261 protein-coding genes and 3 tRNA genes (2 of these 264 running past the window's edge) are annotated in these 376,151 nt (G+C 49.7%); 129 read left to right on the top strand and 135 right to left on the bottom strand.

Annotated features, from left to right (window positions below):
- Positions 1-38, bottom strand: partial view of a redoxin domain-containing protein gene (locus Pan241w_RS22450; RefSeq protein ID WP_145220158.1) — the 5' portion only. It extends 1,753 nt beyond the left edge of the window; the window shows 38 of its 1,791 coding nt (coding positions 1-38); its start codon is at positions 36-38; its stop codon lies off the left edge, out of view.
- 210 nt (positions 39-248) lie between these two features.
- Between Pan241w_RS22450 and Pan241w_RS22445 the strand changes: the two genes are divergently transcribed.
- The gene (locus tag Pan241w_RS22445; protein ID WP_145220156.1) at positions 249-1,175 is read left to right on the top strand and encodes a sugar phosphate isomerase/epimerase family protein; all 927 of its coding nucleotides are present in this window, start codon (positions 249-251) and stop codon (positions 1,173-1,175) included.
- Positions 1,176-1,237: 62 nt separating this feature from the next.
- Here the strand turns inward: Pan241w_RS22445 and Pan241w_RS22440 are convergent, their stop codons facing one another.
- From Pan241w_RS22440 to Pan241w_RS22430, 3 genes are all read right to left on the bottom strand, one after another.
- Entirely contained in the window at positions 1,238-1,681 is a 444-nt protein-coding gene (locus Pan241w_RS22440; RefSeq protein ID WP_145220154.1) for a nuclear transport factor 2 family protein, read from the bottom strand.
- 127 nt (positions 1,682-1,808) lie between these two features.
- On the bottom strand, positions 1,809-2,387 hold the full coding sequence (locus tag Pan241w_RS22435; protein ID WP_145220152.1) for a dihydrofolate reductase family protein: 579 nt from the start codon (positions 2,385-2,387) through the stop codon (positions 1,809-1,811).
- Between the two features lie 17 nt (positions 2,388-2,404).
- Positions 2,405-3,394, bottom strand: a complete 990-nt coding sequence (locus tag Pan241w_RS22430) for a metallophosphoesterase family protein (protein WP_145220150.1) — start codon at positions 3,392-3,394, stop codon at positions 2,405-2,407.
- A gap of 364 nt (positions 3,395-3,758) precedes the next feature.
- Between Pan241w_RS22430 and Pan241w_RS22425 the strand changes: the two genes are divergently transcribed.
- Positions 3,759-3,965: a hypothetical protein gene (locus Pan241w_RS22425; RefSeq protein ID WP_145220148.1), complete on the top strand. Its 207-nt coding sequence runs from the start codon at positions 3,759-3,761 to the stop codon at positions 3,963-3,965.
- A gap of 41 nt (positions 3,966-4,006) precedes the next feature.
- On the opposite strand, the gene Pan241w_RS22420 is transcribed toward Pan241w_RS22425, so the two are convergent.
- The 3 genes from Pan241w_RS22420 to Pan241w_RS22410 form a co-directional block, all read right to left on the bottom strand.
- Positions 4,007-5,152, bottom strand: coding sequence for a lactonase family protein (locus tag Pan241w_RS22420; protein WP_145220146.1), 1,146 nt, complete (start codon positions 5,150-5,152; stop codon positions 4,007-4,009).
- An 81-nt stretch (positions 5,153-5,233) separates the two neighbouring features.
- Positions 5,234-5,563 (bottom strand): rhodanese-like domain-containing protein, encoded by a 330-nt coding sequence (locus Pan241w_RS22415; protein WP_145220145.1) that lies wholly within the window; start codon positions 5,561-5,563, stop codon positions 5,234-5,236.
- Between the two features lie 56 nt (positions 5,564-5,619).
- Positions 5,620-7,071, bottom strand: coding sequence for a sulfatase family protein (locus Pan241w_RS22410; RefSeq protein ID WP_145223475.1), 1,452 nt, complete (start codon positions 7,069-7,071; stop codon positions 5,620-5,622).
- Between the two features lie 268 nt (positions 7,072-7,339).
- On the opposite strand from Pan241w_RS22410, the gene Pan241w_RS22405 reads away from it, so the two are divergent.
- The 3 genes from Pan241w_RS22405 to Pan241w_RS22395 all read left to right on the top strand — a co-directional run bounded on the left by Pan241w_RS22405 (position 7,340) and on the right by Pan241w_RS22395 (position 11,189).
- Positions 7,340-8,659: an Nramp family divalent metal transporter gene (locus tag Pan241w_RS22405; RefSeq protein ID WP_145220143.1), complete on the top strand. Its 1,320-nt coding sequence runs from the start codon at positions 7,340-7,342 to the stop codon at positions 8,657-8,659.
- Between the two features lie 7 nt (positions 8,660-8,666).
- Positions 8,667-10,103 (top strand): sulfatase-like hydrolase/transferase, encoded by a 1,437-nt coding sequence (locus Pan241w_RS22400; RefSeq protein WP_198000084.1) that lies wholly within the window; start codon positions 8,667-8,669, stop codon positions 10,101-10,103.
- A 525-nt stretch (positions 10,104-10,628) separates the two neighbouring features.
- On the top strand, positions 10,629-11,189 hold the full coding sequence (locus Pan241w_RS22395; protein WP_145220138.1) for a DUF309 domain-containing protein: 561 nt from the start codon (positions 10,629-10,631) through the stop codon (positions 11,187-11,189).
- A gap of 110 nt (positions 11,190-11,299) precedes the next feature.
- Here the strand turns inward: Pan241w_RS22395 and Pan241w_RS22390 are convergent, their stop codons facing one another.
- Positions 11,300-12,577, bottom strand: coding sequence for an alpha/beta hydrolase (locus Pan241w_RS22390; protein ID WP_145220137.1), 1,278 nt, complete (start codon positions 12,575-12,577; stop codon positions 11,300-11,302).
- Positions 12,578-12,847: 270 nt separating this feature from the next.
- Between Pan241w_RS22390 and Pan241w_RS22385 the strand changes: the two genes are divergently transcribed.
- Positions 12,848-14,296 carry a sulfatase-like hydrolase/transferase gene (locus Pan241w_RS22385; protein WP_145220135.1) on the top strand — a complete coding sequence of 483 codons (1,449 nt, stop codon included), beginning with the start codon at positions 12,848-12,850 and terminating at the stop codon, positions 14,294-14,296.
- 482 nt (positions 14,297-14,778) lie between these two features.
- Positions 14,779-15,219 (top strand): hypothetical protein, encoded by a 441-nt coding sequence (locus tag Pan241w_RS22380; protein ID WP_145220133.1) that lies wholly within the window; start codon positions 14,779-14,781, stop codon positions 15,217-15,219.
- 61 nt (positions 15,220-15,280) lie between these two features.
- Here the strand turns inward: Pan241w_RS22380 and Pan241w_RS22375 are convergent, their stop codons facing one another.
- A complete protein-coding gene (locus Pan241w_RS22375) occupies positions 15,281-16,201 on the bottom strand; it encodes an HDOD domain-containing protein (RefSeq protein WP_145220131.1) in 921 nt (306 codons plus the stop codon).
- Positions 16,202-16,607: 406 nt separating this feature from the next.
- On the opposite strand from Pan241w_RS22375, the gene Pan241w_RS22370 reads away from it, so the two are divergent.
- Positions 16,608-17,666, top strand: a complete 1,059-nt coding sequence (locus Pan241w_RS22370) for a M42 family metallopeptidase (RefSeq protein ID WP_145220130.1) — start codon at positions 16,608-16,610, stop codon at positions 17,664-17,666.
- 37 nt (positions 17,667-17,703) lie between these two features.
- On the opposite strand, the gene hemL is transcribed toward Pan241w_RS22370, so the two are convergent.
- Together hemL and Pan241w_RS22360 are read right to left on the bottom strand one after the other, a co-directional pair.
- Positions 17,704-18,999, bottom strand: a complete 1,296-nt coding sequence (hemL, locus tag Pan241w_RS22365) for a glutamate-1-semialdehyde 2,1-aminomutase (RefSeq protein WP_145220128.1) — start codon at positions 18,997-18,999, stop codon at positions 17,704-17,706.
- Between the two features lie 15 nt (positions 19,000-19,014).
- Entirely contained in the window at positions 19,015-20,286 is a 1,272-nt protein-coding gene (locus Pan241w_RS22360) for a PQQ-binding-like beta-propeller repeat protein (RefSeq protein ID WP_145220126.1), read from the bottom strand.
- Positions 20,287-20,477: 191 nt separating this feature from the next.
- Between Pan241w_RS22360 and Pan241w_RS22355 the strand changes: the two genes are divergently transcribed.
- Complete coding sequence (locus tag Pan241w_RS22355) at positions 20,478-22,145, top strand: ABC1 kinase family protein (protein WP_232107237.1); 1,668 nt, start codon at positions 20,478-20,480, stop codon at positions 22,143-22,145.
- A 49-nt stretch (positions 22,146-22,194) separates the two neighbouring features.
- Here Pan241w_RS22355 and Pan241w_RS22350 read toward each other — a convergent pair whose 3' ends face one another.
- Both Pan241w_RS22350 and Pan241w_RS22345 read right to left on the bottom strand, forming a co-directional pair.
- Positions 22,195-25,950: a family 16 glycoside hydrolase gene (locus Pan241w_RS22350; RefSeq protein ID WP_145220125.1), complete on the bottom strand. Its 3,756-nt coding sequence runs from the start codon at positions 25,948-25,950 to the stop codon at positions 22,195-22,197.
- Positions 25,951-26,155: 205 nt separating this feature from the next.
- Positions 26,156-27,220 carry a protein arginine kinase gene (locus tag Pan241w_RS22345; protein WP_145220123.1) on the bottom strand — a complete coding sequence of 355 codons (1,065 nt, stop codon included), beginning with the start codon at positions 27,218-27,220 and terminating at the stop codon, positions 26,156-26,158.
- A gap of 449 nt (positions 27,221-27,669) precedes the next feature.
- Between Pan241w_RS22345 and trpE the strand changes: the two genes are divergently transcribed.
- The 4 genes from trpE (at position 27,670) to Pan241w_RS22325 (ending at position 32,333) form a co-directional block, all read left to right on the top strand.
- A complete protein-coding gene (trpE, locus tag Pan241w_RS22340; protein ID WP_145220121.1) occupies positions 27,670-29,178 on the top strand; it encodes an anthranilate synthase component I in 1,509 nt (502 codons plus the stop codon).
- A 96-nt stretch (positions 29,179-29,274) separates the two neighbouring features.
- Positions 29,275-30,957 (top strand): Nramp family divalent metal transporter, encoded by a 1,683-nt coding sequence (locus Pan241w_RS22335; protein ID WP_145220119.1) that lies wholly within the window; start codon positions 29,275-29,277, stop codon positions 30,955-30,957.
- A gap of 218 nt (positions 30,958-31,175) precedes the next feature.
- Complete coding sequence (locus Pan241w_RS22330; RefSeq protein ID WP_145220117.1) at positions 31,176-31,523, top strand: histidine triad nucleotide-binding protein; 348 nt, start codon at positions 31,176-31,178, stop codon at positions 31,521-31,523.
- A 117-nt stretch (positions 31,524-31,640) separates the two neighbouring features.
- Positions 31,641-32,333 carry a hypothetical protein gene (locus tag Pan241w_RS22325; protein ID WP_145220115.1) on the top strand — a complete coding sequence of 231 codons (693 nt, stop codon included), beginning with the start codon at positions 31,641-31,643 and terminating at the stop codon, positions 32,331-32,333.
- Positions 32,334-32,371: 38 nt separating this feature from the next.
- Here the strand turns inward: Pan241w_RS22325 and Pan241w_RS22320 are convergent, their stop codons facing one another.
- Positions 32,372-32,659 carry a hypothetical protein gene (locus Pan241w_RS22320; RefSeq protein ID WP_145220113.1) on the bottom strand — a complete coding sequence of 96 codons (288 nt, stop codon included), beginning with the start codon at positions 32,657-32,659 and terminating at the stop codon, positions 32,372-32,374.
- Positions 32,660-33,070: 411 nt separating this feature from the next.
- Positions 33,071-36,523, bottom strand: a complete 3,453-nt coding sequence (locus Pan241w_RS22315; RefSeq protein WP_145220111.1) for a pyruvate carboxylase — start codon at positions 36,521-36,523, stop codon at positions 33,071-33,073.
- 354 nt (positions 36,524-36,877) lie between these two features.
- Here Pan241w_RS22315 and Pan241w_RS22310 point away from each other — a divergent pair, with 354 nt between their 5' ends.
- From Pan241w_RS22310 to Pan241w_RS22295, 4 genes are all read left to right on the top strand, one after another.
- Positions 36,878-37,858: a class I SAM-dependent methyltransferase gene (locus Pan241w_RS22310; protein ID WP_145220109.1), complete on the top strand. Its 981-nt coding sequence runs from the start codon at positions 36,878-36,880 to the stop codon at positions 37,856-37,858.
- Between the two features lie 451 nt (positions 37,859-38,309).
- Positions 38,310-38,573: a hypothetical protein gene (locus Pan241w_RS22305; RefSeq protein WP_145220107.1), complete on the top strand. Its 264-nt coding sequence runs from the start codon at positions 38,310-38,312 to the stop codon at positions 38,571-38,573.
- A gap of 190 nt (positions 38,574-38,763) precedes the next feature.
- On the top strand, positions 38,764-40,098 hold the full coding sequence (locus Pan241w_RS22300; protein ID WP_145220106.1) for an HNH endonuclease: 1,335 nt from the start codon (positions 38,764-38,766) through the stop codon (positions 40,096-40,098).
- A gap of 11 nt (positions 40,099-40,109) precedes the next feature.
- Positions 40,110-41,615: a TerB family tellurite resistance protein gene (locus Pan241w_RS22295; protein ID WP_145220104.1), complete on the top strand. Its 1,506-nt coding sequence runs from the start codon at positions 40,110-40,112 to the stop codon at positions 41,613-41,615.
- A gap of 795 nt (positions 41,616-42,410) precedes the next feature.
- Here the strand turns inward: Pan241w_RS22295 and cysC are convergent.
- Entirely contained in the window at positions 42,411-43,025 is a 615-nt protein-coding gene (cysC, locus tag Pan241w_RS22290; protein ID WP_145220102.1) for an adenylyl-sulfate kinase, read from the bottom strand.
- A gap of 367 nt (positions 43,026-43,392) precedes the next feature.
- On the opposite strand from cysC, the gene hisG reads away from it, so the two are divergent.
- Both hisG and Pan241w_RS22280 read left to right on the top strand, forming a co-directional pair.
- Positions 43,393-44,271 (top strand): ATP phosphoribosyltransferase, encoded by an 879-nt coding sequence (gene hisG, locus Pan241w_RS22285; protein ID WP_145220100.1) that lies wholly within the window; start codon positions 43,393-43,395, stop codon positions 44,269-44,271.
- 41 nt (positions 44,272-44,312) lie between these two features.
- Positions 44,313-44,957: an amino acid kinase family protein gene (locus tag Pan241w_RS22280; protein WP_145220098.1), complete on the top strand. Its 645-nt coding sequence runs from the start codon at positions 44,313-44,315 to the stop codon at positions 44,955-44,957.
- Here the strand turns inward: Pan241w_RS22280 and Pan241w_RS22275 are convergent.
- The 4 genes from Pan241w_RS22275 to tadA all read right to left on the bottom strand — a co-directional run bounded on the left by Pan241w_RS22275 (position 44,894) and on the right by tadA (position 47,765).
- A complete protein-coding gene (locus tag Pan241w_RS22275) occupies positions 44,894-45,787 on the bottom strand; it encodes a phosphatidate cytidylyltransferase (RefSeq protein WP_145220096.1) in 894 nt (297 codons plus the stop codon). The genes Pan241w_RS22280 and Pan241w_RS22275 overlap by 64 nt on opposite strands.
- Positions 45,788-45,793: 6 nt before the next feature.
- A complete protein-coding gene (locus Pan241w_RS22270; protein WP_145220094.1) occupies positions 45,794-46,546 on the bottom strand; it encodes an isoprenyl transferase in 753 nt (250 codons plus the stop codon).
- Positions 46,547-46,771: 225 nt separating this feature from the next.
- Entirely contained in the window at positions 46,772-46,972 is a 201-nt protein-coding gene (locus Pan241w_RS22265) for a carbon storage regulator (RefSeq protein ID WP_145220092.1), read from the bottom strand.
- 277 nt (positions 46,973-47,249) lie between these two features.
- The gene (tadA, locus tag Pan241w_RS22260; protein ID WP_145220090.1) at positions 47,250-47,765 is read right to left on the bottom strand and encodes a tRNA adenosine(34) deaminase TadA; all 516 of its coding nucleotides are present in this window, start codon (positions 47,763-47,765) and stop codon (positions 47,250-47,252) included.
- Positions 47,766-48,025: 260 nt separating this feature from the next.
- Between tadA and Pan241w_RS22255 the strand changes: the two genes are divergently transcribed.
- Together Pan241w_RS22255 and Pan241w_RS22250 are read left to right on the top strand one after the other, a co-directional pair.
- A complete protein-coding gene (locus tag Pan241w_RS22255; RefSeq protein ID WP_145220088.1) occupies positions 48,026-49,456 on the top strand; it encodes a right-handed parallel beta-helix repeat-containing protein in 1,431 nt (476 codons plus the stop codon).
- Between the two features lie 166 nt (positions 49,457-49,622).
- Positions 49,623-51,149 (top strand): hypothetical protein, encoded by a 1,527-nt coding sequence (locus tag Pan241w_RS22250; RefSeq protein ID WP_198000083.1) that lies wholly within the window; start codon positions 49,623-49,625, stop codon positions 51,147-51,149.
- A 70-nt stretch (positions 51,150-51,219) separates the two neighbouring features.
- Here Pan241w_RS22250 and Pan241w_RS22245 read toward each other — a convergent pair whose 3' ends face one another.
- The 10 genes from Pan241w_RS22245 to Pan241w_RS22200 all read right to left on the bottom strand — a co-directional run bounded on the left by Pan241w_RS22245 (position 51,220) and on the right by Pan241w_RS22200 (position 65,387).
- Positions 51,220-52,275 carry a DUF6268 family outer membrane beta-barrel protein gene (locus Pan241w_RS22245; protein WP_145220086.1) on the bottom strand — a complete coding sequence of 352 codons (1,056 nt, stop codon included), beginning with the start codon at positions 52,273-52,275 and terminating at the stop codon, positions 51,220-51,222.
- A 264-nt stretch (positions 52,276-52,539) separates the two neighbouring features.
- Positions 52,540-53,358 (bottom strand): hypothetical protein, encoded by an 819-nt coding sequence (locus Pan241w_RS22240; protein ID WP_145220083.1) that lies wholly within the window; start codon positions 53,356-53,358, stop codon positions 52,540-52,542.
- A 478-nt stretch (positions 53,359-53,836) separates the two neighbouring features.
- Positions 53,837-54,439, bottom strand: coding sequence for a golvesin C-terminal-like domain-containing protein (locus Pan241w_RS22235; protein ID WP_145220081.1), 603 nt, complete (start codon positions 54,437-54,439; stop codon positions 53,837-53,839).
- A 415-nt stretch (positions 54,440-54,854) separates the two neighbouring features.
- Positions 54,855-56,705, bottom strand: a complete 1,851-nt coding sequence (locus Pan241w_RS22230; RefSeq protein ID WP_145220079.1) for a polyprenyl synthetase family protein — start codon at positions 56,703-56,705, stop codon at positions 54,855-54,857.
- Positions 56,706-56,789: 84 nt separating this feature from the next.
- Entirely contained in the window at positions 56,790-58,652 is a 1,863-nt protein-coding gene (locus Pan241w_RS22225; RefSeq protein WP_145220077.1) for a prenyltransferase/squalene oxidase repeat-containing protein, read from the bottom strand.
- A gap of 45 nt (positions 58,653-58,697) precedes the next feature.
- Entirely contained in the window at positions 58,698-59,735 is a 1,038-nt protein-coding gene (locus Pan241w_RS22220; RefSeq protein WP_145220075.1) for an ATP-binding protein, read from the bottom strand.
- A 52-nt stretch (positions 59,736-59,787) separates the two neighbouring features.
- Positions 59,788-60,240 carry a glycine cleavage system protein H gene (locus Pan241w_RS22215; RefSeq protein WP_145220073.1) on the bottom strand — a complete coding sequence of 151 codons (453 nt, stop codon included), beginning with the start codon at positions 60,238-60,240 and terminating at the stop codon, positions 59,788-59,790.
- Positions 60,241-60,567: 327 nt separating this feature from the next.
- Complete coding sequence (locus Pan241w_RS22210; protein WP_232107236.1) at positions 60,568-61,338, bottom strand: DUF817 domain-containing protein; 771 nt, start codon at positions 61,336-61,338, stop codon at positions 60,568-60,570.
- 187 nt (positions 61,339-61,525) lie between these two features.
- Positions 61,526-63,691: a hypothetical protein gene (locus Pan241w_RS22205; RefSeq protein ID WP_145220070.1), complete on the bottom strand. Its 2,166-nt coding sequence runs from the start codon at positions 63,689-63,691 to the stop codon at positions 61,526-61,528.
- A 262-nt stretch (positions 63,692-63,953) separates the two neighbouring features.
- Positions 63,954-65,387, bottom strand: a complete 1,434-nt coding sequence (locus Pan241w_RS22200) for a sulfatase-like hydrolase/transferase (RefSeq protein ID WP_145220068.1) — start codon at positions 65,385-65,387, stop codon at positions 63,954-63,956.
- 146 nt (positions 65,388-65,533) lie between these two features.
- On the opposite strand from Pan241w_RS22200, the gene Pan241w_RS22195 reads away from it, so the two are divergent.
- The 3 genes from Pan241w_RS22195 to Pan241w_RS22185 all read left to right on the top strand — a co-directional run bounded on the left by Pan241w_RS22195 (position 65,534) and on the right by Pan241w_RS22185 (position 67,651).
- Complete coding sequence (locus Pan241w_RS22195; RefSeq protein WP_145220066.1) at positions 65,534-66,670, top strand: DUF6263 family protein; 1,137 nt, start codon at positions 65,534-65,536, stop codon at positions 66,668-66,670.
- Positions 66,671-67,106: 436 nt separating this feature from the next.
- A complete protein-coding gene (locus Pan241w_RS22190; protein ID WP_145220064.1) occupies positions 67,107-67,364 on the top strand; it encodes a hypothetical protein in 258 nt (85 codons plus the stop codon).
- A complete protein-coding gene (locus tag Pan241w_RS22185) occupies positions 67,364-67,651 on the top strand; it encodes a type II toxin-antitoxin system RelE/ParE family toxin (RefSeq protein WP_145220062.1) in 288 nt (95 codons plus the stop codon). Before Pan241w_RS22190 ends, Pan241w_RS22185 begins: the two co-directional genes overlap by 1 nt.
- Positions 67,652-67,712: 61 nt before the next feature.
- Here the strand turns inward: Pan241w_RS22185 and Pan241w_RS22180 are convergent, their stop codons facing one another.
- Entirely contained in the window at positions 67,713-69,248 is a 1,536-nt protein-coding gene (locus Pan241w_RS22180) for a sulfatase family protein (RefSeq protein ID WP_145220060.1), read from the bottom strand.
- A gap of 416 nt (positions 69,249-69,664) precedes the next feature.
- Here Pan241w_RS22180 and Pan241w_RS22175 point away from each other — a divergent pair, with 416 nt between their 5' ends.
- Positions 69,665-69,898, top strand: coding sequence for a hypothetical protein (locus Pan241w_RS22175; RefSeq protein WP_145220058.1), 234 nt, complete (start codon positions 69,665-69,667; stop codon positions 69,896-69,898).
- A 31-nt stretch (positions 69,899-69,929) separates the two neighbouring features.
- Here Pan241w_RS22175 and Pan241w_RS22170 read toward each other — a convergent pair whose 3' ends face one another.
- Positions 69,930-70,604 carry a hypothetical protein gene (locus tag Pan241w_RS22170; RefSeq protein ID WP_145220056.1) on the bottom strand — a complete coding sequence of 225 codons (675 nt, stop codon included), beginning with the start codon at positions 70,602-70,604 and terminating at the stop codon, positions 69,930-69,932.
- Between the two features lie 145 nt (positions 70,605-70,749).
- Positions 70,750-70,820, bottom strand: a tRNA-Gln gene (locus tag Pan241w_RS22165).
- Positions 70,821-71,056: 236 nt separating this feature from the next.
- On the opposite strand from Pan241w_RS22165, the gene Pan241w_RS22160 reads away from it, so the two are divergent.
- The 3 genes from Pan241w_RS22160 (at position 71,057) to Pan241w_RS22150 (ending at position 78,657) form a co-directional block, all read left to right on the top strand.
- Positions 71,057-71,839, top strand: a complete 783-nt coding sequence (locus Pan241w_RS22160) for a tetratricopeptide repeat protein (RefSeq protein WP_232107235.1) — start codon at positions 71,057-71,059, stop codon at positions 71,837-71,839.
- 73 nt (positions 71,840-71,912) lie between these two features.
- Positions 71,913-73,289 (top strand): tetratricopeptide repeat protein, encoded by a 1,377-nt coding sequence (locus tag Pan241w_RS22155; protein ID WP_145220054.1) that lies wholly within the window; start codon positions 71,913-71,915, stop codon positions 73,287-73,289.
- Positions 73,290-73,830: 541 nt separating this feature from the next.
- Positions 73,831-78,657 (top strand): right-handed parallel beta-helix repeat-containing protein, encoded by a 4,827-nt coding sequence (locus Pan241w_RS22150; RefSeq protein ID WP_145220052.1) that lies wholly within the window; start codon positions 73,831-73,833, stop codon positions 78,655-78,657.
- A gap of 99 nt (positions 78,658-78,756) precedes the next feature.
- Here Pan241w_RS22150 and Pan241w_RS22145 read toward each other — a convergent pair whose 3' ends face one another.
- Together Pan241w_RS22145 and Pan241w_RS22140 are read right to left on the bottom strand one after the other, a co-directional pair.
- Entirely contained in the window at positions 78,757-79,956 is a 1,200-nt protein-coding gene (locus tag Pan241w_RS22145; RefSeq protein ID WP_145220050.1) for a pyridoxal phosphate-dependent aminotransferase, read from the bottom strand.
- Between the two features lie 286 nt (positions 79,957-80,242).
- On the bottom strand, positions 80,243-81,052 hold the full coding sequence (locus Pan241w_RS22140) for a hypothetical protein (RefSeq protein WP_145220049.1): 810 nt from the start codon (positions 81,050-81,052) through the stop codon (positions 80,243-80,245).
- A gap of 310 nt (positions 81,053-81,362) precedes the next feature.
- On the opposite strand from Pan241w_RS22140, the gene sppA reads away from it, so the two are divergent.
- Both sppA and Pan241w_RS22130 read left to right on the top strand, forming a co-directional pair.
- Complete coding sequence (sppA, locus tag Pan241w_RS22135; protein ID WP_145220047.1) at positions 81,363-83,171, top strand: signal peptide peptidase SppA; 1,809 nt, start codon at positions 81,363-81,365, stop codon at positions 83,169-83,171.
- 89 nt (positions 83,172-83,260) lie between these two features.
- Entirely contained in the window at positions 83,261-85,600 is a 2,340-nt protein-coding gene (locus tag Pan241w_RS22130) for an FG-GAP repeat domain-containing protein (protein WP_145220045.1), read from the top strand.
- Positions 85,601-85,612: 12 nt separating this feature from the next.
- Here the strand turns inward: Pan241w_RS22130 and Pan241w_RS22125 are convergent, their stop codons facing one another.
- Positions 85,613-86,632 (bottom strand): DUF368 domain-containing protein, encoded by a 1,020-nt coding sequence (locus Pan241w_RS22125; RefSeq protein ID WP_145220043.1) that lies wholly within the window; start codon positions 86,630-86,632, stop codon positions 85,613-85,615.
- A gap of 174 nt (positions 86,633-86,806) precedes the next feature.
- Here Pan241w_RS22125 and Pan241w_RS22120 point away from each other — a divergent pair, with 174 nt between their 5' ends.
- The 4 genes from Pan241w_RS22120 to Pan241w_RS22105 all read left to right on the top strand — a co-directional run bounded on the left by Pan241w_RS22120 (position 86,807) and on the right by Pan241w_RS22105 (position 96,149).
- Complete coding sequence (locus Pan241w_RS22120; protein ID WP_145220041.1) at positions 86,807-87,217, top strand: hypothetical protein; 411 nt, start codon at positions 86,807-86,809, stop codon at positions 87,215-87,217.
- An 85-nt stretch (positions 87,218-87,302) separates the two neighbouring features.
- Complete coding sequence (gene uvrA / locus Pan241w_RS22115; protein ID WP_145220039.1) at positions 87,303-94,271, top strand: excinuclease ABC subunit UvrA; 6,969 nt, start codon at positions 87,303-87,305, stop codon at positions 94,269-94,271.
- Between the two features lie 253 nt (positions 94,272-94,524).
- Positions 94,525-95,442: a 4-(cytidine 5'-diphospho)-2-C-methyl-D-erythritol kinase gene (gene ispE / locus Pan241w_RS22110; protein ID WP_145220037.1), complete on the top strand. Its 918-nt coding sequence runs from the start codon at positions 94,525-94,527 to the stop codon at positions 95,440-95,442.
- A 38-nt stretch (positions 95,443-95,480) separates the two neighbouring features.
- Entirely contained in the window at positions 95,481-96,149 is a 669-nt protein-coding gene (locus Pan241w_RS22105; RefSeq protein WP_145220035.1) for a SpoVG family protein, read from the top strand.
- 151 nt (positions 96,150-96,300) lie between these two features.
- Here Pan241w_RS22105 and Pan241w_RS22100 read toward each other — a convergent pair whose 3' ends face one another.
- The gene (locus tag Pan241w_RS22100; protein ID WP_145220033.1) at positions 96,301-96,582 is read right to left on the bottom strand and encodes a hypothetical protein; all 282 of its coding nucleotides are present in this window, start codon (positions 96,580-96,582) and stop codon (positions 96,301-96,303) included.
- A gap of 357 nt (positions 96,583-96,939) precedes the next feature.
- Here Pan241w_RS22100 and Pan241w_RS22095 point away from each other — a divergent pair, with 357 nt between their 5' ends.
- From Pan241w_RS22095 to Pan241w_RS22080, 4 genes are all read left to right on the top strand, one after another.
- Positions 96,940-97,659, top strand: a complete 720-nt coding sequence (locus Pan241w_RS22095) for a 3-keto-disaccharide hydrolase (RefSeq protein WP_198000082.1) — start codon at positions 96,940-96,942, stop codon at positions 97,657-97,659.
- Between the two features lie 92 nt (positions 97,660-97,751).
- Positions 97,752-98,612, top strand: coding sequence for a ThuA domain-containing protein (locus Pan241w_RS22090; protein WP_145220029.1), 861 nt, complete (start codon positions 97,752-97,754; stop codon positions 98,610-98,612).
- 33 nt (positions 98,613-98,645) lie between these two features.
- Positions 98,646-99,329, top strand: a complete 684-nt coding sequence (locus Pan241w_RS22085; protein ID WP_145220027.1) for an SDR family oxidoreductase — start codon at positions 98,646-98,648, stop codon at positions 99,327-99,329.
- Positions 99,330-99,466: 137 nt separating this feature from the next.
- On the top strand, positions 99,467-100,912 hold the full coding sequence (locus Pan241w_RS22080; protein WP_145220025.1) for an oxidoreductase: 1,446 nt from the start codon (positions 99,467-99,469) through the stop codon (positions 100,910-100,912).
- On the opposite strand, the gene Pan241w_RS22075 is transcribed toward Pan241w_RS22080, so the two are convergent.
- From Pan241w_RS22075 to Pan241w_RS22060, 4 genes are all read right to left on the bottom strand, one after another.
- A complete protein-coding gene (locus Pan241w_RS22075; protein ID WP_145220023.1) occupies positions 100,913-101,737 on the bottom strand; it encodes a ParA family protein in 825 nt (274 codons plus the stop codon).
- 277 nt (positions 101,738-102,014) lie between these two features.
- Positions 102,015-102,671, bottom strand: coding sequence for a methionine biosynthesis protein MetW (gene metW, locus Pan241w_RS22070; protein WP_232107234.1), 657 nt, complete (start codon positions 102,669-102,671; stop codon positions 102,015-102,017).
- A 102-nt stretch (positions 102,672-102,773) separates the two neighbouring features.
- Complete coding sequence (gene metX / locus Pan241w_RS22065) at positions 102,774-103,976, bottom strand: homoserine O-acetyltransferase MetX (RefSeq protein WP_145220021.1); 1,203 nt, start codon at positions 103,974-103,976, stop codon at positions 102,774-102,776.
- Between the two features lie 263 nt (positions 103,977-104,239).
- On the bottom strand, positions 104,240-106,054 hold the full coding sequence (locus Pan241w_RS22060) for a M3 family oligoendopeptidase (protein WP_145220019.1): 1,815 nt from the start codon (positions 106,052-106,054) through the stop codon (positions 104,240-104,242).
- 218 nt (positions 106,055-106,272) lie between these two features.
- On the opposite strand from Pan241w_RS22060, the gene Pan241w_RS22055 reads away from it, so the two are divergent.
- Positions 106,273-107,100 (top strand): dimethylarginine dimethylaminohydrolase family protein, encoded by an 828-nt coding sequence (locus Pan241w_RS22055; protein ID WP_145220017.1) that lies wholly within the window; start codon positions 106,273-106,275, stop codon positions 107,098-107,100.
- Here the strand turns inward: Pan241w_RS22055 and Pan241w_RS22050 are convergent.
- Positions 107,062-108,273: a hypothetical protein gene (locus Pan241w_RS22050; protein WP_145220015.1), complete on the bottom strand. Its 1,212-nt coding sequence runs from the start codon at positions 108,271-108,273 to the stop codon at positions 107,062-107,064. The two genes, Pan241w_RS22055 and Pan241w_RS22050, sit on opposite strands and share 39 nt — an antisense overlap.
- A 765-nt stretch (positions 108,274-109,038) precedes the next feature.
- On the opposite strand from Pan241w_RS22050, the gene Pan241w_RS22045 reads away from it, so the two are divergent.
- The 11 genes from Pan241w_RS22045 to Pan241w_RS21995 all read left to right on the top strand — a co-directional run bounded on the left by Pan241w_RS22045 (position 109,039) and on the right by Pan241w_RS21995 (position 127,578).
- A complete protein-coding gene (locus Pan241w_RS22045; protein WP_145220013.1) occupies positions 109,039-109,395 on the top strand; it encodes an STAS domain-containing protein in 357 nt (118 codons plus the stop codon).
- Positions 109,396-109,587: 192 nt separating this feature from the next.
- Positions 109,588-110,031 (top strand): ATP-binding protein, encoded by a 444-nt coding sequence (locus Pan241w_RS22040; RefSeq protein ID WP_232107233.1) that lies wholly within the window; start codon positions 109,588-109,590, stop codon positions 110,029-110,031.
- 157 nt (positions 110,032-110,188) lie between these two features.
- Positions 110,189-110,261 (top strand) — tRNA-Asn (locus Pan241w_RS22035).
- A gap of 296 nt (positions 110,262-110,557) precedes the next feature.
- Positions 110,558-113,476: a tripartite tricarboxylate transporter substrate-binding protein gene (locus Pan241w_RS22030; protein WP_145220009.1), complete on the top strand. Its 2,919-nt coding sequence runs from the start codon at positions 110,558-110,560 to the stop codon at positions 113,474-113,476.
- 89 nt (positions 113,477-113,565) lie between these two features.
- On the top strand, positions 113,566-114,963 hold the full coding sequence (locus Pan241w_RS22025) for a sulfatase family protein (protein WP_145220007.1): 1,398 nt from the start codon (positions 113,566-113,568) through the stop codon (positions 114,961-114,963).
- A 310-nt stretch (positions 114,964-115,273) separates the two neighbouring features.
- Complete coding sequence (locus Pan241w_RS22020; protein WP_145220005.1) at positions 115,274-115,801, top strand: RNA polymerase sigma factor; 528 nt, start codon at positions 115,274-115,276, stop codon at positions 115,799-115,801.
- Positions 115,798-117,345 carry a hypothetical protein gene (locus Pan241w_RS22015; RefSeq protein ID WP_145220003.1) on the top strand — a complete coding sequence of 516 codons (1,548 nt, stop codon included), beginning with the start codon at positions 115,798-115,800 and terminating at the stop codon, positions 117,343-117,345. Before Pan241w_RS22020 ends, Pan241w_RS22015 begins: the two co-directional genes overlap by 4 nt.
- Positions 117,346-118,065: 720 nt before the next feature.
- Positions 118,066-121,149 (top strand): tetratricopeptide repeat protein, encoded by a 3,084-nt coding sequence (locus tag Pan241w_RS22010; protein WP_145220001.1) that lies wholly within the window; start codon positions 118,066-118,068, stop codon positions 121,147-121,149.
- A 293-nt stretch (positions 121,150-121,442) separates the two neighbouring features.
- The gene (locus Pan241w_RS22005; RefSeq protein WP_145219999.1) at positions 121,443-122,921 is read left to right on the top strand and encodes a sulfatase; all 1,479 of its coding nucleotides are present in this window, start codon (positions 121,443-121,445) and stop codon (positions 122,919-122,921) included.
- Positions 122,922-123,004: 83 nt separating this feature from the next.
- Complete coding sequence (locus Pan241w_RS22000; RefSeq protein ID WP_145219997.1) at positions 123,005-124,975, top strand: sulfatase; 1,971 nt, start codon at positions 123,005-123,007, stop codon at positions 124,973-124,975.
- Positions 124,972-127,578 (top strand): serine hydrolase, encoded by a 2,607-nt coding sequence (locus Pan241w_RS21995; protein WP_145219995.1) that lies wholly within the window; start codon positions 124,972-124,974, stop codon positions 127,576-127,578. Before Pan241w_RS22000 ends, Pan241w_RS21995 begins: the two co-directional genes overlap by 4 nt.
- A gap of 41 nt (positions 127,579-127,619) precedes the next feature.
- Here Pan241w_RS21995 and Pan241w_RS21990 read toward each other — a convergent pair whose 3' ends face one another.
- Complete coding sequence (locus tag Pan241w_RS21990; protein ID WP_145219993.1) at positions 127,620-129,344, bottom strand: sulfatase-like hydrolase/transferase; 1,725 nt, start codon at positions 129,342-129,344, stop codon at positions 127,620-127,622.
- A 564-nt stretch (positions 129,345-129,908) separates the two neighbouring features.
- Between Pan241w_RS21990 and Pan241w_RS21985 the strand changes: the two genes are divergently transcribed.
- The 5 genes from Pan241w_RS21985 to Pan241w_RS21965 all read left to right on the top strand — a co-directional run bounded on the left by Pan241w_RS21985 (position 129,909) and on the right by Pan241w_RS21965 (position 135,438).
- Positions 129,909-131,381, top strand: coding sequence for a nicotinate phosphoribosyltransferase (locus tag Pan241w_RS21985; RefSeq protein WP_145219991.1), 1,473 nt, complete (start codon positions 129,909-129,911; stop codon positions 131,379-131,381).
- A gap of 44 nt (positions 131,382-131,425) precedes the next feature.
- On the top strand, positions 131,426-133,408 hold the full coding sequence (gene nadE, locus Pan241w_RS21980; protein ID WP_145219989.1) for an NAD(+) synthase: 1,983 nt from the start codon (positions 131,426-131,428) through the stop codon (positions 133,406-133,408).
- A gap of 116 nt (positions 133,409-133,524) precedes the next feature.
- The gene (locus Pan241w_RS21975; RefSeq protein WP_145219987.1) at positions 133,525-134,214 is read left to right on the top strand and encodes an NUDIX hydrolase; all 690 of its coding nucleotides are present in this window, start codon (positions 133,525-133,527) and stop codon (positions 134,212-134,214) included.
- Between the two features lie 29 nt (positions 134,215-134,243).
- Positions 134,244-134,840, top strand: coding sequence for a bifunctional nicotinamidase/pyrazinamidase (gene pncA / locus Pan241w_RS21970; RefSeq protein WP_145219985.1), 597 nt, complete (start codon positions 134,244-134,246; stop codon positions 134,838-134,840).
- 52 nt (positions 134,841-134,892) lie between these two features.
- Positions 134,893-135,438 carry an RNA 2'-phosphotransferase gene (locus tag Pan241w_RS21965; RefSeq protein WP_145219983.1) on the top strand — a complete coding sequence of 182 codons (546 nt, stop codon included), beginning with the start codon at positions 134,893-134,895 and terminating at the stop codon, positions 135,436-135,438.
- 7 nt (positions 135,439-135,445) lie between these two features.
- Here the strand turns inward: Pan241w_RS21965 and Pan241w_RS21960 are convergent, their stop codons facing one another.
- Positions 135,446-135,904 carry an NADAR family protein gene (locus Pan241w_RS21960; RefSeq protein ID WP_145219981.1) on the bottom strand — a complete coding sequence of 153 codons (459 nt, stop codon included), beginning with the start codon at positions 135,902-135,904 and terminating at the stop codon, positions 135,446-135,448.
- Positions 135,905-136,182: 278 nt separating this feature from the next.
- On the opposite strand from Pan241w_RS21960, the gene Pan241w_RS21955 reads away from it, so the two are divergent.
- Together Pan241w_RS21955 and Pan241w_RS21950 are read left to right on the top strand one after the other, a co-directional pair.
- Positions 136,183-136,947: a hypothetical protein gene (locus Pan241w_RS21955; protein ID WP_145219979.1), complete on the top strand. Its 765-nt coding sequence runs from the start codon at positions 136,183-136,185 to the stop codon at positions 136,945-136,947.
- The gene (locus Pan241w_RS21950; protein WP_145219977.1) at positions 136,944-137,420 is read left to right on the top strand and encodes a hypothetical protein; all 477 of its coding nucleotides are present in this window, start codon (positions 136,944-136,946) and stop codon (positions 137,418-137,420) included. The genes Pan241w_RS21955 and Pan241w_RS21950 overlap by 4 nt, the downstream gene beginning before the upstream one ends.
- Positions 137,421-137,496: 76 nt before the next feature.
- On the opposite strand, the gene Pan241w_RS21945 is transcribed toward Pan241w_RS21950, so the two are convergent.
- The 12 genes from Pan241w_RS21945 to Pan241w_RS21890 all read right to left on the bottom strand — a co-directional run bounded on the left by Pan241w_RS21945 (position 137,497) and on the right by Pan241w_RS21890 (position 147,479).
- A complete protein-coding gene (locus tag Pan241w_RS21945) occupies positions 137,497-138,603 on the bottom strand; it encodes a slipin family protein (RefSeq protein ID WP_145219975.1) in 1,107 nt (368 codons plus the stop codon).
- A gap of 189 nt (positions 138,604-138,792) precedes the next feature.
- Complete coding sequence (locus Pan241w_RS21940; protein WP_145219973.1) at positions 138,793-139,092, bottom strand: hypothetical protein; 300 nt, start codon at positions 139,090-139,092, stop codon at positions 138,793-138,795.
- Positions 139,063-139,139 (bottom strand) — tRNA-His (locus Pan241w_RS21935). The genes Pan241w_RS21940 and Pan241w_RS21935 overlap by 30 nt, the downstream gene beginning before the upstream one ends.
- Positions 139,140-139,325: 186 nt before the next feature.
- Entirely contained in the window at positions 139,326-140,357 is a 1,032-nt protein-coding gene (locus tag Pan241w_RS21930) for a TRAP transporter substrate-binding protein (RefSeq protein WP_232107232.1), read from the bottom strand.
- A 49-nt stretch (positions 140,358-140,406) separates the two neighbouring features.
- Positions 140,407-141,669, bottom strand: coding sequence for a TRAP transporter large permease (locus tag Pan241w_RS21925; RefSeq protein WP_145223470.1), 1,263 nt, complete (start codon positions 141,667-141,669; stop codon positions 140,407-140,409).
- A 56-nt stretch (positions 141,670-141,725) separates the two neighbouring features.
- Positions 141,726-142,256: a TRAP transporter small permease gene (locus Pan241w_RS21920; RefSeq protein WP_145219969.1), complete on the bottom strand. Its 531-nt coding sequence runs from the start codon at positions 142,254-142,256 to the stop codon at positions 141,726-141,728.
- A gap of 48 nt (positions 142,257-142,304) precedes the next feature.
- Positions 142,305-142,700, bottom strand: a complete 396-nt coding sequence (locus Pan241w_RS21915) for an ectoine synthase (protein ID WP_145219967.1) — start codon at positions 142,698-142,700, stop codon at positions 142,305-142,307.
- Positions 142,701-142,740: 40 nt separating this feature from the next.
- A complete protein-coding gene (ectB, locus tag Pan241w_RS21910) occupies positions 142,741-144,036 on the bottom strand; it encodes a diaminobutyrate--2-oxoglutarate transaminase (protein WP_145219965.1) in 1,296 nt (431 codons plus the stop codon).
- The gene (ectA, locus tag Pan241w_RS21905) at positions 144,033-144,566 is read right to left on the bottom strand and encodes a diaminobutyrate acetyltransferase (protein WP_145219963.1); all 534 of its coding nucleotides are present in this window, start codon (positions 144,564-144,566) and stop codon (positions 144,033-144,035) included. The genes ectB and ectA overlap by 4 nt, the downstream gene beginning before the upstream one ends.
- Positions 144,567-144,942: 376 nt before the next feature.
- Positions 144,943-145,458, bottom strand: coding sequence for a MarR family winged helix-turn-helix transcriptional regulator (locus Pan241w_RS21900; protein WP_145219961.1), 516 nt, complete (start codon positions 145,456-145,458; stop codon positions 144,943-144,945).
- Between the two features lie 152 nt (positions 145,459-145,610).
- A complete protein-coding gene (locus Pan241w_RS21895) occupies positions 145,611-146,561 on the bottom strand; it encodes a hypothetical protein (RefSeq protein WP_145219959.1) in 951 nt (316 codons plus the stop codon).
- 93 nt (positions 146,562-146,654) lie between these two features.
- Positions 146,655-147,479, bottom strand: coding sequence for a glycerophosphodiester phosphodiesterase (locus Pan241w_RS21890; RefSeq protein WP_145219957.1), 825 nt, complete (start codon positions 147,477-147,479; stop codon positions 146,655-146,657).
- Between the two features lie 450 nt (positions 147,480-147,929).
- Here Pan241w_RS21890 and Pan241w_RS21885 point away from each other — a divergent pair, with 450 nt between their 5' ends.
- The 4 genes from Pan241w_RS21885 (at position 147,930) to Pan241w_RS21870 (ending at position 154,556) form a co-directional block, all read left to right on the top strand.
- Positions 147,930-150,119 (top strand): peptidase domain-containing ABC transporter, encoded by a 2,190-nt coding sequence (locus Pan241w_RS21885; protein ID WP_145219955.1) that lies wholly within the window; start codon positions 147,930-147,932, stop codon positions 150,117-150,119.
- Positions 150,109-151,593 (top strand): HlyD family secretion protein, encoded by a 1,485-nt coding sequence (locus tag Pan241w_RS21880; protein WP_145219953.1) that lies wholly within the window; start codon positions 150,109-150,111, stop codon positions 151,591-151,593. Before Pan241w_RS21885 ends, Pan241w_RS21880 begins: the two co-directional genes overlap by 11 nt.
- Positions 151,594-151,827: 234 nt before the next feature.
- Positions 151,828-153,480 carry a TolC family protein gene (locus tag Pan241w_RS21875; RefSeq protein ID WP_198000080.1) on the top strand — a complete coding sequence of 551 codons (1,653 nt, stop codon included), beginning with the start codon at positions 151,828-151,830 and terminating at the stop codon, positions 153,478-153,480.
- Between the two features lie 101 nt (positions 153,481-153,581).
- Positions 153,582-154,556 carry a transporter gene (locus tag Pan241w_RS21870; protein WP_145219949.1) on the top strand — a complete coding sequence of 325 codons (975 nt, stop codon included), beginning with the start codon at positions 153,582-153,584 and terminating at the stop codon, positions 154,554-154,556.
- Positions 154,557-154,577: 21 nt separating this feature from the next.
- Here Pan241w_RS21870 and Pan241w_RS21865 read toward each other — a convergent pair whose 3' ends face one another.
- The 8 genes from Pan241w_RS21865 to Pan241w_RS21830 form a co-directional block, all read right to left on the bottom strand.
- On the bottom strand, positions 154,578-155,585 hold the full coding sequence (locus Pan241w_RS21865; RefSeq protein ID WP_145219947.1) for a methyltransferase: 1,008 nt from the start codon (positions 155,583-155,585) through the stop codon (positions 154,578-154,580).
- A 31-nt stretch (positions 155,586-155,616) separates the two neighbouring features.
- On the bottom strand, positions 155,617-156,624 hold the full coding sequence (locus Pan241w_RS21860) for a methyltransferase (RefSeq protein WP_145219945.1): 1,008 nt from the start codon (positions 156,622-156,624) through the stop codon (positions 155,617-155,619).
- Positions 156,625-156,651: 27 nt separating this feature from the next.
- Positions 156,652-157,443: a peroxide stress protein YaaA gene (gene yaaA / locus Pan241w_RS21855; protein WP_145219943.1), complete on the bottom strand. Its 792-nt coding sequence runs from the start codon at positions 157,441-157,443 to the stop codon at positions 156,652-156,654.
- A gap of 91 nt (positions 157,444-157,534) precedes the next feature.
- Positions 157,535-158,650, bottom strand: a complete 1,116-nt coding sequence (locus Pan241w_RS21850; RefSeq protein ID WP_145219941.1) for a glycoside hydrolase family 10 protein — start codon at positions 158,648-158,650, stop codon at positions 157,535-157,537.
- Positions 158,651-158,675: 25 nt separating this feature from the next.
- Positions 158,676-159,563, bottom strand: a complete 888-nt coding sequence (locus Pan241w_RS21845; RefSeq protein WP_198000079.1) for an alpha/beta hydrolase family protein — start codon at positions 159,561-159,563, stop codon at positions 158,676-158,678.
- Positions 159,564-159,592: 29 nt separating this feature from the next.
- Positions 159,593-162,061 (bottom strand): c-type cytochrome, encoded by a 2,469-nt coding sequence (locus Pan241w_RS21840; RefSeq protein WP_232107230.1) that lies wholly within the window; start codon positions 162,059-162,061, stop codon positions 159,593-159,595.
- 68 nt (positions 162,062-162,129) lie between these two features.
- Positions 162,130-162,942, bottom strand: a complete 813-nt coding sequence (locus tag Pan241w_RS21835; RefSeq protein ID WP_145219926.1) for an endonuclease/exonuclease/phosphatase family protein — start codon at positions 162,940-162,942, stop codon at positions 162,130-162,132.
- A 182-nt stretch (positions 162,943-163,124) separates the two neighbouring features.
- The gene (locus Pan241w_RS21830) at positions 163,125-163,367 is read right to left on the bottom strand and encodes a hypothetical protein (RefSeq protein WP_145219924.1); all 243 of its coding nucleotides are present in this window, start codon (positions 163,365-163,367) and stop codon (positions 163,125-163,127) included.
- Between the two features lie 430 nt (positions 163,368-163,797).
- Between Pan241w_RS21830 and Pan241w_RS21825 the strand changes: the two genes are divergently transcribed.
- The 4 genes from Pan241w_RS21825 to Pan241w_RS21815 all read left to right on the top strand — a co-directional run bounded on the left by Pan241w_RS21825 (position 163,798) and on the right by Pan241w_RS21815 (position 168,001).
- Positions 163,798-164,784 (top strand): DUF1559 domain-containing protein, encoded by a 987-nt coding sequence (locus Pan241w_RS21825; RefSeq protein ID WP_145219922.1) that lies wholly within the window; start codon positions 163,798-163,800, stop codon positions 164,782-164,784.
- Between the two features lie 107 nt (positions 164,785-164,891).
- Complete coding sequence (locus Pan241w_RS29925) at positions 164,892-165,020, top strand: hypothetical protein (RefSeq protein ID WP_261344250.1); 129 nt, start codon at positions 164,892-164,894, stop codon at positions 165,018-165,020.
- 135 nt (positions 165,021-165,155) lie between these two features.
- Positions 165,156-166,148, top strand: coding sequence for a DUF1559 domain-containing protein (locus Pan241w_RS21820; RefSeq protein WP_145219920.1), 993 nt, complete (start codon positions 165,156-165,158; stop codon positions 166,146-166,148).
- A gap of 239 nt (positions 166,149-166,387) precedes the next feature.
- A complete protein-coding gene (locus tag Pan241w_RS21815; protein WP_145219918.1) occupies positions 166,388-168,001 on the top strand; it encodes a calcineurin-like phosphoesterase C-terminal domain-containing protein in 1,614 nt (537 codons plus the stop codon).
- Positions 168,002-168,090: 89 nt separating this feature from the next.
- On the opposite strand, the gene Pan241w_RS21810 is transcribed toward Pan241w_RS21815, so the two are convergent.
- On the bottom strand, positions 168,091-168,561 hold the full coding sequence (locus Pan241w_RS21810) for a hypothetical protein (protein WP_145219916.1): 471 nt from the start codon (positions 168,559-168,561) through the stop codon (positions 168,091-168,093).
- Positions 168,562-168,739: 178 nt separating this feature from the next.
- On the bottom strand, positions 168,740-171,064 hold the full coding sequence (locus tag Pan241w_RS21805; protein ID WP_145219914.1) for a zinc ribbon domain-containing protein: 2,325 nt from the start codon (positions 171,062-171,064) through the stop codon (positions 168,740-168,742).
- Between the two features lie 252 nt (positions 171,065-171,316).
- Here Pan241w_RS21805 and Pan241w_RS21800 point away from each other — a divergent pair, with 252 nt between their 5' ends.
- The 6 genes from Pan241w_RS21800 (at position 171,317) to Pan241w_RS21775 (ending at position 175,088) form a co-directional block, all read left to right on the top strand.
- On the top strand, positions 171,317-172,762 hold the full coding sequence (locus tag Pan241w_RS21800) for a sulfatase-like hydrolase/transferase (RefSeq protein ID WP_145219912.1): 1,446 nt from the start codon (positions 171,317-171,319) through the stop codon (positions 172,760-172,762).
- Between the two features lie 99 nt (positions 172,763-172,861).
- Positions 172,862-173,395: a DUF2975 domain-containing protein gene (locus Pan241w_RS21795; protein ID WP_145219910.1), complete on the top strand. Its 534-nt coding sequence runs from the start codon at positions 172,862-172,864 to the stop codon at positions 173,393-173,395.
- 78 nt (positions 173,396-173,473) lie between these two features.
- Entirely contained in the window at positions 173,474-173,698 is a 225-nt protein-coding gene (locus tag Pan241w_RS21790) for a helix-turn-helix domain-containing protein (RefSeq protein ID WP_145219908.1), read from the top strand.
- Between the two features lie 15 nt (positions 173,699-173,713).
- Positions 173,714-174,124, top strand: a complete 411-nt coding sequence (locus tag Pan241w_RS21785) for a VOC family protein (protein ID WP_145219906.1) — start codon at positions 173,714-173,716, stop codon at positions 174,122-174,124.
- Between the two features lie 118 nt (positions 174,125-174,242).
- On the top strand, positions 174,243-174,611 hold the full coding sequence (locus Pan241w_RS21780) for a hypothetical protein (RefSeq protein WP_145219904.1): 369 nt from the start codon (positions 174,243-174,245) through the stop codon (positions 174,609-174,611).
- 99 nt (positions 174,612-174,710) lie between these two features.
- Positions 174,711-175,088 carry a hypothetical protein gene (locus Pan241w_RS21775; protein WP_145219902.1) on the top strand — a complete coding sequence of 126 codons (378 nt, stop codon included), beginning with the start codon at positions 174,711-174,713 and terminating at the stop codon, positions 175,086-175,088.
- Between the two features lie 380 nt (positions 175,089-175,468).
- Here Pan241w_RS21775 and Pan241w_RS21770 read toward each other — a convergent pair whose 3' ends face one another.
- The 3 genes from Pan241w_RS21770 to Pan241w_RS21760 are packed head-to-tail and all read right to left on the bottom strand — an operon-like array spanning position 175,469 to position 179,114.
- Positions 175,469-176,281, bottom strand: coding sequence for a class I SAM-dependent methyltransferase (locus Pan241w_RS21770; RefSeq protein WP_198000077.1), 813 nt, complete (start codon positions 176,279-176,281; stop codon positions 175,469-175,471).
- A gap of 58 nt (positions 176,282-176,339) precedes the next feature.
- Positions 176,340-177,833 carry a cryptochrome/DNA photolyase family protein gene (locus Pan241w_RS21765; protein ID WP_145219898.1) on the bottom strand — a complete coding sequence of 498 codons (1,494 nt, stop codon included), beginning with the start codon at positions 177,831-177,833 and terminating at the stop codon, positions 176,340-176,342.
- 27 nt (positions 177,834-177,860) lie between these two features.
- A complete protein-coding gene (locus Pan241w_RS21760) occupies positions 177,861-179,114 on the bottom strand; it encodes a PQQ-binding-like beta-propeller repeat protein (RefSeq protein ID WP_145219896.1) in 1,254 nt (417 codons plus the stop codon).
- Between the two features lie 342 nt (positions 179,115-179,456).
- Here Pan241w_RS21760 and Pan241w_RS21755 point away from each other — a divergent pair, with 342 nt between their 5' ends.
- A complete protein-coding gene (locus Pan241w_RS21755) occupies positions 179,457-181,733 on the top strand; it encodes a bifunctional SulP family inorganic anion transporter/carbonic anhydrase (RefSeq protein WP_145219894.1) in 2,277 nt (758 codons plus the stop codon).
- Between the two features lie 54 nt (positions 181,734-181,787).
- Here the strand turns inward: Pan241w_RS21755 and Pan241w_RS21750 are convergent, their stop codons facing one another.
- The 9 genes from Pan241w_RS21750 to Pan241w_RS21710 all read right to left on the bottom strand — a co-directional run bounded on the left by Pan241w_RS21750 (position 181,788) and on the right by Pan241w_RS21710 (position 190,625).
- Positions 181,788-182,096, bottom strand: a complete 309-nt coding sequence (locus Pan241w_RS21750; RefSeq protein ID WP_145219892.1) for a hypothetical protein — start codon at positions 182,094-182,096, stop codon at positions 181,788-181,790.
- 39 nt (positions 182,097-182,135) lie between these two features.
- Entirely contained in the window at positions 182,136-182,570 is a 435-nt protein-coding gene (locus Pan241w_RS21745; protein ID WP_145219890.1) for a hypothetical protein, read from the bottom strand.
- A 13-nt stretch (positions 182,571-182,583) separates the two neighbouring features.
- Complete coding sequence (locus Pan241w_RS21740; protein WP_145219888.1) at positions 182,584-183,717, bottom strand: leucine-rich repeat domain-containing protein; 1,134 nt, start codon at positions 183,715-183,717, stop codon at positions 182,584-182,586.
- Between the two features lie 22 nt (positions 183,718-183,739).
- The gene (locus Pan241w_RS21735; RefSeq protein ID WP_145219886.1) at positions 183,740-184,054 is read right to left on the bottom strand and encodes a hypothetical protein; all 315 of its coding nucleotides are present in this window, start codon (positions 184,052-184,054) and stop codon (positions 183,740-183,742) included.
- A gap of 50 nt (positions 184,055-184,104) precedes the next feature.
- Positions 184,105-185,310 (bottom strand): leucine-rich repeat domain-containing protein, encoded by a 1,206-nt coding sequence (locus Pan241w_RS21730; protein ID WP_198000076.1) that lies wholly within the window; start codon positions 185,308-185,310, stop codon positions 184,105-184,107.
- Positions 185,311-185,486: 176 nt separating this feature from the next.
- Positions 185,487-186,455, bottom strand: a complete 969-nt coding sequence (locus Pan241w_RS21725) for a PLP-dependent aminotransferase family protein (RefSeq protein WP_145219882.1) — start codon at positions 186,453-186,455, stop codon at positions 185,487-185,489.
- Positions 186,452-187,822, bottom strand: a complete 1,371-nt coding sequence (locus Pan241w_RS21720) for a radical SAM protein (protein WP_145219880.1) — start codon at positions 187,820-187,822, stop codon at positions 186,452-186,454. Before Pan241w_RS21720 ends, Pan241w_RS21725 begins: the two co-directional genes overlap by 4 nt.
- Before the next feature lie 118 nt (positions 187,823-187,940).
- Entirely contained in the window at positions 187,941-188,645 is a 705-nt protein-coding gene (locus Pan241w_RS21715; protein ID WP_145219878.1) for a DUF1559 family PulG-like putative transporter, read from the bottom strand.
- A gap of 210 nt (positions 188,646-188,855) precedes the next feature.
- Positions 188,856-190,625 carry a DUF3300 domain-containing protein gene (locus tag Pan241w_RS21710; protein WP_198000075.1) on the bottom strand — a complete coding sequence of 590 codons (1,770 nt, stop codon included), beginning with the start codon at positions 190,623-190,625 and terminating at the stop codon, positions 188,856-188,858.
- Between the two features lie 632 nt (positions 190,626-191,257).
- Between Pan241w_RS21710 and Pan241w_RS21705 the strand changes: the two genes are divergently transcribed.
- The 3 genes from Pan241w_RS21705 (at position 191,258) to Pan241w_RS21695 (ending at position 196,450) form a co-directional block, all read left to right on the top strand.
- Positions 191,258-192,718, top strand: coding sequence for a DUF1501 domain-containing protein (locus Pan241w_RS21705; RefSeq protein WP_145219874.1), 1,461 nt, complete (start codon positions 191,258-191,260; stop codon positions 192,716-192,718).
- Positions 192,715-194,670, top strand: a complete 1,956-nt coding sequence (locus Pan241w_RS21700; RefSeq protein ID WP_145219872.1) for a DUF1549 and DUF1553 domain-containing protein — start codon at positions 192,715-192,717, stop codon at positions 194,668-194,670. Before Pan241w_RS21705 ends, Pan241w_RS21700 begins: the two co-directional genes overlap by 4 nt.
- Positions 194,671-194,794: 124 nt before the next feature.
- Positions 194,795-196,450, top strand: a complete 1,656-nt coding sequence (locus Pan241w_RS21695) for a LamG domain-containing protein (RefSeq protein ID WP_145219869.1) — start codon at positions 194,795-194,797, stop codon at positions 196,448-196,450.
- A gap of 83 nt (positions 196,451-196,533) precedes the next feature.
- On the opposite strand, the gene Pan241w_RS21690 is transcribed toward Pan241w_RS21695, so the two are convergent.
- The 4 genes from Pan241w_RS21690 to Pan241w_RS21675 all read right to left on the bottom strand — a co-directional run bounded on the left by Pan241w_RS21690 (position 196,534) and on the right by Pan241w_RS21675 (position 201,903).
- A complete protein-coding gene (locus Pan241w_RS21690) occupies positions 196,534-197,862 on the bottom strand; it encodes a hypothetical protein (protein WP_145219867.1) in 1,329 nt (442 codons plus the stop codon).
- Positions 197,859-199,472 carry an ABC transporter permease gene (locus Pan241w_RS21685; protein ID WP_145219865.1) on the bottom strand — a complete coding sequence of 538 codons (1,614 nt, stop codon included), beginning with the start codon at positions 199,470-199,472 and terminating at the stop codon, positions 197,859-197,861. The genes Pan241w_RS21690 and Pan241w_RS21685 overlap by 4 nt, the downstream gene beginning before the upstream one ends.
- 101 nt (positions 199,473-199,573) lie before the next feature.
- The gene (locus tag Pan241w_RS21680; protein ID WP_145219864.1) at positions 199,574-200,479 is read right to left on the bottom strand and encodes an ABC transporter ATP-binding protein; all 906 of its coding nucleotides are present in this window, start codon (positions 200,477-200,479) and stop codon (positions 199,574-199,576) included.
- Positions 200,480-201,006: 527 nt separating this feature from the next.
- Complete coding sequence (locus Pan241w_RS21675) at positions 201,007-201,903, bottom strand: DUF58 domain-containing protein (protein WP_145219862.1); 897 nt, start codon at positions 201,901-201,903, stop codon at positions 201,007-201,009.
- A 538-nt stretch (positions 201,904-202,441) separates the two neighbouring features.
- Here Pan241w_RS21675 and Pan241w_RS21670 point away from each other — a divergent pair.
- The 4 genes from Pan241w_RS21670 (at position 202,442) to Pan241w_RS21655 (ending at position 209,077) form a co-directional block, all read left to right on the top strand.
- Entirely contained in the window at positions 202,442-204,073 is a 1,632-nt protein-coding gene (locus Pan241w_RS21670) for a hypothetical protein (RefSeq protein WP_145219860.1), read from the top strand.
- 455 nt (positions 204,074-204,528) lie between these two features.
- Positions 204,529-206,448: a DNA primase gene (gene dnaG / locus Pan241w_RS21665; RefSeq protein ID WP_198000074.1), complete on the top strand. Its 1,920-nt coding sequence runs from the start codon at positions 204,529-204,531 to the stop codon at positions 206,446-206,448.
- A gap of 23 nt (positions 206,449-206,471) precedes the next feature.
- Complete coding sequence (gene rpoD / locus Pan241w_RS29980; protein WP_145219856.1) at positions 206,472-208,160, top strand: RNA polymerase sigma factor RpoD; 1,689 nt, start codon at positions 206,472-206,474, stop codon at positions 208,158-208,160.
- Between the two features lie 206 nt (positions 208,161-208,366).
- Complete coding sequence (locus Pan241w_RS21655; RefSeq protein WP_145219854.1) at positions 208,367-209,077, top strand: zinc ribbon domain-containing protein; 711 nt, start codon at positions 208,367-208,369, stop codon at positions 209,075-209,077.
- Between the two features lie 7 nt (positions 209,078-209,084).
- Here the strand turns inward: Pan241w_RS21655 and Pan241w_RS21650 are convergent, their stop codons facing one another.
- Positions 209,085-210,029 (bottom strand): prenyltransferase/squalene oxidase repeat-containing protein, encoded by a 945-nt coding sequence (locus tag Pan241w_RS21650; protein ID WP_145219852.1) that lies wholly within the window; start codon positions 210,027-210,029, stop codon positions 209,085-209,087.
- Between the two features lie 823 nt (positions 210,030-210,852).
- On the opposite strand from Pan241w_RS21650, the gene Pan241w_RS21645 reads away from it, so the two are divergent.
- Together Pan241w_RS21645 and Pan241w_RS21640 are read left to right on the top strand one after the other, a co-directional pair.
- Complete coding sequence (locus tag Pan241w_RS21645; RefSeq protein WP_198000073.1) at positions 210,853-214,674, top strand: beta strand repeat-containing protein; 3,822 nt, start codon at positions 210,853-210,855, stop codon at positions 214,672-214,674.
- 73 nt (positions 214,675-214,747) lie between these two features.
- Entirely contained in the window at positions 214,748-216,055 is a 1,308-nt protein-coding gene (locus Pan241w_RS21640; protein WP_145219848.1) for a BBP7 family outer membrane beta-barrel protein, read from the top strand.
- A gap of 16 nt (positions 216,056-216,071) precedes the next feature.
- Here Pan241w_RS21640 and Pan241w_RS21635 read toward each other — a convergent pair whose 3' ends face one another.
- Together Pan241w_RS21635 and Pan241w_RS21630 are read right to left on the bottom strand one after the other, a co-directional pair.
- Positions 216,072-217,001: a DUF6807 domain-containing protein gene (locus Pan241w_RS21635; RefSeq protein ID WP_145219846.1), complete on the bottom strand. Its 930-nt coding sequence runs from the start codon at positions 216,999-217,001 to the stop codon at positions 216,072-216,074.
- 102 nt (positions 217,002-217,103) lie between these two features.
- Positions 217,104-218,498 carry a GntP family permease gene (locus tag Pan241w_RS21630; protein WP_145219844.1) on the bottom strand — a complete coding sequence of 465 codons (1,395 nt, stop codon included), beginning with the start codon at positions 218,496-218,498 and terminating at the stop codon, positions 217,104-217,106.
- Positions 218,499-218,713: 215 nt separating this feature from the next.
- Between Pan241w_RS21630 and Pan241w_RS21625 the strand changes: the two genes are divergently transcribed.
- On the top strand, positions 218,714-220,171 hold the full coding sequence (locus tag Pan241w_RS21625) for a pectate lyase (RefSeq protein ID WP_145219843.1): 1,458 nt from the start codon (positions 218,714-218,716) through the stop codon (positions 220,169-220,171).
- 9 nt (positions 220,172-220,180) lie between these two features.
- Here the strand turns inward: Pan241w_RS21625 and Pan241w_RS21620 are convergent, their stop codons facing one another.
- Entirely contained in the window at positions 220,181-220,996 is an 816-nt protein-coding gene (locus tag Pan241w_RS21620) for a sugar phosphate isomerase/epimerase family protein (protein WP_145219841.1), read from the bottom strand.
- A gap of 296 nt (positions 220,997-221,292) precedes the next feature.
- Between Pan241w_RS21620 and Pan241w_RS21615 the strand changes: the two genes are divergently transcribed.
- From Pan241w_RS21615 to Pan241w_RS21600, 4 genes are all read left to right on the top strand, one after another.
- Positions 221,293-222,849, top strand: coding sequence for a hypothetical protein (locus Pan241w_RS21615; protein ID WP_232107229.1), 1,557 nt, complete (start codon positions 221,293-221,295; stop codon positions 222,847-222,849).
- Positions 222,850-222,941: 92 nt separating this feature from the next.
- On the top strand, positions 222,942-223,847 hold the full coding sequence (locus Pan241w_RS21610) for a sugar phosphate isomerase/epimerase family protein (RefSeq protein WP_145219837.1): 906 nt from the start codon (positions 222,942-222,944) through the stop codon (positions 223,845-223,847).
- A gap of 148 nt (positions 223,848-223,995) precedes the next feature.
- Positions 223,996-225,297, top strand: coding sequence for a Gfo/Idh/MocA family protein (locus Pan241w_RS21605; protein WP_145219835.1), 1,302 nt, complete (start codon positions 223,996-223,998; stop codon positions 225,295-225,297).
- A gap of 144 nt (positions 225,298-225,441) precedes the next feature.
- Complete coding sequence (locus Pan241w_RS21600; RefSeq protein ID WP_232107228.1) at positions 225,442-226,329, top strand: hypothetical protein; 888 nt, start codon at positions 225,442-225,444, stop codon at positions 226,327-226,329.
- A gap of 144 nt (positions 226,330-226,473) precedes the next feature.
- On the opposite strand, the gene Pan241w_RS21595 is transcribed toward Pan241w_RS21600, so the two are convergent.
- On the bottom strand, positions 226,474-227,922 hold the full coding sequence (locus Pan241w_RS21595) for a COG1361 family protein (protein WP_145219831.1): 1,449 nt from the start codon (positions 227,920-227,922) through the stop codon (positions 226,474-226,476).
- 459 nt (positions 227,923-228,381) lie between these two features.
- On the opposite strand from Pan241w_RS21595, the gene Pan241w_RS21590 reads away from it, so the two are divergent.
- The 5 genes from Pan241w_RS21590 to Pan241w_RS21570 all read left to right on the top strand — a co-directional run bounded on the left by Pan241w_RS21590 (position 228,382) and on the right by Pan241w_RS21570 (position 234,942).
- Positions 228,382-229,461, top strand: a complete 1,080-nt coding sequence (locus tag Pan241w_RS21590) for an ATP-grasp domain-containing protein (RefSeq protein WP_145219829.1) — start codon at positions 228,382-228,384, stop codon at positions 229,459-229,461.
- Between the two features lie 2 nt (positions 229,462-229,463).
- Entirely contained in the window at positions 229,464-230,483 is a 1,020-nt protein-coding gene (locus Pan241w_RS21585) for a hydantoinase/oxoprolinase family protein (RefSeq protein ID WP_145219827.1), read from the top strand.
- 348 nt (positions 230,484-230,831) lie between these two features.
- Complete coding sequence (glmS, locus tag Pan241w_RS21580; protein WP_145219825.1) at positions 230,832-232,694, top strand: glutamine--fructose-6-phosphate transaminase (isomerizing); 1,863 nt, start codon at positions 230,832-230,834, stop codon at positions 232,692-232,694.
- A 302-nt stretch (positions 232,695-232,996) separates the two neighbouring features.
- Positions 232,997-233,932, top strand: coding sequence for a 4-hydroxy-3-methylbut-2-enyl diphosphate reductase (ispH, locus tag Pan241w_RS21575; RefSeq protein WP_145219823.1), 936 nt, complete (start codon positions 232,997-232,999; stop codon positions 233,930-233,932).
- A 161-nt stretch (positions 233,933-234,093) separates the two neighbouring features.
- Positions 234,094-234,942 carry a DUF3467 domain-containing protein gene (locus Pan241w_RS21570; RefSeq protein ID WP_198000072.1) on the top strand — a complete coding sequence of 283 codons (849 nt, stop codon included), beginning with the start codon at positions 234,094-234,096 and terminating at the stop codon, positions 234,940-234,942.
- Between the two features lie 19 nt (positions 234,943-234,961).
- Here the strand turns inward: Pan241w_RS21570 and Pan241w_RS21565 are convergent, their stop codons facing one another.
- Both Pan241w_RS21565 and Pan241w_RS21560 read right to left on the bottom strand, forming a co-directional pair.
- Positions 234,962-235,471, bottom strand: a complete 510-nt coding sequence (locus Pan241w_RS21565; protein ID WP_145219821.1) for a DinB family protein — start codon at positions 235,469-235,471, stop codon at positions 234,962-234,964.
- 176 nt (positions 235,472-235,647) lie between these two features.
- Positions 235,648-236,751 (bottom strand): glycosyltransferase, encoded by a 1,104-nt coding sequence (locus Pan241w_RS21560; protein WP_145219819.1) that lies wholly within the window; start codon positions 236,749-236,751, stop codon positions 235,648-235,650.
- A 447-nt stretch (positions 236,752-237,198) separates the two neighbouring features.
- On the opposite strand from Pan241w_RS21560, the gene Pan241w_RS21555 reads away from it, so the two are divergent.
- The 6 genes from Pan241w_RS21555 to deoC all read left to right on the top strand — a co-directional run bounded on the left by Pan241w_RS21555 (position 237,199) and on the right by deoC (position 243,307).
- A complete protein-coding gene (locus Pan241w_RS21555; protein WP_145219817.1) occupies positions 237,199-238,506 on the top strand; it encodes a CpaF family protein in 1,308 nt (435 codons plus the stop codon).
- Positions 238,507-238,570: 64 nt separating this feature from the next.
- Positions 238,571-239,542, top strand: a complete 972-nt coding sequence (locus Pan241w_RS21550) for a type II secretion system F family protein (protein ID WP_145219815.1) — start codon at positions 238,571-238,573, stop codon at positions 239,540-239,542.
- Between the two features lie 89 nt (positions 239,543-239,631).
- Positions 239,632-240,558 carry a type II secretion system F family protein gene (locus Pan241w_RS21545; RefSeq protein WP_145219813.1) on the top strand — a complete coding sequence of 309 codons (927 nt, stop codon included), beginning with the start codon at positions 239,632-239,634 and terminating at the stop codon, positions 240,556-240,558.
- A gap of 551 nt (positions 240,559-241,109) precedes the next feature.
- The gene (locus Pan241w_RS21540) at positions 241,110-241,502 is read left to right on the top strand and encodes a hypothetical protein (protein ID WP_145219811.1); all 393 of its coding nucleotides are present in this window, start codon (positions 241,110-241,112) and stop codon (positions 241,500-241,502) included.
- A 177-nt stretch (positions 241,503-241,679) separates the two neighbouring features.
- Positions 241,680-242,603 (top strand): sugar phosphate isomerase/epimerase family protein, encoded by a 924-nt coding sequence (locus tag Pan241w_RS21535; RefSeq protein WP_145219809.1) that lies wholly within the window; start codon positions 241,680-241,682, stop codon positions 242,601-242,603.
- 5 nt (positions 242,604-242,608) lie between these two features.
- The gene (deoC, locus tag Pan241w_RS21530; RefSeq protein WP_145219807.1) at positions 242,609-243,307 is read left to right on the top strand and encodes a deoxyribose-phosphate aldolase; all 699 of its coding nucleotides are present in this window, start codon (positions 242,609-242,611) and stop codon (positions 243,305-243,307) included.
- 38 nt (positions 243,308-243,345) lie between these two features.
- Here the strand turns inward: deoC and Pan241w_RS21525 are convergent, their stop codons facing one another.
- The 6 genes from Pan241w_RS21525 to Pan241w_RS21505 form a co-directional block, all read right to left on the bottom strand.
- Positions 243,346-243,567: a hypothetical protein gene (locus tag Pan241w_RS21525; protein WP_145219805.1), complete on the bottom strand. Its 222-nt coding sequence runs from the start codon at positions 243,565-243,567 to the stop codon at positions 243,346-243,348.
- A gap of 131 nt (positions 243,568-243,698) precedes the next feature.
- Positions 243,699-244,637: a DUF1559 family PulG-like putative transporter gene (locus tag Pan241w_RS21520; RefSeq protein ID WP_145219803.1), complete on the bottom strand. Its 939-nt coding sequence runs from the start codon at positions 244,635-244,637 to the stop codon at positions 243,699-243,701.
- Between the two features lie 231 nt (positions 244,638-244,868).
- Positions 244,869-245,270, bottom strand: a complete 402-nt coding sequence (locus tag Pan241w_RS21515; RefSeq protein WP_145209663.1) for a transposase — start codon at positions 245,268-245,270, stop codon at positions 244,869-244,871.
- Positions 245,267-245,713, bottom strand: coding sequence for a transposase (locus Pan241w_RS21510; protein WP_145209666.1), 447 nt, complete (start codon positions 245,711-245,713; stop codon positions 245,267-245,269). The genes Pan241w_RS21515 and Pan241w_RS21510 overlap by 4 nt, the downstream gene beginning before the upstream one ends.
- A gap of 418 nt (positions 245,714-246,131) precedes the next feature.
- Complete coding sequence (locus Pan241w_RS29480) at positions 246,132-246,296, bottom strand: hypothetical protein (RefSeq protein ID WP_198000071.1); 165 nt, start codon at positions 246,294-246,296, stop codon at positions 246,132-246,134.
- Between the two features lie 160 nt (positions 246,297-246,456).
- The gene (locus tag Pan241w_RS21505) at positions 246,457-247,395 is read right to left on the bottom strand and encodes a DUF1559 family PulG-like putative transporter (protein ID WP_145219797.1); all 939 of its coding nucleotides are present in this window, start codon (positions 247,393-247,395) and stop codon (positions 246,457-246,459) included.
- Between the two features lie 610 nt (positions 247,396-248,005).
- Between Pan241w_RS21505 and Pan241w_RS21500 the strand changes: the two genes are divergently transcribed.
- From Pan241w_RS21500 to Pan241w_RS21485, 3 genes are all read left to right on the top strand, one after another.
- Entirely contained in the window at positions 248,006-248,230 is a 225-nt protein-coding gene (locus tag Pan241w_RS21500; protein ID WP_145219795.1) for a FeoA family protein, read from the top strand.
- Between the two features lie 111 nt (positions 248,231-248,341).
- On the top strand, positions 248,342-250,609 hold the full coding sequence (gene feoB / locus Pan241w_RS21495) for a ferrous iron transport protein B (protein ID WP_232107227.1): 2,268 nt from the start codon (positions 248,342-248,344) through the stop codon (positions 250,607-250,609).
- Between the two features lie 539 nt (positions 250,610-251,148).
- Complete coding sequence (locus tag Pan241w_RS21485) at positions 251,149-252,087, top strand: SPFH domain-containing protein (protein WP_145223468.1); 939 nt, start codon at positions 251,149-251,151, stop codon at positions 252,085-252,087.
- A gap of 21 nt (positions 252,088-252,108) precedes the next feature.
- Here the strand turns inward: Pan241w_RS21485 and Pan241w_RS21480 are convergent, their stop codons facing one another.
- The 3 genes from Pan241w_RS21480 to Pan241w_RS21470 form a co-directional block, all read right to left on the bottom strand.
- Positions 252,109-254,442 (bottom strand): aminotransferase class III-fold pyridoxal phosphate-dependent enzyme, encoded by a 2,334-nt coding sequence (locus Pan241w_RS21480; RefSeq protein ID WP_145219789.1) that lies wholly within the window; start codon positions 254,440-254,442, stop codon positions 252,109-252,111.
- 601 nt (positions 254,443-255,043) lie between these two features.
- Complete coding sequence (locus Pan241w_RS21475; RefSeq protein WP_145219787.1) at positions 255,044-256,747, bottom strand: hypothetical protein; 1,704 nt, start codon at positions 256,745-256,747, stop codon at positions 255,044-255,046.
- The gene (locus tag Pan241w_RS21470) at positions 256,744-257,247 is read right to left on the bottom strand and encodes a sigma-70 family RNA polymerase sigma factor (protein WP_145223467.1); all 504 of its coding nucleotides are present in this window, start codon (positions 257,245-257,247) and stop codon (positions 256,744-256,746) included. Before Pan241w_RS21470 ends, Pan241w_RS21475 begins: the two co-directional genes overlap by 4 nt.
- Positions 257,248-257,697: 450 nt before the next feature.
- On the opposite strand from Pan241w_RS21470, the gene Pan241w_RS21465 reads away from it, so the two are divergent.
- Positions 257,698-258,300 carry a hypothetical protein gene (locus tag Pan241w_RS21465; protein WP_145219785.1) on the top strand — a complete coding sequence of 201 codons (603 nt, stop codon included), beginning with the start codon at positions 257,698-257,700 and terminating at the stop codon, positions 258,298-258,300.
- Positions 258,301-258,445: 145 nt separating this feature from the next.
- Positions 258,446-258,787 carry a hypothetical protein gene (locus Pan241w_RS21460; protein ID WP_145219783.1) on the top strand — a complete coding sequence of 114 codons (342 nt, stop codon included), beginning with the start codon at positions 258,446-258,448 and terminating at the stop codon, positions 258,785-258,787.
- A gap of 49 nt (positions 258,788-258,836) precedes the next feature.
- Here Pan241w_RS21460 and Pan241w_RS21455 read toward each other — a convergent pair whose 3' ends face one another.
- The 4 genes from Pan241w_RS21455 to Pan241w_RS21440 are packed head-to-tail and all read right to left on the bottom strand — an operon-like array spanning position 258,837 to position 266,253.
- The gene (locus tag Pan241w_RS21455) at positions 258,837-259,529 is read right to left on the bottom strand and encodes a hypothetical protein (RefSeq protein ID WP_145219781.1); all 693 of its coding nucleotides are present in this window, start codon (positions 259,527-259,529) and stop codon (positions 258,837-258,839) included.
- Complete coding sequence (locus tag Pan241w_RS21450) at positions 259,529-263,263, bottom strand: DUF4175 family protein (RefSeq protein ID WP_145219779.1); 3,735 nt, start codon at positions 263,261-263,263, stop codon at positions 259,529-259,531. The genes Pan241w_RS21455 and Pan241w_RS21450 overlap by 1 nt, the downstream gene beginning before the upstream one ends.
- Before the next feature lie 43 nt (positions 263,264-263,306).
- The gene (locus Pan241w_RS21445) at positions 263,307-265,754 is read right to left on the bottom strand and encodes a hypothetical protein (protein ID WP_198000070.1); all 2,448 of its coding nucleotides are present in this window, start codon (positions 265,752-265,754) and stop codon (positions 263,307-263,309) included.
- 37 nt (positions 265,755-265,791) lie between these two features.
- The gene (locus Pan241w_RS21440) at positions 265,792-266,253 is read right to left on the bottom strand and encodes a hypothetical protein (protein ID WP_145219775.1); all 462 of its coding nucleotides are present in this window, start codon (positions 266,251-266,253) and stop codon (positions 265,792-265,794) included.
- 449 nt (positions 266,254-266,702) lie between these two features.
- Here Pan241w_RS21440 and murC point away from each other — a divergent pair, with 449 nt between their 5' ends.
- Positions 266,703-268,133: a UDP-N-acetylmuramate--L-alanine ligase gene (gene murC / locus Pan241w_RS21435; protein WP_198000069.1), complete on the top strand. Its 1,431-nt coding sequence runs from the start codon at positions 266,703-266,705 to the stop codon at positions 268,131-268,133.
- Positions 268,099-268,977, top strand: coding sequence for a UDP-N-acetylmuramate dehydrogenase (murB, locus tag Pan241w_RS21430; protein WP_145219771.1), 879 nt, complete (start codon positions 268,099-268,101; stop codon positions 268,975-268,977). The genes murC and murB overlap by 35 nt, the downstream gene beginning before the upstream one ends.
- Positions 268,978-268,990: 13 nt before the next feature.
- Here murB and Pan241w_RS21425 read toward each other — a convergent pair whose 3' ends face one another.
- The 6 genes from Pan241w_RS21425 to Pan241w_RS21400 all read right to left on the bottom strand — a co-directional run bounded on the left by Pan241w_RS21425 (position 268,991) and on the right by Pan241w_RS21400 (position 278,638).
- A complete protein-coding gene (locus Pan241w_RS21425; protein ID WP_145219769.1) occupies positions 268,991-270,265 on the bottom strand; it encodes a PQQ-binding-like beta-propeller repeat protein in 1,275 nt (424 codons plus the stop codon).
- A 43-nt stretch (positions 270,266-270,308) separates the two neighbouring features.
- Positions 270,309-271,718: a DUF1501 domain-containing protein gene (locus Pan241w_RS21420; protein ID WP_145219767.1), complete on the bottom strand. Its 1,410-nt coding sequence runs from the start codon at positions 271,716-271,718 to the stop codon at positions 270,309-270,311.
- A gap of 30 nt (positions 271,719-271,748) precedes the next feature.
- Entirely contained in the window at positions 271,749-275,102 is a 3,354-nt protein-coding gene (locus Pan241w_RS21415; RefSeq protein ID WP_145219765.1) for a PSD1 and planctomycete cytochrome C domain-containing protein, read from the bottom strand.
- Between the two features lie 204 nt (positions 275,103-275,306).
- Positions 275,307-276,671, bottom strand: a complete 1,365-nt coding sequence (locus Pan241w_RS21410; protein WP_145219763.1) for a DUF1501 domain-containing protein — start codon at positions 276,669-276,671, stop codon at positions 275,307-275,309.
- 98 nt (positions 276,672-276,769) lie between these two features.
- On the bottom strand, positions 276,770-277,540 hold the full coding sequence (locus Pan241w_RS21405; protein WP_198000068.1) for an HpcH/HpaI aldolase family protein: 771 nt from the start codon (positions 277,538-277,540) through the stop codon (positions 276,770-276,772).
- A gap of 135 nt (positions 277,541-277,675) precedes the next feature.
- Entirely contained in the window at positions 277,676-278,638 is a 963-nt protein-coding gene (locus Pan241w_RS21400) for a hypothetical protein (RefSeq protein WP_145219758.1), read from the bottom strand.
- 524 nt (positions 278,639-279,162) lie between these two features.
- On the opposite strand from Pan241w_RS21400, the gene guaA reads away from it, so the two are divergent.
- The gene (gene guaA / locus Pan241w_RS21395) at positions 279,163-280,761 is read left to right on the top strand and encodes a glutamine-hydrolyzing GMP synthase (protein ID WP_198000067.1); all 1,599 of its coding nucleotides are present in this window, start codon (positions 279,163-279,165) and stop codon (positions 280,759-280,761) included.
- Between the two features lie 288 nt (positions 280,762-281,049).
- Positions 281,050-284,106, top strand: coding sequence for a PVC-type heme-binding CxxCH protein (locus Pan241w_RS21390; RefSeq protein ID WP_145219756.1), 3,057 nt, complete (start codon positions 281,050-281,052; stop codon positions 284,104-284,106).
- A gap of 87 nt (positions 284,107-284,193) precedes the next feature.
- Here the strand turns inward: Pan241w_RS21390 and Pan241w_RS21385 are convergent, their stop codons facing one another.
- The gene (locus Pan241w_RS21385) at positions 284,194-285,399 is read right to left on the bottom strand and encodes an Lpg1974 family pore-forming outer membrane protein (RefSeq protein ID WP_145219754.1); all 1,206 of its coding nucleotides are present in this window, start codon (positions 285,397-285,399) and stop codon (positions 284,194-284,196) included.
- 846 nt (positions 285,400-286,245) lie between these two features.
- On the opposite strand from Pan241w_RS21385, the gene Pan241w_RS21380 reads away from it, so the two are divergent.
- From Pan241w_RS21380 to Pan241w_RS21370, 3 genes are all read left to right on the top strand, one after another.
- Entirely contained in the window at positions 286,246-303,303 is a 17,058-nt protein-coding gene (locus Pan241w_RS21380; protein ID WP_145219752.1) for a choice-of-anchor Q domain-containing protein, read from the top strand.
- 236 nt (positions 303,304-303,539) lie between these two features.
- Positions 303,540-304,325, top strand: coding sequence for a hypothetical protein (locus Pan241w_RS21375; protein WP_145219751.1), 786 nt, complete (start codon positions 303,540-303,542; stop codon positions 304,323-304,325).
- A 13-nt stretch (positions 304,326-304,338) separates the two neighbouring features.
- Complete coding sequence (locus Pan241w_RS21370) at positions 304,339-305,088, top strand: endonuclease/exonuclease/phosphatase family protein (protein ID WP_145219749.1); 750 nt, start codon at positions 304,339-304,341, stop codon at positions 305,086-305,088.
- Between the two features lie 68 nt (positions 305,089-305,156).
- Here Pan241w_RS21370 and Pan241w_RS21365 read toward each other — a convergent pair whose 3' ends face one another.
- On the bottom strand, positions 305,157-305,525 hold the full coding sequence (locus Pan241w_RS21365) for a hypothetical protein (RefSeq protein WP_145219747.1): 369 nt from the start codon (positions 305,523-305,525) through the stop codon (positions 305,157-305,159).
- 569 nt (positions 305,526-306,094) lie between these two features.
- Here Pan241w_RS21365 and Pan241w_RS21360 point away from each other — a divergent pair.
- Positions 306,095-307,420 carry a sulfatase family protein gene (locus Pan241w_RS21360; protein WP_198000066.1) on the top strand — a complete coding sequence of 442 codons (1,326 nt, stop codon included), beginning with the start codon at positions 306,095-306,097 and terminating at the stop codon, positions 307,418-307,420.
- Between the two features lie 91 nt (positions 307,421-307,511).
- Here the strand turns inward: Pan241w_RS21360 and Pan241w_RS21355 are convergent, their stop codons facing one another.
- The gene (locus Pan241w_RS21355; protein WP_198000065.1) at positions 307,512-307,817 is read right to left on the bottom strand and encodes a hypothetical protein; all 306 of its coding nucleotides are present in this window, start codon (positions 307,815-307,817) and stop codon (positions 307,512-307,514) included.
- Positions 307,818-308,097: 280 nt separating this feature from the next.
- Positions 308,098-311,799 carry a [protein-PII] uridylyltransferase family protein gene (locus tag Pan241w_RS21350; protein WP_232107225.1) on the bottom strand — a complete coding sequence of 1,234 codons (3,702 nt, stop codon included), beginning with the start codon at positions 311,797-311,799 and terminating at the stop codon, positions 308,098-308,100.
- A 471-nt stretch (positions 311,800-312,270) separates the two neighbouring features.
- Between Pan241w_RS21350 and Pan241w_RS21345 the strand changes: the two genes are divergently transcribed.
- A complete protein-coding gene (locus Pan241w_RS21345) occupies positions 312,271-313,539 on the top strand; it encodes a hypothetical protein (protein WP_145219745.1) in 1,269 nt (422 codons plus the stop codon).
- A gap of 33 nt (positions 313,540-313,572) precedes the next feature.
- Here the strand turns inward: Pan241w_RS21345 and Pan241w_RS21340 are convergent, their stop codons facing one another.
- The 3 genes from Pan241w_RS21340 to Pan241w_RS21330 all read right to left on the bottom strand — a co-directional run bounded on the left by Pan241w_RS21340 (position 313,573) and on the right by Pan241w_RS21330 (position 319,225).
- A complete protein-coding gene (locus Pan241w_RS21340) occupies positions 313,573-316,161 on the bottom strand; it encodes an alpha/beta hydrolase family protein (RefSeq protein WP_198000064.1) in 2,589 nt (862 codons plus the stop codon).
- A 211-nt stretch (positions 316,162-316,372) separates the two neighbouring features.
- The gene (locus Pan241w_RS21335; RefSeq protein WP_145219741.1) at positions 316,373-316,975 is read right to left on the bottom strand and encodes a hypothetical protein; all 603 of its coding nucleotides are present in this window, start codon (positions 316,973-316,975) and stop codon (positions 316,373-316,375) included.
- A 168-nt stretch (positions 316,976-317,143) separates the two neighbouring features.
- The gene (locus Pan241w_RS21330; protein WP_198000063.1) at positions 317,144-319,225 is read right to left on the bottom strand and encodes an ABC transporter ATP-binding protein; all 2,082 of its coding nucleotides are present in this window, start codon (positions 319,223-319,225) and stop codon (positions 317,144-317,146) included.
- 389 nt (positions 319,226-319,614) lie between these two features.
- Here Pan241w_RS21330 and Pan241w_RS21325 point away from each other — a divergent pair, with 389 nt between their 5' ends.
- Positions 319,615-321,063 (top strand): MATE family efflux transporter, encoded by a 1,449-nt coding sequence (locus Pan241w_RS21325; RefSeq protein WP_145219737.1) that lies wholly within the window; start codon positions 319,615-319,617, stop codon positions 321,061-321,063.
- 19 nt (positions 321,064-321,082) lie between these two features.
- Here Pan241w_RS21325 and Pan241w_RS21320 read toward each other — a convergent pair whose 3' ends face one another.
- The 4 genes from Pan241w_RS21320 to Pan241w_RS21305 all read right to left on the bottom strand — a co-directional run bounded on the left by Pan241w_RS21320 (position 321,083) and on the right by Pan241w_RS21305 (position 325,719).
- Positions 321,083-321,820, bottom strand: a complete 738-nt coding sequence (locus tag Pan241w_RS21320; RefSeq protein WP_145219735.1) for a lipoate--protein ligase family protein — start codon at positions 321,818-321,820, stop codon at positions 321,083-321,085.
- 1 nt (position 321,821) lies between these two features.
- Complete coding sequence (gene lpdA / locus Pan241w_RS21315; protein ID WP_145219733.1) at positions 321,822-323,204, bottom strand: dihydrolipoyl dehydrogenase; 1,383 nt, start codon at positions 323,202-323,204, stop codon at positions 321,822-321,824.
- Between the two features lie 61 nt (positions 323,205-323,265).
- The gene (gene odhB, locus Pan241w_RS21310; RefSeq protein WP_145219731.1) at positions 323,266-324,450 is read right to left on the bottom strand and encodes a 2-oxoglutarate dehydrogenase complex dihydrolipoyllysine-residue succinyltransferase; all 1,185 of its coding nucleotides are present in this window, start codon (positions 324,448-324,450) and stop codon (positions 323,266-323,268) included.
- A 324-nt stretch (positions 324,451-324,774) separates the two neighbouring features.
- On the bottom strand, positions 324,775-325,719 hold the full coding sequence (locus Pan241w_RS21305; RefSeq protein WP_145219729.1) for an SMP-30/gluconolactonase/LRE family protein: 945 nt from the start codon (positions 325,717-325,719) through the stop codon (positions 324,775-324,777).
- A gap of 216 nt (positions 325,720-325,935) precedes the next feature.
- On the opposite strand from Pan241w_RS21305, the gene Pan241w_RS21300 reads away from it, so the two are divergent.
- The 7 genes from Pan241w_RS21300 to Pan241w_RS21270 all read left to right on the top strand — a co-directional run bounded on the left by Pan241w_RS21300 (position 325,936) and on the right by Pan241w_RS21270 (position 335,651).
- Positions 325,936-327,120: a M20 family metallopeptidase gene (locus Pan241w_RS21300; protein WP_145219727.1), complete on the top strand. Its 1,185-nt coding sequence runs from the start codon at positions 325,936-325,938 to the stop codon at positions 327,118-327,120.
- A gap of 692 nt (positions 327,121-327,812) precedes the next feature.
- Complete coding sequence (locus tag Pan241w_RS21295; RefSeq protein WP_145219725.1) at positions 327,813-328,145, top strand: PadR family transcriptional regulator; 333 nt, start codon at positions 327,813-327,815, stop codon at positions 328,143-328,145.
- Positions 328,132-329,514 (top strand): prealbumin-like fold domain-containing protein, encoded by a 1,383-nt coding sequence (locus tag Pan241w_RS21290; RefSeq protein ID WP_145219723.1) that lies wholly within the window; start codon positions 328,132-328,134, stop codon positions 329,512-329,514. The genes Pan241w_RS21295 and Pan241w_RS21290 overlap by 14 nt, the downstream gene beginning before the upstream one ends.
- Positions 329,515-329,594: 80 nt before the next feature.
- Positions 329,595-331,253: a prealbumin-like fold domain-containing protein gene (locus Pan241w_RS21285; protein ID WP_145219721.1), complete on the top strand. Its 1,659-nt coding sequence runs from the start codon at positions 329,595-329,597 to the stop codon at positions 331,251-331,253.
- A gap of 43 nt (positions 331,254-331,296) precedes the next feature.
- On the top strand, positions 331,297-332,754 hold the full coding sequence (locus Pan241w_RS21280; RefSeq protein WP_145219719.1) for a DUF1700 domain-containing protein: 1,458 nt from the start codon (positions 331,297-331,299) through the stop codon (positions 332,752-332,754).
- A gap of 48 nt (positions 332,755-332,802) precedes the next feature.
- Complete coding sequence (locus tag Pan241w_RS21275) at positions 332,803-334,242, top strand: prealbumin-like fold domain-containing protein (protein ID WP_145219717.1); 1,440 nt, start codon at positions 332,803-332,805, stop codon at positions 334,240-334,242.
- A gap of 50 nt (positions 334,243-334,292) precedes the next feature.
- Entirely contained in the window at positions 334,293-335,651 is a 1,359-nt protein-coding gene (locus tag Pan241w_RS21270) for a hypothetical protein (RefSeq protein ID WP_145219715.1), read from the top strand.
- Here the strand turns inward: Pan241w_RS21270 and Pan241w_RS21265 are convergent.
- The 5 genes from Pan241w_RS21265 to Pan241w_RS21245 form a co-directional block, all read right to left on the bottom strand.
- Positions 335,614-339,840, bottom strand: coding sequence for a DUF7133 domain-containing protein (locus tag Pan241w_RS21265; RefSeq protein ID WP_145219713.1), 4,227 nt, complete (start codon positions 339,838-339,840; stop codon positions 335,614-335,616). The genes Pan241w_RS21270 and Pan241w_RS21265 overlap by 38 nt on opposite strands.
- A gap of 83 nt (positions 339,841-339,923) precedes the next feature.
- Positions 339,924-340,517 carry a hypothetical protein gene (locus Pan241w_RS21260; RefSeq protein WP_145219711.1) on the bottom strand — a complete coding sequence of 198 codons (594 nt, stop codon included), beginning with the start codon at positions 340,515-340,517 and terminating at the stop codon, positions 339,924-339,926.
- A gap of 612 nt (positions 340,518-341,129) precedes the next feature.
- The gene (locus Pan241w_RS21255) at positions 341,130-342,617 is read right to left on the bottom strand and encodes an AAA family ATPase (protein WP_145219709.1); all 1,488 of its coding nucleotides are present in this window, start codon (positions 342,615-342,617) and stop codon (positions 341,130-341,132) included.
- Between the two features lie 76 nt (positions 342,618-342,693).
- Positions 342,694-344,409 carry a DNA polymerase/3'-5' exonuclease PolX gene (polX, locus tag Pan241w_RS21250; RefSeq protein ID WP_145219707.1) on the bottom strand — a complete coding sequence of 572 codons (1,716 nt, stop codon included), beginning with the start codon at positions 344,407-344,409 and terminating at the stop codon, positions 342,694-342,696.
- 131 nt (positions 344,410-344,540) lie between these two features.
- Positions 344,541-345,722, bottom strand: coding sequence for a hypothetical protein (locus Pan241w_RS21245; RefSeq protein WP_145219705.1), 1,182 nt, complete (start codon positions 345,720-345,722; stop codon positions 344,541-344,543).
- 778 nt (positions 345,723-346,500) lie between these two features.
- Between Pan241w_RS21245 and Pan241w_RS21240 the strand changes: the two genes are divergently transcribed.
- Both Pan241w_RS21240 and folE2 read left to right on the top strand, forming a co-directional pair.
- Positions 346,501-347,457, top strand: coding sequence for a tetratricopeptide repeat protein (locus Pan241w_RS21240; protein WP_198000062.1), 957 nt, complete (start codon positions 346,501-346,503; stop codon positions 347,455-347,457).
- A gap of 396 nt (positions 347,458-347,853) precedes the next feature.
- The gene (gene folE2 / locus Pan241w_RS21235; RefSeq protein WP_145219701.1) at positions 347,854-348,864 is read left to right on the top strand and encodes a GTP cyclohydrolase FolE2; all 1,011 of its coding nucleotides are present in this window, start codon (positions 347,854-347,856) and stop codon (positions 348,862-348,864) included.
- A gap of 107 nt (positions 348,865-348,971) precedes the next feature.
- Here folE2 and Pan241w_RS21230 read toward each other — a convergent pair whose 3' ends face one another.
- Entirely contained in the window at positions 348,972-351,347 is a 2,376-nt protein-coding gene (locus tag Pan241w_RS21230; protein WP_145219699.1) for a hypothetical protein, read from the bottom strand.
- A gap of 145 nt (positions 351,348-351,492) precedes the next feature.
- A complete protein-coding gene (locus Pan241w_RS21225; protein ID WP_145219697.1) occupies positions 351,493-352,296 on the bottom strand; it encodes a hypothetical protein in 804 nt (267 codons plus the stop codon).
- Positions 352,297-352,764: 468 nt separating this feature from the next.
- Here Pan241w_RS21225 and Pan241w_RS21220 point away from each other — a divergent pair, with 468 nt between their 5' ends.
- On the top strand, positions 352,765-353,610 hold the full coding sequence (locus Pan241w_RS21220; protein WP_145219695.1) for a 3-keto-disaccharide hydrolase: 846 nt from the start codon (positions 352,765-352,767) through the stop codon (positions 353,608-353,610).
- 1,066 nt (positions 353,611-354,676) lie between these two features.
- Here Pan241w_RS21220 and Pan241w_RS21215 read toward each other — a convergent pair.
- The 6 genes from Pan241w_RS21215 to nadD all read right to left on the bottom strand — a co-directional run bounded on the left by Pan241w_RS21215 (position 354,677) and on the right by nadD (position 361,399).
- Complete coding sequence (locus Pan241w_RS21215; protein ID WP_145219693.1) at positions 354,677-355,969, bottom strand: NAD(P)/FAD-dependent oxidoreductase; 1,293 nt, start codon at positions 355,967-355,969, stop codon at positions 354,677-354,679.
- A 54-nt stretch (positions 355,970-356,023) separates the two neighbouring features.
- Positions 356,024-356,560, bottom strand: a complete 537-nt coding sequence (locus tag Pan241w_RS21210) for a hypothetical protein (protein WP_145219691.1) — start codon at positions 356,558-356,560, stop codon at positions 356,024-356,026.
- A gap of 67 nt (positions 356,561-356,627) precedes the next feature.
- Positions 356,628-357,938 carry a coproporphyrinogen-III oxidase family protein gene (locus Pan241w_RS21205; protein WP_145219689.1) on the bottom strand — a complete coding sequence of 437 codons (1,311 nt, stop codon included), beginning with the start codon at positions 357,936-357,938 and terminating at the stop codon, positions 356,628-356,630.
- A gap of 83 nt (positions 357,939-358,021) precedes the next feature.
- Positions 358,022-359,245 carry an outer membrane protein assembly factor BamB family protein gene (locus tag Pan241w_RS21200; RefSeq protein ID WP_145219688.1) on the bottom strand — a complete coding sequence of 408 codons (1,224 nt, stop codon included), beginning with the start codon at positions 359,243-359,245 and terminating at the stop codon, positions 358,022-358,024.
- On the bottom strand, positions 359,233-360,432 hold the full coding sequence (locus Pan241w_RS21195; RefSeq protein WP_232107224.1) for an iron-containing alcohol dehydrogenase: 1,200 nt from the start codon (positions 360,430-360,432) through the stop codon (positions 359,233-359,235). The genes Pan241w_RS21200 and Pan241w_RS21195 overlap by 13 nt, the downstream gene beginning before the upstream one ends.
- A gap of 364 nt (positions 360,433-360,796) precedes the next feature.
- Positions 360,797-361,399 (bottom strand): nicotinate-nucleotide adenylyltransferase, encoded by a 603-nt coding sequence (gene nadD / locus Pan241w_RS21190; protein WP_145219686.1) that lies wholly within the window; start codon positions 361,397-361,399, stop codon positions 360,797-360,799.
- 173 nt (positions 361,400-361,572) lie between these two features.
- Here nadD and priA point away from each other — a divergent pair, with 173 nt between their 5' ends.
- From priA to Pan241w_RS21175, 3 genes are all read left to right on the top strand, one after another.
- The gene (gene priA / locus Pan241w_RS21185) at positions 361,573-363,906 is read left to right on the top strand and encodes a replication restart helicase PriA (protein WP_145219684.1); all 2,334 of its coding nucleotides are present in this window, start codon (positions 361,573-361,575) and stop codon (positions 363,904-363,906) included.
- A 169-nt stretch (positions 363,907-364,075) separates the two neighbouring features.
- A complete protein-coding gene (locus Pan241w_RS21180) occupies positions 364,076-367,063 on the top strand; it encodes a PQQ-dependent sugar dehydrogenase (RefSeq protein ID WP_198000061.1) in 2,988 nt (995 codons plus the stop codon).
- Positions 367,064-367,266: 203 nt separating this feature from the next.
- Positions 367,267-368,295 (top strand): hypothetical protein, encoded by a 1,029-nt coding sequence (locus Pan241w_RS21175; protein ID WP_145219680.1) that lies wholly within the window; start codon positions 367,267-367,269, stop codon positions 368,293-368,295.
- Between the two features lie 10 nt (positions 368,296-368,305).
- On the opposite strand, the gene hemW is transcribed toward Pan241w_RS21175, so the two are convergent.
- Both hemW and Pan241w_RS21165 read right to left on the bottom strand, forming a co-directional pair.
- Entirely contained in the window at positions 368,306-369,439 is a 1,134-nt protein-coding gene (gene hemW, locus Pan241w_RS21170; protein WP_232107223.1) for a radical SAM family heme chaperone HemW, read from the bottom strand.
- Positions 369,440-369,480: 41 nt separating this feature from the next.
- Positions 369,481-370,827: a phosphohexomutase domain-containing protein gene (locus Pan241w_RS21165; protein ID WP_198000060.1), complete on the bottom strand. Its 1,347-nt coding sequence runs from the start codon at positions 370,825-370,827 to the stop codon at positions 369,481-369,483.
- 281 nt (positions 370,828-371,108) lie between these two features.
- On the opposite strand from Pan241w_RS21165, the gene holA reads away from it, so the two are divergent.
- The 3 genes from holA to murJ all read left to right on the top strand — a co-directional run bounded on the left by holA (position 371,109) and on the right by murJ (position 374,485).
- Positions 371,109-372,125, top strand: coding sequence for a DNA polymerase III subunit delta (gene holA / locus Pan241w_RS21160; RefSeq protein ID WP_145219674.1), 1,017 nt, complete (start codon positions 371,109-371,111; stop codon positions 372,123-372,125).
- A gap of 233 nt (positions 372,126-372,358) precedes the next feature.
- A complete protein-coding gene (locus Pan241w_RS21155; protein WP_145219672.1) occupies positions 372,359-372,784 on the top strand; it encodes a hypothetical protein in 426 nt (141 codons plus the stop codon).
- A gap of 15 nt (positions 372,785-372,799) precedes the next feature.
- Positions 372,800-374,485 carry a murein biosynthesis integral membrane protein MurJ gene (gene murJ, locus Pan241w_RS21150; RefSeq protein WP_145219670.1) on the top strand — a complete coding sequence of 562 codons (1,686 nt, stop codon included), beginning with the start codon at positions 372,800-372,802 and terminating at the stop codon, positions 374,483-374,485.
- A 69-nt stretch (positions 374,486-374,554) separates the two neighbouring features.
- Here the strand turns inward: murJ and Pan241w_RS21145 are convergent, their stop codons facing one another.
- Positions 374,555-375,595: a DUF1559 domain-containing protein gene (locus Pan241w_RS21145; protein WP_145219668.1), complete on the bottom strand. Its 1,041-nt coding sequence runs from the start codon at positions 375,593-375,595 to the stop codon at positions 374,555-374,557.
- 388 nt (positions 375,596-375,983) lie between these two features.
- Here Pan241w_RS21145 and hemP point away from each other — a divergent pair, with 388 nt between their 5' ends.
- Positions 375,984-376,151, top strand: the 5' portion of a protein-coding gene (gene hemP / locus Pan241w_RS21140) for a hemin uptake protein HemP (RefSeq protein ID WP_145219666.1). The gene runs 12 nt beyond the window's last position; 168 of the gene's 180 nt are visible here — the first part of the coding sequence; the start codon lies at positions 375,984-375,986; its stop codon lies off the right edge, out of view.

The raw sequence follows: 376,151 nt of genomic DNA, 5'->3' as shown, positions 1-376,151 counted from the left end.
AGTAGCAACATTAACGGCATTCGAACAGGAAGCTTCATCAGAATTCCATTTTAGAAGTGATGGTTTCGATACTATGACGGCGGCAAGAGCTCAGAAAGTGATACCCCGCATCATGGTTTTGCGTTTCAACGAATTTGTTGCAGAGCGAAAATATCTTTTTGTAGATGACATTGTTCTACAAAATCGCGTACGATAACAGGCTCTATGATTGAAATTTGATTGTACCGTATTTGTTCGGAGAAGCAAAAATGAAAATTTCGCGAAGAGAGTTTTTGAATGCGGGCAGTGGTGCTTTGGTCGCTTCTTGTTTGGGAACAGCCTCGCTCAAAGCGGATTCCGAAAGCAAGCCGCGGAAAAATAACCCACTCAACAAAACGCTGGGGATTACGACTTCCTCATTTTCAGGGCACATCGCTCCACAGGCGACAAAAGGGAAAATTACGCTGCTGGAACTTCCCCGAATTCTGCGAAATGAACTCGGGATGACGGTGATAGACCTGAATACATCAACCCTGGCGTCGACGGACAAAAAATATCTCGATCAGGTCCGGGCTGCAGCGGACAAGGCGGGTTGTGTCTTAACCAATTTGAAAATGAACCAGCGTAATCTGGATATGAACAGTTCGGATGCAGCCACACGTACCAAAGCACTGACAACTTACAAAGAGTCCATCGACGTCGCCTCACACCTGGGGCTGAAATGGGCACGCCCATTACCACTTGTAAAACGACCTGATATGAAAATTCATATTGCCAGTTATCGTGAGTTATGCGATTACGGAGCAGAACGGAATGTGCAGTTGCTTGTGGAAAATTATGGCTGGATGCAGGACGATCCGGCATCGGTCGTCAAGCTGGTGGAAGCCATTGGCCACAATGTCGCCGCTTGTCCCGATACCGGAAACTGGGATAGTGAGCCGATCCGTTATGCCGGGTTGGAACAGACCTTTCCGATTGCAGTGACCTGTGATTTTAAAGCACGAAATCTGGGCCCGCAGGGAGAGCATCCGTTGTATGATCTCAAACGCTGTTTCGAGATTGGCTGGAATGCCGGTTTTCGCGGGCCGTGGTGCTTTGAGCATGCCAACAAAGATCGTAAGCAATTGTTTCGCGAACTGGTCCTGATGCGAGAAATGTTGCAAGGCTGGATTCAAGAGGCAGCAAATGCCTCTTGAATCCAGAGACCGTTTACTGCCAGGAATTCCAATGGAATGCCGTCTACTTGGATGTGGGAAGATTAAGGAAGCGGAGTTTCCTGGTATGAGACTTCGATCCAGTTTCCTTTGCGTTTGATCCAGCACTCGACAATCTGCACATGCTTCGCGAGTTGTTTACCTTCGAAGGTGCCTTCGATATTGGCTTCGTAGGTGATCAGGGCCGAGCGGGGCGTAGTGTGAATGATCGTTTTTTTACCGGTCTTAAAAAGACTCAGTTTGAGTTCGGGAAGGGCTTTTAACTGATCTTTCTGGTTAAAAAATTGATAAGAGGGGGAGATCGACATATGCCGACGATCGGTCATTTTGCGAATTGTTTCTTTGTCCCGCTTTGAGAACGCTTCATCCAGCTTTTTGACTGCTTTCAAGAGTTCAGCATCCGCTTCGGTTGACTTATCTTCGGCGAATAGTAGGGGATTTGTAAGAACGCAGAAGACGGCTGCGAGAATTGCAAAGCGAAGAGTCATGCGAGTTCCTTTCCAATGAATCAATATCGGGGAAGTGAGTTAAAACGGACCATCCTCAATAGAGTTCCGAGATGTGAATCACTATAGTTTCTGGGTGACTCAAGAGGGAAGATGAAACACGCGTAATTCACTTCAAATTAAAAAATGGAAAAGTGCCTGTTTCATTTTCCAGCTCGTATTGGCTTTGCACGAATCCATTTTCAAATGTGCGGGTGTTGATGTGACGAAGTTTTCGATCGTTGTCGATAGGCCCAAAGAGAGAAATGCCGCTGCCTATCAGGATGGGAATGCGCGTGATGATCATGTCCTGTATGAGTCCCGCCTTGAGAAAACTCTGAATGGTTTTTCCGCCATCGATGTAGGCACGTTGGTATCCCTCATCAGAAAGTTGTTGAATCAGGTCGGCAGGAGAGCAGGATGATGCTTCCACTGTCGCCGGTAAATCGCTGGGGATTTGAAGAAGCTGACTGCTGAGTACAATCACCCGTTTTTCGCTGTAAGGCCATTCGATTCCGAAGGCGAGAACTGTTTCAAAAGTATGGTGGCCCATGATCAGGACATCGACCGAGTCCATGAACTCGTGATATCCAAAATCTTCTTCACTTTGCTCACTGGTACCATCACTGCCGGGTAGCCAGTCCAGGTCGCCATTTTTTCGGGCAATGAATCCATCCAGACTGGTGGCGATGTAGACAGAGACTCTCACAGTTGACTCCACTTTTTTTATAAATCTGCATCAGGTTGGATTGGGGGTTGTTCCTCGGCGACGGAATAATCGCGTTCTTCAATGGGGGGATGTCCCAGCGGGCCGAAGGTGCCGAATTCTTCGCATTGGTCATTTCCCCGAATGTAGGTCACGTCAATGCCTGAGTCTGTGACATCACAGCGGTGAAAGCCGAAACTGGTATCCGCCTCAGGCCAGCGTTCAGCCAGTTGCCCCGTATTCCCGGCTGCCTGCGTGCGGTAGAGTCGAATCCCATCGATGTGTTGGACGGGACGTCCTGTATGAACGTGACCGCAGAACAGAATTTCCACATTCGAGGCTTTGAGAATTTCCCATAAACGTTGTCGATGAGGCGGATCAATCGAGAAATACCAGTTGTCATACTGATCGCCGTCCGTCAGATCCCAGGCTGGTTCATCGGGATGTTCCATGAACGGCCAATAATGCATGACGGCGACATGGTGTTTTGCCGCGGGAAGATCGGGCAGCCGTTCCAGCATTCGCCAGAAGCGTGCTTCGTGAGGCAGTCCTGTCCCTGCGACCGCGGCATAGAAGCCGGTAAATCGGATATTACGATGCAGGAACGACCATTGTAGCGGGCCAAAATAATTGCTGAACAGGTCCAGGCGTTTGGCTGTCATATTCAGATCGGGGTCGTTCCAGCCAAGCCCCTTCGGATCCCAGCGATGCTTGACTCCGGTTTGTGAGGCATGCTTGTTGCCGACATCCATGTTGCCGGGAATGACAAACGTGGGGAAGGGGAGCGTATCCAGATCTTCGCGGGCCTGTTGATATTCGAATTCGTGAGTGTCGCCGTCGCGTGTCAGATCGCCACCGTGTAGTAGTAGATCGGCGTCGATTTCCGACATCTGCTGTTTAATCGCCGCCCAGCGTTTATTAATGGCGGGGCGGAACCGATAGGAACGTGCGGTTCCCATATGACTGTCATTGACATGCAGAAACGTCCATTGATTGCCGGGAGGATTCATGTTGGGCCTGCTTCAAAAGTGATTTTTAATTCTGTTATCGGAGCGCGTGATAGATCGTAGGTTGTGAAAAGACTTGTAAATCTAAATATTAGTTCGGCTTTGTATTCTCATCATCCTAAACCCAGGCCGGTGAATGGGGCAACCAACGGGAATCAATTTTCTGGAAACAGAGGCTGCTTGTTCAAGCTTTAAAACATGTTGAACTGACTGGATTCCACTGGATCTAGATCAAATCAGATAATTTGCTCTTGCAAGAGCAGGGACCGGCGAACAACAATACGGTCGAAACAATTCAAACATCATCACAAGTCATTCTATTTGGTTGGCTCAAGTGATCGTATCATAAATAAGGAATGGTATCGTTATGGTTTGCACGCACTTAAAAGAACTGTATCAGTTTTGTGAAGAGAAACAGTTAAAGCTGGCCGGCCCTGAACTGATTCACATTGTCTGCAAACAGTGTGATCAGGAAGAAACATGCCCTTCGATGCTGATGGATCAATACGATTCCAAACACGGGGATGACGAAGGCGAAGCGAATTCCCAGGCAGACGCCGATCAGTCAACCTGAGATTGCATTCGTCGAATCTTTCTTCCTCCTGACAGCTGGCTTTAGCGAATCATAATGCAGGACGGGCTGGGAATGGAAGTGGGATCTCCCACAGGTGTCAGTTTGCCACTTTGATCGTCGATTTGAAATACGATCACATTATTGCCGGGCATATTGGCACAGAGCAGATATTTCCCATCTGCGGTAATGGCCAGGTTTTGGGGCCCTTTACCAAGACTGGGTTCGATTTCCAACAGGCTCAATTTTCCATCATCGTCAATTCGATAGGCGGCGATGCTGTCATGCCCGCGATTTGTCCCGTAGAGAAAGCGGCCATCAGGAGTGATCTTCAGATCGGCACAGTAGCTCGTCCCTTCGAAGTCTTCGGGCAGCGTGGAAATGGTTTCCTGCTCAATCAGCGTGCCGGTTTGGGGATCAAAGTCGAATTCGGTGATGGAGTTTTTGAGCTCGTTGATCACGTAAAGCTGTTTACCATTGGGGTGAAACGTCAGATGCCTTGGGCCGGCACCGGGAATCGTGCGGACAAAAGGCTGAGGGCTGGGAGTGAGTTTGGCTGTTTTCGAATCGAGTTCATAGGCCATGATTTTATCCAAGCCCAGATCAGCGGCGAAAACAAATTTTTGATCGGGACTGATGACGCTGCAATGCGCGTGTGGTTCTTTCTGACGCTTAGGATTTACGCTGGAACCGGTGTGTTGAGCAAACGTGGCGGCTTCTTCCAGCGAGCCATCTTTTTTGACAGGCAACGAGGCAATGCTGCCAGTGGTATAATTGGCGACGACAACCGATTTGCCGGATTGATCGATATCCAGGTAACAGGACGCGGTTCCCAGTGAGGATTGCCGGTTCAACAGTTTCAATTTGCCGGTGCGCCCCTGTAGCTCAAAGGCAGACACATATTCGTTGTCTTTGCCTCCAAATTTCCCGGGAGCATGAATCGAATACAGGTACTTGTTATCGGGCGAAACCGCCAGAAAAAAGGGATGTTCCACATTGGTGGTTCGTTCGACCAGTTTCAATTCTCCGGTTTCGGGATTGAACTCATAAGCATGTATGGCCCCTTTGTCACCCGGGGCAAATGCGGAGATAAAGACGAGTGGTTTTTCAGCTGCGACGCTGTTGGTGGCATTGCTGAAGACCATGCCTGCGATGACCGGAAACAAAAACAGTACCTGCTCGTATGACATGCTCAACTCCCAATGTAGAGATCAAAGTGAAAGAATCAAAGTGGTTCAAAAATTATATCAAGCCGATTTTACTGCCGCCATTCAATATCGCGCTTTGGAATCATCGATCTCACAAGACCAGGCGTCGATGCCTCCCTGCATGCTTTTAACATTGGTAAAACCTTCCTGCTGCAACCAAGCGGTGACTTGCAGACTCCGCATGCCGTGATGACAGTAGACGACAATTTCTGCTTCGCGATGTTCGTCCAGTTCCGAAACCCGCTGCTGAATTTCGCTCATAGGCAGTAAGCGGCATTCCGGGATATGGACGAGATTATATTCGTCCTGTTCCCGGCAGTCGAGCAGTACAAAATGATGGTTGGTGTCGAGTTTCTGCTTGACTGTTTGACAGTCGATTTCCAGGGGGTGCATCAGGTGACTTTCGGTATGTTCTGTCTAAAGTTGTTAGCTCAAAGCTGTCTTCACGACTAATTTGTGGAAGTGGTTTTCAGTGTGGGAGGAACGGGGTTTTCAATTTTACCTGCCGGCCGTTGGTTGGCGCCAGGACGATTCGTATCCCCCAGATCCTCACGACCTTTATCTGCCAGCGCCATCAGTTCTTTGACAATTTCCGGGTGCTGGTCAGCAACATTATGCTCCGAGCTGATGTCGGTCACCACATTGAATAACAGTGGTTTTGAACCCTCTCCCTTTTTGAAGTGAGGATGTCGGCTGAATTCTTTCAAGGGCACGAATAATTTCCAAGGACCTTTGCGCACGGCCTGCAGTTGTTCCATCGCATAATAATAAAAGACGTCATAAGGCGTTTTAGCACCGGGTTTACCCTCAATTAACGGGCGAATATCATGACCGTCGATGATGCGATCTGAGGGAACGGTTCCACCAGCGAGCAATGCAAAGGTTGGCAGCAGATCCATGGTGGTTGCCAGTTCGTTGCAAACCGTTCCTGCGGGAACGGTTTCGGGCCACCACATGATTGTAGGAACGCGGAAGGCGCCCTCGGCGGTGGTATAGCCGCGACCGTTGAGTGGCTTGTTGGTGCCTCGTTCTGTACTGTTCATATCTTTGGCCATCGGCGAGCCATTGTCTGAGGTCCAGATCACCAGCGTGTTGTCTTCGATGCCGAGTTCAACCAGCTTGTCCAGAAGTTGTCCGGTCGACCAGTCAAGCTCCTCGATACTGTCTCCCCAGGGACCACTTTTACTCTTGCCGCGGAAGGCTTCGCTGGCAAACGGTTTACTCGTACTGCCAGGCATCGCTTGAGGAAAATAGAGAAAGAACGGCTGGTCTTTATTCTGTTCGATAAACTCGACTGCTTTTTCGGTGTAATCTTTGGTCAGAAGATTGCGGTCGACGCCTGCTTTGATGACTTTGTCATTGAGCATCACGGGCAGAGGAGGCCAGCGGTTGCCGTCCAGTCGATCGCCAATTCGTTTTCCGACCGCCTGGGTCATATCGTCGCTGTAAGGAATGCCGTAAAAATAATCAAAGCCTTGCTTGGTGGGCAGGAAAGGCGGCTGGTCACCCAGATGCCATTTCCCGATCATGCCAGTTGTATAACCTTGTTTTTTGAGGACTTCGGCGACCGTGATTTCCTCCGGGTTTAAGCCGTACGGGGAAATGGGCCGCAGCACCTGGCCATCGCGCGGATTCCAGTGCATTCCCACGCGCTGGGAATAGCAGCCGGTCATAATCGAAGCCCGCGAGGGAGTACAGACACCGGCGGTGACACAAAAATGAGTAAACTTGCGTCCTTCTCGCGCCATCCGATTCAAACAGGGGGTACGGTTGACTGTGGAGCCGAACGGTTCGATATCACCGTAGCCGAGATTGTCACAGAAGATGACAATAAAGTTGGGCTGCTTTGTTTGTGGTGCGGCAGATGCTGATGCCACGAAGAGCCCCGAAAGCAATCCCATCAGGCAGAAGGCGTTCAGTAAAATTTTCACGAGACCATCCTTTATTTATGCATATATTAGTGCGGCGCTGTGCAATAGCGGGAAACGGGAAGCCAATTTTGTTTGTGGACAGACCAGAATCCTATCGTAAATGGTACAACGGCTGTTTCCAAAATAAAACCGGACAAACTACGAATTGGATTGTGTAACGCAGCCAGATTCGCATAATAAATGTCACATATGTTTTATCTGAACGACTTTGAGTGACACCTTAAGGATACCCGGTAACGTGAGTGAAGAACAAGCAACAACGGTCAGGCCACACTGGTGGCAGCGGATTGGTCCCGGTTTAGTCACTGCCTGTGTGGTGATTGGGCCCGGTAGTATTTTGACCAGTTCCAACTTGGGAGCAAAAGAAGGCTACAGCATGATCTGGGTCGTGCTGGTCTCTGTGATCTTTATGCTGGTTTATACTTCACTGGGAGCCAAGCTGGGGACGGTAACTAGTGAATCGACGTGTACCCTGCTGGCGAAAACTGTGGGCAGGCCGCTGACGATTGTGATTGGCTGTGGCGTCTTCTTCATTTCTGCTGCCTATCAGTTTGGGAATAATCTGGGGGTGCATTCGGCAATCGAGACTTATACCGATCTGAAATACGGGATTGTGTTCTTCAATGCCATTTCGATTGCGTTTCTGTTCGGCTTTAAGAACTTGTATAAACTGGTTGAACGGCTGATGTCCGTTTTCGTCGGGTTAATGCTGCTCTCGTTTGCGATCAACCTTATTTTCGCCAAGCCGAATCTGCTGGAAATGGCGGAGGGGGTGATCCCCGGATACGGTGGTGACGGACTGGATTCGATTCTCAATATTTCTCTGTTAGGATTGGTGGGAACGACATTCGTGATTACCGCCGCCTTCTATCAGTCTTATCTGGCTCGTTTCAAAGGCTGGAAGGTTGCCGATCTGAAAGATGGTCGCATCGATTCCTGTATCAGTGCGACAATCATGGCGTTGATAACCATTATGCTCATGTCCACTGCCGCCGCCGAGCTCCGTGGTCAGCAATTGAATAGCGTTGCCGATGTGGGAAATGCCTTGCAGCCGTTGTTTGGAGACAAAGGTCAGATTTTGTTCTGTATCGGCCTGTTCTCTGCTGCCTACTCTTCGTTCATCGTGAATTCCATGATCGGCGGCTTTATTCTTTCTGACAGTCTCGGTCTGGGTGGGACGCCACAAGATAAATCGACACGCATTTTGACGGCAGCAGTTTTGCTTATCGGAATGTTCGTTGCGATGTATGTTATCGAGTCAGGAACGAAACCGGTTGTGGCGATCGTAGCCGCTCAGGCGGTGACAGTCGTCGCAGCTCCCCTGGCCGCTGGGGCACTGCTGTTATTGACAAGTAGTAAGAAAGTCATGGGCGAACATCGTAATGGTCCTGTGATGAATATTTTAGCGGGCATCGGTTTTCTGTTACTTTTGGGTATGGCCTGGTATATCGCGACACAGAAAGTGATTCCTCAGATTCAGAAAATGCGTGGAGAATCAACGGCCGTGATTCAGATCGAGCCTGCAGAAATGAAACTTGCAATCCAAAATGAGAATTGAAAGTCTTATGAAACGTCTGACTCAATCCGGCTGTATTCTGTTCTGTCTGTTAGCGCTGAATCTGACTCAGTTGTCGGCCGCAGAAAAAACAGACAAACGACCGAATATCATTTTTATTCTGCTCGATAACGTCGGCAAGGATTGGTTTCGCTGTTATGGCAGCGAGGAAAATCAGACGCCAACGATTGATCATCTAGCTTATACCGGACTGCGGTTCCGCAACTGTTACGTGACACCCGTCTGTAGTACAACGCGGCATATGCTGCTGACAGGTCGCTATCCCTTCCGCTCCGGCTGGCATACTCATCACGACCCGGCGATTTATGGAGGTGGCTATTTCGATTGGAACCGGGAGATCTGTTTTGCCCGCATCTTGAGAGACGCCGGTTATGACACCTGCATCTCCGGAAAGTGGCAGATCAATGACTTGTTCGATCCGGAACAGAAAGACGCCCTGATCAAGCATGGCTTCCAGGAATACTGCATCTTTCCTGAAGGCAAGAAAGGACACCCGGCTCATAAAAAACGGTATTGGGACCCGTACGTCATTCAGAATGGAAAGCGACTGGATACGAAGGGGAAATTCGGTCCGGATATTTTTACGGACTATCTGATTGAGTATATGAAAACGCATCGCGATAAGCCGTTCTGTGCTTACTATTCGGCGATCCTGACGCATATCCCCGTCGTTCATACGCCGCACAATCTGGGGAAAGAGTTGACGCCGCGTGAACAATTTGCCGGCATGCTGAATTATTCGGACCATTTGATCGGTCGCCTGGTCAAAGCGATGGACGAGCTCGGCATTCGCGACAATACGATTTTGTTTATTGTTCCCGATAATGGCACCGACAACGGGACGGACCAGAACGCGGAACAAAGTTTGGGGGGCCGTATCAACGGACGTATTTCTGCTGAGGGGATTTATTCTCTCAAAGAGCAGGGCATCAATATGCCGTTGATTGTGAACTGTCCCAAGCTGGTGGGATCAGAGCGAATCAGTGATGACCTGATCGACGTTTCTGACATCCTGCCAACGTTGGTGGAGCTGGCCAAGGCGCCGCTTCCGAAAGGAGTCACTATTGACGGGAGGTCGTTCGCCCCGCAAATTCTAAATCAGCCTCTCAATAAGCCCTGGCGTCCCTGGTGTCTGACTCAGTATTACAAACAGCGGGTGGTAAGAGATCAAAGATTCAAACTCTATTCCTCTGGTGAATTCTATGACCTCTCAGAAGATCCGCTGGAACAGCATGACTTGGCAGACTCCCAGCGCATGCGAACAGAGGGGGCGAGCCTGAAGTCCCACACTCAGCTGAAACGAGTGCTGGATTCCCTGCCGGAAAACAGCAAGCTTCCCTGGGAATTTCGCAGTATCTCCGCTCGAAAGATACGAGCGGAAGAGGCACGTCAGAAAGCTGCCAAGGGGGCTTCTCCCAAGCCCTGACGGGCAGGGACTGTTTTCACAGGTTTACTCTCACGGTAGAGATAGAGAGCAGTGTAAGTCATTTCAGTAAGTAGACTTTCAATGTTTGTCTCAGCAGAAAACGGACTCCTCTTTCATCGCTATTTCACCTGATTGGAACTAGAAAACAGTGAAATTTGCGAAAATACTCCAAATTATAAAATCTGCTCTTTATGTTAGAAAATGCTCGTATATGATGGCACTATAAGGCTTGTAGAACAGGCGATTTCAGCTTGTTTTTCAGTTTCCTGCCCCTTTGCTCAATGCGTCATTAAATCAATGCTGTTACTTGAGCCGATTACGAGCCACCCTGATAGAAAGAGGGCGGAGCCCAAATAGTGAGGTTTAGCGCTATCGTTACGGAACCTCTTATGAATAAATAAGTTAGGTATGACCTGACATTACTTTATCACTCGGAATCATCGTGCACAGAAAATAGATCGTGTGCAGATGGCCCAAGAACCTGTTGACCTAAGCTAGTAAAAGAGAAATTGGAGATTTTAAAGGATGGTTTATCCTGTTGCTGATGTTGTGCGTTTATTACCTTCGTCCCGGCTGCCGGAATATACTTTTGTTCCTGGCAAAAACTTGCCGCATCCCTATCGCGATCCTAAGGGACACAGCTACGGTAATAAACCCAAACCCCCGAAGGCGTTGACCGAGGATAACTGGGTAGAACATCGAAATTATTTGAACGCCATTGATTATTTCAACCTGGGATTCTACTGGGAAGCCCACGACGAATGGGAACGTCTGTTACGCGTCTGTGGTCCCGATTCGATTCCCGGCCGGTTCTTAAAAGGACTGGTGAAGCTGTCCGCTGCTGGAATCAAAGTTCGGGAAGGTAGTATTCACGGCGTTCGACGTCATGCTGCTTCTGCCGGTGAAGTCTTTGCCGATGTCGCTGCTGAATCCAATGCTGACCATTACTGCGGACTGGAATTAACCAAGCTGCAGTTTGCCGCTGACCGTGCTGCCCAACTCCGTTATCCCGATGATCTGACAATGGGCGAACCGATTCGCGTCTTCCCGTTCCTGTTGGAACCGGAGCCGTTTCCCCTCGGTTAATCTCAATCAGCTGCGAAAGTGGCGGTATTGAATCATAGAGCACACAGAGCAAGAATTCTTTGAAGTTCTTCTTTGTGTGCTCTTTTTTTATAGTATTGAAGGGAATCCGCTTAGCGAAATGTGCCTTTGAATACGCGTCCGAGAAGACTGCGTTTGCTTTGGAATTTCCAGGCAAGGTTCTCCAGTAAGGATCGTAGTCCACGATCGCCGACAGGGACGCCTTGAAAGACCTGTTTGACATCAGACAGAACAGTGACATTGTCGGCATGATAAGAGTGTCCCAATGCAAACAGGTTCGTATCGATGTCGGAAGCATCAACGACATTGATCTGTTTATATTTCGGGAATACAGTCAGATAGGATCCCCCTTCTCCCAGCCGTTCATGCCAGAACGAATTGGCAACGCGCGAGGCTTTCAAAGCCAGATCGTCTGAAGAAGAATAAATGGTAAAGCGATTCGCTGTCTGAACAATATGGGGGGCGATCGAATCTTTGAAAATCTGAGCATCAATATCCGGGGCAGTCAGAATCACTTCATTAAACAGTGGCTGCGTTTCTCCGGAGGCAGCCAGTTTTTGTGAAATGTTCTTCAACGCACGCGACAATACCCGGTTTCCCATACTATGCGCGATCAGATGAATTTTGCGGGCTCCCGATTCGTAAGCAATCGCTTCAACGAACAGGGTCACATTCTCTTCACACCACTGTGCGGTACGCGCATCCTCTTTATATGCCCAGAGTGAGCCTTTTGCCTGGGAAGGCCAGCTATACATCAAAGGTGCCCCTTTGAATTTCAGGTCATAGGCGATTTGAGCAGTTCGGCGTGCAGCGTCTTCAAATGAGTTGTTATAGCCGTGGATAAAGATAAATGCTTCTCCGCCTGTACTGACTTCTCCTTCGGGAGTCTGTTCAACTTCGATCGAATTCTGAATCGTTTCGCGCAGAGTCGTGAGAAACTCGGAGCCGGATGCTGGCTCGACCGACTTCAACACAACATGCTTATCCGGATTTTCCCGAAATTCCAGTTTCCAGATCTTCGGCGATTCCAGTTTTCCTTCCTGGTGGGTTTTCGGGATGCTGACATCGCAAAAACCGAGTGACAGGCTGGCACGTTCGGCACCAAAAAATTGCTTGGGTTGAGTGGAGCCTGTCAAGTTACGATCCGTGCCATAGAACACGCGAACGGTCTCATGTTTTTGTTCCCCAGACACACTCTTATCTGGTGCTGAACCGGCCTGTTCTTCTTCTGAATCAGGCAACGGGCTCTCTGCCTGTTGCTGCCGTTGTTCTGGTTTTCCGCTAGATTTGGAGTCTCTGGCACCACTACACCCGGTGAGAGCGAATCCCATCAGTGCCAGTGTAATCACGAATTTTGAAGTGTTCATCATGCGTCCTTGCAGATTGAAGCAGTTCCAGCTGCGCTGTCCGGTCGGTTAATTGTGAAAAATAGTGGATATTACCAATTGGCTCAAGATGGAATCGAGGACCAATGACCACTCATTGGGGCTGTTTTGACGCTTCTGTTCAAGTCACATCTCTTCCAGCGTTCCATTGTTTACTTTGGATTCTCGTGCCTATATGCTGAAGGAAGGGAAATTTTCCCGTTCTCAGTTCTTGGGTTGAAAGCAGTGCTCCCCTTCAAACAGGAATCCACATTGATGGCCATTCAAAGAATCATCGTTTGTTTCGTATGCCTGATACTTTGCTCGCAGCAGGCTCTTTTCGCTAAGGAATCAAAAGCAAAACCGAATTTCATCGTGATTTTTGCCGATGACCTGGGTTATGGCGATCTGGAATGTTATGGTCATCCCAAGTTTAAAACTCCGAATCTCAATCGAATGGCAGCAGAGGGCGCCCGCCTGACTCAGTTTAATGTGCCTGTCCCCTATTGTGCTCCTTCGCGTGCGACTCTGCTGACAGGCCGCTATCCCTGGCGACATGGCGTCTGGTTTAACCCTGCTCCCGATGGAGGCCAGTTTCGAAATGGAGTGGGAATCCCCGACAGTGAAGTTCTGCTGAGTGAAAAATTGAAGCAGAATGGCTATGCGACGATCTGTGTCGGCAAGTGGCATTTGGGGCACGATCCGCAATTTTATCCCACGCGGCACGGCTTTGATGACTACCTGGGAATTCTGTATTCGAATGACATGCGTCCCGTCAATTTGATGAAAGGGGAAAAGGTCCTCGAATATCCGGTCATACAGGCGAATCTGACGAAACGCTATACGGACCGTGCGGTGGAATTTATTCGTGAAAATCAGAAGCGGCCTTTCTTTCTCTATCTGCCTCATGCCATGCCACACAAGCCTTTGGCGGCTTCCGAAGCATTCTACAAAAAGAGCGGGGCAGGGTTATACGGCGATGTGATTGCCGAACTGGACTGGAGCGTGGGTGAGATTTTTAAAACGCTCAAGGAACTGGATCTGGATGAGAATACGTTCGTGATTTTTACCTCGGATAATGGTCCCTGGTTTGGCGGCCATACCGCGGGGCTCTCCGGGATGAAGTCGACCAGTTGGGAAGGGGGGCTGCGGGTGCCGATGATTGCACGCTGGCCGGGGAAAATTCCCAAAGGGCAAGTCATCGATACCAACTGCGGTTCGATTGATATTTTTCCCACCATCTTGAAACAGGCGGGCATCCCTGTGCCAACCGACCGGGTCATTGATGGAAAGGATCTGTTTCCCGTTCTGACAGAGCAGGCAAAGACTCCACATAACGCTCTGTATTCAATGAAAGGAAACTTCCTGTTTACCGTGCGCAGTGGTCCCTGGAAAATGCATGTGAAACAGTCCCCGCGTCAGCTTCTGGCCAATCAGGGGAAAGACTGGATTGATCCGCGCGGCCCTGACGGTGTGACGATCATTGCCCCTTATGAACAGGCCATGCCCGATCAGCCACCCGGACTATTAACGGGAGATCGGCCTGCTCCGATGATGTTATTCAATCTTGAAGACGACCCGGGGGAGCAGCACAACGTTGCGAAACAGAATCCGCAGGTCGTGGCGCGACTGAAGAAATTGTACGAGGAAATGCAGGCTCAGATTCCTGATTCCATTCGTAATTTCAATCAGAAGCCGAAGAAAAAGGCGGCGTCTTCGAAGTAAAATTAGCCACGGACGAACACGGAAATAATCCTGATTGATTCCTGTACGCTTTGTTGTTTGTACAGTTCCGCACTTTGGGTTGTTAGATTTTTCGCCCTCAAACGTCCCCCTCTGACTCCTGCTTTGTGTTGCCAAAATCCAACGCTTGTCGCCTGCTGTTCGTAGAAATGAATAGTAATTGCAGCAGAGCGTAAAGGCTTGCCACTTCCGAGTGTTTCGACATTCAGATCAGTCGTGATGTCTTTTTACACCATACGTTGTCCCGATGTAGAAAAAACACAACAGTCTTTGTTAAGAGAATATGAATCTGATAAGAGTGAATAATTCTTAAGTCTCTTCCTATCAGAGGTTTATCGATTCTTTAAACAGGGAGTAAACGATTCGGTACAAAAATGGCCCGCTCTTTGCGTCTATTCAATCTTCTTAACAGTTCACTGTTCAACAGCATTGATACTCAACAAGCAGAAAGAGAGAACGACAGCATGGCTTCAAAACGCGATCGAATGAGCGTCTATGTGCGTGAAGGAGTGACTGTTCTGGATTTCGGAACAATGGAAATCTGGGACGGAGCGGATCTAGCCTTGCTGCGTGAAACTCTAACCCGCCTGGTCGATAAAGAAAAATGTAAATCGATTGGTGTCGAGCTGACATTTGTGAAATACATTCCGAGTGGCTTTTTCGGTATGCTCTACGATCTCTATGAAAAAGGGATCGCGGTCACGCTTTACAGTCCGCAACCGAACGTGGCCAGCATGCTCTGGTTCAAACAGTTTTGCCAGCATACTGAGGACGGACGCTATCTGCTAAAAAGTGATCAGACTGTCGATCAGGAAAAACCGACTGAAGAGCAAATCAGAGCAGAGAAAGAAAAGTGGGAGAAAAGCCTGAAACCATCAAGTGATTATTCCACAACCGCTTCATAGGGACCGAAATCATCTCACGAAGTATCGACCAGACATTTGTTGATTGTTCTGGTCTCAATATCTATTCGTTCTCGACCAGCACGGCGTGCTTTTCCAGACGGTTCTTTAGAGAGAGATAATTGCTGGCTGCCGTCGACTCTTCTCTGAGTTCAGTATCTATCTTTTCGGCAATCTCAAACAGATTGAACTCATTCCAGGCTTCATTCAGCGCCAAGAGTTGGTTTAACCCGTTCGGATCCTGTCGCAGGGGATCGGGGATCAACGATGCTACGGCAACGGCGGCAGCGGGGGTCTTCCCCAGTTTTTCGTCTGTCAACAATCTCAGCCCTTCATGGTGCAGGTAGACAGAGCAAATCAAATCGTCTGGGAAAGACCAGTCCAGCATCACATTCGCAGAAGCCGCACAGTGATCCCAACTGAAGTGTCTGCGCTCATAATCTTTTAACAGACAGGGATCGTTGTCCTGGTTGATTGTAAACTGCAGATATAGGTCGAATAGTTCTTTCGATAAGACCGGCAAGAGAAAATCCTGCAGCATGGCTGCAGAAAATGCCACGTCGGGATCGACTTTCATCAAGCGAGCTACTTCCCGAGCCGTTAAGGCACGTTCCAGGTTCGTGCTCCAGAAGTTCGGTAGATTGATCAGCTTCGAGTCATTTGACGACATCGCCTGCTTCAACCCTGTGGTGACCAAAAACAGCTTGGTCGAACGAATTCCCAGAAGTGTGATTGTCTGTTGAATCGATGAAACTTTGCGGCGTAATCCGAATGCGCTGGAATTGACCATCCGTAATAATTCGCAGGAAATACCAGCGTCGGTTTCGATGATTTTACTGAGCTCTTTAGGAGTCGACTTGGGATCTTCCGCCTTGCGTGAAAATTCCATCACGGCTTTCGGCAACATTGGAAGTTTGATTGTAGAAGGAAGTGGACTTTGCTTTCCCTCACCAATCAGTTCTTTGCGTAATTTTGTCCAGTCCATTAATCTGCCCTCAATATCATTCTGCGCAAATGAAACAACCTGACATCGCTTTCGTCACTCGTTCACTTCCAGACATTGAATGTCGATCGTAATACTAATTTATTGTCAGGAAGCAGCTTTCGAGTCAGGAATCACCCCGCTCAATTGGCTCTAATCATATTGAAAGCTTAGCTTAAAGATTCCTGGGATGAGCGGGACTTTTTGTACAATTTTTCGTTCTCGGAGTCTGTCAGCATCTTCTCCCGAAATCGGTTTCTTAGCCAATTTTAAAGGCGGATTGAAAAAATATCATAAGTCACTAGAATTAAGCCACTTACATACGGCTTCTGGGATAGCACACATAGGGAGTTTGAGAGGTGCTATTTCGTATAGAAGTTAAAACCCTCAATCTTCCAGGAAAGTTCTCATGGATGCGCAATCGTTGGATTTTTTGAAGAAACTGCTCCACTCACCGGCCCCATCTGGCTATGAACAACCCATTCAGGAAGTGGTCCGTGAATACGTTGGCAACTTTGCCGATGAAGTCAAAACTGACCTGCATGGAAATGTGATTGCCGCCGTCAATCCCGATGCCATGAGACGCGTTATGTTGGCTGGGCACTGCGATCAAATCGGTCTATTAGTGCAATACATCGACGACGATGGTTATCTTTGGGCCAACTTGATTGGGGGTTGGGATATCCAGATGTTGCTGGGGCAGAACATGCAGGTGCATACGGCGACTGGTCCCGTGCATGGTGTCATTGCCCGGAAAGCCATTCACCTACTGACCCCGGAAGAAAGAAAAACCGTCCCGGAAATCAAAGATCTCTGGATTGATATCGGAGCTAAAAATGGAGATGAAGCTCGCGAGCTGGTATCGATCGGCGATCCCATTACCTTCGAGCTCGGCTTTCGCCCCATGCTGAACCAGTTGGCATCAGCCCCTGGAATGGATAACCGGGTGGGAGTCTGGGTGGTGATGGAAGCCTTGCGGCAAGTCAGTGAAAAATCACCCGAGTTTGGCGTATTTTCCGTTTCGACCGTTCAGGAAGAAATCGGATTGCGCGGCGCAAAAACGAGTGCTTATTCGATTCAACCCGAAGTCGGAATCGCCGTCGATGTGACACATGCAACCGATTGTCCGGCTGTCAGCAAGCAGGAAAATGGCGATATCAGGCTTGGCAATGGGCCCGTGGTATATCGGGGGCCGAATGTGAATCCAGTCGTCTTTTCAACACTGTCGGATCTGGCCAGTAAGAATGAGCTGAGCTACCAGATTAACAGCATTTCCCGGCCGGCGGGTAATGATGCCAATGCGATGCAGTTAAATCAAGGCGGTATGGCGACCGGGATCGTAGCGATCCCCAATCGTTATATGCACAGCCCGGTGGAAGTGGTCTCGTTAGAAGATCTCGATCACGCAGCACAATTACTGGCAGAGTTCTGTCTGAACATCACCGAGACAACCGACTTCACACCGTAAGTCGGCTGTCTCAGTCGTATGATCAGAGTGAGCCTATTCAGGCAATTTCCTGCAGGACCTCTTCAGCGGCTTGAATGGTATGATCGATGTCTTCATCCGTCAGCATCGTAGAAGTAAAGTTGGCTTCAAACTGACTGCAGGGAAGATAGACGCCTCGATCCAGCATACCTTGAAAGTAGCGTGCAAAACGGGCGGTATCATTGTGTGCTGAAATCGCGTAGCTGGTGACTTTTTCCGGATTGAAAAACAGAGTAAACATCGAACCGCACTTAGCCAGAGTGTGCTCCAGTCCGGCTTTGGTAGCAGCAGCTATCAGTCCCTGGGTTAAACGCTGTGTTTTTTCTTCCAGTTGAGGATAGGGGTTGGTCTCTCTCAGGCATTCCAGCGTGGCGATTCCTGAAGCCATTGCAATCGGGTTTCCGGAGAGGGTTCCCGCCTGATAGACGGTACCGACGGGAGAAATCGCGTCCATGATTTCCGCTTTGCCGCCATAAGCACCCACGGGCATGCCGCCACCAATCACTTTTCCTAACATACAGATGTCAGGCATAATGTTAAATCGCTGCTGCGCGCCCCCTAAGGCGACGCGGAAACCGGTCATGACTTCATCCATGATGAAAACTGATCCGTGCTGTGTGCAGAGTTCGCGGACGCTTTCCAGAAAACCAGGTTCCGGAAGTACCACGCCCATGTTACCCACAATCGGCTCCAGAATGACGCAGGCGATTTGATCGCCGAGTTGGGTAAACGTTTCTTTGAGTTGTTCGATATCGTTGTACTCAAGCACCAGTGTATCGGCCGTACATCCCTGGGGAACGCCGGGGCTGGAAGGGGTTCCCAAAGTCAACGCACCACTTCCGGCCTGAACCAGCAGGCTATCAACGTGGCCGTGATAGCAGCCTGCAAATTTGATGACTTTATCCCGTCCGGTATAACCGCGGGCCAGTCGAATGGCACTCATCCCGGCTTCCGTTCCTGAATTGACCATGCGGATTTTTTCTACGCAGGGCACCAGTTTAGCAACGAGTTCGGCCAGTTCGGTTTCCAGTAATGTGGGAGCGCCGAAGCTGGTTCCTTTCTTGAGGGCTTCTTCAATGCTGGCCATCACACGGGGATGACGATGACCCAGAATATGCGGCCCCCAGGATCCGACGAAGTCGATGTATCGGTTACCGTCAATGTCGTAGAGATATTGTCCTTCCCCGCGATCGATAATCACGGGGTGACCTCCTACTGCGCCAAAAGCGCGTGCAGGGCTATTCACGCCTCCGGGGATGACCTTCTGGGCTCGTTCAAATTCTTTTTCACTATTCGGGCGTCGGCTGGATGACATTCTTCTATTCAGACCTTACTTCAAAGGAGATTTCTCGGGTGTTACGGGGGCTGGATTTTCTGATTTCAACTGTAAACATTTCAGTGTCTTCTCGTCTCTGACAAATAGCAGCCCATTGGATAACGCAGGCAGAGCCCGGGTTGTTGAATTAAATATCTGGGCACGACCGAGTTCTTTATAGGTCTCTAATGAGGCTTCCGTCAGAACCAGTGTACCGTCCGTTTTCATGAGAATCAGTTTATTATCAGCTTCAATCAAGGTGGCATAGCCAAAGTTATGATGAGACCAGTTCACTTTCTGGGTTTGAGGATCAAAGCAAATCAGCCGTGAAGTCCCAATGTCTTGACGACCATCGATGCCGATTAATTTCCCCCCGTATTCAATGGGGGTTGTATATTGGCTGGACATGATCTGCTGGTTCCGCCAGACTTCGCTGGCGTTCGCACGCTCTATCTTGCCCCAGAAACCTCCCACTCCATAACTGGCTGTAGCAAATACATTATTTCCAATCACAACCGGGTCGGCACCATTGACCGTTGGCCCCCGTTTTCCAAACGGAAATTGAAACAGGATGTTCCCGTTCTCAGGATCAACGCCAACCAGATGCAGACGTGTGATAAAGATCGCGTAAAAACGCCCATGCAGGAACGCGGAAGTCGGAGAAGAATAACTGGCATCATCCTGCAGCGTTTGCCAGAGAGTAAATCCTTTGTCGAGCGAGAACGCGACAATCCCGGCATTTTTTCGTTTTCCACCCACATTCACCAGCAATTTGTCTTCCACGATAATCGGAGTGCTGCCCACGCCGAAATAACCCTGTCCGACCTGAAAATCCTTATGGGTATCGCGAGACCAGATCTTCTTGCCGGTCTCCAGATCCAGGCACTGCAGATTGCCGGCGATTCCGAATGTGTAAACGCGATTTTTGTGAATTAAGGGGACGGCGATCGGACCATCATTGGGATTAAAAGTCCCTTTGTAATTGACGGGGGTGGTCTGTTTCCAGAGTGGTTCCCCTGTTTGAGTATCGAGGGCTTCGACGGTTTCGAGATCGCCTACGCGATGAAATAAAATTGCCTTATTCTTGTATATCGAGAGGCCGGCATAGCCACTTCCGACACCACGCTGCCACTTGACGGGGGGACCCGATTCAGGCCAGGCGGAGTCGATTGATTCTTCTGCTGCATGCCCGTTGCGATAAGGACCTAAAATTTGCGGCCAGTCGCCCGCCTGGCATACGGAGGTCACACTGAGGATTATCATCAGGCAGTAATTGAAAAAACGCATATATCCGACTCCGCGTTCCAGGTGAATTGTGACAAGATTTCGTGGAATTCTATTTTAATAACATCGGGGCTTTGCTGCATAGGAACGTCTGTTATAGTCTGCTAAGATAAAAAGTAAAACCGAACAGATATATCAGACTGCGCTTACCGAAGAGGAAATTCGTGAGATCGCTTTCGATGCAGGAGAAACCCTTGGATTCAAACCCACTACGGTTATTGAGAAATCTACGGAGAAGCCGCGAGATTGTCACGGTTCTCGTGAATTACGGTTTTGACGACCTGGTTGATCAACTGGGACTCAGGCGGTATCTACGCTGGGGCCGCCGGCTGCTGTTCTGGAAGCGTTCTGAGCCCGAGGTCAAATTGACTCGCGCGAAACGGATTCGCCTTGCACTTGAAAGTCTGGGGGTGACGTTTATCAAGTTCGGTCAGGTTGTGAGTACACGCCCCGATCTTGTTCCCCGGGATGTAGTCAATGAATTAGAAAAACTGCAGGAACGCGTCCCATCCTTTCCCAGTGAAACGGCGATTGAAATAGTTGAACGAGAATTAGACGGTTCAATTGATTCTCTGTTTGCTGAGTTCGATCGAAAACCACTCGCCGCGGGTTCATTAGGGCAGGTGCATAAAGCCCGTCATCATGATGGCACCGAGCTGGTCGTGAAGATTAAACGCCCAGACATCGACCGGGTGATCGAACAGGACTTAAGCCTGATGTACGAACTGGCAACGATGATCGAACGCCATTTCCCTGATGCCGAAGTTTTTGATCCCGTCGGTCTGGTCAACCAGTTTTCCCGCACGATTCGAAGAGAGTTGCAGTTTACTCGAGAGGCCCGTTCCACCGACGAGTTCTATCGTTTATTTCAGGATGATGCGACGCTCTACGTCCCCAAGATTTACTGGGACATGACGCAAGGCGATATCATCACGATGGAATATATTGACGGCTATCGGATTGACGATGATGAACAATTAAAAAATCTGCCGATCAGTCCGCACGATGTCGCCGCCAACGGCGCACGCATCTTTATGAAAATGACGTTTGAATTTGGAATCTTTCACGCCGATCCTCATCCGGGAAATTTCCGTGTCTTGCCCGACGGTTCCTTATGCCTGATCGATTACGGCATGATCGGAGTACTCGAAGAAGAACGCCGCGACTTGCTGGTCGACTTATTGTTGAATGTTGCGAAAAAAGATACGGCCAAACTGGTAGATGTGGTTTTAAATATTGGGAAAGCAAAACGAGCCGTTGACCATCAGTTGTTACGTGCAGACCTGCGTGACTTTATCGGAAATTATTACGGCATCCCCTTGGATCAGATCAGCGTAGGCAAGATGCTGACCGATTTTATCAACATTTTGGCGATTCACCGCATTCGCTGCCCCGTCGATATCATGTTACTGATTCGGGCCTTAATTACGCTCGAAGGCGTGGCTGCCCGCATGGCACCGGATTTAAATATCGCACAGGAAATGGAACCTTACATTTATAAGATTTCCTCCGAGCGATATCATCCGCGTGCGATCGCCAATCGAATCTGGTCAGAAGCCTGTAGCCTGTCGAAGGTCATGCATGATCTGCCCGAGCAGGTCGGCCGCACGTTGGGCAAATTGAGTGACGATGAACTTCGAATTCATTTGGAGCACAAGGGAATCGATCATCTGACAACCGAAATGGACCGCTCAGGAAACCGCCTGGCGATTGGGATGGTCATGTCCTCGCTGATTCTGGCCTCGGCGATTACCATTTCCTCCGACACACGGCTCGTGTATGTCAGCATTCCGATTTTCATGATGTCGAGTCTATTGGGAATCTGGTTGATCTACGGCGTATTTCGCAGTGGGCGATTGTAAGGTACCTTTACCTTACAATCGCGCGACTGGATGTAAGATCTTCCGCTGTTTATTTTTTATAAACGCGCGATTTCGGATCGCCGCCTGAGAGCAGGTACGCCATCAAATCCCGAATTTCGTCGCCGTTCAATGCATTCAACATGTCTTTCGGCATTTGCGAGACGGAAGAAGGCAGGATTTCGTCAACCTGGTCAGCAGACAGTGTGATCGGCTTGGCTTTCGCATCAGCCGGGTAGATAATCACATTATCGCCATCTTTCGCGACCAGTCCCGTCAAAGAGCGTCCATCTTCGGTCAGCACCATTGATGACTGATATTGATCCGAAATGACTTTGCTCGGCTCAACGATCGACTCAAGAATGTAGCGGGCATCGAATTTATTCTTCACCGTAGTCAGGTCTGGCCCCACATCCCCGCCCAGTCCATCAAACCGGTGGCATGCGGCACAACGCATCGAATGGAACAGATTACGACCGTTCTCAAAACTGGCCGCTTTCAGTTTGCCACCAGATGTATATTGGCTGGCTTCAACAATCGACCAGGTCTTGCCGGGGCCCTTCGGTGGCGTAATTTCAAAGTCGGGAACTGGATTGAAATTCTCGCCGCTGATATCTGCTAACGCAGCACGATCAGCGTTACTCAGATAACCGAGAACTTCGTCTCGCAGGTTGCCGAGAAACTTGGCGTAGCTGTTACCGCCGGGGAACTTCGCGGCGGAGTTGATGAACTCAATATAAGTGCGGCGCTGGTCCATCGTCCAGCCTTTCCGCAGGTTGCGAAGCATGAACGCATAGTTGACTTCGTGCGAAGGCGGATGGTTCTTGAGCATCTCCAGCACACGACCGCCATAATTTTTATTGCGACCGGCCAGTTCCGTCCAGTCAGGCACTTCAGGCTCGCCACGATCCGCAATCAGATTTATGGCTTTCGAAATTACGTTGGGTGCTTCGAGGTAGACTAAGACGCGGACCAATTCAGTGTTGATGTTTTTACTCTTGTTTGGCAAATAAGGGTCGAGTACAGCAATGATCTGTTCGCGTTGCTCAGCCGTTGGTTTCCCAAGACGGATAAAGGTCAGGGAATACGCACGCAGGAGACCAAGGAACTGAGACTCGCTCAATTCAGACGGTTTCAGTTCGAGCAACGCAGCAATGAGAGCATCGCGGTGTGATTCATTTCCCATGCGAGCAAGAGCGACGGCACCGGAAATTCTGGCTTGAGGATTCTTTTCTGTAAAAACTTTCGCCGCCCATTGATCGACGGGTTGGGATTCAATCGCGACGCGTGCTGCATGGCGTAACCAGCGATCAGAGCTGGAAAGATGAGGCCAGGCGGCGCCGATTGCAGCGGCGTTTTGCTTGCCGTGAAACGCTTCCAGACTGCGACGCAGTTTTCGTGCGTCCCCACCGGCGATTTCACCTGTTACGGGTTTGGTCGATTCATTACCGGTATAGGTGATGCGGAACAGAGCTGATTTCGTTCCTCGACCACCGATGGTGAAATACAGGGCTCCGTCGTGTCCTATTATCGCGTCCGTTAAGGGAAGGGGAGAGCCGTAGCAGAATGCTTCCTGTTCGCCGCGGTAACCCGCGCCGTCAGGTGTCAGGTGGATGGCATAGATCGTGCCGAAGGTCCAGTCGAGTGCGAAAATCGCGTCCTGATATTTGGCAGGGAACTTCGCACCCTGCCCGCTGATCACACCGGTCGGACAACCGGGGCCAATATTCACGACAGCGGGAAGACTGTCTTCGTAGTATTCGGGCCATTTTCCGGAACCACTGCGCCAGCCATAGTCAGAACCACTGACAGCACAGTTAATTCTGGTCGGACGATACCAGGGTGTTCCCAGGTCCCATTCCATATCGGCATCATAGGTGAAGAGGTCGCCGAAACGGTTGAGGGCAATGTCGTACTGGTTGCGGTAACCCGTTGAAATAATTTCGTGTTGTTTTGTTTCGGGAGAGTATTTCGAAATCCAGCCCCCCGGTGCAAGACGGCCGCGTGCATGCCCGTTTGCATCCCATTCGCGCGGTAAGAGCAGGTCTTCGTCCCAGGTGGGAACGTGCAAACGAACAATGCTGTCTTTGGGGGGTAAGGCAGCATGGTTTCCGCCGATGACATAAAGATGCTTTCCATCCTCAGCCACAATTACGGCATGGTTTCCATGTTCGCCGCCACTGCGTTCGCTGGGGAGGACCTCGGCTTTGTCGAACTGATCATCCCCGTTTGTATCGGTCACTTTATAGAGGTTGCCGCCGTTCTTGTGAAAGTAGAGTGCATCGTTATGCCAGGTCATGCCTTGAGCGCCGGAAAGATTAAGCTGCAGTTTTTCGACTTCGACCTGTGGTTCCTCAGCACCTTCCGTAACAGTGATGCGATAAAGCCCTTTGTCGCCTTGATCGCTCGCCAGCAAGCGGCCTTGGCCGTCCGTTGTCAGTGAGACCCAACTCCCTTCTTCGTTCCCGGGGACTTCGTAGAGCAGCTCGACTTTGAAGTCTTTGGCAATGGTGATGTTCTCAGTGAGTTCCGCAATATCAACGCCGCCGCTCCGGGTGGTGATTCCCGGCTTTCCCCAGGGACCACTACCAAAGTCTCCCATTTTTTTCAGCTTCAGTTTCCAGGCAGAATCGTTGAAGCTAGCGAGTTGCCAGTCTTTGGTTTTTGAGTCGCTCAGTTTCCAGTCGGGAGTCGAAATGATTGACTGTTTTTTGCCGTCGGCAGTTTCGATTTCCAGTTTCAAGACAAACGCAGCCACACCGCCGTTGTTCTTGGCCTGGACCGCAATTTGATTTGTACCTGTTTGGATCAGTTTTTTGGCATCGCCCATCATCACCGGGTTACCCCAGTCGGTTGCCGTGCCGGCATCTTTGCCATTGATCCAGACGGTTGCCCGGTTATCACAGGTGAAATAGAGTTTCGCTGCTTTGACTGGACCTGCGACTTCGAATTTCTGGCGCAGGTAGATTGGATCATTGCCCGTCGAATTCTTCGTACGCCAGACCCAGACCGGAGCCGGCTTTTCTGAAACCCAGTCGAACCGGCTGCGTTTTTTGGATGTTGTTTTCTTGGGCGCGGGCGCCTTTTTTTTGTTCTCAACAGCTGCTTTCAGAACCGCAGCCGCTTCGTCGCTGGCTAACGGTCGGTATTGCAGATCTTTGAATTCCACCCGCATGGGAGGACCGGCGTGAAGTTGCAGGCCGAGAACGCCTTTGGAAAATGCTTCAGGATGATTATCGGTCAGGTCGATGGTGTTGACGCCATTGACTTGATGGACCATGCGATTTCCAACGGCGACGATGCGAATTTCGTTCCAGTCCCAGTCAGTGAGCTGTTGGTTTTTATCGCCAATCTCGGCAACGACCTTTGGCTTCCCCTTGGCGCCCGCTTCCACGCGTTGGAAACGTTGTGCGATAATCCCGCGGCCGGTTCGCTCACCATAGAGCATCCCGAAGTATTCTGGTTTCGGATGCAGGTCGGCCTGATAGCCTTTTAATGCAAAGTTGGCGGGGTCAACCAGCTCACTGCGATATTGAACGCCGGAGTTATTTCCTTTGAATCGGACGGTCGCCTTGAATTCAAAATCGCCGACATCCCCTCCTTGCCAGACCAGAAAGGTATTCGGCTTGGCCGGGTTTTCTTTCGTCGTTTCGCCAACAATAGCACCGTTTTGAACGGTCCAGAAACCTTCTTTTCCAGCCCAGCCGCTCAGGTCTTTCCCGTTGAACAGGTTCTGAAATTCCTGGGCGTTGACTGTGCTGATGGAAAATGCGAGGAGTGTAAGTAGAACGCAGACAGATTTTCGCATGGTGGTATCCCGGTTGATAAGGGCGAGTGATTTTTAATGGGAAATTAGGATCGAAATTAGTGAGGATCAGGGCGTATCTGGTGAACCAAAACGCATTAACATCTTAACATTGCCCGACAGCCTGTGTCGAGCATGTAATCAAATTCCGAGAGTGGGACCGGATGAATTTCCATCACAGCCCGAATTGCAGGCTACAACAACATGCTCAAGTAGAACTGCTGGCATCGCTGATTCGCTGGCGAAGATAATTCGCACGGGCGGCATTCCGCTCGCTGGATTCCAGTTCACCTCCCTGCAGTTTCTGCAAGTGAGCTGGTTGTGTGAAAATAAACATCTCATTCACGGCGGAAATCGGCAGGTCTTCAATCAGGCCCAGATTGACTCCCATCCGCACGCTCGAAAGCAGATGCATGGTTTCTTCTGAACTAATCGTCTGCGCGGTGCTTAAAATTCCATAAGCGCGTGAAACCTGATCGTGCAGCCCCTGGCGATTCTCTTTAATCAGCGAATTTCTGACGCGTCGCTCATAAGAAATAATATTCGGGACGACTTCCTTGATACTGTCGATCAACTGTTGTTCGGTTTGCCCCAGCGTGACCTGATTGGAAATCTGATAGAAGTCACCCATCGCCTGACTGCCTTCACCATACAGGCCGCGTACTGCCAGATTAATTTTCTGCAGTGCCTGGAAAACTTTCTGGATTTCTTTAGTGATGACCAGTGCCGGCAGATGCAGCATCACACTCACCCGGATGCCGGTTCCCACGTTCGTAGGGCAAGCAGTCAAGTAGCCAAATTCTTCACTGAATGCATAAGTCACCTGCTGTTCGAGTAGATCATCGATTTGATTGATCGTGTCCCAGCACTCATTCAGAGAAAACCCGCTACGAAGCACCTGCAGTCGGAGATGGTCTTCCTCGTTGACCATGATGCCGATATTTTCTTCGCTATCCAGACCAACACCTCGTGGACCGGTTCGTTCGGCGTGTTCGCGACTGATCAGCTGTCGTTCCACAATGAACTGCCGATCCAGGTTGCTCAGCTTATTGACATCGAGATAGGAGAGTTTTTCTTCCATGGGAAGCGACGTTATGATCGGGCGCATCAACTGCTCGATCTCGCCCAGAGTCGATTCTGTACAGCGATTAATAAAGGGGAACTGTGCGAGGTTTCTGGCCAGTCGAATTCGGCTGGACATCACAATATCCGAGTCCGGACCGATTCCTCTCAGCCATTCACCACTTGTGCGAGTGAACGCGTCCAAATTCACCCTTGTTCTCCTTAAAATAACGAAATTCGATCAAATCGACAGGTCTGAAACAGTGTCTCTTGCTTGTATTGTAACTCGCGTGACTTTCATCCCCAAACGGTGTAGACTCAGGGAACAAATACCATACTCATTCGGCCGTGGAAAACAAAGTCTAATGCAGTTTGTTCTCATTGAAAGCTCTGTAAGATCAAACCTACTCTGACATTTTATGCGATGGATGCCAGTAATACCATTCCTCTCGTGTGAATCGACATTTTAAATACCTGAAACCTGACTCAGATGCCCTCTATTTTTAATTGTCGGCAGGAAATCGTCTTTTTGGAGATTTTTGAGAACTGTTCCTGCTCGCAACTTGTCTCCGGAATGGGAAACGTTCATAAGAGAAACCGCGACAGCGATTAGAAAACGGGATGCTTGTTCATCCATAGACAGTGCAATTAAGAGTATTCATGAAATACGTTCCAGATTTTGAAACATTTAAAGGGCTCTCCAAAGAGTCCAACCTGGTTCCCGTGTATCGGCAATTAACCGGGGATACGCTGACTCCCGTCAGTGCATATCAACTATTGGAAAAGGGCCCTTATTCTTTTCTGTTCGAGAGTGTGGTCGGTGGAGAACAGATCAGCCGCTACAGCTTTCTGGGAGCCAATCCGTTTTTGACAGTCGATGCCTACGAGCAACGCATGGTCATTCAGCAAGACGGTAAGACGCAAGAACGAACGGCCGACGATCCCCTGGCAGAATTGGAGTCGATTCTCAATCAATATCAGGCAGCTGAGCTGCCCGGGCTCCCCCGTTTTTGTGGTGGTGCCGTCGGCTATGCCGGCTACGATGTTGTACGCTACTCGGAAAATTTGCCGAATGCGCCCGAGAATGACCGCAAACTACCCGATCTCTCTTTTGCGCTATACGATCATATGGTTGTCTTCGACCAGATTAACAAAACCGTGCTGGTCGTCGCGCATGCTCATCTCCAACCTGGTATGAGCGAAGCAGAATTACAAGCCGCGTATCAGGCAGCCTGTCAGCGAATCGATCAAACCTGTGAACGTTTTCAATCCGGCGATGCAACCGTTTTAAAGATGGCAGACATCAGCGTCGATGCACATGCCGAGCCTGATTTAGAATGGACGTCGAACTTTACGCAGCCCAAATTTGAAGCAGCCGTTGAAGCCTGTAAAGAATATATTGTGGCCGGCGATATTTTCCAGGTGGTCTTGAGCCAGCGACTCAAACTGGAAACGGCAGCGACGCCGCTCGACATTTATCGCAGCCTGCGTGTGGTGAATCCCAGTCCGTTCATGTTTCTGCTCAAAACTCCCGAAGTCGATCTGGTTGGTAGCTCTCCGGAAATTATGGTCCGCGTGGAAGATCGTTTCACGACGATCAGGCCGCTGGCAGGCACACGCAAACGAGGGAAAACCGAAGCAGAAGACAAACGACTGGCAGAAGAACTACTGGCCGATCCCAAAGAGCGGGCCGAACACGTCATGCTGATCGATCTGGCAAGAAACGATGTCGGACGCGTGTGTGAATTCGGTTCTGTTGAACTCTCTGATGTGATGGTTGTTGAACGCTATTCTCATGTGATGCACATTACTTCGAATGTGACAGGCATGCTCACGGAAGATCGTTCGGCCCTTGATGCTTTGAGAGCAGGGCTGCCTGCCGGAACCGTCTCCGGGGCACCGAAAGTGCGGGCGATGGAAATCATTGATGAATTTGAACCACACCGACGTGGTCCCTATGCAGGAGCCGTCGGATATCTCGATTTTACCGGGAATATGGATACGTGTATTGCACTACGAACACTGGTGATGCAGGGATCGACGGCCTATGTCCAGGCCGGCGCCGGGATCGTTGCTGACAGTGTTCCTGAAACGGAATATTATGAAACATTGAACAAGGCAAAGGGGTTGCTCAAAGCGATTGAAGTTGCTGAAAAACAACTCAAATAATTAAGACGAGAGTTCATACCGTTTGAATTCTTACGGCTCTGAGTAGTGTTTCGACATGACCCCATCTGTCGAAATCTAAGGTGAAGCAGGAGTACGATGGAATCTCAACACGAGAAAAGCGCGCTCGATCCATCCAATGGTTCCGAGGTAAATGAAACGATTGATGCTCCGACCGACTGGTGGGGGATTACAAAACGCTTAGGCCCGGGGTTGATTATTGCCGGGAGCATCGTCGGCTCAGGCGAATTAATCGCCACCACCAAAACCGGTGCCCAGGCCGGGATCGCCCTGTTATGGCTGATTATTGTCGGCTGTCTGATTAAGGTCTTCGTTCAGATTGAACTCGGACGCTATTCCATCTCGCGCGGCGAGACCACGCTGGCCGCGTTGAACCATGTTCCCGGCCCTCGTCTGGGATTCTTACGCACTTCCAATAAGGCCCCCAACTGGATTCTCTGGTTCTGGCTGATTATGAGCCTGTGTACCATCGGGCAGCTGGGAGGCATCGTAGGCGGTGTCGGGCAGGCGCTGGCGTTGACGCTGCCGATTCAGGGAGATTACATCAAAGCGATTCAGGTTCCTTCAGAAAAGGAATTTGTCAAGTATCTTGAAATCGAAGAAGCATTGAAGAATGAAAAAGATTCAATGGCGGCACTCACTCCTGCCGAGCGTGAACGCTATCTGCGGGGGCATGCCAAACTCAAAGAACGAATCGAACGGCTGCAGGCAGAAGGTCAGCTCATTCTCCAGAAAATTCGCGACGATGAAAAACTGGAAGACGAGAACGGGGTATCACTGATCGAACCGCAAACCTGGGACGACAAGATCTGGGCGGGTGTGATTGCGATCTTAACCGCCTTTCTGTTGTATTACGGCCGCTATAATCTGATTGAGCATTTATCAACCGTCCTGGTCGTTTCGTTTACCTTCATCACCATCGGCAATGTCATCTCGCTGCAGACGTCCGAAGTCTGGACCATTTCTACCGAAGAAATTATTCGCGGTCTCTCATTTGGAGTTCCGGAAGCCACCGGCGGTATGAACCCTCTGCTGACGGCACTGGCAGCATTCGGGATTATCGGTGTGGGGGCAACGGAATTGATCGCGTATCCCTACTGGTGTCTGGAAAAGGGCTACGCTCGTTTTACCGGCAAACATTCGGAAGATAATAGCTGGGCGATCCGCGCCAAAGGCTGGATGCGCGTGATGAAAATCGACGCGTTTGCTTCGATGTGTATCTACACGTTCGCTACGCTCGCCTTTTATCTGATGGGAGTCGCCGTGCTGCATAAGGAAGGCTTAGACCCTGACGGCATGCGGATGGTCAGCACGCTGGCAGAAGCCTATGTTCCCGTCTTCGGAACTTACGCCAAATGGCTGTTCCTGGTCGGCGCGATCGCCGTACTCTATTCCACATTCCTGGTTGCGAACGCTGCGAACGCCCGTATCTTTTCAGACGGCCTGCGATTCTTTGGAGTGGTCGATGAAAGCAAACCCAACGCCGTTCAAAACTGGATCAAAGTCATGTCACTGATTCTGCCTCTGCTTTGTCTGGCGGTCTTTCTGACCGGCGCCAATCCCGTCAGGCTGGTTTTGATCGCCGGTACGATGCAGGCGATTATGCTGCCGATGCTGGGGATCGCTGCCATCTATCTGCGTTATACCAAAATCGACAAACGCCTGACGCCGGGACGACTGTGGGATCTGCTCCTGTTTCTGTCCTGTCTGGGACTGCTGTTAGCAGGTGGCTTTGGGGTGTATAAGCAACTGTTTTCCTGAGTGAAATCACTGAAGTCAGATGATCGAAAAATGTCGCTCCCGGACCGTCGGGAAGTTCTGCTGGTTGATGTCAATCAAACGCGAGTTCGATATAATAAAACAGGTCCAAGGCCGCTCCAACGGGAGTTGACTATGGAGTGTCTTGGACTGTGTTTTCGCAGTGTTTTCTTTGGGAATTTCAAATTGGCGGCGAATATATCAGAAAGGGTGTAGGTTAAATGGCAGGTGAGAAATCAATTTTCAAGAAAATTATTGATCGCGAAATCCCGGCTGAAATTGTCTACGAAGATGAGTTGTGTCTGGCGTTCAAGGATGTCAATCCACAGGCGCCCATTCACGTGCTGGTGATTCCCAAGCAGGAAATTCAATCAATGGCACACCTGGAAAAAGAAGATCAGGAACTGGCCGGGCATCTGGTGTTGACAGTGGGAAAAATTGCAGAAATGTTGGGGCTGGATAATGGGTACAGAATGATCGTTAATACCGGCACAGAAGGGGGACAGACCGTTGATCATTTGCACCTGCATCTGTTAGGCGGGCGTTCCATGCAATGGCCCCCCGGTTAACAGGAATCTTTCGTGTTATGAACGGGCCCGTTTCAAAATCTCATTGCCAACACTCTCACCCTCAATCATAATAGAATAAACGACAACCAAAGGTTCGAATCAGCAGGGGAATGTATTGTGTTCAAATATAGAAATAACCGGGGAATTCAGAGTCTGATTGTCGGGGCTTTGTTCGTCGCAGGCATCGTCGTGCAACCCGTCAACGCACAAACCTCTGGCAAAAAAGTGAATACGAAGCAACTCAATATTCAGGCCGATAAACTGCGCGATAGTTTTATCAGGCAGTCTGCTGACATCGCTAAAAAATATTCCGATGCCGGTGACTATGAGAAATCACGCGAGATGCTGGAATCAATTCTCAGTATCAAAAAAGATGTTCCCGGCGTGAAAGCGATGATCAAGCAGCTCAACGAAAAATTGATGACGTCGAATTCCGCTGACTTCGAAATTGATGCCAGCCGCAACTGGAGCACTCCCGCCGGCTTCGTCGCGAAAGGGAAAATGGTTCGCATTCAGTCAACAGGAGCCTACGACTTTGTGACTGACATCAAAACCAGTGTCAAAGGGCTCCCTGATTCCACGCCGATGAAAGAACTGGCGGCAGGAATTCCTGCAGGAGCTCTGATGGGCATTGTGATTTCCCAGGAAAAGGGAAAACGAAAGCTCGGAAAACCGTTCACGATTGGTGAGAAAGCCGAGTATGTACCCAAAGATGACGGCATACTCATGATCGGTTTGAACTTGCCAGCCGGTCATCGCTCAACGGGCAAAATTAAAGTCCGCATCAGCGGTTATATCAGACGAAATTAGCGGCGAGATCAACTGGACCGCAAATTGAGATTTGAAGCTTACTGTTTCTTTTGACGTGCCGTAATTTCCGCACGGATTTCTCGTTGAAGCAAGTCCGTCATCTGGCTGCGTTCCTGCAAGAGAGGAGCAGTCTGTGCGATCACCCGTCGCATGTCCTCGATAATGCCGTTCTCCAACTCCTCTGTTGTAATCCCGTCACAGGCATTCACGCAGGCAACAACACGGCGAACAAGCTCCTGGTTCTCAGGGGTATCTTCTCCTAGAATCTCTCCCTCGCTTGAGATTACAAAATGTGGAGGTTGGATCGTTTCACGCTCTCCAGTCATTCGCCGAGTGCTCCAAATAGTTCAAAGAACCGAATCAAAATACTTCTGTTCTTTTGTTCTGATTAAGAAGTGAGTCTGTACCTGAATAAGACGGGTAAAGATTACCTGTTAACTAATCTATCGGCGCTGATTTGATCCCGTGTTGAATTTCTCTCGTCTTTGATGACAAAATGGATCTTGTTTTTGCAGTATCAAATCGGATTGGAGCAACCTTGGTGCGGCTAGGCAAAATAGGATGAGTACTGTTTGGGGCGATTCAAAATTATACTGTTGAAGTGTGACTCAAAACGAGCAAAATTACCTACACATTTATGAGGTATTCACCTGTAGTAAAATCCTGCACTGCAACATGGTATGGGGAAGTTTCCCTATACATCATGCACGTTTTGATCAACACAACAGAGTCCAAAACTACTCCAGCACGATCAGCAGATCGCCCGATTCCACCTGCGTGCCCGGTTCTGCAACGATCTCTTTCACCACGCCATCCTGTTCTGAAATCACACTCGTCTGCATCTTCATCGCTTCCAGCATCAGCAGTTGATCGCCGGCTTTGACTTTGCTTCCGACTTTCACTGTCAGCGAAACGATCACACCCGGCATCACAGCGCCAATTTGTTTGGGATCACCCGAGTCCGCGCGACGTCGCGAATCACCTTGCGGCTTCAACGATTTATCCACAATGATGACTTCGCGTGGCTGACCATTCAGTTCAAAGAACACGGTACGACAACCATCGGTTTGTGGTTTTCCGACCGCCAGGAATTTTATGATCAACGTCTTACCCGGTGCAATATCGACTGCGACTTCTTCTTCCGGCTCCAGTCCGTTGAAGAACGCATACGTCGGCAGGCCACTCGTATCGTAGTATGCTTTTTGATGCTTGGTAAAATCTTCGTAGACCTTCGGGTACAGCAGGTAAGTCACCACATCCTGATCCGTCGGCGTGCGGTGGATCATTTTCTCAACCACTTTGGCTGCGTCTTCAAAATCGGCCGGGGGAAGAATACTTCCCGGGCGTTCGGTTAACGGCGCTTCGCCACGCAAGATTTTCTTCTGCACGTCTTCCGGGAACCCGCCCGGCGTCTGTCCCATGCGTCCGCTTATCAGATCCAGCACCGATTCCGGAAACGCCAGATCCCGATCGGAAGTCATCACTTCGTCGCAACTGATATCATTGGCAACCAGGAACAGCGCCATGTCACCCACGGCTTTTGAAGTCGGCGTGACTTTCACGATATCACCCAGCAGCTGATTCACTTCCGCATACACATGACAAACTTCTGACCAGCGATCACCCAGTCCCAGCGACTGCGCCTGCTGCAGCAGGTTCGTATATTGACCGCCGGGCATTTGATGCTCGTACAGATTCGCACCTGCTGGTAAAACAGGGCTTTCAAACGCGGTATAGTAATTCCGTACCGCACGCCAGTATTCGGAAATCTCGTCCAGATGTTCCACTGCAATCGTCGGCTGATGTTCCGTGAAACGCTGTGCTTCAATTACGGTTGTCAGGTTCGGCTGTGACGTTCCGCCCGACATCGAAGGCACTGCACCATCGGCAATATCCAGACCGACTTCCGCTGCTTTGGCGATCGAGGCCGCCTGGCCGCCGCTCGTATCATGCGTGTGGAAGTGAATCGGAATGCCGATTTCCTGCTTCAGCGTTTTCACCAGCAGCTCAGCAGCATAAGGCTTGCAGAGTCCCGCCATATCTTTAATGGCCAGAATGTGTGCGCCCATATTTTCGAGCTCTTTGGCCATGTTGACGTAATACTTCAGATCGTATTTCGTCTTGGATGGATCGAGAATATCGCCCGTGTAACAGATACTGGCTTCGCAGATCGCACCGCTCTTCTGCACTTCTTCCATCGCCACTTTCATGTTCGGCACCCAGTTGAGTGCATCGAACACGCGGAACACATCGATGCCCGCATCGGCGGCTTCTTTCACGAAGGCACGCACGACATTATCCGGGTAGTTGGTATAACCGACGGCACTCGAAGCTCGAATCAACATCTGGAACAGAATGTTCGGCACGCGGGTTCGCATTTCGGCCAGACGCTGCCACGGAGATTCTTTTAAGAACCGCATCGATGTATCGAACGTCGCACCGCCCCACATTTCCAGTGAGAATAACTGCGGGCAATTGTGGGCATAAACTTCCGCAATCTGCAGCATGTCATGTGTACGGAAACGAGTGGCATACAAAGACTGATGCGCGTCGCGGAACGACGTATCCGTCAGCAGCAGTTCTTTCTGATCCAGAATCCATTTGCCGAATTTCTCCGCACCCAATTCCAGCAGCTTCTGTCGCATTCCATCGGGGGGCGATAGCTCTTTCTTGTTGTATTCGGGAACCGGTGCCGGTGTCCGTCTGACTGCTTTCGGACGATCTTTCACCATCGCATTCCCGTTGACGATCGTCTCTGCCAGATACGTCAGCAGCTTGGTTGCCCGGTCATGCCGCTTCGGAAACTTAAACAGCTCCGGCGTATCATCAATGAACCGCGTATAACATTCGCCGTTCAGAAACGTCGGATGCGTGATCAGTTTCAGCACGAACGGAATGTTCGTCTTCACGCCGCGAATTCGAAACTCCTGCAAGCAGCGCTCCGTCCGGGCTGCTGCATCTTTAAAGGTCCGTGCCCACGTGGTGACTTTCACCAGCAGCGAATCGTAATACGGGAAAACCATCGCACCGGAGAACGCCGTCCCTGCATCCAGACGCACGCCCATTCCGCTCGCAGACCGGTAGTGCGCCACGCGACCATAGTCGGGCATGAAGTTGTTCGTCGGATCTTCCGTCGTGACCCGGCACTGCAGTGCGAATCCGTGTGTTTGGATTTCTTCCTGCGAGTTGATCTGGATTCCCGGATCATTCAGCTTGGCGCCCTGTGCCAGCAGGATTTGAGACTTTACAATGTCTACCCCGGTGACTTGTTCGGTCACCGTATGCTCAACCTGAATTCGCGGATTGACTTCGATGAAGTAAAACTGGTTCGTATCGGCGTCCAGCAGAAACTCCACGGTTCCCGCCAGTTCGTAGTTCACGCTCCGACCAATTTTCAAAGCGGCTTCACAGAGTGCTTCGCGAACCGCAGGATCGAGGTTCGGAGCCGGTGCGATTTCCACGACCTTCTGGTGGCGGCGCTGCACCGAACAGTCGCGTTCGTAAAGATGCACCAGCCCGCCATGCTTGTCGCCCAGTAACTGGACTTCAATGTGCCGGGCACGCGAGATAAATTTCTCGACGAACACATCCGTGCTGCCAAACGCCGATAGAGATTCGCTGCGAGCCAGCTCGTAAGCCTGGTCGAAATCTTCTTCTTTCAGAACCACCCGCATCCCGCGACCACCGCCGCCGTGCGCTGCTTTCAGAATAATCGGAAAACCGATGTCGATCGCCGTCTGCCGACCCGAGGCAACATCGGTAATCGCTTCGCCACTTCCCCCCAGCACGGGAACGCCGACCTTGTCCGCAATTTTCCGAGCCGAGATTTTGTCTCCCAGCGCTTTTAGTGTTTCCACCCGGGGACCAACAAAAATAATCCCGGCGTCTTCACACGCCTGTGCGAACTCGGCATTTTCGGAGAGAAATCCGTAACCCGGGTGAATCGCATCAATCTTTTTCTGTTTCGCCAGCGTGATGATCGCATCAATATCGAGATACGATTTCACCGGATGCCCCGGCTTGCCAATCTGATACGCTTCGTCGGCTTTTGTGCGGTGCAGGGCATAGCGGTCTTCATGGGTATAGATCCCGACCGTGCGAATTCCCAATTCATGCGTACTTCGAAAAATACGAATGGCAATTTCACTACGATTGGCGACGAGCAGCTTCTTGATTTTACCCTCAGACATAAATCTTCCTAACTCTTTGTATACATTAAGTTTGATGGCTTGATTGATGTTCAATTCTGACTGGCATTCCGAATGGGCCAACGGTCACTAGAGTACATGCCCGAGCCCGGAAACACAATCCTACGACACCCTTTACGGCGATTCTCACTCTGGGCCAAAATACATCCATCCTATTCCGAATAATCTCACTAAACCCGCCTGGGAAATAGCCTTGGAATGATTCATCTTGACCTGTTTTCCCTCTCCGATTAGTGTTCACGACGTTCTGATCCCAGCGACTCCTGCCGATTCGGTGGTTTGAGTCGGGAGCAGCAAAAATATCATAGGCATCTGGCTTAAAAAACGGTGAATGAAATGGCAGAAAAAAAGTGCGATCTCTGTGCGGGAACCGAGTTTGAACAAATTGGCAATCGGGATCGGCACGGAAACCCCCTGGAATCGGTAATCTGCAAAACCTGCGGCCTCGTCGCCCACGGGCAGATCCCGACCGACGAAGAACTCGCCCGTTATTATGCCACCGAATACCGCCAGAGCTATCACGGCGAGATGACTCCCTCGGATCGTCGTGTGATGCGTGCCTGGAAAAACGGCGAACGCATTTTCAGTCAGCTGCAGTCTCACATTGAACCCGACGCCAAAGTTTTCGAAGTCGGAGCCGGCATCGGCTGTACCGTCAAAGTTTTCGAATTGAACGGCCACTCTGCCAGCGGCATCGAACCGGGGGAAGGCTTTCAAACCTACTCGCAACAAAAACTGCTGACCAACGTCGTGCGTGGCGATCTGTTCGAACAGCCCCGCGACCACAGCCGCGAGCTGGTGCTGCTCATCCATGTGATCGAGCACTTCAACTCGCCGCGTCGCGCACTGGAATACATTCGCAGCATGCTGGCCGACGACGGACAGTTCTACGTCGAATGCCCGAACATCGCGGCTCCCTTCGCCCGTCGCAGCAAAATGTTCCATTACGCTCACATTCATAATTTCACTCCCTCCAGTCTCAAAATGCTGGCCGAGAGTTGTGGCTTTAAACTCGAGCAGCAGTTCGGCTGCAGCGAAGATCCGAATCTGCAGATGCTGTTTTCCTGTAGTGAGGCTTCAGCTCCGAACATCGACGCCTCCAACTACGAGAACACCATGCAGGTGATCAACGGAGCGACGCCGCTGCGTTATCATTTGCGTCCGTATTACTTCTCGTCTCGAGTTGCTAAAGTCACCAGCTATCTGAAAGAGCACCTCACCGCCAAACAGTTCGTCGCGAACGTAGTTCAGGAATGTCAGCAGTTCGCAGTTGAGCAGCAGCACGAACAACCGGCTGAACAGCGCGCCGCAGCCTGACCGGCGTTGTCGCACCAACGAGCCCGAGGCCGGCGATTCATTTTGCGAGTTATTCGCAATTGGTCCCTGTTTTGTAGTGGATAAAGGCCTCTTGACAGCAACGCGCCGATGCGAAAGATGCGGAGATAACGTCGCGCGCGCGAGCAAACAGGATTTGCACCGGTAAACACGTCGCAGCCTGTCGAAATTCGCACTATAAAAGTCCCTGTGTAGAGCCACATTTCTTAAAACTCGCTGCGACTGCTTCGCAGTGTTCCCTATCGCATCGTTCCACTTCGTGAGTCTTCGCAAGGCTTCATTGAGAATCATTGTGTGATCATGGTCTATCACAAGCGTTCTTTTTTTCGCCTCCCCATTGACACCCGCGCGCCCTTCCCCAAGATGCAACCCGTGGGCAACCCGTTTCCAGAAGCAAACGAAACAGAAAGGCAAAAGATTGATGAACGATTTCATGTCAAAACCCCGTTTTCAAATTCCCAGTCTGAGAGAGCTCAAACAAGCGCGGCTGCTCAAGCTATTGAACGACAATCAGCAATTCACGCCTGAAACCGTCGCCCTGATTCATGCCGAACATCGACGCCGTGTATTGAAAAAAAAACAGCACCGCGCCGAAGCATACGTCTTCTACCGCAACATCCTCAGAGATCCAAACGCAACCGTGCAAGAACAACTAACCGCCCGCGAACGCCTCGACAAACTACTGGGCCTGGACTAGGAATAAGATACGAATCGGCACGGGAGGGGCAAGATGAACTGAAAGCAGGAAGGTGAATCTGACTCAGCAGAAAAACGGTAGGAAAAATATAACGTCCTGGATCTGTCAGAGTCCCACTGCTTGCATGTAACTATACATAAAGATAGACTGAATAAGGGTTTTATATGGTCTTATGTGAGTTGCAGGAAACATGAAAGAATTAACTAATCCTCAAAAGAATACGCAAGTTGGTGCGTCACATATTCAGAAGATTCTTTACGTTGCCTTAAGTGAATCTAAAAATCTAGCATCAGAACCGGATGACTCTCTAAAAAGACTCTTAGAGAAATTTACTTTTTCTAAAGAGAGTTATACACAAGCTGCTTCGGCAATCTACCGTGAAATTTACTATCGATGTACGAAAGACCTTGAGATCACTCCCAAGGAGTCCACTCTTCTTGAGCATGTTGTCCGCTTGCTGGATTTGGATGATGAATTGATCGTTAAGCTTGATTACGAAATCGGCTTGATGATTTACAAAAGAGTTTTTCGTGAGGCAGTCTCAGATGGAGAACTCACCGAAGACGAACAGAAACTGCTTGAGAAAACATCTCGTTTCTTTGACCTCAAAAAAAGAGATATTAATAAAGCTATCTCCAAACAGGCGCTTTCCTACTATTCATTTCTCTTAGCCAATTCTTTGAATGATGATCTTCTCACTCAGGATGAAATGACCAAACTGGCAATTGTGGCCAACCGCTTTGGACTAACCCAAAAAGATTTAAAAAAACTTTCAGTCCCAAATAAAAAAGAAGTTTTAGCCACTGCCTTAGGTGCGATTAAAGCCCGTGGGGAAATTTGTGAGGGAGATGAAGAACATATCAGAGCTCTGACCAAATTTCTCAACGCTCAAGATCTGTTGAAAGCCTGCTTAATGGATCTTGAGTTATATTCCCGAATATTTGAAATCCGAAAAGGGAATCTACCGACTCTCGAATCGAACGGCTTAATTCTACAGCCCGGTGAAAAACTGCATTATGCGCTCTCAATTACTTATCAACATCGAGTCGGAAACAAACTGAAGAAATTAGATGGAACGTTATATGTCGGTAGCATCCGACTGCGTTTTATTGGATTACATAAATCGCATGAAGTGAAATACAAGAATATTTTCGATATCAAATTTCAATATCAGCGAACACCAAAACTGTCACTATCTGTATCATCAGGTAAAGGTGGTGGGGACTACCGTTTGCAAGGAAAAGTTGACCCTGGTGTTTTATTCGAATTGCAGGAAGCAGTTATGTTTCTGATTCGTAAATCAAGAGGTTTGGAAAAGAAAAGTTCTCAAGATACTCGTTACATTCCAGATGAAATACGAAGTGAAGTATGGTATCGGGATGGCGGACGATGCGTCATTTGTAATGCAGATGATTACCTTGAGTTTGATCACATTATCCCCCTATCGAAAGGTGGATCGACCTCAACCGAGAATCTCCAAATCTTGTGCAGGAAGTGTAATTCTGAAAAAAGTGACTTCATTTAATAAAGTCAGCAATGAGCAAATCCACCCACTCAAATAATACATTCTTCTCTTTCTTAGACCATTTCAGTTTTGTCGAAGATGATTCAAGTTCGTACGAAATCGGAATCACCGATGAAGGGTTTTCGTATCTTGACCTCTCATCTGAAAAAAAAGTCAAAGCAATCTCTTTCGCAGAAAAGCAAAAACGTGAAACAAGTGCAGCACTTGATGGGTCAAAACGAGCTCGCGGGCAATCCAATATCAGTAAAATTGAGATGGTAGAACACGATGAGGTCTGCTTTGATACTGACTTGATAGCAATTCTCAAAGACATAGAAAAACGGAAGCAAAATATAGCGTTTATGCCTTGGGCAATCGGACTTGTTTCGTTCTTGTATTTTCTCTGGTTTCTGATTCCTTTTTTTGCAACCTTTCCTGTCGTGTTGATGATCTTCACTGGATTATTTCTGATTCCAGGAAGTATTTTCATTTTAGTCAACGTCGCAAAATTAGATCATTCAAGACGACACGTAAATTTTTCATATCGTATAGAGGGAAAAGGGGAAACCGCTTTTAATAATATCAATGAATCTATTTCGTTGCTCAATCAGTGTGGAGCGGTTTTACTCTACAAAGGTCGACGTCACTTTGAGGATTCCCGTTATTCTGGAGGTGCAAAGACACAACCTGAATTCGCCGGTGTTACATTTTCATTAAGTTCTCCCCCTTTGTTGGATTTGGATTTTAAAGTATGGCATATGCATGCATTTCAAAAAGACTTTTATTTTATGCCTGATCATATACTGGTATTTCAAGGAGCACGGGCGGGAGGGATCAGTTATGCAAATTTAGCGTTTTCAACGGACTCGGAAATCCTTCAAGAAAGGGGCTTGGTGTCAAAAACACGTGATTCGAATATAGTCGGTCAAACATGGCGGTTTGTAAACAAAGATGGTTCTCCTGACAAACGCTTCAACAATAATGTTAAAATTCCGGAAATGAAATATGGAATTCTAAAACTCGAAGGTTCTGGAATAGATTTATCTCTATATGCTAGTAATCAGATAACATCTGATAATGTTCCAGTCAGTTTTTCCAGCATGCAACAACTAGCTCAAAAACCAGTCAGAAAAATTGCAGAGGAGCGTCGAGCTCAAGCAATAGAGAGGCGTAAAAAGAGAGCCGAACAGAAATTCCAAACGATTCTTAATACACTCTGTTGTATGATGTTAGCAGACCGTAATGCTTCTGTAGAGGAACGTCAGAAAATAACTGATCTCATGAAACGAATCAAAGCACCGTGGGATGATTCAGAGATTGATCAGCGGATGCGTGAGTTTGTAATACGTGCGAGAAATTCTAGCTATGATCAAGTTTTGAATGAAACTTGTGAGGAATTACAAAAAATAACCGATCCTCGACAGCAAGATGCAATTAAGAAATGTCTAGATAAAGTTGCTAATGCTGATGGAAAGATCGATAAACAGGAACGTGAAGTTCGAAACCGATTTCATTCAATTCTTAAAGCTGAACTTTGATTTCTATTTTTGGTGGCTGCACTATTCAACAGTGAAAAGGAAAACGCTCCGATAGTAGAAAAAGCAGTGGTCGACACATGGATCGACCCCTACGCTGATTTGATCGTTCCGTTGTTATGGGGTCGTTCGTGTTCTCTGCAACCTCCTGTTGCCTGCGGCAATCTCGAATTTCATTCGAGACTACCCCGTTAGATTATGTTCGTGTGCGTTCGTGTTTTTTGTGGTAGTAAAAACGAATTGGGTCAGGATAGTATCCGGTCTAAATACTTGCCAACAGTGATTGGGAAAACGTACATCTCACTTATTTAACACCCCCCAAATGGGTAAGCCCGAATGTAATTCGGGCCGAGCGCAGCGAGCAGGAGGTTTTGGGGTCAGCGTCGGCTTGTCACAATCTTACATAAGCAGAGTATTCCGTCGTTTACGAAGGCACCGTCGGGCAAGCCGAGCGGTGGCACACGGGAGGAGGGAGGTTGTGTGATGACTTCCGAAACATTTTGCCGGTTCCTTTGCATGCGTGATACAAAATCGAACCTCGCCAGGCGGGTTGGCACATAGACCAACCCCTACGCTGATTTGATCGTTCCGTTGTTACGGGTTCGCTTGCGTTCTCTGACAATTTCCTGTTGCCTGCGGCAATCTCGAATTGCATTTGGGATCACCCGGTCAGATCATTTTCGTGTGTGTTCGTGCTTTTCGTGGTCGTAAAAAACAATCACAGGCAAACGAAAAAACCTCAGGAAGCTTGTCACTTCCTGAGGTTTGAATTTTCGCACGGTTTTTTGCCGGCACGCATTACGCGTAGGTCAGGTATCCATTGGATTCGAGGTAGGCGACGACTTCGTCGGCCAGATCGTCGATGCCTTTGCCATCGGAATCCAGAACCAGTTCTGCTTTTTCCGGTTCTTCGTAAGGAGCGTCGATTCCGGTGAACCCTTTGATCTCACCAGCGCGGGCTTTTTTGTAGAGCCCTTTGGGATCGCGTTCTTCGCAGGTTTCCAGAGAAGCTTTGACGTAGACTTCAATGAACTCGCCATCGCCCAGAATTTCGCGAACCTGATCGCGGTCTTCACGGTAAGGGGAAATGAAGGCAGTCATCACCAGGATGCCGGCGTCGTTGTACAATTTGGAAACTTCACCGATGCGGCGGATGTTTTCAGTACGATCTTCAGGAGAGAAGCCCAGGTTTTTGTTGAGGCCCATACGGATGTTGTCGCCGTCCAGAACGAACGTGTGTTTTCCCATTTCAAACAGCTTGTGATCGACGGTGTTGGCGATCGTGCTCTTGCCCGATCCGCTCAGACCGGTGAACCAAAGTACGGCTCCCTTGTGTCCGTTCTGCTTGCAGCGTTGTTCTTTGGAGACATGGTGATCATGCCAGGTGACGTTGGTGGCTTTTTGCTCGGCCATCGAGGACTTTCTCCTTACTCATAAAAAAATATCTGTGGAAACAACTTGTATATTCAGATTCCTGCAGTGAAAAATGGGCCGGAATCGTATATCCTGAGTCGATGTCTGCACGATCCTAGAGAAACTCCGCGCTTGATGGAAGCCCACAGATTGGGAATTTCTACGAACATTCTCGTTCCGGACTACTGGAATTGGGGTTTTTGAGCTGTTAGAGTACGCGCAGGGAACCATTGTGCGGCAGTCGTGTCCTGCAGACGCACATGCATCTAACAGGCTTGTGGTGTCTGCTTCAGGCAGACCCATGAACATAAACCGTTAATATTATACACATTACGCACCAAACTAACGCATTCAGAAAACCAAAACCATGTCTGAGAAGGTCTTAAAGCTCGGTATTCCCGCGGGAAGCTTACAGGAATCGACGGCGGAATTGTTCAAACGCGCCGGCTACGTCATCAAATTTTCATCCCGCTCGTATTATCCCTCGATCGACGATGAAGAAATCGAATGTTTACTGATCCGGGCTCAGGAAATGGCCCGCTATGTCGATCAGGGCATTCTGGACGCCGGGATTACCGGACATGACTGGATTCTGGAAACGGGCGCCGATGTGCATGAAATTTGTGAACTGATCTTCTCGAAAGTCAGCCGCCGCCCGGTTCGCTGGGTGCTGTGCGTGCCCGAAGACTCGCCGATCCAATCTGTCAAAGACCTAGAAGGCAAACGGATCGCCACGGAAGTCGTCGGCATGACCGAGCGCTATCTGGAACAGCATGGCGTCAAAGCCAAAGTGGAATTTTCCTGGGGGGCGACCGAAGTCAAGCCACCCAAGTTGGCCGATGCGATTGTGGAAGTGACCGAAACCGGTTCTTCGCTGCGTGCGAATAATCTGCGGATCGTGGAAGAGTTGATGCAGAGCACAACCCGCTTCATTGCCAATAAACAATCGTTCGAAGATCCCTGGAAGCGCGAGAAGCTTGAGAACATCGCGATGATGCTCGAATCCTGTCTGGCCGCAGAAGGCAAGGTTTGCCTGTTGATGAACGTGGAACGTGCGGATCTCGAAAAAGTGCTCGATCTGCTGCCCGCATTACAGAAGCCCACTGTTTCGTCGCTGTCCGATCCCGACTGGGTTGCCATCAGCACGATTATTGACGAGACCGTTGTGCGGACGATTGTTCCCAAACTGAAAGCCGCCGGCGCGTGTGGTTTGGTGGAATATCAGATTTCCAAAATCATCGACTGATGTGTGGTTCAAAGTAGCTCGGGCAGAAACAGGAGTGCCCAATGTGCGTCTCCGTGATCAAAGTCGGCGGCAGTCTGTTTGACTTGCCCGATCTATGCACCCGGTTGCAACGAGTATTGGACCACCTGGAAAACGCAACGCCTCTGATTGTTTGCGGAGGCGGAACAGCCGCAGATCTGGTGCGCGACTGGGACCGAAGACATCACCTGGGGGAATCGAAATCGCACTGGCTGGCGATTCAAGCCATGATGCTGAATGAGCGTCTGTTGTGTGCGCTGCTGCCCGATGCGAGTCTGGTGTCCTCTCCTTCAGCAGCGGCCCAGGTCTGGAACGCGGGCCGCACTCCCGTGCTTTGTGCGTACGAGTACTTAACACAGACGTCGTCTTCTGATTTCGCAACTCTGCCAGAGTCTTGGGATGTGACCAGCGATTCGATTGCGGCCTGGATTACACTCACCTGGCCGGCCGACGAACTGATTCTATTGAAATCGGTTGAATTTCCGTCAGGACAGAGTGTGTGTGAACTCACCGAAAACGGGTTTGTAGACGCCTATCTGCCACAACTCGCCAATTCACTCCCGCAGTTACGCTGGTGTAACCTGCGTGCCGATGAAGAATTGTTTCAATTAGAAACAGTAATCAGCGGCAAAAATTTCCAGAGCAGGAATGCGACCGGGCCGGCGTAAAGCGGGCTGTCCAGCAGGTCCAAGAGACCCCCAAAGCCGGGCAAGAGTTCGGCGGAGTCTTTTTTACCGACGTCCCGTTTAATAAGCGATTCACACAAGTCGCCTACCAGACCGACAACGCCGATGATCGCGCCGAACAGAATCGACCAGTACCAGGCAGGCGCCGACCAGTTTGCGTTGAACAGCGAAGGCGTGAACTGGAGCCAGAGAAATGCCCCCAGAGCGGCACCCAAAATCGCTCCGACACCGCCGACCTGCGTTTTTCCAGGGCTGAGGCGTGGTATCAGTTTGGTTTTTCCCCATAAGCGGCCGAAGGTGTAGCCGCCGATGTCTCCCATTTTAGCGCTGATGATGAGCGAGCCAAGTGCCAGGTAGCCGGTTTCAGGACCGATGACCCAGCGCAGCTGGGCCAGCATGGCGAGCAAAAAGCCGACGTAGGAAACAGAGAGAATTTCTGCACCAATTCGTTCCATGCTCTGCCCGGGTTCCCGAAACCCGGTCGCTTCCACCAGAAAAATGACGATGATCGCAATCGCAAACGTGACTGACATCAGTGCCAGGGACATGATTTGTGGCTGCGACTCCCCCCAGGTATACGGAATCCAGGCAACAGCACAAATCAGAAATGACCAGCGAGAAACCATCGAGAAACGGGGCGCCAGATTGCGCACCGTCAACAGGCTCGTCATTTCATAACTCCCCCGGATGGCCAGCAGTAAACATAGCCCCAACAGATAAGGAGCGCCGCTGCCGGCACGTTGATCGAGGTAGAACAATCCGAACAGCAGGGGAATCAGGATTGCAGAGACAAGTAACCGCCAGCCCAGCATGCTGCGTTATCCTTTCAACCCACCGAAGCGGCGGTCGCGGGCGGCGAAGTCACGCAGTGCCTGCCAGTAATCAGAAACAGAGAAGTCCGGCCAATAGGTATCGGTGACCCACAGTTCGGCATAACTGATCTGCCACAACAGAAAATTGCTGACCCGCATTTCACCAGCGGTGCGAATGACGAGATCGGGATCGGGCATGCCGGCGGTATAAAGGTGCGATGAAATGACCTCTTCGTCGATCTCGTCTGCTTTGAGATTTCCCTGTTCGACTTCGGAGACGATCGATTTCACCGCGTCCACGATTTCGGATCGACTGCCATAATTGAGTGCCAGGCAGAGTTGCATGCCGGTATTTTCCTGGCTCTCATGAATCGTTTTATCGACTTCGGCGAGGACATCCTTGGGAAGATCGCTACGTCGACCAATGGTCGTGAAGCGAATATTTTGCCGCATGATTTCTTCCCGTTCACCGATGACAAACTTTTTCAAGAGTTGCATCAACAGGTTTAATTCCAATGCGGGCCGTTTCCAGTTCTCGCTGCTCAGGCAGTACAGTGTCAATTGTTCGATGCCTAGCCGCGTGGATTCTTCCACGACCGTGCGAACACTGTTGACGCCCTGGCGGTGTCCTTCGATGCGTGGAAAACCGCGACGCGACGCCCACCGGCCATTGCCATCCATGATAATGGCAATATGTCTCGGTAGCTGTCGGGACTCTAAGCCGAGCGATTCCCCATCCTGTTCCGATATGGCGGGCACAATTTGCCTCACAGTGATTGATAGATTGAACGACGTATTTGCCTGATTTTAGCAGGCTTCACAATAAAAAGCCGAGAGAAAAATCTCCTGACACGTCTATTGTGAGACATTCTCGCAAAAACGCCAAGGCTTGCGCGGCGAGAAAGCGCCGCTTCTTTAGAGAATGACTGGGGGATATTCCCCAGTTCAGATCATCTACAGTAGTTTCTGTTCTGAGAGGGGAAATTACCCGCCGATTTGAACAGATTCAAGTTCCTCAGCCTCAACAGACTGGTCCAGGTAGACAACCTTTTCCCAGTAGGCAGGTTCCGCCCCGGGAGTTTCAATCGACAGTTTTACACGATCCCCAAATACTTCAAGCACTTTAACAACCGTATGTTCCCCGATGAGGATACTCTCATTCGCTTCACGAGAGATAATATGCATTCGCTCGCCTCAAAGATATTTCAGAAATGAATCTGTAGAATTGTGAAAAGTTATTGTAAGACACATTTTGTCAAACTGCTGACAGAAGGACAAGCTGAAACGAATCAAAAAATAAAACGATTTTTAAGGAGCTTTCTTTTCCCCGAAAATCACTTGACAAATTCCATTTCATCATATCGTGATTATTTCATGCGTCTCAAAAATGCGCAAGATCTGAACCAGTTCGGAAGTGATTTCATTCACGTGCGCGCAAAGAAAAAAACGATTCACACTCACGTTACTTTTTTCCTTCCGCCCGTTTTTGACGAAAGAATTCCTGCAGAATCGTGCGGCACTCTTCCTGCATCACTCCGCTGATGACTGTGCTTTGGTGATTCAATCTTGTGTCGCTGGTGATTTGAAATAACGAGTGACAGGCGCCCGCTTTTTCATCGGGCGTGCCATAGATGACCAGCGGAATGCGGGACTGAATAATCGCGCCGGCACACATCGGACAAGGTTCGAGTGTGACATACAAAATACAGTCGGACAGCCGCCATGAACCGAGCGATTCAGCGGCTTGCGTAATGGCAATCATCTCGGCATGTGCTGTCGGGTCGCTTAATGTTTCGCGTTGATTATGCGCGGCGGCAATGATCCGATCCTGATGCACAATCACAGCGCCGACCGGTACTTCGTCTTCTTCAAATGCGGCGCGTGCTTCGTCATAAGCAAACCGCATCCAGCGCGTATGCAGCTGAAGTAAGTCCCGGTCACCGGGCGAAAATTCGGGGTTGTCAGGTCGGTCGATCATCTTTTTTACGGTTCTTTATATATGTTTCTTTAAGAAAGAAGATTCATCATTTCAGCACAAGATAAACCACATCAGCCCGGAAAGAAAGTCGCGATGAGTCATTATCCGGCTTGAAAATCTGATTCTCGTGCTTGATCTGGGTCTCGCCCAGTTCAATCAATCAGTGGCTTCCGATTTGAGATTCTTCAGCCGTTCTGCTTACAATGGGGCTTGCAGTGAATCACTCAGAACTTCAACCATTTCAGTCAAGGTATCTCCCTATGCGCGGCATCCTGATCAGTTTCTCAACGCTTTTGGTCATCGGCTTCCTGGTGATTTCTTCGCAACCCGGTAATTCACAAAACAACGACGCGCCGGCTAATGTGACAGCAACGCCGTCCGTCAAAACGTTTGGTGCGACCGGAGATGGGAAAACAGATGACACAGACGCCATCCAGCGCGCCGTCGATTCCGGGCAGGGGCAGATCACATTCCCCAAAGGCGTCTATCGCATCACGAAAACGATCAGCATCGATCTGGATCAACTGGGGCCGACTTCTGTCAGTTCGGATGGCACCGCCACGATCATCATGGCGGGCGCGGGGCCCGCGTTCCGCTTCATCGGCACCCATGAAGGAACCGCCAGCCCGAAGACAGTCAAAGAAAATGTCTGGTTGAAACAACGTTCTCCGCTCGTGGACGGCCTGGAAATTGTGGGCGATCATCCGGAAGCCTGCGGCATCGAAGCGACGGGAACGATGCAGATCACACTCACTCGTCTCACGATCCGCCGCGCGCTGCATGGGATTCATTTTGTCAAACGCAATCGGAATCTGATCGTTTCCAACTGTCACATTTATCAGAACCGCGGTGCGGGTATCTTTTACGATCACGTCAACATTCATCAGTCCAATATCGTTGGTTGCCACATTTCCTATAACGCCGGCGGCGGTGTCGTGGTCCGCAAAGGGGACATTCGCAACATTCATATCGGCACGTGTGATATTGAAGGCAATATGGGAGACGAGAACTCGGAACCGACGGCGAATGTACTGATCGATTCAGAAGGGGCCTCGGTCGGGGAAATCGCGATCGTCGGCAACACGATTCAACACGATCATTTTGCCCCCGGTTCCGCTAACATCCGCATCAACGAACATGCCCGCATCCGCCCGCATTCCGAAGAATACCGCGACGGGAACATCACCATCGCCGACAATGTCCTCTCCGATGTGCAAACCAATATTGAAGTCACCAGCGCCCGTGGAGTGACGATTACCGGCAATACGATGTGGAAAGGCTACACGCATAACATGCGCATTGACGACTGCCGCAATATTGTCATTTCGAATAATGTGCTGGATCGCAACCCCCGTTATCACTACGCCGATGGCAGCACCGCGAAAGTCGGCATGCTGTTGACCAACTGCGATGGCTGTACCATCAGCGGCAACCATATTAACGGTACGGGGGACGAAACGGCCGCTTTGGAAATTCGAGATTCCCGTCGCATGAATGTGACGAACTGCACGATCCTCGATTATGCCAAAGAGGGACTGCTACTGAAAAACGTGTCCGACAGCCGCGTCTCCGATTGTCTGATTCGCAGCGATCTACCGAACAGCGAAACCGCACACTCGATCAAAGTCAGCGGCGGCAAAGACAATCAGATCGTCGATAACGTCTTCGGCAATCAGAAGCAGCTTGAGTAAAAGGCGCCAGGAACCGAAAAATCTGATGGAGCGCACCCAATCACGATTTTTCGTAGAACGTGAATTTCTTAACTTTCTTCAGTAGCGACCCGTTTTGGATTCTGTTTTAATAAAATGAGACCGTTTCCTCACGTTTCCCACCCCCAATTGAGATCGAGTTTTCGCCATGAATGCACTCTCCCTTTCTTTCAAAGCAGTCACACTTTCATGCCTGTTATTCGTATCGGCGTTTAGTTTTGCCGCGGATGTACCGCAGGTTAAAGTTGGTTTTGCCGAGCGGGACATCACGCCCGAGATCGGCATGGAGCAGCCCGGCGGTTATGGAAAATCGTTTCATCGCTCGTTTCACGATCCCTGTAAAACGCGGGCGGCTGTGTTTGATAACGGCAAGAATGTGGTTGCCGTCGTGAGTCTGGACGCGCTGTTTATCCGCCGCGTTACCGTCGACGAAATCCGCAAACGTGTGGAAGCTAAATGCAAGATTCCGGCGAATTCGATTCTGCTGCACGCCACGCATTCGCACTCGTCAGGACCGATGGGCATGATCCTGCCCGGCGAATACGATCACGCTTCCGAGTTCGTGCAGGAGCTGGCATATGAAAAATCATCGACGGGAGATCCCGCGTACCTGGAAACCGTCGTCGATCAAAGTGTCGAAGCTATTTGTGAAGCATACAATAAACGGAACGCCTCTTTGTGTGGTGCCGGCGTGGGTATTGAGGAGCAAGTCGCCTTCAACCGCCGGTTCTTCATGCGAAACGGATTGACCTTCACCCACCCGCGGCCCGGCAATCCTGATATCGTCAAACCCGCGGGGCCCGTTGATCCGGAAGTCGGTGTGATCGGCGTTTGGGATGAACAGGGACAGCTCAAAGGGTGTATCGTGAATTTTGTTTGTCATGCGACCACGAACCCCGGCGGCATCTCGGCGAACTATATCTATTATGTCGAACAGGTCATTCGCGGCGTGTTCGGGAAAGATGCGGTCCTGGTTTTTCTGGCAGGTGCCTCCGGCGATGTGACGCAGGTCGATAACCTGTCGAAGTTTCAGCGGCGTCCGAGTGAAGAATCGGCCCGTTTTGTCGGCGGTCGCGTGGGAGCGGAAGCAGTGAAAGTGCTGCTGTCGATGCCCCGTGGCAACTTTGAAACCATCGCCAGTAAAACGACAATGCTGCAAATTCCCCGTCGCAAACCGACGCCCGGACATATCAAAGAAGCCATCGAGATTGTGAAAGCAGGGCCCGCCAAGTCAAATGCCACCGACTGGGTCTTTGCTAAAGAGACGGTGCTGCTGGATGCTCGTCTCGAAAAAGAACCGGTAGCCGATGTGGAAGTGCAGGCGGTACAACTTGGACCTGTGGTCTTACTGACCGACCCTGCGGAATTTTTCTGCCAGCTCGGTTTAGACATCAAAGAAGGAAGTCCGTTTCCGATCACGTTTCCGGTCTCGCTGGCGAACGGCTGCGTTGGGTATGTGCCGACCAAAGAAGCCTTCGACAAAAACGGCGGCGGTTATGAAACCCGTCTGACTGGCTACAGCAATTTGATCATCACCGCCGGCCCGCAGATGGTCGACACCGCGGTGGAACTTTCGAAACAGCTAACACCTGATAAACTGCCCCAGCGGCCTGCGGCGCCGGTATTTAAGAATAACCCCTGGGCCTATGGCAGTCTGGCACCGCAGCTGGATTAGTTTCAGAGATTTTGTTTTTTGCTACCACGAAAAGCACGAAAGCACACGAAAAGCGTAATAAATGATCTGTCTAAAAACGGATTCCTGATCGCAGTAAGAGTGTGTTATCAATTTTGACGTCAGGCGCGTTGTTGTCAAATTCAAACTTTCGGCCGAAGACGTAGCCGATTTCTACATTCACCCTCGTGCCACTGGGACGAAAGGTTCCCGGCTTTTTTGGAGGAGTGGATTCCCATCCCAAAACGAATCTCCACTCGCGGTAGTTGAGGCGTTCTCCCACTCCGTTGGCGCGCCGGTAGGCCCAGGTGCCTCCTGAAAAGCCGCCACCGACATAGGCCCAATGCTGGCGCTGTTCTGTCGCCGACAAGAGCAGAGAGATTCTTGGGCTGGGAAGCATTAAATCGACCTTGAGTGAAGGTCTTGGCTGCCAGATCGCCCCCAGGACCGGCAGAACCGGAACATCATTTTGGCCGGTGGCAAGCGCCCCGAAGGCAAAGTTCCAGGTTTCATTAGGTTGATACATGGCAAACATGCCGCCTCGAATCTGCCAGGCAGTACTGCTGGTATTATTCATGTCCGACGCGAATGCACCATTGAGCGTATAGCGGGACATCCATTTTTCATTGATCCGGCGCATCCATGACATACCAAACGAAAATTCATTCAGGCTGTGAGGTAAATCCAGAGCCTCGGGGGCGTCGATCTGCGTGAATGAATAACCCAGGTTAATGAACGGAGGCGGAGGCCCGAAAATCGGGTAGACCGGTATTTTGATTGATAAGTCATAAGAACTGATTCCCACCCCATTCACCTTCGGTTCCCATTCGGCCGAGCTGTCAATCCTGGGCTTCATGAGTGATTTCAGGTCAAGCGGTTGTTCTAAAGAAGGCGGTTCATCAAGATTAGCTGCGAATGGTTCTTCTACTGGTGGAACGACGCCATCCAGTGGGAGGCCATCTTCCACACGTAAGCTGCGGTCGGTTGGTAAGAAGCCTGCCAAAACTGTTTCCAGCTGTTTTGATGGGACACCGATGGCCGGCGTTTCAGTCTGCGCATGCAGGGGCTGCTGAATACCGAGAGCGTATCCGATCAAAGAGAACATTAAACAGAGACGTAGCGAGAACATCTGTCGTCCGTGACATCAGTTTTTTGGTAAGAAGGAGAACGGAATGAGATTAGAGAGAGGGGTTGAACGCGAAATGTCTCAACTTATTGCTTTATAGTACGATCCTGATATTTGATCGAAGAATTATTTTATTTTGTCATATTTACAATACAAATCCTGCTCGCTGACAAAACGTACAACCTCTTTAGCTCTCTTCTTTTTTCCTACCACGAACAACTCGAAATCACACGAAAAAAACGGTGTCTAACGCCGTATTGTAAATTGTTACCACTCGCGCCATTCATCAACCAGGGGTTCATCCGGAGAATCCAGCGCGCCCAGACCGCAGGCATGCACGATTGCCTCGAATTCGTCACAGATATCTTCACGCTCCAGTGTCTCGATAAAATTGTGTTCGGCGTCGAGTGCATTGAACGCTTCGATACAGTTCTCCAACACTTCCAGTCGCGCTTCCTCGCTCGCTGATTCTCCGAGCGCGATCAACTCATTGATGGCGTCGAGCATGATCTTGCGGGAGGCCTCGAGTGTTTTTTTCGGAACATGTTCCCAATGGGGAAAGAACGTATGCTTCGCGAGATCCTGCAGCTTGACTTGTTCTAAATAACCTTGATGCTCATTTTCGTCCTGTGCAGACTGCTCGGCTTCCTCTTGCTCTTTGATCGCATCTTCCGCCAGTACCGCTTCGCGATCATGATCCCACCGCCACTGCTTCAAGGACTGGATTCTCATCGACTCCCATGAAGTATAACCAGTACAATGTATGGCAGCTTCCTCATCCGTGGGCTCGATCGTGCCAATCGGAATAAACGAGTCAGGCACTGCTTCAGTCACCCAGCCCATTTCAGCTCGATTGTTCCATGCATGATGCGTTAGTTTCAAAATCGGTCTTAGCTCCGGATTATCCGCAGAGGGTACCTCGGAGCCGATCCAGGTAGAACAGGCAATCAGGACCGCTTCGACTTTGGTATCGATTTGGTTCACACCATCAGAGAGCACGCGGCACACGGAATACCGCCCATCATCCAATTGAAACGCAAACGCCTCTCCAGCAGCTGGAAATACGACTTTCTTTTTACGGCCCATTCGCTTGCTCTCCTGATGTTTAAAGTTTTGTTATTGGATGACACCTTTCGCTGTGGATTGATTGTAGAAACCCTTAAAGGAATTCGAGCTTCAGTAATATCATTATCAGGAAAAAGAAATTCTGCAACGAAAATATTATTTATCTGTGTTGGTCAGAGTGAGTAAGAAACCTTCTGGCCAGACGACTACGGGACCATCGGCTTCTGAGCATTTTCGTGCATTTCCTGGTAGAAAAGTATGGGGACTGTGTGGCACCGTTGGCTTGCCCAACGGTGAATGGGAGACCGTTCCCAGTCATATTCAATTAGGGAATGTGTTACTGTGAGATTAGTAGCGTTCTCTAAGACCTCCTGTTGCCTGCGGCAATCCCGAATGCATTCGGGACCATCCCTTTCTGGTCATTTTTGTGCTTTTCGTAGTCGTTAAAAAAGACTGAAAAACGGCGGCTAGCGCCGAGCCGTTCATGGTTAGAGGCGTGTTAATTGCCTCGATACAAAAACTGCACCGCGTCCGCGATCACATATTTACCGTCGGTACCTGCGTTGGAGATTTTGACCCAGCCCGACTTTCCCTTATGGAAACGAAACACGCCCAGCGTGCGGAACAGTTTCTGATGTTCGGGAATCTTCTGCTGATTGATGCGAATCGTTTTTTCGCCGTCGGCATGATGAATCGTGACTGGCGTATTGGTGGATCTGCGAATGTTGTAACAGTGTGCGAGCCGGACTTCGTAACGACCTGCTTTGGGGAGCTCTGGCGTAAAGATGACCGCTTTCTCACCTTTTCCCTTTTTCTGATCGTGCAGATAACCGAGACCAACGTAAGGGGGCGTATGCGTGGAATATTGCCACGTGCCGATCAGCTTTGCCTGGGTCTCGTCAACAACAATACCCTGCATCTTTGCCGGGTCCGCGACGATGAAGGGGACCAGTTCCGGTTTGTCAACTTCGCCGGGAGCATGGGTATTCGCGACAGCATCGGGATGCGGCTTAAGCTTTGCTGTTGGCTCTGTCGTCGACGCAGATCTCACGGAGACCAACAACATCACCAGAATGATTAAGATGGAAGTAATACGGTCCATAAAGCATACATCCTGATTGGTCATTTGATCCTGAAATTGATTTTAATCACGGGAACCTCCTGTTGCCCATTCATTTTTCGTGTGCTTTCGTGCTTTTCGTGGTAGTAAGAAATATGATTTTGTGTGGCACTGTTGGCTTGCCAACAGTGAATCGATTTTCGCACTGAAATCAAAATGTAGGGGTCGACCCGTTATATCGACATGTCTTTTGTGCTGGCGTTTGAATTAGCTCAATTCCCCTCGAAAGAGTAATTCATCGTCGGCAATCGCCAGGCGGGCTGACACATGGGTCATCCCCTACTTTCTGGAATCTGACCGAGAGCAACCTATGTGACGACACTGTCGGACAAGCCGAGCAGTGGCACACCGGATTGGTTTCTGGTGCCGTTGAAATAGAGCGTTACAATTAAATCTATCAGGAAATCGGTTGTGGCATCAGGACTTTGGGTTCTGGTTTTGCTTCCGGGGTTTCTTCTGCCAGGACGGTTTCGCAGAAGAACTTCAACAGTTGTTTGAAGTCTTCGTTGTCCACGCTTTCGGCCAGTTCTTCAGCCCGGGCCCGTGATTTATCGACCAGTGCTTCGGCTTTTGTGAACACGTCGCAGTCCTGATAGATTTTACGTAAGCGGCCGATTCGCATGCCATCGGACGGATTGCCTTGCAGAATGTCTTTGAGGTCGGCAGTCTGCTGCTCGTCTGCCGTCTGCAGTGCGAGTGCCAGCAGTAACGTGGGCCGCATCGCAAGGGCATCCTGACCGGTAATTAGTTTGTTATTGTCGTCGCCGTTCCAGTCTTTGAGGTCGTTTAGAATCTGGAACCCAACGCCAATATGTCGCGAGAAGGATGAGATCAGTTCTTCATACTGCCCGACCGAACCCGTCATGCGAATGCCGGCGTACAAGGCGGCTTCGAAGGCGGGGGACGTTTTCAATGCGTAAATCTGTAACGCGTCAATCGGAGCCAGTTCGAACGTTTCGCTTTCCTGCCACGCCATTTCGGCGCCCTGTCCTTCGCAGAGTTTCAGATGGGCGGCGGCCATGCGTTCGACTAAATCGGCGGCGGCTTCCGCACCGATGTCGGCACGGGCTTCGTTCAGCAGGCGATAGCCGATGCCGATCAGATAGTCACCCAGGTTAATGGCCATGCCGGTGCCATGCTGGCGGTGCAGGGTTTCGCGACCGTAGCGGTATTGATCGTCGTCTTCAATGTCATCGTGAATCAATGACGCTTTGTGGAAGACTTCAATGGCCATCGCGGCTTTCTGTACGCCCAGCGGATAGGTCTGGCTTTCTTCTTTTGAATCGGTTGACGATTGCTGTGCTTTCATCAACGCGTCGTAGGCGGCCAGTGTGATGAAGGGACGGAAACGCTTTCCGCCATGCTTCAGCCAGTCGTAAGCGATGGCCTCGGTTTTGCCGAGAGGTGTTTGGGCGGCGGCTTCTGTTTTGGTTCTTAAGGGGGGCAGGATCTCGTCGAAGTTGTCTTCGAACAGAGAATTGGCGGCACGCATGGTCGGCAGATAACTGCGGGTCAGCGGCTCTTCCAGCGGACGGTACTCTTCGAGTACTTCCCAGATCCAGGGCTCATCCATCTTTGTATTTTTGCAGTCACCGGAATGCAGGGGCACCGCGTAGGAGGGCACGCCGGCAATCAGGACTTTATCAATCGATTTTTCCAGGACGTTCAGGCAGGCCACTCCCAGAATTCCATCGACGTAACCGCCGACGATAATTTTGAGCACGACCGGCGAACCTTCGGCCACGAGGACTTTGTAGCCCAGCTTTTCGGCTCTGACTTTGTAGTCCGCAATCGAGCAGGCGCCGCACTTTTCACAGTCCAGTCCAAACTCGTCGTATTCCGCAGGACAGCCTTCGGCATGTTTCAGACAGTGCGGCAGGAGTAACAAACGTCGCTCAAAGGGGATCGCCAGGAACTGCCGCTTCCAGAAGAAGTTGCCGATCAGCACCATCATGAAGCCCAGAAATTTCTCGGGCTGGTTCATCTGGTCCAGTAGTTCGCGCGACCATTTTTCCAATGTGGTTTTGGTAAACGGATTGGAACAGTCCAGGAACTCCACGAACTTTTCCGCTTCGGCCTTCATCTCTTCGCGCAGCGCAAGCGTCTCAGGAACCGCTTTGAGGTGACTGGTGCTCTGACGTTTTCTTTTGACCGGTTTCTTTTCTGCCGAAGAGTCTGCTGCTGACTTCGCTGAGCCGGCGGCAGTTTGATCTTCAGAGCTTTCCTGATCTAAAGGCGCAATGGACACGGAAGACTCCTCTATAGTAAATAACTCATTCGAGCGATGATTCAGTAAATGAATACAAGTTTGGTTTGGGAACGCAGGGGGGCTTTATTTTTCCTGAGCGTTCATTATACGGTAATCCTCTTCCTCAAGCGACAATCTTAAATTGCCATCCGCACATTTTTTCAAATCCGTTTCTGCCCGATGCAAAGCTGAAACAGAAAAGATAATTGGATAAAGTTGTTCGAAATACCACAGCTTGGCAAAGTAGAAGCCGATCGGCGTGGATTCGGTGAACGAGCCGTTTTCCACCCGTTCCAGCAGCCAGTTGAGCCCCTGAACAATCGTGGGACTGTTCCGTTCGACGCCGATCAAAAGTAAAGTATCAATGGCCAGAGCCGTTTCTTCGACACTGGACGGAGCTGTGGCATCGCCCCCCCAGCCACCATCGGGATTCTGTACCGATTTCAGAAAATCAATCGCCTGTAACGCTTGTGAGGAATTCCGCCGGTCGGCCGTCGCATAAGCGGCTAACACGCGAGCCGTGCCATACACGGGATTTTCGTCGTCGTGAATGTGCTGATTGCCAAACCAGAGCGGCAGCCACGAACCATCGGCCCGTTGTACTGAAGCGAGATAACGGAATGAATGAGTGATGGCGTGCGCGGCTCGTGTTCGCAGTGCGTTTTCTTCCGGGAGTGAGTCCGTTTCGAGCCAGGCCTGGATGGCACGAATTGCATGTGCCGAAATGTCAGCGGCACTTTGGTCGAAGGGGAGCGTGCCCCAACCGCGACAGAACGTGGGCCAGCCGCCGTTGCTGTTTTGCAGATCGAGTAACCACTTCACGCCGTTGCGCAGGGCAGTCCGTACTTCGGTTGAGAGTTCGGTGCCGGATTCTTCTGATCGCAGATTTAACAGCGCCAGAATCGCGCCGGGGGTATCATCGGCGTCGGGAACGCCGCCGGGCAGATCGGTCCAGGCCCAGCCTCCCGGTTCTGCCGAGGTGTAGGGATGCAGTTCTTTGTATTGTTGATTCAGTAACCAGTCGCGAATGGGGGCTTTTTCAAATTCGGACAGGGTTCCTTCGATGGCGTTGACGGAGAGTGTCGTCGTCCATGTCGCTAAGTTCGTATCGATGGGCCAGCTGCCGTCGGGACGGGCCGAGTCGAGTAGAAACTGCAGCCCCTTTTTCACGACCGGATGATCAACGAGACCCATGCCTGCGAGACTCATCGTGACGAAACTGGTCAGGGGGGCCGCTTCGAGGAATCCGCCGTTCGAGGGTTGGATTGAAATCAGCTTCTTGAGACTCTTCTGGATCGACAGATTGCGAATGACACGTGCGACCGGATTTTTCGGTTTGCAGAAATGGTGTCTGACCTGACCGATGGCAATCAACGCGGGCAGTGCATAACTGACGACCGGCAGCCGTACCGTTTTATAAAACCGGGCGGGCAGGCAGGAAAGTTCGAAGGGCAGGGCGGGAATCGTCTTCCAGTCAACGAGTCCGGCCAATGCACAATGTGTGAGGATCGGCACGGAAAATGTTTTATCTTTTCCATAGCGGGCGATGACCGCTTCGACGCCACCAATCCGATCAATATACTGCCGGGCATTCACAATCACGGAGGCATAATTGATCGAGTTTTTCGTGGCATGAAAGACAGCGTGGCAGAGCATGCTGGTGGAAATGTTGCTGAAACTTTTGACGGTGTCACCCCAGCCGCCATCTTCGTTCTGATGCGTGGCGAGCCAGTCGATGCCCTGTTTGATATAGGAATCGAGTGAATGATCGTCGTCAGGGCGATGACGGCGAATCATCTCGAGTGCCATCACCGCGGTCGCGGTAGAAAGAGCCGAGGTGGAAAGTTCTCCTTCCCAGTAGCCGGCGTTCGTCCGTGCGGAAAGCAATTCCTCACGTGCCCGCTGGTAACCTTCTCGAACTCTCTGGCAGGAGATTGTTTCACTCATTCGGTTATCTTATTTGTAAACGTGGCAGGTCAATAATTGGAATGTCTATAAATCCATGGCATCCAGGCTGTCGATCAGATCGTCCAGCTCATCACTTGTTGATTGAGAAACTTTCGAGCGAACAGGAACTCCCACGCCGACACCTAAAGCCTCACGTCCGTCGGCGACGAGTTCGGCGTCTCGTTCCCGGGCCGCCATTTCCAGTGCATCAGGGGCACCGAACAGTTTGGAGAGATCAATTTTCAAGCCGGCCACTTCTCCATTGGCGCCGGCAATGCCCGGCGTTTTATGACCGGGAAAGATAATCGCATTTTCCGGACAGACCCGACTGCAGGCGGGACATCCTTTTTTGCAGCTGTCCTGTTCTTCGACCAGAATCTGTCCTCCCTGATCGACGCCGTACACGCCGAACAGACAGAAGTCGATGCACTCCATGCAATTCGTACACAGACCGTAGTCAATGACCGGGTACCAGCGGCGTTTGGTTGGTTCCATCTGGCTGGCGTCGTTGGCACTGCCATTGTTTTTCTGTGCGTTGATGATCTCCAGCGGATTCAGATACTTTTCGATCTGCGCCGGCTTAGGGCTTTCCTGAATCATATTACCCAGTTGGACCGTCTGCACCTGCGTATCTTTGGCGATGCGTTTGATTTCGGTCAGGTAATCATCGGGATTCGAACTGACGCGTAAATCGATCGAGTAAATATTTCGATTCGGAATCGTCTTGTTGCGCTCGGGGTTGTCGTAGGGAACCGAGTTGCTTTCCTCAGCGGCCTGTTCCTCTTCGTCGATCTCTTCTTTGAGCAGAACCAGTCCTTCCTGACCACGAATGTTCTGCCGGTCGAGGACCCAGTGACTCGCGCGGGGGTACAGCCAGGACAACACGACCAGATCGCCGCGAATCGCCTGCAGGAACATGGTTCCCGTGTGGTCTGCCGAGAGATCATAAAGGTGAGGCACCAGCGAGACTTCCACATCCGGTTCCATCAGAAGTGCCGCTGCCAGTGATTCTTCCAGCTCGCGCTTGGCAGGATTTTTCCCCTGCGCCTGCGAGATCACCACTGTCAATTTTTTATCCGCCATTCCGAACACCTTTTCAACGCTCAACTGAAACAGAAAAGCGTTTTGTCGTTTCTTAGTTGAGTTGCCCTTTGATCATTCGCTGGGTCTGTTCCCAGCCATCCTCTAATACTTGCAGATACTCTGTTGGCGTCAACCACTGCGCCTCGTTCTCCATCTCAAATAACCAACCCTTGGTATAATTATCTGCCTGATTGATAGCAGAAGGATCGTTTAACAGCTCTTCATTGAATTCCAGAATCTGTCCCGCAGCCGGTGTATAGAGATCGGATAACGCTTTGGAGCTCTCAATTTCACCGATCTTCTGTTTTTCCTGAACATGGGTAAATGGATCAATAAACCAATCCAGAAAATAGACATCTTGTAATAAACGTACGGAGTAGGCAGTAAAACCCACGCGCCAACGGTCTGCCACCGGCATCAACCACAGGTGTGATTTACTATAAACACGGTCTTGAGGAATTCGGGCCTCGAAATTCCCCATCATAAAGACAAGATCGTCAGGCATGGTCATTTTGTTATGGGCGTCGCTCTCACTAAGCCCAAGGTGAAAAGGGAGTTAATCCCGATCTTCAGGTAAGGCAGGAATTTTCGCAATATACACTACTTAAATAGTAGAAACAGTTTTTTCACGGGATGCAAGCAGGATTCTGTTCTGAATGCCATGAAGACGGAATTTTCTCAACAGTACACCAGAAACACGTCAAATTAAGATAATTATATGCATTTTCTCTCAGTCTCAGAGCGACACTAAGTCAATTGATTTAAGCAGTTTTGAATGGAGATGGATACATTCAAACAGTATTACCCTTTGCCCTCGACTCACCTGCTTGTTTTATTTTTCATTGTGGGGTGTCGGCTCATTATAGATCATAGGCCGGTTGACTAAAGAAACCAGCACGAAACTCAGCATCATTAACAGATACCAGGCCACGAGTTTGGAGGGCGGCACCATTTGCCAGTGATCTGTCTGTTCGGGATAGATCCAGACATTGGCATACGTGGCCAGGTTTTCGGCGAACCAGATAAACAGTGCGACCAGCAGCCAGCCTACAACTAGTGGCATATGTCGGTGGACCTGGTTCATTTTGAAATAGATCTGGATTTTACCAAACATCAACAGGCTGGCGAAAATCAGCAGCCAGCGAATGTCCGTCACAAAGTGATGTGAAAAAAAATTGACGTAGATCAGCGTCACCAGCACGACAGTGCTCCACATGGGTGGATAGCTGGAATAGCGAAAGTCGAAAATCCGCCAGACGCGTGCGATATAACTTCCTACCGCACTATACATGAATCCGGCAAAGAGAGGCACGTTGCCAATGCCGATCACAAACGGCTCCGGGTACTGCCACGAGCGAATGCCGTCGGACGTCTTAAACAGTTCCATCACCGTCGCCACGAAATGGAAAATGAGAATGACGACTGCTTCCCGCGGCGATTCGAGACGAAAGCACAACAGAAAAATCTGAAACGCGACAGCCGCCAGAAACAGAAAATCGTAACGATATAAAAAGTCAAACGGATACCAGAATCGTGTGAGGATCATCATCGCCAGCAGAAAGCCGCCAAAGATGCAGGCCGACGCCTGTTTGATTCCAAACAACCAGAATTCGTGGAGAAAGGTTTTCAGGAGAACGGCCTCGAAATGCACGAGTCAAAGCAAGCAGAGATTTTCAAGACGAATTGTAGTGCAAACCGCTTTGTCGATCTACGAAAAAAGGGAGCAGACACATTGTCTGCTCCCTGCTCGGAACATGGGATGGCTCCAAGCCATCCCTCGCACACTTCCGTTACTCAACGATGACGGCAGCTACCTGTGGTGCAAACTCCACATCGACCGGATTCGAAACGGCTCCGTCGCCGCGTACGACAACCAGAGTTGCTTCCGCAACGTCCAGCAGAGGCAGCTCGGGCATCTTGACCTGCACGCCCAGGTCGTACCAGCCGTAGATTTCCGCTTCAAAGTTCATTCCATTGAGAGAGACCAGGACTTTCCCTGGCTCTGGTCCCAGACCTTCACCGGCCAGATTGACCAGTGCACCACTGACAACGACGTCCGTATCCGTTGAGAACAAAGCGGGGTCAACAGGCAACACGTCGACGCGTGCCATGACGGCTCCGTTGTTTTCTTCGAACGCTTCCGGAATTTCACGATGCGAATCGATCAAGACATGCAGCTGTTCGAAAGGCAGTTGATTTCCCTCTTCGTCAGTCGCCATCAGGTTGGCAGCGAACGGCAGACGGATATCGACTGACTGAATCTGTCCTGCAGCGATGTTATCAACGCGTGATCCTGCTTCCGGCACACCTGCTTCTAATTCACGTGAGTTGGAAGCCAGCAGCATGACGTTGAATGGTGCGTTGATATCGACATCACTGTTGTTACGGAACCAGACGCGGAAGCGAGGTCCGAGTTCCTGTTCGGGATGACCCGAGTCAACAAAGCGAACAGCCAGCATCTGCAGGTCGAGTCCTGCGTCAATCACGATCGGTTCGATATCGATCCAGGTACCGCAGGTTACCACTGGCAGTGGTTGCCAGATTGGACATTCATACCAGCCCCAGGGAGTACAAGGGTCACAGATAATCGGACGGCAGATGATCGGACGAGGGTCACAGATTGGGTGACACCAGTCCCACCAGCACCAGTCAACCCAGGCACTCCAGTGAGGGCTCCAGCAGTAGTTAGGGTAGAACCCGGGACCAGCGTACCAGGCACCAAAGTGTGTTGTGGTGAAGGAATTAGCCATCTTTCCAAACAGATTTCGGTTTCGCCAGCCACCCTGCTTCAATAGATTCTTGTGCAAGTGCAACTGACGAGCGACGTCTCCTTTTTTGTGCAGTTCGAACTGCTTCTTCATATTCCAGTGCTTGGTTTTGTTACTGTGAATCAGGGTATTTAATTTCCCGACTTTCAGTTGTTTTTCCAGACTGGGGCGGATGGGCTTGATGTTTTTATCTTTGAACAGATCTTTCTTCAAAGGCACACCATTCTTTCCGAGCCACTTGTGCCCGGGGCCTTTATGCTTTCCATTCCCTTTGGATAAATTTTTGAGCTTTGAAGGACCAATCACGCCGGGATAACGGGTCTTGCCTGGTTTCTTCAAAGAATCGCCGCGTGAAATATCTTTGAGGGGCGGAATTCGATTTCCTTTACCCGGTTTGGGATCAAACTTGCCTTTGCCTGGCTTAAACACATTGTTGCTACCGTGCCCTGGTTTGGGGCGTCCGATATTCTTTCCAGGTTTGGGGACGAAGTTTCCTTTACCCGGTTTGAAGACATTGCTGTTACCCTTTCCCGGTTTGGGACGTGTCGTATTCTTTCCCGGCTTTGGTACGAAGGTCCCTTTGCCCGGCTTGAACACATTGCTGCTGCCCGGTTTCGAGGGGCGTGTCTTCTTGCCTGGCTTAGGAACAAACTTGCCGGTATTCGGTTTCCGATCAGGTACCTTCACATTGGGAATACGGCGATCTGGCACCTTGCGATTGGGAACGCGCGGTTTCAGATCTTTGGTGTCGAATTTGAGACCACTCGTTTTACCGAAATTCGGAAGCCTGGTACTTGGTCGCGTGGTTTTGGGAGCAACCTTGAAAGACGGTTTTGATTTCGATTTGCTCGAACCACGATTGATGACTTTGGGTGTTGACTTATCGGAAATGTTTTTGAATACATTTCGTGAAGGACGTGACTTGCTCAGCGAAGACGACTTGGGCCGACTACTCTGTGATCGACTGCTACTTAAGCGGCTCAAACTTTTGGAGCGGCTGGGCCGACTCGAAGAGCGTTTTGAACTATCCCGGTCGCTACGGCTGGATGAACTGCTGCGGCCCGATGATTTTCTGGATGACTTGTCAGCCGCCATTAAGGGGGCACCGCAAATTCCCCCGATCAATGCCAGTGACAGTAGGACGCGAAACGGCCGCTTGAACAAACGGACTTTATTCTGGATCATCATGACTCTCCCCTTTTGGCTAAATCGTAATTGCCCGCGTTGTGATGTGAACGATTTAAGAGAAGAGCGTAAAATATGCCAATTATGCCGGTTTGGTGTCTGGTGGCAAAATGGCTTGTTCTAATTCCTTTATATATATGTGCTTACAAAATATGAAAACAAACGACCGACTCGACACCCGGTATTGTAAAAACAACCAGAGACCGCCCTGCGCCATCAGAATGACACATAGACGAAATCATTTTCGCAGCAGTCAGCAACCCCTTCAGGATTTTTTTGCCGATGCGAGCGACGCATCGTTCTGCTCCTTTCGCCAGTCGTTTAGTTTGCGATGCAGCGAATCACGAACCTGTTGATGCTGAGGGGCCTGAGAAAGATCGTGTTGTTCGAGCGGGTCTTGTTTCAAATCGAACAGCTGGACCCGATTCAGGTGCGGATAGACGATCAGCTTCCAGCGATCGGTCCGAATCATGCGCTGGAAATTACGGAAGTAACAATAGACTTCGTCATAGATCGCTTCTTTATCACCAGTCAGCACGGGCTTGAGACTCTTCGCTTCCACCGTTTTCGGAATTGGAACACCGGCGAGATCACAGGATGTAGGATATAAATCGCGCAGGTAACATTGAGCCGCTGATCGCTTGTCCGCGGGAATGCCGGGCCCGACCATAATCAGCGGCACGCCGACCGTGTGCTCATACATATTCTGTTTTCCCCGTAAGCCGTGACTGCCCATCGCGAGGCCGTGATCGCTGGAGTAAATCAGAATTGTATTCTCCCACTGTCCCGACTTTTTCAGTGCGTCTACAATTCGACCCACCTGGGCATCCAGATGTGAAACGACCGAGTAATACAGGGATAAATCGTTCTGCACGATCTGTTTCGTCCGCGGCCAGGGAAGCAGTTTTTCATCGCGACCATACTTGTTCCCATGCTCAAAGGGATGCTCGGGCTGAAAGTTCACAGGGACCGGTATTTTGTTCGGATCGTAATACTGCTCATAGCCAATCGGCATCAGCAGCGGATCGTGGGGTGCCGTGAAGCAAACATGCAGGAAGTATGGTTTTTCATGTTTGCGTTCGATGAATTCAATTGCGGCGTCCGCAAAATGCTCGCTGATATTGGAAGACAGGCCGACCCCTTTCTGAGGAAACATGTTTCGCTCGTCATCCTGAAAGATCCAGCCACGATAACCGGTGACAAGCAAGCCGTTACCATCATAAGAGGGAACAGCCCAGCGACCACCGCCGCCCGTGAAGAGTCCCAGCGTTTCATCGTAACCCCGCATCACGGGTTTACCATCGTTGTGCCATTTGCCCACATACCAGGAGTTGTAGCCCGCGTTATGCATCGCCTGAGACCAGGTCGTCAGTTCTGGTTTAATCGGTTTGCCGAAATCCAGGGAGCCATTGTGAAAGCCGCTCACGCCGGTCATGATCTCAGCCCGGCTGGGCGTACAGATCGGATTCGCACAGACGGCCCGCGTGAAACTGGTTCCTTGTTTGACCAGTTGATCTAAATTCGGCGTTTTGATGATCTTGTTACCCAGTGCTCCGATCGTATCGGGCCGCTGGTCGTCGCTGAGCAGAAAGACAATATTAGGATGCGTCGCTTTTTTGACATCCTCAGCGGCTGCTTCGCTCTGGAAGTGAGACATCAAACATAAAACTGACAGAAACACCTGAAATACGGTTCGCATCGGATCCCCCTGTGGAACAAAGAATCGGCGTATCAAGGCCGAATTCGTCTTTCACTAAATCACTATTGCTGATAACTTTTGCATCTCAAAAGTTTCACCAGACCTCTATTCGTTAGTTTTCTTTATCTATTCTGGGCCAAGTCGCCATGCAGGGCAAGCGTTATATCAGCTGGATGTTGGGAATTGTGATTCTCGCCGGGACCGGCTGGTCATACTGGAGCAAAAAACAAAACGAAAAACCGACGGAAGTGGAGAGTAAAGCGCCCCCCGAAACAACGACGGCCGCGAAACCACTGCAGACGCCGATCGAAGTGCAGAATGCTTCGTTGCGTGATGAAAAAGTGGAAGTACTGGAACTCAATCTGGCCGTCAATCAGCGGTTTCCGATGATCAAAACCGTAGAACAGACATTGTCGCAGGCTTCCGCAGCGGGAATTGTGAACAGCAAATCGAAGCTGGAACTGATTCTGGCTCTGACGGTGGAAGAGCTTCGCGATGACGGCCGCAAACGATTCAAGGTGCGTTATACCGGCGTCAAATATTCGCACGATATCGCCGGGGAGCGCGTCAACTACGATTCGAACCGCACGAGCGGCCCGGTTCCCCCTGAAGTGCAGGCTTATCAGCGGCTGGTCGACAACGGATTTTCTTTCTGGATCGGCGCGGATAATAAAATTGTCGAGCTGGTCGGCTTTGATGATTTTCTCAAACGCTGCCTGCAGAACACTCCCGCCAGTCAGCGGGAAACGGTGCTGGCTAAAATTTCCGAATCGTCGGGCGATGACGGCGTGGCCAATTTCATCGATGACAGCATTGGGCTCCTGCCTTACAACATTGACGAGCACCACAAAGGGGGTGCGATTCGTGTGGGCGAGACCTGGACGAAAACCCGTCGCCTGACGCAGCCGATTCCAATGACGCTCAAAACTGAATACACACTCCGCGAGCTGAACGACAAGATCGCGACGATCAATATTGCCGGCGATATCGCGGCTTCCAAGATCAGCAGTCCGATCAATCAGAACGGTAAGTCAGTGCAACTCTACATTCGTGGCGGCAAATCGTTCGGCACCTGCATGATTGACCGTAAAACCGGCTTGCCTCTGGAATCAAAAATTGAACGCTTTCTGGAAACGACCGTCAAACTTGCCAGCGGCAAACAGTTCGAACAGCAGAAGCAGATCGTCACCACGATCCGTGCGTTCCCGCATCAGGAAGAACGCCCCCTCGGCCCCGCTGCAAAAATCACACCCCGCGGCACACTGAAACGATCTGCGAACTGAGTATGTTCCAGAGTTACTCATGAATTTCGCGCTTCCGTAATCTATTCCATTTTTTTCTACCACGAAAATCACGAAAGCACACGAAAAGCGTACTATGGGATTGCTGCAGGCAACAGGAAACTGTCAGGTAATGCGAACGAAATCAGAGTAATATCCCCCATTCCGGCGTAGGGGTTGGCCTATGTGCCAACCCGCCTGGCGGGGTTCAAATTTGTATTATTCTGGTAAAGGGAACAGGGAAAACGCACGAATGTTTTTGATGGGGCAGGCGGGCAGGCAATAATGAGCGATGACTAGAATCTTTGTTTGCGTCAAGCAAGTTCACTGTAGCCCAGAGGATTTGGTGGTGTTATAATTAATATGAATGGGTCGTGCTTTAGTGCCCTGTTTATATTCTTTTTATTTCAGGTTCCTTTTTTGGGTAAAAGACGCGATTATGGCTCCCAAAATCACTGAAGAAATGCGACAGGCATTACACCAGCAGCCTGACCGTCCTCTCAAAATTGAGGATGATCAGACACAAAAGAGCTATGTCTTGATCTCCCAGGAGAATTTTCGACAGTGGGTGGATGCCGAATTGCGTCGCGAGCTCCAGATCGGCTTTGATCAGGCTGACGCCGGTGACCTCGCAGAATGGGATGTGGAAGATATTCTCAAACAAGCACACGCCCGCCATGAAACAAAGACTAAGTAATGCCGCGGATCATACGCACGCGTCAAGCCAATGAAGATGCCCTGAGTATCTGGGCTTATATAGCTGAGCACGATCCGAATGCCGCCGATCAGCTTATCCTGCGAATTAATGAGATGCTACAAAAACTGGTTGTACATCCCGGGCTGGGCTCTAAACACGACAAATTTCGAAAGGGTCTTCGTTGTTTTCCGATTGGGAACTACCTCATTTTTTACGAACCGATCGAAAATGGAATCCAGATACTCCGCATTCTACACGGCGCCAGACAGTGGGAAGATTTGCTATAAGTAAACAGGCGGAGAAGGCGGTCTGCTTCATCGATTTTGACTACCACGAAAACAAGCGAATCTATTCAGATTTGTTGCTTTCCACTTTATAAGGCCCCAGTGCGGGATTGGTGAGGAACCAGTCTTTCGGGCGTTCCTGCAATCGTTTTGAATAAACGCGTATGGAACGTTCGTCCCAGAATTTGGGGATGGAAGGATCTTCGGGAATTCGACCTTTGTCGTCGATTTCTTCCATCCACTGATCCAACGCCGACGCTAGTCGTTGTTTCGTCTCTTGAGATTGGGGATCTTCTGCGAGGTTGTTAATTTCCCAGGGATCGTTCTGTAAATCGTAAAGTTCTTCTTTGGGGCGGCTTTTTGCCATCAGTGCTAATGGTGGGCCGGTCAGTTTGCCCTCGGCGTGCAAATGGCGTAGCAGGCCGATAATGGGATACTGCGTTTCCTTGTAACGATTGATCTGCAGGAAGGGGTGTTCCGGATATTTGTTGCGCAGGTAACGAAAGCGTTTGTCGCGCACCGTGCGAATGTGAAACACGGTTTCGTCGCCACGGTCGCGTCCGCCAAACACATACGTGCGGGGCGGCTCGGCTTGTGTTCCCAGAAAGACCTGTCCCTGCATTTTCTCTGGCTTTGTAACGCCTGCTAAGGCGAGTGTCGTTGCGCTCAAGTCAATTGAGGAAATCAACTGTTCGCTTTTTTCGCCGCGCGTGTAATGTGCGGGGGCAGGGAGCGTATCGTTTCCTTCAGGCCAGTAAATGATGAGGGGGATATGCAGGCCACTATCGTACGGCCACTGTTTTCCGCGAGGCATCGCACGGCCGTGATCGCCGAGGAAAATCACGATCGTGTTTTTATCGAGTTTGTCTCGCTTCAACAGATCCAGAATGAAAGCCACTTTTTTGTCAACGGCCATTACAGCGTTTAGATATTGTGCCCACACTCCGCGCGTGACAGGATGGTCAGGGTAGTAAGGGGGAATCTTCACCTTAGCGGGGTCGGCCTGATAGCCGATATGATCGTGCGACGTATTCCAGGCACCGCCACGATGGGTTTCTGAAAAATTAATCTGGGCATAAAACGGCTGCTGATTCTTCAGGTCATCCCAGTTCTTCACGTCGAACGGTTGTTTGCCTTTGGGATACGTGAAATTCCAGTCAGTCTTGCCGGTTCCTTTATAGAACTTGGCCAGCTTGCGATCAGTGGTCAGAGTTTTAATATTACCCGTCGTGTAACCGGCGGGACGCAGCCAGTCGGTGATGACGCGAACGCCCTCCGGCAGCGGATTGGTTCCTTCGCGATGCGAACGATGATTGTGCGCATCGATCGACATGGCGTACATGCCTGTCATAAATGAAGAACGGCTGGTGGAACAGACGGGCGTGACGGTGAATGCATTCTGAAACAGCATGCCGTTCTTAGCGAGGCGGTCCAGCGTGGGCGTTTTCACTTCGGGAGTACCGTAACAGCCTAGTTCCGGTCCCATGTCTTCGGCAATGATCCACAAAATGTTCGGCTGTTGCTCAGCCGCCTTGAGGAGAGGTCCTTGACTGAACAACATCAAAGCCACAAGTGAGAACGCAATCACAATTCGATTCATAGAAGAGACTCTGCACCAAAAGAGGTCGATTTATTATTGAGAAAGACAAACGTTTGAATCCTCTATCATCAACGATGAATTCAGGGTTGTCAATCAAGGACTCGGAAAAGCCATCTGTTTCTTATTCTGTGTTGATAAGCCAACAGTGACACAAGAGACCGTTTTTTACTACCACGAAAAACACGAAAGTACACGAAAATTCGATCCGGGATCGGATGGTCCCGAATGCAACCGATTTCTCTCGTTCGTTCTTGCGGACCGCAAGAATCCCATTTTGTGGAAGATTAATATTGAAGAGTTGATCTTGATAGTTAAGCTAAAGTAAAGACGATGATCAACTTTCCGATCTGATCAACGTGTCGGCAGAATCGCCTGCACAAATCACTTTTCATATTTTTCAGGGAGAGGGAGTTCACATGGCGCTTTATAAATATAGTGAGTACCTCGAAAAGGCAGACCATCCAGAGTTCGACACGCTGCACAATCCGGGTGAGAACTGCCCGCACTCCGGCATCTACCGCTGCAAAGCGTGTGGAGACGAGATCGCTTCGAACAAGAATAATCCGTTCCCGCCCCAGAACCACCACCAGCACGCCGAAGACCTGGGGCCGATTCAGTGGAAACTGATTATTCTTTCACAGCAACGGTGAGAATTGGTGAGTCGGAAAAAGGGAATTGAGTTTATTCTCGGTGAAGATGCTTGCGTATTAATTCGATGCTGTCGCGATAGCTATAAAAACATTTTTCTTCACCATCGTGCGGGATCCATGTACCTACAATCAATGAATATATTTTCCAACGGGATTTTAACTCTTCCCATTCCTCATCAGTACGAGGAGCGTTATCTATCTGCTCGAGGAGTTCTTGCATGTAAAGTTCATCAGTGAGCACGCTGAGAAGCTGATCTACATTGGAAGGGACTGCATGGTTGATGAGGTTCGTTACTACTTCATTTGGATAAAAATACTTGAGAGGCGCTCTGGTTAACAGATAATAACCTTCATTGTCTTGGACTTCAGTTCTGTTCGCTCTTGCTTCTCGCTCACAGTTGATAATGATGCTCTTGTAATTGTTGTACTCAGCTTCGATGAAATTATAGCGCGGTCGGATTTCATTGAGCGCTTTCAGCCGTTCCTTCAATGTTTTGTATTGCACGACTTCTACGGGTAATTTATCGGGACAGCAAACTTTAAAGTATTCATCTTGCTGTAACTCTCCCCCGCAAGAGCAGATCATCTCAAACTCTAACGCACAGTCCTGGCAGAAATGAGCTCCGCATTCTGGACAACCACTATATTCTTCAGGACAGCGATTAGTGCAACCGTGTTTATTACAAGAGTAATCGACTGAAATCATTGGCTCTCCTGATCTAAGAGAAAATATGAACGGAACTGACGTGACTCTACATATGAATTGCTCTTGATGGCTCTCTGGTAAAAGTCAATTTCTAACTGTTCAATAAAAAAGTCCTGAATCAGAACTGATTCAGGACTTTTGTAAGTTGCCCGACTAGGATTCGAACCTAGACTAAGTGAGTCAGAGTCACTCGTGCTACCGTTACACTATCAGGCAATAATCTGTGCTTTGTGAAAACTAGCTAAGCTGAGCAGGTAGCATTACTTGCAGCTATGTTCGGCCATTATACGAAATTCTGTTCGCACGCCAAGTCGTTTGGGGAGAGAATTTTCTATTCTTTTCAGTCTCTCCAGCTCTTTTCACTTCTACCAGAGTATGACAGTATATTGAGAAAGAAGGTTCAGTTAATCTTCCCGGCCGGAAATCTGTGTTCAGGACGAAAGAGCCAGTTGATGAGACGTTACATATACCGAGGATTGCTTTGCGGGGTAATTTTAATGCCGTATGCCAGCGGATACGCTCGGGCAGCGGAAGAAACTCCGAAAGCAGACGCCGCGAAAGAACGAGCTATGATGCAGCTCAAACTTTCTCAATTGATCGACGAATTGACGGCTCAGATCAAACAAACTCCCAATGAGAGTAACTTGTTTTCGCGGAGAGGGGATGCGTTCTTCTTTCAAGGCAAATTCAAAGCTGCCGTTGCCGACTATGACAAAATGGTCGAGCTGAAGCCTTCGATAAAAGCTTCTCACTGGCGTCGGGGGATTGCCTGCTATTACGCGAAGCAGTATGACGAGGCAGCGAAGCAGTTTGAAATTTATCATTCGTTCGACAATGTCGATCGCGAGAATGGAATCTGGCGTTTCTTTTCACAGTATCAGGCCAAAGGCCCCAAGCAGGCTCAACAGGGCCTGCTGAAATATGAAAAGGATGATCGCGAGCCTTTCCCGGATATTTACCGCCTGTTCGAAGGCAAAATCACGCCGGATCAGATCTTGAAGAATATTAAGACGGCAGAAATTGATGAAAACGAGCGGGAAAAACGCCACTTTTACGCTTATCTGTATATTGGCTTGAACGAGTCGCTTCAGGGGCGGAAAGCAGCCGCACGCAAATATTTACAAAAGGCGGTCAACAACAAATGGGGGCCACGCGCCGGCTTTGGGCCGAATTATATGTGGCATACCGGTCGTTTAGAGCTACAATTATTAACGGAACCCGAAGTCACGAAGTAAGCCATTCACTCTCTTGCAATCCAGTCCATATTGAATTGGCGTCTGTTTTAAACCTGGAGGGGATCAAACAACGATGAAATTTCGTCTGCATGACCTGACTCTCGTTTTGTGTTTCTGTCTGATTTCCTGCAGCTGTCTCTGCGGAAATCACGTGCAGGCACAGGAAAAAACCAGTCCGCAGACAGCCTCTCCTGAGCAGGATCCCAAAGCGAAAGCAGCTGCATTGGAGCATGCAAAACAGGGGCAGGCCTTTCTCAAGCAGAAAAACTGGAAGGATGCGATTGCCGAGTTTGAAAAAGCGGTTGCATTACAGCCTCAAAGCAGTGTCTTGCATTACCTGTTAGGCGTCAGTTATCTGGAAGATTCTCAAGCGTCCAAAAGCTGGGTGGAAATGCGGAAAGCGGTGCTTCTGGATTCCACAAACAAAAATGCGTTGCGCGATTTCCTGAAATTCTGGAGTTTTTTTGATCGGAAAGGCGTCTTAAACGTGGGGACGCCGGAAGTCGAAACACTCAAATTGCTGGGAAAACCGGATCGACAGCGGGATCAGTCCGATGAAACGCAATTGATTTATGGGTTTATGTGGCTCAACTTTCGTGAGGGCAGGCTCTACGCGGTCGTCGATACACGCGGCCTCTCTGCAGAATATTCCAAAGCACTGAGATCAATGGAATTTCGTCTGGGGCCGCCTTGGAGAGAGGGCTATCGGTTGATGAACGCAACCAATGCTCTCACGGAGTATGTCTTACCCGAAGAAGCGGTCCAGAATTACAAGCAGATGTTTTCCACACAGAGGCTGTTCAAGCTGGGTGAGCAACTTACCGCCAAAGAGATGATGAATCGGATGAAAGCCCTGGTTGAGCAGTCCTATGAGGTTGAAGAGTGGAACGTCATTCAAGATGGGGACGATGATATTCTGTATGAGTGGCGTGTGGCCAAAAGTGATAAGACACCGGCCCAACACGAGATCAACAGAATGGTGCGTGGCAAACGTGATATGCATCGTCTGGCTTATGTGACGCGTAAACTACCTCTGAGCGAAGAGGATCGCCGGCAATGGATTGAGCGGCTGAAATCGGCGAAACTGGTGGAGGCACATCCGGAAACAAGTCCGCTGACCGCGATCCAGAAAAAGAAGTTGGAAGAACAGCTGGTTACAAAATCCAGAGAAATCATGGTGCTTCAGTTGAAATATATTCAACAGGGTGACGTCGACGCGCTGAAGCCGTTTTTCACGGAACGTGTACGAAATCTGATTACCGCTGAGTCGTTGGAAATGGCAAAACCGCAAGCTGCTTCTGCCACGCCGGAAGACTTGATTCACACGGTTCAGATTGAAGGATCGGGAGCTAAAATTCGTGCCAAAATCAAAATGAAAAATGGCCGGACTTTAACGACTCTGATTCCTGTTGGGGGTAAATGGGAAGCTGACACAGTCTGGTTTAAGTAATAGTTTTCTTCGAGTCTAAACTTCCATCTCTTGCTAAGTTCCCAGGATTCTCGCGCTGTCAGGCAATGCAGTGTTCAAATTGTCATGTCTCGGATCAGTTTTTCGCCTGAATTCACAGCAAAAATTTTGAATAATTTTCTAATCACTCCGATCAGAAATTCCTGACAAATCCATGCAATCTTAATTGACATAAGTCTCTAATTGAAAATGTGTTACGCCTTCTTTTTCAACGTGCGAACTGTGTCTGTACTTATCGTGTTTTCTGCTCACCCCTCCGATTAGCATATTTCGTCTCAACTTAACAACACGATTATTCCGAAAGATCAGAATAACCGCTTGTACCCGGATAATCGGAATAGTTTTACATCCGACCCGGAGACAAGGGGAAGAGTGTCAGGTTTCACCTGTCACTCTGGTCGACAGGGATTTTTGAGTGGGGGCAGATGCCTCAAAGAGTGAAAATCCCAGGAGACTATTAAGGAACGGAGTTGATCGTCTGAAATCGTAAGAGACGAGTTACACATCGACGTTGGAGCTTTCGATGAACAAATTATGTGTCAGCCTGGCCTGCTGTTTATTAGCATCTCAGTACGTACTGGCGTTCGCGTCTGCAGAGCCGGAACAAACTGGGGACAATCAATCCGAAGGACACGCTACTCTAGGCGAACAAGAAGGTTCCGCCATTGTAGGCAGTGTTTCTTCTGGCGTGTTCAGGCACGATTTTATTCCTGATAACACAGTCCAGAGAAATGATGTTCCCGGTTTTACGACGATGAAAGATGTCAGCTATCAGGATAATTTGCAAGGATATGCTCCTTACAAATATCCTGATCCGCGAACCATGGTCGTGAATGAGTACATCGACAATGGGGCTGGATACCAACCTCTGGGACCACAAGAGTTCCGCACCATCTACCGTCTGGATAAAGGCATTGGTGGCGGAATTGGTTATGATGACGGGTATACGAATCTCGGAGCTTTAGTTCCCTTTACCATTAACCCGGAACAAAGCATGCTCTTTCTCGATTTAAGAGCAATGGTGACCGATCAGGGAGCCGGTGGTGTCAACCTGGGAGCTGGTTGGCGTGCATATAGCGAAACCGTAGATAAAATCTTCACCATCGCAGGCTGGTACGATTATGACGACGGACATTATCAGGATTATCATCAGATCGGTCTGAGTGCGGAAGTGATCGGTCAATACCTCACATCGCGTATCAATGGATACTTCCCGATCAATAACGGTGAAATTGTCATTTCGAATAATCTGACGGGAGGCGCTTACTTTCAGTCAAATAATATTTACCTGAACCGGGCTCGGATATCAGAATCCTCCTATGGCGGTGTTGATGCTGAAATCGGTGGTCCGCTTCCTGTTTTAGGGAAATTCGGAATCGATGCTTTTGTTGGCGGTTATTATTATAACTCTGACCACGGCAAGAGTGCAGCAGGGGCCAAGTTCCGTGCAGAAGCCAATATTAATGACTGGTGGCAGATGAGTGTCAGCTATGCCAAGGATTCGGTCTTTGGATCGAACGCCTGGATGAATGTGACACTCTCAATTCCTGAGGGTAGATCTGATAAGTGGATGCGTCCCAAAACGCTGCAACAGCGTATGTATCAACCAATGAATCGTAATTACCGTATTGTTGCGAATACCAAAACAGAAATTAATTCGGAATTGGCGATCAACCCAGATGACGGCATGCCTTATATTGTGGCTCATATCGATCCTGACTTTGGGGCTGCCGGAAATGGTACGTACGAAACACCATTTGGTTCAGTCGCCGCTTATAATGCCTCTCCTCCAGTGGCGACAACGGATATTATCTTCGTGCAGGATGGTAACGAAATGAATCTGGACGGCGGGATTACATTACTTGACAATGGTGGTGGCATCGGTGGTGTCACAGGCCAACGATTGTTGAGTGAAGCTGTTACACATACCTTCGATGTGCTTCAAATGGGAACGGTATCAACACTCACTCTACCTGGATATAATCCAGCAGCCAGCCGTCCTACTTTGACAAACACCGCGGGCGGAAATGTGGTTACCGGTCAAGGTGGTGCGTGGGAAGTTTCCGGTTTCAACATCAGTGGAACCACGGCAGCACTCCCGTATAACACCGGCATCTTCTCAGCAGGAACACGCGGGTTCAATATCAATCGTAACTCGTTCGTGCTCTATAATCGTGGTGTTGATGTCACCAATACTGCTAACGGCATCGGTATCGTCACCGATAACACGTTCTCAGGAGATGGGGCCAACTCTCTACATGGTGCCCGTATCACACAGAATACAGGCACACTTGAGCTGGCGTTCCAAAACAACACGGCAACAAACAATCTGGGCGTCGTTCCTCCGGGAACAGGAACCGGCTTTGAAATCATTGCCAACGCAGGAACGACCATCGATGGGGTGGGAACCGCCGCCGATGGTACTACGACACTGGGAATCACCGGAAATACAGCTAATGCAAACGGTACCGGGATGATTCTGACCGAGAATGGGGGAACGATTGATACGGACTTCTCCAATAATACATTCAATAATAATATCAATCCGAATACTGGTCTGCATGTCAATTCGAACGGTGGGACAATCACATTCCGGTCCTTTGACACGATCACAGCAACTGGCAACACCGGCATCGGTATTGCCTTTGATGCGACCGGCGGCGGTACCATCTCGGCTGTCACGGAAGATATGAATGGAAATGGGGTGATTGATCCCGGCGAAGATATGAACGGAAACGGCGTTCTCGATCTGGGACTGACAACCATCAATGCCAGCAACAACACCACAGATGGTTTTGTGGCCACGGCCGATGGTGCAGGGTCTACCATCAATCTGAGTATCGGTAGCGTAAATGCGACTACCAACCTCTTTAACAGTAATGGTCAGAACGGGATTAGCCTGAATACACTCAATACAGGTACTATCGGTGGTCAGATTGTCAACAATACTGCCACCGGTAACGGACAGGATGGCTTTGCAAATACCTTAACGACGGGAACAATCGATCTGACGACCATCGCTTCGCCTTCGGTTTCCAATAATACCTTCACCGGGAATACCCGACACGGTATGAGTATTACCAATAACAACGGCGGTGCTTTTACGACGGCACTGATTTCCACCAATGATTTCAGTAACAATACCGAAGCCGGACTGTTCATTGGTGGGTCTGCGATGGGTGGCACTAACACTGCGGTCAATACCCTGGGTAGCATCGATTTGAACAACTTTAATCGGGAGACACTCGGGACTTCGGGTATCCTGTTTGGATCCAGCGACGTCAGAACAACGGCCAGTATCACACGCAATACTTTCGTGGGACGTGCTCCCGCCTTGCCCGGTGATGATGGAGCCAGCTTCGGTGTCGGCGGTACTGTCGACGGTACCACTACCGTGGGCGGCAATGGCGGTGTCACTCTGGCCTTTGGAAGTCTGGCTGCCGTCGATAATTCACTCGTCAACACTTTCACGAATAACGGTGATGCCCACATCGGTCTGCTGTTAATCGGTAACACAACCAACCAGGTTGACATCGATCAACACGACTTTGATACCACTTTTGATACCACTCTCAGCAGTGAGTTTACTGGTGAAGGCGTCGGGTTTATCGTGCGGGATACAGCCACTTTGACTAACAGCACCATTCAGCGGAGTATCATCCAGAACAGTGCTGCATCCGGTCTGTTGATGACCGTCACAGGAAATAACTTGGGTGATTTTGGTACAATAGACAATATTACAATTGGGGGCAGCACAACGGATTTCGGAAACCTGTTTACCAATAACACAGGCAACGGTCTTGAAATGGCCCGAACCTCGGATGGTGTCATGACCAATATCGACATCACCTACAACACCTTCACTACCAACACGCTGAATGGTATCGACCTGACTGCCTCTGCAGCCAACAAGACCGATACTTATACCGTCAACAACAACACAGTTACCGATAACGGTCTCTCTGGTGTCGATCTCCGTGTTGAATCAGATGCAGTGCTGTCAGCCAATATGGACAGCAATGTGATTACCGGAAACGATCTCCATGGTATTATGACAACCGAGCTAACCAACTCCGTTTTTGATACACGGGGTATCACCGGGGCCTGGACTCGTAACTACATTGCGGAAAACACCGGTGACGGTATTCACCTTGAAGGGGCGACCGATAATCTGGTCATCGGGGATGCGGCAGACTCCTCGCTGGGTAACATGATCGTGAACAACGGAGTCGACGGTATCGCTGTCGAAGACGCTGGAACACTCACGATCGCCCGCAACTACATCGCAGAAAACGCTGCCGTCGGTATCGACCTGGATCTGCTCGGGTATAATAACACGACCATTTCCAACAACGATATTACCCGCAACGGCGGAGATGGTATCGAATTCATGAATGTGCTCTCAGGGAGCTTCGATCTCAGTATTACCGGCAACGTAATCGACTTCAACGGAGGTCGCGGTTTCGATGTCCTGGCTCGACCGGGTCTGGGGGGAACTTCCTCTTCAATCGACATTGCGTTTGACGACAATATCGTGAACGAAAACCGCCTGGAAGGTGTGTATGTGGTCTACACCGCTTCACTCACTCAAAACCAGACCGATCCTTCTACAGATCCTCTAGCAGCAGACGGAAGTCTGTTCCAGGATGTTTACCTGAGAATGGATATGGATAACAACCAGATCATCGACAACGGTCGTGACAGTGGCTTTGGTACCACTGGTCTGGTGGTTCGTGTTGGTACCACTCGATCCTTTAACAGCACGACTGCTCCAGGCGGATTTGCTAGTGACGGTGTGGGGAACTTCGTTACCTCTGGTGTGATCATGTCGGTTACCAACTCGACTTTAACGGGTAACTTGGGAGACGATGTCTTCTTCGAATCATTTGTCTCCACGGATAATCCGGCTGCGACAGCAGGGACATGGGGTAATACCACCGATCCGACGGCCATCACTACCATTCAGAGCGATGCACTGGCTCGTTTGGATTTGACCTGGCAGACCAATACAATTATATCATCTGATGTAAACAATACTGGTGCGTTCTACAACAATGCTGATACCTTCAAATCGCGTTTGAACAACGTTGCCAGCCCGGGACCGTTCACCTCTACTACAAGACGTCGTAACGCTCAACGTCTGGCTGCTCGTATTGCTAACCTGAATGCTCCTGGTGCAGGGACCTTCCTTTACTCCGGTACAGGAGAAAGTACCTTCCGTGTCTCAGGGGACACCGGTATCTTCATTCTGGACACCAATCCATTCGTAACCACACCTAACGATGCGAATGGTGTCTTCCTGCCGGGAACAATTGTTGGCGAACTGCCCTTCGGTTGGGGGGAATTCTGATCCTCCCTCCTGGGCATGATGTAAGAAACTGCTGAAACGAAAAGGCCATCCTGAATTGCTTCAGGATGGCCTTTTTTAAATGAATGCACTCAATTTCAATTAAGCGGGCGACAGAAACTGTTCAATCCGATTCAGCCCCTCTTCCAGAGTTTTGAGATCGGTGGCAAACGAAAGTCGTACATAACCGGGAGCACCAAAAGCGTCACCGGTGACTAACGCGACATGGGCTTCTTCCAACAGTGCGGTACAGAATTCACTGGAGTCTTTCACTACTTTGCCGCCACCCAGCGGTTTGTTGAAGTGAGCACTCACGTTGAAAAACGCATAAAACGCGCCCCCTGGTTCCGCAAAACTGATGTCCGGGAACTTTCGTAAGCGTTCCCGAACATAGCTCCGGCGTTCTTTGAAGGCTTCCAGCATTTCCGCCACACTTTCCTGCGGTCCACTTAAAGCGGCAATCGTCGCTGCCTGACTGATGCTGCAGGGATTCGAGGTTTCCTGACTCTGCAGTTTGGTCATCGCCGCCGTCAGTTCTGCTGGAGCAATCGTCCAGCCAATCCGCCAGCCGGTCATCGCGTAGGCTTTACTGACGCCGCTGACGATAATCGTGCGCTCGGCGACGTCTGGTCCGAAGGAAGCAAAGCTGCGAAATTCGGAACCTTCATAAATCAGTTTTTCATAGATCTCATCGGAGAGTACGGCGACATCTTTTTCCACCGCGACCCGCGCCAGCGCTTCGAGTGCTTCCACCGGATAAGCGGCTCCGGTCGGGTTACAGGGATTGTTGAGCATCATCAGTTTCGTTTTGGGAGTAATCGCCTGGGCAAACTGTTCGGCACTCATGCAGAAGCCGCTCTCTTCGGTCGTTTCGACCATCACCGGAGTTGCCCCCGTTAATTCCACCAGAGCACTGTAACTGACCCAGTAAGGCGTCGGAATAATCACTTCATCGCCGGGACCACACAGTGCAGTCAACACATTATGAATCGAGTGTTTGGCGCCATTGGAAACCACCACCTGATTCGGCTGGTAGCTTAAACCATAATCGCGCTGATAGGCATCGCAGATCGCCTGTTTGACTTCCGGAGTTCCCGCGGCGGGAGTGTAATGGGTCTGGCCATTATCCATCGCTGCTTTGGCAGCCTCACAGATATGAGCAGGAGTATTGAAATCCGGCTCGCCCAGCGTGAACTCGTAGACTTTGACGCCCGTGTTTTTTAATTCTTTCGCTTTTGCAGCAGCTGCGATTGTGGCAGAGGGTTTTAGTTTCTGGACAGTAGAGGAGAGCTGCATCGACATAATTGTGATCTTTGTAGTCTGAATGAATAAAACAGTCTGTATCTGAAAACCATTTTCAGATCGCACCCAATTCCCTGTTAGGACACCGGGAATTCTTTGATGTTCGAAAACACCTGATTCTTTGCACCTGAGCGGATAGCGTCAAGTCTCTGGTAGCTTTGTTTACAAATCGAGAGGGAATCCGAGCCAAATGTCAGGCGTAAGCGGTGGTTTCTCCCTCCGTCGGCCTGTTCTGCGAAGAGCGTGTGTGATTCAAGAGTCGCAAACAGGACGGAACGTGCGTCGATTAGCGAGACGCGGGGAGCGAGCTCTCGGCATTTTTTCCGACTTCATGAGCCGACATCGCCACATGAATCCGAGACGTCATTTTGAATTCGGATCGGGGTTGCGTGCCCCCTTTAGTATCCCGTGTGACTTCCACGGTCCATTTCGCCACACCAAACGGAATCTCGCTCGTGCGCCAGATGGTACCTTCGTTCTTGGAGCGAGCACTCGGACTTTCGCTCATGAACGTTCCCTTGTACTCTCGAGCAGAGACAGCTCCGGCTGGCGTTTCGACAGTCGTTGCTTCACCTTCCGAGTCCCATTTGGTGTAATGCTCGAGCATTGTGATCATCGGGTAATACCGCAACACATTTGTTTTTAAAGGTTCAACTTCTCGATCGCCGATTTTTCGATAGCCACGAATAATCGGAAGAAACGTGATAGGAATCTGTTTTTTATCAACGAGCTGACCGTTAATTGCAGATTCGGGGACGAGCACTTTATAAATCCGCGGGCCCGAGACCCCCGGGGCTACTCCCGATTCCGTCGCCTTGCCGGTAATGCACTTGAACTCAAGCCAGCGACAGGCGGTTTGCGCGCCGTCGAATTCCGCCATTTCAGAACCGACCGAGCTGATAATCAGATGCCGCGTCCATTTGAGTTTGACATTCAAATCGTTGGATTCCGGCCCCGGCATCTCTTTTTCATAAGTGCCTTCAAATCTGACCCAGGAACCATCGGGAGGCAATTCCCAGACCAGCCCTTGTGCAAACAGGGAACTCGAACAGGAAACAACCAGGCAAACGGCAACAAAGATTGATCGGACAGACATATTTTGAAAACCAGAGCTGAACACGGAAAATGAAGCGAGACGGTCAATTACTGTGAGAAACTTAAGTCTCCAGTGTGACAAAAGAGGCATCCTCTGACAACACTTTTTGGTTTTTCCGGCAGGAATTTTCCCAAGCGAATCATTTTCAGTGCGAATAACGGGAGCATCAGTCAACTCTTTCTTGACCGTTGCCGGTAGTTCGCCTTAGACTGCTTATAGGAGTTAACACGGTTTTAACGTTTCACGGATTGTCGAAAAGCCGGTTCTACCTCTGCAAACAATACATACGTCCCTCTACTGGAGATTTCTGATGTCGATGCCGTTTCTGAAAAATCGATGGTTACTATTCGCTCTGGTTTTGGGGTGCAGTCTCTGTTTTATGCTGACATCTGCTTCAGCTGCAGAAGAAAAAGACAAGCCCACGCGGGAAAACTGGGCACACATTATCATTAAGGGTTCTTATCCCGAAGGCCCACAGATGCCGGGGTTGTTTGGTGATGTGACCGAGTCGCTTTCCAAGGTGACCGGGCGACTGGAAAAAGCAGCCGAGGATCAATCCCTGACGGGAGTAATCCTGCATTTGAAGGGAACTCAGCTGGGCTGGGCGAAAATCAACGAACTGCGCGAAGCCATTTTCAAAGTCCGTAAAGGCAAGAAAAAAGTGTATGCCTGGATTGAGTCGGGCATGACGAAAGATTATCTGATCGCGACCGCCTGCGATCAGATCGTGATGCCAGAGTCGGCCACGCTGATTCTGCTGGGGATGCGCGCCGAGGTCAGCTTCTATAAAAATTTATTCGACTGGCTGGATGTCAAGCCGGACGTATTGCGGGTCGGCGAATACAAGTCGGCAGCCGAGCCTTACACGCGAACGGATATGAGCCCTGCATTTCGTGAAGAAATGGAAGCGCTGCTGGATGACTATTATCGTCAGATCAAAGCAATGATTTCCAAATCCAGGGGCATCACGGCAGAGCAGGTGGAAGCCGCGATCAACGCTGGACCCTACATGGCCGCGGATGCCAAACAGAAAGGGCTTGTCGATCATATTGCCTATGAAGATCAGCTACCCAAACTGATCACCGGAGGCAAAGCCAAGACCGAAGTCCGGATCATCAAGAAATATGCGAAAAAGCGAGCGGATACCGATTTCTCAGGGATCGCCGGCCTGATTAAATTGATGGATTTGTTAGCCGGCATCGATTCCTCACAACGCATTGGTTCAGGACCACGGATTGCCGTGATTTATGCAACCGGGGCAATTATGTCTGGTTCCAGTTCACAAGGCGGACTTCTGGGTGTGAATGTACTGGGCTCTGATACCTTCATCAAAGCTGTTGAAAAAGCAGCTAAAGATGATCAGGTCAAAGCCATTGTCCTGCGGGTCGACAGTCCGGGGGGAAGTGCGCTCGCCAGTGATTTAATGTGGCGTTCGCTGCAAGAAGCAGGCAAGCCAATCGTGGTCAGCATGGGCGATGTCGCTGCCAGCGGAGGCTATTACATTTCCATGGGCGCGAATCACATCTTTGCAGAGCCTGGCACGTTGACCGGATCGATTGGTGTGGTAGGCGGGAAACTGGCTGTAGAAGGTCTGTATAACAAAATTGGAATTACCACCAGCGTGATTTCACGCGGCAAAAACAGCGGGACCTTCAGCCCCATGACTGGCTTTACGGAATCAGAACGTGCCGCTGTGACCAAGCTGCTGTATGCCGTCTATAAACAGTTTACGGAAAAAGCGGCTGAGGGACGAAAAATGGAGTACACCGCCCTGGAAAAACTGGCCCGGGGCCGCGTTTATACAGGAGCGATGGCGCTCAATAATGGATTAGTGGATCAACTGGGAACGCTGGACGATGCCATCGAGCACGCGCGCCAGCTCGGTAAGATTCCGAAAGGTGAGAAATTTGAAAAATTAATTCTTCCCCGGCCGACCAGTCCGTTTGAGCAGATTTTTGGCCCCATTGATGCACAGGCCGGGCAGGCTCAGCAAATGACGCGCATGCTCAATCTGCTCTCTCCCGAATTATCACAGCAGTTGAAACAACTGGATCTGATCAACTTGCTGGCTCGGGAAAAAACGCTGACGCTGATGCCATTTCAGATTCGTGTGAACTAGTCAAAAATTGGTCTGATGATTTAACAACTCTGAAACGCCTCAGCCTGAAGCTGATGATCAGAGTAGAAATATGAGAACGAGGAGACAGGATGTTTAACGGCTTACGAAAAGCAGACCGGGTTTTATGCTTCTTTGCGTTAGTGGCTTTAGTGGTCGGAGGAAACGGGAAGCCGGCTTGCGCTGACGAAAAAGTCAATCTGGCTGAATTCTACGGATTCAAGCCACTCGAACTCTTCAAATTATCCAGTCGCTCTTCCAACATGCTGGCGGAAGATATCAACGGGGATCATCTGAATGACCTGATTCTGATCGACAACAGTAACAGTCGCATTGATATCTTGCAGCAACGAACCGACAAAGATCAGGAAGCGAATGACGATTCCAATCAAGGCATCAACTTCATTCCCAATGATGCTCGGTTGAAACATGTGAAGGTACCCGTTGATGTTTCTGTCTCTGCTTTGACCGTGGGGGACTTCAACGGCGATGGCCGCAACGATCTGGCTTATCTGGCATTGCCGGATCGATTGATTATTCGCTATCAGTCTGAAAAGGGAGACTGGTCAAAACGCAAACGGATTCGACTGGCCGACTTGCAGCCCACGCAGTGGACGATTGCGGCCGGAGATCTGAATTTCGACCAGAAAGACGATTTAATTGTTCTGGGGAAAAATCATACCTATGAAATTCTGCAGAACACGCAAGGGGAGTTAAATACGCCGCAATCAATTCTGAATACGTCTCCCAAGCTGGGCCTTGCTGCGATTGCCGATCTGGACGGCGATGGTCGCAACGATTTTACCTACGCGACCCGTGATGGGAAAAACCAGGTTTTGTGTGCCCGTTTGCAAAAACAGGATGGAAAACTGGGGCCGGAAATTCGGTTTGAGCTTTCTAACCCGCGTTCGGTCACACTCTCCAATCTCGATGGCAAACCGGGTTCGGAAATCATGACCATTGATTCACAAACCGGGCGTCTCAAAGTTCAGCAGCTGGAAAACGCACAGAATCAAAACGGAGATCTCTCCAAACGACTGACTCTGTACGGATTCGGCGAAGCAGGATCAGGTCGCAATCGTGGTTTTGGTGTGGGAGATATCAACGGTGATGGATTAAGCGATGTCGTTGTCTCTGACCCGGAAACCGCGCAAATGCTGGTTTATCTGCAAACGAAAGATCGCGGCCTCGATCTCGGGCAGACCTACCCCGGTCTGCTGGGCGTGGAGCAGTTACGCATTGAAGATGTGAACGGCGACGGACGGGGCGAAGTCTTTGTCTTGAGCGAACGCGAAAAGATTATCGGCGTCAGTTCATTAGACAAACAGCGTTTGTCGTTTCCTCAAATTCTACCCATTAAAGGCGAGCCATTGGCGTTTGAACTGGCTGACCTGGATGGAAATCAGACACCCGAATTGATTTATGCCGCCAAAGTCGTCAACAAAGGAAGCTATAGTTATAAGTTGCAGGCACTCCGTCTGGGCAGTGATGGGAAGTGGAGCGAATATCAGTTTCCAAGCAATCCTCCCAGCCTGGATGCGCCCAAATCATTAGTCAAGCTCGACGCCAATGGAGACGGCATTTATGAACTCATGGCATTTTACGGACTGTCCCGATCACCCAAAATGGTCTCGTTACTTCCAAGGCAAACTCCCAAATTGATTGAGCCTTCCGGGGGAATCAACTTGGATGAAATCAAACCCGAATCCATTTTCATTGGCGGCAAAAAACGGGACTGGGTTCTGACCGCGCAGAATAACTTCGCCCGCCGACTGAGGTTGAACTCCACCAATCAATGGCAGGTTGTCGATCAGTTCAATGCCCCTGAAAGCAAAGCCCGCGTCGTCGGTGCAGTGAACATTGACCTTGATGGCGAACCAGGCGATGAAATTGTACTGGTCGACCTGGGGGTTGAGAAACTCCGCATTTTGCGGAAAGAGTCCAATGTTTATCGTCCTTGGAAAGAAGTGGAAATTGGCGAGTTTCCCTTTATTTCTGCCCACGTCGCCGACTTGAACGGCGATCAGCGGCCCGACCTGTTATTGTTCGGACGGGGACAATTCGGGATTCTCTACTCCGGTCAGACTCCACCCACATTGAAGGAAGTGGCTTCCTTTGAATCAAAATTGCCGCAAGCCTACTTTACCGATTCGGTGGCAGGCGATCTGAACGGCGATGGTCGGTCTGACCTGGTGATCCTCGACACACGCACTCATCATGTCGAAATTCTCAACTTGGGCGCGAAACAGGACCTGAAGCATGCGTTAAACTTCAAAGTCTTTGAAGAGAAAACTTTTTCCCGTTCCAACCGGGCCGGTGTCAATCCGCGGGAAGCCGTGATCGCCGATCTGACCGGTGATAATCGCAAGGATCTGATCCTTTTGTGCCACGACCGTGTTTTACTTTACCCTCAGGATGATGGGAAAGATTAAGGAACGTACCAACTAAAGGTTGCTTGTATCGTGCATCGCGTATTTCTGGGATAAGCGATCCAGTCCCCAGACCAGAACAGCGGCACCAGCGATCAGCGCCAGCGAGGCCCAAAACATGCCGTCGAAACTGCCCGGCCAGACATTTTCGTAAATCCGATGTTTGAAGGGCACCATTTCAGGTGTCTGTTCGGCAGTGTAGGGGGTCGCGTCAATCTTGAACGGCCAGATCCGTCGTAATGAACCCACCATCAGGCCGCAGAGCACGGCCATTGTCAGCGTATGAAAATTGTGCAACAGCCAGCGTAGCACTTTGCTGAACAGGATCAATCCGAGTAAACAACCCGACACAAACACAACAACAGTCAGCAAACCGTTCCAGTCGATATTCCCTTTGAGTAGTTCTTTGGGAATGGTTTTCAATAAACCGGTAATGTCGTGATATTTTCCCAGCAGGATCAGAATCAGTGCGCCGCTGATGCCAGGCAGGATCATCGCGCAGATGGCGATCATCCCGCAGAGAAAGACATACAGATTTCCTTCCGGCGGCTTGACGGAATGTTCTCCCACCAGCAGATAAACGCCGATCAATGAAGCGACAAACGCAATCACATTCGCGATCGTCCAGCGATCTACCATTTGTGCCACGAGAAAACTGGAAGCCAGGATCAATCCAAAAAACAGCGACAATGTCAGTTGTAGATGATAATCGAGCAGATAATGCATCAGGCTGGCCAGGCTGACGACTCCCGTCAAAATTCCCACACCCAGGGGAATCACAAATCGCAGGTCGAGGTGTTGCGCCGCTTCAGACCACTTTCGCTGTATCAGTAGTTGAAACAATCGGGCATCACAGTGACTGATGGCGGTAATCAGTCGCTGGTAGATGCCCAGAATCAGTGCGACGGTTCCCCCGGAAACGCCAGGAATGATGTCGGCCCCCCCCATTAAAAGGCCCCGTCCGAGCTGGATCAGATCCCCTTTGGCGGGAAATTTGGGTGGGGGTTGGGAAACGGATGGTTCGGAATCAGACATCAATTAACCTTGATTTAATGAACAAAAGGATCTTCGATTTAATTATTTCGACGCCAGCAATTGAACACAGGATACGAGATCAGGTATGTTTCATAGAGATGCAAAGTGTAATGTAGTGAAGCGTTTCTGAAAAGCGTTGATTTCTGATCCCCCAATAGTAAAGAGAAAAGCACTATGAAAGGCCCCGGATTGAAGCTGGACCTTGATGTCAGGCGACTCTGGAAGTGTCCTCAAACGGGCGAAACGATTCGATTGAGTGGCGATGTCACTACCAAATCAACGCAGATGAATGGAGAAACTGTCTTCATGAAACTCGTCGAAGAAAAACGCAGTCTGTACCGGGATCCGTTTCATTTTGACTATTATGAACCGCCGGCTGCCGATCAGTCTTCTTCAGAACGGGCTGCCGCCGCGGCACGTTCGATTGAGGAAATGGAAACGGTCGAAGAAATCGTCGTGGCTGAAGCGCAGACGACAGAAATTTCATTCACTGCTCCCGAAGAGCCCAAACCAGACACACCTCAGGTTCAAGAACCGGCGGCTGAAGATGAGGAAGAAGATAGCTTCGGCGGCGGGTTGCTCTGAGCCACTTTGAATCGATGCGTTCGATTGATCACGATTTCGTTTGAGTTTCTTATCTCGGCATCAGCCGATTGGTATAACGCGGTCCATGTCACAAACAGATATCATTATTACCGGTGCTCGCGAGCACAATCTGCAAAACGTCAGTGTTCAACTTCCCCGCAATCGGCTGATCGTCATGACCGGAGTCAGCGGCTCCGGCAAAAGCTCGCTTGCGTTTGATACGCTTTACGCAGAAGGGCAACGGCGCTACGTCGAATCGCTTTCCAGTTACGCGCGTCAGTTTCTGGGGCAAATGCCCAAACCGGAAGTCGATGCCATCTCCGGCCTCGCCCCTTCGATTTCCATTCAGCAGAAAATGAGCGGCCGCAACCCGCGCAGCACCGTGGGGACGATTACAGAAATCTACGACTACCTCCGCGTCTTATTCGCCCGCGTCGGACTGGGCTCCTGTGAAAACTGCGGCAAACCGATCAGCTCCCAGAGCAGCGAGCGGATTATCGATTCAATTTCGCTCCTGCCGGAGAAAACCCGTTTTACCATTCTGGCGCCGTTGATCCAGCAGCAGAAGGGCGAGTACAAAGATCTGTTCGAGGATCTTTCCAAACAGGGCTTCCTCAGAGCGCGCGTCGATGGTCGCATCGTGCAACTAACCGATCAGCTTCAGCTGGATCGTCAGATGCGGCACACGATAGAAGTCGTCATCGACCGACTGGTGGCAGGCAAAGTCAGCCGCGCGCGGCTGGCAGAGTCGGTGGAACTGGCGTTGAAACTGGGCAATGGAACGCTGATTGTCGCCCAGGAACTTTCTGCGAAACATCCCGATAATGAAAATGCAGAGACGCTGCAGGACAAAATATTCAGCTCACGCTATGCCTGTGCCGATTGCGGCATCAGCTATGAACCGCCGACGCCTCAGTTATTCAGTTTCAACAGTCCGTTGGGGATGTGTACTGAATGTAACGGCCTTGGAATGCGGTACGATTTTCCACTCGACTCGTTACTGAAAAAAGGTTCGCTGTCGATTCAAAAAGGGGCCTTCGAGTTGTTGGGCCCGTTAAGCAAAGTCGGAAAATGGCGACGTCACATCTACAACGGCGTGGCCCGTTCTATCGAAAAAGATCTTAAACTTACTGAAGACAGTTTTCTGAAAACGCCCTGGAACGAATTGCCCGCAGCAGCGCAGCACCAGTTTTTGTATGGAACCGGCGAACGCAATATCACCTTCAGTTGGCGGCATTCGGGCGGTGTTTGGAAGCATGGCGGCACCTGGGAGGGATACATTGAGGAACTGCTGGAAAGTTACCGTAAAACCAGCAACCCCATGCGGCGGAAACAGCTCGAAAAGTACATGGACTTCGTCCAATGTTCCAGTTGCCACGGAACGCGACTGAATACACAGGCACGCCACGTCCACATTACTTCGACCAGTTATGCATCCAACGGCAGTCAAAAACCAGCAGCCAAAACTCTGCCGGAAGTTTGTGCCTTCAGTATTGAAGAAGCCGCCACCTTCTTCGAATCACTAGAATTGGACGAAACCGGTTTGCTGATTGCCGACGAAGTCTTGAAAGAGATTCGCGGACGCCTCGGCTTTCTGTTGCGATGCGGCCTGAATTATCTGACGCTCGACCGCACCGCGCCCACGCTGTCCGGCGGTGAAAGTCAGCGGATTCGACTGGCCGGGCAGATTGGCTGCGGTCTGGTGGGCGTCGTTTATATTCTGGATGAACCCTCCATCGGCTTGCATCCCCGCGACAATACGATGTTGCTGGAAAGTCTCTGCGATCTGCGTGATCAGGGAAATACGGTGATCGTCGTTGAACACGATGAAGAGACGATGCGCGCCGCTGACCATATCGTCGACTTCGGTCCCGGCCCCGGTATCCGTGGCGGGCACATTGTCGCGGAAGGCACCTATCAGAAAGTTCTCAAAGCGAAAGAGAGTGTGACGGCCCAGTTCCTCTCCGGTAAAGAAAAAATCGAAATCCCGGAAGCACGTCGTCGTCTTGTCAAAAAAGAATCGATCACAATCAAAGGGGCCAAACATCATAACCTGAAAAATATCAGCGCTGTGATTCCCACCAAAGGTTTTATCTGTGTCACCGGCGTGAGTGGTTCTGGGAAAAGTTCGCTCGTGAACGATATTCTCTGGTCGGTCCTCAATAAAAGTGTCAACAAAGGAAAAGGAAATCCGGGCGAACACCAGAAAGTGACCGGCCTGGAATTCATCGACAAAGCGATTGACATCGATCAGTCTCCCATCGGTCGTACGCCCCGTTCGAATCCCGCGACGTATGTCAAAGTCTTTGATCTGATCCGCGATCTGTATGCGAAGCTCCCGGATGCCCGCGCCCGTGGCTACAAAGCCGGGCGGTTCAGTTTCAATGTTGCCGGCGGACGCTGTGAAGCCTGTGAAGGACACGGCGCGAATAAGCTGGAGATGGACTTTCTTGCTGATGTCTGGGTTCCCTGTCCGGTTTGTGAAGGCCGCCGTTTTCACCATGAAACGCTGGAGATTCGCTACAAGGGCGCCAATATCGCCGAAGTGCTGGAGATGGATATTCAACAGGCAATTGAACATTTTCAGAACGTTCCCAAAATTCTGAAGCTGCTGGAATCGCTGCACAATGTCGGGCTGGACTATCTCAAACTGGGACAGCCTTCCCCTACACTGTCCGGCGGTGAAGCACAACGGGTCAAGCTGGCACGCGAGTTGGGTAAACGTTCGACCGGCAGCACTTTTTATCTTTTAGACGAACCAACGACCGGGCTGCACTTTGCCGATGTCAAATTACTGCTGAAAGTGCTGCATCATCTGGTCGATGCCGGGAACACAGTGCTGGTGGTCGAACATCATCTCGATGTGATCAAGACGGCCGACTGGGTGATCGATCTCGGCCCCGAGGGGGGAGAAGGGGGTGGAACGATTTTGGTTGAAGGCACGCCCGAAGAAGTCGCCGCCTGTTCGCACTCTTATACCGGTTTAGCCTTGAAAGAACAGACCGAACTGGTACCAGCCAAATCGACGAAACGCAAGAAAACAGCAAAAGCGCTGACTCTCAACAACCCGCATCTGCGTTGGCAGTCGGCGAATCAAAAACGAAATGGCAAACCGAAAGGGGACAGCAAGGAGATCACGATCCGCGGTGCCGGCCAGCACAATCTGCAAAACCTGGATGTGCAAATTCCCCGCAATCAGATGAATGTATTTTGTGGGCCGAGTGGCAGCGGCAAGAGTTCTCTGGCGATGGATACGCTGTACGCCGAAGGGCAGCGTCGCTATGTCGAATCGCTGTCGGCCTACGCACGCCAGTTTCTCGGGCAGATGCCCAAACCGAAGTTCGAGCACATTCACGGGCTCTCGCCGGCGATTGCCATTGAACAGAAAACGACCGGTCATTCACCCCGTTCGACCGTCGGCACCGTAACCGAAATCTATGATTACCTGCGCGTGCTCTATGCCCGTCTCGGAACCATGTATTGCCCGGACTGCGATGTGCCCGTGGAAACGCAGACTACCGATGAAGTCATTGAACGCATTTTGTCGATGGAAGCGGGAACCAAGCTCTTGATCTTGGCGCCCGTCGAGATCAACGTCGGTCAGGCCTATGAAACGCTTTGGGAAAAACTAAAGTCACAAGGCTTTCTGCGGGTGCGCATTGATGGCACGACGTACCGTCTGGAAGAGGTACCGGAAATCGACCGCCGCCGCCGACATGAAGTGGAAGTGGTGCTCGACCGGATTACCGTCGCCGCCAAGAATCGTTCGCGCATTGCCGACTCGGTGGAATCTGCATTGGCGCTTGGCGAAGGGTTGATGTATACCTGCTATTGTGATGATACGATTCCCGAAGAAGAATGGGATTTCGAAACGTTCAGCCTGTTTTATTTCTGTGAACAGTGCGGTCAGAGTTTTGAAGAATTGACGCCGCATAACTATTCGTTCAACAGTCCGCTGGGATGGTGCGAATATTGTGAAGGTCTGGGAACCGAACTGGGTACGAATTTATCCGAGTTGATTCCCGATCCGAACCGCAGTCTGCAGGACGCCGCGGTTGCCGCCTGGCCTGATCCACGGACGAATCCCGAGTTCAACAAAACGCTGATTGCGCTGGCAAAACAGTTTCGGATTCCGCTGGACGTCCCCTTTAATCAGCTCAGCGTGAAACAGCAGCGCGTCATTCTGTACGGCGATGAAGAACGCTGGATTCCCCTAGATGACTCCGGCAGAATTCAATTTCAGTACAAGGGGTTGTACCCGGCGATTGAGGAAGCATCGCGGCTCTCGTTCGCGTTTCGCAGTCGCCTGCACGAGATGACGGGGGAAGTGCCCTGTTCTGTGTGTAACGGCAGCCGCCTGCGGACTGATGCTGCTGCCGTGCGGTTTCAGGGTAAGACCATCGGCCAGTTTTGTGATCTTCCTTTGAGCGATGCGCTCGCGTTTATTAAAACCGCAAAGCTCGATAAACGGCAAAAGCAGATCGCCGGCGATCTGATCAAAGAAGCCACGAGCCGCCTGGAGTTTCTGGTTGATGTCGGACTGGAATATTTAACCCTCAGTCGCCCGTTGCCGACACTTTCGGGGGGAGAGAGCCAGCGGATTCGACTGGCAGGGCAGGTGGGACGTTCCCTGACCGGCGTGTTGTATGTGCTGGATGAACCGACGATCGGCCTGCATCCGCGCGACAACACACGGTTGATCAACACGCTCAAAAAACTGCGCGATATCGGCAACACGATCGTGATGGTCGAGCATGATCGGGAAGTTTTGGAAGCTTCGGACTGTCTGTACGACTTTGGTCCCGGGGCAGGGCGGTTTGGCGGCACGATTGTCGGCAAAGGTTCGCCCAAGCAGTTACAACGCAAAAAGAAATCACTCACGGGGCAATATCTGTCGGATCAGCTCACGATCCCACTGCCTCAGGAACGCCGCGTGATTTATGAGAAACAGGGCAAGACCGACGTTGCGGTTTCTCCCACCGGTCACTGGCTGGAATTGAAGGGCGCTCGCCAGCACAATCTGCAATCGGTCGATCTTTCGATTCCGCTGGGCGCATTCATCTGTATTACCGGAGTGAGTGGATCGGGAAAAAGTTCGCTGATCGAAGAGACGCTGGCACGGGCCGTCACTAAAAAGCTGCACCGCTCTAAAGAAGCGCCTGGTCCGTTTGATGATCTGCTGGGGCTCGAACAAATCAATAAAGCGATCATTGTTGATCAAAGGCCGCTCGGGAATACGCCGGCTTCGAATCCTGCCACCTACACTGGTGTGTTTGATCAGATTCGCGAACTCTTTTCTCGACTCCCTGATTCTAAAGTGCGCGGCTATCAGCCGGGACGTTTCAGTTTCAACCGTTCGGGCGGACGTTGTGAGGATTGCGAAGGCAACGGTCAGCGTTGTATCGAAATGCACTTTCTACCTGATGTCTGGGTGACCTGCGAAACCTGTAACGGCAAACGCTATAATCAGGAAACGCTGTCAGTCAAATATAAAGGAAAATCGATTGCCGATGTGCTGGAGATGTCGATTGGCGAAGTGGCGGAGCTGTTTAACAACATTCCGGCGATCCGACGGACGATGGAAACCCTGTGTGCGATTGGCTTGGACTATCTGACGCTGGGACAATCCGCGCCAACATTATCCGGGGGTGAATCGCAACGCGTGAAACTGGCGGCGGAACTGGCGCGACCGAGCACCGGGAAAACGCTGTATCTGCTGGATGAACCGACGACCGGCCTGCATTTTGATGATATTGCCAAACTGCTCAAGGTACTCAACAGTTTGGTCGAACTCGGCAATACCGTGATCGTCATCGAGCACAATCTGGACGTGATCAAAACAGCCGACTGGCTGGTGGATGTCGGACCGGAAGCAGGCATTGGTGGCGGACGAATCATCGCTGCAGGGACGCCGGAGAAACTGGTGGAACATGCAGACCGCTTTCAGAAACAGTCAACAAAAGCCAGCGCACGCAAATCGAAACAGCCGCCGCTTCTCCGATCTTATACGGGAGAAATTCTCAAGCCGATTCTTGCCTCCGGTGATCGCGAGGAACGCGAAGTCTTCGACGCACAGTCGCTCGGAGAAAAGCAGGCAGGCGACCTGGACCTGAAGCAAATCGGCCGCGACGCACAGATGCCGTGGCAGAAAGAGGGGAGACGCTGGCATACGCAGGACCATGTTTCCCTTTCGGGAGCGGCCTGTCAGTGGGAAGGCGGGGCGCTGGAAGCGGTGATCGACTTTGTGGAGAACAAAGAGGGCTTTGGTGAGATCAACTGGAATCATCGCAGTATTGTGGAAGTGAACGGGCCGGTCAAAAAACAGGGCTGGTTCCTGCATGCGAATACGGGGGATGAGTGGCTGCTGCGACTCAATTTCCGCGTCAAGCGGAATACCTTCAAGCAGGACGAACTCCGCGATCAACTAGCGTTTAAGTCGCTGGATGATCTGGACGAGCTTCCCATCTATGGACGTTCAAACCGGGTGCGAGTTAAAAACCTGAAAGGGCCCTGGCAGGAAGTCAGTCTGACGGTTCACTGGGAGGAAGAAATCAGCACGCCCGCGTTTATGGAATTCCTGGAGACAGCGTGCGAATCGTATCTCGGCTTGATTCAACGCGATGAAATCAAACCCGAAGAGATCATGCCCTGGAAAGTCCTGAAGAAGAAATGGCATCTCTCGCGGAAAGGGTTTCCCAACAATAAACGGGTTGTCTGGGATGCGTCGCTATTGGAGTCTCTGTTTGATCTGGTGGAGCAGACTTATCCCGATTCGGTCATTCAATGGGACAGTAAATCGCTGGTAAAATTTACGCGTGCCGGCCAGAAGAAATCGTTTCTGACGATTCATACCAAACGCCGCGAAGGTGTCGACCTGACGCTGCAATCCTCTGCAGGACAACTCACGCTGGGCAAGATCGCCGACCTAGGAAGTGAGCGCGAAATCAAAACTGATTCCAAAGGCAGAGAGCAGGCGCGGATTCGCTTCACAAACCAGAAGCAGGTGCAAAATAAAGCGTTCAAGCAACTGCTCAAATCGATGACTGACGAGTGAGCCGTTCCAAAACAGAACTTCAAAAAACGCTTTGAAATAAAGGGGGAAATCCCCGCATCTCGGAAAAGATGTTGACGTTTTTGAGTTTTACAGATAGGATACTCGCTGTAGCAATAGTCTTTCATATTGTTACGTCGTATAGCAATCGAATCTTAATCAGGTCAAATCGCTCTAATCTCTCACTCATCAGTGAGGACCTGTTCAATAAAACGACACTGAATTCGTTTTGGTAGGAAATATGGAAATGTGACGGATGCTCTTTTCTTACTCCAATTCGCGCTCCATTACCGTTCATACTCCTGCAAAATTAAATTTGTTCTTAAGCATCGATCATAAGCGATCCGACGGCTTTCACGATATTACTTCGTTAATGCTGTCGGTAGGAATATACGACACCTTAGTTTTCACGGAGGAACCTTCATCAGAAGTTGAGTTGCGTGTTGTCGAAGCAAATTCTCTTCAGCCCCAACAACTTACAGCCCATGAGTCAATCCCGACGGGAGAAGAAAATCTGGTAGTTCGCGCAATCAGGTTGCTTCAGGCAAAGTCGGGTAAACAGCAAGGAATTCGAATTCAGTTAACAAAACGAATTCCTTCACAGGCTGGATTAGGCGGGGGGTCGAGCGATGCAGCTGCAGCCTTGTTTGCTGTCAATAAACTTTGGCAATTGGGATTGTCACTTCATGAACTACGTGAATTGGCGGCGGAACTGGGAAGTGATATTCCCTTCTTTCTGACAGAAAGCACCAGTGCCATCTGCCGGGGAAGAGGTGAAATTATTGAACCTGTTTCAATTCCCCATTGTCTCCACTTTGTAGTTGTGCGTCCCGGCTCGGGATTATCGACTGCAGACGTTTATCGGCACTGTCGAGTGGGAAACCATTCGGAAAATCAGGTAGAGCAACTCGTAGGCGATCTGGCTTCTGGTCAATTTCATTCATTATCCAGCCTCATGTTGAATGATCTTCAGGCTCCTGCAGAAACACTAAATTCGGACATATTAATTTTAAAAGATTACTTCTCAAAACAATCTGTTTTGGGGCATATGATGAGTGGAAGTGGGACTGCCTATTTCGGTATCTGCCAGAACCGGGCTCAGGCATCTCAGATTGCGGCACGTTTACGTTCCACAGTCAAAGGGCACATATTTGTTGTCCAGAACCGACTATAGATGAGCAATTCAAAATTTGGCACAAATGGAGTGAGGCCATGGATATCAGTGAAGTTCGCATCAAGTTGATGAATGATCCGCATGAAAGATTACTTGCTTTTTGCTCGATTACTTTCGATGTCTCGTTTGTCATTCGAGATTTGAAAATTATTCAGGGGGCGAAAGGCGCCTTTGTGGCGATGCCCAGCCGCAAGCTGATGGATCGTTGTCCGAAGTGTCATACTAAAAACCACTTGCGGGCTTCGTTTTGCAACCAGTGTGGTGTACGACTGGATGAAAACCGGGCGGATAAGGACGACGCGGGACGCGCCCGACTCTATGCCGATATCGCTCACCCGATCAATTCGGAGTGCCGTGAATTGATCCAGCAGGAAGTCCTCAAAGCCTATCAGGATGAAAAAATATCCGCACAAGAGGACGGCTATATCTGCCGCTATGACGATTTCGGTGAAGAGGATTATGCCCGCCTGAGTCCTTATGAAGAAGACTTAGAAGATACAAAGACCCCAGCCGAAGTATCGGGGGCCGAATCAATCCACATCCGTAAAAATAATCAGGTGTTCCGAATCGACTCCGCGGAGTCCACCCAGGAGGCGAGTCCGCCGCATCACACGGCAGCAGACCAGCCCGAATCAGACAAAGTCTCATCGAATGAGAGTGAGTCCCGTTCGCGAGGCGGCGATACCTTTGGTTCCGGAATTGTCTGACTTTTATACACGTGCGACATGGAATCAGAGCGTGAACTCGTTTCAATGTCCAAAACACTCACTGGCGACTGATTCTGCTACGAACGGATCCTGTTTCATAGCAGAATCAACAACATGACCCCGACCTCAGATTGCCAATGAGGGGTCTGCATCACATCAGAAACAGGCCTGCCACCATGATTGTGATGCCGGTCGCTTTGGATGTCAGCATGTGCTGCAAACGATCAATCATTTTTTCGTTTGCTTGCAGTTCTACAATTTCCTGCTTTTCAACTTCTTTGCGGAGTTCGGCGTTCAACCATTCCAGAACCGAGATGCTCAGGTTCTGAGAAGTATCTTCCGTTTCAGCTGAATCAGCATGGCCCAGACCTGTGGCCGATGGTCTGGTTGTCTTGGATTGACACTGCTGAGGGGAAATCATTAACTGTTGCATGCTGGCCCATTTCTTTCTCGGTGGTATTCCGAATTCAGCAACTGATCACTCTGAGCACAGGGAGGGAATGATTCAGTGATGAAGGATTCAATCATTGTCCCTGTGAAGCGAATCAGTTTAAGGAGGGAACAGTACTTGTATCGTAAAGTTTGCAGTGTTTCCCTCATGTATTGTTTACGGATTTCAGATATTTGAGGGGAGAATAGAAAGATGTATCGATTATAGGTGTCCTGCACAGAAGACAGGACAGCAGGCTTCAGTGCGCCATCTGGAATCGATATGATAGGGAAACAAGATCAGAACATGTTTCCTTGCAATCACCGATTTAACTTTGACTTTCCTGAAAGAGAATCTTCGATGAAATCCCAGTTTGTCTGTTTATCACTGATGGCCGTGATGTGCTGTCTAATGGGGTGCTCAGGTTCGGCACCGACTGAAAAACAAAAAGAGGAAGCACTCAATGAAGTTCCTGCCATTGATTTGCCTGAAAAAACGTTAGAATCGTTATTTGATGTCGAAGATGGTTTCACGCTGCTTAGCTTAAAGGACTTCAAAGAGTTCCAGGGAAAATCAAAAGAACCAGTCAAAGATCCCACTTGGACTGAGAAAAATGGTGTGATCTCCTGCACGGGCCAGCCGCGGGGCTATCTGCACTCGCTCGAAAGTTTGGGAAACTGTACCGTACGGCTGGAGTACCGCTTTCCGGAATCGGCTGAGAAAAATGAAAACCCCAACACCGGCTTCCTATTTTTCATCACCGGCGAAAATCGGATCTGGCCAAAATGTCTGGAAGTACAGGGGAAATTTGAGGAGATGGCCCACATCAAATCCAACAGCAAAGAAATCACTCTGGAAGTGACCGACAATCAGGCGGCCCGCGAATCTGCCAGACGCCCGATCGGCGAGTGGAACGCCATCGAAGTCGTTTGTAAAGATGGTGCACTGACTTCGGTCTTGAATGGAACCCCCATCGCTTCCAGCAAGCCGAGTGAACTCAAGTCAGGTTTCTTCGGTATTCAGTCCGAAGGAGACGCTGTCGAGTTTCGTAATATCCGCGTGCAGAAATTAACCGATTAGGTGTTTTGCTTTGCATTAGACTGCCCGTTCTCTTTAAAATAGGCAGACTGACGTCTTGAGTCTTATTTTTAACTAACCGTGGAGCGATCATCATGCGATTTCGATTACTGCTGTCTTGCTGCTTGCTGGCATGTACCCTGTTGCTGACCCCCTCCTATTCCCAGGCCGAATCTGGAAAAACCAGGGTGTTGATGTTGACCCAAAGTAAAGGTTATACGCATGGTTCAGTAAAGCGAAAGGATAAGACCGAGCTGGCACCAGCCGAAATCGCCATGGTCCAACTGGGCAAGCAGTCCGGCCTGTTCACGGTCGACTGCACTCAGGATGCTGCCGCTGACTTCACGAAAGAGAATCTGAAAAACTATGATCTCGTGATGTTTTACACGACGGGGATGCTTCCGATCAAAGAAGAAGATATGCAATATTTTCTGAATGACTGGCTCAAACAGAAAGGGCATGGCTTCATTGGCTTCCATTCTGCGACGGATACCTATAAGACGTATGAACCCTATTGGGATATGATCGGCGGATCGTTCAACGGTCATCCCTGGAATGCGGGCAACACGGTGACGATCACTGTGCACAACGCCGACCATCCGGCCATGAAGTCATTCGGGAAAGAATTTCAAATCAAAGACGAAATTTATCAGTACAAAAACTGGCAGCCGGAAAAAGTGCATGTGCTGATGAGTCTGAATATGGAAAAATGCAATCCCAAACGTCCGTATCAGGTTCCCGTTGCCTGGGCGAAAGAGTGGGGGCAAGGCAAAGTCTTTGTGAATAATCTGGGACACAACCCGCAAACCTGGGCGAACCCTGTATTTCAAAAATCGGTCATCGGAGCCATCAAATGGATTCGTGGCGATGCACCCTCCGCGGTTCCCGTGAATCCGGAACTTTCCAAACGGGAAGATGCAAAAGCGGCCGCTGCTACTAAAGCCGCTGAGAAGTAAATTCCCCGGCTCAAGTTTAGTGCAGGTAAACCAATGTCGAAAGTAATCGTCTTGACTGGTGCGACCCAGGGATTGGGCCGTGCCATGACCGCCGGGTTCATTGAAGCCGGTCATACCGTGATCGGCTGTGGTCGGTCAGCAGAAAAGATCGCTGCGCTGTCGAATCAGTATGGTGCTGCGCATCAGTTTTCGGTGGTGGATATTTCTGATAACAGTTCTGTCCAGTTTTGGGCCGCCAGTGCGATCGACCGGTTCGGCGCGCCGGATCTGCTGCTGAATAATGCGGCTCAGATCAATGAGAACGCGCCGCTGTGGGAAGTGCCCGCGGAAGACTTTGATTCCATTATCGATGTGAATATCAAAGGTACCGCCAATACCATTCGCCATTTTCTGCCTGCTATGCTTGAGCAGCAGACGGGCGTGGTTGTGAATTTCAGTTCCGGTTGGGGGCGTTCGACTTCCGCAGAAGTCGCCTCGTATTGTGCGACGAAATGGGCCGTCGAAGGTTTGACGCAAGCATTGGCTCAAGAACTGCCACAGGGCATGGCAGCGATCCCCTTGAACCCGGGGATTATTAATACCGAAATGCTGCAGAGCTGCTTCGGATCGCATGCCGCGCACTACCCGACTGCGGAGGAATGGGCAGAGACCGCCGTCCCCTTTCTGTTAGGCCTGTCAGCTCGGGATAACGGAAAACAATTGACGGCTCCTGGTTAGAAAATGGACTCAAAAGACCGGCATGGTTCGCTTTTTTCCGCGGAATGGTAATTCACTTCGAGTTTGAGTAAACTCGGGGAAGTCAGACCCTTTTTACCCTCACCGCCATTCACTTTGCATTCAATGAGTCATCTACCATGGCCAAATATTATAAGTATAAAACTCCCGCCGATGTCGTCGCCGATTCAGAACGTTTAGGCTGCCCGATTCAGGTCTCAGACAATTTTGATGTGCTGTATCAACCGATTCAAATCGGTCACCTGGAAGCCAAAAGTCGTCTGGGCATTCAGCCGATGGAAGGCTGTGACGGCACCGCCGACGGCTTTCCCGATGAATTGACCTACCGCCGCTATCAACGCTTTGGTGCAGGCGGCGCATCGTTAATTTGGGGTGAAGCGACGGCCATCGGCCCCGAGGCACGGATGAACCCGCGGCAGTTGATGATCAACGACAAAACGGCGTCTGCTTTAGAAACCATGCTCGGCGGTTGTCGCGACGCACACAAAGAAGCCTTTGGTTCTGACGACGGACTGGTCATTGGCCTGCAACTGACGCACTCGGGTCGCTTCAGTTTTGAAAAGCCACTGGTTGCGACGCGGGATCAGGTGCTTGATCCACGAACGATTGATAAATCGACGGGCCGTCCGATTGATGACAGCTATCCGGTTCTCACTGACGACGATTTAAAACGCATCGAAGATCAATATGTGACCGCCGCAAAACTGGCCGAGTCAATCGGGGTCGGCTTTGTTGATATCAAACAGTGCCATCGATATCTGCTCTCGGAATTACTGGCTGCGAAAAACCGGCCGGGTGAGTATGGCGGCTCGTTGGAAAACCGCACGCGTCTGGTACGGAATGTCGTTAAACGCATTCGGGAAGAGTGCCCGAGTCTGGTGATCGGCACTCGCATGAACGGCTACGACGGGATTCCCTATCAAGGTGTGGGCGATGACTTTGTGGGAGCGCCCTGTCCTCATGAGTTGCCTTTACAGACGGCCTTTGGTACTGACCCGAATGACCATTTAAAAGAAGACCTGACTGAACCGCTGGAAGTGGCTAAGCTGCTCAAAGAGTGGGGCGTGAGCATGATCAATATTTCGAACGGGAACCCGTATGCGAATCCGCATATTGTGCGTCCTGCCGAGTTCCCGCCGACCGATGGTTATCACGCACCCGAGCATCCCCTGATCGGCGTTGCACGCCACTTCCGGATTGCATCGCAGATCCAGGCCGCCGTTCCTGATATTCCGGTCGTGGGCAGCGGTTACAGTTGGCTGCAGGATTTTGCGATGCACGCCGCTGCCGCTAACGTCGAACAGGGAAAAATCTCCATCGTCGGCATGGGCCGCGCCACTTTGTCGCAGCCGGAATTTGCCAAACAGCTGAAGGAAGAAGGAAAGCTCAAACGGAAAACTGTCTGCCGTACGTTTTCTTATTGCACCAACCTGATGCGCACGAAGGACCATCCACTGGGACAGTACCCGACAGGATGTCCTCCGTTTGACAAAGAGGTTTACGATCCGCTCTGGAAAGAAGCTAAGGCGAAGCTGGAAGAAAAACAGAAACCGGCGTCTGAGTAATCAGGCCGCCTGTTGCAGAGGCGATTCTTCTGCCTGTTCTCCGGCGATGATTTCCTCAACCAGACCAGCGTAGTCTTTGGCGCCCGGGCACGAACTGGAATAATCAAACACAGATTGTCCGTAGCTGGGGGCTTCTGCCAGTTTGATGTTTCGTCGGATTCGACTCTGGAAGACTTTGGCATCAGCCCAGGGAGCCTCCGGATCGCTTTCTCCCAAAAAGGCACACAAGTCGTCGGTGACGTCGGCTGCCAATCGGGTTCCCGTTTCGTAGAGACATAAGACGACGCCGGAAACTTTCAAATTGCGATTCAAGCGACGCCGTACCAGAGCCGTCGTTTCCAACAGCTTGGATAAACCCTGCAGCGCAAAAAAGTGAGGTTGCAGAGGAATGATGACCTCGGTGGCAGCCGTCAGAGCATTGACCGTTAACACACCCAGAGAAGGGGGGCAGTCCATAATCAGGTAATCAAAGGGTTCCGTTTCCGCCATTTTCTTGATGGCCTCGCGAAGAACGATTTCCCGGTTTTCGGCGTCAACCAGTTCCAACTCGGTTGCCGCCAGATCTAGTGTTGCAGGAACCACCCATAAATTTTTAGCGACCAGTTGGCGGGTTTCTGCCAGAGTTTTGAATCCCGAGAAGACATCATAGGCCGTGGGGACATTTCCCATCGGTTCAATTCCCAGATGCAACGAGGCATGCCCCTGCGGATCGAGGTCAACCAGGCAGACTTTTTTGCCCTGCATCGCCAGCCCGGCAGCCATGTTCACACTCGACGTCGTTTTACCGACGCCCCCCTTTTGATTCATGATTGCAATGATACGCATCGGGAGTCCCTTCCCTCTTTCTCTTCAAAAACTGGGTCACATACTTGTTTCAAACGCTTATTTTAATTCATCTTACGTCAATGGTGTCAAGCCGGTGACATAAGTGAGACGGTGTCATTTCTGACCTGAAGGTGGGGCAGTATATCGGGAATTTCCATTTGTGGAAACAGGAATTAAGGCACCACAAACAGGATTTTTTGCAGGGGATCAAGGGGGGGGGGAATTGCCGGAGCTGTCCATTTTTAATGCGTCGAAAAGTCACAGATTGTTTTTCAAGTTATCGCGAACCAGGTCGGGGAGATTCGAGTTCGCTCTCTGCGTTATTTTCACTTTCAGATACTGGATAAGGATCACTCTGTCGTTGCAGAACATAGAGCACATGCTGGGCACGCAGATTGGCCAGCCAGGCGCGTTCGACGGCACGATGGTTGATGATCGGAATTTCCTGGAGGATTTCGATTCCCAGCAGCCGCATCAGGTCCTGGAAATCATGCATCGACATCAGGTGCAAGTTCGGCGTGTTATACCATTCATAGGGTAAGACTTCCGTGACCGGGGCACGCCCCTGTTTTAAAACCTGGAGTCGAATCCGCCAGTTGCCAAAATTGGGCACCACAACCAATGCCCGCTTGGCAACGCGCACCATTTCTTCCAGTAGCTGTTTCGGTTGTAACACCTGTTGCAGCGTCTGGCTCAAGACGACGTAATCGAAGGAGCCGTCGGGAATGTCCTGCAAGCCTTCATCCAGGTCGGCCTGAATCACTGGAACTCCGCGGGCGATCGCGGCGTGATGTTGTGTGATATCGATTTCAATGCCCAGTACCGAAGCCCCGCGTTCTTCGCGCAACCGGGCCAGCAGACGACCATCGCCGCAACCCAGGTCGAGAACGCGACTGCCTGGCTGAATCTGTTCCAGCAGCAGTTTATCCGTCATTTCCAGTGACGGGTCCTGCATACAGTATCGATGTTGTGCACACATAAAAAAATCCGCATCAATCTTTGAGTCTCACACCAGCCGCGTGGCTGCTGCACTCAATTATGTCTTTTGAGCACTCTCCATCAGCCGGCTTTGATAGGCCTGTTCCAGAAAGGGAGTAATCATGTTTTGCAGTTGTTCAATTTCAATCAGAAAGGAGTCGTGTCCGAACGGGCTTTTTAATTCGATAAACGATACATGTTTGCCGCATTCAATCAGCGCTCGCAGAATTTCTTTACTTTGAGTGGTGGTAAACAGCCAGTCCGAGTCATAAGAAGCAATTAAAAACCGAGCATCAGTTTTGCCCAGAGCGTTGGTCAACGAACCATATTGCGATTCAAGATCAAAATAGTCCATCGCCCGCGTGAGGTAGAGATAGCTGTTGGCATCAAACCGTTCCACGAATCGTTTGCCCTGATAATGCAGGTAGCTCTCGACCTGGAACTCGACTTCAGGCAGCATTTCATAAGTAAAGGTGTCGTGATCCTGCAGACGTCGACCGAATTTCATTTCAATCGACTGGTCTGACAGATAAGTGATGTGGGCAATCATGCGGGCCAATGCCAGACCATAGCGAGGGCCGGCGCCTGTTTCGTATTCCCCGTCTTTGTATTCGGGATCTGTTTTGATGGCGCGTCTGCCAACAGCGTTAAAGGCGATTCCCTGGGCCGAGAGTTGGGCCGCTGATGCAAGGCAAATCGCGCTGCGTAACTGATCCGGAAAACGCGCGGCCCATTCCAGGACCTGCATGCCTCCCAGACTCCCGCCGATCACAGCCAGTAATTGATCAATGCCCAGATGCCGGGTCAATGCGGAATGGACTTCGACAATGTCACCCACAGTGATAAAGGGAAAATTGAGACGATACTGTTGGTTGGTTTCGGGATTGATGCTTCCGGGGCCCGTAGTTCCCTGACAGCCGCCCAGCACATTCGCGCAAATGACAAAATATTTATCGGTGTCCAAAGTTCTGCCGGGGCCAATCAGATCATCCCACCAGCCCGGTTTTGCCTTTTCGTCATCATCTTCATAGTATCCGGCTGCGTGAGCATCTCCGGTCAGCGCATGACAGATGAAGATGGCATTGTCTTTCGCCGGCGTCAATTCGCCATACGTTTCATAGGCCACCTGAATCGGCCCCAGTTCTCCACCCCCCGCCAGTTTTAACCAGTGAGGAGGCACAAACAAGGTCGCCAGTTGGGTCTGAACAAAACCCACCCCTGAATGTTGGCGGGCTTCCGCTGTTTCCTGTTGTGTTGCCATAGAAAAAATTGCTTTTCAGATTACCTGCAGAATCGACGTTTCTCTTTTATCGTGGAATCAGTATACCGAAGGTCTTCCGGAATTTCGACACGGGTCCGATTCATTAAATCGGGATCTGTTCTCATTTTAGACCGGCTTTCACCGTAAATGGGCTCATTTAAGGAATATTTACGGAAAATGAGGCTGAAGCGATGAGCAGTAGAGCCTGTTTCCTGCACTCCTCAAGCTTTATGCCAGGGTAGAGGATAGGAAACATAACTCCTTTACTCTGCCAGTTCCAGGAAGCGGTCGACCCGGCGATCAATGATATCGATACTCTTGTTCCAGAAGTCGGCTTCCCCCAACTGATAGCCAAATGTATTCGAGACGGCTTCTTCAGTAACCTGACACCCGGTGGCAATCAGCAGTTCACGGTATTTGGCTGCGAATTCCGACGGATCGGAAAATGTATCTGCGAGAGCATAAACGCCGAGGGAGAGTAAATAGCCAAACGTATAAGGAAAATTGTAGAACGGTAATTCGCTGATATAAAAATGCAATTTGGAAATCCAGAACTGCGGATTCCAACCCGCATCATCCAGGGCGCCCGCATACGCTTCTTTCTGTGCTTGTTGCATCAACTCAGAGAAACGGTCAGGCGTCAATTCGCCTTCCTGCCGCTCCTGATGCAGCCGGTCTTCAAACAGGAAGCGGGAGTGGATATTCATCATAAAGGCGACCGCGTCTCCCAGCATGCCATCGAGAATCTGCAGTTCTTCTGCTTTCGACTTTGCAGCTTTCAGACGTTGTTCGCCCAGCACTGCTTCGGCAAACGTGGAAGCGGTTTCCGCCAGGTTCATTGGATAATCGCTGAGTGCATAAGGCACATCTTTGAGGACATACGAATGATAGGCGTGTCCCAGTTCGTGCGCCAGTGTTGACATGCTGTCGGCGGAATCGGTGTAGGTCATGAAAATGCGCGACTGCTTCTGAACAGGGAACGTCGTGCAGAAACCACCCTGTCGTTTTCCCGGACGATTCTCGGCTTCAATCCAGTTTTCACGGAGTGCCCGTTCGGCGAATTCACTCAAGTCGGGACTGAACTGGTCAAAGGAATTGACAATCAATTCGCACGCGCGATCGTAGGATATCTCCGGCGATTCGCCGCCCGTCAGGGGGAGTGGCGCATTCAGGTCGTACCAGCAGAGTTGGGACAGCCCCAGCATTTCGGCTTTCTTTTCCAGAAATTGCACCAGCTTCTGTTTCCGCTTCGAAATGACAGACCACATCGTATCCAGAGTGCCGCGCTGCATCCGATTATAAATCAACGGGGCATCCAGATGGTCGGTGACCGGCAGGTGGCTATAGACAGTGAGTCTGGTTCCCGAGAGATGATTCAACGCGTCAGCACAGGAATCGGCGATCGTGTCCCAGGCTTTGTTCGCAGCGAAGAAATTATTTTCGCGAATCGAACGCTCTGGCGAATCAAAGTGGACCTGGCCAGGAGACCGTTCCACCAGTTCCCCCTTTTCCATAATCCGAATTTTCAGATCGCCCGATAGACGGTCATACAAACGTCCCCAGGCATGCAAACCGTCGACCGCCAGTTGCGACGCCAGAATCTCCTGTTCTTTAGGCAGCCTGAGTGTTGCATTCCGTTTGCAGTCTTCCAGGAAGAATTGAATCTCTTGAATCCGCGCATCCTGCTGGCAGAATTGCTGCAGGACTTCATCCGAAAGTTCACGCACGGTGAGCTGCAGTTGTGTTTCGATGTTTTCGCGTAACGGACGGATACTGGCCAGACGCGCCATTAAGGTCTGATAGTGTTTGTTGTTTGCATCTTCGGAACAGTAGCACTCCAGGCAGGCAAACAGTCCTGATAATTCGGCGATGGCAGCCTGGTAGTCTGTAAGAAAATCACCCCAGACGCTGGCATCCGTTTCTGGATTGGTAGACGTAGACAATTCAGCAACCCGCGTCACCAGCTCCTCCAGCGACGTTTTCATCTGCTTCAAAGCATTTTCAAAGTCAGCGTGGTCCGGATGAGGGTACAGGGAAGCCAGGTCCCAGGTCAGGGGGTACGAAATTGCCTCAGTCATGGTGATGAATCCCGATCAGAGAGAAAGAAGTTGCGATTATGCCTTGAATGTATTCTATTGACGGTCATGTCGTCAATTAAACTCAGCCGGATTCGAAAACTCGTTTCTCTTTCGAATAATTCAAACAGGCGTCAGTTGACGATGGTATAATGAGAGTATCCGAAGTGAATTGAAAATATAGAGATCAGCTGGAATCACAATCAAGAAAGCGAGCTGCATTGAAATTCAATACCCCCACCATCTTAATGTGTCCGCCCGATTATTATGGGATTGAATACGAAATCAATCCCTGGATGAGCCGCAGTCAACAGAGTAATCTCGACGTGGCCCGGCAGCAGTGGGAGGCCTTGCATCAGCTTCTGCAGACTTTGAATGCCCGTATTGAGTTGATAGCACCCGTCAAAGGGCTGCCCGACCTCGTCTTTACGGCGAACGCCGGACTCATCTGGAAAGACAAGGCATTTCTGTCCCTGTTTCGGCATGAAGCGCGACAGGGAGAAACCGCCGTCGATCGGGACTGGTTTCAAGAGGCTGGCTTTGAAACAATTGAGATGCCCGACGATTATTTCTTTGAAGGGGCCGGCGATGCGCTGTTTTGCGGAGACACACTCTTTGCCGGTTATCTGATTCGCAGCGATGTGAAGGCCCTGCAATGGGTAGCCGGTGAAATGAACTGCCGCGTGATTCCGTTACAACTGGTTGATGAATTCTATTATCATCTCGATACCTGCTTCTGTCCTCTCAGTGAGACGGAAGCCATTTATTATCCACCCGCTTTTGACAGCTATGCGCAACAAGCTTTAAAAGAACATATCCCGCATTTGATTCCTGTTGTGGATCAGGAAGCGCAGCGGTTTGCCTGTAATGCCGTCGTGATCGGGAAATCGGTGGCCTTGAATACAGGCTGCCCTCAACTGGAAAAAGATCTTAAGGAACGCGGTTATGAGGCACACAGCACGCCCCTGGATGAATTCATCAAAGCAGGCGGCTCTGCGAAATGCCTGACCTTAAGGCTGGATGGAGAGTGTGCGGCTGCTTGGTCTTGAGGCAGCATTGTAGTTCAAACGCTTCATACGATAGACACCCGACGAGGTCGTTTCGGACGGAAAGAAACGCGAGCCGTCGTTTGCCAGTGAGAGATCTCGGGTGAGCGAAACATGTTTCAAGGGCACAGCGGGCGTCGAAGCTTCAAACGTTCCGATGCCGGGAGAGACCAGTGAAACCTGGACTTCACCGAGCGCGTAAACATTCGGGTTCTGTTCAGGGATCGGCGAAGGTAATAACACAATCCAGGTCTGATCAGTCAGCTGACCTGCACCAAACGCGTTTCCAACGCGCGGAGTCTGTGTGCGTGGCGTGGTCGAGCAATTACGCGTCCATTGCGCGAGCGAAATCGTCTCAATCGGTTTCGCTAGAAATTGCTGATCCCAGACAGGTAACAGCAATTGACGCTGGCCATACAGGGTGATGTTAACATTTCCGGAAATCCGAGCGGGATTGCCCATTCGGTCAAAGCCCTGCACGCGAATCGCCAGTGCATTCCAGTCCGCTTTGCCACGTGTATTCAGCGGAGTCGCCTGGACTGCAATCTGTGTCAGTTTCCCCAAGATCGGATTCGCTGCCGGGGGTGGTGGGAAGTCTTGCGGTTGCGGGGGTGCTCCCAAAGCCCGTTGGGTTGCCTGGGAACGCATCAGTTCCAGAGCAAACCCACGTTCCAAAGTCGGAACGCCTTCAGGATAAACCTGATTCAACATCGGCTCATAAGCACTCAGCGGATCATCATGAATGCCAATAATTGTGCCACGACTCCGACTGGAAGTGCAAGGACGCGGTAATCGGCAATGAAAATCCAACGCGGGGGCTTTCTCAGACAGATGCCGGAGGGAAGTCGCTCTCTCTCTTGGATCATTTTGAATGGATGTGAACGTAGCTGGCTGAATCAAGTGTCGGTTTGATGAAGCCAGTTGAATTGTTTCCTGATCATAGTGCGAGCCATCAATCGAGAGTCGCTTGATCTGCTCCAGTGAAAGTGTTGAGGAAACAATGCCTTTCTGGCAAGCTGATTCGAGGATCAAAGTCGACGAGGCGCCCCACTCAATTCGGTCGGCAGTGAGGGCTCTTCCGTCTGTCAACTCGATTTCGATTCCTGCCTGGAGGAGGGAACTCGAACCCAGACTCACTGTCAGAATGATGAGGGCGTAGCGAAATCGACGTTGCATGGTGTTCCCCGGGTGAAGAGTCAAACAGAACCGCCGGTGAGGGCGAAATGTACTTTGTCAAACAGCACTAAGAGGCAAACAGTGCGCCTGAGATCAGGTCGGTGCTCTTTCAGGAACGTGCGAAAGCAAGGTTTTCCAGGGCGCAGGCAATCTGTCAGGGTTATGCCAATTGCAGTTAAGGAGAAATCAGGAAAAATGTTCGATTACCGCCAGAAACCGAGCGGTTGTGCTTCCTTCAAGCAGAGTTCCGTGAAGGGGGGCTGCTGTGTTGTTTCAATCGTTTAACACGATCCACTGAGAGACGTATCAATGTCTTTACAAAGGCAGCATGAGAATTCGGCAGCCTGGATTTCGAAAGAGAGGTCGATTTCGTGGCGACTTTTCACCGGAATAAACGGGGATTTAGACGACCTGAGTCTGCGAGATTACACAAAGTCTGCTGGATATGGCACTTAGACCGGTAGATTCCCGTAAACAATCTTGCGAATATGCTTGACAGCAAGGAACGAAAGCGTGATGATCATGCATAACCAGGGACGTGTTGTCCGGATGCAAATTGATGTTAGTCTAATGGGAATATCTGTTTAGGTGATTCCTTTTTTAGTCGAAGCAGATATAATTTGTTACTTTATTCAATTCGTTTTTATGATCGATTCCGATCGGGCCAGGCAATCGTAGGTATTTCACGTCAACGATAATGTATTCATAGGGAATGCATGTGCCAACGTCGGATTTTGTCTTTTTAGAAGAGGGTGGGCTGGAATTATGGCAGCTGGTCACCGTCGTGTTGACATCGAGGAAGTCAATGATGTCACCATTGCAAAGTTTATTGACAAGAAGATTCTTGATGAAGGAAACATCCAGATCATCGGGACGCAATTATTCGGACTTGTCGATGAAGATGGGCGCAAGAAGATTATTCTCGACTTTTCCAATGTCGAATATCTTTCCAGTGCAGCACTCGGAAAGTTAATTACACTGGATAAAAAAGTTAAAAAGGCAAAGGGGAAATTGAAACTTTGTTCAATTCGTCCTGATATCTATGAAGTATTTGCCATTACGAGACTGAATCAACTTTTTGATATCGCCGAAACACAGGAAGCTGCTCTCGAAGGGTTTTAGCTTTGGCTCGGGAATGGCAGGTTCGGATGCATTCCCAGTCGTTCACAAAGCACTCTTGGAGAACAAAATGTTGTGAGATCTTTCAGCAAGGAATTCGGGCGTTGATTTTTGAATCTGTTTTCCTGAAAACTGCTTGAACTATCTCTAAATAGTAACTGGATAATCACCAGAAATCGTGTGCTGGCCAAATACATGTCATCGGACGAACACTTTGAAGTAACGATTCCCAGCGATACCTCGGAAGGTCAGGCTGTTCAAGCCAGGATTGTCGAGGCTCTTGAGGTACGTGAGTATCCAGATCGCGATGTCTTTGCCGTGCGCCTGGCTCTGGAAGAGGCGTTGGTGAATGCCATCAAGCATGGGAATCGCATGTCGCCTGACAAAAGCGTTGAAATCAACTGCTGGTTGAGCGACGAACGGGTTCGCATTGAAATCCAGGATGAAGGCGAAGGCTTTGACCGGACCGATGTCCCGGATCCTACCCTGCTGGAAAATCTCGAACGCCCCTGTGGCCGGGGAATCATGCTGATGGGGGCCTTTATGAACCTCATCGAATACAATGAGCAAGGCAATAAAGTCACCTTGGAAAAGATCAAAGGGGTGGCCCCCGAGCAACCGGACGCCGAAGCTGAGTGACACAAAACAGTTACGATGTCCGAAATCCGCCTCATTTTTCTTGAGAATTTTGCCAGAACCCAAGTGGATCATGATTAACTTCGGTTGACTTCATCTAATTCTCACAATATCTTATACGCATAACGTGGTTGAGAGCTTTCTTTTACCACGAACATAGTCCTCGATAGCTCAATCGGTAGAGCGAGCGGCTGTTAACCGCTAGGTTCAAGGTTCGAGTCCTTGTCGAGGAGCTTCTTGTTATGCTTAGGAACAAGCATGACCCATTACTTGTCAAAAACGCCGGTCGAGAAATCGCCCGGCGTTTTTTGTTGATCCATGATCATAGTAGACATGTTCACTATCTGTTTTGAGATACAATGTATCAGGATAATGATAGAACCTTAGGGAAAAATCAGGCAACACGAAATCATCTTCGCTCTCCTTCGTAATCGGGAGTCTTGTTGGTGAAAATCATTCTTCAATGAATCACGATCTAACGGTCGCCGTTGAGTAAGGGGTCAAGCAGTCATCTGCACCAGCACAAAATATGGATGCGATTCAAACGACAGTTGTTCAATTATCTACACCTCTCAGCCTGACGCTGATTTTTGTGGGAACATCGCTTGGTATCTTCGTGGGTGCGATTCCCGGGTTAACCGGCGCCATGTTGATTGCACTCACGTTGCCGTTGACGTTTACGCTCGATCCTCAACTGGCGATGACATTGTTAGTGAGTATGTATGTGGGATCAATCAGCGGTGGCTTGATAACCGGCACACTCTTGCGAATGCCCGGCACGCCCGCCTCTGTTATGACAACGCTTGATGGATACCCCATGTCGCAACAAGGTCAGCCCGGTCGTGCGCTGGGGCTGGGAATTTATGCTTCCCTGGTGGGTGGTTTAATTTCCTGTGTGTTTTTAGTCACCTTGTCTGCCCCGATTGCCCGCTGGTCAACACAATTGGGACCTTTTGAGTACTTCTCGCTGGTGTTGATGGCCCTGGTGCTAATCGCGACCATTGATGGTGCATCGCTGACGCGCTCACTCTTTTCGGGAACATTGGGAATTTTGGCAGCCATGCCGGGAATTTCCGCAGCCACTGGCGAAGTACGACTCACATTCGGGTTCACTCCTCTCAATGGTGGTTTCAAATTGTTGCCCGTTTTAATTGGAATGTTTGCGATCAATCAGGTGCTGCGCGATATTGCGAATATTGACAAGAAAGTTCCGCGCGTCTCGGTAACACACAGTGGGTTGTGGCTTACTTTCAGAGATTGGAAAAATCAATGGGTTAATATGTTGCGGTCTTCCTTTATTGGAACATTTATTGGAATACTTCCCGGCATTGGTGCCAACATCGGCTCGATAGCCGCTTATTCAGCCGCCAAAAACAGTTCCAAAACTCCACAGAAATTCGGTTCCGGTTCTGCTGAGGGGATTATTGCTTCAGAAGCAGCCAATAATGCGACTGTAGGAGGCGCTTTAATTCCACTCGTGGCGATGGGCATCCCTGGCAGTGTGATCGATGCCATTTTGCTCGGCGCATTAGTTCTGCATGGTTTGCAACCAGGTCCGCGGTTATTCAGCGATCATCCCGAACTCGTGCATACCATTATGGGGACCTATTTTCTGGCAAACCTGGTCATGTTTGCGGTGATGATTGCATCAGTCGGTTTTCTGGCAAAACTGGTACGGTTTCCACGTCCTTTTTTGTTACCCATTATTCTCACCTTTTGCATTGCCGGAGCATTTGCGTTGTCGAACCGAATGTTCGATGTCTGGGTGATGCTCGGTTTCGGGCTGCTGGGACTGGTATTAGAGCGAAACCGAATCCCATTGGCACCCTTTGTCATTGGTTTTGTCTTAGGTCCGATTGCGGAAGAAAATTTGTGCGCCGGGCTAATGTCATCGCATGGTAGCTGGTTACCGATCATCACTCGGCCCATTTCTTTACTCTTTGTCGCCATCTCTGCATTATTGCTGATTGTGCCGCTTGTGCGTCGGTTCCGCAAACAATCGGACAGCAAAAAAGAGACCTTGCATGATGATGCCGAAAAGACGACTGCTCTTAATTCCTCAGAAATATTGAGTGAGAACGCAGAAGATGAGTCTCACTCATTTTGGAGTCGATACGGTTTACCAGTTTGGCATACTGTTGCGGTGACGGCCATTATTGGCATGATCGTCTTTCAGTTTTCTGGTTTCTTCGCGAATCAACATGAGCTGACGCAATTTCCACAACGCCCCGTTCAGGTTGTCGTGCCGTTTTCTGCAGGAGGCGGAACGGACCTGTTTGCCAGAATCATTCAAAAGTCCATCACCGAGAATAAGCTGCTGAAACAACCTGTCGTCATCATTAATCAGCCGGGGGGCAGTAGTACGATTGGGAGCCGAAATGTCAAACAGGCGCGGGCCGATGGTTACAAAATACTCTGTAACCATGAGGGGATTATTACATCGAAATACTCCGGCAAAGTGAACTACGGTCCGGAGGCTTTTGATCCGATTGCCCAAACGGGAGAGATTAACCTGGTGGTAGCAACGCATCAAAATGCCCGGTACAAAAATCTGGCTGAGCTGTTGCATTACGCCGAGAACCATCCTGGTAAAGTTCAATTTGGAACCAATTTCGGGGCAGTCGCCCATTTCGCTGCCAAAAAGATAGAACAGGCCTCTGGTGGTGAATATTTTAATTATGTGCAATCGGGAGATGGGCAAAAGCGATATACGATGCTCATTGGTGGTCATATCGATGCCACCATTTTTTCGCTGGCAGAATTTCTGTCCTATCAGGGAGACGGGCAGATTCGCGCTTTGGCAGTATTGTCTGACAAGAGGCAAGCCGCCCTGCCGGACGTTTCGACGGCTCGCGAACAGCATATCGATGCCGTGGTTGGTAACTCGTTTTACTGGTGGGCACCCAAAGGTACTCCGCAAGAGCGAATTGATCTACTGGCAGATACACTGGAGCGGGCGATGCAATCCGATTCTGTGCGGAATAGTTTGCGGGTGTTGTCTATTGCACCGGTGTTTTATCGGGGCGAGAAATTAAATGAGAACATCAGCCAAAGTGAGAAGAAATTTAGCGAACTGGTTCCCGGATCAACAGTTCAGATTCCTGATTTTCCTTTCTATATGATCATGGCAACTCTCTCATTGATGAGCATTATCGTCGTACAGGAAAAACGTCTCAGTCAAACACCGTCAACAAATAGATTCTCAAGCTGCAAGCCGCGCATCTGGCTGGCCATTTGTTGTTTTGTACTGCTTTGCTGTTATGTGCTGGTGTTAGAACAGGGCTGGCTCAGTTACTGGCTGGCAACTGCATTTATGGTTGCAGTCACTGGCGGAGCTATGGCAAAATGGCAACCGAGGTATTTGTTAATTCTCATCGAACTCTCTTTGTTGACTGGTTTGGGTACAGAAATTGTGTTCACATCAGTATTCTCTGTTGTACTGCCCTAACTGGTTCATTCCAGCGCAGAAAATAGACCTCACGCAGAGGTTGCAGAGTTTTTTCAACCACAAAGTCTCTAAAACACGAAGGCGATTCCATGACCCGTCCTAATATTTTATGGTATTGCACCGACCAGCAACGGTTTGACACCATTGGTGCGCTGGGGAACGCGTATGTGAAAACGCCTGTGGTTGATTCGCTCGTGGAAGAGGGGGTGGCCTTTACGCATGCGTATTGCCAAAGTCCAATCTGTACCCCCAGCAGGGCGAGTTTTATGAGCGGGCTGTATCCTTCGCGCTTACACAATACCAGAAATGGCAACGACACCTTTCCTGATTGGCCACCACTGATCAGCAAGTTAATCGCAGAGAGTGGTTACCAGTGTGGGTTGATTGGAAAATTTCATTTAGTGAGTGCCGGCCATCGCGCAGAACCTCGGCTGGATGATGGGTTCACACTCTGGCAGCACAGCCATGCTCCGCGTGATGATTGGCCTGAAGGAACACACGATTATGCCGACTGGGTACGTGCTCAAGGTAAAAGCCTTGATGACATGCGAAACAGCAAAGAGAATGTTGACCCCGAATACCATCAGACAAAATGGGCCTCCGATCGGGCGATCGAATTTATCGAACAGGATCATCAACAGCCCTGGTTGCTGAATATCAATATCTATGACCCGCATCCTCCGTTTACGCCTCCTGAAAAATATGCGAATATGTTCGACCCTGCCGCGATGCCGGGTCCCCATTTTGAGGAGTCTGATCAGGCGACCCAGGAACTGCTTTCCCGGGTTGATTTTCAGCCTGTCACGATGTCCACGGAAATCAGTGAGCTGAAAAAAGTTCAGGCACTTTATTATGCAATGATTGCTCAAATTGACGATCAGTTTGCGCGGATCCTCAACGCATTAGAATCAACAGGACAGAGAGACAATACGGTCATCATTTTCACTTCAGACCATGGTGAGACGTTGGGAGATCATGGGCTGGTACAAAAGGGATGTCGATTTTATGAAGGATTGATCCGGGTACCGTTGATTTTCTCCTGGCCGGGACACTTTGTGGCCAACCAGCGTGCAACCGGGCTTGTGGAATTACTCGATCTTTCTGCCACATTACTCGATTTAACAGGTATTCCCATCCCTGACTATCATCAGGGGCAGAGCCTGCTCCCGGTCCTCACAGGCGAAGAATCAGGCTCACAAATTCGCGATAGTGTTCGCTGTGAATACTTTGACGCACTCGATCCGTTTTTCACGGGCGGGGAGGGCAGTTTTGCGACCATGTATCGCGACGACCGGTATAAATTATCTCTGTATCACGACAAGGATTTGGGAGAGCTCTACGATTTGCAAACGGATCCCTGGGAACACAACAACTTGTGGGACGACCCGGAACATCAGGCTGCCAAACAGCAGTTGATCTTAGCGAGCTTTAATAGTCATGTCGTCTTAACAACTGATGTTGGCTCCAAACGGATTGCCCCGATGTGATCCGGCTATGGGGATGCTGCTGTCATCTCTCCTGGTGTACGGTCCCGCAGAGTTAACGCTTTTCTCACAGATTATTTTACGCATAACCTGTTTGAGAGACTGCGCTTGCCGCGAAGCCTGATTCTCGACAGCTCAATCGGTAGAGTGAGCGGCGGAAAGTCAGGATGCAGGGGGCCAGACTCGACCGCCTTGCTCAGGGTTGAACGGGCCGGAGAATTCCGCGAGATCACAGGCTTTTCTTGTCGCATTTCGGTCACGGCGCGCATCTATTAAGATATGGGCTCTCACAAGGAAGTTTGGAGCAAAGATCTTGACATCGACTGCTGAACTAGTGAAATCTGTGATGTGTGGTGAGCGGGCTGCCTTCGCCGAACTCGTGCGGCGATATGAGCGACTCGTCCTTACCACCGTTTGGTCAGTTGTGAAGGACTATCACCTGGCACAAGATGTCACTCAGGATGTGTTTCTCGCCGCCTACGAAAATCTGCAGTCGCTTCGTAGTCCTGCATTGTTCGGTCCGTGGGTGGCACGGATTGCCGAGCGACGGGCGGCCCTGGTGCTGCGACGGCGGCAAATCGATGCGTGTTCTCTGGATACGGTATCTGAGATCGCCACGCCTCCCGTAGTGGAGGGCGATGAGGCGGAACTTCACGATGTGTTGGCCGCAATCCAAGGCCTACCCCAGCATGAACGCGCAGTCGTGCTGCTCCGGTATGTGGACGGCCATTCTGTTCGAGTCATTGCCGAATTGACCGGCCGCCCTGTGGGTACCGTAACCAAACAACTCTCGCGTGCCCTGGAGCGGTTGCAGAAAATTCTACGGAAGGTCGAAGTATGAATCCGCATCATGAACTTGACGAATTGCTGCAATGTCTCGGGAAGCCGCTCCCTCCGGAAAGCTCCCTTGTGGACAAGGTGATGGATCGCCTGCCCAATTCGCCGGTTTTTACTCCAAGCAATCGGAAAGGACTCCGAATCATGAAATCGAGCTTAGGACTGTCTGTCTCGGTACTGGTGTTATTGGCAGTATGGCTGTTGTCTTTGAGTGCGCCTGAACTGACTCTGGCGGAGCTCCGCGAGGCGATTGGCCGCGAGCACTGGTTGCATGTAGAATTCGATACGGGGGACGAACTTTGGATCCTGTTGGGAGAACATCAGAGTTGGCACCGCGACCGCAATGGGAACGCCGCGTACCATGATCATCGGCGCAACATCCACCAGCAATGGAGGCCTCAACTCCACTTTATCATAGAAGACCATTTGCCACGAACGGCCCTCGGATCGCCGAGTTCGCCGCTGGATGCCGTTGGTCTCCCACAGGAATGGCTGACCACGCCGAATGCCGATCTGCCAACCGGCAACAGCCCCCCCTGGACTCGGAACACGGAATCAGTGCAGGGACAGCAATTGATCCGGTTTGACTTTTTCGGGCAGAACTCCCTCAAGCAGCGCGTTGTCAAGCGGCAGCTTTGGGTCGATCCGCAAACGAAACTCCCGGTACGAGTGCGGCAGCGTTTGTTGGATGGCTCATATCAGGACGGCCGCTACAGCTTTCCCCAATCTGGCCCACAAAGTCTGGCCGACTTGGGAGTGCCGGCGAATCTCCCTGTACGAATTATGTCGGACGTTCAGCCAGCGTCCGAACCCGAACTTGTCCAAGCATTGAAGAAGATCGACGAAGCGATTGGGCGGTTTCCAACTCGCTACCGCGCTCTTATCTGGGGCGAGGAAATGCAGGTGTTCTACCAGGACGGATTGCCACAGTGGGACGAAAGCGGGTTCTACTGGGGGCCCGTCAAATTCTGTCGACTGCGATACGATGCCTCCGAAGTCCGTCTCTGGGATTGGTTCGAGACACCGCAGCCATGGAACATTCTTTTGAACGACGGCCAAAGGCGAGTCGATTACAACACTCGCGAGAACCGAATCCGCATCGGGCCGCGCGGTAGGGGCAATTTGATTATTCCAATGGATTGTTTCTGGCCAATTGGGGGAACTGCCACTCGGCTCAATACTCCCGGCAAGAAAGACGCTGGTTTAATCGGAATCCGTTTCGAGGGGGTCAACTGGCGGAAGGACTGCTGGTTCGATCCTGCTCACGATCACATCGCTGTTGAACAGATTGATTGGACCCTGGATTCCGACGGCTGGCGCCGAACTGAGGAGCACAGGCTGACTGATTTGCGACAGCTACCCGGTGATCGCTGGTATCCTGCAATGCGGATTACCACACTTCATCGTCCTGGCCTTCCTGAGGAAACGATCGTCACGTTGTTTCACATCCAACCATTCCAAGCCAAGGAACCCCCTCTTGCACAGTTCGACATCGACCGGTTGTTACAAGAAGCCCGCAAACAGGGGGCCACGGTTTCCAGTGATTGATTCACCAGAAAGGCTAACCCATTCTTCAGATGCCACCTCTCATGCTCTCCGCTTTCCGACAGTGAAATGGGCGGAGCAGGCGAATCGGTAACTTGGCTGCATGGTCGACTCAGTCGGCACGTAGCGGCAACCAGTTCGCAGAGCGTTTTTGGTTAACGGTTTTGCGCGACTTTTCGGCTCAATTGTTCCGTCAAAAGTTCGAGACGTGCTGTCTGTGTTCAGGGGTGCAGTAGCGGGCTCGGGTTTTTATAACTCCCTTGTTTTCAAGTCTAGTGATTTTCGTTCCAACGAGAGTCGTTACGAAGAGGGTTTTGTATGGGGAGCTTCTGGTTATGCTTATCAATAAGCGTGACCCATCAATTGACATAAACGCTGGTAGAGAAATCGCCCAGCGCTTTTTGTTAGCCACTTTAGTAGCAGATAGCATTTTAACTTTCTGAGAAAACCTCGGGACTTTCTTATGAAAGATGCTTCGGATCATTCATAAGCTACGAAACTGACTGTGGTTGATGCGGCTTTGGAGTAAGTGGATCACTTTACGAAACAGTGTGTTCATGCAAAGTTGGAATCCCGATGTGATCTCGATCAATTTCCCTTGTCGGAGTTACTTCCAGCTTGATTGGTGACCACCGTTCTCCGATAATTCAGGGTCTGTATGTTTGTTCTGAATTGAGGTGGGGCTGTTTGGTTATCCTTTGGCTGAGAAAGGAAACAAGATCTGTGTTCTCTCTGCTCCAAAATACATTAGTTCGTTTTACGTTACTTTTTTTGATATTACTGGCTTTGTTGGCTGCGTTTGTTTTTACGAAAGACAAAGAAGCGCGCCAGAGAGAGGCTGATAAGGAATACAAAATTGCTGCTGAGATTCGTCGACTTGGATATGGTGACTCCAAACGGCGTGCCGAAAAACCACTCGATATTCCTGACTATGGGAATGGCCCCGTTTATCTTTTTAACGGCGATTATCTGGAACTCAGCCAGGATATTTATCAGGTTGCCAGGAAAGCACGTGAAAAAACCAAAGAATTAAAATTAGATCAAGCAGGGAAAACATTAAATCAACCCATTGATTTACCGCTCTCTGAAAATAGTTCAACGGTCCGCGACTTTAATGAGAAATATCTCCAATTCCGCCTACAAGAATTGGAAGCGTATCGTGAGTTGACTACGGACAAGGAAGCAGTCAAAGAAGCGGGTGAGAAGTTTCTGCATGCTTATCTGTTTAAAGTGACGGGGCAACCTGATTCCTTATCCGATGCCGAACTGCTGCAGTTAGCAAATCAGGTGATTGAGCTGGATTCCAAGGATCCTTTATTGCGTACTTATGTTGCCTATATTTTATATCAGGCAACAGGAGATACCGCCGCGGCTGAGGCAATGTGGATAGACTGCATCGAGAAACTGCGAAAAAGCCAGTACCCGCCCATTGTTCAAGTCTATCTTCGAATGTTTGTCGTTGACTGCAGACCTTATGGGGGCGAGGGGCAAAGGCACGCATTAATCGTCAGCATTTTACGTTGGCTGGAGGCAGAATCAGAAACAGAGCAATGGCACGATTGTGTGCATTTTAAATTAGCTGGTATTTGGGATCAGAATGATTTCTTGTTTCACAACGAATTATTGGTCGGCTGTTTGAAATCAAAGAAGATAGATCCATTTATTAAGCATTGGTTGGTTGGTGTTCGCCTTGTAGAAAGAGCATGGGATGGACGAGGTGGAAGATTGACCAAAGATATGAATTGGGGCGAAGTTGATTTTTTCGAAAAAAACTTGAGCATGGGTAAGGTTCATTTGGAATACGCTTATTTATTGCGACCGAATTCCTTGTATCCTGCGTATAAATTGATCTCTGTCGCATTAGCGGGGCAGGACAGGGAGTATGAACCTGTTGACTGGTTTCGCCGCTGTGTGGAAAAACGTTTCGATCATTACCCTTCCTATTACAGCGTCATGAGTTCCATGTTACCTCGCTGGGGAGGTAGCTTAGGTCAGTTTCGTAGCTTCGCTCAGAAATGTCTTGACAGTAATCGATTTGACACCGTTGTGCCCTATTTTGTTGTGGACATGCTGCAATACCTAAATAGACGAGAATTTAATCAGGACAGGAAACAGCTTGAGAGTTTTGGTGCTGATTCAATCATGGACGAATTTCTGGCCAGACGCGCAAAATACCGGGCGGCTCATCCAGATGAAAAATTATATGGAGATACTGCTTACTACCGAACAAGAATCGGATTATTCCTTGAACAGATAGGTCGTCCTCAAGATGCCATCGCCGAGTACAAGGCGGCTGAAGGTGATCTTGATTTCTCTCAGCTTCAATATAAGCATCGTCTTGGGAAGTTTCTGTTATATAGGCTTTTTGCAGCCCAGGGAGAGGTACATGATCGCGTCATGCAGTTCGATCAAGAATTGCGAAAACAGTGGCCTGCCAATACGAACGTATCCGAACTTGAACCATTGGAAAAAGAGTGGCAGGCATTAAAACTGACCGCAAAAGATGATCTGGCCAGGCACTACTATTCGCACACCGGAGAAATGCTAAGGCAACTCAAAGCATATTTCCAAGGTGACTGGGTGGAATTGAGTTTTCGCGAGAAAGGTCTCGGCTGGGAAATCAGTAGTGATCAGATTGACTGGAGTGAGCAGGATCAAAATATGCTCATTTGTCGAGAAACGATTCAGTCAAAGTCCTCCTGGGCGCGGCCACTGATAAATTTTGAAGCACCTCTTCAGATTCAAGCTCATGTTGAGCAAATGGCATCTTATGCCGGCAAGACTGAAATCGGTATTCGATGGACTGATTTCAATGCGAACGATGACGAAAAAACCGAAAAAAAACCTGACCTCTATGTAGGTATTCGTGGAAGTTGGTCTTACCCTGAAGCAAAAACTCCTATTGAGTTCCGCACCTCAGAAGAACTTCACTGCGGTTTCAGAGTCTATTCTTTAAATCAGAAGATGGAACAAAACGCCCAATCGATTCGAATCATGAATCCAGGCATGCATTTGATTGACTGGAAGATGAGACAGCGTTCAAGTGAAGTAACGCTTGGGAACTACCCGGATTTCGTTCGTTTTAATGAAGTCCTTCAGCAGCCGTTTCATTTGATATTCAGTAGCGATTCGAAAAGCAAATCCTCCCGACTTCCATGTACGTCAGAGTATGTTTGGAAACTGAAAAATGTGAGGATCCGGCGTCTTTCCGCAGATGACCTGCCGACGGAAGAAACGCTGATTGAAGAGCGTATTGCATATTGGGAGAAGCGGGTCGAAACGGATCCGGAAGATGCTGTAGCCAGATTCAAATTGTGTGAATTATATTGGGACCAAGGGCTTGCCGATCAACTGTTATTACTCTCGAATGAAACGCTTACTAAGTGGCCCGAACTGGAAAAATTCCAGCAATTTCAAGGTCTGGCATTATACAAGCTGGGCAGATATCGAGAGGCACTCGTCGCTTTGGAATTAGCGATGAAAGAATATCGGGAGAATTTCGATGTCATCATGGCTGCTGCGGAAATCAAAGCAGCAAGTAATGATGCAGAACTCAGAGATAAAAAAAGTTCACTTGAACTAGCTGAATTTGGGAAAAGATGCAGTAGCAACTATCAGGTTGACTTCAAGGCAACCCATTGGGCAGCTTTAGCGGTGGCTTATGCCGAAAATGACAATTATGAAGAAGCATTAAAGGCCAATCAGGAAGCAATTACTCTTGCCAGTGCCAACTTGAAAACCGAATTGCAGGACCGTCAGAAATTATACGAAGCAGCTACACCCTATCGCTATCCGGCAGGTGAATAGGACTTTTATTATCGCTGAGTGAGTAACTTAAGTATTCTGCTCGCCAAAGATTCCGCAATACTTTCATTTCAATCGGCCCCCCCTGTGTTTTCTTTCTCTATTGGACTCAATGAATTCGGGAAGACAAATCTACCGTTTTTTCTGCTTTCCAAATTTTTATAATGAGTTGCAATGTAATACTTTACCATTTCTGCAGCCTCTGTTTACATGTAAGATGTAAGTGGTATTGAATCGGTAAGAAATCTGTCATTTCAGTGGCAGCAGGAATACTCTAAACAACGGGAGCTGAAATCATGGCGCGCGTGATGGTTCTGTCTTTATTTTTCATGTTGATTGCTGCGGGACCGACGACGGCTGCCGAGCGACCTAACATCGTGCTCATTTTTATTGACGATATGGGCTGGAAGGATGTCGGCTGTTATGGCAATGATTTTGTGGACACGCCGCGGATCGATCAGCTGGCTAAAGAAGGGATGCGGTTTACCGATTTTTATGCAGCCGGTGCCGTTTGCTCTCCCACGCGGTGTGCGTTGCAGTCGGGACAGAATCAGGCACGCATCGGCATTACCGATTTTATCGCCGGGCACTGGCGACCGTTTGAACGTGTGATTACTCCGCGTCCGACAATGGCTTTGCCGCTCGATACGGTCACCGTTGCGGAATCGCTGAATTCCGCTGGCTACGAGACTGGCTATATCGGAAAATGGCATCTGGGCAACGGACCTCAGTTTCAGCCTGACCGACAGGGATACGATTTTTCAGCCGTTATTGGCGGACCACATCTCCCCGGCAAGTATCGGGTGCAGGGACGACGCGACTTGAAGCCGAAGCAGGGGCAGTATCGAACTGATTTTGAAGCGGATCTAAGTATCGATTTCATTCGTGATAACAAACAAAAACCATTCTTTCTGATGCTCTCTCCTTTCGCCGTACACATTCCACTGGGAGCGATGTCGGAAAAGGTCGAGAAGTACCGACAGAAGTCAGCCAGTCTGAAACGCGAATTTCCACACCCGGTTTATGCCGCCATGATTGAACATTGCGATGACATGGTCGGTCGGATAGTCGATGCCATCGAAGCCGAAGGATTGAGCGACAATACGATGGTTGTGTTTACCTCGGACAACGGGGGCCTCTATCGTCGCTACGATTACCGGGAACAGGCGGATGACAATGTCTCAAGCCTGGCTCCGCTTAAAGGGGAAAAAGGCTCGCTGCACGAAGGCGGCGTTCGCGTGCCTTTGATTATCAAGTATCCGCCACTTGTAAAACCCGGAACCGTCTGTGCAGAGCCGACGATCACATACGACTTCTATCCCACGTTTGTTGAGCTGGCCGGCGGCACGCTTCCGAAAAATCAGACGATCGACGGGGTGAGTTTACTACCCTTACTCAAAAATCCCGATGCAAAACTCAAACGTAGCGCACTCTTCTGGCACTATCCCCACTACCACCACGACCGACCTGCGAGCAGCATTCGTGAGCGGGATTGGAAACTGATCGAGTATCTCGATGGTACCGGCGATGTCGAACTCTACCAGATCAGCAATGATATCGGCGAAACGAAAAATCTTGCATCCGAAAAGAAAGGGCGTGTCGTAGACTTGAAGCAGAAACTGAAAGTGTGGCGTCAGGGTGTCAACGCCCGAATGCCGATTCCCAATCCGAGTTATGATCCAAAGCGGGCAGCCGAATGGTGGAATACGCGTAGCGGAAAGCCAGTCGACAGCGACAGCCGCAAACGTTTTCCACCGACGGAGAAAGATCTGTAAGCGTGAAGTGTTACGCGACAGTGCTTGTGAATGTTTCGTCCTGATTGATCATTTCAACGCGATCTAGCTTGGTAGGCAACAACATGAAATCGTCTCTTTGGAAATCGTTATTCTGTCTGGTTCTGTTTTTCTCTGTACTGGTGCCGGCATTTGCTGATGCTCCCGCAAAACCCAATGTGGTTTTGTTTCTGGTTGACGATATGGGCTGGATGGACAGTTCGGTTTACGGATCGCAATACTACGAAACGCCCAACATGGAACGGCTGGCGAAGCAGTCGATGCGGTTTACGAACGCGTATGCCGTGCCCCTCTGTTCGCCGACACGGGCTTCCATTTTAAGTGGTCAGTATTCTGCACGTCACGGAATCACCAGTGCCACTGGACATCTCCCGCCCCAGCCGGGCGGTCCTCGCTATGATACAAAGAAGTCGCCTAATAAAAAATATATCTATCCGGAAAGTAAACGTTATCTTGATCCAAAACTGATTACCCTGGCGGAAGTGCTCCGAGATGCCGGTTATCGTACGGGCCATTTTGGAAAGTGGCATTTGGGAGCGATGCCCCAGCATTGGCCCGACAAGCAGGGTTTCGAAACAATCTGGCATTGTGCCCCCGATCCGGGGCCGCCGAATTATTTTTCGCCATACGGAGTGCACGCGGATGGACAACCGACGGCAAGACACAAAGTCGGCAACATCACAGATGGTCCTGAAGGAGAGCACATTACGGATCGGCTGACTGACGAAGCACTGCGGTTCATTGAGAACCACCATGCAGAACCGTTTTACCTGAATTTCTGGCATTACTCCGTGCATGGTCCGTGGCAGCATAAGGAACAATACACGGCCCGATATGCAAAGAAAAAAGACCCGCGCGGCGAACAACGCAATCCCGTCATGGCGTCGATGCTGCAGAACGTTGACGAAAGTCTGGGACGCGTGCTGGATAAGCTCGATGAATTGAATCTGACTGAGAAGACACTGTTTATCTTCTATTCGGATAATGGCGGCAATACGCATAGTTGGCGTGCCGACGATCCGAAATTGAGGAATGTGACTCCCAGGCATCCCAAATATAAAACGATCCAAAGCTACCGCAAGTGGGCAGGGCCGGAAGCACCCACCAATAACGCGCCGCTACGTGAAGGAAAAGGAAGGATCTACGAAGGGGGACAGCGTGTGCCATTGATGGTGCGTTGGCCGAAGCACATCAAGGCCGGTTCTCTTTCGGATACGGTTGTCGGTCCCATCGACATGTACCCGACGATTCTGGATGTCGTTCAGGTTGAAAAGCCGGATGAGCAAATACTGGACGGCGTTTCTTTCTTACCGGTGTTACTACAACAGGGAACACTGGAGCGAAACGCACTTTTTACCTGGTTCCCGCATCTGATTCCCGCCGTCTCGGTGCGAGCGGGTGATTATAAACTGATCCGCCGCTGGGAACCGCATCCCGATTACCCGGACCTGTATGAACTTTACAATCTGAAAGAGGATATCGGCGAAACGACGAACCTGGCTGCCAAAATGCCGGACAAGGTCAAAGAACTCGATGCGCTGATTGAAGGATTCATCAAAGAGACGGGAGCACTCGCACCCAAACCTAACCCTGATTTTAATCCACGTCTGAAAATACCCTCACGCGGCCCCGCGTTCGGATTGGTTCCGAAAATGTGTAAGCTGACAATTGTCAAAGGGGCCGCACGGATTGAAGCCGATGGTCGCACGCCGTTTCTCGGAACGGCACAGGTCAAATTGCCCGGCCCGCTGACGTTGAAACTTCGCCTCCGCAGTGCCACCGGCGGCTTTGGCAAAGTGCAGTGGAAGACGGCGGCTCAGGAGACATTTCCACGAACGGGACAGACTGTGGAGTATTCATTCAAGGGGGGCAAGCAGTGGCAGGACGTCAACTTGCCGCTCCCCGTAGAGGGAAAACCAGGAATCGTACGGCTCTATGTACCGGCTGGCGAGTCTCCCGTGGAAATTCAGACAATCCGCTTTACCGGTAAGGGAAGCGGAGAGAAAAGCTGGTCTTTTGAAAGTGCTCAACCATGAAGAAGCTGACGCGAATTTTACTCTGCCTGATTCTCTGTATCACCGCGACTGCAACGACGAAAGCAGCTGAGCCGTTGGTCCTGCTCCAGGAATCGTTTCAGGAACCGCTTTCAACAGAATGGTTCTGGGGACTGGGAACGTGGCAGGCACAGGACGGTGTCTTGCGCGGATATGAATCCGGCCCGCGTCGTCATGGCCCCGTCAAAATGCGCCGCTTCGTTATGCGTGACGGGATTGTCGAGTTCGAGTTTCGTCTGGAAGGCAAAGCGAAATTTGCCGGTATTATTTTCAATGGCTCCCAGAAACGCGGACACATTGTGCATCTGGTAGTGAGCCGCGATCAGATTCGTGTACTCGGTCATGCAAAGAAGGGGGAGTCGGAAAACCTGCTCCAGAAACCGCATCAGATCAATATCGGCCAATGGTATCGAGCTAAGGTGCAGTTCGACGGCCCAGTGATGGCAGTGACAGTGAATGACAGTGAGTTCACTGTGAAGGCTGAATACATTGCCGAACGCAAACTGACCTTCGGGCTGGGTGGCGATTCCGGCGGACCGGAAGGAGAAACAGCAGGCGCGCTGAAATTTCGCAATCTGCGGATCAGACCTGCTTCCAATTCAAAACACGCGGGCATCGGTAAATTTGGTGAAGTGCAGAAACTGCATGGCGGATTCCAGTTCACAGAAGGGCCCGCCGCCGATGCACAAGGGAATGTCTATTTTTCAGACTTGCGCCCCGAAAAGGTATTTCGCGTTTTAACTGACGGCACACTGTCCACGTTTCTCGAAGAGAGTCTGCGGACTAACGGTCTGTTTTTTCATCCCGACGGACGCTTGTTTGCCTGCCAGTCGGGCAGTCAGAAAACGGAGGGTGCACCTGCGCAGATCGTGGCCTATGATGTCAAAACAGGAAAATACAAAATCATCGCCGCAGCCTGTGAAGGGAAACCATTCCATCGTGTGAATGATCTCGTACTCGACTCACATGACGGCGTTTATTTTAGCGACATCGGCGGTTCGAAAAAGAATCCCGGCCCCAGTGGTGTGTTCTATTGTTCGGCGGAGGGGAAAGTCACCAAACTGGTGAGCGATGTTTCACGCTGTAACGGCGTGTTGCTTTCTCCCGATGAAAAAACATTGTATGTGCTTCCTTCTGGACAGGCTGAGTTGCTGGCGTATCCGATCAAATCGCCGGGCCGGATTGGAAAAGGGCGCGTTTTCGGCTCACTGATTCAGCGGGAAGATCAGCCTGCAAGTGGCGGCGATGGATTGACGGTTGACGTGCAGGGGAATCTGTACGTCACACGTCCGCGTGCGAGCTGCATTCAGGTTATCAGTCCGGACGGGGAAACACGGGCTGTGATTCCGTTTCCTGAAGGGCCCGCGAACTGTGCATTTGGTGGTCCGGATCGCAAAACGCTGTATGTAACCGCTCGAACATCGCTGTATGCAGTCAAAATGCCGATTGCCGGTTTTCAACTAACGGAAAAAACGAATCTGACCGATGAAGGCCGGGCCGCAATTCGTGCGAAAATTCAGGCGGTGATCAAGGAAGGTTATTACCCTGGAATTTCTGTTTTGCTTATTCATCGTGGCAAGGTTGTCATGCGCGAAGCACATGGCGTCGTCGATATCGAAACAAAGAAACCCTTTACCGTGGATCAACTCTGCTGGCTGGCGTCGACCGGTAAACTGTTTACCGCCACACTCATGGCTTCGCTGGTGGATGACGGTCTATTGACGTTTGATGATCCGATTGCGAAAACTTTCCCGGAGTTTGCCGAGATCCGACTGCCCGACGGTGCTAAGCCGAAACAGCCGGTCCGTTTGTCTCATGTGCTCAGTCACACTTCGGGAATTCCCAACGATAACTGGCTCAAGTCGGAAAAACAGCTTGAGAAATCCAGCCCGGAACTCAAAGACTATGTCTTCCCGCAGACGCCAGAGGATTTTGTGAATGGCTGTCTGAAACTGGGGCTCGTCGTCGAACCGGGGACGCGGATGATGTATGGTCGCCCCATCGATCTCTCTGCCTGCGTGGCTGAAAAAATTACGGGGAAAACATTTATCGAACTGATGCAGAACCGTGTCTTTAAACCCCTCAATCTGAAGGCTTCAACGATTCAGCCGACGAAAGAGGAACTGAAGAAGCTTGCACCCTTGTATCAGTCGAGCAAAGCGGGCGTCTTCGAGCCGGATAACTTTGGTCTGGAAGTGGCCGAAAGACAGAACAAGCGGTTTTCCACAGCTGGTGGCGGCGTCTATTCGACGCTCGATGATATCGGCACGCTGATGCAGCTGCATCTGAATCACGGTATTCACAATGGGAAACAGCTGATTGAAGCGGAGGCATTACAGCAACTCTATCAACCTCAGCCGGGAACCAATGGTCGATACGGATTGGCCTTTCAGATTAAAGACAGTAAAGTGAACGGTAATTCGCGTATTTTGTCACACCCCGGTTATTCGGGCCCTGTCGCCTGGGTCGACTTTGAACGGGATTTGGTGGGAGTGTTGCTCATGCAAAGTAACACGGTCAATCGTACGAAGCACCATAATCGTATCATCGATACGATCTATCGCTTCATTCCGGTTGAGAAATAACCGTGTTGAGTCTTCAATCTCAAGTCTTGTTTCCGATTGGCTCAGAACTTGATCGGCCCTTTGGGGCGAACGGCTGCGGGTAAAAACTGGCCGTCATGGACGCCCACTTCTTGCATCATCAATTCGTTCATTAAGCCGTTGAGCCTTAAGATCAGTTCCCGGTTTGCTTCCGGCTCCATCGCCAGGTTGTTCATTTCATGGGGGTCACAGTAAAGGTCAAACAGTTCCAGATCGTTGTATTGATATATCTGTTCGAGCGTTTCTGGCATGTTGAATTCACTGGGTGCGTAATACCGAGCATATTTATAGCGCCCGTCAAACACGAAATTCAGGAAGCCGCGTTTTTTCAGATTGGGGTGAAGCTCTTTGAGTGGGGGAACAAACTTGCTATGTGCCTGCAGTGGGGCGATTTTCTTTAAGTAATTGGCGTCGATGGTCTGCAGACCGACATAATTAAAGAGAGCCCCTTTTCGAATTGCATCTGCGGCAGCCGCTTCCGGATTCTCCAGTAGTACCGAGATATCCTTACCAGGCATGCCCTGTGTTGCTTTTTTACGTGCGTCCAGGGGTTGCTCTGTCAGACTGGCCAGAGTTGGTAACAGGTCGATATGGCTGGTGACGGCAGTACAACTTCGGCCCCCTTGATGATCCGGATGTACGATGATGAAAGGAACGTGCGATTGTTGCTCAAACGGAAATGGTCCTTTCCCCCGCAAGCCACCATGACTGCCTCCCAATTCGCCATGATCGGCGGTAAAGATGAAGATCGTGTTTTTCCAGAGATCCAGTTCATCACACGTTGTCAGCAATGATTGCAACATCCGGTCGTTGTCACGGATTAAATTGAGATAGTAGTTATAAAAAATTCGCCACATCTCTGTACGATCGGCGGGGATGGTTCCCAACCAGTACGACCAGCCTTCCAGATATTGCAGCTGCGCATCTGGTCGAGCGGGAGGTTTCACAGGCTGCAGTCGGCTGGGGGAGAGGGGAAATCGCCATGGATATTGATACAGACTATTTTGAGGCGGATGTGTCAGCTCTGCGCCGGCCTGAGAGACTTGTACTTTTTCACCAGGCAGATTTCCGTTCGCATACATAATATCGTGCGGACTGACCATGCTGGTCAGTAAAAACCAGGGTTTACCTTCTCGGTTCAACTGATGCGCATTAGTTCGCAGCCAGCGTGTTCCCTCTATGACCGTGTAGTTGTCAGTATCATAACCCTGGTTGGGGGCACCAATTTTATCTCCATCCGGGGCAAATGTGTCGAAGCCGTATTCGGTAAGTGCTGTTGTATAATTGATCGTGTCCTTAGGGTAGATAATGTCGCGACGGAGTTCAAATTTTCCAAAATAGGCGGTTGTATATCCGAGTGCTTTCATCACTGTCCCCATACTCGGCTTGTCTTTATTCAAGCTGGGAACATATCCGAGTTCCATCTGGTCGAAGACCCCATTAATTTGGGGAGGACGTCCGCTGAAGAGGACTCCCCGTGAGGGGGTACACATTGCGGCTGCGATATAATGATTTTCAAAGGTGGTTCCCCGGCGACTCAGTTCAGCACGCGAGGGAAGCTCGTAACCGGCCGGCTGATTCAAGTGATAGGATTCCTGGTCAGCCATGACCATCACGATATTATAAGGCTGTTTTCGAGTCGCTGCGTTTTCATCCGCATTGGAACGTTGGCTGGTTGAGAGTGCTCCACTCACAGCAGCTACGGTTAGCTTATTGAAATCGCGACGGTTCAGCGGAGATTGTTCCATGACGTTTTTCCTTTTTTAAAGAAGGAGACAGCTCAGAACTGGATTATTCTATGTTGAAGACGCTTGTTACAAATCAGGCTGTAGAATACTCGAGAGAGGAGTTGATTGAGCATATGGATCAGGCATCAGGATAGGGGGAACGTTAGCAAGGATGGGCGATTGGTACAAGATCGAATGCAACCTGATCCACTTGTGGAAACCAGCTTGAGTCATTGAAGTTGTGGTTGTCATTTGAGCAATGCCGGTTTTTCAGCGAGTGACTGGAAATCGCGTCCTGTTTTTCATAAAACGGGGCGGTTTAGCGAGAAACTAAAGAAACCGCTTCGCTTATGGCGCATATTTCAAGACGAATTCCTTGAAGTCGGTTGCACTGTCAGGTTCCATTTTCACTCAGCATCGTCGATGATTTGCTATGATGAGGTTGTTGTCTGTAAGCCCTCGGAAATCTTCGAAGGGCAGATTCAGGTCACAGCCGGTTATTCGATTTTAAATTAATCTAAAGTGATCTTGATTTTAGATGCGAAAGTGTGTAATATACACTAAGTGTTTCAAGGAGAAACAACAATGCTTACGAATATCTATGAAACTTCTTTAGCGCTACTGACAGATCTTTATCAGCTCACGATGTCTCAAGGCTATTGGAAGTCGGGGCGGTCCGAGCGGGAAGCGGTGTTTCATTTGTTCTTTCGAAGCAACCCGTTTCGCGGGGGTTATACGATTGCCGCGGGACTGGAATACATATTTGACTATCTGAAACAGTTCCGATTCACCGCTGAGGATATTAAGTATCTTTCACAGCTGGAAGGAAACGATGGTCGACCGCTATTTGCCACAGAATTTCTAACCTATCTATCGGAACTGAAATTAAGCTGCGATCTGGATGCTGTCCCGGAAGGCACCGTTGTCTTTCCGCATGAGCCTTTGGTGCGTGTGAAAGGTCCGATTCTGCAGTGTCAGCTTCTGGAGACGGCACTGCTCAATCTCATTAACTTTCAGACGTTGATTGCCACCAAGTCCGCGCGAATTTGTGCGGCGACGGGAGGCGACCCTGTGCTGGAATTCGGACTCCGACGTGCCCAGGGAATTGATGGCGGTTTAGCGGCCAGCCGTGCCGCGTATATCGGCGGTTGTGCAGCTACTTCCAATGTGCTGGCGGGAAAATTATTTGAGATCCCCGTCAAAGGCACCCACGCACACAGTTGGGTGATGTCGTTTGATGATGAACTCTCTGCATTTGAAGAGTACGCTCACGCGATGCCGAATAATTGTGTGTTCCTCGTCGACACCTACGACACGCTGGAGGGCGTGCGAAACGCAATCCGGGTTGGCCTGAGGCTACGGGAAGCGGGTCATGAAATGGTGGGGATACGTCTTGATTCCGGGGATTTGGCCCAACTCAGTATCGAAGCACGCCAGCTGCTGGATGCGGCAGGACTCACCAGTGTGGCGATTGTTGCGAGTAACGATCTGGATGAAGCAGTTATCACCAGTCTGAAAGCGCAGGGAGCGACGATTGCTGTCTGGGGCGTTGGCACCAAGCTGGTGACTGCGTATGATCAGCCTGCACTGGGGGGCGTCTACAAACTGGGGGCGATCAAAAATGAAAAGGGCGAGTGGCAGCCGAAACTGAAATTGTCAGAGCAGGCCATCAAGACATCAACTCCTGGTATGCTGCAAGTCAGACGGTTCCAAAATGAAGCCGGAGCCGTTGCTGATGTGATGTTTAATGAACTCAACGCGAATTTGGATACCGTAGTCATGGTTGATCCGCTGGATCCGATAAACCGTCAGCCGTTGGATGGGGGGCTGAACGCCGTGGATCTGCTGGTTCCCGTTGTTCGCAACGGTGACATTGTCTATCGGCATGAATCGCTGACAACAATTCGGGAACGGGTCGAGCAGCAGCTTGCCTTGTTTCATGTGGGAGTGCGACGACATGAAAACCCACAGCCCTATCCGGTCGGGTTAGAGCAGGAGTTGTACGATTTAAAAACCGAGTGGATTCATCGGGCACGCAGCATACAAACACCATTGTGATACAAGCATGATTATTCAACTGTAGAAAACGAATTGGCACGAAAATGCAACTTATCAAAGTCGCAACCGCTGTTCTCAATCAAACCCCATTGGACTGGGAAGGTAATTTAACCAACATCAAATCTGCGATCACCTTAGCCCGCGATCAGGGTGCCAGCCTGGTTTGCCTGCCGGAATTGTGTATCACAGGTTATGGTTGTGAAGATGCGTTTCTCTCAGTCGACGTTCAGCAAAGGGCTTTACGCACGTTGCTGGATCTGGTTCCGCTGACAGAAGGAATTGTTGTTTCACTGGGGCTTCCCCTGTTTCATGGCGGCGCCCTTTACAATTGTGCCTGTCTAATTGCCAATCAACAGATTATGGGATTTGTCGCCAAAAATCAGCTCGCCGGTGATGGAATTCATTATGAGCCCCGCTGGTTCAAGCCCTGGGAATCCAGTCAGGTGAGTGAAGTGGAAATTCAGGGCCGGTCCTATCCGCTTGGGAATTTGATTTTTGACTGTGAAGGCGTGCGGATCGGTTTTGAAATCTGTGAGGACGCCTGGGCTGCACATCGCCCCGCGCATGCGTTATCACAGGCGGCCGTCGATATTATTTTGAATCCGAGTGCCAGTCACTTTGCCTTTGGCAAGCAGGAGATTCGTCGTCGACTGGTACTCGAGAGCTCTCGAGCCTACGGAGTGACTTATGTCTATACAAATCTGCTCGGCAATGAAGCGGGACGGATTATCTATGATGGCGCCGCGCTGATCGCCAGTAGCGGAAAGTTGCTGGCTGAAGGACGCCGGTTATCCTTTGACGATGTTGTGCTCACGACAGCGATCGTTGACGTAGATCTTACACGCATGAACCGCGCCCGGTTGATGAGCTTTCGACCGCATCAAACACCTCAAGCAGCGAATTCTGTGGACGTTCCGTTTGCTTTTGCTGACATTGAGCCGGAAACGATTCAGAACAAAATGCCCGGGTGGGAGCAGGGGCCCTCTGTCAAAGAAGAAGAGTTTACCCGCACGATTGCTCTGGGACTGTTTGATTACTTGCGAAAGAGCCATGCGAAAGGGTTCGTGATTTCACTGAGTGGTGGCGCGGATTCGGCTGCCGCCGCTGTTCTGGTTTGGCTGCTGGTGAAACTGGGGCTGGATGAATTAGGGGCAGAAAAGTTTCTGTCCAAACTGGCATATATCGCAGGATTAGCAGAGCTAAAGACAGCCGAGCAGATCATGCCCAGGCTGCTGACGTGCGTCTATCAGGCCACGCGTAACAGTTCTGAGACGACGGAGCAGGCGGCCGCTTCGCTCGCGGAAGCAATCGGGGCGGAATATCTCAGGCTGGATGTGGATTCGATCGTGGAAGCGTATACGGGAATTGTGTCGGAAGCAGTCGGTCGGGATCTCAACTGGGATGAGGATGATATTGCGCTCCAGAATATCCAGGCCCGCGTCCGTGCTCCCGGTGTGTGGATGGTTGCCAATTTGCGCGATTCACTGCTATTAGCGACCAGCAATCGATCCGAGGCAGCAGTGGGGTATACGACAATGGACGGAGATACCTGCGGCGGACTCTCGCCAATATCAGGAATCGATAAAGCGTTTTTACGCAGTTGGCTGAGCTGGATGTGTGAGACCGGGCCGGAGGAGACAGGAAACCTGCCTGTGCTCGAACTGATCAATCGACAGGAACCGACGGCGGAATTACGCCCACAGAACGCAGAACAGACAGATGAAGGTGACTTGATGCCCTACGATCTGCTCGATTGGATCGAGCGAGCCGCGATTCGCGACAAACAGGGGCCCGTTGATCTGTTTCGTATGGCGCGGGTCGAATTTCCAGGCTACCCGCCTGCTCAACTGGTGGAATGGATTACGCGATTCTTTCGGCTCTGGTCACGTAATCAGTGGAAGCGCGAACGGTATGCCCCCTCGTTTCATGTGGACGATGAGAATCTGGATCCGAAAACCTGGTGCCGCTTTCCGATTCTCTCTGGTGGATTTGAGCAGGAGTTAAGCGATATGCGGGATCTGTTGTGATTTTGGTTATTTTTTGGGCTAAAATCAGTTATTTTTGTGAACCTGTTTATTTTTTAGTTGTCATGGTGTTGTATAGACACTAATAATAGTGTGTGATATACACTAAAGGTTTGAAGATGAATTATCATTATGAATATCCCCGGGCAGCACTCACGGTTGACTGCGTCGTATTTGGTCTGGATGAGGAAGACTTGAAGGTCCTGCTGATTCAGCGTGATCTGGAGCCGTTCGAAGGTTGCTGGGCTTTACCCGGCGGTTTTGTTCGTCTGGAAGAAACGCTTGAAGAAGCGGCCCGCCGTGAATTGAGCGAAGAAACTGGCATCGAAAATGTCTACCTGGAGCAACTCTACACGATCGGCGATGTCGACCGCGATCCGCGCGAACGTGTGGTGACGGTGGCTTATTATGCTCTGGTGAACCTTTCTGATCACCGCGTGCATGCTGCCACCGATGCCCGAAACGCGGCCTGGTTTGCGATTGAGGATGTACCGTCGCTTGCGTTTGACCATCCGAAAATCTTGAAGATGGCGCATGAGCGGCTGCGAAGCAAAGTTCGCTATCAGCCGATTGGATTTGAATTGCTACCTGCCAAATTTACACTGCGTCAGATTCAACATCTGTACGAGGTTATTCTGGATCGGCAGTTGGATAAACGAAACTTCCGCAAAAAAATTCTGAGCATGGGCATTTTGGTAGAACTGGATGAAGTCGAAACGGACGTCGCTCATCGAGCGGCTCGACTCTATAAATTTGATCGCCGCAAGTATCGGCGTTTGACCAAACAGGGATTTCACTTCGAGATCTGACATGAACCCTGAAACAGAACGATAGAACGATGAAAGCATTGATTCTGGTTGACCTGCAGTATGATTTCCTGCCGGGAGGGGCACTGGCTGTTTCCGAGGGAGATCAAATCATCTCAGTTGCCAATGAGTGGATGCCTCGTTTTGAACTCGTTGTTGCGACGCAGGATTGGCATCCGGAAAACCACCAGAGCTTTGCCAGTCAGCATGATAACAAACAGATTGGCGACGTGATTGAGTTGAGAGGCCTGGAGCAGGTTTTGTGGCCCGATCACTGTGTGCAGGGAACCTCGGGCGCGGAACTCCACGCCGATCTGCATGCAGATCGTATTACGCGTGTCTTCCATAAAGGCACGGATACTTATATCGACAGCTATAGCGGCTTTTTCAATAACTGCCATCAGCATTCCACGGGACTGGCGGAATATTTAAAAGAACGCGCCGTCGATGAAGTTGTCATCATGGGGCTGGCTACAGATTACTGCGTCAAATATACGGCCCTCGATGCAATCAAGCTCGGTTTGAAGACCAGCTTGATACGAGAAGGGTGCCGCGGGGTGAATTTAAAACCCGATGATGTGCAGCGCGCCTGTGAGGAAATGCAGGCTGCCGGTGTCGCACATATCTAATACAAGTAAAACAGAATTTTGAAAAGTTAGTAACAAAGAAGAGTAAAGAAGAATGAACGAAAAAGAAGTACGAAGAAAAAGTAAGTTTCTGAGTCTGGTGCTCCGGCATCAGCCGGAAACGATTGGAATCAGCCTGGATGAATCAGGCTGGATTGATGTAGAAGAACTGTTAACCTCCATGGCGCGACACGGCAAATCAATGTCGCGCAACACTTTGGAGATGGTGGTGCGGACGAATGATAAACAGCGGTTTTCCTTTGATGAAACGGGCACACGTATCCGCGCGAATCAGGGGCATTCGGTCAAAATCGATCTGGGGTATGAAGCAGCTGTCCCACCTGAGATCCTGTTTCACGGCACGCCTCGAGAGTTTGTGGATTCGATCGCCCGTGAAGGACTCAAGAAAATGCAGCGGCATCATGTGCACCTGCACGTGGATGAGCAGACCAGCCTCACTGTGGGGCGCAGGCGCGGGACGCCGGTATTGCTCAGAGTCCGGTCACTCGAGATGCATCAGGCGGGTTGTGAATTTTTTGTGACGCCGAATCAGGTCTGGCTGACAGAAAGTGTACCGGCGGCGTATATTGATTTTCCCTGAGCGGACATCACACGCTCTCCTGCCGAAGTTGTTCCCGGACTTCCACCAGTATCCGCCCCAGCATGTTCTTGCCGCTCCCGTCTCCCCCATCTCCCCAGTAAGCGTCATTCGTCGTGTGCTCCACCAGCTTCGCCTCGCCCGTTGAAAGCAGCAGTTCACGCAGATCGTCGTGTTGCGTAAATTTGCAGACAACGGCCTTGCGCATGATGGAGTCTTTGACCGATTCCCAGTCTTTTCTAAGCGGACGTTTCCGGTCGCGGCCCATCCGTGCTGCCCGCATCGGCGATTTCTCTTGACGGATTGCTTCCTGATGTGAGGCATCTTGGAATTTCATCGCCTGAAAATAATGCTCCGAGGTCGGCCAGCGTTTTCCATCCAACTGAATCGGGTACCCGGCAAAATTGGAGAACTCCCCGTACGGTTCCGTCACGCTGTAAAAATTGATGATATGGCCCGGTTCTGACATGGTGGTCGGCTTGCTCCATTAGGTTCCTGAATTGATTCACAGCGATTACTTGATTGAGAATGACGCTGTCAGGTTCTGGACAATAATAAATGAAGATGGTTCGTTTGTAGCATAACATTTATCTGTGAAACAGGTTAAGTATTCTAAAATAGAGTGAAATGGGAAATCAATATTGTCATAAGATCTACCAGATCTATTGATCCTCAGACGTTCCGATTCCGTTCTTAGAGCGAGAGGCAGGAAATTTATTTTGAGAGTCAGGCAAAGTGAGAATAAGCATGGATGATTCATCCAAAACGATATCCGATTTCAAAGAGGCATTTGAAACCGCAATCAAAAAATATGACCTTCAGATCATCATTCGAGTGATGATTGCCTGGATCATGCTCTTTTTGTTGATGTTTGTGTTGGCTCTCATCATAAGGTATTTTCAAACAGACCTGAATGAATTTTTGGGAATTGATTCGGGAGCGACTGACTGTCCGAAAGGGACTAGCTCTCTCTTCATTTTCCCCATTTTCCTGATTTCAGCAATTGTTCCCATCACGTTTCTGTTCAGACAGGCGAAACAACTCAGGCAAAACACGGGGCCTCATTGTCCCAGTTGTCATGTGTTTTTAGCGAAATGGCGTTTCAGGCAACTGGTCCTAATGACTGGCTTTTGTCCCGTTTGCATGGCAAGACTCTTTAAGGGAAAATTGGATTCAGAAGCGGCTGCAATTGCGCACTATCAGAAAACAAAAACGGAGTCGAACGGTTTAGTTCGCTTTATCGTTTTGGTTACTTTGACAGGGATTTTGATTGGAATACCTGTCAGTTTGTGGTTAAGACAGACCAATGCGCTGCTGGGCAAAGAGGTAGCTTCTATTTTTTCTACTCTATGCCTGGTGATCGTTATGTTTTCATTAATGCCAGTATCATTGAGTATGATACTGAAGTTCTCTATTCGGGATACGCATGAATGCGTTACATTATTGAATGAGGTCTCCCATGATGTTTCACAGTCGGGAGAAAGTATTGAGCATGAGAGTGGAGAACGATGAACAGTCTTGCCATCTATTATCACACGCAACGAGGGCCGCTCTGTCTGTTTATTTATGCAGCAGCGGGGCTGCTGTATCTGGCAGCATGGTTCACGCGGAACGAGCCGCCTCGACCCTATCTGTGTCTCTATTTCTTCGGTATCGGACTGCTACTGACGGTTGTCGCTGTTGGCTTCCATCATTTGACGGTGGCCGATGAAATCGATCGCCTGCGCATTCGCTTTGGGCCTCTGCCCCTCTTTCAGCGATCAGTTTTGTATGAAGACATTCTGAGTGCCGAAGTCGGCCGTACGACGATTTTGGATGGCTGGGGTATTCATCTCAGTTTTCGAGGCGGCTGGGTCTGGAATCTTTGGGGACGCGAATGTGTTGTGCTCAAACTCCGCAAGGGAACATTACGTGTCGGTACAGATGACGCGGAGAATCTGGCCGCATTTGTGAAAAGCCGGATTTCTGTCAATGAGGAAGATTGAAATCCGTTCCGTTGAATGAAAAAATCCCGGGGTCGATTTCTCGATCCCCGGGGAGCAGATGATGCCATCTGACTGACTACAGCAGGTTGACCACTCGATCTGCCAGGCCCTTCTCGCCGAGGACGATGTTGAGCTTGTTTTTCGAAGCGATCTTTTCCAGGACTTCCAGTTCCCGCATCCGCATCAGAACCGGGTTGTCCTGCAGCAACTTGGCCGTGTTGACCTGACTGCGGATCGCCGCCGTTTCCTCACGGCGTGCGATCAGGTTGGCCTCGGCTGCTTTTTTGGCCTCCGTAACCTTGTTCATCAGGTCCTTCATCTCGCCCGGCAGGATGACATCACGAATGCCAACCGAAGCGATTTCCAGACCCAGTTCACCTGCGCGACGGCGAATACTTTCTTCGATGTCGTTCGCCAGCGCATCCTTTTCTGTCAGGAAGACGTCCAGCTCACGCGCACCCAGGACCGCCCGCAGCACCAGCTGCGTTTCGCGATACAGAGCCTGCCGCACGTTGTCGGTCTGGCTAACTGCTTTTCGCGCGTCAATCACTTTGTACGTAACTGCAGCGTTCACTCGCAGCGTGACTTTGTCAGCCGTCATGATGTCCTGACCGTTGACGTCAACCGTCGTTTCACGCATGTCGATTTCAACCACTAGCGCATCAGACTGACCCAGCCAGAAGGCATAGATCCCCGGAGCCAAAGCATCGACATACTGACCGTCGATGAATAGAACACCCACGCGGTCACGTTCAACCGTGCAGATATCAAGATACTGCTTCGCCATGGAACTACGTGCGATCAGCTTTAAATCAACGTGCTCGAAACGGACCTCGTGCGCATCGATCACCTCAATCCGTACCTCTTTCTGACCCGTCCAGTAAACATAAGGTCCAGGTGGCAGAATGTGGCTGAATCGATTTTCAATCCAGACCAGACCGCGTTCGTGGTCTTTCAGGTCCAGCACGATCGCATGTCCCTCGAGTGCTTTAGATTTCACGAGTAGGTCCAGGTGCTGATGAACCAGCAACGGTTCTCGCAGCGAGACGACATCCACATAGAAGTCTGAGAACGGCTTGAAGTACCAGTGCGTTCCCTCGTTGAGCAGTCCCTGGAATTCTCCATTCCGGAACACCAGCCCCAGTTCGTAGCTGCGAATTTCATAGCGTTTGATACCAAACATCTCATACCTCCTCAGGGACTATCCCTGGGCCTTTCCGCTCCATTTCATTGAGAGCACATACATAAAAAACGGTTTCAGTACCGCAAACAGTTTGTTGAAGACACCTTTCGAAGACAGAATGTTCGCCAATCACACGGGCAAATCGCGGAGTCCGCTTGAGTGAACGCCTTCCATAGTGTCCACACACCGTCACGCTGTCGCGCTTCGTCCTGGTCTCCCGCAGGATTCCATTCGGAAATGCAACATTGTTTCGATGTGCTTCCACTTAGGAAGCACGAACACGGTATCCACGAACTGCAGGGCGTCGCCGCGTGCTGCTTCGGGCAATGTTTCTGGTCTGAGTCGCAAGCGATTCAGAAACAGTCCATCACCCAAAGCCGATCGTAGAACATCTGCCTTCGTCCGGTTTTCAGGGGTAATGCTGTTCAAGCATTTGGTGAACCGGCGGTTGGCCGGCTCTGGTAGTCGGAACGGGACTCGAACCCGCAACTTTCAGATTCATAGTCTGATGCTCTGCCATTTGAGCTATCCTGACGTTGACATCACCTGGTTTAGAAACCATACACGGGACGTGCAGCACCCAACCTGATTCGGTGGCCCGCACGCCGCTGGACAGACGACATACAACGGTTCCCACTTGGACAAGAAGGGGCAGGCCGTGGTTCGGATGAGTTGAAGAACTTTTAACGAATTGAAGCGGATGAAGAGTCAACGGGCAGGGGCTAATCGTCTTGCGATTCCAGAGCCCGGATTTTGGATTTGATCATTTCCAGCAGGTGTTGACCGTCTTCACCGGTCATTTCGATGAACTGCTCCCGTACCGGTTGACTGGACTGACGGAATAATTCACGTTGCGCGGGTGTGAGTTCGGTGATGATCTTCAGCTTGGGTTTGTTCTCACGAATCAAGTCCAGGCGATCACGGTTGAACTGTTTCTGAACCTCAAGAATGTAACCGTTTAATTCGCTGACGACGTCCGTGATCAACTTCTGGCGTTCTGGGGGAAGCGAGTCGAAGAATTCTCGATTGGTGACTGATGTGGAAATGAAAGGGGCGTGCCGGGCGAAAATCATCCAGTTGGTGACTTCATAGAAGCTCATTTCCTGAATAGCAAACACCGGATTTTCCTGTCCGTCGATCATATTCAATTGCAGCGCCGAGTAGACTTCGGAATAAGGCAGTGGAGTCGGACTGGCCCCATAGGCTTCGTAGGCGGCGAGCAGTAACGGTGAGGTCATGACCCGCATTTTGACGCCGCGAAAGTCGTCAGGGGTCTGAATCGATTTCTTAGTGGTCCAGACCTGCCAGCCTTCCGAGAAGATGGAGAGCAATTTCAAATTCTTGCGAGCGTAAAGTTCGTTGAAAGTTTCCCGCAGCTCGGGATCTTCATTCAGAACTTTGTTATTGATTTCGTCATCGTCCGAAAAGAGGAAGTGTAAGAGAAAGACCTGTACTTCCGGGATCAGCTTACCGAGATGTCCCGGCGACGCCATGGCAAATTGAATGACGCCCATATCGACCAGTTCGGTAATCTGATCTGAAGTCCCGAGTGTCCCGTACGGGTAAATCGTGACTTCAATTTCTCCCTCTGATCGCGCTTCGACGAGTTCCTTAAATTTGAGTGCGTATTTGTGCTGGACACTGCCGACGGTTTCTTCAATCGCAAATCGCCACTGAACCGGTTTTCTAGACTGCGTTTTGCTTTCTGAACTGCAGGCAGGAAGCAGGGCAATCAAGGTCAAGAGACTGACCATGAGGAACGATCTATAAAGAGGCGAAAGATTCATGTCGTGTCCACTTCGATCAACCAAAGGCAAGATTGCGCAGAAACAGGGAAATGCCGGGAAAGGCAATCAGTAACACGGCTGCAAATAACAGTATGGCAATAAACGGGGGAGTGCCTCGAATGACTTCAAGATAGGGGCGTCGGAAGATGGCAATCGCCGTAAAGATATCACAGCCAAACGGAGGCGTCGCGGAACCGATGGCGACTTGCAGTGTGACGACGATTCCCACCAATACGGGATCAATACCGGCGGCAGCGGCCACAGGATGGAAGATGGGAGTCAGAATCAAGATCACCACGATCGGGTCGACAAACATGCAACCGATGAAATAAGCGATGGCAATCGTCAACATGATCGTCCAGTAACCGGAGTCGGCGGTGAGCCCGAGCCAGTCATTGATGAGCGCATCGGGGAGTTGTGCAAAAGAGATCACCCAACTGAAGGCGGCTCCCGATCCGACGAGGATAAACACTACGGCTGTGACTAAGCCGGTTGAGAGGGCAATCTCCGGGATGTCTTTCAGCGAAAGTTCGCGAAAAAAGAGAATTTCCAGAATCGCCGCGTAAAGTACGGATACTGCAGCCGCTTCGATCGGGCTGAAGATTCCTGAATAGATGCCACCAATGATGATGACCGGGAATCCCAATGGGAGCAGGGCTCGTTTGGCTGCTGTTTTGCGCGTGGATGAATCTGCTTTGGGTTGTCGCGGGATTTTCATCCGAATCGAAGCGAACCAGCAATAGACACAAAACAGGAGCAAGACCAACAGGCCGGGGCCGATACCGGCGATAAACAGCTCGCCGATCGAGGTGCCGGAAACGACGCCGTAGACAATCATGCCGATACTGGGCGGAATGAGCAGGGCGATATCACTGGCATTAATGATCAGGGCGGTCGTGAAGGAATCGGAATAGCCGGCTCTGAGCAGCTGTGGTCGTAACGGGCCGCCGATCGCGACCACGGTGGCTTGCGTTGAACCGGACATCGCCCCGAACAGCGTACAACTGACGGCACTGGCAATCGGCAATCCGCCACGCAGGTGTCCCACAAACGCCGTTACCAGATCCAGTAAGCGATTGGCTGAGTTGCCGCGTGTCATGATGTCGGCAGCAAAAATGAACATCGGGACGGCTAATAAGGCAGCCGGTTTGATCCCACCGATCATTTGCTGAATGAGGACGGCCGGGGTGACATCCGGGTGGAAGACCAGTAGAACGGCGAAGGCTGCTGTAATGAGCGGGACCTTCATCGGGAACCCGGACATCAGCAATATGAGCATAACCCCGATGATGAGTAACGCTTCCACGGATTCACCTCTGTTCGGAAAAGTTCAAGTTACACTTCTCCGATGACAGGGGATTCATATTCGTCCTTCTGAGTGAACGAAATATAAACGTCGGAAGAAATGACGTTCCGCACAGCCGTCAGCGTGTATTGGATGGCGGATAACGTGAAACCCAGCGGGACGCACAAGTAAACCAGATACAGGGGGACCTGTAAAACGGGAGAGACCGTCTCCAGGAAATAGACGGTGGAAATATATTCAAATGAGTACCAGGTCAATGCAAACATCAACAGTGCGGTGAAAATGCAGATGAGAATCATCAATCTCTTCCGCCAGCGTTTGTTGAGTTGGTCGTAGAGGGCCGTCATCCGAATGTGTCTGCCGCGGCTTGTTGCGTAACTCAGCCCGATGAATGTGACGATGATGATGAGAAATTGTGAGAGTTCGCCGGTGAAGGCGAGACTGAAGCCGAGCAGCGCGCGGCAAAAAACATTACCGATTGACAGGGCAGCAATCGCGATGATTGACCAGGCAAGAAGAAATGCTTCGATACGTTGGATAAAGCGGAAGAGCAGATTCATCTAAACGGCTTTGGCTGACTTGCAAGAAATTGTTTGGGCATTGTTGATTCAATTTTCTGCCGCAGCAGCAGCCGGGTAGGCGCCATTTTCATCATGAACTTCCTGTCCGGTGACAGGTGGGTTGAAGACGCAGACCATGCGCAGCTGTGTTTTGGCTCTTAGCAGATGACGATCATTTTCATCGAGCGCATACATCATGCCGGGAGAAATCGGATGCGTGGGCCCATCGGGGATGAGTTCAATCTCGCCTTCCCCTTCGATGCAATAGACGGCTTCCAGATGATTCTGGTACCAGATTTCTGTTTCCGTTCCTGGATGAATAATCGTATCGTGCAGGGAAAATCCCATATTTTCATTCGCGAGCAATAACCGTCGGCTGTTCCAGGTTTTGGCTTTGATATCGCGTTCGGTTCCGAGAATGTCATTCAGTTGACGTACAATCATGATGTGTGTCTCTCTTCTTATCTTATTTTCTATACTGAGATCAGTCTGCGTGTACCAGACCCAGTTCTTCCAGAATGCTGTCATCGTTGAGTACCGCTTTCAGGCTGTCGGCGACAATATCCAGCCCTTGCAGCAGTTGGTCATCTTCGATGGTTAACGGCGGGAGAATTTTCAGGACATGGCTGTCAGTTCCACTGGTTTCGATGATCAAACCACGTTCGAATGCAGCCGCTGAAATCTTTTCAGGCAATCCCGGGCATTCCTGGCAGGCCAGTCCCCAGATCATGCCGGTACCGCGCACTTCCAGATCAACATCACTCACGTTTTCTGCAATCTCTTCCAGTCGATTTTTAATCAAGGCCCCTTTTCGGAGGACTTCGCGTGCGAAGCGGTAATCGCTCCAGTACAGTTCAATCGCTTCGGCTGCTGAGACAAAAGCCAGGTTGTTGCCACGGAAGGTTCCGTTGTGCTCACCCGGTTCCCACTGATCGAGGTCTGACTTCATCAGTACCAGAGACATCGGTAAACCGTAAGCGCTGAGCGATTTGGAAAGCGTGACGATGTCAGGCACGATGCCCGCTTTTTCAAAGCTGAAAAAGTTCCCCGTTCGTCCACAGCCAACCTGGATATCATCGATAATCAACAGGATTCCGTGTTCCTGGCAGAGTGTTTCCAGTTGTTGCAGCCATTCTGTACTGGCTACATTTACACCACCCTCACCTTGTACCGTTTCGACAATTACGGCAGCAGGCAGGTCTAAACCGCTACTGCTGTCTTTGAGGATGGTCTCAAAATATTCCAGTGTGTCCATATTGGAGCCCATGTAACCGTAGTAGGGCATAAAGGTCACGTTATTCAGAGGTGTCCCTGCGGCATCACGAAAATGGCTGTTTCCCGTAGCGGCAACTGATCCCAGGCTTACACCATGAAAACCATTGGTGAACGAGATTACGTTCGTACGCCCAGTCACTTTTCGTGCCAGCTTTAATGCGGCTTCAACAGCGTTTGTTCCAGTTGGTCCAGTGAACTGGACTTTGTAATCGAGTTCCAGTGGAGAGAGAATTCGTTTTTCAAAAACTTCCAGGAAGCGAGCCTTTGCATCCGTTTGCATGTCGAGGCCGTGCAGCATCCCGTCCCGTTCCAGAAACTCGATCAGCTTTGCTTTCAGTTTTGGATTGTTATGGCCGTAGTTTAAGGTTCCTGCGCCCGCAAGAAAGTCGATAAATTCGTTACCCTCAGCATCGCGCAAATTGGCGTTCTGGGCTTTAGTAAATGTGGTAGGGAATGAGCGACAGTAACCGCGAACGTTTGATTCGAGTCGGTTGAATATAGTCATGATACTGGTGATTTCTCTCCGAAATTAGGTTTTAGTGAGAAGGGGCCAATCTGGTACAATTCTTCGGGTTCGTGTTCTTCAGCTTCACCAAACAATTCCGAAGAAAAGCCATTACAAGTTCGGCACTCCGTGTTAAGCCGTTTTGCCAGTGAGCGAAACAGCTTTTGGGACGATTGATTCGAGGGAGTAATCGTCGTTTCCAGGTAATTCACATGGGAGTTGATCTGGCGGGATAGCAGAGCGTCAAGCATTCGCGATGCAACACCACAAGAACGCACGCTGCGATCAACGGCGGCTTGCCAGATGAAAATTGTGTTCTCTTGTTGAGGAGGGTGATAAGCAGAAAGAAAACCGACGATTTTCGAATCGGATTCTGCAATCACGCAAGTGTCATGAAAATCACGACATAACAAGAGCGAGACGTAATGGGAATTAACGTCAAGGGGGGGGCAACTCTTGATCAGGTTGGTTATTGCGAGGGCATCGGTCAGCCGGGGCTCGCGAAAAATCAATTGGGTGGCCTGTTCCATTGGGCTATGTATTTATCGGCTTCTGATAAAAAAATCTGGGTCGATAAGATATTTAGTGTCCAAAATATATCTGAAGGTTAAATTCTTCAGTGCTTAGTAAATAAGTTTGTACCCGATGAAAGGCGTTTTGCTGGTTTTAATATTAAAAAAGCTTTTATTAAAGGGGTTAGGCAAGGTTTCGGGCAGCGGTGACATAAACATGTGTGCTAGTCAAAAGCTTAGTGTGCAATGTTTTGTATGCAAATAATATGGGAGTGTCAACCCCTACTGTTTTTAAATGCAGATGAAAATGAGATCTGCTGCACGAATTGAAGCGAGATTGAGTGCATAAAGTTTGCACAATTGATGAGGTTTGAGGAGACAAGTATGCCTGTGGCTACTTATTCAAGTAGTCCGTATTTTCCTCTTCGGAAGGTGGTGTGACTTCACCAGCCGACAGGACTGGCGATGCATCGAGATCTTCTGCATCCATCATGGAAGCGATCCGCTGTAAAGTAGACAGCATCTGGGTCTGTTCCCATTCCTGTAGTCTCAGCAGTTCTCGACGAAATCGATCTTGTAACAGGGAAGGTGCGTTCTTCAGCATTGCCTGACCCTCTTCGGTGAGTTCGACAACAACAGTCCGTTTGTCAGTCCCTCTTCGTGAGCGGGAAACGAGGTTTCGTGCTTCCAGTCGGCTCAGGATTCCAGTTATCGTGGCCTGGCTCAGATGAATTGATTTTGCGAGTGCCCCTACGGTGATGGGTTGCATGCGTGCGATAGTTTGCAACGATGCCAATTGGGGGGCTGTCAGGCCGATTTCCTGCATCAGACCTCGGGAATGCAAGTCAATTGCACGCGTAATTCGTCGCAGCGCGACTAGGACCTGATCCTCAATGCTGAGAGGCGACATGGGATTCTCGATATTTTCAGGAGATAAATAAAGCACAGAGCAAAGCGTACTCGATATTATGCACACAAAGTAATTGTTTTCAACTTGGTTCGAGACCTGATATAAAAAGTGATCTGAACAAGACGCACGACCGTTGTTTGATCGGACTGCGTTTAGGCCATCAAAAACAGAAACGCATCGTCGGCTTTATTCTTTGTGTCATCGTTTTCGATGAAACGCCGGATTGTGTAATACCCATACAGCGTTTTGATGCGGTGCGTCAGGCGGGCTTGGTCCCGCTTCAGCATGCCTTCCCAGTAGGCTGGCTCGCGGGGATCGTGTGCAGATTTGATCTGCGCTCCGAGTTCGCTTTCGACATTTGGCAGTGAACGCCATAAGCGGATGTGTTGATGATGTGCGGGGAGCGCCATCTGGGCAACCTTTTCATAACCGAAGCGGTTCAGCTCTGTGATCGCTGCGGCATGATTGATGATATGCCACAAGCCGCCAAAGCCCTGTCTCTTAATCGGAGCTGTTGCAATCATCTCGGCAATCGTGATGTTGACCATATCCTGGATTGAGCCATACATGGGAAAGTTGTTGAGCTCCGCAAGCTTGATCTGTTTCCCGGTCCGCCAGCCTTTCTCTTTGCCGTAATATCCACGCCCCGCGTGTGCGTTGTTGAAACCTGCCGTCAGTTTGCGGATGCCTTCTATGATTTGGGGCGTAGCAAAATCACTGTGGTCACGCAGCGCACGGATGCCGATCGAAGCGAAAATAATATTATGCCCCGATTGCCGGGTCTCTCCGACATTCTTTTGCAGGGTTCGCACAATCGAGTTGATTGCGGCTTCATTGGATGCTTCTTTGGGGTACGGCTTAAACAGTTCGGTAGGGGTGATGCCCGCTTTTTTTGCGTTGAACCAGAATGCTTCCTCACCTGCGATGATGCGTTTCAATTCGCCGGTGATGCCGACGAAGACTTCATCGGGGAGCTCGCTTTGATCTTCCCCTAAGAAATAACCGGCGGCGACAGCAGCACCCAGATGCCCGGCCATCTCTCCCGCTTGGTATGAATGGGCCAGTCCGCAGACGCCTTTATACAGGTAATCGAACTCGATCATAGTTTGCGCTCCCGTTGATCTTGTTTTATATCAATCATCGCTTATCGGACTATCGTGGTCAAGCAATTTCCGATTCAAGAATAGGGAGCGAAACTAATCACCAACTGCTTTCTGTTTGAGTACAGCCCGTAATTCCAGAGGATAGTCGGTGAGAATCGCATCGATGCCCACGCTGGCTGCTTCTTGCCAGTTTTCGGGTATCTTTCCGCCTACGGTCGGTCCCGCGATGAAGGCCCGTTTGCCGGCTGCATGCACGCGTTTGATTTCTGCTGGGGTTGGAATGTAGCGGACATAGACCCAGTCGGCTCTGCTGTCGGCCAGTGCCGCGGGAAACTCAGTTGCATTATTGGCGACGGCTGCGGTTTCGGCTTTCTCAGAAGTTGCTTTGATATTGGCGCGAACTTGGGGTTCTTGAATGGTTCTGCCGATGAAGATCAGCCGGTTCAAGATGCCATGCTTTTTCGCGAGGCGTACGACGTCCTGTTCCACATTCTCATCTTTGAAGTCGACGGCGATCAAAATCGGGTGCCGTTGATATTCAGATGCTAGCTGCAGGACCTGCTCTACTGTTGGTACTTTTTCACCGGCAAACCGGGGATCAAACCAACTTCCCGCGTCGAACTGTTTGACTTCTGCCAGTGTCAGGTCACTCACATTTCCAGAGCCGTTTGTTGTACGGTTGACAGTAGTGTCGTGAATGCAAACCAGATGACCGTCTTTCGTGCGCTGCACGTCAAACTCAAAGCCAAGCCGCAATTCCAGGCAAGCCCGGAAATTCGACAGAGTATTCTCAGGAGCAACTTTTAACAGTCCCCGGTGCGCGACTATCAAAGGTGGAGCAGCATTTGCAGAATGGACGTTCAGAGTGAAGAAGAGAATCGCGATTGACGTAATCAAAAATGCAAAAAGCCGATTCATGTTTGTTTACTTTCGTCGTGGGCTGAAATTGGTGTCTTCATTCAAACGGATGAATTCAGCCTACAACCATAGAATCAATTGTTCAATCATCAGTATGTGAAATCTTGTGGTGTGAAACGCTAACTTAAAAACCTGCTTGTATTTGGAGATCGTTTCTTGTCTAAATGCCTGGGATGCCTAGAATTTGACGAGAATGATTTTGGTGGCACCAGGGCGTAAGTTTTGTGGGATGTCATGTCGGAAATGGTCGATAGAAAATAGAAGCTTGCTTCGAAAGTATTGTGTTCACATGAATACGTTTTCTGGGGTTGTCAATTACCTCGTATACGAAGTAATTGGGATTTATCCTTGTCCCGCTGGAGAACAAATTAACTGGTTCTGTTGAATGTTTCGCAGAGGATCAAGTTCCTGACTCACTTTCTTTTTTAATCTTGTACTTACGAAATTTTCATGTCGACCCTACAGCCTGACAACGCGGACAATTCAGCAGACGCTGATCGAAAGTCGGTACAGACTGACATCAAAGCAGCCGCCTGGTTGTTTGAGCAATTGGCCGTTGATGCCGGTCACTCTGCTGATCGATCACGGATTCGACGTGCATTGATCGAAGCAGCGTCTGCAAGAACAACAAAAACAGACGACGATTGGTGGAATTGGTTAGTCGAAGCCAGCCAGAGTTTAGAGCTGCAATATAAAGTTATGGATTGTACCTTCCGTGAACTCGTCGCGATTACCAGTGAAGGGGGGCGCGTCATCACTCGGGTGGGCGATGAGCATCGCTGGACTGCCATTCTTTCTACCAAACGTCGACGCTTCCAGATTCTCCAGCCTCAACGGGATCGTACCCGGATCTGGATTAGTGCCCGCAGAATGCGGAGCACGTTAGAGGTTTCAAGTCGAGAAGATGTGGTCCGTTGCCTGGTCATCGAACCGGAACTCACTGCTTCCGATATGAATTCGGGAGAAATACACGATCATAGTCCGCTTGATCGCGTACTGAGATTGTTGAAGCCGGAATTCTCGGATATCTGGATCATCATGGTTTTCGCGCTCGTCACCGGGTTGTTGGCTTTGGCGACCCCTTTAGCAGTGGAGACTTTAGTTAACACTGTTGCCTTTGGTCGGTTGCTTCAGCCCGTGATTATATTGGCTTTGATGCTGCTGGCTTTTCTTTCTTTTTCAGCAGCGTTGCTTGGCTTGCAGACTTATGTGGCAGAAATTATTCAACGACGGCTTTTTGCGCGCGTCGCCGCTGATCTTTCTTATCGCTTGCCGCGCGTGGTTCCTGCTGCGCTGGATGGTCAATCGGGGCGGGAACTGGTGAATCGCTTCTTTGATGTCATCACAGTTCAAAAAGCAACCGCAGCACTCCTGTTGGACGGGATTTCGCTGGTACTGAGCACGTTGATTGGTATGACAGTCCTGGCTTTTTATCATCCCTGGTTGTTGGGCTTTGATATCGTCTTGCTGGCGTTGATTGCCTTTGTGATTTTAGTTTTGGGGCGAGGTGCTGTTAACACGAGTATCAAAGAGTCCAAGGCAAAGTACAAAGTGGCTGCCTGGATGGAAGATCTAGTCAGTTGCGGAACTGCCTTTCGTTATCGGGGAGCTGCAGAGTACGCGTTGGATCAGGCAGACCATTTAACCTATGAATATTTGAGTGCCCGCAAGAAACATTTCCGGATTGTAATGCGACAGATTATTTTTGCTTTGGGAATGCAGGCAGTCGCGAGTACGGCCTTACTGGGCTTAGGCGGATGGCTGGTCATTTCCGGTCAATTGACTCTCGGACAGCTTGTGGCTGCTGAGTTGATCGTGACGGTGATCGTCGGCTCTTTCGCCAAGTTGGGCAAACATATGCAGAGCTATTACGATCTCTTAGCTTCAGTAGACAAACTGGGGGTATTGTTTGATTTGCCTATGGAACGCCGGGATGGGCTTCTCAAAATGCCTCATGACCAGCCAGCGGAAGTGGCGGCCAGTAATGTCAGTTGTGCAATGCATCATCATTCCGACCATGGGGCACAGATTAACCTGAATATTGAGAGTGGGGCGAGTCTGATGCTGATGGGGCCCAGCGGAACAGGAAAGAGCCTGTTGCTGGATTTATTATTCGGATTAAGAGTGCCTGCTGAGGGGCATGTTTCAATCAATGGAATTGATCCACGTGATTTGCGACCTGATGCACTCAGGAAACATGTGGCGCTGATCCGGGACATTGAAATATTTTCAGGATCTCTGGAAGAAAATGTGCATCTGGAACGTCCTACTGTTTCCACCAGTGATGTCCGTGAAGCACTGGAACGAGTGGGACTGATTGATGATATCTTGAGACTGCCCGAAGGGCTGAATACACATCTTGTCGAGACAGGGTACCCGCTGACGTCAAATCAGGCGCGCAAGTTAATGCTGGCTCGAGCCATCGTTGGTCGTCCCAGATTGTTACTGATTGATGGGTTGATCGATGCGCTACCCGATCATGAAGCGGAACAGTTGACGCAAATGCTGGTCGATCCAGCGCGTCTCTGGACACTGATTATGGTTACGGGGCGGAGAAGTCTTGCAGAATTGGGAACAGAGATCTACGAATTAGGCGAACCTGCCATTGTTTCTGCGGAAGGGAGTGGTCATGACAGCTAAAAAACCGCTTGATACACCCGCATCCCAGACAGAGCAACAACGTTGGTCGATGCTGGTGCCGGTAGCTTATAGTGAATCCAGTATGCCCGCATTGAGGCTGGCAAGATCATCACGCCTTGCGCGTCGGATCGCCCGTTATCTATTTGTGACTCTGTTATTATCAATTGTATTGATGGCATTTGCTCCCTGGCAGCAATCTGTGACCGGGACGGGCAATGTGCTGGCGTATGCACCCGATGAACGGCAGCAAATCATTCAAGCACCAATTAAAGGGCGGCTGGCCCAGTGGGGAGAGGGAATCTTTGAAAATGCCCGTGTGAAAAAAGGGCAGGAAATTGCTGAAATTCGTGATTTGGATGAATCGTACGCGGCCCGTCTGGATCTGCAGTTGATGAACTCCCAGCAGGCAGTGACGGCGGCAGGTCAGCAACTGGAGGCCAGTCAGCGTGCCCTGGACGCAGCGAAGACGATTGTCGAATCCTATCAGGCACAAGTTCAGGCTTATGAAACTGTCAAGCGAGAGACGATTGACGCTCAGGATGCCTATATCGAAATGGCTGCCAAGAAAGTAAAGGCCGAGAACCAGAAACTGGTTGAATATGAGGCCGCATTACCTCAATTACAGGCTGAATATAATCGTATGAAAACGCTTCAGGCTGAAAATAATATCTCGCTACAGAAATTGCAGGAAGTGAGTCGGAAACTGAAGGAAGCAACCAGTAAAGCAAAGGGAGCTGAGTTCTATTACGGTGCTGCGCAAGATGAATTGTCGGGTAAGCAGAGTGAGCGAAAAGCGAAAATTGAAAAGGCACAGGCTGATATCGATAAAACCAAGGCACTGTTGCGTAAAGCAAACGGGGATGTTTCTAAAGCGGAAAGCGATATCGCCAAGGCGCAGCAGGAGCTGAATAAAGCCGAGAAGGAACTACTTGATATGAAGGTCAAAGTTTCGCGGCAAGAGAACCGGGTGATTAAGGCTCCCTTTGATGGTTATATTGTTCAGATCACGCCCAATCTGGGAACCGCAATCTTAAAACAGGGAGATCCCATCTGCACCATCGTACCTTACACGACTGAGCGATCGGTTCAGATTTGGCTTGATGGAAATGATGCACCACTTGTTGAGCCGGGGCGGCCTGTGAGACTGCAGTTTGAAGGTTGGCCTGCAATCCAGTTTGCAGGTTGGCCTTCCGTTGCTGTTGGGACGTTTGGTGGCGAAGTCGTTTCTGTCGATGCCACCGACAATGGGAATGGAAAGTTTCGAATTCTGGTACGCCCGGATCCGTCAGATGAACCCTGGCCTCAAGATCGATTTCTGAGACAAGGGGTCCGAACCAATGCATGGGTTTTGCTTAAACGAGTTCCTCTCTGGTATGAAGTCTGGCGAAAATTAAATGGCTTCCCGCCCGCAGTCTCAATCGACGAGCCAGGCCAGAAAAACAGCAAGTCAAAGCCTCCAAAGCTGCCGAAGTAAGTTTGGGTGAAATAGGTTGTGTTTGCTGCCTTCGTTATCTGTTGCGAAAAACCTGCAGTTTTCTGCAGTAACGTCGAGAGCAGTCTGACTCTGAATCAATCTACCCTTCCACTTATGCCGAATTCTAAGAGAGAAGGCTTTGTGCCGATTATAATAGCTGTATTAATAATTCAGGTTGCTGGTTGAACCCGCCCGTAGAGTGATTAAGTAATGTTCAGAGTTTTAGTCCCATTTATGTCTGCAATGGCAATCGGATGCGCTGGCACACAACAGAAAGTGTCTCAGTCTGATTCTGAAATGCCTGTTGCTGTTGCGCGGATTTCGCTTGAGCCCGCACCGACTGAAACGGATGAATTGTCACAAATTTCTCTGAACATACAGCGTGATGAGGAATCGCTGGCCAAATTTGAAGAGAAAAGTGAGCCACCACAGCCTTCGCAGGAAGTGTCTCTCGTTTCGTCTGAAGCGATCAATGAGGAAGTGATCGCCATTCCTCAAATTCCCCCTTTACCAGATGAAAACTTTGCGCCCAGCCGAACGGGTCTGGCTCTCGAAGAGGTCATCGATTCAGTTTATCAAAGCTACCCATTGCTTGATGCAGCGATGTATTCCCGTGAGGTTGCTGCCGGTGATCGTTTGCAAACATTAGGAGAATTTGACCGTAAATTCAAAGCAGCTACCGAAAATGGGCCGATGGGGTATTACAAAACGTATCGACAGCATATCGGTCTGGTGAAGCCTTTGTATTCGGGGGGGGAAGTCTTTGCCGGCTATAAAATTGGTCGGGGAAATTTCCAGCCCTGGTATAAGGAAAGGCAGACCAATGAAGCGGGAGAGTTTAAAGCAGGCTTTTCGGTGCCACTCTCTCGAAATCGGGATATTGATGCCCGACGGGCTGCGTTGTGGCGTGCGACATTCGGCGTCGATGCTGTTGAGCCGGATATCCAGGCACAGCTGATCGGTTTCGTTCAGGAAGGGACCTATGCTTATTGGGACTGGGTCGCAGCGGGTGCCAAGCTCGTGATCGCAGATCAAATTCTCAAGCTGGCTGAATCGCGGACGGATCGGATTCGTAGTCAGGTAGAAAATGGATTTCTCGATCCACCGGAATTAACCGATAACTTGCGACTGGTTGCTGAGCGTTCTGGGAAGCGTGCTTTTGCCGAACGAAAACTCCAACAAGCGGCAGTGAAACTCTCATTGTATTATCGTGATGCTTATGGCAACCCGCTGATTCCAGGACCTGATAAGATTCCGACTTTTCCCGATTTAGAATTGATCAATGCTGAGCAGGTAGAGCACGATTCCCAATTGGCACTGGAACAACGCCCGGAAATTTATGCACTTGATCTCTTACAGCGCCAATTAGACATTGATCATTCTGAAGCGATGAATGACTGTCTTCCCGCAGTCGATTTAGTGATGGCGGCTGCCCAGGATGTGGGTTATCGAACCGATCCCAAGAATGATAAAGGCCCATTTCAACTCGATGCCATGCTGTATGTAGACGTTCCCATTGAACGTCGTAAAGCCCGCGGGAAAATTCAGTCGGTGAGTGGCAAGATCTCGCAGCTCAATGCAAAGCGAAAATTAACCGAAGAGAAAATTGTCGCGGAAGTCGAATCAGCCTACGCCGGGCTGATTGGAGCTTTTAAACAGGCCAAACAGGCCGAGCAGGCCGTTGGGTACGCAGAAGATCTGGCACGACGCGAGCGTCGCAATTTTGAAGAAGGGTTGTCAGATCTGTTAAAAGTGACTTTACGTGAACAATATGCGGTTGAGTCAGCAGAAAAAGCAGTGGATGCAAAACTTCTGTATTTCAAAGAGCAGGCGGACTACAGGGCCGCACTGGCAGAAGATCAGCTGCCGGCTTCTCAAGGTGAATAACAGTCTCTGTTTTGTTCTGCGGAGATTCGTTGCTTGAGATAAGGAAGAGATCACTCAGGTCATTAACGATTCGAAAAAAGACTCAACAGAGAGCCACCACGATGATAAGACATCGGAATCACCACTTGCTCTGCCTGTTGATATTATGCTCGATTATAAGCCGCCCCGATTCATTGGTTGCAGACAGTGAACCGGTTTTGTTTGAGCAGAGTCTGTTGGGGAAAACACGGGAAGAGGCCGGAGACGGGGAGTGTCAAATCTGCATTCGCAAAGGGCTCTTCTATTCTCCTGAATGCGGGACCCTGTTTCAGTGGAGTGAGGGAACTGGCTGTTCGGGGGGACCTCAACTCGATCAGCCTCTGCAGACGGATCGTCCGAATTTTACCTCGACTTCGGTCACCGTGGGCAAAGGTGTCACACAGCTTGAATTCGGATATACCTTTGCCGATGACAGCCCGGCAGGGCAACAGGTCAGTTATCAGTCGTTTGGCGAATTCCTGTATCGGCGCGGCATATTGGCGGAGTGGCTGGAATTTCGTCTGGGTTTTTCTCCGTTGCAGCAAACGACGGTGGCGGGACCGTTTCAGAATACTACGGCAGGCAGCGAAGATTTGTCTGTCGCATTCCAGTTTGCATTGACACCCCAGTCGGGGCTCTTGCCGGAATCGGCGTTGATTGTGCAGATGAGTGTGCCGACCGGCAGTACCGCATTTACTTCGAATCAAATCGAGCCGGGAGTCGACTGGATTTATGCTTGGGATGTGAATGATTTTATTTCATTTTCCGGCTCCACGCAGGGCAATCGTAGTTTTGATGACAATCACCGTTCCTATCTGGAACTGGCACAGTCATGGAACGTGAATTATACATTAACAAAGCAGATGAGTGCCTTTACCGAATGGTTCGCACTGATTCCCTGCGGTTCGAATACCGAACAGACCGAACATTATATGGACGGCGGTTTCACCTATCTGATTAACAATAATCTGCAGCTCGATATTAGTGCCGGCGTGGGTCTGAACGAAGCCGCCATTGATTATTTTGTCGGCGCAGGTTGCTCGATTCGCTTTCCCTGACGAAACAGGAACATGATAGAATCAGCGTTTGACACCTTCGATAATACTGAGTTCGGTTTCAGTGGGGAAAATGCCTGTCAGTTCAAAGCCAGCCCGCTGATACAGAGTTCGGAATTGTTCCGCTTTTCGTTCTTTGCCACCGGTGACCAGCAACATGACCAGATCTACGAATTTTCCCATGAAGGGGTCGTTGCCCGGATCAATGACACTTTCGATTATCAGCAGTTTTCCGTTCTCAGGCAGGGCGGTATGACAGTTTTTAAGAATGGTGAGTGATTTATCGTCGTTCCAGTCATGGATGATATGACGCATGAGATAGGCGTCTGCTCCCGGGGGAATCGATTCAAAAAAATCGCCGCCAATGAGGTCACAGCGATCTGCGACTCCGGCCTGTTCAAACAGCGATCGTGCCCGTTCAACAACATCAGGTAGATCATACAGAATTCCCCGCAATCCAGGATTAGCCTGGAGAATGCTGATCAGGTTCGAACCATTGCCTCCGCCGACATCCGCCAGTACTTTGATTTTGGAAAAATCATACGCATCGGAGATCGCATCCGTTCCTCGACCATGAATGCCGATCATGGCTTTGTCAAAGATGCGGGCCTTGTCCGGATGCTCGGAAAGAAATTCAAAAATCGATTTTCCCCAGATACTGTCGTAGGCAGGCTTACCGGTCTGGAGGCTGTAAATGATTTCACACCAGGGACGAAACTGGTCTTCGCCATTCATGATGGCTAAGGCCTGTTTTGAATGGGAGTGATCGCTGCGCAGTGGTTCTGCCAGTGGCGTTAGGGAAAACTCTCCCGCTTCATTTTCTTCAAAGATACCGACACTGGCCAGAGCCCGTAACAGACGATAGAGAGACTCGGCATCGGTTTGTGTGGCGGCAGCGAGTTGTTCTGGCGTCTGGGGACCGGGGATTAACAGGTCGGCAATTTCCAGTTTCGCGGCGGCATAAATACTCTGTGATTTCCAGTAGCCGGTAATCATCTGTTCGAGTTGCTGGTAGTTTGCCTGATCCGTCATGTCATTTCCTCCCGAGATCGTTTCAGCGTGGCTATTGCTTGACGCCTTCAATGATACTGAGTTCAGACTCTGTGGGAATAATGCGTGTCAATTTGAAGCCCGCCTGTTCTAAGAGAGACTGGTACTCTTCGGCGGTGCGTTCCTTGCCGCCGGGAATCAACAGCATGACCAGGTCGAGAAATTTGCCGGCGAACGGGTCGTTCCCTGCGGGAATTACGCTCTCGACGATCAGTAGCTTGCTGTTTTCGGGCATCGCGGCGCGGCAGTTTCGGAGAATGGTGAGTGATTTTTCATCGTCCCAGTCATGAATAATGTGACGCATGAAATACACGTCCGCTCCCTGGGGAACAGATTCAAAAAAACTACCTCCGATCAAGCCACAGCGGTCACCCAGGCCTGACTGTTCGATATGCGGTTGAGCTCGTTCAACGACATGCGGCAGGTCAAACAGAGTACCTTTCATTTCAGGATACTTGTGAAGAATGCTGGTGATATTCGAGCCGTTTCCACCGCCGATGTCCAGCAGCGTTTTCATTTCTGAAAAATCATACGATTGCAGAATGACGTCGGTTTCTCTGCCGTGAATGCCGGTCATCGCTTTATCAAAAATCTGGGCCTTGTCAGGATGCTCCGGCAGGTATTCGAAGAACGGCTTCTCGAACACTTTATCGAATGACGTTTTGCCGGTTCGAATGCTATAGAGTATCTCGCCCCATGCCTGAAAATGTTCGTCGCCCGTCATCATCGCCAGCGCCCGTTTGGAACCCGGAACGTCACTCCGCAAGTATTCGGCAAGAGGAGTGAGTGCAAATTCTTTTTGTTCATTTTCGATAAAGATGTCCACACTCGCCAGCGCCCGTAACAGACGATATAGTGCGCCAGCGTTAGTTTCCGTTGCAGTCGCCAGCTGCTCTGCCGTTTGTGGTCCTTCAGCCAGCAGGTCGGCAATTCCCAGACTGGCGGCGGCGTAAATGGCCTGCGATGACCAGTAGCCGGTAATCATCTGGTCGAGTTGCTGATGCGGTGCGGTTTCCGTCATGGGCTTTGTTTCTCTCATTGGGGGATGTTATTTTTTTCCGACCGGCGGTGGTTGAGGTCGGGAAAATGTTAATTTTTCGGCCGTCGATTCATCGGCCTGATATTCATAATCATCCAGATTGAAGTTGGTCAGTTGTTCTGGTTTATCAACGCGATTCTGAATCATCCAGGCCGCCATGCGTCCACGGGCCTGCTTGGCGAACAAGGCAATCGTGCGTGATTTGCCGTCTTTGATTTCCTTAAAGACTGGCGTGATCACCGGACCGTCCAGTAATCGGGGTCTGATCCCTTTAAAGTATTCATTCGAGGCAAGATTGACGAACGCTTTCTGTTTCTGCTTTGCCAGATCACGATTGAGTGACTCCGTGATTTTGTCGCCCCAGAAGTCATACAGCGATTTCCCGCTGCGTGTAACGAGACTGGTCCCCATTTCCAGCCGATACGCCTGCATCAGATCCAGTGGACGCAATACGCCGTAAAGACCTGAGAGAATTCGCAAGTGATCTTGCGCGAAGGACAAGTCGCGGGCTTTGAAGCGTTTGGCGTCGAGTCCCTGGTAAACGTCGCCGTTGAATGTGAGGATTGCCTGTTTGGCATTATCTTTGGAAAAGGGCCGTGACCACTCATTGAAGCGGCTGTGATTCAGTTCGGCCAGATCATCACTGATGCCCATTAATTCTCTCAATGATTTTTTGGACATCCGCTTCAGTTTTTTGACGAGCGTTTCTGCTTCATTCAGAAATTCGGGCATCGAGAATTTCGATGTTTGCGTTTGCGGTTCCAGATTCAGAGATTTGGCGGGAGAGAGTACCGTCAACATGGTCGCGATCCGTCCTTCTGCAGTTTGATGTGTGTCCGCATCGGTTATAGATCGCGCAAGTCGGATTGTCAACAAACTGCAAACGAACCGACTACGGTTTGATCGCGAGATAGTATTCGATCATCGCATCCACTTTGTCGGTTTGGGGATGCAATGAGCCCCAGCGGAAGACCATCACCCCGGTCGCGGGTAGACGCGTGCCATGATCGAGCACTGGTTTCACCTGTTCGACAGAGACTGCTTCGCCCCAGTCTGAGAGTTGGACGATTGGCCAGATTTTGAGCCGTTCTCCCGGTTCGCCTTTAATGTCCAGATAGTTGCCCAGCCAGGTGGTCTGACGAGAAATCCAGGCCGGGTCCTTGGGATGATTAAATCGCGCGTGATAGGGCATAATGCTGAAGACATCGACATACTTTGCTTGCGCTTTCAAGTCGATGGCGAGTTTGTTTTTGAGGGCGCCGTTGAACTCGGTATCGGTCCAGGGACAATGAAATGTTCCCAACAGCGCCTTGGGGCGTGTTTCATCGATGATCGAACGAAACTCGCGGACCCAGTCGGTAAACACATCACAACGCCACTGCACCCAGGCCGCTTTCTCTTTTCCCAATAGAAGCGAAGAGAGTTCGGTAGTGGGGGCATCAGGTAATTCAATTTTCGTATCCCGCTGAAACTGTTTCAGACAGCGATCGCAAAAACAGGTATCCGGCATGTCGGGAACTGCGCGTTCCCAACTGGCGTGGCTGTGATGATAATCGAGCCAGATGCCGTCGATTTCATATTCCTTGAGCACTTTGCGAAATTCGTCCATCCGATATTTGCGATAACCGGGGTGCGTCGGGCAGATTCCTTGCCATCCCTGCGGCGCGGGACAGATCTTTCCGTCGACTCCGATGGGAGATGCATCCGGATGGTCTTTGAGATAATTGGCAACGTGCATCGTATTAAATTCCGCAAAGACTTTTGCACCCTGCTGTTTCAACTCGGCGATGCGTTTGTCAGTCAAGCTCCCTGATCCCATGAAGATGGCATTCACACCCAGTTCCGGTAGTCTTTTATTCTGCTCCAGCAGTTGTGTCGGCGTGCCGCCATAGATGCCGCGAATTTTGATGTGGGGTCGAGGGTTTGGCTCAGCCGACTGCAAAGGGGCATCTTGAGCCAGGAACAGGCAGGTATAGGAAAGTAGTATCCACTTTAAATTTCTGGTCATGGGAAATTCTCAAGTCAGGAAAAAGTTACTCTGATGAATTATTAGTTACGATAGTTTTAAGCCACTCTCTTACCTGGGTGCGTTCAGGGATGTCTTTCAAAACCCATTCATCGGAATGATTGGGGTAGGGGAGTGCCATGAATGTGAATTGGCCTGGAGATTGCGACGCTTTCAAAAAATCTTCCGTTGCCTGGGTGCTCCGTTCGTGGCTAATGAATTGCGGGCGTGTTCCCAGTCGCGCGAGTCGTTTGCGGGCGGACGTGGAGTCGCTGTCGGCGTAATTCCATTTCCGGACGCCGTCGTAATGACTGTGTGGCAGCATGGCTTTCCAGAGGGCCGCGATTTCATCATCACGCAGGCCAATATAATTGCAGGCGATGGCGCCGCGTGAAAAGCCAGTGAGGATCACATTATCAGGGTCGCCGCCATATTCGCGACAGATGCGGGTGACGGTCTGTTTGCAGTAGTCGGCGGTCGCATCGGGATCGCCCCACCATTTGAGAGCGTGCTTGCCAGCTTTAGAATCGACGAAGGGTAGGCTGACCCAGATCATGCCTTTCCCGCCTGATAATCCATAGCCTAGTTTGCAATCCTGGACGCGACCCTGGCTACGATCGCCGAGGGCATTCTTGAAACCGCCGTTCCCCGGATATTCCATGATCACGGGATATGTTTTGTCCGGTTTCCAGTCCGAGGGGAGATACAGCGCGTGTGCGATTTTGGTTTGTTCAAATCCGGGGTTCGTTTGCCAGACCCGTTTGCCGGCCTGGGGTTTGTCATGTGTGACTGCGGGGACGGTTAAATCGGAGGGGAGGGTGTTGAGGTTGTTCGGCTCTGCAGCGGATAAGTCGATGGACTGACAGACTAATAACAGTACAAGTCCCAGATGTTTCGTGCAGTTCTGTACTGACATATGACTGTTCTTTCCGATTCCGATGATTTCTATTTCTGAAACACATCCGCCTGGGGATCGCCGCCCGCTTTGAGATAGGCCAGCAGATCCAAGATTTCTTCTTTAGTGAGAACGTTGATCAGGCTGGCAGGCATCGGCGAAGTTTTAGACAGAATCGATTCTTCAATCTCGTCCCGTGGGACAGGCACGGTTGTCTGCTTGATCGGATCGGTTTCGACGGTGATGGTAGTCTTGTTCACTCCGACAGGGCGTCCTGTGACAACCTTTCCACTCTCAAGGATGTAAACAGTATAAAGATATTTTTCGTCCATGACCCTGGAGGGTGTGATGATCGATTCCAGTATGGCGCGGCTGTCGAAGCGTTTGCCCACGTTCGTCAGGTCCGGGCCGATCTGGGCTCCCGTGGAACCGATGCGATGGCACTTCAGGCAATTGGCGGCGAGCAACGCCTGTCGCGCACGTTTATAGGAACGGTTTGTGGTGACTGATGCCAGATGCGGTTCGAGATCGTCGAGTTTCCACTCCTGCACGAAGGGGCGGGCGGGAACGGTTTCTTCTTCGACAAGAGGCTTATCGAGTGCCGCGATTTCCTTGCTGAACTGCTGACGTTGTTGTTCGGTCAGCATATCTAAGAAGTCGACACGGATATCCCGCATGCGTTCGGTGAGCTGTTTGCCACCGGAGAATGTGCGGGCGTGTGCCAGCCAGGCGAGGAATTTTTGCCGCAGGTCCTTATTCCAACCCTGTCGGGCAAATGTCAGAGTGCGCGCGGCTCTAATTTGTTCCTCTTGTGTGGATGTGTCGGTGTCGGTCAACAGAGCAACAGTTTGCGGTATGACTGTTTCCTCTTTGAGATAAACCAGCAGATCACAGAGCAGGTGATTGGCACTGCTGGTAGCGTGGGGGTACAGTGGCTGTAGTCGTTGTTTAACGAGGTCGGCCTGTGCTGTCGTGGGAGCACCGAGTCGAATAAAACAAAGCTCGTATGCCCGCAGTAGGGCGAGCAGCTGTTGTTGATCTACTTGATTCAGATCAATGCGGTTCAAAGCCGCGAGGACTGCGTCTTTGTCTGCAGCGGTTCCCTGGTGACACAGTGCAATCAAGCCGGCGATCGCGGCGGTGCTGTTTGTTTCCGAGAGGGCGCGTGCACGCCACCTAGAAACATCCTGGTTTTCAATCGCACGGCGGGCTGCAAAACGGAGCCAGCGATCGGGGCTATTCAAGTGAGGCCAGATTAAGTTGATGTCCGTGACGGGACTTGTTTGATACTGTTCGAGCTGACGACGCAATAATCGTGCGGCCTCAGCCAGGTTTTTGGTTTCCTCATCGATCTCAGGGGCTGTCGATTTTTTGTTTTGGTGTGCTGTTGGTGTGACACGGTACAGGCCTGACTGCGATCCCCGGCCCCCGGTGATAAAATAGAGGGCGCCATCGGGGCCGAACTGCATGTCGCACACATTCAGCGGGCCCCCTTCCAGAAAGACCTCGTATTGGCAGTTGTAGCTGGCGCCGTTGGGAATCAGATCAACGAGCAGAATTCGCCCGTTTTGCCAGTCGGCGATGTAGAGCGCCTTTTTAAAGCGTTCGGGGAAGTTGCCGTTGGTTCCAAAGACCATGCCGGTGGGTGAACCCAGGCCGGTATCGAGCGTGCTGGGGAGGCTGTCAGCATAATACTCGGGCCATTTCCCAGTGCCCCACCGCCAGCCGTATTCGCCGCTTGGAATAATATGATTCACGCGTGTCGGACGATACCAGGGTTGTCCGATGTCCCATTCCATGTCGGCGTCGTAGGTAAACATTTCCCCTTCCGGATTGAAGGCCATGTCGACCTGATTGCGAAAGCCGCTCGCCAGTATTTCCCAGGTCTTCCCATCAGGGTCCGTTTTCAGAATATAACCGACGCGATCATCCTGGCCAGCGTCGTGCGGATTCGGCAGCAGGTGATCGTTGTGTGGATCGCGGTAGGGAGAATTGGGGGATACACCTTCCGGGAATGCGACATCATTGCCGACCACGAGGTAGATGTTGTTGTCGGGGCCAAGGACGATCTGATTACTGCCGTGACCGAAGCGGCTGCCATACTCCAGTTTTTTCAATAACTGTCGTTGATCGAATTGGCCATCACCGTTGGTATCTTTTAAGCGATGCAGGCCTTGGCCGTTGGTCTCGCTGACATATAAACTGTGATGGGCATACAGTACGCCGCGACAGTGTTTGAGCGTGTTGTCGATTTTTTCGAAGGGGATCTTTTTCGCTTCGTCGTTAAGTGAGAGTCTTCCGAGACCAACATCGTCGAGTCCCAGAATGAGCCGTCCCTGATCGTCGAACGTCATGCTGATCCACGAGCTTTCCCCTTTCTGAGCGGAACGGAGCAGTTCGACCTGAAAGCCGGGCTGCACGCGAATCGAACTGACGGGCGTCGCCTGATATTCTTCGGCTGTGCCCCGACTGACTGATCCGAAGCAAAGCAAAAAACAGGCGATAGTAATTCTGTTCAAACTTCTTATCACAGTTAGTTCCCGATTCTTCAAGCACATCAATTCAGAGACGAACGTAGAGGCTGCGTTTACTGCTGTATTAATTTCAGGATCGCAAAGACGGGGCGATGATCGGACGCCAGTGGTTCGGCGATGACTTTCGATTCCAGCATTTCAAATCGTGTGGCGGGCCGGTAGAAAATATAATCAATGCGGGATCTCGGTTTGGTAGACGGCGCTGTTGGTGTGGCGTTGTCATCGATGGCGTTGGTCCATTGTTTGAGCAGGATTGTAATCGGCTCGGCGTCCGGCTTGGCGTTCATGTCGCCTGCGAGAATGGTGGGAATGCCATCATCGACGGCGAAATGTTTGTTGATGGCTTTGGCTTCCGCGACACGATCTTCAGGCAGGTTGTGTTGAAAGTGGGTACTGATAAAACGCAGCGGCTTGTTGCCAGGACCACGGACGGTGACGACAATCGCACCGCGTGGGTAGGTTACCAGCTTGGGTGTACTCTCGGTATAAGGCAGCGGTTGAATCATCACATCCAGGATTGGCAAGCGTGTGAGAACCGCATTGCCGAACAGCCCCCCTTCATAGTGTTGTGTCGGGCCAAAGCGGACTTCCATGCCGGTCAACTCAGAAAGTCGCTGTGCTTCGTGAACACGGCCGGAGCGTTTGACACCGACGTCAACTTCTTGCAGAGCGACCAGATCTGGTTTCGTACGCTCAATCACTTTGGCCAGGCGGGCGACATCATATTTGCCGTCAGTGCCCTGACCGTAGTGGATGTTGTAGCATAAGATGCGAAGCGTGTCCGTGTTTTCGGCACTCTCTACGCGATGAGAAAACAGGCAGAGAAGACAGAGGGCACTCAGTGTAAATAGACAACGTTTCTGCATGGTGGTTGGCTCCTGCGCGAAAAAGTCTGGCTATCATTGGGCTCTGTCCAGGGAAGACAGAGCGGAAAGCTTCCACTTTTACTATGAGTGAACCGTTCACTTACGTCAATCCATGAGGTGCGTTTCCTCAGTCAAAACCGGCTGAGGGAGGTTATTCTGAGGGTATCCATACGTTGAACAGACTAGTCGTCATCATCGGAAGGTGAGAAGCTTCCCCAGAGGCAGAGTCCACCAAAAAGCAGTCCACCCACGCCGAGCGGCCAGCCCCAGGCTTTGATGATAATCAGCTTAATGAGGCCTCTTCTCCCTCTGGCTTCCGCATCAATCATGGCATCAGGATACATAAAAGATGCCACTCCCAGACCGATGAGGAGCAGACCAAACAGAACGGATTGCCAATTTTCCAGTAGATACTTGGGATGCATGAGAGGTTCCTCGTTTAAAATCAATATTCATTCGTGGGAGCGTCTAAAGTTGATCCATCAGAATTTCGATCAGGTGAACAATGATTCTGTTCAGACGATACCTACTGTCAACTCATTCATCGTTACATTCCAAATTATTAATATTCCGTATTGAAAATTCGTTGAGCAACTCATTCTGAAATCTGTATGCGACGGAACGGCGCAGACAGGATGAGAGTAAAACGTCCTGTATTCCGGTTCGTCTGGGATTCAAGTAAGTATTCATTTTTCGGTCATGTAATCTTCACAATTGGAAAGTACTATCTGCCCAACATCGGAGAGCGAATCAATCTTCCTTCCGACAACTGGTCAGACAAGACCGACACCGGCATCAAATGCCTTGAAATGCGAAAACAATTAATTTTATTTTTTCCTTTTGAGGAGTCTGTTGATGCTTCTTTCTTTTTCGCGCGCTGCTGGTGCGCGTGCTGACAAATCCGTTCGTCGTTCTGGATTTACTCTGATTGAATTGCTGGTGGTGATTGCCATTATCGCGATTCTGATTGCTTTGCTGTTACCGGCTGTCCAACAGGCGCGTGAAGCAGCCCGTCGCAGCAGCTGTAAAAATAATCTCAAGCAACTCGGTCTGGGATTGCAAAACTACCATGACACCCATGGCGTGTTTCCTCCAGGGGGTGTGATTGGAACTTGTGCCGGGAATCCTCCGACTAATATTTCCGGCATTCAAGAATGCAGTGGACAGAGTCTGGGAGGCAACTGGTTGCTTTTTATTCTGCCGCAGATGGAACAAAGTCCCCTGTGGGAAAAAGCAGCACCGATTTTAAATACCAATAATCCATTGGATAGCATGAATAATGTTTTCGGACACTTTTCCCCTGCCGTGTATCGTTGTCCCAGTCATCCCTGGGATCGTCGCAGCAATGTTGCGTTTCGTGCTCTGGAGCATATGTCTCGCGGTAATTATGCGGGGAACTATGGCTCTGGGGATTTGACTGCTTCCTATAAGGGGCAGACTGCGGGTGTCTTTACGTTGAATTCAGCAACCAGCATCCGGGATATTAAAGATGGTACCACGAATACTCTATTGATCGGCGAAGTTAATTACATCAATGATGTGACTTCCGATGCCCGCGGTGCCTGGGTGTATTCGGGTATGGGAGGTTCAGCCTTCAGTTCAGGGCGAAATCCCAATAGTACGATTGCCGATATTCTGGCTAGTTGCAGTAACACCACTGAAATGCCTTGTACCGCAGGAAATGATGGGACACAAATCGCCGCGCTGCGTAGTTTTCATACCGGGGGCGTGCAGGTCTGTCTTGTCGATGGTTCCTGTCGGTTTATCTCAGAAAACATCAGCCAGACAATCTGGCAGGCTTTAGGAACACGCGCTGGTCGGGAAGTCATCGATAACTTCTAACGTATCAGCAAAGTTCTGATTTGCTGCATCGCTTTTCACCGGAAAACGGATTTACAAATTCGTTTTCCGGTACTTCTCTTTTTTCTAACTGTTTGGAGAAATGCTCAATGAAACATTATTTGTTGCTCATGGTCTGTCTGTTTTGTCTGATGTTGACACTGCCCGGTTGCTCTGGTGATTCGGAAGAGGGAACGCCCGGAGACTCCACGCCGACTCCGGAATATACCGATCCCTAAGATCTGCCATCAGAAACGATTTCCGTTTCTGATAGAAAACGGATCAGACAAGACGCGGGCCGGTCAAATCTGAATGAAACACTCAAAACGCTGTGCACTTTTTTATTTCTTCTATTTCACTTTAAGGAGATGACGATGCTAACCCCATTATCATTGATCACTGCCTCTGCATCCAAACGGCCTGTAAGGAACCGTCGCGGATTTACGCTGATTGAGCTTCTGGTTGTGATTGCGATCATTGCCATTCTGATTGCTTTGCTGTTACCTGCCGTACAACAGGCACGCGAGGCAGCCCGACGCAGCAGCTGTAAAAATAATCTCAAGCAGTTGGGATTGGCCCTGCAAAATTATCATGACACTCACAGCGTATTCCCGCCGGGGGGAGTCATCGGGCCTTGTGGAGGTTCTCCTCCAACAAATCTGACAGGACTACAAGAATGTGGGAATGGGGAAAGTCTGGGGGGCAACTGGTTGCTTTATATTCTGCCTCAAATGGAACAAGGCCCCCTGTGGGAAAAAGCGGCTCCCATTCTCAGTGGGAGAGACCCACTGGATTATATGAATAATATTTTCGGCCATTTCTCTCCTGCTGCCTACCGTTGTCCAAGCCATCCCTGGGATCGTCGCAGCAATGTCGCTTTCCGTTCGATCGAGCACATGTCGCGTGGAAACTATGCGGCGAATTATGGTTCTGGTGATTTGACTGCGTCTTATAAAGGTCAGACTGCAGGTGTATTCACGATCAATTCAGCAGTTGCAATTCGAGATATTAAAGATGGAACAACCAATACGCTTCTGGTAGGCGAAGTTCAATACATCAACGATGTCACGTCTGATGCACGTGGTGCCTGGGTGTATTCCGGAATGGGCGGTTCAGCCTTCAGTACGGGACGTAACCCAAACAGCATCACTCCCGACATCCTGGCGAAGTGCAGTAACACGACTGAAATGCCTTGTACTGAAGCCAATGACGGAACTCAGATTGCCACTCTGAGAAGTTTTCATACGGGAGGTGTGCAGGTCTGTCTTGCCGATGGTTCCTGTCGGTTCATTTCCGAAAATATCAGCCAGACGATCTGGCAGGCTTTAGGAACACGAGCCGGACGTGAGGTGATCGATAACTTCTAACACGACGAAGTCAGAAGTTGATGATCTCACTTGATTCAACCGGAGAATGAACTTCCACTCATTCTCCGGTTGTCCTGTTACAGGTAAGAGGAAATGAGTGTTGATACCTGCTCGCCGATTGTACAGTGTTGTCGGCAACTTCATATAAAATCTGGTCTATGGGTTTTGTAAGGGCAGCGTGGAGCGTAATATAAATCAGCAGAGACAATTTAACTGGTTTACTAACAGAGGGAAAATAAATGAGTCGCACATCGCTTGTGAAGTATGGTCTTACCTTACTTCTAATCATGTCGTATCAGTCAAACGGGCAGGCAGCAGCGAAAGCAGAGCAGACCGCCACCGGGTATGTGTTTCACGATGCGAATAACAATCGCAGGAAGGACGCCGGAGAAAAAGTTCTGCCGGGGGTCCGCGTATCGAATGGCGTTGAGATCGTCAGCACCGATGAAAAAGGCCAGTATCAACTGCCAGTGACCGATGATACGATTCTGTTTGTGATTAAACCGCAAGGCTGGCGGACGCCACTGAGTAAGAATCTGACACCGGAGTTTTACTACATTCATAAGCCCAACGGTTCACCGAAAACAAAATATGCGGGCGTCAAGCCAACCGGGCCTCTGCCCGCATCAGTGGATTTTCCGCTGTATCCTCAGAAAGAGCCCAGCCAGTTTCGGGCGATCTTCTTTGGCGATCCACAGCCACGCGATCAGAAGGAAATTGATTACATCGCGCATGACGTGATTGAAGAACTGGTTGGTACCGATGCTTCATTCGGCGTGACTCTGGGTGATATTCTGTTTGATAATCTCTCTCTATTCGAATCGCAGGCACGCGGCATCGCGCTGTTGGGGATTCCCTGGTACAACGTCATCGGTAACCATGACATAAACTACGATGCACCCAACGACAAACTGAGTGATGAAACCTTCGAACGTAATTTTGGTCCTGCTTATTACTCATTCGATTACGGAACCGTCCATTTTATTGCTGTGGATGATATTAACTGGATCGTTCCCGAAGGGAAAAAGAAGGGGAAATATCAGGGCGGACTGGGTAAAGAGCAAATGACGTTTATCAAGAATGACCTGAAGCAGATTCCCGAAGATCAACTGGTCGTGCTGATGATGCATATTCCACTGGTCGACGTCGAAGATCGGCAGGAGCTGTATCGGTTGATTGAAAAACGACCCTTCTGCATGTCGATTTCTGGGCACACACATCACCATGAGCATCGTTTCATTACGAAAGCTGATGGATGGCGTGGGCCGAAGCCGCACCATCATATCATTAACGTGACTGTCAGCGGCAGTTGGTGGTCAGGAGCACCGGATGAGCGGGGCATTCCCCATACTATGATGGCCGATGGCGCTCCTAACGGTTATTCGATCATTACCTTTGACGGGAAGGAATATAATCTGGACTTTCGCGCTGCAGGACGCTCTGCAAAATATCAGATGAATATAATGGCTCCCGAAGAAGTCACCGCCGATCAATTGGCCGAGACTGATGTACTGGTCAACATTTTTAACGGATCAGAACGATCCAAAGTGGAAATGATGATCGGCGAAGCGGGAAGCTGGGTTTCGATGCAGCATCATGAGGGCATTGATCCCAGTTTCAAAAAACTGTCTGAGTCAGAGAACGGCGTGAAAGACAAGAAATATCGTGATCTGCCAAAAGCAAAGAAATCGACCCATCTCTGGTATGCGAAGCTTCCAAAGGGATTGAAACCGGGAACGCATCTACTGCGAATTCGTACGGTGGAAATGGACGGCGACAAGCTGCAGAGCGGTCGTGTGATTCGAGTCCTGCCCGCCAAAGAAACCGCTGCCACAGCAGTGACTGAAAAATAAGACGGTCAACCAGTTGAATATCAAAACAGGGGAATGCGAGTCTGTTTCGCATTCCCCTGTGTCATTGATGGCTTACAAGGAGTGCTGTTTTAACGCTGAGAAATCAGCACTTTGTTGACTTTCTTATGACAGGCGATACAGGTCATGGTCAAGTGCAGGTAACTGAGCGAGGCGCCGTCGATATTCTTTTGCTTTGCGAACTTGATCACCTGTTTGGCGGCGGAACGGAATTCTTCGCTTTGTCGCGCGAAGATGGGGCCTTCGATCACCTGCCATTCGGTGGCGTTACTCATTTCAATCATTTTTTGAGCCCCCTTCTGCATCATGTCATAGTCTTCGACCATGAGCCCTTCCAGAACGAGTTGAGAACTGGTGAGCTTCTCGCGCATGAATTTGCTGAGTTTTTTCTCGCCGTTGCTGTCATCTCCTTTTTCTTTATCTTTCGACTTACTTTCACATTTGTCGGGATCCACGGCGTGGGCAAACTGTGACTCCTCAGTCCCGCCCCAAAATCCTAAAAGTAGAGCGCCGCAAATTAACAAGCAGATCGTTTTACGCATGAGTGTGTCCTTAATCTCTATTGGCAGATAATGGAAGAACCGGTTTACAAGGTCGGTAATAGGATGCCGACGTCCTTTATTATAAAAGATTCTTGATGAGGATCGCAATCCAGGTTTGCGTGCAGCAATCAGAAATGCTGTTTCCGGGAGTTTAAAAGATATGTCTGAGAAAGAACTATTATTCCGGCAGCTGAGTTTCACCCGGCAACATCGAAAGCGTTTTCTGTTTGGGAATAAAATAGGGGATGGATTCCGCCATCAGTCTATTTTGCAGGCCCTCAAACATGCTTTCTCGCGCTTCTTCTGCGGTGGCGTCTCTTAAGATGAGAAAGCGGGGATTCACTAATGCCTGTTTGGACCAGAGCGTTCTTTTCGGCGAATTCGAAACCCAGGAGAGCTTAAAAGCAGCCGCCGTCGATTGGAGAGTTTTCCCGGTGGCAGTACGTCCCAGAGGATTTCCGGGAGTGGGTCTGCCCCGTTTTGTCATTTGCAGTTTGTTCCCTTCCTGCTCCTGATATTCCATTTTGAAAACGATGGGTTGGTCTTCGGCAATTTCAAACCCCTCTGCTTCAAGCCGTTCCTGAATGACTTCTTTCAGGATGGATTTCACCTGATCTGCATTGCTGAATTTAACGCTCCCAATATTCACATCAATACTGACTTTTTGAGCCGAACCTAAAATGGCATCGTTATTGCTTCGATAAGCGGCCAGACTATCAATGATTTTCTGCTCCGGAAGAGGAACTGAAACCAGCCTGGGCTTTCTGTTTAACCGAAGCCGATTCCGTTCGTCGGTGAGAGCGCTATCGGTTCCAGCAAGCAAATAGTGGGGAGTGAGAAACAGTTTACTTCTGATGGTGACACGGGGTACAGGCTGAAAGAGCCAGACATTCCGTTGACTCGGACGGTCAACTAACAAAGCGCCATACAACAGAAAACTTTTTCCGGAGGGGGTCAGTTCGAGATTATTACCACTGTAAGAGGGTTCGCTGAATACCGTTCGTAATCTTCCACTGGTGTGGTAGCCTTGCGTAGCGGTTCCTTTTTCCAGATTCGTCACCCAGACTGATGTGGAATCTGAGGACGTTACCAGTAACCCCAGCTCGGTTCCGTCGGCAGAGAAATCAACGGTTTCCAATGATGGATATTGCTCATTTGATTTTAAGAATAAATCCAACTCCGTCTGATAAATCAGCTTCAATGATTCCAAATCATAGAAAAACATTTTGTTACTGGTGTGTGAGATCAGATATTTTCCGCCGGGACTGATTTTATAACCTGTATCATAAAATTCGTTCGATTTGACCTCTGATTCCTTTAACAGTTTTCCTGTGACGAGATCCCAGTGTTTTAAAATGGTTTTGTATTTTGTCCCTTCTTTTCGAATGATTTTGGCAAAGGCCGACGTCAATCCACAGATTTCATAAAGTGAGACGGTCGTGTTCGCCTGGTCGGCTTCCCACTCCGCAACTATTTCCCCAGTTGTCGTATCCCAGCAGGCGAGCATCGGGACTTTGGTATCCCGGGTGATATACTGCAATAACAGGTGTTTGCCGTCAGCACTTAATTTGAATTTGGGAGTTAAAACGATCCAGTTTTTCTCAGGCGTAATGGTAATCTGCCCTACTTTTTCTTCCAAAGCCAGATTCCAGACATCAATTCGATAGAACTTATGGTTGCGCTGCCGAATTCCGACAAAGGGACTAAAGGAATTTGGGGTAATTAATTCTTCTTCCATGTTTTTCAAGTCAATCTTCAACTTGGATGACTCAGGCCATTCAGCGACTACGGGTGGAGCATCGACTAGAGAAGTCCATTTCTGGCTATTGACTTGTGCCGGTTTGGCGGGAGTACTGGTACCTGCCGTGGCTGCTGTCTTCGTCTCATCCTTTCCGGTCAACTCTTTAACGCGGGCCAGAGTGGTTTTCATTTTCGCGAGCAGGTCTTTTCGGTCTTCCGGCGTCGCAGTCTTGATTGCTTCGGCATAAACCTTCATTTGCTCCCGGAGTCTGGTGAGTTCTGCACTTCGTTCTTTCGGCGTCAGTGGAGGAGGGCCGAATGAATTTGCTTCCGTGCTGGTCTGCTGTGGGCTCGTAGAGGCGGCGGGATTTGCATCCGATGTGGTTAAAGAATTTTCAGCTTCATTCTGGACGATAGCCGGTGGGTCTGCCGCTTCCTCTTTATTCTTTTTCCCAAACAGACCGCTGACAAACGTGGAAGACAAATAAAAGGCAACTGCAAACGAGATAACACCCACAATAATGCCGACGGGAGCGTTCGAATTCTTCCTTTTAGAAGCACTTTTTGAAGCACCTGACGATTTCTTGTTTCTGGCAGGGCGGGCAGGGGCTTCGAAGTCATCATACATGTCATCCAGCAGGTCATCTTCTCCCGCAGGAACTCGCATTTTATGACCGCATGATTTGCATTTCAGAACCTGGCCGGCTCGCTCATCGCGTACCTTGTACTCCTGAAAACACGTTTCGCATTCGAATTTGATCATTGCGAAGCCCTTAAATTTGTATGAGACAGGATATGAATTCAAAAGGAAGACATCTCAATGAGAATCATGTAGTTTTTTGTATCGAATCGCAAGCAGAAAATCTTTGTTTTACAGGTTTTGCGTCTGTTATTCCGATCTCTCTGATGTGATGCACGATTTAGTTCCGTGTATTTGAGTGCTTGTCTGGTATAATGTTTCCCAACCCCTTGATGCAGTCGTCAATCATTCTGGCAAGAAAATAAGGACTCCGTTGTGCAATACCAAAGATTTCAATTAACGGCAATTCAGACACTCTTAGCGATCATGTGTCTGCTCTGTTTGCAATTCACCTCGCACGCCGCCGATCGTGCACCGGGAGCTCGGCCCAATCTGATTGTGATCATGGTGGATGACATGGGCTATGCGGGAGTGAGTTGCTTCGGCAATCCCTATTTCAAAACGCCCGAAATTGATCGTCTAGCCAAAGAAGGTTTGAAACTGACCGACTTTCATTCTTCAGGAACGGTCTGTTCTCCCACGCGTGCCGGCCTGTTGACGGGCCGCTACCAGCAACGCGCGGGGATTGAAGCCGTGATTCATCCGGTGAGTGATCACCCCGAACACCGCAAGGGGTTGAGAAATACGGAAAACACGTTTGCAGAGCCGTTACGTCAGGCCGGTTATCGGACCGGGTTGATCGGGAAATGGCATCAGGGCTATCCGCATAACTCTGATGAGTTCCATCCCGACAATCATGGTTTTGATACGTTCATCGGTTATCACAGCGGCAACATCGATTTCATCAGTCATGTCGGCGATCACGTCAAGCACGACTGGTGGCACGGCCGCAAGGAAACACAGGAAGACGGCTATTCCACGCACCTCATCAATCAGTATGCAATGCAGTTTATTAAAGAGAACCAGGATCAACCCTTCTGCCTGTATGTCGCGCATGAAGCTATTCACAATCCCGTACAGGTGCCCGGCGATCCAGTCCGCCGTAGTGAAGCAGAGGGCTGGAAACGCTGGAAACCGGCGAACGAAGCAGAGCGGATTGAAAAGTATCGGGGGATGACGCTGCCCGTTGATGAAGGGGTGGGGCAGATTCGCGAATTTTTAGTGAAGTCCGGGCTCGACAAAAACACGTTTGTTTTATTTTTCTCAGACAATGGTCCCTCACGCGATTTCCCGAGCGGCAGTCCTAAGTGGCGGGGCGGCAAGGGGTCCGTTTATGAAGGCGGTCATCGAGTGCCAGCGATTGCCTGGTGGCCCGGAAAAATTAAAGCGGGCACCGTTTCGAATGTGCAGGCAATCAGCATTGATGTCATGCCGACACTGCTCGGGATCGCCGGTGTGAAACAACCCGAGGATCGTCCCCTGGATGGTGTGGATCTGGCTCCGGTTCTGTTCGAGCAGAAAACGCTGCCTGAGCGGCCTTTATTCTGGGCCTCATTGTCGAATCGAGGGGGGCGTTCCGAAGCGATGCGGCAAGGGCCGTGGAAGCTGGTCGTGTTGCACCCCCGTGCCAAGCCGGGCACATTTGAAAACGAAAAACTCGAACTCTATCGGCTCGATCAAGATCCCGGCGAGAAAAACAATTTGCTCAAACAGGAACCGCAGCAGGCTGCGAAAATGCTGAAGCAACTCAAGGACTGGTATCGTGATACACAGTCGACCGCTACGCCACAACCGGGGGGCTGGCTGTCGAAAGGGAGTTGATCAGTGTCTTGATTTCTCAGACATTGGGGTTGTGCAGTTTATCGTAAAACGATAAAAACTCGCCGTCTAGCAATAAACCTTTTGGAAAGGAATCCAAATATGGCGTCGAAAGATCGAACACGAACCGTTTGTCAGCTGCTCTATTATTTCATTGTGGTGTCGTTATTTGTCGTTCCCACCTTACTGGTGTGGGTCTGGTTTTATGCGGATCGCATGGTGGCTGCGAACGGAATGATCCCGGCCGACGCGATTTCATTCCCGTTGAGCGTCTCTTCCAAATGTTTCCTGGTTCTCATGACGGCGATCGTTGGCGCGCCCACTTATTGGGGTTTGTTTGCCTTGCGTCGTTTTCTGAAGGCCTGTTGTGCCGAGGACTATTTGAGTAAACAGAACAGCCGGTATCTGAAACGTTTCGCTTTCGGTCTCATCGGGACGGCTCTGTTGTCACCCGTTTCGGGCGCGATTTTGAGCGTCCTGTTGACGATGCATAATCCGCCGGGAAAGAAAATGCTGGCGATTGGGATCAGCTCGAATCAAATTACCCTGGCTGCGGTGGGAGGCTTACTGTTTGTGCTGGCGAATTTACTTAAACGGGCCAGCCTGATCGCGGATGAAAATGCCCAGATTATTTAAGCCGCTGGTCGAACTGGTTTGTTTGCGTTATAGTACAGGACCAGAACAAAAACCTCTTGCAGAGTTGATAAGGACATCATGCGAATTTGTATTACACTGGATGTGATGCTGGCCCGACGCAAGGTGACGTCGCGCGATCTGGCCCGTCATGTGGGAATCACCGAGCAGAATCTTTCTCTGCTGAAATCGGGAAAGGTGAAAGGGATTCGGTTTGCGACTCTGGAAAAGATCTGCGAGTTTCTGGAGTGTCAGCCAGGGGATATTCTACGGTATGAAGTCGATTCACAAAGTCAGGCAGCCTGAGAGGGAGTGGAAATCGTGAAAGTGCACGGCGTTCTGGAAACAGCCATTTATGTGGATGACCTGCAACTGGCGGTCGACTTCTATCGACGGCTGTTTGAGTTTGAAATCATGGCCGAAGACCAGCGGTTTTGTGCCATGAACGCGGGTGACCGCAGCGTCTTCCTGATCTTCAAGCGGGGCGCAACGCATACCGCGGCTCATCTGGAAGGGGGTGTGATTCCGCCACACGATGGATCGGGGCCCGTGCATTTCGCCTTTGCGATTGAACGCGACGATCTGAAAGAGTGGGAAGAACGGCTCATTACTGAGGGAGTCGAAATCGAAAGCCGCGTCAGCTGGCCTCGTGGCGGTGAAAGCCTCTACTTCCGTGATCCCGACAACCATGTCCTCGAACTCGCGACTCCCGGCATCTGGCCCATCTATTAGGGGCTGGCGAGATTTGGTTTAGGTGACAAATGCTCTCGACAGCGTTTGGGATTTTTGTTATTTCACGGCTCTGAAGTGCGTTCTTTAAGTCGAGCCCGATGATTTCAGGAGGCCTGAGATGAAAAAACTATTTGTGGGATTGGTCTGTTTTTGTTGTGCTTTTACTTCTGTGATTGCAAACGACGAAATAATCAACGCTTATGAAATTGAACCGTTCGATCAACATGTTTCGGACGATTTGATTCAACCGCTGGTTGAGGCCAATGAAAATGAAGAAGATACACTTTTCATCTCCCAGTCAGATATAGACTGTCATGTTAAGCTCCAGCAAGTCAGTCACATCTTTCAAGAGGGGAACACACCCTTTACACCTCTGGTAAGAAAAGCAACTTTTGAGGGGCCTGATGTTGAGTTGGGGTTATATCAATTAGAGACGAACGAAAAGTTTCGGTTACTCAATCTGATGTATGGATACCGACATCGATAGAAATCAGTTTTCTGGATACATTACAGAATGCGGCAATATCGCGATGCGATTGCGAAACAATAATCAAAATTTGAGCCAGATGGTTTTCGAAAGTATGACATGAAGAAACTGTGTTTGAACATCGTATGTTTCTGTTGTGCATATTCATCCTTATTTGCAGATGACAAGCCGAATTCTAAAAACCAAACGGATGTTTTGGGTCAAGCTGATCAGAGCATTCGTGTTGAGCCGGTTATCGTAAAACCCGTACAGACACTCCCCTCAGTCAAGAGTTATAAGATAAAGTATCATACCCTCGACCAGATCTTTCTTAATCAAACGGTTCCTTTTCCACAAATGGTGCGCGAAGCAACGATAGATTCCAAAGAACGGCGATCTAAATTGAACTGGCAGGTCTCCTTACCGGGGTTCTATCCACAACTCAAACCGGGCAGGAGCCAGCAAATCTTTTATGGCGGTGCGCTGATCTACGAATGATCTACGACGTTTTTTAGAGTAGAGTGTTTCTCATTCATTGATGGCAAGCCCAGCGTGCCAACCAAGAAAACTATTTACTACCACGAAAAACACGAAAGCACACGAAAAAAGATCAGACGAAACCGGATGGTCCCGAATGAAATTCGGGATTGCCACAGGCAACAGGAGGTTGCAGTGAATGTGATCGATTTCTATGTGACATCAGCCAACCGACCTGCCTATCCGATCTTGCTGATCTGGCTGACTTTTTCTCTGACCTGTGCGAGTATATCCAAATTGCTTTCCTCTACTGAGACCTCCTGCTCGCTGTGCTCGGATCGAATTACATTCGATCCCACCCGGGTTGAGTTGTATCTGGTAATTCGAACGTTCCGTTAATGTTAGTACGGGGTTGCCAGAAGCGCGTAGAACGTCATTTCTTCCTGATACGTACCGCCATTATCATAGTCGAGCAGTGTTTTCCGCAGGTCGGCTTCGAATGCGGTTTGTTTGTCTCCCAGAACGGCGGGAGAAGCAAACGATGTCGAGTACAAGTTGCCGATCAGTTCGTCGAGCGTCCAGGTGTGCGGATGCTGATATTCGATCTCATCCAGAGTATAGCCGGCTTGGATCAGTACCAGTTCATGTGGATCAGCTGCGTCGTTATACTCGCCCAAACCGGCACGTCGTTTGGCTCCCAGCCATTTTTTAATCACGCTACACACAAGGAGCTGCCAGTCCATGGTGCCTCTCCAGATGCTGGAGTATCCGAAAATGACTAGTGGCTGCCCTGGTTTCAACCATTCATGTACGCGGGATGCGATGATGGGGCGATCCATCCAATGATAGGCCGCGCCGATCGTTACAAGATCAAATGAAGCAGCATCGGCGGAAAACTCTTCGGCACGTTGATGGTGCCACTGGATATTGGGGAGTTTGAGCTCATGTGCTAACTGTTTCGCTGCCGCTAACATTTCCTGATTCGGGTCCACAGCGATGGTTTCTTGAAACGAAGGAGACAGCCGTACTGCGAGTTCACCGGTGCCGCAACCTAAATCCAGCAGTCGTCCCCGACCAGGGGCAACGGTCAGGTCCAGAATCCGGTTCAACAATGGATCCGGATAAGGAACTCGATAGCGAACATAATAAGGGACGGTTCCCCGAAACAGGTCTCTGGCCACAACCGGACTCCGCAGAAAAAAAACTCGACGCATGATATCACAGTCAACCATCTTGATTGTTAAAGATAGTGTAGTGACTCTGTGCGAGAGATCAATCGAACAATTGCCCCTGTCGCGGTTCCCGGCTATAGCGTTCGAGATAACCGGACACGCTGAATTTTCGAGCCGTGTTTTTGCTGCACATATAGCGGATTTTTCCGAAGATGGGGCGTTCCGGTCCCCAGGCCCGATCATAGCGGCCCAAACACCAGAAGATACCGCTGTAAGAATTCGGATTACGACCATCGACCGCGTATTTGTTGTTGAGATGAATCATCGTCAGTAATGCTTCTTGAGGAGAGGCTGACCAGTGTAGAATTTTTTTACCCCAGACCATTCGCATGTAATTATGCAGGCGGCCTTCGGTGACGAGTTGTGTCTGGGCAGCATTCCATAATTCGTCATGCGTCTCTGCATTTTCAAATTCATCCCGCGTATAACAGGGATCACGCGGATCGCGGGCGTGTGCTTCCAATGTCTTTTGTGCCCAGTCGGGCAGTGACTCATATTGATCATAATCGGCACGCTGCCAGCACATGTTATAACCCAGCTCGCGCCAGGTGATGAGTTGATCGAGAAAGGCCTCGGCGGTTTCGCTCATGTTCCACCAGCCGGCCCGCTTCCCGGTGGCTTTCTGATCGAGCACTTTCTCTATCGTCCAATGTTCGTGGTTGATAATCTGATCGAAAATTTCATGAGCCGAGATGTGGCCAAAATGCAGATAAGGAGAGAAGCCGCTGGTGACGTCTTCTTCAGGCAAATTTCGTTCATCGAGATAGCGGTCGAACCGTTTATCAAGAAACTGCTTCAACCTGGCTTTCGCAGCGTCCATGCCTCCATTAAAAACGGAAGGGCCAACCTGATGGTCAATGGGGAGCTCAGCCAGCGTTTCCGGCGTTGCCTGCAATGTTTTCTCAGTAGCCTGCGGCCAGCGTTCAAGGATCTTCGTCGGGATCTGCTTGAGTGGGGGCAGCTTGATGCGGGCCAGGGGATTGGCCTGAGGTCTCTCCAGTAAATGAGGCGGCAATTTCTTATGCAGGAATCGGCGAAAGGCGTAGGCGGTCGGATAAATCTGGGAAGCCGCCCGCATGGGTAATAGGCCGTTCGAATCAATGGCTTCCAGACTCACCGGCAACCGTGGCGCAATCTGCTGCAGCATGCGGGGGATGAAGAAGCAGGGAAAGTCATCTGTGACGACGGCACACGCATTCGCAGCCAATGCTTTCAGCAGCCCTGAGCCATGACCAGACTCGGGTTCGACGTAGGGATAATAGGTGGCGGCTGAATCTTTGAGACTCTTCTGATTCGCGGCCATGCCCTTGATGATGAACTTGTGAAGGCGGTCGCTGGCCCATTCGTAGCCGCAACGCAACGCCTCGAAAACCAGCAGCGGTTTGTTTAAGGCCTGACTCAATTCGACGGCATGCTGCAAACTATAGTTATAACGGGTGCGACGATTGGCGATCATCCAGTAGAGAACATAATCGCCGTCTCCTCTTAGTGGTGCCTGATTGAGTTGTCGTATACGAATTTCCGGGACGTTCATGGTGTTGGATCGTTTGTTGATTTGAATTTATTCCCAGCGATAAAGAGTCAGGTGATTTAAGTCGCGAATGAGAATTTCATTCCCGCTGATAGCGATGTGAGCCCAGGAATCATCGGCGACTTTTCGTCGGTCGATGAGATCGAACTTTTCAGGATTGGCTCGAATCAACAACAAGTCCCCTTTTTGATCGAGAGCCAGTATCTTTTCACCATCGGTAATAGTGCTCCAGTATTTGCCGAAGGGAGTGGTTGTCCAGCGTACGACGCCCGTCTTCAGATCCAGGCAGGTGAATCGCTGATTTCGCAGGTGAAGATACAGATATCCGTCGATGATATTCGGTGAAGACATGTAGGCTTGTGTTTTACTGGTCCATTTCTGCTCGAGGTTCCAGCCGGATTCGTTTTTGGAACTTGTGAAAAGAAAGGAACCGCCGCCGTAGCTGCTGGTAAAGATGGAATCGTCAATCACGGTGGGCGTCAGAATATTCATTCCACGGAAAGCGGGGATATGCTGTTTCCAGTACACAGTTCCCTGTTTGGGATCGACGCTGGCCAATGTGGTGCGGGTCTGTACGATAATTTGGGGTACGCCGTTCAGACTGGTGAAAAATGGGGAAGAAAACGCGCTGCCTGACATGCCGCCCCCGTCTTCGAGGATGCGCCAGACGATTTTCCCTGTTTGTTGATCAACCTTACAAAATCCGCCGCCCGCCTGGACATACACCGCATCGCCGACAACCAGCGGGGAAGAGGCGAAACCAAAGGCAGGTGGATCAGCTCCGGTTTCTTTGACAAAGTCGATGCGCCAGAGAACTTTACCGGAGTTGGCACCAAGACACACCAGCACATCGCGAATACCGGCAACGAACAGTCGGTTGCCATCCAATGCGGGCGTCGCTCGAATCCAGTCGCCGTTGGCTTTGGCAAAGAAGGGAACGCTCATGGAACCCGGCCAGCCCTGTTTCCACAATTCCTTACCCGTCTTGCGATCCAGGGCACGCACGACTTCGGTTTTCTGATCCACGGTTTCAGTGACAAAGACTTTGTCTTCACTAACAATCGGACCTGAGTAACTCGGACTCAAATTCACGCGCCAGATTTGTTTCAGCCGATCTTCTGTGAGACTCTCTGGCAGCTTTGTGTGGGAAATTGATCCATCCCGATTCGGACCACGCCATTGTGACCACGATTGTGCAGTCGTCTCATCTCCTGCTGAAATAGCAGGGATGAAGCCAATTAGCAGGAATGAACAGAAGAGGTGAGCCAAAAGTTGCGATTGCATGATCATTTCTCTGGGGACCTTGAAAACAGGAATGCAGATCAGGTGGATCAGAAAGAACGACTTCTCCCTACTGTTGTTATAGCGCACAAATTGGTTTTTAAAGAGGAAAATTCAGATCGGAGTCTGAAAATGTCAGAATGAGGTAAATGCCATTTGTAAAAAGAGGTTACTGCGTATAATAAGGGAGCAAAACTATAGACTGAGTCTGTGGATTACGCTAAAAAACGGTTAAAACGTTTTTACACTATGTCTGAGAAAGTTTATTTCTCTTCAGAAAATCAATTCGTTAGTCTGATTTTGCTCGAAACCCGCCAACTAAGTTTTATGTCTGAGTGAATCACCATGGATGAAGCCCGTCTTTCAAGTTACCCGCTTTCTTATCTGCCGCGCGATTTGACATCGGGGCTGGTGGTGTTTCTGGTGGCGCTTCCTTTATGTCTGGGAATTGCTTTGGCCTCCGGCGCACCGCTGTTCTCCGGGCTACTGGCCGGTATTATTGGCGGGATTGTGGTCGGTTCGATCAGTGGCTCCAGTACCAGTGTCAGTGGACCTGCTGCCGGTCTGACGGCGATTGTGATTGCTCAGATTGCAGCGCTGGGCTCCTTCGAAGCATTTCTGCTGGCGGTTCTGATTGGTGGTCTCATTCAGATCGGTCTGGGAATTGTCCGTGCCGGTTCACTGTCTGCCTTTTTCCCATCCAGTGTGATTAAAGGTTTGTTAGCGGCCATTGGAGTGATTCTGATTCTCAAACAGATTCCACACCTTTTAGGTCACGATACAGACCCGGAAGGGGAAATGTCATTTACGCAACCAGACAAGCAGAATACGTTCTCCGAAATTCTGACTCTGTTTGAAGGAGACATTCACTTTGGTGCAGCTGTCGTCGGACTCATGTCGATTGTGTTGCTGACAACCTGGGGCCGCGTCAAACTGCTGAAGAATTCGGTCATTCCTGGTCCCTTGGTAGTGGTACTATTGGGGGTGAGTCTGCATCTTCTGTTTCAACGACTTGGCGGACCCTGGGCCATTGAATCCAGTCACCTGGTGCAGATTCCGGTTGCCGAATCTGCTAATGACTTATTGACGTTTTTAACATTCCCCGATTTTTCCCAGTGGGCCAATCCGGCGATTTATCTGGCCGGTGTGACGATTGCCATTGTTGCTTCGCTGGAAACGTTATTGAATCTGGAAGCGGTTGACAAACTCGATCCCGAAAATCGCAATTCGCCCGCCAGTCGCGAACTGTTGGCTCAGGGAGTGGGCAATATGGTTTCCGGTCTGGTAGGGGGCTTGCCCGTGACATCGGTGATTGTCCGAGGTTCGGTGAATGTGAACTCGGGTGCCAAGACCAAGGTTTCCTGTATCTTTCATGGGGTATTGTTGCTGATTTGTGTGGGACTGTTTCCCGTCTATTTAAATATGATTCCGCTTGCTGCCCTGGCGGCGATTCTGTTCGTCACCGGATTTAAGCTGGCCAGTCCCGCTCTGTTTCGCCAGATGTGGAAGGAAGGCCGCTATCAGTTCGCTCCGTTTCTGATCACGCTATTGTCAATTGTATTTACTGACCTGCTGACGGGGATTCTGATTGGTCTGGGCGTGAGTGTGCTGTTTATTCTTAACAGTAGTCTGCGTCAGCCGATCCGACGGATTGTCGAAACGCACCTCGGGGGAGATATCCTGCATATTGAGCTCGCCAATCAGGTTAGTTTTTTGAACCGGGCGGCGTTGGATCAGCTGTTTAACGAGGCAGAACCGGGTACACATATGCTGATTGATGCCAGCGATACCGATTATATTGACCCTGATATTCTGAGTCTGATCCAGGAATATAAAACCAAAATCGGACCCGCGCGCGGTGTCTCTGTGAGTCTTCGCGGCTTTCGCAAAAAATATCAGCTGCATGATGAGATTCAATTTGCCGATTTTTCCACACGTGAATTACAGGATCGTGTGACGGCAGAGCAGGTACTGGAAATATTGCGCGAAGGGAACCGGCGTTTCTATACGGGCAATCGACTTTCACGCGATCTGGGGCGTCAGGTGAATGCGACGGCTGGGGAGCAGAACCCGATTGCCGTTGTGCTGAGCTGCATCGATTCCCGTGTGCCGGCTGAGTTGGTGCTGGATCTGGGGATTGGTGATGTTTTAAGTGTCCGTGTTGCCGGGAATGTGATCGGGAATAAATCACTGGGCAGCATTGAATACGGCGTCGCAGTCGCGGGAGTGAAACTGGTGTTAGTGCTGGGACACACGCGTTGTGGTGCCGTCTCGTCTACCGTAGAGCTGATGTGCGATCATCACGATACCACGCAGGCTACCGGTTGTTCGCACCTGGATTCCATCGTCGATGAACTGGTTCCCTGTGTGGACGAAGAAGCCTGCGAACATTTAAACGAGATGACTCCGGAAGAACAGGAACTGTTTATCGACGAAGTCGCCCGACGGAACGTCTATCGCAGTGTGCACGAAATCACCGCGCGCAGCAAAGTGATTCGCGATCTGGTTGAGGCCGGCAAGGTGCTGGTGGTCGGCGCATTGTATGACGTGAAAAGTGGCGAAATGGAATTTTTCACGGAACAGTCGGCGGAGCAGGAAACGGAAGAATCGCCTCAAGCCTGATAGAGTCTGTCGGGAAGCCTGTAATGGACTGTCAGTTTGCGTTAGCCGATATTTTTAGCGACGGATCGCGATCGAAACCTGTTGGGCAGTACTGACGGTGGTTCCTCGTCGTATTTGCACTTTGCCTTTGACGGGGGTGACGGACCAGTCCGGCTGTTGCTTGTGTTTAAATGTAAAATAGGGCGCCGAGCAGACTAGATCGCCGACCTTGATTTCAATTTCAGGTCCGGTCACTGTTTGAATCGCTCGGAAGGTCATCATTTCCTGTTTGGGTTTGGCGGCCTGATTTCCTTCCGATACTGAAAATGAGAAGATGCTGAAGGCAGCGATCAGCAGCCAGAGGATTGTTTTAGAGTGTAACATTCTCAGATTCCTTTCAGATTGAATTCACTTTGTCATCGCTTATAGCTCCACCCATTCTCCCGCAATCAGCCGACATCGGCAGTCCCCTTTGTCAGGGGGCGCGTCTGAGGGATGCTGGTCTTGAGAGTCTTCGGTTCGAATTTTAACACATTGGATTTGGTTGTCTTCTGCGCGAATATAAAGTCGCCAGTTCACAGCTCCGAGTAAGAGTGGTGTATCAAAGAGAGCCCCGTACTCCCAGAAGTGAGCAGTGAGATGGCTTTGTGACAAGTCACGCACGTTGGCTTTGAATTTGTTAAACGAACCGCCAATCTCTGCTTTCTGATAGATGCCGATAAGCTGTGCATTCGCCGCGTTGGCAGTCAGGTAACCGTAAATCCAGGGAGAGAGTGTGAGCAAAATCAGGATCACCCCCAGAATGTTTCCACGGTGTTTCCACTTGGGATTTCTTGCGCCAGTTTGTGATTGATCCATCGTGTCCTGCTGCTTATTGACCATATAGACTCCGATGCAGTCTTGCTTCTCTGATCGAATTGATCTGTTTGACGATTTGGGGATCAATGTTTTTGGAATTATAACCGATCGATTCAAGGGATTCATGATCATTCAGGATGTTGAATATCTCCTCGCCAGTTAATTTTGTACCGGTGACCGATAATTGTTCCAGTTTGATTGGCCTTGATTTTACCGCAGTAAAGGCTTTGCCTGAGATATTGCAGTTTCGAATCGAAAGCCTTTTCAATTCAGGACAACCTGCGAGCAGAGTCTGCACGCCTTGATCGGTGATCGATGTGTCATCAAGTTCCAAAGATTCTAATTTAGGAAGCACTGTCAACTGCTGGCAGAAATCATCACCTACTTTGGTTTGTTTTAGCACTAAAGAGCTGAGGCCAGTCATTTCTTTGAAATATCGCCCGGCACTATCGTCGATCTGCGTTCCGGTAAGAATCAGCCTTCTTAATTTGGGAAGCTCCGTCAGGTAATGCAGATCCGATGATTCAACCAGGGTATTGCTGATATCCAATGTCAGCAGTTCAGAGGTGTTAGAGATCTGTTTGAGTGTAGTCCCCGTGATTTTCGCATCAGGCAGGATCAGCCACCAGAGTTGATGGCATTGGTGTAGCCAGTTGAGGCCTTCGTCAGTTACCTGTGGAGCATCGAGTACAAACCATTCGAGATCTTTCAGGTTACAGAGGTGAGAGACTCCCCGGTTACTCAAGTCCGGGCCATACAGCTCTAAATGTTTCAATTGATGCATTTTACCGATGATAGGTGCATCACAGTCTCGAATTTTCGTTGTCCCACAACTTAAGTGATCAATATAGGGAGCTAGTATCTCGAGTTCCGCGGTGACTTCCAGGGCTTCCTGTTCTTTGTACCAGACCGAACGGTAAACTTCGATCTCTTCGATTTTTAATAATCCTTTGAGATCGTGTATCGAACTGTCGATGGGATTACGACGGCGGCGATAAGATGGTTTGACGGTAAATCCTTTGGCCTTGAGTTGCTCTTTCGCGAGTGAAAGCTGGTCTTCTTTGAAGAAGAGCGCCGACGCCCCTCCGCAGAGCAAAAGTGCGAGTAACACATGCCATTTATTGAAGCGTTGTCGTTTCAAATTCACGAGGCACTTTCATAATCGATGATTAGTTATGAACGTTACTGAAGCGAACTACTTTCTGGTGTCCGTTAAAACAGATCATACCTCGGGAATGATCCAGAATAATTTCCAGTTGATAGTGGGGGGCGGTCCCGCGTTGTATGAAATTTTGTTCTGACTTCATTTCTTTCAGCAGACCCACGACGAACTCCTCCAGAATCAGTCGAAAGGCAAATCGATCTCTGTCGGAAATTGCCTGTTCAATCTCAGGGGGAATGTGGGCCAGTTCTCCCTGCACTAAACCGCCGATTTTTTTCTCGGAATCGGTCTGTATCAGAATTTTGTGGATCGGGAAATTCATGAATATGCTCCCCAGAAATCGAACCTGGAGCGTGTGATCTGACTCTTCAGTCAGCTGTTCTCTTTTTGATTATTTCTGGCACTCATGACACGAGGTTTTTCAGTTTTGATAAACTTTTGATAAGCCGGATCTGTATAGTCTTTCCAGTCGAACGAAGCCCAGATTAAAGAGTCATGATCGCGATAGATTTGCAGAAACTCTGTTTCTGACAGTTTAGTCCCTTTGAGACTAAGGCCAATCAGGTTTGCTGGCCACTTGTTTGATGCAGTAAACGCGTTGCTCGAAATTTGACATCGGTCGAGATTCACCCATCTTACATTGGGACATCCCTCAAGAAGTGCCTGAACGCCACTGTCTGTGATGGGGGTCTGCTTCAGGTTTAAGAGTTGCAAACTGTTGATTTTTGAAACCTGACGGCATACTTCATCTCCGACGTTCGTTCTGCTGAGATTCAATCGTTGTATCGTTTTCAGATTCTTGAGGTAAGGTGCCACCCGGTCGTCTACCTGTGTCCTTTCAAGGATAAGTTCTTTTAAGTTGATGTTTGAAAGTTGGTTGCATACTTCGGCTCCGACATTCGTTCTACTGAGATCCAGCTTGTGCAGTGCTATCATGTTTTTCAGGTAGGGTGCCGCCTGGTCATCCACCTGTGTTCCTGCAAGAGTAAGCTCACCTAATTTGGGAAGGTTCGTGAGAGATTGCAAGTCAGTTGATTTAATGTTTGAATTGAGCAGACTAAGCTTCTCAAGTTGTTTCAGTGCTGCGAATTGTTGGTACGTTTCAGGACTGAGTTCAGATTTGGCGAGATTGAGTTTCCATAATTCTGTGCAGTTTTGTAACCAGATGACCTTGCTGTCTGCTAACCGAAGCTCATAGATGGTAAGCGATCCAAGTTGTTTGAGACTCGATAAAACCTCAATTCCCGATTCAGTCAATTCAGAACCGTTTAGGCTGAGGTATCGTAACTTTGGCATTTGACGCAAGGCTTGTATATCCTGGTCAGTGAAGACGGCGCCGTCGATTTCCACACCTCTGATCGCTGGTGCCAGTATTTTTAAGTCCTCAATAAAATCAGACGCCCTGTGAGAGGTAAAAGGATTGACATGCGAAATCCGGAGTTCTTCTGTGTCAAATACGTATTCCAGTTTGAAGGTTGACTCGCGGATGGGGTTAAAGCGATAGATTTCTGTGACATTTATTCCTTGGGAACGAATTCGTTGTTTGGCGAATTCGATCTTCTGGTGCTCCGAGTACATGACGACCCAGAGTACAAAGACGGCTAATACTGGAATCAGAAACCATTTCCATATACGCGAGAATCGCATATTAATCTCCCTCATCTGCCTTGGATTGGGTACATTTAGATAGTATAGCAGGAAGGGGCAACGAGCGTGCATTTAATTTCAATAATTTGAGACGCTAGTCGATGTTTTCAAACGCGCGTGAGGCTTCGTTTTTGAATCGCGAACAGACATGAAATGACTGTTACATCATCCCGGTCGGAACCGAAGACGCTGGCGGGGACGCCCAGTACATTCTGTTCCTCTAAGAGTTGTGTAAAGGGAATGTTAACTGTCGAATAATAGCCGGCTTGCGGCGGTCGCCAGTGAGGGGCGAAGTTGTGAATCGCGGGAGTCAGACGCTGCCATTCTTCACTGAACGCAGAACGGAGCTGCGCTGGCAGTGCGGCGAGTTGGCGAACGGTCTCGACCCAGTTGCAGGTGAAGTCAGCTCGCGGTTGCAAATGCCTTTCGAGTAACTCTTGGGGGCCGACCGCGAGACCCCATCGTTCGGGCATCAGCCAGGGTTTTGAGAGAGAAAACAGGCAGATGCATTGCTCGGTTTGGATGAGTTGTGAGTAGATGCTGTGATTGGGGTCGTAAGCATACGCGGCATCGATGATCAGTGTGCGAGTTTCGTCAGCGGTTAACCAGTTGATGAGGACCGTGGTTTCCTGTGGATTCAGGTAACGTCCTACAGGGACCGCCGGTTGTGTCAGCAGCAGAACTTGTCGTTGGTCCGATATTGAGGTTAAAACATCGAACTCCCAGTCGGGCAGGGTGCGGTATGTTCGGCAGGGGTAACCCTCTAAAATCTGATGATAAACGGGATAGACATCCTGCGGGAAAATGAAAGAGGCCTGTTGCTGTTTGAACTGTTTTACGAGTTGCATGAGCAGATCGCGGACGCCGTTTCCGGGGAGGACGTGTAGGTGATCAAGGTTAAATCCGGTCACGTCCTGCCAGACGGAGAGCGCTTCTTGCAGTGAAGATTCTTCTCCCGCTGCGCTTGCTGGGGGAGCAAGATGACTCAGTGCTTTCTGTGTATTCATACAGTCGAGCCGTAGCGGCTCGGATTTCAGATACGTTTCTTTGGCGGCCCTGTATTCCTGAAAATTCATGATATCTCGATTTCACTCCTGCGATCTTCCAGTGAGGTTAAACAGCGACCGTCGGCCATGATGTTCCAGCTACGACATAAGCCCTGGCTCAATTCCCAGAGCAGGCTTGGTTCGGTATAGGCGGCGACTTTCATCGGGACACCATTGATGTGGCGTTCATAAAGGGGCGCACCCCAGGGGAGTTGGCCGACCTGGTTCCAGTTTTTCGCTTGCAGATAGTCCAAGAGAACTCGGAGTGGCACCTGATGTGCTTCGCTCCACTCGTTGGCAGGCCGGGAGTAATACTCGGACTCGACACTGGTGGAGACATATAACTCTTTGAAGCAGACTTCCTGCACGTTTAGAGATGCGGCCCAGTTGAGATAATTCTGGATGGCGATTCTGTCTTGAACACCCCCTTTCTGTAACACGCAGATCAGACGCAGGGAAAGCGTGGGGAATCGCTCCGGATTCAGATCAAGACTTTCCGCGATTCGCGCGACGTCGATGTCCAGACTCATTATTCGCCGGTTCACCTCAAGGTCATGATGATGGTGAGAGACGGCGAGTGTAGTCAGCCCGGCGGTCTGAAGTTCTTCCAGAAAAGCGAGCCGTTCTGTCGCGGGCATCTCGGTCAGAAGATAACCGTTTGTAATCAACACGACTTTTTGCGGGAAATAGTCGGCAGCCAGGCGAATCAATTGTAGTAGTTTAGCACGGGGGTAAAGCGTTGGTTCGCCTCCACCGGTGATTACGGCCCGCTGTGCACCTCGTGATTTCGCGGCCTGCATCAGCGTTGCGATGTGTTCCCGTAACAACGTTCCCTTATCTTGTTCCACTGACGCGGAAGCTTTGGAAAAACAGAACGAACATTTTGCCTGATAGCCGATGGCAACTGGTAATAAGGAAATAGAGCGGGGTATAAGTTCGCTATATTGAGGCAAGTTTTGCTGCAGAACGGAGAGCGAACGAGCCATTGCTTCCTCGATCGAGATTTCGCACAGCGTCGTATCCTGATTTAACAGGTAGACGCGTTGAATGCGAATGGAATCACCGTTGATGTAGTGTCCCAGGCCCGTGTGTTCTGTCACAAACAGAGTGTCGGAATCGACTTGTGTTTCGAGGACGAGTAATGCATTGCCCGGCAGATTCAGTTTGGTTAACAGCCTGTTGTTTTTCTCGACGCCGATATTGATCTGATCGAGTTCCAGCAAATGGAATTTGTCCGTAAATTTACTTTCCGGAATTCGCGCTTTGGAATAGTCGTGGCTGTATTTGTCATAACCACGTGCAAAATTTGAGAGGACGGTGACGTGGTACCGTGATTGTAGCTGTATATCAGGTTGGGTAAGCAAAGCCCCTTGGTTGATGCGTACCAAAGTTGTCATCGTGGTCCTCCTCTGGTTTCAGGTCTGTAGCAACTTGATTCAGAGAAAGGATAGTGTTGTAAAGACACTAAGTCAACGGTTTGTTTTCTATTTTGTGAAAATAGCTAGAGGAAGACGCTCAAGGAGCCTGCAGCAGGTGATCCATATACATGGGATTGAAAACGGCAATGGGAAGCCATCTAACTAGACCGTCGTCATATAAAACAAAGGCACCGTGGGGGGCAAAGCGATCGGTCAGGGTTAAGTCCTTTAACTCATCAAGGGTAATGTCAGAGGGCTCGTTCCATAAGCCGGGTAACTCGGGGACTTCTACGAGCAGAACTCGGTCATTTCCAATCTGTCGCGTCTGGTTCTTGGGCCAGTAGGTACTCTCGTCAATGACGGCGACCAGTTTTGAGTTTCTTATTCCCTCAATGGGGGGATCGTTGTGAGAAAATTTCCAGTCTCCACGAAACAGTGTCGGATTTTTCTCGGCGACTTGCTGATTGTGAGGACTGTTCCAGGGTTCGTCAAATCGGTAATCGAGCTGACAGTCTTTGAATGGACGTGTTGACTTCAAATAAGGAAGCAGGAGCGCCCGCCAGCTGTGCAGCGGGTTCCCTTGTTCATCTCTCACCACAGCAGGGGGTAGACGGCCGTAGTCTCTCTGGTATTCATGTAACGCCAATCCAATCGCTTTCATCTGATTTTTAAAATATTGACGGCGGGGATTCGAGCCTGCCTGCTGGACCTGAGGCACGAGCAATGCAGCAAGAATGGTGATGATCACCATGACGGTGAAGAACTCAGTCGTACTGAGAGATGTGTGCTTCTTGCGTTTCATGCTGCCGCCCCGGTTTGGTGATTATTCCAGGTTCAAACACAGATAAGTGTGAGAAAATGACTGACATGCCTGCTTTCTATCCTAATAACCGTTTCTAAAAAGGCGAAGAAAATAATCCGAATCTGAACAAGATTGGTAAAAATAAAACACGCCCCTTTTCAATAAAGAAAAGAGGCGTGTTTGTTTTAAATGATTGATTGAGAGCAAAACTTATCTACGTCCGCCACGACCTCCGCGAGAGCGGCCTGATGATCCGCGACTGCTGCTGCCACGTGAGTAAGACGAGCTGCCTCGCGAGTAACCAGAACTACGGTTTGAGTAACTGGAACCATAGCTGGAGCTGGGACGTTGTGATGAGTAAGACGATCGTCCGTTTCTTGAAGCCGCAGCCTGAGATGAACGATTGATCTGCTGGCTGAGCTGTCCCCAGTTTTTCTGCATGCTCTTTAAGCCGGATGCAATCTGCTGGCTCGACGATTTACTATATCGAGAGTTTGCAGAAGAGGAACGCCGACTGGATCGGGATGAGGCACTCTGGCTGCTGCGACTGTTAGAAGAGCGGGCAGCCTGCTGGCTGCTGCTCGATTGACGGTTGCTGGCAGAGGATGAACCCTGGCCGACCTGTCCGTCTCCCAGTGTGCCGGTTTTGGTACCATTGTCTGTGGTGACAGTGGAACTGACCTGACCGTTGGCTGCGGTAGTGTTGACCGAAGCCGATCCTTTGCTGGAATCGATGTTGGTGGAACCGTTGTAGGTGCCGTTTCCATTGCCGGTTGCGGTGCCCGAACTGTTATGTTGCACGTTGGCGTATCCATTTGTGCCTTGAACCGAAGTGGACGACGAACGAACGCCGCTGACTGAACCGTCCGCGTTCTGATTGACGCTGCCGTTTGTGTTACGGCTTCCATACGCGTTCACGCCGGTGTTGGTGGCGACAGAACCGCTGGCCTGGGTATTGTAGTTGGCTCCGGTTTGTGTTTGTGTGACCGAACCAGTGACCTGACCGGCTCCAGTCGCGGACAGTCCATTCGATGTGTTTACCGTTCCCCCGCCTGCTGCACCGAAGTAGGTGGTGCTGCCGACCGTTGTTTTGCCGGCAATGCCGGTTCCTGTGGCGGTCGCGGAATTTCCTTGAGGACCCGTGACGGTGGTTGTGGCAGCACCCGCACCAACGGTCGTCGCGCCATTCTGATAGACGACACTTCCCCCTTGCGTGGCGCCGGTAACGGTGTTGCCGTTCGGGCCGGTGTAGGTCGTGGAACTGCTGCCCGTAGATGCGGTCGCATGACCATAGGGGCCTGTGGTTGAAGTTTGTGTCGCGGAGCCGCTGACGTTTTCACCATGATAGGTTGCGGTCGTGGTTGTCTGATTAGGATAAGCGTAAGCGGCATACAGTTCAGAAACAGTCGCAGGTACGAAATAGCGACCGGCGACATAACCGGCGGCTGCCACGTAGGCCGCCTGACCCGTTAAGGGCGCACCGCTGGCATCGACGAATTGTTCCGGTGGTTGTTCCAGAGCTGCATCGACTTCCGCCCGCAGTTTATCGATTGCCCGCCAGACATCATCGGGTTGTGTCTTATAGGCACGTCCCAGCAAAGTTGTTGTGGCGATGTTATCGCCCAGTTGTGCCAGGATTTCCGGGTACTGTTTCAGTTTCTCTACGTTCGGATCGCTTACGTTTTTGAATTGTTGAATGCGTTGTGCGAAGCGACCGCCGCCGATTTGGACTCCGTTCTGTCGGGTGGCCTGTCGGATCGCCAGTGGGTGTTGAGATGCCTGCAGAATGGTTTCGACGAGGTCATCCGGATAGAAGGCGATACCGGTGACGAGGCTTTCGATCGCCCGTGGTGATAATGTTTTCTGTTGCAAGATGGCGCCGGGTTGCTGTGCGCTGACGATGTTGGGTTGAATCATGAAACAGACTCCGGCTGTGATGGCTAACAATCCTTTAAAGTAACTCTTTGTTGCTGATGTCATTCGTTTCCCCATCTCTTTTCTGGTGTTGTGAATAATTGTTTCTTGATTCACATCCTGCCTTCTCTGATGCTTTGCGACCTTTGGTTGCGCCTGGTCAGTATTGATATAGCTTAGTTTTCGGGAGTAGTCGGAAATGGATTTTAGAAAAATGAAGATTTCCATGAACTCTCTCACTGTTGGCTTTCCAATACCTGTAAAACGATGATCAAAGACAACATGTTGCGAAAAAGAAACATCACATGGCTCCTCTCAAAACCATGTTGTTTGTCCCGCGTCTTGAATACTCAAGGCTGTGGAAGCGGGTTTCAGAAACCAGAGAAAATATTTGAGAAATGAGGAATCGCTTTGAATTTAATCGAAAAAATTTTCGAAACGAAACCGGGGGGCGCGTGTTGGATTAGTATCATCAAAGAAGAACGTATCGCGGGCCCCTGTTTGAGTTAGTACTCTCCTGTTTTTCGTGGATCAATCTGAACATCAACACTGCTGCATCGCTCAATCGCATTCCGTCGAATTCAGACCACGAACGAAATTGGCGACAAATCAAAAAAGTCGATGAATCCAGTCGAGTTGTCGCCTGTTCCCTGATATAGTATGAACAGAAATCTCAGTACCATCAGGGAGCCTCTGGTATGACGTTCAAACAATCGCGCGCGGATCAGTCTGGCACGTTTACGACACCCGGATTATTGAATCGGCGGGAGTTGTTGAGAACCGCTGGTGGCGGAATCGGGTTGATGGCATTGGAGTCTTTGTTGAAAACCGATCGTGTCTCTTATGCTGCTTCTGGTTCCGGTTCTCTCAAGCCGAAGGCGCCTGATTTTCAACCACGTGCCAAGCGATTGATCTGGCTGTTTATGCATGGCGGCCCAAGCCACGTTGATCTATGGGACCCCAAGCCGGACCTGGTGAAATATTCGGGACAGCCTTTGCCCGACAGTTTCGGTGAAGTGATGACGCGACGCAAGGTCGCGAAGAATCCATTACTGGCGCCGATCAAACCGTTTCGACGGCGTGGGGAATCGGGTTTGGAAGTCAGTGATTTTCTACCGCATACGGGCGCGCTGGTGGATGATTTATGTGTCGTGCGCTCATTGCACGGCGATAGTGTGAATCATCCCCAGTCGGTATACCAGATGAATACCGGCAGCATTTTGATGGGGCATCCGAGTGTGGGGAGCTGGGTCGCTTATGGACTTGGTTCGGAGAATGCCGACATGCCCGCGTTTGTGGTCATGCCAGATCCGGGCGGCGGAATCAAAGGAGGCCCGCCTGCTTGGGGAAGCGGTTATCTGCCTGCGACGTTTCAGGGAACAACAATGCGCCCGGGAAAGACGCCGATTTTGAATTTGAAACCGCCCGCCTCAATTTCTTCGCGGCAGCAACGTGCGACGTTGGATCTGATTCAATCGATGAACCGGCGGCATTATGAAAATCGAGATCGGGATGATGAATTGTCGGCGCGCATCTCTGCTTACGAGTTGGCATTTCGGATGCAGACGGCGGCGCCTGAACTGGTTGACCTGACCCAGGAGACAAAAGAGACGCATGCGATGTATGGCCTGGATGATCCAAAGACGCGTGACTTTGGTGAACGGTGTTTGCTGGCGCGACGCATGATTGAACGGGGGGTGCGGTTTGTGCAACTCTATTCCGGCGACACCGTCGGCTGGGATGCGCACAGTGATGTGACCCGCAATCATACAACATATTGTCGTAAGACAGATCAGCCGGTGGCGGCGTTGCTGAAAGATCTCAATCGACGCGGCTTGCTGGAAGACACCCTGGTGGTCTGGTGTGGCGAGTTTGGTCGGATGCCGATGAGCGAGCAGGGCAAAGGCCGCGATCATAACCCATGGGGGTATTGCGGCTGGTTGGCTGGTGCCGGGATCACTGGCGGCCGCGCTTATGGAGCCACCGATGCGATTGGCCTGCGTGCGGTGGAGCAGAAGGTCCATGTGAATCAGTTTCATGCGACATTGTTGCACCTGATGGGCCTGGATCATGAAACCCTGACCTACTTCCATAACGGTCTGGATGAAAGGCTGACGGGACCCGCGGAGGTCGAAGTGGTGAAAGGACTACTGACATGAAGCAAGTATTCCGAATTCAGTGGTTGTTCCTGGTAACCTGCTGTCTGTTGTTTTTTACGGACAGTGGTTCCGCGCATGAACGGTTTAAGTTGAAAGAGTCGCCGATTACCAAAGCGGACCGCGAACACTGGTCGTTTCAGCCGATTCAAAGACCTGGTCTGCCAGCTGTCAAAAAACAGGAATGGTCGCGGACTCCCATCGATCGATTTATTCTGGCCAGACTGGAAGCCGAAAAGTTGCAGCCGGCGCATGACGCTGATCGGACAACACTCATCCGGCGTTTATATTTTGATGTGATCGGTCTGCCTCCGATGCCGGAAGACGTCGATCGGTTTCTGGCGGATCAGTCAAAAGATGCCTACGAGAAGCTGGTAGATCGCTTGCTGGCCTCAGAGCATTATGGCGAACGCTGGGCACAACACTGGCTGGATCTGGCGCGCTTTGCAGAGACAGACGGTTATGAACATGACAAGATCCGGCCGCATGCGTGGAAGTACCGCGACTGGGTGATTAAGGCGTTGAATGCTGATATGCCCTATGATCAGTTTGTCCGCTGGCAACTGGCGGGCGATGTGATTGCACCGCAGAACCCGGATGCGAAAATCGCGACGGCCTTTTGTCTTTCCGGTCCTGATATGCCTGATATCAATTCACAGGAAGAACGCAGACACACCTTATTGAATGAGATGACATCGACGGTCGGCTCGGTCTTTATGGCACTGCAGATGGGATGTGCCCAATGTCACGATCACAAGTATGATCCCATCAGCACGATTGATTTTTATCGTATGCGTGCTTTTTTTGAACCGGCGGTGAAACCGGTGCGGAATCAATCGGTATTGATGCTGGCTTCGACGGGAACGTCGGGTCAGCCGAGCCATGTGATGATTCGAGGGGACTGGCGTCAGCCGGGTCCCCAAGTTCAGCCGGCATTTTTACGGGTTGCGAATCTGAACGATTTGAATGTTGAATCCAACGATGCGAAACAGCAGCGGCTGGCGTTTGCCCGCTGGCTTACACAGGACGAGCATCCATTGACGTCGCGCGTGATTGTAAACCGGATCTGGCAGCATCATTTTGGTCGTGGTCTGTCCACGTCGCCCAGTGATTTTGGCACGATGGGCGAATCGCCTTCCCATCCGGAATTGATGGACTGGCTGGCAGCAGAACTGATTGCATCCGATTGGAAAATAAAATCGCTGCATCGTTTGATTCTGACTTCCAGCGTCTATCGTCAAGCCAGCAGACCCAAGTTGAGATCATTGCAGAAGAACAAAGACTGGGAGCAGTCATTAAAGGTCGATCCAGAAGCCACGTTACTCTCGCGATTTCCACGTCAGCGTCTGGATGCCGAAGTGATTCGGGATGCGATGTTGGCGATTAGCGGAACGCTTTCCTGCAAAACCGGCGGCCGAGGCGTGATGCCTCCCTTGCCGCGTGAGTTACAGGCGACGTTGTTGAAGGGACAATGGAAGACGAGCCCGAACCAAGACGATCATTATCGACGCAGTATCTATGTCTTCGCGCGGCGCAATTTGCGCTACCCTCAGTTTGATGTCTTTGATCGTCCCGATGCGAACACCAGTTGTGCTCGACGCGGCAACTCGACGACGGCGCCGCAGTCATTGCTGATGTTGAATTCAGAAAGCTCGATCAAGTCTGCACGAGAGTTGGCCGGTTTTATCTGGGATCAGGTCGGTTCTGATGAAGATCGGCAGGTGACATCACTCATCCGTCGTGCGTTAGGACGTGTTCCCTCTCAAGCAGAACAGGCAGAACTGATCGCTTTTCTAAAATCGCAACGCGCGATGCTTTCCGCTGAGAAACGGCCCACTCAAAAATTGTTGCTCCCCATTACCGATGCAGAGATCAAAGCTCCCTACGCAGGCGCCGCTTTAACAGATCTCTGCCTGGCGATTCTGAATACCAGTGAATTTCTCTATATAGATTAAAATCCGCTCCCCGTCCACATTTCAGAAATGAGCGATTTTTTGCCAGTTTAATTTGTAAGGAACCCTAAGGAATGTTAAGGTCGATACAGCGTTAGTCATTCATTTTTAGAGAAAGATAATTCCCATGAGAAAAATGATGTACCTGCTGTTGTCGGCTGTGTGTTGGGCAATGGTGTTTCCTGCGTCTGATGCCAGGGCAGAAGAGGAAGCGTTGATTGGCGACTGGCGATTGCAGGGTGATGCTCGCGATCAGAGCCGTTTCCAAAATCAAGGCGTCAATCGAGGCGTGATACTCAAGCCCGGTCAGCCAGCGCAATTTGACGGGCGAAAGGCATTCATTGAAGTTCCCGATTCAAAGTCGCTGCAGTTGGGGACCGGCGAGTTCTCAATCATGATGACGGTGAATACGAGTGCCGATCTGGATGATGTGATTGGTAGCGTGCTGAGTAAGTATGATGCGAACACACGCCGCGGGTTTCAGTTGAGCATTAAGAATCATGCCGGCGTGACCAGCAGCCAATCGAATGATCGTCATCTTCAGTTTGGAATCGACAATGGGAAAATTGATGCCAACTGGACGGATCATGGTCAATTGGGAGAAGCCGTTCTCGTTTACAGTATGGCCGTTTATGACGGGCAACTCTTTGCCGGCACCTGTGTTCCGGGAGAGAAGGCTGCCGGTCGTGTGTTCCGGTTTGCCGGCGGGAAGAAGTGGATTGATTGCGGGGCGCCGGATTTATGTAACGCCGTAAATTCACTGGCGGTCTATAACGGGCAACTCTATGCGGGGACGGGTAAGTATCGTTTGAAAGGTTCTTCACTGTCTGAATCAGACAACCCGCATTTTGGCGGCAATGTTTACCGATATGAAGGAGACGGAAAGTGGGTGCACTGCGGTCAGTTGCCGGGTGTGGAAGCGATCAACGGGATGGTGGTTTATCAGGGAAAACTGTATGCCTCTTCGATGTATGCGCCGGCTGCGTTTTTTCGCTACGACGGAGGCACAAAGTGGACTTCGTGCGGCGTGCCGGAGGGGAAGCGTGTGGAATCGATGGCCGTCTATAATGGCGACCTGTATGCTACCAGCTATGATGCTGGTGCTGTGTTTCGGTATGACGGCAAGCAGTGGTCGCCCGCCGGGAAGGTGGGAGAGTCAACGCAAACCTATGGCTTTACAGTTTATGCAGGAGATCTGTATGTGAGTGAGTGGCCGCACGCCGAAGTCTATCGCTACGCGGGAAAGAATCAATGGACGCTGGCGGGGCGGCTGGGGGAAGAGAAAGAGAGTATGCCACTGGCTGTGTATAACGGCAAGATGTATGCTGGCTCGCTGCCTCTGGCAGAAGTCTACCGCTATGATGGCGGCGTCGACTGGAAGAATACCGGTCGGCTCGACATGACGCCGGACGTGCGTTACCGTCGTGTCTGGTCGATGGCCGTTTATCAGGGGCGGTTGTTTGCCGGAACATTGCCGGCAGGACGCGTGCATTCCATCGAAGCCGGCAAAAGTGCGACTTACGATACCGCACTCAAACCGGGGTGGCGTCAGATTGTGGCGGTCAAAGAAAAAGGTCGTCTCAAGCTGTATGTTGATGGCGCGCTGGTGGCGACCTCCTCAGCATTTGATCCAGCCGAATACGATCTCACGAATGACAAACCGTTGCAGATTGGATTTGGGGCACACGATTATTTCAATGGAAATATGAAAGATGTGAAACTCTATCGGCGGGCTTTGACTGCGGATGAGGTTCGGAAAGACTATTTGCAGAATACCGATTAAAGGGCATCGATCTGAACTGGTGATAAAAAAAGAGCCATCCAAATTTTCGGATGGCTCTTTTCGTTTCTCCCGAGATGAGAGTGTTACTGAACTCCCAGATCTCGACGCAGGTCGTTTTGCAGTTGTGGCACACGGCCTTGTTCTTTGAGCCAGAGTGGTTTCAACGGGAAACTTTCCGGCATTGGCAACCCTTTGAGCTCATGGATATAGCGCCAGAGGATCACAGCTTTCAGCCCTTCTTCGATGGCCAGATCTTCGGTCATCAGGCTGGGGTATTTGTTTAAGACCTTTGCGTACAATACCATGCCTTTCTCAAGCTGATCTTTGGCTTCGTCAAACTTGGCTTCGCGGAAGGCCTGCTCACCATCAAAGATTGCCTTGTGGGCATCAATGGTATCCTGTTCCGATTCAGAAAGGGCACGCGTTCGCCAGAAGCGATAATTGGAGGTGTCCTGATAGCGGTTGGTCCAATGCCGGACATCCGCTTCAGTGATGTTCTCGTCTCGAGCAGCGAGGTCCTTAATGTCGTCTTCAGTCCATTCCAGCACAATCGGGCCTTTGGGGGTAATGAATTCTTCCCGGCCGAAAATGGTGGTCCAGTCTTCAAAGCCTTTTGCCCAGGCGTCGGTCCGTTGTTTACCGAATTTCCCTTCGCGCTGCATGGCGTTGGCGTAATCGAACTGGGCGTGCCAGGGCGAAGCACGGAACAGCATTCTCATTTGTAGATGCTGTTTGTGCTTCAGTTCTTTTTCGTTTGCGATCAGAAAATGTTCTTTTGCGACCTGGTAGTTATCCAGCCGTTCGGGATTGATTTCGGGATCGGGACCGCCTTCAAAGCGTTCTGCATCAGGATCGACTTTGTAGAATTTTCGGAAGAGTCTCCATTCATCGGAGCGTCCGACTTTTTGACCATGCAGGTTTCCGACCTTCCAGTCGAGTTCGGGAAATCGCTCGTTGCGTGTGACGCCTTCATTCAGGAATTTGATGCCTTCTTTGACCCAGAAATAGCGGTCTTCGACGGCGTCCCATTCTGCGGAAACATTATAAGCGAGGTTCCAGCCCTGGAAGTCCCAGACTTTCATATAGTGGGGTTGCAGGAGAATGATCGAATCGACGGTGGAACGCAGCTTGGCCCATTCTTTCTTTTCCTGATACTCTTTGGCATCCAACCAGAGCATGTTTGTGGCAATCCCTCGAAGTCCCAGCAGGACGAAATTCATTGACGCGCTGGACGGGTCCACATCGCCGAGAGTACTTTCCCCCAACTCATGTTTGACACGTAATTTTGCAAGTTCGCCGCCGGAGCCTTCTTCACCTGTAGAAGGCATCCCCAGCCAGATCACAGGGATCAGCAGAATGATAATGGCAATGACATAAGCGAGCTTACGATGTTTGGAAGTGAGTTTGTTCATTTCGCCTCCAATTCGCGAAGTTTCAAGCTATAAAATGAAATAAGTAAGCAAGGAAGAACATAAGCGGCGGAAGTAACGATACCGGGCAGCAGTGCTGCACTCCAGGAAACATCAAACCCTTTGATCACATATTCCCGCATGTTTGAGAAAATTCCAAAGTTGGGGATCACCTGCTGGCAGAGCCAGAGGAAGTTAATAATACCGCCGTCAACGAACTCGATTATTCCTCTTACGGGACCACGAGGGAGTTCTGTTTGAGAATTCATGTGAGTTATTAAGCGATACCAGGCTTCGATGGCGCCTGAGGCTTCCATTTGACCACTCAAAATTTCGTTCATGTATTCTTTGGACATAAATCCGACCATGACGATGGTCAATGTCGTGAGAATGGCAACGGGGCCTTTGACGAAACAGCTGATCGTCACGCCGAGCATGATCACAAGTACCATCGGCAACCAGATCCCGAGTACCGCCTTGGAATATCCTACCAGGAAGGCGCGGTCTGGTGTCCGAATGAAAAGGTCGGGGCGGGCCATACCCAGTAACTGGCCGGCTTCCAGACACCGAACTTCAACGGTCAAATTGCCGTCTTTATCAACCAGATCATCAAAGATGTCGACTTCGACGGCCTCTTTACCTTCATTACTTTTCTGAAGAATTTTACGGTTGATTTTTAGTCTGTTATCGGAATATTCCTTGTTAATCAGTGGGGCAGTATCGACACGCATCCCCGTGTCCGGATTCACGAATGTGAACTGATAGAGGATTCCCCCTTTTTCCATATTCCCTTTATGGGTTCGAAATGCTTCGAACGAGGATTGGAGATTCAGTTCATCGTCGATGGCATCACTTTCGTCGATGTTTTTGAATTTGTAGATGGCACTGGCTTTGGTGGCACCTTCGATATAACTGCGGTACATCCAGATGTCACCCACATTGATCCCGAATTCGGTCGGGGCACCCTCACGGTTCGTGAAGGAGATATCACCATACACGGGAACTTTGGAGACCAGACTTTCTCGGGCCGATTCGGGAACCTGCCGTGTGATCCAGATGTATCCAATGCCTCCCATCACAACCAGAATGGCGGTGCCCAGCAAGGTGAATCCCAGCATTCTACCAATGACGATTTCAATGCGGTAAACGGGTTTTGTGACGACCGTATGAATGGTTCTAAGACGAATATCTTCGGGCAGAGACCAGCAGGCCAGCAGTAGCATAATGGGAATCACAAGCCAGCTGATGGCCTTTAATACGAAGTCGATATAGGACTGGACCTGTAGATCGGGGCGATCGGCCGTACCAGCAAGAAACCAGCCCGCGAACATGAACAGGACGGCGAAAATAATAAAGACAAACAGAATTTTCTGCCGTAAGGATTCACGGATTGTCAACGTGGTGAGCGACCAGATGCGGCGGCAGGAGATGTGTACGATCTGGACGAAAAAGTCCAGGACTCCTCGAAAAACATCGACAAACCCTTTTGATCCGCGAGTAATCACACCCACAATTAAACAGACAAAAAGAGCGATGAGCATTGAGCTCCCAAACACTTTGAGAAAATGTTTAAGGGCATCAAGCAGGTCATAAGGAATAGGATCAAAGGACATAATGATTTACTTCTGTGAATAACATCTCATCGGAAATGATGCTCTGACTTCAGTCAGCCAGTGCCAGAGTCAATGATCTTGAATATAAAGAATAATGTTGCTTACTCTGCCGCTTTTTTCTCTTCCGATTCGGGAACGAATCGTTGCCCAGGACGTGCTTTACTTTCCTGTACTGTTTTAAGGAACAGTGATTCGAGTGTCGCGGTGGGATGGTCGACCGAATCGACTTTCCCATTGTGTTTGGCAACGACCTGCTCAATTTCCTTGATGGCTTCCTCGCTCAGGCGTGAGGTGAGGATTTGTGTTTCTTCCTGTTCTTTCAACAGGTCATCCACGCGTCCCATGACTTTCAATTCTCCACCGTACAGAATGGCGATCCGGTCGCAAACATCCTGCACGTCTGCCAGGAGGTGGCTACACATTAAAACGGTTTTGCCCTGTTCCTTCAGTTCCAGAATCATGCGTTTCATGTCATCCGTACCGAGCGGGTCAAGACCACTGGTCGGTTCGTCGAGCATGACGAGATCAGGGTTATTGATGAGTGCCTGTGCCAGGCCGATACGGCGGGTCATCCCTTTTGAATATTCTTTGAGCTGACGTCGCTTGGCGTGACCCAGGCCGACTTTTTCAATCAGCTCGGCAGATCGTTCGCGACGTTCTTTGGCAGACATTTTGAAGAGCCGTCCGTAGAAATCAAGTGTTTCTTCCGCATTCAAAAAACGATACAGATAGGATTCTTCAGGCAGATAGCCGATGCGTTCGTTCTTTTCCACATTGGTTGCCGGTTGCCCGAGGACGTTAATTTCCCCTTCGGAAGGAAACAAGAGCCCCAGCAGCAGTTTCAGAGTTGTGGTTTTTCCAGAACCGTTGGGACCCAGAAGACCAAAGATCTCCCCTTTTTTCACTTCGAGGCTTAATGAGTTGAGGGCCCGAACTTTTTTGCGGCCCCAGAAATCACGATAGATCTTCGTCAGGTTGCTCACCTGAATGACTGACTCGTTGTCCATTGGCGGTTCTTCGCTCCACTGTTAGTTAGATTATGACCAGTAATAAGAACAGTTTCTTAGTCCTAAAAAAGAACCAACTAAACTAACGCTAGAATATCTGCGGGTTTATTACGATGTGTGACAGAGCTCTGTTGGTAAAAATTTCAACTTCCGGCTCAGGAAATCAAAAAACAGAGAATGCAGCAGATCAATGACTGGCCAACATCCATTACAGGGGCCCGAAACTCAGGAATCCATTCAAAGTACAATGATCCAAAGTGATTAACACTCTAAAATCGGCAGACGGCTCTTGCAAGCTAATAGAGCTGCATAGTGCGTTAAGATTTCAAGAACGCTGTCCCTAAAACCTGTATACAGTGTGAAATCAGTATAACTTAACCTGAGCTCGCAAATGTGTTAGAAACAAATGACAACGATTTGTGATCATTCGGATAGTTAGACTGTGTCCAGTTTTACTGTAGCGTCTCCAAGGCTATTTGGACCAAGTATATTAGATTGAGGCACGCTATGGTAAAATGTGATGCGCTCTAGAAGCGGGCTTTTCTTTGGGATAGATATTCAATCAAAGCTTTGTCGAACGGCATGCTGGTATCGAGGGGAACATAATCAACGCCCATTGCCTGTAATTTTTCCTGATAGGTTTCCCTCATTTCCTTCACAGCTTCCAGGTAGTCTGCTTTCATGCCTTCCGCGTCCAGAACCATCGAGTCTCCCAGTTCGGGCTCTTTCAGGTCGACCATGCCTTCAAAGGGGAAATAGACTTCTGCTTCATCCAGGATATGAAACAGGATGACGTCATGGCCTGCATAGCGCAATCGCTGCAGGCTGTCCAGCACACTTTTCTGATCGGTCAATAAGTCGGAGAAGATCATAAACAGGCTGCGATGTCTGGACATCGAAGCAATCTGCTGAATATTCTGTGAGAATTCTGTCACACCGCTGGGCTGTGAATTTGCCAGCATCGCCAGGATATTTCCCAGTTGGCCTCTTTTACTGCGGGCCGGGAGAAAATTTTTGATCCTGTCACCGAATGTAATCAATCCGACAGGGTCCTGTTGATGAATCATCATATAGGCGAGTGAGGCCGCCAGACAGATTCCATAATCGAATTTGGTCAGTTTCTGGCGAAAGGTATAAGCCATACTCTCTGATAAATCGAGAACCAGGTATCCGGTCAGATTGGTTTCCGCCTGATACTTTTTGATATAAAACCGGTCGGTTTTCGCATAGACCTGCCAGTCGATGTCCCGTGGGTCATCTCCCTGCGAATAACGGCGGTGTTCACTGAATTCGACGCTAAACCCGTGGTAGGGACTGGCGTGCAGGCCGCTCAGAAAGCCTTCGACAATGAATTTTGCCCTTAAGTCGAGGCGCGCAACTGTCTGTATTACTTCAGGTTTGAGATATTGTTCCACATTGGCCATTGGTCATGATCTCCTCTCCTCATGCGGAGCCCACTATAACAGGATTGCGTTTGAGAATCATACCTGATGAGAATTCTGATTCTCAGATTCCCGAGGTTCAATTAAACCATTTATGCGGGCTGGCCGTGATCCTTGTCTATACTCTTGAACATTTTGATTGTCTCAGATAATCTAGGAGTACAGGAGACAGAGAATAATCAAAATCTTAAACTTGCTTTAAAAGTAGGAGAAAGTAGGTTTATCATAGATTGATATAGGTTAGATCGCTTTTTTGTTTATCAAAGGGGGATTGAAAACCTGATAATCAAAAGATTGATAAAAGCGAAAAACGATACTGCTTTTGCTCGGATGCTATGTTAGTCTGGCTAAACGCGGTAGCGCATATTGAAGGTTCTATTAATCAATTTCCATTGTAAAATGCTTCTGTCTTCATCTAAGTGCAAATACTGAGTTCAATTCATTTTGCAGAAGCATTTATGATTTTTATATCTGACTATCATCAACGACGTCATTATTTATCCAGTTACAGGGATTTATTATGTCAAATGACATAACTCCGGATGAAAACAATAGTAACCCAAACGAGGTACCTTGTCCCCTTTGTAATGAGATGGTGCGAATTGGTCTGGTTCGTTGCTGGAATTGCGGCTCGTTCATGCGCGAGGATATAGCCGAAGCGTATCGAAAGATGCAGGAAAACCCGGCACCGATGATCTTCAGCCAGCTTCCCGACGAGGATTCTTCAGCTGAAAGTGAATCTCAGCTCTCAACGGCCACGATGACGGCGACGTCGAATCGTGATGATGATGATTTCGAATTGGACCAAAGCATCGCTGTGACCGAATACGAAGCCTCAGATGATGATTTTCAGTTAACCGGCGATATGCAGTCCGGCGAGGAAGATCAGTCAACAATTCCCCTCGCAAAAGAACAATCAGCCGAGGAAGCTGGTGCGGAAGCAGCAACCAGAGAAGAGACGGGCTCTACTGAAGAAGAAACAGAACAAAAGAAAGCTCCTGAAGCCCCTGCAGAAGACCATTCCGTCGCGACCGGCGGAGATGTGTTGTTGAATGTGGCAATGGAAGAGGAACGCGAAGAGAAAAAACGTCGTAAGGGGGGGCGTCGCAGACGCCGCGCTGGAAAAATCGAAGGTGGTATTGTGGTGTATTGCCCCAATGGTCATCGAATTCGCGTGCGTGAAGAGTATCGGGGTTCAGCTGGGAAATGTCCTGCCTGTAGTGTGGTGTATCTTGTCCCGCTAGCTGCCAAAAAAGAAGAAGATCAAGAGTCAGCAACATCCGAGGCGGCTGCTGCCGGTGGTGCTGAGGCGGATGCGTCAGAAGGTTTGAATGCCGGTGAGAATACCAGTTGGTTCAAGGATATCAAACTGCATGCCGTTGATCCGACCAAGCTGAAATTGAAGCCCAACAGCCTGGAGAAGACGTTTACCACCGTCGATCTGGTCATTACACCGGAAAAGATGCTGATGCTGGGGGTGATCAAATCCGCTCGACCGGGAAAAAAGACCAAGGAGAAGCAGGATCAGGCCCGGACCGAAATCGCGCAGCATCTGCGCGAAGCAAAAGACGAAGCGGAAATTCCGGCACACAGTGTGCAAATCATTAACGGCGATCAGATGCCGACATTGCGCGTGGCCTTTCCTACAATGTATGACCACGAATCGGTGTTTGCGGGAGTGCCTGTCTTTGGAAAAGGACGGATCGCGATCGCCTTGCCGAAGCAGGCAGACTCAAAAGAAAATCAATATCTCACCTTCTCGCTGACTGAATATCGAAAGTTTGCCGAGGCGTTTTCTGATATTTATGGCATCACTGATCTGGGGCAGGATTCGGGTATTCCGATGACCGACCAGATAAACACGGTGACTTGCCACTACAGTGAAGAAGCGTTTGAGGCACTCGACAATGAGAGTCTCGAATTCTATGAAGCCGACCCCGAGATCGAATTAACGCTCGTCGGGCGACAGTGCCAGGGGTGCCAGTTGATCGTGAGTGAAGATTCACGAAAGAAAGAGCGGATCGGTGGCAAAGCCGGTAAAGCGATAGCGAAAGCGAAGTGCCCCAAGTGCAGTGAAAAATTTGGCAACATCTCTCTCTGGCAGATTGCCAAAGCAGAATCGGCTCCTGCGGAAGAACCGCCTGCAGAATAATCGTGGCATTCTCCAGCAGTCATTTCGATCTGCAGAGATCAGAATCAGAGAAGCTGCGCCGATTTATTCACAGGGTAATGGCAGCCATTGTATCTATTGTTAGAATGCCTATAATTCATATAAACCAACTGTCTAGCTTATTGTGGCAGCGTCCTCCGGGTTGCAGTGACATTTCTGATTAAGCAGGCGGCACAAGTAGGGTTTTGTTTTTGGTTTTACTTGTACTTGAGGGCTTGGGTATTTTTGTAACATTATACAAATTTTGAGCTTAAGCGAGGTGCTGGTTCAGGAATCCGGAAATGGATTTTCTTGACCAACCTAAAGTATGGGGTAAAATTAAACTATGCAGAGCTGAGCAGGGAAGCACTCTTGGTTGAGTAACATGTGTCCACTTTTCAATATTTGACGAAAAGGAGGACTGAGGGGCTGCTTGTTAAACTGTTCAGGAGAAACTGGTGTCGCCAGGATTTGATCAAAACTTCAAAGAACTGGTCCGCCAGAGAACGAACATCGTGGAACTGGTTTCTGAATCAGTTCAACTGGTTCAAAGCGGCCGCGATTTCAAATGCATCTGCCCTTTTCATAATGACCACAATCCTTCCATGGTGGTCTACCCTGATCGTGGCACTTGGCGCTGCTGGGTCTGTAATACAGGCGGAGACTGTTTTTCCTGGGTGGAAAAATACGATGACGTCAGTTTCTTTGAAGCACTGAAAATCCTGGCTGAGAAGGCTCACCTTGAGCTTCCTAAGCTGTCGCCGGGAGCGAATCAGGCACAACGATCGAATCAAGTCGAAAAGGCGTCGTTATTTGATGTGATGAAGTGGGCTGAAGCGCAATTTCATCATTGTTTATTGGAGACACCAGAAGGGGAATATGCCCGCCGCTACCTGATGGAAGATCGGGGATACACGGAAGAAACCATCAAACAGTTTCGTCTGGGCTTTCATCCTGATAACTGGCAATGGCTGGTGAATCGGGCGCAAGGCAAATTTGCGGCTCCATTATTGGCAGAGGCCAGATTAATCTTCAAAAAAGAGAATCATACCCGTTATTCGGATTATTTCGTCAATCGGGTGATGTTTCCGGTTCGCGACGAACGGAAACGTGTTGTTGCTTTTGGGGGACGTATTCTCCCGGGGAGCGGTTCAGAGGGGTTGGCGAAGTATTTTAACAGTCCCGAGAGTATCATCTTTACTAAGAGCAAGCTGTTATTCGGTTTGGATGAAGCAAGACAGAGAATTCGTGAGACAGAAACCGTTGTGGTCGTGGAAGGGTACACGGATTGCATAACAGCACACCAGTTTGGCGTGTCGAATGTTGTGGCAACTCTGGGGACGGCGCTGACTGAAACGCACGTTTCCTATCTGAAGCGACTGGCTCGTAAAGTGGTTCTGGTGTTTGACGGTGACAACGCAGGTCAGCAGGCGGCGGAACGATCTTTAACGAAATTCATCTCACAAGAAGTCGATTTAAAAATATTAACATTACCGGCGGGGAAAGATCCTGCTGATTTTCTGGAAGAGCAGGGGGCTGAGCGTTTGAAGCAGCTGATTGAAAAAGCCCCTGAAGCATGGAATTTTAAATTGAATGTTTGTGTCCAGAAATTTGGACTGGAGTCAATTGATGGTCAACACCGAATTTTAGAAGAAATGCTTGAACTTTTGGCGGCAAGTCCCAACCTAACCGGCAAAATTCGTGAAGACATCATATTAAGAAAGTTAGCAGATCGACTGGGTTTACACGAAGCAGTTGTCCGAAAACGACTGAGTGAAGTCAAACAAAAAAAAAGCCCCGGTTTTAATTCGAGTCTCTCCTCCACCGAATCCCACTCGATTCCGAATACGTTCCCTTCTTCTGGTGACATCCAGGAAACAGACAACACTACGAAAGACAATCAACTTGAGAGCGAACTTCTTGAAATCATCTTCGTGTATCCGGAATGCGTCCCACAAATTCAACAACATATTTCCCCTGCCAACTTGAAGAATCCTCAGTTACGGTTTCTCTATCAGTTAAGCATCGATTTAACTAAAGAGGGAGTTGTACCGGAACTGAATCGAATTCTGGATCGGATTGATGATCCGGAATTAAAGCAGCTGGTCGTCAAAATTGACGCGCATGCTCACGAAAAAGCGATTCATTCTAAACTTCATACCAGCTCGGCCTCACTTGAGGGAATTCCTCATTTTTTGAAGCATTCCATCAAAAATCTGAAATGGCGGGAAGAACGTGAACTCCACGAACGAACCAAGGGACTTCTGTTTCAGAAGGCCCAGGAACAAAGTCTGAATTCCGATGCGAAAGAACTGTTGAAAAAAGCATCGGAATTCCACCAGAAACGAAACCAGAAAAACTCACTTGAGCCCCATTAACTTGCTAGATTGGGAGAAGCAACGTGCACCGACTCGACGCCCGATTGAATGAACTAATTGAAAATGGTAAGAAGCAGGGATATCTGACTTATGATCAGGTTAGCGCTTATCTTCCCGATGAAGCCGTGAACCCTGAAAAGCTGGATAACCTCCTGCTGACCATTGAGGAGATCGAATTAGATATCATTCCCGATCAGGTCATTACGGTATTACAGCCCGAGAAGGCAAAAAGTGGCCGGTCTCGTAGTACAGATGAGGCATCACGCCGAATTGATGACCCCGTTCGCATGTATCTGACGCAGATGGGTGAAATTCCGCTGTTGACCCGCGATGAAGAAATTCGTCTTGCCAAAAAAATTGAAATCACCCGTCGTCGCTTCCGTCGCGAGTTGCTGAGCAGTGACTATGCCATGCGACAGGCGATTGAAATTCTGGACAAAGTTCATAAATCCGAACTGCCTTTCGACAGAACAATTAAAGTTTCGGTTACCGAAGGACTGGAAAAGAACCAGATTCTTGGCCGGATGCCCCATAATCTGAAGACCCTGGAATATCTCAGTAATAAAAATGCGGGTGACTTTGAGCGATTTGTCAATCCAGAATTGACCAAGTCTGAACGTCGCGCAGCCTATGCTACGCTGCAGAAGCGCCGTCGCAAAATGGCGACTTTGATTGAAGAATTGAGCCTGCGAACGCAACGTCTACAAATTGGTATGAAGCGTCTGGAGCAGATTTCTCAACGGATGACGGAACTGGAAGACCAGATTCGTGACATGAACGATCTGAGAGCAAAAGACAGCAAGGATGATCGTGCTAACCTGGATCGGGAACTTCAGGATCTGGTTTCAATGACGATGGAGACTCCTGAAACACTTCGGGAACGAATCAAAGCCGTCAAGCAGCGGTATCTCGATTATGAAACCGCGATGCGGGAGCTTTCAGGCGGAAACCTGCGTCTGGTTGTTTCAATTGCCAAAAAATATCGGAATCGCGGTTTAAGCTTCCTGGACCTGATTCAGGAAGGCAATACCGGATTGATGCGAGCCGTCGATAAATATGAATACCGTCGTGGTTATAAATTCTCGACTTATGCGACCTGGTGGATCCGTCAGGCCATCACCCGTGCGATTGCCGATCAGGCACGTACGATTCGAATTCCCGTGCACATGATCGAGACAATGTCCAAATTGCGAAAGGTCAGCAAGCAACTGCTGCAGGAAAATGGCCGCGAGCCGACCTTGGAAGAAACAGCTGAAGTCGCCGGCATCAGTCTGGAAGAAACACGACGTGTGCTGAAGATTTCCCGACATCCAATCAGCCTGGATCGTCCTGTGGGTGAAAGTGAAGACAGTTACTTCGGTGACTTCATCGAGGATTCCGATTCGGATAGTCCTGTCAACACGGCCAGCCAGGAAATGCTGAAAGACAAAATTGATCACGTTTTGAAAACATTGACCTACCGTGAGCGTGAGATTATCAAGCTGCGATTTGGTTTAGGCGATGGATATACCTATACACTGGAAGAAGTCGGACGGATCTTCAAAGTCACGCGTGAGCGTGTCCGTCAGATTGAAGCCAAGGCAGTCAGGAAGTTGCAACATCCCGTTCGCAGTAAGCAGCTACAGGGCTTTATTGAAGGCCTGGCCCCTGATTGGGGGCAGACAGAGTCCTCTGAAGAGGAAGTGGATGCCACGGCTTCTGCCAGTATCTGAGAATCAAACGCCGGTCATTTTTGATCGGCGTTTTTTTTTGAATGGAGAGACGTTCATTGCCGCTGATTCCGGCGCTGCCTGGAAGATCTGCCAGATTTCCTGCGTGAGTCTGGCTATTTGCAGGAAAAAACTTTATAACAAAGCAAGTGCACTGAGGTCCGCCGCATAGCACCTCGTAAAAATAAGCGTTTCTGGAGTTCTTTAACATGTCGACTACTGCAGCCAGTTTAAAAGCTTTACATCATTTATATCTGAGATTATATGATGTGGACCAGAAATTAGAGCAGGGTCCCAAGCGAATTAAGCTGAAAGAGCAGTTCGCTTTAATTCAGGAAGAAAAGCTGAAAGAGGTTCAGGATCAGGTGCTGCAGTTAAAAAAACAGGTGCAGCAAAAGAACTTGGATTTGCAATCCAACGAAGCAAAAATCCTGGACTTAAAGGGCAAACTGAATTCTGCTTCGTCAAATAAAGAATTTGACATTATTAAAGGTCAAATTGCAGCCGACGAAATGGCGAATAGCGTTCTGGAAGATGAAATTCTGGAATTGATGGATAAAATCGACAAGAAGGAAGAAGAAGTTCAATCCTGGGTCGAGAAAAAAGATGCCGCGCACGCGGAAGCGAAAAAAACAGCACAGGATTTTGAGTCAGCCCGTAGTCGATTAAATGAAGAAATTACAGAGTGCAAAGCAGCGATTGCTGATGCCGAACAGATTATTCCCGAGAATCTGAAAGTCATGTTTGAGCGGCTCGTCAGATCACACGGTGCTGGCGCACTGGCAACTGTCGAGGGGAGATTCTGCTCTGCCTGTAATGTGATGATTGAACCACAATTACGTGTGGAGCTGAATTCCGGACGTCTTGTTTTCTGTAAGTCGTGTGGTCGCTTGCTATATATGGAAGATTCACAGGAATAACGCAGGGTTATTTTTCTGCCCAGGTCGCGAGTAACGCCAGAACTCCCAGCCCGTAAAACGTGTATTCCACATCGGCCTGTTCATCCCAACTGGCCCCGCGAAAGCCTCCTGTCGGAAATTCCAGCCATTCGGTCATGAATTTCAGGATCTGATCAGGATCAATCAGCGAGAACAGCCCGAGATCACTGGCAGTCAGCAATCCGGTAAACGTGGATAAGCCATCGGCAAAGGGAATCCTCGTATTTGCCTGAAAGCCTCCTTCGGAGCTTTTAACCTGCTTAAGGAAGTCATGTACATCGCCCTTCAACTCATCATCCATGGCGTTCAGGATAATGAGTGTCGCGACCGCGGCTGCAGTGGGATTCGTGCCGCTACGTTTCATGGGGGAGATTTCGACGAAGCCCCCATCATCACGTTGCCTGTCGTAGAGAAACTGAATCAAATCATTTGGATCAGGGACATCCAGCCCAATTAACTGGTAGATTAATACCACCAGAAAACTGTGGTAAGTGCTTCCCAAGGCTCCTTGTTCTGACTTGGCATAGCCGCCATCGGTGGTTCTCAGGCGTTCCAGGTTCTCCGTAATTTGAGTATTCCAGTTTTCAGGGGCCATGGCTAACAGATCTTCGCCACCTGAAGCCTGAACGATCAGGGCGCAATACAGCCAGCTGAGCAGATCGATAGTTGACAATTTTTCCAACTCGAATCCTCGTAGGAATTGGCTGAGGTTGGTTGCCTCTTGTTTTTCAACGCCGCCTAAAATACCCAGACTACGAACGGCAAACCCAGTATAGTAGAGGTCGGAGTCTCCTTCTCTCCCGGAAAAACCTCCGTCTACCTGCTGTTGAGCCAGAATAAATGAGCGATGTTTTGCCAGTGAAGCAGAGGGCAGTTTTTCGAGACCGGCGGCCAGTCGCAGGGCCAATTTTACTAAATAGGGGTCATTACTCATATATTATGCATGCCATTTCCCCATTCATCAGGGGTTAGAAAGTAGGCGAAGTTGTTGTTTTCGCGGACTATTTTGAAAATTGTCAAAAATTTCTCAATCGAAATGTCAAATTCGTCTTTCGTCGGATTTGAATTTAGAATATCTTCCCGCCCAACATCTCTTAAACTCAAAGAATCAATCTCTCTCAGGACTGTCAAGAAAGTAAACCATTCGGAATTCCTTTCCTGTTCAGTTCAAAACGGGACGACCTTACCTCAAGGAAGTCTTCTGATTCTTTCGAGTCACAATTCACATTAAAAACAACCAGTAAACTAATCAAATACCAGTAACACGTTTCCGTCAAAAAGCTCATTTTTCCCGGTGCGTGTCACAACATATCCTTTAAAGTTCGATCAGTTTCTATCGTTCGATAGAAGTGTAATGATCAAGTACAACCTCTCTCATGATGATTACCAGCCGGTCGTGCTGAAACAATTCCAATAAACAATTGATTTTTTCAAGAAATTCAAAACAGACATGTCCCTGTTACAGGGTAGCGTTCTGCCATTGGTGGAATTGTCTGTGCTTGAATGCTTGCGTGTTGTGTAAAAAGCAACTTGATAGTTCAAGTCGAGGGAGTTTTTCCGGGGCTTGTTCCTGAATTCAGAAGATTACTTGTTGAGATAATCTCATGGATTTTCCTGAAAATATTGTCATAGATAAAAACAATTTCATGACAGATCAAAATACAACAGAGCGGGACGATAACGCCAACTTGCACTCAGCGTGCATTGCCGAGGTGAAACAGATGCCTGTGTTGACATCAAGCTATTCTGGACGGTTTATGAAAATTGCATTTCGCCTGATCGCCGGCGTAATCGTTCTGGCGATATCCGCCATGTCAGGAACATTATTAGCCCAAGAAGAGTTAGAATTTTCAACGATCATTGCAGATGGGACAGAGACAGGTGATACCCTGGATGGTATTTCATCAGTTGTTCCCGGTAATGGAATGGGAACTCTGTTTCGCGCTGGACACCAGGCAGGTAAGACTGTTGGTCTAGACGAATCGATTTCGACTCTGGAGATAATGCCATACATGTTTACCTGGACGAAAAATCCAGATGACGCTGGCATGTTCTTTGGAGACTTTCAGTTATTCCGAACGAACCGAGGTCACCTGGGTGGTAGTCTTGGTTTTGGGTATCGCTTTTTTAATTATGATACCGACCGAATTTTCGGTAGCAGCGTTTACTATGGTCGTGATGACTCTTCTACAAAAATATTCCAGCAGCTAGTTCTGAACGTGGAAACAATGGGACGATACTGGGACGCGAACGGAAACTTCTATCTGCCGATTGGTACACGCCAGAAAGAGTTAAACCTGCAGTTCAATGACGGCAGTCAGCGCTTTTCAGGATTCAATGTTCTGTATGATCAGACGCGAACCCTGGGAACGGCGATGCGTGGTTTTGATGCAGAAATGGGGGTTCCAATCTGGGGCCAGTTGGCACAAAATCATGAAGCACGAATTTACGCAGGAGCTTATCATTTTGCAGCAACAGGCAGCGAAGATGTCTGGGGCTGGCGTGGTCGCGTGCAAGCCAATCCACTTCCCAACGTATTGATGGAGTTGAGTGTCACGAATGATGCGACATTCGATACGAACGTCTTTTTCAATGTTACCTGGACGTTCGCAGGACGCCCGGAATGGAACAAGATGGAAAAATCGACTCAGATGTATCGCATGTCTGAACGTGTCAGAAGAAATTACAACGTTGTGGTTGAACAACGTGACGTCGTTGATAGTGGGCTGACAGCCATTAACCCGGCAACTGGTCTGCCTTGGACGGTCTCACACGTTGATTCCCTGGCGGCACCAGGTGGTGACGGTATGGTACTCTCTCCTTATCAGACCATTGCTGACGCGCAGGCAGGGCCAGATCGAGATATTATCTTTACCCACGCAGGAAGCGAATTTAATGCTGGACCACCAATCACGCTTGCCTCCGGAGACCGTATCTTGGGTGAAGGACAGTCAGTTCCCCACTTCATCGATATTCAAGGATTCGGTTCCAAACTACTGCCAAACTCACCCGGATTTGGAGACCCCCTCCGACCCAATAGCCTCGTACGTCCCACATTTAATAACACCGTGGGGGATGGTGTAATACTGGCATCTGATAGTGAGTTTTCCGGATTTATTATGAATACTCCCACAGGTCGCGGTGTGGTTGGGATTGGAGTTTCCGAGGTCGATGTCAACTTTGTTGATGTCAATGATGCCGCCGGTGAAGGAATATTCCTGAGCAGTACGACAGGTAGTTTGTCCTTTGATACAACCAATGTGACTAATTCGGCCGGCGATGCGTTTGTTGTTGATGGCGGTGATCCACTCCTTAGGTTCGATGGTGGTAGTATTACTAACACTGGTGCCGGGCGAGCGGTGTTAATCCAGAATACAACGGGTAGCTCTATAAATATGACAAATTCCAGAATCACCGACACAAACAGTCAGGGTGTATTAATCAGCAATATTGCCGGCGGTGCCGTATTGGATAACGTAACAATTACAGGCAGTACGAATGAAGGGATTCATGTCACCGGTGGTACCGCGAATGCGATTGTGACATTTAGAAATACCGCACAGGCTGCTACTGTGATCGATTCAGCAACGGATGCCAGTCTTTTCGTAGAAGATTTCCAGGGCGTCTTCCAGATGCAAGATCTCAGCATCCTGAATCGTAACGGTACTGGTATTCTGGTCGAGAATCTATCAGGAAACATGGCAGTTGTCGGGAACGCTTCGATTACGAATGGTACATCCCTGGCAACAGAACACGGTATCGACATCAATAATACCAGCGGGAACATTTCGTTTGCTGGTAATCTCGATGTCACCGGGAGTACGGGTGAAGGTATCTCATTTAATGCCGGCGGGAATACTGGTTCGTTCAACGTAACGGGTACTACAACGGTTTCCGGAACAGCACTGGAAGCATTCATTGTGATGGATGATAGTCCGCTGATTCGAATGGGAAATACAATTCTCTCCAATAATAGTACGACGAATTCCGTCCTGTTAATTGATAATGCAGGTCAAGGCGGAACTGCTGGTTCGGTTTCGTTTGGCAATACGACCGTAACGGGGACTACTTTGGGGACGGTACCGACAGTTCACATTTTGAATAATACTCCCATTGTCAGCTTTTCTTCACTTGGTGTGACGACTATCAATTCTGCATTTCCTGTTGTCGCTCCCGCGGTGTACGTTCAAGATAACCCGGGCAATGTCAACTTTGGAGATTTAAATTTAACAACGACGAATAACCTGGCCTTTATCGCTGATAATAATACAGGAACTCTGAGTTCTACGGGGGGTATTATTACCTCGACGAATGCTGCTGCCATTGATATCCAGGACACGAATTTGTCGATGGTGCTGACTTCAGTAACTGCAGGACCCACGAATGGCCCTGACTTGAATATCACGAATGGCTTCTTCCTGAACAGTGCTGGTATTCGACTGACTCGAACACCCGGGCTATTTACTATCAACGGAGACGGAACAACGATTGATTCTGGGGGAACCATTACTCAGGCCACCCATGGGGTCTATCTGGAAGATATTGATCGGGTGAATATCGACGGATTGGAAATTCTGCAACCAACCGTTTCCGGTATCGAATGGCATGAAACGACAGTTACCAATGATACAGAGGTCAATCTGGCGCGGGTACGCGTCGAAGATTCCGCCGGTGATGGTATCATCGTTGAGAATGGTCGCACGTTCCAGATGACCGATTCAGAGTTGCTGAATAATGGTACCGATACGACAGAGCATTCATTGGAATATACTGCAAATATCGAGTTGGATAATACCGATGATGATTCCTTTTCCGTTACGTTGCAGGACAATATCATCACAGATGACAGTGCCGATGCGATTCGCCTGCAGTCAGGAGGTTTACTTGATGATTCCCTGCTGACTGTGTTGCTGGAAGGAAACAGTATTACAAACAGTGTTTCTAATACTGCCGGCCTGGATGTGATCTGGGAAGGACCATTGGATATTACCGTTGCCAATGCAAACAATTTTATTGGTACGGGAGCAACCAATAACCAGGGTATCAACATTGATGCCACCAGCAGTGATTTAGCCGATCTGATGACTTTGAGGGTTATCAACAATAATAACTTTACAATTGCAGGTACCAATAGTGAAGGGGTTCAGATTTCGACTGAAGGGCCCGCGAATATCCTGATTAACAATAATGCTGATCAAGGAATTATCATGGCAGGTGAGGACTCGATTGGTCTGAGATTTCTGGATCTAGCTGCCAATAACAGTGTGCAGATTGATACAAATATCATCAGTATGTCCGGAATTGGCGGAGATGCCATCTTCTTCGATCTGATCGATGCTACGAACTCCTCAGTGATTATCGATAACAACTTAATTGGTTTGTTCGATGGTGGCTTTGATGACAACGAAACAGCTGTTGGTTTCAATGCTATGACAAATGGTCCACTGATTTTGGGAACGGGTGTTGATAACATTGTGAACGTGACGACTGTTGGAAACAACAACAGTTTCATCCTGTTCAATCCTGGCGGAGGTACATTTGATGGTCAAATCAGCCTGAATGGCTTCCTGCTGCCATAAGTATAAAAGAGAATGTCTCGTTTTAAATAACACTCTGTTGTGTTTTGATTCAAATATTGCAAGGTTTTAATCAATGAGTCGCACATCCTGGAAAGTAATGATGATTACTCCATTCAGACTAAGTGCACTACTGGTGTTGCTGAGTTCGACCGTATTGCCGGTAGGGCAGAAACAATCAGCAGCAGCCGATGATGGCACGACGGAATATGTCATGCACGGTGATGCAGATATGGTGGACGGAGAAATTGTGGATGACACAGGACTCTTTTCTGGTGTCAACACATATTCAAGATCGCTCGTCCGTCAGTTGCCCGTGGATCGCGGGTGGACTTACGATTCACCGATTGATAAATCGATCAAGAATATGTTTCGTAGTTCCAAATTACGAATTGATTATCTTCACTGGTCTATGGAAGGCCCTGAAGATGTTCTGTTGAGTGCACCGATTCTAGGCGTCGGAGATCCTACAGAACCGGAGCCTGTGTTCGACCGCTCGACCGGTATCGGAAGAGGGAATGGTGTGGCACTGGAGTATAATGATAACTCGATGGATACGAATGGGATGCGAGGCGTGCTTGAGTTTGCATTGCCGGAAGGTAGTCTGGAATGGAACGTCTGGGGTCTGTTCAAGAATGAATCTCATCGACCTACGGATTCAATCTTTGCAACACAATCGAATGCAATCCCGGGAGACGATCTGGTAGTCATAACAAACTTCAATATAAATGGCGAACTCGCATCGAATACGAATGTGTATGACACCAGTTATACCGTGGACTTAAACACGGAAATGGTGGGTACGGGAGTAAACTATGTTTTAGACCCTTACCTGCCTGGTGAAGGACTTCGCATGCGACCTTTATTTGGTTTTCGAGTGATCAGCTTGCGAGAAGCGATGAATCAGATCGGAGTTGATTCTGGTGGTGGAATTGGGACGCCTCGTACCACAACCATCTACTCTAAAGTCGAGAACCGGGTGTTTGGTCCCAGTATTGGAGCTCGTGCCGAATTCACACACAGGCGATTCTCAATTGGAGCGGAACCCAAATTCACATTTGGTTTTAACCGAAATACGAATCAGGTGGCAACAGATCAATTGTTCGAAGCGACTGATCCACGCATTGTTTCTGTGCAGAAAAATAATGAGTTTTCACCAACATTCCAGCTTTCTCTTTACGCGAAGGTGAATGTGAACGAGCACTTGCGTTGTTTTGTCGGTTATGACTACCTGTTTATTGGACAGATTTCACGTGCCTTCAATATTATTGACTACAATGAAGATCGCGGGGCAACAAACCCGGCGACAGGCACAAAAGTCCGGCAGGAAAATTCTGACTTTTCCACCGATGGGTTGACTGCTGGTATAGAATTGGTCTGGTAAGTTCATTACCTCAAGATTACGTGGCTCTGGTTACTGTCGCACTGGTATGACGCTGTTGCGGTTTCTTAAGTTGATAAGGCTGACTCTGGGCAAATTCTTTGAAGATTTTGTTCGCCTGGGCATGATTGATTTCCCCCGCGTGAGCTTGCAACAGGAAGCGAAAAGTGAGCGGGGCCTTGCGGGTTGTCTCAAGCGGGCCATGCATACAGGGTGATGCTCCCATCCAACCATCTTCGCGTACGTGCCACGAGACAGTTTTCTCTGGCCCAGCTACTGGATTGGACGGATGGAAAAAGTAGGTGATGCCTTCATTTACATCAGGTGTAACGGGACCCGAATAATCCATCCACTCAGCCGGCTTCCCAAAAATGTTTTTCTCGCCAACCTGTTGGTTGCTGTTAGTAATGGTTCCCGCTCCAAAGAAACTGGAAATGGATTTGGCCACTCGGACTGCCAGAAATCCAAAATTGGTTTTCTGAAACTCGAGCGATTCTGCGGTCGGGTAAAAGGTGGATTGCAGTTCCAGGAACAGTTCGTCTTTCTCGTTGGTTCTAATCGCGGAAATCGATTCCTGACGCAGTAACGGCTGGGGATCATGGCCGTCAAACCATTCCAGTTCCACAGCCAGAATGGCTTCGTCTTCCCGTTCATCGATCGCGAGCCAGCGTTTCTGAATGATTTGAGCGCCGGTATTCTCTGCCCAGAAATTGATACCCAACACTTGATGATGGGCAAACCAGACAGAGCGATGATGGTCGTGATTGGGAGCGCCTGGATGTCCAATGCGTGTTAAGGGAATCCCGGCGGGACCAGTCAATGGATAAAAGAAAGGCCGCGAGTATTTGGGATCATGGTGCCAGCGGAGACGTTCTTTGCCTTTTGCGCGAAAGGAAAATTGAAAATCGGGCTGGGGAATGATTTGACAGGCAGGAAACAGTTGACTCATACCAGGATTCCCTGTGTTCGGAAAGGGGAAGCACGGATTACGAAACGCTTATTCCAGACTACGTACGACTGCAGGCAGTGTAAAGTTTTGTTCGGAAAAGAATTACGTCATCGGCCAGACAATGGAGAGCAGGACGGTGGTTCCCAGACTGGTAAAACCTAACACAATCAGTAGCGGCGTCCACGATTTGAGCGCCTCTTCTTCGGTGAGGCCGCTCATCTTACAGAAAATCCAGAAGCCGCTGTCGTTCATCCAGGAACCGATTAAAGAACCCGCTCCAATAGCGGTCGCGAGGTAGACCGGATCAAATCCGAGCATTTCAGTGTTCACGTTCATTGTGGCCAGCATGGCGGAGGTCGTAATCATCGCGACCGTACTGGAACCCTGTGCGATTTTCAGCAGGGCAGCAATTCCGAATCCGAGAAACAGGAAACTGAGTCCGGTGGCGTCTCCTTCCGCACCGCCAAACTTGGCCTGAATGGCAGGGCCGATTTGTGCGACCGTCAGCATTTTTCCGAACGCGCCGCCGCCAGCGGTGATCAGAATAATCACACCACCACTCATCAAGGCGTTTTCCACGCTGGCTCCTAATTTGAGCAGAGTTAATTTTCGCTGACGGAAGAGAATCACAAGGGCAATCGCCGTAGCCACTAAGAGGGCAAAGTTCGCGTCGCCAATGACGGATGTGAACGGACTGATTTTTTCCAGCAGACTTTGCGGGCCGGTGCCACTGGCGATCATGGAATTCACGAGCGTGTTGGCCGTGATCATCAACACGGGTAAGACAATCGGACTGAGGGAGACTGCGAGTGAAGGCAGTTCATGTTCTTCCAAAGGATCGGGGTCTTTATGTTCGGCGATGTCGCGCATCGGAATATTCATCATGCGATTGGCAAACATTGCATAGAGGATACCTGCAAATGCAGCCGGTAGTGCAACCAGTACACCGACAAAAATCATTTTCCCCAGATCAACCCCAAGGTTATCAGCCATGGAGAGCGGGCCGGGTGTCGGGGGGACCAGGGTATGTGTGATTGCACCTCCCGCAGCGATCGCCATGATATACATCAGATAGTTGCGCTTGGTGCTGCGATACAGCGAACGAGCCAGTGGGATTAACAGGTAGAAGACTGTATCGAAGAAGACGGGAACGGCCAGAACGAAGCCGCTGCCCATTAGCGCCAGCGACGCATTCTTTTCGCCGAGCGCATTCAAGAACGTTCTGACAATCCGGTCGGCGGCTCCACTATCCATCATACATTTTCCGATAATCGCCGCGAGCGCGATCACAATTCCAATACCGGACACGGAATCACCGAAGGCAATGGCAACGCGTTTGATGCGATTAATCCCATCTGCTGATTCGGGACCCAGTAGGCTGACTGCCATCGCTGCCGTGATCAACGCCAGGAACGCATTGATCTTCAGAAAGATAATCATGCCAATTACGATGGCGATGCCGATACCCAAAATCAAAAAAGGATAGTCTTCCAACATAAGCGCTGCTCCGGAATAATCTTAGAGGAATATCTCAAGTGGGTATGAGCATTACATAGAATTGCTCGCGACGCAAGCGAATGCCTGATAGAAAAAGTGCCTTCTCCTATTATGAATGAGATTAATTAATAGTTGCTTTCACTGAATGCCTGCTTTTTGTAGGATGGAAAGGCTTTTCTTACCTTGCATCTCCTGTTGATAAGGAATCTTCGGCAATGTCTGTCTCTTTCGCTCGTTTGAGAATCAGTAGCTTGATTTTACTATCTTCACTGTGCGTGTGGTTGAGTACTGAACAATGTGTTTCAGCAGAAATTACACTTGACGATGCGAAACAGGCGATGAAAAAAGCCACGCATTTTTTCACCAGCGATGTTGCCACTGATGGTGGTTATCTTTGGCATTACAGTGAAGATTTATCTCTTCGTGAAGGGGAAGGACCTGCCACCGATTCGATGGTCTGGGTTCAGCCACCGGGTACGCCGACAGTGGGCGAAGCATTTTTGACCGCGTATCAGAAAACAGGTGAACCTTATCTGCTGGCCGCCGCCAAAGGGGCCGCCAGCGCCCTGATCAATGGTCAGTTGAAATCAGGAGGCTGGTCTTACACGATTGATTTCAAGAAGCGAGAGACTGCCCAGTATCGGATTGACGGGGGTGGCAGCAAGGCAAGAAATACAACCACATTTGATGATAATACCTCACAGTCTGCATTACGATTTTTAATTTTGCTGGATCAGGAACTGAAATTTCAGGATCAGGCAATTCACGGTGCCGTCACGTATGCGTTGGATTCCTTTCTGAAGGCACAGTTTCCGAATGGAGGGTGGCCTCAACGCTATTCCAGTTTTCCTGATCCCAAAGAATTTCCTGTGTTGAAAGCGAACTATCCTGAGAGTTGGTCGCGCACGTTTCCAAAAAAGAAGTATCAGAATTATTACACGTTCAACGATAACGCGATTGCGGATCTGGTCGAACTGATGTTTCTGGCAAATCATGTTTACAATGATCCCCGTTATCGCGAGGCGGCTTTGAACGCGGGCGACTTTATCATCCTCGCGCAAATGCCCGAGCCACAACCCGCCTGGGCACAGCAGTACAATCAAAAGATGCAGCCCGCCTGGGCGCGCAAATTTGAGCCCCCCGCGGTTACCGGAGGTGAGTCGCAGGGAATTATTAAGACGTTGATGCAGATTTATATTTATTCGGGCGAGAAAAAATATCTGGAACCGATTCCGTCTGCACTGGTCTATCTGAAAAAGTCGGAACTACCGGATGGAAAACTGGCGCGGTTTTATGAATTGAAAACGAATCGCCCGTTGTACTTTACCAAACAGTATCAGTTGACCTATAAATCGGATGATATGCCGACGCACTATGGCTTCATTGTCAAATCCAACGTAGATTCGCTCGCAAGCCGCTATCGGAGTTTGTTGAAGGCCTCTCCCAAGCGACTGGCGTCGATGCGGTTTCCTACTCGCCGGGTACGTCTGACTCCTTCGCTAACGGCGAAAGCGAAATCGGCCATTGATTCGCTGAATGCACGTGGTGCCTGGATCAAACAGGGGGAAATTCGCACTGCAAAACGGGAGAATATTCCGGTGATTGATACACGCGTTTTTGTGCAGAATCTGACCAATCTGGCTGATTATATCGCTGCAAAGAAACAAGACTGAAAAGTGAACTCACGCATTTTCCGCAATGGTCTGCATGCGTTCCAGTCCCTGTTTGGCGACATCAAGCGGCTCCTGTTTCCAGAGGTCTTCACTGAATAATTCGAGCGAGAGCCAGCTTTGGTAGCCGATCTGTTTTAAGAGTTGGCAATAGCGCGTCAGATCGAGATGGCCGTCTCCGGGCATCACGCGATCGGGATCCATTTGCTCTTCGCGAGGGATGGTATCGACGGCGTCGTTGAAGTGGGAGATAGCGATCTGTTCGGGTTTGAGCTGCGCGATTGTTTCCATAGTTCCGCCGCCGCGAAAGACATGAAAGGGATCAAGTACCAGCGTGGCTTCCGGGTGCCCCGATTTCTCAACGATTTGCAGCGCGTCTTCAATTTTGGTGACCGCTTCGACGAATCCCAGAAATTCCACTGCCGGTTTTGCACCCGCTTCAATGCCGGCTTCCAGCAGTTCTCGATAGCGCTGTGCCCCAAGATCATAATCCGGCTTTTCACGGTGCGGGCAGGCAATTACATATTCCGCACCCAGTTGCGCAGCCAGCTTGATCCGCTCCAGGCAGGTGTTGAAAACCGCCGGGTACACTTCGGGTGATGCAGACCACCAGTCTCGGAGCATAATCATGGTGGGAATCGCCAGACCGGATTTCTGAATGGCTGTGGAAACGGCTTCTAATGTGCCGCCTTCAGCCTGGAATGCCTCGATTTCATCAAACCAGAGTTCAATTCCCTCATAGCCGGCTTCGGCTGCGATCCGGATTTTGTCAAGCAGAGGAGTTGTACGAATTGTACTGGCATTCAAGCTATAACGAAACGAGCTCATGGAGATGATCCCTCAGAGGAAAAAGGAGTAGAAACAGTCATAGATTCAGGGCATTTTAGCGTAAGAATAAGAGCAGAACGTTTTTCCAGTCAGTCTGTCTGCAGAGACAGTCCTACTGGAGTCTGCTCTGAACATTTTGCGATAAATGGCGGCAATGATCAACTCAGTCAAGAATCGAAATAGATTACTCGACTCTGCAAGGCAAATCGGTCACAATAGGAAGAGACGACATAAGCCAGATTCCAGGATCAAGCGAATTCCGAAAACGAAGACTTCAATACGAGAATATGTTTCCCATGATTGACTGTTGTCATCATCGAATGATTTACTGGATGGCTGGAATCAGTTGCCTGATGTCTGGTTGCGGTTCTAATGCTCCCACGCCACAAAAGTCTGTGGAATCAGAGGTTGTTATCAGAGAGACAGTGCCTGTCGAAACGACTTCAGCGAAACAGGCTCAAAAATCTGCCGCGAAGCAGGAGGCTTCAACAACAGAACCAGTGGCTGAAACCCCTCCCACCCACAAAGCAGAAACGGCAAAGGTGTCTGTCGCGAAAACGCCGAAAATGATCTATCGCCCCAGTGATCAGAGACCCGTTCATAATAAGCAGCGGTTGGAGCTATTGGGGATTCACTGTTATGAGTCGCCGCGGCTGAAACTGTATACGGACATCGATCCCGAAATCGCGAAGAAACTGCCTGCGGTTGTCGATCAGGCGTATCTGGCTCTGGTCGATTACTTCGGTCCCTTGCCCACGAATCGAGAGGGGACTGAGTTTCAGGTGACCGGTTACATCATGCAGAATCGGGAGCTGTTTAAAAAAGCGGGCGTAATTTTAGACTCGTTACCCAAGATCGTAAACGGCCGCCACTTGAAGGCACAGTTCTGGATGGATTCGCAGAGCGAGGAATATTATCTGCGGCATTTAATGCTGCACGAATACACGCACTGCTATAGTATGATTATGGAAAATATTGGCGCGCCGGTCTGGTATCTGGAAGGAATTGCAGAATCGATGGCCACGCATTCGATCGGCAATGATGGCAAGATCCAGTTCAATGTGATGCCTTATAATAAAAAAGACTTTGGCGGTTTAGGACGGATCTCGTTGATTCAAGAAGCGGTCCTTTCTGAACCACCCAAATCAATGCTGGAAGTAATGCAGTTCACGCCCAATGATTTTGTCGGCAATAATACTGCTTATGCATGGTCGTGGGCACTGTGCCAATTCTTTGACAAGCATCCCGCATACGCGAAATCATTTCGTGAATTATCCCGGCAGATGCAGGGGACGGAATTCTCCAGTGCGGTTGCTCGTATGGTTGATGACGACGATTTTGAATTAAACGCGGCCTGGCTGGTATTCGCAAAAAATTTGCAACCTGGGTACGACTTTTATAATGCCACGATGACAATTGTACCGGGATTAACGCTGGCCCCAGGCAAGTCTCTGGATGTGACGGTTCAGAGCAATCGTGGTTGGCAGTCAAGCGAAGTCGAAGTTGAGCAGGGCAAGACATATGAAGTGACGGCAGAGGGTATGTTTTCCTTGGCTCAGCAACCAAAGCCGTGGATGAGTACCGCGGATGGAATCAGCTTTCGTTACTTTAAGGGACAACCTTTGGGGCGGCTCATCATGTTGATCAAACCAGCCAAGGATGCGGCCGATCTAAGTCCGCTCTTGCAGGAGTATCCTCTGGGAGCCAACGCAACCTGGATGGCACCGGTGACAGGCACTGTGTACTTCCGGTTGAATGATGCGTGGGATGAACTGGCGGACAATAGCGGACAAGTGACAGTCAAAGTCACTCGGAAACAGGATTCGACAGTGTCAACGGTCCCAGAGAACTAAACTGAATTGCGAAGCCTTCTGAGTCAGTGTATTCTGAATAGATAGACAAACACTGATTAAAGGTCAGACGAATCAAATTTAGGAGTAGCGACATGCCGGATCAAAGTCAGAGATTTATCGATTTAAAGGATCAGAGTACGCGCAGGACTTTTCTAAAGCAGGCCTCAGCCTCTCTGGTGGCAGGCAGTCTGCTTTCACCGTTGACAGTGAGTGCATCGAGATCATCGAATGATAAGCCACTTTCCAAAATCAAAAAAGCGGTCAAGTATCAGATGATTACGGAAAAGGTTCCGGTGCTTGATAAATTTAAAATGCTCAAAGACGCGGGCTTCGCAGGCACGGAAATTCATTATCGCACCAAGGTCGATCCGAAAGAAGTTCGTAAAGCCATTGATGCGACGGGAGTGCAGGTGCACGGTTTTTTAAACAGCAGCCGAGATGAGTTAAAAGATTCCATCGATCAGGCAAAATATTATGGCGGCACCAGCGTTCTGGTGGTCGCAGGTCGAGTCGATCAGGACAATCCGTATGATGTCGTCTATCAGCAGCAGCAAGCCAAGCTGCGTAAGAATTTGCCTTATGCAGAGAAGCAGGGAATCAAATTGCTGGTCGAAAATGTGTGGAATAATTTTCTGTTAAGCCCGCTCGAGATGGCGCGGTTTATTGATGAACTCGAGAGCCCGGCGGCGGGCGTTTATTTTGATGTCGGAAATGTGGTCCGTTTTGGCTGGCCTGATCAGTGGATTCGTATTTTGGGGCCGCGGATTGTGAAACTCGATATTAAAGAATACAGTCGCAAAAAACAGAAGGACGAAGGCCTCTGGAAAGGCTTTCAGGTCGAAATTACAGAAGGTGACTGTAACTGGCCGGAAGTGCGTAAAGCGTTACAGGACATCGGCTATACGCAAGGCTGGGCGACTGCGGAAGTCAAAGGGGGTGACCGCCAAAGATTACAGGATATTTCGGAACGCATGGATCGTGCTCTTGATCTTGCCTGAACCAGCGTTGATAATAAATTAAGATCGTTAAGAAGTGAGTCTTGCTGATGGTCTTCCTCAAACATCCTACCTGTAGCGAACTTGATTGAATAAGTTTGCCTGATCCCGAGACATAGTATTTGATTAATTCTGAATGAAAGGTTTTCCCATGCCCGAAAACGCCTCTGAACAACAGCCGTCTCAAGGCCGTCGCAAATTTATGAAACAATCTCTGGCGACGCTCGCCACTTCCGGGCTCGTTGTGAACCCGGCGTTAACTTCAGGCGCGTTCGCTGCCAGTACGGAATTGATCAAGGTTGGTCTGGTGGGGTGTGGTGGACGGGGAACCGGTGCCGCCGCTCAGACTTTGCGGGCTGATCCCAATGTAGAACTGGTCGCGCTGGCAGACGCGTTTGGTGATCAACTGGAGCAGAGCTATCAGAATCTGAAGAAGACTGAAGTTCAAGACCGTGTGAAGGTTGATGCCGATCATAAATTTGTTGGCTTTGACGCGTATCAGAAGCTGATCGATTCCGGCGTGGATCTGGTGCTGCTGGCAACGCCTCCGCATTTCCGTCCGCAGCATTTAAAGGCCTGTATCGACGCCAACAAACATGTCTTTTGTGAAAAACCGGTTGCCGTGGATGGACCTGGAATTCGTTCCGTTCTGAAAACCACGAAAGAAGCCAAGCAGAAGAACCTGACGATTGTTTCCGGTTTATGCTGGCGGTATGAAACCGGCATGCAGGAAATGGTCGACAAGATTCATAATGGCGGCATCGGCGATATTATCTCGCTGCAAAGTGTGCGTTTCCTGGGTGGCGTTGCCAAAATGGCGAAACGCAAACCGGAATGGTCGGACATGGAATATCAGATGCGTAACTGGTATTACCACACCTGGCTGTCCGGCGATTTCAACACCGAACAGTTCGTGCATGAATTGGATAAACAATCATGGGTAATGGGTGAGTATCCCGTTCGCTGCTACAGTACCGGCGGTCGTCAAACACGCATCGCCCCCGAGTATGGTCATATTTATGATCACTTCAGCACTGTCTACGAATATGCGAATGGCGTCAAGTTTCTGGCGACCACGCGGCATCAGCAGGGCTGCAGTTCGATGTTTGTGGATACCGTTTCCGGAACGGAAGGGACAGCGACTTTGATGAAGTATCAGATCGAAGGCAAAAATCCCTGGAAGGGGGCCCGCCGTCGTACCAATATGCATCAGTTGGAACACAACGAAATGTATAAGGCATTACGCAATGGCGACGTCATTAACAACGGCGAATACATGGCAAATAGCTCGATGATGGGCATCATCGCCCGCATGTCGGCTTATACGGGTAAGACTCTCACCTGGGAACAGGCGATGAATTCAAAAGAAGATCTCTCTCCTGAGAAATACGATATGTCGATGTCTCTACCTGAGCCCAAAGTGGCGATGCCCGGCATTACGCCTTTCGTATAAGTGGGCTGGGAAAAATTAAAAAATGGATTGAGAAAACAACCGGCGTGTCTCATGCATTCCGGTTGTTTTTCTTTGCGCAGTAGAACATGATTGCATGAAGTCAGTCAAAACACACAAACTTAAAAAATAAATTCGGAGGAAGTGATGAAGTCGCTCGCTTATTCGCTTTTGCTGTTGGGAGTTATCGTTAGTGCCGGCTTGATCCAGGTGGATTCTCGTCTATGGGCGAATGAAAAATCGACAGAGAAGCCGAAACTGACGCTCTCGCGTGAAAAGAACATGCTGTATATTCACGGCGATCATTTTCCCGGAAAAATCATTCCGATTAATTATCTGGAAGCCTACTGCCGTGCGAATTCGACTGAAGCCGACTGGGGCAAGCATACGGTTGTCAAACATGAGACGCAGACGATTTCCATGAATGACGATCAGACGGTGTTGAAACTGAAGTGTACCGTTGCGGATGGTGTCACGGTGCATCACACGATCACTGCGAAGGATGATGAGGTTGATTTTCAACTCGTAGCTCACAATCCCACAAAGCGACGTTCCGAAGTCCATTGGGCACAGCCTTGTATTCGTGTGGGTGATTTCACCGGCCTGGGAAAGGCGACGACGGATGACAAGTATGCTTATATTAAAAAGTCATTTATCTTTCTGGATGGGAAACCGGCGATGATGCCCACTCGGAACTGGGCGACGAAAGCCCGTTACATTCCGGGGCAGGTCTGGTGTCCGAAAAATGTTCCCCGCACGGATGTGAATCCCAGACCACTCAGCAAAGAAGTTCCCAGCAATGGGTTGATTGGTTGTTACAGTGCTGATGACAGTTTGATCTTTGCGACCGCGTTTGAGCCGTATCAGGAACTGTTTCAAGGAGTGATTCGCTGTCTGCATGCCGATTTTCGGCTCGGTGGTTTACAGCCGGGAGAAACGAAAACTATTCGGGGCAAAATTTATATTGTGCCCGCAGATATGGACGCGCTGGTGAAACGGTATGAGCGTGATTTTCCGGAGCAGGTGAAAAAGTAGTGCAGGGGCAGCTCTGAAACACTTGGTTGAGGCGGAGAAGATGCGAGAAAAATAGTTCGGTTTCCCTGTGACCTCCTGCTCGCTGCGCTCGGCCCGAATTCTAGTTTTTTTACACATCAGATCGTAGATGAGCTCATGTGTGTCTCAACGGTTGACGGTGGTGATTTCGCTGACGCTGGTATCAAGTTTATCCGTGTCGGCGCCTGAGATTGTGACGATGAATTCTTCATCGCCCGAACCGATGGCTTTGACCAGAATCGTGTAGCGCAGAAAAGCGTCTGCCGGCAGTTCTCGGATGGGGGAGACGGTTAAAATATTCTGATTCACCTGGGGGCGGACGCTGAGTTTCTGGTTTCCCTGGTAGGCTTCGACAGAAACGACGCGGAACATGCGTGGGATTTTCGCCTGCAGTGAAATATCTTTCGCAGGCTGCAATCCCCGATTTTCGATACTGACTTCATAGGTTGTCTCTTCGCCGCGGGCGATGGGGTCTTTCGTATCGCGGACCTGCACGTCAAGGACGCCTGTGGCCGGCGTGACTTTCAAACAGGCGGAAACCAGTTCATTGGGAAGTTCGGGACTGGTTACATTCACTCTTAAACAGGCATGCTCGGCGGCGACTTCACACTCGAATTCGACCTGCAGTTGAACTCCTTCCCCTTTGCGGACGGTATCCAGTTCCCATTTCAACTTCCCGGTTTCGCGTTCCGAACCGATGGACGCTTCACGGGGAATCAATACGGGATCGTAGGAGATGGCGACCTGGATATCCTTTAAGTCATCGTCAGACACATTTGACAGTTTGACGATATACTCGGCGCGGCTGCCAATCGTTCGCGCTGAAGGGCCGATGACGGACAGGTCCATTTGTTTCTTTTCATATTCCACACAGACCGATTTCCAGACCAGTTCTTGGCCGTCTGCGATCGCACGGAATCGGCAGCAGTGATTGCCGAGCGTATCGCTGTAGAGTGTGAGTGAAATTTCCTTGGATTCGCCTGGCTGCAGAGTTCCCAGTCGTTGTCCGATTTTCTTTTCGCGTCTGCCGGGAAACAGCAGTGCCGCATCGAATTCACATTCCATGAGCACGTTTCTGACCGATCGATCGCTGACGTTTTTAATGATCAGATAGAACGTGGCACCACTGCCCAGTTGTCGTTTGGGAATAACTTCGACGCTCATTTCCAATGGACCGGATGCGGATGGTGCGGTCATCATTGGGCCGGACTGGCGCTTCGGAGCCGACTTTGGCTGCATGCGACTTTGCAAGTCGGGTACATTCAATCGTGGTTGTGGCTTGATTTCTTCGGGCAGATCTTGCGGTTGTGGTGGTTGTTTCCGATCAGTCGATTCCGGGACAGCAAACAGGTCCTCTTGAGGTTGCGATGTTGCCGGTTGTCTTTGTGGAATCGTTTCTGGAGCGATCCGTTGCGTTTCACGCGGCTTTGATTGAGGAGGCTGTGTCTCTGTCGGTTTCTGTAATGATTGATTCTGGGGATTCAACGGCGGTGGATCAGTCAGTTTCCAGGACGAGCGCGAACCTGGCGCAAGGGCAGAGCAAGCTGTGACTGCCAGGGTGAGCAGCAACAACATAACTGAAACAGATCTTGAAAATGGCCGAATCCCACTACCCGGCATGAATCATCCTCTATCGTAAAAAAAACAAACTCTACTCTCAATTTTATCACGCAAACTTGAGTGTTACAGGAAAAGATACAATTGAATTTTTAAATAGTAACAGCGGTAAACTGAACTCAATGCACGCGTTCCTAAGGATTCGTTTTTGTTTAGCGGACGAGCGAAATCGATCGATCAAAGCGCCTGAATCTCTAGAATAATCGCTACCATTTTGTTTAAACGGGTTAAGTAGAGAAAACGTGCCGATTTCAGTGAGTTGTCGTGTTGTGTCAATTAACAAAGAGCAGCGGAGTCTCTAGACTGGTGAGTCTGAACTCATCGTTTGGGGTACGATGATCATGCCGAATGGAGCATTCGTCTTCGCGTCTTTAGAGCTGGATTTGGTTCTGAAAATGTGAGGAACAAGGAACGATTTTGAACGTATTTGTATCGGAATATCTCTGTAGCGGTGCCTGTGAGCTCTCTCAGGAGGATGCGTCCTTGTTAACCGAAGGGACCGCGATGCTGGACGCTGTCGTGACCGATCTGCTGTCGATTCCCGACTGCACGGTGACAGTGTGCATACGGGAGTCTCTGTCATTCGTGAGTGACGTCTTTCTGCAGGCAGAACATTTACAGCGTTTACAGATTCTTCGTGTTACGAATTCGGAGGAAGAACAGGCACTTTTTGACCGTGCCTGTCAAACGGCCGATGTGGCCTGGATCATTGCGCCAGAGTTTGATGGGCTGCTTGTTTCGCGGACCGAGCGAGCGCTCCAACTTGGTGCACGTGTTGTCGGTCCTGATTTGAAGTCGATTCAGCTGACCGCCGACAAGTGGAAACTGTTTGAGTTTCTGAGTGAACGGGATCTGCCCACAATTCCAACGGTTTTAATGCAGGACGAACTAACTGCGCTAGAGGCTTCTTTTCCCTGTCTGATCAAACATCGTTTTGGTGCAGGGGGGCTGGGTTGGGAGCTGCTGTCGAAGGCTGAGAATTGGTTGAAGAGACGCCCTGACTTTGGTGACCAGAGTTCCGATTATATCGTGCAGCCGTTTCTTTCAGGTAGTTCGCTTTCCACGGTGGTTCTGGCAGACGTGGGACGCAGAGAACTCTTTCCGCCTGGCGAACAGCGGGTCAGCTGGGAATCAGGTTTTGCATACCAGGGGGGAGTGATTCCGGCAAAACTGGAACTTGATGTTGTAGATTCGATTCACAAACTGATTTCTCGTGTCTGTGAACAGCTTCCGGGACTTGTGGGATATGTGGGCTTTGATATTCTGTTACCTGACGCTGATCCGATGAAGCCTTTGATTGTAGAAGTCAACCCACGACTGACGACCAGCTATGTGGGCTATCGTCAGTTGACGTTGGATAATCTGGCAGAGCGGATCGTCAACGGAAGCTCCTGTTATTCCGCTCTGAAGTGGGAACTGGAACGCGAGATTGAGTTTCAGCCGGATGGCAGTCTGTTCCTGAACCAGTCGCGAAGTCTGGAAGAAAAGAAACAATAACCATGTATGTAATTGGTCTGGATATCGGTGGTGCGAATCTGAAGTCGGCGGACTGCGATGGGCATGCGAATGCGGTTTCGTTTGAAATCTGGAAGACGCCGGAACTGTTAATGCAGGCAGTGCAGGAGCTTTTGACCGGGTATCAAAGCCCTGATCTGGTGGCGGTGACGATGACGGGCGAACTGGCGGACTGTTTTCCAACCAAGGCAGCAGGGGTGGAACAGATTCTGGTTGCCGTGCAACGGGCGGTGGTTCCGGCACCCATTGTGGTCTGGCAGACCGGAGCCGAATTCTTGACGACCGATCTTGCCCGTGAATTTCCCTTACTGGTTGCGGCTGCGAACTGGCATGCACTAGCGACGTGGCTGGGGCGAATGATTCCAGAGCAAAGCGGGATTCTGATCGACATCGGTTCCACAACCACAGATATCATTCCGCTGGAAAATGGATTTCCGGTTCCGGAAGGACTGACCGACGTCGAACGGCTACTTTCAGGAGAACTGGTTTACACGGGAGGGCGACGGACTCCGATCGCGATGATTGAACAGCGGGTCCCTTTACGCGGGCAAGCGTGTCCCCTGGCAGCAGAATGTTTTGCGACCTCATTGGATCTCTATCTTCTGTTGGAAGAACTGGATGAGAAGCCGGAAGATGTGGATACCGCCAATGGGAAGCCTGCGACGCGGGGGGATGCTTATGACCGGGTTGCCCGTTCTGTCTGTTGTGATACGACGGAATTAGCAGAGGAAGAAGCGGTGTCGATCGCTGAGTTTCTGGCAAATCAGCAGCAGAAACAGATTTCGCAAGCCATCGATCAGGTATTGGAACGAATGGCCGCACCGCCGACAGCGGTTTTAATCAGTGGGAGTGCTGTATTTCTGGCTGAGAAAGTGGTGCGGGCCCACCCGAAATTGAGTCAGATGTCAGTGACGAATGTCGCAGACATCTTTGATGGGGAGATTTCGGAATCGGCGTGCGCCTACGCCGTGGCGCGTCTTGCAGCAGAACGGATTCGATTCTGATGTTTCGCAGGTGCTTCAATATCGTGAATTCACTAAAATAGCGTCGTTTCATGCGGTTACTAAGTTATACAAATGGATTGACTTAGGTGCTTTTATGCAGTGTGTTTATCGGCACAGTGTTCACATGAATTTCGGCTAAGTGAAGTTGACTGATTTTTCATACTTATGGTATGTTTCCCAACCTGTGAGCACTGATTGGCGTTCGATTTGAGCCCACCCCGATTCCCCTCTGCGATTTCTTTGTCTGCCTTTACTTCAAGGATGAAGGGCGTCCCAATTTCCTTTGGGGATTTGACTGCAAATTAAAATCAAAATTACTTCCCTCATTCAGCGACGGAGCGCGAAAATATGTGTGGAATTGTCGGTTATATTGGACATCGTGAAGCCGGGCCGTTGTTGATCAAAGGGCTACAGAAGCTGGAATACCGGGGTTACGACAGTGCCGGTGTTGCCATTCATGATGGATCGTCGATTGAGATTCGTAAGAAAAAAGGCCGCGTCGCTGAGATGGCGACCCTGTATAAGGCAAGTCCGGTTGAGGGAACAGTGGGAATCGGCCATACGCGATGGGCGACACACGGGGAAACCAACGATCAAAACTCCCACCCGCACGTCGGCGGCAACGGCGATGTGGTGCTGGTACACAACGGAGTGATTGAAAATTACAGCTCGCTACGTGCACAACTGCAGGGGTTGGGTTATGTGTTTCGTACGACGACCGATACCGAAACCATTGCGCACCTGTTGTCACACCATCTGGAAGAGCAGATCAAACTGGGGTCCGAGCCGGGAGAACTTCCGACGTATCTGAAAGCCGTCGAGAATACACTTTCCAAATTAAAAGGAACTTACGGACTGGTGATTCTCTTTCAGGATCTGCCTGATGTGATGATCGCGGCCCGCCTGGGAAGTCCACTGGTAATTGGTGTCGGTAAAGGCGAACATTTTATTGCCAGTGATGCCACTCCGCTGGCGGGATATACGGATGAAGTGATTTATCTGTCTGATCATGAGCTGGCGGTCGTCACGCGCGATGAAGTCGAAATCTTTCATCGGGATGAAGGTCAACAAAAGCTCTCGATTCAGACACTGGATCAGGTCAGTGTCGATTCCGATCTGGGCGACTACGAGCACTATATGCTGAAAGAAATCTTCGAACAGCCTCAAACGCTGGAAAATGCGATGCGCGGCCGTATTGACGAAGATGAAGCGACGGCAAAGTTCGGCGGGTTGAATCTGACGGCACAGCAATTACGGAAAATTGATCGTGTCGTGTTAACGGCCTGCGGTACCAGCTGGCATTCAGGATTGGTGGGTGAGTATCTGCTGGAAGAATTCGCGCGGATTCCCACGGAAGTGGAGTATGCCAGCGAACTGCGCTATCGGAACCCGCCGATATCCAACAGTACGATGATTTTCGCGATTACCCAGAGTGGTGAGACGGCGGATACATTGGCGGCGATGCGGGAATGCAAACGCAAAGGGCATCCAACGCTGGCGATTTGTAATGTGGTCGGTTCCACGATTGCCCGTGAAGCGGATGGTGGGATTTATCTACACGCTGGGCCGGAAGTGGGCGTGGCTTCGACGAAAGCATTTACTTCGCAGGTGATGGTGTTGATTGAGCTCGCATTGTTTCTGGGACGGATGCGACATCTTTCGTATCCGGCTGGCAGAAGAATTATTGATGCGATGCATCAGATTCCGGATCAGATACGTAAGTCTCTCGAGTGCAATGAACTGGTGAAAGATATTGCGATGAAGTATTGCAATTTCAATAACTTTCTCTATCTGGGGCGGCTGTATAATTTTCCCGCAGCGCTGGAAGGGGCTTTGAAGCTGAAAGAGATCAGCTATATTCACGCGGAAGGCTATCCGGCAGCCGAAATGAAGCATGGGCCGATTGCACTGGTGGATGAAGAGACGCCGAGTGTGTTTGTTGTTCCCCGTGGCCAGATCTATCCCAAAGTGATGAGCAATCTGGAAGAGGTCAAAGCACGCAAAGGTCCCGTGATTGCGATTGCCTGTGAAGGGGACAAAAAAATCGCGGACATCGCCGATGATGTGATCTACGTACCTGATGTGGATGATTTTCTGCAGCCGCTGGTGACGGCGATTCCGCTGCAGTTGCTGTCATATCACATCGCCGTTCAACGGGGGTGTAATGTGGATCGTCCTCGCAATCTGGCGAAGAGTGTGACGGTCGAATAGTGTGCTGCGATCACGGTCAGGCACTCTGGGTCTGGACTCTACGATTCCACGAAAATGGCAGTGGAATACGATAAAAGTCTCGAAATTTGGGCGTTCCTTGTCGGAAAGTCGGAAAATTGAACTTTCCGGATTTGGTTTACTTCCGCGTTCGGCATAGAATACTTTCAGAGGCAACTGAGCGGGTGTTTTGCGCGCAACAAGTAGATTGTCTTTGATTCGGTACCTTAAAATATCAGGTTCTCCTGATGTATCCCCACGGCAGAAACAGCATATTTTGTTTCTGTTGAACTGGAATTGATCAAATGAAAGTAATTCTGGCAAATCCCCGCGGTTTTTGTGCGGGTGTGAATATGGCGATTGAGTGTCTGGAAGAAGTCATTCAACTCTTTGGCAGTTCTATCTATGTTTACCATGAAATTGTGCATAACAAGTATGTGGTCAATCGTTTTACAGAGATGGGAGTCACGTTTGTTGATGCAGTGAGTGAGGTTCCGGAAAACTCGATTCTTGTCTTCAGTGCGCACGGTGTGTCTCCTCAAATTCGTCAGCAGGCCCGCGAACGAAACATTCGCACAATCGACGCGACCTGCCCGCTGGTGACCAAAGTGCACACCGAAGCGATCAAATACGCAGAGGCGGGATACAATATTATTCTGATCGGCCACGAAGGGCACGATGAAGTGATTGGCACGATGGGAGAAGCGCCGGAAAGTATCACATTGATTGAGACTCCCGAGGAAGTGGCTGCACTGGAATTCCCTGGGGATGCAAAACTGGCTTATCTGACTCAAACGACGTTGAGTGTAGATGAAGCAGGGCAGGTGATTCAAAGTCTTAAAGAAAAATATCCTCACATTGAAAGCCCTCCCAAAGAAGACATCTGTTATGCCACGACGAATCGGCAGGCAGCGGTTTCTGAACTCGTCGTACAGGCCGATCTGGTGCTGGTACTGGGCAGTCAGAACAGTTCCAACAGTAAGCGTCTAATGGAGATTGGTAAGTCGGCAGAGAAACCTTCGTATCTGATTGATGGAGTGGATGAGCTGTTACCGGAATGGCTTGAAGACTGCGAGACGGTGCTGATTACCGCCGGTGCGAGCGCTCCTGAAGTGGTCGTGGATGAACTGATTCAATATCTGGAAGATCAGTATCAAGCAAAAGTGGAGAACGCGGTCGTTCGCAAAGAGTCGGTTCGGTTTCCGCTTCCCAAGGAATTGCGGATACTTCAATCGAAATAAATGCCGGTTCTCAGAGTTCTCTTGAGAAGAGCCTGGTGCATAGGTTTACGTAGAGCCCTGATGATGTACATAATACAGATGATGTGAATTACGGTCGAGACTGACTGTGATTATTGAATGTGAAGTGAACTGAGAATCCTGAAAGAAATGAACCAGCCGACATGAGCGACGACTTTACACCAGCAGAGAACAACGATGGCAGTTCCGATGAAAATAATCAGGAGCGTCATACACAGGAGATCAGACTCTCTCAAGTCAGTGCGCGCGTACCGGAGGCCGTTTCTCGCGGCGTTTTCAGTACCGGGGCCGTTGTATTGCAGGGGGGACACGAGTTTATTCTGGATTTCCTGTTAAGAATTTCGACTCCCCAGCAGGTCGTTGCACGCGTGGTTCTGCCGATCGGTGTGGTGCCTCAGATGATTCGTGCTCTGAGAGACAATTTAAATAATTATGAAAAACGGTTTGGAACGCCAACGATTCCCACACCACTGCCTCCGCAGATTACCAGTTCAGCAGATTCGATCAATGTCGGGCCTGGGATGGAAGCGCCGGCTTCAGAAACGCCAACGCCACCCGTTTCGGATGCGGTTTCCGGTGCTTCTGCGAGCGGCACTGGTGCCGTTGGTGAAACGATGACGCCTGAAGCAGAAACGGAATCGAGTGCGGAACAACAGCCAAAGCCGGCAACCGTCAACAAACCTGCTGAAGCGGGACAGAAACCGCCTTCTGCAGAAGAACTGTATGATGAACTGAAACTGCCCGATGAAATGCTCAGCGGAGATTATGCGAATGCCGTTCGGATCGGGCATTCAGCGACCGAATTTTCGTTTGATTTCATCACGACGTTTTTTCCACGATCCTGCGTTTCGGCACGTGTACACATGGCGGCACCGAATATTCCCCGCCTGCTGGATTCGTTGACACATTCGTTTGAGCAGTTTCAGCGGAAAGTGGCTCAGCAACAAAAACGTCAACCGCCCCAGCAGGGGGACCAGCCGGGCAATTTATAATCCCTTTTGCCCGTCCGAACTATTCCTGTTGTTCATCACCCGAGGGGCCGTACAATCCAGGCACGGGAATGTCGTTGAGACGCAAGTAGCTACAAAGATATGCGCGGTGATGGATTGTGTGGTTGAGGACCCAGGTTCGAATCACTCCCAGTTTGGGCATCGTGATGATGGGTTCTCCTGCAGAGAGGAGTGACCAGGATTTCCCAAATTCCTCATCGGGAGTTTGCTGAAGTTGCTGTTTCGCAGCAGCAACATTTGCATCAAATTCATCCAGAATTTCCTGGCGACTATTGAGTTGCGGTACCTGGTAAGGCTCACCACCTTCAGGATTGATATCCCACTCATCCTGAGTCAGAGTGCCTCCGACCCATCCCGGAATTTCTGCAAGATGCGTAGCAACCCAGCCGATCGTATTCGACTTGGGATGTGCTTTCCATTCCAGTTTGTCATCGGGTATCCGTTCGAGCACTTTGCGGGTGCCTGCCATTTCGATTTCAAATTCAGGGAGAATTGATTCGGCAATTGTCATGAGAGAATCCTATTTGGAAAAGAAGGTGAGAGAGATACAATTAGCGAACAGGCTTGGGGCTGATTCAGAGTGCAACACAAGACTGCCCCATTTTAGTGGGGTGTTCGTTCTGATGTCCAGAGGCAGGAATTTCTCAAGAGGATCTTCATCATATTTTCATTGAGAATGGAAGTGCTTTAGGCTTTATCGCTGGCTGTTTTTTGTTTTGCAAAAACAAGATAGCGGCAGAGAATAAAATTGAAAGCCATGCCTGTCAGAATTCCGATAAATGCGGCGAGTAATGTTCGTTGATCAAAATAATCGAACGTACGACAGAGCGTCTCTGCAGTCAACCCGTTGAAAAAGGCACCCGTCAGGCAACTGCCGCAGTACTGTATATATTGCTTCAGGATGGGCGAGTGTTTTGCATAAGAAAACGTGATGTTTCGATTGAGCAGGAAATTCGTGCTCATGGAAATCCAGATAGCGACCGCGATGGCCACTGGCCTGATCAGCCAGTGTAACAAAACAGAAAGTGCGGCTAAATTCACAAAGACACCCGAGAGACCGATGATGGCGAATTGAACGAAATAGGCATAGTTTCTGTACTTAAATTCGGACAGCCGCTTGAGGTGTCTCAGATAACTGAGTTGCTCTTTGAACGAGAGCTTGCTGGTTCCTTGTGTGCGGTCAGCAAAATGAATGGGAACTTCCACAACCTTGCGACAGCGGCACTTCACTAAGAGTTCCAGGCCGATTTTATACCCTACGGGATTGAGGAATTCACGTACTTGTAAAAAATGGTGACGCGAGAACGCAAAAAATCCGGCCATGGGATCTTTGACGTTTGTGAAAGGGCGTGCCAGCCAGGTGGCGATGCGGGAATTCAGTTTGCGGAACCAGCCCCAGTTTTCTTCCGTCGAACCACCGTTAACGTAACGACTGCCGATGACAAAATCGGCTTCTTGATTTTTTAGGGCAGCGTAGAGATCAGGAATCGCTTCGGGGGGATGCGACAGATCGGCGTCCATAACCAGCAGAAATTCACCAACAGCTGCATCCATGCCGGCGAGGACGGCAGTGGAGAGCCCCCGTTCCTGTTTGCGGGTGATCAGTTGGATGGGAAATGATTCGGCCAGTGTCTGGCAGACGGCACTCGTATCGTCCGGGCTGTTATCATCGACCACGATGATTTCAGCTGAGATGTCAGAACCCTCTAGAGCCTGACTGATGCGGGGGATCAGGTTCTTTAAATTTTCGGCTTCACAATAAGTGGGAACAATAATTGATAATTGCGGCAAGGTTCTGACTTTTCAGGATTGTAACGGTTATTTGCTCTGACGCCTCTACTGCAGTCTTTCAGAGGAAGCTTGATTCAGGTGAGGTGAGATCGATTTTCCACTCTCGGCTGACTCAAAATCCACTGTACTGTGTTGAGAAACACGTGGTTTTCTCATTCCAGAACATTCGCGGGATGGTGATGCGTTCAATCATTGCGTTCCCTAAATTAGTTACGATTCCCAGAGTCGTCATGATCGGTGCGATGTTGGGGGTTTCGCTGGATCCTGGATGCTGTTTTTTTGCATCATTTTTACTCTTCAGGCGACTCACAGCAGATTTGTGAACTAGATTTAAAGTGAAAAAACCTGGTTTGGATTTCTGGAAGAAACGCGACCTGTCTCAATGACAACAGGGCAGGCACGACAGGTTTTCAAGTTTGTACTACAAGTTGAAGGAGTTATGAGCACATGGCTGGTCCTGGCCTTCCCAATACTGATCCCAATATGGCGTTTGATGATCTGAAGCGACTCATTCACGGCAAACTGGTTGAGAAACTGGATTTGTCCCGGGTGGGTGATTTGGAAGGAGATTCACTGCGGCGTGAAATCCGTCTGGTGATTGAGCATTTATGTGATACGGAAAATCCTCTGTTGAACCGCTCGGAACGGGAGCGATTGATTGAGGAAATTCTGGATGAGACATTCGGCTTCGGACCTTTGGAGCTGTTACTGAAAGATCAGGATATTGCGGATATCATGATCAACGGCCCCAAGCATGTATTTGTGGAAAAAAACGGTCGAATTCAACGTTCAAATGTGGTCTTTCGAGACAATCAGCATTTGCTGCAGATTCTTGACCGAATTGTTTCTAAAGTCGGACGGCGTGTCGATGAAACGTCTCCGCTGGTCGACGCCCGCCTGCCCGATGGTTCACGTTTGAATGCAGTGATCCCGCCTCTGGCTCTGGATGGTCCCTCGTTGACAATTCGTAAATTCGGTTCGAATCCACTGGGGCTGGAAGACTTGCTGCGGTTCGGTGCGTTTACGCCGGAAATTGCCATGTTACTCGAGGGTTCGATCAAGGCACGCATCAATACCATTATTAGTGGCGGTACCGGTTCTGGTAAAACCACGTTGTTGAATACGCTTTCCAGCTTTATTCAGACCGATCATCGTGTGATCACAATTGAAGATGCGGCGGAATTGCAGTTGCAGCAGGAACACGTGTTACGTTTGGAAACACGACCGCCGAACATTGAAGGCCGAGGTGCGATCTCGGCGACCGACCTGGTGAAGAACGCATTGCGTATGCGGCCCGATCGAATCATCATCGGGGAATGTCGTGGTGGCGAGTCTTTAGACATGTTACAGGCGATGAATACGGGTCACGAAGGTTCGTTGACCACGATTCACGCCAACTCACCGCGCGACGCTGTTTCCCGTCTGGAAACGATGATCACAATGGGTGGGGTGGAATTGCCTCTGAAAGCGTTGCGGCATCAGTTTGCTTCCGCCGTGGATTTGATTATTCAGGTGAACCGATTACAGGGTGGTCCTCGTAAAGTGACGCATATCACCGAGGTACTGAATATGGAACAGGATACCGTGATCATGCAGGATATTTTCTTGTTTGTGCAGGATGGAATTGATGCTGACGGCAGGGCCTACGGTCACTTTGAAGCGACCGGTGTGCGTCCTGCGTTTATGGATCGTCTGGAAGCATCGGGTGTGCGACTGCCTTCGAACCTGTTTGCGAATCGCGTCTTACAAGGTTAAGAATTTCCGTTGAATTAAAACGAATCAAAAGAAATTGATTATTAAACAATAAAGGTAATTAGAGATGGATCAAACACTCATCATCTCAATCGCTGCATTTTTCGGTATGATGGCACTTGTTGGCGCCATCGTATTTGTCTTCAAAGACTTTTCATCCAGTAAAGCCGAAGATCGTCTGGCGGTGATTACGGGGAAAAAGAAGGCGGACGAGGAATCGGCATCGCTCTTGAAAGAGGAATTTGTGAAGGGAGGCTTGAACAGTCTTTCGGATCAGGTTGCGCACTTTTTTGAGAAGTTTGGAAATCTCAAGCTGCTGTTGGAGCAGGCTGAGGCGCCGTTTAAGGCAGACACGTTTTTATTAATGACCGGTGTCGCTGCTGCGGCAGGCTTTGCGCTGGCGTGGTTTACGAATGCGCCTGTGCCATTCTGTCCGGTTGCTGCTATCGCGACGGGATCACTTCCGTTTATGTGGTTGCTGTTTTGCCGGAATCGGCGTTTTAAGAAGTTTGCGCTGCAACTTCCGGATGCATTAGAACTGGTGGGGCGTGCTTTGCGTTCCGGGCACAGTCTGGCTTCTGGCTTAAGTGTCGTCGTGCAGGAGATGCCAGCACCGATTGCGACAGAATTTGCTCTGGCGTATGAAGAGCAGAATCTGGGTGTTCCGATTGATGAAGCATTGAAGAGTATGTTGAAACGGATGCCGAACCTGGACTTGAAGTTTTTTGTGACGGCGGTGGTCATTCAGAGACAGGCAGGGGGGGACCTTGCCGAGATTCTGGACAAGATTGGTCATATTATCCGTCAGCGTTTCAAGATTATGGGACAGGTTCAGGCGTTGACGGGGGAAGGTCGTATCAGTGGAGTCGTATTGATGGCTCTGCCGATTGCGCTGTTTTTTGCCGTCTATTATCTGAACCCCGATTACGTGATGTTGCTGTTTACGGATGAACTGGGGCGAAAAATGATCGCCGGAGGAATTGTGCTGCAGGTTCTGGGTGCCTTGTGGATTAAGAAAATTATTAACATCAAAATCTGAGTATCAGAGCATTTCAAGCATTTGATCGCGTTTTCGTATTTTGAAAGTTTTATCGTCGTTTCGATTGGCTGAATGTGGGAGAGGGAATCATGGATTTCGTTCAATTATTACCGTGGGCTATCTTTGGGATGGTGATCGTGGGTGTGATCGCTTTGATCAGCAAACTCAGTTCCGATCAATCTCGGGCAACAGCGCGTCTGGATGAATTGCGTAATCCCCATTTGCGAAATAATCCGGAAGAAGCGGCCAGCGCCAGCACTCTGCTGGAAAAGGCAGCTCCGACGCTTTCCAAAGCATTGGCACCGAAATCCGAACTGGAAGAAAACCAGTTGAAAGTAAAATTGGCCAACGCCGGGTATAACAGTGAAAATGCACCGTCCATCTTCCTTTCGTTGAAAGTTGCCATCGGTTTGCTGGGGATCGTCCTTGGTTCCGGGATCGGGTTTTATAAATACGGACTGACACAAAATGGCTGGACTTCGATGATCATTGCCGGTGGTATTGGTTTTTATCTGCCTTCGATTGTTTTGGCTCTGTTGTGTAAAGGACGCATTGAACGGATCTTTCTTTCATTACCAGATGCATTGGACTTATTGGTGGTCTGTGTGGAGGCAGGGCTGGGGCTCGATGCAGCGATGCGTCGTGTTTCCGAAGAACTTGAAGAAACAGCGCCTGACGTGTGTAGTGAATTTGCATTATGTAACCTGCAGTTACAGATGGGGCGTCCGCGGCGTGAGGTGCTGCATGATTTGGGAATCCGGAGTGGTGTCGACGATATGCGAGCTTTGGCTGCAATTCTGATTCAGGCGGATAAGTTTGGTTCTTCAATTGCCCAGGCCCTGCGTGTGCAGTCTGACAGTATGCGCGTCAAACGGAGTCAGATGGCAGAAGAACAAGCAGCGATGACAGCTGTGAAAATGATCTTTCCGCTGGTGCTGTTCATCTTTCCCGGGATTTTTGTGGTTCTGGTAGGGCCAGCCGCCATCATGATGATTAACGGTCTGTTATCAAGCTAACCGTTGGGACGAGAATCCAATTCCTGTTCAGGATGCAAAATGTAAACACCTTTGATCAAGATCGTTATCAAAGGTGTTTTATTTTCTTTACAGCACCTCGATTTGCTTTGGACACTATCTGGTGTGCTAAATGAAATCAGCAGCAGACAACAAAATAAGTTGCTATGAATGTCGTATTTCAGTTCTTTTTACTGAATTCTTTCGCTTTGATTCGTTAAACCAGTTCTGCAAACGAATTTGGCATTTCTTTTGCGTCATTAAAAAAGGAATCGGATGATGCAGTGGGAGAGAGTACACATTAAGCAAGCCGTATGCTCCTCAATACATCCGTAGGATTGCTGTTTTGCTACCCCAGCCAAGGCAGCCCACCTTTTACATTAACTTCATTAAACTGTAAAACAGATTGAGACAGTCAACCCGCCTCGATGGTTCATCTGACTGTGAAAGAAATTTGTTTTACTTGCGTATATTCGACGTCAAACCAAAATAGTGTGGCCAGTTAAGTAGATTGAATATTCCCGATGCCTGCGCCTCCCTCATGGCTCAATTCGATGGCAAATCAAGTTGCATCCCTCATGTATGATGTCGATGTACTTGCGCCTATTGGGTGTCATTTCTTTTTCAATGACAGTTGTAACGAATGGGAAGTGACTCTGTTTGCTTCCAATACTGAGATTGTCGGCGGCGAATGGGATGGGGTTCTGGCACCTTCCAAATTCTGTTTTGATATCCTCAAAGTGGGAGAAATCTTTGAGGAAGTCCAGGCGATGCACTGGCAGGCATTGCCTGTCAATTTTGATGATCAACTGGGACCTCATATTTCCATTGAAGGGACTTATGAAGGGCATCAGGTCTGGGTACGAGTACTGGCAGAATCGCCCGAAGAGTTTGAGCCCGGCCGTCGGGTGAAAGCATATGAGTTCGATTTAAGAGAAATCTGGTAATTGAGCCGACGGGATTTCACTCCCCCCCTGCTGCCGCCTTTGACGGCATTCTTACTGTTTCCTGATGATGTGCTTCGCTAAAGTAGATCTATTCCCGTATCTCGATTATCATGCGACTTGAGACGGATGATGTGCTTTAGAACCGCTTGGGCTGATTCAGTAACGGAGAGCGATGCGATGCAACTGGGGTTTGTGACGGCGATTTTACCTGATTACGATCTACGACAGGTTTTTCAGGCGGCTGCGGAAATTGGCTATGACTGTGTAGAAGTCATGTGCTGGCCCCAAGGGAAAGATGCCCGTCGCTATGCCGGGATCACGCACATTTCTGCAGAGGATTTTACGGATTCCGATGTCACCACAATTCAGCAGATGGCAGATGAATTCGGCATATCCATCAGTGCTCTGGGATATTATCCCAACCCGCTTACTCCCGATTTGGAAGAAGCGCAGAAGTATGTGGAACATATCCAGAAGGTGATTGCCGCTGCAAACAAGCTGGGCATCAACCGGATGAATACGTTTATCGGCCGCGACTGGAAGAAGTCGGTCGATGAGAATTGGCCCCGATTTCTGCAAACCTGGCCCGAGATTATCAAGTTCGCGGAACAGCAACAGGTGCGAGTGGGAATTGAGAATTGCCCAATGTCATTCACAGAAGATGAATGGCCGGGTGGAAAAAATCTGGCCATCAGCCCGGCGATCTGGAAGCGGATGTATGCCGATATTCCCAGTGAATATTTCGGTTTGAATTATGATCCATCGCATCTGGTGTGGATGCATATGGATTATCTGGCGCCGATCCGTGATTTTGCCGATCGGATTTTTCATGTGCATGCCAAGGATGTGCGAGTCGATCAACATCGGCTGGATCAGGTGGGGATTCTGGCGCATCCGTTGGAATATCACACGCCGAAACTGCCCGGACTGGGACAGGTCGAGTGGGGCAGCTTTTTCTCGCAATTGAATGAGATCGGCTACCAGGGGCCTGTGTGCGTGGAAGTAGAAGATCGAGCTTACGAAGATTCCACTGCATCGTGTCTGGCCGCCTTACGACAGTGCCATACCTATTTGAGGAATTATATTCCAGAAAGAAAATAGCAGTCATGGAATTCAACTATCACGATATCGCGGGGATGATCGATCATTCGTTGTTAAAGCCAACGTTGACCACGGATGAATTGGAAGCGGGCTGCCAACTGGCGCTAAAGTATGACGTGGCCAGCGTGTGTATCATGCCCTTTTATCTGAAACGCTGTGCAGAGCTTCTGAAAGGGTCGACTGTGAAAGCCAGTACGACGATCGGGTTCCCGCATGGCGGTCATACGACGTATATCAAACAGATTGAAGCCGAGCTGGCGGTAGCCGACGGTTGTGAAGAGTTGGATATGGTGGTTAATATTTCGCGTGTATTAAGTGGTGAATGGCAGTATGTGTCTGATGAAGTCGAAGCGGTCACCAAGATCGCCCATCAGGCAGGGCAGAAGATCAAAGTAATCTTTGAGAACTGTTACCTGGAAGATCAGCAGAAAGTCGAACTCTGCCGGATCTGTGGAGAACGGGGTGTCGACTGGGTAAAAACATCAACCGGTTATGGTACCGGCGGCGCGACAATTGATGACCTGAAGTTGATGCGGGCAGAAAGTCCCCCCGAAGTGCAGGTAAAAGCAGCGGGGGGAGTTCGGACGCTTGAGAAACTATTGGAAGTCCGCGCTCTTGGCGTCAGTCGAGTCGGAGCGAGCGCGACGCAAAGCATTCTGGAAGAATGCCGGGCACGACTGGGGCTCACTCCGTTATTTGAGTAAACAGAGTGTAATCGGCGATAGATGAAAGTCTTGTGTGGTTACTGTAGATCCTTCTTCATTTGTTTTTCGCCTTCTGCTTCAGAAGCAGGATCAATCTGCTCTGTTTCGTCGAATTCTCCTTCTACCATTGGTTTTTCCTCACCGCAACCAAACATAAATGGGGTCATACTTGTTACTAGTAAGCAGGAAAATAGAACGCGAAGCATGATGTCTCTTCTTCCGTATGCGAGTTGGTAAATCAAATGATGAAAACCAGACATTTCAGATCAGCTGTCAGATGTTTTTGCAGAACGAAATGAAAGCACTGGGTTTCAGGTTAGATACATCGCCACTTGATCGAAGAACCAAGTGGCGATGAATACAATTCAACGCTAAGAATTAAACGTGATTCTTACCATTCACCGAGAACATTTCCGTCAGCCGGAGCGCCAAGATCTCTCCAGGTCTGATTGTCGATATTGTCGGAGGCAAAGCGGACTGCGCCATCAGCTAACAGGACGTGGACGCCGCCGGTATGTTTACTGCGCGCTGCCAAGAGAGCCGCTGTCGTACTGGAACCGGCACCACAGTCTGGCATGCCTTTATTGTTCGGGTTGTAAACGGTTCCAAAATAATGTGATTCGTAAATCTGAGCATAGAACCACGAGTAACCTTGTTGTGCGCCTCCGGTATAGGGAGCTTTGGTCAAGCAACTGGCGGGACAAACACCGCCGGAGGGTTGATCATCGCAGAAGGGAGCACTCGCAAAGGTTTCGGAAATCATCAATGTGTTTGAGGTTCCATCTTCGATATCACGAATTTTCACTCTGCTGTTTTGTGCAAAGATCGATCCTGAGATATTCGCAGTGGAAGAGGCCCCAGTACCACGGCAAGCCATATAGTTTGTGGGACCATATGTCGAAGAGGGTTGACGAGAGGAATCGCTGGGACAACGGACTACGGGCAGTTTTTCTCTACGCAGGGCGTTGTTTGGAGCGGCGCTAACGCCGGATTCAAGTTCCCAGTTGATTTGATTGTAGAGCGGTGCCTGATCCAGGAAGGGTAAAATTCGAGGAATCCAACCCAGCATGCTGGTAGTCCAGGATTGAACTCCGGATCCATAGGTTCTTCGAACATCTCCCGGAGGGAATGTTCTGAAATTATCGTGGTAGTTGTGCAATGCCAGACCAATCTGCTTGAGATTGTTTTTGCACTGTGAACGTCGGGCGGCTTCGCGTGCCTGTTGAACTGCCGGCAATAGTAAGGCAATTAAGATAGCGATGATAGCAATCACTACCAGCAGTTCGATCAGCGTGAATCCACGCTTTCTTTTGAGTAGCATTTTTCCCATTACTTGAACTCCTGAAAATAAAAACAAACGGACAATCAAATGAATGTAGTAAAACACAGCCGCGGAATATAAATTTGGGCTGCAGAGAATGGATTGTTTTTTAGATTGGATTTTCAGTTTGTATTGGAACTGGCTTCAGTTTGTGTATGACCACAAATCAATCGAATCTCTTGAGATGAAAGAGCCAGATGAATCTCAAATGTAGAATACATGAAATTACTAGAGGGCATCTCAAAACCTTTTTAATAGTGTAAATAAACACCCAAGAATTACAAAGCTTTCGTAGAGGTAATCGTGATATTCCCAGCGCGTGACAATGCGACGATAGTTGTGGAGCCAGGCAATACTGCGTTCCACAATCCAACGTCGTTTGAAGCGTGGAAGCTTTCGACCATCTTGCGTCGGCGGTTTGACTCTCGATTTTCGATGCGGGCAGATCAGATCGATATTCTTTTCCATCAGCCGTTTGCGCAACGAGTCCGAATCGGCGGCTTTGTCATAAACAAGTCGCTCGGGTTGTCGATTTTGCAATGTGATTTTTTCAAGCAGCGGTTCGATCAGCTTGACTTCGCTACGACGGGCCGATTCTGTGTCGATCGCCACAGGTGTCCCGTGACGATCGACAAAAATCATGACCTTTGTGCCTTTGCCACGACGAGTCGGGCCAACTCTTCTACCCCTTTTTTTGCCGAGGCAAAAGTGCCATCAGCAAAGGTTTCCGAGAAATCAATCTGGCCAGCATCATCCATTCGTTCCAAGATGATTTGCCAGGCAGATAAGAGCCGCCCTTCGATCGTCCATTGCTGGAAACGTCGATGGCACGTCGCTTTTGAGGGATACTCTCTTGGTAAATCTTTCCATCGTGCTCCTGTCACCAAAATCCAGAGAATGCCTTCCAGGCAATCTCGTGGATGGGCTTTTGGACGTCCTCCCTTTTTGGAAGGGGGAGTCCAGGGAAACAGTTTTGCGACTAAAGACCATTGTTTATCGGTCAAAACGACCGGGCGTTCCGTCCTGGACGCTGTTTTTGTGGAAACCCGTTTTCGTTTGGGCCACCAGACCAGCGTCATATACATAAGAAATTCTCCTTTCAGGAGAACACTTCATGCAAAAGACGCGCCAAACCGTTCACTTTTTTTGACGTTATGAGACAACCTCTAGTAAATTAGATTATTTTACTATAGCTGGTTTTGCAAATAATTCCAGTACGAATTCAAAAAAATTGGATTGTGTGATGAGGCAAATCACTCAGTGTACTTCATTTATGATTAAAATGAGAACATGTCAAACGGACTGAGTGAAGCAATGCTGGATGAGAGTGCCAGGACGGAGAAATCGGGAAACACGATCGGAGACTGGCAGAGAAGGGAACTCAGTTTTTTTGTGCAAAAGGATTTCTTTGCAGCATGTGAGAGCGTCGTCTGTGAAAAGAAAAAGCCAGGATTCTTTTGTGTTCTTCAACGCAAGAATCCTGGCGGGAATGATTATTTCGTACTATTGATTTCGAAGTGCTTCTTTTTGTGCTTCAGCTTCTACGGCAGGGTCCAGTTCTTCCACTGGTTCTTCCGTTGGAGGAGTCAGGGGAGCTTCTTCTCCACAACCGAATTGAAAGGGCGCCAGGCAGGCTGTCAGCAGTAGTGAGCGAATAAAACTGTTCATCTCTCGTTGTTCCAATAAAAGAGGTCAACCACTGTGGTCCAGGTATTGAGTTTGAAAGTGACCACAGCTTGAAATCATAGAAATAGTAAAAAGGTATAGCTAAAAAACTCGTCACTTGAAACAAGTGACGAGAATTTTTTGCAGATCAGCACCAGGTATCTTACCATTCGCCAATCGTATTTCCATCAGCGGGATCACCAAGATTCCGCCAGATCGTCTGGTCGATATTTTCCGAAGCAAATCGAACTGATCCATCACCCAGTAGAGCGTGAACTCCGCCGACATGCTTACTGCGAGCAGAGATGAGTGCAGAGCCAGAGTTACTGCCGGCACCGCAGTCTGGAATTTTGGGGTTCGGAGAATAAATTGTTGTGTAATAGTGAGCATGGTTCTGTTGTGCCCACATCCAGGAATAACCCTGCTGTGCACCGGTTTTGCTATTGTTGTATTCGGTGGCACATACAGCGGCACAGCTGTTGCTGACGGGCAGCTCACTACACAGAGGGGCGCTGGCAAAGGTTTCTGAAACCAGCATGGTATTGGTTGTGCCATCCTCGATATCGCGGATTCTGACAAGACTGTTCAGACTGAAAACAGAACCGGTCGAATTATTTCCTGAGCTCGTTGAGAACCCTCTGCACGCCAAATAGTTGGTGGGACCATAGTTACCATCCGGTTGGCGAGAGGAATCGCTGGGGCAGCGCATGACGGTCAACTTTTCTCGACGGAGTGTGTTGTTAGGAGCAGCGCTAACCCCGTGTTCCATTTCAAAGTTAATTTGATTGTAGAGTGGTGCCTGATCTACAAAAGGCAGGATACGGGGGATCCACCCCAGGCAACTTGTGGTCCAGGATTGAACTCCAGCGCCATAAGTTCTGCGGACACTTCCGGGAGGAAATGCTCTGAAGTTATCATGGTAGTTGTGTAAAGCCAGACCAATCTGCTTGAGATTGTTTTTGCACTGTGAACGTCGGGCGGCTTCGCGTGCCTGTTGAACTGCCGGCAATAGTAAGGCAATTAAGATAGCGATGATAGCAATCACTACCAGCAGTTCGATCAGCGTGAATCCACGCTTTCTTTTGAGCAGCATTTTTTCCATAACTTGAACTCCTGAAAATAAGAAATCAAACATAAAACGAGAATAACGTTTTGATAGAAAGGAACCGGAAACCTGTGATGAGATCGCAGATCTGGTTGTAGAAATCTGTTTAAATCGTAGGGAATTAGAGCTGGAAGGACAGGCATAGACTGCTTAGATCAAGTCTAGAAAAGACCTCGATCAGATTAGAACTTTAAGCCAGCTAAAAGTCACACATTAATTGACAGAATTAGTTGTAGTTTGAATGTCTCTTCTTCTCTATTAATTCTAAATATATGTGTGGGTCGAAGCAATAAATTCATGATTAATTCTGAATAACATCATGGTTTTTATGTACTTAGGTGTCAAGTGTTTACATGGAAGTCAATGCCCAAGGTGGGGCGAGTTTTAAGGGGGGCTTCATTGCTTATTTAGCGGAAAAGAATTCAAATGCGGTTTCATCAGGCTTGATTTTCATTTTTCCTGGTAGTTGGGTTGCCTCTAGGGGACCTCTCAAAACATGTCGAGGAATGAGTTGAAACTGAGTCTCAATTTCCTTATAATTGGCTGTTTTGCAGATAATATGAAATGCACGCCGCTAGATTTCTCTTGTGTTGAGATCGTTTAAGTCATGACGTTGAACCAGATTATAAAAGGCCAGGTTGCGCGGATTACACATATCAATGGTGAAGATGCGATTTCCATCCGGTTAATGGAAATGGGGCTGATTGACGGAGAACAGATTCAATTACTAGGCAAAGCGCCCTTAGGCGATCCGTTGGAGTTTGCAATCCGTGGATACCGCTTATCACTGCGACTGAATGAAGCGAAGTGTGTTGAAGTTGAAATTGTCTAACGCTGGTCTCCTCAAAACGAGAGGGACATCCTGGTATTCCTTCCGAATGAAAGCGCTGCTTTCAGATTTTCTAATTCCATGATCAACACTCCCACCGTGCAAGAAGCTTCCGTGCAACAAAAAAAAATGACGATTGCCATTATTGGCAACCCGAATACCGGGAAGAGCACGCTGTTTAATCTGCTTTCCGGCGGGCATGCTCACATCGGGAATTTTCCCGGAGTCACGGTTGAAAAGAAAGTGGGCAGTGTCACGTGGGGTGACCGTCAGATTGATCTGGTTGATTTGCCGGGAACGTACAGTCTGGCACCCCGATCCATTGATGAAATGCTGGCGGTCGACGTGCTATTGGGCCGCCAAAAGGGGGTACCGCAGCCCGATGCGATTATCTGTATCGCCGATGCGTCGAACCTGGAACGCAATTTGTATCTGTTCAGTCAGATTCTTGACTTGTCAATTCCTGTGGTGCTGGTGCTCAACATGTATGATCTGGCACGTTCACGGGGAATCGAGATCGACGCGCAGGCATTATCCCAAAAATTGAATGTGCCTGTTGTTTGCACAGAGGCCCATCATGCCAAAGGTGTGAATGAGCTGAAGGCTGCTATTTTGGAAATTGGGACAGGCTCGTCGCATCAACCTTTGGCGCTGTTTCCAGAAGTCTTTTATGCTGAGCGAAAACTGATTCGCGAGAAGATTCAGGAAAATCAGGAGAACAGCCCTCCCGATTTTCTGGTAGACCGATTGCTGCTCGATGTTGGCGGCTATGTGGAATCGTATTTCGAGCACCATACTCATAATGGTTTGATGGACGATCTCCATGAGTCGCGCTCGCGATTGAAAGAGGCGGGTTATGCCGTTCCGGCGATGGAGGCCCGCATGCGTTATGGTTGGGCCCGGGAAGTCTTAAAGGATGTATTACAGCATCCTCCAGATCAGCGGGAAACCGCTTCCGATAAAATTGATCGCTGGTTGACGCACCGCATATTTGGTTTTCTGTTTTTCTTCGTGCTGATGTTTTTTGTGTTTCAGTCCGTCTTTACGTGGGCGGGGCCCGCAATGGATTTGATTGAAACAGGGCAGGGATCGATCGAAGGAGTTGTGGAGTCAGTGATTTCACCCGGTCCGCTACGGAGTCTGGTGGTCGATGGTGTGATTGCCGGCGTGGGGGGCGTGTTAATCTTTCTGCCCCAGATTGTGATTTTGTATTTCTTTATCGCCGTGCTGGAAGACAGCGGCTATATGGCGCGGGCGGCGTTTATCATGGATCGCCTGATGCGAAGTCTGGGGTTGAGCGGGAAGTCATTTATTCCCCTGATGTCGTCTTTTGCCTGTGCGGTGCCGGGGATCATGGCGACGCGGGTGATCGAGAATCGGCACGAACGTTTGACGACAATTCTCGTCGCGCCTTTAATGAGCTGTTCGGCCCGCTGGCCTGTGTATACGCTATTTATTGCTGCTTTTATTCCGAACATTGCCTATTTCACAATCGCGGGCAGCCCTGTGGTGACACTTCAGGGGATGGTCTTGTTTGCAATGTCATCAATTGGGGCGTTGATTGCGATTCCAGTTGCCTGGTTTCTCAAGCGGGTTTGCTTTAAAGGGGATGTGGCTCCGTTTGTGATGGAGCTACCGGGTTATAAATGGCCTTCGCCGCGAAATGTGATCTATCGCGTTTATAATCGTGCCAAGTCGTTTGTGGTCAAAGCGGGTACCTTGATTTTTGCGACCTCCATTATCATCTGGGCCGCCGGTTACTTTCCCGGTGATCACAGTGAGCAATTTCAGATTCAGAATCGGATTGAGGCGATTGACGCTTCTCTGTCAGAGCTCGACGAGCAGATTGCAGCAGCAGACGAAGACAAGCCGGCAGCGATGAAGGAATTAGAGAGTCAAAAAGAAGTATTGGCGGCAGAACAGTCCGCGTTATTTGAGCGGCAGAATCATGTCAGCAGTCAGCTGGTGGAAAGCAGTTTTCTGGGGCGTGCGGGGCACTGGATTGAACCGGCGGTAAAACCACTGGGCTGGGACTGGAAAATTGGTGTAGGCGTGATTGCCTCGTTTCCGGCCCGGGAAGTGATTATTTCAACGTTGGGCACGATTTACAGTCTGGGTGGTGATGTCGGGGAAGAGGATGAAAGTCTGATCGGTTCGATTCGTTCGGCGACCTGGCCGGATGGCAGTAAGGTGTTTAATGTTCCCGTGGCGATTTCGATTATGGTGTTCTTTGCATTGTGTGCCCAGTGTGCAGCGACGCTGATGGTCATGCGACGTGAAACGAACAGCTGGTTCTGGCCAGTGGTATCGTTTACTTACATGACGACGCTGGCTTACGTCGGGGCTTTGATATCTTACCAGGTAGGGATGTTATTTATTTAGCGAAACAGATTCTGATTTCGTAGGAATATTGACGAAGTTGACTGAAGTGTTTTCTTTTTTACATGAGGCCGTGTGATGAATCAGGTTGAATGGCAATTAATTGCAACCCTGCTTTGCATCGCGGCGGCGGTCTACTTTCTGGCACGTCGTGTTCTCAGCTTTTTTAAGCAGCGTCCAGGCTGCGGGTCTTGCACCGGCTGTGATACGGGAGCCGCAAAGACTCCCCATTTTATTTCGCTAGATCAGCTGAATAGTCCGAAGTGAATCTGGGCAAGTAGCTTGCATTTCTTTCAATGGCGGTAGTACTGAATCTGCGCTTTGATCGACGTTTTCATCGTGTAGAATCAACTTCTATGAATTTCCGCCGCTCTGCTTCTGTGAAACATGCGATCACGTCAGGCATGCTACAGGTTGTGGGTAGTCTCTCTGCTTATTAAAACCGTTCTCGAATTATCGGAAATTCTTTGATCTGAGCAGAGATGGATTTCGTTTCTTTCAGAGAAGGTTTCAAGTCAACGCACAAATCACGGAGAAAAATGATGACAGACGAGAAAATCTATAATCCAATGCCGGGTTGGTTTCCCTTGGCAATGTGTCTGGGTGGCTTAGTATGTGGAATCATCCTGATTGCAACAGGGGCGATTAATGAAAGTGGCCCCGTAGTTATTTTGGGAGTGTTTCTGGTTCCCGCCAGTTTCATCGGCCTGTTCGGGTGCATGGCGATTGCCCCAAATCAGGCGCGGGTGCTCTTGTTATTTGGTGAGTACAAGGGCTCGGTGATGCAATCCGGCTTTTTCTGGGTGAATCCTTTTTTCTCCAAAAAGAAAATTTCATTACGTATTCGTAATTTTGAAACCGGGGCGGTGACCACACCGGAACAGAAGGACGCGGCAGGAAATGTAATTCTTGCGAAAAGTCGTTCGACAGGAAAGCCGTCCAAAGTGAATGACCGCGATGGGAATCCGGTTGATATTTCCACGGTCGTCGTCTGGCGTGTGGTGAATACGGCGGAGGCGTTGTTCGAAGTGGATGACTATGAAGATTTCGTCGCCGTTCAAAGTGAAGCCGCTTTGCGAAATCTTGCCAGCCGTCATCCTTATGACAGCGAAGATCATGAAATTTCTTTACGCGGCAATACTACGGAAGTCTGCGATCAGTTGAAGGTTGATATTCAGGAACGCCTGGACAAAGCGGGCGTAGAAGTGATCGAAGCGCGGATCAGTCATCTGGCCTATTCGCCGGAAATCGCGGCTGCAATGTTGCAGCGGCAACAGGCGCAAGCCGTGGTTGCGGCCCGGACGAAAATCGTAGAGGGAGCAGTTGGGATGGTGGAGATGGCGCTGGATCATCTGGCGGAGCGAAATGTGGTCGAGTTGGATAAGAACTATCGGGCAGGCTTGGTTTCCAATTTACTGGTCGTGTTGTGTAGTGACCGGCATACGCAACCCGTGGTGAATACGGGAAGCTCACAAAGTTAAACCGTTTCTGGAAATAGAAAGCTACGATTTGGGGCTGGGAGTCAGACGGGCAAAACCGGAATGGCGTACGGGAGTTTTGAGGCGTGAAGAAAGATCGTCTTTCTTCAAAGCGTCCGCGAGTTCTGCAAAGACGTTATTCGCAGCAGCAAAGTAGGCAGCGATATGTTTATGTTCGTGCGCGAGTGTGGGGTAAAAGCCGCTGCCTGTCAGGAAACCGTGCTCCAGCATGCGAATGGTAAACAGGGTGCCCAGCTCTGCCGCCTGCGGGTGATCGAATTGATGATGGAGCAGGACGGAGTGTCCGACTGCTTTGACGGGTAGATCGTGCTGTTGCCCCAGTTTCAGCCAACCGGCGCGGAATGCTTCGCCAATCTGTTGGATGTGTTCGCGGACGTTGACAGTTTGCATTTTTTTGATGGTCGCCAGAGCGGCTGTCGGGCCAACGCCTTCGGTCCAGTAGGTACTGGAAATGAATGAGGTTTCTGCTGCATCCATGACAGATCGATTACCAATGATGGCGGCGACGGGATGCCCATTTCCTAACGCCTTAGCGAAGACGGCGATATCAGGCTCAATTCCGTAATGTAAGTGGGCACCACCCAGAGCAAGTCGCCAGCCAGTGGTGATTTCATCAATCACCAGGACAGCACCGCATTCGTCACAGAGTTCGCGGACGGCTTCGAGGAAGCCGGGATCCGGATGAATATAGCGGGTGGGTTCCATCACGATTGCCGCCAGATGGGAGCCGCGCTGTTTGATGATTTGTCGCAGTCCGTCGATGTCATTGTATGTAAAGGGGTGGGTGGTTTCAGAAAGTCCGAGAGGGACTCCCGCTGGTTCGAGGCCCGGTAGTAGATGCTTATCCAGAGACGTTCCGTCGGTTGATTTGCGAGGCAGGTTTGTTGCCAAATACCAGTCGCTCCAGCCATGGTAGCCGCACAAGGCGATTTCATCACGGCCCGTACGTGCGCGGGCGATACGGACGGCGATGGCCATCGATTCTCCGCCGGTTCGGCAGAAGCGTGCCTGATCGGACCAGGGATGCAGAGACGTGAGTAACTCGGCCAGCTCAACTTCTTCGGGGGAATTCAGGGAACTCATGGAGCCCAGCTGTACGCGACGGATGACAGCGTCGGTGACATCGGGATCACGGTATCCCAACAGGCAGGAGCCGATGCCTGAGGTGGCGAGGTCGTGATAGACTTTTCCGTCGAGGTCGATGACTTCACAGCCGTTTGCTTCACGGTAATAAGCGGGCCAGCAATCAGGGGCAAACATCTCGGGGCGTTTGCTTAAGAGTTGCGTACCGCCGGGGATGAGCTGTTTCGCGCGACGGTATGTTTCCTGTGTGAGATTCGTTTCGGTTTGCGTGTTGATTTCTAATAATGTGCGGGCGTTAAATGAGAAAATGCGTTCGACGTCGGCGTCGATCAAACGCATCGTATGACAGGCCTGTTTGAGAGCGAGCAGAGATTCCAGACCGACGCGGACAGGAGAAGCGAATGTGGACGTGTCCCAGTTAACGTTTTGTTCGCCAATCCAGAGAAAGCCGTCGGAGATACTGACACAGCGGCCTTTGATTTCGCTGACGGAAAAGTCGGTGCCAAACATCAGGCGGCTGGTACCAAATTCGCGCAGGATGGCTTCAAAGGCCTGGGGTTCGCAGACGGCAGATGTATCGAAGAACACATTATCCAGACTTCTGAGTGATGAAATTCCCTCGACAGTATGGTTTCCACAAAAACCTCTGGCAGCGTGCGCGAGAATCAGTTTGGTGTGGGGATATTGGAGACAGTGTTCCTGGATATAAGTCTGATTCACGGGATCGGCGATCGCTCGCGGTCGGACGATATGCAGCATGATTGCAAAACCACGTTGATTGGCGATTTCCCAAATCCATTCCGGAATATAATCCCGAGGTTCTGCCTGAAACGTTTCTTCTCTGTCTGCAAAGATATGATAGACCTTAAAGCCGATATAGCCGCCGGTTTCGATCTGTGCTTCGATTTCATCGGGGTTATCCTGGGGAGTGACAAGCAGGAGCGCTCGCGAATCGGGCTGGTCTTTGAGTTCGTTGAGAAGAAATTGATTAGCAGCGGGGCGATTGAGGTTTAATTTGGGGATCGCGAAGAACAACCCGGCAGAAGGCCGCCGGTCACCCATCCAGAGTTCGAGATTGTGACAATATTCGTTCCAGCCGGAATCACCTTGTTCGTTTTCAGCCGATTCAGGCAGGCCGGTGATGGCGGCATCGTGTTGATACAGATGAGCGTGAGCATCGAAGCTGTTGGGAGGAACAAAGAGTTTTAACTGGCTTTCGAAGAGTTCTAGCTCACTCGGAAAATTCTGTGGCATGTTCCAATCCCTGATGCGGTTTCGCACTCACTGCTGAATGAAAAAACTGATGAATGATTACGATCATTCAATCAGGTTCACAGTGGTCAATCAAGGCTCAAGCCAGTTTCGCCTGAAATCCGAGATTTCAGTGACATAGATCAGAAGACAGCAGAGATAGTGTGTGAAGAATGGATCGCAAACCAGGGGGGAGGACTTTGTACGAAGGACGGAGCTGCGTTGCTCTTTTTACTGATTGTTGATTTCCCAAAAAGAAGGGGGCCATGAAAGAAGATTCATGACCCCCTGCCGTTCAGGGACTAGTGGGTAGTAAATCAAATAAAGATACTACAATGACATTACTAATCAGTTGCCTGCTATCAGGAAATTGTCGGATGAGAGAACATTCTTACTTGGAAAAAAACAAAAATCATGAAAAAATCACAAAGCCGTTTTGAGACTGTCGTGGATCGGCTTTATCTAGGGGATTTTATGTAGGGTCAGTAGTGAGAGTGGTTGACGAGGAGGGATTTTCATGAGCCAAAGACAGAAAGAGGAGAATCAATCTCAAGCGAATCTGATCGTTTCAGATTAAAGAGAAGCAATGTGATCTGAAACGAGACTATTCATCGCGCATGTCTTCGGGATCGTGGAAATCAACGACCGATTCCCAGGAAGTGCCGATACGAAGTTCGTCAAAGCGGAATTTACTGCTCTTGCCGGCATAAAGTCGGATGAGGTTATAAATTGTGGAATCTTCAAATGGTTCCGATTCACAGGTCCAGACCATTGGTTCCTGATCAGGGACTGTTTCATCGAGAGAAAAGGCACGCAAGAAAACCTGGTCGGGAGAATTTTCGCTGGCGACAATTTTTCCGACAAAGAAATAAGGTTGTTCGTGCTGCAGAGGAGGTGCGACCTCGTGTGTTTGATTTTTGAGACGTAGTGTGGGGTAGCTTTTCGTATTAACACCAAACAGAATGTTTTTATCATTTTTCGGATAATCATCAGAAAACAGGGAAAGACTCCCATACTGATGATTGGCAAGTCTTTGAACGACCGATTTTTCGATGAAGAAGCTGATGTAATAGATGGCATCGATATCAAGTCGAATTGGTTTCTCCAATGTTCGCCAGGCAATGTTTCCTTTATTCAGTTCAACGCAACCAAGCTGGTTGGGTGAAAGCAGATCTGGTTGGAGGGTGTCTCGGGGGTTGCTCTTTCCGCTCGCTGCATCGGCCTTGTCGTATCGAATTCGCCAGGGATTACTCCAGCCAATTCCTGAATGACGCCATTCCGAAATTTCTTCCGGGTCACTAATAGCGGGAGGGTGAAAGCTGTCGTAGGCGAGTAATTCTTCTCGAACAACACTCAACTCTTTTGGTTTCCCTGGAACTTCATGTTTAAAGTCGTCAGTTTTCAGGGCGATTTCTTCGTTAATATTCTCGTCGATTTTCCGAGCTTTTCCTTCCCCGACAATCAAAGGAGCCGAAATTTCGACCATTTCCATTTCAGGTTCCATTTCAGACTGGACACGGACGGCACCCTGAAAAACGTGTAGCTCGGTGCTGCCGTCTTCTTTGACTTTTGTGCCGTATTCCGTACCGATATCAAAGAATCTGGCCTGAGGAGTGATGAGCTCAAATTCTGGTGATGATTCATAACCGTGCAGGACAACAGAACCAGAGGCGATGGTGGCACGGCTGGCTGAATCGATATTGATTTTCGTCGGGCCTTCCAGCACAAGGCGCACTCCGCAATCAAACCGGAATTCGGCAACACCGTGTTCCAGGTAGAGCTCGCGGGAGAGTAAACGTTGTCCGGAAAAACGAGGTGGATTTTGATCCCCCCATTTGCAGTCAAATGATCGCGCGAGGGTGGCTACATAGGGAATATTCTTAATTGGTACAGGGGGTGGGAGTGTTCCTTTTCCCATTTCAAGTGTTGGTCCCGGTGGCTTAACTCCAATCAGGTATCCGGTCAGAAGCCAGTGGGCAGAAACCATCAGTGCAACGGAAGCGGCTGCTACTGAAAGGTACCCGAATAGTGGGGACCGATTTCCTCTGTGTTTTAAGTGCGTTTGTTGAGAAGCTGAACTTTGCGGTGTGTGATCAGCAGTGACGATCTGGTCGAGTTCTTTCAGCCTGTCGACGTTGTTTTTTTGAATTCCCGAGTTGATATCGAGGTAATCGAAATAAATCTGTCTTGCCTGGGGATATTCGGAGAGACACTGTTCCAGCTCTTCAAATTCCTCATCGGATAATTGGCTGTCGATGAGCTGATTTAACAATCGATTAAATTGAGGAGGTAGATCTTGAACAGTCATGATTGCCCCTCGTTCTTTAGTTTACGCATGATGCATTGCGCTAACTCACGTCTTAGAGCACTCAGACGGTTATAAAGTGTCTGAACTGTTTTCCCTGCCTTTTCCGCGAATTCTTTAATCGATTGTTTTTCGAATGTTGCCTGTAAAAGCAGTTCCTGATCGTCAGAGCCCAGGCGATCAAAGCAGTCACGCAGGAGCTCAAGTCGAATGTTGTGGTTGCCTAGATGTTGCATCCGCTCCATAGACATGGTTTCGATTAACTCCTGGCTGTAAAAGTGCCGATCACGCTGAACGCTTCTACGAAAGTTGCAAACCGTAAAAAATGCAATTCCGCAGGCCCAGGAAAAAAAATCCCGCTCTTGATCAAATTCGCTAAATTTGTTCCATAGTGTTAAGCACACATGTTGGTATACGTCTTCTGCATCGGAATTGTTGGGAACGAGTGCACGGATATATCCGAATATGCGTAATCGTTCCTGGTTCAATAACGACGTAAACATCCCTCTGGAATTTTGATCAGAAGAAGAGGTGGATGTCGACATAATGTCGGTGCGCTCCGTTCGATGATTCAGCAAAGCCTGCCTATTATTTAATATAATGCCTTAAACGGACATTAAAATCAAATATGGCAAACTTTTACAAAGAACGGAAATCCTGACCTAATCTAAAGTCATAAACAATACATAAGGGATAATTTCTGTGAATTAAATACCTCAGTGGTCTACTAAGAATTGTTCTTAACTCGATGAGATCTAATGTCATTTTTTTCAAATTCATGATTTCTTAACGAGATTTATATTTGAGACTGTTTATGTGTTAAGTGTTTACTCAGTAAAAAATGGTTCATTCAGGGATTCGGCATTTAATGGATGAAACGAATTCATGGATTTGGTAACCTATCGGACTGAGTCGTATGGAATTGTTATCTCGTTTTTCAGAGAGTGTCGCCGATGAAAAAATCAGTGAATAAAAGGTTTGGTGGTTTAAGTTTAAGTCTGATTCTTTGTCTGACATTTTTAAGCGTCATGGGGTGTCAGGACCCCAGCGAGATCGCTAAAGAGCAAGATGCGATCCATGGGAATCAGCCACAACAGGCTGCTCCCGCTCAACCGGCAGAGCAGGAGATGGAGATGCCACAGGAAGCAGCCGCGATTGAGAACAAGAATGCGGGTAAAAAAAGCATTCTGCAGCGAACTACGGCAGTTGTAGTAGATGCCAAGAAAGCATTGAAGAACCCGGATATCAGTGTTGTCGATGGCAAAATTAAGGGCGTCGATCCCTATACCCAGGCAGGCAGTGCTTATGTTTCAATGGCGTCTCGGGTGAGTACATTGGGCATGCAGCAGGCGATCAAAGCACATAAGGCTTTAAATGATCGATTTCCCACGTACGACGAATATATGAAAATGATGAAGGAGAACAGGATTGAGTTCGCTCAACTCCCTCCTTATAAAATGTATGGCTATGATGACGAGACCGGAAATATTCTGGTTTTGCAAGATAATAAGAAAAAGGCGCAGCTTTATAAAGAAGCGGGAATCCCGCTCGACTGATTCTATTTGGCATACGATCTGCGTATTACCTCTTCATCCACTTAATTGAAGAGAGAATGTTGTTTTGATGCAACATTCGTTTCAAAGCCGGTTCATCGTGTTGATTTTTCGCAACATATTGAACCACTTCTGAAGAGGTAAGCCTATGAAAGTCAATCAGTCAACAAAAATCAGAAGACTTGTCACACGATCGCTCTTCCTCTCGTTGCTGACAGGCACCGTAGGCTTAGGCTTTGGTATCTCTCGTGCTGAAGCAGAAAGCTGGATGTTTAACCGCTCCTATTACAGTCATCAGCTTCCACCAGAGGTTGCGGCTCGCTATCCCCGTCCGCAGAGTCGTTCTGCTTATCGGCTTCCCCAACTGGCAACCACACCCGGATTTGCATTAAAAGGAGCAAGACGCTGGAACTACGTTCGCTTGTATAATGGTAACAGCTACGACACGACCATCTTGCGAAGCGATACCTTTGATGTAGTTTCGCCTTAAAGCTGAGTGCAGGAAAACCAGAATCAGGCGAATACTGCATTAGAGCAGATCACGGCGAAATTTTTTTCTTCTCAGCCAGTGCTTCATAATAGCGGCGCACTTGATCTTCATATTGTGGTAGAAACTTCTCGGTATAGACATTTAACAGTTTTTGTCGCATCGCGGGGGGCAAGTGTCCCCAGGCATCTTTGATATAGGGATTTCTACCTGTGAGCGTACCGGGAGTGACCTGTCCCGGCTCCTTCCGTTCGCTGGATTCGCGCGCAGGACCCTGTGAGGCCTGCTGCTGGCTCTGCTTTCCTGTACCGTCTTTTTGTTGTTTTGATTGCTGTTTGCTATCTGGTTTCTGGTCGTTATTTTGACTGCGGCGCTGTGTAACCGTTTTGGGAGCAGACTCGATCAGGCGAATTAATTCTTCCAGATCTTGAACGACCTGCTGCTGGACCTTTTGGGTTTCTTGTCCCGTTTGCTGATTCTCAATCAGTTTTCCGGCACGTTTCATCTCTTTAATGATCGGTTCGACAGGGAGTTTTTGAGTGAGGACTTTCTGTTTGAGGTCGTTGTTTTTTCGTTTCTCTGGTTCCTGATCAGCAGGAGGCTCTTGGGACGGTTTCTCATTTTCGGCGGCTGGTTTTTTCCTTAGCTGCTCATCTGCACGGACTGATTGAGATGGCAGGCACAGCACAAAGCAGAACAGCGAAAGAAAAATAATCAAATTGTACCTGATTCGTATCGTGTTCATTATTCAATCTCGGGTTCGGAGTCCGTGGCATCGGAATGTGTCTGGTCGAGTTTGAGCAGCAGTTCCATCGACAGATCAGCGAGGTCGGCCTGTTCTTGAGAGAGTTCATTGCGTTGCTGGATTTGTTCCGGCGTTAACTGCTTCTCCTCGCTGATGGAATTATTGAATGAGCGGGTTCGGTTCAAAATCTCTTCCTGCAAAAGTTTGAGCAGTTTGAGCTGTGACAGTAAGGCAATCTGATTTGTGGGTGGTGTTTGCGCGCCAGGAGCAGATTGACTCTGATCGCGCTGTGCATTGTCGAGTGACGATTTTTCTTCCAGTATTTTTAATAACGCTGACAGTTTTGACCTGGCGGATTGCTCAGCCGTCAGGGTTTCTTGGTCGGTCAAACGTTGATCCAGACGCTCAACGGCGATCGTAAGCTGGTCAATGACTTTTTCCATCGCAAGGACGAATACCGGTGCAGCGGCTAATTTTTGTGAGACCGCTTCTGTTTCCTGTTGCAGGTCCTGTTCTGTTTCGAATAGTTGTCTCAGGGACTTTAGTTGACCACGCGACCAGCGTCCGCGGGATAGACGCTCTTTTTCAAGACGATTAGTTTCCTGAATGACGGCATCCTGTCTTTCAATCAGGTTTTTGATTTCGGATTCTAATTTTGCGAATTCTTCAAACGCCAGCGATTCTTCGATTTCCTGTCGGCGGGCTGCCAGTTCGCGTTGTGCCTGTTCCAGATCATCGAGTGACTCTCGGATTTCCTGTTCTGCCTGCTGTGTCTGTCCCTGTTGCAGTGCCTCAGTAGATTTTGAGAGCCGCTCACCGGCCCTCTGTACCGATTGGCCAGCTTGTTGCAGGCTCAGACGCTGTAGCTGTTGTTCAAATTGTTTCAGTTGTTCTTGAAGTTCCTGTTCCTGTTTCGCCAGCTTCTCCAGCTGCTTTTTCAGCTCTGCCTGACTTTTCGACTCGCTGGCTGATTTCAGTTTTTTCAAGATCTCCTGCTGCTGTTGTTTTAATTGACTTAATTCCCGCTCAGACTGTTTGAGTTTTTTTAACATCTGATCGGCCGCATCGGCAGGCTGGTTTTCGAAGATGTTTTTCAGTGTTTCCATTGCCTGCTGGATCTGCTGTTGTTCCTGCAGGGCTTGCCCGACCTGGTTTTGTTTCAATTTCTCTGCCGTCTGACGCATCTCTTCAGGAATCGATTTCTTTCTGAGAAAGTCCATGGCTTCCTGATTTTTCAATTGCTCAGGCTGTGTGCTTTGAGCGGCCTGGGTATTGAGTGTGTCGAGCAGATTTCGAAATGCTTTAAAATTTTCAGCCTGTTGTTCCTGTCGCGTCGCCAGCTTTTCCAGGTCGGCCTGTTCCTGAAGTCTTAAATTATTGAAGGATTTCGTAATGGTCTTTTTAGCCAGCTTCTCGGTTTGACTTTGGATTTCTGCCTGTTGCTGAATCTGTTCGTCCAGTTCGGAAACCAGATCGCGAGTTTTTTGCCATTGTGAGAGCGATTTCAGAACACCGTCTAATCTGTTGATGACGCGTTGCTGCCCCTGTTCGGCAATGTTGAGTGCAGCCAGTGGGCTTGAGTCGGCAGGAGACTTCTTTGTTGCTGCTTTCTCATTCTGCGAATTTTCGGGATGAAGCGATTTCGCTGCCGATGCTGGTGCTTTCTTTTCCGCGGGGGCAGAATCGACATTCGACTGCAATTTTTTCCGTGCCTGCGTAATCTGTTCTTGAATTTGCGGAAAGACATTCTGGTTTAGTTGTGATAATTCTGTATTCAGCTCGGCGAGCCGTTGCGTCATCGCAGGGTCGTGAATGCGATTCCATTTCAATTCCTGCATCAGTTCCTTAGAGCGTTGTTCCAGTCCGGTGCGCGGGCTGAAGAGCTGGGAGGCAACCCGTTTCTGATCCATTTCCACCTGTTTAATGGTGTCGACTTCTTCAGACCGGGCGCTGCCGACACGCTGCAACTGGTGTTGCACGTCTTTGACTTCGGTATTCAAAAGGCGTTGATCTTTTAAAACCCGCGCGAGCTCTTCCAGCAGATGTGCCTGACGGTTGGCCAGTTCGTTGGTTTTGTATTGCGGGGTGACGATTGTTAAGACGCGTGAAATACTGGTGCCCACACGAATTTCATCAGGTAATTTCTCCCCGATTGGGGACTTGACGGGTTCGTAATGATCGGTAGCTTCAGCGCGAAAGATCACACGATCCCCTTGAGTCAGCGGCAGGTCGGCCAGATTCCAGACATGATTGATAATGAGCTGCTCACTGGAAGACTGAGGGGTGAACGGCAGTGGAAAGGATTGCGTCTCGCGGTCTGTACGCAGGGCACGTGAAAGCGTTTCCTCTCGGGATGATTTTTGATAGCGAATCAGGGCGCTGGCAATTTTTAAATCATCGTGAATGGAAACGGTGAGCGGAATCTGTGCTGTTGGTGTGACCTGCAGGTCTGTTTGCGGGTCTTCCAGAAAGACTTCCGGTACCGCATCGGCGCTGGCGGTGATTTCAAACCGCTGGGGATGAGGGGGCCTGAATCCCTGATCATTTTCCAGCTCGAACCAGTAGGAGTAGGTACCTGGCTCTTGTACGAAGAATTGTACTGAAAAGTGTTTTCGGTCAGAATCGAGCTTTATCGGGATGGGCTCCCGATCTTTAATGCGTAATTCCGCCGATTTTAAGAGTTTATTGGAACTGGCTTTTATATCGACGCGTGTGCCGATTAGCGCTTTGATATTACCAATGCCCGTCGGCAATGTTTCCACCGGCCTCTGTGAGTAGACGGGAGGGGTGAGGACAACTTCCTGAAGCTCTAACGTCGTGGGGGGGACTGAGACAATGTTCAACCAGTTCATGGAACGATCATCACCGCCGGTGGCTCTCAACCTCACTGATTTATTAGAGATGACTAATGAGCCTGTTCCCAAGTCGCGGCTGACGCCTGCTGGATCGGGGACGGAGACAATACGCAGCGGCTCTGAATAAACTTTGCTGCGTGATTGCGAATCCTGAATCGTCTGATATTCCATTTGCAGGTCTTGGGGGGGAGCGCCTTTTCGGTTTTCCACAAAAAATTGAAAATTTTGTCCTTCTACAACCTGATAGGGATTTTTAGGGCCGGTTTCAATCGGGATCAGATCTTCATCCAGAATCTGAAGTACCACGCTTTGCGGCCACTCGGGGGCAGAGAAGGGGAGGATCAATCGATGAATTCCCAGAGCGGTCTGATGAGGATAGATCAGAGAAATCGAAGCCACAATCAGACTGAGCAGCGCTGCTGAGAACATGATTTTGCGAATAGGGTGCGTATCGATCAATTCCAGGAAATTGATCTGCGAAGCTTTGCGATACGCATCTTCAATCACGGCTTGTCGCAGTTGAAGTGAACCCGTGAAATGAGCCGACTGTTGATTGTCAAATTGAATACTGCTGGAAAAACTATCTTTGAGATCGGGGTATTGACGTTCGATTTTCAATGCCAGGTCTAAATCGGTAAGGGGCGTTTTCAGGGGGATCACAAGGTTCCGCCAGAGCGTCCAGACCACAAGACCAGCTACCGCCGTACCCAGGATGAATCGAATGACGGGGTCGGAAATATTCAGCGTCCAGTCAAAAGTGATGACCAGAAGTGCCAGCATCAACAAAATGGTCAATCCCCAGCAAAGTCCATTCAGCCAGATCAGCTGATGAATCTTGCGATGCAGTTGCTCAAGTTGTGCTCGAATTGAGTGTGGCATAAGGTCGGATATCAATAAAACAACAGGAACGTTACTGGTTTGATTATACTAAGCGAAACCGTTTTCTTAACAACCATTCTATAGAGATAAGCAAAGTGAACAGAATCAGAAATTCCCAGCGATTCCAGAGGGGGATCGGTTCTTCATTCTCCAGGGGGACCGGATGCCCCGCGGGGATAGCCCGGGGAAGTTCCTCGGCAGTAAAAATCTGAAAGTATTTTCCTCTGGTTTCTTTGGCAGCTTTCTGCATGTCTGACTGGTTCATATCTCGGTTCAACAACTCACGTTGAGAGACTTCGACCCGAAAATCTTCCGCAGGCGGCGTGCCTTGCAGAATGGGTTGCGAGACCCAGGTATGGTAAGCCCCTTCTGTAATGTTAGAGAACGTTCCTTCAAATACAGTGGGCGATTTTTCTAAAGGTGTTAATTTAACAGGCCGAGAGACTTCTCCCTGACGTTCCAACATCACGGTTACATTTTCTGAATCCGTTGGAATCAAGCGTTCGTCGAGGAACTTGACGCGAAACTGAACCGTGTCGCCTTGCTGGTAGGTTTTTCGATCCAAGGTGAGTTCGACCGCCTGTTCCTGATTTAAGAGTTTCGAGCGACTCAGGTAACGGATTGCCTGAACCCAGTAACGGGAGTAATAAAGGTCCCCGACAAGATCCCTCCAGCGCCAGAGATCGTCAGTGGCATTGAAGATGACTTTTCCTGCGCCGACTCGCTGCGTAGAGATGATCGGGATTTGCTGTCCGTCTTTTCCCTTTTGTGTGGGGTGAATGGCAAACACGGAAGCTCCTGGCTTGACGTTGTCAGCAGAGTAATACCAGTAAAGTTCCGGTAGATTATTCCAGATAGTCCGACTCTGTTCCGCGTTGTCGGCAAAACGAAAGATTGAGGTGCTGAATTGTCCTTCTGACGTGAGTTCCGGCTGGAAGCCGTTGACAATGGGGGCTTGATTCGCAGGCTGTATTTGTCTGGAGATTTCAATCGGCAGTAGGGCTTCCAGCACAGTATTCGCATAGGCGTGTGGTGCAAAACGGGGGCCGGCAATGACGATCAGTCCGCCTCCTTTTTCCCGGACGAACTGATCCAGGTTCTCCAGCACGGCCTGGCTGAAGTAAGCGGGATCGGCATCTCCCAGGATCACGACGTCATATTGATACAGGTCTTCTTTTTTCACCGGAAAAAAATCGAGGGCGGTTGCATCTTCGGAAGAATATTCCAGATCGGATTCCTGCAAGATGCTGCGCAGTTCGATAGTTTTGTCTCTCTCCAGCAGATGCTTCAGGTAGCGATATTCATAACGGGGAACCGAATCAACCAGTAACACGCGGATTTTCTGATCGAGCACAGAGACCTGGCCGTTCTGTTGATTGTTCTTTCGATTCACCTCGCCTTTGACTGGCTCGACTTCAAACACATACTCAAACAGTCCCGGTTTATTGGGGGTGAAGGTGAGCTCAATCTTTTGGAATTCTTTTTTTGGATTGACAGGAATCTGTCGTGTGGCGAGGGAGACTCCTGTTTTCGCGTCCTTGAGAGCGACGGAAATCGAACCGGAATTAATACCAAAGCTTTTGACTTTGGCCGATAGATTGATGGGGTCATTCACGAAAGCGACATCGTCCACGAGTAGGTCGTACAGTTGTAGATCGCGGACTGGTTGCTCGCTGCCGACCCCGACAGGAAAAATCGGGACCAGTTTTGACTTTGCCAGAGTGGCGGCACGGGATAAGAGATCAACGTCACCGGTGCTGGAAATTCCATCACTGAGTACAATGACGGCCGTAGGCGGCGTGCCCCGGAAATCGTTGAGTACTTTTTGTACGGCGTGAAACAGACGTGTTTCCGTTCCCAGTGGTTCAATTTGTTTGAGCAGTTCCTGTGTCAGCTCGGCGTCTATCTTGTCGAGCAGGCCCTGTTCTCCCAGTGGGATGCATTCTTCCGAAAAATGATAGAGCCGCAATTTATGATTTTTTTGCAGCTCTGATAAAAATTCGGCGTTGTCCTGAAGCAACAGGTTTTTTACCAGATCGAGCCGGTTTTTCCCCTTCGCCTGTTCTTTGGCAGTCTGACTGATGGCGGCCGACGCAGAGAGGGAATAGTCATCTTCCAGACCCATACTGGCAGAGTCATCAATTAATACTGCGACGAAGGGCAAGCCGGTTCTGTGAATCGTCAGTGTGAATTTGGTGAGGAACAATATTACGATCAAGAACAGCACCAATCGAAGACTCAATAAGACGGTGCGTTTGGGTAAATCTAAATGAGCAGTGTCTTTGAGGTAGGCAAAAATCAGCAGAAACAGGATTCCGACACCCAGCAGGAGCACGCACCAGTCTGGCAGCCAGGTCGGCCAGGGAGAGTGCCACTGGAAACTCCACGCAGATCCCTGTCCCGGACCCGCCGGTGGGATATCGAAATAGGATTCCAGAAGTTGTTTCAGATAATCCATAAAAATGCGCAAATGTATGGCTTGTTGAATCACAGAGACCCTGCAACAGAACAGGCAGAGCCAGATATGCTTATATTGTATCCAGATCAGTCAGCAATTGCTGTTTTTCATCTCCTTCCAGGTCGGTTTCTGCGATTTTTTTAGCCTGTTCCAGGTATGATGCGACCTCTTCCGGTTTATTTGCGATCGAGGCGGCCCGCGCCAGTGCTTCATAAGCATAGGCCAGATAAAAAGGGCTCAATTGATTTTCCCGGGTCACGTTCAGGCAGAGAGTACCAAAACTGAGGGCGTTACTGGGCTGGTTCGTCATTGCATAAACCCGCGACAACTGCCAGTAGGCGATAGAAATGTTTTGCGGCGTGTGTTCCTCAAACTGGGTCCAGTGCCAATATGACGCATGGCAGGTGGAGATCATCTCTAGATTTTCTGCTGGCGTACGGTCCTTTTTATCCAGATAGTCCCAGGTTTTGTTGAAACAGGCAGCAGCGAAATGGCGATGGGCCGTTTGAACATCAAATGCGGGTGATGGCATACGATTACTCCTTCAGGGACGATTCTATTGAACAGTGTTTACTGGAGAGAGTCTCGAAAAAACTGGCCTTCAGGCAGATCCCATTTCGAGGCATAATGCATTGTATCGAAGCCGGAGAAGAATTATAAGAACTTTGAAAAAATCAAAGGAAGTCAAAGGAGTGAAAGTACTTCGATAAATCTTCGACGATATTTTTCCTATCTTATCAGCTTTTGCTAGACGACCGGCTTGATGCAACAGGATCTTTTTATTCGATAATGTTTATCCAGTCGAAACAAATGTCATAACCAATGGATTCAGAACGCGTTGATTCCCGATAGTTAGAGACGAGGGATTTCGGAACGATCCAGCCGAAACCGGAACTCGTCGGGGAATACTCCCTGATCAAGACTAATCATCGGGAACTTCAGATAGACATTAAGGCGACTATGATCCTGTCAAAAGCGAGCATGAATCAGCAAAGTCTGTCATCCAAAGAATTCCACTTGGATTCTGCCACATTACCTGCCTCTGCCCATCTGGTAGGGATTTGTGGATCTGGAATGAAAGCGCTGGCAGAATACCTGGCGAGTGCCGGCTGCCGAGTGACAGGATCTGATATGAGTCCGCCTATTCCCTCTGAGGGCTCTTTGCGGGCAGGCGGATATCGGGTTCATCAGGGACATGACAAGCGATTCGTTCCCGAGGGGACGAACGTTTTGATTTATAGTCCGGCCATCGGTCTGGCAAATCCGGAACGTCGTTTTGCGCAGCGGATGGGAATTCCTCAATTTTCTTATGCACAGATGCTGGGCAGTCTGATGCGTCAAAAAAGAGGAGTGTGTATCGCAGGCACGCACGGGAAAAGCACAACGACTGCGTTGACTGCCTACGTGCTTGAGAACGCCGGCGTTTCGCCGTCTGCGGTGATTGGTGCAGAACTGTGCAACCAGAATCTGAACGGCTGGGCGGGGGAAGGTCCATTGTTTGTGGCAGAAAGCTGCGAGTATCAACGCAGTTTCCTGAATTTATTCCCGTATCATGCGGCGATTACGAATATCGAGCCGGATCACTTTGATTATTTCAAAAACCAGGACGATATGACGACCGCATACGCGGAGTTTGTATCTCGTATTCCTTTGAGTGGTTCTTTATTACTGCCGGCAACCTGTCTGGGGCTGCATAAAATTCGAGAGGCCAGCAAAGCGAAAGTGACAACATTTTCGCTCGAACGGGGTGCAGACTGGTGGGCCACCGATATTAAGCCGACCTCGTTTGGCCTGCGATTCCGGCTGTTTCATCAAGGCGAGTATTATTCAGAAATTTCCCTGCAGAAAACGGGAAAACATAACGTCTCCAATGCGATGGTCGCTGCCATTCTGTGTCATACCGCCGGTATTGATGCGGAAGAGATTCGCGAAGGCATCTACCAGTTTCCCGGAATTCGTCGCCGCTACGAGCGAATGGGGTCTTATAAAGGGATCACTTTATTCGACGATTACGCCCATCACCCGACGGCGATTCAGTCGACGCTCAAGATGCTGAGGCAGGAATATCCGGACCGTAAAGTGTGGTGTTTATATGAACCGCACCAGGTCTCGCGCACGCAGGCTTTGATGGATTATTATGCCCGCAGTTTCACTTTGGCAGACAAGATCCTGATTGCCCCTGTTTATGCAGCCCGTGAAAATCTAGGTGAAGAGCCCGTTGAAACCTCAAAAGAGCTTGTAAATCGAATTCTTCGTCATAATGATTCGGCTAGATTCAGCAGTTCCCTTGACCAGATGGTCTCAACTTTAGAGACTGAGGCTCAATCTGGTGATATTATCATTACTATGGGAGCGGGCGAGATAAATCGGATCCATCATGAGCTCAATCGAAGACTTCAAAGAGATTCTTAAGCATTCTGAACCACTGGCCAAGTATTCCTATTTCAAAATAGGGGGACCGGCCCAGTTCTTTCTGGAACCACGCACTGTCGACGAACTGCAGGCAGTCGTTCTGTGTTGTGTCGAAAATGAAATTCCGATCCGTGTGTTTGGCGGGGGCTCGAATATCCTGATTAAAGATTCCGGCGTTCAGGGCGCGGTGATTCGAATTCATGACCAGGAATTTGCCAAGATTCAGATCGACGGGACCATTGTGACGGCTGGTGCCGGCGCGTTACTGTCGAACCTTGTTTCCCAGACCGTGAAAGCGGGGTTGTCTGGCCTGGAAGGTCTGGTCGGGATTCCGGGAACGGTCGGTGGTGCATTGCATGGAAACACGGGTGGCCATAACGGTGATATCGGTCAGTATGCGACGTCAGTTTCCGTGTTAACGGCTCGTGGCGAAAAGTTTGTACGGACCGCGGACGAGTTGAGCTTCAGTTACCGGGAAAGCAGCATCAATGAGTTGGCAATTCTCGAAGCCACTTTTGAACTGAAGCAGGATGATCCCGAAGAAGTCGCTAACCGGATGAAAAAGAACTGGATCATGAAGAAAGCCAACCAGCCTTTGACGCATCAGTCAGCCGGTTGCATCTTCAAGAATCCACGTGGCATGCACGCGGGGGCGTTAATCGAGCAAGCCGGCCTGAAAGGGACACGCATCGGTGGTGCTGAAATCAGCGACCGGCACGCGAATTTCATCATCAACGATGAAAATGCGACGACGGAAAACGTGCTCGATCTGATCAACCTGGCGCAGAATACGGTTTCGGAAAAGTTCGGCGTCGAACTCGAGATGGAAATTGAACTCTGGTAGTCAGAGTCTCCTGTTAGTTTCCAATACAGTAAAGATGCTGAAACGTGCGCAGAAAGATCTGTCCGTCAGAAAAAGCGGGCGTGGAGTTGCTCCGTTCTTTCAGTTCATTTTGAGCGACCTTCTCGAAGCGTGCTGCGTTCGGCTTGAACACATGGGTTGTGCCGTTCTGATCGGTGACGTAGAGATGCTTGTTCGCCAGAATCATTGAGCCCCAGCAGGCGGCACCTCCCGAGCGTTCCTGCCAGACAATTTTTCCGGTCGTGGGATTCAGGCACTGGAAAATATTGGGACCGGCATTCGCCATGAAGAGATGGTCGTTCGTGTAAACGCCCGTCGAAATGCGCTGCGGATTCGGTTCTTCACGCCAGAGTCGCTCTGTGGCGGTGATGTCCCCCGTGCCCTGCATCCGAAAACCGATCGCCGGACCATTATAGCCGCCCATCGCAACGCAGATGTCATTTGCGAGGATCGGTGATGTATACGCGAGGTCCCCTTTTTTGCCTCGCAGCCCGTAACAACTCCAAATGATCTTTCCGGTTTGAGGGTCATAGGCATTCACGCGGAGTGACATGCTGCAAACGATCAAATCCTGACCGTTGACGTTGGCGATGACAGGCGTGCTCCAGGAGCCCATATATTTTCGTTCGTTGTTGCGTTGGCCATCCCCTTCAACCGGTTCTTCGGTTTCCCAGATTGTTTTCCCGCTTGTGAGATCGATGGAGGTCATAAAGACCCGTTTCCCCGGACCGCAGTGCAGAATGACTTTGCCCTCATGCAGGATCGGGGAGACTCCATAGCCCCAAATGTGTTCAAACTCTCCCAGGTCCCGGCTCCAGAGTTCTTTGCCGGCGAAGTCATAGCAGAATAAACCAGCCGAGGAATGCCAGACAACGACACGTTCTCCATCAGAGACGGGGGTGGAGCCACAATAGTTGTTGGTTTTATGCGTAGGCAAGACTTTGTCAAAGTTGACCGTGCGAACCCAGAGTTGCTTGCCGTTACTTCGATCATAGCAATACAGACTGCGCTGGTGTCCTTCCTGTTCGGCACAGGTTACAAACACACGTCCGTTGGAAACAATCGGGCTACTGTTCCCTGAATCAGGAAGCCGGACTTTCCAGACGATGTTCTCTGTGGAACTCCATTCGAGGGGAACCTCAATTTCCCCTGAGATCCCATTGCCGCGGGGGCCACGAAAAGCGGGCCAGTCTTCCGCGGTGAGCGTGGTAGACCCGAGCAGGAGTGAATACGAAAACGCGAAGCAGAGCACTCTGAGAAGCGGTTTCATCTTTTTGCCTTTTTAAAGCGTGATCGATGTCGAACAAATTGGTTTAAGCTATCACATCATGTACCACGTGTCCGTGAACGTCGGTCAGTCGCATGTCGCGACCACCAAAGCGGAAGGTGGATTTCGTATGTTCCAGTCCCAGCAGATGCAGCATGGTGGCGTGGATGTCATGAATTTCCACGCGGTTTTCCACCACTTTATAGCCCCATTCATCGGTAGCGCCATAGACGGTGCCTCCTTTGATGCCGCCGCCCGCCATCCACATCGAGAAGCCAAACGGGTTGTGGTCTCGCCCGTTGGTTCCCTGGGCGAATGGGGTTCTCCCGAACTCGCCGCCCCAGATGACCAGTGTGGTATCGAGCAGGCCGCGCTGTTTGAGGTCTTTCAACAAGCCGGCGATGGGTTGATCGACGGCGCGGGCGTTATTTTCATGATCGCGTTTTAAGTTACTGTGCTGGTCCCAGCGGTCGCTTTTGACACTGGTACAGGTCAGTTCGACAAAACGAACACCCCGTTCGACGAGTCTCCGCGCGAGCAGACATTCTGCGGCGTAGGTGCGTGTGGGTTCGTACTCCGCATTGAACCCATACAGGTCCAGGGTGGCTTTGCTTTCGCTGGTGAACGACATCAGATCGGGAATGGCCATTTGCATTTTGTAGGCAAGTTCATAATTCGAGATGGCCGATTCGATTTCGTCGTGCACGCCGGATTGCTGTTGTTTGAAGCGATCCAGTTGCTGCATGAGTTTGAGTTTTTGCTGTTGAGTCTGAGCCGTTTTTTCCAAACGCTTGACGTTCGCAATTCCGCTGCCGCCCGGCTTGAAGACCGAGCCCTGGAAACTGGCGGGAAGAAATCCACTGTTGAAGCAGTCGAGGCCGCCGGGAGGAATCAAGCCGCCGTTCACAACAACAAAGCCGGGCAGATCCTGGCATTCACTGCCTAAGCCGTAATTGACCCAGGCACCCATGCTGGGACGTCCTTGCAGGCCACTGCCTGTATGGAGAAAGTAATTGGCAAAGGTATGTTCGGGGAATTGAGAAACGACCGAACGAATGACGGCCATGTCGTCGATACAGGTTCCAATATGGGGGAAGAGATCGCTGACGGGGATGCCGCTCTCGCCGTATTGTTTAAAGTTCCACGGACTTTTGAGGACTTTGCCGACGTTGTCAAACTGGGTGTCTTCGACTTTGAAAAACTCGCCCGGATTTTTGCCATTATATTTCGTTAAATACGGTTTCGGGTCGAACGTATCAACTTGTGAAGGACCACCGTCCATATACAGGAAAATGACGTTTTTGGCTTTGGGGGGGAAATGCGTTTTACCGGTGGCGACTCCGGAAAATGCCTGATCCTGCAATAAAGCTGTGAGCGCGGCGGCACCGAAACCGTTGGCACAGTGCTTGAGCATATCACGCCGCGTGAATTGTTGTCGGAATTGGCCGCAGTGCATGTTGCAGACTTTCTGAGGATTCTCTGGAAATCAAAAAACGTAAATAAACTCTTTGAGATTAAAAATCACATGGCCCAGTTCGGCCCAGGTCGTAGCAGGGTCTGGGCTATCCGAATTTTGTTCTGTGCGTTCCAGCACAAATTGCTTTGCTGCTGCCAGTTCGTCTGGTGTGGGTTGACGACTTAACGCCGCTTCGTACATCCAGCGAATCTTGTCGTCGGTTGTTTGTAGATTCGAATCTTTGGCCACCCGTTCTCCCCAGAGCTGCGCCTGTTGAAGCACAAACGGATCATTCATCATGATCAATGCCTGGGCGGGAACATTGGAGACATTACGGCGGCCCATCGTGCTGAACGGACTGGGAGTGTCGTAAGCCAGCATCATCGGCGAGAGGAAATTGCGGCGGACCTGAATGTAAATCGAGCGTCTGCCTTTTCCGTCCAGCGGACCATTGACTGGTGGCTTGCCGCGACCGTCCATAAATTTCGTGAGGTGAACGGGGATGGAAGAGCCGTACATCGTTGTATCGAGTCTTCCGGAAATACTTAACAGCGCATCGCGAATGGCTTCGCCTTCCAGTCGCTTGAGCGGCATTTTGTGGAGATAAATATTATCGGGATCGATTTCCGAAACATTCAAGGCGGTCTGGCTAGCCTGCTGATACGTTTGGGTCAGCACGAGAGACTTAATCATCTGTTTGAGAGAGCGGCCCTCGTTCAGGAATTTTATCGCCAGATAGTCCAGCAGTTCCGAATGCGAAGGTCGTTCTCCGAGGACGCCAAAATTATCGACGCTGGGGACAATGCCCCGGCCGAAGAGGTGCGCCCAGATGCGATTGACGATCACACGATGCGTGAGCGGATTTGCGGGATCATTAATCTCGCGTGCCAATGCAAGCCGCCCGCTTCCGGAAGTATTCTCTGGAGTGACGCCGTTGAGCGCTTCCAGGAATCGCCGTTCGACGACGGGGCCTTGATTTTGATGGCTACCACGAATGAGGACATGGTCGTTTTCCGCACTGCCATCCATGATCGCCATTGCGGTTTGCGATTCGGTTTGAATTGCCTGTTTCAGTTTCGCACGTTGTGCCTGATAGTCTTCGATTTCTTTTTTGAGTGCGAGCCGTTCCGGGCTGTCTGGTTCGGAGAACAGGTCGGGATGAGCGAGGGTCCAGTTGATCAGGGAGACCGTCTGAGAAGCCGGTTTGTCTGGACTGTCAAAGTAATCGTTGAACGCATCGGTGAAGGCTTTTTGGACCTTGGGGCTTTTCAGGCTGACGGAGGTGAGATCGGGCTCGGGAAACTGAGTCGCGTGTTTGACCTGATAGACTTCCAGCGGTCCTTTATCGATGGGGGTGAACTCCAGATGGACGCGATGTCCCTTGTAGCGGGACAGATCATGAAAGACCCATAGCGGTTTGCCGGATTTGTCAGCGGTGACTTTCTTCAATGTCGAGCCGTGCAGGGGGCCGAACAGCAGACGATGAGAATCGACACAAGCATAGACCCAGCAGGAGCCCTTCACCCGGTAGGCGATCGATCCCTGGACTTCGAAGGTGGGAGTGCGGAGCGTTCTTCCTGCACGGGGATAGGATCGTAGTTGATTTTTCTGGTTCATTTGCGGGGATTTCACGTCTTGCAGATCGTTCCAGAGTGGATCGCGGACCGCGGCTCCTTCCAGTTGAACCGTCAGCGGGAGCTGCTGGTCGGCTGGATTGAACAGAAGCGTGCCTCGAGGACGCGGGGCCAGGCCAAAGGTGAAGCCGTCGGTGATGAAGTCTTCCGGGGGACAATTGCCATAATTGACGATGGTTCGGTTGGGTGATTCGGGACTGGCTGGTGCGAAGGGACTAGGTGAAGCCAGTGAAGCTTGCGTGTTCTTCTCCAGCAAGATGGCGGCTTTGAGTTCCTTTTCCGCGGCCTGATTGTTCTGCAGTAATTGAACCCAGCGTTTGAGAATGCCTGGATTGAGTTGCTGTTCTGCTGCCTGTGCATGAAGCCGTTGTTCCAAGTCGGTCGCTTTTCCGGACTGAACCAGTTGCGAGGCACTCTGATAGTAGCGGGAGAAATTTTTGACTTCGTGCTGGAACGCGGCTTTCAGTTTTGCCTTGAGCAGGCTCTGTTGACGCTGATGCAGTTGTTCTGCCCGCTGTACGATGTTCTGATTGTGCGGCATCGATTCAAACCGCACCTGATGATAGTTGCTGCTTTGCAGGTATCCATACAAGGCGTAGTAGTCTTTCGTGGAGATCGCATCGAACTTGTGATCGTGACAACGGGCACAGGAAACAGTCATGCCCAGAAATGATTTGGTCATGACGTCGATCGCATTGTCAAAGCGGTCGGTTTCATCTTTGCGGATATCAACGGGCGAGTGCACCCATTCCCCCAGATACCAGAAGGCGGTTGCCAGGACGGATTCATTAAACTGTTTCTCGGGATTCAATCGGGGCTGTTTGAGTAAATCGCCGGCGATGTGTTCGGTGACGAACTGATCATAGGGCAGGTCGGCATTCAAGGCCCGGATAACGTAGTCGCGATACTGAAAGGCATTGGGGGCATCATTGTCGAACTCGTGTCCTCGTGATTCGGCATATCGCATCAGGTCCAGCCAATGGCGTCCCCAGCGTTCTCCGAATTGAGGTGCTGCCAGAAGCTGATCGACGACCTTCTCGGTGGCGTTGGGTGATTGATCATTCAGGTAGGAGTGAATCTGAGCGGGAGTCGGCGGAAGGCCGATCAGGTCGAAGTAGAGTCGTCGGATGATGGTCCGCTTGTCGGCGGGTTGTGCAGGCTGCAGCTTGTTGGCTTCGAGCTTCGCCAGGATGAACTGATCCACGGGATGTGCCGACCAGTTCTTATTCTTGACCGCCGGTGGTGTCACGTCTTTTAGTGGTTGCCAGACCCAGTGTGTATCACGCCGGTGTTTTAGGTCAAATGTTTCAGCAGCTTCTCTCTCAGCGGGTGGTTTTTCATCGGGCCAGGGGAGTCCCATTTCGACCCAGCGCGTTAAGAGATCAATCTGCTCCTTTTTGAGACGTGTGTCGGGAGGCATCTCGAACGATTCATATCGGACCGCTTCCAGCAGCAGGCTGTCGTGTGGTTTTTTCGTGTCTGCAGAAGGGCCGGAATCGCCGCCTTTCATGATCAGCGAGCGTGCATCGAGTCGCAGCCCCCCTTCGAGCCGTTTGGCTTGGCCGCTATGGCACTTGTAACAATGTTCGGCGAGCAAGGGGCGAATCGACTTTTCAAAGAACTCCAACTGGTCTGGTGTAAACTGGGGAACGGAGTCTGCTTTTGATTTTAGTTCTTCGGCTGAAGTCGAAATACTGACGCAGACGGCCATCAACAGGATAACAGAGCTTATGCGGAGAAAATGCTTCATGCGCGGAGGTTTCTTTTTCAGAATACAGGTCGTGATTCAGCCGAAGCTTGTTATGACAGCATATTCAGTACTACGTGTCATTTCAAAATGGGGGGAACAATATCTTACAATATTGCCATAAGCTATTTTAACGCTTTCAGTTGAAGCGATTCAAGTTTTAATCGGCTAAGCTGAAAAAGAGAGGCAAATTCGCTGGTGGGAGTGTTAAATCAATTCTGGCAATGGTTTGGCGTGTTCTTCTACCAGATATTGCGGACGGCCGCTGAAGTCTTCGACCGTGGTATGCTCTGTATTGATCCCCAGATTATGATACAGCGTGGAAAAGAGCTCAGGGAATGTAACGGGACGATCGACGGCTTCGCCTCCCAGACGATCGGTGGCGCCGATGACCTGACCGGTTTTCATGCCACCGCCGAAGAGGATCGCCGAGTTGACGCGGGGCCAGTGATCGCGGCCAACCCGGGCACTGATTTTGGGAGTCCGCCCGAATTCACCCCAGATGGCGACAGTACAGTCTTGATCGAGTCCACGTTGATGCAGGTCTTCGAGAAGCGCGCTGACGCATTGATCAAATACGGGGAAATCTTCTGCTTCACGTTTGAAGATGGAGTTGTTGGGGCCGCCGTGCCAGTCCCACTTGCTGTAATTCAAAGTCACGACGCGGGCTCCGGCTTCGATCAAGCGGCGGGCCACGAGCATGCTCTGCGGAACGCGAGGAGCGCCGTTACTGTCGATGAATTTAGTGGGATCGCCGGTACCATAGCGTTTGACTGTTTCCGGATCTTCTTTGGAAAGGTCGAGGGCTTCTGCGAGTTGCGACGAAGTCAGCACGCCCATTGCCTGTTCGGTGAAGGTATCCAGGCCGGTCATCATGCCGGATGCGTCTGCTTCCCGTTTGAAATTATCGATACTCTGCAGCAGTTGTTTGCGATCGGAAAGTCGTTCGAGTGAGATTCCATTGAGAACCATATCGTTGCGGGTTGGACCCATGGGACGAAATGGTGAATGCGAGAGTCCCAGGAAGCCTGGTCCTGGTTCGTTGTAAGGGCCGTGAGTACAGGGATAGCAGAGGCTGATGAAGGGGGGCGCTGATTCCACATGCGCGCCTTGAACTTTGGAGACAGTCGAACCGAATTGCGGCCACCCCCCCTGCGGTTTCGTTTTTTTGGGATCATGGCCGTTGAAACACTGGATGGCATCGTGGCCGCTTTGCGAGCCGACGATGGAGCGTACCAGAACCATTTTATCCATGAGTTGAGCCATGCGGGGGAAGGCTTCACAAATTTCAATTCCGGGCACGTTGGTTGAGATAGGCCGCCAGGGACCGGCAATCTCTTTGGGGGCTTCTGGTTTGAGGTCGATCATATCCTGGTGCGGGGGACCCCCGACCAGATAGATCATGATCACGGATTTCTGTCGTTTTTTATGGGCCGGGTTTGATTCGGCTTGTAACAGGCGAGGGAGCGTCAGGCCAGACAGCCCCAAGCTACCAACCTGGAGGAAGTTCCGCCGCGATAAGTGATCGCAAAATGAACCTTGTGCGTGGTTTTGTCCAAGCAGTGTCAACATCTTGATAGTTCTCCCGCTGTCGTCTGAAATCGATTGAGCGTACGAATTGTATCAAATTGTGTTTATGTGTTCCAGTGGAGTCTGTCAGGAACGGAGAATTATTTTCTGGCTCGTTCCCGTAATTCCGGCAGGACCGCTTTAATCCCAAATGTTCCCAGGGAGGCGACCGAGCCAATATTGACGAAGCGGTAGCCTTCATCGATGGCCTGGCGACAGCGGTCGAGGTCGGCGAAGGTAATTCCGGCGGGTTTATTGGCGCGCGCAACCCGTTTGGGGAAGTCTGCCAATAATTTCAGGAGTTCAGGGTGTTGTGTCTGACCGATGATTCCGAGAGAAGCAGAGAGGTCCATGGGACCGGCGAAGACAACATCGATGCCATCAACGGCGGCGATTTCTTCAATGTTTTCAATGCCTTCCGGCGATTCAATCTGCGCGACGATGGCGGTTTCCTCATTGGCGTGTGGCAGATAATCATCGAAGGAAAAATCCATGAACATCGTCCAGTCGGGAGAGACGCCTCGGGTTCCTTCGGGCGGATATTTTGCGTACTGTACGGCCAGCTTTGCTTCTTCTGCGTTGTTGATCTGCGGAACCATGATAGTGTTGGCTCCGATGTCGAGTGCTTTTTTGAAGTAAATCGGGTCCAGACCAGGCACGCGGATCATCGGCATGCAGCCTTTGCGGCGGGCAATTTCCGGGAGATGTTTGACTTCATTCACACTGTAGGGACGATGTTCCAGGTCGATCCATAAAAAATCGATTCCGGTGTCGACGGAAAGTTTTGCCAGGATTTCAGAGGCATCCGGCATGCCGACGCCGAGAGCAACCTCTCCCTGAGAAAGCAGCGTTTTGATCTTATTTACGAACATCGTGAGGTCCTGAAAAGAAAACAACGATCGTGAAGCGAAAAAACATGATAAGCAGAAACGAAGAAACGGCATACCCTGAGAGAGTATGCCGTTTCTGATTTATCATTTTTAATCAGAATCCGGTTTCGTCAAAATCTAGCGACTGATGTAGTACATCGCGGGGTCGTCAATGATCCACTCAGTGGACCAGGTGCGACCATTGTCCTGATTGCAGACATTGAAGAATGCGGTATGGAACGACTGAATTCTTGTTCCATAAGGCAGGTGCGATGCAAAGCGGTCAGCCGGGGTCAGAGGATCGACGCCAGGGCTGGCATAATAGTGAATACGTCCATCGGGTGTGAATGACATGCCGAGTGTCCACCAGCCGGTCTGTTTAATTTCCGGTCCGATAAAATCCTGACCTGATGTATCTGCCCGGACGACAAACACGGCAGAATCTTCTCCATTTGGGCTATCTGTTTTACTGTTGAACTGAATGAACATTCCCAGGTAGAGGGTTTCCATTTTTGTGGAATAGCTACTGCTGCGGAAAAATCTTCTGCGTCGAGTGCTTTTTGATTTCATGGGTGCTTTAACTGCAGTTCGGAAGCCGAAGGATGTGCCGATTTTGTCTTCCCATTCCTCAAATGGCGGAAGATAAACACGCGTAATCACGCTGGGTGAAAAATTGACTGAGACCATGTTACCCTGCATGATCAGGTCGTCCTGATTAGTTCCCCGGCTGCCTTGCCCTGGAACGCCTGTATGCAGGCTTTTCATCAGTAAGGCCCCTTTACTGCCGGGGAGACCGCCTGGTGGGGTAGGAACACGCTGCAGAATATCTGGTTGTCCTCGCTTGGCACTTTCTGTCCAGATACTGTTGGAGGATTGACCCAGGGGATACCGGGTCTGTTTATCAACGTTGTAGCTACTTTTAGGGAGATTGGTGACGAATTCCCAGGATTCATCTTCAAAATCATCCCAAGACCCATCTACTTTTGTGCCGGTTCCCGGCACTACTTGTGCGTTTACATCGGCTCCTGCAATGAGAATTGAGGTTCCTGCGATCAAAGCCAGACAATGTCTGGAGAAAAAATGATTCCATTGGAGAAGCATGATTTTCTGTTCCTGGCAATATTTTGTTGAAAAGAGAGAGCAGGGAAGCATTTGTTCCCGGCCTTTTGGAATATTAGGTAAACGAAACGTGTAATTCACACATTCCTGCTGCGCGTGATTTTCCGCAATTGTTGCATTACTGGAATTATCGGATGGATCGGCAGGAATGGTTCAAATTCCCCTGATGCGTCTGATTTGATGTAAGTTCTATTACTGTCAGTGTTTTTGACTGAATGATGTCGTTATAAGTTCAAACAGAGGTACCGAATTTTGGTGCTCATAGACCTATATCCGTCGCAGCTTTTGTATTTTGACTGACGGGTACAGATTCCTGCTGGTTTCCTCATTGAATTGGGCGGGCGGAATTGGATTTCGAAAATGGACTCGCTAAGATAGCGGCTTGCTTTTCAAGCTGAATTCTATCGTTCCAGAGGGCTGTGGTCCCTGGCGAGTCAATTCATCGGCGGCCTTGGCGCGAGTGTCTCTGGTGATTCTTTCGATTGCATCAATATTTCGAGAACGTAATGACTGATCCTCAAGTCTCTGAGCAGGATGCTCTTTCTCAGAGTTTAATCGATACAAAGCAGGAAGAATTAATTCTAGTCCTGGATTTTGGATCTCAAACTTCCCAGTTAATCACAAGACGAGTTCGCGAGCAGAACGTCTTCAGCCAATTGGCACGTCCCAATCTTTCCGCTGAGCGTATCAAAGAACTCAATCCGAAAGGGATTATCCTTTCTGGTGGTCCTGCCAGTGTGTATGGGGAAGACGCACCTCAGGCGGATCCAGAAATCTTCAATCTGGGGATTCCGATTCTGGGGATCTGTTACGGTATGCAGCTTGTTTGTGATTCCCAGGGCTGTGAAGTCAAATCAGGAGAATCCCGGGAATTTGGCCGCACACCCTGTACTGTGAGCGACCACACGAATTTGTTCTCAGGGGTACCTACGAATTTCGTTGCCTGGATGAGTCATGGTGATCAGGTTCAGAATCTGAGCGAACACTTTACTTCGCTGGCGTCGACGGAAACCTGTCAGTTTGCCGCGGTCAAGCATCACAGTAAGCCTTTCTTTGGACTGCAGTTCCACCCTGAAGTCACACATACCGAATTTGGTGGCATGTTGCTGTCCAACTTTGTGAAAAAAGTATGCGGGTGTGAGGGGACCTGGAGAATTTCCAATTTGATCGAACAGGAAATTGAATCGATCCGGGAGCGGGTGGGCGATAAGCGTGTGATCTGTGGCTTATCGGGGGGCGTTGATTCCTCGGTCGTTGCTGCCTTGCTGTACCGTGCCATTGGTCCGCAGCTTTCGTGTATTTTCGTAGATAACGGCTTATTGAGAAAAGGGGAAGCCGACGAAGTGTCTCACCGTTTTGGCGAACACTTTAAAACCGACCTGCATGTTGTCGATGCGCAAAAGATGTTTTTATCGGAACTGGCTGGAGTCACTGACCCACAGGAAAAACGGAAAATCATCGGTCGATTGTTCATCGAAGTGTTTCAGAAAGAAGCGAAGTCGATTGAGAACGCCCAGTTTCTGGCACAGGGAACCCTGTATCCTGATGTGATTGAATCAGGGTCCAATCCTGATGGTCCGGCAGACACGATTAAGTTGCATCACAATGTGGGGGGATTACCGGAACAGCTCGGCTTTGAACTGATTGAACCTCTGCGCGAACTGTTTAAAGATGAAGTTCGCGAAATGGGGCACGAACTGGGGCTGCCTGACGATTTGATTTACCGCCATCCATTCCCCGGCCCCGGGCTGGCGGTGCGTTGTCTGGGTGAAGTCACAGAAGAACGGTTGAAGGTTCTCCGGGAAGCGGATCTGATTGTGATCGATGAATTACACAAAGCAAATCTGTATCGCCAAACCAAGCAGGCATTTGCTGTCTTGCTTCCAATTCGATCGGTGGGTGTGATGGGCGATGGTCGAACTTATGAGGATGTCGCTGCGATTCGTGCTGTCGAAACAGATGATTTCATGACTGCCAACTGGTCTCCTCTGCCTCACGAAGTTCTGGAGCGCATGTCGACCCGCATCACCAATAATGTGCGGGGAATCAATCGCGTGGTGTATGATATCAGTTCAAAACCGCCTAGTACGATTGAGTGGGAATAACATTTCCCCAACACCATTTCATACTCTCAAAAATGAATGGTGTGTCGTAGTAACAACAGCCGCCCGCGGAGGGATTCTGGTGATTGAGCTGAAATGGACTTGATTTCCGGTGCGATCCGGGTATTTTAGGATGTATTCGTTAATGTTCTTTATAATTTACTCGCCTTGGAAGTCTAATCGAGCGCATCGCATTCAACATTGAATCGATTTCAGATCGTTTGGCTCCACCCCACCTTTGAATTCCTCATACACGTAGATTGCGTTTCCTGGTATAGAAAGTCGAAATACATGTTTTCGGTTACTCAGCAAAAATGGTTTTGTCTGGTTCTTATTTGTTTCACAGGTCTAGTTGGCGGGAGCTTTTTTTCCTTAGCAACCGCGCAAAAGCCGCTTCCGAATGAAGGTGATTTATCCAAGCGGTTAAAGCGGATTCCTGCGACGCCTCCGAAAGAGAGTCTCAAGGGGTTTAAACTGGAGCGTGATTTTCAATTGGAACTGGTGGCTGCCGAGCCGGATGTTATGGACCCGGTGGATGCCTGTTTTGATGAAAACGGGCAAATGTATGTGGCCGAGATGCGAGGCTATCCATATCTGCCGGATCAGGTTCCAGATTATATTCCCGGTCCTGTTCGAAAGAATGCGGGTGTGATTCGGTTATTAAAAGATACCAACGGCGATGGCAAAATGGACAAGAGTTTTGTCTTCGCGGATACAATTACCTGGCCGACATCAGTTTGCTGCTATGACGGTGGCGTGTATGTGATCGCACCCCCTTATATTTATTACTTCAAAGATACTGACGGTGATGACAAAGCCGATGTTCGTGAGACGGTCTTTACCGGGCTGCGAACCAATAATGTGCAAGGTTTGGCGAACAATCTGAAATGGGGTTTGGATAATCATATTTACTTTGCCGGCGGGACCAACGGCGGGTCCATTTTGAAAGACGGTAAAGAAGTGATCCCCGCAGGCCGACGGGATTTGAAGCTGAATCCTAAGACCAGAGAACTGGTAGCAGTAACGGGTGGTTCCCAGTTTGGGCATTCGATGGATGACTGGGGAAATCGTTTTGTTTGTAGCAACAGTAACCACATTCAGCATGTGGTCTATCCCAGCAACTATTTAAAACGAAATGCGTATCTGGCGGTTCCCGGCGTGTTACGGACTGCAGCCAAGCGTGGGGCGGCTGCTCCCGTGTTTCGACGAAGTCCGCCGGAGCCTTATCGTGTGGTGCGCACCGCGCGGCGTGCCGCTGATCCTAATTTCCGCAAACGTCTTTCGCCAACGGAACTAGTGGCGACCGGTTTCTTTACTTCCGCCACCGGAGTCACCATTTATCGTGGTGGTGCTTATCCTGCTGAATTTCAGGGGAATGCATTCATCGGCGATGTTGGTGGGAACCTGATTCACCGTAAAACGATGGATGGTAAGGGAGCCACCTATGTCGCGACTCGGGCTGATGAAGATACCGAATTTATTACTTCCGATGATAACTGGTTTCGTCCGGTCAATTTTGTAAATGCACCGGATGGGACGCTGTGGGTTCTCGATATGTATCGGGAAACGATCGAACATCCCTTTTCGATTCCAGAAGATATCAAGCGACATCTTGACCTGGAAAGCGGTCATGATCGCGGGCGGGTTTATCGACTGAAGCATCCCGACGGGAAGACATTCAAAGTTCAGAAATTAGGTAAGCTGCCTGTCGATCAACTGGTATTGCAGCTGGAATCACCGAACAGCTGGAACCGGGAGACCGCGCAACGTTTGATTTGGGAACGTCAGGACAAGGCGGCGATTCTGCATCTGATCAGACTGTTTCAAACATCAAAGCAACCATTGGGACGTTTGCATGCGTTATGGACTCTCGATGGTTTAAATGCGTTGAATTCCGATATTCTGATAAAAGCGTTACAGGATTCCGAAGCCGGGATCCGAGAGCATGCGATCCGGTTGTCTGAGAAGTACGCGAAAGAGAATTCGGAACTGTCTCAGGCGGTGTTAAAACTGGCCGATGATCCGGAATACCGGGTGCAGTTGCAACTGGCCTTTTCGCTGGGTGAATTTGACAGGCAGGCGGCGATTGCCGGTTTGACAAAACTGGTGGATTCAAAGAATTATGATGGAGACATGCAGGTCGCGGTGCTGACCTCTTCTGCAGATATTGCCGGGCCTTTAGCGGTGAATTTTCTCCGGGAATCAGCTGGCAAACTTTCCGGTTCCAAACGACCTCTGGTGATCGAGCTGTTACGTATTGCTGGTGCGAAAAAGGAAACAGATGACGCATTGGCTGTGTTGGATTTTGTCTCGGGAGACTCCATCTCGCTGGTTCAGAAACAGTTGGTACTGGGAGCTTTAGGAGAAGGTCTGGGCCGACGTGGCGCTTCTCTGGCTTCATTACTGAAAGATCCTCAGATTAGCCCTGAGGTGAAACAGCGATTTGATAAAAACATCGCTGAAGCTGTTCAAACGGCCGAGGACGAAGACAAACCAGTGGCAGAAAGGGTGGCTGCGGTTCGCTTGCTGGGCTTCATGGATTTTAGTGTGGCCGGTGATGTGCTGTCAGAGGTGCTGAATCCGCGTTCCTCACCGAAAATTCAGTTGGCAGCCGTTGAAGCGTTATCCAGGATGGAGCACAAAGATGTAAGCGCTGCCCTGCTGACAAACTGGTCCGGATTCAGTCCGGCTGTGCGGACCGATGTGATTGATGCGTTATTGGGATCATCCGGTCGGATTGACAGTTTGCTGGGCGCGATCAAGAACAAGCAGGTCAAGCTCAACGAGATTTCCCGCGACAAAAAAGATTTGTTGATGAATCATCCCAATAAGGAGATTCGCAAGCGCGCTCGCAAGGTGTTGGGAAGCGAAGTCAATAGTGACCGGGCGAAAATCGTGGCTGCGTATCAGGCGGCTTTGGAATTAAAGGGGGACGTGGAGAGTGGTAAGAAGATCTATCTGAAGAACTGTGCTGGTTGCCATAAGGTGGGGGATCAGGGACATAATGTCGGCCCGAATCTGGCAACGACGAAAAACAAGTCCAACGGTGACTTGCTGATCGCCATTCTGGACCCCAGTCGTGAAGCTCAGTCCAATTACAACACTTATACGATTGTGACAGAGCAGGGGAAATTGTTCACCGGCATCATTGCTGCAGAAACAGCCACCAGCTATACGATTCGCAGAGCGGAAGGGAAGGAAGATGTGATTCTACGAAACAACATCGATACTCTGCTTTCCAACGGCGTTTCTTTAATGCCCAATGGCTTGGAGAAAGAAGTCAATCAGCAACAGATGGCGGATTTACTGGAGTTCATCAAGACTCTGGAAGCACCTCCTCAAAAGTAGAGATTCTCAGTCGTTCATAAAAAAAACAGCCCGGTCAGACTGTACTGACCGGGCTGTTTGATTTGATACAGCGTGCTTGAGAGAGGTTTACCAATCCATTCCCAAAGAAATCGAACCACCGAGTAGACTCAGGTCTCCCGATTCACTGGCAGCCGATCCGGCACCATTCCACCACATTCCGTCCCAGGCCGCACGGACCCAGACCAGAGCACCGGTTTGCAACACGAAATCAGCTTGCAGACCGACTTGAACTTCAGTGATACTTAATGATTTTTTAGATTTAGTCTGTGCGACTGCAACAGTCGGTCCGGGCGATCGGTCTTCTGCCGAGTATTTAGAATTACCCCAGAGAGCTGAATATTTCAGGCTCGAGATTAAAGACAGGCTGGATGTTCCTTTGGAACGTCTGTCAAACAGTCCGAGAGGACGTCGGGCTTCGCCGAATACGACCAGACCATTTCCATCAAAGCGATGTCCTGCATCTGACGAAACTGGTGCACCACTTGCAGTACCGACTGCCTGGTATGTCTGACTGACTGAAGCATGGCGGTAACCACCTCCGAAAGTGGTTTGCCAGCGTTCAAAATTCAGTTCCTGGCTTAAATCAACATCAATGGTATAAAGTTTCATATTACTGGATGTGGTGATAAAGTCACCCGCCTGACCGCCTGCTCGTAAGCCTCCGGTCGTTGTTTTTGTGGGCAGTCCGTTAAAGAAGATGAAGTTATTAGGTGAAACTGCTCCATTACTGGAGTTATCTTCAAACTGGAACCAGCGAACCTGAGCACTCAGACCTTCATTATCAATTACGCCCAGATTGATTCGGGGAGCAGACTGATAATTGTAAGGGAAATCGTTGGAAGTTGTGACCGTTGTCATTCCCGACTGATCTTCAGTGAAAAATGCGGTGTCAGTATCGAAACCCGGTTTCAAGAATACCGCAGCCGCGCCGGCGACGATTCCCAAACGTTCGTAGCTCATATCATCCAGGTAGGGTTCTTCAATCCAATCGCCTTGAGTATATTCTTCAACGGGTCCGTAATACTCACCACTGTTGTAATTTTCGGGCATGGCAATGGGGGATAAATCGGAAGTCCGAGGCGACGACGGTGCAAACGAGACAGCGTCGATGGCGGGTGCCGGTTCATAATTCTCTGAGGTATTTGAAATTCTGAAGACCCCTTCAGATTCATTTGATGGTTCGACAGGGAAATCTGTTTGAGAATACAGTGCCTGCGTTGAAAAACAGCAGATTCCCGCAATTATCAAGCCAACGAATCCGTTCGTTCTCATAGCTTAATCTCTCCATTTCAGTTCAATCAGAATTGTTTAAATTCTGTTGACTGAAAGATGCGAATTAAAAACTAACCTCTCCGACATAACACGCTTTGTGAATTCAGAGCATTCTTGTTCGTAAGTACAGCAGTAAATCGGGCTATGTGGACAACCCGCTGTCATAATTGATCGGCTCGTTATTGCTAAGAAGACCATTAAAAACGGTACATCTTGAAAAAACAGTATGATTTTTCGTAAGAAAAGATTCGAATGTATACTTGGGGATTCAGGAAATCCCAGCCCATTTTGCCCATTGTTTTGTCAGGTCAATTCCTTAAGCATCGATTAAGTAATGAGTTATGGATTTAGAAAAAAATGAGAAATGCCGGTGTGAAGAAATGATTCATCGTTAGTTTTGCGGTTGCCGTTCGTCTGTACTGTGAGAATTTTGCGTTCTCATCGAGGTCGCTGAGTAGAAAAAACATGAGTCAGCATTCCATTCTGGTTCGATCAACTGGCCGTTTTCCTGCTTTCAAGGGGCTGTCATGATTGTTATAAGTGGAATTCAGTGGTTATATTTTACCTATTTTACTCAAATTTCTTTGACTTCGGTTCAGAGTAGTTTTTAGCATCAAAGGCTGGATTTCTGTTAATACGCAGAAAAAGCGAAGCAGGGGTGGTGGTCGAATGTTTTTTTTACAGCCCACTTCGTTTCAGAGTGAGTTGGATTGCATCAGAAATTAACAACTAACAATAAAACAGATTGGCATTTAAGTTTGTTGTAAATCTGGAAGTGAGCTGTGAAATTTCACTTCATTTACGGTAAAATGCCATGGCAAATTTAGAGTTTATGGGAGACAGCAGATGTTACTGACATCTTGGGTTGAGTCGATGCGAGTTGCTTTTGAAAAAAGCCGGAAGGCTACTTTAAATCCTCGTCGCCGACTTCAGCTTAGAAGCGTTCCTTCTTCAGCACGTCAGAAAGTTCAACGCCGGATCGCGATTGAGCAATTAGAAGATCGAACTCTTCTAACCTCGTTGATTATCAATCAGCTGACGGCAGGGTTGGGGTTAACGCTCGATAATTCGGTACTGGACCCTGATGCAGATGGTGTCTCCAATTTCGATTCGATTATCCTGGAAGACCTGACGATTGATGCTTCGTCCGGATCTGGTGTTTCGATTGATCTTGATAATCTTACATTCAGCGATCCATTTTCGATTCTGTTTGATAATGTTTCGGTCACCGGCACAACAGGGACCGGGATTGATATCGAACTTTCGAATCTGCTGGTTGATACGATCGCCATTGATAGTTCGACGATTACCGGAGGCGTGGGAAATGCCTTCAATGTGGATTTGACCAATGTGATTCTCAACGAATTTAATGTGATCGATTCTGTGCTGTCAGGACAAGCGGGCGCAGGCGTGAACGTGGCGGTGAATGCTTCGACAGTGGAAGAGACTTCCATCCGACGTTCGACGATCGACGGGGTATCGATTGACGTTTCGAATGGCTCTGTCCTGCGACATACGACGATGGCAGACAACACGATCGCGGGAACATCAGGAAATGATGGCGTAAATGTCAACATCGTTGACTCTCTAGCCGAAGAATTACGGCTGACAAATAACAACAGCATTCAAGGTGTGAGTATCAATGTTGATGACACCGCTGCCGGCGGTGCTGCGTTATTGACCGAATTGTTCATTCACAGCAACGTCATTACAGGCAATACAGCTGGTGCTGGTGTGCAGATTGATTTGAACAACGTTGATCAGTTTGTTTCCATTACCGAAAACTCGATTACTGCAAATACCGGGCACGGGATTGTTTTTGACCAGACCGATGGTGATTTGAGCGGTGATATTTCTGATAACGTGATCGCGAATAATACCGGTCATGGTGTCTTCTTCACTCCAACGACCACAAACCCCGTTCCCACGGGAGACGGGGCACCTGGTGTGCCTGCGTTTGCTGGAGTGCCTGGTCCGACAGATAAAATTGATTTCGCAGCACCGCGGAACGAAGTTCAACTCATTACATTTCTTGGTGTACCTTCCGGGGGAACATATACGATTTCCTACACGGGAGGAAATGGTATTACTGAAACCACCGCAGGAATTCTTCACACTGCGACTGCTGCACAGGTTAAGGCAGCGATGGTTGCCGCATTCAGTGAAATCGGTGTTGGCGATATTCTGGTAAATGGAAACTTCCTGGATGGCTATGAAGTTGAATTTGTGAATGCCGCCGGCGGTTTGAATGTGAATCCCCTTACTGTTGATACGAGTGGCTTCAATAGTCTGCCTCCGACTGTTTCCGTTACGACGAGTACTGCTGGCAATTTGAATGAAATTCAACACTTCGAACTTACGGGAACTCCGGCTTTTGGATTGTTTCAGATTAATTTCATCGGTCAAACGATTATTTTGCCGTTCAGTGATGCTGATCCGACAAATCCTTCTGCTGCAGGAAATATTGCTGCCGCTTTAAATAGCGTTGCGAATGGTTTTGGTTTCGCGGGAACTCCGATTGATGTGGTGGTCAACGGAAATGGATTCGATATCCTGTTCCTGGATACTGGTTCAATGCATGATCTGGATATTCCTCAGATCACCGTTGATGCGGCTGGCATGCGATTATTCGTCAATGTTGTACAAGGGCCCGTAGAGCTCAATCCCAACAAACCAAGTTCGCAGACGATTACGTTTGTGGATGTATTCGGTGCTGTTCAGACACCAGATCCCGGCGGTTCTTTCCGACTGACATTCCAGGGGGAAACGACGGGGGACATTGTCATCGATGTTGACCCCGCTGTGACTGCTGCTAACATTGATGCTGCTTTACAGGCACTTCCTTCCGCTTCAACCCAGACTGGGTTGGAAGGTGATTTCATTGTTACCGGTGACTTTGCGACCGGCTTCGTCGTGGAATTCAATGAAATTCAACATTTGGATCTGGTTGCATCTAATCTGCCTACTTTTGGTAGTTTTCAGTTAACGTTCCTGGGGCAGACAGTGAATCTACCGTTTACTGATGCGATTCCTTCTGCAGCAGCCGCTACTAATATTGAAAATGCATTAAACCAAATTGCCAACAATCTGGGATTTGCTGGCAATCCGGTGAATGTGGTTGTGAACGGCCCCGGCTTCGATATTATTTTCCTGGATTCAGGGACTCTGGCGAATGCCGCCATTCCGCAGATTGTTTCGGATGCATCTGGCTTAAGGTTTGATGTTGATATCACGGAAGTCGCTCAAGGTGGTGCCAGTAATAATGAGCAGCAACGGTTACAATTTGAAAACGTGTTAGGGACGTTCCCTTTCAATTTTGCGGGTAATAATATTACCAACCCGCCAGCCGGTGCTGCGTTTACACTGACATTCCAGGGGGAAACGACAACGGGCATTCAAATTGAACTCACTCCGGGAGCAACCGCTGCGAATATCGACGCTGCTCTTGAAGCGCTGCCCTCCGCGACGACCGGAGATGATTTTACTGTTACAGGTGACTACAACACCGGATTTGTGATTACGTTCCAGGGGGATTTTGCGAATACGAACGTTCCGCTCCTGACTGCGAATGTATTCCCCCTGGATGTAGAGTCTTCAACGCGACTCGGAAATTTTGATATCACGTCAGTGGGGCCGATGATTGGCGATGTGCTTTCCGGTCCCTTGTTGCCATTCGTTGATTTAGTCGCATCGACAGTACAAAATGGAGTTGGTGTTAACGAAGTTCAGACCATTGCGTTCCCCAGTGTCCCGGGAGCAGGAACATTTACTCTTGATTTTGCCGGAAGCACAAATGGTCCTGTTACATTGCCTTTCAACGCGACCGCTGCCGAAGTGCAGGCTGCATTAGAGAGCCTGGATTCGATTGGTGCTGGTAACGTTCTGGTCACAGGTTCGGTTTCTCCCGCCGGGTTTGCTGTCGAATTTATTGGTGACTTCAGAGCTGATCCTGTTGGCAGCCTGATCGTGCTAGACGGTTCGGGATTACTCGTGGTAGCTCCGACTGTGACAACAGTGACGGAAGGGACCACTAACAACGAAGTTCAGGAAGTGATGATCAATGGCGCTCCGACTGGAGGTAGTTTCACACTCTCCTTTGATGGTGCAACAACAGGCGCGATTGCTTTCGACGCAGATGCAGCCGCGATTATTGCTGCATTAGAAGCCTTGCCCACAGTCAATGCCGGTGATGTGATTGTGCGTGGTGACGCTTTGAGTGGTTTTGAAATTGAATTTGTGGGAATCCTGGCCACAATCAACGTGCCTCAGATTATGGCTGATGCGAGTGGGCTGACCGGCGGCACAGATCCTTCCATTACCATAAAAACCACCACCGTTGGCGGTTACCTACGCGGGATCCGTGGTAACACGATCACCGGTAACTCAGGTGCTGGTATTGAAGTCGATCTGGCAATGTACACATCTTTCTATGGCGATGTGGCCAGCAATACGATCAGCTCCAACAATACACAGGGAATTAATCTGGTTGCCTCTGATTTCACAAGCTTGAAGAGTGTTGATTTCAGTCTGTCTGTCGATGGAAATACGATGGATGATAACCGAGGTGCTGCGATTGCTGTGAATATGGAAGATACAGCAACCGGTGATGTGAGCATCACGAACAATACCATTACTGGTTCCCGGAATGACAGTAACGTCTCAACACCATACACCGGCGATGCCATTTATATTGACTTGTACGGAACTGATGTCAGTTTTGAAGCATTCAACCAACTGCGTGATTTAACCATTGACGGCAACTTCATTGGTACGGATGCCGCCAATACCGCAGGGCAGGGAAATGCCGGACATGGTATTGGAATTCATATTGAGGAATCTACGATCATTGATCGGACCCAGATTTCCAATAACGTGATTGCCAATAACAGCACTGACGGAATTAACTTCCATCGTGAAGATGATGCCCGTGTCGGACGTGATGTGATTGATCCTATCGTGGGTGAAGAGCGAGCTGTGATGATTTACAGTAATACGATCACCGGCAACAGCGATGGGGTTGATATCCTGGCCCAGAACGGAAACCTGACAACGACTGATTTTGAGATTCGGGATAACGTCATTTCGACAAATGTCCGCGATGGTGTCAGTCTGCATGCAGAAGCAGATGCCACAATATTTGCTGACATTATCAATAATGAAATTACCTTGAATGGTATCAATGGTATTGAGTCAACAACACGTACGACCAGCTATTTCGGGACTGACCGGCGTGATGTTTCCGGAACCTGGATCCAAAATACGATTAGCAACAACTCTTCGCATGGAGTTCGTATTTCCGGCCGCATCGGTAACCGCAATATGTTGTTTATCGGTTTGGATGGGGTTGATCCGATTACCGGACTTGATCGTGGTAACATGATCGAAAATAACGGTAACGACGGGATTCAGATTGCTGCTCACTTAGATCGTATCGAAGGTAATGTCAAAATTGCCAATAACTCGATTCTTTCCAACTCAACCGGCGGACTGGAGATTTCCGGTGAAAGTCTTGCTTCATCAATCGATGAGAACCTGATTGCTTTTAACAATGGTAAAGGGGTTGATATCAACTCCAATACCCAAACCGTGTTCTTGCGAAATAACGTTATTACAGAAAACACTGGGGACGGATTAGAAATTCTGAGTGCGAATGTCATTATTCATAACGAATTGAATTTCACTCAAAACGTCTTTATTGGTGGTGCTGTCACAAGCGTCACAGCAATTGGCAACTTCATTGATAATAACGGAGGTCGTGGTGTCGACCTGCAAACAGAAGAACAGGCGAATTCTGACTTTATCTTTGGTGACGGTACAGAAACCGGAGCCAACCGCGTTGTGTCGAATGCCTTGGAAGGCTTCTATGTGATTACCACCGCTTCCCGCGGTCAGGATCAGGATGCAGACAGTACGGCTACCCTGGATGCTACCGGGAATGTAACGACCTCAAGCCAGGATATGGTTTTACAAATTGATAGAAACTATATCCAAGATAATGGTGTGAATAGTAATTTCTCGACTACCGGTTTGATCTTGCGAATCGGTACTTCCTCTTCCAGTACCAGCTTTACGAGCCAGACACCCGGCTCGGATGCCAGTGTAGGAGATGAAGATGAATTCGACAGTGCTAATGGTCGATCCAATGTTTCTGTGACAAACAACGAATTTGAAGGTAACTTTGGTGAAGATTTTTATGTTGAATCTTTTACCTCGACCGTTGATCCTCCGACAACCCAAGATATCTGGAATGCTGGTTCGACCCCTGAGTTCCGCGTGCTGAGTTCTTATCGCCGCGACCCATTGGCTCGTTTGAATCTGGTGTTTCAGGATAATACCGGTAACGGTTTGAATGTTGCCAACGTGGGAGCATTCTATGATAATGCGGAATCCGTATTTAAATCTCGTCTTCGTAATGGTGCTCCTGCACCGAATCCGGACGGTCCCTTTACATCCGCAACCCGCCGTCGTAATGCACAACGCGTGGCGTCCCGAACGAATTTGGCTCCGTTCGATTTACCAAACGAAGCCCCGACTGCTGTTGGAACCGTGGCTGATGCGTTCGTCTCCTCACCAGGGGGCCCCATTCAAGTTACCACGACAACCGCGCATGGGTTATTTTCCGGCTCCACAGTGGAAATTACCGGTGTCTTTTCCAATGAATTGCTCGGTTTCTTTACCGATCTGAATCCGGTGAATGGTGTCTTTGTAATCGATGTGATCGACGCTTTGAACTTTACTTTGCGGAGCACCGAAGGGGCACAGCTTGGTACTGTCATTCAGAACTTTGGTACCTGGTCTTTCAACGATACGGGAGCCTTCCTGTATGATGGGATGGGAGTCAGTACATTCCGGATTGCTCAAGGTTTTGACGGAGTGACTGGTTCTGGTTTGGGCGATGGTTTCCAGGAAGGAGATTCATTTTTAACGGAAACAAATCGACCGGGAACGATCTTTGGAGAACTCAACTTTGGTTGGGATATCTGGACTCCCGATTCAGATACTTTCCTGCCTCCTGAAACCAATACATTCCTCACGGCTGATATTTCTGTTGCTGTTCCTGATCCGACAACAGGTGCGATTACCGATCCATTTACCATTTCTTTCACTGAAGATGTGATTGGAGTGGATATCACTGATTTCGTGTTGCTGCGAGACAATGTGGCGGTCACTTTGAGCGCCGGTATGCTGACGCAAATCGATGCTCGTACGTTTGAATTGGACCTGAGTTCTGTGACTGGCCTCGAAGGTGAATACCAGTTGCGACTGAATGCTGACAATTCGATTACTGATGCTAAGTACGACAATAATCTCGCTTCAAATATTTTCTTTATTCCAGTCAATACCCTGCTGTTTGGCGATGTCGAGCGGTTTACTGTTGATACGACCGCTCCCACAGCCGATATCGTGGATGTCTCTCCTGATCCTCGCAGCGAAGCCGCTGGTGAAGTGGTTGTGAACTTCTCGGAAGATGTGGACGGCGTCGATCTGAGTGACTTTACAATCACGTTCAATGGGGGCACTCCTGTTAATCTAGCTTCCACTCCAGCGACTCTGACGCAGATTACTGGATCACAGTTTGTTCTCGATCTGAGTAAAGTGACCAGTCTGTCGGGCGACTATGAATTAACGCTAAATACAACGGGATCATCAATTACAGACCTGGCAGGCAATGCACTGGCTGCCAATGCAGTTGATATGTGGGTCAACGATACTCTGGCCCCGATTGCCCAGTTTGTGAATGTTACAGATCCGGTTCCTTCGGGAACCGACCCCGGTTTTTCCGTTTTCATGAATTTCTCTGAAAATGTGACAGGGCTGGCATTGTCTGATTTCACGCTGACAGATCCCAGTGGGAATGTGATCGATCTTTCAACAACCGGTGCCAGCATTAACGCGATCACACCTTCACAATATGAAATTGTTCTGGGCACCTTGGCCGATGCTAATGGTATTTATACGCTGACTTATAATGCGGAAGGCTCTGCTGTTCAGGATGCTTCGGCCAATCAGGTCGCCGGTTCTACATCTGAGACCTGGCAAAAGGGTGTAGAAGTCATTGCACCGACGGCTGGCATTCAAGATATCACACCAGATCCACGTCCTTCAGGTTCTGTCGTTGGTCTGGTGACGATTAACTTCTCCGAAGAAGTGACCGGTGTTGATATTTCTGATTTTGAGTTACTGTTTGATGATGGAAGTGGTCAGGTCAGTATCCCCATTGGGGGGTTAACTGTGACTGCCTTGAATGCATCAACCTATCAGATTGATTTGAGCTCTGTCACTGCACTCGATGGAGATTATACCCTTAACTTGCTGGCAAACGGCTCCATTGCGGATCTGGCAGGGAACACGTTTGTGACAGGTGCTTCAGACAGCTGGCGAACAGGGGGGACAGGGCCTGTTGCTACGATCGAAGATCTGCCTGCGACACTGGTTACTAATGCCGGTGTTGTGACTGTCACGTTCAGTCAGGCAGTGACCGGTGTGGATATCTCTGACTTCCAGTTAACGCTCAATGGCCAGGATGTTTCTCTGATGGGGCTGACCGTGAATCCTGTCAGTGGTACCGAATACGAAATTGATTTGAGTAGTGTGACGGAAGTATTTGGAGACTACGAGTTCAGACTCGTCGCTGCAGGATCTAATATTCGAAATATATCCAGTGACCCGGTACTAAATGATGCTTCCGAAAGCTGGGTCGCCAGTTCTACGATTGATCTGGTGAGTGCTCCCGTCTTTACAGATGGAGTTGATTCTGTCTTTGGAGATGGAATTGTCGGTAATGGTTCTGCGGGAAGCCAAACACTGCGTGCTGCCATTCAGGAAGCGAATCATCTTGCCGGTTCCAATGTCATTGACCTCGCCGCTGGTACTTATTTGTTGAGCATTGCTGGTATCGATGAAGATCTGTCAGCAACAGGCGACCTGGATATTCGCGATAACCTGACCATTCGCGGTCAGGGTGTTGGTGTAACCATTATTGACGGTGGTGCTTTAGACCGTATCTTCCAGGTCTTTGCCGGAATTACTTTGAATCTGGAAAACCTGACCATTACCAATGGTGCTTTGACAGGAAGTGCTGACGGAGCCGCTCTCCGAAACAGTGGGACAACCACTTTGAGCAATGTGGAAGTCACGGGGAACATTGCTGAAGACAGTGCCGGTGGTATTAACAACAGCGGCTTGATGATCATTGTTGACAGCACCATTTCCAATAACACCGCCGGTGGTAGTGGTGGTGGTATTCGCAATACGGGAACTCTGGAACTGACCCGCAGTACTCTCTTTGGAAACAGCACCGGTCGTGATGGTGGTGCTATCTTCAACGCGGGAACAGGTACAGCGACCTTATCCAATTCGACGTTCTCAGGAAACCAGGCAGATCGAAGTGGGGGGGCAATTAGAAATACCGCCACGATGAATGCCACCAATAATACAATGACCCTGAATAGCGCCGTTTCCTCAGGGGGGGCGATTTCCAATACTGGTATTTTCAATCTTCAAAATAACCTGATCATTGATAACCTGGCCGTAGCCGATACGGAGCTTGAGGGAAGTTATACCAGCCTGGGCGGCAACCTGACCGGTTTGATTGGCAGTGCCACAGGTTTTGGTACATCTGATATTTTGAATGTCATCGATCCCACTCCGGTTCTGGATCAGAATCTGGCTGACAATGGTGGACCAACTCTGACGCATGCATTGCTTCTGGGTAGCGTCGCGATTGATGCGGGAATCAATGCCAATACCGACGCCTTGGAACAACGGGGGTCAACTCGAATTCTGGGTACAAGTGTTGACATCGGTGCCGTTGAATTTGGGACGTTCTTCGTCAACAGCGACTTGGACACAATCGATGCGAATCCCGGAGATGGATTTGCGGCTGATGCCGATGGTAACGTAACCTTGCGTGCTGCGATCATGGAAGCCAATGCGTTAGTCGGCGATTCTGTGATTATGCTGGGCTCTGGAACGTATAATTTGACGATTATCGGTTCGGGTGAAGCTGCTGCACTCACAGGCGACCTGGATATTACAGATACGACCGGGACATTGACGATCCTGGGAGCAGGAAGCGGTCAGACGGTTATTAACGCTGCAGGCCTGGACGATCGTGTGTTTGATGTACTTTCAGGTGCAGATCTTACACTGGAAGGTGTGACTGTCACAGGTGGTAATGCTGTCGGTGAAAGCGGTGGTGGTATCCGTAATATTGGTACGTTAACGCTGGTGAATTCCGTTGTTGATGGAAATAACGCTGAAATCAATGCGGGCGGTATTCTGAATGGTCTGCTTAGCCAGCAGGGTATCTTAAACTTGAACAATAGTGTGGTCTCAAATAACACGGCCGTAGACGGTGGTGGTATCTTCAACAATGATCAGTCTCAAGTGACGATCGTAGATTCTGAAGTCATCGGGAACACAGCCTCCAATGATGGTGGTGGTTTCTTCAACGATCTTCAAGGGACGATTGATATCCTCAGAAGTTCAATTTCAGACAACGTCGCTGCCTTGGATGGTGGTGGACTTTACAACAACGATTTGGCCATGATTACGATCAATGATAGTAAGGTCAATAATAATACAGCCAATCAGGGGGGGGGGATCTTCAATGAAGAAGCTGCCACTTTGACAATCGCCCGGACTACGGTTTCCGGGAACAAATCAACTCTGGATGGTGGCGGTATCTATAACGACGAAGGTGTTGTGACTCTGAATGATGTCTCCATCTTAACCAACACAGCCGACAATGATGGTGGTGGTCTCTACAATGCTTCTGCAGGTTCTGTGACGATTACCAATGGCTTCTTTGACGATAACTCAGCTGATCGTGATGGTGGTGCCATTGCGAACTTTGGTATCAGCCTCTCGCTGAATTCAACAATCATTCGCGACAGCGAAGCATTGCGGAATGGTGGTGGACTCTTTAACGATCAGGAAGAAGGATCTGTATCCTTGTTGTTAACTTCCTTGATCAACAATGAAGCTGTTAGTGGGGGCGGGATTTATAACCAGGAACTGGGGAATATCACTCTGGACCTGACTGATGTGGTCTCGAATATCGCAACCACAAACGGTGCTGGAATCTTCAATACTGCTGATGCAACGCTGACCGTTCAACGATCTACCGTTGATGGAAATATGGCAGTTGAAAACGGTGCTGGTATCTATAACGAAGATAATGCTCAATTGAACTTGCTCAGCAGTACGGTTTCCAACAACGTCGCGACAGGATTTGGTGGAGGCGTTTATAACAGCTCGATTTCAGTGGCTGATGTCATCAATGCCACGATTTCAGGCAACGAAGCAGTGAATGGTGCAGGGATCTACAACAGTGAAGAAGGTAGCATGGAAATTACCAATGCGACCGTCTTTGGTAACTCTGCAGTGACCGGCGGTGGTATTCTGAATGCCGTTGATGGTTTTGTCAGTGTTGCGAATACGATCATTGCCGGAAACTCAAGCATCTCAGCTGGTCCTGATGTGACAGGAGATTTCAACTCTCTCGGAACGAACCTGATTGGGATTCAAGGTATTTCGACTGGATTTGCGGATGGTGTGAATGGTGACCTGGTTGGTTCATTTGCGACTCCCGTCAGCCCGGGGTTGGGAGCATTGCAGGATAATGGTGGTGCGACCTTTACTCACGAACTGTTAGGCGGAAGTCTGGCACGGGATGCCGGTAACAATTTCTATGCTCCGACAGACGACCAGCGTGGTTTTGCCCGCTTGTTCGATGGTGACGGCAATGGCTCACTGGTCGTTGATATCGGTGCTTTTGAGTCTGGCTATATCGTGACCGGTTTCGGGGATTCCATTGATGTGGCTCCCGGAGATGGAGTCAGTGTTGACGCAAACGGCCAGAGCACCTTGCGTGCAGCTGTGATCGAAGCAAATGCACGTCTCGGAGCAGATACCATTTTGCTGGGAACCGGAGTTTACACACTGTCTCTGTTTGGAACGGGTGAAGACAACGCCTTCTTGGGCGACCTCGATATTACAGACGATTTAACCATTATCGGTGCCGGTTCTGGAAGAACCATTATTGATGCCGATTTCCTGGATCGTATCTTCCATATCTTTACCGACGTGAATGTGTCCATTCGAGGAGTCACGCTTGTCAATGGTGATGTCACCCGCGTTGAAGATGGTGGAGCGATTCTGAACTTCGGTAATCTGACACTCGAAGATGTTGAGATTCGCAACAGTCTGGCTAATCGTGGTGGTGCACTGTTTAATAACGGTGTCGTCACCATGACGAGCAGCGAATTCGTTCAGAATACTGCCATTACCGATGGTGGAGCCATCTTTAACAGTGATACGGGAACAATCACCGTTTCCTTGAGCACGATTGCAGATAACAATGCCGAGAATGGTGGTGGTATTTACAATTCCGTAACAGGTACAGTCGAAATTATTGATACTACGCTCGATGGTAACATTGCGACAGTAGCCGGTGGTGCCGTTTATAACTCTTCAGAAGTTGCTGTGGGGAATGGCGAAGGTGGTGAAGGAAGTGATATTCCAGTACCCCCCGATCCAGTGCCAACGTCTCAATATACCATTGAGGTTGTTTTTACAGACACTAGTCTGACTGCAAGTCAGCAGGCGATTTTCCAACAGGCAGCCGACCGCTGGAGCGAAATTATTACCGGCGACGTACCGGACGTGATTGTTGCCGGAATCGGTCTGGTGGACGATCTGCGGATTGAAGCAACAGCTCCCGCGATTGATGGTGTAGGTGGAATTCTGGGACAAGCCGGCCCGCGAACGGTTCGTACTGGTTCGTTCATTCCAGCGACCGGAATTATGCAGTTTGACAGTGCGGATCTGGCAAACCTGGAAGCCAATGGTCAATTGATTGATGTGATCCTGCACGAAATGGGACATGTAATCGGCATCGGAACCATCTGGGACAGTCTGGGATTATTGTTGAATGGTGGAACAACAGATCCACGATTCACAGGAGCCAATGCGATTGCTCAGTACAATGCTATTCTAGGACGTAGTGTTGTTGACATTCCTGTCGAAGGGATGGCTGGTCCTGGGACAAACGATGCTCACTGGCGAGAATCGGATCTCGATAATGAGCTGATGACCGGCTTCCTGAATCCAGGCGTGAACCCGATCAGCGCCATTACGATTGGTAGTCTGGCAGATTTGGGGTACGTCGTTGACCTGACAGCAGCAGACGCCTATCCGCTTCAAGCTCCTGCCGTACAAACACTGAATCCGGCACCGATCGGAGAAATGCTAGATGCCGGCCCGATGATTATTCTCGGGGCAGATGCATTCGTTTCTGTGGAAGCCGGGGCTGGTACCGTTACGATCGCGAACAGCACGATTTCGAATAACTTTGCGGGAACACGTGGCGGCGGTTTGCTGAATGAAGACCCGATTGCTCTTTCCAATGTGACCTTCTCCGGCAATGAAGCTGGTAAAGAAGGGGGAGCCATTCATAATACGGGTGAGCTGACCATCAATAACACCACGATTTATGACAACTTTACTGAAGGAACCGGTGGTGGTATCTATTCAGTGGCTGACACCGCCAGCGTGGATGTCAAAAATACGATTGTGGCAGGTAATAATGCTCTGGTTAGCGGATCAGATGTCGAAGGTGTCTTCTCTTCTCAAGGGAATAACCTGATTGGGACTCGGGGTGGTGCCGTTGGTTTTGTCGATGGATTCAACAATGATATCGTTGGTTCTGACGCACAACGACTGGATCCTGTTCTGAGTGCTTTACAGGATAACGGCGGCCCGACATTTACGCATGCTCTGCTGGCAGGAAGTCTGGCAATTGACGCCGGTGATAATACCGATGGTGATGCAACCGACCAACGTGGAGCGACACGGCCCACAGATACAACAAGCGATATCGGTGCTTATGAAATAGTGACTCCTACGATCAGTATTTCCGATATCAGTCAGGTTGAAACCAATTCGGGAACGACGGTCTTTGAAATCGTAGTGTCTCTGTCGAATGCGAATGTCGATGAAGTGACTGTCGATTTTGAAACCTCAAATGGTACCGCTGTCGCCGGGATTGATTATGCCTTCACTACCGGTACTGTTACTTTCTCACCTGGTGAAACAACACAGATCATTGAAGTGCTCGTCAACGGTGATACAGATGTCGAAGATCATGAAACATTCTTTGTGAATCTGTTTAATGCCGTCGGTGCTCAAATTGCCGATGATCAATCATTGGGAACGATCCTGAATGATGAAGCCGATATTTCAATTAGCGATGTGACGGCATTGGAAGGTCCTGTCGGTACGACAACCAACTTCAACTTTGTGGTTTCGCTAGCATCAGCTGTGGCCGATGTTGTTACGGTCGATCTTCAAACGTTGGATGGTTCTGCAACACTGGCCGATGCTGACTATGTACAACTTCCGCTGCAGACCATTACATTCAATCCGGGTGAAACCAGTAAGATGGTCACTGTTGTGGTGAATGGTGACTCCTCGATTGAGAGTGATGAAACATTCTCGGTGGAATTGTCAAACCAGAGTGCCAATGCAACCATTTCTGACTCCATCGGAACTGGTACCATTGATAATGATGATTTTGCTTTACTCTCGATCAGTGATGTGACGTTGACCGAAAGCTTCGGTGGGGCAACGACAGACTTTACATTTACGGTTTCATTATCACAGGCCGCCGGGGCACCCGTTACCGTCTTTGCGACAACTGCTGACGGAACTGCAACATCGGCATCGGGCGACTATGTTTCCTTTATGAATGTGCCGATCAACTTTAGTGCGGTTGAAACAGAGAAAACCATCACTGTTACCGTCAACTCGGACTTATTCACAGCCGAAGGCAATGAAACATTCTTTGTGAATCTTTCGAATGCTACGAACGCGAATATTGCCGACGGTCAAGGTGTGGGAACGATTGTCGAAAACGGGATCGTCGTCACAACATTAGATGATATTGTCAACCCGGCTGACGGTTTAATTTCACTTCGTGAAGCGGTTACTCTCGCTAACAATACCGCGGGAACCGATAACATCATTCTGCTGCCAGGCACTTATGACATGGCAATTGCCGGTGTCAATGAGGATGGAAACGCAACCGGTGACTTTGACATTCTCGATGATGTGAACATTTTCGGTCAGGGATCGGGCACAACAATTATTGATGCTCATGAGATCGATCGAATCTTCCATGGCGGTAACGGAGTTGCAATCAATCTGTCAAATATGCAGTTGATCAACGGCGATGCTGATAATGGGGGGGCTTTGTTTAGTCAGGGGCCCACGGTTCTCAATCAATTGATTTTCCAAGACAATAATGCCGACTTCCTGGGCGGGGCGATTGTCAGTGCAGGGCAACTGGATGTTTCGGATGCTCAGTTCCTGAATAACCATTCCGGTTTCCAGGGCGGAGCCATCTATCAGTATGAGGATACCGCTACAGTAACACGTTCGACGTTTACCGATAATACCTCTGATGGACGTGCCGGTGCCGTTTATGTAGCTACAGCTGCCACCTTTGATGTCTCGCAATCGCTCTTTAACAGTAATATCTCGGGAAGCCGTGGTGGAGCGATTTACAACGAAGGTATTACCGATTCAACGAATACAACGTATTCCGGAAACCATGCTTCTTCGCGTGGTGGTGCGATCTTTAATTCGGGTACGTTAAACGTACTGAATAATACTCTGACCTTGAACACTGCCGATCAGTCAGGTGGGGGGATTTCGAATGATTCAGACTTGATCCCCACTGCGATGGTGACTCTGGTGAATACGATTGTTGCTGGAAACAGCGGTGCTCAGAGCAACGATGATCTGGGCGGAGCCTACAACACGGATGGCCTGAGCTTTAATAACCTGATTGGTAATATTGGTTCTGCTACCGGTCTGATTGATGGTGACAATGGAAACATTGTTGGCTCCTTGATGGCTCCCGTTGATCCTAACCTTGGTATTCTACTTGATAATGGTGGTCCAACCAAAACGCATACACTGTTGTTTGGCAGCCTGGCGATTGATGCTGGTCGAAATGCTTCCGCAACGACGTTTGACCAACGTGGTTTAGCGAGAGTCGTAGATGGAAATCTGGATTTTGTATCTACAGTGGATATCGGAGCTGTTGAGCTGCAATCTCCACCACCCGCTCCTCTGTTCGGTTCAGGTGGAGACGCATCGATTGCTGAAGATCAGACGAATATTCAGATTTCTGTAGTCAAAGAACGAACGGTCGTTTCAAGTGACGGTCATACCTTTACTCTGCCGGCAAACGAAGAGTGGCTTCACGAGTGGGATTCGTTCTGGGTAGAAGTCTGGGTCGATACCGCCAGTGGGTTTAGTATCTCAGACGTCTTGACGAATATTGCTTATAATACAGCCTACTTTACTGCGACTTCAGTTGAATTTGGTTCTAACTTTACATTCAACAGAACCGTTGTGATTGATGATGCAGCAGGGATGGTTCGAAACCTGGGTGGTAGTACGATTCAATCGAATGTGGGTGGAACAGGGCATGCTCTGTTAGCCCGGATTAAGTTTGAATCGCTGGCAGGAGATCAGGTTTACGTTGATCCTAATGAACTGATCATTGACCCGCTCCAACTTGGTCTGGAAGTACAGAATACAGAAATTGATATTGTGGGCGTTGGTGCAGTGACCGCCAATGTGGGAGCACTTCCTGAAACCGATCTTTACCCAGTGATTTATGATGTCGATGATAATGATGCGATCAATAACCGGGATCTGATCCACTTCGTGAACGTCTACAATCAGGATGTTTACACTTCCTCTGCTGCATTCACTTCTGTAATGGATTTCGATAAGAGTGGACGTGTTGACATTAGAGACCTGAGAGAGCTGATCAGCAACTACGGGAAACAAAAGAGCGGAAATACGAACGTTGTTTTCCCAGCGAACTTTGGTCAAACATGGGTTGGAACCTCTCTGGATGTTGTCAGCGGCGACGACAGCATCGGTCAAGTCATTGAAGCGGCCGTTGATACCTGGGAAACCGCACTTGGTCTGGATGAACCACTGGAAGTCGAAGTCATCGTCCGTGACTTCGGAACCGCTCAACTGGGATCTGGTCAAACAACAGAGTACAACGCTGATGGCATCCCCGTTGGTGGTCGTGTGGCGATTGACGATGATGCCAATGGCTTAGGCTGGCATGTTGATGTCACAGATCTGCCTGTCGGTGGTGGCTATGACCTGTATACGGTGCTGTTGCACGAAATTGGACACGTGCTCGGCTTCACACGATACTACAGTGGTTTCGGTAGCCTGGTTGAAACAGACGGAAACGGTGACCTGGTCTTTGTCGGGTCAGACTTTACTGTCGCACTGGATTCGACTGGTTTGCATACAGAAGATCCAGCGTTTCCTGATGACCTGATGAATGATACGCTTGACCCCGGAGTACGAAAGACTCCTTCTGATATCAGCGTGCAAATGCTGCTTGAGGCTTATGCAAGTGCTCAAGCAGGTGCAACTGGCAGTGGTGGGGCCAGCCCCATTTATGGTACCAATTCATCAGAATCCGAGGCAGAGCCTGTTGTGGTTCAAAGTCCGGAAGCCGCTCAGACATTCGTTGCAGAGTCAACGGTTGGTTTTGTGGCTCCGGCAGCAATCAAATCTTCGGAAGAAGATGGGGTTCTGGGGCAGAGTTCAACGTTCAACGTCATTCAACCACTTGTCTTTGAACAGACAACTGTTGCAGACGAGCTGGATGAAACCATCTTTGAAGACTTGTATTCTTCAACGTCGTTTGAGGATGGCTTGAATGGATCGGATGTCGATGATCGACAGTTAGTATTTGCTCATGCAGACGATGAACTGGATCTGACGGACGACTTTGAAGCCGATCAGGATCTGATGGATGATGCCTTTACCAATTGGGAAGGCCCTCTGCTTTAAGAGTGGATTCGAAATTGTTCCGAGTGGAATGATTTCAGTTAAATACGTTTAAATAACCCTCTGTAAACGAGTCTGATTTACAGAGGGTTATTTATTGGTGTCGCAAATACGGGCTCTCTTCTTTCATCAGGTGTCGTTGAGCGGTAAGATACATACAGAAGCCTGTTCTGCGGGCTTGTATGACGCCATAGCCAGCCTTTGAATATTTTGTTTCATCCAATCGGGAGAACTGAACCTTGGAACGACATCAAATTGGTTTTAAGCCATATCTGCTAGTGCTGAGTCTGGTTCTATTTCTGGTACAACCTCTACAGGCTGCAGAATGGGGGACGCTGACAGGGCAGTTTCTTTATACCGGAACGCCTTCGCAGCCCGTCAAACTTGACATCAGTCGGGATCAGGAAATCTGCGGCAAATTCAGCGACCAGATTGTGGATGAGTCGCTCGTCGTTGGGAAAAACGGTGGCCTCAAGAATGTCTTTGTTTATCTGCGTGAATCGAAGCTGAATGCCTCCCGGATTCATCCGAGTTATCAGGAATTGCCTGCTGAAGTGACGATTCAGAATAAAGGATGTATTTTCCAGCCTCATGTTGCGGGGCTCTGGGTCAAAAAGCAAAAATTACAGGCGGTGAATCGGGACCTGTGCGCCCATGGGTTTCAGGTTAAAGCCTACCGGAACAATAGTCTAAACCAGTTGCTGCCTCCGGAGGCAAAGCTGCAGCATCAGTTTGAATATGGAGAGAAACTTCCACTACGAATGAGTTGCAGCATACATCCCTGGCAAGAAGGCTGGCTGGTTGCCCTGAATCATCCCTATTTTTCGACCTCGAACGAGACAGGGCAATTTAAGATTGAGAATCTACCTGTGGGCAACTGGGAATTTCAGCTCTGGCATGAAAAAGCAGGCTATCTGGTTGCGAAAGATGAGTGGAAACGAGGGCGGATAAAGCTTAAAATTACAGCCGGTAATAATGATCTGGGCGTGATCAAGGTCACCCCCTCCATGTTCGCAGGAGAGTAGAAGCGAATCGATCATGCGACTACTAAGCTATAATATTCACAAAGGGATTGGCGGACGGGATCGGCGTTATCGGTTGGAACGCGTGATCAGCGTAATTGAGTCGGAAAACCCAGATATTGTCTGCCTGCATGAAGTGGATCGAAATGTAAAACGGTCCCGATTTAATAATCAGCCCAAAATCTTTGCTGAATATTTCAATATGCAGGAATCTCTGTACCAGTTGAATGTGAAATTGAAGACGGGCGGCTATGGAAACTTGATCCTGTCTCGTTGGCCGTTTCTGTCACAGCATCAGATTTCTCTGACGAACAAATGGCGCAAAGCCCGTGGTGCCCAGATTGTTGTTGTGGATTCCCCGGAAGGGCCATTTCAATTAGTCAACTTCCATTTGGGACTGGCAGAACGGGAACGGCATTGGCAAATTGATCACTTGCTGACACATCGCCTGTTTCAAGAAGGAAATGGGCATCCGGTGCTGATTGTCGGGGATACAAATGACTGGAGGAATACCCTGGCGAAGGGGACGTTTTCTGAGCATGAATTTGAAGAAGTTACCCATCCTCCCTCAAAGTTTCGGTCGTTTCCTGCATATATGCCCGTTGGTACTTTGGATAAAGCATTTGTTCGGGGTGAAATAGGTATCAGACATGCGAAGTTGTCTCGCTCGAAAATGTCGAGGGAAGCGTCTGACCATTTACCGCTGGTGATTGACTTTCATTTAAATGAGCACGCGCGTGACTTCATGAAAAAAGCAGAGCACTGAAAAATCAGTGCTCTGCTTGAATTATGCTGTTTTCGCACCCCGCTAAGCTCTACGGGAGCGATTCACGATTATTCAGCTTTTGAAGGTGGTTGCTCATCAGCTTTGATGAAATCACCGAATGTTTTGCCTTCCACTGGGCTAGGCATGCTTTCCGCATCTTTCAATGCTTTGATGATGATTTTCTTATCCGTCTGCTTCCGTTTTCCCAGACCTTTACCGACTGCTTTGGCGTAGTCGTTTTTCTCTTTTTTGGTTTTTCCAGGATGGCAGACGCCGCATTTTTTGGCGACCAGCATTTTGGAATCAGGATAGGTTTCAGCCCAGATCTTTTTAAAGTTAGGGCGTGCCTCAACTTCTTTGACAGAGCTGATTAGAGAAAGACCGGCGATTGCCAGGCCAAACAGTAGTGCTGTTTTCACGTTCATAAGTTTCCGCATAAAATTCCTCGTATTCTTCTAAAAAGTAAGTGACATCGAATCTTCTGAAAATCAGGTTAGAGCCAACCTGAAAAAATCAGTAAGTGGTTGCCCCGTATCACAAAAACTCAATTTGTTAATCACTAAGCTCTTGTTGTTACCTCTACATTAGAATTATCAGTTTCAGTGCTGTCAACGCCTCCAAGCGACTCGAATCAAGAATGATACATTTGAAAAAACAGTTTTCTCAAACCATAAAATTGATCAAACTTTGATTGGCAGGAATCCGTACAGTATTTCTTGGGGAGTCAGGACTAATCAGGTTGTAAGTCGTTTTGGGTGTTGATCTTAGTGAAGTAGTTGGTAGGATAGCTAGAACATGCTTTTGTGTGTATATATTTTCTCTGCAATTCAGTACGTTATTATAAGGTTGGTCGTTGGGCGTTTTAAAGAATTTTTTCAAAATAATTCGGCGTGAATTTTTCCCATCGGATGATGTTTGACGCTTCAAACGCCGCTTCCTTTATCATGATCGTTAATAATATCCCAGATTCCCTATGTGATCGCGCTTTCGATTAGAGGAGTTCAATGTGAGTGCATTAAGAAAGTTGTTTCCTGTTTTGATCGTGGTACTGTGCCTCTTTACTTCGCGGAGTATTGTGCAGGCCGATTCCAAGACCAGCCGACCGAATATCGTGATGATTATCTCAGATGACCAGTCTTGGAATGATTATGGTTTTATGGGCCATGAACATATTAAGACACCCCAACTGGATAAGCTGGCTTCTGAAAGTGCTGTTTTTAAACGCGGGTACGTTCCAACCAGTTTGTGCCGCCCCAGTTTGATGACGATGATTACGGGACTGTATCCGTGCCAGCATAAAATTACGGGCAATGATCCCCCGAAGGGAATGGATCGGCAGAAATTGTTAAAGCATGTACGCAGCGTGGATTGCCTGCCAACGATGCTGGGCAAGTTGGGCTATCAAAGTTTCCAGTCTGGCAAATGGTGGGAAGGCAATCCCACGAATGCCGGATTTACATCGGCGATGACACACGGTGATCCCAAACGGGGAGGCCGACATGGAGACCTGGGGCTGAAAGTGGGACGTGAAGGGATGGCCCCCGTTTATCAATTCCTGGATGATTGTGGGCAAGATCCGTTCTTCGTGTGGTATGCTCCGTTTCTGCCTCATACGCCTCACAATCCACCCAAGCGACTATTGGATAAATATCGCAGCCAAGAGCTGCCAATTGAATTGTCGTATTACTATGCAATGTGCGAATGGTTCGATGAGACCTGCGGCCAACTGTTAGACTACCTGGATAAAAAAGATCTTTCTAAAAACACAATTGTGGTATATGTGACTGATAATGGCTGGATTCAATATGTCCCAGCGAACGATCAGGAACGAAAAAAGATGAAACGTCGTTTTCGTTACGCTCCCAAATCCAAGCGTAGTCCCTATGACGGTGGTGTCCGCACTCCGATTATGATTCGCTGGCCTGATAAAATTAAGCCGGCAGAATATGACACTCTGGTCAGCAGTATTGACCTGGCGCCAACTCTGTTGAATGCCGTCGGTTTAAAGCCGACGAAAGCAATGGAAGGTATCAATCTGCTCGAAGTGATTAAGCAGGGGGGCAAAACAGAGCGTAAGGCGATTTTCGGTGACATCTATGAACATGATATGATTGATATCGACGACCCGTCTTCCAGTTTGAAATACCGTTGGTGCATAGAAGGCAAGTGGAAAGCCATTTTCCCCGGGCTGCGTCTGACTGGAGAGAAAGCCGAGCTGTTTGATCTTTCTCAAGATCCGTTCGAACGAACAAATATGGCTGCTAAAAATCCTGCTCAGTTGAAGCAGCTGCGGAATCTGACCGAGGCCTGGTGGGACGCGACTGCCAAATAGGATCAAGTGCTATTAATTGATCACCAGAGCAGGACCAAATCAGTCCCGCTCTGGTTGATCGAGCCACTTTTAAAGAACAGGATCGTTGAGATTAATGGTGATCCCAGTGTCCTGTCTGGTGGTAATCATAGTGCCCTGGCTGATAGTGAAAATGATTACCATGTCGATAGAATTGGCCGGGATGATAATCATAGTGGCTGGTGTCATGCCAGAATGAATGGCGTCTTCCATAATATTGCGGTGTGTAATTGTAACTCCGGTATCGGCGTCCACCATAGTACCCGTAACCATTTCCCAGGTTGACGTTGACTCTGAATCCCCCCGCTTCGGCTGTGGAAGTATTTCCGACGAATGCCAACCCTGCTACCGCGACGCAAACGATCAATAATTTTTTCATCTTTCTGTTCCTTAAAAGAAATTACCAAATGGTCTTCATTTTTCGACCGCTTCTAAGGAAGTGTAAAGAGCATCGATTATGCCAATTAGAGGGAGAATAACGTAAGTTTATTGTCAGGTAAGGTTTACTGATTATCTTGTTTATAAGACGTCCTGGAAAAATGAGATCAAACTGATAAAAATGTCATCAAAATGAGTATAGAAATGGGGCCTGGATCGGCAGAAACCGCAAGTATGACTTTAAGAGCGGGCGAAATGTGTTTCCGGCAGGAGCGATGGAATCAGCCATTTGTGCGAATGGTTAGCGCTTTAATGGGATCCAATAAGCGGCCGAAGTCGCGAACACATTCCATTGTAGACGTAATTTCATTCTGCAATTTTTCCGTATGCGAACCGTAGCCCAGTCTCCGCGCGAGAAATTCAAATTCTTCCTGGTCCTGAGGAGGGACGGTTAAGTCTTTGGCATTGCCACGAACCATTCGCAGGGCGTCAATTAAACGTCTGAGGAAGATATAAGCGTTTCGTAAATTTTGAAAATCAACGGGGCTGATCAAGCCCAGTTCTTTTAAGGCGCAAATTCCTTCGAGTGTGTTAGTCGTTCGCAGCATGGGATTGCGGTGACCATAGGTGATTTGCAGCCCTTGAATAATATATTCACAGTCAACGAGTCCTCCATCGCCGAGTTTGGCATTGATCGTGCCTCCTTTTACCAACTGCTGGATCTGTTTTTCCCGCATGGCCAGCATGGCTGCGACGTCGAATGGTTTCCCGGAATAAATAATATCATCGCGCATTCTGACGATGTCGTTTCCAAATCCGTCATCTGCTGCGATGGGGCGCAATTTTACTAAGGCCTGACGTTCATAAGGCCAGGCCGCTCCTTCATGGGAAAAGTAACTTTGGAACGCTTCTGCTGAAACAGCCAGACTTCCAGCCTGCCCGTAAGGGCGAAGCCGCAAATCGATTTGGAAAATTCCCTCGCTGCGGGTCTTAATCATCTTAGTGAATCTTTCGACCAGTTTCAGGTAGTATTCATTATTCGTAATGACTTCCGGGCCTGTCGTCTGACCTGTGCCTTCATAGATAAACATCAACTCGATATCGGAAGCAAAGCCGAGCTCGCGGCCTCCACATTTCCCTAAAGCGCAAATCGATAAACGACAGGGACCGTCTGATTCGAGATGGGGAACGCCATAGCGTTCTTCGAGTTGTTGATTACAGATTTCATAAGCGCCCTGGACAACAACTTCTGCGACGTCTGTCAGTTCTTCCGAGAATTGACCGAATTCGGAAATGTGTCCAAGGATGTGACGCATATCTGTACGTAACATTTCCCGGTCTTTAAAGGCATTCAACTTTTCCTGTTGTTCTTCGAACGAAGATGCCTGTGCTAGATCACGGGCGAGTTCAGTTTTGAGCTCTTCGAACGAAATTCGATGTTTCAGTTCTTCGACATTGGTCACCACAGGAAAGAGATTGGAGTGCTGCAAACGCAAGAAGTCTTCCCAGAGGAAATCGCTCACGCCGAGCAGTCTGGCCAGCGCGCTGAGCACACTCGTGCGTTCGAGGGAAGAAATTTCTTCCACCCAGTTGGGCTGTTTAAACAGATGTTCGAGAAATTCACGAAAATGCAGCAACGCTGCTTCCGGATTGGGGGAGCGAGGCAGCAGGTGGGTAAAATGCTTGATGAGCACAACGGCCGCCCTCAAGCCCTGTTGTTGTTCTTCAGAACTGATTTTTTCGCCTTTATCATCCGTCACATACAGGACGTCTCTGGCTTTATTTCCTTCTGAATCGATGACCATGCGTGCGATATCAATGCCGCTCATGGAGAGGGCGTTGGTCAGTTCATATAAGAAGCCGATGGTGTCTTCGGATTCAATGCGCAGAATGGTGTGTCTGCTGTCGGTTTCATTATCGAGTTCAATTTCGACCGGATACAGTACCTGACTGGCCTGAGACAGATCACGCAGGGCTGCCGCGACGCGTTTGGCCAATTCGCCGACGGCTTCCTGAATTTTTCCTGTCGCGACTTTACTCAGCAGTTCTGTTAAGTCGGCTTTGTAATCTGTCCAGATCGTGGGGAGTATCAGTTCTTCTGGCGATTTCACATCAAGCACAATCACAAACTTCCGCGTGCTTTTTGAGTTCTCCCCGGTTTGGGAAGAACGGCTCCGGGACGAGCTGGCAGGTTTGACTTTCTGGTTCGTAAACAGGTGCCCTTTTTGAATATCAAAGCCATAGACAAACAGTAAACCGCAGATTAACGATAAGTCTCCGGTCTGATCGAAGCCGACCATGGTGAGCCGCAACTGGTTATCGGGAATTTTTTCTGTTACGAGTTCGACAATGTTGGAGTCGCCCAGTTTTTTGGCCATCTGACTGTGTTTTTCGATTTCAGATTCGTTAAACACTTTAGAGTAAGATGCAGCCATCATCCCGAGCAGGTGACTTTCCTGTTCCGAGTCAGCCGTCTGGTCTGTGTCATTCTGCTCGGATGGGGCGTGAATGTACTTTTTAAATATATTTCTGACGGCCTTGCGATGTTGTTCGTAGTATTGGACTAACTGGTTTCCGTCCGGGAAATCGAGCCGCCGTGCCAGGTATGCCAGTTCCCGTTCATCGGTCGGCATATGGTGTTCCTGGTTGTAGTGCATCAATTGTAGAGCGTGTTCAATTTTTCGAAAAAAGACATAGCCGCTGGTTAAATGCTGGTATTCATCAGCTTGAATCAGACCGTGGTCAACTAACCTGACGAGACCATCAAGTGTATTGATACTGCGGATGGCGGAATACTGTGCACCATTGGCCATTTGCAGGTACTGCGTGGTGAATTCGACATCGCGGATTGAGCCTTTGCCCGATTTGACTTCGCCCCAGTCTTTGCCCTTTTTTTTGAGTGTTGTTTCGATGCGCTGCTTCATCTCCAGAACATTTTTTCGGACTTCTTCCGGATCACAGTTAAAAATCTGTGGTTCAATCCGGCGAAAGAATTCGACTCCCAGTTTCTGGTTGCCGGCAATCACGCGGGCTTTCAGCATGGCCTGTTTTTCCCACAGGCGTCCATGTTTGGCAAAATAATCTACATATGCGTCAACGGTTGTTACGAGCGCTCCTGATCGGCCCCAGGGACGCAATCGCATATCCACACGATACAGGAAACCTTCCGACGTAGACTCCATTAATGATTTAATGAGCCGCTGCCCCAATTGCCAATATTGTGTCGAATTGTCTCCGGCGATAAATACGAGGTCGATGTCAGAGCTGTAGTTCAACTCTTCACCTCCCAGTTTTCCAAACGCGAGGACAGCAAAATCGTCAAGCGGTAGTTCCATCTCTTCCGCGAGAATGGTCAGGCAGGTTTGAACAAGCCCGTCAGCAAGGAGCGAAAGTTGGACTGTGATATTTTTGAGGTCCATCAGGCCGAACGTATCACAGGCCCCAATTCTGAGCAGCTCCCAGCGCTGGAAACGGCGTAAGATGTCGAACTTTTCTGCAGTCGTCTTGGATTCCTGGCGTGTGGCTGCCATTGCTTCCGAGAAAAACTGCTGCTGGCTTTTGAACTCTGCAATCCGATTGTAGCGGGTCAGTCGTTCCAGGTAATCCGGATTTTTTAACAGAATTTCTGTCAAGAACTGACTGCCGACAAATAATCTGACCAGAATTTCCACCGCGCGGGGATTATGTGTGAGAAAGCTCAACATCTCTTCCGGTTGTGAGACACTGTGCATAAAGCGTTCAAAATTGATGAGTGATCCATCAGGAGTGGCGGCATCGGTGAGTGCCTGTAATAGCGTGGGCAAGATCTGTGTGAGTTCTTCACGCACGTGAGGTGTGGTGCACAATTCCCGGAATCGGATCAGGGCACGTTCCTGATCAGTGAAACCAATCTGAGAAAGTAACAACTGAATGTCTTCATCCGTAATAGGGACAGCTGGATCAAGTAATTTTGCAACATTATTGTGCATGACGGGTTTGTTCATAAGATTGGCGGAACCTGACAGTGGAGGTGCCTGGGAGTTCAGGATTCAAGTTGATAACGGAACATTCGAATGAGAGAGAATTTAACGGCCAGGGATTTCAGCAAGTTACCTCTTATTCCATGAATGCAGCTTACGAAAGTGTAGCGATATGTGCTGTTGTATTATAGACAGAATGAGATTCAAAAGAAGCTACTGTAAACCTGAATTTAGAGTGAAATCGGCGAGGTGGTCCATTTTTTTTATTTACATAAGCGTAAAAATCAAGCAGAACACAGTAGGTGTTCCCGGAATCAGAAACGTTCCTCTCGGTAGACTTCTTTACGTGTATGGCTGAAAACGGTCTGTTTGCGGCGTCTCTCTGGTTTCTGGTTGATTTTCGCATCGCACTATTCTACGCTTGAAATGAGAAGCAGAAGCTTCGTGAGTTGCTTAACAAGATCCAGATTTGAGCTTAATTGAGAAAAGAAAACCATGGAACATCTTCAATTCAGTCGTCGCGAATTTTTGGCACAAACATTGTGTGGAGTGGGGGCAGCTGCTGTGGCCGGTTCCACGTTTGCAGCCGGAGAGAAGTTTCCTCCGATGCGGGTCATCACCAAAGGGCCGCGGCACCACTGGTTTGGATATTACGACAAGTTGCAATTTGATCCGACCAGTCGATATGTGCTCGGTATGGAAGTGGCGTTTGAACATCGTTCACCCCGGGCAGATGATGTGATCAAAGTGGGCATGGTCGATCTCAAGGACAATGATCGCTGGATTGAGTTGGGTGAGTCTTCCGCCTGGAACTGGCAGCAGGGATGTATGCTGCAATGGATGCCCGGAACCGATTCAACCATTATCTGGAACGATCGGGAAGACGGTCAGTTTGTCAGCCGGATTCTGGATGTGAAAACCGGCAAAGGCCGTACGGTTCCTTCGCCGATTTATTCGGTCAGCCCCGATGGTAAGACGGCGGTCACACCTGATTTTCGACGGATTCAGGATGTACGTCCTGGTTATGGCTATCCCGGATTTCCGGATCCTAATTTTAAGGATCTGGCGCCGAAAGATTCCGGGATATTCCGGGTCGATCTCGAAACGGGAAAATCGACGATGATTCTTTCATTGGACGAAATTTCCAAAACAGGCACGATTCCCAAACAGCAAAAAGACATCAAGCATTATTTTAACCATCTGCTGTTCAGTCCGGATGGATCTCGATTCATTACATTACATCGCTGGCAGTATCCCAATGGAAAACGGCTGTCACGGATGATCACTGCCAAACCGGATGGAAGTGATGTGCGTGTTGTGGTTGATAATGGTTTCGTTTCTCATTTTATCTGGCGGGATCCAGAGCACATTCTGACTCAATCTAAAGCGACTCCCGACAGTCGATCATGGGGCGATTTTCTAGTCCGTGATGAGACGGGGGCAAAACTGAACGAAGTCGGGAAAGGGGTGCTCGACGGTGGCGGACACTTAACCTATCTGCCCGGCAATGAGTGGATCTTGAATGATACCTATCCCAAAGGTAAAGAGCGGATTCAGACGCCTCACCTGTATCATGTCGCATCAGGCAAACGAATTGATCTGGGACACTTTCATTCGCCAAAGGTCTATACCGGTGAATGGCGAGTCGATACGCATCCTCGATTCAGCCCCGATGCGCGTTATGTGTGTATCGACAGCCCACACAAAAACGAAGGCCGGCAATTGCATTTGATAGATATTTCCGGGATTGTGGGGACTTCCTGATCCGAAAAAATGACCTCGAAAGCGAAAGCCAGTTTATTCAGTACTGACTTTTGTTTCGTTTTTTTCTGATTCTGATTTTTCCGCGTCTAATTTCTCTTCGGGGATCGCTTCTTGCGTGATCTTGAGCTGATAGAATTTATTACGCGTTAAAGCGCGTTCCAGCGCACCGTTGTCGACGGCACTTCGATTGATAAACGAGATCTCTTTTCGGTACGGATTAAACTGAAATGAAGACTGCTCGACCCAGACGAAGCCTTTCAAGCTGCGCTGTGCTGATGCTTTCGCGTTCTTACCGCTATACACACCGTATTGGATAACATATTTCTGTCTGGTTGTGGAAGCGGGTTTTCCTGTCACTGGTTGAGTGGAACGAGGTGTGTTTGATTTGGGACTGGAGGCTCCTGCAGCACCATTCATTGCCAGATCAGCATCCGTGAGGTCTATCTTTTCGGCAGTCACAATCAGGCCGGCAGTGAATAATGCCTGGATTACTTTCCGCTGAATCTCTGATTTATCCCCGATGCCTTTTAGTTTGATGTTAACCCATTTTTTGTCATAGTTAATCACTAAGGAATCGGGTACGTAGCGATCAATTTGTTTGAGATTGACTTCGGCAATTTGGGGTGAAGCATTTCTGTTGAATCTGCCTTTAATCAATGATCGGATCCGAAAGGTCAGGAAATTATCATCCATGATCCGAGTGTTCGGATTATTATTGATCTGTGAGATAGACAGTGTCTGGCCGTCGAGCTTCACAGCTCGAGTAAGTCTATTGTCAGCAAATTTCTGAGCGATGTCTGCGGGGAGATCTCCCAAATACTGAAAACTGAGAGTCATCTCCGTTAGATCAAGATTGATAGACTCTTTGACGTATTGGGGCACAATCTCTTTCAGGCCTGATTGGACTTTTGATTCAATCGATTTCTTCCAGAAATCGGGTTTCGATTGAATTGCTTTCGTATAAAAATCATCGAAGCCAATGACTTTCAATTTCACCTTGTGTCGATTGAGATCCATCTGAAATGGAGTCGGTGTGGGAACGGCAGGGTTACCTGTGGTACCAGCCATTTTTGAGTTTGGTGATGAGGGCTTGGTCTTCGCAACAATTTTTTTAATCCATTCAATTCCCTGGGGAAGTCCTTCTGAAATCATGCTCTGGTAATGATCTCCACCAGTGCCGACGACAAATTCTACATCAGTGCCTTGTCGCTTTAGCTGATTGGCAAAGTTTTGGGTATCTGCAAATGAAGTTACCTGGTCCTGCCGGGCATGAAATAAAAATACGGGACAAGTCAGGCTGGTGATATGCGTCTTCGGAGAACTTTTTTTGATGAAGTCTTCGACCCCCGGAAGAAGTTGTTTGATTTCAGCGAGATGTGGTTTGAAATTATTTTCCAGATCAACCGAAGGTGCATAAGCCAGACAGCCTTTTATCTGGGGGTAATGTTCGGCAAACAGGAGAGACAACGTGCCGGCAGAACTGTGCCCTGCGATGAAGACTTTGTTCTTGTCGATTCCCGGTATCACGGCCTGTGTTTCGAGAAAGGCGCGGAGACAGTTTACCAGCCCCGCCTTGCTGTTTTGAAATGCTTCGTAGGCATTTCGCAAATCGATATTATTCGATTCTTCTCCTTTCAAGAGAGGCCCATCAATGGAAAAGGTGACGACAGCAAAACCGGCTTTGATGTAGGGTTCGTGTTCCGGGTTCGGAATCAGGTCGGGAGGATCAATCTCCATGCCACTCAGAAGATTAGAACCAGCGGGGGGAATAATCACACAGGGGACAGGTGATGCCGGATCAATACCGGGGGGAAGGTAAACTCGGAATTTCATCTTGCTGTTCGCAGGCGGTTTACCAGGGGAGAAGGCTGAGCTTGTCACCTCATATACATTGGCAATCGAGCCGGTCTCTGTTTCAAGGTACGTATTGGAACCTCTGACGCCTGCTGTCGGCCAGCTCATGAGAACCGGCTTCGCATCCGACAAATCAAATTTTGAACCTGGAAGACGTCCCGGTTTTATCAAATCATGTGGATTGGTATCTGGCTTTTGCTTTATGTTTTCAAGAAGTTTTTCATTAATTTCACGATGTTTTTCAATGTCTTTCACCAGTTCTGGGGGCAGGTCTGGATTTTGTGCCTCGGCGTTTTGGGAGGGAGATGAACGAAATGAAAATGTAAACAAATATGAAACCATGATTAATATCACGCTGCCGGCAATGACTCCTGTTTCTCGCTTTGTTTCTTCAAAACGGGAAATTCCGTAGTAGATAATGTAGAATGGAATGACCAGGCAAAGCAGATGTTCCGTGCTGCTTTCCCTGCCGGCTTCGGATAAGAGTGCTAACCCGCCAGCAATCAAACATCCCATCGCAATCAGCACAGACAAGATAAAGGCAAAGAAGATCAAACTGGATTGCAGGAGAAACAACACCAGGTTCAACCCAAGCAAAACGAGAAATAGCCCGATCAGTGCAGGAGAGAGCCCATAATCGGCGAGCGAGAACCTGGGTTCGTAGCTGATTGGGGGAGTGGCCGGCTTTGCTTTCTTTCTGTCGGTAGCAGCTTTAATGGTGGCAGGCCTGGGAATCGCAAAAGGGGTTTCGCATTTCGGGCAGGACATTTTTTTTCCGAAAGCGGATTTGCTTTTGAGCTTTATCGTGGCCCTGCAATGAGGGCATTTGATCGTTAGTGGATCAATCATCAAACGAAATCTTTGGCTGGTAGACCATCAGTTACAAAAGAAAAGCACTGGGCAAATTTAACCCAGTGCTTCATGTTACTGTGTGAGGGTACATGGTGCAAATGTTGATTTCGATTCTACCTGGCTCAGTTTAGCGTAAGAGCTGCTCTTCTTCGATTTCCGGTTTGTGGTGTTTGTCCACAACGATTTCCCGAAGTTCGCGTACTTCCTGTTTCAGTTCCCGCACTTCGTTTCTCAGTTGATGCAGTAATTCGTGAAGTTCCTGATGCGCGGGGGGATGGTGTTCATGATGTCTGTCACGTTCGATCTGTGCGTGCAGATGGTGCTCCTGCTCTTTCGCCTCGCGGTGGATCTGACGAGCCATATCATGCATGCCCGCTTCTTCCAAGTGGCGGGCTGCGACGTGCATGTTTTCGATCCGATGTTTGTGCTGTTGGAGTTGGTGTTCTCGCTCTCTCATTGCTTCCCGGTGCCGCTCCTCTTCCCGTCGATGATCGGCGTCATGGGGGCGTTCGGCGAGGAGCAGTTCTGATTCGGGTTCTCGTCTGTCAGAATGTTGTTCTCTGTCTGCCCTGTGTTCCATGAATTGTTGAATCGCGTCAAAGAGCGGGTCTTGCTCAGCGCTTTCAGGCGTCTGGGCGTTGACTTGAGTTTGAGTAGACACGGGCGAATCAAACTTAAGAATACAGGCAACAAACAAAACGATGAATACAGTAGCGAGCGTCGATTTCATGATTTCCATTTCCTTATTGATACCAGAGGGCATAGGAAGAACTGCTACGAAACTCAGGATTTACCTGAGGCGCGATTATCATAACAGGATCTGATCCGGGCGTCGAGATTTGTACTGAAATCGGACTCGGGAACGTACGGTGATTCGCCAAGTCTGGTTCAAAACTCGTTAAGCAGAACGTTGACGGACCTGTGCACTCAGCAGATTCTGATAGATTGGACAGGTTTCAACCAGTGTACTGTGGGGACCTGTTGCGACGACTTTACCAGAGTCCATAACAACAATCCGGGTTGCAAATTCGAGTAGGCTCTGGCCGACCGAGTGAGTGATAATGAACACCGTTCGTCCCGGGGCAAAATCCTTCAATGCTTTGTGGATCAGGATTTCGCTTTGAGAGTCGATGGCGGACGTGGCTTCGTCGAGAATCAGAATTTCCGGGTCACGCAGAATCGCTCGTGCCAGTGCGATGCGTTGTCGTTGGCCGCCGGAGAGTTCATGTCCCTTTTCGCCCACGTTATATAGCAGCCCATCGGGAAGTTGCTCAGCGAATTGCAGCACATGTGATTTTTTAGCAACGGATTCAATTTCCAGACGACTGGCAGAAGGCCGACCGTAGCGGATATTTTCCAGGATTGAATCATCAAACAGCATCGTTTCCTGCGAGACAACACCGATATGATTGCGCAGTTCTTTCAAGCGAATATCGCGAATATCAATTTCGTTGACAAAGATATTCCCTTTATCCGGGTCATAGAACCGGGGGAGCAGATTCACCAACGTCGATTTGCCGGAGCCATTTTCTCCGACCACCAGAACGACTTCTCCTGCGCCAATTTCCAGATTGACGCCATCCAGAATCGGCTCATTGTTTCTGGTAGACTCTTTGCGTTGTGCGTAAGTAAAGTCGATTTTGTTGAACCGGATGGTATCCAGTTTTGCAGGAAAACGTTCAGGGTTTTCCGCTTCTTTAACCAGTGATTCGCGATCGATAATCGTGAAGATCCGTTCGAGAGCCGCGACGGTCTTTTTTAGTTTTGAATAGACTGATGACATTTTTCGAGCAGGATCGGAAATTCCCGCCAGTAAAGCATACATCATAGAGAGGGTAGCGATATCCATTGGTGCTGAGGCCAGTTGAATGCCCCAGATTTCTGTTTTTCCACGTAAGACGAGATAGGAACCGGGGATGAGCGCGATGAAAATCGCCATCAGGCCTAACATTTCCGTGGTCGGACTCGTTAAGGAATCGATCCGCAGGATGCGCAAGGCTTTCTTGAAAAACTCTTTATTCTCATGATGGAATCGATTGCGGTGTTTGCGGGCGCCATTAAAGGCGATGATGACTTTTGAACTATCAAACGATTCTTCCAGTGTTTTATAGATCCGCGACATGCTTTCCATCATTTTCTGGCTAGCATGTTTCAGTGTTTTCCCGATTTTGTAAAACACAATCGCGATCAGCGGCGCAAAGACAAACGAGAGCAACGTCAGTCGCCAGTTGACCATAAATGCAAAGATCACACAGGCCAACGCTTTAAGTGGTTCACGTATAATTTTGCCACCCATCAGGGTCAGGCCTTGGGAAAGCTGCTGCATGTCAAACGTGAAACGCGACATGAGCGATGCGGTCCCCTCATCGGAAATACTTTGATAATCGAGATCCAGCGCTTTGCGAAAACATTCTTTACGAATCGACATCGTGACCAGCTCGACGACGCCACCAACCATGACGTCTTGCGTAAAGATGCAGATGCCTTTTATGAGTGTCGTGATTAATAGTAGTCCCAGGATCAGCACGAACGTATCAAACTGGTCATCAGGAACGTGACTGAGAATTTTCGACTGAATCCATTTGAGCGCTAAAAGTTTGCGCGAAGCATTACTGAGTTTGCGTTGTTGTCGGGAATGCTCGCTCAATAAATTGACGGGTGCGGCTGCCAGATCCGTTTGTGTTAATTCGTCGTGCGCGGCGTTGTCTGGCTGATTTTCTTTTGCGTTTTGTAAATGAATCGAATTGGCAAGGTCTTTCAGAACATCCTGTTTTTTCTGAATCTCGTCTTCTGTCGCAATCACTTCATTTTGGACATAACCACTCAGACTTTCCCCTTGCAACAAGACTTTCACAACCAGAAATGTGACGGAGAGATTTGCCCCCCAGAGAATGGCTACCAGAATTGCGAAAAAGAAAGAGGCAACCAGGCGCCGACGGTAAGGCCAGACATAGTGCAAGATTCTCGTAAGGCTGTTCACAGGATTCACTCTGGTTTTGAGGTAAGGCGTGTGTTGTTAAGTCATATCCAGGAAACAACTTGTGTTCCTGGTTCAGTTGCAGATTTCCGTGTCCACTCAGTCTGGTGACAAAGAGGCACTCTGATGGAAAACGCGAATTAAACTAAGAAAACGAATTCAGGTCCAGATGAGATTTGAAGATATGTTAAAATGAACACTTTGAGAGGCAGTAGTAGCCGAGCCCTGATTTCAGAATTGCGAACATATTGTCGCTGTGTTGTGTCGTGGGAAGAGGCATTTTGTGAAATTTTTGATATGCTGCTGGTTGGGTTTTTCCGTTTCGCATTCACTTCATTACAATCCCGTCGATTGTATTCCCGCTTCGTTACCCCTTGATTGGATCGTGCAACATGGAAGAGCGTTCTTCCACTATTTCAGATTCGCTTGTGCGACCGGGGAGTTTACGTGAACTGGCGAATGTGGCCATTCCGTTGGTCCTGAGCTGCGGATCGCTTTCGATCATGCATGTCGTCGATCGGATTTTCCTGACCTGGTGGTCGACTGACGCCGTAGCTGCTGCGTTGCCCGCAGGCATGATCCAGTGGGCAGCGATGTCGATTGCGATGGGGATGGCCACTTATGTCAACACGTTCGTTTCGCAATATGAAGGTGCCGATCAGAAGGGGCGCGTCTCGGAATCGGTCTGGCAGGGGCTCTATCTGGCTTTGATCTGGGGGGCAATTCTCTTACTGGGCGTTCCACTTGCCGGAACTTTCTTTCATTGGATCGACCATGCGCCTGAAGTTCAGGCATTGGAGGTCGATTACTTTTCGATTCTCTGTCTGGGGTCAGGTCCGGCTTTGATTTCCACCGTGCTCTCTTGTTTTTATACGGGGCGCGGCAAGACGATGGTTGTGATGTGGGTAAATCTGGCTAGCGTAATGCTCAACATGGCTCTGGATTACTGTCTGATCTTTGGTGCGGGGCCTTTTCCTGCGATGGGAATTAAAGGAGCGGCGATCGCCACCGTTGCCGCCAATGTTTCCATGTTGGTCTTCTATGCCTTCGTTATTTTCGCCAAGCATGAAGCCCGGGAATATGGTTTATTCAATCACTACCGCTGGAATCGGGATTTGTTTCTGCGTTTAATTCGATATGGTTTCCCGAATGGGATGCTGTATTTTGTTGATATTATCGGGTTCACTCTATTCATCGTACTGGTGGGGCGAATCGGAAAAATTGAGTTGGCAGCGACCACGATTGCCTTCAATCTGAATTCGCTGGCATTTGTACCGATGATGGGAGTCGGAACTGCGGTAATGACACTGGTCGGAAAACGAATTGGCGAAGGTCGTCCTCAACTGGCGGTGAGAATCACCTGGAAAGCATTTGCTGCATCAGCGGTCTATATGCTGCTGTTTGCTGCCGTTTACGTGGGACTGCCCGATTTGTTATTAAGACCCTACGAGCCGGAAGTGATCACCAAGGATTTCCTGGAAGTCAGGCACACAGCCGTCGTTCTGCTGCGGTTTGCCGCGCTGTTTTCGTTTTTTGATGCGGCGGTGGTGGTGTTTGGATCGGCTATTCGAGGAGCCGGCGATACCCGGTTTTGCATGCTCTTTTCCCTGATCTCAGGCTGGGCCATTATGGTCATTCCCACATTTCTGATCTGGAAGTATGCCGATGCGAAATTGTTTGGCAGTTGGACCGCCTGTACTTCTTATCTTGGCGTGTTGGGGATTGGTTATCTGATCCGGTTCCAGGCAGGGCACTGGAAACAGATGCGCGTGATTGAAGATCATTTTCCGGAACCCGCTTCCGAAGATCCGGAGCCTACGGTCGAAGAAGCGTTGACCTGATCACGGTTGCTTTGGGGCATCAGCGGCGGAGATTCCATTTCTCCGTCGCATATTTTTCGCGCACCAGCTGTTCGACTCGTTCGAGAGGCAAGTCGGGTTCGCTTTCGCTGGCGTTCCAGGTTTGGATAAACAGTCGCTTCAGGTCCGGCTTTGTCATCGGGTAGTTTGTGACAAACTCCAGATGATCGCGATGAGACCGGTATTCCGGTTCCCGCTCCGGGCTGGTTAAATACCAGGGAATCCGATCGAGATCAAAGTCGTAGAGAATGGTGCCATGATGTAGGAGTGTGGTGGTGAGCCAGCGCTGTGAATTGCCTGAGAACTTTCGTCCTGCGGTGGTCAGGTCGCTGATGCCCTCCAGTTCAATTTTGAAACCGGGCTTGTGCTGTTCGAGTGAAGCGCTGAGCCGATTTAATATGGCATGAGTTGTGGCTTCAATGCCTGTCAGATGCTGGTCGGCTGTGATCCGCAGGAAGAGTGAAAAGATGAAGCAGCCGGGACCCAGCAAGACAGTACCGCCGCCGGTACAACGTCTGAGGACTGGGATTTGATCCTGTTTACATTGCTCCCGATTCACATTCGCAGCGACCTGATTGGAGCTGCCTAAGATGACCGCGTATTGATCCACCTCCCAGAGACGCAGGCAGCCGAGGGAATCCTGTTCGTTGATCTGATACAGGAGCGCCTCATCCAACGCCAGATTTTCAGCCGGCGTTGGCAGGGTAGTTTCAGAAAAGTGGCAGCTTGAATCAAGCATTTCAGAAATTGAGGGCTCGTTTATCGACGGCGAGAGCCGCTTCCTTGACTGCTTCTGCCAGCGTCGGATGAGCGTGACAACAGCGGGCAATATCTTCACTGCTCGCACCAAATTCCATGGCGACCGCACATTCTGCAATCAGGTCGCCGGCACGGGGACCCAGGATATGCACTCCCAGAACGCGGTCGGTTTGTTTATCGGCGAGCATTTTAACCCGGCCTTCGGTTTGTCCCATCGCACGGGCACGGCCGTTGGCGAGGAACGGGAACGAACCTTTATTGTATTCGATGCCCGCTTCTTTGAGTTGTTCTTCTGTCTTGCCGACGGCAGCGATTTCAGGGTTCGTATAAGCCACGCTGGGAATGGTATCATAGTTGATGTGCCCGTAACCGGTGACCAGTCGCTCAGCAAAGGCGACGCCTTCTTCTTCCGCTTTGTGGGCCAGCATCGCACCGCCGATGACATCGCCGATTGCATAGACGCCTTTGACCGACGTTTCAAAGTGGTCGTTCACGGGAATGAAGCCTCGTTTGTCGACTTCGATACCAACGTTTTCCAGGCCGAGTTGATCGGTATTGGGACGCCGTCCGACAGCCACCAGCACGCGGTCACAGCGAATGGCTTTTCCGTCGGCGATTTCGACGTCGCACGTTTTTTTATTGGCTTTGACGCCAGTGACGCGGCAGCCGAGCTGGAACTCGATGCCCTGTTTTTCGAAGATTTTTTTGGCTTCGTTGGCGATTTCCATGTCGGTGGTTGGCAGGATGCGGTCGAGGTATTCCAGAACCGTGACTTTGGCGCCCAGGCGACTCCAGACCGCGCCCAGTTCGAGACCAATTACGCCGCCGCCAATCACAACCAGATGTTTGGGCACCTGTTGGTAGGTTAACGCTTCGGTACTTGTGCCGACGCGATCGCCGTCGAGTTCGATACCCGGCAATGTAGAAGGCTGACTGCCGGTGGCGATCAGAATGTGCTTGGCTTCGAGTTCGGTGACTTCTTTTCCATCATCGACCCGAACCTTACCCGGAGCCGTGATCATGGCGTGTCCCGAGTAGCGGGTGATTTTGTTTTTCTTGAACAGCGAATCAATGCCGCCGCCCATGGTTTTGACGGTTCGATCTTTCTGGCTCAGCATTTTCTCCAGATCGAGGGACAGCGAACCGACGTTGATGCCGCGATCTTTGAAGCTGTGCTCGACTTCTTTATAGAGTTCGCTCGATTCCAGTAGCGCTTTACTGGGAATACAACCGACCCGCAGGCAGGTGCCGCCCAGCATGCGTTCTTTTTCGATACAGGCGACGTTCAAACCAAGTTGAGCAGCACGAATGGCAGCAATATAACCACCGGGACCAGCGCCGATAATAACCAGATCGTGGTTCATTTTCTCTTTTTCCTGCCGGGACAGGAACCCTTTCAAAGCCTCTATAGTTCGCGTTAGATTCTCAGACTTCCATCAGCATGCGCGATGGTTCTTCCAGGACCTCTTTGACTCGTTTGAGGAAGACGACCGCTTCCCGACCATCGACGACACGGTGATCGTAGGTCAGTGCGATATACATCATGGGACGAATCACAACCTGGCCATTAATGGCAACTGGGCGTTCCTGAATACCATGCATACCCAGCACACCACTCTGTGGCGGGTTGACGATGGGAGTCGAGAGCAGGGAGCCGTAGACGCCCCCGTTGGTGATGGTGAAGGTGCCGCCCTGAAGTTCATCAAGGCTGATTTTATTGGCGCGAGCACGTTGACCGAAGTCATTGATTTTGAGTTCGATATCGGCAAAGCTGAGCCGCTCTGCATTTCGCAGAATGGGAACGACGAGTCCTTTGCCACCGCCGACAGCGATGCCGATGTCAAAGTAATTCCGGAACACGAGGTCTGTTCCCCGGATTTCGGCGTTGATTTGCGGGTATAGATTTAAGCCGTCGACGACGGCTTTGACGAAGAACGACATGAAGCCCAGCTTGACGTCGTATTTTTTCAGGAACATGTCTTTGTATTGGGACCGCAGTTCCATCACCGCCGACATATCGACTTCGTTAAATGTTGTGAGTAGAGCCGCGTTGGATTGTGCTTCGACGAGTCGTTCCGCAATTTTTTTACGGATCGGGCTCATCGGTACAATTTCTTCTTCGCGGAAGGCGCCGTTGCCTGAGGCACTCGGGGCTTCGTAGGCGAGGGCGTCTTCTTTGAGGATGCGGCCGCCGGGTCCGGTTCCTTTGACATCAGCAGGGCTGAGTCCTTTTTCCGCCATCACGCGGGCGGCAGCCGGCATCACACGGTCATCAGCACCTGCGGGAGCCGATTTTGCGGCAGCAGGAGCAGCGGCTTCTGCCTTTGCTGGGCTTTTGGCGGGGGCCGGTTCTTCGACACCAGCCGGGCGTTCCGCTTCTTCCAGGTAGCCGATGACTTCGCCAACGGATGCCATCTCTCCCGTTTTCTTCAGGATCTCGACAATGATGCCATCGAGGGGCGCCGGTACATCGAAAGTGGCTTTATCGGTTTCAAGCTCAACGATTTCACTATCTTGAGCGACCCATTTTCCTTCTTCCGCATGCCAGGCGCCGATCTGGACTTCGGAGATGGATTCCCCTACAGAGGGGACTTTAATTTCAACAGACATCGGACACTATTCTCCAACCGAGTCGTAGCAAAAAACGTATAATTTCAGACTATATCCGTGTGTTTTTATACTTGGCGAACACCAAAATGGATTATGACTTCTAGATAAAGCCAGCACAATTCCCGCGTACAGGGAAGATGATAAACAGGAAAAATATTTTGATTATGAAGCCAATCGCCTCTCTCAAATCACTTAAGTTGCTCTTTTAAATAGAAAAACGCTGGTCTTTTTATCGGCTTTTCAGCCAGACCAGCGCTCGAATTATTCTGATTCATGTATTATCGAACCAGCCGTAACAAGTCTTATCAGTTGTATTGCCGGCAATCAGGAAGACTTGCCGGGGAACCGGTGTCCTTTGGCTTTGGTGTCGATTCGATATAGCGAGTTGCGTGCGGTAATGAACAGGCTTGAATTATCTTTGCCGCCGAAGGTTACGTTGGCCGGCTTTTCAGGAACTTCGATAATGCCCAGTAATTTGCCTTCCGGCGAAAAGACCTGGAGGCCTAATCCTGACGTGATATAAAGATTTCCGTTGGTATCAACGGTCAGGCCGTCTCCGCCGCGTCCCGGTTCTTTATAGCCTGGTTCCTGTTTCAGAGTGCAGAACACGCGGCCTTTGCCAACTTTGCCGGGGCCAGTGACGGGGTAGGCCCACATTTCTTTCTGCATACTCGGAATCACGTACAGTGTTTTTTCGTCGGGAGAAAGAATCACGCCGTTGGGGGCTTTCAAATCGTCTGCCAGACGAGTCACCTTGCCATCGGCAGAGCGATAGTAAACGGCGACTTTCTCCTGAGGCAGTGGCTCGGGAGCCCGGAAGTGCGGGTCGGTAAAGTAAACGCCACCTGTACGGTCAACCACGAGGTCGTTCGGGGCGTTGTAGCGTTTTCCCTGATATTCTGAGGTCAGGGGAGTGACTTTTTTGTTTTTCAGATTGATGCTCACGAGACGCCCGTCCATTTCACAGGCCAGTAGATTATTCCCGCCATCCAGCATCAGGCCGTTGCAATGATTTGACGGTTCCAGAAAGACTGAGAGTTTTCCTTTAGAATTTACTTTGTAGATTTTGTTGTCAGGGATATCTGTGAAATACAGGTTGCCCTTTAAGTCAAAGGCGGGGCCTTCGGTGAATTTGAAATCGGTAAACACTTTGACCGGTTTTCCCACAGGGCCAATGCCGGGGATTTCAGAATTTTTCTCAGCCTGAGTCAAAACAGACATGGATAACATCATGGCTGCAGCAGCAGTCCAGCTTACTATTTTTCGCATCAGAGGCTCCTTGGAGTACGAGACCCGCGTAAAAGAGGAAAGTAATCGATCTTCTATTAGAGTCTTTTTGCTCCATAAAATTCAACCTTCTGAAGAATCGGAATGCTGTATCAGTAGAAATCAGACTTCTCATGAGGGACACTGATTAAAAGGATATAAAGCGAACTCAATGCCTGAAAACGTCTAAAACCAGCTTGATTAGAGGATTTAATTTCAATGGATGCCGTCCGGCTGTTAAAAAAACTGATCTCCATTCCCAGCGTCAATCCGATGGGCCGCGATGTTTCGGGAGAGATTTATTTCGAGGGAAAACTGACTCAGTTCCTGTGTGACTATTTTGCGGAACTGGGCGTCGAATATGAATCGATTGAAGTGGTTCCCGGCCGGAATAATGTGATCGCTCGTACGAAGTTAAAGCCGGGCGTGCCGACGATTTTGATGGACGTGCATCAGGATACGGTTCCCGTCGAAGGCATGATTGTTCCTCCGTTTGAAGGGACAGAAAAAGACGGCAAAATTTTTGGCCGCGGTGCCTGCGATGTCAAAGGGGGCATGGCGTCAATGTTGATGGCGTTTACCCGGCTGGTACAGGAAGATCCCCCCGATGCGGCCAATGTGATTCTGTCTTGTACCTGTGATGAAGAAGCGACGGTCAAAGGAATTGAGCATCTGGTCAACTTGTGGGAGGAACCGTCGGGTTTGAGCCAGATTTTGACAGAGCCTCCTGATTTGGGGCTCGTTGCTGAGCCGACGATGCTGGATATTGTCGTCGCACATCGCGGGGCAACACGTTGGAAAATCAAAACCACAGGCAAGGCCTGCCACAGTTCACAACCCAAAGATGGTATCAACGCCATTTACCGGATGGCTGATGTGCTGAAGGCACTTCAGGAACATGCGGAAGAATTATCGCAACGCGAAGCCCATCCGTTGTGCGGCCCGCCGACTTTGAGTGTCGGTGTAATCGAAGGAGGAGAGAGCGTTAATATCGTACCCGACTGGTGCACAATTGAAATCGACCGCCGGGTGATTCCGGGAGAAGATGGCATTGAAGTGATGCGTCAGGTCGAGGATTTCTTGAAACAGAAGCTGCCATTCGAATTCGAAATGCTGCCTCCGTGGATTACCGGTGTTTCGCTCTCCGATCATAATAATGGCGAGTGGAGTGACCGTCTGTTGTCGGTGATTGACACGGTGGAACCCGATCATAAAAAAGTCGGCGTTCCCTACGGCACACACGCCGCACGCGTGAATCAGGGAGGCGTTCCCGCGATGGTATTCGGCCCTGGTTCCATCGCCCAGGCACACACGGTCGATGAATGGGTTGAGATCGATCAGTTGCTGAAAGCCGAAGAAGTCTACTTCCAATTCTGTGCGAACGCCGGTCGGGCTGGATCGTAATTCTAATTTCGAGCAACCGCCCCTATCCAGTATCGTAGCGACTGTCTTGAAGTTCAAGATTTCATTCACCGTTGGACAAGCCAACGGTGCCACCCGCCCCTCCTATCCAGAATCGTAGGGGCAGGTCTATGTGCCTGCCCGCCTGGTGAAATTCGAATTAGAGACACGCTTCCGAAGGGACCGGAGAAGCTACTCCCCAACACTGTCGGACAAGCCGGCAGTGGCACACGCTACCGTGATCTGTTTCGAAATTTACTACCACGAAAAGCACGAAAGCACACGAAAAAAGCAGTGGGATCGGGTGGTCCCGAATGCAATTCGGGATTGCCGCAGGCAACAGGAGGTGGCAGTGGGAGTCTGCGAATTTAGTAACAGAAATCGATTCAGAAAAATGTAGAGTGCGGCCCTATCTGTCCATTCAACAGACGAGTTTCGAATTTGTTTCATGCTTTCTAAATTCAATTTCTCCCGAAGAGTCTGCAAAAAAAGTGAGCGGAATGGCGCTAGCCACCGTTTTTGAACTAGCGTCCCTGACACAACAAACGACGTCTTGCGCCGTGCCACTCAGGGTTCTGTGTTTCGAATTTCTTTTCTTTTCCAATTTTCCAATCTCGAAAAAATATCTTGACAGTTAATACCTAGGGCGGCTATATATTGGTTATGTAGTCATCCTATGTATTGGAGTAAATACGATGAATCCACAATTATTTGCAGGCACACTGGAGATGCTCATTCTGGAATTGGTTTCCGAAGGGCCCACGTATGGTTACGAAATTACGCAGCAGGTGACCAATCGCTCGTCGAATGAATTCGAGTTGAAAGAGGGGAGCCTCTACCCGGCGTTGCACAAAATGCAGCGTAAAAAACTGTTAAAATCGTTCTGGCGGGAAGTCGATGGTCGCAGGCGGAAGTATTACGAGCTAACGATCCAGGGACAGAAAGCGCTCAACGAAAAACGGCAGGAATGGAAGCAGTTCTCCTCCGCCATCGATCGAATTCTGGGAGCACAAAGTGGCCTGGCCTGAGATCAGCATCGACGATTTTCCCCCGAAGCGCGACGATGAACCCTCGTCGCTCAGGCAGGATATTATCGATGAACTCACAGACCACTTTGCGTGTGCCTTGAATCGAGAGTTATTAAAGAATCCAGATGAACAGACCGCAAAACAACGCGTATTACATCAATTCGGCGATCCCATCAAAATTGCCCGCCAACTCTGGCTCGACGCGATGAAGGAGAAAATGATGTCACAACGAATTCTAACTGGAATTGCAGCTGTCATGGCGGTTTGCTGTATGGCTGTGGTGGGGATTGCCTGGATTCTGGTGCAGGAAAGCCGGGTCGTCAATCAGAAGCTGCTTGAGCAGATGGCAGTGATCGCGGAGCGTCCAGTTGCTCCTGCTGAGTCTCAGACCGATCAACAGATTCTGCTGGAGTTGAAGCGATTGAACCAGCTACAAGCGATGGGAAGTGTCGCAGTTCAGGAAAGAATGAATCAAGTCAGTTTTCAATTGGTGACCGATAAAAACAGCCAGCCTGCGACAGGAATTACCGGAAGATTGATTCGACTGAGTAAGGAGCTCGACGATTTTGTGGTTGAAGCGACCAGTGATACGAAAGGAAAACTGGATTTCGGCAAGTTGCCGGCAGGACCTTATGCATTGGAACTGAAAACGCCCTGGGGCGAAATATATCAAAAGCTGGATTTCAGAATGATTCCGGGGCGCGAATTTTCAAAGACAATCGTCTGTCCCGCACAGCAACCAGAGCCGGTCTCTGTCAGCTTTCAAATTCTCCGGTCTGAAGAATTCGAGTCGGATGAATGGCTTGTCCTGGCAGATTTTCGAGTACGTCAAATCAAAAAGAATGATGAGGTCACCCATTCTTATTTGAGTGAACGTCAAATTGAGAATGATAACTGGTTCTATCTGCAACCTGTAAACCAGGGTGTGTATCTGATCGGAAAAAAAAGGACAGTTTTAAAAGTTCCATTAAGGCCTGACGGCAAGTATCAAAATCTGAATCCGGAAATCAGGCTGGATCAGCTGACTGTCGATGTGCCTCAGGGACAGTATGCTTTACCAGCCTTATATCTGATTCGCAGAGAGAATTTGAGCCGACTCTCAGATTTGAATGAGAACTATTTCGATCCTGTTGCTCTTGATCGTTCCAATTTAATTCCCGGGATACCCAATTTGCATTTAGGGGGAGAGATGTATGCAGTCGGGAATACCGTATTCGTGTCCCCGTTTAAAATTCTGGATAAGAAGCCGATAAAACTCAGTCCTGGTGACGTGCAGCGATACCCGTTACAGCATTTTGCAGCATCCCCGGGGAAGAAGAACGTTTGGAACATTAATTTTTACGATAAGAAAATTGCCCAGGTAGATTAGAAATAATAAACAACCGAGGTGTTAATGGGCATCCGAAACAGGGTGCCCCATAATTGTCCTCTCTTTTCAGGAATATCAATGTGGCCTGGCCTGAGATTAGCATCGACGATTTTCCCTCGAAGCGTGACGATGAACCCTCATCGCTCAGGCAGGATATTATCGATGAACTCACCGATCACTTTGCGTGCGCTTTGAATCGAGAATTATTGAAGAATCCAGACGAACTGACAGCAAAACAACGTGTCTTAAATCAATTCGGCGATCCCATCAAAATTGCCCGCCAACTCTGGCTCGACGCAATGAAGGAGAAAATCATGTCTCAACGTATTATGACCGGTATTTCTGCTGTCATGGCGGCGTGTTGCATCCTGGTAGTCGTCTTTGGCTGGTTGATGATGAAAGAGAATCAGTTGGTCAATCATCAGTTGCTCGAACAACTGGCGGTCATCGCGGATCGGCCGCAGGCGGATTCGACAGTGGTAAAAAGCCTGCAGAAGACAAATGAAGCCATTGTCCGCGAGCTTCGAATTCTGACAGAATCGCAACAACCATCACGGTCTATGGGTGAGATGGGAATGGAAGGGTTTGAAGGAATGCATGGTGGAGCGATGATGGAGGGAGGCTTTGGCATGGAATCAAAGCCCGCCGCGGCCGCCAACATCAACCAGCAGATTCTAAAACAACTAGAACAGTTGAATCAAAAGCAGACAGCTCAAGGTGGAGCAGCTTCAGAAGGCATGAATCAGATTTCTATTCAACTGGTTCAGGATAACAAAGAAAAAACGCCGGCGGTCGGCTTTTCTGGTAAGTTGGTGAAAAGTGGGGCGAAAACCGATTCCTTTTCTTTGAAAGAAGTCAGTGACAAGAAGGGAGTACTCGATTTCGGGAATCTTCCCTGGGGGAAATACGAACTCTATTTGTCGGCCCCCTGGGGGGACCAGCTCTCTACTAATATCTCAACAGTACCCGGACGAAATTATTCTGAGACGGTTATCTGTCCCGCGACAGCAGCACCGCCTGTACCTGTGCAGTTTGAACTCAATTGGCCGGACCAATTGAAAGCAGATGAGTGGGTTGTCATCTGTGATTATCGTAGACGAGGATCTGGCGGAGGAGCGCCTGGTTCATTATATCGAAAAGTTGGTAATCAAATCTGGAACGAGAAATCGATTCCCCTTGATCAACAGTCATCGGTCGTCCTGATTAACGGTGATAACCAGGTCAGCCTATGTCCGTTAGACCAAAAGGGGGAATTGAAAAATGTCGATCTGGCAACGGTCGACTGGCAATCTTCGGTCAACCTGACCGCGGGTGAAGGCTATGCCTTATCCATCGTCTATCTCATCCCCAAAACCGAATTGGGGCGGCTCTCTGAAGTAAATTTCGATCGCAGATATGCTGTTTTAGACAAGTTCAGAACCACGATGATGATCTTTGATCAATTAAGTCGACTTCAGCCGGAGCATGGTTTTACAGGGGGGCTTAGCTCCGCTTCTGCCACCATGTTCGTGGCACCATTTCAAAATCCGAATGCTCTGAAGGATGTAGGTCCTTTCGATCCGCTCCCGAAAGTGGCCGAAGGAATGCAATATCCGAACTGGCTCAATTTTTCCGCGCTCGAGGACCAGAACAATCTCTGGACCATCCCTGTCATCAAACTGGAACAACTAACCCGCCCCGAAGAGGTTGGTAGAAGCGGTGTGATTGGTGTTAACGGTGCCGGTCAAGGTTTCTTCTAATCTTCTCGCTGACACAATCTAAGAACAGAAACTGGAGTACCGAGTGACCTGGCCTGAGATCAGCATCGACGATTTTCCTCCCGAGCGCGACGATGAACCGTCGTCGCTCCGGCAGGATATTATCGATGAACTCAGCGACCACTTTGCTTGTGCTTTGAATCGAGAGTTATTGAAAAATCCGGATGAGCAGACAGCAAAACAACGCGTATTAAATCAATTTGGTGATCCCATCAAAATCGCTCGTCAACTCTGGCTGGAGGCCATGCAGGAGAAGATTATGTCGCAACGTATTATGACCGGCGTTTCTGTCGTGATGGCTTTGTGTGGCTTCATTGTGGTCGGGCTGGTCTGGTCAATGATGAAAGAGAGTCAGGATTTCAATGCCCGGATGATGGCGCAAATGGCCGAAATCGCGGATCGACCAGAGCCGGTGACCACTGACGCAGTGAATCAGCAGATTCTGAAGCAACTGGAGCAATTGAATCAAAATCGGACGGTCGAGCCGGATACTGTTTCTGTTGGAATGAATCAGCTTTCATTTCAACTGGTTGCCGACGACAACGATGAAAAACCGCCCAACAAGTATGTCGGCACACTCACTAAAATTGGCGATCGTTCAGAAACCTTCACACTGGAAGCCGTCAGTAATGGGAAGGGAGTGCTTGATTACGGAAAATTACCCTGGGGAAAATATCAGCTGACTTTGAAATCCCCGTGGGGAGAATATCATCACCAGAGCGTGACTGTGATTCCCGGTCGTGATACGACACAGAAAATTATCTGTCCGACCGAGATTCCGGAAGTCGTATCCGTTCGATTTCATTTGGACTGGCCTGACGGAATTAATACTGAAGACTGGTTTCTCATTTGCGACTTTCGTAATTCATCTGACGGAAACCGGCAGGTTGAGAGTAGCAGGTTGATTCATGGTGAAAAGTGGATTTACAGACAAAACTGGACTGAAGATAAAAGCGGCGTTTATCTCATCAACAACGAGAATATGATCGGGGTCTGTCCTGTCAACAAAGATGGAGAGTACGAAGACATTGATTTAAAACAGTTGGCTTTATCTTCTTCGACTAGAATGAGGCAGGGAAAACATGTTTTGCCCGATCTGATGCTGTTTCAGAAGAAAGACCTGCAGAATCTCGCCCAAATGAACCGCATACCCGCCTTTCAGTCGTTAAACAAGTCCCGAACTGCGGCAGGTTCCTACAGTCTGCAGTATCGTGCTATGGTAGGAGGAGCAACCAGATTCGGCGGAATCGAAGGCAACTCGTTCCTGATCATTCCCTTCCAGAATCATCCGCCTCCTTGGACGCAAGTGAAAGTGCGGCCGGAGGGAGGCCATACATTGTATGCAAGTGGTTTAGAATTATCGAAGCGGTTGGAATTCACGGCAATTAAAGGCGAAAAGAACCTCTGGAAAATCAAACTGCCGGATCTGAAAGATTACATCATCCCCAAAGGAACTCCAGGTGGAGGTCAAGGAATTTTCTGACGGGATGTTAAATAGTTTGCGTGATAATGAAATATTGAGGAGTACCAGGTGGCCTGGCCTGAGATCAGCATCGACGATTTTCCGCCCGAACGCGATGATGAACCGTCGTCGCTCCGGCAGGATATCATCGATGAACTCAGCGATCACTTTGCTTGTGCCTTGAATCGAGAGTTATTAAAGAATCCGGATGAGCAGACAGCAAAACAACGCGTATTAACTCAATTCGGCGACCCCATCAAAATCGCCCGCCAACTCTGGCTGGACGCGATGAAGGAGAAAATTATGTCTCAGCGTATTATGACTGGTATTTCAGCCGTGATGGCGGTGTGTTGTCTGGCTGTGGTGGGAATTGCCTGGATGCTATTTCAGGAAAGTCAGTCCATCAATCAGAAAATGCTGGCTCAAATGGCAGCAATGGCGGATCGCCCCTTACCTGTAGCGACAACAAAAATGGACCCCCAGTTTCTCAACCAACTGGAAGTCATGATGCAGAAACAAATCGCCGAGGCCAATTCCAGTTCGGAAAAAATGCACCCCATTTACTTTCAGTTAGTCGAAGAGAAGCAAGGCGGAAAACCGGCGGCCGGTTTTAAAGGGACTCTGTCGAAAGTTGACGGCAAACAAAAAGTATTTATCGTCGACGCAGTCAGTGATGAATCAGGCAAATTGGATTTTGGCAACCTGCCTTGGGGGACTTATAATGTGAATTTGAGTGCTCCCTGGAATGAGGAAATCTTTTCACTTAAGATTACCACGATACCAGGACGTGCGTTTACAGAGACGATTTTCTGCCCGACAGCGGTTCCACGGAAAGTGCCGGTGGAATTTCAAGTTGACTGGCAAGGCATACCGGCTGGCGAGGAGATGTTTCTCGTATGCGATTTTCGTCACTTCAGTATCTCCTATGGATTCAATCACAGACAATACAATTTGAGCTCTCGGCGAACCATTCAAAACCATACCTGGAGCTATCGGCATAATCTGACGATTCCTGCAGAAAGAGGCGTTTATCTGATCGACGTCAAGAATTATCAAGCCACCCCCTGTCCGCTCTCGGAAGACGTTCATTTCGAAAACCTTGAGTTTCAGGATCTGGTTTGGAAGTCGACTGTCGAAGCGCTGCAGGGAGAGTATATGCCCCCCACCATCTACTTGATTCGGAAGAGCCAACTGTCAAAATTATCTGAACTGAATTCCATCAAAACCATCGGATTAATATCTAGTGATCCAAATGGAATGGATTTGAAAACATACGCTTATCCGGGGATGGGAATGTTTGTTTCTCCGTTCGAAAAATTCAAAGTGGAACCACGGCTTTTAAAGATACTGGAAAAGAAAGATAGTAGCGCAGCAAAGATGATTTATGCGTTCCAGGCTAGTCGGTTGATCTCTGCTTATAAGGCGACGACGGAAGAACCCAATGTCTGGAAAATCATTGTTCCTGATGTCGATCCGATTACTCAAAAATCCGGTTCTAGGAGATTTTAAGCTGTCAGTATCATGTCTATTTGATATAGATCAAATTTGAGGAGTCACAAGTGACCTGGCCTGAGATCAGCATCGACGATTTTCCGCCCGAACGCGATGATGAACCGTCGTCGCTCCGGCAGGATATTATCGATGAGCTCAGTGATCACTTTGCTTGTGCATTGAATCGAGAGTTATTGAAAAATTCGGATGAGTCGACAGCAAAACAACGCGTGCTCAATCAATTCGGCGATCCGATCAAAATCGCCCGTCAGCTTTGGCTGGACGCAATGAAGGAGAGAATCATGTCTCAACGCATTATGACCGGAATATCTGCTGTGATGGCGGTGTGTTGCATTGCTGTGGTGGGGATTGCCTGGACGATGATGCAGGAAAGTCGAGCGTTCAATCTGCAGATGCTGGAGCAGTTCAAACTGGCACAGGAGAATTCAGATGCGGAGGCGACAGGGGATCTGCACGGGATCCTGTTTCAACTGGTACAGGAAAGGGAAGGCGGAAAACCGGCAGCTGGTTTTAAAGGGAATCTGGCGAAATATGAAGGCAATCAACAAATCTTTACGGTTGACGCCGTCAGTGACAAAACGGGAAAACTGGATTTTGGGAAGCTGCCTTGGGGAAGGTATGATGTGACTTTCAATGCCCCTTGGGGAGAGTCTGTTAGTACATTTCAGATTACCACGATTCCGGGGCGAAAATATGAAGAGACCATCGTCTGTCCGGCGCATGCTCCACAGGAGGTGGAAGTAGAGTTTCAGGTGAACTGGAAGAACATGCCTGAGGAAAAATATTATCTGCTTTGTGACTTTCGGTATCGAGTGAGTATTTCATCCAACGTATCAGAACAATTTGAATTAAAGTCCTATCAGGAGGTCCAAGGACGTCAATGGGTCTACAGCCATGACCTGGAACAGGAATCCGACGGAAATGTTTACCTGATTGATGTGGAAAATCAGCGGGCGGCTCCCTGTCCGCTGGCTGCAGACGGGAGCATTAAAAAGATTGAAGAACAGCAGCTGGACTGGCATCCGACGGTTGAAATCCTGCAAGGCAGGTATGGTCCGCCGACAATCTATCTGATCGCGCAACATGAACTCAGTAAAATCACTGAGATCAATTCACTCAGCAGCACAAAAGGTGTACGATTTAGCAAAGGCCAACTGGAAACAATCAGCTTTTTGTTACCAGGACAGGGTTCAATTATTTTTCCCTTTGAGAAACTCTCGATCGATCCCGTTTTGGTAGTTAATAAAACGCCTACCGAGCTGAAAGAGATTCATGGATTCATACCAGACAGGTCAACTCATAAGACCTATGCAGCGACAGAAGATCAACCCAATGTCTGGGAAATCAACATCCCCGACCTGTTCCCGATTACTCTGGAATCCGATTCATTGAATAGTGCCCAGTAACGGGGAAGAGTTTTGTGCCCGGTTTACCGATCTGCTGGCAGTTGACTTCGTAGACGAACTTTTCTTTGAGTTCGTTGACCTTCAGGTGGACCGTTTTCTTGTCATCTGAAACGGTGACGTCTTCCACTTCAACTTTATATCGGCCGCTGTCGGGGCTGGCGTAGCTGCCGCTCCAGACGCGGGTGTAGCCGGCGATCGTATACGCATCCTTGTCGGCTGCTTTCTTCGCATCGACGGGCTGGAAGAATTCGATTTCGAAACCGTCGGGTGTCGCGCGGAGTTCCTTGATGCCGTTCGGCAGTTTGCCGTTGGGGGTCAGTTTGGTGATCGAACCGGTGTTCTGTCCGCCGAGCCAGCCGCTATCGTGAATGCTGCCGACGTAGATGTCGCCCTTGGGGCTGACGGCGACCGACATGGGGCCCGCGAAGTTATGCTCATCGGGGGGTACGTCGGCACGGGTGAAGTAGTAGGTCGCGCCTTGAACGGAATCGCCGACTTTTTGCGTCGAGAAGCGGATCAGGAATCGCTGATTGTATTCGCAGCCGAGCCCTTGATCGAACAGGCTGGCATACGGGAATTGTTTGGGAATGCAGGTTAAGCCGTTGACGCTGCGGGTCCAGGGGTGGGGGACCTGAATGGCGGCGCGGGTCTCTTTTAGATTTTCTTTATTGCGCAGATCGGATTGGCTGGGCACGCCGTAGGCTTTGCCGGGCATCAGTAAGTTGATCTCGTTGAAGGTGTTTTGCACGCCCTGTTGATCGGAAATATAGATTTCGTCTTGGGAGTTGATTGCGAGGCCCGTCGGATACCGGAAGGCGTTTCCAACGACTTCGATATTGCCGTTATAGGTGATTTTGAGAATCTTCCCCCGCCAGTGAATCTGGTCGTCGGGGCGTTTCATCTGGGCATAATCGCTGCCCAAGCCGACATAGAGATTGCCCTGACTGTCACGAATGCAGCCGGTGGCCCAGTCGTGATAGTTGTCGTTAAAGCCCCAGCCGGTGGCGACGATCGTGCGCTGGTCGGCTCGGCCGTCGCCGTTCGTGTCGGAGAGTCGGATGACTTCCGGTTTATGGGAAACGATAATATCGGAGCCGTCGGCGATGATGCCGAACGGAGCAGAGAGTCCTTCTTCGAAAAGGGTCAGTTCATCTTCAATGCCGTCGCCGTTGGTGTCTTTGGCCAGATAAACGTCCCCTTTGAGGGAGGTAAAGATCAGTGTGCCGTCGTCGCGCCAGGCGAGGGCGGTGGGCATGATTTTCCCATCAAGGGGAAGTCGCACGCCGTCAAAGCCGGGGGCACTGGTGACGGATTGCTGATCCGATTTGAGCGTGGGTTTGATTTTAACCTGTAACGCATCTGCTTTGAGATTGCAGAGGTAATCGAGTGTCAGTGAAACGGTTTCAGACGAGCCGCTCTTTGTTTTGGTGTATTCGTGAGAATTGTTGTCAGAGATGTGCATCCATTTTGCATCGGGATGAGCCGGGTCGGTGATCTGGGGCTCGCCGATACTTTGGGAGAAACGCGGGCGTCCGACATACAGATCGTAGCCTTCGGGCACATTGGTGGCTTTAATGGTTCGCTGCAAACCAGTCTGATTTTCTGTTCCCGGAAGTGTCTGGAACGTATCTGCGACAGCAACGGTTCTGTTTTTATCACCCATTTTGAAGGTGAGTTCATAATTCAGTGTAATCTGATTTCCATTTGATTCGTAGCTGCGCAGCGTGCCTGCTCTGCTGTTCTGGACGTGAGGATAAATCACGGACTTTGGTTCTTTGCCGGTTTTGGTGAGTGCAAATTCCTGACCGCGTTCGTAGCCTGAGATAATCGGCGAGCCAGCCATGTCCCAGTACCAGCTTTTGCCTTCGGTGCGCTGGCGGGCTAAGTCACCCAGTGTCCATTGCACGATCGAGAATTGATCAAGGTCGAACAGCAGGTTGTGTCCATTGTCAAAGCCCATCGCGAATGCACGAGGTACATAGCCGCCGCCGGTTTCTTTGGGATTGGTAAAGACATCGCGCACAATTCGCGCGGGTTCGCCGGCTGCAACGGTGAAGAACTGTTCGACGACCGAAGGATTGGTGGGAACTTTAAACTTGGGGTCATTCAGGCCGAGCCAGATCGCATCCAGCTGACGATTGATATCGCCGCCCAGAACTTTCGGAACGCTTTTCTTCAGCGCGGGCATCTCCATGCCGGGTACGATGCGCAGTGGATTATGTACCCAGCGGAGGAAGTATTCTTTGCGCATCCGTTTGCCCAGCATCAGCAGGTCGGAACCGCGTGTGCCGAGCGCGACGTTACGGGGTTTGTATTCACCCAGGACGTGACACGAAATACAGCTGAAGCCTTTCGCGCCGGTGATGGTCTGGCCGGCGATGAGCAGTTGGGCGCGGTTTTGATCGGAAGAGTCGATCATGAAATCGGGTTGGCGTGGGCCGTCGTCGGGAACCAGATCATGGGCGACGAGATAATTGAGCAGCGCCTGTTTGTCAGCTTTGGTATGCTGGAAGCGGGGCATGCGGACACGTAGCCAGGGCATGCGGATGGTTTTCTGTTCGCCGCTGACGGCTTCGGAAAGGGCCTCGTGATTGAGTTTGTCGCCGACGGCGGTGAGCGCCGGGGGAATCATACCTTCGCTCTGACCGGCGAGGGCGGGGTCGAACTTTGCTATTTGACCGGCGATCTGGGTGATGCCTTCGTGCTTGTCCCGTTCGTGACAGTAAATGCAGTTGCGCTGTTCGAGGACGTAGCGGCCGCGGTCGAAATCATTTTCCGGTGAAGGGGCATTCAAGCTGGATTTGAGATACGCTTTGACGGCGTCGCGGTCGATGGTGCGATACGCGGGACGGCCCTGTTTGAGATCGGGTGTTTCTGCCAGGCAGGAGTTATCCCAGTTGGTGACTGTTTGGGAGAGATCGGCGATTTGCTGTGTCGGTTTGTCGATGCCGGGAATCGTGTGGCAGGCGGCACAACGAGCCTGGGTGATCAGTTTTTTGCCGGCGGCGATGATCTTCTTATCGGTGGCTGGTTTCTTACCGGTTGCAAGCTTAGCCTGTTTCAACTCGGAGAGTGCAAAGGCGAGCTGGCGTCGTTCGGTGGTGCTGAGTTTGATGACCGGCATGCGATGATCTTTGTTGAGCTTCCCGGGATCAGTGAGCCAGTTATACAGCCAGTTTGCATCGCGTTTGTCGCCGATACTGCTCAGATCGCCGCCGCTGAAGGGTTGCTGGTTACCTTTGCCGTCAATTGTATGGCAGGCCAGACAGCCAACCGAACGCATCAGAATTTCCCCTTCGCGTCGTTCTTCGTCGCGTGTGGGGGCTTGCTTTGTTTTTTTGTCTTTTTTCGCAGCCGGGATTTTCTTGAGGGATGCGGTTTTTGTGTTCGCATAGAGATACGCGGCGATGGCTTCCGCTTGCTGCTTGTCAAAGCCGAAGAAAGGCATTTTGGCGTGCGCGGCGACAGAGTCGTCGTTTTGAATTTTGCGGAGCAGCCATTCTGGATTCAATGCGGTGGTGACATGCGTCAGGTCAGGTGCAGCGGGGCTGGTGAGCTGATCATCGCGCTGGTGACAGCGGTTGCAGCGATGGGCGTCGAAGTGAGTGCGCCCGCGCCAGATCTGGGCGACTTCCGGGTTTCCTTCTTCCCGATAGAGCAGATTTGCCGGAATCGGTTCCAGTCCAAACTGATTGGAAGACCAGAACAGTTGCACGCGTGCCTGGGGTGATGTTTTTTCATAGGAGACCTGCAGTTCGAATTCGCCGAAGCTTTGGTCGAATTTTGGGCCAATGAGCCAGCCGGGAGTATCGCGTTTTCCTTCAAGAACCGTTTTGCCGTCAAGTTCGACTTTCACTTCCCCCTGGATGTATGCGGAAATCTGATACTTCGCAGGTTTTTTCAACAGGATCAGACTGTTCCACTTCACGGAGAATTTACCTGAGGGGAGCTGTGGCAGAGGTGCCTGTTTGCCCCAATCAAAGGCGATGTCCGGGTCGATGCGTTGCACACGTTTATCACCCGCTTGATATGTTGCCAGCAGTCCCGGCGGATAATCATCTTCTTCGGGATCAATCTCTTCAGCCGACAGGTTTCTCCCGGCGATGGTGAGAAAGAGACATGCAAGTAAAAAAGCACTCAGGGACAGAATGCCCCTGAGTCCGAATAAATGGATGCGCTGGCTGATCATGGTGCTAGACAGATTCAGTATTGAGAGGAAGTTTGTAAAGAAACTCAAATAATTCGTGTGCCAAATAAAAAATCAGCCATTCGTTATTGTTCGAATGGCTTTTCCTCTTTGGCGTTGGCACCGAAGGAAGCGCGGAATTCGTCTGCAACGGACGAAACGGTTTTCTTGGGGCCGGTCAATTTGAGGAAGTAGTAGGCTTTGCCTTCAACTGCGAGAATCACGCCCAGCATCTGGGAATCGGGAACCGCTTTGGTTTTACGCAGGAATGGAGGGCCGATTGATTTGTTGTAGGTTCCTGTCAGGTCGGCGAAGACGTATTTGCCATCTTTGGATTCGCCTTGAGTGACTTTGACTTTACGACCTTCACTGGCAAACTGGCCGATCCAGCGAGTGATGTTGGCAGAGACTCCACCACCGGTTCCGCCGAAGGATGAGATCACGAGTTCGGCTGGTTCTTTGTCGCCTTTGACTGCGGGAATTTCGAATTGCGCGAGACGGAGGTTATTGGAAGGGGGCGCACTTTTCCAAGTGGCGGGGACTTTGAGAGTGATGTCTTTGATTTTGACTTCGTTTGTTTTCTCGTCTTTCTCAGCTGCCTCAACGGTGCAGGCATAGATGGCCAGAGAAAGGGCCAGGACGGAATAGATTACTCGTCGGTAAGTGGTGGGAGAGATCATAAATATCCTCAGATTGAAATAAGGAGTTTGCGCATACGATAATGCCTAATTGTCCCGCATTTCACAGGGATTTTCAACTGGTTGCTGCGAGAAATGGGAATTGGCCGGAAATTTTGCGAAAGTGAAATATGTTGTACATGCATGTTGCAAAAAAACAACGTGCGGGTCTGATTTATTGAACGGGAAAATGATGTTTGCAATGTCCTCTCAAATACTTGTGTTTTGAATTGATATCAAGGGGAGAGCCGTTTCTGCGCGCACTGTCGGGCCAGCCGACAGTGTCACCCGGTGGATTTATTTTAATTACGATCACAGAAAAATTTACTACCACGAAAAACACGAAAGCACACGAAAAAGAAGCAGGATTGGGTGGTCCCGAATGCAATTCGGGATTGCCGCAGGCAACAGGAAGTGGCAGGGGAAGTGTGCAAATTCTATCTGACGCACTTACTCAGAATTGCAGGGCGGAATGCACGAGTCCGCCTGTCTGGTGGGAGCGATTATAATTCACGCTTTCGAGGAGATTGGTGAAACCGTTTTGTTTACCTCTATCAAACCACGTCGATACAGTGGGGTGACACGAGGATCGACGTCTAGAATCGATCGGCCACATTAGTCGGCGGGGACACATCTGTTGTTGGCCCAGTGGCGTAATTCTGCGATGCGTTCTTTCATCAGGATGGCCAGCGGTTTGGTTTTCTGAATTTCGGAGGCGATGTGACGATCTTCCAGTTCAGCGTTTTCAGAAAAGGCGGCGAATAGTCCGGACATCACAGCCTGTTCCAGTTCGGAGCCGGTGAAGGCGTCTGCTGTTGCCGCCAGAGAGCGGACGTCAAACTGGTCGGGATCGCGTTTGCGGCGCTGGAGATGAATTTTCAAAATCTGTTCGCGGGCGGCAGCGCTGGGAAGGTCGACAAAAAAGACTTCATCGAAGCGTCCTTTGCGCATGAGTTCCGGCGGGAGTGCCGAGATGTCATTGGCGGTAGCGATGATGAAAATCGGATGGCGATGATCCTGCATCCAGGCGAGCAGTGTGCCAAACATGCGTTTGGATAATCCGCCGTCAGAGGATGAAGCGGAAGCCGAGGCGAACGCTTTTTCAATTTCATCGATCCACAAAATCACCGGCGCCATCGACTCAGCCTGTGAGAGCGCCTGCCGCAACTGGCTTTCACTTTCGCCGATAAATTTCTGATAGAGCATACCCGGATCGAGTCTGAGCAGTGGCATATTCCAGTCGGACGCGACCATCTTCGCACAGAGACTTTTCCCTGAGCCGGGAACTCCCAGCATCAAAACGCCTCGCGGTGGTTCGAGGCCAAACTCCTGGGCTTTTCTGGAGAAGCCGCCCCGCCTGAGCTTCAGCCAGTCTTTTAATTTATTCAGGCCGCCGACTTCATCCGGTTTGACGTCGACGGCGATCGATTCGAGACAGCCGGTTGAACCAAGCAGGGTTCGTTTGGCTTCGATGATCAGTGGGAGATCGCTGGCGTCGAGATCATTGTCCTGCAGAATGGCGGAACTGATGACGCGTTCGACTTCGTGGCAACTCAGTCCCCGTAGAGTCAGCACCAGTTGCTCCATATCTCGGCGGGTCAGACGAGCGGTGATTTTCGTGTCACTGTTTTTTTTGATTTTGTTGAAGGTCTGTTTGATGACGTCGGCGAGTTCATCGGTCGTGGGCCAGCCCAGTTCGTAGCGGACGGTGAAACGTTTGATTTCGTCAGGCAGCGGGAAGGCGTCGATCAGGATGAACGTCGATTTTTTTGTACGGCAGGTTTCCATCAGGTCGCGCATCATACGATTGACCACACTGTCCCGGCAGTACGCGCCGAGGTCTTTGAAGACAAAAATGTCTTCGTCGGTATTCTGATGGATAAAACTGAGTGCCTGCTCAGGCTTGCCGCCCGGGACGGTGGCTGATTTTAAACGGCCGCCTTCCACCCGGCATAGTCCGCCGGTGGTCGACCATTCATAGAGCGGTTTCTTTAACTTCAGTGCGATACCCTGAATGACTTTTAATGCGCGCGGTTCGTCCATCGTTTCGATGGCGATGAACGGATTTCCCGAGCGAATCAGTAATTCCAGAGAATTGGTCATAAAAGTGTATTCCTCAGCAGGCAGTTCTGTTGCAGGCAGTAACGCAGGATTCGCGGAACCAGATTAAAAAATCAGCTCATTTTTTGAGTAGTTTTTGAAACTGCTTCCAGGTTTTGGTGTTCGCGACATCTTTTTTGGTTAAGCCGGCCCGACGTGCCTGATAGACGCCGTACTGCATCACGTCCAGGCCTTTCACGCTATGGGCGTCGGTATTTATCACAATGGGAATTCCCAGTTCTTTGGCTTTGGCGGCGTGAATGTCATCAATGTCCAGCCGCATCGGATGCGCGTTGATTTCCAGCATGGTGCCATGATCGGCGGCGGCTTTCAGGATCTCGCCGTAATTCAGATCCGCGCCCGGACGTTTCCCAATGAGGCGACCTGATAAATGACCGAGTATCGAAACGTTTGGATTTTGAATGGCATTGAGCAGACGCCGATTGATCTGTTCCTGGGGCTGTTTGAGGCCGTAATGCAGAACGGCGATGACCCAGTCGGCTTCACTGAGGACGTCAGCGGACAAATCCATGCTGCCATCTTCCAGAATATCGCACTCGATACCTTTGAGAATTTGAATGTCGGGAACTTTATCCTGAATTTTGTCGATGGCTTTCCAGTGTGCCCGCAGCCGTTTGGCGTCGAGACCGTTAGCCATGGTGACGCGTTTGGAGTGATCGGTGATCGCGATGTACTGATAGCCTTTGGCCAGCGCGCCTTCCGCCATTTCCTGAATCGACGCGGTGCCGTCGGTGGCGGTGGTGTGCATGTGCAGATCGCCGCGAATGTGTTTGAGTTCGATCAATTCCGGCAATTCATTTTTGTCGGCGGCCGCGAATTCCATGCGGTTTTCGCGAATTTCGGGGGGAATCCAGGGCAAGCCGAGCTTTTTATAAACTTCTTCTTCGGTCTTGCCGGAGACGAGTTTGTCTTTTTTGAACAGGCCGTATTCGTTGAGTTTAAGGCCTTTGTCCTGTGAACGGCGGCGGAGCACGATGTTGTGTTCTTTGGAGCCTGTGAAGTAGAGCAGGGCGGCGCCGTACGATTCTTCGGGCACAACACGCAGGTCAAGTTCCAGCCCGGAATTCAAACGAACGCGCTGCTTGGTTTCGCCGCGTGCGAGGACTGCTTTGACGAGTTCATGGTTTTCTAAAGCGTCCATGACTTCGTTGGGTTGGCTGGATGTCACAAGAATATCCAGGTCGCCGACGGTTTCTTTGCGTCGGCGACAACTGCCTGCTTCCGAGATTTGTTGCACCGAGTCTAACTCACCGAGATCGTGGATGATTTCATCGGACTGGGATTTGGCTTCGGCAAGTCGCACCCGATTACCGGCTTGACTCAAATGTTCGAGACCTTCGAGGATGATCTGCTCGGTTTTTTTGCCGAATCCTTTTTGCTCGGCGATGACTCCGTTCTCGGCGGCCGCTTTGAGATCGTCGAGTGAATGAATTGAGAGTTCCTTGAAGAGAAAGGCGACTTTTTTGGGTCCGATGCCGGGGATGTCGAGCATGCGGACGACGTCGGCCGGGATTTCTTCTTTCAATTCTTCGAGTTGCGGCAGATTGGCTGTCACGACGATCGTTTCAATTTTTTCGGCGAGGTCTTTACCGATTCCCGGTAGTTCCTGTAACTCTTTGGGAGTGTTTTTCGCGATGTCCGCGATCGATTCAGAGAGTCCCGAGATAGTGCGAGCCGCGTTGCGATAGGCGCGGAGACGAAACGGGTTGGCTCCCTGAATTTCGAGTAAATCTGCCAGCTCTTCGAACTGGCGGGCGATTTCTGCGTTTTGCATTGTCCGGATTTTCAATCTTGATAGTTCAAACGAAAGGTGGTGAGACTCCTTTACAATAACGCAATCGGCGCATAAAAAAAGTGCAAGGCGAGGATGCACTTGCACTTTGTGGGTTCTTGAGGCGCCCGCTGTTATTTGCTGGCGACTTTGGCCGTATCCGTGATGGCGAACCAACCTGAATTCGCGGGGACATTCTGCTTGGCGATGCGCGGTGCAGTAAAGTGTGCGCGAATGGTAAGTCGTTCTGCTCGGGGAGCCGACTTCCAGGTGATTTTCTGATCCAGGTTCAAAGGCTTTACTCGCAGAGGTGGCAGATTGATTCCCTGTTCTGCTTTGGGAGCTTCTTTCCCGGGCGTTGTCATGGGTGCCGTTTTCTTCTGAGGGATCGCCGTTTTGGGGAGCTTTCCATCAGGAGTCGGTTTGAAGGCTTTGTTTTCACCGGTTCCGAAGAAGTCATCGTCCGATTTCTTCTCGGTACCAAACTCAGGCTTTTCTGTTCCAAAGTCTGGCGATGCCGGTTTGGCTTCCGGCATCGGGGATTCTGTTTCGTTACCTTTGATGGGGGTCTTAAACAGACTTTCTGCATCATTCTTGGGAGCTGTGTCCATGGGAGTCCGATCGTAGCGACGTGCGCCAAAACCGGAATCTTCGACACTCTCTTCTTTATTCTCTGGGCTCATCGGCTTTTCAGAGTACGTTTTGGGTGGTGTGTTTTCGACGTCGCGGGGTGTCGGTACTTTTCCGCCGGCGTTGGGATCAGGCGTTGGAGTGCTGGCTGATGCGGGATTTGCGACCGGGTTGTAATTCACGCCACACTGTCCTGTGCTGCAACCACCGACTCCACAAGCACCCGTTGAACAACCGCCGATACCACAGCCACCCATTCCGCAGGGGCCACAGTTACCGGATGGGCCATAGGCAACTCCTGCAAATTGAGTAGAGTTTCCTCCGCCAAAGCTATTGTAGCTGACGCCGACGACTTGTGGGTTATTGATCAGGTACCAGCGATAGGCAGCGCGTGAAGCACGTCGAGACTGTGCGGGCCTCGCAGCACCACCATAGTAGGACGTATAACCGGGAGTGCCACAGCAGCTTCCGGAATTCATCATGCCATATCCGCCATAATTGGCTGAATAAGACCGAGGTGCATAACCGGCGTACATCGGACCATTTCGGCTGGGGCCAAAAATGGCGTTGTACGTCCAGGGAATAATCCCTGCGTTGGATTCGGCGAGTGACACCATGCCGATCGCCAGAAAACAACCGACGCTCAGGCAAACTTTTTTCAGATTCATGTTTTTGATCAGACTCATCCTTTTCGACCTTTTTTAAAATCGAGCTACACAATTGCACGACCAGGGGCAGTAAGCCATGCCGAAAGAAGACGTAGTCCATCACGCCAGATTCTCTATTTTTCCAAATGTTTCCGATTCATTTGGAAGCATCGAGCAACTAATCCATTAGTCACTCTTTTGTACCCTTAGGATCGCACCGATGTCAATGATTGGTCGTATTGGTTGGGTCGGATAAGCTAAGTTTTTGCGGGACTATTTATAAGTATTCTCGATTCTTACTAATTTACCTAAGTTATAAAGTTGCCTGATCACACCTGATTTTCAGGGGATTCGAGGCACAGACCGGATATGAGAGCACTTTTTCGATCAACGAATGACGATAAGTTGATGTGTGGTCATCACTTAATTTCTTCTGGGCTGATCCGAATCTGCTCGGAAGTTCTCTCTTTGTGCTCGGAATTCTGCTGATCTACACACCGGTGGAAATGCGGGTGAGTTCCTCTACCCTGAAACTCAGAAAAATGCTAAGTTTCGCGGTCTGAAGTCGAGCCCGTTGTCCCTGAATTTCAACTCCCCACTTCAATTGTTTGTTCCTGTTTTGTGTTTTCTTTCATGGTGATCACAGCATTTCATGAGAGACCGTCATGAAAATTTGTTCTCAGAGTCTCGCTTTGGATCTCTGGATCTGAAACGGGGCCTGTGCGCGCTGCTGTCAGGGTTGGTTTTGTCCAGATGGTGTCTGGCGCTGGCAATGTTGTTCGGACTCTGTTCCGGGTGCACTAGCTGGAAGCAGAAAATGGCAGTCCGAGATTCGGAATCTCAAGAACTGGTTGAGCAGGTCCGTGTGGCAACGGAGAGCGGGCGTCAGGAACAGGCTGCGGAGTTGCTCAAACAGGCCGTCGCATCGAACCCGAATAACGCGGCGGTTCGACACCAACTGTCGGAATTTTTAGTTGCCAATGGTTATTCGGAAGAAGCGATTCAGCAGTTGGAAAAAACGACGGTGCTGGCTCCCGATGATCCGAGACCGTACATCGATTTGTCGTATCTGTTATACGAGAAAAAGCAATATACCGATGCCTTGAAAAATCTGGAGCTGGGTTTGAATCTGGATCCGACAAATATTCGTGCCTTATTGCTCAAGGGAGAGTTGGAAGAATTGGCAGGATTGAATCCCTCAGCCGTTGAAACCTACCATCGTGTCTTGCAGGTAGAGCCTTATAATATTGTTTCCCGACTGAAACTGGCGGCACTGCAGATCAAACAGGGGGAATCGAACCGGGCAACGCCGATCTTACGTCCAATCTGTCACAATACCGCAGCGACCATCGATCAGCGGGCGGAAGCTCAATGGTTGCTGGGTGTCGCCTATGGTTCCCAGCAGCGGTGGACTGATTCGGTTGCTTCACTGGAACAGGCGATGAAAAACCGGGCCGATGTGACGGCAGATGACTGGTATCGACTGGCATATGCCTGTCTGCAGGCGAATGAGATGGAAAAGGTGTATCCGGCGGTGACTCAGGCGTTGACGCTCAACCCGTTGCATACAGAAACGAATCGGCTGTCGAGTTATCTGACTCAACAGACCAATCTGGTGAATATTCAGCAGGCTTCCATGTACACTCCTCTGCAACGTCCGGGAATCATTGGACAGGAGGCACCTCCGATCCCCATCGATGCACTACAGCCTCCTCGTGGTTGGGAACGACGAGGCAGGCTCAGCATTTCTTCTGCGAGCGTGAAGCCAGAATAGCTTGATGGCGGAACTCAAGGCTGATTTATGAGTGATTTACTGCATAAATTGACCAAACGAGGTTGATATTGATCCTGTAAACGGGATTCAGGATGTTTGCTGTTTCAGTTCGAATATCGCGGATGTCCCCTGAATCTCTCCCCTGAGTGGTAAAAGCAGACCAAGAGGTCCTTGGGGAGCAAATGATCTGTAATTTCAGGTCTCAATTGAGGTTATTACAATGAAAACGGGGCGATAATCAAATTTTGATACTTGAAAAAAGATTCTTAGTGACTAAATGTTATAGGGGCCTTTTTTTGTTATAGTATCGGGCACGGATTGAATTGCGTAAAAATTAGAAGAATCTTTTGTGAACTTAGAGTTTCACCTGAGGCATAGCGACGAAAGAGCGATGAGATGTTTGAATTTGTTTCCGATGCACTGAATCTTAAACAAATGGGGGCTGAGGCACCGACTGGTAATCCGCTTTCGTCTACTGAATCCGGTCTTTCCCCGCTGGCTGGCAGCTTGCCGGATATCGCGAATGAAACTGTACCCCAAATTGGCGGCACGCTGGACCGTGTCGGCATGTCGGGCGTGGAGCTGGTGCTGCGGTTGCGTGATGCCTCGGGAGAAATTTTTCGCACTCCGGCTCGTGCGGATGCCGCCGTCAGTCTGGATGATGAACAGGTCAAGGGAATTCACATGTCCCGTCTGTTTCTCAGTTTGAATAACCGTCTGGCTGATGCGGAGCTGTCGTTGCCTCTGGTGAATGAAATTCTCAAAGAGTTTATCCAGACACACCAGGAGATGAGTGCGAATAGTTTTTTGACGCTGTCCTACGAGCATTCTCTGAAACGGCCCGCTTTGCTGTCGGATCATGCCGGCTGGCGGGCGTATCCGATTCGGATTCATAGTGCTTTGAAACAGGGGAAATTCCAGCATCAGATGTCGGTGCGTCTGACGTATTCCAGTGCCTGTCCCTGTTCGGCCGCTTTATCGCGACAGCTGATTCAACAGGCGTTTGAGAAAGCCTTTGGTGATCGGAGTGAACTTTCGCACGACGAAATATTCCAATGGCTGGGAACACAGGAAGCGATTCTGGCAGTGCCGCACAGTCAACGGAGCCATGCCGATGTGACGGTGGAATTAGACAGCAAACTGGATGATTTTCCGATCGAATCTCTGATCGATTATCTGGAACGCGTGATCGCGACTCCCGTACAGACGGCCGTCAAACGTGAAGACGAGCAGGAGTTTGCCCGCTTGAACGGCGCGAACCTGATGTTCTGTGAAGACGCAGCCCGCAAGCTGAAAGCGGCTTTGACCCAACTGGAGGGAGTCAAAGATTTCCGCGTCGAAATCAATCACCTGGAAAGCCTGCACCCGCACGATGCAGCGGCAGTCGCGACCCGTTCGCAGTCTTGAATGGACTTGCCATAATCTGACTCGAGGAGATCCGTGCCTCCGATTTCTACTGGAGGACAAACGGGATTCTTGTGTTGAACAGGAAGGGACAGTCAATTCCGAGGCGGTTAGTCATATTCATCCGAATTCTGTTTAAACCGTTCCATGACTCTCTGTCTGTCTTCGCTTGCCTGTTTGCGGAGTTGATCCTGGAGTGCAGAGTCTGCTTTCATTTCTGCATATAAGGACTCAATGCTTTCATTAGCAAAATGAGGGTCTGTCAAGTGTCGATAGTTTTTATGTAACTGCTTTCCACTCGACATGAGAAACGGGGGGATGACAGCCAGGTAAATCAGTGAGAAAAGCAGGGCAACCAGCACACACGATTTTGCGATCAAACGTCCTGCATTTCGCAGTTCAATCCTGAGTCGCGTTTGCAGCAACTCGGTTAATCCTCCAGTTAACAACTTTGACTGTCGTTTCAGATACCAGGTGAGCAGGATCGTCACCGAGATCAAAACAGTGAAGAGCTCTCCCGCCTCCCAATACCAGACCAGCCAGGCTCTGGTTAGCGGAGAATTATCCAGATCAAAATGATTCTCTGGAATACCGACTGTTGCCTGGACACCCAGAATGTCTCTCCACGTAACGGGAAAGAAATAGTCTCTGAATTGATAAAGATTTTGGCTATCACTGGCCAGGTTTAAACCAAAGGGAACCGTGAAGATGGCCAGGATGAGAATCAAGGCAGAGATGAGCACGGTCAATACCCGAGAGTTCTGGTTCTCACCGCGGAAGAACTTTTGAGCATTTCGCAGAGAAGGCACTCCTAACACCAGAATAACGATAGCCAAAATAAATATGGCTGGTGGGGATTTCAGCCAATAGTCACTGAGACGGTTCATTATGGGGTTTTCAGAAACGATCAGAACCAATACCGTTGTGATGAAGCCGACGCTGAGGAGTTGAGACCAGGGAACTGAAAATGCAACGCGAATGAAATAGAGTGCGCCAAAAACACACACAAGAAACCCAGCCCAGATGCACCCCAGAAGCGGCCAGTATTGGAAATGAAAGGGGACGATTTCCGCGGCAAAGAAGCCCCACAATCCCAGGCTGAATAGTGTTCCCAGGCACCAGCAGACAGCAGGTTGCCAGAATCCTGTGGAAGTCAATTTTGAATCCGAATTCCGGCTGCAGATCCAGCTTAATAACATTGCCACTATGGCGCAGAAAAGTGTAATCAGCACAATATTTAGAGACGTTGCTGTGAGAAGCGCTGTCTGGAAAAAACTCAATGAATCGTTAGCACTGATTTTCTGGGGCTTCGTTATTCGCTCTTGTGCTTCAAGCGTTATCTGCTCTTCAAGCAGGGCCTGATCGTACTGTTCAGAGATCGTTTTGAACTCTGCCTCATTCATTATTCCAGCATCAATATTCTGCAGCTTTAAGAGATCTGCCAATCCATTCAGGCGAAACATCGATTTCAATTCAGTGATATAATGATAAGCATCTTCTGTTGAAATCTGGTCCGAAATACGAAGCAGGCTGCGTGCCCGTGTTGCCGCGCTGCTCAATTGTTTGTTGCGAATATCAGATACATATTCCGACCTTAGAAATCCTAAAAGATTGGCCAGAATGAACTGTTCTCTGATGTTACTGTTTCTGCTTTCAGCCATTCCATTCTGTTGATTGAGGGGGAATGATGTGTGTGACAGAAAAGCAAACGTTGCTGCTTCTCCGGTAAATCCCATTTTCAGAAATGGTTTCTGGAGGCCTGCGCGGAGTCGTTGCTGTCCCTGTTGAAATTTCAAGTGATCCAGAATTTCGAATCCCCGTTTCGGGTCATTCTGACTTGAAACGGACCATAAATAGACTGCTGCCAGGTAGTCGTAGAGTGCATTCTCCGGATCGTGTCGGCCGCATTCATCCAGGACTGCCAACCAGTTCTTACTACGTGGGATTAACTGGAATGATTCCCCTTCCCTGTCGTACATCTGAAACAGGAGCAGTGCCCGGTTGCGCCAGAGGTGTTTATTCTTGGGGTCCAGTCGTGTTGCCCGTTCGCTCTGTTCGAGGCAGGCTTTGCCGGCGCGTAATTCAAAATCATCCTCCATTGCTTCGACTGTTTCGCGATCCCATTCAATCCAGATTAATCTGAGGTCCGTTAATTTGTCATCATTTAATCCGGTGTTGTAATGTCTTAGCAGGTAGAGTCTGCGAGGCGAATCCAACATCCAGGCCGCCCCCAGGGCCACCTGGGGATCATGTTTTACTGCCTCTATTTTGTTTGCCTGTTGAACCCAGAAGGCCGCCTGTTCCGCGGGTGGCTGCTCGGAGAGCGAGGGTTCCCATTTGACAAGAGAGTCGATTTGATTAATCCATTGATCCCCAAACAGTCTCCAACTTTCGGCGGAGACTCTCAGCGTCCAGATCAGACGAGAACCGAGAAGCAAAAAGATCAGCAGAAATAGTGCAAGTGGCCAGCGGGGACGCAATTTCATGAACGTTCCAACCTAATCAGATTAGAACCGGTCTTGCCACCTTCCTGGTACAAAAGACTGGTGCCCGATTTTCCCAAAGGCTTTCCGCCCGATTTGATGACAGGTTTCTCTTTCTTCATCATCCCCTGAATGATTTCCTGATTTATTAATCAGGGATTCGCAGACGATCTCGATCTAAATATTCGAAGGCACTCCCGACTTTCACTTTGCCATCATTTCGAACATCAGAAATCATCCCTTTTTTCCACATATTGAAAGGATCAATAAACTCAATCCTCATTCCATTCGTCAGTTCTGTGCTGGAAGTAACAGGTGAATAACCATCGTCATTCACACCTTCTTTCGCTTTATTTAATCTTAATTCATTGGTCACTCGCGAGCGTGCGGCACCCGACTCAGACATGATCACTCTGACTGTGGACGCTAGTTGAGGATTCTTAGCAATTCGTTGTATCTCTTCTGCCATGCGAGCTGCGCTTGCTTTCGACTTTTCGCCAAACTCCTTCTTTAATGCCATTCTCTCTGAGAGTGGGAGACTCTCGGCTTCTTGCAACTCGGAGATTTCGAATGAGGTTCTCGCCATGTCTTCATTGAGTTGAATGAGTTTTGGACCTGCCGCCTGCGCATCTGCTTCTGATTTAATAGAGGCAAGAATCGAAGCCTGCTCTTCCTGATCAGACAGTAAACGTTTTGTTAATGACTCAGAAGTACTGGAAAGGCCAATGGATTGGCCAAGACTTTTCCAGTCAACAACCATAATTGCGATGACAATAACGACCGTTCCAGCAACAGCTGCAATTAGCCCGACGGGAACGTTAGGTTTAGAAGCTTTTTTCTTTTGATTCTTACCAGAACTCTTCTTTCTCCTCCTGCGAGGAGACTCATACACTTCTTCCGATGATTCTTGCTGTGGTCTGCGACGACGACGTTTGCGAGGTGGTGTATTCACGATTGAGATCTCACTCAGACAGAGGATAACTGTATTTAGGTATATTTTAAGAGGCGAGAATAAACAGCTTATGGATTTCTATACTAGATTGTCAATTGTCATCTATATTAATGTACCATCAACACTTCGTTCTTTCTGCCAGTCCTTGTGATCATGAACTTGGAAATTCTCTCCGATTGCCAAGAATTCCATTTTCACAATGTGCCACTACGAACCGGAGGCGGCATGAACGTCCTTTGTTTTCTGCGAATTCATGCGATGCTGACTGCGGAACGCAAGGAAGAATCGCGGGTTCAATTTTGGCCCGATTGACGACTTTTTTGATGTTCGTTCTTGCGAAGAGTCTGGTAATCAAATAACTTAATTTTGTTAAAGAAATTACTTTCGGTTTCGGCCGAAGACGGTTTTATTGCAGCGCGTTCCGAGACCTCTGGCCTTGGTGAAGTGCTCTAGTTCAGGAAAGCTCACATGGTTTTGAAACGACTCCTTATGATTACCTGTGTCTGTCTGGTTGCTGCCTCTACTGTGGGAGCAGAAGCCGGGGACAAAGTTGTTACGCCCAAAGAGGGTGTGACGCATCTGTTTAATGGCAAGAACCTGGATGGTTTGTATGTCTGGAACCGGGGAACAGAATATGAAGATCCCAAAAAGATCTTTACTGTCAAAGATGGCATGCTGCACATTTCCGGCGATGGATATGGCGGACTGATCACGAAGAAAGATTATCGCGATTACCATATGGTGATTGAATTCAAATGGGGCGGCAAGACCTGGGGTAAGCGGGAAGACCGTGCCCGCGATTCGGGCGTGCTGATTCACTGCCATGGACCGGACGGCGGCTACGGCAATACCTGGATGGCCTCGATTGAAGCCCAGATCATTGAAGGGGGCGTGGGTGATATTCTGGTCTTAACGGGGAAAGATCCCAAGACCGGCGAACCGATTCCGACTTCGCTGACGACCACCATCACCAAAGACCGGGATGGAGAAAAGGTCTGGAAGAAGGATGGCGAAGAAATCACATTGAGCTCCGGCCGGATCAACTGGTGGGGCCGCGACCCTGACTGGGCCGACAAGGTTGGCTTCCGTGGCAAAGACGACGTTGAAAGTAAATTCGGCGAGTGGACTCGAATGGACGTCATCTGTGAGGGTGGCAAGATTAAATATCTGGTCAACGGCGTAGTCGTGAATGCCGGCTACGATGCGAAACCCGATCACGGTAAACTGCTGGTGCAGACTGAAATGGCGGAAATGTGGGTTCGCAAATGGGACCTCTATCCGCTGGGCAAAGCACCCAAGTATAAGAAGGACTAATTTCACATAGTGTGAATTCAGCCCTGTTGTGGTGATGACCACGACAGGGCTTTTTTTGTGTCTGCTATTTTTTTCTACCACGAAAAACACGAAAGAGCACGAAAACTTCTGAGTAGGTGGTTTCGAATGCAATTCGAGATTGCCGCTGGCAACAGGAGGTTGCAGAGAATGCGGGTGAATTCATAACAACGGGATAATCAAGTTGTTGTAGGGTGCGGACCCATGTGTCCGCCTGCCTGTCGGGTTTCGAAATGGATTCATTCTTGCGAAGGAACCGGAAAAGTGTTTCGAATGCCATCACACAATTTAGGTCGATACCGCGGGTCGCCACACAGGGCGACCCCTTCATTGGGTTACGCTTGTTTGTTGGCGAGCCAATGCTGGCGACCGGTGTGTTGTATTCACCTCGCGTTGTTCATCTTGGGGGCATCGCGAAACATCGGGTAGAATGCTGCTACGTCTTGTACCAGTTGCTTAAGAGTCGGTCGGTACAGAGGCGGTGTTGTTTCTGTTTTGTATTCATGTGGAGTTGCTGTGGCATATTTGTTTTTCTTTCTGCTGTTTTATTGGGTGAGGTTTTCTTTACAGGAATGTGTTCCGATGAAGAGAATTTTTGTGAAGGGCGGGAATGGGTCAAGTCGTCTCTTGCGGAACCTGGTCCAAAGTTGGTTCAGGATTGGTTCAGGTTTGGTTCAGAGTGGTTTTGCTTTGGTTCAAACAGGGTTCTTTTTGTCGCAAAAAATTGAGGAGCAGACCAGTGATCATCAAGAACCGGGTTCAAAAAATCGCGTTAAAACCAGCGGTTTTTGCGACGTGCTGGAATGGTCAGGGGAGGATCTCTTCAGCGATTTGGAGTGCTCTCTCGCGCACGCGACGCTATCTCCGCATCATCGCGGAAGGCTCAGTTGCGTCAAGAGGTCTCCCGCTTTGGAGAGAAAGTGTCTGAAACGAGGGGAAAAGTCGTTTTTTTGATCGTCATGAAACAATCAAGGGAAACTCTATTCAGCTACGGATTCTTCATGTCATTGGAAGCGGGAGCACGGATCTGATGACAGAGAAAAGCCGATTACTTTTTCAGCGCGATCTGGGAATCTTCGGGGTTGGCGAGTTCGGGGATTTCTTCCTGCATGACGGTAAACATTTCTGCGACTTCGGGTTTAAAGACGTCGCCGATCAGAATGTCGACCAGATTTGTTTTGAACTGCGGGTACTGACGCAGGAAGGAGCCGAAACTGAAGCCGGGGGTGTAGAAGGCGTAGACCAGTTTGCGGAAGTTTTCCACGCCGCTCTTGTAGCCGGGATACCATTGGCTGAGTTGCTCGACCGAGAAGTCTTGTGCTTCAAAGGCATCGTTGATGGCGTCGGCAATGAGCTCTCCCGATTTCATGGCCAGGAACACGCCACTGGAATAGACGGGGTCGATGAAGCCGAGGGCGTCGCCGGCCAGCATCCAGCCTGGGCCGACCGGTTGGGTGGTGTGATAGGAGAAATCTTTGGTTGTCATGAATTCGGTGACGGGTTGTGCTTCGGTGAGCCGGCGTTTAATGCCGATACAACGTTCGACTTCCTGGTAGAAGATTTCTTCGCTGTTACCGCGATCTTTAGCGAACATGTAGGCCATGTCTCCGGTACAGCCGATGCTGACGACATTGTCGGGGAGCGGGATATACCAGAACCAGGACTGTTTGCCTTCGGTTTGCAGAATGATGGTGGCACCTTCGTCGATGCCTGCATCACGGTGTGCGTTTTTGAAATGGGCCCAGACGGTTCCTTTTTTCAAAACCGGATCGGCCTGTTTCAGTTTGAATCGATTGGCGATGAAGCCGGTCTGCCCGCTGGAGTCGACAACAAGTTTGGCTTTGATGTCCAGGGTTTCCTGCGAGCTCAGTTTGAGTTTGACGCCTGTGACCAGATCTCCTTCACAGAGCAGGTCGAGGACCTGGGCGCCGGTGTGAATTGTGGCACCGTTCGATCGGGCGTTGTTGACCAGCATCTGATCGAACTCGGCACGGAGCACCTGCCAGGTTTGCGAGCTTTCATGCTCTTTGTATTCTTTGAAGTAGAAGGGCATCGTTTCGACGCCTTCGTCAGTGACGAACTGCACGCTGAATTTTTTCGGGAACGCGGTCTGTTTGAGTTGATCGATGAGTCCCAGACGTTTGAGGGGCCAATAGGTTTCGGGGATCAGCGATTCTCCAACGTGAAAGCGGGGGAATCGGGCGCGATCGACGACGAGTGTTTTTCGTCCCTGCTCGGCGAGGAGTGCTCCCACAGTGGAACCGGCGGGGCCGGCTCCGATGACAATGACATCATATTCTGAGTCGAGGTCAGGCTGGTCTGGCGGGTTGGAAACGTTCATGGGAAACCTTCAATCGTACGAGTCAAAGTCAGGTTTGGGGCAGCAGTTATGCATTTATAGCAGTCGAGCGGAAACTTCCAAGAGGTCAATTGCCGGTTGTTGGTTACAGAAAATGGTTGCCAGTCGCCCGTAGGTGATTTCGCCGGGCTGGATATCCATAACACTGGCCAGTCCCGGGCCGGCGGTGATTCGTAATACCGCACCTAAATCGACGTGACGCAAGACATTATGATTGATGAGCACCCGTCCGAGTGGGATTTCGCCCGCGAGGATTTCGTCCTTGACGGCTTGAGTCACATAGTCAAAATTAAATCGTACGATCCCGAACTGGACGACTTCTTTGGTGCCGGTTTTGGAGAGCAGGATTTTTCTGCTGTAAACATTTTCATCGAGACGCTGGTCCAGCACGGTCACATCCACGGGCGATTGATGGTACTTTTCCATGGTGACCGTCATATGGTGGTTGTGAGCCAGCAGCGTTTTATAGGGATCAGGCAGAGAGGCGGAAGAAACATGTTCGGCCCGTTCGAACAATCGTTGTTCGCTCGGGAATAATTTGACAAGTGCATCGAGTTCGTCTTGTGGGTTCACTTGAAAATGACTTCTTTTATCAGGGGAGAATCGGGGTGAGTTTCAATTGATAACAACGGTTCAAATTTTAGGTGTATCTTACCATGCGATGTTCTGGTTCGAAATATTCTGTCAGCAGGCTGTCGGCCTGAAGCATGCCTTTACGTGTGAGCTGGACTTTTGAATCATCATAGGTGAGGTAACCCGCCTTTTGCTGATTTTCGAGTGCTTCGGAAAATTCTTCGATGATATTGACGCCGAACTTGTCCTGAAACGGCTGAGTCAAGACGCGGCCTTCTTTGAGTTGCAGGATAAATTCCCGGATGAGTCGCTGGTGTTCGGAAGGTTCGAGTGCCCGGTTGATGGGGAGATCGCCTTTCTCGACGGTTTCGAGATAGTCTTCCAGGCGATCCAGGTTTTGATAGTGGACGCCTTGCATGTGTCCAAAAGAGGAAACGCCGGTCGCGATGATGTCGTTGCCGCGGAAGAGATTGTCGCGATAGATGAAGCGGTCTGTTTCCGGGTTTTTGACGAGTTCGTTTCCACTGGCGAGGTGATAGCCTTTCGATTGCAGTTTCTCGATGGCTTCATTCATCCAGCGGCGTTTGGTGGTCCAGTCGGCAATGGGTGAGGTGATGCCCATTTCTTTCATTTCTTTGGAGATGATCGTGTTATGCGGGAGTTCCATCTGGTAGATGGTGATATTGTCGGGGGCGAGCTCGGCTGCTTTTTCGACCGCTTGGGTCCAGTTGTCATCGGTTTCTCCCATCATGCCGGCAATCAGGTCGATGTTGACCTGGGGGAAGCCGACGTCTTGAATCCATTCGTAGGCCCGGAAGACTTCGGGAGTCAGATGGGCGCGGCCGTTGGCTTCGAGCAGTTTATCGTTAAAACTTTCCACGCCGAGCGAGATGCGGGTGATGCCGATCTCTTTGAGTGTTTTGACTTTCTCCTCGTTGAGCGTGCCGGGCTCGCATTCGAAGGTGACTTCTTTGGCCGTTTCCCAGGAAAGCAGGCTGGAGAGCCGATCGCGAACGGAGAGCAGTTGTTTTGAGCTGAGATAAGAGGGTGTTCCGCCGCCGAAGTAAGTGAAGTCGAGCGTGCGATCTTTGATGGCTTCGACCTGGCTGAGCATTTCAAATTCTTTTTGCAGCGCCTGGACGTAGCGTTCGATGGTTTTGGCGTTCTGTTTTTCATAGACGCGGAAATAACAGAATTTGCAGCGTTTGCGGCAGAAGGGAATATGAATGTAAAGGCCCATCGGGATGCTGGCGTCGGGGCTCTGATGCAGGACTTCGTGGATTCGGGTAACGTATTCCTGCTTCCACTGTGAGAAAGGAGGATAGTTCGAAATGAAATAACTGCCGATTTCCGTTGTGCCTGTTGCTTCCAGATCCATAGTTCTCTCAACGTGTTCGTGTTTTGTCGTTTCAGTAAGCGACTGAATGTTTATCGTATCGATTCGGGGGCTACTTCTTATTGTCACTTCTTTCCGAAACAATACAAGGCACCATTTCGGGATTCTGTGCCAATGATCAGATGTCCTGATCCAATTGCCGGCGATGCGGTGATATCTTTTCCTAAATTCTTTTTCCAGAGTGTTTTACCAGTTTTCAAATCGAACTCGTAAAGGTTGCCGTCCGAAGAGCCGACAAACACGCGATTCCCGATGATCACGGGCGAGCTGTCAACCCGACCGCGGGTCCCAAATTTCCAGACCCCTTTACCGGATTTCCGTTCGACGCAATGAATCTGTTTATCCCGACCGCCGGCGACGACATATTCGTCTGTGACAGCGGCGGAGGAGTGGTAAGGGAATTCCTTTTTGGGATCTTTATACCGCCATTCCACTTTTTGTTTTTTCCAGTTCACCGAGATAATTTCACTGGCGTAGGTTCCCACATACAGGTTATCGCCCATGACTGCTGGTGAGGCAATCAAATAGGTTTCCAGAGGCATCTGGCTGTGTTGTTTGCCGGTGTTGATATCGATGACGCGAAGCTGTTCATCACAGCCGGTGACGAACGTGAAATTATCCACAATCGCAGGAGAGCAATTCACATAGCCGTCGGTCATGAACTTCCAGACCAGAGCACCGTCGGCTTCATTGAGACAGTAGAGGTTATTATCGTAGCCGCCAAACAGCAGCTTTCCGTTGACGACATTGGCGCTGCTGATGATTTCGGCGTCGGTTTGAAAGGTCCAGAGTTTTTTCCCCGTCTTGCGGTCGATGGCGTGGAAGATGCCATCTTCATCGCCGAGGTAGACGCCTTTTTCAGTCACCAGTGGCGACGATTTGAAGCCGGGAGCGAATTCTTTGGGATCGGGATTCTCGATCGAACGGTACTTCCAGACCGATCTGCCGGTTTTTAAATCGAGGCATTCGACATAGCCGTTTAAGCCTGCCATATAAACGCGGTCGCCGACAATTGCAGCAGTAGATGCGATTCCGTCCGACGAGGGATATTCCCAGAGGAGTTCGAGTTCATCGGGTAGCGTCGATTTTGCGACACCTTGTTGCAGATTGCCGTTTCGGAAAGAAGGCCAGTTCTGTTTGGTGCTTTGAGGACTGGAAAGAGTGGGCGTCGATTGTTCGTCCGGTTTTTCAGCGGCGGAGAGGGCATTCAAAAAACAGACACCTGCCAGCAGAACTGAAAACAAAGACAGGTAACTTTGAGTAAATTCTCTATGTTTTAATACGCGCATTCGTACAATTCCCTTAAAGAGGATTGATCAACGGGACGAGGGTTAAAGTTGCCCGTCCATTGCCGAGAAGCTTCTTCTGCCAGTTGCTCGACCAGACTGAGATCGACTTCGCATTGGGAAAGTGATGTGGGGGCACCCGCCATTGCGATTAATGATTGAATGTGTTCGGCGAGTAAGCCTGCGCCGGCAGGGTCTTTCGGTTCACACAAACCAATATCAGATGCCAGAAGGGAATAATGATCACCGACCAGTTCCGCGTTAAAGCGAATGACATGCGGCAGCATGATGCCAACGGCAACGCCGTGCGTGAGGTTGAAATGCGCCGACAGCGGGTTGGCCAGGGCGTGGGTGGCACCGAGCATCGAGTTTTCGATGGCGGCACCAGCGAAGTGTGCGCCCAGTTGCATATTTCCACGCGCGATCAGATCGTCGGGAGTATCCAGAACTTTGGGAAAGCTGTTTGCCAGCAGTGTCCAGGCCCGGCGGCTGAAGAGTTGCGAAATTTCGTTGCGCGGTTTAGTGACGAAGGTTTCAAGGGCATGACTCAAGGCGTCGATGCCTGTGACTTGAGTGACCGAGCGGGGCATCGTCAGTGTGAGTTCGGGATCGAGGATGGCGATGCGGCAAGCGGCTTTTTTATCGCCACAGGCCATCTTCATATGAGTCTCCGGATGCGCGATGACGGCGAAGGATTGTGCTTCGCTACCAGTGCCTGCAGTCGTTGGGACGGCGATCAGCGGGAGCATGGGTTTGGTTGCTTTGCCGACGCCCCAGTAGTCTTCCATTTTTCCGCCATTGGTGAGCAGGAAATTGATTCCCTTGGCACAGTCCATACTGCTACCGCCACCGAGGCCGACGATAAGATCGATGGGATGGTTGCGTGCGACTTGCAGTCCCCGGTCGACATCTTCGGTCGTCGGGTTGGCGTGGACGTCATCAAAGATCGTGATCTGGATGCCTGCGTTTTCCAGAGCCGTGACAGCTCGGGCTTCATGACCGGCGGCCGCGAGACCTTTGTCGGTGACTAAGAAAACATGCTTTGCTCCCAGTTCCGCGGCAAGTTCTCCCAAGCGGTCTAAGGTGCCTGCTCCGAAAACGATTCGTGTGCGGGGCGCGTAATCAAAGGCAGAAAGTGAAGTTTGTTCTTCCTGATCGGTATTCGCTTTGGTTGAAGATTTCGAATCCATGACAACGATTATTTTCCTTGCGATGTCTATCATGTTCATCAGGCTGAGCGATGATCAACGCTGATAGGTTTTATTCTTAACCCGTGTTCCAGCTTATAAAAGCGGATCGAAGTCGTTTGTTTTTTCTGGCGAGATTTTTAGGTAGGTTTTTGCTGGTGCGCGCATTATCAAACGCCGGTTCTCCATTCCCATTCTGTCTCCATTTAACACCTGAGAAGCACAGTCAGCGTCGTTCGAAATCAACGAAGCGTGTCTTTACTCTTTAATTCTGATCGAAACGGACGGGAATTTCCAGTAGTCTGCACTGATTTTATGAGATGTTGGGCGGTCTTAAGAGTCGTTGAAATCTTAATTTAGGGAAATCTTACTCTAAATACAGCCTGTTATTGTGGATATAAACTTCGACAGCACGGGGGGTCATATACCGGACACTTTTATTTTCGCGAACCCGTTTTCTGATATCAGTCGAGGAAATGTCGATTCCGGGTATCGTGACCCAGAGGATTTTGGCGATTACGTCGTCGCCGAATTTTTGAGTGAGCTCGGTTAGATCTGGTAGACTAATGTTGGGGCGATTGACGCCAATCAGTTTGGCGAGTTCCAAAATCGCCTCGGGTTCACGCCAGGTATGCAGATCGCGTACGGAGTCTGCCCCGACGATTAGAAAGAATTCGTCATCAGGGTGGGTTTCTTTCAATTGACGCAGTGTTTCCACTGTATAGCTGGGGCCTTCGCGGTGCAGTTCGAGATCTTTGATCACAAACGCAGGGTTCCCTGCGATGGCGAAATCGAGCATTTCCCGTCTTTGCTTTCCGGAAGAGATGCCGGTGCTCTCCTTGTGAGGCGGACTTCCTGCTGGGATTAACCAGACTTCGTCCAGGTTTGCTTGCTCGCGGCTTTGTTCAGCGAGCAGGAGATGCGCATAGTGCACAGGGTCAAACGTACCGCCAAAAATTCCAATACGCATCAGTAAATCATTTCTATCAAAGTCCCTGCGGATTCTTCTATCAAGAAAATCGATCAGGGTGGCATGAATCTTTTTTATCGAATTCTCGATAGTCGAGTTTGATTGTTGAGTTCATCACTCCAAAGAGTTACAAAGCGAGATAACCATTTTCCCTAGTATATCCTGCAGACGATATGAGTAAACCGAAGCAACAGAGCCTATTTGAAGAAGAGGAACTTCCGGAAAACCCCATGCCCTGGGAACGGGAGTCCGCGCAGGATCTCTATCTGGCACAAATCGTGTTGAATCGGCCCGTGGACCGAGTATTTCATTATCTGGTTCCTGAAAGTATGCGTGCGCTGCTTCGCGCAGGACACCGGGTGCAGGTTCCCTTTGGTCGCGGAAATCAGTTGATCCCGGGGTATTGCGTGGGAGTTGGGCCTGCCGATGAAAATCAGCCGAGCATTCGATTAAAAACGGTCGAAACGATTCTGGACAGTCGCCCTTTGTTCGATGCCAAAATGCTAAAGCTGACGCGCTGGATTGCAGATCGTTACTTATGCAGTTGGGGGCAGGTTCTGGAATGTGTTGTTCCTGCTGGAGTGAAGAATCAGGCAGGCACCCGGATGGTGACGGTGTTTGAACTGGCTGCGCCTTCGCATCTGGCCGGAGATGAAAGTGCCGCGTTGATTGAAAAACTTCCCGCAAAACAGAGGGCCGTGTTTGATGCGTTAAAATTGGCCGAAAAACCGCTGACGTTAGAAGCGCTGACACAGGCGGCGAATTGTGGTTCGGGGCCGGTTCAATCACTCAAAAAGAAATCACTGATTCGCAGTCATCAAAAACGGATGCAGCATTTTGAGAATGATGATGATGTCGTCCATGCTCACATTAAAAAACAGGATGATTTGCAACTCAATCCAGATCAGTGTCGGGCACTGGATCAGATTCTGGCGGCGATTCGTGGACAGCGGAGCGAAACGTTCGTGTTGCATGGCGTGACAGGGAGTGGGAAAACCGAGGTTTATATTCAGGCGATTCGCGAAGTCGTCAGTTATGGACAACAGGCGATTGTGCTGGTGCCGGAAATCAGTTTGACGCCTCAGGCGATTCAGCGGTTTCGATCCCGCTTTGATTCCGTAGCGGTTTTGCACAGTCATTTGAGTGACAGCGATCGGCATTATCACTGGCAGAATATTGCCGCCGGTAAGGTCCAGGTGATTGTCGGGGCGCGGAGTGCCGTGTTTGCACCGGCGCCGCATCTGGGATTGATCATTATTGATGAAGAGCATGAAACGTCATTCAAACAGGAGACGGCCCCCCGCTATCATGCGCGGGAAGTCGCTCGCCAAAGATCAGAACTGGAGAGCGTGCCTTTGATTCTGGGCTCGGCAACGCCGACGCTAAATTCCTGGCTGCGGGTGATCGAGAAAAAAGATACCCTGATTTCGATGGCGAAGCGAGTGAATGATCTGCCGATGCCGAACGTGAATATTATTGATGTTCGCAATGACGTGCAGATTCGACGAAACGATTCGATCGGACGAGTCCTGTTTACAGGCATGCAGCATGCACTGGGGGCAGGCGGGCAGGTGATTCTGTTTTTGAATCTCCGTGGTTATTCGCCTGCACTGTGGTGTAAGGGATGCGGGAACTCCGTCAAGTGTCCGCATTGTGAAATTTCTTTGACCTGGCATCGAGATAAAAATCTGGCGGTCTGTCATAGCTGTGATTTTTCAGCCAAGCCTCCAACCCACTGTCCCGGCTGTGGTGCACCGGGACTGCGGTTTGTCGGAACGGGGACCCAACGGCTGGAAGAAGAGGTCAAGGCCAAGTTCCCTGGGTATAAATGCCAGCGAATGGACAGCGATACCATGCGGGGCGCCGGCAGCCACGCGCGTGTGTTGAATGCGTTCGCCTCGGGGGAAGTGGATATTCTGCTGGGAACGCAGATGATTGCGAAAGGGTTGGACTTTCCGAATGTCACGCTGGTGGGTGTGGTCGATGCCGACACAATGCTGCATCAACCCGATTTATTTGCCTCAGAACGAACGTTTCAGTTAATCGCTCAGGTTGCAGGCCGCACAGGCCGGGGAATGCAGGGAGGCCGTGTGTTTGTGCAGACAGCTTCTCCCTCCGAACCGGCAATTCTCAAGGCGGCGGAGCATGATTTTCTGGGCTTTGCCAAATATGAAATGGGACATCGCAAAGAGATGCTGGCACCTCCCTATGCACATTATGCCCGGGTGATTCTCCGGGGACCCCAGGAAGAGCATGTGCAGGAGTTTGCCCGACAACTCTCTCAAATTCTGAGTGACGCGGCGGAAGAGAAGAAATTGAGTGTGCAAATTCTGGGGCCGGCCCCGGCTCCGATTATTCGGCTCAAGAAGTATTTCCGGTATCACTTTCAGTTGGCGGCTGTCAATGTAGAGGAGATCCTGCAACTCTGGCGCGAAGTGGACGGCAAGCTACCTCGTGAAAAAGGGATCGAATATATCATCGACGTCGATCCGGTTAACATGCGATAACCTCTCGACCGCTACGAGTTCGCGATTCGCGGTAGGGGATCCTCGTTTCGCGATTGCAATCGGTGAAAAGACAGGTTTGAATAGTATGATTGCCTGTCCTGATTGTTTCACGTTATTAGCAGAGTGCGTCGGTATGAGCTTACTTTATCCCCTGAGAGGAAATTTCCCCATGATCGCCGCCGAGAATTTACCGCGTTTTCGATCATGGTTTCTATTCCCCTTCATCGTGATTCTGCTGATGCTGCCTATCGCTCATTTGCAGGCACAAGAACCGTCAGACTCTGGTTCAGGCATCGCCAAACGAGTTCCGTGGACGACGTCGAAGATCAAGGGGACGCCTGATCCTGCTCTACCCTATGAAACCGAGCGGGCGTTTCCGAATCTCAAATTCAATCAGCCGCTGGCGATTGCCACTGCTCCGGGACAAAAACGTTTTTTTGTTGCCGAGCGAAAAGGGAAGATCTTTTCTTTTCCGTACGAAGATCAAAGCGTCTCGCAGACAGATCTGTTCTTCGATCTCAAAGAGCGGGTCAAGGATCTGAACGAGATTTATGGCATCACGTTTCATCCCCAGTTTGAGAAGCAACCGTTTGTTTATATCTGTTATGTCTTAAAGCCCGGTTTACCTGCCGGCACACGGGTTTCCCGATTTAAAGTTATGGATACGAATCCGCCCCGCTGTGATCCTGATTCAGAAGAGATTCTGATTGAATGGTTGTCCGGCGGTCATAATGGTGGTTGCCTGCGATTTGGTCCTGATGGTTATCTCTATATTTCAACCGGCGACGGAGGGCCGGCTTCGCCTCCTGATATTCATAATGCCGGTCAGGATGTGAGCAATCTTTTATCCTGTGTTTTGCGGATTGACGTCGACCATCCCGGTAAAGAGTTGCCTTATTCGATTCCTTCGGACAATCCGTTTGTGAATCAACCGGGTGCGCGGCCTGAGATCTGGGCGTTTGGTTTTCGCAATCCCTGGAAAATGTGCTTTCATCCTGAGAATGGCGATTTGTGGGTCGGCGATGTGGGCTGGGAATTGTGGGAGCTGGTATTTCGCGTCGAGAAGGGCGGGAATTATGGCTGGAGTATTCGTGAAGGGCGACAGCCGGTGAAACCAGAGTTGAAGCCGGGACCGACGCCGATTCTCCCGCCGACGATCGAGCATTCGCATCGAGAAGCTCGCTCGATTACCGGGGGCTACTTTTATCAGAATCCCCGTTTGAAAGAATTGAAAGACACCTACATTTACGGCGATTATTCAACGGGCAAACTCTGGGGATTACGCTATGCCGACAAACGGGTCAACTGGCATCAGGAACTGGCGAACTCGACACTCAAGGTGACCGCGTTTGCTTTGGATGATACAGGAGAGGTTTATATTGTTGATATCGAAGGGGGCGCTTTTCATCGTCTCGTACCGATTAAAGAATCGGATCACAATCCGAAATTTCCGACTTTGTTGAGTCAGACTGGACTGTTCGAGTCAACTAAGACGCATCAGGTTGCGCCCGGTGTGATTCCGTATTCTATCAACGCACCCGCCTGGGCGGATTATGCAACCGCGGAACGGTTTGTTGCTTTGCCCGGTGATTCGAGTGTTGAAGTTGTGAAAAAGCAGGAATGGAAATTTCCCAAAGACAGTGTCCTGATGAAAACAATTTCGCTGGAGACGGAACGCGGAAATCCTCAATCAACGCGCCGGCTCGAAACACAACTGTTGCATTTCAACGGTGCCCGCTGGTTGGGCTACTCTTATCGCTGGAATGAAGAGCAGACCGACGCCGAACTGGTTTCCAGGGAAGGCGACAATCTCAAGTTGGAAATCAGCTCTCAGGTCAATCCGCAGGAGAAAGTCAGTTCTGATTGGCATATTCCCAGTCGAGCGGAGTGTGCTGTTTGTCATACGCCTTTTCAAAATCATCTTTCTGTGCTGTCCTTTGAAGCAGCACAACTCAATCGTAATCAGAAGTATGGCGACATGGTTGATAATCAAATTCGTGCTCTGGCGCATATTAAAGTCCTGCCCGAGTCTGTCTGGAACGAAGCCAAAGCATCAAAAACGCTTACTCTGGCCAATCCTCACAATGCGTCCGTCGATGTGAAACTACGGGCTCGATCTTATCTGCACGCTAACTGCCGACACTGTCATCGGAATAATGGTGGTGGGGGTTCGACGATCGAACTAGGTGCCTCATTCGATCGGGCCGGAATGAAAGCGGTCGGTGTGAAGCCGACGCAGGGCACGTTTGGCATTACAGAGGCCCGGATTATTTCACCCGGTGATCCGTTTCGTTCGGTGTTGCTCTATCGGATAAGCAAACTTGGTAAAGGGCGGATGCCTTATTCCGGTTCGTCTATGGTCGATGTCAAGGCGACACAGCTGATTCGGGAATGGATAGAACGCATGCAGACGAGTTCGGATGATAGTAGTTTTACCGTTCTGCGATTGCGGAACTATCAGAGAAATCTGTTAGCTGATTCCGTTCAGATTGAAGATCAGGAATTTGTCAGCCAAAAAATTCAGGGGATTCTGGGAACGACCAGTGGAGCGTTGCTGTTACTGGATGCCCTTGATCAAAGGCCGATGTCTGAGCAGATGAAAGATCAGATTATTCAATTGGGGACACAAGATCAGAGTCCGCTCGTCAGTGATTTATTTGAACGGTTTATACCGGAGGACCAACGAGTCAAACGCCTGGGGCTAAAGATTGACGAGGGAACGCTATTATCGATTCAGGGAGATGCGCGCGAAGGGAAAAAACTGTTTTTTGAGATGGCAGGACTGCAGTGTCGTAATTGTCATCGCGTGCATCAGTATGGAAAAGAACTGGGGCCTGATCTGACTCAGATCGGGAAAAAACTTTCACGCGCTGAACTGCTGGAAAACATCATTCAACCATCAAAGAAAATTGATGAGAAATACTACACTCATGTCATAGAGACTCAGTCCGGTAAGGTGTATACCGGCCTGCTGGTCAAGAAAGAGGACGGCGGCATTACAATAAGAGACAGTAAAAATGAATTACTGCAGATTCCCCAGAATGAGATTGAAAGTATGGTGGTGCAGAAAAAATCGATTATGCCGGAACAGTTATTCCGCGATCTGACTGCAGAACAGGCAGCCCATCTGCTGGCCTATCTTGAATCATTGAAATAACCTGAATAGAGGTTTCTCTTTCCTGGTTGCTGTGAGAATTCAAACAGATAAATCGGTCTGGTTTTTGATACTCAAATCCTTATAATTCAATCATATTGTAGTCAAGTACTCTCCTGAATCTGCCGCGCTCGGTTCCTGGAATATTAACTCTTCCCTCCAGTTCAATCCGTACATAAAAATCGCTATTTATTTGAGTTTAAAACATGACAATCCAATTTAATTGTCCCTATTGCACTTCAACACTGAAAGTACCCGACTCCACAGCCGGTAAACAAGGCGACTGTCCAAGGTGTGGAACCAAGCTGCTTATTCCGAATCCGATTCAAGCGGAATTGCAGACGGCACCTTCTACTGAGAGTGTTGAGCCGTCATCTGAATCACAACCTGTAACGCCCCCCGATGCGGGAGCGGAAAATGGTGATCAAGGTCCTGCATCGCCTCCGGTCTCAGCAGAACCAAGACCGATGACCAGCATGACTTCGCAATATCTGCGTAAACGTCGGAAGTCGAGTGCGGGTGGGGTCATTTTATTCCTGTTGTTCTTTGGGCTGATGTTGGGAGTGGCCGGATACTTTTATTGGGCTTATGGTCCGAATCTTGAAGGGAATCTGGTAGCCGCCCGTTTCAATTCTGAGAGTGCCAAGTTGGAGCAGCAATTGAAGTCAGGCTCATCAGGCATCTCCAAGGAAGTGGTTCAAGCTGTCAATCAAAGTTTGAAAGAAACTCCGCGGCGCGTGCAAAGCGATCTGATGGATATGTTGTTTTACGGAACAGAACAGGGTGGTCTGAAGATTCGGCTGAAAGCGGGCAGTGATACTGAACTGGTTCGCGTTGATCTGACGGGCGATCCTGCGTTAATGGATTACATCAGCCAGAACGGTGTGCAGTTAGATCAACCCCGAATCAGTGAGCTTGAAACTTATCTCAAACAGTTTTACACAGAATGGTATCAGTTCCTTGAATCCGGTGGAGTCATGCCTGATCTCCTGACCTACAGGAACAGGGTGGGGCTGAATTCCCTGATGGGAGGCTTGGGGTATCATGTGGAAGCTCGCGTAAACAATAAAATTTATCCCTGCGTGCACGATGATTTTCAGGGAGGACTTTATTTCCTTGTTCCCCGAGGAACCATACAGTTTGAAATGCTGGGACGAAAAATGGAGAACGGTTGGACTCCTTTTAAGGGGAAGTACCAGGTGCAAGTGACTCAGGAATATCCCAGCAAACCGTGATGATTTCGATTTAAAGAAAATCAATCACAACGGAATCAGCGAGCAGGCAGCCGGCTTGTGTCAGACGAAGATGCGTCGCGGTTTCTTCGAGTAAACCGGCTTGAACATGTTTTTGAATGGCCGCGTGCGAGAGAGCATCGAGATCAAATCCATAACGTGACGCGAATTCAGTGATATTGATTCCCACGCGGCGTCGTAACCCGAAGATAATTGCTTCTCGGGCTCGGTCTTCGGGTGAAAGTTGTTCCTGATCTGAGATGGGTGATTCTCCCGCTGCGATCCGTTTCAGCCAGGTCACAACGCTACGGTGGTTCTGTCTTCGAATTCCATTCAGATAACTGGCTGCACCGGGGCCAAAGCCATAGTAAGGATATCCGGTCCAATAGACTTCATTGTGTCGGCATTCATAGCCGGGACGGGCGAAGTTGGAAATTTCATAATGCTTCAAACCTTCCGCATCCAGAAAGTCCAGCGCGAATTCATACATGACTCCCGCGAGTTCCTCCTCAGGGAGTTCAAACAGGCCTGCTTGCTCACGGCTCCAGAACGTGGTTCCCTTTTCGATGGTTAATCCGTAGGTTGAAATGTGAGGTATCTTCAGCCGGACGGCGTTGGCAAGAGAAGTCTGCCAGTCTTTGAGACTTTGACCGGGGACTGCAAAGATGAGGTCCAGGCTTGTATTTTCAATCCGGGACTGTAGTGATTCGACAATCTCGAAGATCTGTTCTGGCTGATGGTCACGTTCCAGAAACGTGAGAATATCGGAATCAAATGACTGTACGCCGAGACTGACGCGGTTCACTCCGCTCTGTTTCAGAAAATCAATTTTTTCTTCGGTGAGATTCAGCGGGTTGGCTTCGATACTGAATTCATAGTCTGTCGCCAGTTGAAAGCGGGAAAAGAGGGCGTCAAACAGTCTTTGCAGTTGATCAATGCTGAGGTGTGTTGGCGTGCCGCCACCCAGGAACAGGGTTTGTAATTCGATCCCTTCGCCCACTTCTGCCAGCTGTTGTTCCATTGCCGCCAGATATTCTTCGATGAGGTGATCTTTTTGTGCGACGAGCGTGAAGTCACAATATCCGCAGCGATGCTGACAGAACGGGACATGAATATACGCAGAGCTGGGTGATTCCTGGTTTAACACAAGCGTGGGTCCGCTGGCTGTGTCGATGTCTCTTTGATTGATTAAGAGAGGACTTCACTGAAGGGCGCATCACTGAAACTCAATGCAGCCAGAACATGAGCCAGAGTCAAAATCGCATCACAGGTGGGAACCGTCTCCCGAAACCAATGATATCCTGATTGACCTCCAGCGTAAACGGCCTGTTTTGTCTGCATTTGAAAATAGGCATCCGCCAGCGAGCCCTTGTGCGGGTGGACATTCCAGCCAGAGGGGAGGTCGGGCAATTGTGTGAAGCTTTCTTCCTCTAAGATAAATGCTTTATTGGTGTGTTCCACGGCGAGCGCGTTCATCAGAAATTTTGATATCAGATGTTGTGGCAGAAGCACGCCTGATTCATCAAAAAAGGCACAGCGTCGGCTATCGTCATCAATGAGCATTCCCAAATCAAACTCGCCTGTTTGCAGAAACTCCTGTATTTTGAGGACATCGGAATCCTGAGTGCTCAGCAGGTCTCGTTTTTGATGGGGGATCTCAACCCAGGTGAGCTGACAGGGGAGTTTTTCAAAGAGCGCGTTGAGTGTTTCTCTGACAAGTCTCAAAGAACAGGCAACGGCAATTTTCAGCGGTCGTAAGGCATGGAAGTGTTTATTGAATTGTGCCCGATAGGATTCCATGGGATGAAACGTTCTTTGCGAGCCGGGTTGCCGAGACGCTCGACCGAATCCTCTGGTCGAGATCTCCTGAATCTTTTCCAGTCCGTGGCCGACAGAAACCGGCTGTGATTGTTCGAGCAGAAATTCGAGTCCCGTATAAGAGGGGCCGCATTGCGATCCAGTGACCATGATGGCCCCTTGGGCCTGCAAGTGAGTGGTTGCGTAGGACAAGATGGCTGGTACTGTCAGCCCCAGATCAATCACCCGACAGCCGTTTCTACGCAACGCGCTGGCGACGCCTGTGATGATATCCGGCGAAGAAGGGCGTTCGTCAAAGCCGATGACGACACAAGGGCCCCGACTTTTTTCCGGACCAGTGTGTTCAAACGAGTGAGACGCTGTGTTCAGTGAAGACACAGTTTTTTCTTGAGGGGCTATGCCTTTAAGAGGAAGCTGTTCCCAGAGCAGATTGGAAAAGGCACCCGCGATATGGGCCGCCTGAGTCCGATTGATTTCGTTTAGATAAACGCCACGAATGCCTTCTGCGGTAAACAGGTTCTGTGGCGCGACTCTTTGTTGCTGAGTCTGCTGCAGTCGTTTGATCGTCTGCGGTGACAGATTGCCCGTTTCCGTATTATGGGGACATGTACGGCACTTCGGATAGAAGGCTGCCAATCGGGAGAGATGAATGGCGTTCGAAATCGGATAATCTTCACCCGGACACTGGAAAAAGACTTCCGCTGTCTGCAATAACACGGGCAGTAGCGGTTTAGGTGGAATCGCTGCCTGAGGTAGAATCGGCGTCTCGGTTTCCGGTATGTTTCCGGCATGAGATTCGGATTTCAGTGAAATGGTTTTCAGCTCCCGATGGATTTGTTTGTTCTATTTGCAGGATCAGCGGGCAGCATCACTCGAAATCAACTGCAAAATTGAGTGTAATATCTAATAAGCATCACCCCGAGGTGACTTCGGTTAAGAGCACTGTTTCGCGGCTCAATTTACGTTATCCTGATGATTTTGGTCAATAAGAGTTCTCAATGAGTCTGCATGTCACCGAATTTCTGCTGAATCCTGCCAAGGACGAGTTTGGTCCGATTGTGGTGCTGCACGGTGATGATCGCTACATGAAACAGGAGGCGATCAAGGCCATCGAACCAATTGTGCTGGGGGACGAAGAAGACACCAGTATGACGCGTTTCGATGGCAAACGGCTCGAAAGAGAGCTTCCCCCGTCCACTCTGTTTGATGAGCTGAAAACCGTTTCCATGTGGGGAGATAAGCGCCTGGTCATTGTCGACGAAGCGGAAAAATTTGTGTCCGCATTTCGGGGCAAACTGGAAAAATATCTGGAAGCACCGTCAAAAAGCTCGCTGCTGATTCTGGATGTTAAATCGTGGAGTAAAGCGACTCGATTGGCGAAGCTGGTTGCAAAAATCGGTCTGGATCTCGAGTGTAAAGAGCTCAAGGGGGGGCAGTTAGCGAAATGGATTTCCGATACTGCTGGTCAACTGCATCAAAAGCAGATCTCACGCGACGCTGCACTACTACTGGTCGAAATGGTGGGAACCCATTGTGGACAAATACATCAAGAATTGGAAAAGTTAACGACGTTCGTGGGAGATCAACCACGCATTTCGCCGGATGATATTCGCGCCGTCGTTGGGGGATGGAAGGCAGAGACTACCTGGGCGATGACGGGTGCGGTACGTGATGGCAATATTGGAGACGCACTCAAGTATCTGGATCATCTCCTGGTAGCCGGCGAAGCACCGCAGAAAATACTGGGGGGATTGACTTTTGTCTGGCGAAAATATTTCAAAGCCACACAGCTGGCAGTGCAGGGAACCCCTTTAAAACAGGCGTTAAAAGACGCCGGGGTCTTTCCGCGTGATGTCGATTCTTCCGATCGCTATCTCCGGCGTCTGAGTCGTCAACGAGCGGAAAAAATCAGTCATTGGTTGCTCGAAACCGATCTGAATCTGAAAGGAAACAGTCGTTTGGCACCTCGATTGGAATTAGAGCGTTTGCTGTTTTTGCTCAGCGGAAAATCATGAGTTCCTTGTAAAGTTTTTGAAACAAAAAACTTAAAGCGTGGACGGATCTTCATAAACATCCTTTCAAAATTCTTTAATTCTGCCTGGAATGAATCTTGCCTTGAATATCGTGCGGGGGTATAAATCAGCGTTAATAAGGTTTTTACGAAACTCATTGGCACTGTTTGAACCTTGCAGTGATTGACTAAGTTTCGTGCTTCTAATGGGATCTCAGACGCACATTGAGGTGAAGCATGTCGTCGTCGGAACTCTTAGATCCAAGTAATGTCGCCAGCATCTATGAGGAAGCGCCTCTGGAAGCTGACCGTCATAAGTGGATCGAAAGTCAGAAGAATGGCTCTGATCTGGGCAATCATGCAATCTCTGACTGGTACGCAAATCATTGGTACTACTTCTGCATTGGCAAAAAGATCGAGCACCTGCTGGGAGATCGATGCTGGCAGGAGTTCAGCGATACTCGTTTTGGTTTTTTAAAGTCGCTGAATCTTGAGAATGATCTGTTAGCAGACCGGATTCTCGATCGAATCTTCTGGTTGCGTATGGAGAATCTGGATATCATTATCTGGGCCAGAGAGTGGAATTTGCCACTTGAGCGTGTGATTGATATTCTTGAATTGATTGATATCAACTCGGCACGCCTTGATCCAGTAATGACCTGATTCAATTTGTGAATAATGGATGATTCCGCACCACCTTCGCTTTCGCAGGAAGAACAATCCCAGGTGGCTGCCGCTGATCATACGCGCGGATTATTTTCAGGACTCCGAGTTGTCAGTCTGCTGACGTTGTTGAGCCGTGTACTGGGGATGGTCCGGGATATCGGTATGGCGACGCTGTTTGGCAACGGGCCGATCATGGATTCCTTTTCTGTCGCATTCAAGCTGCCGAATCTGATGCGACGTCTTTTGGGAGAAGGAGCACTCTCGACTGCGTTCCTCCCAACTTATATTCGGGAACTGGAACAAAAGGGACGAGAATCTTCGTGGAGACTGGTGACGGCAGTCCTGTTCTGGTTGATGGTCTTTTCCGTTCTGGTTGTCACAGCCGGCGAAACACTGCTGATTATGTTGAGCAGTCTGGCAGAGCCCGGTTCGGAAGCGCGGCTCTTGTATTGGTTATCGGGACTCCTGCTGCCTTACCTGATCCTGATTTGTCTGGCAGCCCAGGTGAATGCCACCTTGCACGCACTGAATCATTTTTCGATTCCCGCATTGATGCCTACCATTTTGAATCTGTTCTGGATGATGGGGATCTGGCTGATTGCCCCATTCTTTCCGGATCCACAGACTAAAATCACGATGATCTGTCTTTCACTTCTGGCAGGTGGTGTTTTGCAACTGACGTTGCCTTTGTTGAAATTATTTCGTCTGGGTTTTCGTCCTCACATGGAGTGGTCGAACGGATTAAGTCAGGTGAAAATCATTGCCGCCAGTATGGCTCCGATTGTTGTTGGTTTGTCGATCACGCAATTCAATACCTTGATCGATAGCCTGTTGGCCTGGGGGTTGGCGAAGCCGGAAGGGGTTTATGCGATTGGAGCAGAAGCAGGTCATCCTTTCTGGCAGGTTTTTGAATCAGGGACGGCTTCGGCGCTGTATTTTGGCCAGAGGATGTACCAGTTTCCGTTGGGCGTGTTTGGCGTGGCATTGGGAACGGTGCTTTATCCTCGCCTTTCCCGTCATGCAGAACGAAAAGAGGAGCATTTATTACGCCAGGATTTACTGTTGGGGCTGCGACTGGTTCTAGGCGTTGGTTTGCCTGCCAGTATGGGGCTATTCTTAATGGCAGAGCCGCTGTCATCACTCTTGTTTCAGTACGGCGATTTTGACGTGTTTGACGCCTTGCAGACTGCGGAAATGATCCGCTTTTACGGCATTGGAGTCTTCGCGATCATGGCAGTTTTGATTTTGAATCGTGGATTTTATGCCGTGGGTGATACCCGAACACCGGTCAGGATTGGAGTTCTGATAGTGGTTTGTAATCTTCTGTTGAATCTGGTTTTCATCTGGTGGTTGAAGGGAAAGGGACTCGCGTTAGCGACTTCGCTGGCAGCGATGATTCAATCGGTACTCAGTCTCTGGCTGATCAGGGAAAAAGTAGGATCACTGGATCTTTCAAAGATTCTGCGCACATGTCTGAAGGCCAGCCTGGCGACGTTTGTGATGTCAGCCGTGATCATTGTGGAATTGCAGATGACTTCGTCCTCGGATCAATTTCTTTCTCGCCTGATACGTGTCTTTATTCCCGTGGTTTCTGCAGTCGTCGTTTATCTGCTGCTGGCCCGGTTGTTAGGGATGAGTGAAATCATGACACTGTTACGTTTGAGTAAAAAAACGGTCGACGGTCAGCAGGAAGCATAAAAAAAGCCCTCCGGAAAAATCCAGAGGGCTTAATTCTGTTACATGTGTCCGCTTGATGGCTTCGCTGGGTTAGAATTCACCAATGACTTCGCCGCCACTACGGGTGCTCAAAGCACGGTAAGTACCCAAGTCGATATTTTCACTCAGCGAGCGAACTGCACCATCCATGAGCAGTGCGTGCACGATTCCAATGTGATAACTGCGGGCAGTCACAGCGGCGTAAGTCGGAGTAGTGCAGCTTTTTGCTTCTCGGCAGGATGTATAGTCTCCCGCATCGAGGGCACCAGAGGCACCGGGAACGGCGACTTTGGAATTAGGGGGAAGCGTAGATGTAAAACCGGTTTGATGCACGCGTCCATCAACCCATTCAGTGTGACCGCTGTTGCCTTTATTTGATCCGCCGCTGCTAATTAATGACTCAACGCCACTTGCCAGACCGGGGATTGAAGAAGTCCCTGTATCGCCATCCCGATTATAGGCAGTAAATGCTTTGACTTCGGCAAAGCACAGAGTATTACTCATGCCGTCGATAAAATCGCGTGGCTTGGTTTTGCTGTTAGGGTAAAATGCCCCATTACCACCGCTCAGGCTGGAGTTCGTAAAGACGCGCCAAGTCCCTCCGTTGTATCCATAGCTGATCGGATAATGTTCCGGAGCACCTGCAGATGTGGTTCGAATTCGGTCATTCACTTCACTGGGGCACATAAAGAAGGGGGTGCGTGTGTAAGCGATCGAGAGGTCAGTTTGATTATCATAGGTTTTGGTGAAATCAATATTGTTATAGAGGTTGGCTCCATCAGCAAAGGGCAGGATGCGAGCGTGGATGGACCACTGACCTCCGGAAGTATATCCACCGGTTCCATCAGGGCCGACACAAAAGGCCGGAGGGAATGCCGAGTGGGCACTCAGGTAGTTGTGTAATGCTAAGCCGATCTGCTTCAAGTTGTTTTTGCATTGACTGCGACGCGCTGCTTCCCGCGCCTGTTGTACGGCAGGCAAAAGTAGAGCGATCAGAATCGCGATAATGGCGATGACCACCAGCAGCTCGATCAGAGTAAAACCACGTTTGCGTTTGCCGGGTTTCCGGCTGAGTTGACAATGTTGCCCCATTTCTTTTCTTTCTTCTAAAAAAGATCGTGGCAACGTGCTCCTCAACATAGGGTTTTGCAACGTGCAAACAAACACGGTTGGTGTCTGAGTGGATAAGCCGTCTTGCCGATAAATCATAAAATTGTAGGAGACTTGATAACCAGTCTTTGTTGACATTGAGTCTCAAGATCATTATGTTAGTCATCAGTTTTAGCACATGCAAGCAAGTAAGGGGCTGTTTTTCACAATTTTTTATGTGGAAAATAAGCTTTTCAGAGTGACTCCCCAATTGTCACTCCTTATGGTGCGAACTTTTGTATATCGCATTTCAATTGGTGGTCTTGAAGTCTACCAGGGGCGTGTTGAATTGCATTTTCAAACTCTTTGTTTATCTGGTATTCAAGAAATTATGAGCGAGCAACGTGATGTAGAACGCCTGACGCCGGCGTCCGCCCCCAAAGAAGAATCTGCAGAAGTGATCTGTTCAGATACGATCCTGAAAGGAAATCAGGAAGTGTTGATCCAGCATGGAGAGACCACGTATCGCTTGCGAATCACTCAAAATGGCAAATTGATT

Origin of the sequence: Gimesia alba, from assembly GCF_007744675.1 — a bacterium.
Classification (GTDB): Bacteria; Planctomycetota; Planctomycetia; order Planctomycetales; family Planctomycetaceae; genus Gimesia; species Gimesia alba.
This window is presented reverse-complemented; position numbering and strand designations above follow the sequence as displayed.

Excerpts from the sequence above, each read along its gene's own strand:
- Pan241w_RS22100 (WP_145220033.1), bottom strand. The coding sequence starts at position 96,582 with ATGCAACAGTTAATGATTTCCCCTCAGCAGTGTCAATCCAAGACAACC.
- Pan241w_RS21770 (WP_198000077.1), bottom strand. The coding sequence starts at position 176,281 with ATGCGTCGAGTTTTTTTTCTGCGGAGTCCGGTTGTGGCCAGAGACCTG.
- Pan241w_RS21255 (WP_145219709.1), bottom strand. The coding sequence starts at position 342,617 with ATGACCAATTCTCTGGAATTACTGATTCGCTCGGGAAATCCGTTCATC.
- guaA (WP_198000067.1), top strand. The coding sequence starts at position 279,163 with ATGACTGATCCTCAAGTCTCTGAGCAGGATGCTCTTTCTCAGAGTTTA.
- Pan241w_RS21945 (WP_145219975.1), bottom strand. The coding sequence starts at position 138,603 with ATGTTTGGTATCAAACGCTATGAAATTCGCAGCTACGAACTGGGGCTG.
- Pan241w_RS21205 (WP_145219689.1), bottom strand. The coding sequence starts at position 357,938 with ATGGATCTGGAAGCAACAGGCACAACGGAAATCGGCAGTTATTTCATT.
- Pan241w_RS21570 (WP_198000072.1), top strand. The coding sequence starts at position 234,094 with ATGAGCGACGACTTTACACCAGCAGAGAACAACGATGGCAGTTCCGAT.
- Pan241w_RS21615 (WP_232107229.1), top strand. The coding sequence starts at position 221,293 with ATGATTGACTGTTGTCATCATCGAATGATTTACTGGATGGCTGGAATC.
- Pan241w_RS21500 (WP_145219795.1), top strand. The coding sequence starts at position 248,006 with ATGACGTTGAACCAGATTATAAAAGGCCAGGTTGCGCGGATTACACAT.
- Pan241w_RS22140 (WP_145220049.1), bottom strand. The coding sequence starts at position 81,052 with ATGTCTGTCCGATCAATCTTTGTTGCCGTTTGCCTGGTTGTTTCCTGT.
- Pan241w_RS22305 (WP_145220107.1), top strand. The coding sequence starts at position 38,310 with ATGTCAAAACCCCGTTTTCAAATTCCCAGTCTGAGAGAGCTCAAACAA.
- Pan241w_RS22300 (WP_145220106.1), top strand. The coding sequence starts at position 38,764 with ATGAAAGAATTAACTAATCCTCAAAAGAATACGCAAGTTGGTGCGTCA.
- Pan241w_RS21260 (WP_145219711.1), bottom strand. The coding sequence starts at position 340,517 with ATGATCTCTCCCACCACTTACCGACGAGTAATCTATTCCGTCCTGGCC.
- yaaA (WP_145219943.1), bottom strand. The coding sequence starts at position 157,443 with ATGTTGACGGTACTCTCTCCCGCCAAATCTCTGAATCTGGAACCGCAA.
- Pan241w_RS21635 (WP_145219846.1), bottom strand. The coding sequence starts at position 217,001 with ATGAGTCAACTGTTTCCTGCCTGTCAAATCATTCCCCAGCCCGATTTT.
- Pan241w_RS21765 (WP_145219898.1), bottom strand. The coding sequence starts at position 177,833 with ATGAACGTCCCGGAAATTCGTATACGACAACTCAATCAGGCACCACTA.
- Pan241w_RS22005 (WP_145219999.1), top strand. The coding sequence starts at position 121,443 with ATGGCGCGCGTGATGGTTCTGTCTTTATTTTTCATGTTGATTGCTGCG.
- Pan241w_RS22350 (WP_145220125.1), bottom strand. The coding sequence starts at position 25,950 with ATGCGAAAATCTGTCTGCGTTCTACTTACACTCCTCGCATTTTCCATC.
- Pan241w_RS22410 (WP_145223475.1), bottom strand. The coding sequence starts at position 7,071 with ATGGGATTGCTTTCGGGGCTCTTCGTGGCATCAGCATCTGCCGCACCA.
- Pan241w_RS21585 (WP_145219827.1), top strand. The coding sequence starts at position 229,464 with ATGTATGTAATTGGTCTGGATATCGGTGGTGCGAATCTGAAGTCGGCG.
- Pan241w_RS21955 (WP_145219979.1), top strand. The coding sequence starts at position 136,183 with ATGGATGATTCATCCAAAACGATATCCGATTTCAAAGAGGCATTTGAA.
- Pan241w_RS22000 (WP_145219997.1), top strand. The coding sequence starts at position 123,005 with ATGAAATCGTCTCTTTGGAAATCGTTATTCTGTCTGGTTCTGTTTTTC.
- Pan241w_RS21240 (WP_198000062.1), top strand. The coding sequence starts at position 346,501 with ATGGCAGTCCGAGATTCGGAATCTCAAGAACTGGTTGAGCAGGTCCGT.
- Pan241w_RS21230 (WP_145219699.1), bottom strand. The coding sequence starts at position 351,347 with ATGAAATTGCGTCCCCGCTGGCCACTTGCACTATTTCTGCTGATCTTT.
- Pan241w_RS21405 (WP_198000068.1), bottom strand. The coding sequence starts at position 277,540 with ATGTTCGTAAATAAGATCAAAACGCTGCTTTCTCAGGGAGAGGTTGCT.
- Pan241w_RS21690 (WP_145219867.1), bottom strand. The coding sequence starts at position 197,862 with ATGAACAAACTCACTTCCAAACATCGTAAGCTCGCTTATGTCATTGCC.
- Pan241w_RS22170 (WP_145220056.1), bottom strand. The coding sequence starts at position 70,604 with ATGATTTCAGTCGATTACTCTTGTAATAAACACGGTTGCACTAATCGC.
- Pan241w_RS22235 (WP_145220081.1), bottom strand. The coding sequence starts at position 54,439 with ATGGACCGTATTACTTCCATCTTAATCATTCTGGTGATGTTGTTGGTC.
- Pan241w_RS22030 (WP_145220009.1), top strand. The coding sequence starts at position 110,558 with ATGGATGCGATTCAAACGACAGTTGTTCAATTATCTACACCTCTCAGC.
- Pan241w_RS21680 (WP_145219864.1), bottom strand. The coding sequence starts at position 200,479 with ATGGACAACGAGTCAGTCATTCAGGTGAGCAACCTGACGAAGATCTAT.
- metW (WP_232107234.1), bottom strand. The coding sequence starts at position 102,671 with ATGACGGATAAACTGCTGCTGGAACAGATTCAGCCAGGCAGTCGCGTT.
- Pan241w_RS21595 (WP_145219831.1), bottom strand. The coding sequence starts at position 227,922 with ATGTTGTTGCTGCTCACCCTGGCAGTCACAGCTTGCTCTGCCCTTGCG.
- Pan241w_RS21470 (WP_145223467.1), bottom strand. The coding sequence starts at position 257,247 with ATGTTTACGTCGTTATTGAACCAGGAACGATTACGCATATTCGGATAT.
- Pan241w_RS22295 (WP_145220104.1), top strand. The coding sequence starts at position 40,110 with ATGAGCAAATCCACCCACTCAAATAATACATTCTTCTCTTTCTTAGAC.
- Pan241w_RS21755 (WP_145219894.1), top strand. The coding sequence starts at position 179,457 with ATGGATGAAGCCCGTCTTTCAAGTTACCCGCTTTCTTATCTGCCGCGC.
- Pan241w_RS22075 (WP_145220023.1), bottom strand. The coding sequence starts at position 101,737 with ATGCGTATCATTGCAATCATGAATCAAAAGGGGGGCGTCGGTAAAACG.
- metX (WP_145220021.1), bottom strand. The coding sequence starts at position 103,976 with ATGGCAACACAACAGGAAACAGCGGAAGCCCGCCAACATTCAGGGGTG.
- Pan241w_RS21545 (WP_145219813.1), top strand. The coding sequence starts at position 239,632 with ATGGATTTCGTTCAATTATTACCGTGGGCTATCTTTGGGATGGTGATC.
- Pan241w_RS22180 (WP_145220060.1), bottom strand. The coding sequence starts at position 69,248 with ATGAATCGAATTGTGATTGCGTTCTCACTTGTGGCTTTGATGTTGTTC.
- Pan241w_RS22385 (WP_145220135.1), top strand. The coding sequence starts at position 12,848 with ATGGCCATTCAAAGAATCATCGTTTGTTTCGTATGCCTGATACTTTGC.
- Pan241w_RS21810 (WP_145219916.1), bottom strand. The coding sequence starts at position 168,561 with ATGCGTAAAACGATCTGCTTGTTAATTTGCGGCGCTCTACTTTTAGGA.
- Pan241w_RS21925 (WP_145223470.1), bottom strand. The coding sequence starts at position 141,669 with ATGCTCATATTGCTGATGTCCGGGTTCCCGATGAAGGTCCCGCTCATT.
- hisG (WP_145220100.1), top strand. The coding sequence starts at position 43,393 with ATGTCTGAGAAGGTCTTAAAGCTCGGTATTCCCGCGGGAAGCTTACAG.
- Pan241w_RS21400 (WP_145219758.1), bottom strand. The coding sequence starts at position 278,638 with ATGCTTCTCCAATGGAATCATTTTTTCTCCAGACATTGTCTGGCTTTG.
- Pan241w_RS21915 (WP_145219967.1), bottom strand. The coding sequence starts at position 142,700 with ATGATTGTACGTCAACTGAATGACATTCTCGGAACCGAACGCGATATC.
- Pan241w_RS21990 (WP_145219993.1), bottom strand. The coding sequence starts at position 129,344 with ATGGAACAATCTCCGCTGAACCGTCGCGATTTCAATAAGCTAACCGTA.
- Pan241w_RS22245 (WP_145220086.1), bottom strand. The coding sequence starts at position 52,275 with ATGTTCTCGCTACGTCTCTGTTTAATGTTCTCTTTGATCGGATACGCT.
- Pan241w_RS22315 (WP_145220111.1), bottom strand. The coding sequence starts at position 36,523 with ATGTCTGAGGGTAAAATCAAGAAGCTGCTCGTCGCCAATCGTAGTGAA.
- Pan241w_RS21950 (WP_145219977.1), top strand. The coding sequence starts at position 136,944 with ATGAACAGTCTTGCCATCTATTATCACACGCAACGAGGGCCGCTCTGT.
- Pan241w_RS21850 (WP_145219941.1), bottom strand. The coding sequence starts at position 158,650 with ATGACCAGAAATTTAAAGTGGATACTACTTTCCTATACCTGCCTGTTC.
- Pan241w_RS22335 (WP_145220119.1), top strand. The coding sequence starts at position 29,275 with ATGGAATCTCAACACGAGAAAAGCGCGCTCGATCCATCCAATGGTTCC.
- Pan241w_RS22205 (WP_145220070.1), bottom strand. The coding sequence starts at position 63,691 with ATGATGATCCAGAATAAAGTCCGTTTGTTCAAGCGGCCGTTTCGCGTC.
- Pan241w_RS21760 (WP_145219896.1), bottom strand. The coding sequence starts at position 179,114 with ATGCAATCGCAACTTTTGGCTCACCTCTTCTGTTCATTCCTGCTAATT.
- Pan241w_RS21895 (WP_145219959.1), bottom strand. The coding sequence starts at position 146,561 with ATGATCGAGTTCGATTACCTGTATAAAGGCGTCTGCGGACTGGCCCAT.
- Pan241w_RS22375 (WP_145220131.1), bottom strand. The coding sequence starts at position 16,201 with ATGGACTGGACAAAATTACGCAAAGAACTGATTGGTGAGGGAAAGCAA.
- uvrA (WP_145220039.1), top strand. The coding sequence starts at position 87,303 with ATGTCACAAACAGATATCATTATTACCGGTGCTCGCGAGCACAATCTG.
- hemL (WP_145220128.1), bottom strand. The coding sequence starts at position 18,999 with ATGTCATCCAGCCGACGCCCGAATAGTGAAAAAGAATTTGAACGAGCC.
- Pan241w_RS21640 (WP_145219848.1), top strand. The coding sequence starts at position 214,748 with ATGAGTCGCACATCCTGGAAAGTAATGATGATTACTCCATTCAGACTA.
- cysC (WP_145220102.1), bottom strand. The coding sequence starts at position 43,025 with ATGGCCGAGCAAAAAGCCACCAACGTCACCTGGCATGATCACCATGTC.
- Pan241w_RS21355 (WP_198000065.1), bottom strand. The coding sequence starts at position 307,817 with ATGAAAAAATTATTGATCGTTTGCGTCGCGGTAGCAGGGTTGGCATTC.
- Pan241w_RS22150 (WP_145220052.1), top strand. The coding sequence starts at position 73,831 with ATGAACAAATTATGTGTCAGCCTGGCCTGCTGTTTATTAGCATCTCAG.
- Pan241w_RS21425 (WP_145219769.1), bottom strand. The coding sequence starts at position 270,265 with ATGAAACCGCTTCTCAGAGTGCTCTGCTTCGCGTTTTCGTATTCACTC.
- sppA (WP_145220047.1), top strand. The coding sequence starts at position 81,363 with ATGTCGATGCCGTTTCTGAAAAATCGATGGTTACTATTCGCTCTGGTT.
- Pan241w_RS21550 (WP_145219815.1), top strand. The coding sequence starts at position 238,571 with ATGGATCAAACACTCATCATCTCAATCGCTGCATTTTTCGGTATGATG.
- Pan241w_RS21145 (WP_145219668.1), bottom strand. The coding sequence starts at position 375,595 with ATGGGGCAACATTGTCAACTCAGCCGGAAACCCGGCAAACGCAAACGT.
- Pan241w_RS21675 (WP_145219862.1), bottom strand. The coding sequence starts at position 201,903 with ATGGCCAATGTGGAACAATATCTCAAACCTGAAGTAATACAGACAGTT.
- Pan241w_RS21750 (WP_145219892.1), bottom strand. The coding sequence starts at position 182,096 with ATGTTACACTCTAAAACAATCCTCTGGCTGCTGATCGCTGCCTTCAGC.
- Pan241w_RS22050 (WP_145220015.1), bottom strand. The coding sequence starts at position 108,273 with ATGCAACGTCGATTTCGCTACGCCCTCATCATTCTGACAGTGAGTCTG.
- Pan241w_RS22255 (WP_145220088.1), top strand. The coding sequence starts at position 48,026 with ATGCGCGGCATCCTGATCAGTTTCTCAACGCTTTTGGTCATCGGCTTC.
- Pan241w_RS21480 (WP_145219789.1), bottom strand. The coding sequence starts at position 254,442 with ATGCCACAGAATTTTCCGAGTGAGCTAGAACTCTTCGAAAGCCAGTTA.
- Pan241w_RS21245 (WP_145219705.1), bottom strand. The coding sequence starts at position 345,722 with ATGAGTCTGATCAAAAACATGAATCTGAAAAAAGTTTGCCTGAGCGTC.
- Pan241w_RS29480 (WP_198000071.1), bottom strand. The coding sequence starts at position 246,296 with ATGAACAGTTTTATTCGCTCACTACTGCTGACAGCCTGCCTGGCGCCC.
- Pan241w_RS21335 (WP_145219741.1), bottom strand. The coding sequence starts at position 316,975 with ATGAAATCGACGCTCGCTACTGTATTCATCGTTTTGTTTGTTGCCTGT.
- Pan241w_RS21200 (WP_145219688.1), bottom strand. The coding sequence starts at position 359,245 with ATGCGCGTATTAAAACATAGAGAATTTACTCAAAGTTACCTGTCTTTG.
- murB (WP_145219771.1), top strand. The coding sequence starts at position 268,099 with ATGAGCTCAATCGAAGACTTCAAAGAGATTCTTAAGCATTCTGAACCA.
- Pan241w_RS22240 (WP_145220083.1), bottom strand. The coding sequence starts at position 53,358 with ATGGGCCGTAAAAAGAAAGTCGTATTTCCAGCTGCTGGAGAGGCGTTT.
- Pan241w_RS22185 (WP_145220062.1), top strand. The coding sequence starts at position 67,364 with ATGCCGCGGATCATACGCACGCGTCAAGCCAATGAAGATGCCCTGAGT.
- Pan241w_RS21815 (WP_145219918.1), top strand. The coding sequence starts at position 166,388 with ATGAGTCGCACATCGCTTGTGAAGTATGGTCTTACCTTACTTCTAATC.
- Pan241w_RS21875 (WP_198000080.1), top strand. The coding sequence starts at position 151,828 with ATGTCTGCAATGGCAATCGGATGCGCTGGCACACAACAGAAAGTGTCT.
- Pan241w_RS22275 (WP_145220096.1), bottom strand. The coding sequence starts at position 45,787 with ATGCTGGGCTGGCGGTTACTTGTCTCTGCAATCCTGATTCCCCTGCTG.
- Pan241w_RS21610 (WP_145219837.1), top strand. The coding sequence starts at position 222,942 with ATGCCGGATCAAAGTCAGAGATTTATCGATTTAAAGGATCAGAGTACG.
- Pan241w_RS21715 (WP_145219878.1), bottom strand. The coding sequence starts at position 188,645 with ATGAAACGCAAGAAGCACACATCTCTCAGTACGACTGAGTTCTTCACC.
- Pan241w_RS21365 (WP_145219747.1), bottom strand. The coding sequence starts at position 305,525 with ATGCGGAAACTTATGAACGTGAAAACAGCACTACTGTTTGGCCTGGCA.
- Pan241w_RS21710 (WP_198000075.1), bottom strand. The coding sequence starts at position 190,625 with ATGACATCAGCAACAAAGAGTTACTTTAAAGGATTGTTAGCCATCACA.
- Pan241w_RS21385 (WP_145219754.1), bottom strand. The coding sequence starts at position 285,399 with ATGAGAACGAACGGATTCGTTGGCTTGATAATTGCGGGAATCTGCTGT.
- Pan241w_RS21535 (WP_145219809.1), top strand. The coding sequence starts at position 241,680 with ATGCAACTGGGGTTTGTGACGGCGATTTTACCTGATTACGATCTACGA.
- Pan241w_RS22085 (WP_145220027.1), top strand. The coding sequence starts at position 98,646 with ATGTCGAAAGTAATCGTCTTGACTGGTGCGACCCAGGGATTGGGCCGT.
- Pan241w_RS21775 (WP_145219902.1), top strand. The coding sequence starts at position 174,711 with ATGAAGAAACTGTGTTTGAACATCGTATGTTTCTGTTGTGCATATTCA.
- Pan241w_RS21485 (WP_145223468.1), top strand. The coding sequence starts at position 251,149 with ATGACAGACGAGAAAATCTATAATCCAATGCCGGGTTGGTTTCCCTTG.
- Pan241w_RS22105 (WP_145220035.1), top strand. The coding sequence starts at position 95,481 with ATGGATATCAGTGAAGTTCGCATCAAGTTGATGAATGATCCGCATGAA.
- Pan241w_RS22160 (WP_232107235.1), top strand. The coding sequence starts at position 71,057 with ATGAGACGTTACATATACCGAGGATTGCTTTGCGGGGTAATTTTAATG.
- Pan241w_RS21790 (WP_145219908.1), top strand. The coding sequence starts at position 173,474 with ATGCGAATTTGTATTACACTGGATGTGATGCTGGCCCGACGCAAGGTG.
- Pan241w_RS22190 (WP_145220064.1), top strand. The coding sequence starts at position 67,107 with ATGGCTCCCAAAATCACTGAAGAAATGCGACAGGCATTACACCAGCAG.
- Pan241w_RS21450 (WP_145219779.1), bottom strand. The coding sequence starts at position 263,263 with ATGCCACACTCAATTCGAGCACAACTTGAGCAACTGCATCGCAAGATT.
- Pan241w_RS21655 (WP_145219854.1), top strand. The coding sequence starts at position 208,367 with ATGTCGACTACTGCAGCCAGTTTAAAAGCTTTACATCATTTATATCTG.
- Pan241w_RS22415 (WP_145220145.1), bottom strand. The coding sequence starts at position 5,563 with ATGCACCCCCTGGAAATCGACTGTCAAACAGTCAAGCAGAAACTCGAC.
- Pan241w_RS22310 (WP_145220109.1), top strand. The coding sequence starts at position 36,878 with ATGGCAGAAAAAAAGTGCGATCTCTGTGCGGGAACCGAGTTTGAACAA.
- Pan241w_RS21975 (WP_145219987.1), top strand. The coding sequence starts at position 133,525 with ATGAATTATCATTATGAATATCCCCGGGCAGCACTCACGGTTGACTGC.
- Pan241w_RS21455 (WP_145219781.1), bottom strand. The coding sequence starts at position 259,529 with ATGAACACGATACGAATCAGGTACAATTTGATTATTTTTCTTTCGCTG.
- Pan241w_RS21890 (WP_145219957.1), bottom strand. The coding sequence starts at position 147,479 with ATGAATCGGCTTTTTGCATTTTTGATTACGTCAATCGCGATTCTCTTC.
- Pan241w_RS22060 (WP_145220019.1), bottom strand. The coding sequence starts at position 106,054 with ATGACTGAGGCAATTTCGTACCCCCTGACCTGGGACCTGGCTTCCCTG.
- Pan241w_RS21985 (WP_145219991.1), top strand. The coding sequence starts at position 129,909 with ATGCTTACGAATATCTATGAAACTTCTTTAGCGCTACTGACAGATCTT.
- Pan241w_RS21410 (WP_145219763.1), bottom strand. The coding sequence starts at position 276,671 with ATGTTGACACTGCTTGGACAAAACCACGCACAAGGTTCATTTTGCGAT.
- Pan241w_RS22390 (WP_145220137.1), bottom strand. The coding sequence starts at position 12,577 with ATGATGAACACTTCAAAATTCGTGATTACACTGGCACTGATGGGATTC.
- lpdA (WP_145219733.1), bottom strand. The coding sequence starts at position 323,204 with ATGAACCACGATCTGGTTATTATCGGCGCTGGTCCCGGTGGTTATATT.
- Pan241w_RS22200 (WP_145220068.1), bottom strand. The coding sequence starts at position 65,387 with ATGCGAACCGTATTTCAGGTGTTTCTGTCAGTTTTATGTTTGATGTCT.
- Pan241w_RS21300 (WP_145219727.1), top strand. The coding sequence starts at position 325,936 with ATGGATGCCGTCCGGCTGTTAAAAAAACTGATCTCCATTCCCAGCGTC.
- Pan241w_RS21845 (WP_198000079.1), bottom strand. The coding sequence starts at position 159,563 with ATGTCAGTACAGAACTGCACGAAACATCTGGGACTTGTACTGTTATTA.
- Pan241w_RS21705 (WP_145219874.1), top strand. The coding sequence starts at position 191,258 with ATGACGTTCAAACAATCGCGCGCGGATCAGTCTGGCACGTTTACGACA.
- Pan241w_RS21685 (WP_145219865.1), bottom strand. The coding sequence starts at position 199,472 with ATGTCCTTTGATCCTATTCCTTATGACCTGCTTGATGCCCTTAAACAT.
- Pan241w_RS22440 (WP_145220154.1), bottom strand. The coding sequence starts at position 1,681 with ATGACTCTTCGCTTTGCAATTCTCGCAGCCGTCTTCTGCGTTCTTACA.
- Pan241w_RS21555 (WP_145219817.1), top strand. The coding sequence starts at position 237,199 with ATGGCTGGTCCTGGCCTTCCCAATACTGATCCCAATATGGCGTTTGAT.
- Pan241w_RS21415 (WP_145219765.1), bottom strand. The coding sequence starts at position 275,102 with ATGAAGCATTTTCTCCGCATAAGCTCTGTTATCCTGTTGATGGCCGTC.
- Pan241w_RS21440 (WP_145219775.1), bottom strand. The coding sequence starts at position 266,253 with ATGCCATCACCCGCATTTGATGTTCAAACGGCCCATCGCCATTTCGCT.
- Pan241w_RS22215 (WP_145220073.1), bottom strand. The coding sequence starts at position 60,240 with ATGCCTGACGATCTTGTCTTTATGATGGGGAATTTCGAGGCCCGAATT.
- Pan241w_RS21900 (WP_145219961.1), bottom strand. The coding sequence starts at position 145,458 with ATGTCGCCTCTCAGCATTGAGGATCAGGTCCTAGTCGCGCTGCGACGA.
- Pan241w_RS21700 (WP_145219872.1), top strand. The coding sequence starts at position 192,715 with ATGAAGCAAGTATTCCGAATTCAGTGGTTGTTCCTGGTAACCTGCTGT.
- Pan241w_RS21670 (WP_145219860.1), top strand. The coding sequence starts at position 202,442 with ATGTCAAATGACATAACTCCGGATGAAAACAATAGTAACCCAAACGAG.
- ectA (WP_145219963.1), bottom strand. The coding sequence starts at position 144,566 with ATGGAACAGGCCACCCAATTGATTTTTCGCGAGCCCCGGCTGACCGAT.
- Pan241w_RS21725 (WP_145219882.1), bottom strand. The coding sequence starts at position 186,455 with ATGAATTTTCAGGAATACAGGGCCGCCAAAGAAACGTATCTGAAATCC.
- Pan241w_RS21345 (WP_145219745.1), top strand. The coding sequence starts at position 312,271 with ATGGAACATCTTCAATTCAGTCGTCGCGAATTTTTGGCACAAACATTG.
- Pan241w_RS21920 (WP_145219969.1), bottom strand. The coding sequence starts at position 142,256 with ATGAATCTGCTCTTCCGCTTTATCCAACGTATCGAAGCATTTCTTCTT.
- Pan241w_RS22155 (WP_145220054.1), top strand. The coding sequence starts at position 71,913 with ATGAAATTTCGTCTGCATGACCTGACTCTCGTTTTGTGTTTCTGTCTG.
- Pan241w_RS22370 (WP_145220130.1), top strand. The coding sequence starts at position 16,608 with ATGGATGCGCAATCGTTGGATTTTTTGAAGAAACTGCTCCACTCACCG.
- Pan241w_RS21325 (WP_145219737.1), top strand. The coding sequence starts at position 319,615 with ATGGAAGAGCGTTCTTCCACTATTTCAGATTCGCTTGTGCGACCGGGG.
- Pan241w_RS21795 (WP_145219910.1), top strand. The coding sequence starts at position 172,862 with ATGGCGTCGAAAGATCGAACACGAACCGTTTGTCAGCTGCTCTATTAT.
- Pan241w_RS21340 (WP_198000064.1), bottom strand. The coding sequence starts at position 316,161 with ATGTCCTGCCCGAAATGCGAAACCCCTTTTGCGATTCCCAGGCCTGCC.
- priA (WP_145219684.1), top strand. The coding sequence starts at position 361,573 with ATGAGTAAACCGAAGCAACAGAGCCTATTTGAAGAAGAGGAACTTCCG.
- Pan241w_RS21825 (WP_145219922.1), top strand. The coding sequence starts at position 163,798 with ATGCTTCTTTCTTTTTCGCGCGCTGCTGGTGCGCGTGCTGACAAATCC.
- Pan241w_RS22095 (WP_198000082.1), top strand. The coding sequence starts at position 96,940 with ATGAAATCCCAGTTTGTCTGTTTATCACTGATGGCCGTGATGTGCTGT.
- Pan241w_RS22430 (WP_145220150.1), bottom strand. The coding sequence starts at position 3,394 with ATGAATCCTCCCGGCAATCAATGGACGTTTCTGCATGTCAATGACAGT.
- Pan241w_RS21475 (WP_145219787.1), bottom strand. The coding sequence starts at position 256,747 with ATGACTGTTCAAGATCTACCTCCTCAATTTAATCGATTGTTAAATCAG.
- ectB (WP_145219965.1), bottom strand. The coding sequence starts at position 144,036 with ATGACTATATTCAACCGACTCGAATCAAACGTTCGCGGTTACTGTCGC.
- Pan241w_RS22265 (WP_145220092.1), bottom strand. The coding sequence starts at position 46,972 with ATGCATATTATCTCTCGTGAAGCGAATGAGAGTATCCTCATCGGGGAA.
- Pan241w_RS21820 (WP_145219920.1), top strand. The coding sequence starts at position 165,156 with ATGCTAACCCCATTATCATTGATCACTGCCTCTGCATCCAAACGGCCT.
- Pan241w_RS22080 (WP_145220025.1), top strand. The coding sequence starts at position 99,467 with ATGGCCAAATATTATAAGTATAAAACTCCCGCCGATGTCGTCGCCGAT.
- folE2 (WP_145219701.1), top strand. The coding sequence starts at position 347,854 with ATGTTTGAATTTGTTTCCGATGCACTGAATCTTAAACAAATGGGGGCT.
- Pan241w_RS21835 (WP_145219926.1), bottom strand. The coding sequence starts at position 162,942 with ATGCAGAAACGTTGTCTATTTACACTGAGTGCCCTCTGTCTTCTCTGC.
- Pan241w_RS21695 (WP_145219869.1), top strand. The coding sequence starts at position 194,795 with ATGAGAAAAATGATGTACCTGCTGTTGTCGGCTGTGTGTTGGGCAATG.
- Pan241w_RS21780 (WP_145219904.1), top strand. The coding sequence starts at position 174,243 with ATGAAAAAACTATTTGTGGGATTGGTCTGTTTTTGTTGTGCTTTTACT.
- Pan241w_RS22120 (WP_145220041.1), top strand. The coding sequence starts at position 86,807 with ATGAAAGGCCCCGGATTGAAGCTGGACCTTGATGTCAGGCGACTCTGG.
- Pan241w_RS21880 (WP_145219953.1), top strand. The coding sequence starts at position 150,109 with ATGACAGCTAAAAAACCGCTTGATACACCCGCATCCCAGACAGAGCAA.
- Pan241w_RS21505 (WP_145219797.1), bottom strand. The coding sequence starts at position 247,395 with ATGGAAAAAATGCTGCTCAAAAGAAAGCGTGGATTCACGCTGATCGAA.
- odhB (WP_145219731.1), bottom strand. The coding sequence starts at position 324,450 with ATGTCTGTTGAAATTAAAGTCCCCTCTGTAGGGGAATCCATCTCCGAA.
- Pan241w_RS22195 (WP_145220066.1), top strand. The coding sequence starts at position 65,534 with ATGCAGGGCAAGCGTTATATCAGCTGGATGTTGGGAATTGTGATTCTC.
- Pan241w_RS21295 (WP_145219725.1), top strand. The coding sequence starts at position 327,813 with ATGAATCCACAATTATTTGCAGGCACACTGGAGATGCTCATTCTGGAA.
- Pan241w_RS21600 (WP_232107228.1), top strand. The coding sequence starts at position 225,442 with ATGAAGTCGCTCGCTTATTCGCTTTTGCTGTTGGGAGTTATCGTTAGT.
- Pan241w_RS21525 (WP_145219805.1), bottom strand. The coding sequence starts at position 243,567 with ATGTCTGGTTTTCATCATTTGATTTACCAACTCGCATACGGAAGAAGA.
- Pan241w_RS21215 (WP_145219693.1), bottom strand. The coding sequence starts at position 355,969 with ATGAACGTTTCCAACCCGCCAGACCAGCCTGACCTCGACTCAGAATAT.
- Pan241w_RS22445 (WP_145220156.1), top strand. The coding sequence starts at position 249 with ATGAAAATTTCGCGAAGAGAGTTTTTGAATGCGGGCAGTGGTGCTTTG.
- Pan241w_RS21645 (WP_198000073.1), top strand. The coding sequence starts at position 210,853 with ATGAAAATTGCATTTCGCCTGATCGCCGGCGTAATCGTTCTGGCGATA.
- Pan241w_RS22125 (WP_145220043.1), bottom strand. The coding sequence starts at position 86,632 with ATGTCTGATTCCGAACCATCCGTTTCCCAACCCCCACCCAAATTTCCC.
- Pan241w_RS21390 (WP_145219756.1), top strand. The coding sequence starts at position 281,050 with ATGTTTTCGGTTACTCAGCAAAAATGGTTTTGTCTGGTTCTTATTTGT.
- Pan241w_RS21650 (WP_145219852.1), bottom strand. The coding sequence starts at position 210,029 with ATGAGTAATGACCCCTATTTAGTAAAATTGGCCCTGCGACTGGCCGCC.
- Pan241w_RS21720 (WP_145219880.1), bottom strand. The coding sequence starts at position 187,822 with ATGACAACTTTGGTACGCATCAACCAAGGGGCTTTGCTTACCCAACCT.
- Pan241w_RS21265 (WP_145219713.1), bottom strand. The coding sequence starts at position 339,840 with ATGATCAGCCAGCGCATCCATTTATTCGGACTCAGGGGCATTCTGTCC.
- Pan241w_RS21805 (WP_145219914.1), bottom strand. The coding sequence starts at position 171,064 with ATGATCAAATTCGAATGCGAAACGTGTTTTCAGGAGTACAAGGTACGC.
- polX (WP_145219707.1), bottom strand. The coding sequence starts at position 344,409 with ATGCAAAACGCAGAAATCGCCCGCCAGTTCGAAGAGCTGGCAGATTTA.
- nadE (WP_145219989.1), top strand. The coding sequence starts at position 131,426 with ATGCAACTTATCAAAGTCGCAACCGCTGTTCTCAATCAAACCCCATTG.
- Pan241w_RS22130 (WP_145220045.1), top strand. The coding sequence starts at position 83,261 with ATGTTTAACGGCTTACGAAAAGCAGACCGGGTTTTATGCTTCTTTGCG.
- Pan241w_RS21370 (WP_145219749.1), top strand. The coding sequence starts at position 304,339 with ATGCGACTACTAAGCTATAATATTCACAAAGGGATTGGCGGACGGGAT.
- nadD (WP_145219686.1), bottom strand. The coding sequence starts at position 361,399 with ATGCGTATTGGAATTTTTGGCGGTACGTTTGACCCTGTGCACTATGCG.
- Pan241w_RS21620 (WP_145219841.1), bottom strand. The coding sequence starts at position 220,996 with ATGAGCTCGTTTCGTTATAGCTTGAATGCCAGTACAATTCGTACAACT.
- Pan241w_RS21380 (WP_145219752.1), top strand. The coding sequence starts at position 286,246 with ATGTTACTGACATCTTGGGTTGAGTCGATGCGAGTTGCTTTTGAAAAA.
- Pan241w_RS22025 (WP_145220007.1), top strand. The coding sequence starts at position 113,566 with ATGACCCGTCCTAATATTTTATGGTATTGCACCGACCAGCAACGGTTT.
- Pan241w_RS22280 (WP_145220098.1), top strand. The coding sequence starts at position 44,313 with ATGTGCGTCTCCGTGATCAAAGTCGGCGGCAGTCTGTTTGACTTGCCC.
- Pan241w_RS22225 (WP_145220077.1), bottom strand. The coding sequence starts at position 58,652 with ATGAGTGAAACAATCTCCTGCCAGAGAGTTCGAGAAGGTTACCAGCGG.
- Pan241w_RS29925 (WP_261344250.1), top strand. The coding sequence starts at position 164,892 with ATGAAACATTATTTGTTGCTCATGGTCTGTCTGTTTTGTCTGATGTTG.
- Pan241w_RS22320 (WP_145220113.1), bottom strand. The coding sequence starts at position 32,659 with ATGACTGGAGAGCGTGAAACGATCCAACCTCCACATTTTGTAATCTCA.
- Pan241w_RS21605 (WP_145219835.1), top strand. The coding sequence starts at position 223,996 with ATGCCCGAAAACGCCTCTGAACAACAGCCGTCTCAAGGCCGTCGCAAA.
- pncA (WP_145219985.1), top strand. The coding sequence starts at position 134,244 with ATGAAAGCATTGATTCTGGTTGACCTGCAGTATGATTTCCTGCCGGGA.
- holA (WP_145219674.1), top strand. The coding sequence starts at position 371,109 with ATGAGTCTGCATGTCACCGAATTTCTGCTGAATCCTGCCAAGGACGAG.
- Pan241w_RS21745 (WP_145219890.1), bottom strand. The coding sequence starts at position 182,570 with ATGGATCAATCACAAACTGGCGCAAGAAATCCCAAGTGGAAACACCGT.
- murJ (WP_145219670.1), top strand. The coding sequence starts at position 372,800 with ATGGATGATTCCGCACCACCTTCGCTTTCGCAGGAAGAACAATCCCAG.
- Pan241w_RS22425 (WP_145220148.1), top strand. The coding sequence starts at position 3,759 with ATGGTTTGCACGCACTTAAAAGAACTGTATCAGTTTTGTGAAGAGAAA.
- Pan241w_RS22400 (WP_198000084.1), top strand. The coding sequence starts at position 8,667 with ATGAAACGTCTGACTCAATCCGGCTGTATTCTGTTCTGTCTGTTAGCG.
- Pan241w_RS21460 (WP_145219783.1), top strand. The coding sequence starts at position 258,446 with ATGAAAGTCAATCAGTCAACAAAAATCAGAAGACTTGTCACACGATCG.
- Pan241w_RS21565 (WP_145219821.1), bottom strand. The coding sequence starts at position 235,471 with ATGACAATTGCCGAATCAATTCTCCCTGAATTTGAAATCGAAATGGCA.
- Pan241w_RS22250 (WP_198000083.1), top strand. The coding sequence starts at position 49,623 with ATGAATGCACTCTCCCTTTCTTTCAAAGCAGTCACACTTTCATGCCTG.
- Pan241w_RS21515 (WP_145209663.1), bottom strand. The coding sequence starts at position 245,270 with ATGATTTTTGTCGATCGTCACGGGACACCTGTGGCGATCGACACAGAA.
- Pan241w_RS21735 (WP_145219886.1), bottom strand. The coding sequence starts at position 184,054 with ATGAATTTCCCGATCCACAAAATTCTGATACAGACCGATTCCGAGAAA.
- Pan241w_RS21625 (WP_145219843.1), top strand. The coding sequence starts at position 218,714 with ATGTCTGTCTCTTTCGCTCGTTTGAGAATCAGTAGCTTGATTTTACTA.
- Pan241w_RS21730 (WP_198000076.1), bottom strand. The coding sequence starts at position 185,310 with ATGTACTCGGAGCACCAGAAGATCGAATTCGCCAAACAACGAATTCGT.
- Pan241w_RS21305 (WP_145219729.1), bottom strand. The coding sequence starts at position 325,719 with ATGCGAAAAATAGTAAGCTGGACTGCTGCTGCAGCCATGATGTTATCC.
- Pan241w_RS21195 (WP_232107224.1), bottom strand. The coding sequence starts at position 360,432 with ATGGATTCGAAATCTTCAACCAAAGCGAATACCGATCAGGAAGAACAA.
- Pan241w_RS21540 (WP_145219811.1), top strand. The coding sequence starts at position 241,110 with ATGGCAAATCAAGTTGCATCCCTCATGTATGATGTCGATGTACTTGCG.
- Pan241w_RS22090 (WP_145220029.1), top strand. The coding sequence starts at position 97,752 with ATGCGATTTCGATTACTGCTGTCTTGCTGCTTGCTGGCATGTACCCTG.
- Pan241w_RS22040 (WP_232107233.1), top strand. The coding sequence starts at position 109,588 with ATGTCATCGGACGAACACTTTGAAGTAACGATTCCCAGCGATACCTCG.
- Pan241w_RS22360 (WP_145220126.1), bottom strand. The coding sequence starts at position 20,286 with ATGCGTTTTTTCAATTACTGCCTGATGATAATCCTCAGTGTGACCTCC.
- Pan241w_RS21870 (WP_145219949.1), top strand. The coding sequence starts at position 153,582 with ATGATAAGACATCGGAATCACCACTTGCTCTGCCTGTTGATATTATGC.
- Pan241w_RS21830 (WP_145219924.1), bottom strand. The coding sequence starts at position 163,367 with ATGCATCCCAAGTATCTACTGGAAAATTGGCAATCCGTTCTGTTTGGT.
- Pan241w_RS21420 (WP_145219767.1), bottom strand. The coding sequence starts at position 271,718 with ATGCACTGCGGCCAATTCCGACAACAATTCACGCGGCGTGATATGCTC.
- Pan241w_RS21220 (WP_145219695.1), top strand. The coding sequence starts at position 352,765 with ATGGTTTTGAAACGACTCCTTATGATTACCTGTGTCTGTCTGGTTGCT.
- Pan241w_RS21520 (WP_145219803.1), bottom strand. The coding sequence starts at position 244,637 with ATGGGAAAAATGCTACTCAAAAGAAAGCGTGGATTCACGCTGATCGAA.
- Pan241w_RS22420 (WP_145220146.1), bottom strand. The coding sequence starts at position 5,152 with ATGTCATACGAGCAGGTACTGTTTTTGTTTCCGGTCATCGCAGGCATG.
- Pan241w_RS22045 (WP_145220013.1), top strand. The coding sequence starts at position 109,039 with ATGGCAGCTGGTCACCGTCGTGTTGACATCGAGGAAGTCAATGATGTC.
- Pan241w_RS22330 (WP_145220117.1), top strand. The coding sequence starts at position 31,176 with ATGGCAGGTGAGAAATCAATTTTCAAGAAAATTATTGATCGCGAAATC.
- glmS (WP_145219825.1), top strand. The coding sequence starts at position 230,832 with ATGTGTGGAATTGTCGGTTATATTGGACATCGTGAAGCCGGGCCGTTG.
- Pan241w_RS22145 (WP_145220050.1), bottom strand. The coding sequence starts at position 79,956 with ATGTCGATGCAGCTCTCCTCTACTGTCCAGAAACTAAAACCCTCTGCC.
- ispE (WP_145220037.1), top strand. The coding sequence starts at position 94,525 with ATGCTCTTTTCTTACTCCAATTCGCGCTCCATTACCGTTCATACTCCT.
- ispH (WP_145219823.1), top strand. The coding sequence starts at position 232,997 with ATGAAAGTAATTCTGGCAAATCCCCGCGGTTTTTGTGCGGGTGTGAAT.
- tadA (WP_145220090.1), bottom strand. The coding sequence starts at position 47,765 with ATGATCGACCGACCTGACAACCCCGAATTTTCGCCCGGTGACCGGGAC.
- Pan241w_RS21960 (WP_145219981.1), bottom strand. The coding sequence starts at position 135,904 with ATGTCAGAACCGGGCCATATCATCAATTTTTACAGCGTGACGGAACCG.
- deoC (WP_145219807.1), top strand. The coding sequence starts at position 242,609 with ATGGAATTCAACTATCACGATATCGCGGGGATGATCGATCATTCGTTG.
- Pan241w_RS21995 (WP_145219995.1), top strand. The coding sequence starts at position 124,972 with ATGAAGAAGCTGACGCGAATTTTACTCTGCCTGATTCTCTGTATCACC.
- murC (WP_198000069.1), top strand. The coding sequence starts at position 266,703 with ATGAATCAGCAAAGTCTGTCATCCAAAGAATTCCACTTGGATTCTGCC.
- Pan241w_RS21465 (WP_145219785.1), top strand. The coding sequence starts at position 257,698 with ATGAAAAAATCAGTGAATAAAAGGTTTGGTGGTTTAAGTTTAAGTCTG.
- Pan241w_RS21630 (WP_145219844.1), bottom strand. The coding sequence starts at position 218,498 with ATGTTGGAAGACTATCCTTTTTTGATTTTGGGTATCGGCATCGCCATC.
- Pan241w_RS22220 (WP_145220075.1), bottom strand. The coding sequence starts at position 59,735 with ATGGCGGATAAAAAATTGACAGTGGTGATCTCGCAGGCGCAGGGGAAA.
- Pan241w_RS22015 (WP_145220003.1), top strand. The coding sequence starts at position 115,798 with ATGAATCCGCATCATGAACTTGACGAATTGCTGCAATGTCTCGGGAAG.
- Pan241w_RS21180 (WP_198000061.1), top strand. The coding sequence starts at position 364,076 with ATGATCGCCGCCGAGAATTTACCGCGTTTTCGATCATGGTTTCTATTC.
- Pan241w_RS21155 (WP_145219672.1), top strand. The coding sequence starts at position 372,359 with ATGTCGTCGTCGGAACTCTTAGATCCAAGTAATGTCGCCAGCATCTAT.
- Pan241w_RS21350 (WP_232107225.1), bottom strand. The coding sequence starts at position 311,799 with ATGAACAAACCCGTCATGCACAATAATGTTGCAAAATTACTTGATCCA.
- Pan241w_RS21175 (WP_145219680.1), top strand. The coding sequence starts at position 367,267 with ATGACAATCCAATTTAATTGTCCCTATTGCACTTCAACACTGAAAGTA.
- Pan241w_RS21860 (WP_145219945.1), bottom strand. The coding sequence starts at position 156,624 with ATGACGGAAACCGCACCGCATCAGCAACTCGACCAGATGATTACCGGC.
- Pan241w_RS21510 (WP_145209666.1), bottom strand. The coding sequence starts at position 245,713 with ATGTATATGACGCTGGTCTGGTGGCCCAAACGAAAACGGGTTTCCACA.
- Pan241w_RS21965 (WP_145219983.1), top strand. The coding sequence starts at position 134,893 with ATGAACGAAAAAGAAGTACGAAGAAAAAGTAAGTTTCTGAGTCTGGTG.
- Pan241w_RS21930 (WP_232107232.1), bottom strand. The coding sequence starts at position 140,357 with ATGGTCAGTCTCTTGACCTTGATTGCCCTGCTTCCTGCCTGCAGTTCA.
- Pan241w_RS22380 (WP_145220133.1), top strand. The coding sequence starts at position 14,779 with ATGGCTTCAAAACGCGATCGAATGAGCGTCTATGTGCGTGAAGGAGTG.
- Pan241w_RS21320 (WP_145219735.1), bottom strand. The coding sequence starts at position 321,820 with ATGCTTGATTCAAGCTGCCACTTTTCTGAAACTACCCTGCCAACGCCG.
- Pan241w_RS22175 (WP_145220058.1), top strand. The coding sequence starts at position 69,665 with ATGGCGCTTTATAAATATAGTGAGTACCTCGAAAAGGCAGACCATCCA.
- trpE (WP_145220121.1), top strand. The coding sequence starts at position 27,670 with ATGAAATACGTTCCAGATTTTGAAACATTTAAAGGGCTCTCCAAAGAG.
- Pan241w_RS21885 (WP_145219955.1), top strand. The coding sequence starts at position 147,930 with ATGTCGACCCTACAGCCTGACAACGCGGACAATTCAGCAGACGCTGAT.
- Pan241w_RS22395 (WP_145220138.1), top strand. The coding sequence starts at position 10,629 with ATGGTTTATCCTGTTGCTGATGTTGTGCGTTTATTACCTTCGTCCCGG.
- Pan241w_RS21865 (WP_145219947.1), bottom strand. The coding sequence starts at position 155,585 with ATGACGGATCAGGCAAACTACCAGCAACTCGAACAGATGATTACCGGC.